General features: G+C 72.3%; 291 protein-coding genes, 22 pseudogenes and 1 riboswitch (1 of these 314 cut by a window edge). Of the genes and pseudogenes, 182 read left to right on the top strand and 131 right to left on the bottom strand.

Annotation, left to right across the window (positions count from 1 at the left end):
- Both ACLB9X_RS10970 and ACLB9X_RS10965 read right to left on the bottom strand, forming a co-directional pair.
- Positions 1–168: transposase (locus tag ACLB9X_RS10970; RefSeq protein WP_410360100.1), on the bottom strand; the 168-nt coding region annotated here is incomplete at its 3' end.
- A 256-nt stretch (positions 169–424) separates the two neighbouring features.
- Positions 425–604 carry a hypothetical protein gene (locus ACLB9X_RS10965; RefSeq protein WP_410360069.1) on the bottom strand — a complete coding sequence of 60 codons (180 nt, stop codon included), beginning with the start codon at positions 602–604 and terminating at the stop codon, positions 425–427.
- 173 nt (positions 605–777) lie between these two features.
- Between ACLB9X_RS10965 and ACLB9X_RS10960 the strand changes: the two genes are divergently transcribed.
- The 4 genes from ACLB9X_RS10960 to ACLB9X_RS10945 all read left to right on the top strand — a co-directional run bounded on the left by ACLB9X_RS10960 (position 778) and on the right by ACLB9X_RS10945 (position 4,906).
- The gene (locus ACLB9X_RS10960; RefSeq protein WP_410360068.1) at positions 778–960 is read left to right on the top strand and encodes a hypothetical protein; all 183 of its coding nucleotides are present in this window, start codon (positions 778–780) and stop codon (positions 958–960) included.
- The gene (locus ACLB9X_RS10955; protein ID WP_410360067.1) at positions 921–1,304 is read left to right on the top strand and encodes a hypothetical protein; all 384 of its coding nucleotides are present in this window, start codon (positions 921–923) and stop codon (positions 1,302–1,304) included. The genes ACLB9X_RS10960 and ACLB9X_RS10955 overlap by 40 nt, the downstream gene beginning before the upstream one ends.
- Positions 1,305–1,391: 87 nt before the next feature.
- On the top strand, positions 1,392–1,517 hold the full coding sequence (locus ACLB9X_RS10950) for a hypothetical protein (RefSeq protein WP_410360066.1): 126 nt from the start codon (positions 1,392–1,394) through the stop codon (positions 1,515–1,517).
- Positions 1,518–1,747: 230 nt separating this feature from the next.
- Positions 1,748–4,906 carry an amidohydrolase family protein gene (locus ACLB9X_RS10945; protein ID WP_410360065.1) on the top strand — a complete coding sequence of 1,053 codons (3,159 nt, stop codon included), beginning with the start codon at positions 1,748–1,750 and terminating at the stop codon, positions 4,904–4,906.
- A 246-nt stretch (positions 4,907–5,152) separates the two neighbouring features.
- Here the strand turns inward: ACLB9X_RS10945 and ACLB9X_RS10940 are convergent, their stop codons facing one another.
- The 3 genes from ACLB9X_RS10940 to ACLB9X_RS10930 form a co-directional block, all read right to left on the bottom strand.
- Positions 5,153–5,608, bottom strand: a complete 456-nt coding sequence (locus tag ACLB9X_RS10940) for a hypothetical protein (RefSeq protein WP_410360064.1) — start codon at positions 5,606–5,608, stop codon at positions 5,153–5,155.
- Between the two features lie 915 nt (positions 5,609–6,523).
- Complete coding sequence (locus tag ACLB9X_RS10935) at positions 6,524–6,700, bottom strand: hypothetical protein (protein ID WP_410360063.1); 177 nt, start codon at positions 6,698–6,700, stop codon at positions 6,524–6,526.
- 35 nt (positions 6,701–6,735) lie between these two features.
- Complete coding sequence (locus ACLB9X_RS10930; RefSeq protein WP_410360062.1) at positions 6,736–6,966, bottom strand: hypothetical protein; 231 nt, start codon at positions 6,964–6,966, stop codon at positions 6,736–6,738.
- A gap of 464 nt (positions 6,967–7,430) precedes the next feature.
- Between ACLB9X_RS10930 and ACLB9X_RS10925 the strand changes: the two genes are divergently transcribed.
- Positions 7,431–7,964 (top strand): CbrC family protein, encoded by a 534-nt coding sequence (locus ACLB9X_RS10925; RefSeq protein ID WP_410360061.1) that lies wholly within the window; start codon positions 7,431–7,433, stop codon positions 7,962–7,964.
- 168 nt (positions 7,965–8,132) lie between these two features.
- On the opposite strand, the pseudogene ACLB9X_RS10920 reads toward ACLB9X_RS10925, so the two are convergent.
- A pseudogene (locus ACLB9X_RS10920) lies at positions 8,133–8,459 on the bottom strand (hypothetical protein); the annotation flags it as partial.
- Positions 8,452–9,744: pseudogene (gene nhaA / locus ACLB9X_RS10915) on the bottom strand (Na+/H+ antiporter NhaA); the annotation flags it as partial. The pseudogenes ACLB9X_RS10920 and nhaA, both read right to left, overlap by 8 nt.
- 304 nt (positions 9,745–10,048) lie before the next feature.
- On the opposite strand from nhaA, the gene ACLB9X_RS10910 reads away from it, so the two are divergent.
- Positions 10,049–11,212 carry a PucR family transcriptional regulator gene (locus tag ACLB9X_RS10910; RefSeq protein ID WP_410360060.1) on the top strand — a complete coding sequence of 388 codons (1,164 nt, stop codon included), beginning with the start codon at positions 10,049–10,051 and terminating at the stop codon, positions 11,210–11,212.
- Positions 11,213–11,418: 206 nt separating this feature from the next.
- Here ACLB9X_RS10910 and ACLB9X_RS10905 read toward each other — a convergent pair whose 3' ends face one another.
- Positions 11,419–11,949 carry a MarR family winged helix-turn-helix transcriptional regulator gene (locus tag ACLB9X_RS10905; RefSeq protein ID WP_410360059.1) on the bottom strand — a complete coding sequence of 177 codons (531 nt, stop codon included), beginning with the start codon at positions 11,947–11,949 and terminating at the stop codon, positions 11,419–11,421.
- Positions 11,950–12,029: 80 nt separating this feature from the next.
- Positions 12,030–13,031: a PP2C family protein-serine/threonine phosphatase gene (locus ACLB9X_RS10900; RefSeq protein ID WP_410360099.1), complete on the bottom strand. Its 1,002-nt coding sequence runs from the start codon at positions 13,029–13,031 to the stop codon at positions 12,030–12,032.
- Positions 13,032–13,258: 227 nt separating this feature from the next.
- On the opposite strand from ACLB9X_RS10900, the gene ACLB9X_RS10895 reads away from it, so the two are divergent.
- On the top strand, positions 13,259–13,762 hold the full coding sequence (locus ACLB9X_RS10895) for a nitroreductase family deazaflavin-dependent oxidoreductase (protein WP_410360058.1): 504 nt from the start codon (positions 13,259–13,261) through the stop codon (positions 13,760–13,762).
- 323 nt (positions 13,763–14,085) lie between these two features.
- Entirely contained in the window at positions 14,086–14,559 is a 474-nt protein-coding gene (locus ACLB9X_RS10890; protein WP_410360057.1) for a DUF4142 domain-containing protein, read from the top strand.
- A gap of 278 nt (positions 14,560–14,837) precedes the next feature.
- Here ACLB9X_RS10890 and ACLB9X_RS10885 read toward each other — a convergent pair whose 3' ends face one another.
- From ACLB9X_RS10885 to ACLB9X_RS10875, 3 genes are all read right to left on the bottom strand, one after another.
- Positions 14,838–15,095 (bottom strand): hypothetical protein, encoded by a 258-nt coding sequence (locus tag ACLB9X_RS10885; RefSeq protein WP_410360103.1) that lies wholly within the window; start codon positions 15,093–15,095, stop codon positions 14,838–14,840.
- Positions 15,092–15,637: a gluconokinase gene (locus ACLB9X_RS10880; RefSeq protein WP_410360056.1), complete on the bottom strand. Its 546-nt coding sequence runs from the start codon at positions 15,635–15,637 to the stop codon at positions 15,092–15,094. The genes ACLB9X_RS10885 and ACLB9X_RS10880 overlap by 4 nt, the downstream gene beginning before the upstream one ends.
- 270 nt (positions 15,638–15,907) lie before the next feature.
- Positions 15,908–16,249, bottom strand: a complete 342-nt coding sequence (locus ACLB9X_RS10875) for a hypothetical protein (RefSeq protein ID WP_410360055.1) — start codon at positions 16,247–16,249, stop codon at positions 15,908–15,910.
- Between ACLB9X_RS10875 and ACLB9X_RS10870 the strand changes: the two are divergent.
- Positions 16,216–16,995 (top strand): annotated as a pseudogene (locus ACLB9X_RS10870) (PucR family transcriptional regulator); the annotation flags it as partial. The gene ACLB9X_RS10875 and the pseudogene ACLB9X_RS10870 sit on opposite strands and share 34 nt — an antisense overlap.
- Before the next feature lie 160 nt (positions 16,996–17,155).
- Here the strand turns inward: ACLB9X_RS10870 and ACLB9X_RS10865 are convergent.
- On the bottom strand, positions 17,156–17,800 hold the full coding sequence (locus ACLB9X_RS10865) for a TetR/AcrR family transcriptional regulator (protein WP_410360054.1): 645 nt from the start codon (positions 17,798–17,800) through the stop codon (positions 17,156–17,158).
- 160 nt (positions 17,801–17,960) lie between these two features.
- On the opposite strand from ACLB9X_RS10865, the gene ACLB9X_RS10860 reads away from it, so the two are divergent.
- From ACLB9X_RS10860 to ACLB9X_RS10850, 3 genes are all read left to right on the top strand, one after another.
- The gene (locus ACLB9X_RS10860; RefSeq protein ID WP_410360053.1) at positions 17,961–18,521 is read left to right on the top strand and encodes a dihydrofolate reductase family protein; all 561 of its coding nucleotides are present in this window, start codon (positions 17,961–17,963) and stop codon (positions 18,519–18,521) included.
- Positions 18,522–18,683: 162 nt separating this feature from the next.
- Positions 18,684–19,256 carry a dihydrofolate reductase family protein gene (locus ACLB9X_RS10855; protein ID WP_410360052.1) on the top strand — a complete coding sequence of 191 codons (573 nt, stop codon included), beginning with the start codon at positions 18,684–18,686 and terminating at the stop codon, positions 19,254–19,256.
- A gap of 62 nt (positions 19,257–19,318) precedes the next feature.
- Positions 19,319–19,531, top strand: coding sequence for a DUF4287 domain-containing protein (locus tag ACLB9X_RS10850; RefSeq protein WP_410360051.1), 213 nt, complete (start codon positions 19,319–19,321; stop codon positions 19,529–19,531).
- 141 nt (positions 19,532–19,672) lie between these two features.
- On the opposite strand, the gene ACLB9X_RS10845 is transcribed toward ACLB9X_RS10850, so the two are convergent.
- The 4 genes from ACLB9X_RS10845 to ACLB9X_RS10830 all read right to left on the bottom strand — a co-directional run bounded on the left by ACLB9X_RS10845 (position 19,673) and on the right by ACLB9X_RS10830 (position 24,230).
- Positions 19,673–20,002 (bottom strand): hypothetical protein, encoded by a 330-nt coding sequence (locus ACLB9X_RS10845; RefSeq protein WP_410360050.1) that lies wholly within the window; start codon positions 20,000–20,002, stop codon positions 19,673–19,675.
- 458 nt (positions 20,003–20,460) lie between these two features.
- Positions 20,461–20,796 carry a hypothetical protein gene (locus tag ACLB9X_RS10840; protein WP_410360049.1) on the bottom strand — a complete coding sequence of 112 codons (336 nt, stop codon included), beginning with the start codon at positions 20,794–20,796 and terminating at the stop codon, positions 20,461–20,463.
- Positions 20,786–23,164, bottom strand: coding sequence for an ATP-binding cassette domain-containing protein (locus ACLB9X_RS10835; protein ID WP_410360048.1), 2,379 nt, complete (start codon positions 23,162–23,164; stop codon positions 20,786–20,788). The genes ACLB9X_RS10840 and ACLB9X_RS10835 overlap by 11 nt, the downstream gene beginning before the upstream one ends.
- Before the next feature lie 28 nt (positions 23,165–23,192).
- On the bottom strand, positions 23,193–24,230 hold the full coding sequence (locus tag ACLB9X_RS10830; protein ID WP_410360047.1) for an MsnO8 family LLM class oxidoreductase: 1,038 nt from the start codon (positions 24,228–24,230) through the stop codon (positions 23,193–23,195).
- A 79-nt stretch (positions 24,231–24,309) separates the two neighbouring features.
- On the opposite strand from ACLB9X_RS10830, the gene ACLB9X_RS10825 reads away from it, so the two are divergent.
- Entirely contained in the window at positions 24,310–24,795 is a 486-nt protein-coding gene (locus ACLB9X_RS10825) for a hypothetical protein (RefSeq protein ID WP_410360046.1), read from the top strand.
- Between the two features lie 28 nt (positions 24,796–24,823).
- Here the strand turns inward: ACLB9X_RS10825 and ACLB9X_RS10820 are convergent, their stop codons facing one another.
- Together ACLB9X_RS10820 and ACLB9X_RS10815 are read right to left on the bottom strand one after the other, a co-directional pair.
- Positions 24,824–25,039: a dodecin gene (locus ACLB9X_RS10820; protein WP_410360045.1), complete on the bottom strand. Its 216-nt coding sequence runs from the start codon at positions 25,037–25,039 to the stop codon at positions 24,824–24,826.
- 691 nt (positions 25,040–25,730) lie between these two features.
- A complete protein-coding gene (locus tag ACLB9X_RS10815; RefSeq protein ID WP_410360044.1) occupies positions 25,731–26,747 on the bottom strand; it encodes a tetratricopeptide repeat protein in 1,017 nt (338 codons plus the stop codon).
- Positions 26,748–27,064: 317 nt separating this feature from the next.
- On the opposite strand from ACLB9X_RS10815, the gene ACLB9X_RS10810 reads away from it, so the two are divergent.
- The 3 genes from ACLB9X_RS10810 (at position 27,065) to ACLB9X_RS10800 (ending at position 30,167) form a co-directional block, all read left to right on the top strand.
- Positions 27,065–28,309, top strand: a complete 1,245-nt coding sequence (locus ACLB9X_RS10810; RefSeq protein WP_410360043.1) for an extracellular solute-binding protein — start codon at positions 27,065–27,067, stop codon at positions 28,307–28,309.
- Between the two features lie 173 nt (positions 28,310–28,482).
- A complete protein-coding gene (locus ACLB9X_RS10805; protein ID WP_410360042.1) occupies positions 28,483–29,301 on the top strand; it encodes a GNAT family N-acetyltransferase in 819 nt (272 codons plus the stop codon).
- Positions 29,298–30,167, top strand: coding sequence for a lysophospholipid acyltransferase family protein (locus ACLB9X_RS10800; protein WP_410360041.1), 870 nt, complete (start codon positions 29,298–29,300; stop codon positions 30,165–30,167). The genes ACLB9X_RS10805 and ACLB9X_RS10800 overlap by 4 nt, the downstream gene beginning before the upstream one ends.
- Here the strand turns inward: ACLB9X_RS10800 and egtD are convergent.
- Genes egtD through egtA form a run of 4 tightly spaced genes read right to left on the bottom strand, consistent with a single transcriptional unit; the run spans position 30,062 to position 34,363 of the window.
- Complete coding sequence (gene egtD, locus ACLB9X_RS10795) at positions 30,062–31,024, bottom strand: L-histidine N(alpha)-methyltransferase (protein WP_410360040.1); 963 nt, start codon at positions 31,022–31,024, stop codon at positions 30,062–30,064. The two genes, ACLB9X_RS10800 and egtD, sit on opposite strands and share 106 nt — an antisense overlap.
- On the bottom strand, positions 31,021–31,776 hold the full coding sequence (gene egtC, locus ACLB9X_RS10790; RefSeq protein WP_410360039.1) for an ergothioneine biosynthesis protein EgtC: 756 nt from the start codon (positions 31,774–31,776) through the stop codon (positions 31,021–31,023). Before egtC ends, egtD begins: the two co-directional genes overlap by 4 nt.
- On the bottom strand, positions 31,776–33,092 hold the full coding sequence (gene egtB, locus ACLB9X_RS10785) for an ergothioneine biosynthesis protein EgtB (protein ID WP_410360038.1): 1,317 nt from the start codon (positions 33,090–33,092) through the stop codon (positions 31,776–31,778). The genes egtC and egtB overlap by 1 nt, the downstream gene beginning before the upstream one ends.
- Positions 33,089–34,363: an ergothioneine biosynthesis glutamate--cysteine ligase EgtA gene (gene egtA / locus ACLB9X_RS10780; RefSeq protein WP_410360037.1), complete on the bottom strand. Its 1,275-nt coding sequence runs from the start codon at positions 34,361–34,363 to the stop codon at positions 33,089–33,091. The genes egtB and egtA overlap by 4 nt, the downstream gene beginning before the upstream one ends.
- A 139-nt stretch (positions 34,364–34,502) precedes the next feature.
- On the opposite strand from egtA, the gene ACLB9X_RS10775 reads away from it, so the two are divergent.
- The 4 genes from ACLB9X_RS10775 to ACLB9X_RS10760 all read left to right on the top strand — a co-directional run bounded on the left by ACLB9X_RS10775 (position 34,503) and on the right by ACLB9X_RS10760 (position 38,266).
- Positions 34,503–35,375 (top strand): TIGR02452 family protein, encoded by an 873-nt coding sequence (locus tag ACLB9X_RS10775; protein ID WP_410360036.1) that lies wholly within the window; start codon positions 34,503–34,505, stop codon positions 35,373–35,375.
- Positions 35,376–35,601: 226 nt separating this feature from the next.
- Positions 35,602–36,624, top strand: coding sequence for a LacI family DNA-binding transcriptional regulator (locus tag ACLB9X_RS10770; RefSeq protein WP_410360035.1), 1,023 nt, complete (start codon positions 35,602–35,604; stop codon positions 36,622–36,624).
- Between the two features lie 66 nt (positions 36,625–36,690).
- Positions 36,691–36,960: a hypothetical protein gene (locus ACLB9X_RS10765; protein ID WP_410360034.1), complete on the top strand. Its 270-nt coding sequence runs from the start codon at positions 36,691–36,693 to the stop codon at positions 36,958–36,960.
- A gap of 121 nt (positions 36,961–37,081) precedes the next feature.
- On the top strand, positions 37,082–38,266 hold the full coding sequence (locus ACLB9X_RS10760; RefSeq protein WP_410360033.1) for a thiolase family protein: 1,185 nt from the start codon (positions 37,082–37,084) through the stop codon (positions 38,264–38,266).
- A 193-nt stretch (positions 38,267–38,459) separates the two neighbouring features.
- On the opposite strand, the gene trxA is transcribed toward ACLB9X_RS10760, so the two are convergent.
- Entirely contained in the window at positions 38,460–38,846 is a 387-nt protein-coding gene (gene trxA / locus ACLB9X_RS10755; RefSeq protein WP_410360032.1) for a thioredoxin, read from the bottom strand.
- Positions 38,847–38,965: 119 nt separating this feature from the next.
- On the opposite strand from trxA, the gene ACLB9X_RS10750 reads away from it, so the two are divergent.
- Entirely contained in the window at positions 38,966–40,399 is a 1,434-nt protein-coding gene (locus ACLB9X_RS10750; protein ID WP_410360031.1) for a dihydrolipoyl dehydrogenase family protein, read from the top strand.
- A 167-nt stretch (positions 40,400–40,566) separates the two neighbouring features.
- Positions 40,567–41,793 (top strand): glycoside hydrolase family 64 protein, encoded by a 1,227-nt coding sequence (locus ACLB9X_RS10745; protein ID WP_410360030.1) that lies wholly within the window; start codon positions 40,567–40,569, stop codon positions 41,791–41,793.
- A gap of 60 nt (positions 41,794–41,853) precedes the next feature.
- On the opposite strand, the gene ACLB9X_RS10740 is transcribed toward ACLB9X_RS10745, so the two are convergent.
- Entirely contained in the window at positions 41,854–42,198 is a 345-nt protein-coding gene (locus ACLB9X_RS10740; protein WP_410360029.1) for a tetratricopeptide repeat protein, read from the bottom strand.
- 168 nt (positions 42,199–42,366) lie between these two features.
- Here ACLB9X_RS10740 and ACLB9X_RS10735 point away from each other — a divergent pair, with 168 nt between their 5' ends.
- Positions 42,367–43,332: a pirin family protein gene (locus tag ACLB9X_RS10735; RefSeq protein WP_410360028.1), complete on the top strand. Its 966-nt coding sequence runs from the start codon at positions 42,367–42,369 to the stop codon at positions 43,330–43,332.
- A gap of 123 nt (positions 43,333–43,455) precedes the next feature.
- Here the strand turns inward: ACLB9X_RS10735 and ACLB9X_RS10730 are convergent, their stop codons facing one another.
- Entirely contained in the window at positions 43,456–43,842 is a 387-nt protein-coding gene (locus ACLB9X_RS10730; protein ID WP_410360027.1) for an iron-containing alcohol dehydrogenase, read from the bottom strand.
- Between the two features lie 317 nt (positions 43,843–44,159).
- On the opposite strand from ACLB9X_RS10730, the gene ACLB9X_RS10725 reads away from it, so the two are divergent.
- Positions 44,160–44,396, top strand: coding sequence for a hypothetical protein (locus ACLB9X_RS10725; RefSeq protein WP_410360026.1), 237 nt, complete (start codon positions 44,160–44,162; stop codon positions 44,394–44,396).
- 414 nt (positions 44,397–44,810) lie between these two features.
- Positions 44,811–47,126 (top strand): immune inhibitor A domain-containing protein, encoded by a 2,316-nt coding sequence (locus ACLB9X_RS10720; RefSeq protein ID WP_410360025.1) that lies wholly within the window; start codon positions 44,811–44,813, stop codon positions 47,124–47,126.
- Positions 47,127–47,774: 648 nt separating this feature from the next.
- Here ACLB9X_RS10720 and ACLB9X_RS10715 read toward each other — a convergent pair.
- The gene (locus ACLB9X_RS10715) at positions 47,775–48,251 is read right to left on the bottom strand and encodes a MarR family winged helix-turn-helix transcriptional regulator (RefSeq protein WP_410360024.1); all 477 of its coding nucleotides are present in this window, start codon (positions 48,249–48,251) and stop codon (positions 47,775–47,777) included.
- Positions 48,252–48,346: 95 nt separating this feature from the next.
- Between ACLB9X_RS10715 and ACLB9X_RS10710 the strand changes: the two genes are divergently transcribed.
- The 5 genes and pseudogenes from ACLB9X_RS10710 to ACLB9X_RS10690 all read left to right on the top strand — a co-directional run bounded on the left by ACLB9X_RS10710 (position 48,347) and on the right by ACLB9X_RS10690 (position 53,251).
- On the top strand, positions 48,347–49,471 hold the full coding sequence (locus tag ACLB9X_RS10710; protein ID WP_410360023.1) for an epoxide hydrolase family protein: 1,125 nt from the start codon (positions 48,347–48,349) through the stop codon (positions 49,469–49,471).
- 714 nt (positions 49,472–50,185) lie between these two features.
- Positions 50,186–50,665: a cation:proton antiporter regulatory subunit gene (locus tag ACLB9X_RS10705; protein WP_410360022.1), complete on the top strand. Its 480-nt coding sequence runs from the start codon at positions 50,186–50,188 to the stop codon at positions 50,663–50,665.
- Positions 50,666–50,669: 4 nt separating this feature from the next.
- Entirely contained in the window at positions 50,670–51,848 is a 1,179-nt protein-coding gene (locus tag ACLB9X_RS10700; protein WP_410360021.1) for a cation:proton antiporter, read from the top strand.
- A 171-nt stretch (positions 51,849–52,019) separates the two neighbouring features.
- A pseudogene (locus tag ACLB9X_RS10695) lies at positions 52,020–52,808 on the top strand (CSLREA domain-containing protein); the annotation flags it as partial.
- A gap of 155 nt (positions 52,809–52,963) precedes the next feature.
- Positions 52,964–53,251 (top strand): carboxylesterase family protein, encoded by a 288-nt coding sequence (locus tag ACLB9X_RS10690; protein WP_410360098.1) that lies wholly within the window; start codon positions 52,964–52,966, stop codon positions 53,249–53,251.
- A gap of 313 nt (positions 53,252–53,564) precedes the next feature.
- On the opposite strand, the pseudogene ACLB9X_RS10685 reads toward ACLB9X_RS10690, so the two are convergent.
- Both ACLB9X_RS10685 and ACLB9X_RS10680 read right to left on the bottom strand, forming a co-directional pair.
- Positions 53,565–53,741 (bottom strand): annotated as a pseudogene (locus ACLB9X_RS10685) (TetR/AcrR family transcriptional regulator); the annotation flags it as partial.
- 100 nt (positions 53,742–53,841) lie between these two features.
- Positions 53,842–54,219 carry a peptidoglycan-binding domain-containing protein gene (locus ACLB9X_RS10680; RefSeq protein WP_410360020.1) on the bottom strand — a complete coding sequence of 126 codons (378 nt, stop codon included), beginning with the start codon at positions 54,217–54,219 and terminating at the stop codon, positions 53,842–53,844.
- A gap of 1,082 nt (positions 54,220–55,301) precedes the next feature.
- On the opposite strand from ACLB9X_RS10680, the gene ACLB9X_RS10675 reads away from it, so the two are divergent.
- The 3 genes from ACLB9X_RS10675 to ACLB9X_RS10665 all read left to right on the top strand — a co-directional run bounded on the left by ACLB9X_RS10675 (position 55,302) and on the right by ACLB9X_RS10665 (position 58,533).
- Positions 55,302–55,724, top strand: a complete 423-nt coding sequence (locus ACLB9X_RS10675; RefSeq protein ID WP_410360019.1) for a hypothetical protein — start codon at positions 55,302–55,304, stop codon at positions 55,722–55,724.
- A 383-nt stretch (positions 55,725–56,107) separates the two neighbouring features.
- Positions 56,108–57,235 (top strand): PLP-dependent cysteine synthase family protein, encoded by a 1,128-nt coding sequence (locus tag ACLB9X_RS10670; protein ID WP_410360018.1) that lies wholly within the window; start codon positions 56,108–56,110, stop codon positions 57,233–57,235.
- Positions 57,232–58,533 carry an MDR family MFS transporter gene (locus tag ACLB9X_RS10665; protein ID WP_410360017.1) on the top strand — a complete coding sequence of 434 codons (1,302 nt, stop codon included), beginning with the start codon at positions 57,232–57,234 and terminating at the stop codon, positions 58,531–58,533. The genes ACLB9X_RS10670 and ACLB9X_RS10665 overlap by 4 nt, the downstream gene beginning before the upstream one ends.
- Positions 58,534–58,693: 160 nt before the next feature.
- On the opposite strand, the gene ACLB9X_RS10660 is transcribed toward ACLB9X_RS10665, so the two are convergent.
- From ACLB9X_RS10660 to ACLB9X_RS10650, 3 genes are all read right to left on the bottom strand, one after another.
- The gene (locus ACLB9X_RS10660) at positions 58,694–59,614 is read right to left on the bottom strand and encodes a Crp/Fnr family transcriptional regulator (RefSeq protein WP_410360016.1); all 921 of its coding nucleotides are present in this window, start codon (positions 59,612–59,614) and stop codon (positions 58,694–58,696) included.
- Positions 59,611–59,760 carry a hypothetical protein gene (locus ACLB9X_RS10655; RefSeq protein ID WP_410360015.1) on the bottom strand — a complete coding sequence of 50 codons (150 nt, stop codon included), beginning with the start codon at positions 59,758–59,760 and terminating at the stop codon, positions 59,611–59,613. The genes ACLB9X_RS10660 and ACLB9X_RS10655 overlap by 4 nt, the downstream gene beginning before the upstream one ends.
- A gap of 335 nt (positions 59,761–60,095) precedes the next feature.
- Complete coding sequence (locus ACLB9X_RS10650; protein WP_410360014.1) at positions 60,096–60,509, bottom strand: MerR family transcriptional regulator; 414 nt, start codon at positions 60,507–60,509, stop codon at positions 60,096–60,098.
- Between the two features lie 424 nt (positions 60,510–60,933).
- Here ACLB9X_RS10650 and ACLB9X_RS10645 point away from each other — a divergent pair, with 424 nt between their 5' ends.
- The 3 genes from ACLB9X_RS10645 (at position 60,934) to ACLB9X_RS10635 (ending at position 63,456) form a co-directional block, all read left to right on the top strand.
- Entirely contained in the window at positions 60,934–62,424 is a 1,491-nt protein-coding gene (locus ACLB9X_RS10645) for a SulP family inorganic anion transporter (RefSeq protein WP_410360097.1), read from the top strand.
- 133 nt (positions 62,425–62,557) lie between these two features.
- The gene (locus tag ACLB9X_RS10640) at positions 62,558–62,926 is read left to right on the top strand and encodes an ArsR/SmtB family transcription factor (protein ID WP_410360013.1); all 369 of its coding nucleotides are present in this window, start codon (positions 62,558–62,560) and stop codon (positions 62,924–62,926) included.
- Positions 62,927–62,949: 23 nt separating this feature from the next.
- On the top strand, positions 62,950–63,456 hold the full coding sequence (locus tag ACLB9X_RS10635; protein WP_410360012.1) for an N-acetyltransferase family protein: 507 nt from the start codon (positions 62,950–62,952) through the stop codon (positions 63,454–63,456).
- Positions 63,457–63,472: 16 nt separating this feature from the next.
- On the opposite strand, the gene ACLB9X_RS10630 is transcribed toward ACLB9X_RS10635, so the two are convergent.
- From ACLB9X_RS10630 to ACLB9X_RS10620, 3 genes are read right to left on the bottom strand one after another with little or no spacing between them, the layout of a single operon-like run.
- A complete protein-coding gene (locus ACLB9X_RS10630) occupies positions 63,473–64,534 on the bottom strand; it encodes an ArsO family NAD(P)H-dependent flavin-containing monooxygenase (RefSeq protein ID WP_410360011.1) in 1,062 nt (353 codons plus the stop codon).
- The gene (locus ACLB9X_RS10625; protein ID WP_410360010.1) at positions 64,531–65,307 is read right to left on the bottom strand and encodes an aquaporin; all 777 of its coding nucleotides are present in this window, start codon (positions 65,305–65,307) and stop codon (positions 64,531–64,533) included. The genes ACLB9X_RS10630 and ACLB9X_RS10625 overlap by 4 nt, the downstream gene beginning before the upstream one ends.
- Positions 65,308–65,351: 44 nt before the next feature.
- Positions 65,352–65,666, bottom strand: coding sequence for an ArsR/SmtB family transcription factor (locus ACLB9X_RS10620; RefSeq protein WP_410360009.1), 315 nt, complete (start codon positions 65,664–65,666; stop codon positions 65,352–65,354).
- A gap of 179 nt (positions 65,667–65,845) precedes the next feature.
- Between ACLB9X_RS10620 and ACLB9X_RS10615 the strand changes: the two genes are divergently transcribed.
- Positions 65,846–66,262, top strand: coding sequence for an arsenate reductase ArsC (locus ACLB9X_RS10615; protein WP_410360008.1), 417 nt, complete (start codon positions 65,846–65,848; stop codon positions 66,260–66,262).
- A gap of 228 nt (positions 66,263–66,490) precedes the next feature.
- Positions 66,491–66,708: pseudogene (locus tag ACLB9X_RS10610) on the top strand (RNA polymerase subunit sigma-70); the annotation flags it as partial.
- Between the two features lie 519 nt (positions 66,709–67,227).
- On the opposite strand, the pseudogene ACLB9X_RS10605 reads toward ACLB9X_RS10610, so the two are convergent.
- Positions 67,228–67,446, bottom strand: a pseudogene (locus ACLB9X_RS10605) (aminopeptidase P N-terminal domain-containing protein); the annotation flags it as partial.
- Positions 67,447–67,531: 85 nt separating this feature from the next.
- On the opposite strand from ACLB9X_RS10605, the gene ACLB9X_RS10600 reads away from it, so the two are divergent.
- Complete coding sequence (locus ACLB9X_RS10600) at positions 67,532–68,512, top strand: pirin family protein (RefSeq protein WP_410360007.1); 981 nt, start codon at positions 67,532–67,534, stop codon at positions 68,510–68,512.
- Positions 68,513–68,581: 69 nt separating this feature from the next.
- Here ACLB9X_RS10600 and ACLB9X_RS10595 read toward each other — a convergent pair.
- A pseudogene (locus tag ACLB9X_RS10595) lies at positions 68,582–68,729 on the bottom strand (pyridine nucleotide-disulfide oxidoreductase); the annotation flags it as partial.
- Between the two features lie 148 nt (positions 68,730–68,877).
- Between ACLB9X_RS10595 and ACLB9X_RS10590 the strand changes: the two are divergent.
- From ACLB9X_RS10590 to cutA, 9 genes and pseudogenes are all read left to right on the top strand, one after another.
- A pseudogene (locus tag ACLB9X_RS10590) lies at positions 68,878–69,028 on the top strand (pyridine nucleotide-disulfide oxidoreductase); the annotation flags it as partial.
- A gap of 267 nt (positions 69,029–69,295) precedes the next feature.
- The gene (gene ltnD, locus ACLB9X_RS10585; protein WP_410360006.1) at positions 69,296–70,213 is read left to right on the top strand and encodes an L-threonate dehydrogenase; all 918 of its coding nucleotides are present in this window, start codon (positions 69,296–69,298) and stop codon (positions 70,211–70,213) included.
- 1 nt (position 70,214) lies between these two features.
- The gene (otnK, locus tag ACLB9X_RS10580; RefSeq protein WP_410360005.1) at positions 70,215–71,495 is read left to right on the top strand and encodes a 3-oxo-tetronate kinase; all 1,281 of its coding nucleotides are present in this window, start codon (positions 70,215–70,217) and stop codon (positions 71,493–71,495) included.
- Entirely contained in the window at positions 71,492–72,166 is a 675-nt protein-coding gene (locus tag ACLB9X_RS10575) for an aldolase (protein WP_410360004.1), read from the top strand. Before otnK ends, ACLB9X_RS10575 begins: the two co-directional genes overlap by 4 nt.
- Positions 72,167–72,216: 50 nt before the next feature.
- A complete protein-coding gene (locus tag ACLB9X_RS10570) occupies positions 72,217–73,524 on the top strand; it encodes an MFS transporter (protein WP_410360003.1) in 1,308 nt (435 codons plus the stop codon).
- Between the two features lie 60 nt (positions 73,525–73,584).
- Positions 73,585–74,388: a 2-oxo-tetronate isomerase gene (otnI, locus tag ACLB9X_RS10565; RefSeq protein ID WP_410360002.1), complete on the top strand. Its 804-nt coding sequence runs from the start codon at positions 73,585–73,587 to the stop codon at positions 74,386–74,388.
- Entirely contained in the window at positions 74,385–75,470 is a 1,086-nt protein-coding gene (locus ACLB9X_RS10560; protein ID WP_410360001.1) for an NAD-dependent epimerase/dehydratase family protein, read from the top strand. The genes otnI and ACLB9X_RS10560 overlap by 4 nt, the downstream gene beginning before the upstream one ends.
- A gap of 10 nt (positions 75,471–75,480) precedes the next feature.
- Complete coding sequence (locus ACLB9X_RS10555) at positions 75,481–76,233, top strand: FadR/GntR family transcriptional regulator (RefSeq protein WP_410360000.1); 753 nt, start codon at positions 75,481–75,483, stop codon at positions 76,231–76,233.
- A 177-nt stretch (positions 76,234–76,410) separates the two neighbouring features.
- Positions 76,411–76,743, top strand: a complete 333-nt coding sequence (gene cutA, locus ACLB9X_RS10550) for a divalent-cation tolerance protein CutA (protein WP_410359999.1) — start codon at positions 76,411–76,413, stop codon at positions 76,741–76,743.
- Here the strand turns inward: cutA and ACLB9X_RS10545 are convergent.
- The 3 genes from ACLB9X_RS10545 to ACLB9X_RS10535 form a co-directional block, all read right to left on the bottom strand.
- On the bottom strand, positions 76,656–77,669 hold the full coding sequence (locus tag ACLB9X_RS10545; protein ID WP_410359998.1) for an XRE family transcriptional regulator: 1,014 nt from the start codon (positions 77,667–77,669) through the stop codon (positions 76,656–76,658). The two genes, cutA and ACLB9X_RS10545, sit on opposite strands and share 88 nt — an antisense overlap.
- 126 nt (positions 77,670–77,795) lie before the next feature.
- On the bottom strand, positions 77,796–77,999 hold the full coding sequence (locus ACLB9X_RS10540) for a helix-turn-helix domain-containing protein (protein WP_410359997.1): 204 nt from the start codon (positions 77,997–77,999) through the stop codon (positions 77,796–77,798).
- Positions 78,000–78,148: 149 nt separating this feature from the next.
- Positions 78,149–78,718 carry a TetR/AcrR family transcriptional regulator gene (locus ACLB9X_RS10535; protein ID WP_410359996.1) on the bottom strand — a complete coding sequence of 190 codons (570 nt, stop codon included), beginning with the start codon at positions 78,716–78,718 and terminating at the stop codon, positions 78,149–78,151.
- A gap of 80 nt (positions 78,719–78,798) precedes the next feature.
- Here ACLB9X_RS10535 and ACLB9X_RS10530 point away from each other — a divergent pair, with 80 nt between their 5' ends.
- Positions 78,799–78,945 (top strand): hypothetical protein, encoded by a 147-nt coding sequence (locus ACLB9X_RS10530; protein ID WP_410359995.1) that lies wholly within the window; start codon positions 78,799–78,801, stop codon positions 78,943–78,945.
- A 687-nt stretch (positions 78,946–79,632) separates the two neighbouring features.
- Here the strand turns inward: ACLB9X_RS10530 and ACLB9X_RS10525 are convergent.
- The 8 genes from ACLB9X_RS10525 to ACLB9X_RS10490 all read right to left on the bottom strand — a co-directional run bounded on the left by ACLB9X_RS10525 (position 79,633) and on the right by ACLB9X_RS10490 (position 87,563).
- The gene (locus ACLB9X_RS10525; protein WP_410359994.1) at positions 79,633–80,256 is read right to left on the bottom strand and encodes a hypothetical protein; all 624 of its coding nucleotides are present in this window, start codon (positions 80,254–80,256) and stop codon (positions 79,633–79,635) included.
- 929 nt (positions 80,257–81,185) lie between these two features.
- A complete protein-coding gene (locus tag ACLB9X_RS10520) occupies positions 81,186–81,593 on the bottom strand; it encodes a four-helix bundle copper-binding protein (protein WP_410359993.1) in 408 nt (135 codons plus the stop codon).
- A 143-nt stretch (positions 81,594–81,736) separates the two neighbouring features.
- A complete protein-coding gene (locus ACLB9X_RS10515) occupies positions 81,737–82,288 on the bottom strand; it encodes a DUF4396 domain-containing protein (protein ID WP_410359992.1) in 552 nt (183 codons plus the stop codon).
- A 212-nt stretch (positions 82,289–82,500) separates the two neighbouring features.
- On the bottom strand, positions 82,501–83,127 hold the full coding sequence (locus ACLB9X_RS10510) for a DUF305 domain-containing protein (protein ID WP_410359991.1): 627 nt from the start codon (positions 83,125–83,127) through the stop codon (positions 82,501–82,503).
- A gap of 117 nt (positions 83,128–83,244) precedes the next feature.
- Positions 83,245–83,646 (bottom strand): DUF6153 family protein, encoded by a 402-nt coding sequence (locus tag ACLB9X_RS10505; RefSeq protein WP_410359990.1) that lies wholly within the window; start codon positions 83,644–83,646, stop codon positions 83,245–83,247.
- 209 nt (positions 83,647–83,855) lie between these two features.
- The gene (locus ACLB9X_RS10500; protein ID WP_410359989.1) at positions 83,856–85,148 is read right to left on the bottom strand and encodes a cation:proton antiporter; all 1,293 of its coding nucleotides are present in this window, start codon (positions 85,146–85,148) and stop codon (positions 83,856–83,858) included.
- On the bottom strand, positions 85,135–85,785 hold the full coding sequence (locus ACLB9X_RS10495; protein ID WP_410359988.1) for a flavin reductase family protein: 651 nt from the start codon (positions 85,783–85,785) through the stop codon (positions 85,135–85,137). Before ACLB9X_RS10495 ends, ACLB9X_RS10500 begins: the two co-directional genes overlap by 14 nt.
- A gap of 179 nt (positions 85,786–85,964) precedes the next feature.
- Positions 85,965–87,563 carry a tryptophan halogenase family protein gene (locus ACLB9X_RS10490; RefSeq protein WP_410359987.1) on the bottom strand — a complete coding sequence of 533 codons (1,599 nt, stop codon included), beginning with the start codon at positions 87,561–87,563 and terminating at the stop codon, positions 85,965–85,967.
- 282 nt (positions 87,564–87,845) lie between these two features.
- Here ACLB9X_RS10490 and ACLB9X_RS10485 point away from each other — a divergent pair, with 282 nt between their 5' ends.
- The 14 genes from ACLB9X_RS10485 to ACLB9X_RS10420 all read left to right on the top strand — a co-directional run bounded on the left by ACLB9X_RS10485 (position 87,846) and on the right by ACLB9X_RS10420 (position 113,518).
- Complete coding sequence (locus tag ACLB9X_RS10485; RefSeq protein WP_410359986.1) at positions 87,846–89,036, top strand: BTAD domain-containing putative transcriptional regulator; 1,191 nt, start codon at positions 87,846–87,848, stop codon at positions 89,034–89,036.
- Positions 89,037–89,125: 89 nt separating this feature from the next.
- Positions 89,126–90,634, top strand: a complete 1,509-nt coding sequence (locus tag ACLB9X_RS10480) for an aldehyde dehydrogenase family protein (RefSeq protein ID WP_410360096.1) — start codon at positions 89,126–89,128, stop codon at positions 90,632–90,634.
- On the top strand, positions 90,631–92,439 hold the full coding sequence (locus ACLB9X_RS10475; RefSeq protein WP_410359985.1) for a non-ribosomal peptide synthetase: 1,809 nt from the start codon (positions 90,631–90,633) through the stop codon (positions 92,437–92,439). Before ACLB9X_RS10480 ends, ACLB9X_RS10475 begins: the two co-directional genes overlap by 4 nt.
- A gap of 4 nt (positions 92,440–92,443) precedes the next feature.
- Positions 92,444–93,223, top strand: coding sequence for a thioesterase II family protein (locus ACLB9X_RS10470; protein ID WP_410359984.1), 780 nt, complete (start codon positions 92,444–92,446; stop codon positions 93,221–93,223).
- 234 nt (positions 93,224–93,457) lie between these two features.
- On the top strand, positions 93,458–93,670 hold the full coding sequence (locus tag ACLB9X_RS10465; protein WP_410359983.1) for an MbtH family protein: 213 nt from the start codon (positions 93,458–93,460) through the stop codon (positions 93,668–93,670).
- Position 93,671: 1 nt separating this feature from the next.
- Positions 93,672–94,901 (top strand): cytochrome P450, encoded by a 1,230-nt coding sequence (locus ACLB9X_RS10460; RefSeq protein ID WP_410359982.1) that lies wholly within the window; start codon positions 93,672–93,674, stop codon positions 94,899–94,901.
- A complete protein-coding gene (locus ACLB9X_RS10455; RefSeq protein WP_410359981.1) occupies positions 94,898–98,914 on the top strand; it encodes an amino acid adenylation domain-containing protein in 4,017 nt (1,338 codons plus the stop codon). Before ACLB9X_RS10460 ends, ACLB9X_RS10455 begins: the two co-directional genes overlap by 4 nt.
- 346 nt (positions 98,915–99,260) lie before the next feature.
- Complete coding sequence (locus tag ACLB9X_RS10450; protein ID WP_410359980.1) at positions 99,261–100,304, top strand: winged helix DNA-binding domain-containing protein; 1,044 nt, start codon at positions 99,261–99,263, stop codon at positions 100,302–100,304.
- Positions 100,305–100,412: 108 nt separating this feature from the next.
- Entirely contained in the window at positions 100,413–101,690 is a 1,278-nt protein-coding gene (locus tag ACLB9X_RS10445) for an MFS transporter (RefSeq protein ID WP_410359979.1), read from the top strand.
- Positions 101,691–102,236: 546 nt separating this feature from the next.
- Positions 102,237–106,388 carry a non-ribosomal peptide synthetase gene (locus tag ACLB9X_RS10440; RefSeq protein WP_410359978.1) on the top strand — a complete coding sequence of 1,384 codons (4,152 nt, stop codon included), beginning with the start codon at positions 102,237–102,239 and terminating at the stop codon, positions 106,386–106,388.
- Positions 106,381–109,737: a non-ribosomal peptide synthetase gene (locus ACLB9X_RS10435; protein ID WP_410359977.1), complete on the top strand. Its 3,357-nt coding sequence runs from the start codon at positions 106,381–106,383 to the stop codon at positions 109,735–109,737. Before ACLB9X_RS10440 ends, ACLB9X_RS10435 begins: the two co-directional genes overlap by 8 nt.
- A complete protein-coding gene (locus ACLB9X_RS10430) occupies positions 109,737–111,155 on the top strand; it encodes a condensation domain-containing protein (protein WP_410359976.1) in 1,419 nt (472 codons plus the stop codon). Before ACLB9X_RS10435 ends, ACLB9X_RS10430 begins: the two co-directional genes overlap by 1 nt.
- 36 nt (positions 111,156–111,191) lie before the next feature.
- A complete protein-coding gene (locus ACLB9X_RS10425) occupies positions 111,192–112,382 on the top strand; it encodes an acyl-CoA dehydrogenase family protein (protein WP_410359975.1) in 1,191 nt (396 codons plus the stop codon).
- Entirely contained in the window at positions 112,379–113,518 is a 1,140-nt protein-coding gene (locus ACLB9X_RS10420; RefSeq protein WP_410359974.1) for an acyl-CoA dehydrogenase family protein, read from the top strand. The genes ACLB9X_RS10425 and ACLB9X_RS10420 overlap by 4 nt, the downstream gene beginning before the upstream one ends.
- 328 nt (positions 113,519–113,846) lie before the next feature.
- Here ACLB9X_RS10420 and ACLB9X_RS10415 read toward each other — a convergent pair whose 3' ends face one another.
- Positions 113,847–114,140 (bottom strand): hypothetical protein, encoded by a 294-nt coding sequence (locus tag ACLB9X_RS10415; protein WP_410359973.1) that lies wholly within the window; start codon positions 114,138–114,140, stop codon positions 113,847–113,849.
- Positions 114,141–114,464: 324 nt separating this feature from the next.
- Here ACLB9X_RS10415 and ACLB9X_RS10410 point away from each other — a divergent pair, with 324 nt between their 5' ends.
- A complete protein-coding gene (locus ACLB9X_RS10410) occupies positions 114,465–115,286 on the top strand; it encodes an alpha/beta fold hydrolase (RefSeq protein ID WP_410359972.1) in 822 nt (273 codons plus the stop codon).
- A gap of 219 nt (positions 115,287–115,505) precedes the next feature.
- Entirely contained in the window at positions 115,506–117,122 is a 1,617-nt protein-coding gene (locus tag ACLB9X_RS10405; RefSeq protein ID WP_410359971.1) for a phospholipase D family protein, read from the top strand.
- 188 nt (positions 117,123–117,310) lie between these two features.
- Here ACLB9X_RS10405 and ACLB9X_RS10400 read toward each other — a convergent pair.
- From ACLB9X_RS10400 to ACLB9X_RS10370, 7 genes and pseudogenes are all read right to left on the bottom strand, one after another.
- Positions 117,311–117,592, bottom strand: a pseudogene (locus ACLB9X_RS10400) (asparaginase domain-containing protein); the annotation flags it as partial.
- 52 nt (positions 117,593–117,644) lie between these two features.
- Complete coding sequence (locus ACLB9X_RS10395; protein WP_410359970.1) at positions 117,645–118,226, bottom strand: GNAT family N-acetyltransferase; 582 nt, start codon at positions 118,224–118,226, stop codon at positions 117,645–117,647.
- Complete coding sequence (locus ACLB9X_RS10390; RefSeq protein ID WP_410359969.1) at positions 118,223–119,326, bottom strand: threonine aldolase family protein; 1,104 nt, start codon at positions 119,324–119,326, stop codon at positions 118,223–118,225. The genes ACLB9X_RS10395 and ACLB9X_RS10390 overlap by 4 nt, the downstream gene beginning before the upstream one ends.
- Entirely contained in the window at positions 119,323–120,021 is a 699-nt protein-coding gene (locus ACLB9X_RS10385; RefSeq protein WP_410359968.1) for a DUF2461 domain-containing protein, read from the bottom strand. The genes ACLB9X_RS10390 and ACLB9X_RS10385 overlap by 4 nt, the downstream gene beginning before the upstream one ends.
- Positions 120,018–121,418 carry a serine hydroxymethyltransferase gene (glyA, locus tag ACLB9X_RS10380; RefSeq protein WP_410359967.1) on the bottom strand — a complete coding sequence of 467 codons (1,401 nt, stop codon included), beginning with the start codon at positions 121,416–121,418 and terminating at the stop codon, positions 120,018–120,020. Before glyA ends, ACLB9X_RS10385 begins: the two co-directional genes overlap by 4 nt.
- Complete coding sequence (locus tag ACLB9X_RS10375) at positions 121,415–124,771, bottom strand: non-ribosomal peptide synthetase (protein ID WP_410359966.1); 3,357 nt, start codon at positions 124,769–124,771, stop codon at positions 121,415–121,417. The genes glyA and ACLB9X_RS10375 overlap by 4 nt, the downstream gene beginning before the upstream one ends.
- A 101-nt stretch (positions 124,772–124,872) precedes the next feature.
- Positions 124,873–126,756 carry a BTAD domain-containing putative transcriptional regulator gene (locus ACLB9X_RS10370; protein WP_410359965.1) on the bottom strand — a complete coding sequence of 628 codons (1,884 nt, stop codon included), beginning with the start codon at positions 126,754–126,756 and terminating at the stop codon, positions 124,873–124,875.
- A 173-nt stretch (positions 126,757–126,929) separates the two neighbouring features.
- Between ACLB9X_RS10370 and ACLB9X_RS10365 the strand changes: the two genes are divergently transcribed.
- On the top strand, positions 126,930–127,130 hold the full coding sequence (locus tag ACLB9X_RS10365; RefSeq protein ID WP_410359964.1) for a hypothetical protein: 201 nt from the start codon (positions 126,930–126,932) through the stop codon (positions 127,128–127,130).
- A gap of 144 nt (positions 127,131–127,274) precedes the next feature.
- Here the strand turns inward: ACLB9X_RS10365 and ACLB9X_RS10360 are convergent, their stop codons facing one another.
- Both ACLB9X_RS10360 and ACLB9X_RS10355 read right to left on the bottom strand, forming a co-directional pair.
- Positions 127,275–130,286, bottom strand: a complete 3,012-nt coding sequence (locus ACLB9X_RS10360; RefSeq protein ID WP_410359963.1) for a BTAD domain-containing putative transcriptional regulator — start codon at positions 130,284–130,286, stop codon at positions 127,275–127,277.
- A 170-nt stretch (positions 130,287–130,456) separates the two neighbouring features.
- The gene (locus tag ACLB9X_RS10355) at positions 130,457–130,948 is read right to left on the bottom strand and encodes a MarR family winged helix-turn-helix transcriptional regulator (protein ID WP_410359962.1); all 492 of its coding nucleotides are present in this window, start codon (positions 130,946–130,948) and stop codon (positions 130,457–130,459) included.
- Positions 130,949–131,202: 254 nt separating this feature from the next.
- Here ACLB9X_RS10355 and ACLB9X_RS10350 point away from each other — a divergent pair, with 254 nt between their 5' ends.
- Together ACLB9X_RS10350 and ACLB9X_RS10345 are read left to right on the top strand one after the other, a co-directional pair.
- A complete protein-coding gene (locus ACLB9X_RS10350) occupies positions 131,203–132,486 on the top strand; it encodes an MFS transporter (RefSeq protein WP_410359961.1) in 1,284 nt (427 codons plus the stop codon).
- Complete coding sequence (locus tag ACLB9X_RS10345) at positions 132,446–143,890, top strand: amino acid adenylation domain-containing protein (RefSeq protein WP_410359960.1); 11,445 nt, start codon at positions 132,446–132,448, stop codon at positions 143,888–143,890. The genes ACLB9X_RS10350 and ACLB9X_RS10345 overlap by 41 nt, the downstream gene beginning before the upstream one ends.
- Before the next feature lie 301 nt (positions 143,891–144,191).
- On the opposite strand, the gene ACLB9X_RS10340 is transcribed toward ACLB9X_RS10345, so the two are convergent.
- Positions 144,192–144,866 carry a CBS domain-containing protein gene (locus tag ACLB9X_RS10340; protein WP_410359959.1) on the bottom strand — a complete coding sequence of 225 codons (675 nt, stop codon included), beginning with the start codon at positions 144,864–144,866 and terminating at the stop codon, positions 144,192–144,194.
- Between the two features lie 204 nt (positions 144,867–145,070).
- Here ACLB9X_RS10340 and ACLB9X_RS10335 point away from each other — a divergent pair.
- Positions 145,071–145,571, top strand: a pseudogene (locus tag ACLB9X_RS10335) (DUF1918 domain-containing protein); the annotation flags it as partial.
- 295 nt (positions 145,572–145,866) lie between these two features.
- Complete coding sequence (locus ACLB9X_RS10330) at positions 145,867–146,286, top strand: CBS domain-containing protein (RefSeq protein WP_410359958.1); 420 nt, start codon at positions 145,867–145,869, stop codon at positions 146,284–146,286.
- A gap of 90 nt (positions 146,287–146,376) precedes the next feature.
- Here ACLB9X_RS10330 and ACLB9X_RS10325 read toward each other — a convergent pair whose 3' ends face one another.
- Positions 146,377–147,255 carry a universal stress protein gene (locus ACLB9X_RS10325; RefSeq protein WP_410359957.1) on the bottom strand — a complete coding sequence of 293 codons (879 nt, stop codon included), beginning with the start codon at positions 147,253–147,255 and terminating at the stop codon, positions 146,377–146,379.
- 186 nt (positions 147,256–147,441) lie between these two features.
- Positions 147,442–148,086 (bottom strand): CBS domain-containing protein, encoded by a 645-nt coding sequence (locus tag ACLB9X_RS10320; protein WP_410359956.1) that lies wholly within the window; start codon positions 148,084–148,086, stop codon positions 147,442–147,444.
- 463 nt (positions 148,087–148,549) lie between these two features.
- Between ACLB9X_RS10320 and ACLB9X_RS10315 the strand changes: the two are divergent.
- The 6 genes and pseudogenes from ACLB9X_RS10315 to ACLB9X_RS10290 form a co-directional block, all read left to right on the top strand.
- A pseudogene (locus ACLB9X_RS10315) lies at positions 148,550–148,744 on the top strand (universal stress protein); the annotation flags it as partial.
- A gap of 58 nt (positions 148,745–148,802) precedes the next feature.
- Complete coding sequence (locus ACLB9X_RS10310) at positions 148,803–149,477, top strand: CBS domain-containing protein (protein WP_410359955.1); 675 nt, start codon at positions 148,803–148,805, stop codon at positions 149,475–149,477.
- Positions 149,478–149,659: 182 nt separating this feature from the next.
- A complete protein-coding gene (locus tag ACLB9X_RS10305) occupies positions 149,660–150,652 on the top strand; it encodes a branched-chain amino acid ABC transporter permease (protein ID WP_410359954.1) in 993 nt (330 codons plus the stop codon).
- Positions 150,653–150,662: 10 nt separating this feature from the next.
- Entirely contained in the window at positions 150,663–151,655 is a 993-nt protein-coding gene (locus ACLB9X_RS10300; protein ID WP_410359953.1) for a branched-chain amino acid ABC transporter permease, read from the top strand.
- Positions 151,645–152,532, top strand: a complete 888-nt coding sequence (locus ACLB9X_RS10295; protein ID WP_410359952.1) for an ABC transporter ATP-binding protein — start codon at positions 151,645–151,647, stop codon at positions 152,530–152,532. Before ACLB9X_RS10300 ends, ACLB9X_RS10295 begins: the two co-directional genes overlap by 11 nt.
- Complete coding sequence (locus tag ACLB9X_RS10290) at positions 152,522–153,286, top strand: ABC transporter ATP-binding protein (RefSeq protein WP_410359951.1); 765 nt, start codon at positions 152,522–152,524, stop codon at positions 153,284–153,286. Before ACLB9X_RS10295 ends, ACLB9X_RS10290 begins: the two co-directional genes overlap by 11 nt.
- 14 nt (positions 153,287–153,300) lie before the next feature.
- On the opposite strand, the gene ACLB9X_RS10285 is transcribed toward ACLB9X_RS10290, so the two are convergent.
- A complete protein-coding gene (locus ACLB9X_RS10285; protein ID WP_410359950.1) occupies positions 153,301–154,563 on the bottom strand; it encodes an ABC transporter substrate-binding protein in 1,263 nt (420 codons plus the stop codon).
- A 406-nt stretch (positions 154,564–154,969) separates the two neighbouring features.
- Between ACLB9X_RS10285 and ACLB9X_RS10280 the strand changes: the two genes are divergently transcribed.
- Positions 154,970–155,236 carry a DUF4235 domain-containing protein gene (locus tag ACLB9X_RS10280; RefSeq protein WP_410359949.1) on the top strand — a complete coding sequence of 89 codons (267 nt, stop codon included), beginning with the start codon at positions 154,970–154,972 and terminating at the stop codon, positions 155,234–155,236.
- Between the two features lie 207 nt (positions 155,237–155,443).
- On the opposite strand, the gene ACLB9X_RS10275 is transcribed toward ACLB9X_RS10280, so the two are convergent.
- From ACLB9X_RS10275 to ACLB9X_RS10265, 3 genes are all read right to left on the bottom strand, one after another.
- Positions 155,444–156,445: an NEW3 domain-containing protein gene (locus ACLB9X_RS10275; RefSeq protein WP_410359948.1), complete on the bottom strand. Its 1,002-nt coding sequence runs from the start codon at positions 156,443–156,445 to the stop codon at positions 155,444–155,446.
- A gap of 50 nt (positions 156,446–156,495) precedes the next feature.
- Positions 156,496–157,935 (bottom strand): Gfo/Idh/MocA family protein, encoded by a 1,440-nt coding sequence (locus ACLB9X_RS10270; protein WP_410359947.1) that lies wholly within the window; start codon positions 157,933–157,935, stop codon positions 156,496–156,498.
- Between the two features lie 1,046 nt (positions 157,936–158,981).
- Entirely contained in the window at positions 158,982–160,022 is a 1,041-nt protein-coding gene (locus ACLB9X_RS10265) for a LacI family DNA-binding transcriptional regulator (protein ID WP_410359946.1), read from the bottom strand.
- A 262-nt stretch (positions 160,023–160,284) separates the two neighbouring features.
- Between ACLB9X_RS10265 and ACLB9X_RS10260 the strand changes: the two genes are divergently transcribed.
- Positions 160,285–162,081, top strand: a complete 1,797-nt coding sequence (locus ACLB9X_RS10260; RefSeq protein ID WP_410359945.1) for a glycoside hydrolase family 35 protein — start codon at positions 160,285–160,287, stop codon at positions 162,079–162,081.
- 188 nt (positions 162,082–162,269) lie between these two features.
- On the opposite strand, the gene ACLB9X_RS10255 is transcribed toward ACLB9X_RS10260, so the two are convergent.
- The 8 genes and pseudogenes from ACLB9X_RS10255 to ACLB9X_RS10220 all read right to left on the bottom strand — a co-directional run bounded on the left by ACLB9X_RS10255 (position 162,270) and on the right by ACLB9X_RS10220 (position 168,727).
- Positions 162,270–163,106: a ketose-bisphosphate aldolase gene (locus ACLB9X_RS10255; protein ID WP_410359944.1), complete on the bottom strand. Its 837-nt coding sequence runs from the start codon at positions 163,104–163,106 to the stop codon at positions 162,270–162,272.
- Positions 163,087–163,329 (bottom strand): hypothetical protein, encoded by a 243-nt coding sequence (locus ACLB9X_RS10250; protein WP_410359943.1) that lies wholly within the window; start codon positions 163,327–163,329, stop codon positions 163,087–163,089. Before ACLB9X_RS10250 ends, ACLB9X_RS10255 begins: the two co-directional genes overlap by 20 nt.
- Positions 163,310–163,496 (bottom strand): annotated as a pseudogene (locus ACLB9X_RS10245) (1-phosphofructokinase); the annotation flags it as partial. The pseudogene ACLB9X_RS10245 and the gene ACLB9X_RS10250, both read right to left, overlap by 20 nt.
- A 200-nt stretch (positions 163,497–163,696) precedes the next feature.
- Positions 163,697–164,611: pseudogene (locus ACLB9X_RS10240) on the bottom strand (ROK family protein); the annotation flags it as partial.
- On the bottom strand, positions 164,604–165,554 hold the full coding sequence (locus tag ACLB9X_RS10235) for an SIS domain-containing protein (RefSeq protein WP_410359942.1): 951 nt from the start codon (positions 165,552–165,554) through the stop codon (positions 164,604–164,606). The pseudogene ACLB9X_RS10240 and the gene ACLB9X_RS10235, both read right to left, overlap by 8 nt.
- Positions 165,555–165,608: 54 nt before the next feature.
- On the bottom strand, positions 165,609–166,505 hold the full coding sequence (locus ACLB9X_RS10230) for a carbohydrate ABC transporter permease (protein WP_410359941.1): 897 nt from the start codon (positions 166,503–166,505) through the stop codon (positions 165,609–165,611).
- On the bottom strand, positions 166,505–167,425 hold the full coding sequence (locus ACLB9X_RS10225; RefSeq protein ID WP_410359940.1) for a carbohydrate ABC transporter permease: 921 nt from the start codon (positions 167,423–167,425) through the stop codon (positions 166,505–166,507). The genes ACLB9X_RS10230 and ACLB9X_RS10225 overlap by 1 nt, the downstream gene beginning before the upstream one ends.
- 39 nt (positions 167,426–167,464) lie before the next feature.
- Positions 167,465–168,727: an extracellular solute-binding protein gene (locus ACLB9X_RS10220; RefSeq protein WP_410359939.1), complete on the bottom strand. Its 1,263-nt coding sequence runs from the start codon at positions 168,725–168,727 to the stop codon at positions 167,465–167,467.
- Positions 168,728–168,969: 242 nt separating this feature from the next.
- Between ACLB9X_RS10220 and ACLB9X_RS10215 the strand changes: the two genes are divergently transcribed.
- Positions 168,970–169,767, top strand: a complete 798-nt coding sequence (locus ACLB9X_RS10215; protein ID WP_410359938.1) for a DeoR/GlpR family DNA-binding transcription regulator — start codon at positions 168,970–168,972, stop codon at positions 169,765–169,767.
- 112 nt (positions 169,768–169,879) lie between these two features.
- On the opposite strand, the gene ACLB9X_RS10210 is transcribed toward ACLB9X_RS10215, so the two are convergent.
- Positions 169,880–170,239, bottom strand: coding sequence for an ROK family protein (locus ACLB9X_RS10210; RefSeq protein WP_410359937.1), 360 nt, complete (start codon positions 170,237–170,239; stop codon positions 169,880–169,882).
- Here ACLB9X_RS10210 and ACLB9X_RS10205 point away from each other — a divergent pair.
- From ACLB9X_RS10205 to ACLB9X_RS10195, 3 genes are all read left to right on the top strand, one after another.
- Positions 170,205–171,071, top strand: a complete 867-nt coding sequence (locus tag ACLB9X_RS10205) for an alpha-N-acetylglucosaminidase C-terminal domain-containing protein (RefSeq protein WP_410359936.1) — start codon at positions 170,205–170,207, stop codon at positions 171,069–171,071. The two genes, ACLB9X_RS10210 and ACLB9X_RS10205, sit on opposite strands and share 35 nt — an antisense overlap.
- Positions 171,072–171,160: 89 nt before the next feature.
- On the top strand, positions 171,161–173,137 hold the full coding sequence (locus ACLB9X_RS10200) for a beta-N-acetylhexosaminidase family protein (protein WP_410359935.1): 1,977 nt from the start codon (positions 171,161–171,163) through the stop codon (positions 173,135–173,137).
- Between the two features lie 313 nt (positions 173,138–173,450).
- Positions 173,451–174,959 (top strand): alkaline phosphatase D family protein, encoded by a 1,509-nt coding sequence (locus ACLB9X_RS10195; RefSeq protein WP_410360095.1) that lies wholly within the window; start codon positions 173,451–173,453, stop codon positions 174,957–174,959.
- Positions 174,960–175,068: 109 nt separating this feature from the next.
- On the opposite strand, the gene ACLB9X_RS10190 is transcribed toward ACLB9X_RS10195, so the two are convergent.
- The gene (locus ACLB9X_RS10190) at positions 175,069–175,428 is read right to left on the bottom strand and encodes a hypothetical protein (RefSeq protein ID WP_410359934.1); all 360 of its coding nucleotides are present in this window, start codon (positions 175,426–175,428) and stop codon (positions 175,069–175,071) included.
- A gap of 429 nt (positions 175,429–175,857) precedes the next feature.
- The gene (gene pgm / locus ACLB9X_RS10185; protein WP_410359933.1) at positions 175,858–177,498 is read right to left on the bottom strand and encodes a phosphoglucomutase (alpha-D-glucose-1,6-bisphosphate-dependent); all 1,641 of its coding nucleotides are present in this window, start codon (positions 177,496–177,498) and stop codon (positions 175,858–175,860) included.
- A gap of 192 nt (positions 177,499–177,690) precedes the next feature.
- Here pgm and ACLB9X_RS10180 point away from each other — a divergent pair, with 192 nt between their 5' ends.
- Entirely contained in the window at positions 177,691–178,242 is a 552-nt protein-coding gene (locus ACLB9X_RS10180) for a tellurite resistance TerB family protein (protein WP_410359932.1), read from the top strand.
- 48 nt (positions 178,243–178,290) lie between these two features.
- On the opposite strand, the gene ACLB9X_RS10175 is transcribed toward ACLB9X_RS10180, so the two are convergent.
- The gene (locus tag ACLB9X_RS10175) at positions 178,291–178,482 is read right to left on the bottom strand and encodes a CsbD family protein (protein ID WP_410359931.1); all 192 of its coding nucleotides are present in this window, start codon (positions 178,480–178,482) and stop codon (positions 178,291–178,293) included.
- A 184-nt stretch (positions 178,483–178,666) separates the two neighbouring features.
- Between ACLB9X_RS10175 and ACLB9X_RS10170 the strand changes: the two genes are divergently transcribed.
- Positions 178,667–178,945, top strand: a complete 279-nt coding sequence (locus ACLB9X_RS10170) for a DUF6296 family protein (RefSeq protein ID WP_410359930.1) — start codon at positions 178,667–178,669, stop codon at positions 178,943–178,945.
- Between the two features lie 109 nt (positions 178,946–179,054).
- Here the strand turns inward: ACLB9X_RS10170 and ACLB9X_RS10165 are convergent, their stop codons facing one another.
- Positions 179,055–179,846 (bottom strand): transglutaminase domain-containing protein, encoded by a 792-nt coding sequence (locus ACLB9X_RS10165; RefSeq protein ID WP_410359929.1) that lies wholly within the window; start codon positions 179,844–179,846, stop codon positions 179,055–179,057.
- 108 nt (positions 179,847–179,954) lie between these two features.
- Here ACLB9X_RS10165 and ACLB9X_RS10160 point away from each other — a divergent pair, with 108 nt between their 5' ends.
- Positions 179,955–180,251, top strand: coding sequence for a dsRBD fold-containing protein (locus tag ACLB9X_RS10160; protein ID WP_410359928.1), 297 nt, complete (start codon positions 179,955–179,957; stop codon positions 180,249–180,251).
- Between the two features lie 28 nt (positions 180,252–180,279).
- Here the strand turns inward: ACLB9X_RS10160 and ACLB9X_RS10155 are convergent, their stop codons facing one another.
- Positions 180,280–181,134: a universal stress protein gene (locus tag ACLB9X_RS10155; protein WP_410359927.1), complete on the bottom strand. Its 855-nt coding sequence runs from the start codon at positions 181,132–181,134 to the stop codon at positions 180,280–180,282.
- Positions 181,135–181,412: 278 nt separating this feature from the next.
- Here ACLB9X_RS10155 and ACLB9X_RS10150 point away from each other — a divergent pair, with 278 nt between their 5' ends.
- Both ACLB9X_RS10150 and ACLB9X_RS10145 read left to right on the top strand, forming a co-directional pair.
- Complete coding sequence (locus ACLB9X_RS10150) at positions 181,413–182,375, top strand: HAD family hydrolase (protein WP_410359926.1); 963 nt, start codon at positions 181,413–181,415, stop codon at positions 182,373–182,375.
- 2 nt (positions 182,376–182,377) lie between these two features.
- Complete coding sequence (locus ACLB9X_RS10145) at positions 182,378–184,792, top strand: glycoside hydrolase family 65 protein (protein ID WP_410359925.1); 2,415 nt, start codon at positions 182,378–182,380, stop codon at positions 184,790–184,792.
- 48 nt (positions 184,793–184,840) lie between these two features.
- Here the strand turns inward: ACLB9X_RS10145 and ACLB9X_RS10140 are convergent, their stop codons facing one another.
- The gene (locus ACLB9X_RS10140; RefSeq protein ID WP_410359924.1) at positions 184,841–185,446 is read right to left on the bottom strand and encodes a CBS domain-containing protein; all 606 of its coding nucleotides are present in this window, start codon (positions 185,444–185,446) and stop codon (positions 184,841–184,843) included.
- Between the two features lie 232 nt (positions 185,447–185,678).
- Between ACLB9X_RS10140 and ACLB9X_RS10135 the strand changes: the two genes are divergently transcribed.
- Positions 185,679–186,383, top strand: a complete 705-nt coding sequence (locus ACLB9X_RS10135) for a helix-turn-helix domain-containing protein (RefSeq protein ID WP_410359923.1) — start codon at positions 185,679–185,681, stop codon at positions 186,381–186,383.
- A gap of 13 nt (positions 186,384–186,396) precedes the next feature.
- Here ACLB9X_RS10135 and ACLB9X_RS10130 read toward each other — a convergent pair whose 3' ends face one another.
- Positions 186,397–187,410, bottom strand: a complete 1,014-nt coding sequence (locus tag ACLB9X_RS10130; RefSeq protein ID WP_410359922.1) for a DNA topoisomerase IB — start codon at positions 187,408–187,410, stop codon at positions 186,397–186,399.
- 184 nt (positions 187,411–187,594) lie between these two features.
- On the opposite strand from ACLB9X_RS10130, the gene ACLB9X_RS10125 reads away from it, so the two are divergent.
- Entirely contained in the window at positions 187,595–188,374 is a 780-nt protein-coding gene (locus ACLB9X_RS10125; RefSeq protein WP_410359921.1) for an Fpg/Nei family DNA glycosylase, read from the top strand.
- Positions 188,375–188,519: 145 nt separating this feature from the next.
- Here the strand turns inward: ACLB9X_RS10125 and ACLB9X_RS10120 are convergent, their stop codons facing one another.
- Positions 188,520–189,095: a TetR/AcrR family transcriptional regulator gene (locus ACLB9X_RS10120; RefSeq protein WP_410359920.1), complete on the bottom strand. Its 576-nt coding sequence runs from the start codon at positions 189,093–189,095 to the stop codon at positions 188,520–188,522.
- A gap of 75 nt (positions 189,096–189,170) precedes the next feature.
- Here ACLB9X_RS10120 and ACLB9X_RS10115 point away from each other — a divergent pair, with 75 nt between their 5' ends.
- Complete coding sequence (locus ACLB9X_RS10115; RefSeq protein WP_410359919.1) at positions 189,171–190,952, top strand: ABC transporter ATP-binding protein; 1,782 nt, start codon at positions 189,171–189,173, stop codon at positions 190,950–190,952.
- A 4-nt stretch (positions 190,953–190,956) separates the two neighbouring features.
- On the opposite strand, the gene ACLB9X_RS10110 is transcribed toward ACLB9X_RS10115, so the two are convergent.
- Positions 190,957–192,138 (bottom strand): zinc-dependent alcohol dehydrogenase, encoded by a 1,182-nt coding sequence (locus ACLB9X_RS10110; RefSeq protein ID WP_410359918.1) that lies wholly within the window; start codon positions 192,136–192,138, stop codon positions 190,957–190,959.
- 465 nt (positions 192,139–192,603) lie between these two features.
- A riboswitch (cyclic di-AMP (ydaO/yuaA leader) is annotated at positions 192,604–192,757 on the top strand.
- A gap of 4 nt (positions 192,758–192,761) precedes the next feature.
- On the opposite strand from ACLB9X_RS10110, the gene ACLB9X_RS10105 reads away from it, so the two are divergent.
- Positions 192,762–193,544 carry a LysM peptidoglycan-binding domain-containing protein gene (locus ACLB9X_RS10105; RefSeq protein WP_410359917.1) on the top strand — a complete coding sequence of 261 codons (783 nt, stop codon included), beginning with the start codon at positions 192,762–192,764 and terminating at the stop codon, positions 193,542–193,544.
- A gap of 129 nt (positions 193,545–193,673) precedes the next feature.
- On the top strand, positions 193,674–194,165 hold the full coding sequence (locus ACLB9X_RS10100; RefSeq protein WP_410359916.1) for a metallophosphoesterase family protein: 492 nt from the start codon (positions 193,674–193,676) through the stop codon (positions 194,163–194,165).
- A 10-nt stretch (positions 194,166–194,175) separates the two neighbouring features.
- Here the strand turns inward: ACLB9X_RS10100 and ACLB9X_RS10095 are convergent, their stop codons facing one another.
- Complete coding sequence (locus ACLB9X_RS10095; RefSeq protein ID WP_410359915.1) at positions 194,176–194,982, bottom strand: cupin domain-containing protein; 807 nt, start codon at positions 194,980–194,982, stop codon at positions 194,176–194,178.
- A 219-nt stretch (positions 194,983–195,201) separates the two neighbouring features.
- Here ACLB9X_RS10095 and ACLB9X_RS10090 point away from each other — a divergent pair, with 219 nt between their 5' ends.
- The 8 genes from ACLB9X_RS10090 (at position 195,202) to ACLB9X_RS10055 (ending at position 205,688) form a co-directional block, all read left to right on the top strand.
- On the top strand, positions 195,202–196,671 hold the full coding sequence (locus ACLB9X_RS10090; protein WP_410359914.1) for a cellulase family glycosylhydrolase: 1,470 nt from the start codon (positions 195,202–195,204) through the stop codon (positions 196,669–196,671).
- A 93-nt stretch (positions 196,672–196,764) separates the two neighbouring features.
- Entirely contained in the window at positions 196,765–198,063 is a 1,299-nt protein-coding gene (locus ACLB9X_RS10085) for an alpha/beta fold hydrolase (RefSeq protein WP_410359913.1), read from the top strand.
- Between the two features lie 45 nt (positions 198,064–198,108).
- Positions 198,109–198,855 (top strand): PIG-L deacetylase family protein, encoded by a 747-nt coding sequence (locus ACLB9X_RS10080; RefSeq protein WP_410359912.1) that lies wholly within the window; start codon positions 198,109–198,111, stop codon positions 198,853–198,855.
- Positions 198,856–199,079: 224 nt separating this feature from the next.
- On the top strand, positions 199,080–201,719 hold the full coding sequence (locus ACLB9X_RS10075) for a beta-N-acetylglucosaminidase domain-containing protein (RefSeq protein WP_410359911.1): 2,640 nt from the start codon (positions 199,080–199,082) through the stop codon (positions 201,717–201,719).
- A gap of 54 nt (positions 201,720–201,773) precedes the next feature.
- Positions 201,774–202,358 carry a cupin domain-containing protein gene (locus ACLB9X_RS10070; protein ID WP_410359910.1) on the top strand — a complete coding sequence of 195 codons (585 nt, stop codon included), beginning with the start codon at positions 201,774–201,776 and terminating at the stop codon, positions 202,356–202,358.
- 101 nt (positions 202,359–202,459) lie between these two features.
- Complete coding sequence (locus tag ACLB9X_RS10065) at positions 202,460–203,428, top strand: NADPH:quinone oxidoreductase family protein (protein WP_410359909.1); 969 nt, start codon at positions 202,460–202,462, stop codon at positions 203,426–203,428.
- Entirely contained in the window at positions 203,425–204,615 is a 1,191-nt protein-coding gene (locus tag ACLB9X_RS10060; RefSeq protein ID WP_410359908.1) for an acyl-CoA dehydrogenase family protein, read from the top strand. Before ACLB9X_RS10065 ends, ACLB9X_RS10060 begins: the two co-directional genes overlap by 4 nt.
- A complete protein-coding gene (locus ACLB9X_RS10055; protein WP_410359907.1) occupies positions 204,612–205,688 on the top strand; it encodes an acyl-CoA dehydrogenase family protein in 1,077 nt (358 codons plus the stop codon). Before ACLB9X_RS10060 ends, ACLB9X_RS10055 begins: the two co-directional genes overlap by 4 nt.
- Positions 205,689–205,810: 122 nt before the next feature.
- On the opposite strand, the gene ACLB9X_RS10050 is transcribed toward ACLB9X_RS10055, so the two are convergent.
- Positions 205,811–205,978 carry a hypothetical protein gene (locus ACLB9X_RS10050; RefSeq protein WP_410359906.1) on the bottom strand — a complete coding sequence of 56 codons (168 nt, stop codon included), beginning with the start codon at positions 205,976–205,978 and terminating at the stop codon, positions 205,811–205,813.
- Positions 205,979–206,172: 194 nt separating this feature from the next.
- Between ACLB9X_RS10050 and ACLB9X_RS10045 the strand changes: the two genes are divergently transcribed.
- Positions 206,173–207,015 (top strand): phosphatidylinositol-specific phospholipase C/glycerophosphodiester phosphodiesterase family protein, encoded by an 843-nt coding sequence (locus ACLB9X_RS10045; RefSeq protein WP_410360094.1) that lies wholly within the window; start codon positions 206,173–206,175, stop codon positions 207,013–207,015.
- Positions 207,016–207,121: 106 nt separating this feature from the next.
- Positions 207,122–207,316 (top strand): hypothetical protein, encoded by a 195-nt coding sequence (locus ACLB9X_RS10040; protein WP_410359905.1) that lies wholly within the window; start codon positions 207,122–207,124, stop codon positions 207,314–207,316.
- On the opposite strand, the gene ACLB9X_RS10035 is transcribed toward ACLB9X_RS10040, so the two are convergent.
- A complete protein-coding gene (locus ACLB9X_RS10035; RefSeq protein ID WP_410359904.1) occupies positions 207,306–207,662 on the bottom strand; it encodes a DUF779 domain-containing protein in 357 nt (118 codons plus the stop codon). The two genes, ACLB9X_RS10040 and ACLB9X_RS10035, sit on opposite strands and share 11 nt — an antisense overlap.
- 182 nt (positions 207,663–207,844) lie before the next feature.
- Positions 207,845–208,240, bottom strand: a complete 396-nt coding sequence (locus ACLB9X_RS10030) for a DUF5997 family protein (RefSeq protein ID WP_410359903.1) — start codon at positions 208,238–208,240, stop codon at positions 207,845–207,847.
- Between the two features lie 57 nt (positions 208,241–208,297).
- Here ACLB9X_RS10030 and ACLB9X_RS10025 point away from each other — a divergent pair, with 57 nt between their 5' ends.
- From ACLB9X_RS10025 to ACLB9X_RS10005, 5 genes are all read left to right on the top strand, one after another.
- Positions 208,298–209,095 carry a LysR family substrate-binding domain-containing protein gene (locus ACLB9X_RS10025; protein WP_410359902.1) on the top strand — a complete coding sequence of 266 codons (798 nt, stop codon included), beginning with the start codon at positions 208,298–208,300 and terminating at the stop codon, positions 209,093–209,095.
- 145 nt (positions 209,096–209,240) lie between these two features.
- The gene (locus ACLB9X_RS10020) at positions 209,241–209,612 is read left to right on the top strand and encodes a hypothetical protein (protein ID WP_410359901.1); all 372 of its coding nucleotides are present in this window, start codon (positions 209,241–209,243) and stop codon (positions 209,610–209,612) included.
- Positions 209,613–209,640: 28 nt separating this feature from the next.
- The gene (locus ACLB9X_RS10015; RefSeq protein WP_410359900.1) at positions 209,641–209,985 is read left to right on the top strand and encodes a DUF6233 domain-containing protein; all 345 of its coding nucleotides are present in this window, start codon (positions 209,641–209,643) and stop codon (positions 209,983–209,985) included.
- Positions 209,986–210,097: 112 nt separating this feature from the next.
- Positions 210,098–210,676, top strand: a complete 579-nt coding sequence (locus ACLB9X_RS10010) for a Type-2Aa cytolytic delta-endotoxin (RefSeq protein ID WP_410359899.1) — start codon at positions 210,098–210,100, stop codon at positions 210,674–210,676.
- A 193-nt stretch (positions 210,677–210,869) separates the two neighbouring features.
- Positions 210,870–212,315: a glyceraldehyde-3-phosphate dehydrogenase gene (locus tag ACLB9X_RS10005; RefSeq protein ID WP_410359898.1), complete on the top strand. Its 1,446-nt coding sequence runs from the start codon at positions 210,870–210,872 to the stop codon at positions 212,313–212,315.
- 76 nt (positions 212,316–212,391) lie between these two features.
- Here the strand turns inward: ACLB9X_RS10005 and ACLB9X_RS10000 are convergent, their stop codons facing one another.
- A complete protein-coding gene (locus tag ACLB9X_RS10000) occupies positions 212,392–212,634 on the bottom strand; it encodes a hypothetical protein (RefSeq protein WP_410359897.1) in 243 nt (80 codons plus the stop codon).
- An 88-nt stretch (positions 212,635–212,722) separates the two neighbouring features.
- Here ACLB9X_RS10000 and ACLB9X_RS09995 point away from each other — a divergent pair, with 88 nt between their 5' ends.
- From ACLB9X_RS09995 to ACLB9X_RS09985, 3 genes are read left to right on the top strand one after another with little or no spacing between them, the layout of a single operon-like run.
- On the top strand, positions 212,723–213,901 hold the full coding sequence (locus ACLB9X_RS09995) for a caspase family protein (protein ID WP_410359896.1): 1,179 nt from the start codon (positions 212,723–212,725) through the stop codon (positions 213,899–213,901).
- Positions 213,898–215,184, top strand: a complete 1,287-nt coding sequence (locus tag ACLB9X_RS09990) for a hypothetical protein (protein ID WP_410359895.1) — start codon at positions 213,898–213,900, stop codon at positions 215,182–215,184. The genes ACLB9X_RS09995 and ACLB9X_RS09990 overlap by 4 nt, the downstream gene beginning before the upstream one ends.
- Entirely contained in the window at positions 215,184–216,233 is a 1,050-nt protein-coding gene (locus ACLB9X_RS09985; protein ID WP_410359894.1) for a ComEC/Rec2 family competence protein, read from the top strand. Before ACLB9X_RS09990 ends, ACLB9X_RS09985 begins: the two co-directional genes overlap by 1 nt.
- 312 nt (positions 216,234–216,545) lie before the next feature.
- Here ACLB9X_RS09985 and ACLB9X_RS09980 read toward each other — a convergent pair whose 3' ends face one another.
- Positions 216,546–216,947, bottom strand: coding sequence for a hypothetical protein (locus tag ACLB9X_RS09980; protein ID WP_410359893.1), 402 nt, complete (start codon positions 216,945–216,947; stop codon positions 216,546–216,548).
- 68 nt (positions 216,948–217,015) lie between these two features.
- On the opposite strand from ACLB9X_RS09980, the pseudogene ACLB9X_RS09975 reads away from it, so the two are divergent.
- Together ACLB9X_RS09975 and ACLB9X_RS09970 are read left to right on the top strand one after the other, a co-directional pair.
- Positions 217,016–217,432, top strand: a pseudogene (locus tag ACLB9X_RS09975) (BTAD domain-containing putative transcriptional regulator); the annotation flags it as partial.
- 122 nt (positions 217,433–217,554) lie between these two features.
- Positions 217,555–218,121, top strand: a complete 567-nt coding sequence (locus ACLB9X_RS09970; protein ID WP_410360093.1) for a CGNR zinc finger domain-containing protein — start codon at positions 217,555–217,557, stop codon at positions 218,119–218,121.
- A gap of 38 nt (positions 218,122–218,159) precedes the next feature.
- Here the strand turns inward: ACLB9X_RS09970 and ACLB9X_RS09965 are convergent, their stop codons facing one another.
- A complete protein-coding gene (locus ACLB9X_RS09965; protein WP_410359892.1) occupies positions 218,160–219,200 on the bottom strand; it encodes a vWA domain-containing protein in 1,041 nt (346 codons plus the stop codon).
- Between the two features lie 86 nt (positions 219,201–219,286).
- Here ACLB9X_RS09965 and ACLB9X_RS09960 point away from each other — a divergent pair.
- Positions 219,287–219,502 (top strand): annotated as a pseudogene (locus tag ACLB9X_RS09960) (GNAT family N-acetyltransferase); the annotation flags it as partial.
- Between the two features lie 149 nt (positions 219,503–219,651).
- Here the strand turns inward: ACLB9X_RS09960 and ACLB9X_RS09955 are convergent.
- On the bottom strand, positions 219,652–221,097 hold the full coding sequence (locus ACLB9X_RS09955) for an NCS2 family permease (RefSeq protein WP_410359891.1): 1,446 nt from the start codon (positions 221,095–221,097) through the stop codon (positions 219,652–219,654).
- 277 nt (positions 221,098–221,374) lie between these two features.
- On the opposite strand from ACLB9X_RS09955, the gene ACLB9X_RS09950 reads away from it, so the two are divergent.
- From ACLB9X_RS09950 to ACLB9X_RS09890, 13 genes and pseudogenes are all read left to right on the top strand, one after another.
- Positions 221,375–222,052, top strand: coding sequence for a helix-turn-helix domain-containing protein (locus tag ACLB9X_RS09950; RefSeq protein WP_410359890.1), 678 nt, complete (start codon positions 221,375–221,377; stop codon positions 222,050–222,052).
- A gap of 76 nt (positions 222,053–222,128) precedes the next feature.
- Positions 222,129–222,272: pseudogene (locus ACLB9X_RS09945) on the top strand (hypothetical protein); the annotation flags it as partial.
- Positions 222,273–222,428: 156 nt separating this feature from the next.
- Positions 222,429–222,815 (top strand): VOC family protein, encoded by a 387-nt coding sequence (locus ACLB9X_RS09940; protein ID WP_410360091.1) that lies wholly within the window; start codon positions 222,429–222,431, stop codon positions 222,813–222,815.
- Positions 222,816–222,984: 169 nt separating this feature from the next.
- Positions 222,985–224,715, top strand: a complete 1,731-nt coding sequence (locus ACLB9X_RS09935; protein ID WP_410359889.1) for a SpoIIE family protein phosphatase — start codon at positions 222,985–222,987, stop codon at positions 224,713–224,715.
- A gap of 73 nt (positions 224,716–224,788) precedes the next feature.
- Positions 224,789–225,380 (top strand): annotated as a pseudogene (locus ACLB9X_RS09930) (DUF998 domain-containing protein).
- 165 nt (positions 225,381–225,545) lie between these two features.
- Entirely contained in the window at positions 225,546–227,900 is a 2,355-nt protein-coding gene (locus tag ACLB9X_RS09925; RefSeq protein WP_410359888.1) for an FHA domain-containing protein, read from the top strand.
- Positions 227,897–228,607 carry a hypothetical protein gene (locus ACLB9X_RS09920; protein ID WP_410359887.1) on the top strand — a complete coding sequence of 237 codons (711 nt, stop codon included), beginning with the start codon at positions 227,897–227,899 and terminating at the stop codon, positions 228,605–228,607. Before ACLB9X_RS09925 ends, ACLB9X_RS09920 begins: the two co-directional genes overlap by 4 nt.
- 418 nt (positions 228,608–229,025) lie before the next feature.
- Positions 229,026–230,483 carry a DUF6777 domain-containing protein gene (locus tag ACLB9X_RS09915; protein ID WP_410359886.1) on the top strand — a complete coding sequence of 486 codons (1,458 nt, stop codon included), beginning with the start codon at positions 229,026–229,028 and terminating at the stop codon, positions 230,481–230,483.
- A 592-nt stretch (positions 230,484–231,075) separates the two neighbouring features.
- Entirely contained in the window at positions 231,076–231,693 is a 618-nt protein-coding gene (locus ACLB9X_RS09910) for a hypothetical protein (RefSeq protein WP_410359885.1), read from the top strand.
- Between the two features lie 191 nt (positions 231,694–231,884).
- A complete protein-coding gene (locus tag ACLB9X_RS09905) occupies positions 231,885–232,346 on the top strand; it encodes a DUF1153 domain-containing protein (protein WP_410359884.1) in 462 nt (153 codons plus the stop codon).
- A 387-nt stretch (positions 232,347–232,733) separates the two neighbouring features.
- On the top strand, positions 232,734–233,279 hold the full coding sequence (locus ACLB9X_RS09900) for a hypothetical protein (RefSeq protein WP_410359883.1): 546 nt from the start codon (positions 232,734–232,736) through the stop codon (positions 233,277–233,279).
- A 251-nt stretch (positions 233,280–233,530) separates the two neighbouring features.
- A complete protein-coding gene (locus ACLB9X_RS09895) occupies positions 233,531–235,963 on the top strand; it encodes a SpoIIE family protein phosphatase (RefSeq protein ID WP_410359882.1) in 2,433 nt (810 codons plus the stop codon).
- A 203-nt stretch (positions 235,964–236,166) separates the two neighbouring features.
- Positions 236,167–236,397: a response regulator transcription factor gene (locus ACLB9X_RS09890; RefSeq protein WP_410359881.1), complete on the top strand. Its 231-nt coding sequence runs from the start codon at positions 236,167–236,169 to the stop codon at positions 236,395–236,397.
- 53 nt (positions 236,398–236,450) lie between these two features.
- On the opposite strand, the gene ACLB9X_RS09885 is transcribed toward ACLB9X_RS09890, so the two are convergent.
- The 3 genes from ACLB9X_RS09885 to ACLB9X_RS09875 all read right to left on the bottom strand — a co-directional run bounded on the left by ACLB9X_RS09885 (position 236,451) and on the right by ACLB9X_RS09875 (position 238,833).
- On the bottom strand, positions 236,451–237,428 hold the full coding sequence (locus ACLB9X_RS09885) for a serine/threonine-protein kinase (protein WP_410359880.1): 978 nt from the start codon (positions 237,426–237,428) through the stop codon (positions 236,451–236,453).
- Positions 237,429–237,635: 207 nt separating this feature from the next.
- Positions 237,636–238,439 carry an SDR family NAD(P)-dependent oxidoreductase gene (locus ACLB9X_RS09880; protein ID WP_410359879.1) on the bottom strand — a complete coding sequence of 268 codons (804 nt, stop codon included), beginning with the start codon at positions 238,437–238,439 and terminating at the stop codon, positions 237,636–237,638.
- Positions 238,432–238,833 carry a carboxymuconolactone decarboxylase family protein gene (locus ACLB9X_RS09875; RefSeq protein ID WP_410360102.1) on the bottom strand — a complete coding sequence of 134 codons (402 nt, stop codon included), beginning with the start codon at positions 238,831–238,833 and terminating at the stop codon, positions 238,432–238,434. The genes ACLB9X_RS09880 and ACLB9X_RS09875 overlap by 8 nt, the downstream gene beginning before the upstream one ends.
- Here ACLB9X_RS09875 and ACLB9X_RS09870 point away from each other — a divergent pair.
- The 3 genes and pseudogenes from ACLB9X_RS09870 to ACLB9X_RS09860 form a co-directional block, all read left to right on the top strand.
- Positions 238,763–239,197, top strand: a pseudogene (locus tag ACLB9X_RS09870) (sodium:solute symporter family transporter); the annotation flags it as partial. The gene ACLB9X_RS09875 and the pseudogene ACLB9X_RS09870 sit on opposite strands and share 71 nt — an antisense overlap.
- Positions 239,198–239,376: 179 nt before the next feature.
- Entirely contained in the window at positions 239,377–242,202 is a 2,826-nt protein-coding gene (locus tag ACLB9X_RS09865) for a SpoIIE family protein phosphatase (protein WP_410359878.1), read from the top strand.
- A gap of 208 nt (positions 242,203–242,410) precedes the next feature.
- On the top strand, positions 242,411–243,544 hold the full coding sequence (locus tag ACLB9X_RS09860) for an ABC transporter substrate-binding protein (RefSeq protein WP_410359877.1): 1,134 nt from the start codon (positions 242,411–242,413) through the stop codon (positions 243,542–243,544).
- A 126-nt stretch (positions 243,545–243,670) separates the two neighbouring features.
- Here ACLB9X_RS09860 and ACLB9X_RS09855 read toward each other — a convergent pair whose 3' ends face one another.
- Entirely contained in the window at positions 243,671–244,390 is a 720-nt protein-coding gene (locus ACLB9X_RS09855; protein ID WP_410359876.1) for a carboxylesterase family protein, read from the bottom strand.
- Between ACLB9X_RS09855 and ACLB9X_RS09850 the strand changes: the two genes are divergently transcribed.
- Complete coding sequence (locus ACLB9X_RS09850) at positions 244,289–244,891, top strand: hypothetical protein (protein ID WP_410360101.1); 603 nt, start codon at positions 244,289–244,291, stop codon at positions 244,889–244,891. The two genes, ACLB9X_RS09855 and ACLB9X_RS09850, sit on opposite strands and share 102 nt — an antisense overlap.
- A 169-nt stretch (positions 244,892–245,060) precedes the next feature.
- Here ACLB9X_RS09850 and adh read toward each other — a convergent pair whose 3' ends face one another.
- From adh to ACLB9X_RS09835, 3 genes and pseudogenes are all read right to left on the bottom strand, one after another.
- Entirely contained in the window at positions 245,061–246,584 is a 1,524-nt protein-coding gene (gene adh / locus ACLB9X_RS09845; RefSeq protein ID WP_410359875.1) for an aldehyde dehydrogenase, read from the bottom strand.
- Positions 246,585–246,708: 124 nt separating this feature from the next.
- Positions 246,709–247,962 (bottom strand): GAF domain-containing protein, encoded by a 1,254-nt coding sequence (locus ACLB9X_RS09840; RefSeq protein WP_410359874.1) that lies wholly within the window; start codon positions 247,960–247,962, stop codon positions 246,709–246,711.
- Between the two features lie 92 nt (positions 247,963–248,054).
- Positions 248,055–248,215, bottom strand: a pseudogene (locus ACLB9X_RS09835) (N-acetylmuramoyl-L-alanine amidase); the annotation flags it as partial.
- A gap of 120 nt (positions 248,216–248,335) precedes the next feature.
- Here ACLB9X_RS09835 and ACLB9X_RS09830 point away from each other — a divergent pair.
- A complete protein-coding gene (locus ACLB9X_RS09830) occupies positions 248,336–249,010 on the top strand; it encodes a DUF4232 domain-containing protein (protein WP_410359873.1) in 675 nt (224 codons plus the stop codon).
- Positions 249,011–249,170: 160 nt separating this feature from the next.
- Complete coding sequence (locus ACLB9X_RS09825) at positions 249,171–250,082, top strand: YqjF family protein (RefSeq protein WP_410359872.1); 912 nt, start codon at positions 249,171–249,173, stop codon at positions 250,080–250,082.
- Here ACLB9X_RS09825 and ACLB9X_RS09820 read toward each other — a convergent pair.
- Complete coding sequence (locus tag ACLB9X_RS09820) at positions 249,980–251,275, bottom strand: SWF or SNF family helicase (protein WP_410359871.1); 1,296 nt, start codon at positions 251,273–251,275, stop codon at positions 249,980–249,982. The genes ACLB9X_RS09825 and ACLB9X_RS09820 overlap by 103 nt on opposite strands.
- The gene (locus tag ACLB9X_RS09815; RefSeq protein ID WP_410359870.1) at positions 251,272–254,262 is read right to left on the bottom strand and encodes a DEAD/DEAH box helicase; all 2,991 of its coding nucleotides are present in this window, start codon (positions 254,260–254,262) and stop codon (positions 251,272–251,274) included. Before ACLB9X_RS09815 ends, ACLB9X_RS09820 begins: the two co-directional genes overlap by 4 nt.
- A gap of 375 nt (positions 254,263–254,637) precedes the next feature.
- Here ACLB9X_RS09815 and ACLB9X_RS09810 point away from each other — a divergent pair, with 375 nt between their 5' ends.
- Positions 254,638–255,723: an acyl-CoA desaturase gene (locus tag ACLB9X_RS09810; RefSeq protein WP_410359869.1), complete on the top strand. Its 1,086-nt coding sequence runs from the start codon at positions 254,638–254,640 to the stop codon at positions 255,721–255,723.
- Between the two features lie 101 nt (positions 255,724–255,824).
- Positions 255,825–256,007 carry a hypothetical protein gene (locus tag ACLB9X_RS09805; RefSeq protein WP_410359868.1) on the top strand — a complete coding sequence of 61 codons (183 nt, stop codon included), beginning with the start codon at positions 255,825–255,827 and terminating at the stop codon, positions 256,005–256,007.
- 212 nt (positions 256,008–256,219) lie between these two features.
- On the opposite strand, the gene ACLB9X_RS09800 is transcribed toward ACLB9X_RS09805, so the two are convergent.
- From ACLB9X_RS09800 to ACLB9X_RS09790, 3 genes are all read right to left on the bottom strand, one after another.
- Entirely contained in the window at positions 256,220–257,122 is a 903-nt protein-coding gene (locus tag ACLB9X_RS09800) for a hypothetical protein (protein WP_410359867.1), read from the bottom strand.
- 74 nt (positions 257,123–257,196) lie between these two features.
- On the bottom strand, positions 257,197–257,517 hold the full coding sequence (locus ACLB9X_RS09795) for a hypothetical protein (protein ID WP_410359866.1): 321 nt from the start codon (positions 257,515–257,517) through the stop codon (positions 257,197–257,199).
- Between the two features lie 111 nt (positions 257,518–257,628).
- The gene (locus ACLB9X_RS09790; protein ID WP_410359865.1) at positions 257,629–258,234 is read right to left on the bottom strand and encodes a class I SAM-dependent methyltransferase; all 606 of its coding nucleotides are present in this window, start codon (positions 258,232–258,234) and stop codon (positions 257,629–257,631) included.
- 159 nt (positions 258,235–258,393) lie between these two features.
- Between ACLB9X_RS09790 and ACLB9X_RS09785 the strand changes: the two genes are divergently transcribed.
- The 4 genes and pseudogenes from ACLB9X_RS09785 (at position 258,394) to ACLB9X_RS09770 (ending at position 262,945) form a co-directional block, all read left to right on the top strand.
- Positions 258,394–259,275 carry an MHYT domain-containing protein gene (locus ACLB9X_RS09785; RefSeq protein ID WP_410359864.1) on the top strand — a complete coding sequence of 294 codons (882 nt, stop codon included), beginning with the start codon at positions 258,394–258,396 and terminating at the stop codon, positions 259,273–259,275.
- 43 nt (positions 259,276–259,318) lie between these two features.
- Positions 259,319–262,128, top strand: a pseudogene (locus ACLB9X_RS09780) (nitrate- and nitrite sensing domain-containing protein).
- Positions 262,125–262,547 (top strand): roadblock/LC7 domain-containing protein, encoded by a 423-nt coding sequence (locus ACLB9X_RS09775; RefSeq protein ID WP_410359863.1) that lies wholly within the window; start codon positions 262,125–262,127, stop codon positions 262,545–262,547. Before ACLB9X_RS09780 ends, ACLB9X_RS09775 begins: the two are co-directional and overlap by 4 nt.
- Positions 262,544–262,945 (top strand): DUF742 domain-containing protein, encoded by a 402-nt coding sequence (locus tag ACLB9X_RS09770; RefSeq protein WP_410359862.1) that lies wholly within the window; start codon positions 262,544–262,546, stop codon positions 262,943–262,945. The genes ACLB9X_RS09775 and ACLB9X_RS09770 overlap by 4 nt, the downstream gene beginning before the upstream one ends.
- A gap of 31 nt (positions 262,946–262,976) precedes the next feature.
- Here the strand turns inward: ACLB9X_RS09770 and ACLB9X_RS09765 are convergent, their stop codons facing one another.
- Positions 262,977–263,567 (bottom strand): GNAT family N-acetyltransferase, encoded by a 591-nt coding sequence (locus ACLB9X_RS09765; RefSeq protein WP_410359861.1) that lies wholly within the window; start codon positions 263,565–263,567, stop codon positions 262,977–262,979.
- Positions 263,568–263,751: 184 nt separating this feature from the next.
- On the opposite strand from ACLB9X_RS09765, the gene ACLB9X_RS09760 reads away from it, so the two are divergent.
- From ACLB9X_RS09760 to ACLB9X_RS09735, 6 genes are all read left to right on the top strand, one after another.
- Positions 263,752–264,354, top strand: coding sequence for a GTP-binding protein (locus ACLB9X_RS09760; protein ID WP_410359860.1), 603 nt, complete (start codon positions 263,752–263,754; stop codon positions 264,352–264,354).
- A 129-nt stretch (positions 264,355–264,483) separates the two neighbouring features.
- Entirely contained in the window at positions 264,484–264,885 is a 402-nt protein-coding gene (locus ACLB9X_RS09755; protein WP_410359859.1) for a roadblock/LC7 domain-containing protein, read from the top strand.
- A gap of 98 nt (positions 264,886–264,983) precedes the next feature.
- A complete protein-coding gene (locus tag ACLB9X_RS09750; protein WP_410359858.1) occupies positions 264,984–266,054 on the top strand; it encodes a DUF6397 family protein in 1,071 nt (356 codons plus the stop codon).
- A gap of 336 nt (positions 266,055–266,390) precedes the next feature.
- The gene (gene tdh / locus ACLB9X_RS09745; RefSeq protein WP_410359857.1) at positions 266,391–267,419 is read left to right on the top strand and encodes an L-threonine 3-dehydrogenase; all 1,029 of its coding nucleotides are present in this window, start codon (positions 266,391–266,393) and stop codon (positions 267,417–267,419) included.
- 42 nt (positions 267,420–267,461) lie between these two features.
- On the top strand, positions 267,462–268,655 hold the full coding sequence (locus ACLB9X_RS09740; RefSeq protein WP_410359856.1) for a glycine C-acetyltransferase: 1,194 nt from the start codon (positions 267,462–267,464) through the stop codon (positions 268,653–268,655).
- Positions 268,656–268,692: 37 nt separating this feature from the next.
- On the top strand, positions 268,693–269,607 hold the full coding sequence (locus ACLB9X_RS09735; protein ID WP_410359855.1) for a LysR substrate-binding domain-containing protein: 915 nt from the start codon (positions 268,693–268,695) through the stop codon (positions 269,605–269,607).
- Here the strand turns inward: ACLB9X_RS09735 and ACLB9X_RS09730 are convergent.
- Positions 269,579–270,520, bottom strand: coding sequence for a DMT family transporter (locus ACLB9X_RS09730; RefSeq protein ID WP_410360090.1), 942 nt, complete (start codon positions 270,518–270,520; stop codon positions 269,579–269,581). The two genes, ACLB9X_RS09735 and ACLB9X_RS09730, sit on opposite strands and share 29 nt — an antisense overlap.
- A 127-nt stretch (positions 270,521–270,647) precedes the next feature.
- Here ACLB9X_RS09730 and ACLB9X_RS09725 point away from each other — a divergent pair, with 127 nt between their 5' ends.
- On the top strand, positions 270,648–271,541 hold the full coding sequence (locus ACLB9X_RS09725; protein ID WP_410359854.1) for a LysR family transcriptional regulator: 894 nt from the start codon (positions 270,648–270,650) through the stop codon (positions 271,539–271,541).
- A 113-nt stretch (positions 271,542–271,654) separates the two neighbouring features.
- Here ACLB9X_RS09725 and secD read toward each other — a convergent pair whose 3' ends face one another.
- Together secD and ACLB9X_RS09715 are read right to left on the bottom strand one after the other, a co-directional pair.
- Positions 271,655–273,979, bottom strand: a complete 2,325-nt coding sequence (gene secD / locus ACLB9X_RS09720; protein WP_410359853.1) for a protein translocase subunit SecD — start codon at positions 273,977–273,979, stop codon at positions 271,655–271,657.
- 147 nt (positions 273,980–274,126) lie between these two features.
- Entirely contained in the window at positions 274,127–274,573 is a 447-nt protein-coding gene (locus ACLB9X_RS09715) for a hypothetical protein (protein ID WP_410359852.1), read from the bottom strand.
- Between the two features lie 299 nt (positions 274,574–274,872).
- On the opposite strand from ACLB9X_RS09715, the gene ACLB9X_RS09710 reads away from it, so the two are divergent.
- The 3 genes from ACLB9X_RS09710 to ACLB9X_RS09700 are packed head-to-tail and all read left to right on the top strand — an operon-like array spanning position 274,873 to position 277,287.
- Entirely contained in the window at positions 274,873–275,640 is a 768-nt protein-coding gene (locus ACLB9X_RS09710) for an ABC transporter substrate-binding protein (RefSeq protein WP_410360089.1), read from the top strand.
- Positions 275,607–276,437 (top strand): amino acid ABC transporter permease, encoded by an 831-nt coding sequence (locus ACLB9X_RS09705; RefSeq protein WP_410359851.1) that lies wholly within the window; start codon positions 275,607–275,609, stop codon positions 276,435–276,437. The genes ACLB9X_RS09710 and ACLB9X_RS09705 overlap by 34 nt, the downstream gene beginning before the upstream one ends.
- Before the next feature lie 43 nt (positions 276,438–276,480).
- The gene (locus ACLB9X_RS09700) at positions 276,481–277,287 is read left to right on the top strand and encodes an amino acid ABC transporter ATP-binding protein (RefSeq protein ID WP_410359850.1); all 807 of its coding nucleotides are present in this window, start codon (positions 276,481–276,483) and stop codon (positions 277,285–277,287) included.
- A gap of 82 nt (positions 277,288–277,369) precedes the next feature.
- Here ACLB9X_RS09700 and ACLB9X_RS09695 read toward each other — a convergent pair whose 3' ends face one another.
- Entirely contained in the window at positions 277,370–278,020 is a 651-nt protein-coding gene (locus ACLB9X_RS09695; protein ID WP_410359849.1) for a DUF4360 domain-containing protein, read from the bottom strand.
- A gap of 568 nt (positions 278,021–278,588) precedes the next feature.
- On the opposite strand from ACLB9X_RS09695, the gene ACLB9X_RS09690 reads away from it, so the two are divergent.
- Positions 278,589–279,038 carry a hypothetical protein gene (locus tag ACLB9X_RS09690; protein WP_410359848.1) on the top strand — a complete coding sequence of 150 codons (450 nt, stop codon included), beginning with the start codon at positions 278,589–278,591 and terminating at the stop codon, positions 279,036–279,038.
- A gap of 24 nt (positions 279,039–279,062) precedes the next feature.
- Here the strand turns inward: ACLB9X_RS09690 and ACLB9X_RS09685 are convergent, their stop codons facing one another.
- A complete protein-coding gene (locus ACLB9X_RS09685; protein ID WP_410360088.1) occupies positions 279,063–280,325 on the bottom strand; it encodes an IS110 family transposase in 1,263 nt (420 codons plus the stop codon).
- A 485-nt stretch (positions 280,326–280,810) separates the two neighbouring features.
- Between ACLB9X_RS09685 and ACLB9X_RS09680 the strand changes: the two genes are divergently transcribed.
- Positions 280,811–281,539 (top strand): class I SAM-dependent methyltransferase, encoded by a 729-nt coding sequence (locus ACLB9X_RS09680; protein ID WP_410359847.1) that lies wholly within the window; start codon positions 280,811–280,813, stop codon positions 281,537–281,539.
- Positions 281,540–281,579: 40 nt separating this feature from the next.
- On the opposite strand, the gene ACLB9X_RS09675 is transcribed toward ACLB9X_RS09680, so the two are convergent.
- Complete coding sequence (locus ACLB9X_RS09675; protein ID WP_410359846.1) at positions 281,580–282,326, bottom strand: carbonic anhydrase; 747 nt, start codon at positions 282,324–282,326, stop codon at positions 281,580–281,582.
- A gap of 162 nt (positions 282,327–282,488) precedes the next feature.
- Entirely contained in the window at positions 282,489–283,607 is a 1,119-nt protein-coding gene (gene dnaN / locus ACLB9X_RS09670; protein WP_410359845.1) for a DNA polymerase III subunit beta, read from the bottom strand.
- Between the two features lie 141 nt (positions 283,608–283,748).
- Here dnaN and ACLB9X_RS09665 point away from each other — a divergent pair, with 141 nt between their 5' ends.
- From ACLB9X_RS09665 to tpg, 4 genes and pseudogenes are all read left to right on the top strand, one after another.
- Positions 283,749–284,450: a hypothetical protein gene (locus ACLB9X_RS09665; protein WP_410359844.1), complete on the top strand. Its 702-nt coding sequence runs from the start codon at positions 283,749–283,751 to the stop codon at positions 284,448–284,450.
- A complete protein-coding gene (locus ACLB9X_RS09660) occupies positions 284,443–285,411 on the top strand; it encodes an endonuclease/exonuclease/phosphatase family protein (RefSeq protein WP_410359843.1) in 969 nt (322 codons plus the stop codon). The genes ACLB9X_RS09665 and ACLB9X_RS09660 overlap by 8 nt, the downstream gene beginning before the upstream one ends.
- Before the next feature lie 75 nt (positions 285,412–285,486).
- A pseudogene (tap, locus tag ACLB9X_RS09655) lies at positions 285,487–287,812 on the top strand (telomere-associated protein Tap).
- A 9-nt stretch (positions 287,813–287,821) separates the two neighbouring features.
- Positions 287,822–288,382 (top strand): telomere-protecting terminal protein Tpg, encoded by a 561-nt coding sequence (gene tpg, locus ACLB9X_RS09650; protein WP_410359842.1) that lies wholly within the window; start codon positions 287,822–287,824, stop codon positions 288,380–288,382.
- 30 nt (positions 288,383–288,412) lie between these two features.
- Here the strand turns inward: tpg and ACLB9X_RS09645 are convergent, their stop codons facing one another.
- Positions 288,413–288,829 carry a hypothetical protein gene (locus tag ACLB9X_RS09645; protein ID WP_410359841.1) on the bottom strand — a complete coding sequence of 139 codons (417 nt, stop codon included), beginning with the start codon at positions 288,827–288,829 and terminating at the stop codon, positions 288,413–288,415.
- 217 nt (positions 288,830–289,046) lie between these two features.
- Between ACLB9X_RS09645 and ACLB9X_RS09640 the strand changes: the two genes are divergently transcribed.
- The gene (locus ACLB9X_RS09640; RefSeq protein ID WP_410359840.1) at positions 289,047–290,024 is read left to right on the top strand and encodes a glycosyltransferase family 2 protein; all 978 of its coding nucleotides are present in this window, start codon (positions 289,047–289,049) and stop codon (positions 290,022–290,024) included.
- Here ACLB9X_RS09640 and ACLB9X_RS09635 read toward each other — a convergent pair.
- The 3 genes from ACLB9X_RS09635 to ACLB9X_RS09625 form a co-directional block, all read right to left on the bottom strand.
- The gene (locus tag ACLB9X_RS09635; protein ID WP_410359839.1) at positions 289,999–291,501 is read right to left on the bottom strand and encodes a DUF6056 family protein; all 1,503 of its coding nucleotides are present in this window, start codon (positions 291,499–291,501) and stop codon (positions 289,999–290,001) included. The genes ACLB9X_RS09640 and ACLB9X_RS09635 overlap by 26 nt on opposite strands.
- A 127-nt stretch (positions 291,502–291,628) precedes the next feature.
- The gene (locus ACLB9X_RS09630) at positions 291,629–292,333 is read right to left on the bottom strand and encodes a hypothetical protein (RefSeq protein WP_410359838.1); all 705 of its coding nucleotides are present in this window, start codon (positions 292,331–292,333) and stop codon (positions 291,629–291,631) included.
- Positions 292,330–293,952, bottom strand: coding sequence for a protein kinase domain-containing protein (locus tag ACLB9X_RS09625; protein WP_410359837.1), 1,623 nt, complete (start codon positions 293,950–293,952; stop codon positions 292,330–292,332). Before ACLB9X_RS09625 ends, ACLB9X_RS09630 begins: the two co-directional genes overlap by 4 nt.
- Positions 293,953–294,218: 266 nt before the next feature.
- Between ACLB9X_RS09625 and ACLB9X_RS09620 the strand changes: the two genes are divergently transcribed.
- Both ACLB9X_RS09620 and ACLB9X_RS09615 read left to right on the top strand, forming a co-directional pair.
- The gene (locus tag ACLB9X_RS09620; protein WP_410360087.1) at positions 294,219–295,412 is read left to right on the top strand and encodes a S1 family peptidase; all 1,194 of its coding nucleotides are present in this window, start codon (positions 294,219–294,221) and stop codon (positions 295,410–295,412) included.
- A 159-nt stretch (positions 295,413–295,571) separates the two neighbouring features.
- Positions 295,572–297,173 (top strand): alpha-amylase family glycosyl hydrolase, encoded by a 1,602-nt coding sequence (locus ACLB9X_RS09615; protein WP_410359836.1) that lies wholly within the window; start codon positions 295,572–295,574, stop codon positions 297,171–297,173.
- Positions 297,174–297,233: 60 nt separating this feature from the next.
- Here ACLB9X_RS09615 and ACLB9X_RS09610 read toward each other — a convergent pair whose 3' ends face one another.
- Entirely contained in the window at positions 297,234–298,700 is a 1,467-nt protein-coding gene (locus ACLB9X_RS09610; protein WP_410359835.1) for an aminotransferase class I/II-fold pyridoxal phosphate-dependent enzyme, read from the bottom strand.
- Positions 298,701–298,962: 262 nt separating this feature from the next.
- Between ACLB9X_RS09610 and ACLB9X_RS09605 the strand changes: the two genes are divergently transcribed.
- The 4 genes from ACLB9X_RS09605 to ACLB9X_RS09590 all read left to right on the top strand — a co-directional run bounded on the left by ACLB9X_RS09605 (position 298,963) and on the right by ACLB9X_RS09590 (position 302,187).
- Complete coding sequence (locus ACLB9X_RS09605) at positions 298,963–299,580, top strand: dihydrofolate reductase family protein (protein WP_410359834.1); 618 nt, start codon at positions 298,963–298,965, stop codon at positions 299,578–299,580.
- A 90-nt stretch (positions 299,581–299,670) separates the two neighbouring features.
- Positions 299,671–301,083, top strand: a complete 1,413-nt coding sequence (locus ACLB9X_RS09600; protein ID WP_410359833.1) for a hypothetical protein — start codon at positions 299,671–299,673, stop codon at positions 301,081–301,083.
- A gap of 89 nt (positions 301,084–301,172) precedes the next feature.
- On the top strand, positions 301,173–301,559 hold the full coding sequence (locus ACLB9X_RS09595; protein ID WP_410359832.1) for a VOC family protein: 387 nt from the start codon (positions 301,173–301,175) through the stop codon (positions 301,557–301,559).
- Entirely contained in the window at positions 301,546–302,187 is a 642-nt protein-coding gene (locus tag ACLB9X_RS09590; RefSeq protein ID WP_410359831.1) for a TetR/AcrR family transcriptional regulator, read from the top strand. The genes ACLB9X_RS09595 and ACLB9X_RS09590 overlap by 14 nt, the downstream gene beginning before the upstream one ends.
- Positions 302,188–302,218: 31 nt before the next feature.
- On the opposite strand, the gene ACLB9X_RS09585 is transcribed toward ACLB9X_RS09590, so the two are convergent.
- Positions 302,219–303,091: an LLM class flavin-dependent oxidoreductase gene (locus ACLB9X_RS09585; protein WP_410359830.1), complete on the bottom strand. Its 873-nt coding sequence runs from the start codon at positions 303,089–303,091 to the stop codon at positions 302,219–302,221.
- A 172-nt stretch (positions 303,092–303,263) separates the two neighbouring features.
- Here ACLB9X_RS09585 and ACLB9X_RS09580 point away from each other — a divergent pair, with 172 nt between their 5' ends.
- Both ACLB9X_RS09580 and ACLB9X_RS09575 read left to right on the top strand, forming a co-directional pair.
- The gene (locus tag ACLB9X_RS09580; RefSeq protein ID WP_410359829.1) at positions 303,264–303,449 is read left to right on the top strand and encodes a hypothetical protein; all 186 of its coding nucleotides are present in this window, start codon (positions 303,264–303,266) and stop codon (positions 303,447–303,449) included.
- Between the two features lie 204 nt (positions 303,450–303,653).
- Positions 303,654–304,382 (top strand): glucose 1-dehydrogenase, encoded by a 729-nt coding sequence (locus ACLB9X_RS09575; RefSeq protein ID WP_410359828.1) that lies wholly within the window; start codon positions 303,654–303,656, stop codon positions 304,380–304,382.
- A 32-nt stretch (positions 304,383–304,414) separates the two neighbouring features.
- Here ACLB9X_RS09575 and ACLB9X_RS09570 read toward each other — a convergent pair whose 3' ends face one another.
- Entirely contained in the window at positions 304,415–305,164 is a 750-nt protein-coding gene (locus ACLB9X_RS09570; RefSeq protein WP_410359827.1) for a class E sortase, read from the bottom strand.
- Positions 305,165–305,400: 236 nt separating this feature from the next.
- Between ACLB9X_RS09570 and ACLB9X_RS09565 the strand changes: the two genes are divergently transcribed.
- From ACLB9X_RS09565 to ACLB9X_RS09550, 4 genes are all read left to right on the top strand, one after another.
- Complete coding sequence (locus ACLB9X_RS09565) at positions 305,401–305,811, top strand: helix-turn-helix transcriptional regulator (protein WP_410360086.1); 411 nt, start codon at positions 305,401–305,403, stop codon at positions 305,809–305,811.
- 58 nt (positions 305,812–305,869) lie between these two features.
- Positions 305,870–306,316: a VOC family protein gene (locus ACLB9X_RS09560; RefSeq protein WP_410359826.1), complete on the top strand. Its 447-nt coding sequence runs from the start codon at positions 305,870–305,872 to the stop codon at positions 306,314–306,316.
- Positions 306,317–306,570: 254 nt separating this feature from the next.
- Positions 306,571–306,786: a DUF397 domain-containing protein gene (locus tag ACLB9X_RS09555; protein ID WP_410360085.1), complete on the top strand. Its 216-nt coding sequence runs from the start codon at positions 306,571–306,573 to the stop codon at positions 306,784–306,786.
- Positions 306,787–306,876: 90 nt separating this feature from the next.
- A complete protein-coding gene (locus tag ACLB9X_RS09550; RefSeq protein WP_410359825.1) occupies positions 306,877–307,779 on the top strand; it encodes a helix-turn-helix domain-containing protein in 903 nt (300 codons plus the stop codon).
- Positions 307,780–308,032: 253 nt separating this feature from the next.
- On the opposite strand, the gene ACLB9X_RS09545 is transcribed toward ACLB9X_RS09550, so the two are convergent.
- Positions 308,033–308,482 carry a hypothetical protein gene (locus ACLB9X_RS09545; protein WP_410359824.1) on the bottom strand — a complete coding sequence of 150 codons (450 nt, stop codon included), beginning with the start codon at positions 308,480–308,482 and terminating at the stop codon, positions 308,033–308,035.
- Between the two features lie 308 nt (positions 308,483–308,790).
- Here ACLB9X_RS09545 and ACLB9X_RS09540 point away from each other — a divergent pair, with 308 nt between their 5' ends.
- The 3 genes from ACLB9X_RS09540 to ACLB9X_RS09530 all read left to right on the top strand — a co-directional run bounded on the left by ACLB9X_RS09540 (position 308,791) and on the right by ACLB9X_RS09530 (position 311,669).
- Positions 308,791–308,949, top strand: a complete 159-nt coding sequence (locus tag ACLB9X_RS09540) for a hypothetical protein (RefSeq protein WP_410359823.1) — start codon at positions 308,791–308,793, stop codon at positions 308,947–308,949.
- A gap of 300 nt (positions 308,950–309,249) precedes the next feature.
- Positions 309,250–310,245 carry a DUF3048 domain-containing protein gene (locus ACLB9X_RS09535; protein WP_410359822.1) on the top strand — a complete coding sequence of 332 codons (996 nt, stop codon included), beginning with the start codon at positions 309,250–309,252 and terminating at the stop codon, positions 310,243–310,245.
- A 152-nt stretch (positions 310,246–310,397) separates the two neighbouring features.
- Positions 310,398–311,669 (top strand): PP2C family protein-serine/threonine phosphatase, encoded by a 1,272-nt coding sequence (locus tag ACLB9X_RS09530; RefSeq protein ID WP_410359821.1) that lies wholly within the window; start codon positions 310,398–310,400, stop codon positions 311,667–311,669.
- A gap of 19 nt (positions 311,670–311,688) precedes the next feature.
- On the opposite strand, the gene ACLB9X_RS09525 is transcribed toward ACLB9X_RS09530, so the two are convergent.
- The gene (locus ACLB9X_RS09525; protein WP_410360084.1) at positions 311,689–312,897 is read right to left on the bottom strand and encodes an MFS transporter; all 1,209 of its coding nucleotides are present in this window, start codon (positions 312,895–312,897) and stop codon (positions 311,689–311,691) included.
- A gap of 287 nt (positions 312,898–313,184) precedes the next feature.
- Here ACLB9X_RS09525 and ACLB9X_RS09520 point away from each other — a divergent pair, with 287 nt between their 5' ends.
- Positions 313,185–314,597: a cytochrome P450 gene (locus ACLB9X_RS09520; RefSeq protein WP_410359820.1), complete on the top strand. Its 1,413-nt coding sequence runs from the start codon at positions 313,185–313,187 to the stop codon at positions 314,595–314,597.
- A 370-nt stretch (positions 314,598–314,967) separates the two neighbouring features.
- On the opposite strand, the gene ACLB9X_RS09515 is transcribed toward ACLB9X_RS09520, so the two are convergent.
- On the bottom strand, positions 314,968–316,215 hold the full coding sequence (locus ACLB9X_RS09515) for a cytochrome P450 family protein (RefSeq protein WP_410359819.1): 1,248 nt from the start codon (positions 316,213–316,215) through the stop codon (positions 314,968–314,970).
- Positions 316,216–316,406: 191 nt separating this feature from the next.
- Between ACLB9X_RS09515 and ACLB9X_RS09510 the strand changes: the two genes are divergently transcribed.
- Entirely contained in the window at positions 316,407–317,186 is a 780-nt protein-coding gene (locus ACLB9X_RS09510) for a 2OG-Fe dioxygenase family protein (RefSeq protein WP_410359818.1), read from the top strand.
- On the opposite strand, the gene ACLB9X_RS09505 is transcribed toward ACLB9X_RS09510, so the two are convergent.
- On the bottom strand, positions 317,173–318,330 hold the full coding sequence (locus tag ACLB9X_RS09505) for a glutamate--cysteine ligase (RefSeq protein ID WP_410359817.1): 1,158 nt from the start codon (positions 318,328–318,330) through the stop codon (positions 317,173–317,175). The genes ACLB9X_RS09510 and ACLB9X_RS09505 overlap by 14 nt on opposite strands.
- 71 nt (positions 318,331–318,401) lie before the next feature.
- Positions 318,402–319,664 carry a cation:proton antiporter gene (locus ACLB9X_RS09500; protein WP_410359816.1) on the bottom strand — a complete coding sequence of 421 codons (1,263 nt, stop codon included), beginning with the start codon at positions 319,662–319,664 and terminating at the stop codon, positions 318,402–318,404.
- 262 nt (positions 319,665–319,926) lie between these two features.
- Here ACLB9X_RS09500 and ACLB9X_RS09495 point away from each other — a divergent pair, with 262 nt between their 5' ends.
- Both ACLB9X_RS09495 and ACLB9X_RS09490 read left to right on the top strand, forming a co-directional pair.
- Positions 319,927–321,288: an NAD(P)/FAD-dependent oxidoreductase gene (locus ACLB9X_RS09495; RefSeq protein ID WP_410359815.1), complete on the top strand. Its 1,362-nt coding sequence runs from the start codon at positions 319,927–319,929 to the stop codon at positions 321,286–321,288.
- A gap of 114 nt (positions 321,289–321,402) precedes the next feature.
- The gene (locus ACLB9X_RS09490; protein ID WP_410359814.1) at positions 321,403–321,606 is read left to right on the top strand and encodes a hypothetical protein; all 204 of its coding nucleotides are present in this window, start codon (positions 321,403–321,405) and stop codon (positions 321,604–321,606) included.
- 81 nt (positions 321,607–321,687) lie between these two features.
- Here the strand turns inward: ACLB9X_RS09490 and ACLB9X_RS09485 are convergent, their stop codons facing one another.
- Positions 321,688–322,317, bottom strand: a complete 630-nt coding sequence (locus ACLB9X_RS09485; protein ID WP_410359813.1) for a DNA polymerase ligase N-terminal domain-containing protein — start codon at positions 322,315–322,317, stop codon at positions 321,688–321,690.
- Between the two features lie 111 nt (positions 322,318–322,428).
- On the bottom strand, positions 322,429–323,274 hold the full coding sequence (locus tag ACLB9X_RS09480; RefSeq protein ID WP_410359812.1) for a class I SAM-dependent methyltransferase: 846 nt from the start codon (positions 323,272–323,274) through the stop codon (positions 322,429–322,431).
- A gap of 796 nt (positions 323,275–324,070) precedes the next feature.
- Here ACLB9X_RS09480 and ACLB9X_RS09475 point away from each other — a divergent pair.
- The 3 genes from ACLB9X_RS09475 to ACLB9X_RS09465 all read left to right on the top strand — a co-directional run bounded on the left by ACLB9X_RS09475 (position 324,071) and on the right by ACLB9X_RS09465 (position 328,329).
- Positions 324,071–324,916 carry a PP2C family protein-serine/threonine phosphatase gene (locus ACLB9X_RS09475; RefSeq protein WP_410359811.1) on the top strand — a complete coding sequence of 282 codons (846 nt, stop codon included), beginning with the start codon at positions 324,071–324,073 and terminating at the stop codon, positions 324,914–324,916.
- Between the two features lie 81 nt (positions 324,917–324,997).
- Positions 324,998–326,008: an MASE1 domain-containing protein gene (locus ACLB9X_RS09470; RefSeq protein WP_410359810.1), complete on the top strand. Its 1,011-nt coding sequence runs from the start codon at positions 324,998–325,000 to the stop codon at positions 326,006–326,008.
- A 398-nt stretch (positions 326,009–326,406) separates the two neighbouring features.
- Positions 326,407–328,329: a glycoside hydrolase family 5 protein gene (locus ACLB9X_RS09465; protein WP_410360083.1), complete on the top strand. Its 1,923-nt coding sequence runs from the start codon at positions 326,407–326,409 to the stop codon at positions 328,327–328,329.
- Between the two features lie 544 nt (positions 328,330–328,873).
- On the opposite strand, the gene ACLB9X_RS09460 is transcribed toward ACLB9X_RS09465, so the two are convergent.
- From ACLB9X_RS09460 to ACLB9X_RS09445, 4 genes are all read right to left on the bottom strand, one after another.
- Positions 328,874–330,646 carry an SDR family oxidoreductase gene (locus tag ACLB9X_RS09460; protein ID WP_410359809.1) on the bottom strand — a complete coding sequence of 591 codons (1,773 nt, stop codon included), beginning with the start codon at positions 330,644–330,646 and terminating at the stop codon, positions 328,874–328,876.
- Positions 330,646–331,515: a M24 family metallopeptidase gene (locus ACLB9X_RS09455; RefSeq protein WP_410359808.1), complete on the bottom strand. Its 870-nt coding sequence runs from the start codon at positions 331,513–331,515 to the stop codon at positions 330,646–330,648. Before ACLB9X_RS09455 ends, ACLB9X_RS09460 begins: the two co-directional genes overlap by 1 nt.
- Positions 331,516–331,577: 62 nt before the next feature.
- The gene (locus tag ACLB9X_RS09450; protein ID WP_410359807.1) at positions 331,578–332,672 is read right to left on the bottom strand and encodes a PDR/VanB family oxidoreductase; all 1,095 of its coding nucleotides are present in this window, start codon (positions 332,670–332,672) and stop codon (positions 331,578–331,580) included.
- Positions 332,673–332,771: 99 nt separating this feature from the next.
- Positions 332,772–333,650 (bottom strand): metal-dependent hydrolase, encoded by an 879-nt coding sequence (locus tag ACLB9X_RS09445; protein ID WP_410359806.1) that lies wholly within the window; start codon positions 333,648–333,650, stop codon positions 332,772–332,774.
- 128 nt (positions 333,651–333,778) lie between these two features.
- Between ACLB9X_RS09445 and ACLB9X_RS09440 the strand changes: the two genes are divergently transcribed.
- Positions 333,779–334,429, top strand: a complete 651-nt coding sequence (locus tag ACLB9X_RS09440) for a TetR/AcrR family transcriptional regulator (RefSeq protein WP_410359805.1) — start codon at positions 333,779–333,781, stop codon at positions 334,427–334,429.
- 118 nt (positions 334,430–334,547) lie between these two features.
- On the opposite strand, the gene ACLB9X_RS09435 is transcribed toward ACLB9X_RS09440, so the two are convergent.
- Both ACLB9X_RS09435 and ACLB9X_RS09430 read right to left on the bottom strand, forming a co-directional pair.
- Positions 334,548–334,703 (bottom strand): DUF6131 family protein, encoded by a 156-nt coding sequence (locus ACLB9X_RS09435; RefSeq protein ID WP_177151518.1) that lies wholly within the window; start codon positions 334,701–334,703, stop codon positions 334,548–334,550.
- An 83-nt stretch (positions 334,704–334,786) separates the two neighbouring features.
- A complete protein-coding gene (locus tag ACLB9X_RS09430; protein ID WP_410359804.1) occupies positions 334,787–335,419 on the bottom strand; it encodes a TetR/AcrR family transcriptional regulator in 633 nt (210 codons plus the stop codon).
- 131 nt (positions 335,420–335,550) lie between these two features.
- On the opposite strand from ACLB9X_RS09430, the gene ACLB9X_RS09425 reads away from it, so the two are divergent.
- The 4 genes from ACLB9X_RS09425 to ACLB9X_RS09410 form a co-directional block, all read left to right on the top strand.
- A complete protein-coding gene (locus tag ACLB9X_RS09425; protein WP_410359803.1) occupies positions 335,551–336,996 on the top strand; it encodes an APC family permease in 1,446 nt (481 codons plus the stop codon).
- Between the two features lie 13 nt (positions 336,997–337,009).
- Complete coding sequence (locus tag ACLB9X_RS09420) at positions 337,010–338,590, top strand: amidohydrolase (RefSeq protein WP_410359802.1); 1,581 nt, start codon at positions 337,010–337,012, stop codon at positions 338,588–338,590.
- 215 nt (positions 338,591–338,805) lie between these two features.
- The gene (locus ACLB9X_RS09415; protein ID WP_410359801.1) at positions 338,806–339,318 is read left to right on the top strand and encodes a GNAT family N-acetyltransferase; all 513 of its coding nucleotides are present in this window, start codon (positions 338,806–338,808) and stop codon (positions 339,316–339,318) included.
- A gap of 186 nt (positions 339,319–339,504) precedes the next feature.
- On the top strand, positions 339,505–340,152 hold the start of the coding sequence (locus ACLB9X_RS09410; RefSeq protein ID WP_410359800.1) for an APC family permease. The gene runs 876 nt beyond the window's last position; 648 of the gene's 1,524 nt are visible here — the first part of the coding sequence; it begins with the start codon at positions 339,505–339,507; the stop codon falls past the right edge of the window.

Raw genomic sequence — 340,152 nt, 5'->3', positions numbered from 1 at the left:
GGCGGGGGCGACGCCACGACGATCCCGCTCCCGCAGCACCCACTCACGCAGCGTCGCCCTGTTGATACCCAGGTCAGCGGCGATGCTCTTGTACGTCGCCCCGGGCGTGGACTCGTACAGGGCCACGGCATCGGCCTTGAACTCGTCCGAGTAGTCCTTCATCGCCATCGGCGGTGTTCTCGCTTCCTCCGGATCAAGCAGATCCAGTATCAGCGTGTCCACCACTCAGGGGGAGGCCCCCACGACGGCCAGGGTCACCTTGACCGGCGAGGCCTTCGGCCCCTCCGCGATCGGTGCGATGGTTTGCATGATTTCCGCTCTCGTTGACACCGACAGGCTGTCGGTCTGTGGTGGACGAATCCGCCGGGCAGGTGTGGGTGGCGGCAGAACCCGCAGCCGCCACCCCGCACCGCCCGTTGTCAGGTCAGGCCTGGTCGATCACCAGGTCGAAGACGGCATCCGCGCATTCTTTGCTGATGCCGGTCTCGGTGGCAGTGGGCTTGCTCGTGCCGGCTTCGGCGGCCGGCTTGTCGCTGCTACTTCCGCAGGCGGTGAGGCTGGCGACGAGTAGCACCGCGGTTGCGATGGTCGGCCGGGTACGCATGGTCCCCCGTGGTTCGCGAAGTGGAGGACATCATGCGCCTTCTGGAGTTTTTGCGGGAGGTTTAGGGCGAAGTCGTGATGTGGTTCTTCCGTGTATGCCGTACTCCGTTGATCAGGTTGTGGATGGTGCGGCCAGCGTGACAGGCAGACAGCACCGTGAGGTGGGTGCCTGCGATGGCGGCGGGCGAAACCAAGACGGTCGCTGCCCGCACGCCGGTCTCGCTCGCGGGGGACCTGCTGGCCACCGAGCACATCACCGTGCCGATCACGACGCTCGACATCCACGAGTTCACGCACCCCGCCGGAGCCGTGCCCGCATGGGCACCCTGGATGCGCAGACGTTCCTCGCCAAGTTGAACCGCGTGCTACGCACCGCGGACCACGACGAGACCCTGCCCACTCTCACCGGTGTCCAGATGACCCTGGAGGGCGAGACGCTCGCCATGGCGGCCACCGACCGCTACCGTTTCGCGGTCGCAGAAGTCCCCGCCACCGCCACGGTGCAGCCGCTGGAGAAGCCGCTGACCGCACTCATCCCCGCTGGCATCCTCTCCCCTCTGGCCAAGCGCCTGAAGTCCTACGAGGGGGCTCGTGGGCATCGGCATCATCGCGAACGGCGAGGGCCTCACCGCCCGGGCCACCCCGTCGACGGTGCTCACCGAGGCCCGACATGGTCGGCCAGGACTACCGGCATCTGCTGATGCCCGTCCGGATCGACCTGACACGCACGCCTCGGAACTGCTGCGCTCTACCACCCGCACCCCGGAGTGCACTTCGGTGACGTCATCTTGACTGGCCCCACGGACCCCAGGACCGACACCGTCCGCGGGCTCACTGAGGACCAGGCGCTGACGCTGGTCGACCTCTACCTGCTGTGGCTCAACGTTCGCGTCCCTGGCGCACGACGCCACTGAACTCACGTCGCACCGGCCCCCGGAGTTGGCCGCCACTTGTCTGATCCGGCCTGTCGCGCGAGGTGAGACCGTCGGCGCAGTGGGGTCGCCTCGTCGACCACCGGCAGCGCCACGTGGCGCTCGGCAGCGGCAGCCGCTGCCCGGGTAAACCATCGGGGCGCGGCAGGCAACTCATGGGGTGGGGCGTCGTACTGCCGGGCGTCCTGCCGTGTGAGCTGAAGGGATGTGCTGTGGAAGCGAATTCCGCGAAATCACCGGTTGATGCCGGGGCCGGCCGGCGGCCCGCCCCGGTCACCCGCCGCAGATTCCTGGCAGGTGCCGGGGCCGCCGCGGTGATGACGTCGTTCGCCGGCCGGAGCGCCGACGCGGCTGTTCCCCGGACCGGCAGCGGCGGCGAGCTGAGGCTGGGTGCGGGTACCACGTTCGGGGCGCGGCTCTCTCCGGACGGCCGGTGGATCGCCATGGACCTGCTGGGCGTGCTGTGGGTGCTGCCGGCCTCGGGCGGACAGGCACGGCGGCTGACCAGTGACCTGTTTGACATCGCTCAGCCCGACTGGTCTCCGGACAGCAGCCAGTTGGTCTTCCAGTCCTACCGCGACGGCGTCTTCAACCTCTGGACCGTACGGCGCGACGGCAGCAGGCTGCGGCAGCTGACCACGGGCCCCTTCGACCACCGGGAGCCGCGCTGGTCGCCGGACGGGCGCACGATCCTGTTCTCGGGCGACGCGACGGGCAGCTACGCGATCCATGAGTACGACGTCGGCAGCGGACGCGTCGACGTGCTCGTCGACGGCCCGGGCGAGGAGTACGAGCCGACGTGGTCCCCAGACGGCAGCAAGGTGGCCTTCGTGGTGGGCAACACGCGCATCGACGTCGTGGACCGCGTGACCGGGGCGCGCAACACCCGCCTGACCGTGCCCGCCGGCCAGGTGATCCATCAGCCGGAGTGGACCCCCGACGGGGCCGACGTGGTCCACCACCTGACCCACGACGGCCGGTGCGACCTCATGATGTCGAAGGCCCCGGTCGTGGACGACGAGGAGACGTTCCCCTTCCGCGTCTCGTGGCTCGACGACGAGCGTTTTCTCTACACCGCAAATGGTGAGATCCACGTGCGGTCGCTCACCGCCCCAGGCACGAGGACCGTCGGCTTCTCGGCCGCCGTCACCACCAGGCCGGCGAAGTACACCAGACGCCGGACGGACTTCGAGAGCACGCGGCCCCAGCCGGTGCGCGGGATCGGAAGCCCCGTGCTGTCGCCCGACGGTGAGCGCGTCGCGTTCCGCGCGCTCAACGACATCTATGTCATGAGGATCGGCCGTGCGCCGCAGGCCCTGACCAAGGACCACTGGTGGAAGTGCGATCCCGCCTGGTCGCCCGACGGCCGGCGCCTGGCCTACTCGACCGACCGCGGCGGGACGCTCGACATCTGGATCAGGGACCTGGAATCGGGACAGGACCGGCAACTGACCGACCTCGCAGACAGGGCAGCGCTGTCCTCGGCCTGGTCGCCCAGCGGGAAGGAGATCGCCTTCCTGGACCAGGACGGCGCCCTGTGGACCGTCGACGTGGCGAGCGGCGCTGTACGGCAGATCTTCACCGCGACCTTCGAGCCGGGCAGGCCGACCTGGTCGGCCGACGGGGAAACGATCGCCCTGGCCGCGGTAAAGCCGTACTCGGCGAGATTCCGCGAAGGACTCAGCCAGATCCTCCTGGTCAACCGGACCACGGGGCAGGGCAGATACGTCGAGGCCGTGCCCGGCCGCTCGATCCAGACCCGGGGCGACGACGGACCGGTCTGGTCACCCGACGGGACTCGGATGGCCTTCGCCGTCGCGAGCGTCCTGTACACCGTGGACGTCACCGAGGACGGAACGCCCACCGGCGAACCCCGGCAGATCACCGACGAGGTGAGCGACGCCCCGTCATGGAGCGCAGACTCGCAGCAGCTCCTCTACCTCAACAACGGCCGGCTGCGCCTCGTGCCGGCGAACGGCGGACCTCCGCGCACCGTGGCCGTACCGCTCACCTGGACCAACGTCGTACCGCCCGCGCGCACCGTGATCCACGCGGGCCGGATGTGGGACGGCGTCCGCGAGGAGATCCGGCGCGACGTGGACATTGTCGTCGAGGGGCACAGGATCACGGCGGTCGAACCGCACGCCGCTGGCCGGGCGGGCCGACTCGTCGACGCGCGTGACCGGCTGGTGATGCCTGGCCTCATCGACATGCACCACCACCGGGAGATGCAGGGCTACGCCTACGGCGACCGGCAGGGCCGGCTCTGGCTCTCGCTCGGGGTGACGACCACGAGGTCTCCGGGAAGCCCCGCCTACCACATGGTCGAGGAGCGCGAGTCCACCCGGTCCGGCGCCCGGATCGCACCGAGGTACTTCGCGACGGGGGAGGCCGTCGACGGCCCGCGGATCTACTACAACTTCATGCGCCCCACCTTCACCGACGCACAGCTGAAGCTCGAGCTGGAGCGCGCGAAGAGCCTTGAGTACGACCTCGTGAAGTGCTACGTCCGCCTGCCGGTGGTGTGGCATAAACAGGTAGCCGCCTTCGCGCACGGCATCGGGATCCCGGTCACCTCGCACTACCACTATCCGGCCGCCGCCTTCGGCGGCGATGCGATGGAACACACGGGGGCCACGAACCGATTCGGCTACTCGCGCACCGTGACGCCGCTCGGCACGGCGTACGACGACGTCACGGACCTGTTCGTGGCCTCGGACATGGCCCGAACACCGACCCTCTTCGGCTCGACGACCCTGTACCGGGAGGACAGGACCCTCATCGAGGACCACCGCGTGCAGACACTCAATCCGCCGTGGCGGATGTCTGCCCTGCGGGCCGCCGCGGATGCCGCCAGTGGGACCGACCAGACGGCGCGTCGCGAGAACCTCCGGGCACAGGTCCGGCAGGCCGTGCAGATCTTCCGGAGAGGCGGCCGGATCGTCCTCGGCACCGACGCGCCGATCGACCACGCCGCGGTCAGTCTGCACATGAACCTGCGCGCAATGGTCGCCTACGGTTTCACCTCGCACGAAGCCCTGGTGACCGCGACCAGCCTGGCGGCCGCAACCCTGGGCGAGGACCTGGGCAGGATCGAACCCGGGATGTACGCCGACCTCGCCGTGATCAATGGGGATCCCTTCGCCGACATCAAGGACGCCGCCAACGTCGAACAGGTGCTGGTGTCGGGGGTCGCGCACACCGTCGACTCGCTGATGCGGCCGTTCGACCGCGCGTCTGATGCCGCCTTTGGGAAGCGGAGGGCCAACGCCGTGCTGGCTGCCGTCCCCGAACATCCCGCGAACCGCCCCTTCTGGTGGCACGGGCACAAGTACGTCGAGGAGGCACGGCACGCCTGCTGCAGCGGGTGAGATCTCGGCCCACCGGCCGGCGCCGGGCCCGGTGCCGGCCGCGCCGCCCGCAGGGCCGTCGCGATCCAGCGCTTCTGCGGTGGCTCCGGCGCAGCTTGCCGTGCCAACTCGCAGTGGTGTCCGGTCCGGTATGGGCGCGCAGGCGGTGTCGTGGCCGGAACCGTCGCGCACGATGACCGCGGCGGAGTGCCGCACGGGGCTGGGCACGAAGACGGCCGGCCGGGGACTGCCCGTTTCCCCGGCCGGTCATCGTGTCGGCCAGAACCGTGCCAGGTAGCGCTCCACCCCGTCCGGCACGCCGTGCGTGGCCTCCTCGGCCACGGCGGCGCGTCCGGAGACGAGCAGCCTCACCCGCCATACACCCGCGCCTGCCAGGACCACGGACTCCCCGGCCAGCCCCCCGGTCACGGCACACACGTCCAGCACGCCGGAGGGCGAGTCGACCTCCGCTTGCTCGTCCGCTTCCCACTCCCCTTCTACGTCCGCGGGTGGCTCGCTGTCCCACACCTCCACCTCGAGACGCGCGGTGTGGGTGTGTCCCGCGCTGTCGACGTCCAAGCGCCCCTGCTGCGACGTCAGGAATCCCGATGACGCTCCCGGGTCCCAGCCCTCCGGAAACAGCACCGGCACCGCGGCCTCATCACGCTCCTGCAGAGAGAACCCGAAGAACTCCACCTCTACCGCCAGAGTCTGCCTGCTCACGATCCCCACAGCCGCCCCATCCGCTTCTTCCCGCACACATCGACCAACGCCAAGTGTCGTACCAGCAACCGACCGGAAGCTCACCCATCGTGCACGCGACACGAAAACGGCCGAACACCGAAACAGCGGAACGTGGTTGTGCTGGGAGAGATGCGTCGCTTCATCGAGTCATATCCCCAGCCGGCCGCCATGTATCGAGCCGAACCCGCTCGCAGCGCCTTGACCCTCGAACGAGCGGGATAGCCACCGCACCCCGCAGTCCTGTACCGCACCCCAGCAGTCGCCCCGGTCCGCTACCCTCCCTCCGGCGCCGCGTAACGGCCGCAATGACCGCCGCTGACCGATCCGGCTAGCGCTGCGGATCAGACGGCTGTACGGACGCACGCCGGGAGACCTTCGACGGGCCGCTACCTTTGGCCCGTGAACGACAGAGGTAGATGGCTCGGCGCGGCAGCCTGGATTGTCGTCTGGTGGGGCCTGATAACAGTGGTCTTCCGCCTCATAAGCATGGTCATCGACGGCGACCCCAAGAGCTGGGCCATTTGTGGCGGCATGGCTGCTGCTTCCATCGCGACCGGCGAGCTGTCGGAGCGCTGGAACCGACGCCGACGAAGGACGAAGTCTCAAAATGCCCCCCGACACGGTGCCTGAGACAGGCCGCACCACAGGCGCACCCAAGGCGTTCCGTCGCAAGCCGTAGACGAGTTCGCCCCTCGGATCTCTGAGGACCCCCCCTTCACGCGCCGGTTCTGACATCCACACCTGAGATCAACGACCGTGGACTTCTGTCTGCGACTGCAACGGCCGCTTGGACCTTCGCGCTCTGGGTGTCGCCCACTGGTACGTTCCCCCTGCTCGACGGGAGCACATCCACCACCCCGCAGTATGCGCTGTGCAGCGATGCCGTTCTGCCCATCAACCGGCCGGTGTCCGCATCTCGATCGCGTCGATGACGCCGTCCGGGTTCGTCCCGCCATCGAACGGGCCGCCGACATATCGTGCCGCGCTCACCTGTGTCGTGGACGTCGCCGTCACGGACGGCTTCAGCCGGCCAGTTGTTTTCGTCAGGCAGGTGTCCCGAAGGCCCGCCATGTGCACCACGGCAAGAAGCTCGCCTGAGCGTCGTGTCAGCGCCGCCGCTGTGGAGTTGCGCCGGGTCCGGGGTAGTCGGCGTCGGCCTGCGCGGGCGGTAGGGGCCGGTGTCCCTCGGACCAGTGGTTGACCCAGCCGCACACCCCGCACGCGTACCGTCCGTCGATCCCTGAGACGCGGGTCCCGCATCGGTCGCAGTCGGTGCGGGTGATCTTCGGCCCGTCGTCTGCGGCGGCCGGCTGCGGTGCTTCTTGTGGCGCGCTCATTTCGACGAGGGTAGTGCGCTCGGGGCCGGTGCGGGCGTGCTGCCGCTGATCGGTCCGCAGTTCGGGCACGACCACGACCCGTTCGGGCCCTGCTGGGCTGTTCCTCCGCACCTCGGGCAGTTCATCAGGGATCCCCACGCCAGCCGTACGGTCACGGCCAGGATCCCCCGCGGCCAACCAGCCCTGGAACCCCAAGGACCGGCCGTTCTGCCGTCCGCGCAGGCCTTGCGTCCGCCGTCTGCTGCCACACTGGCCGCGACGAGCCCCCGGCCGGCAGCCCCAGAAAGCGAAGGAGACCGTCGACGGGGTTCGGCTGGTCTGGCAGTGCTTCGTCAACAAGCTGTCTCAATTGGCCGGGCCAGGAGGAGTGCGACGCCGCGCTTGATCGGGGACCTGCTCGCGGACAGACTGCTCTCCATGAGATCAGTAGGCATGGCCACCAGGGCGCAGATCGGGAACCGGTGATGAGTGCCGGCCTGCCCTTCTTTCGCTATCACCCAGACCCCCTCGCAAGCGGATCCATCCGCGCGGCCGCCGATACGTGTGCCTGCTGTAAACGCAACACGGGATGGATCTACACGGCCACCTTCTACACCGCACAAGAGGTCGGCGGACGTTTCTGTCCGTGGTGCATCGCAGACGGGAGCGCGGCTGATCGCTTCGCTGGTGAATTCACTGACTCTTACGGGCTCGCCGGTGTCAGCGAGGACGTCTTGCACGAGGTGACCCGCCGCACCCCGGGCTTCCATGCCTGGCAGGACCCGCACTGGCTCGTCCACTGCCAGGACGCGGCCGCCTTCGTGGGCGAGGTCGGGTACACCGAGTTGGCGGCGCGTCCCGAAGCCCTCGACCAGCTGCGGGCCGACATGCGCCTCGACGGCTGGCACGACGAAAACCAGCTTGAGCACTTCCTGGCCAACCTGGGCGAGGGGGCGAGCGCCATGCTTTTCCGCTGCACCGTCTGCGGCGCACATCTCTCCTACGCCGACGCGTCCTAAAAGTCTTCTGCTTGGGCGAGTCGTCGGTAGCAGACGAGGGTGCAGGCGATGCTCGCGAAGGCCACGAAGAGGCTCGCCTTGCGTTCGTAGCGCCGGTGCAGACGTCGGCATCCGGGCCATAGTGCGTTCGATAGTCCAGCGGTGCCGGCCCAGCCGCTGGCCGGAGTCTGTGCCCTTGCGTGCGATCCGGGGCGTGATCCCACGGTGCGTAACCATCGTCGCACGTGGTTGTGATCGTAGCCCTTGTCGCCATGGAGTTGCCGGGCCTGCGTCGACGTCGCCGCGCCGGGACCGGATCGGCGGTATTTCCTGCACCAGCGGGTTGAGGGCCTGGCTGTCGTGCGTGTTCGCGCCGGAGATGCCGACGGACAGGGGCGACCGGTCCGCTCGGTAACTCGCCTGTGGTGTTCGGGTGGTCGTCACAGCCGTTGATTCCGTCCGGACGGCCGGTGTTCTCGGGACGGAGATGGGTGCCGCCCTGCCGCTGTTCGGCATCGCCTTGCTGGTAGATGTCGGGGATACCGTCCGCGTTCTGGTCGGCGGTCTCCGCCTCGTACAGCCGCCGGTACTTGACGTTCCGCACCTTCAGCAGCAGGCACGCCACGACGGCGGACGTCAGGGAGCCGAGGAGGACGCCGGCTTTGATCGGCTCCAGCTCGGCCGGGTCGGGGTAGGCGAGTTCGCCGATCAGCAGGGAGACGGTGAAGCCGATGCCGGCCAGCATGGCCACGGCCACGACGTCGGCCCAGGCGAGCTCCGCGCTGAGTCGGGCTCGGGTGAAGCGGACGGCCAGGTACGAGCCACCGGCGACGCCCAGCACTTTCCCGACGGCCAGGCCGAGGGCCACGCCCAAGGGCTCGGGGCGTCCGACGACGTCGCCCCACGTGTCGCCGGAAATGCTCACTCCGGCCGCGAACAGCGCGAACAGCGGTACCGCGACCCCCGCGGACACGGGGCGGACCAAGTAGGCAATCCGCTCAGCCGGACGCCTGCCGCTCTCGCCGTCCTTTCCCACACGCAGCAGCAGGCCCATGGCGACTCCGGCCACGGTCGCGTGGACGCCGCTGGCATGCGTCAGTCCCCAGATGACCAGTGCCAAGGGCAGGTACCAGTACCAGCCGTGCACCCGCCTGCGGTCGTGCAGGTGGAAGAACAGCCCGAGGCCGAGCACCGCACCGATGAGGGCGGGAAAGTAGATGGTCGAGGTGTAGAAGACGGCGATGACGACGATGGCCCCGAGGTCGTCGACGACCGCGAGGGTCAGCAGGAAGGCACGCAGGGCGGACGGCAGATGCGTGCTGATCACTGCGAGCACCCCCAGCGCGAAGGCGATGTCCGTCGCCATGGGTACGGCCCAGCCGTTCCACGTACCTCCCATGGAGGTGGCAACAAGCCCGTAAACCAGTGCTGGTACGAGCATGCCGCTTGCTGCCGCGACCACCGGCAGGAGCGCGGTGCCCGGATGACTCAGTTCCCCGATCACCATCTCGCGCTTGAGTTCGGCGCCGGCGACGAAGAAGAAGATGGTCAACAACCCGTCCGCCGTCCAGTGGGCCACGGAGAGATTGAGCCCCAGTGCCTCGATGCCGAAGTGGAATTCCCGGACTGATTCGTATGCGCCGCTCAGGGGCGTGTTCGCCCACACCAGCGCGACGGCTGCCGCGGCAAGCAGGACCACGCCACCGGCCGTCTCCGTGCGCAGAGCGTCTGCCATGAACGTGTGTTCCGGCAGGGGGAGCCGCCCGAGGAAGGTGCGGGCCTTGCGGTTGCTCCGTGGCATACGGCTGGTCTCTCAGCGATCAGGGGCCTTTCGAGTCCGGGGTCCGGTCGTGCGCCGCGCTGATCGACGGTGCCGCGAGCAGGCAGGCCAAAGCGAGCAGGAGGAGGCGGGTAAGCCTCCGCAATGACGCCAGAGAGCGGGTCTGGGGCACGGCGCGGCACCCCCTTCGAGTCCGAGCGCGGACCTCGCCGGGTGCTGTGTATTCACGGGCTACCCGTGCCCTTCGGCCGGACGCCTGCCGACGATGTACAGCGACGGCCGTCTCGTACCCTCGCATATTGCCGAGGTCCGGCAAAATGGGACCATGGAGACGGGCAAGCGGGGCGGCTCGGCGCAGGCAGCCGGGGGAGCGGCCGCAGCGGAGAGGGGCCTGCCGGCGGCCGATGCGCTGGAGGGCTTCGAGGAGCAACTCGCCGTGGTCTCCCTCAACAGGCGACGGCTGGCTGAGGCAGACCTCGAGCCCTTCAGGGAACTCGCGGTCGCCGCGGCGGACGACGGCACTCCGCTGCGGGTGCTTGTCGGTGCTTGCCTGGACTCCGCTTGCCGGCACTGGGCGGATCTGCCCGGCGCGAAACAGGCACGGGACCGTGAAGCTCTGGAGCAGGTGGTCTTCGCCGTCCTGTGGGCCGTCGGGGATGCGACGGTGGCGCTGACCGAGGCGTACGAGACCGCTCACCGGGCGGCGATTCGCGGAGAGGAGGCGACACGGCGCGAGTTCGTCGACGACCTCCTGGAAGGCCGCACCCACCTGGGCCGGCTCGCCGAGCGGGCCGAGCGGTTCGGGTTCCGTCTGCTGGGCCCCCACGTCGTCGCTGTCGTCCGCGCAGCAGGCGCCTTCGGGGCTGGGGATGCCGCGACCCGTTACGTCGAGGAGGCGCTGGTGGCCCGGTTCAGCGCCCGCGGGGTACTGATCACTACCAAGGAGGGCCTGCTGGTGTGCGTGTCGCCCGGCGCGGCGACGGAGGTCCCCGCCTCCCTCGCCGAGGGTGTGCGCCACGCCGTGGGCGAGGAGTACCGGATCGCCGTCAGCCGGCCCCGGCCGGGACCCAGCGGCATCGTCCGCTCCTACCAGGAAGCCCGCAGCACCCTCGGCCTCGCCGCGACCCTGGGCCTGCGCACCCAGGTCGTGGACGCCGCCGACGTCCTGGTCTTCCAGGTGCTCGGCAGGGACCGAGCGGCCATCACCGACCTGGTCGCCACCGTGCTCGGTGGGCTTGAGGGGGCCCGCGGCGGCCCTCAGCCGCTCCTGGAAACCCTGAGCGCGTACTTCGCCAGCGGCTGCCTGAACACCACCACCGCGCGGCTGCTCGGCCTGAGCGTCCGAGCCGTCAGTTACCGGCTCGGCCGCATCCGGCAGCTCACCGGCCACGACCCCACCGATCCCGAGCAGCGATACGTCCTCCAGACCGCCGCGCTCGGCGCCCGTCTCCTCGACTGGCCCTCCAGCCCCCTCCAGCCCGCCGACTGACCCTTCTCCCCACCACTGGGGAGAGTCACCTGCGCGGTATCTCCGTCGCGGCGATGCTCGACGTGACCGATCGCCGACCACGGAATGCATCGCACCGCGTGTCCGCCCAGGACGGCCATGGGCACCAGCAGTGGCACAGGGCTTCGTTGCCTTCGCCGTGGGCCGACGCCCGCAGGACCAGGGAGTTCCTGGGCCCGGGCAAGAAGTCAGCTTTCCCGATGCGAGGACACATCTGCCCATCCCAGCGGGTGGAGGACACCCGCGTCAGTCTCCGCGGACGGTTCGCCGCCCGCCTCCGTGAACGCGGTGAGCGCGTCGATCAGTGCGGAGCGCTGCTCGGAGGTGAGTCGCTCCACGATCGTCGCGATCTCCCGCCGGCGCTTGGACGTGACGTCCGCCACGAGCCTGCGGCCCTCGTCCGTCAGCCGAAGTACGGTTTCTCGCCGGTTGTCGGGATTGATCTGCCGGTCCGTGAGTCCGGCGGCGATCAGCCGGTCGATCATACGCATCGCCGTCGACGGCTTGACCCCGAGCCGGTCGGCGAGCACCACCAGCTTGGCCGAGCCCTCGGTGGACAGGACAACGAGCAAGCGGAACTGAGGCAGCGTCACCCGATCCTCGGCAGCGGCCAGGGACCGCGCCGAGACGGCGACCAGGAGCCGGGACGCGGTCAGCACCGCCCGAGTCACCGCGTCGACGTCGTCGACGCTCTGCAGGGGCTGCGAGGGATCGGCCATACAGCAGTTCTACCGTGCCGTCACCCGGCGCGGACTCGCCCCGGCGACAAGCAGTCGGCACGTCGGGGCGCCGATCCGCTTCAGTGCCGCTGGTACCGCAGAAGCAGCATGGCCGCGTCGTCGTGCAAAGGACCCTCTACGTGCGCGACCAGGTCCGTTCGCAGCCCCTCGAGCGCTGCCTCGGGATCCGCGTCCCTGAGCAGGACGGCCCGCTCGACGAGCGGGTAGAAGCGATCCGTACGGTCCCTGGCCTCCGTGACGCCGTCCGTGTAGAGCAGCAACTGGTCGCCGTCGGCGAAGTCCGCCTCGTACGGCTCCGGCCCGGCCCCACCGTGTATGCCCAGCCCGAGGGGCAGGGCGTTGCGCGGCGGCTCGGCGAAGCGCACCGTGCCGTCGGGGGACACCACGACGGGCGGTGGATGACCGTAGTTGAGCAACGTGACGCGCTGGTCGTCGCCCACCTCGGCCAGTACCGCCGTCACGAACTTCTCTCCCCGCAGTTCCCGGTCCGCGGCCCGTTCGAGGCGGGCGCCGACGCTGCGCAGGTCCGGTTCGTCGTGGGCGGCCTCCCTGAAGGCACCCAGCACGAGGGCCGCGGTCTCCACCGCGTCCAAGCCCTTGCCCTGGACATCTCCCACGATCACCCGGACACCGGCCGGTGAGGCCACGACCTCGTACAGGTCTCCGCCGATACGAGCCTCTGCCACCGCAGACGTGTACGACACCGCCACCGTCAGATGCCCGGCGCGGCGCGGCACCGGACGCAGCAGCACACGCTGCGCGACCTCCGCGATGGACCGCACGCCGGCCAGCTCGGCCTCCCGCCGTTGTCGCATGACGGCGGCCAGCAGGCCGGCCGCCGTCACCCCGGCCACCGATGCCAGCGCGGTGAGGCCCCTGCGGCCGGGGAAGCGTCCGTCGTACCACCCGAGAGCCATGCAGAGGACCAGGGCGAGGCTGCCGACCAGTGCCGTACGGCGCCGGCCTCCGACGAGTCCGGCGAAGGCCGGGCCGAGGGAGACGAGCGGCAGGAACCCCACCGCGGGTCCTGCGACGACGTCGATCACGGCGACGAACGCCATGACGGCGTACGGCAGGTACGACAGCAGCGAGAAGGGCCGCGGCACCGCTTTGGTCACAGGGTCACCCCGCGATGGGACGTGCGGCGCGCATGACTTCCGGGCCGCCTGGCACCGCGTCGTGTGCGGCCCGAGAGCTTTAGCCTATGCAAAACTTTCCTTACTGAAGGACCTTTACCGCCTCCCGTTACCGAACCGCAGCCGACCATCGACCCACAGGCAGGGCCGTCATGACCTCTCCGCGAAGTGAGCCGAGCCGCCCCAGGATTCCTACCGGCTGGCGGCGTCTCGTAGCCCGGCTGCCCATCCACCTTTACCGAATCGGCCTCGGCCCCGTCCTCGGCAAGCGTCTCCTGCTTCTCCTCCACACAGGCCGCACCACCGGGGCGACTCACGAGGTGGTGCTCGAAGTTGTCACGTACGACCCTCGGGTGCCCGCGTGGACCGTGGCTTCCGGCTTCGGCCCCATGGCCGACTGGTACCGGAATCTGCGTGCCACGCCGAAGGTCACAATTCAGTACGGCAGGCGGTACCACACAGTGACCGCACACTTCCTCTCCGAGGAGGAGGGCGGCCGAGTGATGGCCGGATACGCCGCAGCACACCCCCGACTGGCCAGGCGCCTCTGTGCCTACATGGGCTTCCGCGTCGACGGATCCCCGGAGGGGTTCCGCAGGGCTGGGCGATCCATCCCGTTCGTACGGCTGGACGGCGGCACGAAGCAGGCCGGTTGAACACCTCAGCGGTCACGGCCGTATCTCCTGTTGCGCGCCGTGCCAGCCGCCGAACAGCTCCCGGACGACAGGAACGAAGAGTTCTCCATGCCGATCCAGGAGGCATCATGCGTCCGAACCGCCGGGCAGCACACACCAGGGCTTCGACACGAACGGTCGCGGTCGTCGTCACGGTCTGCGCCGTCGCTGCCACCTTGCTGATTCTTGTACGGGCTGGTGGCGGCGAAGCGTCCGCCGGCTCGCCGGCCGGGATCTCACAGCACGGCGGCGGCCACTCGGCCGGCACTCGCTCACAGGCGCCGGCGCAGGCAGGTCCCCAGCCCGTGACCGAAGTGGACAGGACCTTCCTCGTCAAGGTCCGCCAAGCGGGCCTGTGGGAGATTCCCGCCGGCCGACTGGCGCAGACCCACGCCCGCAGCGAAGCGGTGAAGCGTGCCGGGCTGCACCTGATCGACGGCCACAGCAAGCTCGACCAGCTCGTGCGCGAGGACGCCGGGATCCTGGGCGTCTCACTGCCGAACGAGGCCACAGAGGAGCAGCAGGACTTCGTCCGGCGCTTGGAGAGCGCTCGCGGAGCCGAGTTCGACCGCCTCTTCGCCAACCTTCTGCGCGCCTCGCACGGCAAGATCTTCGCCACCATCGGGGAGGTCAGGGCCGCAACCCAGAACGACCTCATCCGCCGTCACGCGCGCCAGGCCAACCAGACCGTGCTGGACCACATGGAAGTCCTGGAGGACACAGGGCTCGTCGACAGCGCGACCTTCCAGGAAGTGGAAGCAGCCGTCACTCCTGCATAGGGGCCACGGGGGAAGGGCTGATGGGCGCACTGCGAGGCCTCCACCCCTGGCATACACCTTTGCACTGTGCAATCCTTGCTCGGGAGGAGGGCCCGGCGCACGGCCGGCCCTTGCCCGGGAGCCCGGCACTGGCACGGTGACGCAGCTCGACACGGCACCCCGGCCCGTGGTCCGGAGCCCTCCTCGCCAGAACCGCGCCAGTCGGCCGACGCTGTCGCACTCCACGCGGCCGCGAGGGGCGGCGCGGAGACGAGGGGGCCCGTCAGTGACCGTGCCGTCTACATCTCCGACGGCACAGCTACGGCCCTGGAGACTCGCATGCGAGCGACCGCCGGGCGGGGGTCGCCGGTTGCAGGCAGCGCAGTCAGCAGCGGAAACAGAGCGGCCGGCTCGGCGAGTACGGAGAGGCCCACGACGTATGCGATGCCCCAGCCCGGGATGTAGAAGACGTCGCGCAGCACCTGGTCGCTCGTGCAGCGCCGCTCGGCGCGGGGGCGCGAATGGCGCTCGGCTCCGAGCACTCGTCGTTGGCTCACGGGTCCTGGACGGCCGTCCGTTCCTTGACGGCGGCGAGGGCCAGAGCGGTCGTCTGCTCGAGGGTGCCGTCGATGGGAATCGCCGCACCTGGCTCGTCGGCCCCAGGCGGTTCCAGAGTGGCGATCTGAGACTGCAGGAGACTCAGCGACATGAAGTGGTCCTCACGGGCCGCGAGCCGGCCCGCGATGAGCTCTGCCGAGCCGTCGAGGTGGAGGAAGAAGACGTCGGGTGACACGGCGGCCAGCCGGTCACGGTAACGGCGCTTGAGCGCCGAACAGCTGACCACACCACCGCCTTCGACGTGCTCGGCAAGCCATGCGGCGATCGCATCGAGCCACGGGCGTCGGTCCTCGTCGTCCAAGGGGTGGCCGGCCCACATCTTCGCGACATTCTGTGCCGAATGGAAGTCGTCGCCCTCGGCGTACGGCACGGCGAGACGCCGGGCGGGCCTCTGACCGATGGTGGTCTTACCGGATCCGGAGACCCCCGTGACCACGATCAGCGGTGGCCGAAGACCCCGCACCGAAGGCTCGCCGCTCACGTCGGGTCACCCACCGAGTCGAGCGTGAGGACCACCTTCATGTCGTCGTTCTGCGCTGTGAACGCCTCGCCGGCGCGGTCCAGTGGCACCCGGCGCGTGATGAGGCGGAGTTGCCTCGGTGTCGCCCTACGGGTTTCCCTTTCCGAGAAGGTGAAACAGCGCTACCCGGCCTGACCGGGCGTTCAGCGTGGCCGATGGTTCTCTCCCACCGCGCGATGCGTCAGGTTTCGTACCGTGCGACTCCTCGACAACAACCGTGAGCATCTGTGATCAGTGCTTGGCCGGCTGTTCGTCGCCCGGCCGCGACGCGTGTCTTCCGTTCGGGCGGGCCGGCAGATGGCGCCGATCCGTCACTCGCGTGATCGCCGCTTCGACGGCCCTGATGCGGTCGGCGAGCAGGCCGAGGGCGGCGACCGCGCGGCGCAGCGGGTCGTGCCCGGAATCACCGAACGTCCGGCTGCGTGTGTACGCGGCGGTGATCTCGGTCCAGCGCGTGGCCTGGGCGGCAGTGAGGTTGCCGCGGATCTGGGCGAGCTTGAGGAGATGCGCCTCGGCCTCCGAGGTGAGGGTCTGCGCCTCGGCGGTGTAGTGTTCGTCGACAAGAAGCCGCACGACGCGAGTTCATCGACGACCTCCTCTACGGACGAAGCGACCTGGGCCGGCTTGCCGAGCGGGCCGAACGCTTCGGGCTGCGCCTCTCCCACGCACACGCCGTCGCGGTCGCCGGCCACCCCGCCGCGTACGACGAGACCGGCGCCGTCCTGCGCAGGGTCGAGCAGGCAGTCTTCGCCCGCTACGGAGACCGCAACATCCTGCTCACCACCAAGGACGGCAGGCTCGTCTGCATCGCCCCAGGAGATCAGGCCGGGATACTGGCCTTCTTCGCCAAGCACGCCCACGCCGCCACCGACGGGGGCCAGGTCGCCATCGGACGCGCCCATCCGGGACCCGGCGGTGTCGTGCACTCGTACGAGGAGGCGCTCAACGCCCTCGACCTGGCGGAACGCATGCACATCGACGAACCGGTTCTGCGCGCCGAGGACCTGCTCGTCTACCCCGTCCTCACCCGCGACCGCGCCGCGATGGCCGACCTCGTCACCAACGTCCTCGGCCCCCTCAAGGATCAGCGCGGGGGCGCCGACCCGCTGCTGGACACCCTCACCGCGCATTTCGACTCGGGCTGCGTCTCGGCCGAGGCGGCCCGCCGACTCAGCCTCAGTGTCCGTGCCCTGACCTACCGGCTCGCACGCATCCACCGCCTCACCGGCGCCAACCCGGCCGACCCCACGCACCGCTACACCCTGCAGACGGCGGTCATCGGCGCACGGCTCCTGGACTGGCCGCGTTCCGAGGCTTGACCGACGTTCTGGCGGGGAGAGGTGCCGGCGCCGCTGCGGCCCGGCGCTCGTCGTTACCCTCTCGGCCGCGGCCTGCTGCTCCTCGACGCTGTGTGCCGAACGGCCGTTTCACACGGCTGATGGGTCGAAAGTTTTGCTGTTCCTGTCGCGCCTGGTGGTGTCAGATGCCGCGTTCGATCATGTCGATGACGTGTTGGCCGGCTTCGTGGGCCTGAGTGGGGTGGAGGCCGCGGAGGGGGCCGTCGATCAGGAGGACGGCGAGCCCGTGGACGGCCGACCAGGCGAGGAACTCGGCTCCGGGGCGCCGGTCCTCGGCGAGCAGCCCGGTGGCCACGAGGCCGTCCAGGGCGTCGCCGAGCAGTTCGAAGGGGGTCTTGCCGGTGCCGCCCGCAGCGGTGTCGGCGGCGGAGTGGGTCATGTCGCCCGGGACGTGGAAGGCCGTGCGGAACAGGCCGGGTTCCTCCTGGGCGAAGCGGAGGTATCCGGTGCCGACGGCACGGAAGCGGGCCCGGGCGGCGGCCACCGCGTCGGGTGCCGGCGGCAGGGCGGCCTGCTCGGCCTCCATGGTGCGGGCCACCTGAGCCATGGCCGTCTGGGAGACGGCGTGCAGCAGGGCGTCGCGGTCGGCGAAGTGGCGGTAGGCGGCGTTGGGGGCGACCCCGGCCTGCCTGGTGGCGGCGCGCAGCACGACGGCCTCCGGGCCGCCCTCGCGGGCGAGTTCGAGGGCGGCCTCGATCAGTGCGTTGCGGAGGTCGCCGTGGCGGTAGGTGTCCCGCTTCTGCTTTCCGTTCCCGGTCGCTGGCATGGCTGCCGCCTCCAATGTGGACAGCATCCACTTAGGTCGTCTAGGCTCCTGCGTGATCACTCGGGGGGTGCGGATCGCCGCACCCCCCGAATGTGGACATCGTACACAAGGGCGGTCAACAGCCGTCCGAACGCCTGTCGCCAAGGGGGACCCGGTACTCATGGGCAAGATCACGCACTTCGTGCACCAGTCGCTGGACGGCTTCATCGAGGGCCCGAACGGGGAGTTCGACTGGCCCCGCATGGACGGCGAGCTGTCCGCCTATGCGCAGGCCCTCACCGACAGCGCCGACATCTTCCTGTACGGCCGCGTGGTGTGGGACATGATGTCCGGGTTCTGGCCCCGCGCCGAGGAGTTCTCCACCCACGAGCACGACCTCGCGTTCGCGCCCGTCTGGCGGAAGGCGCCCAAGATCGTCGTCTCCTCGACGCTGACCGAGGCCGACTGGAACACCCGCGTCATCAACACCGACGTCATCGAGCAGCTGACCGCCCTCAAGGAGAGCGGTGCGCACCTGCTGCTGTTCGGCGGCTCCACGCTGGCCGGGTTCCTGACCGCGCATCAGCTGATCGACGAGTACCAGATCTTCGTCCACCCCGTCGTACTCGGCGGCGGCAAGCCCGTCTTCACCTCCCCCCAGCAGCGCCTCGACCTCACCCTTGCCGAGACCAGGACCTTCGACTCGCAGGTGGTCCTCCTCCGTCACGAGCGGACCAGCTAGGCCATTTCGTACAAGCCGCCCGGCGGGCGGGCGGCGACCGATGAATTTCTCCGTGCTCAGCAGTCGGAAAGCGCAGTTGGTACACCGCAGAAGCGGGTGGATCGAAGCACGTACCAGCCGCACCCGCACGCATCCAGTCACGAGATACCGAGGAACCTGAAAATGCGCACCCTCATCAGCACCGCATTCATCTCGCTCGACGGCGTCGTGGAGGCCCCCGGCGGGGAACCGGGCTACCGGAACTCCGGATGGACCTTCAAGGGCGTCGAGTTCGTCCCCGAGGCGTTCGACATCAAGGAACGGGAGCAGAGGGAATCCGCCGCCGTCCTGCTGGGCCGGGTCAGCTATGAGGCGTTCAGTCCGGTGTGGCCGGACATGGTGGACTTCGCCGACTACAAGATGATGCCGAAGTACGTTGTCTCCACCACGCTCACCGAAGACGCCCTGGTGTCGAACTGGGGCGAGACCACGATCCTGCGCTCGCTCGACGAGGTCGCTGCCCTGAAGGAGACCGAGGGCGGCCCGATCATCGTTCACGGCAGCGCCTCCCTCAACCGGGCCCTCTCGGACGCCGGCCTGATCGACCGCTATCACCTGCTCGTCTTCCCGCTCCTGCTCGGCGCCGGCAAGCGCCTGTTCAGCGCCACGGACAAGGACACCCAGAAGCTGAAGCTGGTCGAGCACGAGGTCTACGCCAACGGCCTGCAGAAGAACGTCTTCGACGTCGTCCGCTGACAAGGCTCCCGCACTCGAAGTACGTCACCGGCAGCACACGGACAGAAGGACAGAACCCCGACATGACCGCCGCAGTCAAAGGCCCTGTCAGCTACTTTCCCTCCATCGAGAAGAAGTACGGCCGCCCGATCGCCGAATGGAAGCACCTCATCCGCACCTCGCCCCTGACCAAGCACATGGAGCTCGTTGGCTGGCTCAAGACGGAACACGGCTTGGGCCACGGTCACGCCAATGCCCTGGTGGCTCACACCATCGCCGAGGGCGGTGGTGAATGAACCTCCCGGCGAAACCGGGAGGAGTCCGGTAGCCAAGCACCGCCCGAAGTCCGCGACCTCCCATGGACCGTCCGGCTACTCAGCCGCCGGACGGGTGCCACGGCGGTGAAGCCGGTGGGGGAGTGCGTGAGGACAAGCCCCTCAGACGCTCAGCCGCTCCAAGGCGCGCTTGACCGTGTCGTCGGGCTCAAAGGACGGGGTACCCAAGTCACCGATGGGCAGAACGGACCGCACGGTGGTGACCAGATCGACCAGGAGATCAGCGGTGGACGCCCAGAAGTGGACACTCCAGCCGCATCCGGGGGTGAACATGAGGAGGAGGCGCTGGTTGTCGCCGGGACCGGCGAACCGTCGCCACTCCTCGGTGCCCACCACCGTCACCGGACGTGCCTCGAGCAGGCGGGCCAGGGTCTCCAGGCCGGCTGCCGTGACCTCCTGAGCGCCGGCCTCCAGCGCGCTGGTGCTGCGCAACGGCGCGAAGTCCCACACGCGCGTGTAGACCCACTGGGAGCTGCTCCTCCACGTCTTCGGGCCACTCGTCGTCGGACGGCCAGTAGTACGTCTCCGGCTCGCCCAGTCTCTCGACTGGGTACACGAAGTCGCCATTGCGCTCCGGCTCCAGAATCGTGGTAGCGGCGGCAAGGGAGTACCACTCGCGCACCGTCGCAGGAAGGGAGCGCCCGTGCTCGGCTTCGAGCGCGTTCAGACGGGCAACGGCCGTGTCCGAGCGCTCGGCACGCGCACCCGCCACAGCCAGGGCGGTAGCAAGGTAGTCCATGTCCTCATTTCGTTCGTCAATTGGTGGTTCAGCGGCCGCGGACCGCGGCCGGCAGCAGATCCTCCTCGACACCGTGGTCGGGGAGTTCGGCAGGCAGCGGGAAGCGCCGGATGAACAGCCGGATTCCGGGCCGCTCGCGGCGAGACACCCCTCAGCGGGTGGCCCCGGTAGCCCGCACCCGGCGCTTCGCCTCCTCCAGCCACGACAGGTACCAGTCGGCGAAGGTCATGGGCGAACCGTCGGCGTTGCTCATCGGCTGCAAGTCGATGCCGTCGGCCCGGCGATCATCCCACATCCGCCCACGGTCCGGCCCGCTCACGACCAGCCACTGGCGCAGCGCGCACCCCAGGTGACACAGGCATATCGCACTCACCGTGAGGTCGTCGGACCACAGGGGATCGCGCTCGTCCCAGGCCTCATACGCGGCGTCGTACGCGTCGGGCTCGTCGAAGTCCTCCTCCTCGGGACACTCCGACTCATGGGCCACAAGGGCTTCCTCGGGACGGTCCATGGGGACAGCCGAGCGCCCCCGCCAAGTACGGCGCTGTGCGGCTGGTCGCCGCCGACGCCACCTCCGCCGGCGTGCCGGACGCCACGATCCGGCCGCCCTCGTCGCCGCCGCCGGGGCCGAGGTCGATCACCCAGTCGGCGCCGGCCACCACGTCCATGTCGTGCTCGACCACGACCACCGAGTGCCCGGCGTCCACCAGCCCGTTCAGCTGGCGCATCAGCACCTCCACATCGGCGGGATGCAGGCCCGTCGTCGGTTCGTCGAGCACGTAGAGCGTGTGACCGCGGCGCATCCGCTGCAGCTCGCTCGCCAGCTTGATGCGCTGGGCCTCGCCGCCGGACAGTTCCGTCGCCGGCTGGCCGAGCCGCAGATAGCCGAGTCCCACGTCCGTCAGCGCGCGCAGGCTCCGGGCCGCCGCCGGCACGTCCGCGAAGAAGGCGGACGCCGCCTCCACCGTGAGGTCCAGCACCTCGGCGATGTTCAGGCCCCGGTAGCCGACCTCCAGCGTCTGCGGGTTGTAGCGGGCGCCGCCGCAGTCCGGGCAGGGGGCGTACGTGCTGGGCAGGAACAGCAGCTCGACGGAGACGAACCCCTCGCCCTGGCAGGTCTCGCACCGCCCGCCCGCAACGTTGAACGAGAAGCGCCCGGCCCGGTAGCCGCGCTCACGCGCCGCGTCGGTGGCGGTGAACAGCTTGCGCACCACGTCGAACAGCCCCGTATAGGTGGCCAGGTTGGACCGGGGCGTGCGTCCGATCGGCTTCTGGTTTACCGTCACCAGACGCTGCACACCGGGCAGCTCCTCGGTGATCGAGCCGACCAGCGTCGACTTGCCCGAGCCCGACACGCCAGTGACCGCCGTCAGTACCCCGAGCGGGAGCCGGGTCGTCAGGCCGCGCAGGTTGTGGCGGGTCAGCGGGCCGAGCGCGAGGTGCCCCGACGGCTCCCTCGGCAACCGCGCCGGTGCCGGGCCCGCGCCGAACAGGAAACGGCCGGTCGCCGACTCGGCCACCCCGGCGAGCTCCCGGGGCGGACCGCTGTGCAGCACCCGCCCGCCGTGCTCGCCCGCGCGCGGACCGACGTCGACCAGCCAGTCGGCGCGGCGCACCACGTCGAGATGGTGCTCCACGACGAAGACCGTGTTGCCGCCGGCCTTCAGCCGGTCGAGTACGACCAGCAGCGCCTCGGTGTCCGCCGGGTGCAGCCCGGCCGACGGCTCGTCCAGCACGTAGACGACGCCGAACAGCCCCGACCGCAGCTGTGTCGCCAGCCGCAGCCGCTGCAGCTCCCCGCTGGAGAGCGTCGGGGTCGCCCGGTCCAGGCTCAGGTAGCCGAGGCCCAGCTCGGTCACCGTGCCGATCCGGGCCAGCAGATCCGCGGTCAGCACGCGGGCCGTCTCGTCGCCCTGCTCCTCCCGCATGACGGCCGCCAGCTCGGTCAGCGGCAGCGCGGCCAGTTCGGCGATCGTACGGTCCGCGAAGGTCACCGCCAGTGCCTCCGGGCGCAGCCGGCTGCCCCGGCACACCGGACACGGCTCACTGGTCAGGAACCGCTCGGCCCTCGCGCGCAGGGTCTGGCTCCTGGAGTCCGAGAAGGTGTGCAGCACATAGCGGCGGGCGCTCATGTACGTGCCCTGGTACGGGCGTTGGATGCGCCCCGCCTCCCGTACCGGGTGCACGGTGACGACCGGCTGCTCGTCCGTGAACAGGATCCACTCCCGGTCCCGGGCCGACAGCTCCCGCCACGGCCGGTCCACGTCGTAACCGAGCGTGTCCAGCACGTCCCGCAGGTTCTTGCCCTGCCAGGCCCCCGGCCAGGCCGCGATCGCGCCCTCGCAGATCGACAGCGACGGATCGGGGACCAGCAGCTCCTCCGTGGTGCTGTGGACCCGGCCGAGGCCGTGGCACTCGGGGCAGGCGCCGGCGGCGGTGTTCGGCGAGAAGGCGTCCGAATCGAGCCGCGGCGCTCCCTCGGGGTAGCGGCCGGCGCGGGAGAAGAGCATGCGCAGCGAGTTGGACAGGGTGGTGACCGTGCCCACCGAGGAGCGTGAGGTGGGGGCGGAGCGGCGCTGCTCCAGGGAGACGGCGGGCGGCAGCCCGGTGATCTCCCCGACCTTCGGCGCGCCGACCTGGTGGATCAGCCTGCGGGCGTACGGGGCGACGGACTCGAAGTAGCGCCGCTGCGCCTCGGCGTAGATCGTGCCGAACGCGAGCGAGGACTTGCCGGATCCCGAGACGCCGGTGAAGACGACGAGCGCGTCGCGCGGGATGTCGACGTCGACACCGCGCAGATTGTGCTCCCGCGCGCCGCGGACACGGACGAACGGGTCGTGGGGACTGCTGTGCATGAGGCACGAGTCTAGGCGTCCGCGCTGGTCAGGCCGCCCTTGGCCGGGCCGCGGCGGCCCCGGACAGATCCGCGAGGCGTGCGAGGCGCCGGAAGGAACCGAGCAGTGCGTCGCGGTCGTAGGTGCTCGTCGTCACCAGCACCTCGTCCGCGCCGGTGTCCTTGATCACCGCCTCCAAGGCGTCCGCGACCTGTTCCTCCGTGCCGGCGATGTGGCCTTCGAGACCCGCCAGGTAGAAGCCGCGCTCCTTGTCGGTCATGGTCAGCGCCTCGATCCGCTCCGGCGGCAGCAGGGGCGGAAAGACGCCGTGCGTACGCGCGTACGCCATCGACCACGCCTCCGGCACGAGGAGCCGGCGGGCGTCCTCCTCGGTCGCGGCGACCGCGACCGAGGAGGCGACGACCACGTACGGACGCTCGGACCACGCGGACGGCTCGAAGGCGCCGCGGTAGCCCTCGACCGCGGCCAGCAGCTTCTCCCTGCCCCGCAGATCACCGATGACCAGCGGAAGCCCGGCCCGGGCGGCGATCGCGGCCCCCTCGCCGGTGGCGAGCACGTACGGAGGGACCCTCAGGCCCTCTGCGGGCCGGGCGTGCACCTGCGGATGCGCCCGCTGCCCGCCCGTGAACCAGCCCAGCAGCTCGTCGAGCTGCGCCGCGAAGTCGTCCGCGTCCTTCTTGTCCCGGCCGAGCGCCCTGCGGATGCCGTCGGTGAAGCCCACCGAACGCCCGAGGCCCATGTCGATCCGGCCCGGGAACAGCGACTCCAGCACCCCGAACTGCTCGGCGACCATGAGCGGTCGGTGGTTGGGCAGCATGACGCCTCCCGTACCGACCCGAATGGTCGAGGTGGCCGCGGCGACCGCCGCGGCGAGCACGGTGGGCGCCGAGCCGGCCACACCGGGCACGCTGTGGTGCTCGGACACCCAGAACCGGTGGTAGCCCAGCGCCTCCAGCTCCTGGGCGAGGCGGACGGTGTCACGCAGCGCGGCGGGCCCGTCGTGTCCCTCTCGGGTACGGGAGCGGTCCAGCACGGACAGACGGGTGGCGGCGATCACGGAGCTCACGATCTGTTCAACACCGCTGGGCCGGGCAGATTCCCGCACCGCGCGGATCCGCCGTACCGGTGCCGTCTACTCTCGTGCCGTGACGCGAAAGACCGGGCCGCTGGCCGTATTCGACCTCGACGGGACGCTGTCGGACGCCGGGCACCGCCAGTACCTGCTGGAACGCACGCCGCGGGACTGGGACGCCTTCTTCGCCGCGGCACCGCCGCTGGCGGAGGGGGTCCAGTTGTGCAAGGAGGCGGCCGAGGAGTGCGAGGTCCTGTATCTCACGGGCCGGCCCGAGCGGTGCCGCGCGGACTCCCTCGACTGGATCGCCGCTCAGGGGCTGCCCGAAGGGCGCCTGTTCATGCGGCGCAACGACGACCGCCGCCCCGCCCGCCGGACCAAGCTGGAGATCCTGCGGCGGCTCGGCCGCGACCGGGAGATCCGCATGGTCGTCGACGACGACGAACTGGTGTGCCAGGACGCCGAACGCGCCGGATTCCGCGTGGTGCGGGCGAGGTGGGGTGCGCGCAGCACGAGTGAGGCGATGAAGGACGCGCAGGAGCGCGAGGGGCGTACCTGAGGCCCGGCTGCGGGCCCTCGGGCCGGGCTCAGGCGCCGTCCTCCAGGCGGAAGCCGACCTTCAGCCCGACCTGGTAGTGCTCGATCCGTCCCTCGACGATATGGCCCCTGACCTGCGTCACCTCGAACCAGTCGAGGCCCCGCAGCGTCTGGGACGCGCGTTCGATGCCGTTGCGAATGGCCTGGTCGACGCCGTCCGTGGAGGTGCCCACGATCTCGGTGACACGGTAGGTGTGGTTCGACATGTGCGTCGCACTCCTCTCGATGCGTTCCCTCCACGGTGCCCCACGGGAGGGTGTCCCGCGATCCGTCGCGACCGCGTGGCGGCCATGACGGCACTGGTTGGTGCACCCCCCGGGGGGGCGGTGGCCCGATTGGGGCCGACGGCCACCGAGGGCGCTGCCCGCCGAGCTCCTTCACGTGCCGCAGGCCGCGGCCCGGTCACGCCGCCTCGGCGGTCCGCGGGGGTGCCCGCGCCGTATCGGGTGCCGTGCGGCTGGACGGCCTTGAGCCGCCCGCTGCGGCGCGCCGACCGGGGCGGCGTCCTCGCCCGCCGCCGCCCCGCGCCGGGCCCCGCGCTTGTAGGCGCCGCATGGCCTTGAGGTGTCGGCCCCGTTGATGCGACACACCGACCGGACCGGCGTCTGGCCTGCCGCCCGCGTGCCGCCCCAGCTGCAGGCAGCCTCATGCCCCTGAGGCGTCGGCTCCTTGATGCGACACCGGTCGGGCCCGAGACGCCGTTGCCGGTTTGCGCCGCGGTGTCGGGCAGCCCGCGCGTCCGTCAGGCGGCCGCGGCACGTCCGGGCAGGCGTGCCGCGTACGCCTGTCGGGCCGCTCCGTCGGCGGACGGTCCGCGCCGCACGGACGCGCACGCCGCGCACGGCGTCCCCCGCACGGACGCGCACGCCGCGCACGGCACCCCGCACGCCCCCCACCTCACGCCGCCAGGAGCTCCGCGCGGAAGGCGGCGGCCGTTCGGCGGGCCTCGCGGAGGCCGATACGGTCGAACTCGCCCTCCAGCACGGCGAGTTCCGCCAGCGTCTCGTCCTGCGGGCGGCCGCCGCGGAAGCGGGAGCGGGCGAGGCCCAGGCGGGCCAGCGCCGCGCCTCGCGCCTCGTCCATCTCCTCGAACTCGCGCAGCGCCACCGCGTAGATCGCGCCGGCCTCCTCGTAACGCCCGGCGCGGAACAGGACGTTGCCGCGCATCTTGTGGTTGTACGCCAGCGCTCCCGCCAGTTCCATCTCCCGGCAGACGGCCTCGGCCCGCGTCAGCAGCGCCAGCGCCCGCTCCGTCTCGCCGCGCAGCGAGAGCACGTCCGCCATGCCGCGCAGCGACCAGGCGCGCCCGCGGGCGTCGTCCGCCTCGGACGCGATCCGTACGCACTCCGTGAACAGCTCCAGCGCCGTGGTGTGGTCGCCGGTGTTCCGGTGCATCTGGGCGATGCCGGACATCGCCCACACCATGTGCCGGGGCTCGCCGTGTGCCCGTGCCTGCCGCAGGAGTTGGTCGTGCAGGCCGGCCACGGCCGCGTAGTCGCCCTGTATGCGGCCGGTCTCGGCCAGGCCTGCAAGAGCGTAACCCTGGGCGATCCGGTCGCCGGAGGCCTCCGCGCACGAGACGGCGGCGGACAGCAGCCGGCGGGCGAGCCGCAGCCCGCCGCACTGGCGTGCCAGCGTCCCGCCGCTCCACAGCGCCCACGCCATCCCGGCCGGGTCGCCGGCCTCGCGCGCGCACCGGTAGCTGTCGTGCCACGCGGCCCTCGCGTCGGCGGACCGCCCCAGCCGCCGGTTGGCCTCGGCGAGCGCGAGTGCGGCCCGGGCCCGGTCGAGGGGCGATCCGGCCTCGCGCCGGGCGCGCCGCGCGGTGGCGAGGACCGCGTCGTACGAGGAGTTCACGCTGAGCGCCGAGCCCAGCTCGCCCTGGTACTCGGGAGCGAATGCCTTGCCGTACATATCGAAGGGGCCTCCTGACCGTGGGGGGTTCGATCACGAAGCTATGAGCGGCGGCGGGTAGCCCGGATCGGCCTGCTGATGTGTTCACGGGGTCGGCCCCCAGTGCTACGCGGCGGTGCCGGGTCATCAGTACGACGGACGCACGACGGACGCACGACGGACGGACCGAGGCGGCACGGACCCGCGCGGCCGAGGCCGCCGGGGGTTGACCGGTCCTTTGGTCCATACCAAAATCCAGCAACACCCGTGCGAGCGCGCGCGCTTCCCCCCATGTCGGGTACGTCCTCCGTGCTGCCCTCACGCTGAAGGTGACGCCCGTGAAGAACCGGCCGCTCGTCCTGACCACCGCTCTTGTGTGTGCCGTCACGCTCGGCGGCTGCGGGCTCGTGCCCGGTTCCGGCACCCGGACCGTACACATCTGGCTGATGAAGGACAGCGTCTCGCAGGACTTCCTCGACCGCTTCACCGCGTCCTTCGAGGACAAGCACCCCGGCATCGAGCTCGACGTCGCCTTCCAGGAATGGACCGGCATCGGGAAGAAGGTCACCGAGGCCCTGGCGGGCGACGACGCCCCCGAGATCATCGAGGTCGGCAACACCCAGGTCGCCCAGTACGCCGAGAGCGGCGCACTGCGCGACCTCACGCTCGAGTCCGTCCGCGACCTCGGCAACGAGGACTGGCTGCCCGGCCTCGCGGAACCGGGCAGCATCAACGGCTCGCAGTACGGCATCCCCTGGTACGCGGCCAACCGCGTCGTCATCTACCACAAGGACCTCTTCGCCGAGGCCGGCATCGAGGAGCCGCCGAAGACCCGCGCGGAGTGGCTGGAGGTCTCCGAACGGCTCAACACCGCGGGCACCGACGGCATCTACCTCTCCGGCCAGGACTGGTACACACTCGCCGGCTTCATCTGGGACGAGGGCGGCCAGCTCGCCGTGGAGAGGGCCGGCGAATGGCAGGGCGCGCTGCACACCCCGGCCGCCCTGCGCGGCATGGACTTCTACAAGCGGCTCCAGTCGCACGGCTCCGGCCCGAAGGACGCCGACGAGGAGACCCCGCCCCAGGCCCGGGTCTTCGCCGAGGGCAGGGTCGCCCAGATGATCGCGGTGCCCAGCGCGGCCACCGTCATCGAGCAGGCCAACCCCGCGCTCAAGGGCAAGCTGGGCTTCTTCCCGGTCCCCGGCAAGACCGCGGCCGCGCCGGGAGCGGTCTTCATCGGCGGCTCCGACCTCATCGTGCCCGAGAACTCCGCCGAGCGGGCCGCCGCCGTCGAGGTGGTCTCGGCCCTGGCGAGCGACGCATGGCAGCTCGACCTCGCGCGGACCATGAACTACGTGCCGAACAAGACCACACTCGCCGCCGAGCTGGAGGGCGAGGAGAGCACCGCCGCCATGGCGGCCGGCGCGGCACAGGGCCGGGCCACCCCGAACTCCCCGCAGTGGGCCGACGTCGAGGCGGACAACCCGATCAAGCCGTACATGACGGCCGTCCTGACGGGCCGGGACCCCCGGCGCGCCGCGCGGACCGCCTCCGACCGCATCACCGGGGCGCTGCGTCCCTGACGCCGAGGGCACCGGAGGGTGAACGGATCCGTACGCCCAATGCCCGGCATTCAGCGTTCGCACATCCACTCTCCGCCGGGCTGTCATGTCGAATCCAGCCGGCCACGGAAGAAGTAAGGAGCCGGGCCGCCGTACCCGCGGTCCGTCCCCTTCGTCCGGCACAGGAGACCGCCATGCCAGCATCGCCCGTCGTCGCCGCCCCAGCGCCCGCCCTCATCCCTGCCCCCGCCCCGGCGCCGGCCCAGGTCCCCGAGGCCGACAAGCCCCGCTACATCGTCTCGCTCGCCCGCGACCAAGAGGACGTGCGCGCCGCCCAGCGGCTGCGTCACCAGGTGTTCGCCGGTGAGATGGGCGCCCGCCTCGACGGTCCGGAGCCGGGGCTCGACATCGACGCCTTCGACGCGTACTGCGACCACCTCCTCGTCCGCGAGGCGGTGACCGGCGACGTCGTGGGCACCTACCGGCTGCTGCCCCCCGAGCGCGCCCGCGTCGCCGGCCGCCTCTACTCGGAGGGCGAATTCGACCTCGCCCGCCTGGAGCCCATCCGGGACGACCTCGTCGAGGTCGGCCGCTCCTGCGTGCACCCCCTGCACCGCAACGGCGCCGTCATCGCCCTGATCTGGGCCGGCCTCGCCCGCTACATGACCCGCACCGGGCACAACTGGCTGGCCGGCTGCTGCTCCCTGCCGCTCGCCGACGGGGGTACCCTCGCCGCCGCGACCTGGGACACCGTGCGCGCCAAGAACCTCGCCCCCGAGGAGTACTGGGTCACCCCGCACAAGCTGTGGAACGCGGACGGCGTCGCCCGCCCCGCGGGACGCGTCGAACTCCCGCCCCTGCTGCGCGGCTACCTGCGCCTCGGCGCCTGGGTGTGCGGCGCCCCCGCGCACGACCCCGACTTCAACGTCGCCGACATGTACGTCCTGCTGTCGCTGCGCCGCACCAACCCCCGCTACCTGCGCCACTTCCTCTCGCTCGCCCCGGTGCGATGAGCGTCTGGCTTCCCACGGCGCCGTGCACGCCCGACACGTGCGCCACCCACACGGGACGGACGGCGCCCGCGCCGCTCGCCGTGCTGCGCCTGCTCACCGGCGTGTCGGCCGTCCTCGCCGGGGTGGTGCTCTCCCCGTTCGCCGCGCTGCTCGGCCTGCTGTTCGGCGCGCGGGTGCGGCACGTGTTGACCCGGTACTGGGCACGGGCGGTGCTGCGGGCCTTCGGCGTACGCCTGCGCGTCACCGGCGTCCCGCACGGCGAACGCGCCTCGCTCGTCGTCGCCAACCACATATCGTGGCTGGACATCCCGCTGATCGCCGCCGTGATGCCGGGCCGGATGCTGGCCAAGACCGAGGTACGCCGATGGCCGGTCCTCGGCCCGCTGGCGGCCCGCGGCGGCACGCTGTTCCTGGAACGCGACCGGCTGCGCGCCCTGCCCGGCACCGTCGCCGCGATGGCCGACGCCCTGCGCGGCGGCGCCCGGGTCATCGTCTTCCCCGAGGGCTGCACCTGGTGCGGCCGGGGCCAGGGCCGATTCCGGCCCGCCGCGTTCCAGGCCGCCCTCGACGCGGGCGTCGCCGTCCAGCCCGTGCACATCGGCTACGGGCCCACCGGCGCGGCCGCGTTCGTGGGCGACGACCCGCTCGGGGCGTCCCTGTGGCGGGTCGTGACGGCCGGCGCGCTCACCGCGGAGATACGGCTGCTGCCGCCGATCCTCCCCGGCAGCCGCACCGACCGCCGCTCACTCGCCCTGTCGGCTCAGCTCGCCGTCGAGAGGCTCAGCGCGAACCGGCCCGCCCCGTCGGTCCACCAGTGCGTCAACTCCATGCCTGCCTCCGCCAGTTCACTGCGCACACCGGCCTGACGGAACTTCGCCGACACCTCGGTGCGCAGCTCCTCGCCCGCCTCGAACGGCACCACCAGATCCAGTGCCCGGATCTTCACGCTGAGCGCGGAACGGGCCCGCAGCCGCATCTCGATCCACTCGTTGTCGCGGTCCCAGACCGCCACATGGTCGAAGTCGGCCGGGTCCACGTCCGCGCCCAGCTCCCGTGCGATGACGGCGAGCACGTTCTTGTTGAACTGCGCCGTCACGCCGGCCGCGTCGTCGTACGCGCGCACCAGCACGTCCTCGTCCTTCACCAGGTCGGTGCCCAGCAGCAGCGAGTCGCCCGGCGACAGCAGAGCGCGCACCGACTTCAGGAACACCGCGCGCTCGGCCGGCAGCAGATTGCCGATCGTGCCGCCGAGGAACGCGACCAGCCTCGGTCCCGGCGTGCCGGGCAGTGCCAGGCCGCGGGTGAAGTCGGCGACCAGCGCGTGCACATCGAGCTCGGGCCGCTCCGCGAGCAACGCCTTCGCGGCTCCCGTCAGCGCGCTCTCACTCACGTCCACGGGCACGTAGGTGTGCAGATCCGCCAGCGCGTCCAGCAGGAATCGCGTCTTCTCCGACGAGCCCGACCCCAGCTCGACGAGCGTGCGCGCGCCGGTCGCCGCCGCGATCTCCCCGGCGCGCTCGGCCAGGATCTCCCGCTCGGCGCGGGTGGGGTAGTACTCGGGCAGCCGCGTGATCTCCTCGAACAGCTCGCTGCCGCGGGCGTCGTAGAACCACTTGGGCGGCAGTACCTTCGGCGTACGGGTCAGGCCGTGCAGCACGTCGGCACGCAGATCGGCCTCCGTCGCGTCCTCGGGCAGGGTGCGGGTCAGCAGGAACGGGCTCACTGGGTCGGCTCCTTGAGCTCGGTCAGCCGGACATCGGCGCGCGTCGCGGTCAGCAGGGTCCGGTCCCGCACCTCCTGCCAGCGGGGATCGTCGTCGTACGGCTCCGAGGCGACGACCAGCCGGCCGCCGGAACCTGCGAGGTACCAGAGGGTGTCGCCCCACGCGGTCGCGGCGACGGCGCGGCCGTCGGTGAGGAGGAGGTTGAGCCGGCAGTCGCCGGCCGCCGCGGCCGTGTCGCGCACCGTGTCGGCGAGGGCCTGCCCGAGGCTGTCGCCCGCGCGCAGCCGGTGCAGGACCAGCGCCCAGATCAGGGCCGAGTCGTTGCGGGCCTCCAGCGACAGCAGTTCCGTCGCGGGCAGTGACGCGGCCAGGCCCGCCAGGGAAGCGGGCCAGCCCTTCACCGCGCCGTTGTGGCTGAACAGCCAGCGGCCGGAGGCGAACGGCGCGGCCGCCGCCTCGTTGTCCGCCCCGGGTTCGGTGGCGTCACGCACCGCCGCGAGCAGCGCCTCGGTGCGCACCACCCGGGCGAGATCGGTGAAGGACAGGTCGGCCCAGATCGGCCCGGCGCGACGGTACCGGGCGGGCAGCGGATCGCCGTCCGCGTACCAGCCGACACCGAAACCGTCCGCGTTCACCGTGCCGTAGCGCTGCCGGCGAGGCGCCCAGGACTGGCGCAGCAGGGCGTGCTCCGGGGCGGTGAGCAGGGCGCCCAGCGGCTCCGGGGGCCCGAGGTAGGCGAGATGGCGGCACATCAGACAGCACCTCCCGTGCGCACCTCGGCATCCCGCGCGGTGCGGAATCCGGAGAAGATCTGCCGGCGCACCGGTAGGTCCCAGTTGCGGAAGGTGCCCCGGCAGGCCACCGGATCCACGGCGAACGAGCCGCCCCGCAGCACCTTGTGTGCGCTGCCGAAGAACACCTCGGAGTACTCGCGGTACGGGAACGCGGCGAACCCGGGATACGGCAGGAAGTCGCTCGCGGTCCACTCCCACACGTCGCCGATCAGCTGACGCACCCCGAGCGGAGACGCGCCCTCCGGGTAGCCGCCGGCCCGGGCGGGACGCAGATGGCGCTGCCCCAGGTTGGCGTGCTCCGGCTCCGGATCGGCGTCGCCCCACGGGTAGCGCCGGGAGCGTCCCGCGTGCGGATCGTGCCGGGCCGCCTTCTCCCACTCGGCCTCGGTCGGCAGCCGGCGGCCGGCCCAGCGGGCGTACGCGTCGGCCTCGTACCAGCTCACGTGCAGCACCGGCTCGTCCGCCGGCACCTCCTCGGTGACACCGAAGCGGCGGCGCAGCCACACACCGCCCTCGCGCCGCCAGAACAGCGGCGCGCCGATGTCATGGGCCCGGATCTGGTCCCAGCCCTCCTCGGCCCACCAGCGCCGCTCCGTGTAGCCGCCGTCGTCGATGAACGCCTGGTAGGCGCCGCACGTCACCGGCACCGTGTCGATCCAGAAGGCGGGCACGTCCCGCCGGTGCGCGGGCCGCTCGTTGTCCAGCGCCCACGGCTCCGTCGAGGTCCCCATGGTGAACGGGCCGCCGGGCACCAGGGTCTCGGCCGGAAGAGGCTCCACGGGATGGACGGGCGGCTCCGGCGCGGTGAGCGCCGCCGGAGCCCTGCGCAGCTGATGGGTGATCAGCATCGTCTCGTCGTGCTGCTGCTCGTGCTGCGCGATCATGCCGAACGCGAAGGCGGCGTCGACCAGCGGCGCGCCCTCCAGCGGGGTGCGCTCCAGGATGTCCAGTACCCGGCCGCGTACGTCGGCGGCGTACAGCCGCGCCTCGGCCGGGGCGAGCAGCGGCAGCGACGGGCGGGACGCCCGGGGGTGCTCGAAGGCGTCGTAGAGGGAGTCGATCTCCGGCCGCAGCGCCTCACGGCCGCCGACCGCGCGCACCAGCCACTGCTCCTCCTGGTTGCCGATGTGCGCCAGGTCCCACACCAGGGGGGACATCAACGGCGAGTGCTGGGCGGTCAGTTCGTCGTCGTCGACGCAGGACGTGAGGACGGCGGTACGGGAACGGGCACGGGTCAGCGCGTCGAGTGCGTCGCGCCGCAGTTCGTCGGTCATGAGACGGGCTCCCAGGCCACGGAGGGATCGATCTGGTCGTCGGCGGGGCACCGGCCGGGCAGGACGTGGCGCTCGTGGAACGCGGCGACGCCCGCGCGCACGGTCTCGGACGCGCCGACGCGGTCCAGGGCCTCCAGCGCGGCGGCGAAGCAGGTGAGGGCCACGGCGTGCAGTTCGGGGTCGGCGAGCCCGTGGCGGGCGGCGGCTGCCCACAGCGGATTGCGCGGCGCCGACAGCGAACCCGCGTACTCGGCGAGCGGTTTCACCGCGCGGTACACCGTCTCCGCCGCCTCCGGGTCGTCGAACAGCGCGGCGGTGACGGCGAGCGGCACCATCCAGCCGTCCTCGCCCGGCTGGGCGTCGATCATGCGCAGCTCCAGGTGGCCGCGCGGCCGGACCGGCGGGAAGAGCGTGGTCAGGTGGTAGTCGAGATCCGCTCTCGTCGGCGGTCGCGGCGCCCCTGAGCGCAGCCACTGCCGGAACGTGAGCCCGTCCGGGGAGTCCCAGTCGCCCTCCTCCCGGCGCACGCACATCACCGGCGCGTCCAGGGCATGCGCGGCCCAGGCCGCACGCGGCTCCCGCGACGGGTCCGGGGCCAGTGGACGCACCGGGTCGAGGGCGCCCCACACGGCCTGCCGGGCCGAACGCCATCCGGTGCGGCGTCCGGCGCGCACGGAGGAGTTCGCGAACGCGGCCACGAGGACCGCGCCCAGCAGATGCGCGAGCAGCCACCGCCTGGCGTGTCCGAGCGGGCCGGGTTCCTCCTCACCCGCGTCCAGGCAGACCTGCACGGAGGCGGAACTGCACATCATCGTGCGCCCGGCCGGACCCGAACGGTCCAGATGCCGTTCCATCGCGTCGTAGCGCGGATCACGGAGGAGGCGGCGGGGCGGGTGCCAGGGATCGAGACCGTATCCGCTCGTGGCCAGACCCGCGGTGCGAAGCACGGCCCGTACGGCGCGCAGGTCGGCGGCGGTGGAGTCGATGCACTCCATCAGGGTCGCGGCGGGGCGGGAGCTGAGCTCCAGCTGGCCGCCCGGCTCGAACGTCAGAGCCGAGTCCAGCGGCAGGGCACGTACCTCGTCGAACGCCGCCGCGAGGCGTTCGGACGGTACGGGTGTACGGGGTCGGTCGAGATCGTGGACCAGCCACTCGACCTCCACGCCCACGGCGCGGGGTGGGCCGGTCTTGAAGCAGATACATCGGAGCAGGTCCTCGGCTTCGTCCTCCGATATCGGATGGCCGAAGTCGCCGGTATCCGGTGGATGCATGAATCCACTCCTCCCGTCGCGGGCCCCGGGCAGGGCCTGGTGTTCAACCTAAGGCCACTGCCGTCGGTTCGCACAAGGGTGCGCGTCAGGAGCGGAAATCCGGTTGCCGGTGTCCTCACCGGTCACGGAGCATGCCGCCATGAGCGCACGACTGCGGGGAATCGCGAAGCAGAACGAGGAGATCGTCGCGACGGGGGGTTACCGCCTGCCGGACGGCCGTGAGATCCGGCTGGGCGAGGCCGTCGCGGCCGCCGCCGACGGCACGTGGCTGTACGGCCCCGAGCCCGTCGAGGTCACGCCCGACACCGATCGCGCGACCGTCGTCGAGGTCACCGGCGAGAGCAGCACCCAGGCGGCCCGCCGACTGACGGCCGCGGCGCCCGAACGTCCCCCCAGCCTTCGGCCGGGGGGACCCCCATATCTCGCTCCGCTCGCCGTGCTCAACTTCGCGTCCGCGCGCAACCCCGGCGGGGGCTATCTGAACGGCGCGCAGGCACAGGAAGAGGCGTTGTGCCGCGCCTCGGCGCTGTACACGACGCTGCTGCGCGCGCCCGCGTACTACGAGCACCACCGCGCCGACCGCAGCCCGTTCTACTCGGACCGCGTCATCCACTCGCCGGGCGTGCCCGTCTTCCGGGACGACCGGGGAGGGCTCCTCGACACCCCGTACCGGGTCGGATTCCTCACCTCGCCCGCCCCGAACGCCGGCGTGATCACCCGCCGCACACCGGAGGAGGCGCACCGCATCCCCGCGGCCCTCGCCGCCCGCGCGGAACGCGTCCTGGAGGTCGCCGCTGCCCACCACTACCGCCGCCTCGTGCTCGGCGCCTGGGGCTGCGGAGTCTTCCGCAACGACCCCGCCGAGGTCGCCGGTGCGTTCCAGGCTCTGCTGGGCCCCGGCGGGCGGTTCGCGGGCCACTTCGACGAGGTCGTGTTCGCCGTCCTGGACCGCACGGCGGGCGAGAGGACCCTCGGGGCGTTCCGCCGGGTCCTCGGCGGCGTGGCCGCGTAGCGCCGCGTTCGGCGGGCCGGCGCGGGATCCGGCCATCCGGCGTCGCCGGGCCGCGGCCGCGACCGTTCCGCGGCCACGCCACGGCGGGCGTCGCGAGCAGGCCCGCAGCACCCACGGAGCCTCATCGGGTGCCAACGGCCCCTGCTTTCAAGCGCTTTGAGGGCCGGAGTGTTTCCGCCATTCACCGGATCCGGCGCCTCACCGGTCTGGAAGGATGACGCGGGCGATGAGCCAGTCACCCGAACTGCCCGTGGAACGCTCCGTCCCGACCAGTGCCGACGTCGCCCGGCTGGCCGGAGTCTCCCGGGCCACCGTCTCGTACGTCCTCAACAACACCGCATCGGTCCGCATCAGTGAGGCCACCCGGCAAAGGGTCCGCGCCGCCGCCGAGGAACTGGGGTACGTGCCCCACGCCGCGGCCCGCAGCCTGCGCGCGGGACGCACCCGCACCGTGCTGCTGCCCACGGCCCACCTGCCGCTCGGACCGCTGCCCGGGCCCTTCTCCGACGAGTTCCAGCGGGCCCTGCGCCGCCTGGACTACACCGTCGTCCAGTACGGCAGCCTGGGCCTCGAAGGGGACGAAGCCGCCCGCGCCTGGGCCGAGTTGCGGCCGGTCGCCGTCGTGTGCCTCGGCGACGCCGAGCCCACGGCGCAGGGCGTGGAGGTGCTCAAACGGTCCGGTGCCCGGGCCGTCGTCACGCTCGGGCCGCACACCGTGGAGGGCGCGCACGCGCTCGTCATGGACCAGCGCGCGGTCGGCGGCTGCGCGGCCGGGCATCTGATCCGGCGCGGCAGGCGGGCCGTGGGCGTGGTGGTGCCCGAGGAGGCGGCACTGCGTCCGTCCGCCGGGGCGCGCCTCGCGGGCGCGCGTACCGCCGCCGACGGCACCGGCGCGCGCATCGTGCCGCTGGCCATGGCGTACGAGGAGGAGTCGGCGGCGGCGCTCGCCGCCCGCTGGCGCGCGCTCGGCCTGGACGGCGTCTACGCGTACGACGACGAGTACGCGATGCTGCTGATGCGCGCCCTGCAGGACGAGGGCGTCGACATCCCCGGCGAGACCGCCGTGATCGGCGCCGGGGACCTGCTGCTCGGCAGGCTGCTGAGGCCCCGGCTGAGCACGGTGAGCATCGATATTGTCAGCGGGCGCCGGCTCGCCGAGCTCGTGGACCGCGTGGTGCGCGAACCGGGTACGCGGCCCGAGCACCACGAGCTGATGGCGGTCAGGCCGGTGCCGCGCGAGTCGGGCTGAGCCCGAGGGGAGGCGGCCGGCGGTGACGACGTGCGAGGGCGGCGAGGGGTGTCTAGCGTCGCCTGCATGAGCACTCAACCGCAGCGCTTCGGGATCCTGATCCTGCCCGAGCACGTCGAGGGCGACGACCCGGTCACCGCGGCCGACAGCGCGATCCGCTCGGCCGTCGTCGACGCCACCGGCGAGCGGGGCGCCTCGGGCTACCCGCGCTACGTCGGCGACGGCATCGAGGCCGACATCGACCCGGTGACCCGCGCGGTGGAGGCGCTGCTGGTCGACGGGGCCGAGCTCGACTACGGGCTCACCGTGCGCGTGGTGGACGCCGCGGACGTCTGAGCGGCCACCGGCCGCGGGAGGCGGCCGTTGACAGGGGGCGGGGACCGGCAGAGACTCGGGCGACTCGATTGTGGACCATGGTTCATCAGGGGAACCTCGGTCCTGGCCCGGGAGAGAATCGATGAGCATCCGCGACGTCTACATCGTCGACGCCGTCCGCACTCCGATCGGAAAGTTCGGGGGCGCCCTCTCCTCCGTACGGCCCGACGACCTTGCCGCCCACGTCGTCAAGGCCCTCGTGGACCGTACTCCGGAGCTCGACCCTGCCCGCATCGACGACGTCGTCTTCGGCGACGCCAACGGCGCGGGCGAGGACAACCGCGACGTCGCCCGGATGGCGGTACTGCTGGCGGGCCTGCCCGTCTCCGTGCCGGGCGTGACCGTCAACCGCCTGTGCGGCTCGGGACTCGAGGCCGTCATCCACGCCGCCCGCGCCGTCGCGCTCGGCGACGCCTCGATCGCGATCGCGGGAGGCGTCGAGTCCATGTCCCGCGCCCCCTGGGTGCTGCAGAAGCCGGAGCGCGCCTTCCCCGCCGGCCACCAGCAGCTCCACTCGACCACCCTGGGCTGGCGCATGACCAACCCGCGCATGCCCGCCGAGTGGACCGTGCAGCTCGGCGAGGGCGCCGAGCTCGTCGCCGACAAGCACGGCATCGGCCGCGAGCAGCAGGACGCGTTCGCCCTCGCCAGCCACCGCAAGGCGGCCGAGGCGTGGGCCAAGGGGCTCTACGACGGGGAGGTCGTCGCGTACGAGGGCGTGGACCTGCCGCGCGACGAGTGCATCCGCGACACGACGTCGATGGAGGCGCTCGCCAAGCTGAAGCCCTCCTTCCGCCCCGACGGCACGGTGACCGCGGGCAACGCCTCACCCCTCAACGACGGCGCCGCCGCGCTGCTCCTCGTCGACGAGGAGGGACTACGGGCGACGGGCCGGGAGCCGCTCGCCCGCGTCCGCGCATCCGCCGTGACCGGCATCGAGCCGCAGCTGTTCGGCCTCGGGCCGGTGGAGGCGGTGCAGCGGGCGCTGGCGAAGGCGGACCGGTCGTTCGGCGATCTGACGACCTTCGAGCTCAACGAGGCCTTCGCCGCCCAGTCGCTGGGCTGCCTCGCCGAATGGCCGGAGCTAAACCCGGCCGTGGTGAACCCGCGCGGTGGCGCCATCGCCATCGGCCATCCGCTCGGCGCGTCCGGGGCCCGGCTGGCCGGTGCGGTCGCCCACCAGCTCGCGGCGGCCGGCTCGGGCACGGGCGTCGCGGCGCTCTGCATCGGCGTGGGCCAGGGACTCGCCCTGGTCCTGGAACGCTGACGTCGGCCGCCACGCGGACAGTGGGAGGCTCGCCCGGGGGGGGCGACGGGCCGCTCGGCGTGTGCGGGGCGTGGTGCGCTCGACGCGCACCGTACGCGGACGGCCAGGGTCCCGTGAGGGACCAGCCCTCGCGGGACCCCGGCCGCAACCGTGTGTGCGAAGCACCCCCGGCAGCAGGCCGGGCCCCGCCGGGTCAGCCGGCTTCCGGAGCGCCGCCGTTCTTCTGCGCCTCCTCGATCGACTTGCGCACCTTGTCCATGTCCAGCGCGCGAGCCTGCCCGATCACGTCCTCAAGCGCGGCCTCCGGCAGCGCACCGGGCTGCGCGAACACGGCCACGTTCTCGCGGACGATCATCAGCGTCGGGATGGAACGGATCTCGAAGGCCGCGGCCAGCTCCTGCTGTGCCTCCGTGTCGACCTTCGCGAAGACCAAGTCGGGGTGCCGCTCGGAGGCACCCTCGAAGACGGGAGCGAACTGACGGCAGGGTCCGCACCAGGAAGCCCAGAAGTCGATCAGAATGAAGTCGTTGTCGGTCACGACCTGATCGAAGTTTTCCTTGGTGAGCTCGAGTGTGCTCATCGACTGTCTACCTCTTCCTGGTGTCCGGTGGACTCGCCCCGCACAACGGCGCCCGGGGCCGTGCTATTCCTGCCCCTGCCCATGTGGCCAGGACACACACCCCGCAGGAGACTGACCCTATGACCCAAGCTGTGGAGTACGACGTCGTAGTGCTCGGTGCGGGCCCCGTGGGGGAGAACGTTGCCGACCGGACCAGAGCGGCGGGCCTGAGCACCGCGGTCGTGGAGAGCGAGCTGCTGGGGGGTGACTGTTCGTACTGGGCCTGTATCCCCAGCAAGGCGCTGCTGCGGCCGGTGATCGCCCGCGCGGACGCCCGACGGCTCCCCGGACTGAGCGGTTCGGTCCAGGGCCCCCTCGACACCCCGGCGATCCTGGCCCGCCGCGACGAGCAGGTCTCCCACTGGAAGGACGACGGCCAGGCCGGCTGGCTCGACTCGATCGGCGCCCGCGTCTACCGCGGTCGCGGCAGGCTGCGCGGCCCGAGAACCGTCGTCGTCGTCGGACCCGAGGGCGAGCACCACGTGCTGACCGCCCGGCACGCCGTCGCCGTCTGCACGGGCAGCCGCGCCGTCGTGCCCGACCTGCCCGGCCTCAGGGGCGCGCATCCGTGGACGAGTCGCGAAGCCACCAGCGCGCGCGAGGCGCCCGGACGCCTCGCGATCGTGGGCGGGGGAGTCGTCGGCGTCGAGATGGCCACCGCCTGGCAGGCACTGGGCTCCCAAGTGGTGCTGTTCGCACGGGGCGACGGGCTGCTGCCCCGCATGGAGCCGTTCGTCGGCGAACACGTCGCGGCGGCGCTCAAGGAGGCGGGCGCCGACGTGCGGCTCGGGACCTCCGTCGCGGCTGTCGACCGCCCCGGCGGTGGCACCGGGCCCGTGACCCTGGTCCTGGAGGACGGCAGCAGGGCGGAGGCGGACGAGATCCTGTTCGCCACCGGACGCGCCCCGCGCACCGACGGCATCGGACTGGAGTCGGTGGGCCTGGAGGACGGCGCCTGGCTGACCGTCGACGACAGCTGCCGGGTCGACGGAACCGACTGGCTCTACGCGGTCGGGGACGTCAACCGCCGCGCCCTGCTGACCCATCAGGGCAAGTACCAGGCCCGGATCGCCGGGGCGGCCATCGCGGCGAGGGCCCAGCACATACCTCTCATGGCGAGCGACCGCTGGGGCGCGCACTGCGCTTCCGCCGACCATTTCGCCGTTCCCCAGGTCGTCTTCAGCGATCCGGAGGCGGCGGCCGTCGGCCTCTCGCTCGCCGAGGCCGAGAAGGCGGGCCACCGCGTACGGGCCGTCGACTACGACCTCGGCTCCGTGTCGGGAGCCTCGCTCTACGCGGAGGGCTACCGCGGCCAGGCGCGTATGGTCGTCGACCTGGACCGCGAGGTGCTGCTCGGCGTCACCTTCGTCGGCCCGGGTGTGGGCGAGTTGCTGCACTCGGCGACGATCGCGGTCGCGGGCGAGGTGCCGATCGACCGTCTGTGGCACGCCGTTCCGGCGTTCCCGACGATCAGCGAGATCTGGCTGCGGCTGCTGGAGACATACCGGGGCTGATGCCGCGTCACGGTGCCCGGTCCGGTGCGTCCGGACCGGGCACCGTCGTGTCCGGGCCGGGAAATCGTTGTCCCGCACCTTGACGGACGGCTCGCCGGCCCCGAGTCTGAGAGCGCTCTCACGGAGATGGACGACCCCCCCCGACATCGACGCCGAGGAGATGGAACATGCCTGTTCCACGAAAACCGCTCGCACTCGCGGCCGCCGCCCTGCTGTGCGCCGCCGGCTTCACCGCCGCAGGGGCAACGGCCCCCGCCGACGCCACGATCCCCGCCGGCACCCGGGCCGGTGCCGCGGTCCCGGAGACCGTGCCGCTGACCCTCACCAACAACTCGGGCCGCAACGAACCCGTTTACGTCTACAACCTCGGCACCCAGCTCAGCAGCGGCCGTCAGGGCTGGGCCGACGCCTCCGGCACGTTCCACGCCTGGCCTGCCGGCGGCAACCCGCCCACTCCCGCGCCCGACGCCTCGATCGCCGGTCCGGCCAACGGCCGTACCCTCACCATCCGCGTCCCCAAGTTCTCCGGCCGGATCTACTTCTCCTTCGGCCAGAAGCTGGTCTTCAAGCTCACCACCGGCGGCCTCGTGCAGCCCGCTGTGCAGAACCCGTCCGACCCCAACCGGAACATCCTCTTCAACTGGTCGGAGTACACACTCAACGACGCCGGCCTCTGGCTCAACAGCACCCAGGTCGACATGTTCTCCACCCCGTACGCGGTCGGCGTGAAGGCGGCCGACGGCACGGTCAGGAACACCGGCCGGCTGAAGCCCGGCGGCTACCGGGGGTTCTACCACGCGCTGCGCGGCCAGCCCGGCGGCTGGGCGAACCTCATCCAGACCCGCGCCGACGGCACCGTCCTGCGCGCCCTCGCCCCCGGCCACGGCATGGCGGCCGGCGCCCTGCCCGCCGGCGTCATGGACGACTACATCAACCGCGTCTGGAACACGTACGCCGGCTCGACGCTCACGGTCACCCCGTTCGCCGACCGGCCCGGCACCAAGTACTACGGACGCGTCTCGGGCGGCGTCATGAACTTCACCGACGCCTCCGGCGCCGTCGTCACCTCGTTCCAGAAGCCCGACGCCGACAGCATCTTCGGCTGCTACAAGAAACTGGACGCGCCCAACGACCAGGTGCGCGGCCCGATTTCCCGCACGCTGTGCGCCGGATTCAACCGCTCCACGCTGCTGGTCAACCCGAACCAGCCCGACAGCAGCAACGCGAACTTCTACCGGGACGCGGTCACCAACCACTACGCGCGCAAGATCCACGCGCAGATGGCGGACGGCAAGGCGTACGCCTTCGCCTTCGACGACGTCGGCGCCCACGAGTCGCTGGTGCACGACGGCAACCCGCAGCACGCGTACATCACGCTGGACCCGTTCGACTGACGGGCCGCCCGCGCACCGGCCGCCCCCGGAACGTGGTCCCGGGGGCGGCCGCAGCCACGGTCAGACCGCCTGCTCACCCGCCATCGCCGCCGCCATCCGCAGATGCGGCGCCGCCTCGTCAGGCCTGCCCTGCCGTTCCAGCGTGCGGCCGAGCATCAGCCGCGCGTAGTGCTCGACCGGGTCGCGCTCCAGGACGGCACGCAGCTCCGTCTCGGCCTTGCCCAGCTGCGCCGAGTGGTAGTAGGCACGCGCCAGCAGCAGCCGGGGCGCGACCTGCCCGGGCACTTCCTCGACCAGACCGCGCAGGATGCGGACCGCCGTCATGTACTCCTTGGCGTCGAAGAACAGCTGGGCCCGGTTCCACCGCTCCGCGGCCGTCCCGAACTCGTAGTAGCTCTCGCTCACGTGCTCTCCTTCTTCCTGGTCACGCGCTTGCCGACCCGGTCAACAGCACGGCGGTTCGTTCCATTCCACTGCGGGAAGCCGGCCATCCCACTTCGGGAGGCCGGGCCGACTTCGGGAAGTCGGCGCTACGACCGGACCGGGACACCGAACAGGACCTAGGTTGGGCCCATGAGCAATCTCGATCGTCAGGCCGCCCCGTCCCTGTGCGGCGGCCGGGGCTTCGTCGTTGCCGAGCCCGTCCGCGAGCTCCTGAGCCCCCGCCGCGTCCAGCTCGGCGAGTCCACCGAGGTCCGCCGGCTGCTGCCCAACCTCGGCCGCCGCATGGTGGGCGCCTGGGCCTTCGTCGACCACTACGGCCCCGACGACATCGCCGACGAACCCGGCATGCAGGTCCCGCCGCATCCGCACATGGGGCTGCAGACCGTCAGCTGGCTGCACGAGGGCGAGGTGCTGCACCGCGACAGCACGGGCTCGCTGTCGACCATCCGCCCGAGGGAACTGGGACTCATGACCTCGGGGCGGGCGATCAGCCACTCGGAGGAGAGCCCCAAGCAGCACGCCCGCTTCCTGCACGGCGCCCAGCTGTGGGTGGCGCTGCCGGACGCCCACCGGACGGTCGAGCCGCACTTCCAGCACCACGCCGTGCTTCCGCAGGTCACCGCCTCGGGCCTGACCGCGACGGTCGTGCTCGGCACTCTCGACGGCGCGACCTCGCCGGGCACGACGTACACCCCGATCGTCGGCGCCGACCTGGCACTGGCCGGCGGCGCAGAGGCGATGCTCCCCCTCGACCCCGACTTCGAGTACGCGGTCCTGTCCATGTCGGGCGAGGCCCACGTGGACGGCGTCCCGGTGCTCCCGGGCTCGATGCTCTACCTCGGCTGCGGCCGCTCCGAACTCCCGCTGCGCGCCGAGTCCGACGCCGGTCTGATGCTGCTGGGCGGGGAGCCGTTCGAGGAGGAGATCGTGATGTGGTGGAACTTCATCGGCCGGTCGCACGAGGAGATCGAGGCGGCCCGCACGGACTGGATGGAGAGCTCCCGCTTCGGCGAGGTCCACGGCTACGACGGCGGCCGCCTCCCGGCCCCGACCCTGCCGCCGGTGGCCCTGAAGCCGCGGGGGAGGGTGCGCTGACCCGCGGGTGCGCCGGGGCCGGCCGGAGCGACGACTGCGGCCGGCATTCCGGCGCCGTCACGACATGGAGAAAGCCCGACAGCGGGAAGAGTCCTTCACCGCTGTCGGGCCTTTCCGTGCGTGCTACTCGGCGGGGGCGAGGCGGAATGTGTCGTCCAGGCGGTGCCAGGGGCCGTCGACGATGCGACCGTCGGGGGCGGGCCCCTTGTGCTCCGGGGAGTCGAGAACCAGCTCGTCCTTGACGCCGAAGACCGTGTCACCGATCTGCGGCATGCCGGTGCGGACGGCCAGGGCCCTGCCCAGGCCGGTGGTCGAACCTCCGCCGACTGCGATCAGGCAGTCGGCGTCCAGCTCCTCCACGATCCTCCGGGCCTGGTCGGTGACAACGACCGGGGTGTGCATCGCGGCACCGGTGAAGGCACCGGCACCCCCTGATATGAGGGCATCTGCACCGATTCCCTTCCGTTTGCGCCGGCAGTGAGCAGGAGCGGCGAAGGGGTCGCATGACAAGCCCCGCCGCTCGCATCCAACCCAACCAGGCCACTTCCATGGAGCATTGGTCGGCCTTGAAAGTGCTGCATTTCGGGACAGTCAAGAATCAAGCACCATTTCGAATCAACCAAATGATGGAGGGCCTACCAGCTGGTTCGCGGCCTAGTCTCTGCGCTGACCGCTTGAAGGGAACCGGAGGTGAGGCGCGAATAAACCTGAGGCAGATCCGATGGGCGGCATGTGCCATGCCGCGGTCGTTGCAGTGTGCCTTGACCGGCTTGTTCGCTGCCTCGCTTGTTCTGATTCTCGCCGTTGTGATGGGTTCGGGAGCGCTTGTGTCGGGCAGCGACGCGGCCATCGTGGCAGCCCTGTGCGTACTCCTCGCCGTCACGTACACAGTGGGCTTCGTCGGCCCGGCCAGACCTGCGGGCTCTGGCCGCCGCGAGCTTCCCGTCACACCCGTCGGCGCGGCCGGTGTGAAGCCGGGCCGCGCGTTGGGCCGGCTCGGCACGATCACCGTGGTGTGGAGCTGCCTCATGGCGTTCAGCGTGGGATCCAGCCGGCTGGGTTGAACAGGCCGATGTCGCCGTCGCGACGCCGAATGGTTCGCGCGCGGGCTCGTCTTCGGTGAGCCGGACGACGTCGTTGCCGCACGCGTCCGGACGCCGGCGAGGTTCTCGCCGCCGGCGGCGATGTCCCACAGTGGGAGCCGGACGTCGGCCTGGTTCGGGTCCCGGCGTGCGCCGGGCGGACCCCCTCGCGCCGCCCTCGGCAAGTCCCGGCGGAATTACGGTTTCTCCCTCTCCTCGGAACGACTCCATTCGTGCCAGACTCTGCGGCGATCGTTCCCCCAGGCGATCCTTCCCCTCGGCGCTGAGGGCCAGGGCGGACCCCATCCCTCGGCCCTGAGGGCCTGGGGAGACCCCGAGCACCCCACGGAACCACACGCGAGCCATGCGACACATGCATGCGAAAGGGATCGCAACGTGAAGAGATCTGTCGTGGGCATGACCCTAGGGCCGGCGCTCACCGCTCTCCTTGCCGCGGGGCTGCAGTCGGCCGCCGCGCAGGAGGCCGGGGACACGTCGCCGACAGCCTCGGAAGCCGCCACCGCGCACCGCTCCGACAATCGCCCCGGACCGCTCACGAAGCAGCGCACCGAGCTGCGCGAGCAGGCGATCGACAAGATTGCCAAGGGAAAGGCCAAGGCGAATGCCCGGGGCGTCGTCGAGGTGGCGCCCGGCAAGTTCGTGGAGACGCAGACCACCACGGCCGTACGTCAGGAGAAGATCTTCACCATCCTCTCCGAGTTCGGCGACCTGAGCGCCGGGCGGTACGGCTCCACTCCCGGCCCCCTGCACAACCAGATAGCCCAGCCGGACCGGAGTGTGGACAACTCCAACGCCTGGACGGCGGATTTCAACAAGGCGTACTACGAGAACCTCTTCAACGGCCCCGGCGAGTCGATGAAGACGTACTACGAGAACCTCTCGGGCGGCCGCTACTCGGTGACCAACGTCGTCGAGGACTGGGTCAAGGTCCCGTACAACGCCTCCTTCTACGGTGACAACGCCGTCGAGGACAACGGCGGTTCGTGGGCCTTCGTCCAGGACACCGGTGACGCCTGGTGGAACGCCCAGATCGCGGCCGGCAAGACCCCTGCCGAGATCGACGCCTACCTCGCCCAGTTCGACGTCTGGGACCGCAACGACTGGGACCACGACGGCAACTTCGACGAGGCCGACGGCTACATCGACCACTTCCAGGCCGTGCACGCCGGCATGGGCGAGGACGCGGGCGGCGGCGCGCAGGGCGAGGACGCCATCTGGTCGCACCGCTGGTACGTCAACGGCGACGACTACGGCCTGACCGGCCCGGACGTGGCCGGTACGCAGAACAAGGCCGGCGGCGCCCGTATCGGCCAGTCGAAGTACTGGCTCGGCGACTACACCACCGAGGGCGAGAACGGCGGACTCGGCGTGTTCTGCCACGAGTTCGGCCACGACCTCGGCCTGCCGGACTACTACGACACCAACGGCGGCGAGAACTCCACCGCCTTCTGGACCCTGATGAGCTCCGGCTCGTGGCTGAGCCACGGTGCCGCCGCGGGCGCCGGCATCGGCACCCACCCGGGCCTGATGGGCGCCGAGGAGAAACTCTTCCTCGGCTGGCTCGATTACGCCGACGCGCCCGTCGGAACCACCGGCTCGTACACCCTGAACCCGGCGCAGCTCCAGGTCACCGGCAAGGAGCAGGCCGTCCGTGTCGCGCTGCCCGACAAGACGAGCAGCACCACGTACACCACCCCCTCGTCGGGCACGCACGCCTGGTGGACCGGCTCGGCCGACGGCCTCAACCAGTCCCTCACCCGCTCCGTGCCGGCCGCCTCGCGAGTGACCGCCACGGCGAGCGCCTGGTACGAGATCGAGGCCGACTACGACTACCTCTTCGCCGAGTACTCCCTCGACGGCGGGGCGAACTGGCTCCGCGCGGGCGCTGCGGTCGACGGCTCCTCCGCCGGCAAGTGGACGACGCTGCGCTACGCGTACGACTCCCAGGGCAAGCCATCGCTGTTCCGCTTCCGCTACCAGACCGACGGCGGCGTGCACTTCGCCGGCGCGTTCCTGGACGACATCACGCTGTCCTCCGGCGGTACGACGCTGGCCACCGACGACGTCGAGCAGGGCGTCGGCGGGTGGACGGCGACCGGCAGGTGGAAGATCTCGACCGGAACCGAGACGGCCACGTACCCGCGCTACTACCTGGTCGAGAACCGCGAGTACGTCGGCAGCGACGCGCTCCTGGCTGAGGGCCCGTACCAGTTCAGCAAGGGCATCACGGCACCCGACTGGGTGGAGTTCTTCACGTACCAGAACGGCATGCTCGTCTGGTACGTCGACCGGTCGTACGACGACAACAACGTCAGCTCGCACCCCGGCGGCGGCGCGGCCATGGCCGTCGACGCCCGCCCGACGCCGTTCAGGTACGACGACGGCACCGCGCCGAGCAACCGGCGCCAGCCCTTCGACGCGACCTTCGGTCTGGAGGCCACCGACGCGACCTGCCTCCACAAGGAGGTCCTGTCGGGCAAGGGCCAGCAGCAGACGGTCGTGACGAAGGCGGCCTGCGCGCCCTCGGTCCCGGGCATCGCGGTCTTCGACGACACCGACCCGAACGCGTACTACGACACGTCGGCCCCGCAGGCCAGCGTCAAGGTCGCGGGCCACGGGGTGAAGGTCACGGTCACCGGCGACACCGGCGACGACCTGACGATCAGCGTGGTCAACCCGGCGGCGCACTGACGTCAGGGCGAGCACCGTGACGGCCGGGTCGCCCGAGAGGGGCGACCCGGCCGTACGCCGACCCGCGAACTGCGCCGCGACGCCGAGGCCGCCCTTGGCCGGGGCCTTGCCCTGTCCTGTGGTGCCCGCGGCGCGACCGGTCTCCGCACCGAAGGATGGCAGAGCCGTGAAGGAGGCCGCGGCGGCGGCGCCAGTGGCGGCGATCAGTCCGAGCGCTTTGCGACGTTCCATGGAGTGGACCTCATATTCGATCGGTGGAGGCAAAGACGCGACGGTCGGTGGGGTCGTGACCGAGGCGCGATTCCAGGCAACCGCTTCCGCGCCAGGCGTGGCAGGTCGGGTTTGTGGGGGGTACAAGCTCTACCCCCCACCCCGCGGGGTGTGCCTCGTAGCGTGGCAGGCATCGCACACCGACACCTCCCGGACACCCGCGCCGTGTCAATCTCCTGATTCTGTAGAGACGTTGGTCGTGGCCAGCCCAGCTCTGGTGACCGGTGCGGCCAGGCGCGTCTCGGATGGTGTTCTCGCACGTGACGGGCGGCAGCCCGCCGGCGGCGCTGTGGCGCCGTTTGGTGTTGTGGAAGTCGGTGATCCAGGTCGCCGCGGAGCCCTCGGTGGTGGGGACGAGAGTCGGGGGCGGGCCATGGGCTATTGCGCGTCGTGCGCGCGAGGGTGCGGCGGGTGGTGGTGCTCGGTGAGGACGGTGAGCAGGCTGGTGAGTTCGTCCCGCTGTCCGGGGGTGAGGGGGGCGAGGAGTTCGCGCTGGGCGTCGGCGATGAGCGCATCGAGGCGTTCCAGGCGGCGGAGGCCGGCGGGGGTGAGGGTGATGATGTTGCGCCGACGGTCGGCCGGGTCGGGTTCGCGGCGGATGCATTCGGCGTCAGCCAACTCGTTGAGGACGGCGACCATGTCGCTGCGATAGATGCCGGTACGGCGGCTGAGCTCGGCCTGACTGGCGGCGCCGGCTTCGGCGAGCGTGACCAGCACGGCGAAGTGCCACTTGTGAGCGCCTTCGGCGGCCAGGCGCTCACTGACGAGCCGGTCGGCGACCATCGCGGCCCCGGCGAGCAGGCGGCTGGGGATGGCGCGCAGTCGAGCCGGGGTGGGTTCGGGGGTCGGGCTCATGGTTGGTCCTCCGCCTCTTGTGTTAGTGCCACTAACAGTCTAGCTTCGTTAGTGTCACGAACGTTTGGGCGTCAAACGAATCTGGAGTGAGGACCGTGATCAAGCCGTTCCGCATCGACATCCCCCAGGCCGACCTCGACGACCTGACCGACCGCCTCTCCCGTACTCGTTGGCCCAATGAGGTCGCCGACGCCGGGTGGGACTACGGCTTCCCGCTTGCACGGCTGAGGGAACTTGCCGAGTACTGGCGCACCGGCTACGACTGGCGTGCGCATGAGGCCGAGCTCAACGAGCTTCCGCACTTCACCACCGAGATCGACGGCCAGAACATCCACTTCGTCCACGTGCGGTCTGCGAAGCCGGACGCGCTCGCACTGATCCTCACCCATGGCTGGCCCGGTTCGTTCCTGGAGTTCCTCGACGTGATCGAGCCGCTGTCGCGTGACTTCCACCTGGTGATTCCGTCCATCCCGGGTTACGGCTTCTCGGGGCCGACCCACCAGCGCGGCTGGGACCTCGTCCGCGTCGCGCGGGCCTGGGCCGAGCTGATGCGCCGTCTCGGCTACGAGCGCTACGGCGCACAGGGCGGAGACTTCGGCTCGGGTATCTCCATGGCGCTCGGCGCGGTGGCACCCGAGCGGGTCGTCGGAGTGCACGTCAACTACCTGCCGACCAGGCCGGACCCGGATGCCGGCATCGAACTGTCGGAAACGGACCAGGCCCGGTTGGACAAGGTCCGGCAGCTGATGGCCAATCGTCCGCCGTACCAGGCACTGCAGGCCACCACCCCGCAGACCATCGGCTACGCGCTCATCGACTCGCCTGTCGGCCAGCTGGTCTGGATCGCCGAGCGCTTCGCACAGTGGACCGACCCGCGCTCGACGGTCAGTGACGAGCGGATGCTCACGGACGTCTCTCTGTACTGGCTGACCGCCACCGCGGCTTCCTCGGCACGGCTGCACCGCGAGACACCGCGGCGGATCGAGCCATGCCCGGTGCCGGTGGGTGTGGCGGTGTTCGCGCACGACATCACGCAGTCGGTGCGACCGCTGGCCGAGCGGCTGTACGACGTCAGGCACTGGTCGGAGTTCGATCGCGGCGGCCACTTCGCTGCGATGGAAGTGCCGGAGCTGCTCGCACAGGACGTCCGGGACTTCTTTCTCACCCACATCGATCACGACTGGCGACAGACGTCCAACTGCGCTGGAACTGCACGCTGACCCGCGGCTCGGCCCTTGGCGTTGTTTCCTCGGCGAGCACCGTCGGTCGGCGGGGCCTGCCGCGTTCGCCTCGCGGTGACATCTGGCCGCGGAGGACGACGACGCTCCACACGACGCCTGGTGCCGACCGGTGGCTGATTTGGCCCCGGAAAGGTCCTTCCAGCCCTGGTGGCGGCCCGCTCAGTGTGCTTTTCTCGAAAGTGACGGAGAGGGTCCTCAAGGACGCGGGGAAACGGACGTACGAGCCGTGCACCGTGCGATCAGGATCCGCGAGAAGTGGATGGGGCCCTCTCCGCCCGATACGCCTCCGCCCGATACGCCTCTGTGCCCGCGACGCACGCTGCTCCGCCCGAGACGCGCCGAGACACGCCGAGACGCGAAGACCGGCCTGACGCGTCAGTGCTGCTGCTCATCGTGTTCGTTCTCACCAAAGCCGCACCTGAGGCGGCGACGGGCGAACGATGCGCCGGTCAAGCCGGGACCCGGCAGAAGATCCGGTCCCGCCGTCGGCGTCTTCCGCGCCGCCGCGGGCCGACGCTCAAGCGATCACCTTCGAGGCCCCGGCGCTGCACACCGCGCTCCGAGGCGTGGGCCGCGGTCGGTCCTCAGCTCCGGGCTGTGACCCCGCGGCCCTGCGACGGCCACGCGCCGCGCCGTCCCCCGCATGGGGTCCTCACGCATGCCGGGGCCGCGCCGCCGCTCGATGCTGGGGAGGTGGATGTCACCGAGGTACTCCTTCCTGGTGTGGGCCTGCGCTACGAGTTCACCAATCACCGGGGTGACCGGGTGGGTGTGGTGGCCCGGCGCTCGGGCGACTTCGAGCTGGTCGTCTACGGGGCCACGGACCCGGATGAAGGACGGCCGGTGCTCCAGCTCAACGACGAGGAGGCCGACACGGTCGCGGAGATCCTGGGGGCGCCGCGGATCGCGGAGAGGTTCGCCGACCTGACGAAGGAAGTGCCGGGGCTGCTGTCCGCGCAGGTCGCGGTGGGAACCGGCAGCGCGTACGACGGCAGACCGCTGGGAGCGACGCGGGCCAGGACCCGGACCGGCGCGTCGGTCGTCGCGATCGTGCGGGGCGAGGAAGTGATCGTCTCACCGATCCCGCAGGAGAATCTGCACGCCGGGGATGTGCTGGTGGTGATCGGGACCCACGAGGGCATCGCGGGCGTGGAACAGATCATCCGGGGCTGAGCCCGTGGGGACACCGGTCGCGCTGCTGCTGGAACTGGGTGTGATTCTCGCCGTCCTGAGCGTGCTCGGGACAGTGGCGCGGCGCTTCACCCTCTCGCCGATCCCGCTCTATCTGCTCGCCGGCCTCGCGGTGGGAGAGGGCGGCATCGCGCCTGTTCCGGCCGCCGGCGAGTTCGTCGACACCGGCGCCGCCATCGGGGTCGTTCTGCTGCTGCTCGCCCTCGGCCTGGAGTTCTCGCTGCCCGAGTTCGCGGTCAGTGTGCGACGGCATGTGCCGTCCGCCCTGGTCGACCTCTGCCTGAACGCCGCCCCCGGAGCGGTGGCCGGGTGGCTGCTGGGCATGGACGGCGTCGGGATCCTCGCCCTGGCCGGGGCCACCTACATCTCCTCCTCCGGGATCGTCGCCCGCCTGTTGGAGGACCTGCGGCGGCTGGGCAACCGGGAGACCCCTGCCGTCCTGTCGGTCCTGGTCATGGAGGACTGCGCCATGGCCCTGTACCTGCCGGTGCTCGCCGTCCTCGCGTCGGGCGGCGAGTGGTGGCAGGCGGTGCTGGGCGTGCTCGCAGCCGTGGGCGCGGTCGCCGCGGCCTTCACCGTCTCCTACCGGTGGGGCCACCACGTCGGCAGGCTCGTCGCCCACCCGGATGCCGAGCAGTTGCTGCTGCGCGTCCTGGGCCTCACCCTGATCGTCGCCGCTCTGGCCGAAGCCGTTCACGCCTCGGCCGCTGTCGGGGCCTTCCTCGTCGGCCTCACCCTCACGGGCTCGACGGCGACCCGGACCCGGGCGGTGCTCAGCCCGCTGCGGGACCTCTTCGCCGCGGTGTTCTTCTTGGCCATCGGACTGTCCGTGGACCCCAGCGACCTCCTGCCCGTGCTCCCCGCCGCACTCGCGCTCGCCGCGGTGACCGTCGCCACCAAGGTGGCCACCGGGCGGTTCGCCGCGGCGCGCGACAACGTGGGCCGCCGCGGACAGCTGCGCGCGGGAACGGTGCTCATTGCGCGCGGCGAGTTCTCGCTGGTCATCGTCGGCCTCGTGGGGACGACGCAGGACACGCTCGGCCCGCTCGTCACCGCGTACGTCTTCCTCCTCGCCCTCGCGGGCCCCCTACTCACCCGGTTCAGCGGCACCCTTCCCGTACGCCGGCCCCCGCAGCCCGCCGGACCGGAGGGCGTCGAAGGGTAGTCCGTCCGTCTCGCCGCTCCAGCGCCATCCCGCCGGGCTGCTCCACGCCGGCCGCGTCCCCCGCACGAGCCGCAATTCCCACACGAGCCGCAATTCCCCGCGCCAGCAAGAAGACCCTGCACGAGCACAGTCCTCGCACGTCCAGATTCCTTGCCGAGAGGAGTTCCCCCGATGAGGAACCCCAGCGCCCCGACGGCACTGGCCGCCGTCGTCCTCGCCATGGCGGCGAACATCGCCGCTCCCGCCTCCAGCACCGCCGCGCCCCCGGCCGACGGGCCGGCGGTGTTCACCGTGGACACCACGCCCGACGCGGTGGACGCCGACCCGTCGGACGGCCGGTGCCGCACCGCGTCGGGCGCGTGCAGCTTGCGTGCCGCGGTGATGGCCGCCAACGCCCGCCCGGGCAGCACCATCACGCTGCCGCCGGGCCGCTACCGGCTGACCATTCCGCCCGACCCCCGGCTGATCAACGGCGACCATCCCGACCCGACCACGGGCGACCTGAACGTCGATGCGCCCACCACGATCCAGGGCTCCGGCGCGCGGGGCACCGTCATCGACGCCAACCGACTGGACCGTGCCTTCCGCATGCGGGCGGACACCCGGCTGTCCGATCTGACCATCACCGGAGGCTTGGCCAAGCAGCGCGAACTGCCCTTCACCGACACCGGTGGCGGCGCCATCGCCAACGCACACCACATGACATTGCGACGAGTCACCGTGACCGGGAACTCCGCCGGTTACGGCGGCGGCATCTTCAACGTCCCCGACTCCCACCTGGATCTGATCGACAGCACCATCAGCGGGAACGTCGCGGGAGAGGCCGGCGGCATCAGGTTCGACAGCAGCGGCACCGTGATCAACTCGACGATCGCCGACAACCGGGTGACGGATCCCGGTGACCGTCCGGGCAGCCTCGGCGGCTACGGCGGCGGCATCGACATCCGCGGCCTGGAGCCGGTGGAGATCCTCAACTCGACCATCACCGGCAACCGTTCCAGCGACGGCGGTGGCGGGATCAACATGGCGCCCCCACCGCCGCCGCGGCCCTGCTGCTGCCACTCACCGCACCCCCGCCACCGGCGTGGGCCGACACCGGCCGGGACCCCCTGGCCGTGCGCACCTCCCACGGCTGGGTACGCGGCGCGGCCGGCCACGACGGCGGCCGGGTCTTCCAGGGCATCCCGTTCGCCGCCCCGCCGACCGGCGAGCGGCGCTGGCGTCCGCCCCAGCCGGTGGCGCGGTGGTCCGGCGTACGGGACACCACCGCACCGACCCATCCCTGCCCCCAACTCCCCCTGACTCCTGCCCGACGGCGGCCCCGTACTGCCCGGCGAGTCCAACCGGACCGGCAGCACCACGGAGGACTAAGCGGGCCACGGCGGTTCCGCTCGCCACCCTGAGCGTGGAGCGCGCCAGTTCGTCCGCCACCTCCGGGCGGTCGTGCAGGCCGAAGACGGCGCTCACCGAATCCTTGGTCCAGGCCAGCAGCGCGTCGCGGTAGTGGTGCACCTCCGCCACGGCCGCCGCACTGGCATCCTGCTGCACCATGCCCAGCCCGAGCAGCAGCTTCAGCCCGTGCGGATGGCGCTGAAACGCGTCCCCGACCTCGTCGAGGAAGGTGTCCAGACGCTGCGCGACGTCGGCACCCGGCACCTCGACCGGGGGCAGGGCCGCCAACAGAGCGGTCCTGGCGCGCTGCAGCACCGCGACGTAGATCCCGTCCTTGCTGCCGAAGTGCCAGTAGAGGGAACTGACCGGCAGGCCGCACGCGGCGGAGATCATCGAGATGGACGTGGCGGCGTAGCCGTGCCGCGACATCAGGTCGCCGGCGGTGTCGAGAATCGCGTCACGGGACCGTGTGCCGCGGTGCTGGGCCGGTGCCTGCGTCATACTGCCGACTCTAAAGGAGCAGCGGCCCCCGGCGTCCTGGAAAGGGGACGCCGGGGCAGCGGCGGTCATCCCAAGGCCCCTTCTTCCCGGGGCGGTTCGACTATGTGGTGCACAGCATGAGGGCGTGGCGAGTGCGATCGCCGTAGACACCGGTCTCGTCGCCGCGGATGCCGTACCACTCCTGGAACCTGGCCACGGCCGCCCGGACCTCCGTGCCGTAGCGGCCATCGATCGCGCCGCCGTCGTAGACGTTCGGAACCTGGAGCAGGCGTACCTGCAACTCGTACACCCCATGGCCGCTGTCGCCCTCGCGCAGCACACCCGTGCCGGGGATCTCGGGAAGCGAGGCGGTGTCGGGACGCGAGGGAGCCGGGGTGTCGGGCAGTGGCCGGTCCGGTTGCGCCGATGGCGGAGAGGGAACCGCCGGTGGGGGACTGTCGTCGGCCAACAGCCAAGAGGCGAACATCAGTCCGCTCACAGCGCCCACTGAGAAGGCGCCGGCGACCCGAGTGGAACGCAGAGCGGTGAAACGCCGCCAACCGCGACGTCTGTCTTCCCCGGGTACGGGGGCACGTGGTGTCGGCGCCTCGCGGCACGGGTCGAGGAGTCGGTCCGAGGGCGGGACCCGGTGCTGGAGGGGCACCGGCAGGGTGTTCTCCGGGGGCGGGACGGTCCTGCGGTACGCGTTTTCCTGCACAGCGGCCGGGGGCGGGAAGTCCAACGGCGGCGTGGCATGCGCCGGACCTGCGCCACTGGCCGTCCGCGGCTGTGCCGGCGACGGGGGCGGAACAGGTTCCGGACGGACGCCGCGCGACCACAGTGGCTCCACCGCGACATGCTGCGGGGTACCGGCCCCGCGTACGCCGCCGGTCAGCGGCGGCTCCTCGGCAGCGGGTGGTACCACAGGCGGGCGACGAACCACATCCATGCAGGACGGTGGCGCGCTCTCGGCCCACCCGTCGTTCTCGTCGGACGCGTAGAGGTCGGCGCGTGCGGCGTCCAAGGCGTCCAGCACGGCTTGAAAGGAGTCTCGTATCTCCTGCGCGAGGTCCTGAGCCGGACCGGGCGCTCGCTGCGGCTCGGTGTCGTTGAGTCCCACCGGCTGTCCTCCTCGACCGACGGCTGGACGACCTGCGCAGACAGGCCGGCGACGCGTCTTTCGTGAGCGGTTGGGCACCGGCATCCTGAGTGGTGATCGGAGGTCGGCACCCTTGCGGGGGCCGGCCGCACGGGCCGGGCTTCACTGTTTCGTTGTGAGGCGATACGCATACCGAGCGGCCTTGTCTCATTCCCGTTGCGCGAGGCAACCCACATCTCTTCGTCAGATGCCGAGCGCGGAGCCGTCCTCGGGGCGGGACCCGGGGAGCCGGGGGCGGGCTCCGACGAGCGCGGGGGTGACGTCGCTTGCGGCCGTCCGGGTGCGGTTCCGGTCATCGCTGCGGGGACCGGAACCGCGAACCACCAGGATCTTAGCCCTCGACGCACTGGATTCTGGTCAAGTGTGCGGCTGTTGGTGGTTCCCGTGCGGCTGAGACCGGCGTCGAGAGCTAAGATCACGGCATGGTCACGGCTTCACCCTCCCGTATCGCGCGGGCCCGCTCGTCGGCGGGACCGTTGCGGCTGTTGTGGGTGGCTGTGACGGTGTTCGCCTTTGTGTACGCCCACGGCGTGAGCCTGGAGGGCGTCAGCGGTCATCTGGACGCGACCGCAGGCGTGTCCCTGGCTGGTGAGAACCATCGACCGGCGGCGGGGGCCGCGCCGGGACAGCACCACGGTGGTGGGCACGTCCCTGACCACGCCGTACAGGAGTGCGTGCCCGGCCAGCCGCAGCAGGCTCCTGTGCTGGACGCGCCGATGGCCTCCGCTCTCCGTGCGGAGGCGGCGCCCCGTGTCAGCCGCCCTCCTTCGTGCGGTTTCGGTGACACCGCGTCGGCCCGGCCGCTGCCGAGCGCGACGATAAGAGCCACGATCCTGCAGATCTAGAGTTCCGGCGGTTCCGCGCCGACCCGGTCCTTCCCCCTGCCGATGGGCAGCCCGCCCACCGGCGCGGGCGGGACGAGGTCCCCCGCCGGACGCAACAGCGCGCCCGTGCGCGGCTTGCTCCTGCCGTGATGCCTCAACCGGCCACCCCACCTGTCGGTTCGTCCCGATCAGCGGACGATTCTCCGGCGTGGCAACCGTGGCAACCGTTGTCAGGCACCTGGGCAGTCGACCCGCCGCGTCGCAGCGCCGATCCACCTGATGTCACGTCCCTGCGCCGTTCGCGCCTGTCGGGTTGCCGGACTCCCTGCCGGCCGGCCGCAGCTCCTGTGGCCTCCCGCCCCGTGCACCCCGACGCGCCATCAACGAAAGACGAGAGCAGAGCGATGCACTCTCCCGATACGACCCACCTGACCACGCCCGGCCGAGCAACCCTGTCCGGCCTGGTCGGCAACACTCCCTTGCTGCGTGTGGGAGAACCCTTCGCCCACGCGGGCCGCGGCTTCTGGGCGAAGCTGGAAGGCTTCAACCCCGGTGGCATCAAGGACCGCCCTGCCCTGCACATGGTCGAACGTGCCCGCGCCCGGGGCGACCTGCTGCCAGGAGCGCGCATCATCGAGTCGACCAGCGGAACGCTCGGGCTCGGACTGGCCCTCGCCGGCATGGTGCACGGCCACCCGGTCACCCTGGTCACCGACCCCGGTCTGGAAAGGTCGATGACCCGGCTCCTGACGGCCTACGGGGCGCAGGTCAATGTCGTCTCCGAACCGCATCCGACCGGGGGCTGGCAGCAGGCCCGCCGGGACCGGGTCGCCCAACTGACGGCTCAGGAGCCGGGTTCCTGGTGCCCGGACCAGTACAACAACCCCGACAACATCTCCGCCTACACCCCGCTCGCGCTCGAACTCGCCACTGAGCTCGGCCACATCGACGTACTGGTGTGCAGCGTCGGCACCGGCGGCCACTCGGCCGGTGTCTCCCGCGTACTTCAGCAGCTCTACCCCGAGCTGCGGCTGGTAGGGGTCGACACGATCGGATCCACGATCTTCGGGCAGCCCGCCCGGCCCCGCCTGATGCGCGGGCTCGGCTCCAGCATCTACCCGCGCAACGTCGCCTACGAGAACTTCTCCGAAGTCCACTGGGTGGCTCCCTCAGAAGCCGTGTGGGCATGCCGGCAGCTGGCCGCCTCGCACTACGCCACGGGTGGCTGGAGCGTCGGCGCGGTCGCGCTCGTCGCAGGGTGGCTCGCGCGTTCGTTGCCGGCGGACACCCGCATCGCGGCTGTCTTCCCCGACGGGCCGCAGCGGTACCTCGGCACGGTGTACGACGACGACTACTGCGCGGCCCACGGCCTCCTTGCCTCCGGCCCCGCTGCCGAACCGGAGGTGATCGGGCGTCTCGGCGAGAAGGAGGTCACCCGCTGGACCCGGTGCACCACGGTGACGGACCCGCTGGCCGGTGTGGGGAGCGAGCACCCCACCGACGAGCCGGCCGGCGCGAAGGAGGCCCGGTGAAGAGCACGGTCGCGCAGGTCCGCACGTACGAACGCAGCGTCCAGCTGTTGATGGTGAACCAGTTCGCCATCAACCTCGGCTTCTACATGCTGATGCCGTACCTGGCCGCTCATCTGGCCGGGCCGCTCGGTCTGGCCGGCTGGCTCGTGGGGCTGATCCTCGGGGTGCGGAACTTCAGCCAGCAGGGGATGTTCCTCGTCGGCGGCACGCTCGCGGACCGCTTCGGCTACAAGCCCATGATCATCGCCGGTCTCGGGCTGCGCATCGCCGGATTCGCGACGCTCGGGCTGGTCGACAGCGTGCCGGCGCTGATCGCCGCGTCGGCCGCAGTGGGCCTGGCGGGAGCGCTGTTCAATCCGGCTTCTCGCGCGTACCTCGCCGCGGACGCGGGGGAGCGCCGGGTCGAGGCGTTCGCTCTCTTCAACGTCTTCTACCAGGCAGGCATCCTGCTCGGACCGCTGGTGGGCATGGTGCTGACCGGTGTCGGCTTCCGTGTCACGTGCCTGACAGCGGCCGGTGTGTTCGCCGTTCTGAGCATTGTGCAGATGCGCGCCCTGCCCGCGCGCCGGGCCGCGGACCGCGAGGAACCGGCGGGGCAGCGGGAGAGCGTCCTGGCGCAGTGGCGGAGCATCGTGGCGAACCGGCCGTTCCTGCTGTTCTCGCTCGCCATGGTCGGCTCGTACGTGATGTCCTTCCAGGTCTACCTCGCCCTGCCGCTGGAGGTGCAACGTCTCGGTGGTGACGGGGAGTTCGGGACGACAGCGGTCGCGATGCTGTTCGCCGTCTCCGGGCTCGCCACGATCATCGGCCAGACGAGGGTGACCGCCTGGTGCAAGGCGCGCATGGAACCGGGCCGGGCCCTCGCCTGGGGCCTGCTGGTCATGGGCGTCGCCTTCGTGCCCCTGCTCCTGGCGACGGCGGTACCCGTGCCGGCGGCCGGCCCCGGCCGGTGGCTGCTCGCGGCAGTGCCTCCCGCGCTGTCCGCGCTGCTGCTCGCCGTCGGGACGATGATCGCCTACCCCTTCGAGATGGACACCATCGTCCGGCTGTCCGGTGAACGCCTCGTGGCGACCCACTACGGCCTCTACAACACCATCTGCGGAATCGGGATCACCCTGGGGAACCTGTTGACCGGAGCCGTTCTGGACACTGCCCGCTCGGCAGGCATGGCCGCACTGCCCTGGGCCGCCCTCGCCGTACTCGGCCTCGCCTGCGCCGGAGCGTTGTACGCGCTTCATCGCACCGGCCGCCTCGAAGCTCCCTCGCGCCCTGCACGACCGACGCCGGCCACCGCCTGATGCAACACCTGGTTCGTCTGTACCTCGGGGACGAGCTCCCCGAGGTACAGACGGACCCGCTGGCTGCCGCGCAGCCGGGGGAGTGGAACCGGCCGGCACAGATCAACCGTGTCTCGGGCAGATACGGGAGCGTGCCGACCGGTGGCCTCCAGCGCGGCGGCTACCCGGTTTCGTCGCGCAGTCGGGCCGGGTCCAGGACGGTGATGCGGCCGCGGGCCAGGCGGAGCAGGTCGCGGTCGGCGAACTCGCGCAAAACCTTGGTCGTGGTTTCGCGGGAGGTGCCGGCCAGGGCGGCGAGCTGTTCGTGGGTGAGCGCGATCTGGGGGTGGCGGGTGCCGGGCCGGAGTTTGCCGGCGGCGGTTTCGGTGCGGGTGGCGAGGGTGAGCAGGGTGGTGGCGATGCGCTGCGGGACGGACTTGAAGACGCTGTCGGACAGGCGCTGTTCGAGGTCGGCGAGGCGGCGGCCGAGGATCTCCGTGATGCGGGCGGCGATCCGGGCGTCGGAGAGCAGGAACTTGTGTACGTCGGCGCGGCTCATCACGCAGACGGTGACGTCGTCGAGGGCTTCGGCGAAGTTGTCGTACATCCGCTGTCCCAGGAGGGCCATCTCGCCGAAGATGGTGCCGGGGCTGATGATCGCGCAGGTCAGGGCCCGGCCGTCGGCGGAGACGCGGAAGATGCGGACCCGGCCGCGTTTGAGGATGAACAGCACCTCGGACGGCTGGGCCGGGGAGTGCAGGATCTCGCCGGCGGCGTAGGTCTTCATGGGTGCTGCGGCAGCGATGGCATCCATCTCCGCCTCCGACAGGTCGCAGAAGATGTCGACCTCGGAGATGCACCAGGTGCGGTCCGGATCGCCGGGCTCGCCGTCGTGGTTGTCGATCATGCGGTGGGTCTCCTCGCGTCGCCCCGGGGCCCAGGGCGGGGGTGCGGCGCCCCAGGCGGGGGCGGCGAGCGCGCCGGTGTTCTCGGCCAGACAGTAGGGCACCGAGCCGCCGCTGGGGGTGCTGCCGCGCGGCAGGGCGCCCACGAGCGGGGTGGTGCCGGGATTGCGGGCGTGTGCGTCCGGTATCGCCGTCATCGCCGTGAGGAGCCCGTCGTGCGCTTTCCCGTCACCTGGGCGATGCAGGAGTAGGCCGGGCCGGCGAGCAGCCCGGCCCCCGCGCCGTAGAGGGCGGGGAGGGGGAGGGCAGCGGTGCTCGGTGAGACGTGCACGGTGGTGGCCATGACGGTGAAGTCCTCTCCTTGCCGTGTGCTCTGCTGTCGTCTGTGACGCTAGGGCGGGCGACCGGCGCGGGTATGTGACCGCGCTTACGTATGGGCGGGTAGCGGTGTCGGCGTCGGACCGCCTTCCCGGCGCAGGTGCAGCCGGGGCGTAGCGAGCGTTTCGTCGACGACGGCCGTACGGGCTGCTGCGAGGACGGCGGGGGCGGCGTCCGGATTCATTCCGGCCTCGGGAGCTGCCCGGCGGCGGTCAGGCGCAGCAGGTGCAGCCGGGCTCCGGGCGCGAGGCCGAGGCCTGTCGGGGAGTACGCGGCGGCGTCGCAGCGGGCACGTGGGCGTCAGGGGCGGGCGGTTGCGGTGTTCTGCTCCAGGCGGGCGCCCAGCGTGGCGGCGAAGTCCTCGGCGCGGGCGAGCTGGACCCGCAGCTTCGCGACCTGCTCGACGGCGGCCTGCTGGTAGGTGCGTACGCGTTCAAGCAGGGCTGCCCGCTCGTCGGCGTCCAGACCGGTGTCGTGGTCGAGGCGGTCCGTGGCGTCCAGGAGGTCGCGCATCTGGTCCAAGGTGAAGCCGAGCGGCTTCATCCGGCGGATCACCATCAGGCGGGCGACATCGGCCTCGGTGTAGAGGCGGAAGCCGCCCTGGGAGCGGGCGGAGGGAATGACCAGGCCGGTCTCCTCGTAGTGCCGGATGGTGCGCAGGGACAGCTCCGTACGCGCGGCGACCTCGCCGATCTGCATGTGCTTGCCGTCCACGCCCCTGGCCTGGCCCTTTCCCTACGTGGCGGGTTGCGCCCTGTGCAGCCCCACCGACCTCTACTCTAACGTTAGGGTAGAGTTGCTGGTGGCGAGGGTGGCCCGGCCGCCCCCGCCAGTGCCGTTCCGGGGCCGATGGCGCCCCCGGCGAAGTCCCGATTCCCGCAGGAGAGAAGCGTGCGCGAGCCCATGACGCCCGGCGCCGCCGCCTGTCCGCCGTGATGCTTCGCCCCCGGATCTGAGCCCGGCCGCGTTGCCGCGTCGGCCCTGCTCCGTCCCTCTTTCGACTTCCGGCTCCGCGCTCGTGGAGCCGTTCGCGGGGTGCCGGCCGGCCTCCGCGTCCTCCCGCACGCCCCGTGCCTGCCGAACGGGGTGTGCCCGAGCACGACAGGTTCCGACTTCCTTGTCTTCTGCTGCCACTGCTGTGTCCCCGGCCGCCCGCCTGCGCGGCCTGAAGCCCGACTGGATCTCCGACCCGAAGGTCTGGCGCACCGAGGTGCTGGCCGGCCTGGTGGTCGCGCTCGCGCTGATCCCGGAGGCGATCTCGTTCTCGATCATCGCCGGCGTCGATCCGGCGCTCGGCCTGTTCGCCTCCTTCACCATGGCCGTCGTCATCTCCGTCGTCGGCGGCCGGCGGGCGATGATCTCCGCGGCCACCGGCGCCGTCGCGCTCGTGATCGCGCCGCTGAACCGCGAGCACGGCCTGGGCCATCTCATTGCCGCGGTCATCTTCGCCGGTGTCTTCCAGGTGATCCTCGGCGCGGTCGGCGTCGCCAAGCTGATGCGGTTCATCCCCCGCTCTGTGATGGTCGGATTCGTCAACTCCCTCGCCGTCCTGATCTTCATGGCCCAGGTCCCGGAGATGCGGAACGTCCCCTGGGCCGTGTACCCGCTGATCGTCGGCGGCCTGGCGCTGATGGTCTTCTTCCCCAAGATCACCACCGTGATTCCGGCCCCGCTCGTCTCCATCGTGATCCTCACGGTGATCACGGTCGCGGCCGGCATCGCGGTGCCGACCGTCGGCGGCAAGGGCGAACTGCCGTCCTCCCTGCCCGTCCCGGGCCTGCCGGACGTGCCGTTCACCCTGGACACGCTGACGACGATCGCCCCGTACGCCTTCGCCATGGCTCTGGTCGGCCTGATGGAGTCGCTGATGACCGCGAAGCTGGTCGACGACATCACCGACACCCACTCGAACAAGACCCGCGAGTCGCTGGGTCAGGGCATCGCCAACATCGTGACCGGCTTCTTCGGCGGCATGGGCGGCTGCGCCATGATCGGCCAGACCATGATCAACGTGAAGGTCTCCGGCGCCCGCACCCGCCTGTCCACCTTCCTCGCGGGCGCGTTCCTGATCGTGCTGTGCATCGTCTTCGGTCCGGTGGTCTCCGACATTCCCATGGCCGCCCTCGTCGCCGTCATGATCATGGTGTCGTTCGCCACGTTCGACTGGCACTCCATCGCGCCCAAGACGCTCAAGCGGATGCCCGCCGGGGAGATCACGGTCATGGTGGTCACGGTCGTGGCCGTGGTCGCCACGCACAACCTCGCCATCGGCGTCGTCGTCGGCTCGATCACCGCCATGGTGATCTTCGCCAAGCGCGTCGCCCACCTCGCCGAGGTCACCGCCGTCACCGACCCCGACGGCACGAGTGTCGTCTACCGGGTCACCGGCGAACTGTTCTTCGCCTCCTCCAACGACCTCGTCGGCCAGTTCGACTACGCAGGCGACCCGAACAAGGTCATCGTCGACCTGAGCTCGGCGCACATCTGGGACGCCTCCTCCGTCGCCGCCCTCGACGCGATCGAGACCAAGTACGCCCAGCGCGGCAAGACCGTCGAGATCACCGGCCTCAACACGCCCAGCGCCGACCTCCACGGCAAGCTCAGCGGCGCACTCGCAGCGGGCCACTGACCCACCCGCACCTCCTCCGGGACGAAGGGCCTCGGTCACGTCCGGCACCGGGCCGCCCACCCGGCGGGCAGGGTGGCGCGGGGCCGCGACCGGCGTATCGCCCGCCTGGTTCGACATGTGTCAACATAGGCACATGTCGAATGCCAAGGTGTTGCCGCTGCTCGAGCCCGAAGGACAAGTGGTGCCGTGCTGTCCGCCGCTGGCCGAGCGCCCCATGACCGCCGAGGAGGCCGAGACGGCCGCGCGCATGTTCAAGGCGCTCGGCGACCCGGTGCGCCTGCGGCTGTTCTCCGCCGTGGCCTCCCACGAGGGCGGCGAAGCCTGCGTCTGCGACATCTCCGACGTCGGCGTCTCCCAGCCGACCGTCTCCCACCACCTGAAGAAGCTCAAGGAGGCCGGGCTGCTCACCTCCGAGCGCCGCGGCACCTGGGTGTACTACCGGGTCGAGCCGTCTGTGCTCGCCGCGATGGGCAAGCTGCTGGCGCTGCCGGCCGCGGCCTGATGGACGTACGAGGGGACCAAGCGGTGGCGGAGACGGTGGGCGCGGTGATCGTGCCGCTGGAGGCGGAACACGCCGAGCAGGTGCTGGCGATCTACCAGGCCGGGATCGAGGAGGGCAACGCCACCTTCGAGACCAGCGCGCCGAGCTGGGAGGCGTTCGACGCCGCGAAGCTGCCCCAACACCGCTTCACGGCGCTCGACGAGGCAGGGAAGGTGCTGGGCTGGATCGCCGCGAGTGCCGTCTCGGACCGGTGCGCATACGCGGGCGTGGTCGAGCACTCCGTCTACGTCCACCCGGCCGCCCGGGGCCGTAAAGTCGCGTCCGCCCTGCTCCAGGCACTCATCGACGCCACCGAGCGGGACGGGATCTGGACCATCCAGTCGGGGATCTTCCCGGAGAACACCGCCAGCCTCGCCCTGCACGCGCGGGCGGGATTCCGGATCATCGGCACCCGCGAGCGCATCGGCCGGCACCACGGCACCTGGCGGGACGTCGTACTGCTGGAACGCCGCAGTCCCCTGATCGCCTGAGACGGGGGCGGAGGGGCTATGCGCGGAGCAGGGCGGCGATGTCGCGGGCCGCTTCCCGTGCCGGGCGCCCGACACCGATCAGCGTGGCCGAGGCAGGACCGGTCCAGTCGCCGTAGCCGAGGAGATGCAGGCGCGGCTCGTCCACGGCGCGGGTGCCCTCAGTGGCAATGCGCCCCCGGGTGCCGCGCAGCCGCAGGGAGGCGAAGTGGGCGAGGGCCGGCCGGAATCCGGTGCACCAGATGACCGCGTCGACCTCGCCCCGGGTGCCGTCGGCCCATTCCACCCCGGTCGCTGTCAGGCGGGTGAACATCGGCCTGGCGCCCAGGAGTCCGGCGTCGCGTGCGGTGCGTACGGGTGGCACGGCGACGATGTCCCCGAGGGAGGCGACGCCACCCGTGTCGGTGCGGCCGGCGTCCAGCGCCCGGCGGCGGGCGGTCGCCGCGTCGAAGAGCACACGGCCGTCGACGTCGTCGGCGAGATAGCGGGGCGGGCGCCGGGTGACCCAGGTCGGGTCGACGCCGGCGTGGGCGAGATCGGCGGCGATCTGAGCACCGGAGTTGCCGCCGCCCACGACGACGACCCGCTGCCCCGTGAAGTCGGCGGGGCCCGCGTACTGGACGGTGTGCAGTTGACGGCCGGTGAACTGACGGCGGCCGGGGACAGTGGGCAGGAAGGGGCGGGTCCAGGTGCCGGTGGCGCTGACGACCGCACGGGCCCGCCAGTCACCGCAGTCCGTCCGGACGCGCAGGAAGGCCCCGTCGCGGTGAACGGCCTCGACCCACACCTCGCGCCGGACCGGCAACTCGTACCGCTTCTCGTAGTCGGCGAGGTACGACACGACGTGCGCCGCGTCGGGGTACGTCTGCCCGCGCTGGACAGGCATGAGCCGGCCCGGCAGCGAGGAGTACTCCGCCGGGGAAAAGAGGCGGAGGGAGTCCCACGTGTGCTGCCAGGCCCCGCCGGGCGCGGCCTGGGCATCGAGGATGACGTGCTCGACACCGAGGCGGCGCAGGTGGTAGCCGGCGGCGAGCCCGGCCTGGCCTCCGCCGATCACCACCACCTCCGTGCGCTGCGTCATGCTTCGGAGGACCCGTTGGTCTCCTCGGCCTTCATGAAGATCAGCGCGACCAGCGCCAGCCCGACCACGGTGCCGACCAGCTGCATACCGATGAACCCGGCCACGGAGGACGGTGCGATGCCGGCGAACGTGTCGGTGAAGGCGCGGCCGATGGTGACAGCGGGGTTGGCGAAGGAGGTGGAGGAGGTGAACCAGTACGCGGCCCCGATGTACGAGGCCACCGCGACCGGCGCGAAGCGCAGGCGGTCGGTCCTGGCCAGGCCGAAGATCAGCAGGATCAGGCCGGCCGTGGCGACGACCTCACCGAGCAGGAGATTGCCCGCCGAGCGGTCGTGAGTGGACCACCTCACCAGCGGCTGCCCGAACATGGCGTCCGCGAGGACCGCGCCCGCGACGGCCCCGACGATCTGCGACGGTACGTACGCGCCGAGCTCGCGCCCGGTCACCCCGGCGCCGCCGCGGCGGGCCGTCCACCACTCGGCCAGGCTGACCGCCGGATTGAAGTGGGCCCCCGACACCGGGCCGAGGAGGGCGATCAGCACGCCGAGGCCGAAGACGGTCGCGGTGGAGTTGGCCAGCAGCTGCAGTGCGACGTCGTCGGTCAGCTCGGTGGCCTGGATGCCGGAGCCGACCACGACAGCGACGAGGGCCGCGGTGCCGATCAGCTCGGCGGCCGCCCGTGCGACCAGGGGCGTGCGGGGCGGGGTCGCACCGGGTGCGGGCTGGGGAGCGTCGGCCGGTATCGGGGCAGCCGTGGACTCGGTGGCGGTCAAGGCGGGGACTCCTCGGGGCAGGGCAGGGCACCGCTGGGTGCGGGTCAGGGGCAGGACCGCTTGAGGTTCGCTTCGGCGGTGGTGCGCGCGGTCCGAGCGAGGTCGGCGAACTGACCGGCGAGCGATTCGATGACCTCCGGGCGCAGGCGGTAGTAGATGAACCTCCCGCACGGCTCGGTCTCGACGACCCCGGCCTCGCGCAGCACCTTCAGGTGGTTGGAGAGGTTCGTCTGCTTGGCTCGCGTCTCCTCCACGAGGTGGGTGGTGCAGAGCGTCTCCTTGGCGAGGAGGGTCACGATCCGGAGCCTGAGCGGGTCGGCCAGAACCCGGATCAGATCAGTGTCGACTGACGTCATCATGGACTGATACTGTCACATCAGCAGTGGCTGACACCAGTCCGCGCTGATCTTTGTTGGCCTCTCGGAACGGGGTGCCCATGCCCAGCCCGCCCTCGGCCGCACCTCCGGACGACCGCCTGCCAGGCTGAGCCCCAGGCCGCCCACGCGCCACCACCTTCGCAGGGAAAGAAGAGAAGTAGATGTCTTCAGCCAAGCCCTCCGTGCTGTTCGTCTGCGTCCACAACGCCGGGCGCTCCCAGATGGCCGCTGCCTGGCTCACCCACCTCGCAGGAGACCGCGTCGAGGTCCGCTCCGCCGGCTCCGCCCCCGCCGACCAGGTCAACCCTGCCGCCGTCGAGGCGATGCGAGAGGTCGGCATCGACATGTCCGCCGAGACCCCGAAGATCCTCACCATCGACGCGGTGAAGGCGTCCGACGTGTGCATCACCATGGGCTGCGGGGACACCTGCCCTGTCTTCCCCGGCAAGCGCTACCTCGACTGGAAGCTCGACGACCCGGCCGGCCAGGGCGTCGAGGCCGTCCGCCCGATCCGCGACGAGATCAAGAAGCTCGTCGAGGGCCTGATCGCGGAGATCGCTCCGGAGCCGGCCGCGTGAGCCAGACGTCTCCGGCGTCCGCCCTGCGCGACGTCATAGGCTCCGGCTCCGCCGGATAGACCGCCGCGCTCTGCACCGGCCGCGCCCAGCGCAAGCCGCTGCCGTTCGGCAGCTCGATCCCCGTGGGCGGCGGTAGCCGGTGGCGTGCGAGATCCCGGCGTCCCGGGCCAGGCGACGTGAGGCCTCTGGTTCGAGCGGACATGACCTCGGCAGGCCAGTCCTGGCACGGGGGCCACCGAAGTCGCCACCCGTGCGCGAGTGGCCGGCAGCGCGGCACGAGGACATGGGCGACCGTCAACGGCCGCCCCGGCGTCATCTCCTGGAGCGAGGACGGCACCCCGCTTTCCCTCCTGGCCTTCACTGTCGTCGACGGCCGCATCACCGAGATCACCGCCGTGGTCGACCCGGCCGAACTCGCGCGCATGGACCTACCGGACCCGGTGTGACTCCCTGCCGGCCAAGGCCGCGCACACTCGAAGTGGTATGGCGACATCGGCCACATGCTCGCCCGGCTCGGCGGTCGCCCAGTTCGGGTACACCTCCCGGTTGGAGGCGCTGACGGCGTATCCGTGCTCGGCGAGCCATGCACCGACGGCGTCATGGGCAGCAGCCATCGTCGAGTAGCCCGCGTGCCGCTTTGTCACAGCGGTGTACGCCTCGCGGTGCGCGGGTTCGATGCGTACACCGATCCGGCCGGCCGGTTCGTCGGTTCCTGTGCGCTGTGGCCGGCCGGCCTTCTTTGATCCTTTGCATGCTGGATACCTGAACCGCTGGAAAGCGTTGTTGTGTGCGGACGGGACGTGAGGGGACCAGTGGACCTGACATTGGTGGCCGAGCACCGGCGCGGAGCCGGGCCGGCCCACGGCCCGGGCACCCAGTAGGGAGCCCAGGCCGCTCGCTGTTGTCGGCGGCCGGCCGCTGCAAGATGGCCTGACGTACGCGGTTCAGCGCTCGAGGTCACGCCGCGCGTCGTGCCCGCCGCCGGGGCGCGGCTCCAGCACGAGCGCGCCGTCCCTGGCCTGGTCGCCGGTCAGACGGACGTAGCCGGAGTAGGGGCGGAACGGGTAGTGCGCGACGTTCGAGCGGATCTTGAGGTTGCCGGACGGGACGACGAGCCGCTCGCGCGGGAAGAAGGTCGACAGGGCGGCGCGATGCCGCCCGGCCAAGGGCGCTCGCTCATGAGGGAGGCCGCCGGAAGGCCCCGCGTCCGGATCGGCGCGAGAGGTATTCGTTGAATATAGAATCATTCTTGAGCGAGAGGGGCATGCCATGAGCAACGCCGAGACGGAACCCGCCGAGCTGCTCTGCGAGACAGTGGTCCGGCCCGAGAGCGAGCCGAAGGTCGACGTCCTCGCGGCGCGGGACGTCCCGCTGGGCGGCCCCAGGGCGATGACGGTGCGGCGCACGCTGCCCCAGCGCGCCCGCACGCTCATCGGGGCGTGGTGCTTCGTCGACCACTACGGCCCCGACGACGTCGCCGACACCGGCGGCATGAACGTCCCGCCCCACCCGCACACCGGTCTGCAGACGGTGAGCTGGCTGTTCAGCGGGGAGATCGAGCACCGCGACAGCCTCGGCGTCCACGCCTTCGTACGGCCCGGCGAGCTGAATCTCATGACGGGCGGGTACGGCATCAGCCACTCGGAGGTCTCCACCGCCCGCACCACGATCCTGCACGGCGTCCAGCTGTGGGTGGCGCTTCCCGAAGAACACCGGCACACCGGCCGGGACTTCCAGCACTACGTCCCGGACCCGGTCCGGGTGGACGGCGCCGAGGTCAGAGTGTTCCTGGGTGCGCTCGCCGGTGCCACCTCTCCGGTGCGGACCTTCACGCCGTTGCTCGGCGCCGAGATCGTCCTCGAGCCGCGCTCGACGATCACCCTCGGGACGGACGCCGGCTTCGAGCACGGCCTCCTCGTCGACCAGGGGAGCATCGGCGTGGCCGGCGCCCTGCTGCAGCCGGCGGACCTGGGCTACCTCGGCACGGGCAACGACACGCTGTCGCTGACGAACGAAGGCGACACCGCCGCACGGGCGGTCCTGCTGGGCGGGGCGCCGTTCGAGGAGCAGATTCTCATGTGGTGGAACTTCATCGGCCGCAGCCACGACGACATCGTCGAAGCGAGGGAGGCGTGGGAGAACGCGTCCGACCGCTTCGGCAGGGTCGACGGATACGTCGGCGACCGCCTGCCCGCCCCCGCCCTTCCCCGCACCCCCATCACCCTGCGCAGGAACCCGCCGCGGCACTGAAGGCGTACGGGGCCCGATGTGAACCGGTATCCCGCGGTGAAGCCGGCCGGGAGCGGGTTCCTCGGCTCCTGGCAACTCCCGTGCCGCGTAGTACGTATGCAGCCGCTGTCTCACTGCCCGAACCCAGTGCGGTCATGATCCGCTGACAGCGGGCGGAGCGGAGATCGCCGGCAACCATGATGCGGGGGTGCTGGTCGGTCGGCGGACAGTAGCCGTCCGCAGCCTCGAGCGACCGACTTGTTCCCACGGGGCCGCTCTGGGAAGTCCTGGCGCAGCTTCGGCCGGAGCCGACATCGCACGCCGCCCTGCCGAGGGCCGGAACCAGTACAGGCCCGGCGGCACGGTCCGGTTCACCCCAGGGTCAGTGCCGCCTCGAACTCGGCCGACACGTCACCGAACTCCACGCACGACAGCGTCTCCATCACCCTGAACACCGGTATTCGCCTGACCGCTCCGTATGCCGTCGTCGCCACCGGTGTCGGTCCTCTGCACAGTCCAGCAGGGCGGTCTTGCCCATGCCGGCCTCACCCCGCAACAGTGTCGCCGAGCCGCTGACCCGCACGACGAAGATCATCGGCAGCGGGCGGCCGTGGCCCCCCGGGCCTGGTCGGCGCGGCAGCGCGGGGCGGGACCACGGCCTGCCGTCCACCACCGCGACAGCTGTCGATTGTGACGCACAACACAGTAGTCGTTCCCGCATTCCTCAGGTCATCATATGACCTGATCTCCGCAGGGATCACGAGCCGGGCCCGGCCCGGCCGGCACAGCGAGACGAGGATGGGCATGAATCAGCAGGACAGGCCGGCACGGCCGAGCGTGGGCGTGGTGGGACTCGGGGCCATGGGCCTCGGCATGGCCCGCAGCCTGCGCGACGCCGGGTACGACGTGGGCGTCCACGATCTGCGGCCGGAGGTGGCCACGGCCTTCGCCCGCGACGGCGGGACGGCGTTCGCGTCGCCCGGCGAGCTGGCGGCCGCGGTGGACGTCCTGGTCGGCGTGGTGGTCAACGCGGCGCAGGTCGAGTCGGTGCTGTTCGGTGCCGAGGGGGCCGCGGCCCGGCTCCGCCGGGGCGCCGTCTTCGTGATGTGCTCCACGGTCGACCCCGGCTGGTCCGCCGGGCTCGAGAAGCGCTTGGCCGAGCAGGGCGCGCTCTACCTGGACGCTCCCATCTCCGGCGGTGCCGCACGTGCCGCGGCCGGTGAGCTCACCATGATGACGTCGGGCTCCGCCGCGGCCTACGCGGTCGCCGACCCGGTGCTCGAAGCCATGAGCAGCACCGTCTACCGCCTGGGGGACAGTGCCGGACTCGGCTCGAAGGTCAAGATCGTGAACCAGTTGCTCGCGGGCGTGCACATCGCCGCGGCGGCCGAGGCGATGGCGCTGGGCATCAAGGCCGGTGTCCCGGCCGAGGCGCTCTACGAGGTCATCACGCACAGTGCCGGCAACTCGTGGATGTTCGAGAACCGCATGGCCCACGTGCTCGCCGGTGACTACACGCCCCTGTCCGCGGTCGACATCTTCGTCAAGGACCTGGGCCTGGTGCTCGACTCGGCCCGGCCCGAGAAGTTCCCGCTCCCGCTCGCCTCCACCGCCCACCAGATGTTCCTCCAGGCATCGGCGTCCGGTCTGGGGGCCGAGGACGACAGCGCCGTCATCAAGATCTTCCCGGGGATCGACCTGCCCGAGAAGGCGGGGGAGTGACATGGGAATCCGACTCGGCTGCATCGCCGACGACTTCACCGGCGCCACGGATCTGGCCAACAACCTGGTGCGCGCGGGCATGCGCGTGGTCCAGCTGATCGACGTGCCGCCGCCCGGCGCCGTCCCGGCCGTGGACGCGGACGCCGTGGTCGTCGCGCTCAAGTCCCGGACCGTCCCGCCGCACGACGCCGTCGAGGCGTCGCTGCGGGCGCTGGCCTGGCTGCGGTCCGCCGGGGCCGAGCAGATCTACTTCAAGTACTGCTCCACCTTCGACTCGACCCCGGCCGGCAACATCGGGCCGGTCACCGAGGCGCTGATGGACGCACTGGACACCGACTTCTCGATCGCGACGCCGGCGTTCCCCGACAACGGCCGCACCGTCTTCAAGGGGCACCTCTTCGTCGGCGACGTCCTGCTGAGCGAGAGCGGCATGCGCCACCACCCGCTCACCCCGATGACCGACTCCAACCTGGTCTCCGTCCTCGGTGCGCAGACCACGTGCGCGGTCGGTCTCATCGACCACACGGTCGTCGCGGCGGGCGCCGAGGCGATCCGGGCGCGCATCGAGGACCTGCGCAAGGAGGGCGTCGGCATCGCCGTGGCCGACGCCGTCTCCAACGACGACCTCCTGCGCCTGGGCGCGGCGGCCTCGGGGCTGCCCCTGGTGACCGCCGGCTCGGGCCTGGCGATCGGCCTGCCCGCGAACTGGGGGTTCGAGCCGTCCCGCGCCGCGGCCCAGCTGCCGCCGGCCGGCGGTCACGCGGCCGTCGTCTCCGGCTCGGTCTCGGTCGCCACGAACGGCCAGGTCCTGGAGTTCCTGCGCGGCGGCCGGCCCGCGTTCAGCGTGGACCCGTTGCGCATCGCGGCCGGCGAGGACGTGGCCGGCCAGGCGCTGGCCTTCGCCGACGCGCACCTGGCCGACGGACCGGTGCTGGTGTACTCCACCGAGACGCCGGACGCGGTCCGCAGCGTCCAGGGCCGGCTCGGCGCCGCCGAGGCCGGTGAGCTCGTCGAGCGGACCCTGGCCCGCGTCGCACAGGGGCTCGTGGAGCGCGGCGTCCGCCGGCTCGTCGTCGCGGGCGGCGAGACCTCGGGAGCGGTCGTCCAGGCGCTCGGCCTCACCGGGCTCCGCATCGGACCGCAGATCGATCCCGGCGTGCCGTGGTGCGCGGCCGACCTGCCCGGCGGGGACACGCTTCACCTCACGCTCAAGTCCGGCAACTTCGGCGGCCCCGGCTTCTTCACCGACGCGTTCGGCCTGCTGGACCGGGAGGCGTCGTGACCGCTCCCGTGAGCGCCGCCGTCGACGAGGCGCGCGCCGAGATCGTACGGATCGGAAGCAGCCTGTTCGCCAGGGGCTACGTCCACGCCAGCGCCGGCAACATCAGCGCCAGGATCGACGGCGGCCACCTCATCACCCCCACCGACGCCGCCCTCGGCTTCCTCGAACCCCAGCGCCTCGCGCTGGTCGACGCCCGTGGCGAGCAGATCGCGGGCGACCGCGCCAGCAAGACCCTGGCACTCCACCGGCGCATTCACGAGGCCGACCCCACGGCCCGGTTCGTCGTCCACACCCACTCCACGCACCTGGTCGCGCTCACCCTGGCCGGCGTGTGGAGCCCGGACGACGTGCTTCCGCCCATCACCCCGTACTACGTGATGAAGGTCGGCCACGTCCCGCTCGTCCCCTACCACCGGCCCGGCGACCCGCGCGTGGCCGACCTGGTGACCGCCCGCATCGCCGACCGCGCCGCGAACGGCACACCGATCAGGGCCGTCCTGCTCGACCGGCTGGGCCCCGTGGTCTGGGGCCCCGACGCGGCCACCGCTCTCGCCGTCCTCGAAGAACTCGAGGAGACGGCACGCCTCTGGCTCATGACCGACCCCCGTCCCGAGCCACTCCCCGCCCACGCACTCGACGAACTGAGGACTGTGTTCGACGCCGCGTGGTGATCACCTCCTCCCCTGTCAGAGAATCCCCTGAGCCGCACGAAGGATTCGCCATGTCCCTCCCCATGACGGCGGCCGAGGCCCCCGACCTCGCCCGCGAGAACGCCGTCTTCCGCAAGGTCGTACTGCGCATCGTCCCCTTCCTCGTCCTGTGCTACGTCTTCTCCTACCTGGACCGGGTCAACGTCGGCTTCGCCAAGCTGCAGATGTCCGCCGACCTCGGGTTCAGTGAGGCGGCGTACGGCCTCGGCGCCGGCCTGTTCTTCATCGGCTACTTCCTCTTCGAGGTCCCCTCGAACCTGATGCTGCAGCGCATCGGAGCCCGTACCTGGATCGCCCGGATCATGATCACTTGGGGCCTGGTCTCGGCGTCGTTCATGTTCGTCACCAACGAGGCGATGTTCTACGTGCTCCGGTTCCTCCTCGGAGCCGCGGAGGCCGGGTTCTACCCGGGCGTGATCCTCTACTGCACCTACTGGTTCCCCTCGCACCGCCGCGCCCGGGTGATCGCGATGTTCATGTCGGCCATCCCCGTGGCCGGCATCTTCGGCAACCCTCTCTCCGGCTGGATCATGGACCGGTTCGACGGCGCGAACGGCTGGAACGGCTGGCAGTGGATGTTCCTGCTCGAGGCGATCCCCGCGATCCTCATCGGCGTGGCCACGCTGTTCTACCTCGACAACGGCGTGCGCAGCGCGAAGTGGCTCACCGACGAGGAGAAGGACATCGTCGAGCGGGCGATCGCCGAGGACACCGTGCACCAGACGGTGCACGGCCGGGTGCTGGACGCCTTCCGCGAGCCCAAGGTGTGGCTGATGTGCCTCATCTACTTCTGCTTCGTGATGGGCCAGTACGCCCTGACCTTCTGGATGCCCACGTTCGTCCAGTCCACCGGCATCAAGGGCAACCTGGCGATCGGGGTGCTCAGCGCCGTTCCGTTCCTCGCCGCACTCGTCGCGATGAACCTCTTCGGCCGGTCGGCGGACAAGCGCCGCGAGCGCCGCTGGCACCTGGTCGTCCCCTCCCTCATGGGCGCCGTCGGCTTCTCGCTGGCCGCTTCCTGGTCCGGGTCGACCGCGCTGTCCCTCCTTGCCCTGTCCTTCGCCGCGGCCGGCGTGCTGACCTGCGCGCCCCTGTTCTGGTCGCTCCCCACCGCGTTCCTCGGCGGCACCGCCGCCGCGGCCGGCCTCGCCGCGATCAACTCGGTGGGCAACCTCGCCGGCTTCGTCAGCCCGTACATGATCGGCGCCATCAAGGACGCCACCGGCTCGACGTCGCTCCCGATGTACATCCTGGCGCTCAGCCTCGTCATCGGCGCCGGCGCGGTGCTCACCACCAAGAAGCAGGTCGTCAACCGCTGACCCCGGTCCCGGTGCCGGGCCCTCACCGGGCCCGGCACCGGGCCGAACACAGGAGCAAGCATGCCGAGGTTCGCCGCGAACCTGTCCATGATGTACACCGAACACGACTTCCTCGACCGCTTCGCCGCCGCGGCCGCGGACGGCTTCGAGGCCGTCGAGTACCTCTTCCCCTACGCGTACGACGCCGAAGAGCTGCGCCGCCGGCTCGACGACCACGGCCTGAAGCAGGTGCTCTTCAACGCGCCTCCCGGTGCGTGGGAGTCCGGAGAGCGCGGCATCGCGGCGCTGCCCGGCCGCGAGGCCGAGGCCCTCTCCGGGATCGGCCGGGCCCTCGAGTACGCCGCCGCGCTGGACTGCCCCCGCGTGCACGTGATGGCCGGGCTCGTGCCGGCCGACGCGCAGCCGGCGGAGCTCGCCCGGCACCGCGCCACCTACCTGGCCAACCTGGCCCCGGCCGCCGAGCAGGCCGCCGCGGCGGGCGTCGACATCCTGATCGAGCCCATCAACCGCCGCGACATGCCGGGCTACTTCCTGACCACCCAGGCCGAGGCCCACGCCGTGGTGCGGGACGTGGGCGCACCGAACCTCAAGGTGCAACTCGACCTCTACCACTGCCAGATCGTCGAGGGCGACCTCACCACCACCCTGCGCCGCGACCTGCCGCCCGGCCGGGTCGGCCATCTGCAGATCGCGGGCGTGCCCGACCGGAACGAACCCGACCGGGGCGAGGTCGACTTCGGCCACCTGTTCGCCGTCGTCGACGACCTCGGCTTCGAGGGATGGATCGGCTGCGAGTACCGCCCCCGCGCCGGCACGAGCGAAGGTCTCGGCTGGCTGAAGGACTACCGAGGAGACAGCGCATGAGGATCGTCATCACCGGTGGCTTCGGCTTCCTCGGACGGCAGGTCGCCGGCGCCCTGCTCAGGACGCGGACGTTCCGCGGCGCGCCGATCGGCCGGCTGGTGCTCGCCGACCGGTTCGTGCCGCACGACTCGCCGGAGGCGGCCGACCCGCTGGTCGACGTCGTGCAGGGAGACCTGGCCGACCGTCTCGACGAGGTGTTCGCCGAGCCGGTGGACGTGCTGATCCACCTCGCCTCCGCGGTCTCGGCCGAGTGCGAGGCCGACTTCGACCTCGGCATGAGCGCCAACGTGGACACGACCCGGGCGCTGCTCGAAGCCGCCCGGGCCCAGTCGGCCACGGGCGGGCCGATCCCGCTGGTGGTGTTCTCCAGCAGTGTCGCGGTCTACGGTTCCGACCCGGCGCTGCCCCTGCCGCCGGTCGTCAGCGAGTCGACCCTGCCCACGCCCCGGTCGAGCTACGGCATCCAGAAGCTGGTCTGCGAGCAGTTGGTCGCGGAGTACACCCGCCGCGGCTTCGTCGACGGACGCGTCACCCGCCTGATGACCGTGTCGGTGCGGCCGGGCAAGCCCAACGCGGCCGCCTCCGGCTTCCTGTCGGGCATCATCCGCGAACCCCTCGCGGGCCTTGCCGCGACCTGCCCGGTGCGTCCCGACCTGCGGGTCGCCCTCGCCTCGCCGCGCCGCACGGTCGAGGGCATCCTCCGCGTCGCCGAGGCCGAGCGTGCGAGCGAAGCGAGATGGGGGGACCCCCTGGCCGAAGGCTCAGGGGGAGGGCCGGGCCGGCTCGACGGCGGGCTGCCGGTCAACCTGCCGGCCATGACCGTCACGGTCGCCGAGATGCTGACCACGTTGCGGGAGGTGGCCGGCGACGCCGTCGCCGACCTGGTGACCGTCGCACCCGATCCTCGCGTCGAGGCGATCGTGGGCTCGTGGCCCGCCACCTTCGACAACGCGCGCGCGGCCTCCCTCGGGCTGGAGCCCGACCCGAGCTTCGCATCGGTGGTGCGGGACTACCTCGACGACCACGCGGACGCGGTCGCCGGCGTACTTCTCGAATCCCGGCCGACCGGACACCGCCGATAGACTGACCACCATGTTTCCGAAGGTGAGCGGTCCTGTCCGGCTCGCGGATCAGGTCGCCGCGATGCTCTCGGAGGAGATCGAGTCCGGGCGGCTGGCGGAGGGCGACAAGCTGCCGACCGAGGTCGAGCTGGTCAGGCAGCTGGGTGTCAGCCGCACGGTGGTGCGCGAGGCCGTGTCGAGGCTCCGCAACGCGGGGCTGGTCGAACCGCGGCAGGGCCTCGGCGTGTTCGTCATGCCGCGCCGCACCCGGCCGCTCGACCTGGAGGCCGAGGCCGCCGACACCAAGTCCAAGGTGCTGCAGATCGTGGAGGTGCGCCGCGCCATGGAGGGCGAGGCGGCCCACCTCGCGGCCGCCCGGGCCACGCCGGGAGATCTGGCCCGGATGCGTCAGGCCCTGGACGCGATCGACGCGGCGGTCGCCTCCGGGCGTGACGGCGTGGACGAGGACCTCGCCTTCCACCAGTCGATCGCGGAGTCCACCGGGAACACGGTGATGGTCTCGACCGTGCGGTACCTCGGCGAGGTGCTGCGCAGCGGCATACGCGTCACGCGCGCGAACGAGGCGCGCCGCGGCGACTTCATCGAAGCGGTCCGGCAGGAGCACCACGCCATCCTGGCCGCCATCGAGGCCGGTGACGGCACCGCGGCACGCACCGCCGCCCGCCGCCACATGAAGCACGCCGCCGCCCGGCTCCAGGACGCGGACGACGGTTTCTGGACGCAGACCGAGGACGTCGACGTGGACCTCGACACGGCGCCCTGACGTACACCGAGGGGCGGGGCGGGTGGCGGCCGTCATCCGCAGGTTCACGTGTCTCCGGCACGTCGCCGCCCGTCACGGCCTGCCACCGAACCGCTCCTACCTCTACGACCTCCGGACTCTCGACCGCGAAGCATGATCCGTCGGACAGTTCCCGGGCTGGCGGATAGGCTCCCGGTCATGACTGACTTCGTGCAGGTGTCCACGGCGACGGAAACCCGGGAGCAGGCAATCGTGTTGGCGAAGTCCGCCGTCCGCGAGCGGCTTGCGGCAGGGGCTCAGGTCATCGGCCCCGTGACGTCCGTCTTCTGGCATCTCGGGGAGTTCGGCACCGGCGAGGAGTGGCAGCTGCTCCTGACCACGCGTACCGAGCGCTACCCGGAGCTGGAGGCGCATCTTCTGGAGAACCACCCATGGGAGACGCCTCAGGTGCAGGCCATACCCGTCGTCGCCGGGTCCGAAGGATGTCTGAACTGGGTGGCGAAGAACACCACTCCCGAAAGCGGGCAGTAGGTCAGAGCACAGCCGCTCGCTCGAGCGCTTCGTCGACCGCTGTGTTGCCGCGATGGGGTGCGAGCCGCTTGAGTTACCGGCTGAAGCCGTTTCCTCGGCCGCACGGACGCCACGCCGTTCGTCAGGTCGAGGGCTCGACTTGTGACCGCCGCGGCGTGGTCGACCTCACCGGCGGTCATGTAGGCCTCCGCCAGCCACGACAGGTACAGGGTCTTGTCCCGTGCATGGCTGTCGTCGTAACGGGCGAGAGCCTGCTCGAGTATCGGGACGGCTCGCAGAGGGCGGCGCAGTTCGGTCCAGCAGCGCCCGCACATGATCTGGAGTTCTCGCTGGTCGACCCACGAGACCCAGTCGGGCTGGGGGGAGCCGTCGGCCGAGCGGAGGGCTTCCTCGGCCGCCACCAGTGCGGCCTCTGTGTCAGCGGCGAGGCCGGCCATCGCGCAGGCCCAGGCGCGCCGCTCATGAAGGAGCGCGCGGACGCCGGCTGGGGCGTCGGGCCCCAGCGTTACGCAGGAGCGGGCGGCGATCCCCAGAGCCGAGGCGCGGTCGCCGTTGACGGCCTGGTAGGCGAGGAAGGCGAGCGCGTTTGCGGCGAGATCGGTGTCGCCGGCCTCGACCGCGGCCGCGTGGCTCTCCTTGTAGAGGCCGGCGGCATCGGCTTCGCGACCGCCGTCGAACGCGGCCCATCCGGCTTGCTGGGCCTGTTCGGCGAGTACGGACAGCAGCCCGCGCCCGGTGGCCTCCGTGTAGCTGCAATCACGCAGAAGAGCCTTCGTGGACTGGACCTCGCCGAGGTACACGCGGTACGTGTCGCCGCCGCCGAGGACATCGTCGAGGCGACGCAAGCGCGCGGTGCGCTGCCGCAGCATGTCGGGGAAGTCCTTGCCGATCCGCTGCCCGGCGACCGGCTTGACCAGGTCCTGCATGGCAACCGCCAGGCCGGTTCCGGTCGCCGCCTGCAGGAACTGCGCCGCACGTGTGATCCGTCCTACTGCGTGTGGGCACCTGTGCAGGTGCCGCGGCCGGATTGCTCACCTCCCAGGGCCGGTCGGCTAAGCCGAGCATCTGCCGGGGATGCGCAGCGCGTCGGCGATCCGGACGACCTTGTCGAAACTCGTCACGCGGCCTCGTCCGCGGGCGAGTGCGCCGACGCGCTCAGGCTTGATGTCGCACTCCGCCGCGATCTTCGAGTAGCTGATGCCCGCTTTGCGTGCCAGCCGGAAGACGGTGAAGGTGGAGCCGTGACCGCGCAGCAACGGGGGACCGGTCGGAGCCGGCTGCGCTCGTCCGGCGCCTCCATCAGCCGCTCCCCTGCCTGTGGTCCGGCCGCTCGGCGGGCACTACGACGTGGCGATCACCGCCGCCGGTGATACCGGGGCGCGGCTCACCGCTTCGGCGACGGTGATCAGGGAGCTGGGCGCAGGCCGGTCAGCGTGACTCCGACGAGTCGACGGGTGGCGGCTTGGGAGGTCAGCCTCGCGGCTGCGGTCAGTGCGTGCAGGCAGTAGTGGGCGAGTTCGGAGGATGGGATGTCGTCGCGTACGTCGCCGGCCTGTGCGCTCTCGCTGATGAGCGTCTGGACGAGGTGCGCGAGGTGGCGCTCGGCGTGGGTGACGTGCTCGCCTTGGCGGAGGAGGCTGGCCAGTTCGCCGCCGTGGCGCTGACGGGAGATGTCCGCGTACGCCTCCAGGACGGCCTTCAGACGCTGGATCGCAGGGCCGCCGTGGTGTGCCGCTTCGGTCAGCTGGTGCAGGTGGGTGGCCACTTGACGCTCGTGCCAGGCAACGAGGACGGCTTCGATGTCGGAGAAGTACTTGTAGAGCGTCGCCCGCCCAATGCCGGTCCGTTCGGCGATCTGGGACATGGTCACCGACCGCAGGCCGCCTTCGGCCACCAGCTTCCCAGTGGTGTCCAGGATCGCCTCACGCACGGCGACGCGGTGCGCGTCGATCGTCTCGTTCCACAGCTTCGGCACGCACCAAGGATACGGGCGTCCAGAGGCGATACACTCGGTTTCAAGTCGAGACAGCGTGTCTCAAAAAAGGTGGAGGCGTCATGCCAGGCTCACCGGACCGTCACGATGACGACCGTGAGGGGGCGCCGCGCTGGGTGAAGGTCTCCGCGGCGATTGCTGTCGCCCTGGTCGTGGTGTTCGTGATCGTGCACCTGGCCGGCGGGGGCATGCCGGGGCACGCATCGTGACTCTGTTCCCACCGCGGTCGCGCAAGCCGGCCCTCACGCTGCACGTCACCTCCTCGGTAGGCTGGCTGGGCGCGGTCGCGGCCTTCCTCGCTCTTGCCGTCGCCGGACTCACCAGCAGTGCGCCCCAGACCGTGCGAAAGGCGCCTACCTGGCCATGGACGTGATCGGCTGGTACGTGATCGTCCCGTTCAGCGTCGCCTCCCTGCTGACCGGCCTGGTGCAGTCGTTCGGCACGGCGTGGGGACTGCTGCGGCACTACTGGGTCATCGCGAAACTTCTGATCACCGTGGTGGCGACCCTTCTGCTGCTGGTCCACATGCAGCCGGTCGGACACCTCGCGGACGCGGCCGCTCGGTCCGCCTTCGCGGGTGGCGAGCTTCGGGGCATGCGCATCCAGCTGATCGCGGACGCGGGCGCCGCCCTGCTGGTGCTGCGGCGGCCGCCCTGTCGGTGTTCAAGCCGTGCGGGGTCACCCCCTATGGGCGCCGCCGCCGGCGCGAGCAGATCCCGCAGCCACGCTGACCCCGCCGCCGGGGCCGGCGTGGCAGGCAGTGCGGGCGCCCACGGGGCCGCATCAGTTCTGGCAGCGGATCGGTCCGGTCACCGACTGGTCGGACAGGTGGCCGTGCTGTCTCGGACCGCCGGGTTTCGCACTGCCTGTCTTGTGACGGCGGGGAGCAGGTCGGCTCAGTGCTGGTGGCCGTCGTCGTGCGCGGGCTCCTCGCTGGGGCGGGTGTCGTCCGGGGGTGTGGCGGGCTGGGAGGGTGGACTGGTGGTGCCGCTGCCGTGGTCGCCCTCCTGGCCTTCGTCGCTCCCCTTCTCGGGCACGACGTCGCTGTGGCTGTGTCCGCCTCCGGACTGGGCCATGGTGGGGGCGATGTGGCGCAGGCCGAGGAACGTGAGGGCCGTCACGACGAGGATGGCCAGGCCCATGAGGCCGAAGATGCGCCGCCAGGGCCGCTCGGCCTCCTTCAGGAAGAAGGCGACGAAGGACAGGACGATGCCCAGCGGTATCAGCACGGCACAGCGTTCCGGGAGGTCTGCGAAGTGCTGCATACCGCCGCTGAGCATGCCGAGGCCGAATGAGAGCATCGTCGAGGTGCCGAGCACTCGCAATATGCGTGACAGCGGCTGCCTCTCGATCGCGAGGACGATGTCGTTGAGGACGGTCGCCAGCAGGAAGACCAGTACGCCGGACGCGGCGATCAACGAATAGCGGGCGGGGGCCATGGGGTGGTGGACCACCGCGCCGCTGATGAGGCCCGCACCTACGTAGTAGCCGACATAGCCGAGATAGCGCCACGGCAGCATGGCGCCTTCCCGTCTGCTGCTGAAGCGGCGTTGGCTGCGGGTCGGCTGCGACGGAGTCGGGAGCGGGGGCGGTGTGGCGAGAGTGGGCGAGGAGGACAAAGCGGACCTTTCGGGGGAAGTTCAGTGGGACCTGGGGCTCTCAACGAGACAGGCGGGCAGGGCGGGCCGAGGGCGCGACTCGCCGGGCACTGCGCAACGTGAGCCGGCCATGCGGCGCAGCACCCCGGCGCGTGGCAGCCAAGGCGAAGCGCAAGGCATGGGCGAGCCACCGCTGGTGCACTGGCGGAGACGGCTCAGTGGTGTTGTCCGACAGGTACGTCGACCGGTTGGCCGGCGGGAAGGCCTAGATCCGCAGGACCGCTGAGTCCGGCACGGGAGCAGAGCCCAAGAGGGCCGTGGCGCGTCGAACGGCACTGGTTGCATACGCGTACGGAGGCCCATGAATGGCCTGGGTCTCGCACGGGCCCGGCATCGCAGCGCCCTGCTGGGGCTGGCCGGACACACACTGGTGAGCCGCGTGATCGGGCTCCGGGGCGTCCTGGTGGTCGGTTGGCCACTGGCCGGAGTGCGGGTCGGGCGCCTCGTGGCTGTGCCCGGCGGAACCTGGGGCCTGGGCGTTCAGGGCTACCACGTTGGTCGGCGCCCCGAGGTGCGCGTGACCTACGGCGCTCTCCGCGCTGACACCGTGGGTGTACATCAGGGTGAGGAGAAGCGCGGCCAGCACCCACGTGCGCCACGGCCCCGCTGCACGAGAGCGGGACCGCGGCGCGCTACGGGTCGCCCGGGCCACAACCATGCCGCGGAGCATAGCGGCACGCGGTCCGTGGCCCTCCTGTGGGGCGTGTGTTCCCCGGACGAGTGGGTCCGTGGCTTTCCGACCCGCCGTCCGGGGCTTCGGCTTCCGGCGGGGACGGAGGACGGGGCGAGCGTCAGCCGAGTGCGCCCAAAAGCTCGTTGCACGCCTGCTCGCAGGAGCGACAGGCCTCGGCGCAGACGCGGCAGTGCTCCATGTCCGCGTGCCTTTCGCATTCATCGCCGCACGCCTTGCAGGCCATGGCGCACGCCTGAAGGATCGCGCGGGTGATGTTCGCGTCGTAGCCGGTGTGCCGCGAGAGGACCGCGGCCGTGGCGGTGCAGATGTCGGCGCAGTCCATGTCGGTACGGATGCACTTGGCCAGGTCCCCCACCATGCCCTCGGAAAGACAGGCGTCCGCACACGCCGTACACGCCTGCGCACAGGCGATGCACTCTTCGATGCAGCGGGTGAGCTTGGCCTGGTCGATGTCGCCGAGGTCGGCCGGGTAGGTGGCGAGCATGTCCTTGACGGTGCTGGACATCGTGCCTCCTTCTCCGCGGGGCCGGCGGAACCGGGACGGCCGCCTGGGAGCCCCGGGTACATCTCAAGCTAACGCCCCTGGCAGCGAACGCGCCCGGCCGCACCGTAAAGGTGCGGCCCGGCGTGGCGTCGAGCGGGCTGTGGTCAGTGGTAGGCGTGGACGACGGCGTGGCCCTTGCCGCGGCCGATCATCCACTTGTTGACCGGCGTGGTGATCAGGAAGGCGACGACGAAGCCGCCCAGCAGGGCCGACCAGAACAGCCCGTCGGACAGGTGCGCGTCCATCGCGCCCGGCGTGAGAGCGATGATCGCGTTGTCGACGAACTCCATGACCGCGATCGACACGGTGTCCGCGGCGAGGGCGACCTTGATCGCGCTCTTGAAGCCCAGGCCGGCCCGGCGGACCGCGAACAGCGTGAACGAGTAGCCGAAGATGAACGCCAGGGTGATCGCAAGGATCATGGTGGGCACGTTGCCCCACAGCAGGGCCGTGCCGATGACCATGCCGAGGATCTCGCCGATGGCGCAGCCGGTCAGGCAGTGCAGGGTCGCCTTGACCGCGGTCGACCACGACGCCCCTCCATGCCTGTGCTCATGGCCGCCGCCGTGGTGGGTGGCGTGGCCGGCCTGAGTGCGGTCGGCCTGGTGAGCGGCGTGGTCATGCGTGGCGGATGTGCGGTGAGTGCTGTGGTCCATGACCTTCATCCCCATTCCCGTCCAGTGTCCCGCTGCCGAGCTCCACACCGACAACTGTATACCCCGTGGGGGTATTCCGCCAGGGAGGGTGTTGTGTCTTCTGGGACGACTGGACGGTCCAGCCGCTGCCGGCCTCCTGGCCGGCGGCGGCTGGGTACGCCAGGGGCGGGGCGGGCGCACTCGGGCGCCCGTCCCCTTCCGGCTGGGCTGGGTCAGTTCTTGCCGAGCAGCTTGTTCATCTGCTCGATCTCCGCACTCTGCGAAGTGATGATCTGCCCGGCCATCTCCTTGGCCGGCGCGTAGGCGCCGTCGGCCTGCTCGGTCCTGGCCATCGCGACCGCGCCTTCGTGATGCTTGATCATCATCTCCATGAAGGCGGTGTCGAACGCCTTGCCCGAGGAGTCCTTGAGCTGCTGCATCTCCTCGGCGGTCATCATCCCGCCCCCGCCGTGCATGGAGTGGTCCATGGCGCCCTCGGCGGGCACTTCCTCGCCCCAGGACGTCAGCCAGCCGGACAGTGTCCGGATCTCCGGGTCCTGGGCCTTCTTGATGTCCGCGGCGAGCTTCTTCACCTCGGCCGACTCCGCCCGCGACGGGGCGAGGTCGGCCATCTCGATCGCCTGGCGGTGGTGGGGAATCATCCCCTTGGCGAAGGTGACGTCGGCCGCGTTGCCCTGCCCCTGCGAGGCCGACGCGGAGGCGGAGGGGGACTTCGTGTTGTGGCCGTCGTGCCCGGCCGAGCTGTCGCCGCCTCCGCCACAGGCGGCCAGGACGAGCGCGGCCGCACCGGCGGCGGCCACAGCGGCGGTACGGCGGACGAGGGAATGCTTGCTGTTCATCGTGGTGCAACTCCTTCACGCCGCCCCGCACCGGGGCGCGCGCAAGCTGGTGGAAATGAGGGCGCGGGCGCGGCACCGCTCACCGAAGACGTGGGGCAGGGGTGCCGTGGGGCCGCTCTATATCCGCAGGAGTTGCAGCTCGGACAGGTCGGGCGGGGCTCGCCCGCTCGCGGCCGGCACCGGTGCCGTCCCCATCAGGCCGTAACCGGCGGGGGAGTCCATGAGAGCCGCGGGCAGCGCCGGGGGCGCGTAGGGGGAGCCGACACCAGCGGCCGCACATGTGCCGTCCGCATGATCCAAGTGATCGGAGCCGCCCGCGGTGTGCGAGCAGGGTTCGGTCGCGTGGTGCCCGACGGTGTGGGCCATCGCCATGGTGTGCCCGGCATCGGCGTGCGCCGCAGGCGCTCCACCGGGAGGCAGGGCGTGCATGCCCAGCACGCCGGTGAGCACAGCCAACACCAGCAGCACGAGCAGGCGCCCCGCGGGGCGCCTGTCCGTGAAGATCTGCGTGTCGGCCATGCCGCAATCGTACGGGCCGCACATGCTGCCACCGGCTGACCCCCACCTGTCCGGGCAGCCTGGCGGTGCGTTCGGGCTGGGCGGCGGTGACGCAACGCATGGCAGCGCCGTCGCTGAGCCGTGCCGGCACTGTCCATGCGGCGTCGTCGGTCGCGCCGTCCGCCCCGGCGAGTACGTGCTCGCCGGGGCGGACGGCTTCGGGGGCGGCCTCACGTGCCGGACACCGCCGCCGGTGCCGGTGCGGCGACCGGAGCCGTTGGGGGTGGCGGAAGCGGCAGCTTCCGCGGCTCCAAGCGGCTCACGGCCGGCGATGTGACCGCCGTCGTGATCAGCGCCATCAGGACCAGCATCGTGAACAATTCCGGTCCGATGACGCCGAGTTCCAGGCCGATGTTCAGTACCACCAGCTCCGTCAGGCCCCGGCAGTTCATCAGGGCGCCCACCGACAGGGCCTCCCGCCAGGAGCGGCCGCAGGCCCGGGCCGCACCCGCCGCACCGCCCCACTTGCCGAGCACCGCGACCGCGAGCACCGACCCCGCCCACAGCCACTGCACCGGATCGGCGGCCAGCGCGCCGATCTCGGTGCGCAGCCCGGTGTGCACGAAGAACAGCGGCAGCAGCACCGGGACCGCCACGGCGCGCAGCCGAGCCGCCGACGCCTCGATGCTGCGATGCCCGCGCGGGGTGACCACGCCGAACAGGAAGGCACCGAACAGCGTGTGCACCCCGACGAGGTCCGTCACGAGCGCCGACAGGCTCAGCCCGCTGAACAACAGGACCAGGACCACCCCGTCGTTCGTCCGGTCCGCCCGTGCTGCCGCCCACCGTGCGAGCAGCGGGCGGACCACCACGACCATGGCGGCGGCGAAGGCCACCGCGAGGCCGGCCGTCGTCACCGCGTCGAGCGGGGACCCTGCCGAGGCCAGCGCCACCACCAGAGCCAGCAGGGACCACGCGGCCACGTCGTCGGCCGCCGCGCAGGCCATCGCGAGCGCGCCGACCGGCGTTCCGTACAGGCCGCGGTCCACCAGGATCCGGGCCAGCACCGGGAAGGCCGTCACACTCATGGCGACCGCCACGAACAACGCGAACGGCGTCAACCCCACTCCGTCGGGAGCCAGTTGACCGTACATGCCGACCGCCAGCAGCGCGCCGAGCCCCAGCGGCAGCAGCATGCCCGCGCTGCTGACGGCCACCGCGACCCGGGAGTGGCCGCGCAGCGTGCCCAGATCCAGTTCGAGGCCGACCAGGAACATGAAGGCCAGCAGGCCGAGCTGCCCCAGGACCGAGGTGTACGGCAGGACCGACTCCGGGAGCAGCCAGTGCTGCGCCTCGGGCCACAGCCAGCCGACCAGCGACGGGCCGAGCAGGATGCCCATCGCGATCTCGCCGATCACGGGCGGCTGGCCGAGACGTCTGAGGAGGACCGCCCCCGCCTGGCAGGCGAGTATCACCACGGGAACGGCGACGAGCAGTGCGGGCAAGGGGTCAGCGGCGGGCACCGGCGGCTCCTTCGGACGGCAGCACGGGAGGTACGGGCGGCGCGGGCGTGACCGCCGCCGGCTGCGGCACCGAGGCGGCGTCGGACCAACCCGCGTAGCGGCGCAGCCCGTACAGCAGCGGCTGCGCGCCGGGGCGGACCGTCACCCGGCCCGCCTCCGCGAAGACGGCCGTATGGTCGCCGAACGCCATCGTCTTCACGACCGTGCAGTCGGCGATGGCGTGGGCGGCCGCGGTCAGGTGGGGGCCGCTCGCGCCCAGCGGCAGCCGCCATTCCGTGCGCTCGAAGCGGTCGGGCGCGCCGGAGGCGAACAGGTCCGAGGTCGCGCGGGCCCGCTCGTGCAGCAGGTTGAGCGCGAACTGCCGCTGGTCGACCAGGGCTTCGAGGGTCGGGCTCGCGGTTCGTATGCAGACCACCAGGGTGGGCGGGGCGAGCGCGACGCTCGCCAGCGAGCTGCAGGTCAGGCCGCGTGGCCGGTCGTCGGCGTCGAGTGTGGTGACCACCGAGACCCCCGAGGGGAAGGCGGCCATGAAGGGGCGGAGGTCGGTCTGCCGGAGGACGGCGGAGCCTTCGGCCCCGGGCATCCCCTCGTTGTCGTCGCCTGCCGGTACGTCCCGGTGCGGCGCGGAGTTGGGCATGTCTGACTCCCTGTGGGTGACGAGCAGTGCGGCCCGGCACCCGGCGGGTCGCGCCGGGTACCGGGCCGTGGGCACGGCGGCAGGGCCGGGGCCCGGGGGCGGCACCGGATCTGCGCCGGGATGCGGAGGTGTGGGACCGGGCCGGGGGAGGCGACGCGGGGTCCGGTCCCGGCCGCGTCCTACGCGTGCAGTCGCTTCAGGTACTCGTAGGCGCTGGGCAGGGTCTCCAGCAGGTTCCGCTGCTGGCGCTTGACCGTCTCGAACAGCGGCTCCGCACCCGCCACGGACTCCGGCTTGTGTGCCAGCGCCGGCAGCGGGGCGTCCGGCTCCAGGCCCATGCCGGCGAAGATGCAGTAGTAGCTGCCGTTCGTCCAGAAGTTGCGGAACTCGGCCTCGAAGTTGCCGTAGTACGTCGACTCGTCCGTAATCGGCGAGTTGATGGGCAGCCCGGCCCGGTAGGCGGAGATCTTCTTCTGGATGTTGTCGGGGAGCGTCAGTTCCTTGTTGGCCCGCCAGAACGGCGTGTCGTTGCGCGGCGCGTAGAAGAAGTGCGCCTGGATGAAGTCGCGGGTGTCGTCGAACATCACCTCGATCTCGGTGTTGAAGCTGTCGATCAGACCCTGGTTGAAGGTCTTGTCCGGGAAGTGCTTGGCCAGCTGGTAGATCGCCGCCGTGATGAAGTAGATCCCGGTCGACTCCAGCGGCTCCAGGAAGCAGGACGACAGGCCGATGCTGACCACGTTCTTCACCCACGCCCGGCGGTTGCGGCCGACGCGGAAGCGGATGTGGTTGAACTTCGTCTTCTCCGGGTCCAGCCCCCACATCGCGGCGAACTCGGCCGTGGCCTCGTCCTGTTCGGTGAACTTGCTGGAGTAGACGTACCCGGTGCCGAAGCGGCCCAGCATCGGGATCTTCCACGCCCAGCCGGACGACATCGCGATCGCGGAGGTGTACGGCTCCACGCCGCCCTCCTCGTCGTCGTGGGGCACGGCGGTGGCGACCGCGCTGTCGCACAGCAGGTGGTCGCTCATGTCGATGAACGGCTCCGCCATCGCCTGGTTGATCAGCAGCCCGCGGAAGCCGGAGCAGTCCACGAAGAGGTCGGCGTCCAGGACCCGGCCGCCCTTGGTGTGCAGCTCCGTGACGTAGCCGCGGCTGTCCTGGCGCACCTCCGTCATCTCGTCCTGGACGTGGTTGACGCCCTGCTTCTCGATGGCGAAGCGGCGCAGGAAGTCCGCGACGAGCTGGGCGTCGAAGTGCCAGGCGTAGCGGGTGGCGGACCGGCCGTCCAGCCAGCGGGGCGACTTCATCGCGTCCATCACCGGGGGCTCGCGGAAGCAGGCGTAGTCGAACGGCTCCGTGGTGCGGCCCTCGTACTTGCGCTTGAACCAGTAGTGGGACAGCGGCGTCTGGTCGTAGTCGGGCAGCAGCCCGAACGGGTGGTAGAAGTGGTCGGGCGAGCCGTCGGGCAGCTCCCGGGCCGTGGCCTCGCCCTGGCCCTCGGTGCGCCAGTTCACGAACCGCACCGCCATCTTGAAGCTGGCGTTGCACTCCCGCATCCACTCGTCCTCGGCGATGCCGAGGTAGTCGAAGAACGCGCGCTGCAGGTTGGGCACGGTCGCCTCGCCGACCCCGATCCGCGGGATCGCCGGCGCTTCCAGGACCGTGATGTCGACCGTGCCCTGGAGAGCCTTGCCGAGATACGCGGCGGTCATCCAGCCGGCCGTGCCGCCGCCCAGGATGACGACCTTCTTCAGTCGGGTGTCGGTGCTGGTCATGGAGCAGCCCTCATTTCGGAGTCGGGATTCGCGGCCGGAAGCCGAGGAGCTGAAGGAGAGGCGGATGCCGCTACGGGGCCGGGCGGGGCCGGCCGCATCCGACGGCCGGGGTCCGGACGCGTCCTGCGACGTCGGTCCCGGGACCGTCGAGCCTCATCGTGGTCCGCCGCCCTATGACGGAGCTACAGAGGCCGGATCCGGCCGGTATAGGGCGTTCGTAGAGCCCCGGAACACACTCGGCCGCAGGCAGAACGGAGAGACGACGTACCCCGGGAGGAAGCGATGACCACCGCGGTGACCGGAATTGCGCGGCAGGCGGTACGCATCCGCTTCCTGGGCGACTTCGAACTGACCGTCAACGGCGCGCCGGTGCGGCGCTGGCGGGCCGGCAAGGCCCGCGGACTCTTCCAGTACCTCGTGATCCACCGCGGCCAGACACTCACCCGCGACCGGCTGTACGAGGTGCTCTGGCCCGGTAGCGACCGGTCGGCGGGCGGCAGTTCGCTGAAGGTCGCCGCGCACGCGCTGCGCCGGGTCCTCGACGCGCACCCCGACAGCAGCGACGAGTCGGGAATCCGGCTGCACTACCGTGACTTCGGCTACGTCCTCGACATCGCCGAACTCTGGTCCGACGTGGACCGCTTCCAGGAGCTGGTGCACGGCGGTCTGCGGGCGGCCGGCGCCGGTGACCGCGGTGCTGCCCGGGAGCGGCTGCGGTCGGCGGTGGCGCTGTACGCGGGGGAGTTCCTGCGCGGGGAGGACGCGGACTGGGTCGTCGAACAGCGCGAGTACCTGCGGTCGTTGGCGCTCCGGGCCCTGGACGTGCTGCGGGCGGACGCCGTCGAGCGCGACGACTTCCCGGACCTCATCGAGATCTGCCGGCGCACGCTCGGCATCGACCGGCACCACGAGGAGACCTACCGGGCGCTGATGGCGGCGCACGGGCGGCGCGGCGAACTCGCGTGCGTGCGCAACTGGTACGAGCTGTGTGCGCGGCGGCTGCGGGACGACCTCGACGTCGTCCCCTCGCCGGAGACCGAGCGGCTGCTCGCCGCGCTGGTGGCTCCCGCCGGGCCGCGCGTCGCGGGCCTGCGCCCCCGCCCGGCCCGCCGGGCCCGCGCGGATACGCGCGCCCCGCGAAACATGCCCGCCCCGTGGCCCACGACTCTGTCCCCGCTCCGGCCCGCCTCGCGGCCTGCCGCGGGGGTGGGCCCCGGGCCCGGCGTCCGCCCCGCGTCGTGGGCTGCCGCCCAGTCCGTCGCACCGGCCGGCGTCCGGACCGTGGGCCGGGTTGACGGCGGTCGGGAGGCGTCCCGGCCTGCGCCGGGGGCCACCACCGGCCCCGTCGTCCGGCCCGCATCCCGGCCCGCCGGCGCACCGGCCGTGGGCCGGTCCGATGCCGGCACCCCGGCCGGTGCGTGGCTCGGGGGGCCGGGGCTGGCCCGGGCCGTACCCGGCGTGCGAAATCAGTGACCGAGCGACTCAGTGAGGAACCCACCGTGACCGTGCTGACCGTGCCGCAGGGCTCCGCCGCGCCGACGGGCGAACCGTCCGCGGACCTCCTGCCGACCCGCCACGACGACCAGTGGATCGGCGGCCGCTGGACGCCGTCCGACGCCGACAGCCGGCTGGTCGTCACCGATCCGAGCACCGAGGCGCCGCTGGCCACCGTGCCCGCGGGCACCGCCCGGGACGCCGACCTCGCCGTGCGCGCCGCCGCCGCGGCCTTCCCCGCCTGGTCCGCCACACCCGTACGCGAGCGGGCCGCCATGCTGCGCCGCGTCGTCGACGGACTGGAGCGCAACGCCGAGCGGTTCGCCGACGTCATCACCGCCGAGGTGGGCGCGCCCTCCCGGGTGTCGCTGCATACCCACGTGGGGCTGTCCGTCGGCATGGCGGCGCACTGCGTGGAGACCGCCGCCTCCTACGCGTTCGAGGAGCGCGTGGGCCACTCCCTGGTGGTACGGGAGGCCGCCGGCGTCGCCGCCTGCATCACCCCCTGGAACACCCCGCTGCTCCTCACCGTGCAGAAGTTGCTGCCCGCGCTCGCGGCCGGCTGCACCGTCGTCCACAAGCCCAGTGAGCTGACGCCGCTGCACGCCCGCCTCCTCGCCGAGGTGTTCGCCGAGGCCGACCTGCCGACCGGCGTCGTCAACATGACCGTCGGCACCGGCGACACCCTCGGCACCGCCCTCGTCACCCACCCGCTCGTCGACGTCGTGTCGCTCACCGGGTCCACCCGCGCCGGCCGCCAGGTGTCGGCCCTCGGCGCCGACGGCATCAAGCGCATCCACCTGGAGCTCGGCGGCAAGAACGCCAGTCTCGTCCTGGACGACGCCGACCTCGGCGCGGCCGTCGGCGCCACCGTCGACCAGGTGCTCTTCAACACCGGCCAGACATGCCTGCAATGGAGCCGGCTGCTGGTGCCCCGCGACCGCCAGGACGAGGCCGTGGAGCTCGCCGGAGCGGCCATGGACGGCTACGTCACCGGCGACCCGCGCGACCCCGCGACCGACCTCGGCCCGCTCGTGACCGCCGCCGCGCACACCCGGGTGAACGACTACATCCGGCGCGGCATCTCGGAGGGCGCCCGCCTGGTGCGCGGCGGACCCGGCCGTCCCGAGGGCCTGGACACCGGCTTCTACGTCCGGCCCACGATCTTCGCCGACGTCGACCCGATGTCCACCCTCGGCCAGGAGGAGATCTTCGGGCCGGTGCTGTGCGTCATCCCGTACGACGACGAGGACCAGGCCGTACGGATCGTCAACGGCACCCGCTACGGACTGCACGGCGCGGTCTGGTCCGGCGACGACGCCCGCGCCGAGCGTGTCGCCCGGCGGTTCCGCACCGGCCTCGTCGACGTCAACGGCGGCGCCTTCAACCCCGCCGCGCCCTTCGGCGGCTTCAAGCAGTCCGGGATCGGCCGGGAGTGCGGCACCGCCGGAGTTGAGGCGTTCCTGGAGACGAAGTCGATGCAGCTGCCCCAGGGGCCCGAGGGCCGGCTCGTCGGCCCCCGCCTGCGCGCCACCGCGCCGGCGACCGCCCAGACCCCGGAGAGGAACGACGGATGACCGCCCAGCACGCCGGCCGGCAGCCCGCAGACACGCTGCCCCCGCTGTTCGCCGCCCTGGAGCGCTGGACCCGCGAGCGGCCCGGCGAACGCGCCGTCGGCGCCGAGGACGGCACCCTCACCTATGCGGCGCTCACCGCCCGTACCGCCGCCACCGCGTCCGCGCTCGCCTCCGCCGGCGTAGGACCCGGGACCGCCGTCGGGCTGCTCCTCGGCCGCTCCCGGGAGAGTGTGCCCGCACTCCTCGCCGTGTGGAGCCTCGGCGCCACGGCCGTACCGCTCGACGCCGGGCACCCGGTCGAACGGCTCGGGACCGTCCTGCGCGACGCCGAGGTCTCCGTCCTGGTCGCCTCGGACACCCCCGAAGGACTCGACGTCGCCGGTGTCCGCACCATCGACCCGGCACAACTGCACGGCACGGAGCCCGTACCGCTGGACGTGGCACGCCCCGCGCCCGACACCTGCGCGTACATCATCTACACCTCGGGAACCACGGGCCGGCCCAAGGGAGTCGAGGTCACCTACCGCGGCCTGGACACCTTCGTCGACGCCCTCGCGACCCTGGGCCTGCCGCCCGGCGGCCTCGGCCTCAACGCCGTCTCGCCCGCCTTCGACGGCTGGCTCTGGTGCACGCTGCTCTACCTCGTGCACGGCCAGGGCGTGTCCCTGGTGGATCTGTCCCTGGACGGGCTGCGCCGCGCCGAGGCCGACGGCCGCGAACCGCTGCCCGCCGGGCTGCGCACCGCGTCGCTGACCCCCTCCCTGCTGGCCGCCCACGGCGGCGGGCTTGACGAGGCGGAGGTCGTCGTCGTCGCGGGCGAGGCGTGCCCGGCGGCGCTCGCCGAACGCTTCGCCCGGGGACGGCGGTTGCTGAACGTGTACGGACCGACGGAGACCACCATCGCGGCGACCTGGGCCGACAGTGAGCGGGGTGACGACGTGACCACCATCGGACGACCGCTGCCCGGTTACCGGGCGTACGTCCTGGACGACGACCTCGTCCCGGTCGCCGCCGGCACGGAGGGGGAGCTTTACCTCGGCGGCCCCGCCGTGGCCCGCGGCTACCGGAACCGGCCGGGTCTGACCGCGGCCCGGTTCCTGCCCGACCCCTTCCAGGGCGGCGGCGCCCGGATGTACCGCACCGGCGACCTGGTGGTCCGCCGCCCCGGCGGCGAACTGGAGTACCGCGGCCGCCGCGACGACCAGGTGAAGATCCGCGGCCACCGCATCGAACTGGGCGAGGTGGAGCGGATCGCCGCCGAACTCCCCGCGGTCGTCGCCGCCGCCTGCTGCACCCTCGTCTCCGGCCAGTCGCTGGGACTGGCGGTCGTCGCCGCACCCGGTACCGGCGCGCCCGAGAGCCTGACGGCCGCGGTCGCCGAACACTGCGGCAAGCTCCTGCCGCAGGCCGCCGTCCCCGCCACCGTCCGCGTCGTCGACCGCATCCCCACCCTCAGCACCGGCAAGGCCGACCGCGACGCGCTCGCCCGCCTGCTCGCGGCACCCGCGGGGGAGGCGGAGCCGGCGGCCGCCGCCACGGCACGCGAGTGCGAGGTGATGGCCGTCTGGGCGGAGATCCTCGAACGCGAGGTCCCGGGACCGGACGCGGACTTCTTCGAGCTGGGCGGCCACTCGCTCGCCGCCGCACGCGTCGTCGCCGACCTGCGCCAGAGCACCGGACTGCGCATTACGCTCGGGAAGCTGCTCACCCGGCCCACCGTCGCGGACGTCGCCGCCGAACTCGACCGCCTCGCCGCCGAGGCCGACGCGGCCGAAGCGCACGTCCTCACCGCCGAGGGGGCCTGACACGATGGGCACCTGGATCTCCACCTGGCCGTCCGGGCCGGGCGACGCGGACCTTCCGGCCCTGCTCTGCCTGCCGCCGGCCGGCGCGGGCTGTCAGCAGTTCCGCGCCTGGACCCCGGCGCTGGCCGGCACAGCGCAGGTTTACGGCGTCCAGTTGCCGGGCCGCGAGAACCGCTGGCGCGAGCCCATGCCGGAGACGTTCGGCGAGGCCGTCGAGGCGATCGCCGCCGAACTGCGGCCGATCGCCGCCGGCCGCCGGCTGGTCGTCTTCGGCCACAGCTTCGGCGGGCTGCTCGGCTACGAGGTCGCCCGTCGCGTGACTCCCGCCGCCCTCGTGGTCAGCGCCTGCCGGGCGCCCGGTCACTGGGACGGTGCGGGCCGCGGCATCGTCGACGACGACGAGGAACTGGACAAGCTCTTCGACACCGCCGGAATGGACCCCGCGTTCCTCGACGAGGACACGCGCTCGCTGATGGTCGAGATGTTGCGCAAGGACGCGCAGTTGTCGCTGAGTTACACCCACGTGCCCGGCGACCGGCTCCCTGTCCCCGTGCACGCCTGGGGCGCCGACGGCGACGAGACCGTCACCGCGCAGGAGCTGGCCGGCTGGGCCGCGATCACCACGGCCGGCTTCCACGTCCACCGCGTCACGGGCGGGCACCACGCCGTGCTGCGCCGCCCCGAGACCGTACTCGAGCACCTGGCCGCACTGCTGCGGGAGGACGTGGCCGCGCCGGCCTATGCCGCGGGTCCGGCCCCCGGCCCGGCCACGTCGGCCCCCTGACCGCCCGACCCCTGGCCGGGCGCGGCCCGCGGGATCCGGCCAGGGGTCGGGCCCTGCGCTCGGCGGGCCGCCCGCCCGCCGAGCGAGCCCCGTCCGACCGGCCGCCCGTCCCGGAGGCCCTGACCCGCCCGTCCCGGAGGCCCTGACCCGCCCGACCCCAGCCACCCGGCCGCCCGCCCAACCCCGGTCCGCCCACCGGCCGAACGGCCCGCCCACCCGATTCCGGAGGACGTCGTGCCCACCACCTACCAAGTCCTCGTCAACCACGAGGACCAGTACGCGCTGTACCCCGCGGCGCGCGAGCTGCCCGACGGCTGGACGCCGGCCGGGTTCAGCGGCACCGAGGACGAGTGCGCCGCCCATGTGGACGCGCACTGGACCGACATGCGTCCCCGCAGCGTGCGCACGGCGGCAACCGCCCCCGCGACGACGGGCGAAGGAGCCTGAGATGCACATCGACCTGCTCGACCCGGCTCCCTTCGGCCGCAACGACTTCTGGTCCGCGTTCACCTGGCTGCGCGCCAACTCGCCCGTCCACTGGCACCCCGAGCCCGGCGGCGACGACGGCTTCTGGGTGCTCAGCAAGCACCGCGACATCATGAGCGTCTACGCCGACAGCGACACGTTCAGCTCCGCGCAGGGCATGCGGCTCGGCAGCGACCCGGCCGCCGTCGCCGCCGTCACCCAGCGCATGCTGATCGTCTCCGACGCCCCCCACCACACGCGTCTCAAGCGGGCCCTGTACCAGGCGTTCGGCCCCCAGCAGATGCCCAAGATGGAGGCCCTCGTCGAGACGGTCGTCGGCGAGCTGGTGGCCGAGGCCGCCGAGCAGCACGAACTGGACTTCATCGACCTCGCCAAGCAGCTCCCCAACCGGGTGGTCTGCGCCATGATGGGCATCCCGCGGGCCGACTGGTCCTGGATCGGGGCGCTCACCACCGACGCCTTCGACTCCCCGGACGAGAGCGTGCGCAGCAGCGCGCACTCGGAGATCTTCCTCTACTTCATCGAACTCCTCGGCGAGCGCCGGGCCCGCCCCGGCGACGACCTGGTCAGCCAGATCGCCCACGACACCCTCGTCGACGAGGGCGACGGCACCGAACGGCCGCTCAGCGACGAGGAGATCGTCTTCAACTGCAACGGCGTGCTGTCCGGCGCCAACGAGACCACCCGCTACTCCGCCGCCGGCGCGGTGCACATGTTCGCGCAGCTCCCCGAACAGTGGGACCTGCTGCGCGGCCTCGGCCCCGCCGGCATCGCCCCGGCCGTCGAGGAGATCCTGCGCTGGACCACGCCCGGGGTGCACGCCCTGCGTACCGCGGTCCGCGACACCGAGATCAACGGGACGCCCGTCGCCGCCGGCGACCGGGTCACGCTGTGGAACGTCTCCGCCAACCGCGACGAGGACGTCTTCGACGACCCGCACAGCTTCCGGGTCGACCGGCGCCCCAACCGGCACGTCGCCTTCGGCCACGGCCGCCACCTGTGCCTCGGCGCCCGGCTGGCCCGCTTCGAACTCGGCGCCCTGCTCACCGAGATGCTGGACCGCTTCGAGGGATTCGAACTGACCGGTCCCGCACTGTTCAACTCGTCCAACTTCACCTGGGGGATCAGGAGTCTCCCGGTACGGCTGCTGCGCAGCCGAGCCTTCGCACAGGCAGAAAGGGCCGCGCTGTGACCACCGCACTGATCGACTTCAACCGGACCGAAACCGACTTCCCCGCCACCGGCTACCCCGAGCTGCTGGCCGAGCAGGCCGCCCGCACCCCGAGCGCCCCCGCCCTCGTCCAGGGTGAGCGCTCCTGGACGTACGCCGAGCTGGAGGCCGAGACCAACCGGCTGGCCCACGCGCTGATCGCGCACGGAGCCGCACCCGGCGAACGGATCGGCCTGTGCTACCCGCGCAGCGCCGACTACGTCATCGGCTCCCTCGCCATCCTCAAGTCGGGCGCCGCGATCGTCGCCCTCGACCCGGTCAACCCCGACGACCGGCTCGCCGCGATGATCGCCGACGCCGCACCGCTGCTCGTCCTCGCCCCGGCGGACGCCGCCCCCCGACTGCCGGAGGGCATGGCACGGGCCGAGGTCGCCACCGAGGGCCGGGGCCGGCCCGAGACGCCGACCGGAGTGGCCACCGGCCCCGACACGGTCAGCCACCTCATCTACACCTCCGGGTCCACCGGCACCCCGAAGGCCGTCCGGGAACGGCACAGCGCCCTGACCAACCTCGTCCACTGGACCGCCCGCGCCTACGGAGTGCGCCCCGGCGACCGCGCCTCCTGGATGTCCACGTCCGGCTTCGCCGTACAGATCATGGAGTGGCTGCCGTACCTGCCGACGGGCGCGGCAATCCACATCCCCGAGGCCGGTCAGGCCCAGACCCCGGAGCAGATCCGCGACTGGCTCGCCGCCGAGCGGATCACGCACACCATGCTCGTGGCCGCACTCGCCGAACCCGTCTGGGCCCTCGACTGGCCGGCGGACACCGCGCTGCGCATCCTCGTCACCACGGCCGAGCGGGTGCACAGCTGGCCGCCCGTCGACACCCCCTTCCGGGTTGTCATGACCTACGGCACCACCGAGACCACCAACGTCCTCACCTGCCTCGACCTCGGCGCCGGCGTCGACTTCACCAGCCAGGCCACTCCCGAGGAGATCCGGGCCACCCGGCAGGTCCCCGTCGGTGTGCCGATCGCCAACATGCGCGTGCATCTGCTGGACGAGCAGGACCGCCCGGTCGCCGACGGCGAGGTCGGCCGGCTCCACGTCTCGGGCGCCGGAGTCGCCGCCGGGTACCACGGCCGCCCCGAGCTCACCGGGGCCAAGTTCCGTACCGGCGTCGTCCCCGGCGACCCCCACCCGGTGCTCTACGACACCGGCGACCTCGCCCGCCGCCGCGAGGACGGGGCCGTCGAGCTCCTCGGCCGCTCCGACGCCCAGGTCAAGATCCGCGGCTTCCGCGTCGAACTCGGCGAGGTCGAGACCCACGTCGCCCGCCTCGACGGCGTCGCCGAGGCCGTCGTCGTCACCCACGAGCGCGCAGCGAACGACAAGCGGCTCGTCGCCTACGTCTCCGCCGACGGCGACGCGGCCCCGGAGCCGGCCGGGATCCGGGCCGCCGTGGCCCGCACCCTGCCCTACTACATGGTCCCCGCCACCGTCGTCGTCCTGCCCGCGCTGCCCCGCCTCGCCAACGGCAAGGTCGACCGCCGCAGCCTGCCCGAGCCGCCCGACTCCCGCGAGACCGTCAGCGCCGGCTACGAGCCCCCGCGCAACGAGATCGAGGACGGCCTGGTGCGCCTGTGGGCCGAGGCGTTCCGCACCGACGGCGTCGGCATCCACGACAACTTCTTCGAACTGGGCGGCCACTCGCTGCTGGCGTTCCAGCTGATCGACGAGATCCGCCGCCGCTACGGCGTCGAACTCAGCCTCTCCGACCTGTCGTCCTGCCCGACCGTCGCCGAGCTCGGCGCGCTCATCGTCACCGAACGCACTGCGGGCCGGGGCGAGTTCGGCGGCCTGGCCGCGATCGTCCCCGACCCGGACGCCCGCTTCGAGCCCTTCCCACTCACCGAGAGCCAGCAGGCCCTGTGGATCGGCCGGGGCGGCCTGGTCGAACTCGGCAACGTCGGCTGCCACGGCTACTTCGAGTGGGAGAGCGAGAACCTCGACATCGCCCGCTTCGAGCACGCCTGGCGACGGCTCGTCGAGCGCCACGACGCGCTGCGCACCCGCATCCTGCCCAACGGCACCCAGCAGGTGTACGCGGAGATCCCCGACTACGACATCCCGGTCACCGACCTCCGCGCCCTGGACGAGGCCGCGCGCGAGCAGGAACTGCTGGCCCTGCGGGAGCAGTTGTCGCACCAGGTGCTCGACGCCGACGGCTGGCCCCTGTTCGACGTGCGGATCAGCCTGCTCGGCGGCGGGCGCGCCCGCATCCACCTCTGCCTCGACTTCCTCGTGGCCGACGCCTGGAGCTACTTCCAGGTCCTCATCCCGGACCTGGTCGCCTACTACACCGAGCCCGGCACCGAGCCCGTGGAAACCACCCACCGGACAGCAAACGGCCCCCGCCCAGGCAAGCCACGGCCCCGTTCAGGCACCGAGCTCGCGCCGCTGGAGTTGACGTTCCGCGACTACGTGCTGGCCGTCGGCAACTCGCTGCGCGACAGCGAGCTCTACCGCCGCTCCGAGTGGTACTGGCGCGACCGCCTCGCCACCCTGCCGCCGGCCCCGCAGCTCCCCGAGCGCCCGGCGGACGCCCCCGAGCTGCCTGTCCGCTTCGAACGGCTCAGCCACGTGCTGCCCGCCGAGCTGTGGAGCCGTATTCAGGAGCGGGCCGGCGACCGCAAGGTCACCGCCTCCGGTGTGCTCGCCGCCGCCTACGCCGAGGTCCTGGGCAATGCCAGCGGTAAGGCCCGCTTCACCATCAACTTCCCCCTCTTCAACCGGCTTCCGCTGCACCCGCAGGTCAACTCGCTGCTCGCGGACACCACGACCACCTTGCTGCTCGCCGTCGAACAGCAGGACACCACCTTCACGGGACGCGCCCAGGCCGTGCAGCGCCGCCTGTGGGCCGACCTGGAGCACCGCTACTTCAGCGGCGTCCAGGTGCTGCGCGAGCTGACCAAACTGCGCGGCTCCCTCGCGCCCGCCATGCCCGTGGTGATGACGAGCCTCGCCGGCCACCCGCCGCAGTACGAGGAGACCGAACTGGGCGTGCCGGTGTACGGGATCTCCCAGACCCCGCAGGTCTCGCTGGACTTCCAGGTCTTCGAGAAGGCCGGCGGCCTCACCTTCAACTGGGACCACCTGCCCGCGGTCTACCCCGACGGGCTGATCGAGTCGATGTTCCAGGAATTCGTCGCGTTGCTGGAGGCCCTCGGCGAGGACGAGATCTGGGAGCGCTTCTCGCCGCCGCCCGGCGAGGAGAGCGCGGCCGCCGAGCCCGTCGAGGAGCGCGACACCGGCGACGCGTGGGAGCGGTACTGGGCCGGCATCGAACGCACCGGCCGCGGCGGCGACGTCATCTGGGACGCCGACAGCGGCGAGGAGTTCCAGTGGCTGCTCGGCCAGGCCCGTAAGCACTTCGGCAGCGACCTGCCGGTCATCGACCTCGGCTGCGGCAACGGCCGCTACAGCCGCGAACTCGCGCCGCACTACCCGCGCGTGGTCGGTGTGGACGTCTCCGCCAGCGCCATCGAGCACGCCGTCCGCGAGGCGCGTGCGGAGGGCGTGACGAACGTCGAGTACCTCGCCGTCGACATGACCGACACCGAGCAGGCCGCCGCCCTGGGCGAGGGCCCGTACAACATCTTCGTCCGCGGTGTCTTCCACGTCCTCGACAGCGCCGCCCGGGCACGCCTCGCGACGGTCGCCGGCCGGCTGCTGGGCCCCGACGGGGTGCTGATCATCCACGAGCCCGACTACTCCAGCAACTCCTTCGGATACCTCGGCTTCGTCGGCGGCAAACGCGGCCGGGCCGAGGACCTGGTCGGGCCGCTGGAGGCGGCCGGCGTACGCCACTCGAACCGCTTCACCCGGCCCGAACTCACCGCCGCCTTCCCGGCGGACGACTGGGAGATCCTGGACGACGAGGCGATCCAGCTGCACGCCATCGACCCGCAGTCGGACGCGGACGCGCTCCTGCTGCCCGGGTACTACGCGGTCCTGCGCCGCAGGCGCTGACGGCGGCGGTCGCGCCGGCCGGGCGGGCCGGGACGTCCTGGCCGCCGCCGGTGACGTACGGGGGCTGCTACCCGTACGGAGCCGGACCGGGCCGGCGCCCTGCGCTCCGCCACCGGACGCCCTGCCCGCGCACTCGTCAGGCTCTGCGCCGCCCGCCTGCTCCGGCGGCCGGCGCGGAGCCTGACCTTCGTGCGGGGCGGCGGCCGGTGGACGCCGCAGGGCCGGTCGCGTCCGGCCCAGGCGCCCGGCCCGGTCGGGCTGGCGTCGCCGGCGGTACGGCCGCCCGCGAACACGTGCCGCTGCGGGCGGTGTCCGACGATCCGACTCGGTGAAAGACTTGGGGACTGTGGAACGACGTACTGCCGACCGGCTGCTCCGAGCACACGCACAGGCGATCGGGGGGCGGGTCCGTGAGACGACGGTCGCCGACGCCCTGGACCGGGTCGTCGCCGTCCAGGCGCAGGACCTCGCGGCGGCCGGCCTCGGCCTGCGCGCCCGCGTCCAGGGCCTGACCGCCGACGACGTCAGGCGCGCCACCGACACCGAACGCAGCGCCGTACGCGGCTGGTTCATGCGCGGCACGCTGCACCTGGTGCCGGCGGCCGACGCCCGCTGGCTGCTCGGCCTCTTCGGACCCGTCTACCTGGCACTCGCCGCCCGCCGCCTGCGCGAACTCGGCCTGGACGAGGGCCTGTGCGAACGGGCGGCGAAGCTGATCGTGAGCGCCGTCGACGGCGAGGGCCCGCTCACCCGGGCCGAACTCACCGAACGCCTGGGCACCCTGGGCGTCGAGTCCAAGGGCCAGTCCGCCTTCCACCTGATCCGCCGGACCGCGCTGTCCGGGCTGATCTGCCACGGACCCCAGCGCGCCGGCGAGGCCACCTTCGTCCTGCTCGACGACTGGCTGCCGGCCTCCGGCCCGTCGCCCTTCACCGGGTCCGCCGCCGTGGCCGAACTCGCCCGGCGCTACCGTGTCGCCCACGGGCCCAGTGACGTGGAGGATTTCGTCCACTGGTCGGGGCTGCGGACGACCGTCTGCAAGAGCGCCTGGGCCGCCGCCGGTGAGCCCGCGCGGAAGGACGCCGCGGAAATCCCGCAAGGAGACGTACGGTTGCTTCCGGCGTACGACAACTATCTTGTCGGATACCGGCGCAGGGACCTGTCCGTGCCCGCCGAGCACGAGCGCCGGGTGTGGCCGGGCGGCGGCGTCATCCGCGCCACCGTCGTCGTCGACGGCTGGGCGGTCGGCACCTGGTCGGGCGGCCGGCGCGGCGCGGAGCCCGTGGTCGAGCCCTTCGCCGGGAACGAGCCGCTCGACGCGGCCGTCTCGGCGGAGATCGCCCGGGAGAGCGCCGACATCGCACGCTTCTACAACGCTTCTCATACGTAGTCCATCACCGGTCTTCAATCGCCCGGATCCGTAACCGGTCGCTAACCACCCCTCCATAGCGTCAGTGCCGTCCGACAATTCCGTCCCCAACCAGAAAAGGGCGTCGACATGGCACTCGGTCGGCATTCCGATTTCAATCGTCTGTGGTTCGGGCAGACCGTCAGCAACTTCGGCGACAAGATCTCACTGCTCGCACTACCGACCCTCGCGGTCGTCTTTCTCGACGGAGGAGCGTTCGAGGTCGGCGTCCTCGGCGCACTGCGCTTCCTCCCGTTCCTGCTGCTCGCCCCGGTCGCCGGACTGGTCGCGGACAGGGTCTCGCGCCGTACGGTCATGATCGTGGCCGACCTCGGCCGCTTCGCGGCACTGGGCTCGATCCCGCTGGCCTTCGCGTTCGACTCGGTCACCATGACCCACGTCTACATCGCGGCCGGCATCACCGGTGTCCTGACCACCTTCTTCGAGGTCTCCTACCAGTCGTGGCTGCCGCAGCTCATCGGCACCGAGAACCTGGTCGAGGGCAACACCAAGCTCCAGATCAGCCGCAGCGTCGCCGAGGCCGTCGGCGCCGGCGCCGGTGGCGCGCTGATCCAGCTGCTCGGCGCGGCCCGCGCCATCACCGCGGACGCGTTCACCTTCCTCGTGTCCCTCGTGGCCCTGCTGCTCATCCGGCACCGGGACAGCCGGGCGCGGCTGGAGGAGACGAAGGCGTCCGCCAAGGCCGAGATGAAGGAGGGCCTGAAGACCCTCTTCGGCAACCCCGTTCTGCGCGGCCTGTTCACCGCCAACGTCGTGGTCAACCTCGGCGCCGCCATGGGCGACGCCCTGCTGATCGTGTACGCGTACAAGGTGCTCGACCTGAGCCCCGGCCAGGTCGGTGCGGCCTTCGCCGTGATGTCGGTCTTCGTCATCGTCGGTGCGGTCCTGTCCGAGCAGGTCACCAAGGTGCTCACGGTCGGCCGCACCCTGATCCTGACCGCGGTCGTGCTGGGCGCCGGGTACATCCTGGTGCCGACGGGAGGCGCGGTCGCCGGATTCGTCGGTCTGATCGTGGTCCAGGCCGTCATCGGCTTCGTGTCCCCGATGTTCGACATCCACGTCCTCAGCCTGGTCCAGGGCATCACGCCGAACGAGCAGATGGGCCGCGTCAGCGGTGCCGCTCTGTCGGCCGTGTACGGCGCCCTGTCCCTCGGCTACTTCGCCGGCGGCGCGCTGGGCGAGGCGTTCGGCCTCACCGCGGCGCTGGCCGTCGCCGGAGCGATCACCATCGTCGGCGGCCTGACGCTGCTGGGCGGCCCGGTCGCCGCGATCAAGGAGATGCCGGGGGCCGACGCACCCGCCGAGGGCGCCGAGCCCGTGGCGGACGACGCCAAGGTCGGCGCCTAGGCCGCCCCGGGGCCGGCCCGGAGCGGGTGCCGCCCCAACCGGCATCCGCTCCGCCCCTCCCCGGGCCGACCGCCCCGCGGGGTACTGCCCACCGGGCGCGGGGATAGTGGGCCGCCGCCCGCACCTCAGCGGCCGTGAGCCGCGGGAAACCGCGGGCTGTCGCCCGCACGGGAACGACCCGCACCCTGCGGGGGCGGCCCGTACAGCGGGCGGACCGACCGGCGCACCGCGCCGCCAGGGTGCGGCCTGCAGGACGGGTAGCTGCCCGCACGAGACGAGCGGATGCCGTCCCGCCCGAGGGGGTCGGCTTCCGCACCGGGGCGGTCCGCGATGGACCGCCGTACGACCGGGCAGCCGCTCGCAGCCCGTAGCCGCGCGGGCAGCGCAGGCAGTCGCCCGCACCGGAACGAACCGCACCGCGGGTGCGGCCCGCACGGCGGGCGGACCGACCGACGCACCGCGCCGGCAGGTGCGGCCCGCACGAACGGGGCGCTGCGCGCCCCCACTCGCCGTATTCCTCTTCCTCAGACCGCACGGAGGCACAAGGTGAGCGAGTCCCTCGCCGAACGCATAGCCGCACTGCCGAAGCACCGCAGGGCACTGTTCCAGGCCCTCGCGGGCCGGGGCGGAGGGCGCGGCGCCGTACGGGAGGACCCCGAGCCGGCACCACGGGATCCCTCCGAGGCGCCGGTGCTCTCCTTCGCCCAGCGGCGCCTGTGGTTCATCGACCAGCTCCAGCCCGGCAGCCCCGCCTACAACGTCCCCGTCGCCACCCGCATCCGCGGCCCCCTCGACGTGCCGGCCCTGCACGGCGCGCTCCAGGACGTGGTGGACCGCCACGAGGTGCTGCGCACCGTCTACCGGGACGTGCCCGGCGCCACCGAGGCCGAGCCCCACGTGCTGCACGGCTTCCGGCTGCCGCTGCCGGTGAGCGACCTGCCGGACGAGGCCGCCGTCCGGGCGTTCTACGACGCGGACGCCGCCGCGCCGTTCGACCTCGCCGGCGCCGTGCCGCTGCGCGCCTCACTCGCCCGCATCGGCGCCGACGACCACGTCCTCGTCCTCAACCTGCACCACATCGTCACCGACGGCTGGTCGATGCGGCTGCTCTACACCGAGCTCGAGCGCGCGTACGCGGCGCGCGTCGGAGCGGCCGCCGAGCCGCTGACCCATCTCGCCCTCCAGTACGCCGACTTCGCCGCCTGGCAGCGCCGCCGCATCAGCGGCGAACGCCTGGAGAAGCTCACCGGTTTCTGGCGCGAGGAGCTGAGCGGCGCCACCCCCGTGGACCTCCCCACCGACCGGCCCCGGCCGCCCGTCTTCGGCCACGCCGGAGCCTCCCGCTACATCGACCTGCCGCCGCGCCTCATCGCGCGCCTGCGGGAGTTCGGCAAGTCGGAGGGCGCCACCCTCTACATGACGATGCTCGCCGGCTTCGCCGCCACCCTGCGCCGCTGGACCGGCCAGGAGGACATCGTCGTCGGCACCTCCGTCTCCGGCCGCGACCACCCCGCCTTCAGCGACCTCGTCGGGTTCTTCGTCAACACGCTGCCGCTGCGCATCAGAACGGGCGGCGACCCGGGCTTCGCGGAACTCGTCCGCTCCACCCGGCACACCACGCTCCAGGCGTACGCGCACCAGGAGCTGCCCTTCGACCTGATCGTCGACGCGCTCGGGCTGCCGCGCGACCCCAGCCGCCCGCCGCTGACCTCCGTGATGTTCCTGCTGGACGAGACCCCGGACACCGCGCCCGGTCTCGCCGGACTCGACACCGAGCCCATCGACTTCTCCTCCCGCGCCACCAAGTACGACCTGATGATCAGCGTCCACGACACCGGCAGCGCCGTCCGCGCCCTCGTGGAGTACCCCACCGCACTCTTCGACGCCCCGACCGTCGACCGGCTGCTCGGCCACTTCCTGACCACCCTGGAAGCCGCCGTCGCCGTGCCCGACGTGCCGATCTCCACCCTGCCGCTGCTCACCGGCGCCGAGCGCCGCACGGCCATCGACGACTGGAACGCCACCCGCGCGCCGTTCCCGCAGGACGCCTGCCTGCACCACCTGTTCGAGGAGCACGCGGACCGGCGCCCCGACTCCGCGGCCGTCGTCTGCGGCGGACTCGGCGGCTGGACCGTCACCTACCGGGAGCTGGAGGAGCGGGCCAACCGCCTCGCCCACCACCTGGCCGAGGCGGGCGCCGGACCGGACCGGACCGTCGCCCTGTGCCTGCGCCGCGGACCGGGGCTCGTCACCGCGATCCTCGCCGTCCTCAAGGCCGGCGCCGCCTACGTCCCCCTCGACCCCGAGTACCCGGCCGAACGCCTGGGCCTCCTGCTGCGCGACGCCGCTCCGCCGATCGTCGTGTCCGACTCGGAGCTCATCGGCCGGCTCCCGCTCGGCCCCGACACCGTCCGCGTCCTGCTCGACACCGACCGGCCGGTGCTCGAGACGCTGCCCGCGACCCGGCCGGCGGTCCCCGTCACCTCCCGCGACCTGGCGTACATCATCTTCACCTCCGGTTCCACCGGCACCCCCAAGGGCATCGCGCTGGAACACCGCGGCGTGGTCAACAACCTGCTCGACCTCAACCGCTCCTACGGCATCGGGCCCACGGACGCGGTCCTCGCCCTGTCCTCGCCCAGCTTCGACATGAGCGTGTACGAGACCCTCGGCATGCTCGCCGCGGGCGGCACCCTCGTCCTGCCCGACCCGGCCGCCGCCAAGGACCCCGCCCACTGGGCCGACCTGATGGAGCGGCACGGCGTCACCGTGTGGAACTCCGCGCCCGCGCTGCTGGGCCTGCTCCTGGACCAGCTCGAACACGCGGGCGGCCCCGCCCTGCCGGGGCTGCGCACCGCTTTCCTCGGCGGCGACTGGATCCCCGTCACCCAGCCCGACCGGCTCCGCGCCTTCGCCCCCGGGCTCTCCTTCGCCGCACTCGGCGGCGCGACCGAGGCGTCGATCCACTCCGTGGAGTACCGGGTCGGCCGGGTGGACCCCGGCTGGACGAAACTCCCGTACGGCCGGCCCATGGCCAACCAGCGCCTCTACATCCTCGACCCGGCCGACCGGCTGGTGCCCGTGGGCGTACCCGGCGAACTGCACCTCGGGGGAGTCGGACTGGCCCGCGGCTATCTGAACCGGCCGGAGCTGACGGCGGAGAAGTTCGTCCACGTCGAACTCGAACCCGGCCGCACCGAACGGCTCTACCGCACCGGCGACCTGGCCCGCTACCGGCCCGACGGCACCGTCGAACTCCTCGGCCGCACCGACTTCCGCATCAAGCTCAACGGACTGCGCATCGAACCGGGCGAGGTGGAGAGCGCCCTGCGCGACCGGCCCGGTGTCCGTGAGGCCGTCGTCGTCGCCCGACAGGGCGCCGGCTCGGCCCGCCTGATCGGCTACGTGGTCCCCGAGGACGGGGCCGCCCTCGACCCGGCCGCCCTGCGCGGCGCGCTGGGAACCGTACTGCCGCCGCACTGCGTGCCCGCCGAACTCGTCGTCCTGGACCGGCTGCCGCTCAGCCCCAACGGCAAGGTCGACCGCAAGGCCCTGCCCGAGCCGCCGAGCGGCCGGCGCGCGGCCGCGGCACCCACGACCACGCCCGCCACCGCGCCCGCCACGGCCGAGTCGCCCACCGACGCCGCGGCAGCCCCCCACGCCACGCCGCCCACCGACGTCGACCCCGGCGCACAGCGCGTCGCCGACGTGTGGGCCGAGGTCCTGGGCCTGGAATCCGTCGGGCCCGACGACGACTTCTTCGCCCTCGGCGGCGACTCCTTCGCCGCCGTCCGCGCGGTACGCGCCGTCGCCGAGGCGATACCGCGGGCGCACGCCCTGCGCGTCGTCGACCTGTTCAGCAACCCCACCCCGGCCGGCCTCGCGGCCCGCGCCGCGGAGCTCGGCGGGGACACCACCGACGGACCGGCCCCGCACCGGCTCCTGCACCGGCTCTCCCCGCGGCCCGCCGAAGGCCCCGCCGCGCTCACCCTCGTCTGCTTCCCGCACGGCGGCGGCGACGCCATCGCCTACCAGCCACTGGCCGCCGCGCTCCCGCCCCACATCGAACTGCTGGCCGTCTCCCCGCCGGGACACGACCCGCTCAACCCCGGCCCGATGCTGCCCGTCGGCGAGTTCGCCGAACTCGCCGCCCGCGAGATCGCCCGGACCGTCACCGGACCGTTCGCCGTCTACGGCCACTGCGCCGGTGTGGTCTCCGCCCTGGAGACCACCCGCGTCCTGGAGCGCGACGGCCTGCGGCCGGTCGCCCTCCACCTCGCCGCCGCGCTCCCGGAGGAGGACCCCGAGTACGCCCTGGAGATGGAACGCGTCTCCAGCGACGACGACCTCGTCGGCTACCTCACCGCCATGGACGGCTTCGACGGCGTCCTCGACGACAGCGATCTGACGGCCGTGCTGCGGATGGTCCGGCACGACATGACCGAGGCCGCCCGCTTCTTCGCCCGCACGCCCGACGGCTACGAACCCCCGCTCGTCACCCCGCTCACCTGCATCGTCGGCGACGCCGACGACGCGACCGAGGGCTACGAGCAGGGCCACCGCGCCTGGGGCCGCTACGCCCGCGACCTGCGGCTCGCCGTCATCCCCGGCGGCCGCCACTACTTCGCCAAGCACCTGCCCGACCGGCTCGCCGCACTGCTGGCCGACCTGCACCGCAACGGAGGAACCCATGTCTGACCTCGCCGAACGGCTCGGCCGGCTGCCCCAGGGACAGCGCTCCCGGTTGCTGGGCCGGATGCGCAACCAGATGACCGCCGCCGTCGGTCACCGCAACGAACTCACGCGCATCGACCACGGCCCCCGGTCCCGTGCCTCCTTCCAGCAGGAGCAGATGTGGTTCGTCGACCGGCTGGGCGCGGGCAGGGCCCGCAACAACATCGCCCTGGCGATACGCCTCGACGGCCCGCTCGACCGCGCCGCCCTCCACGAGGCGCTGGGCGCGGTCGTCGCCCGCCACCAGGTGCTGCACAGCAAGCTCGTCGAGGTCGACGGCGTGCCCTGGCAGGAGCCCGTGCCCGGCTTCGTCCTCGGCGTGCAGACCAGCGACTTCAGCGACAGCGACGACCCCGATCGCGACCTCGCCGAACTCACCGCCTCCTGCGCGGCCGCTCCCTTCGACCTCGCCGAGGCGCCGCCCGTCCGCGCCCACCTCGTACGCCTCGCCGACGAACGGCACATCCTGCTGTGGGTCGTCCACCACGTCGTCTGGGATCCGGGCTCCACCCGCATCTTCACCGAGGAACTCACCGCCGGCTACGCCGAAGCCGCCCGGGGCAAGCGCCCCGAACCCGGTGAACTCGCCGTCCAGTACGCCGACTTCGCGGTCTGGCAGCGCGCCAAGCTGGAACACCCCGACCACCGGCAGGCGCTGGCCGACAAGTGGCGGCAGCTTCTCGCGGGCGCCGAGGCGACCGAGGTCATGCCCGACCACCCGCGCACGCCCGAGACGCGCGGCGACGGCCGCGGCCTGTCGCTCACCCTGGAACAGGAACTGCTCGACCGGCTGAACGCGGTGGCCGAGAGCTCCGACACCACCGTCTTCACCACGCTCCTCGCCGCCTTCAACGCGCTGCTGCGGCACTGGACGCACACCGAGGACGTCGTCGTCGGCACCGCGAGCGCCTCGCGCCCGCACCCCGACCTGGAGCGGGTCATCGGCTGCTTCGTCCAGATGATCACCCTGCGCACGGAGGTCGCCGACACCCTCACCTTCCGCGAGCTGGTCGCCCGCACGGCAGGCACCGTGATGGACGCCTTCACCAACAGCGAGCTCCCGTTCGAGCAGGTCGTCGACGCCGTCCGCCCCGTCCGCGACCCGCTGCGGCACCCGCTGTTCCAGATCGAGTTCACCTCGCTCGGCCGGTGGGGCACCCAGACGGCCGAGGCCGCCGGGGTGGAGCTCGCCGTCGAGCAACTGCACGACGGGGCCGCCAAGTTCGACATGAGCTTCCTCGTCGGCGAGAACAACGGCCTGGAGCTGTCCCTGGAGTACAACACCTCCCTCTACCGGCACGGCACCGCCTCCGCCCTGCTGACCGCCTTCCGGCGCGTCATCGAGCAGGTGGCCGACAACCCGGACATTCACATCGGCGAGCTCAGCCTCGTCGAGGAGCCGGCCGCCTCCCGGCACGCCCGCGAGCTGTCCCGCGGCGGACCGCTCGACGAGGCCGCCTGGACCACCACCCTCGACCGTGCCTTCCGCGAGCGCGCCACCGTCCGGCCCGACGCCGTCGCCGTCCGCCACGGTGACACGACACTCGACTACGCGGCCCTGGACCGCTGGTCGGAGGCCATCGCCCACCGCCTGCGCGACCGCGGCGTACGGCACGGCGACCCGGTCGCCGTCTGCCTCGGCCGGGGCCCCGCCGCCGTCGCGGGACTCCTCGGCATCCTCAAGGCCGGCGCCCACTACGTGCCCGTCGACCCCACCGCGCCCGCCGACCGGACCAGGACCGTCCTCACCGACGCCGGCGTGCGCCACGCCCTCGTCGACGACGCCACCGAACTGCCCGTACCGCTGGAACGCGTCACGGCGGGCGACACCGCCCCCGTGCGCGACGTGCCGTCCCTGCCGCCCACGTCGGCCCCGTCCGACCTCGCCTACGTCCTCTACACCTCGGGCAGCAGCGGCACCCCCAAGGGCGTGATGATCGAGCACCGTTCGGTTACCCACTTCTCCCGCACCATCGCCCGGGCGTACGAGATGGGCGCCGCCGACCGCGTGCTCCACTTCGCCCCGCTCACCTTCGACGTCTCCGTCTTCGAGGTCTTCACCACCCTGCTCGCCGGCGGGGAGCTCGTCATCGCCACCGACGACGAGCGCCGCGACCCGGCCCTGCTCCAGACCCGCATGCGCGAGGACGGGGTGACCGTCGCCGAGTTGCCGCCCGCCCTGCTGCCCCTCCTGGACCAGGCCGGGCTGCCCGCCCTGCGTCTGGTGTCCGTCGGCGGCGAGGCGTTCCCCGGCAGGCTGGTCGCCGAATGGACCGCGGGGGACCGCCGGTTCGTCAACGGCTACGGGCCCACCGAGGCGACCGTCGCCGTCACCCTCATGGACTGCACCGGCAGCTACGACCGCAACCCGCCCATCGGCCGGCCCATGCCGGGCCACCAGGCGTTCGTCCTCGACGACCGGCTGCGCCCGGTGCCGCCCGGGGTGCCCGCGGAACTGTGCGTCGCGGGCCCCGGCGTCGCCCGCGGCTATCTGGGCCTGCCCGAGACGACCGCCGAGCGCTTCGTCCCCAACCCCTACGCCGACGGCCCGGAGACCGAGCGCCTCTACCGCACCGGCGACCTGGTGCGCTGGCTGCCGGGCGGCAACCTGGAGTTCCTCGGCCGCACCGACCGCCAGGTGAAGCTGCGCGGACACCGCATCGAACCGGGCGAGGTCGAGGCCGTGCTCATGAGCCATCCGCGCGTCCAGCAGGCCGTCGCCCTCGCCCAGCCCGCCGCCGGCGGCGACAAGATGCTCGCCGCGTACGTCACCGTCGAACAGGTCGGCGCGTACGCCTCCGAGGTCGTCGACGCCGAAACGCTGCGCGCCTACGCCGCCTCCCGGCTCCCCGGCTACATGGTCCCCGTGGTCGTCGTGCTGGACGAGCTGCCGCTCACCCGGCACGGCAAGGTCGACGTGTCCGCGCTGCCGCTGCCCGTCGACCACGCCACCGCCGGCGGCACCCCGCCCCGCGACGCGATCGAGGAGCAGATCTGCCGAGACATCATCGCCCCGCTGCTGGAGTGGTCCAGCCCCGACGTCGAAGGCGACTTCTTCGCGCTCGGCGGCAGTTCGCTCCAGGCGACCATCGTCGTCTCGCGGGTCCGCGCCGTCTTCGGGATCGACATCGCGCTCGCCGACTTCTTCGGCCGCCCGACCGTCGCCGGCCTGGCCGACCTCGTCCGCGCCGCGCAGGCCGAGGCGGCCGGTGAACAGGACCGGCTGCTGGCGGTCTTCGACCAGATCGAGAACATGTCCGACGAAGAGGCCGCCGCCCTGCTCAGGACCCTGCAGCACCCGGACGGCGCGTGATGACCGCTCCGTCGGACGCCGGGGTCGACCAGGCGCTCGCCGCCCTCCCCGAGTCCAGACGCGAACTGGCCCGCATGCTGTTGGCCGCCCGGCGCCCCGTCCCCGCCCGGCCGGCCCCGCGCTCCGGCGCGGGGCCGGTCCCGGCCACCGCCCTGCAGGCCCGGCTGCGGCGGCGCGAGCACGCCCGGCCGGGCGCCGGCACCGGATCGCACGCCATGCGCCTCACCGGACGCCTCGACCCCCGACGGCTGCGCGACGCGCTCACCGGCGTACTCGCCCGCCACGAGGCGCTGCGCTGCCGCATCACGGACAGCCCGGACGGCGGCCGCCCCCAGCTGACCGTGGACGACGAGCCCACGCTGCGGCTGACACGGACGGATTTGACGGACCGCACACCCGCCGAACGGGAGGAGGCCGTACGACGGGCGGTCTCCGAGGGCGCCGGGACCACCCTGTCCCTGGAGACCGGCGAGACCAGCGCCTTCAGGCTGCTGACCGTCGGCCCCGAGGAGCACGTACTCATCCTCACCTCGCACCTCGCGGTGTTCGACGGCTGGTCGTCCGGGGTATTCCTCACCGACCTCGCGGCCGGCTACCGGGACGGTGCGCCCGGCCTCGCCCCGCCGGAACTGCAGTTCCCCGACTACGCGGACTGGCAGCGGCGCTGGCTCGCGTCCCCGGACGGCGCCGCCGAACTGGAGCGCCGGCGGGCCGCGTTCGCCGGCCTCACGGCGGCACCCCGCGCCGAGGGCGGCTTCGAGCGCGGACACCTGCCGGTGCACCTGGACCGCGGACCCGGCAGCGCGATCGACGCCGGACTCGCCCTCGGCGCGGCCGAGGGCGCCACCCCCTTCATGACGCTGCTCGCGGCCCTCGCGGTGGTCCTCGCCCGCCGCGACGGGAGCACCGACATCTTCGTCGGCACCCCGGCCGCGGGCCGCTTCGCCACCCAGCTCGAAGGCGCGGTGGGACAGTTCACCACCGTGGTCCCCATCAGGATCGACCTGTCGGGGGATCCGTCCTTCGCGCAGCTGCTGCACCGCACCCGCGCCTCGGTCGCCGACGCGCTCGCCCACCAGCGGCTCCCCGTCGACGAGCTCTTCACCGACGGGACCCAGCCCTACAGCGTTCTGTTCGCCCTCCACAACTACCCGGCCGTGCCCCTCGGCCTCCCCGGAATCGAGGTGAGCCAGCTGCCCGGACCCCCCGCACGCCACCTGGAGCTCTACAGCCCCGACCCCGCCGCCACCCTGGCCTGCATCGGCCTGGTCGAACGCGACGGCGAGATCGGCGGCACAGCCGAGTTCAACCACCGGGCCGCCGCACCCGAGGACGTGACCGCGCTCCTCACCGGCCTCGAGGACGTCCTGAGGCACGCCGCCGCATCGCCCGCCGCCCCCGTGATCACCACCCGCTGAAGGCCGGGAGACAGGCCCAACCCCTGGGAGTATCCGTTGCTCACCACCGAGTTCTACCGGGCACCCGCCGACTGCGGGCTCGTCCGTTCCGGCGACGGCGTGCCCCGTACGCCCATGCGCGCCCTCCGCGAGGAGATCCACGACGTCCTGGTGTCCGCACCGGTCGCCGCCGCCCGGCGCACCCGCGACCCGCGCCCCGTCCACCGGGCGCTCGGCGAAGCCGGCCTGCTCGCCCCGCAGTGGCCCGAGGAGTACGGCGGCCGCGGCGTCAGCCAGGTCGCCGCCGCCGTGCTCGTCGAGGAACTGGCGATGCACGACGTGCCCGACCTGCTGCACACCCTGACCGTGCAGATCGTCGGCTCCACCCTGCTCAATGTCGCGAGCCCCGCGATGAAGGCCCGGCACCTGCCGGGCTTCGCCGCCGGGACCGCCTTCGGGTGCGTACTCTTCAGTGAGCCGCAGGCCGGATCCGACCTCAACATCCTGTCCACCCGCGCCGTTTCCGACGGGAACGGCGGCTACAAGCTGTACGGCACCAAGGTCCACTCGCTGTTCGCGGGACTCGCCGACTACGGACTGTGCCTGGCCCGCGGCGACGACGACGCCTTCAGTCTGTTCCTGGTCCCGCTCGCCCAGAAGGGCGTCACGATCAGAGCCGTCCCCGGCATCGGGGACGACGCCTTCCACGAGGTCACCCTCGACGGCGTGGCCGTCACCGCCGACGACGTGGTCGGCTCGATCGGCCAGGGCTGGGCCATCGTCGTCAAGACCCTCGCCTTCGAACGCACCGGACTCGACTACTACGTCAAGGCCCTGCGTTGGTACCGCGCCGCCGTCGAACGGCTGGAGGCGCACACCGACCGGCTGCAGGCCGGCCAGCACGACCAGATCGGCCTGGCCAAGCTCAACGCCCGGCTGCTCGCCGCCGGCACGCTCGTACGGCGCGTCCTGACCCGGCTCGACCGCGGGGAGCTCAACGAGGACGAGGCCGCGGCGGCCAAGTGGTACACCACCGAGCTCGCCGCCGAGGTCGCCTGGTGGGCGGCCGAACTCGACGGCGACCGGAGCATGACCCTCGACGACCCGGAGGTCGACGGGGTGGCACACCCACTGGACTCGGCGCTGCGCGACGCCCCCGGGATGCGGATATCCGGCGGCACCGCCGAAATGATGCTGGAGACGCTGGCCCGGCTGCGTCTCGACTCAGGGGCGGAGGTACGGCCGTGACGCGCGACGCGGTGACACAACTGGAGGCCGGCGGACGGGTGCCCGCCGAGCGGTGGCGGGAGCGCGAGGAGGAGGAACCCCTCTTCCGGCAGCTGCGCCTCACCGTCCGTCAGGGTCTGGAGACCGAGGGGGACACCGCGCAGTGCAGCTGGGTGGCGCTGACCCAGGTCGGTGCCTGGGAGTTCCCCCTGCCCATCGCCCTGGAGGGACTGGACCTGGGCCAGGCCGTCGTCGGGATGGTCTGCGAGGAGGCCGGCAACGCGATGCACGCGGTCCCGCTCACGGACACCCTGCTCGCCCTCGACCTGCTGTCCGGGCTCTGCCCGCTCGCCCCGGACGGCACCGACGCGCTGCTGGACCGGATCCGGGCCGGCGAACTTCCCGTCGCCGTACCGGGCCGGCTGCCCGACCCGCGCGGCACCGTGCAGTCCGGCATCACCTGGAAGCCCGACGGGGAGAGCGGCGGGATCGTACTGACCGGCACCGGCGGGCCGTTCTCCGCCGGGGTCGACACGGGGGCGCTGCTCGTCCTCGCCACCGGGCCGGACGGGCCGTGCGCCGCGCTCGTCCACCTGCCCGCCGACGGGGTCGAACTGCGCCCGCTGCGCTCCCACGGCGGCGGGGCGGTCGCGAGCGCGGTGTTCGACGAGGCGCGGGTGCCCGCGGAGGCCGTCCTGCTGCGCGGCATCGCCGCGGAACAGGCGCTGACCCGGGCGGGTCTGCGGGCGGCCGTGCACCAGGCGTCGCTGCTCGCCGGCATCACCGCCGCGGCGCTGACCGCCGTGGTGGCCCGGATCAGGAGTCGCCGGCAGTTCGGCCAGGCCCTGGTCAAGCACCAGGGACCGCGCCTGCGGGTGGCCGGGCTCCTGGCCCGTCTCGACGCGGTCCGCTGGGCGGTCGGGGACGCGGCCAAGGACCTCGACGAGGACCGCCTCACGGCGGGGGAGGCGGCGGGCCTCATCGCCCTGACGGCCGAGACGGCCCTGGACGTGACCCGCGACGCGGTCCACCTCCACGGCGCCTCGGGCCTGGTCCGCGACAGCCTGGTCGCCGCCTGTTACCGCCGCGCAGCCTGGGAGGCCCTGCGCTGCGGCCGCCCGACACAACTGTGGGACACGGCGGCGCACATGATCTGACGGGGGGCCGGTCGCCCCTGCCCACGGGCGGTACGGGCGGGGCGGCCGAACGCGACGTGTTCGCGGCACGCTACGGGGGCCGGAGTCCAACGTGAGCCTTGGTCCTTTGGCTTCGCGAGCCGGCAGCATGAATGCGCCTCAGCGGCCGCGTGGCTGAACGGCGAGCGCGGTTGGGGGGATCCCCAGCGCGTCCAGTCGGGACGGAGTTCTGCTTCCTGTTCCTGTGTCACGGCAATCCACAGAGAGGTTCCCGAGTCACTGGCGCTGAAGACCAGCCGGTCCCCTCGCCGGCCTTCGGCATTGATCGTGTGGGGAGCCAAGTCCATCATCAGCTCGAACTGCCTGTCGTTCGGACGTCGATGTCGATCCCCATCCCGGGATCGGCGCGCCGGGAGCGATGGCCATCCGCCACCGCCTCCCGTGCCAGGGACAGCGCGCGTTCATACGAGTGCAGCACGGCGGCTGGCCAGGCATCGTCGCTATAGGCGTCGAGGTGGGCTGCGTCGATGCCGGAACGCAGCACGCGAAGCGCCTCGCGGTGAACAAGCACGACGTCCGCAGGGCTCATTTCGCCCACGAGTACGAGTTCGCGGCGGCCTGAGCCGCCATCCTGGTTGATCACACGCACGACCTTCCCACACGCAGTCCCACCACGTGTCTGGAGGAAGACCGCCACCACGTCATGATCTTTGTCGGACATGGCCCAGCCAATGGCTGTCCCGGCGGCGCCGCATCGTGGCCTGCGAGATCAACCCGCAGTGGCCCTTGATGGACATCTCGGACGGACCACACATGCGCCCTCACAGCAAGGGATCGGCAGTGTGAGATGCACCGGCTCCGAGAGCCTTGACGACCAGTGACCGGGAAGTAACTATTCCGCTTACGGTTCGGCAATGCCGACCCAGGTTCGGGCCACGGCCCGGTGTCAGGAAAGGTTGCACCACCCATGCGTCTGCGCTCTCCGATCAGGGCTCTGGCCGCCGCTGCCGCCGTGGCGGCCCTTGGCCTGGTGGGCCCCGCCACCTCCGCACAGGCCGACGTCACGGACATCCCGCCGGCCGGCGCGAACGACTGGTCCTGCAAGCCGAACTCGGCGCACCCCGATCCGGTCGTCCTGGTCAACGGCACCTTCAAGACCATGGCCGAGAACTGGGCCACCCTCTCGCCGCAGCTCGCCGACGCCGGCTACTGCGTCTACGCCTTCAACTACGGCAATGCGGCCACCGACCCCATCGCGGACTCGGCGGCCGAGCTGCGCGACTTCGTGAACGCCGTGCGCGGCTCGACGGGGGCGCGCAAGGTGGACATCGTCGGTCACAGCCAGGGCGGAATGATGCCGCGCTACTACGTCAAGTTCCTCGGCGGCGCCAAGCAGGTCGACGACCTGGTGGGCATCGTGCCCTCGAACCACGGCACCTCGAACCCGCTCGCCCTCGCGGCCGGAGCCACCGTCTGCCCGTCCTGTGTGGACCAGACCACCGACTCCGACCTGCTCCAGAAGCTCAACGCGGACCCCGAGGCCCCCGCGGGCCCCGACTACACGCAGATCGCCACCAAGTACGACGAAGTCGTGGTGCCCTACACCAGCTCGTTCCTGAGCGGCCGGGCGGCCTACGTCACCAACGTGCTGCTGCAGGACAAGTGCCCGCTCAACCCGAGCGAGCACGACCAGGCGCCCAAGGACACGGTCGTCGCCCAGTGGGTGCGCAACGCCCTGGACCGCGAGGGGCCCGCCGACCCCGGTTTCCAGCCCCGCTGCGTGGGATGAGCCCAACGGGTGCCGTGACGTGAGGACCTGACCCCTCGCGTCACGGCGTCCGACCACCATGCCGACCTCCGTGATACGGGGACCGACTCACCTCCGCCGGCAGCGGCGTGGCCGCCCACCGGAGCAGGCTGTGGCTGCGGGACCGGCTCTGGAGTGGTACCAAAGAGACCGTCGGAAGCGCGGGGGCACCCTGCGGTCGTAGGTCGGAGGTGCCGGTCCGTGGAAGTCATCGACTGGCTGCTGACGGCCAGGGAGCGCGACAACCCAGCCACCCGCTTGGATCGTCGGCGCCCCGGCGGGATGGCATGGTCGGTCGGCAACGAAGTGCGCCCCCTGGTCCACGGCGCGACGTACTTCGCCGAGCTGCTCGCCGCCGTCCGCGCTCTGCGGGCCGGAGACCTGCTGCTGTTCACCGACTGGCGCGGCGATCCCGACGAGCGGCTCGCGGGCCCGGGGACCGAGATCGGCACCGTGCTGCGTGCGGCGGCCGAGCGCAACGTGGTCGTCAAGGGGCTGGTGTGGCGCTCCCACCTGGACAGTCTCCAGTTCAGCGAGCAGGAGAACCGCCACCTCGGCGAGGAGGTCCGGGCGGGAGGCGGCGAGTATCTGCTGGACATGCGAGTCCGTCCCGGCGGCACACACCACCAGAAGCTGGTCGTGCTGCGCCATCCCGGGCGTCCGGAACTCGACGTCGCGTACGTCGGTGGCATCGACCTGTCGCACAACCGCAACGACGACATCGACCACGGCGGCGACGCCCGCTCCCAGCCCATCGCCGCAGCGTACGGACCGCATCCGCCCTGGCACGACATCCAGCTCGCGATCCGGGGCCCCGCGGTCGGCGACATCGAGACCGTCTTCCGGGAGCGCTGGACGGATCCCGCGCCCCTCAGCCGCAGCCCGCTGTCCCGGCTGCGTGAATTGCTGCACGGGGAGGACGTCCATGCGAACCCGCTGCCCCCTCAGTTGCCCGATCCCGCGCCCTGCGGCACGCACAGGGTGCAGGTGCTGCGCACGTATCCCAACCGGCTGCTGCGCGGCTACGACTTCGCCCCCGACGGCGAGCGCAGCGTCGCGCGTGCCTACCTGAAGGCACTGCGCCGGGCCCGGGCACTCATCTATCTGGAGGACCAGTACCTGTGGTCCCCGCAGGTGGTGGAGCACTTCGCCCGGGCGCTCCAAGCGAATCCGGAACTGCGCCTCATCGCCGTCATCCCTTCCGTCCCCGAACAGGACGGCCCGCTCACACTGCCGATGAACCTGATCGGCCGCATCACCGCTCTGGAGACACTGCGACGTGCGGGGGGCGGGCGGGTCGCGGTCTACGGGCTGGAGAACCATGCCGCGACACCGGTGTACGTGCACGCCAAGGTATGCGTGATCGACGACGTGTGGGCCGCAGTGGGCTCCGACAACATCAACCTGCGCTCCTGGACGCACGACTCCGAACTCAGCTGCGCCGTTCTGGACGAGACGACGGACCCCCGGGAACCGCAGGACCCCGCCGGCCTCGGCGACGGCGCGCGCCCCTTCGCCAGGAACCTCCGGCTGACGCTCGCGCGCGAGCACCTGGACCAAGAGGCGCCAGGAGACCCACAGGACCCCGACGTCCTGTGCGACCCGATGGGCGCCTTCGACGCCTTCGCGTCGTCGGCCGCCGCGCTGGACTCCTGGCACGAAGGGGGCCGGTCCGGTCCGAGGCCGCCCGGACGTCTGCGCACCTACCGGCCACCGGAACTGTCACGAGCGCAGCGGCTTCTCGCGATGCCGCTGTACCGCGTGATCATCGACCCGGACGGCCGCCCGCTGCGGCTGCGGCGGCGCAACGCATTCTGAGAAGCCGGCGGCGCCAGTCCCTCCTGGAGTACAGGATTCCCCGCATCAGCGGGCAGAGGCGATGTCGAAGGTCTCGCGGACCGCCGCCCCGCCGGCTCCCTGCGCGAGCCGGGCGTGCAGCGGGAGCCGCGCCCGCAGTTGCCGTCCCATAGGTCGAGCAGGGTGCCGTCGTCGAGGCAGCCGGGATCCTTGAGCCCTGGATCGGCGGCGGCCAGGACGGCGGCGTGGAGGTTGGGCGGGCCGTCGGCGCCGGGAAGAGCCGGGTTGCGCATGGCGCCGGTGACGACGACCGGCTGATCGTGGCCGTGGCAGAGGTCGAGCCCCGGGCGCGCAGGCCGCGTAGTCAGCGGTTCAGCGACGCAGCGGAGCTGCCGGGCAGGGCCGCGACAGCCATGTCGCCGCCCCGCGGTGTCACGCCGCCGGTGCGCGACCTCCGACCCACACCGCGCCGCGGGGGCGACCCGGCACACGGTGCAGGGGCCCCGCCGGGCCTGGCTCCTGCACCACGTGCCACGCGCCCCGTCAGTCCAGGTCGCGCCGCATCACCCACCGGTAGCGCTTGTCGCTCTTCGCCTCCGTCCGCTTCACCCGGCGGAAGCCCGCCCGTTCGAACATTTCCATCGTGCCGACGTACGCCAGCGTCGGGTTCACCTTGCCGCCCTCCGGGTCCACCGGGTAACCCTCCACCGCAGGCGCGCCGTTGGCCCGGGCGTGGGCGACCGCGCCTTCCAGGAGGCCCGTGGCCACGCCCTTGCCGCGGAAGTCCTTGCGTACGACGAAGCAGGTCACCGACCACACCGGCGCGTCGTCGACCGGCGTGATCGTCTTCGACGACGTGAGGCGGTCCAGGTGCTTGCGCGGTGCCACGTTGCACCAGCCCGCCACCTCGCCGTCGAGGTAGCCCAGCACCCCCGGCGGCGGATCGGCCGCCTCGACGAGGGAGCGCATGTGCTCGCCCCGTTCGTCGGCGGTCATCCGCCCGTAGTCGCCGGTGGACAGCCGCCAGGCCATGCACCAGCACGTGTGCGCGCTCTTCCTGGGCTGCAGAACCGCCCGCAGGTCGTTCCAGCGCTCGGCGGTCGCCGGCAGAACTTCCAGACTCATGCTGCTACTTCGCTCTCTTTCCATTGCTGTGTGTGCTCCGCGGCCGCGGTCCCGCTCGTTCCGCGACGACCCCGACGGCCTTCCTCCCTAACGGCCGTCAGGACCTTCACGGCACGACGGCACGCCTGTCGCCCGGCATCCAGATGGGTGACCAGCCGGACCACACCCGGGCCCGGCGCCGTCACCAGCACTCCTTCCCGCGCCGCCCTCGCCACGACGTCCTCGGCGCCGGGCGTGTCGACGAGGACGATGTTGGTCTCCCGGGGCCGTACCGAGAACCCCGCCTCCCGCAGCCCGTCCGCGAGCAGCGCCGCGTTCTCGTGGTCCTCGGCGATACGCTCCAGATGATGGTCGAGGGCGTGCAGCCCGGCGGCCGCCAGGATGCCCGACTGCCGCATGCCGCCCCCCAGACCATGCCGCAACGACCGGGCCCGCGACAGCAGTTCGGCGGATGTCAGGAGTACGGATCCCACCGGTGCGCCCAGGCCCTTCGACAGGCACACCGCGAGGGTGTCCGCGACCGGCGCCCCGTACTCGGCGAGCGGCGTGCCCGTCGCGGCGTGCGCGTTCCAGATCCGCGCCCCGTCGATGTGCACCGCGATCCCGGACCGCGTGGTGAGCCCGCGCACCGCGCGCAGTGTGTCCAGCGGGTACACGGTCCCGCCCGCACGGGTGTGGGTCTGTTCCAGCGCCACCGCCCGAGTGCCGACGGTGTACGCGTTGCCCGGCCGCAGGATCCCCGCCAGCGCCTCGACGCCCACCAGGCCCCGCTCGCCGGACACCGTACGCGTCTGGATTCCGCCGTACCGCGCGGGTGAACCCTCCTCGTGGGCCAGGATGTGCGCCTCGGCGTCGCACACGACCTCCTGTCCGGGCGCGGCCAGCAGCCGCAGCGCGATCTGGTTGGCCATCACGCCCGACGGGACGAACAGCGCGCCGGGGAAACCGAACAGGCCGGCGACCCGTTCCTCCAGCGCGCGGACGGTCGGGTCCTCGCCGAACAGGTCGTCGCCGACCTCCGCGGTCGCCATCGCCCTGCGCATGGCGGGCGTGGGCCGCGTGACGGTGTCGCTGCGCAGGTCAACGGTCTCGGCACTCATGACAGTACGTCAGCTCCCTCGGTCACCGGCGTCCGGGGCCGTGGTGTCAGCCCCCGGGCCGCCGCCCAGTCCAGCAGCGGCCGCACCAGCTGCCAGGTCTCCCGGACGAAGTCCGCGGCCCGGTCCGAGGACAGGTCGGGCCCCGGGCCCAGACGCCGGCCGGCGTCGATCTTGCGGTGCCGCAGCAGGTCCAGACGGGGATGGCCGGCCGGCACGCCGCGCGGCCGGGACTTCAGCCGGTCGCCGCCGATCGTGAAGCCCTCCCGCCGCAAACCCGCCGCGATCGCCGCCAGTTCCGTGCCGCCCTCCTCGTCCTCGACGGCGGCACGGTAACGGGCGACCTCGTCGCCGCCGTACGGGTAGTAGCGCCCGGAGGCGTAGAGCCCGTCGCGGTCCAGATGGACCCAGAAGCCCAGACAGGGCAGCACATCGAGGTAGCCGCCCTGGTACGTCTTGTACGGGGACTTGTCGTGGGACATCCGGGTGTCGCGGACGGGGCCGAGCACGCGCACCCCGTCCGCACCGCCGCACTCCGCGAAATCGGCGGACAACTCCGCGGCCAGCTCCTCCATCGGCGCACGCACGTCACGCTCGTACACCGCGCGGTGCCGCAGCCGCCACGCCTCCGTGGAGTTGTCGTCCGCCAGGTCCTCGTACATGCGCAGCGCCGACGGAGGGAAACCGCTGAAGGTCACGACAGGTACCCCGGCAGGGGGTAGCGGGCGCACAGCTCGGTGACGCGGGCCCGCGCGGCGGCGCGCACCGCCGGGGGCAGCGCCCCGGAGCCGGCCCGCAGGGCGTCGAGCACGTCGGCCACCAGGTCTGCGCAGGCGGCGGCTGCGGACCGGTCCATGCCGCGGGCGGCCAGCGTGTTGCTGCCCAGCCGCAGGCCGCCGGTGGTGCGCACGGGCGTCGTGTCGCCGGGGACGCGATTGCGGTTGACGACGATCCCGCAGGACTCCAGCGCCTCTTCGGCGACGTCGCCGGTCAGCCCGGTGCCGCGCAGGTCGATGAGCACCATGTGGGTGTCGGTGCCGCCGGTGACCAGCCGCATACCCCGCTCCAGGAGCCGTTCGGCGATGGCCTGGGCGCCGTCCGCGAGCCGTTTGGCCAGCTCGGCGAAGTCGGGCCCCGCCACGAAGTCCAGTGCCCGCGCCTTCGCGGCCACCGACGCCAGGTCCGGGGTGCCCTGGGTGAAGGGGAACACGGCCCGGCGCATGGTCGCCGCGAGTGTGCCGCGCTCCGGCCCGGCCTTGCGGGCGTCGCGGCCGAGCAGGATCAGCCCGCCGCGCGGCCCGTACAGCTGCTTGTACGTGCTGGTGGTGGTGATGTGGGCGTGGTCGATGGGGCTGGGGTGCAGTCCGGCCGCCACCAGGCCCGCGATGTGGGAGATGTCGGCGAGCAGGTAGGCGTTGGCCTCGTCCGCGATCTCGCGGAAGCGGGCGAAGTCGATGCTGCGCGGGTAGGCGCTGGCACCGCACACGATCAGCTTGGGCCGGTAGGTGAGGGCCAGTTCGCGGATCTGGTCGTAGTCCAGCAGCCCCTCCGGCGTGACCCGGTAGCCAACGGCCCGGTAGTAGCGGCCGCTGACCGATGCGGGGGAGCCGTGCGTGAGGTGGCCGCCGCAGTCGAGGTCCAGACCGAGCAGTGTGTCGCCGGGGCTGAGCAGCGCGGTGAGCACCGCGAGGTTCGCGGACGACCCGGAATGCGGCTGGACGATCGCGTCCCGGGCCCCGAAGGCCACGCAGGCGCGCTCGATCGCCAGGTGCTCGATCTCGTCGGCGACGCCGCAGCCCGCGTGGTACCGGCCGCCGGGATAGCCCTCGGCGGTGAGGTTCCCGAGGGCGCTGCCGCCGCAGGCGAGGACCGACGGGTCGGCGACGCTGGAGGCGGCCACCATCATCAGGGTGTCGTTCTGGCGGGCCGACTCCCGGTTCAGCAGGTCGTACAGGGCCGGGTCGGTCCGCCGGAGCCGGGCGGCGGCCCGCCCGGCGAAGTCGGCGAGGTCGGTTCCGTGGGGCGCGGGCTGGGCGGCCGGCCGGGTGCGGTCCCCGGCCGGCGCGTCGAGCGGTGCGGGCAGGGTGAAGGTCATGACTGTCCCTTCCTGGTCGTCCCGGAGCCGTCCGTCGGGTCCGCGGCGGCGGCGCCGGCCGGCCCCCCCCGCCCCGTGGTGCCGTCCGGGCCGTCCGGGCTGTCGGTGTCGTCCGGTGACATGGCGGCCAGCGCCTCCGCGGCCGCCACCGCCCCGGCGCCGTACTCCTCGTCGGCGGCGATCTTCCCGGCGAGCTCGGCGACGACGGGGGTCTGGAACACGGTCTTGACCGGCACGGGCACGCCCAGCAGTTCCTGGAGCAGCCCGGCGAGCCGGGTGCCGCTGAGGGAGTCCCCGCCCAGCTTGAAGAAGTTGTCGGCCGGGCCCACGTGGTCGAGGCCGAGGATGTCGCCGACGGCCGCGCAGAGCACCAGCGACAGCGCGTCCTCGGGCTCCGCGCCGCTGTCGGCGGCCGCGTCCCCGGCGGGCTGCTGCGCTCCCGCGGTCTGCGCGAGATGCAGCCGGTCCACCTTGCCGTTGCGGGTGAGCGGCAGCTCGTCGAGGACCGTGAGCGCGGCGGGGACCATGTAGGACGGCAGCTGCTCGGTGAGCTGGGCGAGGATCTGCTCGCCGCTGCCGCCGCCCGAGGCGACGACGTAGGCGTGCAGCCGACGCACACCGTGGGAGCTCGCCGGTGCGACCACCACGGCCGCGTCGACCCGTTCGTCCTGGCGCAGCGCGGCCTCGATCTCGCCCAGCTCGATCCGGTGGCCCTGGACCTTCACCTGGAAGTCGTCGCGGCCCAGGATCTCGATGCTGCCGTCGGGCAGGTAGCGGCCGAGGTCACCCGTCAGATAGGCGCGTTCACCGGTCTCCGGCAGGCGGATGAAGCGGCTGCGGGTGCGCTCGTCGTCGCCCCAGTAGCCGAGCGCCAGACCCACGTCGCTGGCCACGGCCATCTCGCCGACCACGCCGAGCGGGCGCTCGTGGGCCGTGCCGTCGACGATGTAGTAGCGCTGGTTGGTGATGGGCGTGCCGTACGGGATGCTCGTCCACGCCGGGTCGATCTCGCCGATGGGCTGGAACAGCGACCAGCAGATGGTCTCCGTCGGACCGCCCGAGCCGACGACCTGGATCCGCGGGCTCTGCGCGCGCAGCCGGTCCGGCAGCGTCAGCGGGATCCAGTCGCCGGACAGCACGGACAGGCGCAGGGACTCCAGCGGACGTCCGCCGCCCCGCCGTTCGCGCACCTCCGCCTCGCCGACGAGGAGTTCCATCAGCACGGGCACCGAGTTCCACAGGGTGACCCGCTCGGCGGCCACGAGGTCGGCCCACACGTCCGGCTGCGCGTGCTCGAACGGCGGCGGGATCACGACCGTCCCGCCCTGCGTCAGCACGCCGAACACGTCGTAGATCGAGGCGTCGAAGTGCAGCCCCGAGACGGCCAGCAGCCGGTCGGACGCGTCGACGGCGAAGCGCTCGGCGACGTCGCGGATCAGGTTGACCACGCCGATGTGGTCCACCATGACGCCCTTGGGCTCCCCGGTCGACCCCGAGGTGAAGATCGTGTACGCGAGGTCCGCGGGAGTCTGCGCGGTGTCGGGCCTGGTCGCGTCGCCGACCTCGAAGTCCTGGTCCACGCGGTAGCGCTGGGCGTTCGGCGGCCAGGCGATCCGGGTCTCCAGCGAGGACTGGGTGAGGATCGTGTCGACACCGGCGTCCGACAGCAGCCGGCGCAGCCGCTCGGGGGGCACGGAGGCGTCGAGCGGGAGGTAGGCGGCGCCGGACGCGAGGATGCCGTAGACCGCCGCGTACTGCTCCCAGCCCTTCTCCATCACGACGGCGACCAGCTCGCCGGGTTTCACGCCGTGCTGCCGCAGCCGGTGGCCGATGCGCCAGGCATACGCGGCGAGTTCGGCGTACGACAGCCGGCGCGTGGCGTCGACGACGGCCTCGGCGTCGGGGGTGCGTGCGGCCTGCTCGGCGAACAGCTCGTGCAGGGTGGTGTACGGGATCTGGCCCGCCGTGTCGTTGATCCGGCGGCGCAGCTCGCGCTCGGCGGGCGGGATCAGGTCGAACCGTTCGGTGCGCAGCGCGTCCGGATCGTCGAGGAGGCGCTGGAGCAGCGCGACGTACACGCCGAACGCGGCCTCGGTGAAGCCGGGGGCGAAGGCCCCGTCGACGTAGTCCCAGATGATCCGCAGCTCGCCGCCGAGTTCGCGCAGCTGGACGTCCAGCGACACCTGCGGGGTCTGCGAGATCGAGTAGACCTCCCGCCCCAGGTCGGTGACCGGACGGCGGACGGGGTAGTCGAGCAGGCTGGTGACGACGATCGGCATGCCGGCCTGGTCGCCCACGCCGTGCAGCCTGGTCAGCTCGCGCAGCACCCGCACGCCGTTGAAGGCGCCGTGCTCCGTGTCGCGGTCCAGCTGGTCGCGCAGGGCGTGCGCGCGGTCCAGGAAGGTCCGGCCGGAGCTGTCCGCGGCGAGCAGGACGGCGTTGGTGAAGTCGCCGAGGACCTGCCCGATGTCCTCGTGCACCCGGGGCCTTTGGAAGACCGGGTAGTTGAGGGTGAAGTCGGCTTCCTGGGCCCAGCACCGCACCACCTCGGCGAACGCGGCCGTCAGCAGCACGGACGGGGTCAGGTCCGCCGCGTCGGCCACGCGCCGCAGCCGCTGCCAGTCGGCGGGGGAGAGCCGGTGCTCGTGCCGCTCGAAACGGACCGCGCCGCCGTCCCGTGCGCCTCCCGTCGGCAGCGAGGGGGCGGGCGGCAGCTCGGGCACCCGCTCCAGCCAGTAGTCCCTGGCCGCGCGGAACGTCTCGGTGTGGGGCATGTCGTCGGCGCGCCAGCGCGCGTACTCGGCGAAGGTGATGCCGGGCTCGGGCAGTTCGGCGCCCGGGTTCTCGTACAGGTCGATCAGATCGGGGAAGAGCACCTGGAAGGCGCTGGACGCGTCCAGCACCTGGAGGTCGATGCCGAGATGGATACGGCTGAGGTTCCCCTCGCCGGGCAGCAGGACGATCCGCAGGTCGAACAGCGGCCAGCTGCCCACCGGGAACACCTGGTGGCTCATCTCCGCCCGCAGCGCCGCAAGGCGCCGCTCCGCGTCCGCCGCGTCGAGACCGCGCAGGTCCACCACCGGTATGTCGTACGGCGGCGGGTCCGTGAGCACCTGCTGGGTGCCGTCGGCCCGGCCGACCGCGCGGAGCATGTCATGGCGGGCGACCACGCGGCGCCAGGCCGTCGCCAGCCGCTCGGGGTCCAGATCGGCGCGCTCCCACTCGAAATAGCCGTAGCAGCCGATGCTGCCCAGCTCGACCCCTTCGCCCCGCCCGATCATCAGCGCCTGCTGCGTCTCGGTCATGGGGAAGGGGGCGGCGCTGTCGGCGCGGCCGTGCAAGAGCTCGGTCATGGTCCAACTCCACTCGCAGATGACGGAATTCATAAGGCCGGGGGGCCACACAGGGGGGCCGCGCGCTGCTGGGCACGGCGAGGCTAGGGCCGGCCGGTTAGTCACCGGTTACGTGCCACGGGAACCTCCTCCCGCTCCGCGCTGTCGTGCCGCGGAGGCAGGGACAGGGCGAAGAGGCGTACCAAGGGGTGGAACAGGTAGCAGGGCCGGCCCCACGCGTCGGCTCCGCTGACCTCCAGCAGCGCTGCGTCGGCCATCTCCTCCAGCAGCAGCTCGGCGTCCTGCTCGGGCAGGTCGAGCAGCACCGCGGCCTCCGGCGCGGAGAACGGTTCGGCGCCGACGCCGGCCAGCGCGGGCAGCGCCCCGCGCGCGGGGGGCTCCAGCGCCCGCCAGGACGGCAGCAGCGCGCCGTGCACGTCCAGGTCACCCGAGTGCAGTTCGCGCAGCCGGGTGGCGGGATCGGCGAGCCGGCGGGCGAGCCGGTCCGGCGCGAAGTGCGGCCGGGCGGCGATCCGGGTGCCCACGATCCGCAGCGCCAGCGGCAGGCCGGCGCAGTGCTCGACGATGACGGCCGCCGCACCGGGGGCCGCGGCGATCCGGTCGGGCCCCGCGGCGGCGGCCAGCAGCTCCAGTGCCGGGCCGTCCTCCAGCGGGTCCAGGGCGACGGTGTGCGCCCCGGCCACGGTGGGCAGGGCGGTGCGTCCGGTCACGAGGACGGCGGGCTCAGGGGTGTTGGGCAGCAGCGGGCCGAGCTGGGCGGCGCTCTCGGCGTTGTCCAGCAGGATGAGCATGCGTCTGCCGCCGGTTCTCTCGCGGTAGAGGCGGACCAGCTCGTCCGGGTCGCCGACCGCGGCGGCGTCCACCGGGCGGCCGAGGGAACGCAGCAGGTGCAGCAGCACCTGCCCGGCGGGCCGCGGGGCGCCGTCCGGGTCCCGCAGGTCGGCGTACAACTGGCCGTCGGGGAAGTGCTGCTTGCAGCGGTGTGCCGCGTGCACGGCCAGCGTGGTCTTGCCGACCCCGGCCATACCGGTCACCAGGACGCGGCGCGGGCGGTCGGGCGCGGCGGTGTCCGGCGCGAGCGCCCGGTGGAGCACGGCCAGTTCACGCTGCCGGCCGGTGAAGTCGACGGTGTCCGGGGGCAGGGTGGCCGGGGCGGCGGGGGGCTCGTCCTCGGCCCCCTCCGGCGGACGCGGCACGGCGCGTGCCGGGGTCCGCGGCTGCGGCAGGCGCACGAGCGAGCCGTCGAGCAGGGACTGGTAGGTGGCCTGCAGCTCCTCGCCGGGGTCCACGCCGAGCTCCTCGGCCAGTACCTCGCGGCCGTGGTGGTACAGGTGGATCGCGTCGGCCTGCCGGCCGCTGCGGCACAGGGCGGTCATCAGTTGACTGCGGAAGCGCTCGCGCAGGGGGAACTCCGCCACCAGACCGGTGAGTTCGACGGTGATCTGCTCGTGCCGGCCGAGTGCCAGGTCCGCCGCGATCCGGTGTTCCAGCGTCGCGGCGCGGGCCTCGGCCAGGCAGGGCGCCTCGGCGTCGAAGAGGTGCTCCGTGGTGTTCGCGAGCGGGCGGCCGTTCCAGCGTGCCAGCGCCTCCCTCAGGAAATCGCCCGCCTTGTCGAAGTCTCCCGCGTACAGAGCGTCCCGGCCTTGGCAATCAAATTCTTCGAATTCTGTCAGGTCGAGGCTGGAATTCCCGATGGACATGACATAGCCGGGCGGCCTGCGGTCGATGAGGACGCCGGCGCCGAGTATTTTCCGCAGCCGCGAAATGTAGGTGTACAGCTGCGCGTTCGCGGTGGTCGGCGGAGCCCACCCCCACAGCAGACGGCTGAGCCGTTCGTCGGACACGACCTCCTCGCGGGCCAGCAGGAGAGCGGCCAGCACCGTGTGCAGCTTGGTGCCGGACAGCGGCGCCCTGCGTCCCTGGTCGCGCACCTCGACCGGCCCGAGAACCCGGAATTCCATGAGCGCCCCCCGTTCGTGATCCATGTGACGAATCCACGGACGAAGATATTGGCTCCCGCTGTCACCCCGTTATCGTTTTGATTTCACGAGGCCCGGCGCGGAAAACCGTGGGGACAGGCCGGGGAAAGGGTGCCTCCCTACTGTCCGTCGAACCGCAGCAAGCGGCAATGAAGGCCGACGGACGAGGGGGAATCGATATGCGCATCACGATGACGGGAAAGCGGGCGACGATGGCCGGTCTGATCGTACTGGCGGGACTGATCACGGGCTCCGGTGCCGTCGGCCCGGGCTCCACGACGCACACGGACACGGTGGCGGGCGAAGACGACATGCCCTGGGGACTCGTCGAACCGGTCGGGCCGCGGGCCGCCTCCGACGACGACATGCCCTGGGGCTGATCCCGCGCGCCGGCGAGGAACGGGGCCCGGGGGTTCATCCCGCGCCCCCGACGGCGCGGATGCCCCCGCCTCCACGAGGAACAGGGAGGGCATCGAGCCGGTGACGTCGTGCCATGGGCGTCCGCTTCGGGCCCCGGCGGCAGGTCAGTCCGTACGGTCCGCCAGCAGGAGTTGCAGTGCCTGCGGCGTGAGGGATCGTTCCCTCCCGCCGTCGGCAGGATCGCCGCCGTCGCCGCGTACCCGGGCGAGCAGCCGCGTCACCCGCGCCCGCCAGGGCTGGGCCCCCACCTCGCCCAGTGCCGCGTGGGCCCGCTCGAACCGCTCCGCGGCCGCCGCGTGGTGGCCGCCGATCGCCTCGACGCAGCCGAGGTCGGTCTCCACCCGCGCGTACAGGAAGCGGTCGGCCAGCTCCTCGGTGATCTCCAGGGCCTCGTTCAGGGTGCGCTCGGCCGCCGGGAGCAGGCCCTTCGCCCACTGCGTCTCGCCGAGCCCGCGCAGCGCATGGGCCTCACCGACCCGGTCGCCCTCCCTGCGGGACAGCTGCAGCACCTCGTGGAAGGACTCGGCGGCCAGGTCCAGATCGCCCGCCCGCAACCGCACTTCGGCAAGACGGTAGATGCTCTGCGTCTCCGCTCGCACCGACCCGGTCCGCCGGCTCAGCGCCAGTGCCTCGACGGCCAGCGGCAGCGCCCGCTCCACCTCGCCGCGGTCCAGCTCGATCTGGGCCAGGTAGCCGAGCAGATGGGCCTCGTTGCCGGTGTCGCCGGCCTCGTGGAAGCCCTGGAGCGCCGCCCTGCAGTACTCGAGCGCCCGGTCCCAGGCGCCCTGGAAACGGGCGCACATGGCCAGGTTCCGCTGGGCGAGCGCCGCTCCGGGCACGTCGTCGCTCTCCGCCAGCAGCCGCAGCGCGGCCAGGTTCCAGCCCTCGGCCTGCTCGTAGCGCCGTTGGTAGATGGCGAGCGACCCCAGCACCCGCAGCATGGTGGCCTCACCCGTCCGGTCGCCGGTGCGCCGGGCCGACGACAGCGCCGCCTCGGCGCAACGCTGCCAGTCCTCCAGGTAGTTCCTGGTCTCCCAGTGGGGCACGGCGCTCTCCGTCAGCGCCCAGGCGTACCGCGCCCGGTCGGTCTCGGCCGCGTGCACCACCATGTCCGTGACGGTGGCGCGCTCGGAGTCGAACCACTCCAGCGGTGCGGCCAGCAGCTCGTCCGCCGGGCCCCGCAGGAAGCGTGGCGCCGGCTCCGGCGGATGGCCGACGGGGAACGTGCGCCCGTCCAGCCGCCGATGGGCCTCCTGCGCCAGCCACAGCCACGCGGCGAAAATCCGGTCCAGTGCCGCGTCGCACTCCGCCTCCGTCTCGTCCGCCTCGGCGCGCTCGCGGGCGAACAGCTGGAGCAGATCCTGGAACCGGTAGCGGGCCGCACGCCCCGGCACCGGTTCCACCGTCTCCAGCAGCTGGGCGTCCACGAGCTGGTCGAGCAGCCGCTCCGCGTGCCACACGTCGGTCCCCAGCGCGGCCGCCCCGACCCAGGCCGCGAAGTCCGCGGTGCGCAGCAGCCCGAGCCTGCGGTACATCCGGGCCGCCTCCGGGGACAGGTCGCGGTACGTCAGCCGGAAACCGGCCCGCACCCCGCCCTCCGACGGGCTCAGCTCGTCCAGCCGCCGCCGCTGGTCGCTCAGCCGCTCCACCAGCCCGCGCACGGTCAGGCCGGGCTTGGTGGCGAGCCGCGCCCCGGCGATCCGCAGCGCGAGCGGCAGACAGTCGCACAGCGCGCTCAACTGCTCCAGCGCCACCGGGTCGCTGCCGAACCGGTCGGCGCCGGCGATCCTCGTGAGCAGCGTCGTGGCCTCGGCCGGCGGGAGGACGCGCAGCCTGATGCGCAGGGCCGTGTAATCGCCGGTGACGTCGTCCAGGGCCTCGCGTCCGGTGGCCAGCACGACACTGCGGCCGCCGCCCGGCAGCAGGGGTCTCAGCTGGGCGAAGGACCGCACGTTGTCGAGGACGACGAGTGCCTTCCGGGTGCTGAGCAGGCTGCGGAACAGCGCCGCGCGCTCGTCCGGTTCCGCGGGGATCTGCGGTCCCGGCGTCCCGAGGGCGCGCAGGAAGCGGTCCAGCACCACCGTGGGCGAGACCGGCGGGTTGTCCTCGTCGTAGCCGCGCAGGTCGGCGAAGAGCTGGCCGTCGGGGAAGCGGTCGGCGGCCTGGCTCGCCCAGTGCACGGCGAGGGCGGTCTTGCCCACCCCGCCGACGCCGACGATCGTCGCAAGGGCCGGTGCGTGCGGCTGGTACGGCTCCTTCAACAGCCGGTCCAGCTGAGCCAGTTCCTCCTGGCGGCCGGTGAACCGCAGGACGTCGGCGGGCAGCTGGGCGGGGGTGGTCTGGACGGTGGCGGGAGCGGCGGGGGCGGCGGCGACCGGCCGGGTCAGCTCCGGCGAGTCCTGCAGGATCAGTTCGTGCAGGTGCTGCAGCGCGGGGCCGGGCTCGATGCCCAGCTCCTCGTTCATCAGCGAGCGGCCCTGCCGGAACACCTCCAGGGCCTCGGCGCGCTGCCCCGAACGGTAGAGCGCCAGCATCAGGTGCTCGCGCGACTGCTCGCGCAGCGGGTGCCGGGCCACCAGTTCGCCCAGCTCCCCGGTCAGCAGCCGGTGCCGCCCCAGCTCCAGCATCAGCCCGGCCCGCTCCTCGATCAGGTCGAGCCGCAGGTGCTCGAGCCGGGCCGCCTCCGCCTCGATGCGCTCCCCGGACAGTTCGTCGAGGGCCGCGCCGCGCCACTTGCTGAGCGCCTCCTCCAGCAGCGCGCACGCCTCCTCGGCCCGGCCGTGCCGTGCGGCGTCCCGCCCGCGCTCGGCCGCGTGCAGGAATTCGACGACGTCGATGCGGTGCGCGCCCCGGGCGAGGACGTAACCCGGCGGAGAGGTGAGCAGGATATCGCTCCCGCCCGCCTCCTTGAACGTCTTGCGCAGCGTCGCCACGCATATCGCTATCTGGTTGCGGGCGGTCGCCGGAGGGGCCTCGGGCCACACGGCGTCGACGAGCGTGTCGACGGACACGATCCGGTCCGCCGAGAGCAACAGCATCGCGAGGACGGTGGACTGCCGCCTGCCCTTGATGCGCAGGGACTGCCCGTCGGCCTGTACGAGCAGTGGCCCCAGCATTCTGAAGACGAACTGATTCACTGGTCCCCCCGGCCTGTGACCTCTAGGCAGGTCGGTAACGGTACAACAAGGAAGTGGCCCCGATCAGCGGGGAGTCGCCGCCTGAGCGGGGCGAACGCCACGCCGTGCGCGGGCCGGCCGGGGGTCTTCCGGACCCTGTTCGGGCTGCCTCAGGACCGCGCCTGGGGGACGACGGCGCCGAGGGCGAGCGACAGCTCGCGCAACACGTCGGTGGTCCTGCCGAACTCCTTCTCCCCGCCCAGCTCCCGGCACAACCGGCGGGCCAGTTCGGCATGGCCGGCGTCGACCTCGCGGAGCACCGCCTCGCCCCGCTCGGTGGCCGCCAGCAGCCGGGCGCGCCGGTGGGCGGGGTTGGCACGGTAGTCGGCGAGCCCCTGCTCCACCAGCAGGTCGGCGATGCGCTGCACGCTCTGCCGCGTGACACCCAGCAGGCGCGCTGTGCCCGAGACGGACCGCGGTTCGTCCCCGACCGCGCCGAGGACCTGCCACTGCGCCGCGCTGAGGCCGGACGGCACCGTCAACTGGTCGAGCATAGCCCCGAATCGGCCGTTCAGATGGAAGACGGCCAGCGCGGTACGGCTGAACGCGTCGACGGAACTCATGCCGTCGCCGATGTGCTCACCGGATGTCGCGACACGCACTACGGCCCCCTCCGCCGGCAGTCGACCTCCGTGGCCGGTGACGACCCCGGCCATGCGTTGCTGCACCGTACAACCGTGCGACACGGCTGTCCATAAAGGGCAACCCGGGCGCCCGGCCGGGCCGCGGCTCACGTGCCGGGGTCCGTGTCGGCCGCTTCGGCACCAGCCGGTTCGAGCCGGCTCTCGACACGACGGGGACGGCATGGCTACGGTTCCGGGGCGGCGGAAGGATCCGCGGTACTCGGGGGAGTGAAGTGACGGCTGTGAGTGGGCGGTTCCGCTGCCTTGCGTCGGCGTACGCCGTCTCCTCCTACGGCAACTACCTCAGCCTCATCGCCCTCAGCCTGTTCACCTACGAGGTGACGGGCAGCGCCTACGGCATCGGCGCGCTCATGGCGCTGCGCCTGTTCTCCGGCATGCTCGCAGGTCTCGCCGCCGGAGCACTGGCCGACGCGGTGGGCCGCAGGGCCCTGATGCTCTCGGCCGACGTCGCCCAGGCGTCGGCCATGGCTGTGCTCGCGCTGACCGCCCCGGGCACCGGGGTGCCGCTGCTCGCCTGTGCGGTCGTGGTGCTCGGCGCGGGGAACACCCTGTTCACCGTCGCCCTGCGCAGCGCGGTGCCGGTGATGGTCGGCCACGAGGGGCGCGTACGGGCGAACGGCCTGCTCGTCACAGTGCGGTCCTTCGCCACCGTGCTCGGTTTCGCGTCGGCCGCGCCCGTCATCGGACACGGCGGCTACGCCGCCGCGTTCGCGATCAACGGCGCCAGTTTCCTCGTGTCCGCGGCGGCGCTGCTCGTGCTGCGGCCCCGCACCGACGGCGCCCGGACGGACGCGCCCGCCGCACCTGGCGGGGACGCCGGTGCACGGCGCGGGCTGCGGGGCCTGTCCGCGCTGCTGATCGGGATGATCCTCCTCAGGGGCGCCGACGCCCTGGCCTCGTCCTCGCACAACGTGGCCCTGCCGGTCGCCGCCGGGGCCGCGTCGCCGGAGCACCCGGCCCTGTTCATGACCCAGTTCTGGGCCGCCTGGGCCGTCGGCACCCTGCTCGCCCACCAGGTGGTCAAGCGCCGTATGAGCGGCGGCCGGGCGGCGGGCGACCGCGCCTTCGCGCTCGGCACCTGCGCCATGTCCCTGTTCTTCGTCCTGGCGTTCACCGGGCTGCCCGCCCCCGCGCTGGTCGCCGTCGCCCTCGGCGCGGGCCTGGCGGACGGCTGCACCGAGATCGTCTACACCTCCCGGCTGCAGGCCGTCCCCGACCGGCAGCGCAGCCGGCTGTTCGGCCTGTCCGCCACGGCGGAGACCTCCGGATTCACCCTCGGGACCGTCGCCGCCGCCGCGGCGCTCGAAGCCCTGCCCGCCCTCGCCGTCGTGGGGGCGTTCCACGGAACAGCCGTATGCGGGGCACTGGCCCTGCTGGTCCTGACGGCGCGGGGCGGTACGGCCCCGCGGCGGAAGCGACCCACACCAGTTGCGACACGAGGAGGAGAGACCACGCATGGAGCGCGGACGGGGACAGGCGATACGCCGGGGGCCTGAGCCGGAGTTCACCGACGACGATCCGAAGGACGCGGTCCGGGCGCTGCTGCGCGCCGCGGACAGCGCTCCCGGCGCGGCCGTCGTCACCGTCGGACAGGACGGTGCCACGACCCGGCAGACCTACCCCGAACTCCTGTCCCGCGCCCGCCGCCTGCTCACCGGCCTGCGCCGCGACGGCCTTCGCCCCGGAGACGCGCTGGTCCTGTGCGGACTGCCCCTCGACCAGTTCTTCCCCGCCTTCTGGGCCGCCGTCCTCGGCGGCGCCCGGCCCGTGGCCGTCGCGGAACCCCCCGGCGAGGGCGCCACGGCCCTCGAACGCCTCCGGCACACCTGCGACCTGCTGGACGGGCCGCTCGTGCTCACCGACGCCGCCGGAGCCGCGACACTCGCCCGGACCGCCCCCGGCCTGCGGGTCGCGGTCGCGGAGGACTGCCTGCGCGCCGCTCCCGCGTACGACCACGCGGAACCGGCGGGGACCGACGTCGCCCTGCTCATGCTCTCGTCCGGCAGCACGGGCGTGCCCAAGGCGGCACAGCTCACCCACCGCGGACTCGCGGACTTCGCCGCCAGCAGCCGGCGCGTCCTCGACGTGCGCCCCGGTCACACGATGCTCAACTGGCTGCCCGTGGACCACAGCGGGGCCCTCCTGCTGTACCACCTGCTGGCGGTGTTCACCGGCTGCACCAATGTGCACGCCCCCACCGCCCACGTCGTCGCGGAGCCGCTGCGCTGGCTGGACCTCATCGAGGAACACCGTGCCCAGCACAGCTGGGCGCCCACCTTCGCCTACCAGCTGGTCGCCGACGCGCTGGCCGAGCGGAAGGGCGACGGCCGACGCCTCGACCACCTCAGAACCCTGCTCTGCGGAGGCGAGCAGATCGCACTGCCGGTGCTCCGCCGCTTCCTCACGGCCACGGCCCCGTACGGCGTCCGGGAGGAGCACATCGTGCCGGCGTGGGGGATGGCCGAGACGGTCACCGCCATCACGTACGGCAGGCTCGACCGGCCCGGAACCGTACAGCGCATCCTGAGGAGCAGTCTCGGCGGTCCGCTGGTGGCAGCCGAACAGGACACGCCCGACGAGGACTTCGTCACCTTCGTCGCGGTCGGCCGGCCCGCGCACGGCACCGCCCTGCGCCTCGTCGACGATGCCGGCGAGCCGGTCGCCGACGACAGGATCGGCAGGCTGCAGGTGCGGTCGGAGGCGCGCGTCACACCGGGCTACGTCCGCAACCCGGAGGCCGACGCGGCCGCCTTCCCGGGGGAACCCGGCTGGCTCGACACCGGCGACCTGGCCTTCTTCGCGGAAGACCAGCTGGTGATCACCGGCAGACGCAAGGACCTCATCATCCTCAACGGTCACAACATCTCCTGCCACGAGGTCGAGGACGCCGCCACCGCCGTCACCGGCGTCCGCACGGGCGACGTGGCCGCGTGCGGCGTCCCCGACCCGGACAGCGGGACCGAGACCCTGGCGGTGTTCTTCGTGAGCCGCGGAGCCCACGAGGACGCGCGCATCGTGAAAGAGCTCGCGTCGGTGCTGTACGCCCGGCTCCGGCTCACCGTGTCGCACGTCCTGCCGGTCCCGGCGGACGCGTTCCCGAGGACTCCGGCCGGCAAGGTGCGCCGAGGCGACCTGCGCGACCGGCTGGCCGCCGGCGGGTTCACGGCCCCGGCTCCCGCCGTACCCCTCCCGCGGCCGGGTGAGGTGTCCTCGGCCGTGCGGGAGGAGCTCACGGCCGTGCTCGGCCGGCCGGCTCCCGCGCACGTGCCGTTCTACGAACTGGGCCTGAACTCCGTGAAGCTGGTACGGCTGCGCGTCCGTTTGGAGGAGCGCCTCGGCAGGGAGATCGCGCAGACGGTGCTGTTCGAGCACCCCACGGCCGCCGAACTGGCGGCGCACCTGGCCGCGGCGGTCACCGGCCGGCCGGCAGGAACGGCCACCGACGCCGCTGCCGCCGACGCCGCGCCGCAGGCGGGTGTGGGTGTGGGTTCAGGTACGCGCACGGCGGGACAACGGACGACCGGCGGGCACGGGGGCACACAACGGACGCCGGGCGCGGGTGCGGGCACACAACGGACGCCGGGCGCGGGCGCGGACACGCAACGGACGCCCGGCGCGGACGCGCATACCGAGCCCGATGCGGGCGCGGACGCGCATCGAACGCCGGGTGCGGGCGCGCGTACCGAGCCCGGTGCGGGGGCGGACCGGCGCATCGCCGTCGTCGGCATGTCCGCCCGCTTCCCCGGGGCGCGTTCGACGGCACAGTTCTGGGCGAATCTGCGCGACGGCGTGGACAGCGTCCGCCGCTTCACGCCCGACGAACTGCTGTCCGCCGGGCTGTCCACCGAGGAGGCGCCCGCCGCGCACCGGGTACCGGTCGCCGGTGTCCTCGACGGCGTCGAGGAGTTCGACCCGGACTTCTTCGGGATGAGCCCCAAGGAGGCCGGACTCACGCACCCGGCCCACCGGTTGTTCCTCGAATGCTGCCACGAGGCACTGGAGGACGGCGGCTACGCGGCGACCGGACCGGGGACCCGCGTCGGCGTGTTCGCCGGCTCCGGGATGAACCTCTACGGCCACCAGCGGCCGCCCGCGTCGTCCCCTGACGACGGCGATCCCGCCACCGGCATGCAGACGGCCATCGGACAGCAGCCGGACTTCCTCGCCTCCCGCGTCGCCTACCGACTCGGCCTCACCGGCCCCGCCATCGGCGTCCAGACCGCCTGCTCCACCTCCCTGGTCGCCGTCCACCTCGCGGTCCAGGCCCTGCTGAACGGCGACACGGACCTGGCGCTCGCGGGCGCGGCGGCCGTGCACACCCCCCAGGAGACGGGCTACCTCAGCCACCCGGGGTCGATCCTCTCGCCCACCGGACGCTGCCGCGCCTTCGACGCGGACGCCGACGGCACCGTGGGCGGCAACGGCGTGGCCGCCGTCCTCCTCAAGCGGCTCGACCGGGCCCTTGCCGACGGGGACACCGTGCACGCCGTGATCCTCGGCTCGGCGGTCAACAACGACGGGGCCGGCAAAGTCGGGTTCAGCGCGCCCGGCGTCGCGGGACAGGTCGAGGTCGTACGCCAGGCACTGCGCCGGGCGGCGGTCCCCGCGGACACCGTCTCGTACGTCGAGGCGCACGGCACGGGCACACGGCTCGGCGACCCGGTGGAGTTCGAGGCACTGGCCCGCGCCCTCGGCGAGGACACCGAGCGAACGGGCTTCTGCACCGTGGGCTCGGTGAAACCGGCCATCGGACACCTCGACAGCTGCGCCGGCATGGCCGGTCTCGTCAAGACCGTGCTCATGCTCCAGCACCGCACCCTGGTGCCGACGCTCAACCTCGACCGGCCCAACCCCGAACTGCGCCTGGCCGACGGCCCCTTGGTGCTCGGGACAAAGACCGGCCCCTGGCGGACGCGTGTCGGCGTGCCGCGCAGGGCGGGCGTCAGCGCGCTCGGGGTCGGCGGCACCAACGCCCATGTGATCCTGCAAGAGGCCCCCGAGCGCCGGGAACCCGCCGGACGCGGTTCCTCCGACGAGCCCGTCCTCGTCCCACTGTCCGCCCGCGATCCGGAGGCACTGGACGCGTACGCCACCCGACTGCGCGACCACCTGCTCGCACACCCCGGGCTCGCGGCCGCCGACGTGGCCGCGACGCTCGCGCTCGGCCGCCCGCACCGCGCGACGCGCACAGCCGTCGTCGGCAGGACGGCCCACGACCTCGCCCGCATGCTGGAGAGCCCGCCGGGCCGGCTGACGCCCCTCGGCCCCGTCGCGTTCGCCTGCAGCGGCCAGGGCAGCGCCCGGCGCGGCATGGCATGCGGCATCTGGGACGCGTACCCCGAGGCCCGCCGGATTCTCGAACGCTGTGAGCGCGTGTACGCCGACGAGTTCGGCGGCACCCTGCTGCCCCTGCTCCTCGACGGCGACCGGGGGTACGACGGGGACGTGGAGGGCGTCTGGCCCACCGACACCGCCCAACCAGCTTTGTTCGCCCACCACATGGCGCTCATCGAGGTCTGGCGCACCTTCGGTGTCCGCCCCGCCCTGCTGCTCGGACACAGTCTCGGGGAGTACGCAGCCCTGTGCGCGGGCGGCGCCCTCTCCCTGGAGGACGGCCTGCGGCTCACCGCACAGCGCGGCACACTGATGCGCGAGGCAGCCGCCCCGGGCGGGATGCTCGCGGTGCGTACCGACCCCGCGACCGCCGAGCGGATCGCTGACGCGGCCGGTGCCGAGCCGGCGGCCTGCAACGGCCCACGGGCCCAGGTGATATCCGGGTCCGAGCGGGCCCTGGAGCAGGCGGCGCGCCTGCTCGCCGACGAGGACATACCGTGGCGTGCGCTGCCGGTGGACCGGGCGTTCCACTCGGCCGCGCTGGACGAGGCGCTCCGCGCGTTCCGCGCGTACGCCGAGAAGACGACGTACGCTCCGCTGCACACCCCGCTCGCCTCCGGACTCGACGGCGCGCTGCGCCCCGCCGGCTGGACCGTCGACGCCGAGTACCTCTGCCGGCAGGCCAGGCAGCCCGTCCGGTTCGACCGGGCGGTGGCGGCCGCGTCGGCGCACGGGTGCGCGGACTTCCTGGAGATCGGGGCGGGCAGCACGCTCGCGGGTCTGGGCAGGCACTGCGCTCCCGAGAGCCGCTGGTACAGCGGCCAGGGAGAATGCGCCGAGCAGCTGACCGGGATCATGGAGACACTCGGTGAGCTCTACCGCGCGGGGGCGGCACTCGACTGGCGGGCCGTCACCCGGAGCGGGGGCAGGATTCCGCTGCCCGGGCATCCGCTGCGGCGCCGCAGGATCGCCGCCGCCACCACCGCCGTGCCCCCGCGTGCGGCGGCCGGTCCTGTCACGGGTGCCGGGCCGGTCGCTGTGCCGCAACCGGCGCGCGTACCCGTGCCCGAACCCGCGCGCGAGGCTGGTGGCCCCCTACCGGCAGATGAACTGCTCGACGACATCGTGCGGTTGACCGCGCTGAAGCTCGGGACCGACATCGCCGACACCTCACCCGACGCCTCGTTCTTCGCCCTGGGCGCCGACTCGCTCGCCCTGATGGGCATGGTGGCCGAACTGGAGAGCCGCCACGGGGTGCGCGTCCGGGTCCGCGATCTGTTCGCGGACGCGGACACCCCGCGGAAGCTGGCGGCGCACGTGGCGGCCCTGCGCGGCGACCGGACCGCAGCGGAGCCTTCGGCACACCCTGCCGCTGCGTCCTCCGCACCGCCGGTCGCACCGGCGACCGCGCCGGCCACGCCCGCGCCCGCCGCGCAGCCCGCGGCGGTATCGCCCGTGGCCGAACCCGCGCCCGCCGCGCAGCCCGTGGCTGTTCCGCCCGCGGCCGGGCCCGATGGGCGAGGCGTTGCGCCTCCGGTCGCCGACGAGAGCCTGCATCAGCTGTTCGCCCAGCAGATCCGGCTCGCCGAGAACCTCGTGGAGCAGGTGACCGGCCTGCTCACCCGCCAACTGGACGCCCTTCCCGCCGCCCGGCCGACCCCGCCGCCTGCCCCGGCCCCCCTCGCGCAGTCCGCCGCCGTGGTGCCGCAGCCCGACGCCGAGGAGCCGCGGGCCGCACGCCCGGAGGCGTCGCCGCGCCCGGAGCCGCGCCAGCCGGCCCCGGCGCGGCCGTCCGCCGGCGCGCTTACCGGCCCGGCGCACTGCGACATGAGCCTGTACTTCTTCGGCGACTACCCGCAGGAGGCCGACGGCGACAAGTACGCGCTGATCATGGAAGCGGCCGAATTCGCCGACCGGCACGGCTTCCACGCGCTGTGGTTCCCCGAACGGCACTTCAACTCCTTCGGCGCGCTGTTCCCCAACCCCTCGGTGCTCGCCGCCGCCCTGGCCGCCCGCACCGAGCGGATCCGGCTGCACGCGGGCTCGGTGGTCCTGCCGCTGCACCACCCGGTCCGCGTCGCCGAGGAGTGGTCGGTCGTCGACAACCTCTCGGGCGGACGCGCGGGTCTGTGCTTCGCCAGCGGCTGGCACGCCACCGACTTCGCCCTCGCCCCGGAGAACTTCGGCCGCCACCGCGACGTCATGTACGAGCGCCTGGAGGACGTCCGGCGCCTCTGGTCCGGGCAGCCCCTCCCGGCGACCGCGGGGGACGGCACGCACACCGAGGTCCGGCTGCATCCGCGACCCGTTCAGGCCGAACCGCCCCTGTACGTAGCCGTCGTGGGCAACCCGGACAGCTACCGCCAGGCGGCAGCGCGCGACCTCGGTGTGGTCACCAACCTGATGGCGCAGACGGTCGGGCAACTCGCCGGGAACATCGCCCTGTACCGCCGTGCCCGTGCCGAGCACGGGCTCGACCCGGACGCGGGCCGTGTGGTCGTGCTCGTACACACGTACCTCGGCGAGGACGCGGAAGGGGCGCGCGCCGAGGCCTACGGTCCCTTCGTGTCGTACCTGCGGTCCTCGCTGTCCCTCTTCGACCAGGTCACCAACAGCCTCGGGTTCGAGGTGGACCTGGAGGACACACCCGAGGACGACGTGGAGTTCCTGCTCGGACGTGCCTACGAGCGGTACTGCGACTCCCGCGCTCTGATCGGCGACGAGGACACGGCGGCCGCGACGGTCCGCCGCCTCGTGGACGCGGGCGCCGACGAGATCGCCTGCTTCGTCGACTTCGGTGTCCCGGCCGAGCGTGTGCTGGCCGCCCTGCCGGTGCTCGACCGGCTCCGACAGCGGCAGACCGGAGCCGCCGGCGCAGGAAAACAGGGCGGGGGGATGAACCCGGTACGACGCGAAGGGCGCCGCACACCGCTGACGCCGGCACAGCGACGCATCTGGTTCCTCGAACAGCTGCATCCGGGCACCAGCATGTACCACGAGCCCAAGGCCGTACGCCTGGACGGACCACTGAACACCGAGGCACTGCGCTGGGCGCTCCAGCAGGTCTGCGACCGCCACCCCGCGCTGCGCACCGTCTTCCGGGAGGCCGACGGCGTCCCCTACCAGGAGGTCCTCCCGCACATGCGGCTCGACTGCCCGGTGGCCGACCACACCGGGGAGACCGAGGAAGCCGCGCTGCGCGCCGCCATGGAGAGCGAGGGCCGGCGGATCTTCGACCTGAGCGAGGGGCCCCTGGTCTCGGCCCGGCTGCTGCGCCTGGCGCACGACCGGCACGTGCTGTTCCTGCTCGCCCACCACATCGTCTTCGACTCGTCCTCCACCACCGTCCTCACCCGTGACCTCGGCGCCTTCTACCGGGCCTGGCCGCACCACGACGACACCGCCGCCCCGCCCGTGCTGCCGCCCCTGTCCGCACTGCCCGACACCCGGCCGGACCCCGTCCGGACGGCGGAGGCCCTCGCCCACTGGCGGCGCGAACTGAGCGGCGCCCCGGAACTGACCCTGCCCACCGACCGCCCCCGGACGGCGGCCAGGTCGGGCGAGGGAGCGAGTCTCACGTACGCACTCGACGCCGAACTCACCGAGGGCCTGCGCCAGTTGGCGGCCGAGCACCGCGCCACCCTGTTCATGGTGCTGACGAGCGCGATCGGTGCCGTGCTCGGCCGGTTCGGCGGACAGCAGGACGTCGTGCTCGGCACCGCCGTTGCCGCCAGGCCCGCCGGCGCCGAGCACCACATCGGCCTCTTCCTCGACACCGTGCCGCTGCGCCTGGACCTGTCCGGCGACCCGGACTTCGGCGAACTGCTGCGCCGGGTACGGGAGAGCAGCACCGCGGCGTTCGAGCACCGCGACGTGCCCTTCGACGAACTCGTCGGCGCGCTCAACCCCCATCGCGACGCCGGCCGCAACCCCCTCTTCCAGGTGCTGGTCGAGTACGAGAACGAGGGCCGGGCGGAGTTCGACCCGCCCAGGCTGACCGCCACCCTGCTCGACATGCCCAGCGAGCGTGCGCCGTTCGACCTCACCCTGTATCTGACCCACCACCGCGAGGGGGTACGGTGCGCGGTCGAGTACGACACCGCCCTCTTCGACGCGTCCACGGTGAGACGACTCCTCGCCTACGTGGAGAGCGTGCTGCGCCGGGCACGGGAGACGGCGACCGCCACCCTGGCCGAGCTGACGGCGCTCACCGACACCGACTGCGCGGAGCTGTCCCGCCTCGGCCGCCTGAACGAGCCTCGACCGGCGTACGACGACACGCTGCACGGGCTGTTCGAGGCACAGGCGCGGCGGACGCCGGACGCGACGGCGCTCGTCCACGGCGACGAGCGGGTCGGCTACGCGGAGCTCGACCGGCGGGCCGACCGGCTGGCCCGGCGGCTGCGGGCCCGGGGAGCGGGACGCGGCGAGCGGGTCGCGGTGCTGCTGGCCCGCGGGCCCGAGCTGATCACGGCGCTGCTCGGGGTGCTCAAGAGCGGCGCCGCCTACCTGCCGCTCGACGTCTCGCTGCCCACGGCCCGGCTGGAACTGCTCCTCGACGACGGCACCCCGGCTCTGCTGCTCACCACGCCCGCCCTGCTCGACCGCCACCCGTCCCTCGCGGCCCGTCCCGTGCACCTGATGAGTGGACCGGAAGCGGCGGCCGAGGCAGGGGACGAGGTCGGCGCACTGGAAACGGTGGCCGGGGAAGGGGAGGATGCCGTGAGCGGCGCCGCCGCCTGCGGCCCGCTCGACGGGCCGCGGCCGCAGGACCCCGCGTACTGCATCTACACCTCCGGCTCCACCGGCCGCCCGAAGGGCGTCGTCGTGCCGCACCGCGGCCCGGCCGGCCTCGTGCGCGGCCACCTGGAACGGCACCCCGCGCTGCGCACCCTGCAGTGGACCTCGCCCGCCTTCGACGTCAGCGTGCAGGAGATCTTCACCACGCTGGCGGCCGGGGCGGAGCTCGTCCTCGTCGACGACGACGTGCGGCTCGACCCGGCAGCCGTCGCCGAGGCTGTGCGCCGCCATGCGGTCGAGCGGGTCTTCATGCCCTGCACCCCGCTCCGGTACCTGATGGAGACCGGCCCCGAACTGCCCTCCCTGCGCGAGCTGTTCTCCGCCGGCGAGGCACTGGAGCTCACCGCGGGATTCCGCCGGTTCCTCGCCGCGCATCCCCGCTGCACGCTGTACAACCAGTACGGCCCCACCGAGACCTCCGTCATCGTCACCTCGCACCGGGTCGACGCGACGGAGGACCGGCCGCCCATCGGCACCCCGGTCCCGGGAGCGGCCATCCGGCTCCTGGACACGGCGGGCCGCCCGGTGCCGCTGGGCGCGGTCGGCGAGATCCACGTGAGCGGGACGCCGGTCGCGTACGGATACCACGCACGCCCCGAGGAGACGGCCGCGGCGTTCGCCACCGACGACACCGGCGCGCCCCTGTACCGGACCGGCGATCTCGCCCGCTGGCGCTCCGACGGCACCCTCGCCTACCTCGGCCGCGCCGACGACCAGGTCAAGATCCGGGGCCACCGGGTGGAGCCGGGCGAGATCCAGGTCGTGCTGAACGCCCGGCCGGAGGTCGCCGAGGCCGCCGTCGTCGTCCGGCGCGACCGGGCCGGAGAAGCCGAACTCGTCGCCTACGTGGTCCCCGTGGGACCGGACACCGACCTCGGCCCCCTGAGGAGCGCCCTCGCAGAGGAGCTCCCCGATCACCTGGTGCCGCGCCACTGGGTCCGCATGGACCGGCTCCCCGTCAACGCGTCCGGCAAGCTGGACCGGGAACGGCTGCCCGCACCGGAGGGGGGAGTGCCACAGCACGGCGGCGCCGAACCGGCCACCCCCCTGGAGAAGGACCTGCACGAACTGTGGTGCGGCGAACTCGGCTTGCCGCACGCGTCCGTGATGCGGTCGTTCTTCGAACTGGGCGGGCACTCCCTGAGCGCGATCCGGCTGCTGAACCGGATGTCCGCGCTGCTCGGCGCCGAACTCCGCATGGCCGACTTCTTCCGCGCCCCCACCATCCGGGCGGTCGCGGCACGCTTCGCGGAAAGCCGCTCGCCGGTGCCCGCGGAGGTGGAACGCCGCTCGCCGGTGCCGGCCGAAGTGGAACACCGCTCGCTGCTGCCCGGGGCCGAGGCGGACGACGCCGTACCGGCCGCCGGGGTCGTGGCCCGGGTGCCCATGACGTCCACCCTGCGACGGCTGTGGCGGCGGCACCACGAACGCACCGATCCCGGTGTCTACAACGTCGCCCACCGCATCGACCTGCACGGCGCCCTCGATCCGGACGCACTGACCCGCGCGCTGCGGGACCTGGTGGCACGCCACGAGGCGCTGCGCAGCAGGGCCGTGCAGTGCGACGGCGACCTTCTCGTCGAGGTACTCGCCGACGTCCCTGTGGAGGTCGAGGCCGACGACCTGACGGCGTATGCCGACGACGAGTCCCACATCGAGCGCTGGTGTCAGGACCACGCGGGCGAGCCCTTCGCGCTGGACCGGGCACCGCTGTTCCGTTTCCGGCTCGGCCGGCTCGGCGCGGACCGCTGGCTGCTGGTGACCGTCCTGCACCACGCCGTCTGCGACGGCTGGTCGATGGGCATCCTCTGGCACGACCTGCAAGCGCTCTACAACGCCCGCAGCGAGGGAGCGTCCCCCGCTCTCGCGGCGCAGTTCGCTCAGTTCACGGACGTCGCCCGGGCGGAACTCCGGCTCACCGGCAGCCGCCGGGCCGAACTCGAACGGTTCTGGCGCACCGAACTCGACGGCGTGGAGCTCGAGCCCGCCCTGCCCTGCGACCACCCGCGGCCTGACGTGCCCTCAGGCCGGGGCGCCCTGCACACCTGGGTCATCGGCGGGGACGTGCCCGCCCGCGTCGCCCGGGCCGCCGAGCGTCTCGGGGTCACTCCCTACGCGGTCCTCGCCGCGGCCTTCGCCACCTGGACGGCCCGGCTGTGCGGGCGCACCGACGACGTCGTCCTCGCCGCCTCCAGCGCCAACCGCGCCCGCCCCGAACGGGAGGGCGTGGTCGGACTGCTGGGCGACGCCGTGCTGCTGCGCGCCCGCCTGTCGGAGGCACCGGCGTTCGCGGACCTGGTGACGCGGCTCGGCTCGACGCTGTTCACCGCCATCGACCACCAGGACCTGCCGCTGACCGAGGTCGTCCGGCTCGTCTCGCACGAGACGGCCGACGGACTGTTCCCCACCGTGCTGTTCACGGTGGTCACGACACCGCCGCCGGTGCTGGACCTGCGAGCGGTCTCCACCACGGTCCGCGGCCTGCCCACCCGCGGGGTGGCCCGCAACGAGCTCTACGCGGTGTTCGTCCCCCGAGGCGACACCATCGACGTCACCTTCGAGTACGCCACCGACCTCTTCGAGGCGGCGACGGTCCAGAAGTGGAGCGAGGACTTCACCGCGGTGCTGGCGCAGGTCACGGCGGAGCCGTCGACCCGGCTCGCCGACCTGCTGCACCCGCAGGGGGAGGCGGAGAACGGCCTTGGTACTGGTGGGCTCGCGTATTCAACTGTCACCAGTTCTCCGCGTGGTCCAGCCGGGCGGTGAAGAGGAGAGCCCACCAGTATCAGACCCCGCTTTCGTGTTGAGCGGCCCGGCCCGCGCCACGTTCCGTGGCGCGGGCCGGGCCGTTGGATCGCCAGCCGGGACAACAAGCAGGCCGGTCCCGGACAGCACACTCCGGCGGATGCGACACGCCGTGCATGCGGAGGGCGCATGGGTGCAGCCGACGACGTCGGCGAACAGTTCGGTCCCGCGCTGCGCCGTGGGCCGGACCAGGGCGCCGGTCATGAGGGCGACGAAGCGGGTCGTGTCCCCGGACCGCTACGACGTGTGTGGATCCTGGCGCTCACGGGCCTGTGGCGGAATTGCTGTCATTGACGGCCCGGTACGTGATGTGCTCCGAGACCGAGACCACTCCGTCGACGCTCCGGCACAGCCGTTCGATGATGGGGATCAGGCTCTTGAGCTCGACGGATCCGCCGAGGGTGACCTGACCCTCGCGTACCTCGGCCGTCACCTCTGACGGAGCGAGGCCCAACGTCTTCTGCAGCACGTCCTCGGTGATCTCCTCGCGAATGGCGTCGTCGCGGCGCAGGAAGACTCGCAGGAGGTCGCTGCGGCTGACGATGCCCTGGAGCCTGTCCGTCTCGTCCACCACAGGCAGCCGCTTGACGCCATGGACCTCCATGAGGCGGGCCGCCTCCACCACGGTCCACTCCGGACGTGCGCACACGGCGGGAGCCGACATCAGCTCCTCGGCCCGGGCCCCTGCGGCCTTGGCCCGCTCCCAGGCCTCCAGGTGCGGAATCGGCGTCCGCCCGGACGGGTCGGCCTGGTCTGCGGACTTGCGCAGCAGGTCTGCCTCGGACACCACCCCCATGGGGCGGTCCAGTTCGTCCACCACGGGTACGGCGGTGACGTCTTTCTCCGCCAGCAGCTTGACGATTTCCTTGAACGGCAGGTCACGCCGCGCCCGGACGACGTGCCGTGTCATGAGCTCTGCGACCGTTCGGTGGTGCATGTCGGCGCTCCTGTCGGGTCGTGACACCCGTCGTGGTCACGCATCCACCGTGTCGGGAACTGCCGCCTCCATGCCCGTTCCGGAAGCCGGTGGCTTGTGAGACCGGCTGGTCGGCCACCATCGCGGATACGGGGCTGTCCGTGCGGCGGTATGTCACGCGAGGCACGTTGGACACAGCAACATTCTGAGGAAGGGGCGGCGATCGTGCGAGCTCACCTCGGCGATCAACTCGTCGTCGAAAGCCCGGCGACCGGCACCACCAGGCGCGACGGCGAGATTGTGGGACTCCACCACGAGGACGGAACATCTCCCTACGACGTGCGCTGGTCGGACACGCACGAGGTCACGCTGGTGTTCCCCGGGCCCGACGCGCACATCCGTCACCTGGAGCACGGGCCCGAGAGCACCGACGAGCCTGCCCCGCCGCCGAGCGCGGATGAGGCGCCTGCCGTGTCCGGCTCGGCCCCACTCCCTGCAGCTCCCAACCCTGGCGACATAGGCCGACGCGTGGCCGTCGAACGCAAGCGACAGGGCCTGACACGGGCAGAGACGGCCCGCCGCGCCCGAATGGCGCCGGACTACCTCGCGTACCTCGAAGAACACCCGGCTGATCCGGGCCTGGCGAGTCTCATCCGCCTGGCCGCGGCCCTGGGCACCAGCGCCGCAGCTCTGCGCGAGGCGGGTGTGGGTGTCGATCCAGCTCAGTCGCCGCCGCACAGCGGAACGCCAGTGCCCACCGGCCCCCTCGCCCTGGGCCGCTCGGCCCTCTGTGCCCACACGGTGGCTGGCTAGCCCCTTCGCCGGTCGCGGGGTCGAGGCCGGAGGCGGCGGTCTGGTGAGCCGTATCCGGCTGGGCCGTCGTGACCTTGGGGCACCACCTTTTCGCCGGCATGCATACGGCATGCGGAGAATCCACACTGGGTCTGAAGGGGTTCCGGTCGGGGTGGGCCTGGATCCATGGGTTCTCCCGACGCAGACTCGAAGGGTCGAAGGAGACGCCATGACCACTGCACGGGAGATCATGCACGCGGGCGCCACCTGCATTCAGGAGAGCGAGACGCTGGAGGCCGCGGCGCGCCGGATGAGTGAGCTGGGCATCGGAGCCCTCCCGATCTGCGGGCCGGATGACCGGCTCCATGGGATCATCACCGACCGTGACATCGTGGTGAAGTGCCTCGCCAAGGGCAAGGACCCGAGGACCATGACTGCGGGCATGCTCGAGCAGGGCAAGCCGGTCACGATCGACGCCGGGGCCGACACGGACCAGGTTCTGCGGGCCATGGAGGAGCACAAGATCCGGCGGCTTCCGGTCATCGAGAACCACCGCCTGGTCGGCATGATCAGCGAGGCAGACCTTGCCCGTTGCCTGCCGGAGGAGCAGGTGGGCCACTTCGTCGAGGTTGTCTGCGCGGCGAAGTGACCATGCGACTGGAGGTGACCGCCGAACTGTGAGTCGTGGGCCCCCGACCGGGCCCGCGGCCGTCACAGGAAGGCGGCGTTGCCTGGGCGGTCAGTCATGAGCGACGACGGCGACGGGCGCGGCGCAGTGGTGTATCGCGGCGTGGGCGACGGACCCGATGTGCGCTCCGAGGGGTGACCTGCGGATGCGCCGACCGACCGCCACCAGTTCCGCGCCGGCGGCAGCGTGAACCAGCTGCTGAGAGGGCCCGCCGATGGGCGCTCTCTCCTCGACCTCCACCGAGGGGTACCTCTCCCGCCAGGGCGCCAGGACGGCCGTGAGGCGCCGCGCGACATTCGGGCTCATCTCCCGCTCGGCCCGTGCGAGTGCGGAGGCGTCGCGTGCGAACGGCGGAAGCGACCAGCCGTACACCGCCCGCAGGCGGCCGCCGCGCAGCGCGGCCTCGTCGAACGCGAAGTCCAGGAGCGAGCCGCAGGAGTGGTGGATGTCCACGCCGACGACCACATCGCCGGAGGGAGGGCCGGGAGGGGGCTCGGCAGGCCCCCCCGGGTTTCCCGGCACCCGTACGAGTACGACGGGCCGCTCGGTGGCGCAGATCGTCGCCATGCCGACGGATCCGAGGAGGAAGCCCGTGACGCCGCTCGGGCCACGGGAACCGAGCGCCAGCAGATCGGCCTCCGCCGCCTCGATCGACAGAGCGGCGGCCGGCCGCCCCGACAGCCGCCGGGTACTGACTTCCAGGGAGGGATACGACTGCCGCAGCTCGCCCGCCGCAGCGTCGAGGAGTTCGTCGGCCCACTCGCGCTGGGCGCCGGGACGGTCGACGGGCATGGCCGCCGATACCGGCCACTCGTCCGCGTACACGAGGCACAGGGGCACCTCGCGCAGCAGCGCCTCTCGTGCCGCCCATCGGGCGGCGGCGCTGCTTTCGAGGGATCCGTCCAGGCCGACGGTCACTTTGTGGGGCATACGGCAAGACCTCCTTCGGGCCGTGTGCGTGGCCTCGCTGCCCGCCTCCTGGCGTAACGGCCACAGCGGTACGGTGGGCGTGGCCTGAGCCGGAGCTCTCGGCGGGCCGCCGCCGGAAGGCGATGTGGGCCCAAACGTTCTAGCGAGCGTCGGCGGGCCCGGAGCGGCGGGAGTTCGACAACAGGGCTAGCCCGCCCGCTCGGCGGCGAGGTGGGCGTCCACTGCGACGACACCGTCGACGCCCTGGCAAAGGCCCACGACCACCGCGACGAGACGCGGTTCCGGGACGTGACCTCGCAGGGTGACCACTCCCTCCCGGACCTCGACAGCGACGGTGCCCTCGTCGAGGCCGAGGATGCGCCCCAGGACGTCCTGCTCGACCTCGCCGCGGATCTCGACGTCGGAGCGGATGAAGGCGTCGAGGAGATCGCTGCGGCTGACGATGCCGGTGAGGAGCCCGTCGTCGCCGACCACCGGCAGTTGCTTGACGTGCCGCCTGCGGAGTTCCCGCGCGGCCCGGGGAATCGTCCAGTCGGCGCGGGCGGTGAAGACGGGGCTGCTCATGAGCGTGCCCGCGGTCCGGGCCCGGGCCTTGCCCCAGGCGCGCTCGTCGTTCCCGTCCTGCCCCTGCGGATCGGGTATGCCGGTCTCGTGCCGCAGCACGTCGGACGCGGACACAACGCCGACGGGGACGCCGTCGTCGTCGACGACCGGGGCCGCAACTATGTCGTTCGCGTCCAGCAGGGCGGCGACTTCCTGGAGGGGCATGTCGGCGCGCAGGGTGACGACCTCCTCGGTCATCACGTCACCGACCGTGCGGCGGTCCAGCATGGCATCGGCCTCCTCCGCGTTGCGACAAGGCGGCCGCCGTCGGTCCGCCCGGAGGACGACGCACGGCGCGCCGGCCTCCGGGGTCGGTGGCATGTTCGTCCATGCCGCATCCACTACCCATGAGAGCACCGCGGCTGCTCCAGTGACCAGTGACGTCCGGCCTGGCGGGGCGGGCCGGCCGTACCACGGTCAGGGGCGTCACGACGCCTCTTCCCGGCGGTGACGTCGAGATCGATGCCGACGCCGCGCGGTTACCGCGCAGGTCCCGTCCACCGTACAAGGTGCAAGATCGCAGGGGCCGCAGAGGCATCATCGAAGTCCGGAGGTCCCCAGGGAATGCCGCCTCACGGACGATCGGCTTCCATGAAGGGGGGCCACTTGGTCCTGCCGCGTCGCCTGCCCCCCTGCCTGCGGTGCAGGCACGAACCGGCCGCAGCCGACGGCTGCCGCCGCGCGGGATTGCAGGCAGGTGGAGGGCCGGGGGCACCCGGTCGAGGCACTGGCTGAAGCCGCCGAGCATGCCATCGCTGTCGTCGTCGGCCGCGGCGGACGGGAGGGCTTCACCGGTATGCGACTCGGTTCCGTTCCCCACGGTCTGTTGCACGGGGCAGTCTGCCCCGTGGTCACCGTGCCCTCGTCGGCCCACGAGGACCGCTGAGACATGCAGCGGAAGACTGAGAAGGAAGGGGCGACCCGGCCGGAGTGAGGAGCCGACCATGACTGGACGTGAGAAGTTCTCGGCAGGAGCCGAAGCCCGCCGCGCCGCACCCGGCGGGACGCCGAGGCCTGACAAGCCTCGGCGGGAGGATCTGCTGCTGCGATACCTCGGCGCGGTGGCCACGGTGTCCGCGGAACAGTCCGCCGCGCGCCGGCCCACGGCCGCCGGGCCGGCGCGGTCCGAGCACGCGGAAGAGGCCGCGGCGACGGGCGGCGAGCCCGAGCCTCGGCTGGTCCGTGAGGTCATGGACGTACCGGCCGCATCGGTGCGCGGAGACGTGCCGTTCCTGGACATCGCGCGGTGCCTGGCCCGTGAGCACGTCGGGGCGCTGCCGGTCGTCGACGCCGACGACCGTGTGCTGGGCGTGGTGTCGGAGTCCGATCTGCTGGCCAAGGCCGCCGTGGAGGCGTCGGGACACCGTCCGGGCGCGCTCGGCCGGCTGAGGGAACGGCGGGTGCACGACAAGGCACGCGGCGACACCGCGGAGGAGCTGATGACCACCCCGGCCGTCACGGTGTACCCGGGCCAGACGGTTGCCGAAGCGGCCTGGCTGGTGGCCCTGTCCCGTCTCAAGCGCCTGCCGGTGACGGATCACGATGGGCGTCTCGTCGGCGTGGTGCACAGGAATACCCTGCTCAATGCCCTGATTCGTGATGACGCCGAAAATCCGTGAGGAGATCGCGGGGTCTGGCCGGAGGCCGGCCTCTTGCCGTCCTCGTCGTGGATGACGGTCTCCTCTTCGGACGCAGCAGCCGCACCCCCACAGCTCACCTCTGATGACGTGCAGATCACGTCTTAGACTGAGCGCATCGGCGTGCTTGCGACAGACCGGATCCGACCGTGTGCCATCAGCGGTTGTTCACTGCGGTGCTCGTCCTGTTCCTCACGGCCCTGCCCGCGGCCGGCAGCGCGGCCGCGGACGGCGCACAGGGCGAGGAGACGCTGCGCGGTCCCGGATTCGGGGCGCGGGCCCTGCAAGCACTGATCGACGGCATCCAGTTCGGTGTCGTCATCGCGATCACCGCCGTCGGGCTGTCCCTGATCTTCGGGACCGTCCACCTGATCAACTTCGCGCACGGCGAGCTGGTCACCATCGGCGCCGTGTCCGCCTACTTCCTGAACGTGTCCGCGTCGGGCCCCGGCTGGCACCTGGTCCCCGCCGCCCTCGCCGCCGTCGTGTTCGGGGCCCTGCTGGGCGCGGCCATCGACCGCGGCGTGTGGCGCCCGCTGCGCGCCCGCGGCACCGGGCTGATCAACATGTTCATCGTCACGATCGGCCTGTCCCTGCTGCTGCGGCACATCGTGCTCGTGCTGTACGGGGCCCGCCCCGGCTCGTACGCCCAGTACGACATCCAGCGGGCCATCGACCTCGGCCCGGCCGGCATCACCCCGAGGGACCTCACGGTCACCCTGCTGTCCGTGCTGACGCTGCTCGGTGTGGCGGTACTGCTGCAACGGACCAGGACCGGCACCGCGATCCGCGCGGTCTCCGACAACCGCGACCTCGCCGAGGCGTCGGGCATCGACGTGCAGCGGGTCGTGCTCGTCGTCTGGATGCTCGGCGGCGCGCTCGCCGCCCTGGGCGGAGTGTTCCTCGGACTCGTGGAGGTCGTCACCTGGGACATGGGGTTCAAGCTGCTGCTGCTGATGTTCGCCGGAGTGATCCTCGGCGGTCTCGGCTCCGCGTACGGCGCGATGGCCGGCAGCCTCGTCATCGGCGTCGTGGCCCAGATGTCCACCCTGTGGTTCCCCGTCGACCTGCAGTACGCCTGGGCGCTGCTCGCCCTGATCGTCGTCCTGCTGGTGCGGCCGCAGGGCATCCTCGGCCGGGCCGAACGCGTCGGATGAGGGGTGCGCCGTGGACTTCTCCGTCGTCCTCTCCGACGCCATCCGCTCCGGCATCGGCCCCATCGCCGCCATCTACGCGATCGCCGCCCTGGGCCTCAACCTGCACTTCGGCTACACGGGGCTGCTCAACTTCGGCCAGGTCGGCTTCATGCTCGTCGGCGGCTACGGGCTCGCCGTCACCGTGGTGACGTGGGGTGGTTCGATGTGGTTCGGCATCCTGGCCGGGCTCGCCTCCGCGGTCGTCCTGGCCCTGCTCCTCGGCCTGCCCACCCTGCGACTGCGCGCCGACTACCTCGCCATCACCACGATCGCCGCCGGGGAGGCACTGCGGCTGTTCTACCGCTCCAGCTGGGCCGAGCCCACCACGGGCGGCGTGTTCGGCCTCCAGCGCTTCGCCGGCGACTTCTACGACCTGAACCCCATTCCGCCGGGCCGCTACGGCGTGTGGCAGGTGGAGTTCACCTCCCGGGACCTGTGGGTGCTGATCGTCGCCTGGTCGCTGGTCGTCCTCATCGCGGCCCTGCTCGCCCTCCTCGTGCACAGCCCCTGGGGCCGTGTCGTCCGCTCCATCCGGGAGGACGAGACGGCCGTGCGCAGCCTGGGCAGGAATGTCTACGCGTACAAGATGCAGAGCCTCGCCATCGGCGGCGTGATCGGTGCGGCCGCCGGGATCATGCAGGCGATCCAGGTGCAGTCGGTGAACCCGGACAGCTACGACCCGGCCGTCACCTTCTTCCTGTACACGCTGCTCGTGCTGGGCGGTGCCGGACGCATCCTCGGGCCGGTCGTCGGCTCGGTCCTGTTCTGGTTCGTCCTCACATTCCTCGACAGCGCCCTGCGTCAGGCCATCGGCACCGGAGCCGTCCCGTCCGAGGTGATCAGCACGTCGGAGGTCGGCGCCGTGCGCTTCGCCCTGGTCGGCCTCGCCCTCATCCTGCTCGTGGCCTTTCGCCCGCAGGGCATCCTCGGGAGCCGGAAGGAGATGCTGCTCAGTGGCCGGTGACCACCACCGATCCGCCACGCACGGCCGCGCCGACGGGCAGGCCGTCGCGGCCGAGCCGGGTGTGCGCAAACCCGACGCGCTGCTCGTCCTGGACGGCGTTCGCCGCAGTTTCGGCGGCCTCACCGCCGTGCACGTCGACCACCTGGAGGTGCAGCGGGGCACCATCACCGCGCTCATCGGGCCCAACGGCGCGGGCAAGACCACGCTGTTCAACGTGGTGAGCGGCTTCGACCGGGCCGACAGCGGCCGGTGGTCCTTCGACGGGCAGCCCCTCGCCGGCCGCCCCGCCCACCGGATCGCCCGCGGCGGGCTGGTGCGCACCTTCCAGCTCACCCGCACCCTCGCCCGGCTCACCGTGCTGGAGAACCTGCTGCTCGCCGCGGTCCCGCAGCGCGGCGAGCGACTGCTGCCCGCGCTGCTGCCCCCGTTGTGGCGCGGGCAGGAAAGGGAGCACGAGGTTAGGGCCGGTGAGCTGCTGGACCGGTTCCGTCTCGCCCCGCTGCGCGACGATTTCGCGGGCACGCTCTCCGGAGGGCAGCGCAAACTGCTCGAACTCGCCCGCGCGCTGATGGTCCGCCCGCGGATGGTGCTGCTCGACGAACCCATGGCCGGGGTGAACCCCGCCCTGACGCAGTCCCTGCTCGGCCACATCACCCGACTGCGGGACGAGGGACTGACGGTGTGCTTCGTCGAGCACGACATGGACGTGGTGATGGGAATCAGCGACTGGGTGGCGGTCATGGCGGGCGGACGCCTGGTGGCCGAGGGCCCGCCGCAGGCCATCGGCAGGAATCCGGCCGTGGTCGACGCCTACCTCGGCACACGCCACGACGAACCCGGAGCCACCGGTGAGGAGGCCGAGCCCCGTGACACCTGACCGCACGACCGACCCGCCCGTGGCCGGCACACCTCCGGTGCTCGTGGCCGACGACGTCGTCGCGGGGTACCTGCCGGGCGTCGACGTGCTGCGCGGCTGCAGCGTCGAGGTCCGGCCCGGTGAACTGGTCGGCGTGATCGGCCCCAACGGCGCCGGGAAGTCGACCCTGGCCAAGGCCGTCTTCGGACTGCTGCGCATCCGCCGTGGATCCGTGCGGCTGTACGGCGAGGACCTCACCAACCGGCCCGCGCACGAACTGGTCCGCAGGGGCGTCGGATACGTACCGCAGCTGCAGAACGTCTTCCCCGCGCTCACCGTCGAGGAGAACCTGCGCATGGGCACGTATCTGCGCCCCGCGAGCTTCGCCGCGCGGGCCCGGGCGGTCGAGGAGATCTTCCCGGTCCTGGCCGACCGCCGGAAGCAGAAGGCGGGTTCCCTGTCCGGCGGCGAACGGCAGATGCTCGCGATGGCCCGCGCGCTGATGACCGAGCCGCAGGTACTGCTGCTCGACGAGCCGTCGGCCGGGCTGTCACCGCGCTACCAGGACCAGGTGTTCGACCGCGTCAAGGAGATCAACGGCGCGGGCGTCGCGGTGCTCATGGTCGAACAGAACGCCCGCAGGTGTCTGCAGGTCTGCGCCCGTGGCTACGTCCTCGACCAGGGCCGCAACGCGCACACCGGCACCGGAGCGGATCTGCTCCACGACGAGAAGGTGATCGAGTGCTACCTGGGCACCCTCGCCCGGGCCCGCTGACAAAGCCGTCGCCCTCACTCCTCCCCCCGGCTCACCTCCGTGCGCACGGTCTGCAGCTTCCCCTTGTCGTCGTACGCGTAGACCTCGATGGTCGCCTGGCCGGGCTCTCCGGCGTCGGTGAACTCGAGCGGGCCGCTGACACCGTCGTAGTCGATGTCCTTCCCGTCGGCCAGCAGCTCCTTGCAGGCGGCGAACGCCGTGCACTTGTCGCCGTCCTTGGTGATGCCGACCATCTCCTTGGCGAAGGCGCCGGGGTCGTCGGACTTCGCCTTCTCGGCGGCCAGCGCGATCGTCGTCACGCAGTCGAAGACCTGCGGCGCGAACTGCAGCTCCTTCAGCTCCGGCGCGAACGCCTTGAGCTGCTTCACGTACTCGGCGTTGGACGCCGACGCCGGCGCCGTACCCTTCATGCCGGCCAGCCGCTCGGGGTTCTTCGGCGCGACCAGGGAGGGCAGCTCCGCGCTGCGCAGGCCGTCGGCCCCGTATACGCCGATCTGCTGCGGACCGACTCCGGCCTCGATGAGCCCTTGCAGGATCTGCGCGCCCTCCTCGAACGAGATGACCACGACGCCGTCCGGGTCCGCGTTCCTGACCTGCTGCACGAGCTGGTCGTAGGTGGTCGCCCTCGGGTCGTACGTCTCGGCGACCACGACCTGGGTGCCGCCCTGCTCCAAGGCGTCCCTGGTGGCTTCGAGCAGCCCGCGCCCGTAGTCGTCGGCCCGCGCGACGAGTGCCACCCGCTCGTGTCCGTCGGCGCGGACGACGTCCGCCAGCACCGGCCCCTGCAGTACGTCGCTGGGCGCGGTGCGGAAATAGAAGCCGCCGTCGTCGTAGTCGGTGAACGTCGGTGCCGTGTTGGACCCGGAGCACTGGACGACGCCCGCTCCGGTCACGCGGTCGATGAACGACAGCGACATCCCGGACGCCGCCGCGCCGATGATCGCGTCCACCCCGCCCGCCAGCACGCGGTCGGCCGACTGCGCCGCCACGGCCTCCTGCCCTGCCTCGTCACCCGAGACCACCGCGGGGATCGGCCTGCCGAGAACGCCGCCCGCGTCATTGATCGTCTTGATCGCGAACTTCATCGACTGGATCTGCGGAGGCCCGAGAAAGGCCAGCTGACCGGTCTCCGGCAGGACGTACCCGAGTTTCAGTTCGCCGTCCTCGTCCCGGCCCGCCGCCGCCGAGGCGCCCCCACCGCCGCTCGGGCCGCAGACGGCCAGGGTGAGTGCGACCGCGCCCAGGAAGATCGCGGACCGCCGTATCGACGTGTGCATGTCCGCCTCCTCGGAAGAGGCTCTGTGCTGTTCTGTAACGAGCGTAATCCGCGCACATGGCGTTGTCGGTGCCCGAGGGAGATACCTGGCGCGCCTGCGGCCGGGCACTGGCCTGGGCCCCCGTCGCCGCCGCGCGATGCGTGACGCCCTCGCGGAGTACGAGACCGGCTGTGGCCGTGGTGTGCGGCATGGGCGGCAACACGGCGGTCGCTGTTCGACCCCGATGCCCTGGACCGCCGGTTGAGGAGGCGGTCGACCGGATACTCGCGCGGAGCGATACGTGGCCCGCCGGCGCGCAGTGGCGGGCGGTCGCCCGGCTGAGGCGGAGCCGTATGCGCAGCCGCGCGACACCCGCCGCCGGCGCACTCATCGTGCTGCTGCTCATTCGCCGCTCCAGGAGGCACCGATGAAAGCCTCGAAGATCGCTTACAAGCCCCTTGGCATAGCCATGGGCGCTGTCAGCGGCGTCCTGGCCGGCGCGGTGTTCAAGCAGGTCTGGAAACAGCTCGGGCATGAGGAAGACGCTCCCGATGCCACCGACGAGAACCGCACCTGGCGCGAGGTCCTGTCGGCAGCCGCCCTGCAGGGCGCGATCTTCGCCGGAGTCAAAGCCGCCGTCGACCGCGGAGGCGCCACCGCCACCCGCCACCTGACAGGCACCTGGCCGGGCTGACCCTTCTGTCGACTGTCCGACATCCCGGACTGTTCACACCGCCTGTATCAGCGCGTCGCCGTATGTCCGGCGACCTGCGCGCGGCGTCCGCTCGGCTCCGAGGCGGGTCAGCAGCGGCGGGGCGGCACAACGATGCCGAGACGGACGAAAGCCGGCCGGCGGAGGGCGTCTCGCTCCGCCGGCCGGCCGTACAGCGCCCCCCCGCGGCTAGGGGGCGACCGCCATGTCGAACAGGTGGACGTTGGCGTTCGCCGGCAGGACGACCACCTCGACCGTCTTCGCCGGGTCGAGCGGGACCGAGTGGGCGAACACCCGGTAGGCGATGCCCGCGTTGCCGTAACCGTCGGGCCGGTTGCGGCCGTCCGTCGACTTGACCAGCGTCGCGCCGTGCGCCGTGGCGTCCTGGAAGGACCAGTTGGGGAAGCCCACCGCACCACGGGTGCTGGTCCCGTCGGTGTAGATCACCGTCGCGGTGCCGACGGCCCCGGTGGTGACGCCCGAGCCGAGGAAGACCAGGCGGCTTCCCTTGCCGTCGAGCCGCACGGCCTGCCCCGTGCTCGCCACGTTGTTCTTCGTTCCCGGCGCGGCGGACGGCCAGGTCAGCCGCGCGCCCAGGGCGGTCACGGGCGCACCCGGCGTGAGCCCGACGGCCGCCAGCTTCTGCGCGGAGAAGCTGTTGCCCTCACCGTCGTAGTCACCGGGCGCGGTGTTGCTCTCGTCGGTGATGCCGACGTTGTTGTACGCGTCCGAGAGGCGGTCCAGGACCGGACCGGAACGCTGCACGCGCGTGCCGGTGGCCGTGCCCTGGCCGTCGCCGCCCTTGTAGGTGGCGGTGGCCGTGAACGTGCGCATCGTGAATCCGGGGCGCGGCTCCGGCACCTGGATCATGAACTCCGCCGTCGCGGCCGCGCCCGGCGCGTACGAACCGTCGACGCTGCGCTCGGCGGGCTGCACCGCCCACCCCGCGGGGCCCGCGAAGGTGACCGTGAGGCGGCGCATGCGCTCCGGCCCCGCGTTGGTGACGGTGACCTTCACCGCCGATATCGCCGGGCCGTCCAGGTCGACGGGGGAGATGGCCACCTCGGTGCGTGCCGCGGGCGCGGGCTCGTCGGCGGCCTGCGCGGCGGCCGCGGGGGCGGAGGTGAACGCGAGGGCCGCCACCGCGAGGGCCGCCACGGCTCTTCGCGGCGCGGTCAGAAGAACGGACATCGCTGCTCGCTCCTTGTCTCAGGGGGACGGGGGAGAGGAGAGGGCCGGCGTCACACCGGCGGCATCTCGGTCATGCGGGAATCGAGCCCGCCCCGCAGGTTCACCCACGCGCCCCGCGTGAAGTCGGGCACCGCCACGGGCTTCCCCTTGCGGTCCAGGGACATGACGCTCAGCGGAACCGGGGAGCACCAGGCGGCCGAGTCGTACACGTCGATGTCCGGCACCAGACCGGCCCGCATCTGCTGCACCGTGCGCCACTGCAGGACGTAGTCCATGCCGCCGTGCCCGCCGTTGTTCGCCGCGTCGTCGCCGATCTTCTTCCAGAGCCAGTGGTCGAACTCCTTGCGGTACGGCTCGAAGTCCCGCCAGGAGTGGCCGCCGTGGTCCGGCTCGAAGTAGATGCGGCCGCCGGTCCGGGACGTGCCCGCGTAGTCCTCGAAGATGCCCCGGCTGCCGGCGAGGGAGTTGATGCGGCTGTACGGACGCGGCGAACTCACCTCGTGCTCGGCCCGGATGACGCGCCCCTTCGCCGTGTCGATCAGGCAGGTGACGAGGTCGCCGTTGATGTACGTCTCGTTCCAGGACGGGTGGCCCTTGGGGACGAATCGCTCGCGGTAGTCGGCCAGTCCCCTGGGGGCGGTGGCGGTGGCGCGCAGCGTGGTCATCCGGTCGCCGCGGTTGATGTCCATCGCCGCGGCGACGGGGGCGAGGCCGTGCATCGCGTAGAAGGACGCCGTGCTGCGGGTGTGCCACAGGCGGCGCCAGGAGTCCGTGTAGTACGTGTTCGAGAACAGCAGCGCGCGCAGGTCGTGCAGGTAGCCGCCGTGCCCGTTGGTGATGTCGCCGAACACGCCCTCGTGCGCCATCTTGAGCATCGCCAGCTCGTTGCGCCCGTACGAGCAGTTTTCGGCGAGCATCAGGTGGCGGCGGGTTTGCTCGCAGGTGTTGACCAGGTCCCACAGCTCGTCGAGCTCGGTGGCGATGGGGAGTTCGACGATGACGTGCTTCCCGGCGAGCAGGGAGGCCCTGCCCTGCTCGTAGTGGAACTCCCACGGCGTCGCGATGTACACGAGGTCGATGTCGTCGCGCTTCAGCATCTCGGCGTACGACTCGTCGGAGCCGCCGTACTCGGCGGGGCGCGGCTTGCCCGCCTTGACCAGGTCGTCCGCCACGCGCTTGGCGCGGTCGGCGCGGATGTCGCAGACGGCGGTCACCTGGCAGCCGGGGACGACGGACCAGCCCTTGCTCATCCCGTTGCCACGGTTGCCGAGTCCGATGACGGCGACGCGGACGATCCGGTGTGCCTCGTACGGCACGTTGATCATGGAGGTCTGACCGGGCCGGCGACTCGGCGTGGCCGCCCCGGCCGGGTCGGCGTCGGGCGTGGCGGACGCCGGAGAGGCGGCGCCGGCCCCCAGACCGACGGCGAGCGCGCCGGCAGCGGCGCCTCCGAGCACCGAACGCCGTGAGACTTCGGGGACTTCAGGCATGACGAGCTCCAGACATGGGGTCGGCATCACTGGCGGGACGACTCTGACGGGACGGCGCGGGTGTGTCAATAGATGCTTACAGGAACCGACTTCCAAACAGAAACACGCAAGTGGCGTGCGGTGGCGACCTGCGCGGTCGCCCTGCCCGGATGATGCCGTGGGCGACGCGCGTAGTGGGGGAACCGGACGGTCATGTGGCGAGGGCGCGTCGCCCGTCCGCGCCGGGATGCGGGTGCGTGCGGTTTCACCGGGCTGCACGGAAAGCCGGCCCGGGCCCGGCCCCGCCACGTGCCCGGCACGCGTGTGCGCGTGGTGATGGTGTTTCACCGGCCCGCGCGGAAAATCGGCTGTGTGCCCGGCGCGCACGGACCCCGGCCCGTACGCCGCCCGCGGGCGGGCCCCTGCGCGGTGGCGGCGCGCGGGCTCGGCCGAGGACTGCGCCGGCGACTGCGGGCGGCTCTTGCGCCGTGGCGGTGCGAGAGGGCCCGGCGTGGGAGCCGCGCCGGCCACTGCGGCAATGGGCCGGTCTTGGCCCGCAGGCCGCGTGAGCGGGCCCCTGCGCGGCGGCGGCGCGCAGGCCGCGTCCCGGGGAACCACGCCGGCGACTGCGGGCAATGGGCCGGAAATTGGCCCGTGGGCCGAGTGCGGCCGGGCCCCTGCGCTGTGGCGTCGTGCAGGCCCCGTCCGGTGAGCTGCGCCAGCGATGCAGGCAGTGGGCCGGGACTTGGCTTGTGGGCGGGCCCCGGTGGCGTGCGCGCGAGGGCTCGGCGTGGGAGCCGCGCTGGTCGCGCCGCTTGCGGGCGGGCCCTGCGCGGTGGCGTGCGCGCGGGGGCTCGGCCGGGGAGCTGTGCCGGCGGCTGCGGGCAGTGGGCCGGTCTTGGCCCGTGGGCCGCTCGAGGGCGGGCTCTTGCGCCGTGGCGGTGCGCGCGGGCTCGGCGTGGGAGCTGCCTCGGTCAGTGGCGCGACATTGGGCCGGGCCTTGGCCCGGTAGGCCGCCGCGGGCGTGCGCTCGCAGGCCGCGGGACGGGCCGCCCCCGTGGGTGGCGTCAGGGCGTCGTGCCGCGGGCGTAGGTCGTGCTCGTACGGACGATCAGTTTCGGCTCCACCGACGCCGGTTCGCGCGCCGCCTCCGGGTCGTCGATCTGCCGCAGCAGATGGCCGACCGCCAGCGCGCCCATCTCCGCGAACGGCTGCGCCACCGTCGTCAGCGACGGCGAGCAGTACTCGGCCAGGGCGATGTCGTCGACCCCGACGACCGAGATCTCCTCCGGCACGCGCCGGCCCAGCTCGTGCAGGGCCCGGATCACGCCGAACGCCATCTCGTCGCTCGCGACGAAGACCGCCGTCACCTCCGGGATGCGGCCCAGGATCAGGCCGTTGCGGTACCCCGACGAAGGCGACCAGTCGCCCTTGAGTGCCGGCGGCACGGTCCTGCCCTCCGCCTCCAACGTCTCCCGCCAGCCCCGGAGGCGGCTCGCCGCGTCGAGCCATTCGCCCGGCCCCGCGATGTGCCAGATGGTCTCGTGTCCCAGGTCGAGCAGGTGGCGCGTCGCCAGTCGCGCTGCCTGTGACTGGTCCACCGCCACGACCTCGGACGCCTCGGTGCGCGATCCGTCGATGGTGACGCTGGGCAGCGAACCGGTGAGCTGCTCGATGCGCGGGCTCACATGGATGAGCGGGATCGCGAGGATGATCCCCTCGACGCGCTGGTCCGCGAGTCGCGAGAGCGCACCCTCCACGGCGGAGGTGTCGAGCGACGCGGTCGACGCGGTGGACACCGCGTACCCGGCCGCCCGCGCCGCGCTCTCGATGCCGAAGGTCAGGGTCAGCCGGGAGTAGAACGTCGTCTGCAGCGTCACCACGCCGATCGTCCGGCTCCGCCCGGACGAGAGGATCTGCGCCGCGCTGTTCATGCGGTAGCCGAGCTGGTCGACGGCGGCGAGCACCTTCGCGCGGGTCCGCTCCCGGACGTTCGGGTGCCCGGACAGCACGCGCGAGACGGTCTGGGCGGACACCCCCGCGAGGCGGGCCACGTCGGCCATGCCGGGCGGCCGCCCGGTGCCCTCGCCACCGTTCACTGTCTGCATGCGGCCCTCTCTCCGTTCTCCAGACCGGATGATATCGGCCACATGGTCGTCACGGTAGGTGATGCCTGCCTCCGAGTCAGCTATTGGCATCGATAACATTCTCTGCCATAGTTCCGGCCATCGCAGGCGGAGCCGAACGTGTCCGGGTCTGATCCCTGCCCACGCTCACCAGGAGGGCCGTGAAGAGGACTCGTACGCGCGCGGCGTCCTTCGTCGCTCTGCAGCGCTGTTGGCGCGGGGGCATGACCGCTGGAGCCGTCACGTGAGCCGCCCGGCCGCAACCCCCCTGCTGACCCACCCCGACGGCGAACTGCTACGGGCCGGCCGCCCCCACCGCGTCCTCGCCGGAACGCTGCACTACTTCCGGGTCCACCCCGACCAGTGGCGCGACCGGCTGGAACGCCTGGCCGCCATGGGCCTCAATACCGTGGACACGTACGTCGCCTGGAACTTCCACGAACGGCGCCCCGGCGAGCACCGGTTCGACGGCTGGCACGATGTCGAACGCTTCGTCCGCACCGCCCAGGACACCGGTCTCGACGTGATCGTCCGGCCCGGCCCGTACATCTGCGCCGAGTGGGACAACGGCGGACTGCCCGCGTGGCTGACCGACCGGCCCGGCATGCGGCTGCGCTCCTCGCACGGCCCCTACCTGGAGGAGGTCGCCCGCTGGTTCGACGTCGTCGTGCCCAGGATCGCCGCGCTCCAGGCCGCACACGGCGGGCCCGTCGTCGCCGTCCAGGTGGAGAACGAGTACGGCAGCTACGGGGACGACCACGCCTACGTGCGCTGGGTGCGCGACGCCCTGGTGGAGCGCGGCATCACCGAACTCCTCTACACCGCCGACGGCCCCACCGAGCTGATGCTCGACGGCGGCACCCTGCCCGGCGTCCTCGCCACCGCCACCCTCGGCTCCCGGGCCGGCCAGGCCGCACAGCTGCTGCGTTCACGGCGGGAGGGGGAGCCGTTCGTATGCGCCGAGTTCTGGAACGGGTGGTTCGACCACTGGGGCGAGAAGCACCACACCCGCGCCGCCGGCAGCGCCGTCGCCACGCTGGACGAGATCCTCGGCGCCGGCGGTTCGGTCAGCCTCTATTCCGCGCACGGCGGCACCAACTTCGGGCTGGGGGCCGGCGCCAACCACGACGGCGTCCTCCAGCCCACCGTCACCAGCTACGACTCCGACGCGCCGGTCGCCGAACACGGCGTCCTCACCCCGAAGTTCCACGCCATGCGGGACCGGCTGCTCGCGGTCACCGGGGCCGCGGCACGCCCCCTGCCCGAAGCACCGCGCCTGCTCCCGCCGCGCACGCTGCCCCTCACGCGGCGGGCCGGACTGCTCGGCGCGCTGGAGGCCGTGTCCGACGCCGTCGCCTCGCCCGATCCGCTGAGCTTCGGGCAGCTCGGGCAGGCATCCGGACTCGTCCTGTACCGCGCCCACCCCATGCTGCCGCCCGGCACCGTCGAACTGACCGTGACCGGCCTGCATGACCGCGCGCAGGTCTTCCTCGACGGCACCGCCGTCGGCGTCCTGGAACGCGAGACGGCCTCCCTCACCCTGGGCGGCGGGCGCGGCCGCGCCGTCCGCCTGGAACTGCTCGTGGAGAACCAGGGACGCATCAACTACGGCCCGCTGCTGGGCCAGGGCAAGGGCATCCTCGGCGGAGTACGCATCGGGCGCCGCATCGTCCACAACTGGACGATGCACCCGCTGCCGCTCGACGAGTGGACGACCGGCCTCCTCGACCGGGCGGTGCGGGCCGCACCGGCGGACGGGACGACGGGCTTCGCCACGGCCGCCTTCACGGCGGACGGGACCGCGGACACCTTCGTCGCGTTCCCCGGCTCCGGCAAGGGCTTCGTCTGGGTCAACGGCTTCCTGCTGGGCCGCTACTGGAAGATCGGCCCGCAGGTCACGCTCTACCTGCCGGCCCCGCTGACCGTCGCGGGCGAGAACACCCTCACCGTGCTCGAACTGGAGCACCTCGGCGACACGGTGGAACTGCGCGACACCCCCGAACTCGGCCCGCCGGAGGAGTACATCGAGACGTTCTCCTGACCGGCCCGCGACCGCCCGCCGTCGTGCTCACCAGGGGAGGGACACGGACGGCGGGCCCTTGCGCGTCCGCGGGCCGCGCCGGCCCGGACTCGTGGCGGGAGCTGCCCGCACCCGCGGCCCCGGTACACGACGGGAGCGGCCCGCGCCCGGCGGCCCGCTCCCGTCGCCCTCCTCCCGCCTCGCGGGTCTCAGACCCCCGCGAGGACGCCCAGCAGCCTCGCCACCTCCGACGCCACCGCGTCACGGGCCGGGCCGAGGTACTTGCGGGGGTCGGCGACGTCGGGGGACGCCTCCAGACGCTCCCGCACGGTGCGAGTGAACAGCTTGTTGAGGTGGGTGGAGATGTTCACCTTCGTCATCCCCGCCGTGACCGCCTTCGCCAGATCCGTGTCACCCACACCCGACGAACCGTGCAGCACCAGCGGCACGGGCACCGCCTCGCGCAGCCGCGCGATGAGCTCGAAGTCGAGGACCGCGTCCCGGGTGAGCATGGCGTGCGAACTGCCCACGGCGACGGCCAGCGCGTCGACGGCCGTCGACGCGGCGAACGCCCGGGCCTCGTCCGGATCGGTCCGGACGCCGGGCGCGTGCGCGCCGTCCTTGCCGCCGACCTCGCCCAGCTCGGCCTCGACCCACACGCCGGCGCGGTGGCAGTGGTCGGTGATCTCCCGCGTGGCGGCCACGTTCTCGTCGTAGGGGAGTTTGGAGGCGTCGAACATGACGGAGGTGAAGCCGAGGCCGACGGCCTCACGGACCAGGTCGGGGGACTCGGCGTGGTCGAGGTGCACCGCCACCGGGACAGCGGCCGCCCGCGCGACGGCGAGGGAGGCGAGCCCGACCGGGGCGAGCCCGCCGTGGTAGCGGACGGTGTTCTCGCTGATCTGCAGGACGACCGGCAGCTGGGCGAGCTCGGCGCCGGCGACGATCGCCTCGGCGTGTTCGAGCTGCACGACGTTGAACGCGCCGACACCCGAGGTGTTCGCGCGGGCCGGACCGACGATGTCGTCAGTGGACGTGAGAGGCATGGGTGTTCTCCACGGAAGCGGTGGTACGGAACTGGCCGTAGATGTCCCCGTCGACATCGCCGGCCATGGGGCAGGGGACCGCGGCAGCCGAGAGCGCCACGGCCTCGCGCAGGCGGACCGGCCACGGATCGCCGTTCGCGAGCGCGGCGACACAGGCGTCGCCCGCGCCCGTCGGGTTGCCGAACAGCCGGCGCGGGGGAGTGGCCCGCCACGTGCCCTGCAAGTCCCGTCACCGTCGCCGGTGTGCCGAGGGCCGACAGGACGCGCGCGACGTTGACGCCCTTGCCGCCGGCCCGTTCGTGGGCGGCGCGCACACGGTGCGAACCGCGCGGCACAAGGGACCTCGTAGTTGACGTCGAGCGCCTCGTTCAGGGTCACGGTGAGGATCACGACGCCCCGGTTCCCGCCACCCGCTGGCACCCGGACACGGCGGTTCCCGCCGTCCCTCGGCCGCGCCGAGCAGCCTCGGCTTCCGCCGTACCCCCCGACTCGCGCGCAGCCGCGGCCGCTTCCGTCGGCGCGGGGCCGCGGAGAGCCGTCGGCTCGCGGGTACCCCACTCATGGTGACCGGGCCCGACCCCCGCCGCCTGCCACGCCAGGATCCCGGCGCCCAGGCAGCCGGCCCCGTCGCCCAGTTCCGCACGGACCAGTTCGGGCCGGCGCTGGAAGGTGAGCCGTTCGCCGAGACGCGCCCGCAGCGGATCGAGCAGCAGGCCGCCCGCTTCCGCGAGGCCGCCGCCGATCACGATCAGACCCGGGGCGAGGAGCGTCGTGAACGTCGCCAGCGCCGCCGCCAGCGCCTCGACCGCGCGGTCCCACACGGCCACGGCCACGGGGTCGCCCTGCGCCACCAGGCGCGCCACCCCGGCGGCGCCGTCGACGGCGCGCCCGGAACGTGCCGTGTACGCCGCCTCGATCGCCGCCGCGGACGCCACGGTCTCCAGGCAGCCGCGGCCGCCGCAGGCGCACGGATCACCGTCCGGCTCCACCACGGCGTGGCCGAGCTCCCCGGCGTACCCGCCGCCGCGCACCACCCGGCCCTCGCACACGACAGCCGCCGAGACGCCGGTGCCCACGGGCACGAAGAGCACGTCCCGCACACCGCGCGCGGCACCGGCACGGCACTCGGCGAGCCCGCCGGCGCGCACGTCGTGCCCGAGCGCGACGGGCAGGCCCGACGCGTCCCGCAGCAGCGCCGCGAGCGGCAGGTCCGACCAGCCGATGTTGGCGGAGTGCACCGCCCGCCCGGCCTCCTCGTCGACGATCCCGGGCACCACCGTGCCCGCATGGCGGACCGTCAGGTGCCGGTCGGCGGCCTGCGCCGCGAGATCGCGCAGCGCGCCGGTGATCGCGGCCACCACCGCGTCGGGGCCGTCCCGGCGGGGCGTCGGCCTGCGCAGTACGGCCAGGGGTGTCAGCGCCGGGTCGAGCACCGCCCCCTTCATGCCCGTGCCGCCGACGTCCAGCGCCACGACGCAGTCGCGGGCGCCGTGCGGATCAGGCATGGCTGTTCTCGAGGATCACGGACCGGGTGAGGTTGCGGGGGCGGTCGGGGTCGTACCCGCGCGCCTCGGCGAGCGCGACGGCCAGCCGCTGCACCCGGATCAGGTCCGCCAGCGGGTCGAGCGCACCGGCCGCGTCCCCCGACCCGGCGACGAACGTGCCGCCGACCCGCGCGACGTCGTCGGCCAGTCCGGCGGGCGCCGGACCGAAGAGCCATGCCACACGGCCGGGTCCGGTGATGCTGATCGGCCCGTGCCGGTACTCCATGGCCGGGTACGACTCGGTCCACGCGCCCGCGGCCTCCCGCATCTTGAGCCCTGCCTCCAGGGCGAGGCCGTAGGTCCAGCCCGTGCCGAGGAACGTGAACTGCTCGGCCGCGCGCACCTGGGCGCTGAGCGGCTCCGCGAGGGCACGTCCGGCGTCCTCGACGGCCCGTGCCAGCGGACGCACCCCGGCCGGCAGCGCGTCCTCGGCCTCCAGGTGCGCGCGCAGCAGGGCGAGGGCCGTGGTGGCGAAGCGGGTCTGGACGACCGACTGCTCGTCGGCGTAGTCCAGGACGGCGACGGCGTCGGCGGCGTCCATGACGGGGGTCGCGGGGTCGGCGGTGAGCGCCGCTGTCGCGACGGTGCCCTTCACCTCGGCCAGCAGGTCGAGGACCTCGGTGGTGGTGCCGGACCGAGTGATGGCGAGGATGCGGTCGTAGCCGCGGCCGGTGGGGAACTCGGAGGCGGCGAAGGCGTCGGTCTCGCCGTGGCCGCCCGCCTCGCGGAGCTGGGCGTACGCGAGGGCCATGAACCAGGAGGTGCCGCAGCCGACGACGGCGACACGCTCGTCGCGGCGCGGCAGGACGCCCGCGAGCGATCCGACGGACTCGGCCGCTCGCCTCCAGGTGTCCGGTTGGGAGGCGATCTCGACCGAGGTGCGGGAGGCGTCCGGGGCGGTCATGGGCTGAACTCCTTGCTCAGAAGGGTCGGTTGACGAACGAGGGGCGCGGGCCCGCTACTTGATGGATCCGGCGGTCAGACCGGACACCACCTTGCGCTCGATGAAAGCGAACAGCACGACGACGGGCACGATGGCGATGACCGAGCCGGCGAAGAGATAGTTCCACTGCACGGTGTAATTGCCGATGAAGCTGTTGATGCCGACGGTCAGCGGCTGGCTCTCGGGGATCGTCGACAGGGTCAGGCCCATGACGAACTCGTTCCACGCGGCGATGAAGGTGAAGATCGTCGCGGTGACGACGCCGGGCAGTGCCAGCGGCAGGGTGACCCGCAGCAGTGCCCCCATGCGCCCGAGGCCGTCGATCATCGCGGACTCCTCCAGGGCCACGGGGATCGAGCCGATGTACGCGGTGAGGATCCAGATGGCGAAGGCCAGGTTGAACGCGGCGTTGCACAGGATCAGCGTCCACACCGAGTTGAGCATGTCCAGCTGGTAGAACTCGCGGTAGAGGCCCACCAGGAGCGACGTCGGCTGGAACATCTGGGTGACGAGCACGAGCAGCAGGAACAGCTTGCGGCCCCGGTACGTCGTGCGCGCCGTGCAGTAGGCGGCGGGCAGGGCGACCAGCAGGACGAGCAACGTGGATCCGCCGGCCACCAGGAGGGTGACCCGCAGGTTGGCGCCGAGGTTCGATTCGCGCCACACGTCGACGAAGTTGGACCAGGCGAACTCGCCCGGCAGATACGTCGCGTCGCGCAGTTCACCGGCCGGCCGCAGCGCGGTGATCACCATCTCCGCGTACGGCAGGAGGAAGACCACAGCGATCATCCAGGCCGCCGCGGCGGCGACGACCGTGCGCGGCCGCAGGGCGCCGCCCGGCCGCCGGACGGTGTCCGTACGCGGCCCGGCAGGGGACCGGGCGACGGCCGGGGAGAGCGTCTGCTGGGCCATCAGGACTCCTCCTGGTTCCACCGGCTGGCCTTGAGGAAGACGGCGACCATGACCACGACCAGGGCGAAGTTGACGACGGACATGGCGGCGGACTCGCCGATGTCGGAGTTCTTGAGCTGGTACATGAAGACGGTGGTGGTGGCCGTGTCGCTGTCCGGGCCGCCGTGCGTCATGCTCCAGATGATCGGGAACGAGTTGAAGACGTTGATCAGGTTGATGACGACGCCGACCAGGAAGGCCGGCCGCAGCAGGGGCAGAGTGATCCGCCAGTACGTCTGCCAGGGACCGCTGCCGTCGACCCGCGCCGCCTCGTACACCTCGCCCGGCACGGTCTGCAGACCGGCGAGCAGCGTGTAGGCGGTGAACGGCAGGGAGACGAAGACCGCGACGAACATCATCCACGGCCAGGCGGTGGACGGCGTGCCGAGCCAGTCCTTCGGACCGTCGATCAGACCCAGGTCGGTCATCAGCGTGTTGAGGACGCCCGCGGTCTGGTTCAGCATCCACTTGAAGCCGATGGCGGTCATCACCACCGACGCGGCCCAGGGCGCGATGAGCGCCCAGCGGGTCACGCGCCGGCCGGGAAACCTCTGGTTGAACAGCTGCGCGAGCGCCAGCGAGATCACCATCGTGGCGGTGACCACGACCACGGTCCACACGACGGTGGCGAGGAGGACCGACGGCAGCGAGGGCTCGTCGAACAGCTGCCGGTACTTGTCGAATCCCGCCGAACCGCGGACGAAACCGCTGCTGCTGATCTTGAGGAAGGAGGTGCGGACCATCTCGTAGACGGGCCAGAGCACGACGAGCACGATGAGCAGGACGGCCGGGCCGATCCAGGGCAGCGGCCCGAGGCGGGCGAGCCCGCCGCCCCGGCCGGTGCGGCCGGAGCGGCGAGTCGTGGGGGAAGTGGTGGACACGAGGGTGCCTTCCGTGTCGGTGCGGGACGGGGCCGTCGGCTACTGGTCGGCGACCGCGTCCTGCGCCTTCTTCTGCAGCTCGCCCAGCACCTTCGCCGGATCGCCGCTCACCGCGGTGCCGCCGCTCTTCTTGATCTCGGCCGAGACGACGTCCCAGGTGGTGTCGCCGAGCGGGTAGAAGACCGCGTTCGGCAGCAGCTCGAAGAACGGCTCCAGGTCCTGGTGCTTCCCGTTGCCGGTCATCTCCTTGAGGGTGTCCTCGGTGACCGGCATGAGGTTGTAGGTCTCGTTGAACTTCAGCGTGTTCTCCTTGGAGTACGCGAAGTCCAGGAACTTCCTGATCTCTTCCTGGTGGCCGTTGTCCTTGAAGGCCATCATCCAGTCGGCGACGCCCAGCGTGGATGTCAGCACGCTCGACCTGCCCGGGATCGGTGCGACGCCGTAGTCGACCTTGCCGTCCTTCGCCATCTGGATCAGCGAGGGGTGGCCGTTGAGCATGGCGGCCTTGCCGGCGGCGAAGTCCGCGAACGCGGTCTTGCGGTCCGTCGTCGCCGGGTTGGCGTACGTGAGACCGGGCTCGACGAGGTGGGACTTCAGCCAGGAGAACGCCTCGACGTTGGCCTTGCTGTCGAGCGTGTACTTCCCCTCGCCGTCGGTGTAGCCGCCGCCGTTGCCGAGCTCCCAGATCAGCGACTCGCCCTGCGCCTCCTCGGGGCCGAGCGGCAGCGCGTACGGGGTGACGCCGGGCGCCTTGGCCTTGATCTTCTCGGCGGCGGCCGCCACCTCGTCCCACGTCCTGGGGGCCTCGGTGATGCCCGCCTTCGCGAAGACGTCCTTGTTGTAGAACAGGGCACGCGCCGAGGAGACGAACGGGATGCCGTACTGCGTCCCGTCGACCTCGCCGGCCTGCGCGAAACTGTCGATGAGGTTGGCGCGGGTCTTCTCGGAGAGGACCTCGTCGGCCTTGTGGAGCAGGCGGTCGGCGACCTTGTCGGCGTAGCCGCCGGTCTGGAGGACGTCGGGGACGTTCCCGCTCTGAATCATGGTCTTGACCTGGGCGTCGATGTCGTTCCAGTTGATGACCTGGACATCGATTTTGATCTTCGGGTTGGCGGCGGTGAACCTCTTGGCGACGTCCTGCCAGTAGGCCGTCGAGCTGTTGGACGCCTTGTCCCCGTAGTCGGCGGCGACGAGCTTCAGCGTCACCTCTCCGTCGGCCGAACCGCCGCCGCCTCCGCACGCCGTGAGCGTGAGCGCGCCGATCGCGCAGGCCGCGGAGAGAGCGAGTATGCGCTTGTTCACTGCCAAGACCGCCTTTGTCACAAGACCTCGACCCGGCACGGGGTCCCTTGCGCTGAGCACGCTGTCGCACGGCTGCCGCTGTTGTCAAGAGTTGTTCATTTCTCGTGACTTTCAAGCAGAAGTAAGCGAAATGATTGAGGGGTGGCTGGTGGCCGAGCCACCGACCTGCACCGTTCGGGCGCGTCCCCAGTACGATCAGTTGCAGCTCAGGGGCGGATGCACAGGCGACAAGGAGTCCGACGATGGCCAAGCACGAGCGCTGGAGCGCGCTGCTGGAGCTGCTCGCCGCCGAGGGACGCCTGGACGTCGAGGAGGCCGCGAGCGCGCTGGACGTGTCCAGCGCGACCATCCGCCGGGACCTCGACGAGCTGGCCGAGCAGCAGATGCTCGTCCGCACCCGTGGCGGCGCGATCGCGCACGGCGTCTCCTACGAACTGCCGCTGCGCTACAAGTCCTCGCGGCACGCCCCGGAGAAACAGCGGATCGCCGCGGCGGCCGTCGACCTCATCGGCGACGGCGAGGTGGTGGGGCTCAATGGCGGGACGACCACGACCGAGGTCGCCCGGACGCTCGCGCTGCGGGCCGGCGGCGGCCAGCGGGAGGCCACCGGCGTGCCCTCGCCCGCCTTCACCGTCGTGACCAACGCGCTCAACATCGCGGGGGAGCTCGCGGTACGTCCGCAGATCAAGATCGTGACCACCGGCGGGGTGGCCCGGCCCCAGACGTACGAGCTCGTCGGCCCGCTCACCATGGGCGTTCTCAACGAGGTCGTGCTGGACGCGGTCGTTCTCGGCGTCGACGGCGTGGACCCGCAACTGGGGATCATGGCGCACCACGAGGACGAGGCCAGCGTCAGCAGGTTGTTCGCCGAGCGGGCCCACCGTGTGATCGTCGTGACCGACTCGTCCAAGCTGGGCAGGCGCGCCTTCGCCAGGATCTGCGGACTCGACCGCATCGACGTCCTCGTGACCGACGCCAACATCTCCCCTGAGACCTCGGCCCGCCTGGCCGACGCAGGCGTCAAGGTCATCGCCGTCTGACACCGGTCGGCGCGCATCGTCGCCGTCCGACGCCACCCGGCCGTCCACCGGGGCGCCCGCCCGGGAGCCGGCCGCGCACCGGGACACCCGCCCGGGCGGCGGCCGTTGCCGGTCAGCCGGCCGTCATCCGTTCCTCCGCGGCATCGGGCGCGTGGCGCACCGTGCCGTACGCCACCGCCTGTTCGCCGAGCACCGACGCCTGCACGGTCACCGGCACCAGCGTGTGGCGGCGCAGCTGCCTGCGGACCGGTTCGAGGAGGACCTCGCCCCCGCGGGACACGCCTCCACCGATCACCACCCGGCCCGGGTCGAGCACCAGCAGCAGGGCCGCGAGGCCCCTGGCGAAACGCGTCGCCACGCGGTCCACCACCGCCACGGCAGCCGGGTCGCCGGCCGCCGCCGCCTCGAACAGGGGCGCGATGTCGTCCTCGTAGCCCGTGGGGGCGCCCGCCTCCAGGGCGTGGCGCAGCAAGCCCGGCAGCGCCCTGAAGGGCATCGCCTACCTGCCCGAAGGCACCGGCGGCTACCTCCTCGCCTACGAGCTGTTCACCGAACTGGCCTGGCGCACCGGCCCGCTCGACCACCGCGCCTGGTTCGCCGCGTACGCCGAGCGCCGCTACGGCGGAGCCGACCCGCACGCTGCCAAGGCGTGGGAGCTGCTGCGCACCGGCCCGTACAGCACCCCGTCCGGCCCGTGGTTGGCGGACGCCAGGTCGTGGGGGACGACGGACGCGGAGAGGGCCACGGCCGAGTTCGACGCCCGCTCGGTCCTCACCACCTGGGGACACCGCTCCGGCAGCGACAACGGCGGACTGCGCGACTACGCCAACCGCGAGTGGTCGGGGCTCGTGTCCGGCTTCTACGCCAAGCGGTGGGCCGCTGTACCTCGACTCGCTCGACACGGCGCTGGCGACCGGGCGCCCCCCTGCCGCCATCGACTGGTTCGCGTGGGAGAACGCCTGGAACCACCAGCGCGACCGCTATCCGGTGACGCCCGCGGGGGATCCCGTGGCCAAGGCGGCCGAGGTCCAGGCCGCCCTGCCCGCGCCCGCGGCCACGGAGCCGGTGACGGACTCCGGCGTCCGATGCGGGGACGTCACCGGCGGCAGCGCCGACGGCGCGAAGCTCCGGGCCTGCACCGCGGGTACCGAGCAGAAGGGGAACCTGTCCGGCTGATCGGACTGCGGCTGCGCGTAGGGCGCGAGGGCGGACACCGGGTGGAGATCGCTCCGTCCGGTGTCCGGCGCTGCCCAACCCCCTTGCGGCACAAGGACATCACAACGCACCACAACCCAACGATCTGATCGCACAGAACCCCACGCAACCCCTTGACCACTCCCGTCCCGCACGAGACTCTGACCGCCCCAACTGGTTGAGACCACATGGAGCCTCAGTGAGACGACGCGACGTGACCTCGGTCGCATGCCTGCTGGCCACGACCACCACCGCTCTGGTCTGCCTGACGTCCCCCGCCGCCGCACACCCGACCGCGGAGGCGGCCCGCACCTCCTCCGCCCTCCCGCCGGTCTCTCCCACCCCCCAGTCCCTCAGCCGCTCCGGAAGCGACGCCACGGTCACGGACCGGGTGCTCGTCGTCGCCGACGACCGGACCGATCCCGCCGCCCGCGACCGCCTCGTCGGCGAACTGACGGCGCACGGCGCCTCACGCGTGGACGTCGTCGCCCCCGGCGGCGTCCCCCCGGCCGCCCGCGGCCTGCTCACCGTGCGACTGGGACCGGCCATCCGTCCCGACATCGCCGCCGCGCTCGCCGGCACGGCCGCACCCGACCGTGCCGAGGGCTACGCGCTGCGCGTCTCGGGCGACCGCCCCGGCGCGACGATCGCCCTCGGCGGCGCCGACGCGACGGGCCAGTTCTACGCGGTGCAGACCCTGCGCCAGCTGTTCGTACCCGCGGACGACGGCTGGAAGGTCGCGGGCGCCCGGGCGGCGGACTTCCCCTCGATGCCGCTGCGCGGCACCATCGAGGGCTTCTACGGACAGCCGTGGACCCACGCCGAGCGCCTCGACCAGATGGACTTCCACGGCGACGTGAAGGCCAACACCTACATCTACGCGCCCAAGGACGATCCGTACCACCGCAGCAAGTGGCGCGAGCCGTACCCCGCCGCCAAACTCGCCGAGCTGGGCGAGCTCGTGCGACGGGCCACCGCCAACCACGTCCGCTTCACCTTCGCCGTCTCTCCCGGCGAGTCGGTCTGCTACTCGGACCCGGCCCACCGCAAGGACCTCAAGGCCAAGCTCCAGGCGCTGTACGACCTCGGCACCCGCGCCTTCTCCGTCCCGCTCGACGACATCAGCTACACCCGCTGGAACTGCGAGGCGGACCGGGCCGCCTACGGCGCACCCGGACGGCAGGCCGCCGCCAAGGCGCAGGTCGACCTGCTCAACGACGTGCAGCGCACCTTCGTGGCCACGCACGAGGGCGCCCGGCCGCTGCAGATGGTGCCCACCGAGTACGGCGACCTCACGGACACGGCGTACAAGCAGACACTGCGCGCCACGCTCGACCCCGCGATCGAGGTGATGTGGACCGGCACCGACGTCGTGCCGCCCAGCATCACCAACCGGCAGGCGGAGGGCGCGGCGAGACTCTTCGGCCGCAAGGTGTTCGTCTGGGACAACTACCCGGTCAACGACTACTGGAACACGAGTGGACGACTGCTCCTCGCCCCCTACGACAAGCGGGAGGCGGGCCTGTCCCGGCACCTGACCGGCATCGTCGCCAACCCCATGAACCAGCCCCACGCCAGCAAGGTCGCCGTCTTCGGCACCGCCGACTTCACCTGGAACGACCAGGCGTACGACGCGCGCGCCAACTGGCCGCGCGCCATGGCGTACCTCGCCGGCGGCGACCGGGCGGCCACCGAGGCCCTGCTGGTCTTCGGCGACCTCGAACACATGGCGCCCACCTTCGGCGCGACCCCCTGGCAGCCGCAGGCACCGGAACTCGCGCGCAGGATCGCGACATTCTGGACATCCTGGGACGCGGGCGACCCCGCCGGCGCCCTGCGGGACCTGCGCCCCTACGCGGAGTCGATCGAGAAGGCACCCGCCACGATCCGCGGCGGCGCGGTCGAGGACGGCTTCGTCACCGACGCCGCACCCTGGCTGGACGCCACGGAGCTCTGGGGGCGTGCCACCGTCACCGTGCTGGACGCGCTCGACGCCTGGCGCGCCGGTGACCGGGACGGGGCCGCCCAACTGCTCGCCGCCTCGCGGAGCTTCCAGGAGCAGGCCCGCGCGGTGCGCGTCGATCCGCCCCGCAACACCTGGGGCTCCGCGCAGGTGAAGGTCGGCGACGGCGTGCTCGACACCTTCCTCGCCCGGGCCGAGGGCCGTATGCGGTGACGCGTCCGCCGTGGGGGCCGGACGCGTCACCGCGTCCGGCCGCACGGCGGGAGGGGACGGGCCGCCTGAACGGCGGCCCGACCACGGGCGAACAACAGGGCAACACAACGGAGACGGCGCACTGCCCGCGCCAACTGGCTGCTGTGTTCACGTTTTTCTCGGGAACCGGCCACATGAGGGGCGGTCGCGGGACATCAACCCGCACGAGGGTTCTGGCGGTTCACATCGAACAGCCAAGGAGGACCTCGTGGGCGTACGACCCCTGTCCCGGCGGAAGTTGCTCGGCCTCGGCGGCGCGGGGGCCGCGGCGCTGATGCTGGGCACCGGCGAGTGGAGCTCCGGCGCCGCGTTCGCCGCCCCCGCTCTGCAAGGCAACCCCTTCACGCTCGGCGTCGCTTCCGGCGACCCGCGGTCCGACGGCGTCGTGCTGTGGACCCGGCTGGCGCCCGACCCGTTCGCGCAGGACGGCATGGGCGGCATGCCCCACACGAACGTCCGCGTCCACTACGAGGTCGCGGAGGACGCGCGGTTCCGCCGCGTCGTGCGCAGCGGCAGCGTCGTCGCCACACCCGAACTGGCCCACTCCGTACACCCCGAGATCCAGGGCCTGCGCCCCGACCGGGTCTACTACTACCGCTTCCGCGCGGGCTCCGAGGTCTCGCCGGTCGGCCGTACCCGCACCACCCCGCTGCCGTGGGCGAACACCGCCGACCTGAAGTTCGCCTTCGCCTCCTGCCAGGCCTGGCAGGACGGCTACTACACCGCCTACCAGCACATGGCCGAAGAGGACCTGGACCTGGTGGTCCACCTCGGCGACTACCTCTACGAGTACGGCGTCAAGACGAACAAGCGCGGCGTCACCACCGACCCGAAGTTCCACACCGAGACGGTCGACCTCGCCCGCTACCGGCTCCAGTACGGCCTCTACAAATCCGAGGCTCCCCTGCAGCAGGCCCACGCCCGCTTCCCGTGGATCATGACGTTCGACGACCACGAGGTGGAGAACAACTGGGCCGACGGCATCCCGGAGAAGGACCAGGACCCCGCGGCCTTCATGGTGCGCAGGGCCGCCGCCTTCCAGGCCCTGTACGAGCACGCGCCGCTGCGCCGCCCGCAGCTGCCAAAGGGCCCGGACGTGCAGATGTACCGCAGGCTCTCCTACGGGCGCCTCGCCGACTTCACCATGCTCGACACCCGGCAGTACCGCGACGACCAGCCGTGCGGCGACGGCATATCGGCGGACTGCGCCGACCGGTTCGCCCCCGACCGGTCCCTGCTCGGCGCACCGCAGCGCGACTGGGTCCTTCGGGGCTTCAGCCGCTCCTCCGCCCGCTGGCAGGTCCTCGGCAACCAGGCCCCCATGGGCCAGACCGACCACGACCCGGGCCCCGGCACCAAGGTGTGGATGGACCCCTGGGACGGCTACGTCGCCGAGCGCAACCGGCTGCTCGCCGAGGCGGACACCCGCGGGGTGCGCAACCTCGTCGTCATCACCGGCGACCGGCACCAGAACTACGCCTGGGACCTCAAGCGGGACTACGCGGACCCCGGGTCGGCCACGGTCGGAGCCGAGTTCGTCGGCACGTCCGTCACCAGCGGCGGCGACGGCGCCGACATGACGGCCGAAGGACAGACCTTCCTCGCGGCCAACCCGCACATGAAGTTCTTCAACGGCCAGCGTGGTTACGTGCGCGTGCGCGTCGACCGGCGGCGCTGGACGAGCGACTTCCGCGTGATGCCGTACGTCACCAGGCCCGGCGCCCCGATCAGCACGCGCGCGAGCGTCGTGGTCGAGGACGGCGTGCCCGGCGTCCAGGTCTGACCCGGCACCAGCTCAGGCGAAGGCCGCACCGGTACCCGCCGGTGCGGCCTTCGCCCCGCCCCGCCCCCTCCGGTGCGGCTTTCGCCCCCGCCATGTGCCGTTGACCGGGTCAGACGCGGGCGCGGGTGCGGCGACGCAGGAGGACGGCGCCGGTGGCCGCGGCCATGCCCGTCAGGGCGGCGCCCGCGGCGACCTCGTGGGGCCCAGGTGTGTACGAGCCACCGAGGCCCCCCTGCGCCGCCGTGCCGGCGAGGACGGTGAAGGTCGCACTGGCGGTACGGCCGCCGCATCGCACACTCAAGGTGGCCGCGCCCGGCCTGGCGGTGTTGTCCACCCGTGCAGTGGCCGTCCTCGCACCTGTGGGCACCGTGACGGTGGGGAAGGCGGTCGAGGTGACGGTCCCGCCACCGGAACAGCCCGAGAAGGTGACCGTCAGCGTCGCGCCCTGGTGCACCTGACTGGGGCTCACCCGCACATTCGACGGCCCCGTTCCCCCCGCGGGAGCCCCGCTCGCCCACGCCACCGTGGGCGAGAGCGTCAGGATCCCGACGACGGCGGCTTCGGCCAGCCCGACACATATCCGTGAAATACGCATGACACTCCTCGACGGAAGGCAGCCCTGGCGGCGGAAGGCATCGCCGTGGCGCTCCCGGAGGGGTGTCGTCGGCTGCCTCCCGTACACACTTTGCGCACGATCACCGGCAGCGGCGCGCCCATGTCACCCCTGCCGTCTCCCGAAGAAGGGCGGAGGCCCAGGTGACAGGCGGTGCCGGCGGCATGGGCCGGGCGGCGGTGCGTTGGTGCAGTCGGCCTATCGACGGCCTCCGCGGTGGGGCATCTGTTCCGCTCGGCCCGGCCGACGGGAAGCCCGCGCCGCCCGTCGCCCGGTGACGACAGGTCAGGCGCTCAGCGCCGCCGAGACGACCGCGCGGGCCTCCTCCTGGACGCGGGCCAGGTGGTCGGGGCCGAGGAAGGACTCCGCGTACACCTTGTAGACGTCCTCCGTTCCGGAAGGGCGCGCCGCGAACCAGGCGTTGGCCGTGGTCACCTTGATGCCGCCGATCGCGGCCCCGTTGCCCGGCGCCTCGGTGAGCACGCCGGTGACCGGCTCCCCGGCCAGCGTGCCGGCCGTCACCTGGCCGGCGGACAGGCGGCTCAGCACCGCCTTCTCCTCCCGCGTGGCGGGCGCGTCGACACGGGCGTACGCCGGCTCGCCGAACCGGGCGGTGAGGTCGGCGTACTGCTCGCTCGGCGTCCGGCCGGTCACCGCCAGCATCTCGGAGGCGAGCAGGGCCATGATGATGCCGTCCTTGTCGGTGGTCCACACCGATCCGTCGCGGCGCAGGAACGACGCCCCGGCCGACTCCTCGCCGCCGAAGCCGAGCGTGCCGTCCGCCAGGCCGTCCACGAACCACTTGAAGCCCACGGGCACCTCCACCAGGTCGCGCCCGAGGTCGGCGGCCACCCGGTCGATCATCCCGGACGACACCAGCGTCTTGCCGACGGCCGCACCCGCGGGCCACCGCTCGCGGTGGCGGTAGAGATAGCCGATGGCGACCGCGAGGTAGTGGTTGGGATTCATCAGCCCGCCGTCCGGCGTGACGATGCCGTGCCGGTCCGCGTCCGCGTCGTTGCCGGTGGCGATGGCGTAGCGGTCCCGGGCCTCGATCAGCGAGGCCATCGCGTACGGCGACGAGCAGTCCATCCGGATCCTGCCGTCCCAGTCGAGCGTCATGAACCGCCACGTGGGATCGGTGTGCGGGTTCACCACCGTCAGGTCGAGCCGGTGCTCCTCCGCGATACGGGCCCAGTACGCCACCGACGCGCCGCCGAGCGGGTCCGCGCCGATCCGCACTCCCGCGGCGCGCACCGCGTCCAGGTCGAGGACCGCGGGCAGGTCCCGCACGTACGCGTCGAGGAAGTCGTAGCGGCCGGTCGTCTCCGCGGCCAGGGCACGCGTGTACGGGATGCGCCGCACGTCCTTGAGGCCACCGCCGATGATCTCGTTCGCCCGCTGCTGGATCCAGCCGGTCGCCTCCGAGCCGGCCGGGCCGCCGTTCGGCGGGTTGTACTTGAAACCGCCGTCCGACGGGGGATTGTGCGACGGCGTGACCACCACGCCGTCCGCCCGCCCGGCCGGACGGAGCCGGTTGTGGGCCAGGACCGCGTGCGACACCGCCGGTGTGGGCGTGTAGCCGTCGGCCGTGTCGACCAGCACGGTCACGCCGTTGGCCGCGAAGACCTCCACGGCCGTCACCCGCGCGGGCTCGGACAGCGCATGGGTGTCCGCGCCCAGGAACAGCGGCCCGTCGACGCCCTGACGTGCCCGGTACTCGCAGATCGCCTGGCTGGTCGCGGCGATGTGGTCCTCGTTGAAGGCCGTCGCGAGGGAGGAACCGCGGTGCCCCGACGTGCCGAACGCGACACGCTGCGACGGATCGTCCGGATCGGGGTGCAGGGCGTAGTACGCGGTCACCAGTCGCGCCACGTCGATGAGGTCCTCCGGCCGCGCCTGCTGTCCCGCGCGCTCGTTCGGCATCCGTCCACTCCTCCGCATCGGTCGAGTGCGTTCAGTGTGGCGGCACCGGACGGGGCGGCGCGAGGCGGCCCCGCTCGCACGGGTGCAGTACCGGCCAGGAACTTCACGCGGTGCGACGGCGTTGCCATGGTGACGCGCGGGTACCCGCCGAGCACGGACCGGAACGAAACAGTCAGAAGCCGAGGTGCACCAGTGGCGATGTGGGATCGGATCAAGGACCAGGCCAAGAACCTGCAGCAGCAGTCCCAGGGCGTGCGGGGCGCGGGCGGCCACGGCAGGCCGGGCACCGGCTCCTCGGGCGGCTCCCGGGCCCAGCTGGTCAACACGCTGAAGTCGCAGCTCACCTCGCTCAAGACGGAGCTGAAGAGCGGTGCCTACCGGGACGCGAGCATGGCGATGTGCGCCCTGGTCGCCGCCGCGGACGGCCACGTCGACCCGGCTGAGAGGCAGCACGTCGAGTCGTTGATCCTGAGCAACGACGTCCTGCAGAACTTCCCGCCGGAGCAGCTGCGCCAGCGGTTCAACAAGCACGTCGACCAGCTGGCCTTCAATTTCCCGCAGGGGAAGGGGGAGGCGCTGCAGGAGGTCGCCAAGGCGGCGAAGAAGCCGGCGGAGGCCCGCGCCGTGATCCAGACCGGTTTCGTCGTCGCGGGCGCGGACGGCTACGTGGCGCCCGCCGAGGAGCAGATCCTTCGCGAGGCGTGCTCCGTCCTCGGCGTGTCGCCCGCCGAGTTCGGCCTGTGAGCAAGGCTCCGCCGCCGCCCCGGACGGGGCGGCGGCGGAGCCACCGGGTCAGGTCTCGTCCCGCAGGGATTCGCCTGCGCCGCGTGCCCTGTCCTTGGCGTCGCCCACTGCCTTCTTGGCGCGGCCCTTCGCCTGGTCGGTGCGGCCCTCGGCCTCCATCCGCTCGTTGCCGGTGGCCTTGCCGATCGTTTCCTTGGCCTTGCCCTTCAGCCTGTCGCCCCTGCCCTTGTCCTTCGCCATGATGTGCTCCCGTGTGGAGACGGCCGCGGGTCCGCGACCGAGTGAAATCACACCCTGCGGGTACCCCGACCCTGGACGACATGCATGCGCAGCGGCAGGTCGTCGCAGCGGCCGCGCCGCTACGCCGTCCCGGCAGGCGCCGTGTGAGCCCACGGGCCACGATGGGAAGAAGGCGGTGGCACTCATGAACAACAGTCCTGAAACCTATGAGCTCGTGTTCCAGGCGCCCGCCGTGGAGGACGACGTCGTCGTGGTCCGGCGTACCGAGCGGGCGGGCGCGGGCGGCTACCCGGTCTACGAGGACGACACCGGCATCGTGCGCGCGGAGATCAGCGACCGGGGCGAGGTGCGGATGCTGGCCAGCGGCGGACACCAGACGTACCACTTCCCGGTGGTGGCCCGGGTCCCGGCCCCGGACCGGGCGGGCCCGCCTCCGGAGACCCCGCGTCCGGCGGCGGCCTGAGGCCCTGACGGCGGCCTGAGGACCAGCGCGGGCCGGGCGGCCCCGCTCCGGCGGTGCGACACGGGCGGGCGGCGTGCACCCGGCCGGTGCGGGGAGCGTCCGGGCGGGATCAGTCGGCCGGCGGCCCCGCCGAGCGGCGGCCCATCACCGGCTCGGCCACCAGGCGTGCCGTGCGGCACAGGGTCTGGCCGTGGAGGCCGAAGAGGTCGTCGCGCGAGTCGAAACGGCCCAGGTCCGTGACGACGTGCCCGGACAGGTCGCAGGCCGCGGCGTCCGCCGGGCACACCGTGTGCCCGTCCCAGTCGATCGCCGTCCGGGACAGGGCCTCGAACAGGGTCTCCGGGCCCGCGTTGGTGAACCCGCCGTCGGGGTGCCCGCTCAACTCGTCGAGGTCGCCGAAGAGTTCAGAGACGGAAAGCCACCCGCCGTCCGGCTCGCCGGCCGGTCCGAGCCGGAACTCGGGCCACGCCAGCAGCACCTGGTCCGGAACGAGCCGGCGCATCCGGGGAAAGCGTGGGTACCACAGCCCCCCGTCCACCACCAGGCCGCGGACCCGGGTGGCGACACCGCCGGCCCGCGCGACCGACTCGAGGACCGCGAGGCGCTGGCTGCACGACCCTCGCCCGCGCCGCAGCACCTCCGACACGGGGCGCTCGTCCTGCACCGAGTAGACCGGCCGCACGGTCGCGGAGATCCTGCGGTGCGCACGGCGCAGGGCCGTGAGCCGATCACCGGCGGACGCGTCCGGGCCCGGCGCGGCGCCGAGGCTGCCGAGCAGCTCCCCGACCCGCGCATGGCCCCAGTCGAGGATCCGCGTCGCCTCCGTGCTCCCGTCCGCGGTCCTCCCGCCGGGCGTGGCGGTACGGAGCCGGTTCCGCGGCCGCAGTATCGAACTCGTCATGACGGACATTGTGCCCCCAGCGGTGCCGGGCCCCGCAGCCGGTCGCAGAAGAGCGGGCCGGGACGGATGCTGGAACCAGGACCCCCCGACACGCCGGGAGAGTGCGCCATGGCAAGGACGCTGGAGTGGAAGGTCGAGATCGTCCTCGTCGAGGAGGAGGGCACGACCAAGGCCCGGGCGGTGCTGAACACCGGCACCACGACGTTGACCGGGCACGGCACGGCCCACCGCAACCCCGAGGACGTGGACGTACCCGAGATCGGCGACGAACTCGCGGCAGCCCGTGCGATGCACAGCCTCACACGGCAGCTGATGAAGGCCGCCGACCGTGACCTCGAAGCCGTCGGAGCCGGGGACGGCAACCCGCCCGGGACCGGATACGGCTGGCCCTACACGACTCCGTGAGCCCGGCCGCGCTCACCTGGTTCCGCGGTCAGTCATGGGCGACGACGGCCACCGGTGCCCGGCAGTGATGCATCGCGGCGTGTGCGACATGACCGATGTGCGGCAGGGGAGCGTGGCGGACATGGCGTCCGACGACCACCAGACCGGCCTCGCCGGCCTCGTCGACCAGCACCTGGGCGGCGGAGCCCGGCACGGGCCGCTCCACCACCTCCACCGAGGGATACTCCTCGCGCCACGGCCGCAGCGCGGCGGCCAAAGCCGCGGCCGCCTTGCGTTCGCCCTCGGCCCGGGCGTCGGCCGAGTGCCCGACCGCGAGCGGCAGCTTCCAGCCGTGCACGGCCCGCAGCGCGCACCCGCGCCGCGCGGCCTCGCCGAAGGCGAAGGCCAGCACCGGATCGGCCGGCCGGTGGAGGTCCACGCCGACCACCACGTCCTTGTCCCGGGCGTGCCCGCCGACATTGCCCTCGGCCCGTACGACGACGACCGGCGTCCGCGTGGCCCCGATGGTCGCCAGGCCGACGGAACCCATCAGGGCGCCCATCACCGTGCCCAGCCCCCGCGAGCCGAGCACCAGCAGCTCGGCGTCGGCCGCCACGGCGGCGAGCCCGGCGGGCGGCCGTCCCGACACCCGGCGCGTGGAGATCCGCAGCCCGGGGTGGGTGCTGCGCAGTTCCCCGACGGCGCTCTCCAGCAGCCTGTCCGCCCAGGTCCGGTGGTCCTCACGGGTGACCGTGGGCATGGCCACGGCCACCGGCAGCGGCCACTCCTCCACATGCACCAGGAGCAGGTCCGCGCCGCGCAGCCCCGCGTCCCGGGCCGCCCAGTGGGCCGCCGCGAGACTCTCGGGCGAGTTGTCCAGACCGACGGTCACATGCCGGGTCATGGTTCGTTCCTCCTTCGGATCGCTCCTGCGGCCACCTTCCAGGGTGCCGCTCACGGCCGCCTGTCGGCGTCCGCCCGCCGGCCGACGAGCGCGCGCGTGCGCCCGAGCCCGCCGCCGGCCGCGCGAACGCCGTTCGGCCGTCGTGGAACGGGGTACCCGGCCGCCCTGACCGCGTGGCTCCGTCCCCCTCCGCCGCCGGCGCCGGGCCGCCCCGTGCGGTGGAGGACGGGGCCGCCGCACGCAGCGGCGCCGCACGGCGAACGACAGGGAGGGACCACATGAGCGCGGACGAGGGCGCCGGACGGCAGGACCGCCCCGCAGGTCCGGCCGGGCGGGGCGCCGCGTGGACGGCTCCCGGGGGTCCGGTCGGGCGGGGCGCAGGGCGGCAGGACAGCGCCATGGGTCCGGCCCGGCAGGGCGCCGCGTGGACGGCCCCCGAGGGTCCGATCGGCCGGGGCGCCACGTCGGCGGCCCCTGACGCCCGTCGGTTCTGGCGCGACGCCGCGGCCGTCGTCCTCGACACCGACGGCGTCGTCACCGACTCCGCACGTCTCCACGCGGCTGCCTGGAAGACCGCCTTCGACGCCTGCCTGCGGGAGCATCCGCCGGACGATCCCCGGGACCGCCGCCCCTTCGACGTCCGCGACGACTATCTGCGCCACGTGGACGGCAGGTCCCGCCTGGACGGGGCCGCCGCGTTCCTCGGCTCCCGCGGCATGCGCCTGCCGCCGGGCAGCCCCGACGACCCGCCGGGCACCGGCACCGTGGCCGCCGTCGCCGCGTACAAGGAGCGGCTGTTCACCGAACGGCTGCGGGAGCAGGGCGTCGACGCCTATCCGGGGACCGTTCGGCTCCTGACCGAGCTGCGCTCCCGGTCCGTGCCGCTCGCCGCCGTGTCCGCGTCCCGCCACGCCCGCGAACTGCTCACCCGCGCCGGTGTTCTGGGCTACTTCGACGTTCTGGTCGACGGTCAGGAGGCCGCCCGGCTGCGGCTGCCCGGCAAACCCGACCCCGCGCTCTTCCTGGAGGCGGCGCGCAGGCTCGGCGTGGCACCCGGCCGGTGCGCGGTCGTCGAGGACGCGCTCGCCGGAGTGGCGGCGGGCCGGCGCGGCCGCTTCGCCCTGGTCGTCGGCGTCGACCGCACCGCCGGCCCCGCAACGGCGACCGCGCTGCTGGAACACGGCGCCGACCTCGTCATCGGTGACCTCGCCGACCTGCTCCCCGACGCCCCCGAGGACTGACCATGCCCGAGTGGATCTGGACGTACGAGGGCTACGCTCCCGGCCGTGAGCGCCTGCGGGAGGCCCTGTGCACGCTCGGCAACGGATACTTCGCCACCCGCGGCACCGCGCCCGAATGCGTCGCCGACGCCGTGCACTACCCCGGCACCTACGCGGCCGGCTGCTACAACCGGCTGACCTCCACCGTCGCCGGCCGCCAGGTCGTCAACGAGGACATGGTCAACCTGCCCAACTGGCTGCCCCTGCGCTTTCGCATGCACAGCCCGAGCGGCGACGCACCCTGGTTCCACCCCGACGACCCGGCCCTGCGCGAACACCGCCAGCGACTCGACCTGTACTCCGGCACGCTCGAGCGCGGCGTGCGGTACGCGGCGGGCGACGGACGCGTCCTGGCGGTGCGCCAGCTGCGGTACGTCCACATGGGAGACCCGCATCTGGCCGTCCTGCGCACCCAGTTCACCGCCGAGGGCTGGTCCGGGGACATCGAGGTCGAGGCCGCGCTCGACGGCTCCGTGACCAACAGCGGCGTGGCCCGCTACGCGGACCTCAACGGCAGCCACCTCGTCCACGTCAACGCGGGGGACGCCGACCAGGAGGTGGTGTGGCTGCGCTGCCGCACCACCACCTCCGACATCCGCATCGGCATGGCGGCCCGCATCACCGCCGACGAGCCGGCGGACCCACGGCCGGCGGACACCGAGCGGCCGCACACGGCCCACGAGCCGCTGCGTGCCGTACAGCTGATACGGCTCTCCCTCGAAGACGGCCGCACCCGGACCGTCGACAAGACCGTCGCCCTGCACACCTCCCGGGACCCGGCGATCAGCGACCCCCTGCACGCCGCCGTCGACCGCGTCGCCCGCGCCCCCGGCTTCGACGCCCTCCTGGAGTCCCACCGCACCGCCTGGCGGCAGCTGTGGGGCAGGGGCGAACTGGACGTGCCCGGGGAGGCGGGGCGCATCCTGCGCCTGCACCTCTTCCACGTGCTGCAGACCCTCTCGCCGCACACCGCCGACCTCGACGTCGGCGTACCGGCCCGCGGGCTGCACGGCGAGGCGTACCGCGGGCACATCTTCTGGGACGAGCTGTTCGTCCTGCCCTATCTGAACCTGCACTTCCCCGAGGTGTCCCGGGCGCTTCTGCTCTACCGCCACCGCCGCCTGGAGGCGGCGCTGCGGCTGGCCCGCGACGCCGGGTACACCGGGGCCATGTACCCCTGGCAGAGCGGGAGCGACGGCCGCGAGGAGACACAGGTGCTGCATCTCAACCCCCGCTCGGGGCGCTGGCTGCCCGACCACTCCCGGCTCCAGCACCACGTCGGGTCGGCCATCGCGTACAACGTCTGGCAGTACTGCGAGGCGAGCGGCGACGCGGAGTTCCTGCACACCAAGGGCGCGGAGATGCTGACGCAGATCGCCCGCTTCTGGGCCGACTACAGCTCCTACGACGAGGACATGGAGCGCTACCGCATCCGCGGGGTCGTCGGACCCGACGAGTACCACGAGGCGTACCCGGGAGCGAAGCTGCCAGGCCTCGACGACAACGCGTACACCAACGTCACCGCCGCCTGGGTGCTCGCCCGCGCGCTCGAGGTCCTGCGTGAACTGCCCGCGCCGCGCCTGCGCGAACTGAGCGAGCGCATCCTGCTCGACGACACGGAGCTGGAGCACTGGGACGACGTCTCGCGGCGGCTGTACGTGCCCTTCCACGCGGGCGTCATCAGCCAGTTCCACGGCTACGGCGACCTGGCGGAGCTCGACTGGGCCGGACTGCGTGCCCGGCACGGCGACATCCGCCGTCTCGACCGCGTCCTGGAAGCCGAAGGCGACACCGTCAACCGCTACAAGGCGTCCAAGCAGGCCGACGTCCTCATGCTCGGCTATCTGTTCTCGCCTGCCGAACTGCGCGGGGTCTTCCGGCGCCTCGGCTACGAACTCGACGACGACACCTGGCACCGGACCGTGGACTACTACCTGGGCCGCACCAGCCACGGCTCGACGCTGAGCGGCCTGGTGCACGGCTGGGTCCTCGCCCGGGGGCGCCGGCAGGACGCGTGGGAGTACTGCCGCGAGGCGCTGGAGGGCGACATCGCCGATCTGCAGGGCGGCACCACCGAGGAGGGCGTGCACCTGGGCGCCATGGCCGGCACGCTCGACCTGGTGCAGCGCGGCCTGACGGGGATGGAGACCCGCGGCGGGGCGCTCTGGTTCGACCCCGTCCACTCGCCCGAACTGCCCGACTACGGGTTCTCCATCCGCTACCACGGCCACTGGGGCGTGCGCGTGCGCATGCGGCCGGGAGAGCTGGAGATCGGCGTACCGGACTCGGACGAGTCCCCGATCGAGGTACGCCTCACCGACCGCATGGTGCCGGTGGAGCCGGGTACGTCCCGCGTGCTCCAGGTACCGGCCGGGTAGCGCTTTCCCTCCGGGCGGGCCGGTCCAGGCGGGGTGGCTCCTCTCTGTTCAGGCCGGGCGGGTGTCGTCGTCCGCGAAGGACAGGCGGTCCACCACGTCCACGACGCCGTCGACGCTCTGGCACAGCCGGACGACCACACGCACCAGGCTCTTGCGCTCCAGCGTCCCGCTGAGCGTCACCCGGCCCTGGTCGACCTGGACGGTGACGGCCGCCGGGGACACGCCCAGCGTGCCGGCGAGGACGTCCTCCACGATCTCCTCCTGGATGGCCCGGTCCCGCCGCAGGAACAGCTGGAGGAGGTCGCTGCGGCTCACCACCCCGATCAGCCGCCCCGAGCCGTCGACCACCGGCAGCCGCTTGATGTGCCGGTCCTCCATCACCCGGGCCGCCTCCACCGCGCTCCACTCCGGCCGGGCGACCACGGCGGGGCTCGTCATCAGCCCCTCGGCCATCTCGGAGCCGGCACCGCCGGTGTGCCGGCGCAGCAGATCCGCCTCGGACACGACGCCGACGGGCCGGCCGTCGTCGTCGATCACGGGCACGGCGGTGATGCCGAACTCGTCGAGCAGCCGGGCGATCTCCTTGAAGACGGTGCCGCGCTGGACGCACACCGCCTCGGGCGTCATCAGATCGGCGACGGAGCGGTTTCTCATCGCACACCGGTCCTCGGCGTCATGGCTCCACCTCCACCTGCGTACGGCTCCACCTGCGTACGGCTCCACCTGCGTACGGCTCCACGTGCGTACGGCTCCTCGACCCCAGTATTTCCGAGGCGCCCCCACCGGTCGCGGCGGGCATCGCCGCCGTGCGGCCCGCCGGGCGCCTGACTACCGTGGGCGCGAGGCGCGAGCCACACCGGGAACGCCGACCTGAGAAGGTGCCACCATGCCGGAGAGAGCGCAGACCGGAGGCCCGGCCGCAGGGCCCTCGAAGGGCGACATCGGCCGCCGGGTGGCAGCCCGGCGGCAGCAGCTCGGGCTGTCCCGCGAGGACGTCGCGCTGCGGGCCGGATCCGCGCCCGGGTACATCGAGTACCTGGAGGAGCAGACCGCGACCCCCGGCATGGGTTTCCTGCTGCGGCTGGCCGACGCCCTGGAGACCACCGTCACCGCCCTGACCGGAGGCGGCGCCGACGTGCCGCCCGGCTCCGGGCGCACCGCGCACCGGCCCGAACTGGTGGAGCTGACCGAGGACGAGTGCTGGGCGCTGCTCGACACCCACGGTGTCGGACGCATCGCCGTCGCCGGACGGGACGGGCCCGCCATCCTTCCGGTCAACTACGTGGTGGCCGAAGGCGAGGTGACCTTCCGCACCTCGCGGGAGGCGCTGCCCGGCGAGGTGGCGGGCGAGGAGATCGCGTTCGAGGCGGACCACATCGACGAGGCGTTCAGCCGTGGCTGGAGCGTCCTGATCGTCGGCACGGCACGGCCGGTCACGGACCAGGACGCCGTACGGGAGCTGGAGCGGCGGGCGTACAGCGCGCCGTGGGCCGACGGCGAGCGGGACCTGTGGATCGTCCTCGCCCCCGACCGGGTCACCGGCCGCCGCATCCTCGTGCGCGGTGAGCCGGCGCCGCGGGACTTCCGCTGACGCCGGCCGCGCCTCAGGCCAGCAGCCGCAGCACCGCGGCCTCCACCGGACCCTGGGTGGCGAGCGTGCCCGGCCGGTCGTAGCGGCCCAGGTCCCCGAGAGCCGGCTCGATGGTGACGCCCTCGTCGTACAGCTCGAACAGCCGCGGATTGATGTACGAGGAGCGGCACACGGCGGGCGTGTTGCCGAGGTAGTCCGCCACCTCCCGCACGGCACGGGAGGCCGCGCGCCGCCGGGCCGTCCGGGACGTTCTCGCGGCGGGCTCCGACACGGCCAGCGCCACGGCCGCGAGGACGGTGGCGTGCCAGGTCCGGAAGTCCTTGCTGGTGAGGGGGCGGCCGGCGAGCCGGCGCAGATGCCGGTTGAGGTCGTCGCCGCTCACGTCGTGCCAGGCGCGGTCCTCCCAGTAGGCCAGCAGCCTGTCGCCGCCGCCGCCCCGCCTCAGCAGCGCCCGGACGGCGGTGAAGGACTCCTTGTCGACGAGCTCCCGGCAGTAGCGGCGTCCGCTCTTGGCCGGATAGTCGAAGCCGATCTCCCCGCCGCGGCAGGTCACCTGGTCGCGCAGCACGGTGGTGAGTCCGTACGAGTCGTTCGTGTCCGTGTAGTGCTCGTCGCCGACGCGGAAGAAACCGAGGTCCAGCAGCCGCACCCCGAGCGCCAGCACCCTGCCCCGGCCCAGTCCGCCGGTGCGCAGGTCCCGGGAGACGCGCTCACGCACGCGGGGGAGCCTGGCGGCGACCTCCAGCACCCGTTCGTGCTTGGCCGCCTCCTGCTGCTCGCGGAACTGCGGGTGGTACAGGTACTGGCGGCGGCCCGCCGCGTCCGTGCCGACGGCCTGGATGTGTCCGTTGGGCCAGGGGCAGATCCACACGTCGGTCCAGGCCGGCGGAATGACGAGGGCCCGTATCCGGTCCCGCTCCGGGCCGTCCACGAGCGTGCGGCCCTCGGTGTCGAGGTAGCGGAACCCGCGCCCGTGCCGCACGCGCCGGAAGCCGGGGTCGGTGGGCCGGCTGGTACGCAGGCGCATGGACCTCTCCTTCCGGTGCGGTTCCGGTACGCGGCTACCCACTCGGCCCCGCTTCACCCCGGGCGCACCCCTGCCGGCCTGCCCTTCCGGGGGATGCCGGCCGCGCCGCGGGGTACTCGGCAGGGGTCCGCGCCGCGGCCGCGCGGCGCGCTGTACACGGGGGCTGCCGACGACGGAGAAGCGCATGCCCGAGCTGCCGGATGTCGAGGGGTTCCGCGAGGTGCTGCGCTCCTGCGGCACGGGCCGGCGGATCAGGAGAGTCGACGTGCGCGACCCGGGCGTGCTGCGCGGGGTGACCGTACGGCGGTTGCGGAAGGAACTGGAGGGGCGGCGGCTGGAGGAGCCGTGGCGGCACGGCAAGTGGCTCGTCGCCCCCACCGACGGGCCCCGCGTCGTCTGGCACTTCGGCATGACGGGGCTGCTGCTGGCCGCATCGCCCGACGACCCCGTGGCGGACCACGACCGGATCGTGCTCACGTTCGACGACGACCGCCGGCTGCACTACCGCGACCAGCGCAAACTCCAGGGCGTCCACCTGGCCGGCAGCGACGAGGCCGTGAAACACGTCATCGGCGACCTCGGGCCGGACGCGCTCGGCCTGCCCCGGGACACGTTCCTCGAACGGGTCGCCGGGCGGCGTGGCGCCGTCAAGAACGTACTGATGGACCAGTCGGTGCTCGCCGGCCTCGGAAACCTGCTCAGCGACGAGATCCTGTGGCGCGCCGGGGTGGCGCCCGGCCGGCCCGCGCGGGACCTCGCCGAGGCCGAACTGCGCCGGATCCACGCCGCGATGGGCCGGGTCCTGCGGTCCTCCGTGGCGGCCGCGCGCGTGCCGCCCCGGCGGACCTGGCTCACCGGACGGCGGGACGACCGCGACCCGGTGTGCCCGCGCTGCCGCGGGCCGCTGAACTCGGACCGCACCGGCGGCCGCCGCTCCGTGTGGTGCCCCGCGTGCCAGACCTGAGCCGCACGGAGCGGGCCCACGAGAGCTGAGCGGCAGGGCGGGGGGAGGCGGTCGCGCACGGAGCACGAGTCTCCGCGCACGGAGCACGAGTCTCCGCGCACGGAGCGCGGGCCTCCGTGCACGGAGTCCGGGCCCGCGAAACAGGCTAGGGGGCGATGGCCTTGCGCAGGGTGCGCAGGCACAGGGTCATGGCAGCGTGCCTGGACGCCCCGGCGGTCCGCGTGTGCTCCCAGGCCGAGTACAGCAGGGCCCACACCAGATTGCGGACCCACTCCTCGTCCAGCTCGGGGTCGATGCTGCCCTCCGCGTGGCCGCGCCGGACCGTGCGCAGGAAGTCCTGGTCGGCGGCGGTCTCCTCGTCCCAACCGGACCAGGTCGCCAGCTGCGGCGACTCGAACATCAGCGTGAGGCCGTCGCCGAGCTCGAAGTACTCGTGGCAGAGCCGCTCCAGCGCCTTGGCGGCCGGGCCGTCGTCGAGCCGGGCGCGCTCGGTCGCCGCGGCGACCTTCTCCAGGACGTCCGCGCCGATGGCCGCCAGCAGGTCGGACCGTTCAGGGAAGTAGCGGTGCACGGTCGTCCGCCCCACCCCCGCCGCTGCCGCGACGTCGCCGAGCGACGCGGTCGGGTCACCGGCCACCAGGGCGACGGCGGCGTCGACGATGGCGCGCCGCGTGCGTGCCCGTGTGCCGCTCTCAGGCGCCGCTGTCCGCTCCTCACTCATGCGCCATACGGTAGCGCTCCCGCCAAGATGAAAATCGTTTGACCGTTATGGAACATCAATGTTCCACTCTGCGTCATGAGTGCTCCGAAAAATACGTCTCCCAAGGTGTCCGTTTCGCGGTTGCGGATCCTCTGGTCGTTCGCCCGTCCGCACAGGCGAGCCCTGGCCCTGGCCCTCCTCCTCGCCCTCATGACGTCGGGGATGGGGCTGGCCACGCCGATGGTCACGAAGGGCGTGCTCGACGCGCTCGGCGGCTCGGACTCGTTACGGGGACCGTTGCTGGCCCTGCTGTTCCTGCTGGTCGTCGGCAGTGCCGTGGCGTACTGGCAGTGGACGCTGATCGGCGCGCTGGGCGAGCGCGTGGTGCTCCGGGCCCGCGAGTCGATGGTGCGGCGCTTCCTGCGTGCCACGGTGCCCGCAGTCACCGGCCGACCTCCCGGCGAGCTGGTCACCCGTGTCACCTCCGACACGGTCCTGCTGCACCAGGCCGCCACCGGCGCCCCGGTCGGCCTGATCAACGCCGTGGTCATGCTCCTCGGGACCCTGATCCTCATGGGCGTCCTCGACCTGGTCCTGCTGGGCACCGTCGCTGCCGCCGTGGCGGTGGTCGGCGTCCTGTTCGCCGTCCTGATGCCCGGCATCGCTACTGCCCAGCGACAGGCGCAGGACCACCTCGGACGGCTCGGCGGCAACCTGGAGGGCGCGCTGCGCGCCATCCGGACGGTGAAGGCCGGCCGGGCCGAGGACCGCACGGCCGAGCGCATCGTCGCCGACGCGCGCACCTCCGCCGAGCACGGCGTCCGTGCGGTCCGCCGCGAGGCCCTGGCCTGGACGATCGCGGGGTCCGGCATCGAGTTGGCGATCATCCTGGTCCTGGGCGTGGGGGCGTGGCGGGTCTCCGAGGGGGCGCTCGAGGTCTCCGGCCTCATCGCGTTCCTGCTGTACGCGTTCGGGCTGATGGAACCGATCAGCGAACTCGGCCAGAACGTCACCGCGCTCCAGTCGGGCATCGCCGCGGCGGAACGCATCCGGGAGACGGAGGACTTCCGGACGGAGGAGGCGGAAGGACGGGCCCTGCTGCAGACCCCCGCGCGCGAGACCGCCCGGCCGGACACCCCCGTACTGGAACTGCGAGACGTCACCGCTGCCTACGGCCCCGAAGCCGAACCGGCGGTCCGCGGTGTCGACCTGGTGATTCCGCGCCATGGGCACACCGCGATCGTCGGACCGTCGGGAGCGGGCAAGACCACGCTGTTCTCCCTGGTGCTGCGCTTCCTGGAGCCGATCGGAGGCGAACTGCTCCTGGACGGCCGTCCCTACCGCGACCACACCCACGCCGAGATCCGGTCCCGCCTGGCGTACGTCGAGCAGGACACCCCGGTCGTGCCCGGGACGATCCGGGACAACCTGCTGCTGTCCCGCCCCGACGCGACGGACGCGGAACTGCGCCGGGTGCTGGACGAGGTGCGGCTGGCGGAGAAGGTCGACGCTCTGGACGACGGGCTCGGCACGTCCCTGTCCGGCACGGCCGTTTCGGGCGGCGAGCGGCAGCGCATCGCGCTGGCCCGGGCCCTGTTGCGCGCCCCGGACGTGCTCCTCCTGGACGAGGCGACGGCCCAGCTCGACGGGCTGACCGAGGCCGCCGTCCAGCGGTGCGTCCGCGCCCGTGCGGAGACCGGCGCCGTCGTCACGATCGCCCACCGGCTGTCCACCGTGATCGACGCGGACACCATCGTGGTGCTGGACGAGGGCCGGATACGCGCGCGGGGCAGCCACGACGAGCTGCTCGCCACGGACGCGCTGTACCGGGAGCTGGTGGAGGCCCTGCGCATCTCGGCGGACCCGCAGGCGGTGTGACGACTCAGGGCTTCAGCAGGGTCTTGACCATGCCGTCGCGCTTGGCCTGGAACGTGGCGTACGCCTCGGGTCCCTTCTCCAACGGCAGCATGTGCGTCGCGAAGCCCTCGACGCCGAGCGGATCGGCGTCCGTGAGCAGCGGAAGGATGTCGTCCACCCAGCGCCGGACGTTGGCCTGCCCCATGCGGAGCTGGATCTGCTTGTCGAACAGGGTCAGCATCGGCACGGGGTCCGCCATGCCGCCGTAGACCCCGGCCAGGGAGATCGTCCCGCCGCGCCGTACCGCGTCGATGGCCGTGTAGAACGCCTCCAGCCGGTCCACGCCGACATGCTCCATGACGCGCCGGGCCACGCGTCCGGGCAGCAGGCCGGTCGCCCACTGACCCGCCTTGGCGACCGGTGCGCCGTGGGCCTCCATTCCCACGGCGTCGATGACCGCGTCCGAGCCGCGGCCGTTGGTCAGGTCGCGGACCACGTCGGCGACCTCGTCGTGCTCGCGCAGGTCGAGGACCGTCACGCCCCGCGCCTCGGCCCGGTCGAGACGCTCGGGGACGAGGTCGATGCCGATGACGAGTCCGGCGCCCCGGTGCAGGGCCACGCGGCAGGCCATGTCGCCGATCGGCCCGAGGCCGAGCACGGTCAGCGATCCGCCGGGCGGGACGTCCGCGTACTCCACGGCCTGCCACGCCGTCGGCAGCACGTCCGAGAGGTAGACGAAACGCTCGTCCGGCGGTCCCTCGGGCACCTTGACCGGCAGCGTGTCGCCGAAGGGCACCCGTAGGTACTCGGCCTGACCGCCGGGGACCTGCCCGTACAGCTTCGTGTAGCCGAACAGCGACGCGCCCGTGCCGCGGTCCCGCACCTGGGTCGTCTCGCACTGGGAGTGGAGTCCCTGGGCGCACATGAAGCACTCGCCGCACGAGACGTTGAACGGCACGACGACGCGGTCGCCGACCGAGAGGGCGGTCACCTCGGGACCGGTCTCCTCCACGACGCCCATGGGCTCGTGGCCGAGGATGTCGCCGGGATCGAGGTAGGGGCCCAGAACCTCGTAGAGGTGCAGGTCCGAACCGCAGATGCCGGTGGACGTCACGCGGACGATCACATCCTTCGGCTCGGTGATGCGGGGATCGGGGACGGTCTCGACCCGGACGTCCCGCCGGCCCTGCCATGTCAGTGCGCGCATCGTGTCCTCCCGCGGTGCTGTCGATGAGCGGCCTGCGGCCGTCGTACGGGCGGCGCCGCGCACCCGGCCACCACGGCCGAGTACCCGAAGCGGTCGATGCCATTACATATCGACGAAAACGGACTATTAGCACCCAAAGGAAAGGCGGGCATTCCCGTATGGCACTTTCCCCTTCGAATGCCTGTATGTCCGTTTATGCGTGAAACGAGCGGGCGGTTCTCATTGTTCTCGGTTCCGTGACGTCGGTCACGTGACGGACGTCCCATGGTGTCGGGCAGGGTCCGTGCATCCCTTGCGGGGAAGGAAAGTTGAGTCTCCGCCAGGAAGCGAGAAAGGTTATTTTCCGTCCCTTTTTCCCGGTCCGGCATTGCTTCTGTGAATTCGAGGCTTGTTCCGCCGGGCCGCTCTCGCTTACGGTCAGCGCAATCCGGATGGACCGCCGAATCCTGCCGCCGTCCGGGAATCCGACCACACGCACTCACGTTCGGCAGGAGCGGGGGACCCAGGTAAGCCGCCGATCCGGAATCCGGAACGGCTCGGGGTGAAGTCGCGCCGACATGCGACCGGGCATCTCCAGCCCGAACCCGACAGCTCACCTCGCAGGCGACGGAGAGGAATGCGTCATGCCTGCAAAGGGTAAGCACCGCCGTCCCACGTCCCGCCGACTCGTCCGCGGCTTCGTCGCCGCGGGCACGGGCGGCGCCGCGCTCGCCCTGCCGCTGTTCGGCGTCACCACCGCCGGTGCCGCGCAGCCGGCCCAGGCCGCGACCGTGCAGGCCGCCGGCACGGCGCCCGTCGCGGCGAAGAAGGCTCCCGTGACGTACACCGTCGTCGCGGGCGACTCCCTGTCGAAGATCGCCGAGGAGCAGTCGGTCAGCGGCGGCTGGAAGAAGCTCTACAACGACAACCGCCGGAACATCGGCGCCGACCCGGCGCTGATCCGCCCCGGCCTGAAGCTGACCATCGGCGCCAAGGCCGCCCCCGCGGACCGCGCCGCCGACGCCGGCCGCGCCGACCGTTCGGCGGCCCGCCCCGCGGCGGCGAAGAAGGCCCCGGCCGCGAAGCCCGCCACGGCCAAGAAGTATTCCAACGATCTCGACGGCTGGATCAAGGAATCGCTCGACATCATGGCGAAGCACGGAATTCCCGGCACCTACGAGGGAATTCACCGGAACATCATGCGCGAGTCCTCCGGAAATCCGCTGGCGATCAACAACTGGGACATCAACGCGCAGAACGGCACGCCGTCCAAGGGCCTGCTCCAGGTGATCGACCCGACCTTCCGGGCCTACCACGTGCCGGGCACGCCGTTCGACAGCTACGACCCGGTCGCGAACATCACCGCCGCGTGCAACTACGCCGCCGCCAGGTATGGCTCCATCGACAACGTGAACGGTCCGTACTGACCGTAGTCCCCGTTTGCGCGGGGTGAATTGCAGAGGCAATCGCGCCGGGTACCGATTCTGACATCACGTCAGTGCGGTGCCCGGCGCGGCCGTGTGCGCGCCCGGCGCGGCAGCGGGAAGGTGGGAGGCATGCGACTGCTGCTGATCTCCGACACCCATGTACCCCGCCGCGCCCGCCGCCTGCCCGACGAGGTGATGGCCCGTGTCGAGGAGGCCGACGTGGTGATCCACGCCGGCGACTGGGCCGACACCGCGACCCTCGACCTCCTTCAGGACCGTTCCGCCCGCCTCCTCGCCGTCTACGGCAACAACGACGGCGACGAGTTGCGCGCCCGGCTCCCGGAGGTGGCCCGGGCGGAGCTCGGGGGCCTCCGGTTCGGCGTCGTGCACGAGACGGGTCCCGCCGCCGGACGCGAGCGCCGCTGTGCCGAGAGGTTCCCCGACCTCGACGTACTGGTCTTCGGCCACAGCCACATCCCGTGGGACACCACGGCCCCCGGCGGCCTGCGGCTCCTCAACCCCGGCTCCCCGACCGACCGCAGGCGACAGCCCCACCACACGTACATGACCGCGCGGGCGGCGGACGGCGTGCTGACCGAGGTCGTGCTGCACCGCCTGTGACGGGGCAGTGTCACGGCCGGACCGACGCGCCGGCGGCTCCCGCCGGTGGGGCGGCGGGCACCGCGGCGGGTACGTCCGCCGGTCCTGCGTCGTACACGTCGAGGCGGCCGCACATGCCGAACCGGCCGCGTGCCGCGGGCTGTTCCGCCCGCACGGCGGCGTCCGCGAGGTAGCCGGCGTCGCCCCGTTCCAGGCGCGCCAACTGCGCGCCGGTGGCGGCCGACGCGGCCGCGGCGCCCGTCAGCCACCGCTCGCGCCAGCGGTCCGCCAGCGGGCGCACCAGGGCGGCCGCCGCCCGGTGGAACGCGGCCAGCGGCTCCGGGTCCCCGGCCGCGGCCGCCGCGCGCAGCGCGGTGAAGCCCTCGATCGCCAGGTCGCGGCGGCGTCGGGCGGCCGTGGCGAGCTCCTCCTCGGAGCCGGTCACCGGCAGGGCGACGGCCGCCGGGTAGCGGGCCGGGTCGGTCAGGTACGGCGGCGGCAGGGTGAGCACCGCGTCACCGGCCTCCGGCAGACCGCAGTTCTGCATCAGGACGACGAGGGCCAGATCACCCTCGTTGACCAGCCGGTGGATCGTGCCGGGCGTGAACCAGACCAGGGCGCCGGGAGCGAGCGGCGTCTCCTCGAACCCGGAGGCGGTCAGCGTCTGCACCGCGCCGCGCCCTCCGATCACGGCGTACCCCTCCGAACAGGTGAGGTGCAGATGGGGTGTTCCGCCGCGCAGCCCGTCCGCCGCCGGCCAGTCGTACACGCGCAGGCGGGACACGCCGATCCCGCCGGGGAGGCCGCCGTACACAGCGGCAGCACCGGAAGGGTTCATCGCGGGCCTCCTCGAGGGGTACGCGTACGCGGACGGCGGAGGGCAAGCGCTTTCTACCGGACGTTAGGGGTGGCGTCCGGTCGGGTCAAGAGGGCCCGGGCCCTTGCCGAGCGGCGGCCAGCCCTGCTATCCCTCTCGGTTAGGAAAGTTTCCTTCCAATCGGCGCATGCCGCATCCGTTCTGTCCCGGCCCGTCCCGCCCATCCAACGGAGACCCCCCATGAGACCGGCACGGCTCTGGAAACACCCGCTCACCGCCCTCGGCGTGATCGGCACCGCCCTGACTTTCGCCCTGACCGCCGCCCCCAAGGTGCCCGCGGCCCCCGCCCCCGAACCCCTCGCCGCCGCGGCGGCCGTCACGCACGAGGCCGAGAACGCGACCGTCTCGCGCGGGCTCGTGGAGTCCAACCACGCCGGCTACACCGGCACCGGCTTCGTCAACTACGAGAACGCCGGTGGCAGTTACGTCCAGTGGACGGTCAATGCCGCACAGGCCGGCCGCGCGACACTGACCCTGCGCTACGCCAACGGCACCACCGCGAACCGCCCCATGGACATCTCCGTCAACGGCACCCTCGCCGCCGACGAGCGCGCCTTCAACGGGACCGGCTCGTGGACCTCCTGGTCGAAGGCCACCGTGACGGCCGACCTCAGGGCCGGCGCCAACACGATCCGGGCCACCGCCACCACCGCCAACGGCGGACCCAACGTCGACCACCTCGCCGTCGACACCGCGCCCACCTCCGCCGGCACGCCCGTCGCCGTCAACGGACAGCTCGAGGTCTGCGGCACCAAGCTCTGCAACCAGTACGGAAAGCCCGTCCAGTTGCGCGGCATGAGCACCCACGGCCTGCAGTGGTACAGCCAGTGCGTCACCAGCGGCTCACTGGGTGCCCTGGCCACGGACTGGAACGCCGACGTCCTGCGCATCTCCATGTACATCCAGGAAGGCGGCTACGAGACCGACCCCCGCGGCTTCACCGACAAGGTCCACTCGATCATCGAGCAGGCCACCGCGCACGGCATGTACGCGATCGTCGACTGGCACATGCTCAGCCCGGGCGATCCGCACCACAACCTCTCCCGCGCCAAGACGTTCTTCACCGAGATCGCCCAGCGCCACCGCAGCAAGAACAACCTGCTGTTCGAGATCGCCAACGAGCCCAGCGGGGTGAGCTGGTCCAGGATCAAGAGCTACGCCGAGCAGCTCGTCCCCGTCATCCGCCAGCACGACCCGGACACCCCGATCCTCGTCGGCACCCGCGCCTGGTCCTCCCTCGGCGTCTCCGAAGGGTCGAACGAGAGCGAGGTCGTGAACAACCCGGTCAACGCGGCCAACATCATGTACACCTTCCACTTCTACGCGGCCTCCCACCGGGACGAGTACCTGAACACCCTGTCCCGCGCGGCCGACAGACTGCCCGTGTTCGTCACCGAGTTCGGCACCCAGGACTACGCGGGTGAAGGAACGAACGACTTCACCATGTCCCAGCGCTACCTCGACCTGATGGCGAGCAAGAAGATCAGCTGGGTGAACTGGAACTACTCGGACGACCACCGCTCCGGAGCCGTGTTCAAGACCGGGACCTGCGACAACAACGGTCCCTGGACCGGCACCGCTGCGCTGAAGCCCGCCGGCGTCTGGGTCCGCGACCGCGTCAGGGCACCGGACAGCTTCTCCACCGGCTGACCGGGACCCTCGCGCGTCCCCGCCCGCCCGGGCTGTGATCCACTGGGCGGGCGGGGGCGCACAGCGGACACAGGTCACACATCAGGAGCAGCTTTGGCCAGCTACCGGCAGCCCGGGGTCGTCCTCACCGACCACAGCTTCACCGTCCCGCTCGACCACGACGAGCCCGACGGCGAGCAGATCGAGTTGTACGGCCGCGAGGTCGGCGCCGCCGGCCGCACGGCTGACGACCTGCCCTGGCTCCTCTACCTGGAGGGCGGCCCCGGCAACGCGGCCCGCCGCTTCACCGGGGCGCAGGCCTGGCTCGCCCGCGCCGTCAAGGAATACCGCGTACTCCTCCTCGACCAGCGCGGCACCGGCCGCTCCACGCCCCTGAACCGCCAGACGCTGCCGCTGCGCGGCGGACCGCGGGAACAGGCCGCGCACCTCGCGCACTTCCGCGCCGACTCCATCGTCCGAGACTGCGAGGCCGTCCGCCGGCGGCTGACCGGCGGGGCGCCCTGGACCGTGCTCGGCCAGAGCTTCGGCGGCTTCTGCACCACCCACTACCTGTCCACGGCCCCCGAAGGACTGCACACCGCACTGATCACCGGTGGTCTGCCCGCCCTGGACGCCCACGCCGACGACGTCTACCGGGCCGCCTATCCGCGCATCCGCCGCAAGGTGGAGGCCCACTACGCCCGCTACCCGCAGGACGTCGAGCGTGCCCGCCGCATCGCCGCCCACCTCGCGGACCGTCCCACCGTCCTGCCCGGCGGCTACACCCTCACGCCTGAAGCCTTCCAGTCGCTCGGCATCCTCCTCGGCGGCCAGGACGGCAGCCACCAACTGCACTACCTGCTCGAGAACGCCTTCGTGCGCACCGCGTCCGGCCACGAGCTCTCCGACGCCTTCCAGGAAGCCGTCCGCCCCGTCCTGTCCTTCGCCGCCAACCCCCTGTACGCCGTGCTGCACGAGGTGATCTACGCCCAGGGCGGCCGGCCCACCGACTGGTCCGCCGAACGCGTACGCGCCGAGTTCCCGGAGTTCGGCGCGGCGACGGCGCTCGCCGGAGAGGGGCCGCTGATGTTCACCGGGGAGACCATCCACCCCTGGCACTTCGAGGTGGACCCCGCGCTGCGCCCGGTGCGCGAGTGCGCCGAACTGCTCGCCGCCCGTACCGACTGGCCCGCGCTCTACGACCCGGCACGCCTCGCCGTCAACGAGGTGCCGGTCGCCGCGGCCGTCTACCACGACGACATGTACGTCGACACCGCCGACTCCCTGCGCACCGCCCGTGCTGTCCGCGGGCTGCGCACCTGGGTCACCGACGAGTACGAGCACGACGGCGTGCGGACGAGCGGCACCAGGGTCCTCGACCGACTGCTGGCCCTCGCCCGTGACGAGGTCTGACGGTCCGTCCGTTCCACCGTGCGGGCGGGGCCGTATCCTGCGGCCATGACGGATCACGTGACCGAACAGCTCCAGGAGATGCCCGGCGACTGGCAGCGCGCCCTTGCCGTCGTCGCCCACCCCGACGACCTCGAATACGGCTGCGCCGCCGCCATCGCCGGGTGGACCGACGGGGGACGCGAGGTCGTCTACGTCCTCGCCACCCGCGGCGAGGCGGGCATCGACTCCCTCGCCCCGGGCGACTGCGCGGCGCTGCGCGAGCAGGAACAGCGGGCCAGCGCCGCGGTCGTGGGGGTCCCCACCGTGGAGTTCCTCGACCACAAGGACGGCGTCGTCGAGTACGGGACCGCGCTGCGGCGCGAAGTCGCGGCCGCCATCCGCCGCCACCGCCCCGAGCTGGTCATCACGCTCAACCACCGTGACACCTGGGGCGGCACGGTCTGGAACAGCCCCGACCACCGCGCCGTGGGACGGGCCACCCTGGACGCCGCCGGCGACGCGGGCAACCGCTGGATCTTCCCCGAGCTCATCTCCGAGCAGGGGCTCGACCCGTGGGACGGCGTGCGGTGGGTGGCCGTGGCGGGCTCGACCAACCCGACCCACGCGGTCGACGCGCGGCCCGGTCTGGAGCGGTCGGTGCGCTCGCTGCTGGAGCACCGCATGTACATCGAGGGGCTGACGGACAAGGACCCGGAGGAGTACTGCCGCACCTTCCTCACCGGTATGGCCGAGGCGGCGGCGCCGCGCTTCGGAGGCCGGCCCGCCGTCACGTTCGAGGTGTTCCCGCGCTGACGCGCCGACACCCCGGCCCCGGACCGCAGTGCGTGGTCCGGGGCTTCGTTCTGTCCCCGAGAGGCCGCCCGCACGGCGGCCGCCTCCCGTACGCGTCGTGAACGGTCCCCACCCGTTCGGGGGCAGCACGGCTGCAGATTGACACGGCTTGTCACCGGGCACATCACCGGCAGTGATGTGATGCGCGACTTCCTTGTGCGACCCGAGCGGCCCATGGAGGAAATGTGACGCTTCGCCTGCGAACAGCCGCCCTGGTCGCGGCCCTCACGCTCGCGTGTACCCCCGCCGTCGGCGAGGCCGCCGACGGGTACGGACCGGACGGCGGGTCCCCGGCCGTCACCCCCGCCCCACGCGAGGTCCAGTCCCTGGACGACCGGGTCACCATCACCTCGACCGTCACTCTGGTCGCCGACGAGGACGCCGACCCGCAGGCGCTCGCCGTCACCGAGAAGGCGCTGCACGAGGCGGGCGCCGACCGGATCGTGCGCGGCGAGCGTGCCGTCGACGACCGGCTGACCGTCCACGTCGGCACCGCCGGGGCCCCGGCCGCCCTGGCCGCGCTCGACGCCGAGGGCCCGGAGCGACTGCCCGCCGAGGGCTACGTCCTCGGCATCGGCCGGGACCGGATCGTGCTCGCCGGCAAGGACGCCACAGGCACGTACTACGCCGCCCAGACGCTCCGCCAGGTCCTGCCGCGGCGCGACCGCCCCGGCGCCCACGTGCGCGGCCTGGTCGTCCGCGACTGGCCCGCCACGCCCCTGCGCGGTGTCATCGAGGGCTTCTACGGCACCCCGTGGTCGCACGAGGCGCGGCTGGACCAGCTCGACTTCTACGGCGAGCACAAGATGAACATCTACGTGTACTCGCCCAAGGACGACCCGTATCTGCGCGACAAGTGGCGCGAGCCCTACCCGGCCTCGGCACTGGCACGCATCGAGGAGCTGGTCGACCGGGCCGAGCAGCGGCACGTGGACTTCACCTACGCCCTGTCCCCGGGCCTGTCCGTCTGCTACAGCTCCGAGGCCGACACGCGCGCCTTCATCGACAAGTTCCGGACGATCTGGGACATCGGCGTGCGCACCTTCGCCGTCCCGCTGGACGACATCAGCTACACCAGGTGGAACTGCCCCGAGGACCAGGCGAGGTGGGGCAGCGGCGGCGGTGCGGCGGGTGCGGCGCAGGCCCACCTGCTCAACCGGGTGAACCGCGAGTTCATCGCCGCCCACCCCGGTGCCGAGCCGCTGCAGATGGTGCCGACCGAGTACTACAACGTGACGGCGACCGCCTACAAGAAGGCGCTGGCCGAGCAGCTCGACGCGGACGTCGTCGTCGAGTGGACCGGCATCGGCGTCATCGCGCCGACCATGACGGTCACCCAGGCCCGTGCCGCCCGCTCGGTGTTCGCCCACCCGATCCTGACGTGGGACAACTACCCGGTCAACGACTACGTCACCAACCGCCTGCTGCTCGGCCCCTTCAGCGGCCGGGAGAAGGGGCTCCCCGCCGAACTCGCCGGCATCACCGCGAATCCGATGATCCAGCCGTACGCGTCGAAGATCGCGCTGTTCACCGTCGCCGACTACACCTGGAACGACGCCGATTACGACCCGCGCACCTCATGGCTGGCGGCGCTGCGCTGGTACGCGGGCGGCGACGTCCGCACCGAACGCGCGCTGCGGGCCTTCGCGGACGTCAACTACAGCTCACGGCTCAATGTGCAGCAGGCGCCCGAACTGGCCGCCGCCTTCGACCGTTTCTGGCGGGACGGCGACGCCGGCCGGCTCCACGCGGCGCTGGACGGACTGCGTGCGGCGCCGTCGGTGCTGCGCGACCGCCTTCCCGAGCCGGGCTTCGTCGACGACGCCGGTCCCTGGCTCGACGCGACGCAGGCCTGGGCGGTGGCGGCGGGCACCGCGCTGCGGCTCGTCGAGGCCGCCCGCGACGGTGACGCCGCCGAGGCGTGGGAGCTGCGCGGGCGCCTGCCCGGACTGCTCGCCACCGCCAGGTCGTTCGTCTACACGGGACTCGGCGGCACCAAGGTGCCCGTCGTCGTCGGCGAGGGGGTGCTGGACAGGTTCGTGGAGGACGCGCGGGCCGAGCACGACCGCATCCTCGGCGTGCCCGGCGGCATCAGGGCCACCAGCAGCATGGGCACCTACCGGGACAACGTGCCCGCGCGGATGATCGACGAGGACGGCACCACGTTCTACTGGAGCAGCAGGGCGCCCGCGGCGGGCGACCACGTCGGCGTCGACCTGCGCCGGGAGCGGCCGATCGGCGCCGTCACCCTGGCCATGGGCAAGACGACCAGCCCGAACGACTATTTGCACCACGGCGTGCTGGAGTACTCGTCGGACGGCGCGAACTGGCAGCAGCTCACGGCCTTCTCCGGAACGCCGGACGTCACGGCCACCGCACCCGACGGCGCCACCGCCCGCTACGTGCGGGCCAGGGCGACCGCGCGCCAGACGAACTGGCTCGTCGTCAGAGAATTCACGGTGGCCACCGACAGCGCCTCGGTGACCGGCGGCCCGCCGCCGGCGGCCGGCTCCGCGCTGTGCGCCGCGGCCGACGGCGACCCGGACACCGCCTACCGGGCCGGACGTGTTCCCGAGCCGGGCGAGGCGCTGACCGTGGACCTCGGCGCCGCGCGGTCCGTGCGGACGGTGAAGGTGCTCCAGCCCGGCGACACCGCGGCACGCGCGCTCGTCGAACTCCGCACACCGGACGGCACGTGGCGGCGGGTGGGCGAGATCCGGCGGCCGTACGCACAGCTGAACACGGGCAGCCGCACGGCCGACGCAGTGCGCCTGGTGTGGCGGAGCGGTACGCCGCAGATCGCCGAGGTGATCGTCCGCCCGTAACCGGACCAGGCTCGAGATTGACAAAGCAGCCTTGCTGTTTCTGCAATGGACCGCATGGACGACGACGCACGGCTGGACGCCGTACTGAACGAGGTGGGGCCGCGGCTCCGCAGGATCCGGCGCGAGCGGGGCGCCACGCTCGGAGCCCTGTCGGAGGCGACCGGCATCTCGGTGAGCACCCTGTCCCGGCTGGAGTCGGGCGGACGCAGGCCCAGCCTGGAGCTGCTGCTGCCCATCGCCCGTGCCCACCAGGTGCCGCTCGACGAGCTGGTCGGGGCCCCGCCCGTCGGCGATCCGCGCGTGCGGTCGAAGCCGATCGTGCGCGGCCACCGGACGATGTACCCGCTGACCAACCGGCCCGGCGGACTCCAGGCGTACAAGGTGGTGCACAGGCCGTCGGAGGAGCCCTGCGAGCAGCGCACGCACGAGGGCTACGAGTGGCTCTACGTGCTCTCCGGCCGCCTCCGGCTGCTGCTCGGCGACCACGACGTGGTGCTGGGGCCGGGGGAGGCGGCGGAGTTCGACACCCGGGTGCCGCACTGGTTCGGCACGGCCGACGACCGGCCGGTGGAGTTCCTGAGCCTGTTCGGACCGCAGGGGGAGCGGATGCACGTCCGGGCGAGGCCGAAGCGCGGCTGAGGAATCCGGCGGACGGCCGGGAAGGGTCTTCCACGAGGGCAAGCGACCGCTTAGTATGCGGCGGAGCGCAGTACGCCCTACGGCTTGTGGGAGGCCCTGACATGCAGGCATGGCACGTGCACCGGTACGGCGAGCCGAGCGAGGTGATGCGGCTCGAGGAGGTGGACCGGCCCACGCCCGGCGAGGGGCAGGTCCTCCTCCGGGTCCGTGCCGCTAACATCAACTTCCCCGACGCGCTGCTGTGCCGGGGCCAGTACCAGATCAAGCCGCCTCTGCCCTTCACGCCGGGCGTGGAGATCTGCGGGGAGACCGAGGACGGCCGCCGGGTGATCGCCAACCCGGCCCTGCCGCACGGCGGTTTCGCCGAATACGTGGTGGCCGACGCGGCGGCGCTGCTGCCCGCACCCGACGCCCTCGACGACGCCGAGGCGGCGGCCCTGCACATCGGCTACCAGACCGGCTGGTTCGGCCTCCACCGCAGGGCCGGTCTCGAGGAGGGCGAGACGCTGCTCGTCCACGCCGCGGCCGGAGGCGTCGGCAGCGCCGCCGTGCAGCTCGGCAAGGCGGCCGGAGCGAAGGTCATCGGTGTCGTCGGCGGCCCGCAGAAGGCCGCCGTCGCCCGCGAGCTGGGCTGCGACGTGGTCGTCGACCGCCGCACCGAGGACGTCGTCGCCGCCGTCAAGGAAGCGACCGGAGGCCGCGGCGCCGACGTGATCTACGACCCTGTAGGCGGCGACGCCTACGCCAAGTCCGCAAAGTGCGTGGCCTTCGAGGGCCGCATCGTGATCGTCGGCTTCGCCAGCGGCGACATCCCGGCCCCCGCGCTCAACCACGCACTGGTCAAGAACTACTCGATCATGGGCCTGCACTGGGGCCTCTACGCCCAGAAGGACCCCGCGTCCATCGCGCACTGCCACCGGACGCTGACCGAGTACGCCGCCAAGGGACTGATCAAGCCACTGGTCAGTGAGCGGGTCCCCTTCAAGGACGCCGCCGACGCCGTCCAGCGTGTCGCCGACGGCACGACCACGGGCCGCCTCGTCGTCGTCCCGGAAGGAGCGAACCGATGAACAAGGCACCGGACGCAGCCGAACTGCGGTCACGCACCCAGGAGTTGCTCGCCGCGCACCCGCCGGCCACCACGGAGCGAGGCGACTTCCTGCGGGCCTGCTTCGCGGCGGGCCTGGCCTGGGTGCACTACCCCGAGGGCCTCGGTGGCCTCGGCGCGCCGCGCTCCCTGCAGGCCGTCGTCGACGCCGAGCTCGCCGCCGCGGGTGCGCCCGACAACGACCCCCGCCGCATCGGCATCGGCCTCGGCATGGCCGCGCCGACGATCCTCGCCTACGGCTCCGAGGAGGTGAAGCAGCGCTTCCTCGAACCCCTGTGGACCGGCGAGGAGGTGTGGTGCCAGCTGTTCAGCGAACCCGGCGCCGGCTCCGACCTCGCGGCGCTCGGCACCCGCGCGGTCCGCGACGGCGACGAGTGGGTGGTGACCGGGCAGAAGGTGTGGACCTCCAGCGCCCACGTCGCGCGCTGGGCCATCCTCATCGCCCGTACCGACCCCGACGTGCCCAAGCACCGGGGCATCACCTACTTCGTCTGCGACATGACCGACCCCGGCGTCGAGGTCCGCCCGCTGCGGCAGATCACCGGCGAGGCGGAGTTCAACGAGGTCTTCCTCACCGAGGTGCGCATCCCCGACGCGCACCGGCTCGGCGAGGTCGGCGACGGCTGGAAGGTCGCCCAGACCACGCTGATGAACGAGCGGGTGTCCATCGGCGGCATGCGGCTGCCCCGCGAGGGCGGGATGATCGGCACGGTCGCCCGCACCTGGCGCGAACGCCCGGAGCTGCGCACCCACGACCTGCACCAGCGCCTGCTGACGCTGTGGGTCGAGGCCGAGGTCGCCCGCCTCACCGGCGAACGGCTGCGCCAACAGCTCGTCGCCGGCCAGCCCGGTCCGGAGGGCAGCGGCACGAAGCTCGCCTTCGCCCGGCTCAACCAGGAGATCAGCGGCCTGGAGGTGGAACTCCTCGGCGAGGAGGGGCTGTTGTACGACGACTGGACCATGCGCCGCCCCGAGCTCGTCGACTTCACCGGACGTGAGGCCGGCTACCGCTACCTGCGCTCCAAGGGCAACTCCATCGAGGGCGGCACCAGCGAGGTGCTGCTGAACATCGTCGCCGAACGTGTCCTCGGCCTGCCCGCCGAACCACGCAGCGACAAGGACATCGCCTGGAAGGACCTCGCGCGATGACGGACCTGCTGTACTCCGAGGCCGAGACCGATCTGCGGGCAGCCGTCCGCTCGCTGCTCTCCGACCACGCCGACCCCGCCGCGCTCGTCGCCGGCGCCGCCGAGAGCGGCAGCCCCTACGACGCCGGCCTGTGGAAGGCTCTCGCGTCCGACATCGGCGCCGCCGGGCTGCTCCTGCCCGAGAAGCTGGGCGGCCAGGGCGCGAGCCACCGTGAGGCGGCGGTCGTCCTGGAGGAGCTCGGCCGCAGCGTCGCCCCGGCGCCGTACCTCACCGGCTCCGTCGTCGCGACGGAGGTGCTGCTCGCGCTCGGTGACGACGCCGGGCACGTGACCGCGCTGCTCGGCGACCTCGCGGCCGGCCGCCGCACCGCCGTGGCCGCGCTCCCGCTGTCGGCCGCGGCCGACGGACCGCTGCCGGACGACGGGGGGCGCGTCACCGGCGTCGCGGACGCGGTCCGGGCCGACGTGTTCCTCGTGCTCCGGACCGACGGCCTGTACCTCCTGGAGCGTTCCGAGGTCTCGGTGGAGCCGCAGACCGCGCTCGACCTGACCCGTCCGCTCGCCGCCGTCACCCCCGGCGCGGCGGGCACCCGGATCGCGGACCGCGAGCAGGGCGAGGCGGCGGTGCGGCGAGGGCTGCTCGTGGGGGCGGGCCTGCTCGCGTCCGAGCAGCTGGGCGTCGCGGAATGGTGTCTGGAGGAGACCGTCCGGCACACGCGGGAGCGGCACCAGTTCAACCGGCCCGTCGGATCGTTCCAGGCGCTCAAGCACCGGATGGCCCAGCTGTGGCTGGAGGTCGTCTCGGCGCGGGCCGCCGCACGTGCCGCGGCCGACGCCCTGGCCACCGGCAGCCCTGACGCGGCGGTGGCGGTGGCCGTCGCCCAGGCGTACTGCTCCCGGGTCGCCGTGCACGCCGCCGAGGAGTGCGTGCAGCTGCACGGCGGGATCGGCATGACCTGGGAACACTCGGCGCACCTCTACCTGAAGCGCGCCAAGGCCGACGAGATCGCGCTGGGCACGCCGGGCCGGCACACGAAGGCGCTGGCCGCCCTCGTCGATCTCCAGGCCCCGTAACACCCCGATCGATACGGACTGCGGCCGCCACGGCGCTCCCCGCCGCGCTGACCTTCGGCGCGGCGGCCTGCTCCCACCCGGGCGGCGGCGGGACCGGCGCGCGGGCCACGGACTGAGTACCCCTACACGCCGTTCGCCCAGCGCACCGTCCTGCCCATCGCCCCCGAGCACATCGCCGGCAGGCAGGACGTCAACACCGGCGACTTCACCACCAAGCCCATCAGCACCGGCCCCTCGCCGTGGGACACGGCCACGTCCTGCTGAAGCGCTGGTACGACCGCACCGTTCACTGGCCCGACATCACCTCCTGACCACACGTCACCCGTCCGTCGTCGCCGGCGCTGCGCTGGACGCACAGATGACGAATGGCCGAACTCCTCACCGTGCCCTGCCGCTTGACGCCCGGCCGTCGGATACTCGCCGAGTCCCGTCCGACTCGCCGAGCCCGGAGGCCACCGTGCCGACCACCCGTCGCAGAGCCGTCATGACGATCGCCGCCGCACTGGCGGGCGCCGTCGCCGCCCCCGCCCACACGCAGGCCACCGAGCGCGGCGGCGGACCCGCCAGGCCCCGGCCGCTCCGCCGGGCCCACGCCCACAACGACTACCTGCACGCACGCCCGCTCCACGACGCCCTCTCGCACGGTTTCACCAGCGTCGAGGCCGACATCTTCCTCGTCGACGGCGACCTGCTCGTCGCTCACGAGCCCGCCGAGCTCGACCCCTCCCGCACCCTGCGCGGCCTCTACCTCGAACCGCTGCTCGCCCGCGTGCGCGCCAACCACGGCAGTGTGTACCGCGGCCACCACCGGCCGGTGCAGCTGCTCGTCGACATCAAGACGGACGGTGTCGCCGCCTATCTCGAACTCGACCGCCAACTCCGCGATTATCGGCGGATGCTGAGCAGCTGCACCGACGGCCGCGTCCGCGCGGGCGCGGTCACCCCCGTCGTCTCGGGCGACCGCGCGGCCCGCGCTCCCATGGAGGCGCAGCGCCGCAGGTACGCCTTCTACGACGGGCGCCTCGACGACCTCGCCGCCCCGGCCCCCGCCCCCGCCTCCTTCATCCCGCTGATCTCCAGCAACTGGACCCACAGCTTCAACTGGCTGGGAACGGGCGAATTCCCCGCGGCGGAACGGGAGAAGCTGCACGCGATCGTCGCCACCGCCCACGGGCGCGGCCGGCGGGTCCGCTTCTGGGCCACTCCCGACACGCCCGGTCCGGCACGCGACGCCGTATGGCGCGAACTGCTGGCCGCCGGTGTCGACCACATCAACACCGACGACCTGGCAGGACTCGAGAGGTTCCTGCGCGCGAAGGACCACTGAGCCGAGTCACCCGTACGGCGGACACGCCAGTCGGCCGTACGGGCCCGGCGCTGCGCCAGACTGGCCGCCGAATGCCGCAATTCCGGCGCGGCGAAGGAGGTTGGCGATGGCCATTTCGATGTCGTTGGTGCTTCTGCTCCTCATCCTCGCGGTGATCTTTCTGCGCAACGGTGGCCTGAAGATGTCCCACGCCCTGGTCTGCGCCCTGCTCGGGTTCTTTCTCGCGGGCACGAGCATGGCGCCGACCATTCACGAGGGCATCGCGGCGACGGCCGATGTCGTCGGCAGCCTCAGGCCATGAACGACCTGATCAGGAATCGCACTCCCTCGGGGGCCTCCAGCGAGAAGCCGCTGCCCCGGCCGTCGACCACGTCGACCACGAGCCGGGTGTGGCTCCACCGCTCGTACTGACTGCGGGACATCCAGAACGGCACCGGCTCCCCGACCCCCGCCACCCGAAGCTCGGCCAGCAGCACGTCCGACGCCCCGGTCCGGAACTCCCCGGCCGGGTAGCACATGGGCGCACTGCCGTCGCAGCACCCGCCGGACTGATGGAACATGAGCGGCCCATGTGCCGCCCGCAGCCGCCGCAGCAGTCCGGCGGCCGCGGGCGTGAGTTCCACCGGGCGGTTCCCGTGCTCGTTCACCGGACGACCCCTCTCGACGGGCTGACGACGCGATGGGCGACCAGTCAACTCCGCCGTGGGTTGCGAGAACGTTGCACGCCCGGGCGGCGGCGTGAAGCTGCTGGGTCTCGGGCGCGCATGCGCCGGCGCCGGAGAGCCGCCGGGTGATCCGCGAACCGGACCGCGTCGTGCGGACCGGGAGGTCAGGGACGGGCCCGCTCGTCCCGCTCGGCGTTCTTCGCCTTGATGCGCGCCGTTTCCTTCCGCACCTCTGCCTGGGTGGCCCGCTCCTTCTGCAGCCACTCGGGGAGATCCTTCTTCAGCGCCTCGATCTGCTCCGTGGTCAGGGGCTCGGTGACGCCGCCCCGGGCGAGGCCCGCGATCGAGACGCCCAGCTTCGCCGCGACCACCGGCCGCGGGTGCGGCCCGTTGCGCCGCAGGTCCTGCAGCCACTGGGGCGGGTGGGCCTGCAGAGCGTTCAGCTCGGCGCGCGAGACGACACCCTCCTGGAACTCGGCGGGGGTGGCCTCGAGGTACACACCCAGCTTCTTCGCCGCGGTCGCGGGCTTCATCGTCTGGGTGCTCTGGTGCGACGTCATGCGTCAAGGGTATCGAGCGTATGTGCTGCCTTTGACCACGAAAGGTAGCCTTGCGGCGTGACAGGTTCGGATGCATCCCCTTCGTTCCGGCTCGCCTACGTCCCGGGAGTGACGCCCACGAAGTGGGTGCGGATCTGGAACGAGCGGCTGCCCGACGTCCCGCTGACCCTCGTCGGGGTGGCCGCCGCCGAGGCGTACGAGACGCTGCGCGGCGGCGGTGCCGACGCCGGCTTCGTACGGCTGCCGGTCGACCGGACGGACCTCAGCGCCATCCCCCTCTACACCGAGACGACGGTGGTCGTGGTCCCCAAGGACCACCTCATCGCGGCGGTCGACGAGGTGACCAGCGAGGATCTCGCCGACGACATCGTGCTGCACCCCCTCGACGACACCCTCGACTGGGAGCGCCCTCCGGGACGGCCCGCCATCGAGCGTCCCGCCACCACCGCGGACGCGGTCGAGCTGGTGGCGGCAGGGGTGGGGCTGCTGGTCGTTCCGCAGTCCCTGGCCCGCCTGCACCACCGCAGGGACCTGACCTACCGGCCGGTTTCGGACGCCCCCCAGTCGCGGGTCGCACTGTCCTGGCCGCAGGCCGAGACCACCGACCTGGTGGAGCAGTTCATCGGCATCGTGCGCGGGCGCACCGTCAACAGCACACGCGGCCGCCCCCCGGCCGAGCCCCAGCCGAAGGCCAGAGTCAAGGCGACGGACAAGGCCAAGGCGAAGGCCAGGAGCCAGGACAAGGGCGGCGCCCAGCGGAAGCCCGTCGGCGGGGGGTCGGCCGGGCGGAGCTCCCGGACCGGTTCCGGCACCGCCAGGGGCGGCAAGCGCGGCAAGCCCCGTCGCCGCACGTAGCGCCGACGCCGCGGGACGCGGTGCCGGGCCGGGGACGGTGCCGGGCCGCACGGTGGCGGGCGAGGAGCGAAGGCGCCCGCAGCAAGGAAACGACACTCCGTGCCGCACTCGCCAACTAAATTCGAACAGGAGTATGGTTTCGGTCATGGCCGACACCGACTTCCCCGACGATCTGCGGGCCGCCCAGACCCGCCTCCACCAGGCGACATCGGAGCTGGCCGCGCTGTGCCGCACCCTGGCGTGGAGCGTGGAGCCGCTGGCCGGATGGGAAGGCCAGACGCATCCGTACACCGGTGAGGTCACGGGCGGTCGCGCGGACAGCCCGGGCTGGACGGAAGAGCAGCAGGCGGCCGTGGACAGGCTCCGCGCGGAGTGCGTCGCGCTGTCCGCCGCCGTGGCCACCCACCCGTACTGGAAGACCGTCGAACGGGAGAAGGCCGTCGACTCCCGGATGCGGTTGAAGGCCGCCACGCGGCCGGAGGCGGTGCCCGTCGTGGACGTCGAGACCGCCGCGTAGAGCGATCGACCGAGACACCTCTCGCGCCATGTCCGATCCGATACCCCAGCTCTCCCGTCTCCAGAAGCTGCGCATCGTGGAGCAGTACCAGGCGTACCAGCTGGCGCGCACCCGGGCCACGATCAGCGAGCTGGAGGCGGCGGAGGGACGCCGGCTGAAGCAGGAGCGCGCCGCGCGCGACGAGTCCTCCTGGAAGATCGAGCCGTCCCGCGCGACGGCCCACGACGTCGCCATCCTGCACCGCGGCGGCTGCCACATGTACCGGCATCCGCACGGCCGGCTGAACCGTGAGGAGGCGGTGATCGCGCTCGGCGAGGCCGACATCAGGCCGTGCGAGATCTGCCGGCCGGAGACCGGGCTCGTCTCCCGTTAGGGCGCGCGCGCCCCGGCAGATGTCCGTCCGCACGGCGGGACGCCGTCGCCCCGCCGCCGGCCCGCTCGGCATACTGACCGCCCTTGATCACCGCGACTCATCAGGAGGAGCCTTGGCCGCCGCTTTCAAGACCGTCATCCGGGTGGACCCGGACCATCTCGACCAGGCCCGCGCCGTCGACCGGCTGTTCCAGGAGGCGATCGCTCCGGCAACCCTCAACTTCGACTTCGACAACATCCGGCAGGCCGCTGCCTCGCTGCCCGACAGCACCGTCGTCACGATGGTCCGCGGCTGGGGGCTCCAGGAGACCGCACCGGTCATGGTCATGGTGCTCTCGCTCAAGGAAGCGGTGCGCCAGGCGCTTCCGGGGACGTTCGCCGACGCCGCCTGCTGGGACACCGTCGAACAGGAACTGGTCGGCGCGTTCGCGGGGCTCGGCGCGCGGAAGGGCGAGCCGGGGCTCGCGTTCTACGACGAGGGCCCGGACCGCACCAGTTACTACCGGGACCTGTTCTTCGCCCTCCAGGACGAGGCTACCGGTGAGCACCTCTATGCGATCGCGCTGTGCATCGATGTGACCGTCGGCCTGGGCCGGAGCGAGGTCGACGCCCTGGAGATCTCGGACACAGCCCCGTTCGCGATCCGGCTCGACGCCGTCGTGGTACGGCAGGAGCTGGGGCTCGCCACGTGACCCGCGTCTGACGGCGCCTGCCCGCGCCGCCCCGGCCCGCCGTCCCGGGCCGGATTCCGCCGCGAATCCGTGGCGTATCACAAGGACTTATCTGCACAAATCGATACGAGTCAACGCTCGCGCAGGGGCGATTGAATGATCGAAATGGCGTGGGGTTAGCATATGAGCGCCGCCTAGCTCGAAAGATAAACCTGTGACTGTCAACGACGACTCGTTCACCAACTGGAAGAACCGCGAAGAGATCGCGGAGTCGATGATCCCGATCATCGGGAAGCTGCACCGGGAGCGGGACGTCACCGTCCTTCTCCACAGCCGCTCCCTGGTGAACAAGTCGGTGGTCAGCATCCTCAAGACCCACCGGTTCGCCCGGCAGATCGCCGGTGAGGAGCTCTCCGTCACCGACACGATGCCGTTCCTGCAGGCCCTCACGACGCTCGACCTCGGCCCCTCCCAGATCGACCTCGCCCTGCTCGCGGAGGCCTACAAGGCCGACGACCGCGGACTGGCCGTCGAGGAGTTCACCGCTGAGGCCGTGGCGGGCGCCACCGGCGCCAACAAGATCGAGCGCGGCGACGGCCGTGACGTCGTCCTGTACGGGTTCGGCCGCATCGGCCGCCTCGTCGCCCGCCTCCTCATCGAGAAGGCCGGCTCCGGCAACGGCCTGCGGCTGCGCGCGATCGTGGTGCGCGGCGGCGGTGAGCAGGACCTCGTGAAGCGCGCCTCGCTGCTGCGCCGCGACTCGATCCACGGCCAGTTCCAGGGCACGATCACCGTCGACGAGGCGAACAGCACGATCGTCGCGAACGGCAACGCGATCAAGGTCATCTATGCCAACGACCCGTCCGAGGTCGACTACACGGCGCACGGCATCGACAACGCCATCCTGATCGACAACACGGGCAAGTGGCGCGACCGCGAGGGTCTTTCGAAGCACCTGCGCCCCGGCATCGACAAGGTCGTCCTGACCGCTCCGGGCAAGGGCGACGTCCCGAACATCGTCCACGGCGTCAACCACGACACCATCAAGCCGGACGAGCAGATCCTGTCCTGCGCCTCCTGCACCACCAACGCGATCGTCCCGCCGCTGAAGGCCATGGACGACGAGTACGGCGTGCTGCGTGGTCACGTGGAGACCGTCCACTCGTTCACCAACGACCAGAACCTGCTGGACAACTACCACAAGGCCGACCGCCGCGGCCGCTCCGCGCCGCTCAACATGGTCATCACCGAGACGGGTGCCGCCTCGGCCGTCGCGAAGGCGCTGCCGGACCTCAAGGCGCCGATCACCGGCAGCTCGATCCGCGTGCCGGTGCCGGACGTCTCGATCGCTATCCTCAGCCTGCGCCTGGGCCGCGAGACCACCCGCGAGGAGGTCCTCGACTACCTCCGCGACGTCTCGCTGCACTCGCCCCTGAAGCGCCAGATCGACTTCACCACCGCGCCCGACGCCGTCTCCATGGACTTCGTCGGCTCGCGCCACGCCTCCATCGTCGACGCCGGCGCCACGAAGGTCGACGGCGACAACGCGATCCTCTACCTGTGGTACGACAACGAGTTCGGCTACTCGTGCCAGGTCATCCGCGTCGTCCAGCACGTCTCCGGCGTGGAGTACCCGACCTACCCGGCTCCGGCGGTCTGATTCCGTCCCAACGGCCCTGAATCCGGTGTCCGCACGGCGCCGGATTCAGGGCGGCTCCATGTTCCGGGGGCCTCGGTCACACCGACCCGGGGTGCGCAGACGGCGTGCCGTACCCGGCCGACGTTGGGTATCCGCCGGGTGTAGGGCCAGCGCAGATCCAGCGCAGCAGTCCGGCCGCCTTCAACGAGTCCCACACGCCCATGAAGTGCACGGGGATCACGGTCCGTTCGTCCACCTTCCTGCTGAACGTGCCCGCGAACCTGCGTAATCGGTTCTCGAAGGCGAGCCCGAGGAGCTTGACCACGATGTTCTTCCCCATCATGGCCTCCGAGGGACATCTGCCACATTGATTTCTATACTAGGAGTAAAGCCTCCAACCGGCCTGTTGTGCGTCATGCGGAGGTTCCATGGCTGCTTTCACGGTTCACCTGGACGAGAACGCCGGGCCGTCGTCCACGCACGCGCTCGTCATCGGGGTCGGGGCGTACACGCATCTGCACGGTGGAGGGTCGCCGACGGACCACCCCGGAGCCGTGGGGATGCGGCAGTTGTCCTCGCCACCGCTCTCGGCGCGCGCGTTCGCCACCTGGATGATCGACGCCTATCACGACAAGGGCAGACCACTCGGGAGCCTCGCCCTCCTGCTGAGCGAGGCGGCTCCCGGCCCCTTCGTCCACCCGAAGACGCGGGCGGAGCATGTGGTGAAGGCGGCGACCATCGACAACATCGTGGCCGCCGTCACGGAGTGGAAGGACCGGGGCGACCACGACGAGGCCCGGCTCGTCTTCTACTTCTGCGGCCACGGTGTCTCGTTGGGGTTCGACACGTCTCTTCTCGCCGCGGACATGTTCGCCGACCGGAACAGCCCACTGCACGGCGCCCTGCACTTCGAGGCGTTGCACAGGGGACTCAACAGCTGCCGCGCCGCCCAGCAGGTCTTCTTCGTCGACGCCTGCCGGGCGGGCGCCGACCGGCTCGACAGACTGGTGGGCCGGGACATCCTCGGACGGGTCCCGGTCGCCGGGAACCTGCGACCCGCCGGCTTCCTGCCGCGTGAGCACGCCGTCATCTACGCGACCCTGCACGGCGAGGAGTCCTTCGCACGTGCGGGCAGGGTCAGCCTGTTCACGGACGCACTGCTGCGCAGCTTCGACGGCGCCGGCAGCGAGAACACCGAGGACCGCGTGTGGCGGGTGACCACCGACACCCTGAAGCGCGCGATCGGCCGCTTCATGAAAGAGCCTTTGTTCGCGGGCACCCTCGCAGGAGCCGCGGTACCGGTCAGCCCCGAGTCGTTCGACTTCGACTTCCACGAGTTGAGGGGCGAGCCGGTCGTCCCGGTGTACATCGGCTGCAGACCCGAAGAGGACAACGCGCTCGCCGAATTCACCTGCCGGCGCCCCGGGCAGGAGGAGCGGCGCCGCCCGCCGCCCGTCCCGGGCGACGAGCCCGACCTCAGCGAGTGGGTTCTCTTCCTGCCGTTCGGGCGGTACCAGGTCGAGGCCGTCCTCGGTCCCGAGGACCTGCGTAGGGACGAACTCGACGCCCGCCCACCGCTGTTCCGCATCGGATTGGCCAGACCATGACCACCGCACTGGCCGTCAGGCTCTTCCTCTCCTCCGCCGGGGAGTCCAACGACGCAGTGATCGTCGGCGACATCTACTCGGCCGACCTCACGGGCCGGACCAGGCGCAACATCCTGATCCCCTGCGGCACTTCACCCCGGCCCGCGGCGTACCCCGTGACACCCGGCCGCTACGTCGTGTCGGCGACCCTGCCGTCCGGGCTGGTGCTGACGGAGAACGCCGTGGCGGCGGAAGGCGAGGAGACTGCTGTGGACTTCGTCATGACGGACTCGCCGTACGAAACCCACTCCTGGCAGTACCTCATGGGCAACATCGAGCCGAACAGGGTCTACCACAGCCCCGGCCGGATCCCGCTTGCCCCGTCGATCGCCTCACGGTCCCTGGTCGCCCCCCTTGCCGGGCCGGACGGCTTCGTCCCCGAGGCGGCCGTCGACCTGACCACGCTCGCCACCTGGATCGGCGACTCCGCGCCCACGGCGTGGTCCTTCGCGTCGATGCTGGCGCTGGCGGCGAACGGGCCGGAACTCCCCGTCGCCCAGCGGATCGCGCGGGGCGAGCCACGCGTGCTGCCCGCACCCGATGTGTCCGTGGACGCGGCCACGCCGCTCTACCGGTTCGGTCCTCACGGCCCCGTCGCGGCCCCCGGCGGGCCCGTCGGAGAGCGGCAGTTCCTGGTGGTGGAGGCCGCCGGATCCGTACGCCTGGTCACCCTGCCCCTGCCCTGGGGCAACCGCGAGATCGAGGTCCTGGTCAATCTGCGGCAGAGCCCGACCGGCAGCGCCGTCGCCGTGACCGTCCGCGACCCGGCGGTCGGCGCGGGACTCGCGTACATGTCCCAGGGCTCCCTGGACACCGCGGCCCAGCTCTTCACCGATGTGGAGGGCATGCTCTACTCCAAGTTCCAGAACCCGCTCGGGGCGGCAGCCGGGGCCTATGTCCTCGCCGGCACCGACCATTCGGCGGGCCAGACGTACTGGGACCCGTGGCTGGAGCGGTTGGCCGAGGACTTCCCCTGGCTCAGCGACGGGGCGATCCTGCGGGCGGTACGGCTGCTGCGCCGCGCCTCGACGGACAGGCAGCAGGCCCGGGACGGGCTGATCGAGGGCTTCGACCGCGGCATCCCGTACTACACGCTCGGGCTCGCCTGGCTCATCGACGGGCTCTCCGCCTTCCCCGACGACCCCGAGTGCGTACGCCGCCTCGACGAGGCGCGGCGGCTGTCCTGGCTGGCGGACGTACGTGAGCCGTTCCTGATTCTCGATCTGCGGCAAGGGAGTGCGTGATGATCCGGCTCACGATGCTGCCGGCGGAGGACGGCGACTGTCTGCTCCTCGAGTACGGCAACGACGCGTTCACCCGGCGGATCCTCTTCGACGGCGGACGACGCGGCACCTACGAGCGGATCAAGCCGCTGCTCGCCGGTCTGGGCGGCCGGATCGACCTGCTGGTGGTGACCCATGTCGACCAGGATCACATCCTCGGTGTGCTGGCGCTGCTCGACGACCGCGAGCGGCCGGTGGAGTTCGGGGACGTGTGGTTCAACGGCTTCGACCACCTCCACGACCGCGAGGCCTTCAGCGCGGTGGACGGGGAACTGCTCACCACCGCGCTCCTCACCCAGCGCCTGCCCTGGAACAAGGCCTTCGACGGCCGCAGCGTCGAGACGGGCCATCCGTTGACCTGGTTCGACGACGGCTCCTCGATGGAGGTGCTGGCACCGGACCGCCGTCTGCTGGAGGGGCTGATCACGACATGGAAGACGAAGTGCCAGGAGGCCGGGCTGATCCCGGGAGTGGACCCCTTGGAGCGGGAGCCGGTGCCGGGCGTGGAACGCTTCGGCCCGATCGACGTCGACGACGTCGACGCACTGGCCGCCACGCCGTTCAAGCGGGACGGCTCTCCGACCAACCCGACCAGCATCGGCCTGCTGTTCGAGTTCGAGGGCACCCGGATCGTCTTCACCGGCGACGCGGACGACCCGCGCCTGGTCGCGTCGCTCCGGCCGCGCGCCGAGGCCGAGGGCGGGCGCCTGCGGATCGACGCCTTGAAGGTCGCCCACCACGGTAGCGCGAAGAACCTCTCGAACGACCTGCTCGGCCTCCTCGACTGCGGCCGCTACCTGATCTCCACCAACGGAAGGGTCCACGGCCACCCGGACGACATCGCCATCGCGCGGATCCTCAAGCACGGCGGGGCGAGGAAGGATCTCGTCTTCAACTACCGTGAGAGAGCGGCGAACTGGGACCTCGACAGCCTGAGGGACGAGTTCGGATACCGCGTCCTGGCACCCGCGCCGACCGACGAGGACGGCTTCGTCACCCTGGAGTTCTGACCGTGGACGTCGGCACCCAGTGCCCGGTGCGTAGTGGCGCTCACTGATCGGCCCTTTGGGGCGAGGTGTTGCGCTTCTCCTCGTAGACCTGCGTCAGTCGGTCGAGGGCCGACTACAACGTCGCATCCTCCGCCTCCTCGCGCCGGCGGTCGGCGGCATCGCGATAACGAATGACGTAGGGGTGGGGCTTCGGCTCTGCCGAGTGCAGGCGCAGTTCTTGAAGAAGCCGGCCATCCCGCTTGATCAACATCGGCCGTGAGATGACGACACGGCTTCGGCCTGCGGCGGAGCCGGGGGCCCGGCCTCGACGTCTCAGTCGATCTGCTCGCAGATGTCGGTGTGCGAACCGTGCGCCATGTTCACGCTCTTGTATCCGTCGGCGCTGATGTCCATGGTGTAGACGCCGTCCACGATGTAGAGGCCGCGCGGCAGATTGCCGCGGCCCTCGCCGACGCCCACCAGCACGGGGCCGCGTACGGACCAGAACTGGGAACCGTCGGCACGGTGGTCGACCAGGGCCGAGCCGCTCGCATCGGCGTCGTAGGAGTCGCCGCTCGCGGTGTTGTTGACCCGGACGACGAGATCGCCCTCGTACGCGACCTGCTTCGGCGAACCGTCCGGATGGCGGGCCAGTACGCGCCGTACCACCTCGTCCACGATCGGCTCGCCGTGTACGGCGAAGTCGCACCGCACCCCGGCGGCAGCCGCCGGCATCCGCACGGGGCACGGTCCACACCTACATCGGCCGTCTGCGGACCGCCCTCGCGCCGCACGGCATCGGAGTGGCCACCGTCGGCGACGGTTATCGCGTCGACCTCGGTGCTCATGCCGTCGACGCCCACACGTTCACGGATCTCGTCCGCCGTGCCACCCAGTCGGCGGAGCCCGCGGACCGGATCCGGCTGTACGACCAGGCCCTCTCCATGTGGCGCGGCCCGCTGCTCGCCGACGTGGCCGACGACGCCCTGCGCGAACGGCTCGGAGGACGGCTCGACGAACTGCGCCTGACCGCGCTCGAGCACCGAGCCGAAGCGCACCTCGCGCTCGGTCACCACGACCGGGTCGTCGCCGACCTGACCCCGCTGGCGACGCTGCTTGCCGGCCGGGAGCGGCTTGTCGCGGCGCAGATGACCGCCCTGTACCGCAGCGGCCGCCAGGCGGAGGCACTGGAGCTCTACCGCACCGCGCGCCGTGCGCTCGTGGACGAGCACGGCATCGAGCCCGGCGAGGATCTGAGGACGCTGCACCACCGCATCCTCCACGGCGCCCCCCGCCTGGACCGCCCGCAGGCGCCCGTCCACGCCGTCCGCGTCGGCGGTGTGTGGCTGCCGTGGACCACGAGCGGACACCCGGCACTGGAGCTCTGCAACACCTACGCGGGCTGGGGTGGCCCGCCCCTCCCCGGCTCGGAGTGGCTGCCGGAGTACACGTCCCTCGCCGTGTGGGCAGGACACCACGAGCTCACCGAGGAGTGGGTCGTCAAAGGGCTCCTGCGCCGTGCGGGAGAGCGCCCCGCGGAGGCGGAGGCCGCGCTGGAGGAGGCCCGGCAGTTCCGGGCCCGTTTGTACGCCTGCCTGATCGATCCCGACGACGCCCAAGCCTTCAAGGCGGTCGTCCCGTTCGTGGAGGAGGCGGCCGCCGTGGGGGTGTTCATTCGCGCTCACGACCGGCTCGGGCACTGGCGGACCTGCCGTCGGCCGGCCTGCGCCTGCCGCTGCTCGCGGCGGCACGTGCGGCGGGCGAACTGCTCGGCGATCCGGCGCGGTTCCTGGTGCGCGCGTGCCCCGGAGCCGGATGCGCCTGGCTGCTCCTCGACGAGAGCGGCCGACGGCGCTGGTGCAGCCTCCGGACCTGCGGCGGCGACGGGGAATCCCCGCATGGCCTGTGAAGAGGCCCCGCCAGTCGGACCGGCGGGGCCTCCAAACGTCAGATCATCAGCAGGAGCCGCGTGTGCGGGACCAGCTTCCGGTTCACGCTGGTGCTCTGCACGAAAATCGTGAAGTCGTCGTTGTGGTCCGGCTTGACGCGAACCTCCGTGTCCGGCAGGCCGAGCAGGGACCGGGCCTCCGGCCCCGTGTACACCCGGTCGGTCTTCTTGTCCAGCACCGCGATCTGCTTCTGCGCCTGGATCTTCTCCGACTTGCTCAACTGGTAGAACGCACACCCGGTGCGGTACGTGTGCCCGCATTCGATGACCCAGTCCCGGATCGCCGCTGCGCGAGCCACCGGAATCAGCTGGTACTCGGACGGCTTCACCGGGGTGAGACCGGCTGCCTTGATGGTGTCCTTGTTGACCGCGTCCGCACCCGTGGAGAACACGGCCCGCGATCCCCGGATGCCCCGCGCGCGACCCACCATGAAATTCTCGGTGGCCTGCCGGATGACCTGCCCGGCCTCCTCCAGACCCTGTGTGCTCGTGGCGTCCCAGATGGCGATGTTGTCCTTCGGGAAACCGCACTGCATGGCCTCGCGCTTGCCCATCTGGTCCGGGACAAGGACGGCCAGCGTCCAGTTGTCCTCCTGCGTCTCGATCATCTTGGCCACCGCCTGCACCAGTCGACCCGCATTCCTGGCCGGGGCACCCGGGCAGCGATGACTCGCGTTCTCCTGACCGTCGGTCAGAACGAACGTCAGGAAGCTGTGGTCGCCGTACAGTTGAGCCGTCTGCGCCAGCTCCCGCTGCGACTGCAGCGTGGCCGCCAGCAGCGCCGTCATGCCACCGACCCGGTACATGTGCTCCAGGGACGGCATCCGCAGCACGTCCTTGTCGTAGATGACGCACTCCACCGTGTCGGCGAAGACGTACACCGTGACGCGGGTTTCCTGGTCCAGTTCCTTCGAGCGCCGAGCCAGGTAGGCAATCTGCTGGTCGGCGACTTCGACGACCTTGCGGCTCAGGTGGGACATGGACGAACTGGCGTCCAGCACAAGAGCAACGTGATTGATGTAGTTCTGGTTTCCGGACATGGCCGCTCCCCCTCTTTCGACTGGATGCTCCGATCCTCCCACCCACCACTGACAATCGATCTTGGTCCGGTGGGGCAGCGGTCCGGGTCCCGTTCTCCGTGGTGGAGCTGGACGGCGGCACGCTGATCGGCAGCGCCACGCTGTGGGGCATCGACAATCACAACCGGTCCGCGCACATCGGGCTGGGCCTGCTGCCGTCCTCGCGCGGCAAGGGCTACGGAACCGACGTGGTCGCGGTGCTGTGCCACTACGGCTTCGTCGTACGCGGCCTGCAGCGGCCGCAGATCGAGACGTTGTCGGACATGGGCGCCCGAGGGCAGGACGGCGACGTTGTCGAGTGTGGGCGGTGGGTCTTCCGACGGCAGTTCCTTGACGTCACACTTCCCAACGCTTCACAACACACCGCGCGGCGGGGCGGCCGCCGCCACCCCGCCGACGTGGGCCGGTGCGGCTACTTGATGCCGAGCAGCTGCTCCAGCGGGTCGATGGCGAAGTAGACGAGGAAGAGCGCTGCCGTGCCCCAGAGCAGCCAGTGGACCTCGCGGGCCTTGCCCAGGCACGCCTTGATGACCACGTAGGCGATGAAGCCGGCGCCGATGCCGTTGGTGATCGAGTAGGTGAACGGCATGACGACGATGGTCAGGAAGGCGGGGACGGCCACGTCGTAGCGGTCCCAGTCGATGTGCTTGACCTGGGTCATCATCAGGAATCCCACCGCGACGAGTGCCGGGGCCGCGGCCTGGAGAGGCACGATCGTCAGGACGGGGGCGAGGAACAGGGCGAGCGCGAACAGGCCGCCGGTGACGAGGTTGGCGAAGCCGGTCCGGGCGCCTTCACCGACACCCGCGGCGGATTCGATGTAGGTGGTGGCGGACGACGAGGAGGCGGCGCCGCCGGCAACGGCGGCCGCACCGTCGATGAGCAGCACACGGCCGAGGCCGGGGACCTGACCCCGCTCGTCGAGGAGGCCCGCTTCGGCGGTGACACCGACGACGGTGCCCATGGTGTCGAAGAAGTCCGACAGGATCAGGGTGAAGACGAGCAGGACGACGGTCAGCACGCTGACCTGACCGAACGACCCGAACAGGTCGAAGTTGCCCAGCAGCGAGAAGTCCGGCGCGGCGAACGGCTTGTCGGGCAGGGACGGCGACACCAGGCCCCACGACTTGACGTCGGCGAACGCGTCGACGACGACGGCGACGACGGTCATCAGGACGATGCTGATGAGGATGGCGCCCCTGACCTTGCGGGCCAGCAGAACGATCGTCAGGAGCACACCGAGGCAGAAGACGAGCATGGGCCAGCCGGTGAGGGCACCGGTGCCGAGCTGCACGGGCACGGTGGTGTTCGCGGCGTCCGGGATGCGGGTGACGAACCCGGCGTCCACGAAACCGATGAACGCGATGAACAGGCCGATGCCGACGCTGATGGCCTGCTTGAGGGGTTGCGGGATGGCATGCATGACGGCCTCGCGCAGACCGGTCACCACCAGGACGCAGATCAGCAGGCCTTCGAGCACGATGAGGCCCATCGCGTCGTCCCAGCTCATCAGCGGGGCGACCTGGAAGGCGACAACGGCGTTGATGCCCAGGCCCGCGGCCAGGGCGAGCGGGAGGTTGCCGCGCACGCCCATGATCACGGTCATGACCGCGGCCACCAGTGCCGTGGCGGTGGCCAGTTGGCCGGCGTCCAGCTGCTCGCCGAATTTGTCCGTGGCGCTGCTCAGGATGATCGGGTTGAGCACCAGGATGTACGCCATGGTGAAGAACGTGGCGAACCCGCCGCGTATCTCCCGGCCGTACGTCGAGCCGCGTTCGCTGATGCGGAAGAACCGGTCGAGGGTGCCTTGGGCTCTGGTGGCCCCGGCATCGGCCGGGCGGGTCGTGCTGGTCTGCATGACTGCGTCTCCTGGACCTGCAAGTGCGAGGGGGAAGGCATGGGCGGTGGTGCCGGATGTGTGCGGCAGTCAGTTGTGCGAACACACAGGCGGCACCTGGGGTGCGGATCATACTCGTCAGGGACGTGATCTCAATTACCTTCAGGTAGCAGGGGGTTGACATTCCGTACCGCCCCTGTCGGTTCCTACAGAATCACCGACGACCTATCCCGCCAAAACGGGATGCGGGCGACAGCGGCCGTGGAGTTCACCCCTGGTGACTGCCTACTCTCAGGCTGTGCATCCACCGCTCCCCTTCAACGCGCGCGCTGCCCGCACCCTGCGCGAGAAACTCGGGATGGCCCCCGGCCACGTCGCCTACGGCATGCGCGCCTCCTACGGCATGACCCACATCACCCCCGATCACGTCGCCGCATGGGAACGCGGCGTCGCCCTGCCCACGGCCAACGAACTCACCGCCCTCGCAGGCGCCCTGTGGTGTTCTCCCAGCGATCTCATGGGCGCCCCCCGCACCCTGCGGGAGCACCGTCTCGCCCGCGGACTCGCCGCCGAGGACGTCGCCCGCTCGATCGGCGTGCCCCTCGACGCCTACCACCGCATGGAGGAAACCGGCCGATGGACCGGCGACAAACGGCAGTCCGCCGCGCTCGCCACCGTCCTCAGCCTTCCGCCGCGCGATTTCATCGCCATCACCGGCCTCGAGGACGAACTGGCCCGCCTCCTCACCGAGGCCGTCTCCACCCGCTGGCAGGCCCACATCCGCCCCATCGCCCGCCTCGTCTCCATGGAACGCCGCGACCTGCAAGAACCCCTGCGTGCCATGCACCAGGAGTACCAGACCCTCCTGGCCGCCACCCTCAGCCGAGCCGGCGGCACCATCGCATCCGGCGAGAACGGGCGACGGTACATCGACGACATCGTCAACCACTTCTGGGCCCGGCTCCCGGACCACTGACGTTTCCGTGCGTCTCTCGGGCCAGGACGACGGAGGTGACCCCACACCTTGGTAGGTAAGTGTGCACTTGCCTACCATGGGGCAGTGGCGAGTGATGTCTTCAAGGCTCTGGCCGACCCCACCCCGCAGGAGAATCCTCGACGAGCTGGTGGCACGGGACGGACAGTCCCTCTTCGAGATCTGCGCACGGCTGACGGCCGAACACGGACTCAGGCTGTCCCGCCAGGCGATCAGCCGGCACCTCGCGGTGCTGGAAGCCGCGGGTCTGATACGGACGCGACGCCAGGGCCGCTTCAAGTTCCACGACCTGAACACCGAACCGCTTGAGCGCGTCATCGCCCGATGGCTCAGGCCCCGAGGCACCGGAGAGAACGCCATGAGGATCAACCTGGCGAGCGTCTTCGTCGACGACCAGGACAAGGCCCTGCGCTTCTACACCGACGTACTGGGCTTCGTGAAGAAGCACGATGTCCCGCTGGGTGAGCACCGGTGGCTGACCGTGGTCTCCCCCGAGAATCCCGACGGCACCGAGCTGGTGCTGGAGCCGGACAGCCACCCCGCCGTGACGCCGTACACGTCGGCACTCGTCGAGGACGGCATCCCGGCCACCTCCTTCGCCGTGGACGACGTGCACGCGGAGTTCGCCAGGCTGCGGGAGCGGGGCGTGCAGTTCACCCAGGAGCCCCTGAAGACGGGCCCGGTCACCACCGCGGTGCTGGACGACACCTGTGGCAACCTCATCCAGATCGCCCACACCGACTAGGGCCGCGCGTGCTGCGCGGTGTGCGTCATGGCCGTCGTCCGCCACGGGCGTCGGACCGCAGGAGGATCCGGGTGTCGCGGGGTGTGGTTCCGGTGTGTCGTCCCGTGGACGCCGGGCGGGCCGCCGGAGACCACGGGCAGGGCCGGCATGAATGCGGAGGTGCTGGGACATGAGCGGGCAACATGGTGGTCGGGCGGGAGACGGAAGGCGGTTCGCCGCGTTGCAGCACCGACTCGGCAGCTGGCTGGCAGGACTTGATGCCGGCGCGTACGCGATGGATGCCGACGGCGCCATCGTCGCCGTGAACGGCGGGGCGGAGGCGTTGCTGGGACGCAGCGCCGAGGATCTGCTCGGCGGGGATGCGCATGATCTGCTCCACCGGGACGCCAACGGGATGGGCATTCCCAGGAGCCGCTGCCCGATGATGGAAGCCTTCGTCGCACGGCGGACCCGCCAGGAGGAGGTGGGCTACTTCGAGCGCGGCGACGGGACCTTGCTGGCGATGTCCTGGTTGGCGACCCCCCTCCGCCTCGGCGACGACGAAGTGGGCGCCCTGGTGGTGTTCCACGAGCATGCGCCGGCCGGGCGGCACGCGGGAGGCCCGGCGCCCAGCCTGCAGCCGCTGCCGGAGTTGGAACGGCTGGCGCTGCTGGCCGAGACCACCACCCAGCTCACCTCCACCCTGGATGTCGACGAGGCGCTGGACCGACTGGTACGGCTGGTCGTTCCCCTGCTGGCGGACTGGGCGATCATCGACCTGATCAGTGAGAACGACGAGGTGTGGCGCACCGTCGTCGTGCACGAGGAGAACGGTCGGCTGGTCCGCCGCAGGGACTTGGAGGGGGCCATGCCACCGGTGCCTCCAGCCTCTCCCCAGCCGCTGTCCCGGGCGCTGCGAGGCGCGGGGTCGACCCTGGCCACGCCCGAGACCTACCAGGGGCCGCCCGACTCCGGCATCGCCGTCGAACAGCGCCGGCTCTTCGAGGGCACGCACATGCACTCCGCGGTCATGGCGCCCATCCGCGGACTGCGGGAGGTCCTCGGGGCTCTGACCCTGGGCAGATCCGACCGCCCCGACCCCTTCACGAGTGCCGACATCCCCCTGCTGGAGGACATCACCCGCCGCGCCGGTCTGGCACTCGACAACGCACGTCTCTACCAGCGGCAGCGCAAGGTCTCCGAGACCATGCAACGCCACCTGCTGCCCCAGATGCCCCGCGTACCGGGCCTGGAAATGGCCGCTCGCTACCTGTCCGCGCCGCACGCGTCCCAGGTCGGCGGCGACTGGTACGACGCCTTCCACCTTCCCGACCAGGCCCTGGCGCTGGTCATCGGCGACGTCGTCGGGCACGACCTGGACGCGGCGGCCGACATGGCCCAGCTCCGAAACATCCTGCGGGCCTACGCCTGGTTGCGGCAGGAGCCGCCCAGCGCCGTCGTCAGCCATGTCGACGAGGCCCTGTCGCACATCTCGGAAGTCGAGATGGCCACCATGATCTTCGGCCGGCTGGAGACGGACGCCGGGCAGTGGAGGCTGCGGTGGACGAACGCCGGTCACCCGCCACCCCTGCTCGTCACCTACGACGGTCAAAGCCGCTACCTCGACGACGGACACGGCATCCTGCTCGGCTCCCACGTGAGCATGCCCCGTGAGGACGCAACGGTCGTCCTGCCGCCCCTGTCCACCCTGGTGCTCTACACCGACGGCTTGATCGAGTCGCCTGGCCATTCCCTCGACGACGGACTGGAGAGGCTGCGCCGCAACGCCGCCTCCCTGGCCCACCGGCCGCTGGAAGCCTTCACCGACCTCCTCATGGCACGAGCCCGCCCCGAGGACAACGACGACGACGTCGCACTCCTGCTCGTGCGCGTTCCCCCGGAGGACGGACCGGCGCTCTGACGGTTCGTCAGTGCATGGCCGCCCGCCCGCGTGTGCGCGGCGGAGGAATCATCGAGCGCTCTACGGTGGGCCGATGCGACCTGTTGCCAGATGGACCCTGATGTCGTCGGGGTGCGCCCCGGTCCTGCTGGTCGGAGGCTGGACGATCGCGGCACTGCTGGAGGGGCCCGCTACGACCCCTCCACGCAGACGATCAGCGTCCTGGCGGCGTACGGAGCCGCGGGATTCTGGTTGATGACCGGAGCGTTCCTCGCCCTGGGCGTCTGCCACCTGTGCACCGCCTGGGGGCTGCGCCCGGCCGCGCTCGCCGGACGCGTGGCGCTGGCCGGCGGGGGAGTGGCGGCGTTGGCGGTGGCTCTGGTCCCGGCGCCGAGCAGTGGGGGTCCCTGCGACACGGATCGGTCGCCGCGGTGGGCTTCACGCTCCTGGCGGTGTGGCCGGTGCTGGCCGCCGATCGCGGCGGAGCCGCCCCCTGGGGGCTGCGGCCCGTGCCCTCCGCCGTGGCGACCGCTCTGATGGGCGTCGGCGCAGGCTGGTTCCTGATCGAAATGCACCGCCACGGTGTCGCCGGCGTCGCCGAACGCATCGTGACATGCATGCAGTCCCTGTGGCCGTTGGTGGTCGTTGCGTCGTGCGATCCCGGCACCGACGGACCTGCGCGGTGACCGCAGCGGGAGAATCGCGTCCCCGGCCGGACCACGCGCACATCCTCGGCCACGACGAGCTGCGCGACAACGACCAGCCCCGACAGCAGCGGGGCCGTGCGTGCCCGACCGCCCCCCGCTGACGCCATCGGGCGGCGGAAAGTACCGAAAGCTAAAATTCCAGACATGGCAGAGCGGTCTGCAACGCCGACCCCGCCGGAACTCGTGCTCGAGACCGAGGGGGACACCCTGGTCGTGGCCCCGGGCCGGGTCTACCACATCGGGCGAGACCCCTCCAGTGACATCGTGCTCACCGACTCCCGCGTGTCCTGGCATCACGCGGTGCTGCGCCCCGAAGCCGACCACTGGACGCTCGAGGACGAGGGCAGCAGCAACGGCACCTACGCCGAGGGCCGACGGATCCACGAATGGGGAGTGGGCCCCGGGAGCGTCATCCGGTTCGGCCACCCCTCGGAAGGCCCTCGCGCCCAGCTGCAGCCGCTGCGCCGTGCCGAGCCGGCCGGGGAAGCCACCGGGTGGCCCTCGTCCGTGTCCGTGCCGTCCGCCACCCGTACGTTCCGCCGCCCGACAACCGTCCGTCCGCTGTCGACACGGAGCGTGGGCATCGGCCGCGCCGCCGACAACGACTTCGTCGTCGAGGACCTGACCGTGTCGCGGCACCACGCCGAGCTGCGGGTGCTCGCCGACGGGACGTACGAGATCGTCGACCTCGGCAGCCACAACGGCACCTTCCTCAACGGCCGGCGGGTCACCCGTGCTCCCGTCGTCGCCGGCGACATCGTGGGCATCGGCCACTCCGACTTCTGCCTCGTGGGCGACCAGCTGCAGGAGTTCGTCGACACCGGCGAGGTCTCACTCGACGTGCAGGACCTCACCGTCCGCGTGGACCGCGGCCGGAAGACTCTCCTCGATCAGGTGTCCTTCCCCGTCGGTGAGAAGTGCCTGCTCGCCGTGGTCGGGCCGAGCGGCGCCGGCAAGTCCACGCTCCTGAACGCGCTCACCGGACAGCGCCCCGCCGACCACGGCACGGTGTGGTACGACGGCCGTGACCTCTACCGCGACTATGCCGAGCTGCGTCAGCGCATCGGTCTCGTGCCGCAGGACGACATCCTTCACCCACAGCTCACCGTCCGCCGGGCTCTCGGGTACGCCGCCGAGCTGCGCTTCCCGGAGGACACCGCCACGTCCGAACGCGACGCCCGGGTGGACGAGGTCATCCGGGAGCTCGGTCTGGAACAACGGGCCGACCAGCCCATCCACAGTCTCTCCGGCGGCCAGCGCAAACGCGTCAGCGTCGCCCTGGAACTGCTGACGAAACCGTCGCTGGTCTTCCTCGACGAGCCGACCTCCGGCCTCGACCCGGGCATGGAGCGCTCGGTCATGCACATGCTGCGCGGCCTGGCCGACGACGGCCGTACCGTCATCGTCGTGACGCACAGCGTGCTCAGCCTCGACGTGTGCGACCGGCTGCTGGTGCTGGCCCCAGGCGGACGGATCGCCTACTACGGCGCGCCCGAGGACGCCCTGCCCTTCTTCGGTTTCGAACAGTGGCCCGAGGCCTTCGAGGCGTTCGAGAACGACCGCGGCCGCGACTGGCGGGCGGACTACCACACGTCGCCGTTCCACGACCATTACGTCGCTTCCAGCGCGCAGCCCCGCCTCGCCCGCGAGCGGCTGCCGGGAGGCCACGCGCCGCCGCCCAAACCGCAGAGCTGGTCGGCCCAGCTGCGGACCCTCGTACGACGTTACGCGGCCGTGCTGAGCACCGACCGGACCTTCATCGCCGTCATGGTCGGACTGCCGTTCGGGATGGGCGTCATGGCGCGGATCATGGCCGCAGGCAAACTCACCCTCGACACCGCGGCCGCGACTTTGCTCGTGCTGTGCGTGGGTGCGGTCCTGACGGGAGCGGCGAACGCGGTACGTGAACTCGTCAAGGAACGCGTCATCTACCGGCGGGAGCGCTCCGTAGGGCTCTCCAGATCTGCCTATCTGACGTCCAAGGTGCTGGTGCTGGGCCTGATCACGGTCGTCCAGGCCGTCGTCATGACCCTCGTCGGACTCCTCGGCATCGATCTCCGCGCTCCCGAAGGGCATGGCGTCCTGCTGCCACCGCTCGTCGAGATCACCCTCGCCATCGCCCTGCTGTCGTTCTGCGCGATGCTGGTCGGCCTGATGGTCTCCGCACTGGTGCACAAGGAAGAGGTCACCATGCCGCTGCTGGTCCTCATCGCCATGGTCCAGATCGTCTTCTGCGGTGCCCTCGTGAAGGTGTACGACGTGGTGGGCCTGGAGCAGCTGGCCTGGCTGGTACCCGGCCGATGGGGCTTCGGGGCGACGGCGGCGACGGTCGACATCGCCCGGATCGTGCCGAAGCCGGAGTACGACGACCCGCTCTTCGAGCACGCCGCCGATGCGTGGCTGCTGGGCATGGCCGTCCTGGTGGCGTACTGCGCGGTGCTCTGGTACGTCGTCGGGCGGCTGCTGAGGCGTCACGAGCCCGCGATCATGCGGAAGTGACGGAAGCGGAAGACATGGCCACTCCCGACGCCGGCTTCCTTGCGACCCATGTCGTACCCAACGACGGACTGGCCGCCTGGGAGACTCCCGACGTGTCCCGGCCGACCGTGCCGCTCGACCCACTCCTGCCCGTCCGGCTGGTCGAACGGCGCGGCGACTGGGGACGCATCGTCTGCCACAACGGCTGGACGGCCTGGGTCGACGGCCGCCTGCTGGTCCCCGTGCCGCAGACCCCGCCCATGGCCGGCGCGCCGCCCACCCACGCGACCGACCCGCGCCCGCTGCTGGCCCGGCTGAAGGAGTCGCTCGGCCGCTACTGGCTGGCCGTGGAGGACACGGTGTCGGGGAAGACGGACGGCGAGGCCTTCCGGCAGCGGACGCGGGGGCTGCGGGTCGGGATGGTCATCGACGGGGAGGCGGCGTGGTTGTACGACGCCGAGCAGGAGCGCTGGGTGTACTGCGACGGCGCGCGGATCGGGACGTACGCGGTTTCGTCCGCCCCGTCCGCCGGCGAGACCGGGGGGGAGACGACCGGTGAGCTCCCGTCGCCGACGGAGACGGTGGGTGAGGTGCCGTCGCCGACGGAGACGGCCGGTGAGGTGCCGAAGCCGACGGAGACGGCCGGTGAGGTGCCGAAGCCGACGGAGACGGCCGGTGAGGTGCCGTCGCCCACGGAGATCGTTCACCGGCCGGATGAATCCCGCTGACCCGTCCCTGCGGGAGCCCCAGAGCTGAGACAGGTTGCCCGTGCCGGCCACCCACATGCCGGGAGCGGCCGACAGGCGCTCGGCGCACACGAGGCCGAACAGTGCGGCTTGGAGCCCTGCACTACCGGAGCGCACAATGGGGCCAAAGGGAGTAATCCAGACAAAGCGCCACGAAGTCCTCGCAGGGCTTCCGAGTTAGCGATTCCTACGCCCGGTGGGAGGGGTAGCCGTGAGTTCCGAACCGCTCTCTGAACGGCCCACGGGGCCGCCGTCCGGCCCCCTGGCCGGGCGCTCTTCCGGCGAGGGAGCAGGACCTCCGCCTCCCCCGCCGCCCAGCGGCGGTGGGCCGCGTGGACCAAGTGGGCCGGGCCATCCGAAGTGGCGGTCGGGCGATGGAGGGCGCCCCTGGTGGCGATCCGTGCCACGGATCACCGCGATCATCGCCCTTGTCGTCGGTGTGGTCCTCGCCGCCGTCTTCATCCGCCCTGGCGGCGAACCGGCCGAGGCCAGCGAGGTCATACTGCAGCCCACGAACGCCACCGGGCCGGACCCGTTCACCCCGTCGACTGCGAACACCACCTCCTCCTTGCCGGCTGCCGCGCCCAGCACGCCTTCCACCGAGACCAACGCCATCCGCAGCGTGGCCGGGTCGGAACCCGGCGTCTACGGCGGGAGCCGCAACCTCGCCAGTTGTGACGTGGAGAAGCAGATCCGTTATCTGAGCTCCGACCGGGCCAAGAACAAGGCCTTCGCCTCGGTTCTCAACGTCCGGGAGTCTGAGGTCCCCGGCTATCTGCGGTCGCTGACGCCCGTACAGCTGCGTTCCGACACCCGCGTCACCAGCCACGGCTTCCGTGACGGCACTTTCACCAAGTACCAGGCCGTGCTCCAGGCCGGCACGGCCGTCCTCGTCGATGGCCGTGGAGAGCCGAAGGTGCGTTGTGCCTGTGGCAACCCGCTCGCCCGTGCGGTCGCCCAGAAGGGCACACCCGAGCAGAAGGGGAGCACCTGGACCGGATACCGGCCGCAGGACGTCGTGGTCATCAAGCCGGCGCCCGCGGAGGTCAAGGAATTTGTCATCTTCGACCAGAAGGACAAGGACTGGGTCAGCCGCTCCGCGGGTGACCACGGTGAACGCGACAAGCAGGCCACTCCTCCGGACAGGCAGTGGCCACTGATGGCTGAGACCAAGCAGCACGAAACCAAGCATGACGACGACAAGAAGGACGACAAGAAGGAGGACGGGAAGAAGGACGACGACAAGAAGGACAAGGACAAGGAGGACGGGAAGAAGGACGACGACAAGAAGGACAAGGACAAGGACAAGGAGGACGGAAAGAAGGACGACAAGAAGGAGGACGGAAAGAAGGACGACAAGAAGGAGGACGGGAAGAAGGACGAGGACAAGAAGGACGAGCAGAAGAAGGACGAGCAGAAGAAGGACGAGCAGAAGAAGGACGAGCAGAAGAAGGACGAGCAGAAGAAGGACGAGCAGAAGAAGGACGAGCAGAAGAAGGAAGAGCAGAAGAAGGACGAGCAGAAGAAGGACGAGCAGAAGAAGGACGAGCAGAACAAGGACGACAAGGAGGACGTGAAGAAGCCCGACCCCAAGGAGCCCAAGTCCGAGCCCGGAGGCGACCCGGTACAGCCGCCCAACCCCGAGGACCCGCGACGGCTGGTCGAGCCTGGTGACGCCCCGGCACAGCAGCCCGACCCTCAGGACCCGCCACAGCCGCCCGCCCCCCAGGAGCCGGCACCGCCGCCCGCCCCCCAGGAGCCCGCACCCAACCCGAACCCCGAACCGGAAACAGATCCCGTCCCCGGAACCGATCCCAACCTCGGCGCCGACACCCCCGCGATGTTGCCGGCGGCCTAGCCGCCCGTGAACGGCCCCGCCCTCGCCGGCGTATTGGCTTGATCGCCAACCTGCGAGGCGGGGCCGAGGGGCGGGCAGGAGCCGGCGGCATCGCCGGCCCTGACTCTCCACGCGACGTATGCGCTGACCGGAACGTGCCTGCACATCTGTGCAGTCATCGAGCACACCGGTCGGCGCATTCGCGTTCTCGGCACCACTTCGCGCATCCCGCCGCAGTCACGCATCAGCGCTGCCAACTCCTCGGCGTACTGCGTGACTTCGAGACGTCGTGCAACGACCACAGGCCGCACCCCGTCCTCGGGCCCACGCGCCCCGGCGGCAGTTCCGCGAGCTTTTACCCGACCCTCCAGCGAGCTGTCAAGTCACGAATTATCAGGACATGACGCGGGCTTCTCCGATCGGGCCTACTTGAAGCACGGCCTCACCGGAAAGGAAGCGGGGTCGGACGGTAGGCGGAAATCCTTCGAGGATTTTCCCTCTCACCGAACCGCCGGTTACCCGGCATTGCGGTCCGGGTCGGAAACCCGATCTGCCGACCATATCGCCCCGAATTCCCGGGGCGTATAAAAATCCCCCCTGCAAGGAGAATCTCATGACTCATAACGTTCACACCCCGGGCAAGACCCGTTCTCAGCGTCGAGGTCTCCGCCTGGCGACGATCCTCGCCTCGGCCACTCTGATCACCGGGGGTGCCGGCTTCGCCGCATCCGCCGCGATGGCGGCCCCGACGTCGGCCGTGAACTACGTCGCGGCCGGCGGCGCCGGCGGCGAAGGCGGCGAGGGCGGTAGCAGCGTCTTCGGTCCCGGCGGCGGCGGTGGCTCCGGCGGCTCCGGTGGCGGCAGCGTCTTCGGCGACGGCGGTGCCGGTGGGGCCGGCGGCAAGGGCGGCAGCAGCGTCTTCGGTGGCGGCGGTGGCGGCGGCGGCGGTGGCGGCGGCGGCGAATCCGTCTTCGGCAAGGGCGGCAAGGGCGGCGACGGCGGCGGCGGTGGCAACAGCGTCTTCGGCAACGGCGGCAACGGCGGCAACGCCGGTGGCGGCGGCAGCAGCGTCTTCGGCCCCGGCGGCAACGGCGGTAAGGGAGGGAAGGGCGGCGACACCGTCTTCGGTGACGGCGGCAAGGGCGGTAAGGGCGGAAAGGGCGGCTCCAGCATCTTCGGGCCGGGCGGCCTTGGCGGAATCGGTGGTGCGGGAGGCATCAGCATCTTCTGACCCTGACAGCACCGGCGGCCCGGACGGACCGTGACGTCCGGGCCGCGAAGGCCCACCTCTACGGGGTGGGGGTCCGCAGGACCTCCACCCCACTCCCCCCATCGATCAGCGCGAGCGGCCCCGAGGTCGCCCAGCACGGTGTCGGGCGCAACGCCCGCAGAAGACCCTCTCAGGAAGACGGAGAAACCCAAATGGCCGGAACCATCTGGCAGCGTCCATTCATCGTGGCGGTCGCCGCACTCGCTCTCGCCGGCGGCACAGCATGCGCGGCACAGGCGTCGCAGGCCCCCCAGGCAGGCACGAGCCTCTCAGCCCCCCACTCCGCCGGCTGCGGCAAGGGCGGCGAGGGCGGCAAGGGCGGCGAGGGCGGCAAGGGCGGTGCGCCCGGTCAGCCGGGTGAGCCCGGCCAGCCCGGCCAGCCCGGATGTTTCCAGTTCGACGACGTGGATGACCTGCCCGACAAGAAGAAGTCGGACCTCAATGTCGTGGACAAGGTGCGGATCGTGATGTCCGTGATGTACGGAGACGTGACGGAGAAGGAGGTCGCCAAGAAGTACAAGATCTCGGAAGACGAGGTCGACGACTGGAAGCGGGACTACCTCGAAGGCGACTGGTCCGCACTGTTCGGAGACGGCTTCCCCTTCCGCCCGTGATGCACGACCCCGTACGGGAGGTCGGAGGCCGAAGACCGGATTCGAGGGAGGGACACTTCCATCGGTGGGGGGATGACGCCGTAACCGATCGGCCGCCTCGGCACTGTGCCGAGGCGGCCGATCCGTGTGCTACGGCGTCCCGGCGCGATTCGGGCAGGCGTCGTCCCCGGGTTCCGCGAGGCGGCTTTTACCGGTGCTCCGATTTCCTGTCAAGCCCCGAGAAGTCGGAGCATGACGGACGGCCTCCGAACGGGCTTACTTAATACACACAGGGCGTCGCCCGACAGCCCTTGTCGCTTCTTTCCCATCGACTTCGTTCCGCGAATCGGGAAAGCGACCAACAGAAACCATCTCACGAAAACCGTGTGTCGAAAAAGGGAGAATTCCATGCGCAAGCTCTTCTCGAAACGCCGTCTCGGTTTCGCGGTCTCGACCGCTGTGATAGCCGGGGTCGCAATGGTGCCGGCCACCGCGATGGCAGCGCCGATGCCGCAGGGCAACGTGGTCAAGGTGAACGCCGCTCAGCAGCTGCCCGCCGATCGCTCCGGCGACAGCCTCGGGATCAAGGTGGGCAAGAACGGCAGCGTCCAGGTCGGCGACCGGGTGTGTGCGGGCAACTGCAACGGGACTGTCAACGGCAGCAGCGGCTCCCACGGTGGGATCTGCGCCGGAATCTGCAACGGCAGCGCCAACGGCGGCACCGGCACTCAGGGTGCGCCCGGCAAGAACGGCGGCAACGGTGGCCGCGGCGGGGTCTGCGTCGGGGTGTGCCACGGCAGCGTCAACGGCGGCAACGGTGGCAACGGCGGCAACGCCCTCCCCGGCGGTGACGGTGGCACCGGCGGTAAGGGCGGCAAGGGCGGAATCTGCGTCGGCCTCGGCTGCCAGACCAGTGGTCAGGGTGGCCGTGGTGGCACCGGCGGCGACGGCTGACGCAGGGGAGGCGAAGGCGGACCGCCGACGACACCATGTCCACCGGACGGGGGACTTGGCGTCCCGCCGTGGAACGCGCGGTCACGGCGGATCCCACCGCCACACCGCCCCGTACCCTCCCGCTGTCGTCGTGACAGCACTGCGGTGGTGCTCCTGGGGCCGCCGGATCATGCTTGTAGTGGAGTCCTTTGCCGTGCCGGTTCCCGTGGGGACCGTGGGGAAAGGAACCAGCGAGGGCGAGACGAGCGGCGATGGAACGACTTCCCATCTCTCCTGGAGAGCAGCCGGAGGAGACGAACGCCTCCCGTGAGTCGGCGGACACGGCCACGGCCACCATCAACGAGCAGGGCATCGTGACCGGGTGGAGTGAGGGTGCCCGTCGACTGCTCGGTTACGTGCCCTCCGAGGTCGTGGGGCTGCCCGCCGCCCGTCTGCTCGCCCATGCCGTCAGCGACACGGCATGGCGGGCCCCGCCCGGGCAGGAGCGGTGGAGCGGCACCGTGGCGCTACGGCACCGGGACGGCCACCGGCTGGAGGCGGGACTGCTCGCGCACTGCTGGACCTCCTCGGGAGGGGCCGGCAAGTGGCTCGTGGTGTGCCCCGTGCCGGGCGGGCCCCGTACGCCCTGGGACGAGCCGATGAGGGAATGGGCGTTCACCCAGTCTCCCTGCCACCTGGCGATCTTCGACGCGGACCTGCGGCTGGTGCGGGCGAACGCCGGCATGGAGCGCGCGCTGTCCTTCCCGGAGGCCGTGATGCGCGGGCTGCGTCTGCCGGACATCGCGCCGGATCCGGTGAGCGACGAGACCGAACGGAGAATGCGCCTGGTACTGGAGACCGGTGAGCCGCAGCATGTGACGGCCTTCGTCCGCCCCACGGGGACGAGCGAGGAGCACGACTGGGCGACGTCACTGACGCCGGTGCGGGACCCGGACGGCCGGGTGCGAGCCGTGTGCCTGGCCGCGCACGACAGGACCGGACTCGACAGGACCCGGCAGCAGACGTCCCTGCTGACGGATGCCGACGCCCGCATCGGCACCACCTCGGACAGCGCCCGCACCGCCCAGGAACTGTCCGACGTCGCCGTCCCCCGGCTCGCCGACTTCGTGGCCGTCGACCTGCTCGTCCCTGCCCCACGCGGCGACGAGCCCTCTGCCGGCCCGGCGACAGGGCCGGTCACCGTGCGCCGTACCGCGGTGCGGTCGGTTCTGGAAGGAAGCCCGGAGTTCCCGGTCGGGGGCGGAGGGACGACCGTCCATCCGCCGCTGTCACCTCCCGCCGAGTGTCTGGCCGCAGGCCGTGGCGCTGTGTACGGGGCGAACGACCCGGCCGTCGTCCGATGGGTGGCCCAGGATCCCGAGGCCGCCTGGATCCGCCAGTACGGGACCCACTCGATGATGGTGGTGCCGCTGCGGGCCGGCGGTATCGCGCTCGGCCTGGCCATCTTCGGCCGTCACCAGCGCCGGGAGCCCTTCGAACCGGAAGACCTGTGGCTGGCCGAGGAGCTCACGACCCGGGGGGCCGTCAGCATTCACAACGCGCGCCGCCACACCCGGGAGCGCACCAACACCATGACCCTGCAGCGCAGCCTGCTCCCGCAGACGCTCCCCGATCAGGCGGCGGTCGAGATCGCCTCCCGCTACCTGCCCGCCAGTACCGAGTCCGGCGTGGGCGGCGACTGGTTCGACGTGATCCCACTGTCCGGCGCACGGGTGGCCCTGGTCGTGGGTGACGTCGTCGGCCACGGCATGCGTGCCGCCGCCACCATGGGCCGACTGCGCACCGCGGTACGCACCCTGGCCGACGTCGACCTGCCGCCCGACGAGCTGCTCACGCACCTCGACGATCTCATCATCCATCTGTCCGCCGACGAGGCCACGGCGGAAGGCGCCGGGGAAGCCGCCGGGGGCATCGGCACCACCTGCCTGTACGTCGTCTACGACCCGGTCTCCCGCAACTGCACGCTCGCCCGGGCGGGCCATTTCCCTCCCGCCGTGGTCTCACCCGAGGGCGCCGTGTACCTCCTCGACATCCCGGCCGGCCCGCCGCTGGGCCTGGGGGGCCTGCCCTTCGAGAGCGCCGAGACCGAACTTCCCGAAGGCAGCATCCTCGCCCTTTACACCGATGGTCTGCTTCAACCCCGCGATCGCGATATCGACGACGCCCTGGACGGGATGTTCGCAGCCCTAGCTCGACCCGCCTCGACTCTGGACACCGTCTGCGACCGGGTACTGACGGGTCTGTTGACCCGCCGTCCCGATGACGACGTCGCCCTGCTCATTGCCCGCACCAGGGCCCTCCATGCCGACCGGGTCGCCGTCTGGGACCTGCCGTCCGACCCCTCCGTCGTCGCCCAGGCCCGTCAGCGCAGCACCGACCAGCTGACGGTCTGGGGGCTCGAGGAGGCCACCTTCGTCACCGAACTCGTGGTCAGCGAACTGGTCACCAATGCCATCCGCTATGGCCGGCCGCCCATCCAGCTGCGGCTGATTCACCAGGACAGCACCCTGATCTGCGAAGTCTCCGACTCGAGCAGTACCGCGCCGCACCTGCGGCGGGCCCGGACCTTCGACGAGGGCGGGCGGGGTCTGCTGCTGGTCGCCCAGCTCGCCGAGCGCTGGGGCACCCGGCACGCCCCCGTCGGCAAGACCATCTGGTCCGAGCAGTCCCTCGTCGGGTACTGAGGGCCACCGAGCACAGCAGCTGATCCCGGCGCGCACACAGGCGGTCCCCTGTGACGCGCCTGTGACAGTCCGCGGACCCCGTGATGAAGTCGCGCAGGCAGCCTTGTGGGACAGGAGGGCAAATATCGACATTCCGGTATATGTCTCCCTTGCTTCCGAGGGTGTGAGCAGGGACGACCGAGCCGGTCCCCTCGGAGGGAACCATGAGCCTCACACCCACCACCCCGCACGCCGAAGCCCCCGTGCCTACGCTGGCCCCGCGCGAGCAGGAGACGCTGCGACACATCGCCGCAGGACGCACCTACCTGCAAACGGCCCGCCAGATGGGGCTCTCCACGCACACGGTCGACGCCTACCTCCGCCGCATCCGGGCCAAGCTGGGCATCAACAGCACGGCGGAACTGACCCGTCTGGCCATCTCCCTGGGGCTGTGACGCCCGGCCGCCCGGTCCGGCGAACCACCCGGCGGCACCAGAGCCCTAGCGGTCTACGGCCCGCCGGGCGGGCCGCGGAAGACCGCCCGGGCCCAGGCCGGAGGCTCCGGCGGCGGCCCGGGACTCCCCGCGACGACGCGCTCGCCGACGCCGCTCCCGGTGGCGACGCGCAGGGCCGCCACGAATTCCAGGCAGGAGCCGTACCGGTCCTCGGGGACCTTCGCCAGGGCCTTTGCCATGACGTCGTCGGCGGCGGGTGCGATCCCCGGGCACCTCTCGGTCAGGCGAGGCGGCTGATCGTACTGGTGCGCCCACAGCAGCGCCACGTCCTCGTCACGCTGGAAGGGCGGTCCGCCGGAGAGGCATTCGTAGACCGCACAGGCGAGGCTGTAGAGATCGCACCTGCCGTCCACCGGCCTGCCGGAGATCTGTTCCGGCGCCATGTAGTCGAGCGTGCCGACGAACTCGCCCGCCGTGGTGAAGCCGGTGAGCGACTGCATCTTCTTCGTCAGTCCGAAGTCCGTGAGATAGACGTGTTCGGGGTGGTCGCTGTCGGTGCCCGCGGCGATCAGGACGTTGCCGGGCTTGACGTCCCGGTGCACCAGATCGTGCTCGTGGGCCGCGTCGAGTGCCGATGCCACCTGGCCGGCGATGCGCAGGGCGGTCGCGACGGGGAGCGGACCGTCCCGGTCGAGCATGGCACGCAGGTCCAGACCGGAGACGTACCGCATGGCGATGTACAGGACGCCGTCGGTCTCACCGGCTTCGAAGATCGGCACGATGTGCGGGTGGTCGATCGCCGCGGCCACCCGTGACTCGTGGGTGAAACGGCGCCGGAAGGTGTCGTCACGGACGCGCTCCGGGGCGATCAGCTTGAGCGCCACTGTGCGGTCCAGGCGCAGGTCCTTCGCGCGATAGACGACGGCCATACCACCGCGGCCGATCACGCCCTCGACCCGGTAGCCCGCGATCTGCCTCCCGATCAGGCCGGATGGGCGCCCCGTGTACAGGCTCATGTCATTCGGTGCCATCCCCGTCAGGCGCACCCTCACCGACCCGGTGACGGCTCCGCACTGCTGCGGCGCCCGTGGGCGTAAGGTGCCGATCAGGCCCAGTACCGGCTCGGGTACGCGGTGGACGCGCCGGGCTGCTCTTCCTACCCGCGATTCTATCGACTGCACGCCACACCCAGAACTGCGGCGGAGATCCCGTACCCGCAGGTGCACGTGCCGCCGCTGTCACACCGCGGTGAGGCCACCGTCCACCACCAGGCTCTGGCCGGTGATGTACGAGGCCCGATCGGAGAGGAGGAACGTGACGGCCTCCGCCACTTCCCAGGCGGTGCCCTGACGGCCGAGCGGAATGCGGGCGAAGGAGGCTGTCCGGGAGGCCCGGTTCGCCGATGCCTGGCGGCCCATCGGCGTGTCGATCAGGCCGGGGACGACCATGTTGGCGCGGATGCCTCGTGCCGCTCCTTCCCGCGCCACATGGCGGGTCAGTCCGAAGAGGCCGGCCTTGGAGGTGTCGTAGGCGGGAGAGCCGGTCGCGGCACGCAGTCCGGCGACCGAGCCGATGAACACGACAGCACCGGCATCGGCCATCGCGGGAAGGCCGTGTTTGGCGGCGAGAAAGGGCGCACGCAGATTCACCCCGAGAACCTCGTCCCATTCCTCGGGTGTTGAGCCCGCCAGCCCGGTACCGAGGCCCACCCCCACGTTGACCACCAGCGCGTCCAGCCCGCCCAGCCCGCGGACCGCCTCGGCGACCATGGCGGCCGACTGCTCCGCGTCCGTGGCATCGGCGACCACGGAAACACCCAGGCCGCCTTCGGCGGTGACCAGGTCGGCGGTCACGGCGGCGGCTGGGCCGACGAGGTCGGCGCAGGCCACGTCCGCACCTTCGCGGGCGGCGAGTACGGCGATCGCCCGGCCGTTGCCGACGGGCGCCTGCGGAGCGTCGCCGGGACGGGTGCCCGCGCCGACCACCAGCACTCTGCGGCCCGCGAGCCGTCGGGCGGCGCGGCCCGGATACGCCTCACTCATCGGTCCCGTTCCCTTCCGGAAGGCCTGCGCTGTCGAAGCCCGGATCCAGCTCCACACCGACGGAGTTCAAGAAGAGCGCCACCATGTGGTACTGGCCCACCAGCATGGTGATCTCGATCATTTCCTCGTCGCCGAAGTGCTCGACCAGCGCCTCCCACGTGGCCTCGCCGAGCCGCGCATCACGGTTCCGTTCGTCGGCGGCCCGGATGGACCACCTTTCGAGGTCGGTCCACCCGCCGGCCTCCGAGCCCTGGACGATGCGGTCGATGTCCGTGTCGGGGAGGCCCGACGCCTTGGCCAGGGGGACATGACGTCCACTGATGGTCGCCCGCTGTGCGGTCGTGCTGATCGGTGGTGCGGCGGTGGGCCTGGCCCTGCTCGCCGAGCGCCTCAACGTCTCCTTCGCCGCCGGTCTGGCGTTCTGCGTCGCGGCTTCGGCGATTCTTCCCGCACTGCTGTACGGCCTGTACTGGCGCGGGTTCACCACCACCGGCGCGCTGTGGAGCATCTACGGCGGACTGGTCTCCTCGGTGGTCATGGCCGTGCTGTCACCCGCGGTGTCGGGAGGCCCGACCGCGCTGTTCCCGGACATGGACTTCAGTCTGTTCCCGTTGCAGTACCCCACCATCGTCTCCGCCCCCCTGGGCTTCCTCCTGGGATGGCTCGGTTCGGTGCTGGGACGGGACAGGCCGGACCCGGCCAGGCACTCGGCGCTCGAGTTGCGCACGCTCGCGGGCCCGGACGACACCTCCGTTTGAGCGGAACGGCACTTCCCTGCCGGGGCAGGACCGGATCACGCGCGCACGACGCCCGGCGGGCGACTCCGGGGCCGGATGCCCGTCCGGCGCGGCGGGCCGAAACACCCGGCGGCTCCACCGTGACCGGTCCTGCCCCCGATCGCCCCATGATCGGTAGCCGAAAACGATAGAAATGTTCTATGCGGAAATTTTTGGGGCGATTCGGGCGTCGGTCGCCCAAGCCGCCCGGGAGTGATCACGCGCCCGGTCGGTGGAGCGCGCGGCGGTTGCGGCGGCGCCTGCGGTCCCTGCTGAGCGTGCGCAGCCTCGCCGGCCAGGTGTTCCTCCTGCAACTGGCGGTTGTGGGGCTGGTCGTCGTTGCCGCGCTGGTGGCCCTCGTCCTGCAGGCGCGCCGCGACAGCATGGCGGACGCCCGGAACCGGACGCTCACCGCCGCCGAGACCTTCGCGAAATCACCGGGGCTCCTCACGGCACTGGAGCGTCCCGACCCCACAGCGGTGCTGCAGCCGAGCGCCGAGGCGGTGCGCAGGGCCGCCGGTGTCGACGCCGTCATCGTCTACCGGCCGGACGGGATCACCCTCACCCACAGCGACCCCGAGCAGATCGGAAAGCACGTCATCGGCCCCTACGCGGAAGCGGCGGCAGGGAAGTCGTTCACCAGGACCTTCCAGGGTGCCCTGGGGCTCTCCGTGATCTCGGCCGTCCCCGTCAAGGACACCGGCAACGCGGTCGTCGCCATTGTCTCCTCCGTCGTCACGGTGGGGAACGTGCAGGACCGGGTGAACCAGCAACTGCCGGTCCTGTCCGGGGTCGCTGCCGGGTCACTCGCCCTCGCCGCGGGCGGGTCGGCGCTGGTGAGCCGTCGCCTCCAGAAGCAGACCCACGGTCTGGGCCCGACCGAGATGACGCGGATGTACGAGCACCACGACGCGGTCCTCCACGCCGTACGGGAAGGAGTGCTGATCGTCGGCGGTGGCGGCCGGCTGCTGCTGGCCAACGACGAGGCCCGCCGCCTGCTGGACCTGCCGGAGGATGCGGAACGCCGCCATGTGAGCGCGCTGGGGCTGAACGCCGACCTCGCCGGGCTGCTCACGTCCGATCGCCCGGCCACCGACGAGGTGCACCTGGCCGCTGACCGGCTGCTCGCCGTCAACAAGCGGTTCACCGCTGCCCAGGGCCCGGCGAGCGTGGTGGTGACGCTGCGGGACACCACCGAACTGCAGGCTCTCTCCGGCAGAGCCGAGACCGCGCGCCGGCGGCTGGAGCTGCTCTATGACGCCGGCGTGCGGATCGGGACCACCCTGGATGTCACGCGCACCGCCGAGGAACTCGCAGAGGTCGCCGTCCCCCGCTTCGCCGACGTCGTCACCGTCGAGCTCCTGGACCCGGTCCTGCAGGGTGAGGAGCCCTCCGGCGTGAGCACCGAGATGCGCCGCACCGCCGTCGTCGGCCTGGAGGGGGACCATCTTCTCTACCCGGCCGGCAAGCTGATCCGCTTCGGCGCCGCCCACCCCATGGCCGCGGGCGCCGCCGACGGCCGAGCGGTCCTGGTGGAGGACCTGAGCGCCGCCGAGGGCTGGCGGGCCCAGGACCCCGACCGCGCCCGCCGGGTCCTGGACCACGGCATCCACTCCCTGATCCTCGTCCCGCTGCGCGCCCGGGGGGTGGTGCTCGGAGCGGCCCACTACTGGCGGGCGAACGCCTCCGCGCCGTTCGAGGAGGAGGACGTGTTCTTCGCCGAGGAGCTGGCCGCCCGGGCGGCGGTGTGCATCGACAACGCCCGCCGCTACACCCGCGAGCACACCATGGCCGTCACGTTGCAGCGCAGCCTGCTGCCCAGCCGGGTGCCCGAGCAGACGGCCCTGGAGGTGGCCTACCGCTATCTGCCCGCCCGGGCCGGGGTGGGCGGGGACTGGTTCGACGTCATCCCGCTGTCGGGTGCCCGGGTCGCGCTGGTCGTCGGTGACGTCGTGGGGCACGGCCTGCACGCGGCGGCCACCATGGGCCGACTGCGCACCGCCGTGCACAACTTCTCCGTCCTGGACATCCCGCCGGAGGAACTGCTCGGCCGCGTCGACGAACTGGTGGCCCAGATCGACAGCGAGGAGGCCGCCGTCGACGGGGAAGGCCAGGGGATCACCGGCGCGACCTGCCTGTACGCCGTCTACGATCCCGCCTCCGGGCACCTGGCGGTCGCCACCGCCGGCCACCCGGGACCGGCGGTGGTCCGCCCCGACGGGACCGTGGACTTCCCCGAGCTGCCGGTCTCCCCGCCGCTGGGCCTCGGGGCCGGACTGCCCGACGAGAGCGCCGAGCTGACCGTGCCCGAGGGCTCCCGGCTGGTGCTCTACACCGACGGGCTGATCGAGGACCGGGACCGCGACCTGGACGTCGGTATGGCGGCCCTGCGCGACGCGCTGGCCGGACCCGACCGTTCCCCGGAGGACACCTGCGCCGTGGTCGTCGACGCCATGATGACGGACCGGCCCCGGGACGACATCGCGCTGCTGGTGGCCCGCACGCACCGGCTCGATCCCACCCGGGTCGCCGAATGGCAGGTGCCCCGCGACCCGGCGGCGGTCGCCCCGGCCCGCGCCGCCTGTCTCCGGCGACTCCAGGAATGGGGTCTCGAGCAGATCGACTTCGCCGCCGAACTCGTCCTCAGCGAGCTGATCACCAACGCCATCCGCTACGGCACCGAGCCCATCACCGTCCGGCTCCTCCGTGACCGAACCCTGATCTGCGAGGTCTCCGACTGCAGTAGCACCTCACCACGGCTGCGGCGGGCCAAGGTCACCGATGAGGGCGGCCGCGGACTCTTCCTGGTGGCCCGGTTCGCCGAACGCTGGGGCACCCGCTACATGCCCACCGGAAAGGTCATCTGGGCCGAACTGTCCCTCCACGGCGGTGCCGGCCCCTCGGTGGAAGGACTCGCCGAGTTCCTGCTCGACGAGGAGGAGCTGCTTTCCGGCGAAGGCGGGGAGCTGAACGGCACGGCACGGTGAGGGCATCGTGACGTCGCCGTACGACCGCCCGCCCGCCACGCCCCACGGGGCGGGCCACGGCTTTTGGCCCGCCGCCGTTCCTGCGGCCGGAACGATCGGCGCGGCGGCCGGAGGTCGCGCCGTGTCCGGCGAAAGCCGGACCTGCCCCGGTGACACCCACTCGTGTCCGCCCCCGCGCTTTCCCGACCCCCTGCGTCCTGGAGCCATCGTGACTGCATCTCGTGTACGAACAGCGGCCGCCGCGGGCTGCCTCGCCCTCCTGGTCCTGAGCGCCTGCACCGAGACGCCGAAAGCAACGCCCGTGAAGCCGTCGGTGGCCACGTCGGCAGCGGAGGCGGGGGGCATGAGCAGGCTGATCGCCGCGGCCAAGGACGAGGGCGCGCTCAACGCGATCGCCCTTCCGCGCGACTGGGCCAACTACGGCGGTCTGATCGACGGCTTCGAGAAGAAGTACGGGATCGAGGTCACCGTCGCCGATCCCCAGGGATCCAGCCAGGACGAGATCGACGCCATCAAGAGGAGCGGGAAGAGCGCCGAAGCCCCCGATGTCATCGATGTGGGGGACACGTTCGCCCGGGCAGGCGTCCGGCAGAGCCTGCTCGCGCCGTACCGGGTCGCCGCGTACGACTCGATCCCGGACAACCAGAAGGACAGTGAGGCCCGCTGGTCCAACAACTACGGCGGCTACATCTCCATCGGCTGCGACGCCAACCGCGTCAAGCCCTGCCCCCGGACCTTCGCCGATCTGCTGGAACCCCGGTACAAGGGGAAGGTTTCGCTCGACGGCGACCCCACCCGTTCCAACACCGCCTTCGCCGGCGTCTACGCGGCCGCCCTCGCGAACGGGGGGTCGTTCGACGACATCCGCCCCGGCCTCGACTTCTTCGCCGAGCTGAACGACCGGGGCAACTTCAACCCCGTCGAGTCGACCTCGGCCGCGGTGGAGTCCGGCAGGACCCCCATCAGCATCGACTGGGACTACGTCAACCTCGACTACGCGGACCGGTTCCGCGGCAGGGGCCTGGACTGGCGGGTCGCGATCCCCTTCGACGGCAGCTTCGCCCAGTACTACGCCTTGGCCGTCAACAAGAACGCTCCGAATCCGGCGGCGGCCCGCTTGTGGCAGGAGTACCTCTTCAGCGCGACGGGCCAGAACCTCCGGCTCAAGGGCTACGCCCGCCCGGTGCTGATGGAGACCATGCGCGAGGACGGCACCCTCGACGAGAACGCCGCGGCAAAACTGCCGACGGTCGAGGGGGAGCCCCAGTTCCCCACGGACGCGCAACTGGAGAAGGCGAGGGGGACGGTCGACCGGGGCTGGGCGAAGGCCGTAGGAGGCTGACCCCACCACGTGAGGGACCACGAGTCAGGTCCCCGGGCCGGCCGCCGGTGGCGGGCGGCCCGGGGGGGCTGACGAGACTGATCAGCCCTGCGCCGGGGGGCGTCCTGGCCCTGTACACGCGGAGGCTCACTGAGGCAGGCGGTCCCAGAACGAGCAGTGGTGTGCGGAATCCGCATCGACGGGGTGGATCCCGCCTGGTCCGGGAGCCAACGACTGCACCGACTGCGCGAGACGTGACGAAGGACGGAGGACAGGCCAGAGCGGGGCGTGGGGGGTGTTCGGGTTGCCGGTGTGCGCGAAGTGCGTCCAGTAGTCGACCATCCGGTCCGACAGGGCGCGCTGGGCGTCGGTCAGCGGTCGTTCGGTGGGGAAGGAGGAGAACAGGAACGGCATCTCGAAGCCGTGGGCCGCCCCGTAGGGGAAGCCCGGGTTCGCCGGCAGACCGGTGAGGACAGGAGCGTCCGGATCGCTGAACTCGTAGCCGTAGAGGGGGAGGTCGGGGGCATGAGTGGCGACCGCCCGGCCGGCTGCCAGTGTGGTGCACGTGAGGGATCGATCGGTCAGCACCGCGGCCCAGGCCAGTGCGGGCGTGGGGTGGTGTGCTGCCGGATACCGCGCCTCGACGGCTGCGGCTGCGGGCCCGAAGGTGTCCACCAGACGGGCGCGATAGTCGCTCTCGGTGCGGATTGGGAACGCGGTGAGCGACAGGCCGACGAACATCCGCATCTCATCGTGGTTCGTGCCGTGGATGACCGGCACGCGGTGGAAGCGTCCCGACGTCAACGCCTGGTCCGGCGCCACGGGCAGCAGCGTATTGCCGAAGGCGGGCCGGTTGAAGGACTGCATCAGCTGGAAGTGGTGCAGGAACGACTGACCGAACTGCGGTGGCGCGAGGCCACACTCAAGTCCCTGGACGACTGTCCGAGCGAGGAACGGCTCCGGCGTCTGGAGATCCTCTCTCGCGTGCAGCGGCTCCCGCAGGCGCGTCGCACTCTCACCGATCACTGGTATCGCGAGCTGCCCGCGGCCATGCCCAAGCGCCGGCTCGACATCATGATTGCCATGCTGTCACCCGACCCGCCGCAGGATCCCGATCCTGCTACGGTCCTGGCCTGCGCCGAGCTTCATCTGCTCATCTCCACACCCGCTTTCACCCGCTGGACCCAGGACCACGCCGAAGAGATGAGGGACGGCCCCGCCTTCTACGGGGAGATCGACGATGCCGCCGTTCTGACGGCCGCCGCACCCTCGGCTTCGAGGGGCCCGACCTCCAAGAAAGCCAGGGTCCGTGTTCGAACCGATCTCGCCCGGAGTGGGAACGATGCGGGTGTGACCGCTGCTTCGTAGGAGGTGACGGTCTTCTCGTATCGGGGGTTGCAGGCCCGGCGGGCCACCTCGGCGATGGGCACCCGGCGTTCAGCCGGGGATTACCGCACATCACACCTCTTGAGCGGATCGGCGCGGCTACCGGGCGCCTGCCCGGCGGAAGCCGAGGTCAGGCGCCCTTCCCGTGCCGCTAGAAGAAGCCGAGCTTCTTCGGCGAGTACGACACCAGCAGGTTCTTCGTCTGCTGGTAGTGGTCCAGCATCATCTTGTGCGTCTCGCGGCCGATGCCCGACTGCTTGTAGCCGCCGAAGGCGGCATGCGCCGGGTAGGCGTGGTAGCAGTTCGTCCACACCCGGCCCGCCTGGATCGCGCGGCCCGCCCGGTATGCCGTGCTGCCGTCCCTCGTCCAGACGCCGGCGCCCAGGCCGTACAGCGTGTCGTTCGCCGTCGCGATCGCGTCGTCGAAGTCCGTGAAGGACGTGACCGCGACGACCGGGCCGAAGATCTCCTCCTGGAAGATCCGCATCCTGTTGTCGCCCTCGAAGATCGTGGGCTGGACGTAGTAGCCGCCCGCCAGTTCCCCGCCGTGCTCGATGCGCTGACCCCCCGTCAGCACCTTGGCCCCCTCCTGCCGGCCGATGTCCAGGTACGAAAGGATCTTCTGCAGCTGGTCGTTGGAGGCCTGCGCGCCGATCATCGTGTCCGTGTCCAGCGGGTGCCCGGGCACGATCTTCTCCGTGCGCACCACCGCCGCCTCCAGGAACTCCCCGTAGCGTCCGCGCTGGATCAGCGCCCGCGACGGACATGTGCACACCTCGCCCTGGTTGAGGGCGAACATGGTGAAGCCCTCCAGCGCCTTGTCGCGGAAGTCGTCGTCCGCCGCCCACACGTCGTCGAAGAAGATGTTGGGCGACTTGCCGCCCAGCTCCAGGGTGACCGGCTTGATGTTCTCCGAGGCGTACTGCATGATCAGCCGCCCGGTCGTGGTCTCGCCAGTGAACGCGATCTTGGCGACCCGGGGACTCGACGCCAGCGGCTTGCCCGCCTCCACGCCGAAGCCGTTGACGACGTTGAGGACGCCCGGCGGCAGCAGGTCGGCGACCAGGCCCAGCCACACGTGGATGGACGCCGGGGTCTGCTCGGCCGGCTTCAGCACGACCGCGTTGCCCGCCGCCAGCGCCGGCGCCAGCTTCCACGTGGCCATCAGGATGGGGAAGTTCCACGGGATGATCTGCGCGACCACACCCAGCGGCTCGTGGAAGTGGTACGCCACCGTGTCGTCGTCGATCTCGCTCAGCGCGCCCTCCTGGGCGCGCAGCGTTCCGGCGAAGTAGCGGAAGTGGTCGATCGCCAGCGGGATGTCGGCGGCCAGCGTCTCGCGTACGGGCTTGCCGTTGTCCCACGTCTCGGCGACGGCGAGCTGCTCGAGGTTCGCCTCCATCCGGTCGGCGATCCTCAGCAGGATGCCCGCGCGTTCGGCCGCCGAGGTGCGGCCCCACGCCGGCGCCGCCGCATGGGCGGCGTCCAGGGCGCGCTCGACGTCCACCGCCGTGCCGCGGGCGATCTCGGTGAACGGGCGGCCGTCGACCGGGCTCGGGTTCTCGAAGTACTGCCCGCGGACCGGTGCGACGTACTCGCCGCCGATCCAGTGGTCGTAGCGCGACGCGTAGGAGACGACGGAGCCTTCGGCGTTCGGCTTGGCGTATCGGGTCATGTCCAGGGCCTCCCGGTGGGGGCGCCGCCCGCCGTTGGGCGGCGCTTGCGCAGAGGCTAGGAAGCGGAACGTTGCAACGGGGTTGCGCCGCCCGGCCTCCGCGGCCGTCCCCGCCGGACGGCCGTCACCCGCGCTGCCAGGCGTCCAGTTCCGCCACGCGCGCCAGCGCCGCCGCCCGCCGGGCGGGCGGCAGCACGGACGCCAGCGCCCGCCACGCCGGCAGATCGTCCTCACCCCATGTGCTGTACGCCCAGTCCGCCAGCAGCGCCGGGTCACCGCGTGCGATCAGTGCTGCCCGGAGCTGCTTCTCCAGACGCCCGCGCAGCCGGACCACCGAGGGCGCCTGCGACGTCGGCAGCAGCGGACCCGCGTACGCTCCCAGCGCGTCCGTCACGGCACCGGACGCCAGCCGCCGCGCCACCGTGTCGAAGTCGGCGTCGACCGGAGCCGCGAGCCGGTACGGCCGCGAGCGCAGCAGGCCGGGGCCCAGCAGGTGCCGCAGCCGGGACAGTTCGGCGCGCAGCGTCACGGGCGCGACCGTCTCGTCCTCGTACAGCTCCACCAGCAGCTCGTCGCCGCCGATGCCGTCGGGGCGGCCGGCCAGGACCACCAGGATCTCGCTGTGCCGGCGGCTGAGCCGCAGCCTGCGGCCTTCGACGGCCAGCAACGCCTCGTCCCGTCCGAGCGCCGTCAGCCGCAGACACTCGGCCGCGGGCGGCGGCGCGAGCAGGGCCAGCTGCGACTCGGCGGCCCGCGCCACGGCCCCGACGAACGCGAGGCTGTGCGGATGGGCGAGCTGGTCCCCGCCGGTGATGTCCACCGCACCGAGGACGCGGCCCGTGGCCGGGTCGTGGATCGGGGCGGCGGCGCACGTCCACGACTGGACGGGCCTGCGGAAGTGCTCGGCGGCGAACACCTGCACCGGCCGCCCCACGGTGATCGCCGTACCGGGCGCGTTCGTGCCGGCGACCGCCTCGGCCCAGCGCGCGCCGGGCACGAAGTTCATCCGGCTCGCCTTGCGCCGCGTCGTCGGCGGGCCGTCCACCCACAGCAGCCGGCCGTGTGCGTCGCAGACGGCCACCAGGTGCCCGCCGTCCCTCGCGTACGCGCCGGTCAGTTCACGGATCACCGGCATCACCCGGGCCAGTGCGTGGCTGTCCCGGTACGCGCCGAGGTCCTCCCCGTCGAGGTCCACCCCCGCCACGCCCTCCGGGCTGACCCGGGCGCGCGCGGAGCGCCGCCAGGAGTCCGCCACCTCGGGCCGGACGGGCACCTCGACGCGGCCCGCCGTCAGATAGGCGTCGTACGCCCGGCGCAGCGCGGCGCTGCGCTCGGCCGGATCGGCGCCGGGTTCCAGGGCCACCCACGGATCGCTCACATCGCCCTCCCGCAGCCCATCGTCGCCCGGCCGGGGGTGTCCGACAAGGACCGTGCGCGGGCCGCGCGGATCGACGCGACGAGGCGGGTCCCTCAGGCGAAGTTGACGAGCCGGATGTAGCGGCTCCAGTCCCAGTACGGGCCCGGATCGGTGTGCGTGGCGCCCGGCACCTCATTGTGGCCGATGATGTGTCCCGGTCCTTGGGGATGCCGTACCTGTCGCAGACCCAGGCCGTCAGCACGGCCGACCGCTCGCGGCTCCGGTCGCGCCGTGGTGAAGTCGGGAAGGCGTCATGACGAACCTGTGAAATCGGCGCGCGACTCTGGTGCTCACGCCAGCGCACTCCGCGCTCTTCGATCGGGGGAAACCGCACATGAGCAACGTCCTGAGAGCCACCGTCGCGCTCGCCGCCCTGTCCGCCCTGACCCTGACGGCTTGCGGCCCCTCGGAGGACGGCGCGGCGGGCGCGCCCACCGCCCCCTCGACGTCCGCGCCCACGGGGCCCGCCGCGACGCCGACCAAGGCCCCGGACGCCACGGAGCCCTCCGCGCCGGCGAAGCCAGAGGCACCCAGCAAGAAGCCCTCCTCGAAGAAGCCCGCCGGCTCCGGCGACAAGGGCTCCACGGACCCCGACTTCGCCGTCTTCCCGTGCAGCACCTTCGACGTCACGTTCACCGCGAGCCTTGCGGAGCCGACGACCAGCAGCTACCTGCTGAAGATCACCAACAAGAGCTCCAAGCCCTGCAGGGCCCTCGGCCACCCCGTCGTGACCTTCGGCAGCCTCGACGGCGCGGCCGACGAGCGGGGAACGGCGCCCGCCCTGGAGGTCGCCATCCGGCTCGCCCCCGGCCAGTCCGCGTACGCCGGGCTCATGGGCGGGTTGAACGACGGTACGGGCAAGACCGTCGACTCCATCGCCCTGACCATGAACACCGAGTCGGACCTCGAGCAGATCCCGCTCGAGGCCTCGACCCCCGGCCTGTACGTCTCTCCGGACGAGAACTCCGTGAGCGCCTGGGCCACCAACGCCGAGGACGCACTCAGCTGACGGCCCACCGGCTCGCCGGACGCGTACCGGTCGGGCCCGACCGGTACGCGGTCGCTCGGCGTCCGCGGGCGGGAGCGGGCACCGGAGACTCCGCGGGGCCGGTCGCAGCCTTCGTCCGACCGGGCTACGGCCCGGCGGTCCGCTCTTGGATACTGGCACCATGCCGCCGCCGCAGCAGTCGTCCGCCGTCGCCCAGCCCGCCCCCGAGTCGATCACCGCCGACCCGCCCCACGTGACCGACCGTCCCCTGCTCACGCAGTCGTGGCTGGACCTGGCCTTCCTCCACTGGGCCGTCGACCCCGTGCACGCAGCCCCGCTGCTGCCGGCCGGTACCCGGCCGGACACGCTGGACGGCGTCACGTACGTCGGGCTCGTCGCCTTCCGGATGCACCGCGTCGGCTGGTTCCGCCTCCCCGGCATCCCGTACCTCGGTTCGTTCCCCGAGACCAACGTCCGTCTGTACTCGGTCGACGCCAACGGCCGCCGCGGCGTCGTCTTCCGCTCCCTCGACGCCTCCCGCCTCGTCCCCGTCGCCGTCGGCCGCGCGGGGTTCCGGCTGCCGTACGTCTGGTCCCGGATGGCGGTCCGGCAGGAAGGCCGCACCGTCACGTACACGAGCCGTCGCCGCTGGCCGGGCCCGCGCGGGGCACACAGCGACCTCGCGATACGGATCGGCGACGCCGTCCAGGAACCGACCGACGTCGAGCACTTCCTGACCGCCCGCTGGGGCATGCACACCGCCTTCTTCGGCCGTTCCCTGTACCTCCCGAACACCCACCCCCGCTGGCCCCTTCACCGGGCCGAACTGCTCCGCTGCGACGAATCCCTGATCACCGCGGCCGGCCTCGACGCCCCCGCCGCCCCGCCGGTCAGCGTGCTGTACTCGCCGGGCGTCCCCGTCCGGTTCGGCCGGCCGCCCCGCAGGCAAGTGAAGGGGTACGGCCCTCCGCTGTTCGGACGGCCGGTGCGTCAGTCCTCCGGCGTGCGCTCGCCCAGCGCGAGCGCCAGCGCCGAGGCCGGATCGGGGGACGCCGGGCCCGCCGGCGCCCACACCGCACGCTCACGGCGGTAGGGCCACCAGCGGCCGTCCGGGCCCAGGCGCAGCTGCACCCGCGCGCCGACCACCGTCCAGCGTTCCGCGCCGGCCGCCCGCAGCCGCGGGCGTTCCGACTCGTCGCCCTCGGCCCACGCCGTGTCGAGGGCCGCCTGCGCTCGTGCCGCCAGAGCCGGGCCGGGCGGGACCTCGCCCTCCAGGACGGCGAGCGAGAGGGCCCCGCCGTAACGCCACGCCCGTACGGCGAGGTCGAGCTCCGCACGGCTGCGACCGGTTCCCTCGGCGATCCGGCGCTCGACGACCGGCCCCGGGGACGACGCCGCCATCCGCACCGCGTCCTGGTCGGGCGTCGGCGCGGGCGGTGGCGGAGACTCCTCGTGACCAGGGGCGAGCGCCGCCGCCAGCAGCGCGCGAGCACGCGCGGCCGCGTCCGCCGCGAGGAACTCCAAGGCGTCCGGGTCGATCCCGGGCGCCGGGGCAGTCTGCGTGTCCAGCGCGGGCGGCGGCCCCGCCTCCTGTGGCAGCGGCGGGGGAGAGGGCAGCGGAGGCAGGATGTCCCGCGCCGCGAACGCCTCGTCGGCCCGTACGCCCGCGGGCTCTTCCGCCGGCGGCGACTGCGGCGACGGTGCGCTCGCCCGCGCCACGCTGCGGGCCTGGAGCTCGTCCAGCAGTCTTCGCTCGGCCCGGCCCCGCATCAGCAGCAGCACGAACGGATCCTCGTCCAGCAGCCGCGCGACCTGGTAGCACAGCGCGGCCGTGTGGGGACAGTGGTCCCAGGCGTCGCAGGTGCACTCGGGCTCCAGGTCACCGATGCCCGGCAGGAGTTCCACCCCCGCCACGGCCGCGTCCTCCACCAGGTGGGGCGGCATCTCCCGGTCGAGCAGGGCCGCGATGTGCCCCGCCCGGTCCACCGCCGTGCCGAGGAACCGGTCCCACTCCGCCTCGTCCAGCTCCCGCAGCAGCACGTCGCTGCGGTACGCGGTGCCGTCCCGGTCCCGGACGACCGCGGTGATCCGGCCGGGACGCACCGACACCGCGCCGACCGCGCCCTCGCGCGCGTGCCGGCGGCCCCGCTTCAGCTGCTTGCCGTCCAGCGCCGTGTCCTCCAGCGCCTTGAGCCACGCCAGTCCCCACCAGGTCCGCGCGAAGCCCCTGCCCTGCGCGGGAGGCAGCGCGTCGAACGTCCGCTCCACGTCGGGTGTTCCGCTCATCGCCCGCTCCCCCGCAGTTCCACCAGTTCCGCCAGTTCGGCGTCGGTCAGCTCCGTCAGCGCCGCCTCCCCGGCGCCGAGCACGGCGTCCGCCAGCTCCTTCTTCCGGTCCAGCATCCGCGCGATGCGGTCCTCGATGGTGCCCTCGGCGATGAGCCGGTGCACCTGCACGGGCCGGTCCTGGCCGATGCGGTACGCACGGTCGGTGGCCTGTGCCTCGACGGCCGGATTCCACCAGCGGTCGAAGTGCACGACATGCTCTGCCCTCGTGAGGTTGAGCCCCGTGCCCGCCGCCTTCAACGACAGGAGGAACACGGGCACTTCACCGTTCTGGAAGCGCTGGACCATGGCCTCGCGCTCCGCGACGGACGTACCGCCGTGCAGGAACTGGGCCGGTACGCCCCGAGCCGCCAGATGCTCCTCCATCAGCCGTGCCATCCGCACGTACTGGGTGAACACCAGCACGCTCGCCTCCTCGGCCAGGATCGTGTCCAGTAACTCGTCCAGCAGCTCAAGCTTCCCGGAGCGGTCCGCGATCCTCGGTCGCTCCTCCTTGAGGTACTGGGCCGGGTGGTTGCAGATCTGCTTGAGCCCGGTGAGCAGCTTGACCACGAGACCGCGCCGCTCCATGCCGCCGGCCTCCGCGATCGCGGCGAGGGTCTCGCGCACCACCGCCTCGTACAGTCCGGCCTGCTCCGGGGTGAGGGACACCGTCCGGTCGGTCTCGGTCTTGGGCGGCAGTTCGGGTGCGATGCCCGGATCCGACTTGCGCCTGCGCAGCAGGAACGGCCGCACGAGCGCGGAGAGCCGGGCGGCGGCCACGGGGTCTCCGCCCTCCACCGCTTGGGCGTAGCGGGTCCGGAACATCCCGAGCCGGCCGAGCAGGCCGGGCGTGGTCCAGTCGAGGACGGCCCAGAGCTCGGAGAGGTTGTTCTCGACCGGCGTGCCGGTCAGTGCGACGCGTGCCTTGGCGCCGATGGTCCGCAGTTGCCGGGCGGTCGCCGAGTACGGGTTCTTCACGTGCTGGGCCTCGTCGGCGACGACCATGCCCCACGCCACATCGGCGAGCCGGGCCGCGTCCAGCCGCATCGTGCCGTACGTGGTCAGGACCACCTCGCCCTCGCCCAGGGCGTCGAGCGAGCGGGCGGAGCCGTGGAAACGGCGCACCGGTGTGCCGGGCGCGAAGCGCTCGATCTCCCGCTGCCAGTTGCCCATCAGGGAGGTGGGGCAGACGACGAGAGTGGGTCCGGCGGCCGAGGGGGCCGTCTGCCGGTGCAGATGGAGCGCGACGAGGGTGATGGTCTTGCCGAGCCCCATGTCGTCGGCGAGGCATCCGCCGAGGCCCGAAGACGTCATCCGGTGGAGCCAGTTGAGGCCCCGCAGCTGGTAGTCGCGCAGGGTCGCGGCCAGGGCGGCGGGCTGGGCGACCTCCTGCGGCCCGCCCTCGGGGTCGGTGAGCCGTTCGCGCAGCCGCTCCAGGGGACCGGCCGCCGTCACCTCGACGCGCCGGCCGTCAACCTCCGCCGAGCCGGTGAGCACCGCGCCGAGCGCGTCGATCGGCGCCACCTTGCGGTCCTGGCTGTCCCGGGCCCGCCGCGCCTCTTCCGGGTCGATGAGCACCCATTCGTCGCGCAGGCGCACCAGAGGGCGGCCCGCCTCGGCGAGCCGGTCGAGTTCGGACCGGGTGAGCGGAGTGTCCCCCAGAGCGAAACGCCAGTTGAAGGCGAGGAGGGCGTCGGCCGACAGGAAGGACGGCAGCCCGGACGACTCCCTACCCGTGGCCTTCCCGCCCGCGTCGTCCGTCCAACCGCCGTCCGTCGCGTCGTCCGCCGAACCGCCGCCCGCCGAACCGCCGTCCGCCGAACCGCCGCCCGCCGAACCGCCGTCGGCCGGGCCGACGACCGCGCGGGCGGTGAGACGCCGGGCCAGCTGCCGGGGCCAGTGCACCTGGACCCCGGTCGCCGCGAGCGCGCGCGTCGCGTCGCCGAGCAGTTCGGCGATCTCATCGTCGGCGAGTTCGATCGCGTCGGGTACGGCCGCGTCCAGCAGCGGCGCGAGCGGCGGCCAGGCGTGCGCGGCGCGGCGCAGGGCGAGCAGGGCGTCGAGCCGGGCGCGGGGTCCGAAGGCGGTGCCGGAGGCTCCCGTGCCGGCCCAGGCGTCGGCCGCGTCGGCGACCAGCGCCGGATCGTTCACGCTGTGCATCTGCACCACCGCCCGGAACGCCGGGCCGGTGTCTGCGTCCCAGTCGGCCGTGTCCAGGCCCAGGACCTCGATGCGCAGGGACAACCGCACACCCGCGTCGTGCCCGGCCGCGATGTCGGCGGCCCACTCCCGCTGGTCGGGAAGCCGCAGCGGCTCCTGTGCCGCGAACGCCGGGCCGCCTGCCGCGAGCGGTGCCGCGGGGCTGCGGGGCAGTCCGTCGGCCACGGCGTCGACGAACTGCCGCAATAGTGGCTCCTGTTCTGGCAGCATCAGCGGGTCGGCCGCCTGGTCGAGAGGAACCGCGTGCGCGGCCGGAGGCATGGAGGCGGCGAGCGTACGCAGCCGGTCCAGGTCCTCGGGGGTGAGCGGCCCCATGCGCCAGGCGTCGTGGTCGGTGGCGCTGAGGCCGGGCAGGAGCAGCCCGCGGGCGGCGAGTTGCAGCGCGAACACCGCGGCCGCTCCCCAGAACGCGGCCGCGTCGGACGCGCCGGACAGTGCGCGTGCCCGGGTCAGGACCGGTAGCGCGTCGGCGACGGGCATCAGCAGTGCCGGCGCGTCGGCGGTGTGCACGCCATCCGTGACGACCGTGACCGTGCGGCGCTCACCGGCGCGGCATTCACCGGCCGGCCCGGCGTCGGCGTCGGGGAGCAGGAAGGCGACGCGTCCGGTCCTGGCCGGATCGCCCGGCAGGAAGAGCGCTGGGCAGCGGGCGAGGGCGGAGACGGCGGATACGGAGAGCGTGGGTTCGGCAGGCGGAGACGGCGTTGCCGTGGGGGCCAAGTGCACAGCGAAGACGCATTCCTCAAATTTGACTACTCGGATCCGGAGCCGCCGAGAGTACCTCACCCGGAGCCGTCGGCGGGCGTGACACCGGTATGACGTGGGTCACGGGGGCGTCGCATGGCAACAGCGGGTACAGCAGGCACCACCGACGGGGGTGGGCATGCCCCCGGCCGAACCGGGTGCTGCCGTCATGGCCCCGCAGGGACGGTGATCCCTACGTTGGGTGCAGGTCGCGGCGCTCGTGCGACCGGCACCGACCGCCCGAACCCCCGGCGCGAGCAGCGGCCGCCCCTCGGTTCGCCGTCCTCGCCACGGGGCCTTCAGTGCTCGGCACACACCCCAGCCATCAGCCCGCCCACCCCACAGACCGGAGACCCCATGCCGCAGGCCACCCTCGCGCCACCCAACCTCGCCGACGCTGCCGCAGGCCCCGGCAGAGCGGCCGCGGGGAGCGAGTTCGCCCCGCTGCTGCGGACCGTCAAGGAGCAGGGACTCCTGGAACGCCGGCCGGGCTGGTACGCCCGCGGCATCACCGTGAACCTGCTGGCCCTGGCGGCGGTGATCGCCGGCATGGCGCTGACCGGCGGCTCCTGGTGGGTGCTCCTGCTCGCCCCGCTCCTCGCCCTGTTCTCCGCCCGCGCCGCCTTCTTCGGCCATGACGCCGGGCACGGGCAGATCACCCGCGACCGCCGCAGGAGCCGGTTCATCCAGCTCCTCCACGCCAATCTGCTCCTCGGCATGAGCCAGGAATGGTGGAACGACAAACACAACCGGCACCACGCCAACCCCAACCACGTGGACAAGGACCCCGATGTCGCGCCCGACGTTTTGGTCTTCACCACCGCGCACGCCGCGGGCCGCGACGGCCTGCGCGGATGGCTGACCCGGCACCAGGCGTGGCTGTTCTTCCCGCTCACCACCCTCGAAGGCATAGCACTCAAGGCGTACGGACTCCGGGCGGTCCTCTCCCGCACGCCCTCGGTCCGCCAGAGCCCGCGTGAACGGGCCGTCGAAGCGGCCCTGCTCCTCGCCCACGTCGCCGCTTATGCGACCCTGCTGCTGACCACCATGCCGCTCGGCCAGGCCCTCGTCTTCGGCCTGCTGCACCAGATGGTCCTCGGGCTCCACCTGGGCATGGCCTTCGCCCCCAACCACAAGGGCATGGAGATGCCCGACGGCGAGCACGGCAAGGACTGGGGTCATCTGCGCCGCCAGGTCCTCACCTCGCGCAACATCCGAGGCGGCCCCCTCACCGACTGGCTGCTCGGCGGTCTCAACTACCAGATCGAGCACCATCTCTTCCCCGGCATGCCGCGTCCCCACCTCGCCCTCGCCCGGCCCTTGGTCCGTGCCCACTGCCGCGCACTGGCCGTTCCGTACACGGAGACCGGGCTGATCGACTCGTACCGCCAGGCCCTGGGGCATCTGTACGACGTGGGCGAGGCCCTGCGCGCGGACGCGTGACCGCCACGGATCGCCGCGTGGCCGCTGAGTAGGGGAACCGGCGGCAGGGCGCGAGCGTTCTCCCCACAGGAGCGGCCACAGCCGCGAAGGAGGCGACGGAAATGTCGACACGTACGAAGGTCGTGATCGGGGGAGTGGCCGTCGGCCTGCTCCTGATGCCGCTGCTCGGATTCTGGCTGTCGCTGTTGGTGATGCTCGGCGTGCCGGCCGTGGCCTATCTGATGCTCGACCCCAGCCAGCGCCGCAGGCTGCGCCGTGTGTCCCGGCGCGAGATCGGCCGCTGACCGGCGGACGTCGACCCCGAGGGGCGGGGCGGGCCGCATCGCGCGGCCCGCTTCCGTGACGGCGCCGGACTCGTCGCGGCCGCCGACCTGCTTCATGGGCGTTGGTCAGTACCGGCGGCGTGATCCGGCCGGGCTCACTCCCGGCACAAGCCGGGGCGTCGGCCCGGTCCTGAGTCCGCCGTACGCCGGTGAGCGCAGGGCGGTGACCGGGGTCACGCGGGGTGGACGGCGACCTTCTCCAATGCCTCCAGCAGCCCGGGGAGTTCGGCACCGCGTCCCACCGGGAACACCTCGCCGGGCTCCTCGTCGAGCAGGACGAACGCGATGTCGTCCGTCCGCGCGACCATCGACCAGCCGGGACCGTCGGCGCGTATCGTCCGCGCCCCGCCGGGAGCGAACGACGACCGGACGCGTCCGGGCGGCGGAACCGACTCGGTGTAGGCGCGGGCTTCGCCGAGCGCACCGCGTACGCCCTTCTTCAGTCCGCCCGACGGCGCCCCGACGCCGTCCTCCGTCGCGCCCGACGTCCCGGCATCCGCCTGCACAGTGCCTGCCGCCGACCCAGCACGCGCCTCCGTCGCGTCCGAGGCCCCCGGCTCCCCGGAGGCGTCGGCTCCCTCCGATCCGTCGAGGCCGGTCTGCTCGCGCCACTGTGCCCACTGCAACGCGATCTCGTCCGCGCCCAGCCTGCGCTGGGCGGGACCCCAGCGGCCCGTGTCCGGCGGGGTCAGCGGCGGCCGGTCGCCCTCCTCGGGGGCAGGGTCGTGCGGCGAGGGCAGGTGGGGCGCGGCCACGGCCACGGCCAGGGGCCAGCCCGGCAGCGCGGCGACCACGGAGCGCTCATCGGGGGAGAGGTCGTACTCCATGCCGCAGTCCCACGAGGCGATGGCGACCGCGACGAGGGAGACGTCGTCGACCACCACCGTCCAGCGGGCGCCGTCCGCATCCTGCCCGAGCACCAGCCCGTACCCCTCGGCGTACGGTTCCAGGCTCAGGGCCCCGCATGCGGCGGGATAGTCGTCGCCGAGCACGCTGGGGAACTGCGCCGGTGTGAGCAGCACCGCGGTCAGCACATACAGTGCGTCGTCGTCGACGGCCTCTTCCGTCCCGGCCACGGCAACCTCCCCGTCCGATCATTCGTCGGCGCACCTTAACCAGTGGGTAACCCGTGCGTCGAGGGTTCACGGAACTAAATCGGCCGGGACGGTTCCGCTCCGGGGAGGCCCAGGAGACCGCGTGCGACGGCCTCGACGGGCTCGTTCCGCTCACGGGCGAGGGCTATGACAGCGCGGCAGGCGAGCTCGTTGATGCCGAAGACGAGCGCGTCGGGCGCGACCCAGCCCGCCACCTCGTCGATCCGGTCCCAGTCGTCCTCGACGCTCGCCGCCACGTACGTCGCGGCGGCCTCGAACACGTTGTGCTGGGCAGGGCGCCCGTGGCCGGACGGAGCGGCGGGGCGCGCGGGACGGGCGACGAACCACTTGCGGAACCGGGCGAACACTCGGACCACCTTCCCCGGGGAGAGGGAGCGGCGGATGCCGCCGACTCCTCAAGTGTTCCACTTTCACACGGGGTTCGAACGGGCGGGAGCGTGCCTCTCGAACGGAGCCTCCCGCCGCCCTCAGCCCCCTTCCTCCCGCACGGCCAGAGCCAGGAAGCGGTCGTCCCGGTCCGTGTACGAGGTCAGCCACCAGCCCGAACCCGCGAGCAGCGGACGGAGGCTGGGTTCCGCCCGCAGATCGTCGGCGGTGATCGCGCGGCCGTGGCGGGCGGCGAGCGCGGCACGGCCGACGGGGTGGAAGAGGGCGAGCGCGCCACCCGGCCGCACGACCCGGGCGAGCTCGCGCAGGTCCTCCGCCGGGTGCGACAGGTGCGAGATCAGGCCTGCGCCGAACACGGCGTCCAGCGATCCGGAGCGCAGCGGAAGGCGGGCCACGTCACCGAGCACCAGCAGTCCGCTGCGCCCGCGTCCCGCACGGCCGGCCTCGTACAGCATCTCGGGTGTGAGGTCGATGCCGACGACTTGTCCGCGCGGCCCCACGGCGGCACGCAGCGGTTCCAGCGCACGCCCCGTGCCGCAGCCGGCGTCGAGCACCCGGTCGCCGGGACGCAGGCCGAGCTCCGCGACGGCGGCGGCATACGCGGGGCCGTCGTCGGGGAAACGGCTGTCCCAGCCGGTGGCACGCGCTCCGAAGAACTCCTGAACCTTTGTGTGGTCGTCGGCCATGGGGCCATGATCCGCCACGCGGGGGCGGCGCGTCACCCGGGCGTTCTGTGCACTTGTTCGGACGGTGCACGATCGTTCAGGAACATCTCTCTGTCATATTCCATCAGCTTGCGAAGTACGCCCGGTATGCGCCCCGCGGAGGGCTAGCGTCCCTGGGCCATGGGACATCTGGACCACGCCGCATTCGGCATGCTGACCCCTGCGCTCTCGTACCTGATGGCCGTCATCGGCGCGGCCCTGGGCCTGCGCTGCACCGTGCGCGCCCTGGGTGCGACCGGCCGCTCCCGCCGGAACTGGCTGCTCTCCGCCGCGTCCGCCATCGGCACCGGCATCTGGACGATGCACTTCGTCGCCATGCTCGGCTTCGCCGTACGCGGCACCGACATCCGCTACGACGTGCCGACGACCGTCCTCAGCCTGCTCGTCGCCATGCTCGTCGTCGGCGCGGGCGTCTTCTGCGTCGGCTACGGCCTCGACCGGGTACCGGCCCTGCTGATCGGCGGCCTGTCCACGGGCCTCGGTGTGGCGAGCATGCACTACCTGGGCATGGCCGCCCTGCGGCTGCACGGGAGCGTGCACTACGACCCCCTGCTGGTCGCCCTGTCCGTCGCCATCGCCGTGGTCGCCGCCACGGCGGCCCTGTGGGCGGCCCTCAACATCAAGTCCCCCCTCGCCGTCGGGGTCGCCTCGCTCGTCATGGGCGCCGCCGTCAGCAGCATGCACTACACCGGGATGCTCGCCGTCTCCGTGGACGTGGCCCCTGAGGCCGGGCGGCTGCCCGGCGCGGGAGCGATGCAGTTCATCTTCCCCCTCGCCGTCGGGCTCGGCTCCTACCTCTTCGTCACCTCCGCCTTCGTGGCGCTCACCCCGACAGCGGGCGAACGCGCCGCCTACGCCTCAGCCGGCCGGTACGACGACTCCGACGAGGCCCCCAGCGCCCCTGCCGCGGGGGCCGCGTCGCACACCACCGCACCTCCCGCCGCCCCCGGACCCACCACCGCCGCCACCCCCGCCGCCCCGAGCACCACGGCGACCGCCTGACCGGCGGCACAGCCGCCTGCCCAGCATCCGGAACGAGGAGGCCATGCGCACACCCCGCAGGAGCCCGGGGGACGAGACCCGCTCCCCGAACCCGTCGCCCACCGGGCCGACGGCCCGCCGACGGCGTGCACACGCCGGGGCGCCCGCGATCGAGCACACCGGTCAACCGACCGGGCCGCGGCCCCCCGCCCGCCCCGCCGGTCGCAGGCGCCTCCTCCCACGCCCCCGCACAGTACGAGCGAAGATCATCTCGCTGCTCATGGTGCCCGTGCTGTCCCTGCTCGCGCTCTGGGGCTTCGCCACCGTGACGACCGCTCAGGATGTGGCGCGGCTGCGGCAGTCCCAGCGGATCGACGAGCAGATCGGCGAACCGGTCACCGCCCTCGTCGCCGCCGTGCAGACCGAGCGCCGCGCCGCACTCCACCGCATCGCCGCCCCCTCCGCCGACCGCGACGCCGCACTCCGGTCGGCGTCCCGGCGTACCGACGACGCCGTGCGCCGACTGCGCCTCGACGACCGGCACACGGTGGCCGCGGGCGGGGAGGCGCCGGACGAAGTGGCCGCGCGCCTCGCCACGTTCGTCGCACTCGCGGAGGACCTCGGAGCGACGCGCAGGGCCGCCCGGGGCGACAAGAACGCCTGGAACACCGCGTACGAGACCTACAACGGCGTGGTCACCGCCGGCCTCGCCGTCGGTGGTGCCGTCGCCGGCGTCCAGGACGGTGGCCGCGCGTCCGACGCCCGCGTCCTGCTCGAACTCGACCGGGCCGACGAGATGCTCGCCCGCGAGGACGTTCTCGTGACCTCGGCCCGCCTCACCGGCTCCTTCGACGCGCAGCGGCTGCGCCTGTTCACCGGCGCGGCCGCGGCCCGCACGGCACTGACCGACGGTGCGGCCGCCGACCTGCGGGGCCCCGCCCGCGCGGCCTGGCGCACACTCGCCGGACGGCCCGCCTACCGGCAACTGGCCGACGCGGAGCGGCGCACGGCCGCCGCGCGCCCCGGCCGTGCGGCGGCGACAGCCGTGCCCGCTGCCGCCTGGGCGAAGGCCCGTACCGCCGTGGGCGACGGACTGCGCGGCATCGGTGCCGACGCCCGCCGCAGCGCCACGAGCGACGCCGACCCCGTCGCGGCCGGACTGCTGACCCCGGCGGGCGCGGCCGTGCTCCTCGGCCTCGCCGCCGTCGCCGCCTCCCTCGTCATCTCCGTGCGCATCGGCCGCGCACTGGTCGTCGAACTCGTCTCCCTGCGCAACAGCGCACTGGAGATCGCCCGGCGCAAACTGCCGCAGGCCATGAGCCGGTTGCGCACCGGCGCGCAGATCGACATCCGGGCCGAGGCACCCCCCGGTGCCGCGCCCGACGACGAGATCGGACAGGTCGGCGAGGCCCTCGCGACCGTGCACCGGGCGGCGCTCGGCGCCGCCGTCGAACGCGCCGAACTCGCCGGCGGCATCGCGGGCGTCTTCGTCAACCTCGCCCGCCGCAGCCAGACCCTCGTCCACCGCCAGCTCGCCCTCCTCGACGCCATGGAGCGCCGTGCCGACGACCCCGGCGAACTCGACGACCTCTTCCGCCTCGACCACCTCACCACGCGGATGCGGCGCCACGCCGAGAGCCTGATCATCCTGTCCGGCGCCGCACCAGGCCGCGCGTGGAGCAGACCCGTCCCGCTGACCAGCGTCGTGCGCGCAGCCGTCTCCGAGATCGAGGACTACGCGCGCGTGGAGGTCCGGCAGCTGCCCGAGACGGCCGTCCTCGGCGCGGCCGTCGCCGACATCACCCACCTGCTCGCCGAACTCGTCGAGAACGCGGCCCAGTTCTCCCCGCCGCACACCAAAGTGCGCATCATCGGTGAGCCCGTCGGCAACGGTTACGCGCTGGAGATCGAGGACCGTGGACTGGGCATGGGGAAGCAGCCCTGGCCGAGGCCAACCGGAAACTGAAGGACTCCGAGGCGCTGGACCTCTTCGACAGCGACCGCCTCGGGCTGTTCGTCGTCAGCCGCCTCGCCTCCCGGCACGGCATCAAGGTGCAGCTCAGCACCTCGCCGTACGGGGGCAGCACCGCGGTGGTGCTGCTCCCGACCGCGCTGCTGCAGGGAGCCCTTCCCGCGGGTGCGCCCGGAGCCGCGTCCGGCACGCCGCTGGGCCGGGACCAGGAGAGCGCACGCGAGCGGCCGGCCGGCTCCCGGCCCGGCGAGCGGCGGAAGCGCGGCCCGTTGGCCGACGGTCCGACGGCGGGCGAGCTGACGGCAGGCGGGCCCCGGCTACCGGACCCCGCCCTGTCCCCGGCGGAAACGCCGGACGGGCCCGGGTGGCCTCCGGCCGGGACCCGGGACGAGCGGCACCCGCCGCCGGCCGCCGTCCGCGCACTGCGTCCGCGTGACCTGCCTTCACCGTCCGCCGAGGAAGAACTCCCACGCCGCGTACGGCAGTCCCACCTGGCGCCCCAGCTGCGTCAGGCCCCGAAGGCGGACCCGCAGCCGGCCGGCGGCCGCGACGGCTCTCCCGATCGCAGCCCCGACCTCGTGCGCGAGCGGATGAACGCCTACCGCAACGGCTGGGCGAGGGGCGGCGGCGCGGCTCCCGGATCGTCCCGCCCGGACACCACCGAGCCATCCCGAGCCCTGGACGCCGAACCCATGCGCGACCGGGACGGCGCGTTCGTCCGGGCCTCGGACCCCAGGGTCCTTCCGGCCGGAGAGCCTGAGACAGGCCGTCAGTCCCCGCTCGGCCGTCAGTCCCAGCCGGGTGGCCGTCAGCCTCACCCCGGCCGTCAGTCACCGCCGGGTGACCGTCAGCCCGGCCCCGGCCGTCAGTCCCACCCCGGCAGCGAAGGAGACCGGACATGACCGAGCACGATTCAGCCGTGGCCCACCACCGATTCGGCGACCTCGACTGGGTGCTGGAGGATCTCGTCCTGCGTGTGGCCGCGATCCGGCACGTGGTGGTGCTGTCCAACGACGGGCTGCCCGTCGGCGCGTCCGAGGCTCTGTCCCGCGAGGACGCGGAGCATCTGGCCGCCGTCGCCTCGGGGTTCCAGAGTCTCGCCAAGGGCGCGGGACGTCACTTCCACGCCGGCGGCGTGCGGCAGACGATGGTCGAGATGGACGACGGCTTCCTGTTCGTGGCGGCTGCCGGGGACGGATCCTGTCTCGCCCTGCTCACCGCCGTCGGCGCGGACATCGGACTCATCGCCTACGAGATGGCCCGCCTCGTCAACCGTGTCGGTGAGCACCTGCGCACACCGGCACGCGTCAGCACGCCGTGAACGGCAGAGCCGAGCCCGCCGGCAGCCAGTGGTACGACGCGGAGGCGGGACCGCTCGTCCGCCCGTACGCGATGACCGGCGGACGGACCAGACCGGGACCGAACCACGTCCGCTTCGACCTCATCGCCCTGGTCGTCGTGGACGACGACGCGACCTCATCGGCCGACGAGTCGCTCCTCGGCCCCGAGCACCGCACGCTGCTGGCGTTGTGCCGGTGCGGGAAGCAGTCCGTCGCGGAGCTCGCGGCCGGCACCGACCTGCCCGTCGGCGTCGTGCGCGTGCTCCTCGGCGATCTCCTGGAAGCCGGGCACGTGAAGGTCAGCCGCCCGGTGCCGCCCGCGCAACTGCCCGACGAAAGGATTCTGCGTGAGGTCATCGAGGGCCTGCGTGCCCTGTGACGGCGACGGGTATGCGGACCGGAACGGCCACTCAGTCCGCGCCGCGCCGGCCCTCCAGCCATTGCTGCCTGGTGACGGCGTACTCGACGTCCCCGAACTCCGAGCCGTCGATGGCGTCCGGCCACTCCTCGAAGAAGGTCCGCACGTAGCGGAGCCCCGCCTTCTCCATCACGCGCCGCGACCGCTCGTTGACCGTCATCGTGTGGGCTCTGACCCGCAGCACTCCCAGCTCGGTGAACCCCAGGCGGATCAGCGCCCGCGAGCCCTCCGTCGCCAGCCCGTGGCCCCACGCCCGGCGGCCGAGGCGGTAGCCGAGCTCGACCTGGTCGCGGCTGTCGGCGCGCAGCGGGCGGAACTCGAACCAGCCGAGGAAGACGCCCGAACCCCGGTCCTGCGCCGCCCAGTACCCACGTCCCTCGACGCCGGGCCTGCCGTCCAGACAGGGGTAGTGCCGCAGGAGAGCCGGCATCGTGTCGCGCAGCACCTCCTCGTGGGTCGTGGGCCGACCGCCGTTGAGATAGCGCATGACCTCCGGGTCGTTGTCGAGGGCGAGCAGGTCGTCCGCGTCGGACTCGGCGAAGGGCCGCAGCGTCAGACGGCTGGTCTCCAGGAACGCGCGCATGCCGGGATCATCGTCGGCCGCCGCCTCGGCCGCCAGCGGAATTCCCGGTGCCCGCGCGCACCCGGTACGTACGCGCGATCGTGTCCCGCGCACCCCACCACCGGCTCCGCCCTGTCCGGAACGCGGCGCCCACCCCTCCTCCTGCCACCCCGTCCCTGCCCGTCCATCCCGGGAGAAGCGACCGATGTCCTCCACCACTGACACCAACACCGGGGAATCCGTCGACCTCGCGCTGAAGGTCCTCGTCGCAGGCGGCTTCGGCGTCGGCAAGACCACGCTCGTCGGCGCGGTCAGCGAGATCCGGCCGCTGCGCACGGAGGAGCAGCTCAGCGAGGCGGGGAGCACCGTCGACGACACCGAGGGCGTCGCCCGCAAGACGACCACGACCGTCGCCATGGACTTCGGCCGCATCACGATCCGGTCCGGGCTGTCCCTCTACCTGTTCGGCACCCCGGGCCAGGACCGCTTCTGGTTCCTGTGGGACGAGCTGGCCCAGGGTGCGCTCGGCGCGGTGGTCCTCGCCGACACCCGCAGGCTCATCGACTGCTTCCCGGCCGTCGACTACTTCGAGCATCGTCGTATCCCCTTCGTCGTCGCGGTCAACTGCTTCGCGGGGGCACGCTCGTACGGAGCCCACGAGGTCTCCCGCGCGCTCGATCTCGACCAGGGCACGCCGGTCGTCCTGTGCGACGCGCGCGACCGCGACTCCGGCAAGGAGGTCCTGGTCCGGCTCGTCGAGTACGCGGGCCGCGTGTACACCTCCCGGATGCTGGACTCCGTCGGGTGACAGCGCCGTCGGGCAGCGGTCGCCCCGCGACAGCCCTTCCCTCGGGCGCGACCTTGCCGTGGGCGCACACGTGCGAAAGGCTTACCGGCGAACGAGACCACGGGGAGTACAAGCGGGGAGGGACCGGCCATGGCGTTGGACAAGGGACTCGACTGGCTGCTGGACGACCTGACCGAGCGGATCGACCACATACGGCACGCACTCGTGCTCTCCAACGACGGCCTGGTCACCGGCGCGAGCACGGGCCTCGCACGTGAGGACGCGGAGCACCTGGCGGCGGTCTCCTCCGGCCTGCACTCCCTCGCCCGCGGATCCGGGCGGCATTTCCGGGCCGGCCAACCCCGCCAGACCATGGTCGAGTTCGACGAGGCACTGTTGTTCGTGACCGCGGCGGGCGAAGGCAGCTGCCTGTGCGTCCTCAGCGACGCCGAGGCCGACGTGGGCCAGGTCGCCTATGAGATGACGCTGATGGTCAACCGGGTCGGCGAGCATCTCGGTGTCGCGGCGCGTCAGCCGGGCGACCCTGCCTGACCTGCGACGACAGGGTTATCCACAGGCCCGGCGGGCGGCCGGGGCCGCGGGCTATGGTCATCACCGAGGCTGTTCACGGCTCTACGGGGGAGACCATCATGACCAGGCAGGACTCGCTGTCGTACGCGGCAGGGGACACGACGTACGCGTCCCGGTTCGGAGTTGGGGACGCAGCGGCACACAGCACGCTGCAGGGCACGGCACACAGCACTGCGCGCGGCGCGGCACATGGCGCGTCGCGCGGCACGGCGCAGGCTGGGGCCCATGGCCTCGCGCTGAGCCGGGCCGCGCGGGAGCTGGGGCTGAAACGCGGCGAGTTGGACCTCGCCGTACAGCTGGGCCAGGTGCGCTCGACACCGGACGCGAGCGGGGGCCCGCCCCGGATCGCCCCGTACGAGATCGACCGGCTCCGAGCGGCCGATGGCTTCCCGGACGCGCTGCGGAAGCGGGTCCGGACGGTGGGCACCCGCGAGGCCGCCGACCTCCTCGCCATCACCGGCCACCGGTTCACCCGACTCGCCCGCACGGGCCACTTCGTCCCGGTGCGCTTCTACCTCAACCGCTATCGCGCCGTCGTGTGGCTCTATCTCGCCGGCGAGCTGCGCGACTTCGCCCACGACCACGCCGAGCTGCTGACCGGGCGGACGCCGCCGGCGGTGCGGGCGGCGCTCGCGGCGGGCGAGGACCGCCGCCCGCGCAACTGGCGCGGCCGGAAGCTGGGACTCCTGCTCCGGTCCACAGCGGATCCATGGGGGCGGGCCGCCGCCATCGCGGCGATGCTCGACCCGGTGCCGGTCGCCGAGGTGGTCCCCGACCCGTATGAGCGGTCCCACCTGCGTGTGCTCCGGCCCGACCTGCTGCCCGGCGGCAGACCCGAATCCCCGGCGGGCCGGGCCCTGGTGGACCGCCTGCTGCTCGCGGACCATCCGGACGAGATCCTCTGGCACCGCGTGAGCCTGGCCGACGCACTGCGCGAGGCACGCCACGCGAGCCCGGCCCCCAGGCCCGCGCCGCCGGACGCCGTCGTGCCCGCCACCGTGCCGCGCCCGGCGCGCCACGCGGCCCCCGGCCGCCCGGCCCGGCGCCCCTCGGCACCACCGCTGCCGCGCCGCACCCCACGCACCCTCCTCGACCGCCTCCGCCGCCGGAGGCGGCAGCCGCAGACGTGAACCGCTCGCCGTAGCGGGGGTGCGTGCGATCGCGGTCGCAGTGCCGCGCGGCTGCCCGACTCGGTTCGGTCAACCCGGGGCACGCCCTGTTGATCGCAACCCGGGCACGCCCTGTCGATCGCCGTCGCCTTGACTGCCGTCGCCGCACGGCTGCGGCCCGGACCGCCGGGGCCGCCTCGGGCACGCGGGCCGGCGCGTGAAGCTGGACTGTGGGCCCGCTTAAGAAATCCTCGATGGACGCGACGCTCCGAGCTGGGCAGATTGGAGCGCGTCCACTGAGCGGGGGCCGTATTTTCGGTATCCGGCCAGTCCGTCACCATGCCTGGAGCCGCCCTGATGAAGGCACTTGTCAAGCAGCACGCCGAGCCCGGGCTGTGGCTCATGGACGTGCCGGAGCCCGAGACCGGCCCCGGCGACGTGCTCATCAAGGTGCTGCGCACCGGCATCTGCGGCACGGACCTGCACATCAGGTCCTGGGACGGCTGGGCGCAGCAGGCCGTCACCACGCCGCGCATCCTCGGCCACGAGTTCGTCGGAGAGGTCGCGGCGGTCGGGTCCGACGTGACGGACATCGCCGTGGGCGACGTGGTCAGCGGCGAGGGCCACCTGGTGTGCGGCAAGTGCCGCAACTGCCTGGCGGGCCGGCGCCACCTGTGCCGGAGCACCATCGGTCTCGGCGTGGGCCGCGACGGAGCCTTCGCCGAGTACGTCGCGCTGCCCGCCTCCAACGTGTGGGTGCACCGCACCGCGGTGGACCTGGACGTCGCCGCCATCTTCGACCCGTTCGGCAATGCCGTGCACACGGCACTGTCCTTCCCGCTCGTCGGCGAGGACGTGCTGATCACGGGCGCGGGCCCGATCGGCATCATGGCCGCGGCCGTCGCCAAGCACGCGGGCGCGCGCAATGTGGTGATCACCGATGTCAGCGAGTCCCGCCTGGAGCTCGCCCGCAAGGTCGGCGCCACCCTCGCGGTGAACGTCTCCCAAACGGACATCGCCGCTGCCCAGCGGCAGCTCGGTCTCAAGGAGGGCTTCGACATCGGCCTGGAGATGTCCGGCCGGCCCGAGGCCATGCGGGACATGGTCGACAACATGACACACGGCGGCCGGATCGCGATGCTGGGCCTGCCCGCCCAGGAGTTCGCCGTCGACTGGTCGAAGGTCGTCACCTCGATGATCACGATCAAGGGCATCTACGGCCGCGAGATGTTCGAGACCTGGTACGCCATGACGGTGCTGCTGGAGGGCGGCCTCGACCTGACCCCCGTGATCACCGGCAGCTACGGCTACCAGGACTTCGACGCGGCCTTCGACGAGGCCGCGACCGCCCGCAGCGGCAAGATCATCCTCGACTGGACCGTCTGAGTCCCGATCTCGCACCGAGAAACCGCCTCAAGGAGAACCCTCATGTACGCGTCCGTCCGCGACGACCTCCGCGCCACCCTCGACGAGATCCGCGACGCCGGTCTCTACAAGCCCGAGCGGGTCATCGGCACCCCGCAGAGCGCGTCCGTCGCCGTCACGGCCGGCGGCGCCCCCGGCGACGTGCTCAACTTCTGCGCCAACAACTACCTCGGTCTCGCCGACCACCCCGACGTCGTCGCCGCCGCGAAGGACGCCCTCGACCGCTGGGGATACGGCATGGCCTCGGTCCGCTTCATCTGCGGCACCCAGGAGATCCACAAGGAGCTCGAACAGCGGCTGTCGGCGTTCCTCGGCCAGGAGGACACGATCCTCTACTCCTCCTGCTTCGACGCCAACGGCGGAGTTTTCGAGACCCTGCTCGGCCCCGAGGACGCGGTCATCTCCGACGCCCTCAACCACGCCTCCATCATCGACGGCATTCGGCTGTCCAAGGCCCGCCGCCACCGTTACGCCAATCGAGACCTCGCCGACCTCGAGCAGCAGCTCAAGGAGACGCAGGACGTCCGCCGACGCCTCATCGTCACCGACGGCGTCTTCTCCATGGACGGCTACGTCGCGCCCCTCGCCGAGATCTGCGACCTCGCCGACCGCTACGACGCCATGGTCATGGTCGACGACTCGCACGCCGTCGGCTTCGTGGGCCCCGGCGGCAGGGGCACCCCCGAACTGCACGGTGTGATGGACCGCGTGGACATCGTCACCGGCACGCTCGGCAAGGCGCTCGGCGGCGCCTCCGGCGGCTACGTCGCCGCCCGCGCCGAGATCGTCGAGCTGCTGCGCCAGCGCTCCCGGCCCTACCTGTTCTCCAACTCCCTCGCCCCGGTGATCGCAGCCGCCTCCCTCAAGGTCCTCGACCTGCTGGAGTCCGCCGGCGACCTGCGGGAGAAGCTGGCGGCCAACACCAAGCTGTTCCGCACGAAGATGACCGAGGCCGGTTTCGAGATCCTCCCCGGCGACCACGCCATCGCGCCGGTCATGATCGGCGACGCGGCGGAGGCGGGCCGCATGGCCGAGCTGCTGCTGGAGCGCGGCGTGTACGTGATCGGCTTCTCGTACCCCGTGGTGCCGATGGGCCAGGCGCGCATCCGCGTCCAGTTGTCCGCCGCACACTCCACCCAGGACGTCGAGCGCGCCGTCGCCGCGTTCACCGACGCCCGCCGGGCGCTGAACGGCTGACACCGGAAGGGGCCGCCCGGGCTGGCAAAATGGCTGGGTGATCGACCCTCGACGGCTGCGCATCCTGCGGGCCGTGGCGGACCACCGTACGGTGACCGCCGCGGCCTCCGCGCTGTACCTCACCCCCTCCGCCGTCTCCCAGCAGCTCAACGCGCTGGAACAGGAGACGGGCCACACCCTGCTGATCCGCAGCGGCAAGGGCGTGACCCTCACGGCCGCGGGCGAGATCCTCCTGGCCCACGCCCACGCCGTCCTCGCCCAGCTGGAGCGCGCCGAGGCGGAGCTCGCCGCGTACGCGGGCGGGGCGGCGGGCGAGGTGACCGTCGCCGCGTTCGCCACCGGCATCGCGGAGGTGGTGGCACCGGCCATAGGGCGCCTCGCCGCCGACCACCCGGGCATCCGGGTGCGCGTACGGGACGCCGAGGGCGACGAGAGCCTGCCGCTGGTCCTCGACGGCGAGGCGGATCTCGCGGTCGCCGTCGAGTACCGGGGCGCTCCCGGCGCCGACGACCGGCGGCTGGCCAGGGTCCCGCTGTACGCCGAGCCGTTCGACGCCGTGCTGCGCGCCGACCATCCACTGGCGGGCGGCGACAAGGTCGAGCTGGCGGAGTTCGGCGACAGCGACTGGATCGGCCCCTATCCCGGCAACCCGTGCCACGACATGGTGCTGCTCGCCTGCGAACTGGCGGGCTTCCAGCCCCGGCTCGTGCACCTGTCCGACGACTTCCGTGCCGTCGTCGCTCTCGCCGGCGCGGGAGCCGGTGTCGCCCTCGTGCCGCGCTCGGCGCTGCGTGGGATGGAGCTGAGCGACACCGTGGTCCGTCCGGTGACCGGACCGGCCGCCACGCGCCGTGTCTTCGCCGCGGTGCGCCGCGGCGCGGAGAGCCATCCGCTGATCCGCCCGGTCCTCGACGCCCTCGCGCTCACCGCCGAGGGCCTGTCCACCGGCTGACGCCCCGGAACTCACGGCCGCTCTTCAGCGCCCCCGGCCGGGAGCCGTCCGGCCGGGCCGGACCCGGAGGGGCCTGCCTGCGGGTCAGGGCAACTCCCACCAGCACCACCGCCATGCCCGCGACCACCCGTGCGCCGAGCTCCTCGTCCAGCACGAGCGCGCCGAGCGCGACCGAGACGACCGGCACCAGGTAGCCCACGGTGGCCGCCGTGGTCGCGCCCTCGTCGGCGATCAGCCGGTTGGTGAGCGCGAACGTGAATCCGGTGGCGAAGACCCCGAGCACCACGACGGCGACCACACCGCTCACCGCGATGGATCCGGTCGCCGGGCCGGCGACCGGGACGGCCACCGCGCCGAACCCGGTGGCGGCGAGCAACTGGGCCGCCGACAGCGCGAGCGGGTCGCCGCCCCGGCCCACCAGCGTGCGCCCCATGTACGCGAAGGCCACGGCGTAGCTGAGCGCCGCCGCGAGAACGGCCAGGGCGCCCCGGCCGACGAGCCCGCCGTGCTGCCACGGCGCGAAGATCAGCAGCGTTCCCGCGAACCCCAGCAGCAGGCCGGCCAGACGTACCGGGCGCAGGCCGCGCTCCGTACCGATCGCCAGGCCGATGAGCAGCGACCACAGCGGCGTGGTCGCGTTCAGCACGCCCGCCACGCCCGAGTCGACGGACCGCTGGCCGATGGCGAACAGGGCGAACGGCAGCGCGTTGCAGAAGAACGCCGCGACGAGGAGCCGGGCCCAGGTGGCGCGGTCCCGGGGAAGCGGGTGCCCGGCACGGCGGCTGAGCAGCAGCAGGACGAGCGCGCCCAGGGCGCAGCGGACGAACGTGATGACGCCGGGGGAGAGGCCGCCCGACAGGGCGAGTTCGATCCACAGGAACGCCGACCCCCACAACAGCGCGAGCAGCCCCATGCGCCCTGCCGTCCCACGACCGCCGCTGAACACGCGTCTCCTCCTCCGCCGACCGGAGTCCACCGTGCACCGCACCCACGCTGTACGACCAGTGAAAAGTGCTGCATGTACCGTTAACCTGCGCTACATGCTCGATGTGCGACGGATGCAGATGCTGCGCGCCGTGGTGACCAGCGGATCGGTGACGGCAGCAGCGGCCGACCTCGGCTACACCCCCTCCGCGGTGAGCCAGCAGGTCGCCGCGCTGGAGAGACAGGTCGGCACCGCCCTGCTCGAACGGGTGGGCCGCGGGGTGCGCCCCACCGAGGCCGGGCGGCTGCTGACCGAGCATGCCGCCGTCATCAGCAGGGACATCGCCGAGGCGGAGACCGCGCTCGCCGACCTGAAGGCGGGCCGCACCGGACGCATCGGCGTCCGCTACTTCGCCACCGCCGGGGCCACGGTCGTCGCCCCCGCGCTGGCCCGGTTCCGGCGCGACCACCCTGGCGTGCGGGTCGAACTCGCCCTGTCCGACCCCGACGACCCGTTCGCGGACCTCCGGCGGGGCAGCGCCGACCTGGTCCTCGCGGTGCGTCCGCGGCAGGAGGACGGCGTGGACCTGCGCTTCGAGCACCTGGTGGACGACCCCTACCGGGTGGTGCTGCCCCGGGGCCACCGGCTGGCCGCCAAGCGGGTCGTCGACCTGGCGGAGCTCGCGGACGAGCCCTGGGTCGGCAACGAATGGCCGGCCGGCCCCTGCCTCCAGCTCGTCCTCGACGCCTGCGCCGCCGCCGGGTTCACCCCCGGCTTCGTGGTGGACAGCGAGGACTACGCCACCGCCCAGGGCTTCGTCGCCGCCGGACTCGGCATCAGCCTGATGCCGGTCATGGGCATCGGCAGCCGCCACCCCGGCGTCGTGGTGCGCAAGGTCCGCGGCCCCGAGCCGGTGCGCGCGGTCCACGCCGCGGTCCGCCGCTCCCATCCGGCGGGGCCGGCGCTGAACGGCCTTCTGCGCGCCTTGCGCGAGGCGGCGCGCCAGTAGACCCGTCCGGCGGCCCGGGCCGTACCGCTCGCGACCCGGGCCGCCGACCGCGAGGGCCGCCGGCTCACGCCGCCTGCGGCGCCGCCGGGCCGCTCCCCCCGGATCACCGATCGTCAGACGACCGCCCCGCTGCGGTCGCCCGCGCGAGCCGTGCGTCCGCCGCGTGGCCGCCCGGCAGGGCGGGACCGGTCGGGGCGGCGGGACTGGAGGAGCACGGTCACCGGCATGGCCGTGAACACCGTCGACGCCATCCCCACCACGACGCCGGCGAGCAGCGCCACGGAGAAGTCGGTCAGCGAGTCACCGCCGAGGACGGCGAGCGCGACGAGCACGAACAGCGCCCCCATGCCCGTGTTCACCGTGCGCGGCAGGGTCTGCGCCACCGCCCGGTCCGCGAGGTCCGCCCACGGAAGCGACGTGCCGGTACGGCGCAGTTCGCGCAACCGGTCGAGCACCACCACCGTGTCGTTGACCGAGTAGCCGACCACGGTGAGCAGCGCCGCGAGGAAGACGCTGTCGACCGGCCGGCCCAGCCAGGCGAACAGCCCCACCACCAGCAGCACGTCCTGCACCATGGCGACGACCGCCGCCGTCGCGAAGGTCCACCGGAACCGCACGCTCAGGTACACCAGTTGGGCCGCGACCGCGACGCCCAGAGCGGTCAGCGCATGCGTGCGCAGCTTGCTGCCCAGGCTGGGGCCGATCAGATCGTCCCGTTCCACCGTGACGTGTCCGGCCTGCTCCTCCAGCGCCGCGCGGATCCGCTCCTGCTGCCGGTCGCCGGTCTCCTTGGTGCGGACGGACACACTGTGCTCACCCGTCGTCTGCACCACCGCCTGCGGGAATCCCGCCTCGACCACGGCCGCACGCGCCGTGTCCGCGTCGACGGGCCGCTCGGCCGTGTACTGCACACTGCGTCCGCCGGTGAACTCGACCCCGAACTCCAGGCCCCGCACACCGATCCCGCCGACGGCGAGCAGCAACGCACCCGCGCACAGGCCGAGCCAGCGCCGCCGGTGTCGCATCAGCCGGGGCGTACGCCGCGCGAGCCGCGCCCGCAGCCGTCCGGTGGTCGCCATCCCGGTGAACGCCGGCCGCCGGCGCACGAAGGCGGTGCGCACCGCCCATTCGGCGAACAGCCGGGTGATCAGCATGGCGGAGACCATGGACGCCAGCACACCGATCGCGAGGGTGACGCCGAAGCCCTTGACCGGGCCCGTGGCGAACGCGAAGAGCAGCCCGGCGGCGAGCAGCGTCGTCACGTTCGAATCGGCAACCGCGCTCCACGCCTTGGCGAACCCGGTGCGCAGAGGCGGGCGGAGATCGCGGGGCCCCTTGGGCCGCCGGCCGCCGGGACGGGTGTACTCCTCCCTGGCCCTTTCGAACACGAGCACGTTGGCGTCCACGGCGATGCCGATCGCGAGGACGAACCCGGCCAGGCCCGGCAGCGTGAGGGTCGCGCCGAGGGCCACGACGGCGGCGTACGAGAGGAGTCCGTACAGCGCGAGCGCGATCGTGGCGAGGAGGCCCAGCAGCCGGTACACGACGACGATGAACAGGCCGGTGCAGACCAGTCCGATCACGGCGGCGAGCGCGCTCGCCCGGATCGCCTCGGCGCCGAGCGTCGGGCCCACGGTGCTCTGCTCGACCGTCTTCACGGGCACGGGCAGGGCACCGCCCTTGACGAGTGCCGCCAGGTCGCGCGCCTCGTCCGCGCCGAAGCCACCGCTGATCTGCGCGGAGCCGCCGGTGATGCCGCTCCCGCACGGCACGCTGCTCTGCATGCCCGGCGCGGACACGATCCGGTCGTCCAGCACGATCGCCACGCGCCGGGCCGGATCCGACGGCGGCGCGCACGCCGCCTCGCCCGTCAGGCGTGCCCAGGTCTCGCCCGCGTCGCCGTGGAACGACAGGTCGACGCTCCAGCCCCGGCCCGTCTGGGTGTCGAGCACGGCCTCGGCGTCCTCGACGCCGTCGCCGGTCAGGGCCGCGGGGCCGAGCCGCAGGTGGCCGCCGGGCGTGCCGGGATCGGCGAGGACGCGCGACCCGTCCGCGGCGGGGCGGCTCGCCGGTCCCGCTGCCGCCCCGGTGACGGGGTGGAAGGTCAACTGGGCCGTGCGGCCGATGACCTCGGCCGCCTTTCGGGGGTCGCGCACTCCGGGCAGTTCGACGACGATGCGCCGCTCTCCGGAGCGGGCGAGCGACGGTTCGGCGACGCCGAGGCCGTCCACCCGGCGGCGCAGCACCTCCAGCGCGCGGTCGGTCGCCGCCGCGTCGGCACGAACGGTGGGGGAGTCCTCGGTCTCCAGGACGATCCGGGTGCCGCCGCGCAGATCGAGTCCGAGGCGGGGCGGGGTGGTGAGGGCGACGCCGAGCGAGACGGCGACGACGGCGAGCGCGATCAGCGCGCGCCACAGCGTGGTACGGCGAGATGACATGAAGGCTCCACGTACGGTCCGCGGGGCCGGGGCGCGCCGCTTGGTGACGGGCGCCCGCGCCGGCGGACGGGGACACAGGGAAGGGCGCCTCGTGTCCGGAGTGGCGCGGGCAGGCCGCGGCGCCCCGGCACGGCGGGCGCGGGAACGTCAGCTGTGCCGGGTGGAGGGAGGTCCGCGGGTGTGCCGCGGGTCGTACGCGTCGCGCGGCGGAGCGCGCTCCTGCCGCGGTCCGGCCGTCAGCCGCCCGCGCAGGGGAAGGGGCTGCACGGCGGTCACGGGAGTGCTCACCAGCGGAGGAGCGCCGGACAGCCGCACCGAGTGCTCGACGGCGGCGTCGTGCTGCACCGCTTTGTCGGGCCCCGGCGGCATCGGCGGCATCGGCGGCACCGCGCGTACGGCCGCGGCGCCGCCCGCTCCCGCCCGGGCGACCTCGGGGAACTGGTGCGCTGCCGCGGGCATCGCACGGGCGGCGGGGCCGAGCGGCGGGCTCTGCGGGCCCGGAGCCGTACCGCCGACCGACAGGAGCAACGACAGGACGCCGAGGAGCAGGGGCGGCAGCACCGCCGCGAGGGCCCGGTGCGTACGCTCGCGCATCCCCGCCCCCTCGCCGCTCGATCGGCTCGCCGTATGTCTGCCGGGACTCAGCGTAGGCGACCCGGACGGGCCACGGGGGCCGGCACGTGCGGCGGCCCCCGTGGCCGGGCAGGGAACGCATCGTGGACTGCTGCGACACGGCTTGGCCCGGTTGGCTTACGATCACGGCGGGCGGCCGCGCCATGGCGGTCGCCGGCCCCTCGATCCTGGAGGTCACCGTGTACGTGACGGCCCGCGGACACCGCACCCACCGAAGCAGCTTCCGCTTCCGCGTCACCGCAGGTGCCGTGGCGGCCGGCATGTTCCTCGCCGTCGGCTGTACCGCCGCCGACGAGGGGCCCGGTGAGGCGGCCGGCGGCGTCCCCGTGGTCGAGAAGGGCAAGCTGACCACGTGCACGCACCTGCCGTACCCGCCCTTCCAGTTCGAGCAGGGCGGGAAGGTCGTCGGCTTCGACGTGGCCCTGATCGACCTCGTCGCCAAGAACCTCAAGGTGGAGCAGAAGATCCTCGACACCCCGTTCGAGAACTTCAAGACGGGCGCCTTCCTGAACTCCGGCGAGTGCGACCTCGCCGCGGCCGGTATGACGATCACCGACGAGCGCAAGAAGAACGTGGACTTCTCCGTCCCCTACTTCGACGCGACCCAGGCGCTCCTCGCCACGAAGAAGAGCGGCGTGAAGAGCCTCGCCGACGTCAAGGCGCAGAAGAAGAAGCTCGGCGCGCAGGCCGAGACCACCGGCGAGAGCTACGCCAAGAGCGAGGGCTTCGACCCCGTCGCCTTCGAGAGCTCCGACGCCGTCCTCAACGGCCTGCGCACCGGGCAGGTCGACGCCGTCGTCATCGACTACCCGGTCGTCCAGGGCTGGCTGAAGGACAAGGCCAACGCCGCTCAGTTCGTCCTCGGTGAGAACATCGAGACCGGTGAGCAGTACGGCTTCTCGGTGAAGAAGGGCAACGACAAGCTCCGCGCCGCGATCGACAAGGCGATCCAGGACGCCCGCGCCGACGGCACCTACGACAAGCTCTACGAGCAGTGGATCGGCCCGCTGCCCAAGGACGGCTCGTGACCTCACGTCTCACCCGGCGCCAGCGGCGCCGGGTCTCGCAGGGCATTCAGTACGCGGTGTTCGTGGCGGTCCTGGTCGTCATCGGTCTGCTGGCCGACTGGGACCGCGTGCAGAACCAGTTCGCGCAGCGGGACCTCGCCGAGGAACTGTTCCCGGACATCATCACCATCGCGCTGCGCAACACGGTGGTCTACACCGTGTCCGGTTTCGTCTTCGGCCTGGTCCTCGGTCTGGTCATCGCGCTGATGAGGCTGTCGTCCGTGGCTCCCTACCGGTGGGTCGCGGGCGTCTACATCGAGATCTTCCGCGGGCTGCCCGCACTGTTGATCTTCATCTTCGTCGGTGTCGCGGTCCCGCTCGCCTTCCCCGGCACGGAGATCCCGGGCGGCACGTACGGGAAGGTCGCCCTCGGCCTCGGCCTGGTCGCCGCCGCGTACATGGCGGAGACCATCAGGGCGGGCATCCAGGCGGTGCCCAAGGGGCAGATGGAGGCGGCCCGTTCGCTGGGCTTCTCGCACGCCAGGGCCATGGTCTCGGTGATCATCCCGCAGGCGTTCCGCATCGTGATCCCGCCGCTGACCAACGAACTGGTACTCCTGTTCAAGGACTCGTCGCTCGTGCTGTTCCTCGGTGTCACGCTGGAGGAGCGGGAACTGACCAAGTTCGGCCGGGACCTCGCGAGCCAGACGGCCAACTCCACACCGATCCTGGTCGCCGGCCTGTGCTATCTGCTGGTGACCGTGCCGCTGAGCTTCGTGGTGCGCCGCCTCGAAGCCCGCGCCGACAGGGCGAAGTGAGGAACGGATGGCGGAGAAGCCGACACAGGCGGGGAGCGGAAGCATGAGCGCCACGGGCCGTCCCGAGATCGAGATCCGGGGGCTGCACAAGTCCTTCGGCGACAACGAGGTCCTGCGCGGCATCGACCTCGACATCGCGGCGGGTGAGGTGGTCTGCGTCATCGGCCCCTCGGGTTCCGGGAAGTCGACGCTGCTGCGCTGTGTGAACCTGCTGGAGGAGCCGACGAAGGGCCAGGTCTTCGTCGGCGGCACCGAGGTCACCGACCTCGACGTCGACATCGACGCGGTACGCCGCCGGATCGGCATGGTCTTCCAGCAGTTCAACCTCTTCCCGCACGTGAACGTGACGGAGAACCTGACCCTGCCCCAGCGGCGCGTGCTGCGCCGGGACAAGGCGAAGGCCGCCGAGGTGGCCCGGCGGAACCTGGAGCGGGTCGGCCTCGCGGACAAGGCCGACGCCTATCCCGCGCAGCTGTCCGGCGGCCAGCAGCAGCGGGTGGCGATCGCCCGCGCGCTGGTCATGGACCCCGAGGTCATGCTCTTCGACGAGCCGACCTCGGCGCTCGACCCGGAACTCGTGGGCGACGTCCTCGCGGTCATGCGCCAGCTCGCCGCCGAGGGGATGACCATGATGGTCGTCACGCACGAGATGAGCTTCGCCCGGGAGGTCGCCGACCGGGTGGTCTTCATGGACGGCGGCGTGATCGTCGAGCAGGGCACGGCGGAGCAGGTCGTGGGGAACCCGCAGCACGAGCGGACCCGCAACTTCCTGATGCGGCTGCTCGATCCGGCAGCGGCCGAACAGCCCGGCCCCGAGGGTGCGGTCGACGGTCCGGACAAGCAGCTCTGACGCCCGGTCCGCGGGACCGGACGGCCCCGGCCGGGAGGGGGACGGCCCGGCCGGGGCCTTCACGGTGGTCCGTTCCCCCCGGTCAGCGTCCGGGGCACTCCTTCCACGCCAGGTGGTAGATCGTGCTGATGTCGCCGTCCGTCGAGTCCATGGTCATGTAGCTCGTCGCCGCGGGGGACGACGCGCCCGCGCTGACGCGCAGCTCCGTGTTGATGTTGAAGTTGCGCTGCACTCCGCAGGGCGCCCACACCAGCTGTGCCCAGTCGGTCGCGTCCGTGGCCTGCCAGTTGTCCTCGTACGGCCCCCGGAACGTGTGCGTCCGCGAGGCGGTGTTCGGCGACCCCTGGAAGTAGTACGAGGCCTTCTCCGTACCGCTCGCGCCGGCCATCAGCGAGGCGTATCCGCGGTAGTCGGCGCTGGCGACGGCGTAGGTGAAGCCCTGGGGGACGTGGACGACGAGGTTGAGCTGGCAGTTCTTGCGCGCCGAGGTGGGCGAGGAGTCCCCGCCCACCTGGGCCAGATAGTCGCTGTACGTCACGGTGAAGGCGGTGTTGTCCTCCGAGACGGCGACGGCGGCGGTGCCCAGGGGGCATCCCGAGCCGTTGACGGTCGCGACGTCGATGACGATCTTGTCGGGCGGCGGGTCGGTGATGCCCGACGGGCTGGCCTGCGCGGGCAGCGCGGAGGCGAACAGAGCGGCGACCGCTCCGCTCACCAGAAGACCGGCTTTCATGGTTCTCCCATCCATTGCTTCGGTGCCGGGTGCCGGGCACGCGTGAAGGCGCCCGGCGCGAGGTGGGGGGTGCGGCCGGCAGTGGTGCACGCCGGCCGTCACTGACCAAGTGCGTTGGATCGAGCTGCGGTACAAGGAACGCGTCGAACGGCGCTGGAGCTGCCGATGGTTGAATCATCATGCGCATGACAGTCTCGTGCCGGTACTTCGGGGTCGGTGCGGACCGGGAGTGGTCGAATGGTACAAACCACTGACAGGAGCGACCAGCCGAGGATCGGCCATTGAAAGGGGTGCGGGGCCGCCCCGTCGTGGCCGGGTTCCGCCCCTGCGGGCCAGTCTCGGCCAGCGGGCGCCAGGCGCCGGATGTCGTCGGTGGCCGCCTCCACCGTCGTCAGGTCGGCCGCCCGGCCGTTAGACATCTCAGGGGATTAACAAGTCAAGTCGCCTACCTGATCGGAGAGAGGGGAAGGAGGGCGCGACTCATTGATCGGCATGCGTCAACATGGCCTGCCGGGCGGAACATCATGTGGCGTCCTGGTGGGGCGATCTAGCAGTGAGGGTGGGGCCTGTGGATCAGAGCGAAGACCAGATCTTGGCTGAGGAGCTTGCTGCTCTTGGCGCGGTGGGTGGGGGTAGTGGTCGCTTGGTCCGGGTTGTGGCCAAGCTGATGAGGAAGAACGTCCATGAGATTGATCTGCTTGTTCCCTTGCCGTTCGACGATGTGGTGGAGCGCGTCTCCACTGTGCTCGGGAAGGCGGGCCACGCCGTCGAAACCGTGCCAGTTGGCTCTGGCGAGGACGAGGAGACGATTCGCGTTGTCGCCAGTGGCGGCGTCGGCGGTCTGAATCCCGTAGTGGTGACCGCGCGAGTGCTGAAGGCCGATGAGGACAGCTCGGAGGTCTGGCTTCGTGCAGCTGCCAAAGAGGGGCTGATCAGACAGCGAGCCGGGGAGAAGACCGCCGTCCGTCTCGCTGCCCAGCTGAGCAAGGCAACCGGAGCGGACAGGGCAGGCGGGTGAGCGGCGGGCCGACAGCAGCCGGGACTATCTCTGAGCGCCCGACGCTTCCGGAGACAGAGCCAGCGGCGCGAAGGCGAGTTGCTCATCGAACGGCTGCCGGGTCTGAAGGCAGTGGTGGAGCTGGCCGAGGAAGCGGTTGAGCAGGTGGCGCTGGGCGGCGTTGTGCCAGTCTCCGTGCTCGCGCCGGCGCCGGTAGTGGGCGTTGGCTCCGGGGGAGGCCTGGAGGGCTGAGAAGGACCAGAGGAAGCCGGCGTTCATGAGCCGGTTGTTCTTGACGAAGCGGCGGCCGACGAAGCGTTTCCTGCCGGAAGCACGGGTGATCGGGGCGGACCCGGCGTAGGACTTCAGCGCTCTGGCGTCGGCGAAGCGGTTGCGGTCGTCGCCGATCTCGGCGAGGACGCGTGCTCCGAGCAGGGGACCGAGGCCGGGGAAGCTGAGCAGGATCTCGCTGTCGGCGTGCTGGCGGAATGCCTCATCGACGGCTGTCGCGAGGTCGTCCGCGGCCTGGCAAGCGGCGTCCAGCTGCTTGAGGAGGGCCAGGAGCTGGTGGCCGAAGGCGTCCTCGACAGCCGGGAGTTGGCGGGCGTACTCGGAGCGGAAGATGCGCCGCAGACGCTCGGTTTCGGAGTCGAAGGAACGAGTGCGGCCGCTGCGCTTGAGAGCGGCTCGCAGCTGGGCGAGGGTCAGTTTGGCGGCCCTCGCTGGGGTTGGGGCCAGGGTGAGGATGACGCGGGCGTCGGGGCGGGTCAGGCCGTCCTCCTTACCCTGGAAGGCATGCAGGGCGGCGGGGTAGTACTCCCGGAGCAGCGAGCGGACCTGGTTGGCGACCTGCTGCCGACTCCAGACAGCGTCCTGCTGGGCGTGGGCCAGGACGGTGATGGCCTGGGCGAGTTCGGAGTCGGCGGGCAGCGGCCGGTGAGCGTGCATGTCGGTGCGCAGGATGTTCGCCAGGACCAGAGCGTCGCCGGGGTCGGACTTCTTGCGGCTGACGCTGTGCCGGTCGCGGTAGCGGGCAGCGGCGAGCGGGTTGATCGCGAAGACCTTGCGGCTGCCGGTGCGCAGGGCCGCCACCAGCAGGCCGTGGTTGGTCTCGATGGCCACCGGTATGGGAGCGTCGGGGCTGTCGCCGTGTTCGGTCATGAGGTTGAGCAGCTTGCTGTAGCCGGCCGCGTCGTCACTGATGCGAGCTTTGGCGAGCAGGGTGCCGGTGTCGTCGACGAGGGCGACGTCGTGGTGGCGTTCCGCCCAGTCGATGCCGCAGAACACGGTCAAGCTGTCCTCCCAGATCCGTTCATTTGTGCAGGTCACGAGCACATGCGGGTCACGCGGCGCCCTAATCCAAGGACTCGTCGGTCCGCCATCTCAGTAGCCGTTCGCGACACCAGCGCACCCCAGGGGCCCCGGTCTGTCGCAGAGCTCGCGGGCTCGCGGATGGAAAGAAGGGGTCAGCCCTGGAGCGGGCTCGCGCCGTAACGATTAACGCCCGGCCGGACGTCGTGGGTTTCGCGGTGATCAGACAGGTCCTCGCAGCGGCGCGAAGGCGCCGGGCCGCCGGTCTAACGGGAGGCCTCGCGGGCCAGGCTGACCACAGGCGTTGCCCGGCGCCCACGGCACCGCCACGGGGACTCAGGGGGACAGCGGCGCCAGTCTCAGAGCGGGTCTCAAGGACCGTGAGGGCCGAAGGCGTTCCGCTGTCCCCCCCGTAGGCGGCTCACCAGCCCCTTGCGGGGGCCGGACCGAGCTGCCTACACCCTGGATTAGGCTGATCACCGATGTTCACCGCACACGGGCCCACCCTCAGGGAGCTGGCCGTCCAGGCACTGTCCTCGACCCAGCGGGGCTACGACCTGCTCGCGCCGAAGTTCGACCTGACGCCCTTCCGGACCCCCGATCCGATCCTCGCCTCCGTCGCGCGGGCCCTGCGGCCGCTCGGCCCGTTCGCCGCCGGCCTCGACATCTGCTGCGGCACCGGCGCGGGAGTCGGGATGCTGCGCGAGCTGTGCACGGACCGCGTCACCGGTGTCGACTTCAGCGCCGGCATGCTGGACACCGCACGCGCGACGACGGCCGCGAGCGGCCCGCCGGCCGTCTCCTGGGTGCGCGCGGACGCGCGTGCCCTGCCCTTCGACCGGGACTTCGACCTGGCCGTCAGTTTCGGCGCCTTCGGGCACTTCCTGCCCGAGGAGCGGCCCCTGCTCTTCGCCCGGGCCCACGCCGCCCTGCGGCCCGGCGGCCGCTTCGCCTTTCCGGTGCTCGCCCCGCCGGGACCCCGGACCCGGCTCTACTGGACGCTGCTCGCCTTCGACGCCGTCATGCGGGTACGCAATGCCCTGTGGCGGCCGCAGTTCATCATGTACTACCGCACCTTCCCCCTCTCGGGCGTGCTCACCGACCTCGAACAGGCCGGTTTCGACGTCCGGTTGTTCCCGCTCGCCGAGTTCGGCCGGCTGCCCGGCGGCGCGCCGCGCGCCCGGCTCGTGGTCGCGCGGAGGCGCGACTGACGGGCCCATGGCATGCGAACGCCCCGCCGGGCGGCGTGTGTCACGTGAGGGTGTGCACCCGCTGCGACGACAGCTCGTAGTGCGCGCCGACGACCGCAAGGGCGCCGGTGGCGATCCGGGCGGCGAGGTCGGGCTCCTCGGCCAGCTGCCGGGTGACCATGGCGACGTTGCGGTCGATCGTGGACTCGATCCGTGCCTCGCCCTGTTGGCTGTGGTCGATGGCCGGGCGTATGCGATCGGCTATGTACTGGATGTGGGCGGGCAGTTCCTCACCCGTCTCCTCGGCCCGCACCGCCGCGCTCACGGCTCCGCACGCCTGGTGCCCGAGCACCACGACCAGCGGTGTGCCGAGCTCCAGAACGCCGTACGCCACGCTGCCGAGCACCGCCTCGTCCAGGACCTCGCCCGCGGCGCGCACCGTCATCAGATCGCCGAGACCCTGGTCGAATATCAGCTCCGGGGGCACCCGGGAGTCGATGCAGCCCAGGATCACGGCGAACGGGTGCTGCCCGGTGACCAGGGTTTCGCGCACGGCTCCGCTCTCGTGCGGGTGTTGCTGGTGGAAGGTACGCCAACGGCGGTTGCCGGCGGCCAGTTCGCGCAGCGCGGCGGAGGGCGTGGTCGGGCGCGGGTGCCGGCGCGACGTCGCGGTGCGGGGCGCCGCGGTCGCCGGTACCGCTCCGAGGGCCAGGCCGCCCGTGGCGAGGGCGCCGCCTGCGACGGCCGCGCGGAGCAGGGTCCGGCGGCTCTCGCCCACCGGCTTTTCGGTCTGTCGGATGAGTGTCACACGCGTGAACGTAGAGCGCCGATCCGTTCATGTGTTCGTCCGACGAGTTCTTTTGCGCCTGCTTGGTCAAAACTTGGTCGGTAGCCGTAAAAGGCCGGAGGTTCGCGTACGTGACCCGGCGGACCTCGCCACGCTCCTGCTCGGGACCGGCTGACGGCCGGGTCACACCAGTGGCTTCACCGACATCAGCAGATGACGGTGCGCCGGCGGCGAGTCCCTGTCGTCGGCGGACGACAGGCCCGTCAGCAGGGCCCGCTGCCCCGGACCGAGCAGATTGAAACGGACCACGGGCGCGTCGAAGGACGACAGCGCGTCCACGAGATACGACGGGTTGAAGGCCACCGTCATCTCCGGTGCGCCCTCCAGCGCCGACGGCAGCCGCTGTGACGCCACGTCGTCCTCGTACCCCGCGCGCAGACTCACCGAGCCGTCCGAGAAGTCGAGTTGAAGCGGACTGTCCCCCTCCGCGACGACGGCCACCCGCCGCACCGCCTCCAGCAGCGGCTTGCGGTCGGTGACCGCGACAGCTGCCGGTGTGAGCCCGAACAGCTTGTTATGACGCGGCAGTTGTCCCTCCACCAGCCGGGTCGTGATCCGCATGCCGCCGTTCTCGAAGCCGATCGAACCCCTGTCGAGAGCGATCCTGACCATCCCGGAGCGGGCCAGGGACCGCGCGATGTCGGTGAGGCGGCGCGCCGGGACGACGGCCTCGCCGGACGCGTCCGGCTCCTGCGGCTTCCAGCCGAGCGTGCGCACCGCGTACCGGTACCGGTCGGTCGCGGCCAGTGTCATCGTCTCGCCCTCGAAGGCCACCCGGACGCCCGTGAGCACCGGCAGCGTGTCGTCACGCCCCGCGGCGACCGCCACATGACCGACCGCCGCGGCGAACACCTCGGCGTCCACCACTCCCCGGAACTCCGGCAGCGCGGGCAGGGCCGGGTAGTCGTCGAAGGGCAGCACCGACAGCCCGAACCGCGCACCGTCGCTCACCACCGAGAACCGCGACCCGTCGACCGAGCACTCCACGGTGCCGGCGGGAAGCACCTTGCAGACGTCGACCAGTCTGCGCCCCATGACCAGCACCCGTCCCGGGCGCACCACGTCCGCCTCGACCTCGATGCGCGCGGACGCCTCGTAGTCCAGGCCCGAGATGCGCAGCGTCCCGGAGCCCGCGTCCAGCAGGAGTCCGCCGAGCACGGGCACCGGTGAGCGGGCGGGCAGCACACGGGCCGCCCACGCGACGGCTTCGGCCAGCTCACTGCGTTCGATCCGGAATTCCATACGAACCCTCTCCTCGTCGACGGCGACGCTTCGACGCTATCGACCGGCACTGACAACGCCCTTGTCACAGTGGCCTGGCAGGATCGTGGGCACCGGGGGAGGTGAGGGCCTCGCGGAAGCGATCGGGGACAGGGGGGTGTCGTGGGCGACACGGAGGATGCCGGCACGGCAGCGGGGACGGCGGCAGAGACGACGGCGCAGACGACGGCAGGGAACGCGGGCGACTCGGACGGGCATCCGCCCGACGACCGTCGGCGCAGATGGCCGCTCCGGTTGCTGTGGGCCGTCGTGGCCGTGCCCGTCGTCGCGGGCGGCGCGGTGGCCGGCTGGTTCGCGTGGTTCATGGTCTCGTTCATGGTCAGCGACGATCCCTTCGGCACGCACTCCACGATCAGTTGTTCGGTCGCGATGGAGTTCGCCCACGGCACGCTCCCCGAGCAGACCACCGACGAGGAGTGCAGCGTCGACGACTGGATGGACGACGTGGTCCGGGGAACGTTCCGGATGCCGCGCGAAGACGTGGACGAGTGGCCGGCATCGGCTTATCCGAACGTCCGGCCCGAGGAGCACTGCGCCGAGGACATCTGCATCGAGATCGACACGAGCAACGACCCCGCGGGACCGTTCGCCGAACCCACGGCCTCCGGCACGGCCGCCACCACGACGCCTTCCGTCACGACCTCCGCTCCCCACGCGACCGCTCCCGTCACGACTTCGGCTCCCACCACGTCGGCCACCGGTACCGGAACTGCCGCCCCCACCGGCGCGGACGTCGTCCGGCTGCCCGTGCGCCACGAGAACGGCACCACGGCGCTCGTCACCCTCGAGGCCTTCGATGGCTGAGCCCCGATCGGCAGTGCATCCGTGGCGGCGGCGCATACGGCTGCCGCGCCGCGGGCGCGTGGTCGGCGCGTGCGCCGTCCTCACGGCGTTCCTGCTCACCTTCCACCGGGCCGCACCGAACACGCCCGGCCGGATCGGCAGTCTGCTGGAGACCTTCCTGCCCTGGCTCGGCCTCGCCGTGCCGGTGCTGCTCGTCGTCGCTCTGCTGCGGAGGTCGGTCACCGCCCTCGTCGCCCTGCTGTTGCCCACGGCCGCCTGGCTCGGCCAGTTCGGGCCGTTGCTGCTGCCCGCCGGCGACGAGTCCCACGACATCGTGGCGGTGCAGCACAACGTCAGTGATGCGAACACCGACCCGGCAGGTACGGCGCGGGCGCTGCTGCGGGAGCGACCCGACATCGTCGCCCTGGAGGAAGTGACTCCCGAGGCGCTGCCCGTGTACGCCGAGTCGCTCGCGGCCCGGTGTTCCCACCACGCGGTGGTCGGCACCGTGGGGCTGTGGTCCGCCCATCCCATCGAAGACGTACGGCACGTGGACATCAGGCCGCGTGGCATCGGGCCGGGCTGGAACAGAGGGATGCGCGCCACCGTGCGGACCCCCGAGGGCGACGTCGCCGTCTACGTGGCCCACCTGCCCTCGGTACGCCTGGGGGTGCCGCACGGGTTGGGCTCCGCCCGGCGGGACGAGAGTGCGGCCCTGCTGGCAGAGGCGATCGCGGCCGAGGAGGTGGACCGCGTGATTCTGCTCGGTGACCTCAATGCCACCGTCGACGACCGCGGTCTCGATCCGCTCGGCCCCCATTTGCGGGTGGCAGGGCGAGGCATGGCGTTCAGTTGGCCGGCGGCGTTCCCGGTGGCCAGGATCGACCAGATCATGGCCCGGTCCGCGACCGTCGTCGACGTCAGGTCGCTGCCCGCGACCGGCAGCGACCATCTGCCCGTCGCCGCCCGCATCCGGCTCTGACTCGCGCCGCGTGGTGTGTTCGGCGTGCGATCCGGGGTGCGTTTGGGGCTAGGGTGGGCGCCGGAGGTGATCCGCGTGGCCAACGAACAGGCGGAGCTGTTCGCTGCCGTGGACGCACTGCTGGAACAGGCGGCGGCCCAGGACACGCTGCCCGCACCGGCCGAGCGCAAGCGTCTGCGCGAGGCAGCGGGGGTCAGTCAGGAGCAGGTGGCCCGAGCGCTCAAGGTGCGGCGGGAGACCGTGACGAGCTGGGAAGCGGGCCGTACGGACCCGCGACCGCCGAAGCGCGCGGCCTACGCCCGCCTCCTGGAGGGCCTCGCTGCCCAACACCCACCCCGGCCCACGCCGGAAGCCCCGTCCGCCCCGGACCCGTCCCGCACGGACCAGTCAGCGCCCGAGAAGGCGTCCGCCCGGGACTCGTCCGCGCCGGACCGGGCACGCGGTCCCGCACCGGACCATGGCGGCCGGCGGTCCGGTTCCGCCGCCGGGGCCCCCGTACCCGGTCCCGCACCGCACCGTGGCGCCGCCCGGCGGCCCCATCCCGACGCCGACGGCGTCAACGAGGGGTTCGCCCCCGGCGCTTCGCGTCCCGGCGGTCGGTCCGCGCGCGGGCGCCCGCACGGCGCGCGGACGCGGGACGGCGAGCCGTCCGGCCCGGCCGTCGCCGCCGACCCGCGGTTCGCCGACGGGCCGCTCGCCGTGCTCGACGGTGACGGCCGCGCCCACTGCGCCGGCGGCCTGATCCTCGACTGCCCGGCCGAGGACGTGCCCGCCCTCGTCGAGTGGACGCTCGGCGAGACCCGGCTCGGCGCGCCCCGGCTGAACCGCAACGGCAAGGACGCCGACCCCCTGATCGTGCTGACCGAGGCGGCCGCCGTGCGGCTCGGGCTGCCCGCCCTCCTTGAGGACCGCCGGGCACTGCGGCTGCCCGACGACCACCCGGTGGTCCGCGGACTCGCTCGCGCCAAGTGGCGGTTGACCCGGCGCGGCTTCGGTCCCTGGCCGCGCATCTACCGGCCCGCCCAGTCCGGCCGGCGCAGCTGCGTCCAGCTCGCCGTCCTGCCGTGGGGCGCGCTGGACACCCGCGCGTGGGGCGACGCCGGCACTCTCCCACCGCCCGAACTGGCCCGCGTTCTCGGCACGTACGCCGCCCGTGTGCTGACCCCGCGCGGCTCGGCCGCCGTGTCCGGACTGGAGCTCATGACCGCGCTGCGGCCGCCGACCCGCGCGGTGCAGGACGCCGACACCGGCTCGTGGACGTCGGGCCCGGTGCCCGGGGCGCTCACCGAAGCCGTGGACCCGGCGCCGCCCGAGGCGCCGGACGAGCACCCGGTCGTCGCCTCCCTGTACCCGCGGGGGCACCGGCGCACCCCCGACGAGGTGCTCGACGAGGAGGCGTTCGAGTGGACGCGGGACCCCGAACTGCTCACGGACGCCGAGTGCGCGAAGGGGTACGCGGTCGGCATCGACGTCAACACCGCGTTCCTGGCGGCGGCCAACCGGCTCGTCGTCGGCTTCGGCGAGGCGGTCCACGTGCGCGCCCCGGCGTTCGACAAGTCGGTTCCCGGCTCCTGGCTCGTCGACCTGTCCGGCATCGAGATCGACCCGCGGCTGCCGAACCCGTTCACCCCCGACGGCGTGCGCCCCGCGGGACCGGCCTGGTACGCGACCCCGACCGTCGCCTACGCCCACGAGCTCGTCGACACCTATCGCCCGCCCGTCACGAATCACTCCCGTCGAGGCGTGGGTCCGCACCGAGAGCGGCCCCTACCTCGACCCCTGGTACAAGCGGCTGAGCGAGGCGTACAAGGCCACGATGGCCGATCTCGGGGTGCCGGCGGGCCTGGGCGAGGAGGAGTTCCTCGCCGCGATGGCCGCGCACCGGCACAACGACCCGGCGCTCGCCGCCGTGCTGACGGCGATCAAGGCGACGGTCAAGGGCGGCATCGGCAAGCTGCGGGAGCGCCCCCAGGGCACGTCCTACCGGCCGGGGGAGCGGTGGCCGGCGCTGTCCCGGCCGACCTGGCGACCCGACATCCGCGCGGCCGTCATCGCGACGGCCCGTGTCAACATGCACCGCAAGCTCCTGAGGACCGCTCTGGCCGCCCAGCGTGACCCGGTGCCGGTGGGTCATCTCCGGCTCGGCGAGGACGCGTTGTGCGCGATCGCGCTGCTGTCCGACGGCGCGGTCTACCTGTCGGACGGGCCCAGCCCGCTGGACTTCCTGCCGCACACGGCCGACGGCCGGCCGGCACCCGGTGCGTTCCGCCTCGGGGTGAGCCCGGGCATGGTCAAGCACGAGGGCACGCAGTCCATGATGTGGGCGGTGCAGTTGCTGGACCAGGGGCTCAACCCGGCCCGGCACATCAAGGGGTCGGACGCCTCGGACGACGGAGAGTAGGAACAGGCCATGGGGCACATCGGCGACAGCCTGGACCGGGCCGCGCAGCACGTCACCACCCGCCCGATCCCGGTGGGCGCACAGGCCCGTGTGCGGTTCCTCGTGAAAAGCGCCAAGGGGTCCACCAAAGCGGTGGCCGAACAGCTCGGCGTCTCCCAGCGCACCGTCGAGCGGTACCTGAAGGGGCAGATCAAACGGCCGCGCAAGGAACTCGCCGCGCGGATGGCCGCCGAGGTGCGCCGCCTGTGGCAGCCGAGGGTGAAGCAGCGTGCGCGCAAGCAGGCCGCGACGGCGCGCGGTCTGGTGATCGAGACCCGGGCCCGCTTCGGGTTCACGGCGGCCCCCGGCAGCACCGACGACAGCCGCATCCGCCGCATCACGCAGCACCTGCCGCCCGACTACGCGGCCCGGCTGTTCGCCGCGCAGGACGCGGGCGCGAGCGAAGGGCAGTTGCAGCAGATCGCGGCGGAGGGGCTCCAGGAGATCTACTTCAAGGACCGCGGCCGCCGCGCGGAGGGCCTGCAGGTGGAGTTCACCGACATCGACTACGTCGAGATCGACTACAGCTGACCCGGTTCCGGCACGGACGCGGCGCGCCGTTCACGACGCCAGATCGAGCGTGCCGCAGCGGCAGGCGCGTTCCGCGGGCCGCACGGATGCGGCAGCCCTCCTCCTGGGCCGTCCGTACAGCAGCACGCACAGACCGGCCCCGAGCACGCCGCCGGCGAGCTGGGCGGCGACGAACCCGCCCAGCGACGACGGAGCGATGCCCGTGAAGGAGTCCGAGAGGGATCTGCCCACGGTGGCGGCGGGGTTGGCGAAGGAGCCGGACGAGGTGAACCAGATCGCCGCGGCGATGTAGGCGGCGACCGCGACGGGCGCGAACCGGGCGCGGCGCGTCCGCCGCAGCCCCGTGATCAGCAGGACGAGTCCCGCCGTGGCGACCGTCTCGCCGAGGAGGAGGTGCCATTCCGATCGCGTGTGCGTGGACCACACCGCGGGGCGCCGGCCGAACATGACGTCCGCCAGCAGCGCGCATGATTCGTCCCGCCCGGGCCTGCCCGGAGGCGTACGCCGAACGGGGCACCCGACACGCGCCCGGGACGGTCCACTCCCCGTGACGCACCGGAGCAGGTCCCAGCATGGAGGCAACCCCGACGGGCCGACGGCCATCTTCTCCCTGTGCAACGGGCCGCCCGCCGCAGCCCGCCCGCATCGCAGCGCATGGAGTGAGATGACAAGAGTCCATACTTCGGTCGTCGTGCCGTGCTTCAACGAGAGCGAGGTCATCGAGGAGTTCCACCGGGCCCTCGTCGTCGCCCTGGAGTCGACCGGGACCACTTTTGAGATCTGCTACGTCGACGACGGCAGCGACGACCGGACCCGGGTGCACCTCAAGGGCCTCGCCGCCGCGGACGCCCGCGTGCGGTACACCTCCTTCAGCCGGAACTTCGGCAAGGAGGCCGCGATGGTCGCCGGGCTGCGCATGGCGCAGGGCGACGTCGTCGTCCTCATGGACGCCGATCTCCAGCACCCGCCCGAGCTGATCGCGCGGATGCTCGAACTGCACCGTCACGGCTACGACCAGGTCGTCGCCCAGCGCGACCGCACCGGCGAGGGCGCGGTCCGCACCGCGCTCAGCCAGGCGTACTACCGCCTCGTGCGCCGGTTCATGGAGGTCGAGATCGTCGACGGGGCGGGCGACTTCCGGCTGCTCTCACGCCGTGCGGTCGGTGCGATCCTGTCTCTGCCGGAGTCCAACCGCTTCTCCAAGGGCCTCTTCTCCTGGATCGGGTTCGACACCGTCAGCTTCACCTACACCAATGTGCGGCGCCCGGCCGGCCGCTCCAAGTGGGGCGGCCGGCGGCTGCTGAACTACGGCATCGACGGCTTGCTCTCCTTCAACAGCCGCCCGCTGCGCCTCGCGATCCACACCGGCCTGTGGCTGCTGCTCTCGGCCCTCGCGTACGCGGCCTGGATCGTCGGCAGTTCCCTGGTCAACGGCATCGAAACACCCGGCTACGCCACGCTGATCACCGCCATCGTCGGACTCGGCGGCATCCAGCTCGTCACCCTCGGGGTGATCGGCGAGTACGTGGGCCGTATCTACCACGAGGCCAAGCGGCGGCCCCACTACGTGATCCGCGAGACCGACGGGACGACCGCCGCGCGGCCGGAGGCATCCGTCAGGGAAGCCGCTGCGAGTAAGTGACCTTCTCCAGGCGGTAGTAGTCGGCGACGCACTGCGCGGGCCACACCCGGCGCCCGTTGTTGCTGAACGGCTCCAGCATCCTCGCCACCGGCACGGGCGTGTACGGGAGTTCCGTCGCGCCCCGCGCGGCGCCCTCCCGCAGTGCGCGGTCCTGGCGGTCCCACCGCTCGGCCCGCACCTGCATGTCGTGGCCGAGGGAGACGAGCGGGGCGACGAGCCCGAGGACGGCCACGGCGCACAGTGCCGCGGCGGTCGCCGTCGCGGCAGCCGGACGGTACTGCCGCAGCCTGCCGCCGAGGAACGCGCCCGCGGTCACCAACAGCACGATGTACAGCAGCAGATAGTCGTTCCAGGTCCGTTCCGTGGTGACGACCTGCGCCCCGAACACCGGATAGGTGATCACGGTGCACAGGAACCCGGAGACCAGGAACGCGAGCGCGCCCAGCGCGAGCAGCGGCAGCGGCCGCCACGGGAGGAGGAACGACGGCCGGCCGGACCGGCGGCGCGCCACGAGTCCCAGCAGCACACCGGCGGCCACCGCGCCCACGTACTGCCAGGTCGAGAACACCGTGACCAGGATGTGCGCGAAGCCGCGCAGGGAGCCGAGCAGCGATTCGGGGGCCAGCATGGACGTGCCCTCGGCGCCGTACCGTTCACGCCGGTTGCGCGACCCCGGAGACGTCAGCAGCAGCAGCGTGCCGACGCCGACACCGGCCATGCCCGCGAGCGACCAGATGCGGGCGAACCGCTGTGCGCCGGCCGAGAGGAGGCGAGGGGCGAACAGCACGGCACCGGACAGCACGACCAGGGCGACGACCGACGCCTCCTCCGACAGCGTTCCCATGAACACGCCCGCGACCGCCACGGTCATCACGGCGGCGACACGCCCGGCACGGCTCCGGGCCCGCAGCAGCGGCAGCGCGGCGGCGCACGCGAGGACCGGCGCCACGGTGTGCGACACGGAGGCGGCGGGCCAGAAGAACGTCTTGTACGTGTTCGGCGTGGCGAACAGGAACACCGCCATGACCACGGAGGCGACGAGCAGCGGCACACCGCGCGGCACGGAGTGGCCCGTCCTGCGCAGCACCTGCGCGGTCAGGGCCCACAGCAGACCCAGCATCAGGACGCCGCTGACCAGGCCGAACCACTGGTGCCCGGCGACGGGGAACCTGGCGTACAGACCCACCAGCAGACCGTTGCCCAGACGCCCGTTGTCCGTGTACCAGAACCTACCGATGAGGCCCGAGACGCCGTGGTCGCGGACCACGGGGAGGAAGCACCACTCGTCGGCGCTGGGCCGCACATGGCGTCCGAACCACGACGCCAGTCCGAGCAGTCCCAGCGGCAGCGCGGCCAGGGCGAACGGCCAGGCGGCCCGCCAGGACGCCCAGACACGCCGAGGGCCGTTCCGCCGCTCCGGAACGGCGAGTCCGGCCGGTTCCCGCGCGACGGTGACGCCTGATGCGTCGACGGCCATGTCGTCCTGCCCTTCGGAAAACCGATGGTCCGGCATCCAAGAGGCGAATCCCGGCTGTACCGTTCCATCTTCCGCCGGGCAAGATCGACGGGTCGCCACGACGGGCCCGGTCCGGTGCGGCGCGGGCTCAGCGGCAGGTGTACGCGAACCGCGCCGACGCCGTGTGCCGTGACGGCGAGACGATACGCAGCTCGGCGCGCGCCCGGTACTCCCCGCGGCCGTGGAAGGTCCACAACAGGCGCAGGGTCACCTGCTTCTGACCCCGCCCCACCTTCTGGCGGAGCGGCTCCGACGTCGTGCCGTCGCTGCGCACCCAGCGGTAGGTGAGGGTGCCGGGCCTGCCGTCGGCCCGCACCACGCCCACGACGTCGGCGGTGCCGTCGCAGCCGGGCCCCTCGGCGGGCGTCCGGACCGCGACGCCGCGTACGCCGACCCCGGGCCCGTACTGTTCCCAGGCCAGGAACGCAAGCACGGCCAGCAGCACGACGGCGAACGGCGCGCAGCCGCGCAGCCGGTGGCCGCTGCGGCGCGCACGGCCACCGGCCGGTGGCCGACCCGCGCGGGCGCCGTGCCACACGTCGACGGCGGTCACGGCGCCGTCGGCGCGCCGTACGGCCGCGGTGACCCCGGGGCCGAACCGCAGCACGTCGCCCTCGACCCGGTCCGGCGTGGCGTCCCGCGCCGGGCGGCCGAGCACGGCGGTGGGGCCGCCGATGGCGTCATGGGGCTCGGGGTACGTGAACCAGTGGCTGCCGAGGGCGGTCGCGCTGTACTCGTCCGCGCCCGCGGCGTCCCGCCCCTCGCCGGAGCGGGGACCGAGGTGACCGTTCATCCGACCGGGCACCCCCTCCTGGTCAGGAACTGCTGGGTGGAGGTGCCGTTCGCGGCAGCCGGATCCGTGGACGCCCGGACACCCCAGTAGCAGCCCCGGCCCTGGAAGGTGTGGGTGAGCGGGAGGGTGTACCGCGTCGCGCCGCTGCGTTCGAACGTCTGCGAGCCGTCCGGCGTGCCGAGCTGTCCCTTGGTGTCGCCGGTGTACCAGGACACGACGATCGTGACCGGGCCCGTGCCGTTTGCGGCGACGTCGACGGAGGCGGATCCGGTCGTCGCGCCGGTCTGGCGGAAGCTCGTGACGGAGACGGACCGCACCGACACCGGGGAGGGCGGCGGTGTCGTCGGCCCGGCGGACGGCTCCGCGGAGGGCTCCGCGGACGGTTCGGGGGTCGGCCACGCGCTGGGCGCGCCCGTCGTCGGCACCCCGGTGGGGACCGGCGCGGTGCTCCACGACGGGGAGGGCGAGGGCGCCGAAGGCGTGGCGGCCGCCGGCGACGGGCCAACAGACGTCTCCGGCCCCGCGGCCGGCGTGTCGGGCACGCTCGGCAGCGCGCTCGTGGTCGCCACAGCCGCGGCGGCGGCCTCCGCTCCCGCGTCGGTGCCCGCCCGTGCGGCGACGGCGAGGAGCACGGCCACCACGGCCGCGGCGATTCCGGCAAGTACCCGGCGCAGTCCGGGAGTCGGCCCTCCGCCGGGTCCCGCGCCGAGGGAGGTCGTCGCCACATTGGTGGTACCGGAATCGCTGTCCCCGGCCGACGGGAACAGCAGCGGCAGCAGCGCGGCGAGGGCCGCCAGCCGCCGCCGTCCGCGCTCCTCCCAGCCGGGCCCGTACGCAGCGCCGGCGATCTCCTCCAGTTCGGCCACGAACGCCGCCGCGCTCTGCGGGCGGTCCTCGGGCGCCTTCGCCAGCCCGCGCCGGATCAGCGGCCTCACCGCCTCGGGCGTGTCGTCCTCGGGGACCGGCGCGCCGATGTGCTGAAGGGCCAGCTCGGCGAAGTTGTCGCCGGTGTAGGGCTTGTGGCCGGTCAGGCACTCGTAGAAGGTCGCGGTCGCCGCGTAGACATCGGCCGCCGGGGACGCCGGTTCACCCTGCCACTGCTCCGGCGCCATGTACGCCGCAGTGCCCGCCACGCCGGGAGTGCTGCCACGGCCCGCCGCGATGCCGAAGTCCGCCAGTTTGGACGTGCCGTCGGCCGAGACCAGTACGTTCTCCGGCTTGTAGTCGCGGTGCACGACACCGGCGCCGTGGGCGGCGGCGAGTCCGAGAAGGGACCCCTTGAGCACCACCAGGGCCGCCTCAGGACCGGTCGCCCCCTCGCGGGCCAGCAGCGAGCGCAGGGCGATCCCGTCGACCAGTTCCATCACGATGGCGGCACCCCGCGGCGCTTCGACGTACTCGTAGAGCCGTACGACGTACGCTGACTCCAGCGCGCCGAGCAGCCGGGCCTCCGCCCGGAAGTCGCGCACGAAAGCCGCGTCCCCGCGCAGCCGTTCGCCCAGGTACTTCACTGCGACCGGCACGCCGGTGGCGTCGTGGACGGCGAGCACGACACGTCCGCCGGCCCCCGATCCGAGTTCACGGCTCTCGGTGTATCCCGGTACCGACCACACGCTCATGGGGTCCCCCTGACTGGCGGGCGTCCCGCGCCGGGCCGTCGTCGGCGCGGACACACGGACTGTCCCCAGCACAGACATATGTCCCTCACGGCTGGTTCCCGTAAGGATCAGGACAATTGCCACACGGGCTGTACTTGGCATGGACCTGCCCGCCCGGCTCGGGTTACGCTCCGCCCCGGCGCTCCTTCTGAGAGCGCTCTCACATCACCGACCAGTTCCTCCCCCACCCTGCCGGAACCAGTGAAAGGTCGAACGCCGTGAGACGCATGACAGGCATGTGTGCCGCACCCCGTCGCCGCCGAGTCACCCGCACGACGACGGTCGTACGCACCGGCCTCGCCGCCCTCCTCGCCCTCGGCGCATGGGTGTCGGCCGGTGCCGTCCCCGCCTCCGCCACGGCAGGCGGACCCGCCCCCGTGGCCGAGGAGCCGCTGTCGCCCGGTCTGCTCAGCGCCCTGCAGCGGGATTTGGGACTCACCGAGAGCCAGGCGCGGGAGCGCCTCGCGGCCGAGCGGGCCGCCGTCGCCATCGAACCGAAGGCGCGCAGCGCCGCTCAGGGCGCGTACGGCGGGTCCTGGTTCGACGCGGACAGCGGACGCCTGACCGTCGCCGTCGCCGACGCCCGCAAGGCGGCCGCCGTACGGGCCACCGGCGCGGCCGTCCGGATCGTCGAGCACAGCGCGAGCCGGCTCGACGCGGCCAAGCGGACGATCGACACGCTGGCCGCTCCCCGTGGAGTCGGCAGTTGGCACGTCGACCCCGAGGCCAACCGGATCGTGGTGAACGTCGTCCGTGGTGAGCGCACGGACAACGATGTCGCGGCGTTCCTCGACCGTGCGCGTCGAGCCGGCCCGGTCCAGGTGAGGGAGGTGGCCGAGGCGCCACGGACGTTTGCCGCGGGGACGGTCGGCGGCGACCCGTATTACACGGGCAACGTCCGCTGCTCGATCGGGTTCTCGGTGCACGGCGGCTTCGTGACGGCCGGCCACTGCGGGCGGCCGGGCGCGGCCGTACGGGGCTGGGACGGCACGCACATCGGCACGTTCCAGGGATCGTCGTTCCCGGACAACGACTACGCGTGGGTGAACGTCGGCAGCGGCTGGTGGACCGTGCCCGTGGTGCTGGGCTGGGGGACAGTGCCCGACCAGCTGGTGCGGGGCTCGGCCGAGGCGCCCGTCGGCGCCTCGATCTGCCGCTCCGGCTCGACGACGCACTGGCACTGCGGCAGCGTCCTCGCCAAGAACGAGACCGTCAACTACAGCCAGGGTGCGGTCCATCAGATGACGAAGACCAGCGTGTGCGCCCAGCCGGGCGACTCCGGCGGCTCGTTCATCAGCGGCGACCAGGCGCAAGGTGTCACGTCCGGTGGCTGGGGCAACTGCAGCAGCGGCGGACAGACCTGGTTCCAGCCGGTCAACGAGATCCTGGCCCGCTACGGGCTGCGGCTGCACACCGCCTGACCGGTGCAGTGCCGCCGGCCGGCGGCGGAGGTTGCTGCCGCTCCTTCGGGAGCGGCAGCATTTTCTCCGCAAGGCCGTCGTCTCCGGACCGGCCTCCGGTGCCGTCAAGGGCCGGCCCGGCCACGGCACACCGCCGCAACGAAAGGCTGCACCTTCGCCATGACCACCTTTCGACCCGCCCCGGCCTGGCTGGCCGACGCCGTCTTCTACCAGATCTACCCGCAGAGCTTCGCCGACTCGAACGGCGACGGCATCGGCGACTTCAACGGCATCACCGACCGCCTCGACCACCTCGCCTGGCTGGGCGTCAACACGGTCTGGCTCAACCCGTGCTTCTCCTCGCCCTTCCGCGACGCGGGCTACGACATCGACGACTACCTCGCCCTCGCCCCCCGCTACGGAACCGACGACGACCTCGCCCGGCTCGTGGCCGAGGCCGCCCGCCGGGGCATCCGGGTCCTGCTCGACCTCGTCGCCGGGCACACCTCGGACCGCCACCCCTGGTTCCTCGCGTCGGCCGACGACCCCGAGGACCACCGTTACATCTGGACCGACGGCGACCGTCCCGAAGGCTTCGTCGCCTCGCCGGGCCGCCGCCCCGGCGCGTACCTGCCGAACTTCTTCGACTCCCAGCCGGCACTCAACTTCGGCTATGGGCGCCGCGATCCGGCCCAGCCGTGGCGGCAGAGCCCCGACGCCGAGGGGCCGCGCGCCAACCGGCAGACGCTGCGCGACGTCATGGACCACTGGCTGCGGCTCGGACTCGCCGGTTTCCGCGTCGACATGGCCGCCTCGCTCGTCAAGGACGACCCGGACAAGCGGGCGACCGCCGCGATCTGGACCGAGCTGCGGCAGTGGCTGGACCGCATCCACCCGGAGGCTGTACTGCTGTCCGAGTGGGGCGACCCCGCCGTCTCCGTACCGGCGGGATTCCACGCGGACTTCTTCCTCCAGTTCGGCGGACCCACCAACGGCCGCCCCCTGCGCTCCCTGTGGAACAACCGCACCGGCACCGACGACGAGGACTGGGACCCCGTCGACTGCTTCTTCGACCCGGAGGGCAAAGGGACCCCCGCCCACTTCGTCGAGGCATGGCGAACGGCCGGGGAGGCCATCGGCGACAACGGCTTCACCGCTCTGCCCACGGCCAACCACGACTTCTCCCGCCTCAACTGCGGCGCGCGCACGCCCGAACAGCTCCCGGCGGCCTTCGCCTTCCAGCTCACCTGGCCCACCCTCCCCGCCATCTACTACGGCGACGAGATCGGCATGCGCTACGTCCCCGACCTGCCCGACAAGGAGGGCAGCGTCCTCGGGCCGCGCTACAACCGCGCCGGCTGCCGCACCCCCATGCAGTGGGACGGCACCGAGAACGCCGGCTTCTCCACCGCGCCGGCCGACGCGCTCTACCTGCCCCTCGACCCGGACCCCGCCCGACCCACGGTCGCCTCCCAACGCGCCGACGACGCCTCACTGCTGAATCTGGTCCGCCGCATGATCGCGCTGCGCCGCGGCGCACCGGAGCTCGGCCCGTCCGGCTCGGTGGAGATCCTGCACACCGGCTACCCGTTCGTCCACGTACGCGGCGGCCGGTACCTGGTGGTCGTCAACCCCGGCGCCGCCCCGGCGAAGGTCACGGTCGACGAGTCCCGTACCGCGGGCGCCCGCCCACTGGAGGCGCAGGGCCTTCACATCGCGGACGGCACGATCACGGCGGACGGCTTCGCGTACGGCGTGTACCGCCTCGCGCCGGGAGCCTGACGCGCCCGAGCGCCGACAGGCCCGTGCGGGATCGTCCCGCGCGGGCCGGGACCCGCCTCGTCAGGCCGCCACGACCCGCAGGCTCTCCATCGACGGGTCCGCAGCGTCCGGCACCAGCAGACCGGCGGCCGCGCCGCTGCGCAGATAGTCCAGCACTTCGGCCGTGATGCGCTCACCGGGGGCCACGGCCGGAACGCCGGGCGGATAGGGGCTGATCATCTCCGCCGCGATCCTCCCCACCGCCCGCGGGGCCGGAACCTGTTCCGCAGGTCCGAAGAACGCCGTACGCGGCAGCATGACCTGCTCCAGCTCCAGCGCGCCCGGCTCCGGCAGCGCCACCGGCGGCCCGCCGTCGACGGCACCGGCTCCCGCGGCCTCCACCAGCCGCGTCAGCGCGTGGAGGAACAGCTCCTCGGTCCGGTCGTCGTCGGCATGCGTGATCACGCCGCTGACCCGGCAGGTGTCGGAGGACCCCATGTCCACACGGCAGTTGGTGCGCAGCCACTCGGCGGCACGCATGCCGCTGATGCCGAGCTCCCGCACGTCGACCACGATCTTGAGCAGATCCAGGTCGGCCGCGAGGCCCGCCGCCACGATCTCGGGGCCCATCAGCCGCAGGCCCGGCAGGGCGGCCACGGCCTCCCGCAGCCGCCGGGCACGGCGCAGGGCGCCGTCGATGAGCTCGTAGCCCTGTTCCGCCATCTGCCGCCGCCAGCCGTCCAGGGACGCGTAGACCAGGGACGAGGCGCTCGTCGTGCCGAGCAGGTCCTCGCGCTGCTTGAGCGCGTCGCCCGACACGCGGTCGCCCTGGAGGTGGAACACCGAACTCTGCTCGACGGCGCTGCCCATCTTGTGCACGCTCGTGACGACGAGATCGGCGTCCGCGTCCATGCCCCAGGCCGGCAGGCCGTCGTGGAACGGCAGGTGCGCGCCCCACGCCTCGTCGACGATGAGCGGCACGTCCTGGGCGTGGCAGACCTTGGCCACGCCCGCGATGTCCGCGCACGACCCCCAGTCGGTCGGCGTGATCAGCAGCATGCCCTTCGACTCCGGGTGCTCTGCGAGGGCCCGCCGTACGTCGTCCGGTTCCGGCGGGTGCGCGAGGTGCCGCTCGGCGTCGAACGATGGGTGCACCCACACCGGATCGACACCGCTGACGATCACCGCCGCGATCACGGACTTGTGGGCGTTGCGGGACACCAGGAGCTTCTCGCCGGGCCCGGCGACGGCCAGCATCGACGACTTGACCGACAGGGAACTGCCGCACGTCGAGAAGAACGCCCGCTCGGCGCCCACCGCGTCCGCCATCAGGTCCTGCGCCTGGTCCAGGATGCCCTGCGACTCACGGCGGTCGTCCAGCCCGTTGAGGGACAGCACGTCGGAACGGAAGACGCCCTCGCCCATCACCTCCAGCACGCGTGGGTCGACGCCTCGGCCCTGCCGGTGCCCGGGCGGGCCGTAGACGGTGTCCCCGCGCCGGTGGAAATCCGCCAGGGCTTCGAGGACGGGCACACGGGAGTGGTCCATGGTGCGCCTCCTGGTCTCGCGTCGGCGTGCGGCCGGTACGTCCGCCGAATACGGCCGGTACGTCTGCCGACACGTGTTGCCGTCAGCGGCGTTCTCAAACCGGCGCCCGGCCCGCGTGGGGCGCCGGGCCCGGGGGATTCCTGCGGGACGATGCCGGACGTCCTGTCGAAACGGGCCTGCGCCGATCGACGTACGGGTGGAACCCGCGCACGGCGCACAGCGCGCACGGCGTACCGAGCATGCACACCTGGAGGAGCGACACATGACCCTTGTCACCGCGGACCTGGTCATGTCCCTGGACGGCTTCGTCGCCGGCACCGACGTCAGTGTCGACAACCCCGCCGGGCACGGGGCCGAGCCCCTGTTCCACTGGATCCACGACCTCGCGAGCTGGCGGGAGCGCCAGGGCATGACCGGCGGCGTGGAGAACCACGATTCGGAGATCCTGCGTGAGTGGTTCGACTCCACCGGCGCCGTCGTCATGGGCCGCCTCATGTACGACACGGGGGAGAAGCCGTGGGGAGACAACCCGCCCTTCCGGACTCCCGTGTTCGTGCTCACCCACCGCCCCGCCCCGACCCTGGTCAAGGAGGGAGGCACCAGCTTCACGTTCGTGACCGACGGGATCCACAGCGCACTGGAGCAGGCGAAGGCGGTGGCCGGAGACCGGAACGTCGACATCGCGGGTGGCGCGCACACCGTCCAGCAGTTCCTGCGCGCAGGGCTCGTGGACGAGTTCCAACTGCACGTGATTCCCGTGCTGATGGGCGGCGGCCTGCGTCTGTTCGACCACATCGGTCCGCAGCAGCGGAAGCTGGAGCCGATCCGGGTCGTCGGCACACCGCGCGCGACGCACCTGAAGTACCGGGTGCTCGACTGACGCTCTGTTCCGGCCGGGGCGGACGGCCGGCGGGGCGGTCCGATGTGTGCCGCTTGGCCAGAACGTCAGGACAGCGGCTACGGTGCTGAGGTGGTGATCACTGGGGAGAACTCGCCGCCGGGTACGGCGTTGCTGCTGGCAGCGGCTCCGGCCGGCAAAGGCCGTCTCGTGGACGCGGCGTCCGTGCTGCCGGCGCTCGCCGCCGTACCCGCCCCGGCGCTGACTGGTACGACGGGCACGGCGGCCACCGTGATCGAGCTCGCCGATCCGCTCGATCCGCAGACCGTACTGACCCGCATCCGTGCGGCGGCAGCGGCTCCCGGGCCGCTGTTCCTGTACCTCGCGGGGCAGTTGCACCTCGACCGCAAGCAGAGGCTGCTGCACTTCGCGCTCGCCCGCACGACGCCGGCGACCGTGCGGTACACGGCGCTGCCGTGGCACTGGCTGGCTGGGGAGGTCAGGGCACGCCGGCCCGGGACGACCACGGTGGTCGTCGACCTGGTCGCCGACGGCGAGGCGTGGCAGCACGTGCGGGAGGGCCGCGCCGGGCTCGGCCCCGGCACGCTGTTGTACGGCAGGATCGCGCCCGCTCCGGGCCGCCGTACGGTCGCGCAGCCGGCGTACCTCAAGGCGATGGCCGCGATCTGGCGCAGCGGCGCGCGGCCGTCCCTCGCGCAGCTGCACGAGCAGGCCGCGGCACAGTCCGACCAGCCGGCCGACGCGCTGCTGTTCCCGCTGCCGATACCGACGGCCTCTCACAGCTCAACGTCGCCCCGCCCCGCGCCCGTCCAGGTCCCGGTGCCCCCGCCGGTCGCGCGGGCGCCCGCGCCCGCGCCGGTCGGCGTCCCAGCGCCCACCGGCGAGCCACCCACCTCCGCGGCCGTGCCCGTGCCCGCCCCGGCACCGCCGCCCGCCACGCAGGCACCCGCACTCGCGCCGCGCCCGACTCCTTCGGCCGTACCCGCACCCGCCACGCAGGCACCCGCGCCCGCGCCGCGTCCGACTCCGTCACCCGCGCCCGTGCAGCCCGCCACGCCCGAGTCGACGCCTGCATCGGAAGCAAGCGGCCCCTCCCCGTACGCCGCCGGGGAGGACCCGCATCCGGCCATCCTCGCCGCGGCACGCGCCGGGCGGCACAGCGAGGCCGCCGCTGCCGCGGCCGCATGCGAGGGCGAGGCGCTGCGGGTGTACGGAGCCGGCTCGGCGCAGGCGCTGCACTGGCTGGAGGTACGGGCCGATCTCGCCCGCCTCGCCCGGGACCCCGCCCGTAGCTGCGAGTTGTGGATGGCGGTGGCCGACGCCCGGCTCAGACGGCAGCAGACCGCGGACGACCCCGATGTCGAGGGGGCCGTCGATCGCGCGCACCACCAGTGGGAACAGGTCCGCGACGCCGCGCGGGCGCGGGGGCTCGCGCCGGAACTCGTGCGGTTGCGCAGGCGCGTACCGGGTCGTCAGCGGGGCGCGCTGCAGTTGCTCCAGCGCAGGCTGGAGCAACTGCAGTAAGGAGACCGGTCACGTGCATGGCCCTTCTCGTCCCGGGGGCTGCGGTGTTACGATCCGTTGCGGAACGGAATGAAAACAGGGGAGGCAGGATGCGAGTCAAGGATTTCGACCACCTCGTGCTCAACGTCGAGGACGTCGAGCGTGCACTGGAGTTCTACTGCGGACCGCTCGGACTCGAGCCGGTCAGGGTGGCGGAGTGGCGCGCGGGCAAGGCGCCGTTCCCCTCGGCACGGATCAGCCCGACCGCGATCATCGACCTGGTCAGCCGACCCCGTGGCGAGTCCAACGTCGACCACATCTGCCTCGTCGTCGATCCGCTCGACTGGCAGGAGGTCGTCGACTCCGGCCGGTTCACCGTCCTCGAGGGCCCGGTCGACCGCTACGGCGCCCGCGGCAGCGCGCAGTCGATATACGTGCAGGACCCGGACGGCAACACGGTCGAACTGCGCTGGTACCCGCAGGATGCCGCCGACTGAGCCCCGTCGCGGGCGGCCCCGCGACCCGGCGATCGACGCCGCCGTACTGTCCGCGGCTGTCGACGTCCTGCGGGAGCAGGGGTACGCGGGATTCGCCCTGGAGCGGGTCGCGGCGAGGGCGGGCACGACGAAGCCGTCGATCCGGCGCCGCTGGCCGGTCAGGCAGGACCTGGTCATCGATGCCCTCGCCTCGGCCCTCGTCACGCCACCGGTCCCGGACAGCGGCTGCACCCGCTGCGACCTGACCGAGAGCGTGCGGCTGCTGGCCGAGACGCTGCACGACCGGCTCCCGCCCGGCGTCCTCGCCCCGCTGCTGGCCGACTGCGCACACGACCCGGCGCTTCACCGCCGCCTGGTGGAGACCGTCGTGCAGCCCAGCCGGCGAGCCGCGGCGGTCGCCGTGCGGCGCGCGGTCGACCGGGGCGATCTGCACGACGACGTCGATCCCGAACTGCTCGTCGACCTGCTCGCGTCGACGGTCTACCAGCGTGCACTTTTCGGTGACGGACCAGTCGGCGGGACGTCCGCACGCCCGCTGGTGGACCTGCTCCTGCGCGGGGTGGCCGTCGACTTCGACCGGCTGGTGCGGATCAGCGAGCTGCCCCCCGGCGCCCGGCACCGCCACTGACGGACAGGAGTCGGGGGTGCCGGACCAGGCGTCAGGGCACGAGCGGACGGACCTTCTCCGCGACGAACCGTACGAAGCCCTCCGGGTCCGGTTCGTCGGCGGTCGGCTGCAGCACCACCGTGTCGGCCCCGGCGTCCACGAGCCGCTGAACGGCCTCGGCCACCGCGCCCGCGTCCCCGGCGACACCCAGCTCCGGCACCGACTCCGCCCGCGATCCCGCCAGTTCGCCCCGGAGCCGGTCGGCGGACCCGGGGCCGGTCGCGGTGTGGAGGTAGACGACCACCGGGTGGGGGCCGGTGCGTCCGCCCGCCGCTCGGCCCTCGTCGATGAGCTTCCGGGCCCGGCGCACCCCGTCGGCCGGCACGCTCGCGTCCAGCACCGTCCCGTCGGCCGCTTCGCCCGACAGCCGCAGCGACTTGGGCCCGAGGGCGCCGGCGAGCACCGGCGGCGCGACAGCCGGCGGCCAGTCCAGGGCGACGCCGTCGAGCTTCACGTAACGGCCCTCCACCGTCAGCCGCTCGCCGCCCAACAGGGCCCGCATCGCCAGCAGATGCTCGCGCAGCAGGGTGACGGGTGACTCGACCCGCGCCCCGACCTGGCCCATCCAGTCCTGTACACCATGACCGAGCGCCAGCGTGATGCGGCCGGGGAAGAGACGCAGGAGTGTGGCGGCCTCCATCGAGGCCAGCGCCGCATTGCGCAACGGGACCGGCAACAGGCCCACGCCCACGCACAACCGCTCCGTCCAGGCGAGCGCGGCCGCCGCGGTGGCGATGCCGCTCTCGAGGAAGCAGTCCTCCCAGAGCCACAGCTCCTCCAGACCTGCCGCGTCGGCCGCACGGGCCATGCCACGAAGCCGTTCAGGGGGCAACTGCGGCCGGAACACCGCACCGAGAGTAGTCATGGACCCCTTCCTACCCATCCGTTCCCGCGCCTACAAGGCCGCGTCGTCCGCACGTGCTGCGCTCCGGGCCGGGACAGCATGCCGGACCTGCGCATTTTTGGGTGGACATGCGAGCTATGTCGGGTCGTGCAAGGCTGAACGCGCCCAGAACCCCACCTCGAAGGAGAGACTGATGGGTATCAAGGACCAGTTCCAGGACAAGGCCGAACAGCTCCGGGACCAGGCGCAGAAGCGCATGGAGGATGCCAAGTCGCGCGGCCGGCAGTCCCAGGAGCGCGGCCGGCAGGAGCGCGAGCGCGGCCGGCAGGACCGTGAACCGCGCCAGGAGATGCTGGACGAGGACGAGGACCGCTACTAGAGCTGATCCGGGCTGTCACGTCACAGCAAGGGGCGCACCCTGCCCGGGTGCGCCCCTTTGCTCGTGCCCGGCGCGTACAGGCGGATCAGCAGGTGCGGCCCGTGCGGAACGCTCCCTGGATCGTGCTCGACGCGGGCTCCTGATCAGGGCCGCGGACCCTCAACTACAGTCGGGGAGCAGCCCGATCGGACCTCGGAGGCTCCCGTGACCCAGCACCTCACCGTCGTCACCGGCGGCGGCCGCGGCATCGGCGCCGCGATCTGCGCACGCCTCGCCGCCGAAGGCCACGACGTGGTGGTCGGCTACCGGTCCGACGAAGACGCCGCGCAGGCCGTCGTCAAGGCGGTCAACGACTCCGGAAGGCGCGCGCTCGCGGTCTCCGTCGACACCGCCGACGAGACCTCCGTGGACCGGCTGTTCGACCGTGCCGCAGAACTGGGCACCGTCACGGGCCTCGTCAACAACGCCGGTGTCAGCGGCCCCAACGGCCGCCTCGCCGACGCCGACGCCGCGGGCATGCGCCGTGCCCTGGACGTCAACGTCCTCGGCTACCTGCTCTGCGCGCGCCGCGCCGTGCGGGACATGACCGGCTCCGGCGGCGGTGCCATCGTGAACATCTCCTCGGCGGCCGCCACCCTCGGCAGCCCGGGCCAGTACGTGCACTACGCCGCGACCAAGGCCGCGGTCGACGCCATGACGGTGGGCCTGGCCAAGGAGGTCGCGGCCGACGGCGTGCGCGTCAACTGCGTGGCGCCCGGCATCGTCTGGACCGAGTTCCACGAGGATCCGCAGCGCCCCGCCAAGCTCGCGGGCACGATTCCGCTCGGCCGGGCGGGACGGCCCGAGGAGATCGCCGGATCGGTCGCCTGGCTGCTCTCCGATGACGCGTCGTTCACCACGGGCGCGGTGCTGCGGGTGGCCGGCGGCATGTAGGACCGCCGTCGCGCGGTGCGCCCGGCCCGACATCAGCGGGCGGGCTCGGCCCCCTTCAGCACACCCACCTTGTCGATGCGGTGTTCGGGGTTGCCCCGGTCGTCACGCCAGAAGTTTCCCGCGGCGTCGTCCTCGGGGGTCGCGCAGGTCGAGACCGTGATCATGGGCTTGACCGGCCGCTCGCCGGGACGGCCGGGGACGGCCGCCCGCTGCTCGGCGAGGGAGCGCTCGGAGCGGAAGGAGGTGGACCGGGTCTCCGTGATCTCGTACTCGTACACGCGGCCGCCCGCCCGGACGAACACCGACTCGCCCTCGTCGAGCGACGGCAGATCGCGCAGCGGGCCTCCCGCGGAGAGGCGGTGGGCGGTGACCAGGTAGTTGCCGACCTCGCCGGGGCCGACGCCGCCGTTCTCGCCGTACGGGCTGGCGCCGACGCCGCGGTTCTGGATCCGGGTGCCGGGCCAGTCGTCGGTCGTGCCCTCGTACGGGACGACCTTCAGCTCGGCCAGTCCGATCGACGGTATGGACAGCAGCGCCGTCTCCGTCCGTGGCCGAGGCGGCTCGGGGGACGGCGTCGGGGACGCCGTACCCGCCGCGGGCTCCGTCGGGGTCGTCGCGGCGGAGGAGGCGGAGGCGGCGGCCGGGCGCTCGACCGTGGCCTGGGCGCCGCCCGCCGTCCGGGGCTCCGCGGAGGCACTGGCGCCCGCGGTGGCGGTGCATCCGGCGAGCACGGTGATGAGCCCGCCCGCGAGGGCGAGGGGAACAGCTCGGAGAAGAGTCATGGGAAACCCGGATCGTCAGCCGGCGGAACGGCCGGCGCTCCGGCGCGGGCGCGCCGATCACGCCAATAGCCGTTTTCGGACAGAACCACGATATTCGACCGAATGTTCCCTCGATCCGGCCGGGGCGTGCACCCCTCGATCCGTGCAGGTCAGCGCCCTGTGTCAGTGCCGCATGCCAGCATGAGGACGTGACTAACCTGGCCCATCTGAAGCAGCTGAGGTTCGCCAAGGACGCGATGGATCGCGACTGGAGGGAGCCGCTCGACCTCGACGCGGTCGCCGCCCACGCCGGGTACTCGCGCTATCACTTCGTGCGTGCCTTCAAAGCGGTCTACGGGCAGACGCCCGGCCGGTATCTGTCCGGCCGCCGCATAGAGCGGGCGGAGGAGATGCTCCGCACGGCGAACCTGTCCGTCACCGAGATCTGCACCCTCGTGGGATTCACCAGCCTCGGGACGTTCTCCGCCCGTTTCAAGCGGCAGACCGGACTGTCCCCCAGCGAGTACCGCGCGCGGCACGTCGGCCGCGGTGCCGCTCTCATACCGGGGTGCTACGCGATGCTGTGGGCCGGCGGATTCTCCCCGGCCAAGGAGCCGTCCGGACGCAGGGGCGGCGCGGGAGACCGCAATTCTGAAGAAGCGGGCTGAGCGGGCCGCTGCCTACGGTGGCAGGGCAACGGACATCCCCCTTCCTCAGGAGCACGTCATGATCAAGGGTCTCGCCATCACCACCGTCTGGGTGCTGGACCAGGACCGGGCCAAGGAGTTCTACACCGAGAAGCTGGGCCTTGAAGTGCGGACGGACCTGACCATGGGCGAGGGCGGCATGCGCTGGATCACCGTCGGGGCCCCGGACCAGCCCGACGTGATGCTCACGCTCATGGTCCCGGGCCCGCCCGCCATGGACCCCGAGTCCGCGGAGGCCATGAAGAAGCTCGTCTCCAAGGGGATCCTCGGCGCGGGCGTGCTCGCCACCGACGACATCCACGGCGACTACGAGAAGCTCAAGGCGCGCGGTGTGCAGTTCCTGCAGGAGCCGCAGGAGCGTCCGTACGGCACCGAGGCGATCTTCCGCGACGACTCGGGCAACTGGTTCTCGTTCACCCAGGCCCGCGAGGGCGACCTCGACCTCGACAAGGACTGGGCCTGCTGAACGGCGCTCCGCGCGCGGGGGAGGGGGGCGGACCCGGCACCGGCAACCCCCTCTCCCCGAAGGCGGAGCCGCCCATGCGCTGCGTCGCCGCTGGTCATGTCCCCCTGCAGGCCGCGCTGTTCGACAGATGGCGCAGGACGAGTATGGTCGAACGCAGTCCCCTGCTGCAATTGCAGATGGGATTGCACGCGTGGGCCCAGGGTGACCGGATCGTGAGCGACGAGGGGCTGGTGGCAGTGGAGTTCGTCAACGGCATGGACGCCGGAGCGCTGACCGCGGTGTCATGGGTCAAGAGCAGTCACAGCAACGCCACGGGAAACTGCGTGGAGTTGGCCGCCCTGCCGGGAGGCGGAATCGCCGTCCGCAACTCCCGCGACCCGCAGGGGCCCGCGCTCGTCTACACCCGCGAGGAGATCGCCGCCTTCGTGGCGGGCGCTCGCGACGGTGACTTCGATGGGATGCTCGGCTGAAAATCACCCACTCGGGGTGTCCGGTCCCTTGGTGCGCGCAGACGGGGCCTGGGACACTGGCGCTTCTCCTAGTCTCCGCAGGAGTGTGCGATGACTGCCGCCGATACGAGCCCGTCGTTGTTCGTTCGGCCGCTGGGAGCGGTCGAGAGCAACCCGACCGCCCTGAAGCTCATTCTCGGCGGCAAGTTGCGCGAACTGCGGATGAGCGCGGGTCTCGATCCCGTCGACGTCGACGGCAGGCTGGGCTTCTCACGGTCGAAGACCAGTCGCATCGAACTGGGCCGGCACGGCTGCAAGCCCTCCGACGCACTGGCCCTGCTGAGCCTCTACGGGGTCCGGGCCGAGCCGCAGATCGCGGAGTTCATGCGCCTCGTGCAGCAGTCCCGCCGCTCGGACTGGTGGCGGTCCTTCAGCGATGTCCTCTCGGACTTCTTCACGCCGCTCGTCTCCCTGGAGGGCGCCGCGGCCACGATCCGCACCTACGAGTCCTTCTACGTCCCCGGTCTGCTCCAGACGCCCGCGTACACGCGCGCCGTCATCCAGTCCGGGCCGGGAAACCTGCTCGCCCACGAAGTCCAGCGCCGCGTCGATCTGCGACAGGAACGGCAGCGGCAGCTCGACCAGCCGGACGCGCCGCGCCTGTGGGCGGTCATCGACGAAACCGTACTGATGCGCTCCGTCGGCGGCCCGCGGGTGATGCGCGAACAGCTGCGGCACCTCGTCACGATGATGCAGCGCTCCCACGTCACCCTGCAGATCGCACCGCTCGACGTGACGGCCGCCGTGGGCATGGGGACGGGCGTGAGCTACCTGCGCTTCGCCCGTGGTGACCTGAAGGACGCGGTGTACATCGAGCACCTCACGGACAGCACCTTCTCGCAGAAGCCGTCGACCGTCGAGCAGTACCGCGACATGCTCGACCGGCTCTGCGCGTGCGCGCTCACCCCCAAGGAAACGCTGCAGACGCTCGAGGAGCGTCTGGCAGCGATGTGATCCCCGTCCGGGGGGCTCGCCGGAGCCGGCTCAGGCGAGCCGGCCCACACCGCCCCACTCGATCCACTCGTCCGTCTGCTGCCCGCGTCCATGGAAGTCAGGCTGTGGGACGCACATGCTAGGGAGCACACGCGCGGCGGTACAGATGAAGCGTCGAGTGACGCATTGTGCGCGGCGTGTTTCGGCCACTGCCGTGAGGAGGGGACACGTCACCGAAGGGGCCGGCGGAGGCAGGTCGGCGCCCGGCCGGCGGTCAGCCCGTGATGCGGACGTCCAACCGCACGCACGCTTCCCAGGTGGTGTTGTCGCCGGTCACATGGATCCGCACGTCGACGTTCTGACCAGCCATCAGCGAGGAGGGGGCCATCTCGTGCGTGACGGTGTAGAGCGCGCCGGCCTGTACGGCGCCGATCGAACCACGGGCGTACACGAACGTGCCGAACGCGCCCTCGGTCCGCACGCGGAGCTGGGTGGTCGCGTGGGAGTGCGCGGGGCGGTAGTCCATCTCGAGTCGTGTCGTCCGGTCCACGTCGAGGGTGATCGGACCCGTGTCCGTCGCCGTGTGGCCGAGGACACGGAGGTCGGAGACCGTGCCCTTCCCGCCGCACTCCTCGCCCGGGCCGACGGGACCGGCGTGGGCCTGGGCGGTGGACAGGACGAGGGCGAGCGCGCAAGCGGCGGCTGAGTAAGTGATCTTCTTCACGCCCGCCCCAGCGAGGCGTCTGCGCGCTTGTCACGGCGGCGTGGGCCGCGCAGGTCCCTCCCGGTGTGCAAAAGCAGGCGAACAGAGCACAGGCCGTCGATTCACCCGTGCCCGCGTGCCCGGATCACGGGTGGGACGGTGTGTCCGGACGGTCACGCGGTGTGCCTACGCGGGGGCCGACGGTCAGGGGCCGCCGGCCCACCCCGTACACTCGGCCCCTGCTTCCGGCAGTACCGCGTGAAGCCCGTGCCCCGGCACGGAACCGTGCCAGGGCACCGGCCCAGGGCCATCGAACGAAGGGACTTATCGTGAGCTCCGCAGACAGGGCTGACGCACCGATCTACGACAGCCTGGTCGAGGAGCGGGGCGACGTCCCCGCGGATGTCCGGCAGACCGCCGAGGAGACGCTGCGCGAGGTGAGCCGCACGCTCGGCTTCGCGCTGCCGGGCTCGGCGGCACGCCGCTAGCCGTCCCGGCGGACCGCCTCAGCGTTCCTGGTCGACCGCGAACGAGCAGAGCCGCGTCAGCTGCTCCGTGCTGTCGTTGTCGTCCGAGAACGGGGCGGGTGCCCCGACGGGCACGGCTGCCCGGCCCGCCCCGCACAACACGCCATGGTGACAACGCCGTTGCCCCACGGCCGGTTCCCCAGCGGCGGCACCGGAGGTACGCGCCTTTCCACGGCCGTGTCCCCATGAACACCGGCCTCGCTTCCGGCTGTCGCGGCCCCGTCTTTCGTGGTGCACTTGAGGGAACGGGAGCCGGGGCCCATGACGACACGACGAGGACAGCACCACAGACGGAGCGGCCGGGCCGCGGCCGCGCTGACCGCTGTGTCCCTCGTGCTCGGGCTCTTCGGCTGCTCGGACGGGGACGACCGCCCCGAGCCGACCCGCCCGCCGACGACCGCACAGCAGCGCATCTCCTACTTCACCGGCCTGCCCGCCGAACCGGGCCCGGTGCTCGCCGTCAAGGTCGACAATGTCCGCCCCGCCCGCCCGCACACCGGGCTCGACGCGGCCGACCTCGTCTACGTCGAGCAGGTCGAGTCGGGCCTCAGCCGTATCCTCGCCGTGTACGCGTCCCGGCTGCCGCCGCAAGTCGGCCCAGTGCGCAGCGCCCGCGAGTCGGACCTCGAACTGCTGCGCCAGTTCGGCCGGCCGGCGCTCGCCTACTCGGGCGCGCAGTCCGCGCTCGGACCGCTGATCGACGCGGCTCCCGTCGTCGCCCTTCCCCAGGGCAGGGTGCCGGACGCGTACGTCCGCGGCAGCGACCGCCCGGCCCCGCACAACCTCTACCTGCGTCCCGGGAAGGTGCTCGCCGGGGCCCGTGGCGTGAGCGACGCCTCGGACATAGGACTGCGCTTCGGCGCCGCCCCCGCGGGCGGGCGGCCGGCCGCGGAGCACACGGTCCGCTACCCGTCCGCCAGCTACGCCTTCACCTGGTCCGCGGCCGAGAAGCGGTGGCGGGTGGCCATGGATGGGACCGCGGCCCGCACCACCGACGGCAAACGGCTCGCCCCGGCGACGGTGGTCGTCCAGTACACCGAGGTCCGCCCCTCGCAGTTCCGTGACCGAGGGGGCAACGTGTCCCCGTACACCGAGACGGTCGGCTCGGGCCGGGCGCTCGTCCTGCGCGACGGCCGTGCCCACGACGCCCGGTGGCAGCGGGAGTCGGCGGCGGGCGACACGGTGTTCACGACCGCCGCGGGGGAGCGGCTGAACTTCGCGCGCGGCCAGGTGTGGATCCTCCTCACCGCCCGCTGAGACACCGTGCGCCGTCCTCCCTGCCCGCCGCCCGCGGGCAGCTCGGGCCGTGCGGCGGACATCCCGCCGTTCGCCTGCGTCGCTGCCCGGCCCGCGGCCCGATCGCTGATGTGATGGCGTCCGTACCAGCGGCGGTTGCACGGAGGTGGCCCTTGTCGGCACGGCACGAGGGGCAGGGGCACGGGGAGGGGCGGGTGCGGGAACGGCTGGCGGCGATCGAGCGGGCCCTGGAGGTCATCGGCACCACACTCGAGGAGCGGACCGTCTGCCGGGAGCTGGCCGAGTTCCTGTGCCCCTCCCTGTACGAGGCCGCCGCCGTCGACGTCCTGGCCGAGGACATCGCCGCGGACCGGCCGCACGCGCACGGCCCGCTGACCCGCGCCTGTGCACGCGGCCGCGACGACCTCCTCGCCGCCGGGGCCGACGTCGCCGCACGGTCGGTGGCCGCCCTGGACGAGGGCCACGCCATCCGCACGGTCACGACCGTCACCGGAGGCGGGCCCGTCACCCGTCTGCACGTACCGCTCCTCGCCCACGGCCGCGCCTACGGCGTCCTCGTCGCCGCCGCTTCGGGCGAGGGCTTCACCGACGACGAGACCGCGACGCTCCACTACGCGGCCCGCCTGGCCGCCGTCCTCGTCGGCCACGCGCGCGCCTACTCCTCCGTGCACAGCGCCGCGCTCAACCTCCAGCGCGCGCTGCTCGCCGAACCCGGCAGTCCGCACCCCAACCTGGAGGTCGCCACCCGCTACCTGCCGGCCGGAGGCGGCGCCCTCGTGGGCGGGGACTGGTTCGAGACCGTACGCCTCCACTACGGCCGGAACCTACTCGTCGTCGGGGACGTGATGGGCCACGGACTCGACGCGGCCGTCGACATGAACGCCTACCGTTCCGAGCTGCGGTACGTGGCCTCCGCGGACCTGCCCCCGCACCGGGTGCTGCGCCAGCTCGACGCCACCGTCGCCGCGAGAGCCGGCCGCCGCCCGGCCACCTGCCTGATCATCCGCGTCGATCCCGCCCGGCGCGTGGCCGCGTTCGCCAGCGCGGGCCATCTGCCGCCCGTCCTGTTCACCGCCGACAACGTGGCCGAGGTCGTTCCCGTGCCGGTCGGCCCGCCGCTCGGCACCGGCGTCGGCGGGTACGAACTCATCACCCGCACCATGACTCCGGCACAAACCCTGCTGCTGTTCACCGACGGTCTCGTCGAACGCAGGGGAGAGGACATCGACGTCTCGCTGGCACGCCTCGCCGGGCAGTGGTTGCGGCCCGGTGCCGGCGTCGAGGAACTGCTCGACACGGTCGTCGACCGCTTCGACGCCCAGCACGCCGAGGACGACGTCGCGGTCCTCGCGGCCCGTATCCGCCGCCGCCCTCACCACGAAGCCGACGAATCCGTGACGGCACCGCCCCCGGAGGCGCTCTGAGGAGCTGTCATTCGGTGCCCTACGCCCGCGGCAGTCGCCGCACGGACGGGATCACCAGCAGTACGCCCACGGCCAGCGCGCCGAGCACCACGCCGCCCAGCAGGACCTGCCGGGTGCCGAGCGCCTCGGCGGCGGGTCCGGCGAGTGCCCTGCCCGCCGCCAGCATCAGCAGCGAACCGGCGACGTCATAGGCGTGCAGACGGTTCAGCGCCTGCTGCGGCACATGCGTCTGCACGGCCGTCGACCACATCACGAGCCAGTACGCGAAGGCGACTCCGACCACGAACTGACCGACGCCCAGCGCGACGACGGACACGTCGGAGGCCAGCAGGGCGAGGTTCACCGGCACCCCGAGCAGGGCCACCGCGCCTGCCGCGAGCGGCCGCGCGGGACGGGACCGCAGCGCCAGCAGACCGCCGACCGTGCTGCCCGCACCGTTCACCGCCATCAGCAGTCCGTACGACGCCGAGCCGTACCGGTCCGTCACCAGCGCCGCCGTGAGCGGCAGCATCGGCCCGAGGACCGTCAGCCCGTACACCGTCCAGACCGCGATCACCTGCCACAGCCAGCTGCGGGCCCTGAAATCGCGCCATCCGTCGACCAGTTCCGCCATCATCGACCCGCGGTGCACCTGGTCGCCCGGCAGCGGAACCAGCCGCATCAGTGCCAGACACACGGCACTGACACCGAACGTCGCGGCGTTGGCCCCGAAGACGGCACCCGCGCCCGCCAGCCCGACGACCAGCCCGGCGAACGCGGGCCCGGCCATCGTCATGAGCGCCTCACTGACCCGCAGGACGGCGTTGGCACGCTGGACGTCCGCCGATAGCCGCGGGATGGTGCTCGCCACCCCTGGCTGGAAGAGGGCGGCGCCGACACCGCTGACCGCGCTGAGCACGTACACCGACCACAGGGGCGGACTGCCCGCGGCGAACAAGGTGGCGAGCGTCGACGCGCCGGCCAGCCGGAGCACATCCGCGATGATCATCATGCGGCGGGCCGTGAACCGGTCCGCCAGCACCCCGCCGAACAGCACCAGCAGCGCGAACGGACCCATCCACGAGCCCAGCGCATACCCGACGGAGGACGCGGGACGGCCCGCGTCGAGCAGGCCGGCGGCCAGCGCCACGGGCACCATCCCGTCGCCGAAGACGGCGACGGAACGCGCCACGAAGAAGAGCCGGAAGTTGCGGTTCCACAGGCTGGGCGGTTCGCTCGCCACCGCCATGGGGTGGGTGCCGGCCGTCGCTTGAGGGGCGGGAACCTGCCGGCCCGCGGGAGTCTTTTCGGTCACGGGTGTGACATGTATCAGGCCAGAGGTCTGGACCACCAACGGTTTAACTGGCCTCGGCGCAAGGGATTGCCCCCGAACTCCCCGCCGCAGAGGCCGCGTTGGACCGGGGCGGGCTGGGGAGGCACAGTGATCACGTGGGTATGCTGCGGGCGCGGTGCTGCGGGGCTTGACGGGGCGGGTCTCGGCTTCCCTGTGTCCTTCCTTGTTCTCTGGAGGTTGTGGTGACCACTCCTTTCTCCGACCCGTCGGGTACGCCCGACGCCGTTCCGCCCGTGGGGTGCCCGGCGCACGCGTCCGGTGGGGCGGGGCGGCGGCGCTTGTACGGGCCGGAGGCGGACACTCCGTATACCCTGTACGACGCGCTCCGGCGGGAGCACGGTCCGGTCGCGCCCGTGCTGCTGCCCGGGGACGTCCCGGCCTGGTTCGTGCTGGGGCACCGCGAAAACCTCGAAGTGATGCGCTCGCCCTCGCAGTTCTCCTGCGACTCCCGCATATGGAACATCCGGCTCCAGCCGGACTCCCCGCTGCTGCCGATCACCGCGTGGCAGCCGCTGCTCGTCTTCGCCGACGGGCAGGAGCACGCGCGGCTGCGCTCCGCGGTCACGGACAGCCTCGCCCGCTTCAACCGCAACGGTGTACGCCGCTATGTGGTGCGCTACACCCACCAGTTGATCGACTCCTTCGCCGGCGTCGGCCACGCCGACCTGGTGGCCGACTTCGCCGAGAAGCTGCCGGTGCTCGTCCTGGCGCGGCAGTTCGGCGTCCGGGAGTCGGACGCGCCGGCACTGGGCGCGGCCGTGCGCGACATGGTCAAGGGCACCGAGACGGCGCTGCAGAGCAACGAGTTCGTGGTGTCCGTCATGGCCGAACTGGTGCAGCGCAAGAAGGAGCAGCCGGGCGAGGACTTCACCAGCTGGCTGCTCGCCCACGAGTCGTCCCTGACCGACGACGAAGTCCGGGAGCATCTGCGCCACGCGATGGTCGCCGCGAACGAGAACACCACGAACCTCATCGCCAACACGCTCCGGATGGTTCTCACCGACCGCCGCTTCCGCGCGAGCCTGTCCGGCGGTTCGATGACGCTGCCCGACGCCCTGGACCAGGTCATGTGGGACGCGCCCCCGCTCGCGGTCGGCGCGTGCCGCTGGGCGACCGGTGACACCCGGCTCGGCGACCAGCAGATCAACGAGGGCGACCTGGTGCTCCTGGGGCTCGCGGCGGGGAACGTGGACCCGGAGATCCGGCCCGATCTGTCCGCGCCGGTACACGGCAACCGCTCGCACCTGGCGTTCAGCAGCGGACCGCACGAGTGCCCGGGCCAGGACATCGGGCGCGCCATCGCGGACACGGGCATCGACACGCTGCTCGCCCGGCTGCCCGACGTGCGGCTCGCGGTCACCGAGGGCGAGTTGCAGGTGACGGCCTCGCTGGTGTCCAGTCGGCTCAACAACCTGCCGACCCGCTTCACTGCCCGACACCCCCTGCGCGACGGCGACACGGGCGCGATCCCGGTCGCGGCCGCGCCGGCGGCCTCGGCGGGACGCCCGCTCCCGGCCGCCGCGCCGGCCCCCGAGCCGACCCCGGCGGCCCCGACCCCGCGCACGCCGTGGTGGTCCCGCCTCGTCGGCCGCTAGGCACGTCCGGGCGGCCGGTGCCGCCCCATGCGTGGCCCGGCCGAAGAGCCGCCGGGGCGGCTCCGATGCCGCGGGCCGACGGCCTCGGTACCCGGGGGGTGCGCAGGTCCCCGGTAGCGGCTCTGCCTCCTCGCGCGTCCTGGGCCGGCGAGTCGTCCGGTCATGCCCTCGGACGATCGGGCGGCGAGGGTGACACCCGGCCGGGCCGACGGCGCGACCGACGCCGGACGTGCCGCCTGCGAAGCAGGCGTAGCGTCCCGCGCGGTCCCCCGGCACCTGCACCGGCGCGGGATCCGGGGCCGTGCTCCCGCACCGGTGGGACAAGGCCGCAAACCGGAGCCGGGCGGCGGCGGCCCGGACACGCTCCCCGTCAGTTCCGCGGGACCCCTTCGAACGGGCGGAGCCGTACCGGCAGGGTGCGGAAGCCCTGGAGCGCGATCGAGGAGAGGCGGTCCGGTTCACCCGCCGGGGCCAGCCCGGGGAAGCGGCCGAACAGCGTGCCGAGCGCGATCTCCGTCTCCAGCCGGGCCAGCCGCGCGCCCAGGCAGTAGTGCGCGCCGAACCCGAAGGCGACATGGTCGCGGCGCGTGGGCCGGGTGAAGTCGAACTCGTCCGGCCGCTCGTGCCGGACCGGGTCACGTCCCGCGGCGAACAGGCTCGCGATGACCGGCTCGCCCTGCGCGATCCGCACCCCCGCGATCTCGGTGTCCTTGACCGCGTATCTCATCAGCGCGTGCGGCACCGGTGAGGAGAAGCGGAGCCCCTCGTCCGCGACCGCCGACCACGTGTCCGGATCGTCCGACTCCAGGGCCCGTGCGAGCGCGGCCGGGTTCGCCAGCAGCGACTGCACCGTGTTGGTGATGGCGTTGATCGTCGTCTCGTGGCCGGCGATGAGGACGAGGAACAGGGTCTCCACCAACTCCTGCTCGCTCAGCCGGTCGCCGTCGTCGCGGGCCTGGATCAGAGCCGTCGTCAGATCGTTGGCGGGCACCGCGCGCTTGGCCTCGATGAGCGCGCCCAGCGACGCGTAGATGTCCGCGACGGCGACGCGGATGTCACCGGCCCCGCCGCCTTCCTGCTGCGGGGTCACCAGCCGGTCGAAACGGTGGCGCAGCTCGGACACCGCGGTGTCCGGCACCCCGAGCACCTCGCAGATGACTCGTACGGGCAGCGGGTAGGCGAACTGCTCGCGCAGGTCCACCGTCGCGCCGTCGCCCTTCGCCTCCGCCTGGTCCAGCAGCTCGCCGGCGATCTCCTCGATACGCGGCCGCAGGGCCTCGATGGGCGCGCGGGAGAACGCGGAGCTGACCAGGTGCCGCAGCCGGCGGTGGTCCGCGCCGCCCTGGTGGAGCATGGCGGCACCGCGGACCAGGGCGATGAGTTCCCAGTCGTCCGGTATGCGGCCCTCGGCCAGATCGGGCCAGTACGCGGGGTCCTTCGTCAGATCCTCGTGGCCGAGCACCTGCTGCGCGGTGGCCAGGTCGGTCGCGGTCCAGGCAGCGACGCCGCCCGGCAGTTCGACCGCGACCAGCGGGCCCAGAGCACGCAACGCGCGGGCCTGGGCGACCGGGTCGGCCTGGGGGTCGAGCACGAAGGGCTTGCGGCGCAGCAGTTCCACGGACACTCCTTGTTCGAGACGACAGCCCGGGGAAGCGTAATGAAGCCACCGTGGCGATCACAGGGGACGAAAGGCGAAGGGACCTGGACGGAACGGCCACGAAACGGCTCGTTGGAGCACGGGGAAGGGGGGAACCCGGGGGGCTCGGGGAGGGACGGGAAGCCAGCACGCTCAGGAAGGCGGTCGGACCCATGGAACCCCACCTCGACACCCGAGGCCCCGCGGCGCACAGCGACCGCACCGGTGGCCGCGCCCCCGCCGTCGACGAGGCGCGCGCGGCGCTGGCGTCGACCGGCGTGTACTTCATGCCGCCGGAAACGGTTCTCGCGTCGCTCGGCGCCGACGGGCCCCACTGGCCCGACTGGGCCGTGTTCGCCGCCCACTGGAACGACCTGGCGGAGGACCCGTACGCGGCACAGCGCGGTACCCGCAGGCTGCGGCGCTACGGCCACTTCGCGTGGGATTCCGCCACCGGCGGCATACGGATGCTCCCGCACGAGGTGTTCGTGCAGCCGGAGCACACGAACCCGCTCTACGACACGGTCGACCGCCATTTCGAGCCCCTGACGCGCGCTTGCGCCGACGACCCCGTCCTGCGGTCCCTTCTCGGCCTGCTGGGGCGCATCGCGGGGGCACTGGACGGGGCCGGGGAGTGGAGCGTCAAGGTCCATCCGTTCCGCGTGGTCGCGACGGCGGACGGCGCGGGGGAACCGACTCCCGAGGGGCGTCACCGGGACGGCGTCACCCTCGTGTCCTCGCTGCTCGTCGCACGGAACAACGTCTCGGGCGGCGAGAGCACCGTCTTCACTCCGGAGGGACGTCAGCTGCTGTCGACGACGCTGCGCGACCCGGGAAGCCTCCTGCTCAACGACGACCGCGTCACGCTCCACGGGGTGTCCTCCGTCCGCGCGGTCGACCCCGCACGCCCGGCCCACCGCGACGTCCTGGTCACCACCTTCACGCCCGTCTGACGGCATCGGCCCCGTGCGCGGCGGGCCCCGGCCCGGCTCCGGCGAGCAGGCCGTCCACGACGTCCGTCAGCCGGGAGCGCCGCTGCCACAGGGCGCGCTGCCTGCGCGCCCCGCACCCGTGCGTGGCCAGCCGCCCGAGGAACGCCGTCACCCGGTCCAGGTCCCCGCACTCCCGCAACACCTCCCGGACGTGCCCCACCAGACGGGCCGCCTGGACCTCGAACGGCACCACCTCCTCGGTGGTTCCGTCCAGTCCCGCCCCCGCCCAGCCGTCGCGCGCCGCCCGCCAGTACGAGGCGCGCAGCAGCTCACCGGAGGTGCGCGGACCTGGATCGCCCTGCCGGACCAGCGACACCGAGCGCACCACCAGCGCCCGCACGAGCGCGGCGAGCGCCGCCGTGTCCGCCGCGTCGGCCGGAACGTCCATGACACGGACCTCCAGCGTCGGCACACGCGGATTGGGCCGCAGGTCCCAGAAGGGATTGTTGGCGTCGAGCATCGCCTCCGACGCCTCCAGCGCCGCCGTCAGCCGCTCGTAGTGCGCCAGCGAGTCGGCGTACGGCGGCGCGCCGAGCGCGGGGAAGCCGAGCCGCACGACGGTGCGCCAGCTCGCGTAGCCCGTGTCGCGGCCGTGGAAGTACGGCGAGTTGGCGCTCATCGCCACCAGCAGCGGCAGCCACGGCCGCACGTGGTTGCCGGCCAGCACCGCGGTCTCCCGCTCCGCCACGTGGACGTGCACATGGGCGGAGCAGACGGTGAAGTCGTCGAGCATCGCGCCGAACTGCCGCACGCCGGCCCGGTAGCGCGGATGGTTGCCGACCACTCGCGCTCCGGGGCCGCCGATGACGGGTGTGCCGCTCGCACACAGCGCCAGGCCCTCGGCACGGGCGGCCCCGGCCGCCGCCGCCCGTACGGATTCCAGCGACCGGTGCACCGCTCCGGCGTCGGCGCACGGCGGTGTGCGCACCTCGACCTGGCTGTCGTGGAACTCGCCCGCCACCAGGTCGCCGGCCGTCCCCCGGGCACGCGCCACGACGCGGGGACCGGCCGCCTCCAGCGCCCGGCTGTCCGCCCGTACGACGAAGAACTCCTCCTCCACCCCGACGGTCGGCATCCGGCCGTCGCCGGACACCGGCTCGGGCATGGCCACCACCTCCGCCCGCCCGGGTACCCCGGCTGACCGGCACGATGCCCGCGCGTGCCCGCGGCCGGCGGTCACGGCGGTTCGGCGGACCTGTGGCGCAGGCGGTCGAGGCGGGTGATGACCGGCGTGGCCGCGGCCCCGTGGACCATCACGGACGCGAGAACCGTGAACGCAACCACGGCCCACAACTGCTCGGCGCGGCCTTCGAAGCCGTCGTGGCCGAGGGCGTACGCGAGGTAGAACAGCGAGCCGATGCCCCGGATGCCGAACAGCGACGTGACCAGCCGCTCCCGGGGTCCGGCCGGGAACCCGGTCTGGGCGGCCCAGCCCGTGACGGGGCGCACGACCAGGAGGAGCAGACCCGACAGGAGCGCCCCCTGCCAGGTCAGGGCCGCGAGCCCGCCAGCGGCGAGGAAGCCGCCCAGCAGGAACAGCAGCACAGCGGTCAGCAGCCGCTCGATCTGCTCGGTGAACTCGTGGAGCACCTTGTGGTAGCCGTGGCTGCGCTCCGCTGCGCGGATCGTGCAGGCGGTGACGAACACGGCGAGGAACCCGTAGCCGTGCAGCAGCTCGGCGATGCCGTAGGACACGAAGGTGGCGCCCAGGGCGACGAAGCCCTCCATGTGCTCCGAGAGCCGCAGCGCCGACGCCTTGGCACGGAAGAACATCCGGCCGAGGAGCCAACCGGTGGCCAGACCGGTCCCCAGCCCCACGGCGACCCGGCCCAGGACGTCCGTCAGCAGCCAGCCGCCCAGCCAGTCGGCCGACCAGCCGGAGCCCGCCGCCGCGGACAGGGCCAGTGCGGCGATGACGAAGGGAAAGGCCAGGCCGTCGTTCAGCCCCGCCTCGCTGGTCAGGGTGAAGCGCACCTCGTCCTCGTCCTCCTCGGCGTCGGTCGGCTCGCCGACCCGCACCTCCGCGGCGAGCACGGGGTCGGTGGGCGCCAGCACGGCCGCCAGCAGCAGGGCGGCGGCGGGCGGCCAGCCCAGCAGCCAGGCCGCGAGCGCCGCCGTCGCGGCCACGGTGAGCGGCATGGTGATCCCCAGCAGCCGCCAGGTGCCCGCCCACGCCCGCAGCCCGACCGGCCGGTTGATCGCGAGCCCCGCGCCCATCAGGGACACGATCACGCACACCTCGGTGACGTGCTCGACCCACAGCCGGTCGCGCACCGGGTCCACGGTCGGCAGCGGAACGGGGAACACCGCGGCGAGCACCCCCGCGGCGAGGAACACCATGGGCATCGACAGCGGTCGCCTGAACACGATCCGCGGCACGACGGCGGCGGCCAGCGCCCCGATTCCCAAGGCCGCGTAGACGGCGTCCGAGAGCATCATCCCGGCCATCCTCACTCAGCGTTGTCGGCCCGGCAGGTCGGCGCATACCCCCGCACACGCCCGGGCACGCGTCAGGCGGCGCGGGCCCGGCGCCGTGCATGGAGGCCGGGCCTCCGGGTAACCGGGCTTGGCGGGCGGCGGGCAGGCCGGGGCAGGAGAATCGTCGTGCTGCCGGCTCATGTCGCGCCCGCGCAACCCGCCCGGGCGGCAGGACAGGCCCTTGGAGGGCGGGAGACCCGCCGACTCGGAAGGGACGGACACCGTGACACGACCGACGATTCTCGTGGTGGGTGCCGGATTCGCAGGAGTGGAGTGCGTACGCAGACTGGAGCGTGAACTGTCCGCCGCCGAGGCGGAGATCCTGCTGGTCACACCGTTCTCCTACCAGCTCTACCTGCCTCTGCTGCCCCAGGTGGCGGCCGGTGTGCTCACGCCCCAGTCGGTCGCCCTGTCCCTGCGGCGCAGCCGCAGGCACCGAACGCGGATCATCCCGGGCGGAGCGATCGGCGTGGACCCCGCGGCCAAGGTGTGCGTCGTGCGGAAGATCACGGGCGAGACGGTGGCCCAGAGGTACGACCGGCTCGTCCTGGCACCCGGCAGCGTCACCCGGACCTTCGACATCCCCGGCCTCCTCGAGCACGCGCGCGGTATGAAGACGCTGGCCGAGGCCGCCTACATCCGCGACCACGTCATCGCGCAGCTGGACCTGGCCGACGCGAGTGAGGACGAGGCCGAGCGGACCTCCCGGCTCCAGTTCGTTGTGGTCGGCGGCGGATACGCCGGCACCGAGACGGCCGCCTACCTGCAACGCCTCACCCACCACGCCGTGCGGCGGTACCCGTGCCTCGACCCCCGGCAGATCAAGTGGCACCTCGTCGACATCGCGCCCAAACTGATGCCCGAACTCGGCGACCGCCTCGGCCTCGTCGCCCTGGACATCCTGCGCAAACGCGGGATCGAGGTGTCGCTCGGAGTGTCGGTCGCCGAGGCCGGGCCCGAGAAGGTGACCCTCACCGACGGCCGCGTCCTGCCGAGCCGCACGCTCATCTGGACGGCCGGTGTCGCGGCGAGCCCGCTGGTCGGCACGTTCGACGCGGAGACGGTCCGCGGGCGTCTGGTCGTGACCCCCGAGATGACCGTCCCGGGCGCCGACGGCGTGTTCGCCCTCGGCGACGCCGCCGCGGTGCCGGACCTGGCCAAGGGCGACGGAGCCGTCTGCCCGCCCACCGCCCAGCACGCCCTGCGCCAGGGACGCAAGGCCGCGCGCAATGTCATCGCCTCGCTGCGCGGGCAGCAGTTGCAGCCGTACGCGCACAAGGACCTGGGGCTGGTGGTCGACCTGGGCGGCAAGGACGCCGTCTCCAAGCCCCTCGGCATCGAACTGCGCGGACTGCCCGCACAGGCCGTGGCACGCGGCTACCACTGGACCGCGCTGCGGACGAACGTCGCCAAGATCCGCGTCATGACCAACTGGATGCTCAACGCCGTCGCGGGCCACGACTTCGTGCGGACCGGTTTCCAGGCGCAGAAGGCCGGCACGCTGCGGGACTTCGAGTACACCGACGCCTACCTGACGCCGGAGCAGATCCGCGAACACTCGGCCGCGCTGCGTGCCCGCACCTGATCCCGGCTCCGCCCCGCCTGCCTCACCGACGGTGTGCGGGGCCGGTGGGGCCCCCGGCCCGAGCGAGTCGGATTGGGCCGTGTCCTCCAGGGGGTACGGGCAGTTGAAGGGGGCATGAAGAAGCGCAGCATTCTCGCCGTCATGTCCTTCGCCACCGGCGCCGTGATCGCCGCCGTCAGCCCGCCGCCCGCCGCCCAGGCGGACGCGCTGGACGGGGCGCTGAGCGCCCCCGACGCTCTCCGCACCACCGACGCCCTCGTCGCCGACGCCGAAGGCGACGCCCGGGCGGTGCTGGACGGCGCGGCCGACCAGGTCTGAGACCGCCCGGGAAGCCCTCGTACACGTCGGACGCCCGTCTTCCTCGCGAGGAAGACGGGCGTCCGACGTGTACGAGATTCGTCAGCGCTCCGACGGACCGTCCGCCGCGGCGTCGGCCGCCACGCGCTTGAGGGTGCGGCCCGTACGGGCGGACCTCGCCCGGCGCGGCTCGGTCGCGTGGTGCGCGGACGCGTGCCTGTCGTTCTTCTTCACCAGCAGCCAGGTCTCCCGCTGCCCGTCCCCGCCGGGCCGTGTCCGGGTCAGCGCGTACCCGCCGCGGAGCTTGCCGCCGTGCAGGCAGAACGAGGCGTGCCCGTCGCGCAGGGCGTCCGCGAAGGGGATCTCGCGCCCCGGCCGGTCGGTGCTCAGGCTGTGGTACGTGCCCTCGTCCCAGATGATCACGGTGCCGCCGCCGTACTCGCCCTCCACGATCACCCCCTCGAAGTCCGCGTACTCCAGCGGATGGTCCTCCGTCGGCATCGCCAGGCGCTTGTCGTGCGGATCGGCGGACGGCCCCTTCGGCACGGCCCAGCTCTTGAGAACGCCCTCCACCTCGAGCCGGAAGTCGAAGTGCATGGCGGTGGCGTCGTGGATCTGCACCACGAACGCGGGCTCGGGCCGGTCACCGCGCCCGGTGCTGCCCTCGGGCTCCGCCGTTCTGCGAAAGTCGCGTTTGCGTTGGTACTCCGCCAGGGCGTCCGTCGAGGCCATGGGGACCTCCTCCGCGTCCGGCTGCGTCTCCGCCCCCGGAGTACCCGGCAGCCGCCGCCGTAAGCGTCCACCGGGTCCGGCACCGCCGGACGGGTCACCCGCGCGGCCGACTCAGCCGAGCCGGCGCGCGGTGAGCAGCAGGTACTCCCAGTCCATGGCCGTCGGCGCGGTCTCGTCCGTGTCGCTCGCCCGACGCGCCAGAGCCGCGAGCTCCCGGTCGAGCGCTTCGACGCGCTCGGGGTCCTCGGCGATGTTCCGGTACGTGGCGATGGTGGGGCCGTAGTTCGCCTTGAAGTAGTCGCGGAACGCCTCAGGCGACTCGAAGCGGTCCACCCGTACGGTCTGCCGCCGGGCGTCCACATCGGTCACCCGGTCGGCGAAGAGCGCCCTGACGTGCTGCTCCTGGCCCCACAGCGGCGGCGGCCGGGCACCGGGCGGAGGCGGTGGCATGTACGGCTTCATCGTCGCGAACATGCGCCCGACAAAGCCTTCGGGCGTCCAGCTGATCAGGCCGATCGTGCCGCCCGGCCGGCACACCCGCAGCAGTTCGTCGGCCGCCGCCTGGTGATGCGGGGCGAACATGACCCCGACGCAGGACATCACGACGTCGAACTCGCCGTCCCCGAACGGCAGCGCCTCCGCGTCCGCCTCGCGCCACTCCAGCTCCGCTCCCTGCTTCTCCGCGGCCTGCCGTCCGGCGTCCAGCAGCTCCGGGGTGAGGTCGGACGCCACGACGTCGGCACCGGCGAGCGCCGCGGGGATCGCGGCATTGCCCGTACCGGCCGCGACGTCGAGTACGCGCTGCCCGGCGCTCACCCCGCAGGCCCGCACGAGGAGGGGCCCCAGGTCGGGGATGAGCTCGGACGCCACGGCCGCGTAGTCGCCCAGTGCCCACATCTTGCGGTGCTTGGTCTTCAGGGCGCGGTCGGCTCCGGCCGCCCCGCTCGCGTCGCTCATGACGGATCTCCTCGCAAGCCTCCTGCGCGTCCGCTCGGGACGGCCGGGTCCGGCGCGGGGCACTCCGGCGGGCCGGTCGGGGGCGACGGCACGCCCCGGTCTGCCGGAGGGCCCTGGTCACCTGCTTTCCATCATCCGCCGATCCTCCAGGCCGCGCCGCCCGGCCGCCGACCCATGCGACGCGCCTCTCGGGCCATGGGGGAGTTCCGGACGCGACCGGCGAGTCGCGCCCCGCTCCGTGCCCGCCGGCCGCTCGGCCCCGTTCCGCGCCGTGTCCCGCGGTGCAGTGCGTACCCGCGGTACCCGCGCCACTGGCCCGGCACGGCCCCGACACGCTGCCCGCCGTGTGCGATGAGCGTGTTGACCGGCGTCATGGGGTCCGAGCCCACCGACCTGGCCAGCAGCATTCCGGCCACCAGGGGCACCAGGACACCGGCCAGTGCGGTCCCGGTCGCGGTGACGTGCCGCAGACGAAGTCGGGAGGAGACGTCAGAAGTCATGGGCACCATTCGACCAGCGGTGCGAGCGGCGGTGATCGGACGAGATACCCAGAGGACGGTGCCTCTCCTACTCATTCCGGCCCCGGCGACCCGGCCTGGGAGCTGGGCACGCGGAGCGCCCGGCGTGTCGGTCTGCCGTTCGTCCCGTCGGTCGCCACAAACCGGCCGCGCCGCGCGGCGGCCGGTTTGCCGGAAATATAATGAGTGTGGGCTGTACGAGCCCAGCTGAGCCGGGGCCACCGCGTGGCAAGGAAGTGGCCGGCCAGTCGGCCTTCGGACGTTCCTCGGAGAGGTCCATGACCCGGCGTCGTCCCTCGCAATCGGCGACCGCCGATGATCTCCTGACGACCCTGGGGCGGCTGACCGACCGGGTGCGGCAGGGCGCCGAGCGCCAGCGCGCCCGCGTCGAGCTCGCCGAGGCCCTCCAGCGTTCCATGCTGCCCACCGGCCTTCCCGACCTGCTCGGACTGAGCGTCGCGGCCGAGTACGCGCCGGCGCGCAACGGCCTCGACATCGGTGGCGACTGGTACGACGGCTTCGTCCTGCCGGACGGCTCGCTGGGCTTCTCGATCGGCGACGTCCAGGGCCACGACGTCGAGGCCGCCGCCTTCATGGGGCAGGTACGCCTGGGGCTGCGCGCCGTCGCCACCGCCACCACCGACCCCGGCGAGGTCCTGGGCCGGGCCAACGAACTGCTGCTCTCCGTGGACCACGGCCTCTTCGCGACCTGCAGCTTCCTGCGCTTCGACCCCGCCACCGGCGAGCTGCAGAGCGCCCGGGCCGGCCACGTGCCCGCCGTCTGGGCGACGGTCGGCGGGCAGGGCGGGCTTGCGGAGGACGACGCCGGCGTGCCGCTGGGCATCCTGCCCGGCGAGGTCTATCCCGTCACGCGGCGCCGGCTGTCCAGCGGCGGGGCCTTCGTCCTGCTCACCGACGGGGTCGTCGAGGGGCCGTCGTACCCGATCGAGGCGGGACTCGACGCCGTGGCCCGCCTGGTCCGCTCCGCGGTCGCGACCGGCGTCGAGGCGTCCGAGCTGGCGCAGCGGGTGATGGGCGTCGCGGCGCTGACGGACCACACGGACGACGCCGCCGTCCTGGTGCTCGTCCACAGCCCGGAGGAGAGCCGCACGCCGCGTCCGTGACCTGTGCACGGCCGGGGGTCCTGGTGCAGGCAGGGCGTGTCAGGGCGGCGCGGGGGCGGGGAACGTTGTCTGATGACACACGTGCCCCGTAGCGAAGACCTCCGACGCCCGGCCGCAGCACTGCTGCGGATGCTCGCCGTCGCCGCCGCCTACTGGGGCGGCGGGCAGATCGGCCTCCTCCAGCAGGTGGTGGTCGAGGGCGCTGTCGTGACGCCGCTGTGGCCGCCCACCGGAATCGCCCTGAGCTGTCTGCTCTGGATGGGCGTCGGCGTGTGGCCGGGCATCGCCGTCGGAGTGCTGGCCACCATCGCCACGATCGGCACCATCGACGTCACCACGACCGGCGTGGTGGCGGGGAACACCCTCGCACCGGTCGCCGCGTACCTGATGCTCCAGAGGGTCCACTTCCGCACGGAGCTCGATCGCTTGCGGGACGGGCTCGCGCTGGTGTTCCTCGGGGCGGGCGGCATGCTGATCAGCGCGACCTTCGGTGTGGCGGCGGTGGTGTGGAGCGGGTCGCTGCCGCTCGGCGAGTTCTGGCCGGTGTGGTCGGCGTGGTGGGCGGGCGACGCGATGGGCGTCCTGGTGATCACGCCGCTCCTGCTGGTACTGCGCCGTGCCCGGTTGCCCCGCGACACGCGGCCGTACTGGTGGACCGAGGCAACGGCCCTGTGCCTGACGGCTGTCGTCGTGGCCGTGACCATCACCCGTACCGAACTGTCCCTGCTGTTCCTGGCCTTCCCGGTGCTGATCTGGGCGGCGCTGCGGTTCCAGCTGCCCGGATCGGCTCCGTGCGCCGTGCTGATCTCGGTGCTGGCGATCTCGGCCGCGACGGCGGGGGCCGGGCCGTTCGCGGCCCGCACACTGATGGAGGGCATGGTGGTGCTCCAGGCACTCAACGGCTGCGCCGCGCTGACGTCCCTGCTGCTCGCCGCCGTCGTCACCGAGCAGATCGGCATCCGGCGCAGGATCGAACAGGCGTGCACGACCCTGGCGGAGGTGGTGGACCAGCTGGCCCCCGGCGAGACGACGCATCTGTGGCCCTTGATCGACGGCCGCAAGCGCACGGATTCGACGTCCCGGGACGAATAACGACGCGTCGGGCCCCCGCGGGGTGCGTCCGCGCCGGGGGTGCGGCCCGCTTGACCACGGGGCCGGCGCCGGCCTGCAGGGGCACGCCCGTGCGGGGCCGGCGCCCGGTCGTCAAGGGGATGTCCGGCTCGACGACTCTCCGGACACGCCCTGGTGCAGCAGGAACTTCTCGGCCGCCCGGGCTCCCTCGTCACTGCCGGCGGGCCGGTGGTGGTCGAGCGCCGACCGCTGCCGCTCGACCGAAGGGGTAGGACGTCGACCACGTGATGGCCCGGGGGCATCGTCCCAGCACGTTCCGAACCTCTGTTCACCATCGCGGCGAGCCGCCATCATGGCGGGGTCATGCCAAGTACGGCCGGGAGCGGAGAGCCGTGAACAAAACCTTCTTCTGGCCTGCCATGGCCGCGCTCGTGCTGGCCCTGTCCCCGGCCGGGCCGCCGAGCGGGTCTGCGCCGTCGCCGCCCGGCGGGGGAGCGAGCGCGGTGACGACGGCCTCGCCCGGGAAGGGACCGACCGCAGCGCCCGCCGCCGACTGGACGCCCCCGCTCAGCACCCGCGGCCGGTACATCGTCGACGCCCACGGCAACCGGTTCAAACTCAAGTCCGGCAACTGGCACGGCGCTTCCGGCACATGGACCGGATCCGGCAGCCCGGACGACCCCGCGAACCACCACGCGGGGGAAATGTCCGGGCGCGTGCCGCTCGGCCTGGACCGCGCGCCCCTGGGCGAGATCGTCGCCGGCTTCCGTGAACTCGGGCTCAACAGCGTCCGTCTGCCCTTCTCCAACGAGATGGTGCACGACACGCACCCCGTCAGCGACGCCGCCGTCGCGGCCAATCCACAACTGCGCGGCAGGACACCCCTGGAGGTCTACGACGCCGCCGTCGCAGCCCTCACCGGGGCCGAGTTCGCGGTGATCCTCAACAACCACACCAACACCACCCGCTGGTGCTGCGGCCTGGACGGGAACGAGCGGTGGAACGCGAGCCAGAGCGACCGGGCCTGGGAGGACGACTGGCTCTTCATGGCGAAGCGCTACCGGCACAACCCGCGCGTCGTCGGCGCCGACCTCTACAACGAGGTGCGCCGCTCACTGTGGGACGACCCCAACTGGGGCCTCGGGGACGCGCACGACTGGTTCACGGCCTCCCAGCGGCTCGGCGACCGCATCCTCCAAGAGGCCGATCCCGACCTCCTCGTGATCGTCGAGGGCATCAACTGGACCGGTGTCCCCGTCGACGGCCTCCCGCACGGGCGGCCCACCCTGGAGCCCGTGCAGCGGCTCTCGCACACACTCGTCACCTCGGGCAAACTCGTGTACTCCGCCCACTTCTACGACTACACCGGCCCTCACCACAGCGGCGCGACCGGGACGGGCGAGACCTCCGACCCCCGCTACCGGGACCTGACGCCCGCCGCGCTCGAGGACGTCCTGTACCGGCAGGCGTTCTACGTCACGGCCGGGAAGGACCAGCACTTCACCGCACCCGTGTGGATCAGCGAGTTCGGGATCGGCGGGAGGGACGAGCACGGGGTGAAGCAGCGCGCGTGGTTCGAGAACTTCGTCGACCAGCTGATCAGGACCGACGCCGACTTCGCCTACTGGCCGCTGGTCGGCTGGCACGAGGACAAGAAGGGCAACGGCTGGGCGCTCCTCCACTGGGACAGCGCCGGCCGGCGGATCGGGGTCCACGACGGCGACGACTGGCGGGCCGGCGCGTGGTCCCGCCTGACCGCGGCCGACGGCAGGACCGGCCAGGTGCCCGCCGCGGACCGGTGGTCGATGCTCAGCCCCGACCACGGCGATTTCGTGCAGTCCGCGCGGATGCGGGCCGCGGGGGACTGGGACGCCGGCGCACGCAAGGCGGCCTGCCCCGACGGGCAGCGCCTCGCCGGACTGAGCCACACCGGAAACCGTGGCCTGTGCGCCGACACCGCGGCCCGCGACCTCTGGCCGTCGGACCGCGCCCACGAGGTGGTGCGCGACGAGCGGCACGTCACGGCCGGCCGTGACTGGGCGAGGGGCTACACCAAACTCCAGTGCGCGTCCGGCCACTTCCTGATCGGGTACAGCGTCCGCGGTGCCGCCGTCTCCGCCGCCCTGTGCGCTCCGGCCCGGACGCCGCTGGGCACGGCGGACCGGACGGTCTGGTTCGACCGCCACGACAACCGGCCGCCGGCGGGCCCGGGCGGCGACTTCGCCCACGGCCACTACAAGGGCCAGTGCGCCGAGGACGAGTACGCCGCGGGTATCGCGTTCACCCGCCGCGCAGGGTCCGCGGGCTGGCCGGACGCCCTGCTCTGCCGACCCCTGCGCTGACGCGCGAGGCGGCCCCGGCGGCGAGCCCAGAGCCCGCGGCGTCCCGCAGCGCTGCCGCCGCCGCCGGGTCTGCGCGGCCGGGCCGTACAGCTGCCGCCTCGGGCACCGTGAGGCACGGGGACCACCCGCCCGTGGTCGGCACGCTGCTGCGTGGCCGGATGCTGAGGCACGCGCGCATGGCGGCCCGCAAGCGCCCGCAAGGCTGTGTCGGCGAAAGCGCGCGCGGCGCTGTGACGCCGGGGCGCCGCGCCAACGTCCGGCAGCATGCCGCCGTATCCGCCGCCGGAGCCGGACGGGCCGAAGCTTCCGCCGGGAGGTGGCGGTGCCGCGTGGCGGCCGAGCCCGTCGCGCGGCCGACCGGGGTCGGCATCGCGCCGCCGTCGGTTGGCGGCCGGCAACCTGCGCCGCGGCGCCGCGCGCCCCCGTGGTCGGCAAACCTGCGCAGCTCCGGGGAAGCCGTCGGTCCGTTCCTTTGCCTGGCAAGGGAGTGTGCCGGCCCGGGTGGCGGGAGCGGCGAAGACCGGCCCCGCCCGAACGGCCCCGCTCAGCCGATGTCGAGGCGGGCCGCGGCGCGCAGCAGGCCGGGGGAGAGCCGGCCGATCAGGCGGGCCGCCTTGGCCTCGAAGGTCACGGGCACGACCGCACGGTCGCCGGACACGGCGCGCAGGATCTCGTCCGCCACCTTCTCCGGTGGGAAGTTCCGCTTGGCGTACAGGCCGGAGAACCGCTTCTGCCGTGCGGCCTCCTGCGCGGCGTCGAGCCCGGAGAAGGTCGTCGTCCGCGTGATGTTGGTGTTGACGATGCCGGGACAGATCACGGAGACGCCCACGCCGAAGCCGGCCATCTCGGCACGCAGACAATCGGAGAGCATGAAGACCGCGGCCTTGCTGGTGGCGTAGGCGGCCAGCAGCTTGGACGGGAGGTAGGCGGCCGCCGACGCGAGGTTGACGATGTGTCCGCCCTCACCGCGTTCGGCCATGAGGCTGCCGAAGGCGCGGCAGCCGTGGATGACACCCCACAGGTTGACGTCGAGGACGCGCCGCCACTCCTGCTCCGTCGTCTCCAGGAAGGTGCCCGAGTGGCCGATGCCCGCGTTGTTCACGACGATGTCCGGCGCGCGGAACTCCGCCGTGACGTCGGCGGCGAACGTGTCGACCGCCGTGCCGTCCGCGACGTCGACCCGCCAGGCGCGGGCCGAGGCGCCGAGCAGGCGGGCCAGCTCGGCGGTGCGCTCGGCGGCCTCCAGGTCGAGGTCGCACAGCGCGACATCGGCGCCCTGCTCGGCGAAGGCCAGGGCGGTGGCCCGGCCGATCCCGCTGCCGGCCCCGGTGACGACGGCCAGCCGGCCGGTGAACGGCTTGCGGCCCTTCGGCGACCGGCGGGCCGCGGGTGCGGTCCGCTCCTCGGGACGTGCGACGAACTCCTCGACCATGCGGGCCACAGTTGTTCCCTTCTCCAGCAGTGCGGACCAGTGGGTGGCGGGCACGGTGCGCCGCCACAGGTGGGGGACCCAGCGTTCGAGGCCCTCGGCGAGTGCCGGACTGACGTAGTGGTCCCGGGTGAGGCCGATGAGCTGCACCGGAACGGTGGTGGGCCGTGCCCTCGGGCGCAGCAGCCGGGGGAGCATGTTGGCCCGGTAGAGATCGATGCCGCGCACCGCGTCGGCGGCGAGCGTGGGCTGCGGGTGGCCGGGCCGCGGGGTCACGGCCTCGGCCAGACGCAGCACCGTGCCCCAGCGGTCGGCCAGCCCGAGCCGCCAGGCGGCGGGCGCGAGGACGGGCAGGTGGAAGGCGGCGATGTACCAGGAGTGGGCCAACTGCCCGAGAAGCTGGGCTACATGACGTGGCGTGGGCCGCGTCAGGCGGTGGCGGATCCAGTGGCCGACGTGGTCGAGACACGGGCCGGAGATCGAGGTGTACGAGGCGATACGGCCGGCCGCGTCGGGGTGGGTGACGGCCTCCCACGACTGGATGGAGCCCCAGTCGTGGGCGACCACGTGGACCGGGCGGCCGGGGCTGACGGCCTCGGCCACGGCGAACAGGTCGCCCGCGAGCAGCTCCAGGCGGTAGTCGCGCCGGCGGGCTGGGCGGCCGGAGTCGCCCGCGCCGCGCACGTCGTACCGCACGACGTGGTGTGCGGTGGCGAGGGCGGCGGCGACGTCGTCCCAGACGCGGTGCGTGTCGGGATAGCCGTGCACCAGCAGCACGGTGGGGCGGGCGGGGTCGCCCTGTTCGTACACGGCGAGTGGGACGTCGCCGGAGCGCACGGTGCGGCGGCGGGGTTCCTCCGGGGCGCCGAGCGCGTCTGCGGCCGCCATCAGGCCGCGCCCTGCTGCCAGCGGCGGACGTGGGGCAGGTCGTCGTCGAGCCAGTAGGCGTCGTCCTCGGTGACCACGAGCAGTTCCTCGAACTTCAGACCCACGTCCCGGAATCCGATGTGCGGTTCGACGGCCCACAGCCCCGGCGTCGGGGCGTGGCGCGACGAGCGGCCGTCGGCCCACAGCGGGGACCGGCCGTGCAGGCGCTCGCTGATCAGCTCGCGGCCCAGGGTCTGCAGCGTGCGCACGCCGAAGCCGAAGACGGTGACGCCGGCAGGCCCGCGGGCCTTCGTCCGGGTGACCTGGTGCCCGATGACCCGGCCCGGGTAGACCTTGTGCCGGTTGTCGTAGCCGTGCCTGGCGATCAGCGCGTCCACGGCCGCGTACACCTCGTCGAGCGGCTTGCGCAGCCGCACCTCCCGCACGATCAGTTCGCGGTACTCGCGCAGGTCCTGGGCCATCCGGTCCCAGACCGGATTGTCGCCGATCTTGCCCGCGTAGCCGATGTCGGCCGTGTAGCCGTCGACGACGGGAGCGCAGTCCAGGACGTAGGACATGCCCTCTTCGAGCCGGCGGCCGCTGGCGAAGAACTGCAGCGGTGTGCGGAAGTGCCGGAACGCGGTGCGGTCGCCGAACCAGGCGAAGGGCACATGGAAGAAGTCCTGGACACCTTCGGCCACGAGTTCGCGGCGCAGCCGCGCGGTGGCCTGGCGTTCGGTGACGCCGGGCGCCAGCCAGTCGCCGACCCGCTGCGCGCAGGCGTAGGCGAGCTGCTGGAGTTCGCGGAAGCGGTCGAGGTCGTGGCCGTCGAAGGGGAACGACGGCATGCGGGAGGAGCGTGTCGTGCGGTGTGTCGCGGAGGTGCTCATGGTCTCGCCTTCGTGATGTCGGGGGAGAAGGGACTGCGCGTCCCAGAAGGGAGGGGGCGGGGCTACAGGTCCAGTTCGAGGCGGGAGCCCTCGGGCGCCCGGGAGACGCACACCCGGATCCGGCCGCCGGCCCTTTCCCGCTCGGTGAGCCTGCCGTCCCGGTGGTCGGCCGTGCCGGCGGTGACCTGCTGGGTGCACACGCCGCAGAACCCCTGGCGGCAGGAGTACGGGGTCGCCGGGTCCCGCTCCAGCAGCACGTCGAGGACCGACCGGTCGGCGGGCACGGGCAGTACCTCACCGCTGCGCCGCAGCCTCAGCTCGAACGGCCGGCCGTTGCGGACCGGCGCGGCGGCGAACCGTTCGAAGTGCAGGGCGGACGCGCCGCTGCCGTCGAAGGCAGCGCGTACGGAATCCAGCATGGGGCCGGGACCGCAGCAGTAGACGGCGGCTCCGGCGCGGGCGCGGCCGAGGAGGCTCGCGCCGTCGGGCACGCCGTGCTCGTCGTCGGGCAGGATCTCCACCCGGTCGCCCCCGAGCGCGGCGAGTTCGCCGAGTTCCGCGGCGAACGGCAGCGAGGCGCGCGAGCGGCCGGTGTGGACCAGATGCCAGTCGAGGCCGAGCCGGGCCGCCTCGCGGGCCATCGGCAGGATCGGCGTGATGCCGATGCCGCCCGCGAGGAACAGCACGGCCGGGTCGGCGGCGAAGGGGAACGCGTTGCGCGGCCCCTTGACCGTGACGCGCGAGCCCACCGGCAGGGCGTCGTGCACCTCGACGGATCCGCCGCCTCCGCCGGCGATGCGGCGGACCGCGATCCGGTACGCGTACCGGTCGTCCGCCGCACCGCACAGGGAGTACTGCCGTACGCGGCCGGACGGCAGGCACAGGTCGAGATGAGCACCGGCCTGCCAGCGGGGCAGCGGGGAGCCGTCCGGTGCGGTGAGCCGCAGCGAGACGACGTCGTCGGCCTCGCTCTCACGGGCGGCGACGACGAGGTCGAGGGAGGTGGCGGCGGGCCGGGGCGGACGCCGTCCGTAGCGGTCGGCCTTCGAGACGACGGGAAGGTAGACGTCGGAGAACGCGGCGAGGAAACGCATGAGGCGGTCGCTGCGGTCTCTTCCGTACAGGTCGGGTGGCACGGGGGTGCGGTGGCGGCTCATCGGGGGTTCCTTGTCTGGCGTACGGCGGATCGGGTGCCTACGGCGCGCGTTGGACCGGGCCCGCGGTCGCGGCGCGGGCCGGGCGGTGTGCGCGTCCGATCAGTGCGCGGCGGCGCGGGCAGCGGGAGAGGTGCCGAGGTAGGCGACCGCCTGCCGGGTGGAACCCTCCTGCGAGGGGTGGTAGCGGGGGCTGAAGTAGCGGGAGGCGGAGCGCGTCAGCCTGCCGAGCCGTGGCAGCAGCCCGCGCCGGGCGGCCTCCCGGTAGGCGCGCCAGGTGGGCCGGGTGCCCGGCGGGAGAGTCGGATCGGCGGCCATCAGGAACCGGGCCCCGCGGATCCACAGGTGCAGGAGTACCGGGCCGCCGACGGCCAGGGTGCGGATGCGCCGCAGGTATCCGGGGTCCAGATGGCGCAGCAGGTCGTAGGCCACGCTGCGGTGCTCGACCTCCTCGGCGCCGTGCCAGCGGAGCAGGTCGAGCATCGTCGGGTCGGCACCGGCGCGGTCCAGCCCCTCCGCATTGAGCACCCAGTCACCGAGGAACGCGGTGAAGTGCTCGACGGCCGCGATGATCGCGACGCGCTCGATCACCTGCTCCCGCCGCCGCACCTCGGAAAGACCCGGACGCGAGCCGAGGACGCGCCCGAAGACGAACTCGGCCTGCTCGACGTAGGGGCGGGGGTCGAGGCCCTGTGCCAGGAAGTGGTCAAGGACGCCCTGGTGCGCCTCGGCGTGCATCGCCTCCTGCCCGACGAAGCCGAGGACCTCCTCGCGCAGCTTCTCGTCGGTGATCAGGGGCAGGGCCTCCTGGAAGGTGCGTACGAACCAGCGCTCCCCCTCCGGCAGGAGCAGGTGGAGGACGTTGATCACGTGGGTGGCCATCGGCCGGCCGGGAATCCAGTGCAGCGGCAGGCTCGCCCAGTCGAAGCTGACGTCCCGTGGCTGAAGGACCAGATCGTCGTGCTCTTCCGTGGTGCTCATGCGGGCACACTCCTCCGACGCGTTGAGGGGGATGGGCAGACCCGGAAAAGGGGCGGCGTCCCGGCCGGGCCTTATTGAGGGTTACTCAACGGTAGGAGTTATTGACTTCTTGTCAATAGGATGGGCGCATGACTCGGCACAGCTCTTCCGCCCGCGCGTCCCGGATGCCTCCGACCGACCGGCGCACACAGATCCTGGCCGCGGCCCGCCGCGTCCTCGAAGTCCGCACCATCGACGAGATCTCCGTCGAAGCCGTCGCCGCCGAGGCCGGCGTCTCACCGGGGCTGCTGTTCCACTACTTCGGATCGCAGCGCAGCTTCCGGCAGGTGATCCTGCAGGCCGCGGCCGAGGAGCTGCTGGGGCACGTCCGGCCCGATCCGGCGCTCAGCCCGGCCGAGCAACTGCGCTCCGGCATGGAGACCTTTGTCGACTACGTGTCCCGGCACCCGACCGTCTATCAGGCCGTCACCCGGCTGAATGCGGGCAGCGGGATGCGCACCCTGCACCGCTCCGCCCGGTCCACGCTCGCGGGATGGATCTCGGACGCCCTGCGTGCCGCGGGCGCGCCGGACACCGCCGCCGTCGCGCTCGCCGTCGCGGGCTGGCTGGCGTACATGGAGGAAGTCGTCCTGGCGTGGCTGGACGAGCCGTCGACGGACCGGACGGCCCTGATCGAGCTGTGTGAACGCAGCTTCTACGCGCTGGTCGGGGCGGCCGTCGACGACGACGCCCGGTGGGAGCGCATCCTCGCCGGGATCGGTGACCGGCCGTCTCCCTAACGGCCCCTGCTCGCGCACCACGGCCCCGCCGGCCGGTGGCCGACGAGGCGGTGGGCGTTCGGGACGGTGCTGCGTACCAGGTGGTGCTGCCTGTGGCGCGGCGTTGCAACCGAAACGGTCACCAATAGTGGCGACGGCCGCCGACTGCGTGTCCGACCGCGCCGAGCAGCCAGAGGATCGCTCCGACCGCGACCAGAATGATGCCGATGGTCCACAGAATGCCGATGTTTGCCACAGCGCCGACGATCAGAAGTATCAGCCCGAGGATGATCATTGTTTCCTCCGTTGTCGGAGCGGCCCTATGCCGTACGGTTTTCCACTCTCCGCGGACGCAAACGGGCGACCCGGGGCCACGCCCTACGGCTGCGGTGCGGGGCCTGGCGCAGGGGCCGGCAGGAGCGTGCGGAAGTGCGCGACGCATGCCTCGAGGGCGAGTTCGAAGGCGGCGTCCGCGCGCCGGGGCGACAGCGCGGCCAGCGCGCTCGCGAGCCGGGGCGTGGCCGCCTCGTCGGTGAGCTCCCACATCGCCTGCGGCGCCGCCATGTCGAGGGCCGAGCCCAGGACCAGGTTCTCCAGGGCGATGATCACGTTCATCACCTCGTCGAGCGGGAATCCGGCGCCGAGCAGCAGGCCGACGGCCCGCTCGTACTGCTCCAGGACCTTCGGGGCGCGGACCGGTGAGGTCATCAGCAGCGGGATCACCCGCGGATGGGCGGCGAAGGCGGCACGGTAGGAGCGGGCCCACATCGTCATGGCGGTGTCCCACGGGCGCAGACCGAGGGTCTCCGAGTCGATCGCCGCGCACACCCGCTCCCGCATCAGCTCGACGATCCCGTCCCGGCCGTCCACATGGTGATACACCGAGGCGGTCTGCACGCCCAGTCGCCGGGCGACCTGCGGGACGCTGAACTCGCCTTGCTCGTCGATGAGTTGCAGAGCGGTCGTGGCGATGCGCGTCCTGTCCAGCAACGGTGTCCGCGGCCGTCCCATGTGTGCTGCTCCCCGTCGACGTCTTCCCGGATGTTCAGGCGGAAGCTACATTGCCACAACCGCAACCGAAGGCCTTTAGGTTTACGGGTCGCGCCCGTCCTCCCGCCGCTTCGCAGAAGGGCTTCCCCCGCATGTCCGCAACCACCGAGGCGAGAGCCGGCTCCGCTCCCGACCTTCGCCCGGGCACGCTCGGCACCGCCGACATCGCCTTCTTCGTCGTCTCCGCCGCCGCCCCGCTCACCGTGATGGCCGGCGTCGCCCCCATCGCCATCGTGCTCGGCGGCATCGGCGCCCCGGCCGGCTACCTGCTCGCCGGAGTCACCCTGGCGATCTTCGCCGTCGGCTTCACGACGATGAGCCGCAACGTCCGCAGCGGAGGCGCCTTCTACGCCTACATCACCCGGGGTCTCGGCAAGCCGGTCGGCATGGGCGCGGCCCTGCTCGCGATGATCGGCTACAACGGGATGGAGATCGGCGTCTACGGGCTCCTGGGCACAGCCACCGCCGACACCGCGCACGCCCTGTGGGGCATCGACATCCCCTGGCTGCCCGTCTCGCTCGCGGGACTGCTGCTCATCTGGTGGGGAGGCTTCCGGTCGATCGACTTCGGCGCCAAGGTCCTCGGGGTCCTGCTCCTCGCCGAGACCGGAATCCTCTTGCTGCTCGCGGCAGGCGTCCTGATCAAGGGCGGCCAGGGCGGCATCGGGCTGGACTCCTTTGCACCCGGCCACGTCCTCGTCCCCGGCACGGCCGCCGTCCTCGCCTTCGCCTTCTCCGCCTTCACCGGCTTCGAGTCCACCGTCATCTACCGCCGCGAGGCCCGCGACCCTGCTCGCACCATCCCGCGCGCCACCTACATCGCCGTCGGATTCCTCGGTCTCTTCTACGCGTTCATCGTCTGGACCGTGATCCCAGCATTCGGCGACGAGGCCGTCGTCGCCGCGGCCACCGACGACCCCGGCGGACTGTTCTTCGCCGCCATCACCACCTATGTCGGCGGCTGGGCGGCGGACCTGATGCACGTGTTCATCGTGACCAGCATCCTGGCGTCGCTCCTCGCCTTCCACAACGCCATCAACCGCTACGGGCTCGCGCTGTCGGAGGAAGGCGTCCTGCCCACGGCGCTCGCGAAGGTGCACCCGCGCCACCGTTCGCCCCATGTCGCGGGCATCGCCCAGACGGTCCTCGGGGCCGCCGTCGTCCTCGGCTTCGCCGCCGCCGGAGCCGACCCCTACACGCAGCTGCTGTTGTGGGTGAACACCCCCGGCATGATCGGGCTCATGGCGCTCATGCTGCTCGCCGCCGTCGCCGTCCCGTGCTACTTCCGCGGCATCGGCCACGGCGAGGGCCGGATGCGCACCGTCGTCGCGCCGGTGACCGCCGCCGTGCTCCTCGTCGTGGCCATCTGGCTCGTGGTCTCCAAGGTCGCCCTCTTCACCGGCGCCTCACCGGCCGTTAACACCGTCCTCGTCGCGCTCGTCCCCGCCGTGTTCCTCCTCGGCATCGCGCTCGCCCTGTGGCTGCGTCGCAGCCGGCCCGAGGTGTACGCCGGATTCGCCACCGAACCGAACGAGTAAGGAACAGCACCCCGTGCCCACCGCAGACATCGTCCTCACCGCAGCACACGTCCGCACCCTCGACCCCGGCCGTCCGCACGCCACCGCCGTGGCCGTCAAGGACGGCACGATCGCCGCCGTCGGGGACGCGCACGACGTCCGCCCGTGGCGTGGACCGGACACCGTGCGGATCGACCTGCCCGGCGCCACCGTCGTCCCCGGCCTCACCGACAGCCACAGCCACCCCGTCTGGGGCCTGCAGATGGCCACCGGCACCGACCTCTCCGGCGTGCGCGACCTCGGCCAGCTGCGCACCGCCCTGCACGCCGCGGTGCCCCCCGACGGATGGATCACCGCCTACGGTCTCGACCACAACGTCTTCGGCGGCAAGCCCGTCGACCGCGACCTGATCGAGGACGTCCTCGCCGGCGCGCCCGCCTTCATCCGGCTCTACGACGGCCACTCCGCCCTCGTCAGCGGCGCCGCACTGCGCGCCGCGGGCATCGACGGCCCCCGGTCCTTCGAGCAGCGCGCCACCGTGGTGTGCGACAGCACGGGCCGTCCCACCGGGCACCTGATCGAACACGCCGCCGTGGACCTGGTGAGCGGACTCGTGCCCAAGCCGTCGGTCGCCGAACGCCGGGCCCGGCTCGTCGCGCTGCTCTCCGCGATGGCGGCGACCGGTCTGACCGGCGCCCATGTCATGGATCTCGGCGACGGCGACGTCCCCGAACTCCTCGCCGCCGTCGAGGAGGAGGGCGACCTGCCGCTGCGTCTGCGCCTCGCCCCCTGGTGCATGCCCGGTGCGAGCGCCGCGGACCTGGACGAGCTGATCGCGCTGCAGTCCCGCGCGGGACGCCACTGGCGGGTCGACGGCGTCAAGTTCTTCATGGACGGCACCGTCGAGGGCGGCACCGCCTGGCTGGAGCACGCCGACTGCCACGGCCAGGGCACGGACGCCTTCTGGCCCGATCCCGAGGCCTACACGGCGACCGTCCACCGACTGCACGCCGCCGGTGTGCGCACCGCCACCCACGCCATCGGCGACGCCGCGGTGCGGCACGTGCTGGACACCGTCGAAGCGCTCGGCGCCGGCGCACGGCTCAGGCACCGCATCGAACACATCGAGACCGTGCCTGAGGAGCAGATCCCCCGCTTCGCGCGGCTGGGCGTCATCGCCTCCATGCAGCCCCCGCACACCGCGTACACCCGGGCCGACCGCACCGACGAGTGGTCCCGGCGGCTCGGGGACGAACGGTCCGGCCGCGCCTGGCGCTGTCGGGACCTGCGGGACGCCGGCGCCTGGCTCGCGCTCGGCTCCGACTGGCCGATCGCGCACTACGACGCCCGCGAGGTGCTGGCGACCGCCCGGGCCCCCAAGGGCGCGGCGTCCCGTCGCGCCGGACTGACCGGGCTGATGGCCCTGGAAGGCTGCACCACACACGCGGCCGTGGCCGGGGGCGAACAGGACGTGTCGGGTCGGATCACTCCCGGCCGCCGGGCGGATCTCACCGCCTTCGGCCTCGACCCCGTGGACGCCCCGGCGGACGAGGTCGCCGAGGCGCCGGTCCTGCTGACCATGACGGGAGGCCACATCACCCACCGGTCGGAGTAGCGCGGCGGGCCCGGCGAACCCGCCGGGCTCGCAAGGCCGTTCGGCTCGCGCCGCCCCACTACTGATACGATCCCCGCGCGTGCGAGAGCCGCGACTTCCGCTCCAGCAAGGGAGGTTGATGAATATGGCCTGCGAGGCCCCTCATCGGCATGCCCTTGGCCGGGCCGCCCGCGCAGTGTGAGCGGCCCGGTCGTCAACACGACCAGGAGAGTCGCGTGTCTTCTTTCTCATCGGCCGGTACGGATCCCACCACCGACCGCCTCGTCCTGCGGACCTGGTCCGCGGATGAGCTCGCCGCCGTCCTCGACGGCACTCACCGTGCCCACTGGGCGGAGGACTTCCCCGCCGACGGCGACCGCGTCATCGCGGACTTCATCACCGGCCACCCCGACGCCCTGCACATGTACGGGCACCGGCTGGTCGTCGAACGGGACACCGGGCTGGTGGTCGGCTCCATCGGGCTGTTCTGGCCGCCCACCGACGGGGCCGTCGAGATGGGGTACGGCATCGTGCCGTCCCGGCGGGGCCGGGGCTACGCCTCGGAAGCCACCCGCGCCCTCGCGGAGTTCGCCCTGACGGCACCGGGCGTGCACACCGTCCACGCCCAGGTGGAGCTCGCGAACCCCGCTTCGGTCCGCGTGCTGGAGAAGGCCGGGCTGCGGCGCTGGAGCAGCGACGCGGACACGGCCCGGTATCGCATCACGGCAGCGGATGTGACGCTGCGGTGAACCGGCCGGGGGGCCGGCGGCGGGTGCGTCCCGCCGTCGGCCCCCCGGTGCCGCGGCACAGCGCGCGCCCACGGAGGAAGCCCCTCCGGGCCGCTGACCGGGACGACAACTCGTCTGCTGCGCCGGGCAATTGTTCGACCACCTGTCGATTGTGGCGTGGGTCACCCCGGAGGAAGCTCTCTCGCCATGGCAGACAACCGCACCTCTGAGGTGCAGCGGCTCAAGGCGAACTCGGTCAGACTCGTCAGCGTCGTCTTCATGGCGGTCGCGACGGCCGCACCCATCACGGCGATGACCGGCAACCTGCCCATCGCCGTCGGCTTCGGCAACGGCACCGGCGCACCCGCCGGTTATCTCTTCGCGACACTCGTTCTGACCGTCTTCTCCGTCGGCTATGTCGCCATGGCGAAACGGATCACCGCGGCGGGCGCCTTCTACGGCTACATCTCCCACGGCCTGGGCCGGATCACGGGCCTGGCGTCCGGCATGCTCGCCGTCCTCGCGTACATCGTCTTCGAGGCCTCGATCGTCGGCGTCTTCGCCTACTACGCCCGGACGACCGTCGCCGACCAGCTCGGCGTGGACCTGCCGTGGATCGTCTATGCGGCGGCGATGCTCGCGGTGACCGCCGTCCTCGCGTACTTCGACATCAACCTCACTGCCAAGGCGCTCGGCGTGATGCTCGTCGCCGAGATCGCGGTCCTCTTCGCCGTCGCCACCGCGGTACTCCTCGCCGGCGGCGGCCCCGACGGCATCCCGCTCGAACCGGTCAACCCGAAGAACGCTTTCACCGGGGTCTCGGCCGGTCTCGGCCTCTTCTTCGCCTTCTGGTCG

The organism is Streptomyces sp. 5K101 (assembly GCF_046506645.1).
GTDB lineage: Bacteria > Actinomycetota > Actinomycetes > Streptomycetales > Streptomycetaceae > Streptomyces.
This window is presented reverse-complemented; position numbering and strand designations above follow the sequence as displayed.

Coding starts and splice junctions, on each gene's coding strand:
- ACLB9X_RS09725 (WP_410359854.1), top strand. CDS start 270,648: ATGCTCGATGTGCGACGGATGCAGATGCTGCGCGCCGTGGTGACCAGC.
- ltnD (WP_410360006.1), top strand. CDS start 69,296: ATGAATCAGCAGGACAGGCCGGCACGGCCGAGCGTGGGCGTGGTGGGA.
- ACLB9X_RS09590 (WP_410359831.1), top strand. CDS start 301,546: ATGCCGCCGACTGAGCCCCGTCGCGGGCGGCCCCGCGACCCGGCGATC.
- ACLB9X_RS09505 (WP_410359817.1), bottom strand. CDS start 318,330: ATGCCCGAGCCGGTGTCCGGCGACGGCCGGATGCCGACCGTCGGGGTG.
- tdh (WP_410359857.1), top strand. CDS start 266,391: ATGAAGGCACTTGTCAAGCAGCACGCCGAGCCCGGGCTGTGGCTCATG.
- ACLB9X_RS10170 (WP_410359930.1), top strand. CDS start 178,667: ATGAACAACAGTCCTGAAACCTATGAGCTCGTGTTCCAGGCGCCCGCC.
- ACLB9X_RS10320 (WP_410359956.1), bottom strand. CDS start 148,086: ATGCTGGACCGCCGCACGGTCGGTGACGTGATGACCGAGGAGGTCGTC.
- ACLB9X_RS10505 (WP_410359990.1), bottom strand. CDS start 83,646: ATGGCCGACACGCAGATCTTCACGGACAGGCGCCCCGCGGGGCGCCTG.
- ACLB9X_RS10000 (WP_410359897.1), bottom strand. CDS start 212,634: ATGGGGAAGAACATCGTGGTCAAGCTCCTCGGGCTCGCCTTCGAGAAC.
- ACLB9X_RS09820 (WP_410359871.1), bottom strand. CDS start 251,275: ATGAGCGGAACACCCGACGTGGAGCGGACGTTCGACGCGCTGCCTCCC.
- ACLB9X_RS10570 (WP_410360003.1), top strand. CDS start 72,217: ATGTCCCTCCCCATGACGGCGGCCGAGGCCCCCGACCTCGCCCGCGAG.
- ACLB9X_RS10460 (WP_410359982.1), top strand. CDS start 93,672: ATGCACATCGACCTGCTCGACCCGGCTCCCTTCGGCCGCAACGACTTC.
- ACLB9X_RS10145 (WP_410359925.1), top strand. CDS start 182,378: ATGCCCGAGTGGATCTGGACGTACGAGGGCTACGCTCCCGGCCGTGAG.
- ACLB9X_RS09785 (WP_410359864.1), top strand. CDS start 258,394: ATGGGACATCTGGACCACGCCGCATTCGGCATGCTGACCCCTGCGCTC.
- ACLB9X_RS09955 (WP_410359891.1), bottom strand. CDS start 221,097: ATGCAGACCAGCACGACCCGCCCGGCCGATGCCGGGGCCACCAGAGCC.
- ACLB9X_RS10935 (WP_410360063.1), bottom strand. CDS start 6,700: ATGGCGGGCCTTCGGGACACCTGCCTGACGAAAACAACTGGCCGGCTG.
- ACLB9X_RS10285 (WP_410359950.1), bottom strand. CDS start 154,563: ATGCACACGTCGATACGGCGGTCCGCGATCTTCCTGGGCGCGGTCGCA.
- ACLB9X_RS10100 (WP_410359916.1), top strand. CDS start 193,674: ATGCGACTGCTGCTGATCTCCGACACCCATGTACCCCGCCGCGCCCGC.
- ACLB9X_RS10530 (WP_410359995.1), top strand. CDS start 78,799: ATGCCAGGCTCACCGGACCGTCACGATGACGACCGTGAGGGGGCGCCG.
- ACLB9X_RS10745 (WP_410360030.1), top strand. CDS start 40,567: ATGCCTGTTCCACGAAAACCGCTCGCACTCGCGGCCGCCGCCCTGCTG.
- ACLB9X_RS09790 (WP_410359865.1), bottom strand. CDS start 258,234: ATGGCCGACGACCACACAAAGGTTCAGGAGTTCTTCGGAGCGCGTGCC.
- ACLB9X_RS10365 (WP_410359964.1), top strand. CDS start 126,930: ATGCGCATCACGATGACGGGAAAGCGGGCGACGATGGCCGGTCTGATC.
- ACLB9X_RS09825 (WP_410359872.1), top strand. CDS start 249,171: ATGCCGCCGCCGCAGCAGTCGTCCGCCGTCGCCCAGCCCGCCCCCGAG.
- ACLB9X_RS10255 (WP_410359944.1), bottom strand. CDS start 163,106: ATGCCTCTCACGTCCACTGACGACATCGTCGGTCCGGCCCGCGCGAAC.
- secD (WP_410359853.1), bottom strand. CDS start 273,979: ATGTCATCTCGCCGTACCACGCTGTGGCGCGCGCTGATCGCGCTCGCC.
- ACLB9X_RS10445 (WP_410359979.1), top strand. CDS start 100,413: ATGGCACTCGGTCGGCATTCCGATTTCAATCGTCTGTGGTTCGGGCAG.
- ACLB9X_RS10310 (WP_410359955.1), top strand. CDS start 148,803: ATGACTGGACGTGAGAAGTTCTCGGCAGGAGCCGAAGCCCGCCGCGCC.
- ACLB9X_RS09760 (WP_410359860.1), top strand. CDS start 263,752: ATGTCCTCCACCACTGACACCAACACCGGGGAATCCGTCGACCTCGCG.
- glyA (WP_410359967.1), bottom strand. CDS start 121,418: ATGACCTTCACCCTGCCCGCACCGCTCGACGCGCCGGCCGGGGACCGC.
- ACLB9X_RS09630 (WP_410359838.1), bottom strand. CDS start 292,333: ATGAACGGTCACCTCGGTCCCCGCTCCGGCGAGGGGCGGGACGCCGCG.
- ACLB9X_RS10895 (WP_410360058.1), top strand. CDS start 13,259: ATGACCTCTCCGCGAAGTGAGCCGAGCCGCCCCAGGATTCCTACCGGC.
- ACLB9X_RS09625 (WP_410359837.1), bottom strand. CDS start 293,952: ATGAGCGTGTGGTCGGTACCGGGATACACCGAGAGCCGTGAACTCGGA.
- ACLB9X_RS10965 (WP_410360069.1), bottom strand. CDS start 604: ATGCGTACCCGGCCGACCATCGCAACCGCGGTGCTACTCGTCGCCAGC.
- egtC (WP_410360039.1), bottom strand. CDS start 31,776: ATGTGCCGCCATCTCGCCTACCTCGGGCCCCCGGAGCCGCTGGGCGCC.
- ACLB9X_RS10175 (WP_410359931.1), bottom strand. CDS start 178,482: ATGGCGAAGGACAAGGGCAGGGGCGACAGGCTGAAGGGCAAGGCCAAG.
- ACLB9X_RS09885 (WP_410359880.1), bottom strand. CDS start 237,428: ATGGCACCGAATGACATGAGCCTGTACACGGGGCGCCCATCCGGCCTG.
- ACLB9X_RS10155 (WP_410359927.1), bottom strand. CDS start 181,134: ATGACCCGGCATGTGACCGTCGGTCTGGACAACTCGCCCGAGAGTCTC.
- dnaN (WP_410359845.1), bottom strand. CDS start 283,607: ATGGAATTCCGGATCGAACGCAGTGAGCTGGCCGAAGCCGTCGCGTGG.
- ACLB9X_RS10270 (WP_410359947.1), bottom strand. CDS start 157,935: ATGCCTGAAGTCCCCGAAGTCTCACGGCGTTCGGTGCTCGGAGGCGCC.
- ACLB9X_RS10105 (WP_410359917.1), top strand. CDS start 192,762: ATGCCTGCAAAGGGTAAGCACCGCCGTCCCACGTCCCGCCGACTCGTC.
- ACLB9X_RS09610 (WP_410359835.1), bottom strand. CDS start 298,700: ATGGACCACTCCCGTGTGCCCGTCCTCGAAGCCCTGGCGGATTTCCAC.
- ACLB9X_RS10860 (WP_410360053.1), top strand. CDS start 17,961: ATGGGCAAGATCACGCACTTCGTGCACCAGTCGCTGGACGGCTTCATC.
- ACLB9X_RS09895 (WP_410359882.1), top strand. CDS start 233,531: ATGGAACGACTTCCCATCTCTCCTGGAGAGCAGCCGGAGGAGACGAAC.
- ACLB9X_RS09765 (WP_410359861.1), bottom strand. CDS start 263,567: ATGCGCGCGTTCCTGGAGACCAGCCGTCTGACGCTGCGGCCCTTCGCC.
- ACLB9X_RS10675 (WP_410360019.1), top strand. CDS start 55,302: ATGGTCACGGCTTCACCCTCCCGTATCGCGCGGGCCCGCTCGTCGGCG.
- ACLB9X_RS09830 (WP_410359873.1), top strand. CDS start 248,336: ATGAGCAACGTCCTGAGAGCCACCGTCGCGCTCGCCGCCCTGTCCGCC.
- ACLB9X_RS09620 (WP_410360087.1), top strand. CDS start 294,219: ATGACAGGCATGTGTGCCGCACCCCGTCGCCGCCGAGTCACCCGCACG.
- ACLB9X_RS10560 (WP_410360001.1), top strand. CDS start 74,385: ATGAGGATCGTCATCACCGGTGGCTTCGGCTTCCTCGGACGGCAGGTC.
- ACLB9X_RS09995 (WP_410359896.1), top strand. CDS start 212,723: ATGGCTGCTTTCACGGTTCACCTGGACGAGAACGCCGGGCCGTCGTCC.
- ACLB9X_RS10925 (WP_410360061.1), top strand. CDS start 7,431: ATGAGTGCCGGCCTGCCCTTCTTTCGCTATCACCCAGACCCCCTCGCA.
- ACLB9X_RS10475 (WP_410359985.1), top strand. CDS start 90,631: ATGACCGCCCAGCACGCCGGCCGGCAGCCCGCAGACACGCTGCCCCCG.
- ACLB9X_RS10655 (WP_410360015.1), bottom strand. CDS start 59,760: ATGGCCACCACCGTGCACGTCTCACCGAGCACCGCTGCCCTCCCCCTC.
- ACLB9X_RS10815 (WP_410360044.1), bottom strand. CDS start 26,747: ATGTACGGCAAGGCATTCGCTCCCGAGTACCAGGGCGAGCTGGGCTCG.
- ACLB9X_RS09810 (WP_410359869.1), top strand. CDS start 254,638: ATGCCGCAGGCCACCCTCGCGCCACCCAACCTCGCCGACGCTGCCGCA.
- ACLB9X_RS10715 (WP_410360024.1), bottom strand. CDS start 48,251: ATGAGCCCGACCCCCGAACCCACCCCGGCTCGACTGCGCGCCATCCCC.
- ACLB9X_RS10485 (WP_410359986.1), top strand. CDS start 87,846: ATGACCACCGCGGTGACCGGAATTGCGCGGCAGGCGGTACGCATCCGC.
- ACLB9X_RS09430 (WP_410359804.1), bottom strand. CDS start 335,419: ATGGGACGGCCGCGGACACCGTTGCTGGACAGGACGCGCATCGCCACG.
- ACLB9X_RS10435 (WP_410359977.1), top strand. CDS start 106,381: ATGTCTGACCTCGCCGAACGGCTCGGCCGGCTGCCCCAGGGACAGCGC.
- ACLB9X_RS09935 (WP_410359889.1), top strand. CDS start 222,985: ATGAGCGGGCAACATGGTGGTCGGGCGGGAGACGGAAGGCGGTTCGCC.
- ACLB9X_RS10055 (WP_410359907.1), top strand. CDS start 204,612: ATGACGGACCTGCTGTACTCCGAGGCCGAGACCGATCTGCGGGCAGCC.
- ACLB9X_RS09550 (WP_410359825.1), top strand. CDS start 306,877: ATGACTGCCGCCGATACGAGCCCGTCGTTGTTCGTTCGGCCGCTGGGA.
- ACLB9X_RS10640 (WP_410360013.1), top strand. CDS start 62,558: ATGTCGAATGCCAAGGTGTTGCCGCTGCTCGAGCCCGAAGGACAAGTG.
- ACLB9X_RS09450 (WP_410359807.1), bottom strand. CDS start 332,672: ATGAGCCGCCACCGCACCCCCGTGCCACCCGACCTGTACGGAAGAGAC.
- ACLB9X_RS10805 (WP_410360042.1), top strand. CDS start 28,483: ATGCCAGCATCGCCCGTCGTCGCCGCCCCAGCGCCCGCCCTCATCCCT.
- ACLB9X_RS09680 (WP_410359847.1), top strand. CDS start 280,811: ATGTTCACCGCACACGGGCCCACCCTCAGGGAGCTGGCCGTCCAGGCA.
- ACLB9X_RS09580 (WP_410359829.1), top strand. CDS start 303,264: ATGGGTATCAAGGACCAGTTCCAGGACAAGGCCGAACAGCTCCGGGAC.
- ACLB9X_RS09990 (WP_410359895.1), top strand. CDS start 213,898: ATGACCACCGCACTGGCCGTCAGGCTCTTCCTCTCCTCCGCCGGGGAG.
- ACLB9X_RS10930 (WP_410360062.1), bottom strand. CDS start 6,966: ATGAGCGCGCCACAAGAAGCACCGCAGCCGGCCGCCGCAGACGACGGG.
- ACLB9X_RS10850 (WP_410360051.1), top strand. CDS start 19,319: ATGACCGCCGCAGTCAAAGGCCCTGTCAGCTACTTTCCCTCCATCGAG.
- ACLB9X_RS10015 (WP_410359900.1), top strand. CDS start 209,641: ATGTCCGATCCGATACCCCAGCTCTCCCGTCTCCAGAAGCTGCGCATC.
- ACLB9X_RS10375 (WP_410359966.1), bottom strand. CDS start 124,771: ATGACCGAGCTCTTGCACGGCCGCGCCGACAGCGCCGCCCCCTTCCCC.
- ACLB9X_RS10070 (WP_410359910.1), top strand. CDS start 201,774: ATGGACGACGACGCACGGCTGGACGCCGTACTGAACGAGGTGGGGCCG.
- ACLB9X_RS09940 (WP_410360091.1), top strand. CDS start 222,429: ATGAGGATCAACCTGGCGAGCGTCTTCGTCGACGACCAGGACAAGGCC.
- ACLB9X_RS10430 (WP_410359976.1), top strand. CDS start 109,737: ATGACCGCTCCGTCGGACGCCGGGGTCGACCAGGCGCTCGCCGCCCTC.
- egtA (WP_410360037.1), bottom strand. CDS start 34,363: ATGCATCCACCGGATACCGGCGACTTCGGCCATCCGATATCGGAGGAC.
- ACLB9X_RS09855 (WP_410359876.1), bottom strand. CDS start 244,390: ATGCAGTCCTTCAACCGGCCCGCCTTCGGCAATACGCTGCTGCCCGTG.
- ACLB9X_RS10490 (WP_410359987.1), bottom strand. CDS start 87,563: ATGACCAGCACCGACACCCGACTGAAGAAGGTCGTCATCCTGGGCGGC.
- ACLB9X_RS10265 (WP_410359946.1), bottom strand. CDS start 160,022: ATGCAGACAGTGAACGGTGGCGAGGGCACCGGGCGGCCGCCCGGCATG.
- ACLB9X_RS09700 (WP_410359850.1), top strand. CDS start 276,481: ATGAGCGCCACGGGCCGTCCCGAGATCGAGATCCGGGGGCTGCACAAG.
- ACLB9X_RS10140 (WP_410359924.1), bottom strand. CDS start 185,446: ATGAGAAACCGCTCCGTCGCCGATCTGATGACGCCCGAGGCGGTGTGC.
- ACLB9X_RS10215 (WP_410359938.1), top strand. CDS start 168,970: ATGGCCAAGCACGAGCGCTGGAGCGCGCTGCTGGAGCTGCTCGCCGCC.
- ACLB9X_RS10630 (WP_410360011.1), bottom strand. CDS start 64,534: ATGACGCAGCGCACGGAGGTGGTGGTGATCGGCGGAGGCCAGGCCGGG.
- ACLB9X_RS09460 (WP_410359809.1), bottom strand. CDS start 330,646: ATGGCGGCCGCAGACGCGCTCGGCGCCCCGGAGGAACCCCGCCGCCGC.
- trxA (WP_410360032.1), bottom strand. CDS start 38,846: ATGAGCACACTCGAGCTCACCAAGGAAAACTTCGATCAGGTCGTGACC.
- ACLB9X_RS10040 (WP_410359905.1), top strand. CDS start 207,122: ATGGCCATTTCGATGTCGTTGGTGCTTCTGCTCCTCATCCTCGCGGTG.
- ACLB9X_RS09910 (WP_410359885.1), top strand. CDS start 231,076: ATGACTCATAACGTTCACACCCCGGGCAAGACCCGTTCTCAGCGTCGA.
- tpg (WP_410359842.1), top strand. CDS start 287,822: ATGGGGCACATCGGCGACAGCCTGGACCGGGCCGCGCAGCACGTCACC.
- ACLB9X_RS09750 (WP_410359858.1), top strand. CDS start 264,984: ATGACCAGGCAGGACTCGCTGTCGTACGCGGCAGGGGACACGACGTAC.
- ACLB9X_RS10195 (WP_410360095.1), top strand. CDS start 173,451: ATGCTGGGCACCGGCGAGTGGAGCTCCGGCGCCGCGTTCGCCGCCCCC.
- ACLB9X_RS10275 (WP_410359948.1), bottom strand. CDS start 156,445: ATGTCCGTTCTTCTGACCGCGCCGCGAAGAGCCGTGGCGGCCCTCGCG.
- ACLB9X_RS10230 (WP_410359941.1), bottom strand. CDS start 166,505: ATGGCCCAGCAGACGCTCTCCCCGGCCGTCGCCCGGTCCCCTGCCGGG.
- ACLB9X_RS09475 (WP_410359811.1), top strand. CDS start 324,071: ATGACCCGGCGTCGTCCCTCGCAATCGGCGACCGCCGATGATCTCCTG.
- ACLB9X_RS09510 (WP_410359818.1), top strand. CDS start 316,407: ATGGAACCCCACCTCGACACCCGAGGCCCCGCGGCGCACAGCGACCGC.
- ACLB9X_RS10615 (WP_410360008.1), top strand. CDS start 65,846: ATGTCTTCAGCCAAGCCCTCCGTGCTGTTCGTCTGCGTCCACAACGCC.
- ACLB9X_RS10750 (WP_410360031.1), top strand. CDS start 38,966: ATGACCCAAGCTGTGGAGTACGACGTCGTAGTGCTCGGTGCGGGCCCC.
- ACLB9X_RS09965 (WP_410359892.1), bottom strand. CDS start 219,200: ATGTCCGGAAACCAGAACTACATCAATCACGTTGCTCTTGTGCTGGAC.
- ACLB9X_RS09865 (WP_410359878.1), top strand. CDS start 239,377: ATGCGGAAATTTTTGGGGCGATTCGGGCGTCGGTCGCCCAAGCCGCCC.
- ACLB9X_RS09570 (WP_410359827.1), bottom strand. CDS start 305,164: ATGACTCTTCTCCGAGCTGTTCCCCTCGCCCTCGCGGGCGGGCTCATC.
- ACLB9X_RS10775 (WP_410360036.1), top strand. CDS start 34,503: ATGAGCGCACGACTGCGGGGAATCGCGAAGCAGAACGAGGAGATCGTC.
- ACLB9X_RS09900 (WP_410359883.1), top strand. CDS start 232,734: ATGCGCAAGCTCTTCTCGAAACGCCGTCTCGGTTTCGCGGTCTCGACC.
- ACLB9X_RS10555 (WP_410360000.1), top strand. CDS start 75,481: ATGTTTCCGAAGGTGAGCGGTCCTGTCCGGCTCGCGGATCAGGTCGCC.
- ACLB9X_RS10495 (WP_410359988.1), bottom strand. CDS start 85,785: ATGCCCAACTCCGCGCCGCACCGGGACGTACCGGCAGGCGACGACAAC.
- ACLB9X_RS10150 (WP_410359926.1), top strand. CDS start 181,413: ATGAGCGCGGACGAGGGCGCCGGACGGCAGGACCGCCCCGCAGGTCCG.
- ACLB9X_RS10115 (WP_410359919.1), top strand. CDS start 189,171: ATGAGTGCTCCGAAAAATACGTCTCCCAAGGTGTCCGTTTCGCGGTTG.
- ACLB9X_RS09525 (WP_410360084.1), bottom strand. CDS start 312,897: ATGGCGGTGGCGAGCGAACCGCCCAGCCTGTGGAACCGCAACTTCCGG.
- ACLB9X_RS10820 (WP_410360045.1), bottom strand. CDS start 25,039: ATGTCGAACCACACCTACCGTGTCACCGAGATCGTGGGCACCTCCACG.
- ACLB9X_RS10045 (WP_410360094.1), top strand. CDS start 206,173: ATGACGATCGCCGCCGCACTGGCGGGCGCCGTCGCCGCCCCCGCCCAC.
- ACLB9X_RS09640 (WP_410359840.1), top strand. CDS start 289,047: ATGACAAGAGTCCATACTTCGGTCGTCGTGCCGTGCTTCAACGAGAGC.
- ACLB9X_RS10765 (WP_410360034.1), top strand. CDS start 36,691: ATGAGCACTCAACCGCAGCGCTTCGGGATCCTGATCCTGCCCGAGCAC.
- ACLB9X_RS10760 (WP_410360033.1), top strand. CDS start 37,082: ATGAGCATCCGCGACGTCTACATCGTCGACGCCGTCCGCACTCCGATC.
- ACLB9X_RS10835 (WP_410360048.1), bottom strand. CDS start 23,164: ATGCACAGCAGTCCCCACGACCCGTTCGTCCGTGTCCGCGGCGCGCGG.
- ACLB9X_RS10325 (WP_410359957.1), bottom strand. CDS start 147,255: ATGCCCCACAAAGTGACCGTCGGCCTGGACGGATCCCTCGAAAGCAGC.
- ACLB9X_RS10960 (WP_410360068.1), top strand. CDS start 778: ATGGCGGCGGGCGAAACCAAGACGGTCGCTGCCCGCACGCCGGTCTCG.
- ACLB9X_RS09435 (WP_177151518.1), bottom strand. CDS start 334,703: ATGATCATCCTCGGGCTGATACTTCTGATCGTCGGCGCTGTGGCAAAC.
- ACLB9X_RS09890 (WP_410359881.1), top strand. CDS start 236,167: ATGAGCCTCACACCCACCACCCCGCACGCCGAAGCCCCCGTGCCTACG.
- ACLB9X_RS09805 (WP_410359868.1), top strand. CDS start 255,825: ATGTCGACACGTACGAAGGTCGTGATCGGGGGAGTGGCCGTCGGCCTG.
- ACLB9X_RS09730 (WP_410360090.1), bottom strand. CDS start 270,520: ATGGGGCTGCTCGCGCTGTTGTGGGGGTCGGCGTTCCTGTGGATCGAA.
- ACLB9X_RS09635 (WP_410359839.1), bottom strand. CDS start 291,501: ATGGCCGTCGACGCATCAGGCGTCACCGTCGCGCGGGAACCGGCCGGA.
- ACLB9X_RS09980 (WP_410359893.1), bottom strand. CDS start 216,947: ATGCCGGCGGCTGCCGCCGGGGTGCGGTGCGACTTCGCCGTACACGGC.
- otnI (WP_410360002.1), top strand. CDS start 73,585: ATGCCGAGGTTCGCCGCGAACCTGTCCATGATGTACACCGAACACGAC.
- ACLB9X_RS10520 (WP_410359993.1), bottom strand. CDS start 81,593: ATGTCCAGCACCGTCAAGGACATGCTCGCCACCTACCCGGCCGACCTC.
- ACLB9X_RS10130 (WP_410359922.1), bottom strand. CDS start 187,410: ATGCGCCTGCGTACCAGCCGGCCCACCGACCCCGGCTTCCGGCGCGTG.
- ACLB9X_RS09445 (WP_410359806.1), bottom strand. CDS start 333,650: ATGAGCACCACGGAAGAGCACGACGATCTGGTCCTTCAGCCACGGGAC.
- ACLB9X_RS10330 (WP_410359958.1), top strand. CDS start 145,867: ATGACCACTGCACGGGAGATCATGCACGCGGGCGCCACCTGCATTCAG.
- ACLB9X_RS09465 (WP_410360083.1), top strand. CDS start 326,407: ATGGCCGCGCTCGTGCTGGCCCTGTCCCCGGCCGGGCCGCCGAGCGGG.
- ACLB9X_RS09695 (WP_410359849.1), bottom strand. CDS start 278,020: ATGAAAGCCGGTCTTCTGGTGAGCGGAGCGGTCGCCGCTCTGTTCGCC.
- ACLB9X_RS10620 (WP_410360009.1), bottom strand. CDS start 65,666: ATGATGACGTCAGTCGACACTGATCTGATCCGGGTTCTGGCCGACCCG.
- ACLB9X_RS10125 (WP_410359921.1), top strand. CDS start 187,595: ATGCCCGAGCTGCCGGATGTCGAGGGGTTCCGCGAGGTGCTGCGCTCC.
- ACLB9X_RS10165 (WP_410359929.1), bottom strand. CDS start 179,846: ATGACGAGTTCGATACTGCGGCCGCGGAACCGGCTCCGTACCGCCACG.
- ACLB9X_RS09565 (WP_410360086.1), top strand. CDS start 305,401: ATGGATCGCGACTGGAGGGAGCCGCTCGACCTCGACGCGGTCGCCGCC.
- ACLB9X_RS09535 (WP_410359822.1), top strand. CDS start 309,250: ATGACGACACGACGAGGACAGCACCACAGACGGAGCGGCCGGGCCGCG.
- ACLB9X_RS10280 (WP_410359949.1), top strand. CDS start 154,970: ATGAAAGCCTCGAAGATCGCTTACAAGCCCCTTGGCATAGCCATGGGC.
- ACLB9X_RS10865 (WP_410360054.1), bottom strand. CDS start 17,800: ATGCCAGCGACCGGGAACGGAAAGCAGAAGCGGGACACCTACCGCCAC.
- ACLB9X_RS10390 (WP_410359969.1), bottom strand. CDS start 119,326: ATGAGTGCCGAGACCGTTGACCTGCGCAGCGACACCGTCACGCGGCCC.
- ACLB9X_RS10515 (WP_410359992.1), bottom strand. CDS start 82,288: ATGGACCACAGCACTCACCGCACATCCGCCACGCATGACCACGCCGCT.
- ACLB9X_RS10370 (WP_410359965.1), bottom strand. CDS start 126,756: ATGGATCACGAACGGGGGGCGCTCATGGAATTCCGGGTTCTCGGGCCG.
- ACLB9X_RS10235 (WP_410359942.1), bottom strand. CDS start 165,554: ATGACCGCCCCGGACGCCTCCCGCACCTCGGTCGAGATCGCCTCCCAA.
- ACLB9X_RS09500 (WP_410359816.1), bottom strand. CDS start 319,664: ATGATGCTCTCGGACGCCGTCTACGCGGCCTTGGGAATCGGGGCGCTG.
- ACLB9X_RS10090 (WP_410359914.1), top strand. CDS start 195,202: ATGAGACCGGCACGGCTCTGGAAACACCCGCTCACCGCCCTCGGCGTG.
- ACLB9X_RS09440 (WP_410359805.1), top strand. CDS start 333,779: ATGACTCGGCACAGCTCTTCCGCCCGCGCGTCCCGGATGCCTCCGACC.
- ACLB9X_RS09660 (WP_410359843.1), top strand. CDS start 284,443: ATGGCTGAGCCCCGATCGGCAGTGCATCCGTGGCGGCGGCGCATACGG.
- ACLB9X_RS09710 (WP_410360089.1), top strand. CDS start 274,873: ATGTTCCTCGCCGTCGGCTGTACCGCCGCCGACGAGGGGCCCGGTGAG.
- ACLB9X_RS09480 (WP_410359812.1), bottom strand. CDS start 323,274: ATGAGCGACGCGAGCGGGGCGGCCGGAGCCGACCGCGCCCTGAAGACC.
- ACLB9X_RS10345 (WP_410359960.1), top strand. CDS start 132,446: ATGGAGCGCGGACGGGGACAGGCGATACGCCGGGGGCCTGAGCCGGAG.
- ACLB9X_RS09755 (WP_410359859.1), top strand. CDS start 264,484: ATGGCGTTGGACAAGGGACTCGACTGGCTGCTGGACGACCTGACCGAG.
- ACLB9X_RS10135 (WP_410359923.1), top strand. CDS start 185,679: ATGCCGGAGAGAGCGCAGACCGGAGGCCCGGCCGCAGGGCCCTCGAAG.
- pgm (WP_410359933.1), bottom strand. CDS start 177,498: ATGCCGAACGAGCGCGCGGGACAGCAGGCGCGGCCGGAGGACCTCATC.
- ACLB9X_RS09645 (WP_410359841.1), bottom strand. CDS start 288,829: ATGTTCGGCCGGCGCCCCGCGGTGTGGTCCACGCACACGCGATCGGAA.
- ACLB9X_RS09985 (WP_410359894.1), top strand. CDS start 215,184: ATGATCCGGCTCACGATGCTGCCGGCGGAGGACGGCGACTGTCTGCTC.
- ACLB9X_RS10800 (WP_410360041.1), top strand. CDS start 29,298: ATGAGCGTCTGGCTTCCCACGGCGCCGTGCACGCCCGACACGTGCGCC.
- ACLB9X_RS10060 (WP_410359908.1), top strand. CDS start 203,425: ATGAACAAGGCACCGGACGCAGCCGAACTGCGGTCACGCACCCAGGAG.
- ACLB9X_RS10110 (WP_410359918.1), bottom strand. CDS start 192,138: ATGCGCGCACTGACATGGCAGGGCCGGCGGGACGTCCGGGTCGAGACC.
- ACLB9X_RS09425 (WP_410359803.1), top strand. CDS start 335,551: ATGTCCGCAACCACCGAGGCGAGAGCCGGCTCCGCTCCCGACCTTCGC.
- ACLB9X_RS10340 (WP_410359959.1), bottom strand. CDS start 144,866: ATGCACCACCGAACGGTCGCAGAGCTCATGACACGGCACGTCGTCCGG.
- ACLB9X_RS09455 (WP_410359808.1), bottom strand. CDS start 331,515: ATGAGCACCTCCGCGACACACCGCACGACACGCTCCTCCCGCATGCCG.
- ACLB9X_RS10410 (WP_410359972.1), top strand. CDS start 114,465: ATGCGTCTGCGCTCTCCGATCAGGGCTCTGGCCGCCGCTGCCGCCGTG.
- ACLB9X_RS10030 (WP_410359903.1), bottom strand. CDS start 208,240: ATGACGTCGCACCAGAGCACCCAGACGATGAAGCCCGCGACCGCGGCG.
- ACLB9X_RS10020 (WP_410359901.1), top strand. CDS start 209,241: ATGGCCGACACCGACTTCCCCGACGATCTGCGGGCCGCCCAGACCCGC.
- ACLB9X_RS10525 (WP_410359994.1), bottom strand. CDS start 80,256: ATGCTGCCGTGGCGCTATCTCGGCTATGTCGGCTACTACGTAGGTGCG.
- ACLB9X_RS10080 (WP_410359912.1), top strand. CDS start 198,109: ATGACGGATCACGTGACCGAACAGCTCCAGGAGATGCCCGGCGACTGG.
- ACLB9X_RS10770 (WP_410360035.1), top strand. CDS start 35,602: ATGAGCCAGTCACCCGAACTGCCCGTGGAACGCTCCGTCCCGACCAGT.
- ACLB9X_RS10600 (WP_410360007.1), top strand. CDS start 67,532: ATGAGCAACGCCGAGACGGAACCCGCCGAGCTGCTCTGCGAGACAGTG.
- otnK (WP_410360005.1), top strand. CDS start 70,215: ATGGGAATCCGACTCGGCTGCATCGCCGACGACTTCACCGGCGCCACG.
- ACLB9X_RS09585 (WP_410359830.1), bottom strand. CDS start 303,091: ATGACTACTCTCGGTGCGGTGTTCCGGCCGCAGTTGCCCCCTGAACGG.
- ACLB9X_RS10395 (WP_410359970.1), bottom strand. CDS start 118,226: ATGAGTCTGGAAGTTCTGCCGGCGACCGCCGAGCGCTGGAACGACCTG.
- ACLB9X_RS10545 (WP_410359998.1), bottom strand. CDS start 77,669: ATGCAGGACCTGGTCAAGCCGGTCGCCGGGCAGCGGATCGGCAAGGAC.
- ACLB9X_RS10510 (WP_410359991.1), bottom strand. CDS start 83,127: ATGAACAGCAAGCATTCCCTCGTCCGCCGTACCGCCGCTGTGGCCGCC.
- ACLB9X_RS10120 (WP_410359920.1), bottom strand. CDS start 189,095: ATGAGTGAGGAGCGGACAGCGGCGCCTGAGAGCGGCACACGGGCACGC.
- ACLB9X_RS10855 (WP_410360052.1), top strand. CDS start 18,684: ATGCGCACCCTCATCAGCACCGCATTCATCTCGCTCGACGGCGTCGTG.
- ACLB9X_RS10470 (WP_410359984.1), top strand. CDS start 92,444: ATGGGCACCTGGATCTCCACCTGGCCGTCCGGGCCGGGCGACGCGGAC.
- ACLB9X_RS09615 (WP_410359836.1), top strand. CDS start 295,572: ATGACCACCTTTCGACCCGCCCCGGCCTGGCTGGCCGACGCCGTCTTC.
- ACLB9X_RS09925 (WP_410359888.1), top strand. CDS start 225,546: ATGGCAGAGCGGTCTGCAACGCCGACCCCGCCGGAACTCGTGCTCGAG.
- ACLB9X_RS10735 (WP_410360028.1), top strand. CDS start 42,367: ATGAGCAATCTCGATCGTCAGGCCGCCCCGTCCCTGTGCGGCGGCCGG.
- ACLB9X_RS09715 (WP_410359852.1), bottom strand. CDS start 274,573: ATGCGCGAGCGTACGCACCGGGCCCTCGCGGCGGTGCTGCCGCCCCTG.
- ACLB9X_RS10955 (WP_410360067.1), top strand. CDS start 921: ATGGGCACCCTGGATGCGCAGACGTTCCTCGCCAAGTTGAACCGCGTG.
- egtB (WP_410360038.1), bottom strand. CDS start 33,092: ATGACCGACGAACTGCGGCGCGACGCACTCGACGCGCTGACCCGTGCC.
- ACLB9X_RS09595 (WP_410359832.1), top strand. CDS start 301,173: ATGCGAGTCAAGGATTTCGACCACCTCGTGCTCAACGTCGAGGACGTC.
- ACLB9X_RS09740 (WP_410359856.1), top strand. CDS start 267,462: ATGTACGCGTCCGTCCGCGACGACCTCCGCGCCACCCTCGACGAGATC.
- ACLB9X_RS10670 (WP_410360018.1), top strand. CDS start 56,108: ATGCACTCTCCCGATACGACCCACCTGACCACGCCCGGCCGAGCAACC.
- ACLB9X_RS09555 (WP_410360085.1), top strand. CDS start 306,571: ATGGACGCCGGAGCGCTGACCGCGGTGTCATGGGTCAAGAGCAGTCAC.
- ACLB9X_RS10660 (WP_410360016.1), bottom strand. CDS start 59,614: ATGACGGCGATACCGGACGCACACGCCCGCAATCCCGGCACCACCCCG.
- ACLB9X_RS09605 (WP_410359834.1), top strand. CDS start 298,963: ATGACCCTTGTCACCGCGGACCTGGTCATGTCCCTGGACGGCTTCGTC.
- ACLB9X_RS10360 (WP_410359963.1), bottom strand. CDS start 130,286: ATGCTGGGGCCACTGCTCGTACAGGCCGACGGGCAGTCCCTGCGCATC.
- ACLB9X_RS10910 (WP_410360060.1), top strand. CDS start 10,049: ATGGAGACGGGCAAGCGGGGCGGCTCGGCGCAGGCAGCCGGGGGAGCG.
- cutA (WP_410359999.1), top strand. CDS start 76,411: ATGACTGACTTCGTGCAGGTGTCCACGGCGACGGAAACCCGGGAGCAG.
- ACLB9X_RS09775 (WP_410359863.1), top strand. CDS start 262,125: ATGACCGAGCACGATTCAGCCGTGGCCCACCACCGATTCGGCGACCTC.
- ACLB9X_RS10160 (WP_410359928.1), top strand. CDS start 179,955: ATGGCAAGGACGCTGGAGTGGAAGGTCGAGATCGTCCTCGTCGAGGAG.
- ACLB9X_RS10900 (WP_410360099.1), bottom strand. CDS start 13,031: ATGGCGTTCGTCGCCGTGATCGACGTCGTCGCAGGACCCGCGGTGGGG.
- ACLB9X_RS09560 (WP_410359826.1), top strand. CDS start 305,870: ATGATCAAGGGTCTCGCCATCACCACCGTCTGGGTGCTGGACCAGGAC.
- ACLB9X_RS10905 (WP_410360059.1), bottom strand. CDS start 11,949: ATGGCCGATCCCTCGCAGCCCCTGCAGAGCGTCGACGACGTCGACGCG.
- ACLB9X_RS09490 (WP_410359814.1), top strand. CDS start 321,403: ATGAAGAAGCGCAGCATTCTCGCCGTCATGTCCTTCGCCACCGGCGCC.
- ACLB9X_RS09485 (WP_410359813.1), bottom strand. CDS start 322,317: ATGGCCTCGACGGACGCCCTGGCGGAGTACCAACGCAAACGCGACTTT.
- adh (WP_410359875.1), bottom strand. CDS start 246,584: ATGACCCGATACGCCAAGCCGAACGCCGAAGGCTCCGTCGTCTCCTAC.
- ACLB9X_RS10065 (WP_410359909.1), top strand. CDS start 202,460: ATGCAGGCATGGCACGTGCACCGGTACGGCGAGCCGAGCGAGGTGATG.
- ACLB9X_RS09905 (WP_410359884.1), top strand. CDS start 231,885: ATGGCCGGAACCATCTGGCAGCGTCCATTCATCGTGGCGGTCGCCGCA.
- ACLB9X_RS10095 (WP_410359915.1), bottom strand. CDS start 194,982: ATGAACCCTTCCGGTGCTGCCGCTGTGTACGGCGGCCTCCCCGGCGGG.
- ACLB9X_RS09880 (WP_410359879.1), bottom strand. CDS start 238,439: ATGAGTGAGGCGTATCCGGGCCGCGCCGCCCGACGGCTCGCGGGCCGC.